Below are 461,373 nucleotides of genomic sequence, written 5' to 3' on the forward strand. Positions count from 1 at the left end.
AGGATTGGCTGCCGCTGCGCCCCGATGATTTTTATCAGCAGGCCGACATCGATCTGCGGCTGGGCACGACCGTTACCGCCATCGATCCGGCAGCGCGCCAGCTTTCGATCGACGGCGACGTCATTAGTTACGATCGGCTGTTGCTGGCAACCGGCGCCGAGCCGGTCAGGCTACCGATTGCGGGGGCAAACCTGCCGCACGTCCATACGTTGCGGTCACTCAAAGATTGCCGTGCCATCATCGATGCGGCGAAATCGGCGAGCCGGGTAGTTGTCATTGGGGCGAGTTTCATCGGTCTTGAGGTAGCGGCCTCGTTGCGTGCCCGCGGAATCGAGGTTCATGTCGTCGCGCCTGAATCGCGTCCGATGGAGCGCATTCTCGGTGCGGAGATGGGCGATTTCGTCCGTTCGCTGCATGAAGAACACGGCGTCATCTTCCATCTGGAGAATACGGTCACCGCGATCGGCGAGGAGAAAGTGACGCTTAGGAGTGGTGACGCACTGGAGGCCGATTTCGTGATCTTCGGTGTTGGCGTGAAGCCGCGCCTGGAGCTTGCGGAGAAGGCGGGACTGAAGATCGACCGCGGCGTGCTCGTCAACGAGTTCCTGGAAACGAGCGCGCCCGGCATCTACGCAGCCGGCGACATCGCGCGCTGGCCTGATCAGCGTTTCGGAGAGAACATTCGCGTCGAGCACTGGGTAGTGGCACAGCGTCAGGGCCAGGTTGCCGCGCGCAACATGCTGGGACACAACGAAAAGTATGACGTTGTGCCGTTTTTCTGGAGCCAGCATTATGATGTGCCAATCAATTATCTCGGACATGCGTTAACGTGGGATCAGATCGAGGTCGACGGAAACGTCGCCGATCGGGATTGCCTGCTGCGCTACAAGCATCAGGGGCGCGTGCTGGCGGCATCCTCGATCTATCGGGACATTGAGCACCTCAAGGAGGAAGTGGCGATGGAGCGCGCCGTCGTCTCCTGAAGCTCGGCTGGCACTATGGGAGCTAATCATCATTCGCGAGTTTTTGTGCGTAATCCCTTAACTCACGAATACGCCAGTTTGCGACGGAACATTCCGTGAGTGAACAGCTAAATGATCGTAAATTCGCGCTGTTCGATACCGCGATTGGAGTTTGCGGTATCGTTTGGACGGTGCGTGGTGTCGAAGCGGTGCAACTGCCGCTGCCGGATAAGGACAAAACCCGCATGCGCATTCTCCAGCGCTTCGGGAGCGTTGCAGAGGCAGTTCCGCCGGACGCTGTACAGGCTGCGATTGATGGCATGTATGCGTTGCTTGAAGGTAAGCCGACCGATTTATCCAATGTGGTGCTCGATCTCGACGGCGTAGGCGAATTTGATCGCCGCGTTTATGACATCGCACGCACCATTCCTCCGGGCAGGACGATGACGTATGGCGACATCGCCAAACGTCTCGGCGGCGTTGAACTGTCGCGCGACGTCGGTCAGGCGCTCGGCCGTAATCCGTGTCCGATCGTGGTGCCGTGCCATCGTGTACTTGCAGCCGGCGACAAGCCGGGAGGCTTCTCGGCGAACGGCGGCGTTGCGACCAAGCTGAAAATGCTTGCCATCGAGGGCGCGATCATCAATCACACGCCAAGCTTGTTCGATTGACCTGTATCCCGCAACTGCCGCTCCTGAGCGTTTTGTTGCGGAAGGCCTGGACCGGTCCGGCCTGACTGGACCGACCGGCGTATCACGCCGTCAGGCTGGGTCCGAGCGGTTAAGTCGTTTCCGATGCCTCATTGCCGCCGCCGTGGTAAGGTGCTGTTTATCTCGTTTCGAGTGGCGATGCGCGGGTTTGACCCGGATCAGGCGCCGCGCCGTCTGAAGAAACACAGATTAAAATCATCACGCTTCTCATTCTGTCAGAAGCGGAAAGGCTCCAAGGCCGGAATGGCTCCAGTAGCCCGGAGACACAGTTGAGCGGTGTTCCCTTCGATCCATCCAGTCAGGACGGCGACCAGCGTGAGTTGGCGGGACTTGAACTGACGCGAGCTCTGCAGCGCGCAAGGTGGGTGATCGCATGGGAGAGGGCATGGCCGCATCTTGCGCGGCTGCTTTGCGTCGGCGGGCTTTTTCTGGCGGTTTCCTGGGCTGGCGTTTGGCTTGTTCTACCAGTGATGGGACGCGCCGTTGCCCTTGCTGCATTTGTTCTGCTCGCCATTGCGGCGATGGCGCCTGCCATCAGGTTCCGCTGGCCCAGCCGCGAGGAAGGATTGGGTCGGCTCGACCGCAGTGCTGGTCTTCGCCATCGTCCCGTCACCGCGCTCGCCGACACGCTGGCGACCCGGGATCCGGTCGCGCATGCTTTGTGGCAGGCACAGCGCGCGCGCACGTTGACGGCGATCAAGCGTCTTCGCGCCGGGTTGCCGTCGCCGAGGCTACCGCTGCACGACCGCTGGGCGCTGCGATCGCTGGTGATGGTGCTGATGGTCGCGACCTATATCGCGGCGGACGGCGAACGGACCGAGCGCGTGGCTGCTGCGTTCGACTGGAATGGAATGCTGACATCGACCAATGTCAGGGTCGATGCGTGGGTGGCTCCGCCGCCTTATACCGGCAAGCCCCCGATCATCCTGTCCAAGACCAACGCGGATCCAGCGTCCTTCGATGGCGGGCCGCTTCCGGTGCCTGCGGGCAGCACGTTGACCGTGCGTTCGAGCGGAGGCAGCTTCGACGTGGCGCTCGGCGGCGGCGTGACTGAGAAGGCTCCTGCCGACAAGCCCCCGGAAGGTACGAACGAGCGGCATTTCACCATTGCCGCGGATGGTAGGGCTCGTGTGCGCGCGCCGGCGGGGCTACCGCAATGGACATTTAGCGCAATTGCCGATCGTGTCCCGGCCATATCGCTGGCCAAGCGGCCGGAGCGCCAGGCGCGCGGATCGTTGCTGATGTCCTATCGCCTGGAGGACGATTACGGCGTGACCGAAGCCCATGCGGAATTTTCGACCCGGCCTGGACCCGCTGCAAAGGACGGGGCGGTCGCGCGCCCATTGTTCGATCCGCCGCAATTCGCGCTGGTATTGCCGAATGCCAGACCCCGCAGCGGAATCGGGCAGACGGTCAAGGATCTGAGCGAAAGTCCTTACGCCGGCGCCGAATTGACCTTGACGCTGACCGCGCGCGACGATGCCGGAAACGAGGGGCGCAGCGAACCGCTCGACCTGCGCTTGCCGGAACGCGTGTTCACTAAACCGCTTGCGCGCGCGCTGATCGAGCAGCGTCGCATCCTGGCGCTGGACGCTAATCAGAACAGTCAGGTCCATACAGCACTCGATGCTCTCCTGATTGCGCCCGAGGTGTTCACTCCCAAGGTGGGGGAGTATCTCGGTCTTTACAACGTAACGAAACAGCTCGAGGAAGCGCGCATCGATGCCCAGTTACGTGAGGTCGTCGCCAGCCTCTGGGGGCTCGCCGTAAGCATCGAGGACGGCAATATCACAGACGTCGAGAAAGCGCTGCGTGCCGCGCAGGATGCACTGAAGGAAGCATTGGAGCGCGGCGCGAGCGATGAGGAGATCAAGAAGCTCACCGAGAATCTGCGCGCGGCGCTGGATAATTACCTGCGCCAGTTGGCCGAACAGATGCGCGACAATCCGGAGCAACTGGCGCGTCCGCTCGATCCCAACAGCAAGGTCATGCGCCCACAGGACCTCGACAACATGATCGAGCGCATGGAGCGTCTGTCCCGCTCGGGTGACAAGGACGCCGCCAGGCAATTGCTCGATCAGTTGCAGCAGATGCTCGAGAATCTGCAAATGGCGCAGCCGGGCCAGGGTGAGGGAGGAGATCTGCAACAGTCGCTGAATGAACTCGGTGACATGATCCGAAAGCAGCAGCAGTTGCGCGACAAGACCTACAGGCAGGGTTTGGATTCGCGTCGCGATCACAGCCAAGAGCCCAACGACCAGAATGCCATGAGTGGCCTGCAGCGGGATCAGCAGGCCCTGCGTGACAGGCTTCAGACATTGCAGCAGGAACTTGCCAAACGCGGAATGGGGCCGAGCCAGCGCGGCATGCAAGGGCAGCCGACCGGGCCAGGTGACGATCTCGGCCAGGCCGATTCCGCAATGGGCCAGGCCGACGGCCGGCTTGGCGAAGGTCATGCCGATGGCGCCGTCGACGCACAAGGCCGGGCCCTCGATGCGCTGCGCAAGGGCGCTCGGAGCCTTGCTGAAGCCTTGCAGCAGGGTGAAGATGGGCCGGATAGTCGAGTGGGCCGGCAGAATGGCGGTCAGACTGACCCGTTGGGGCGCCCGCTGCATGGCCGCGAATTTGGCAACGATACGACAGTCAAAATTCCTGGCGAAATCGACGTGCAGCGAGTGCGCCGCATTCTTGAAGAGTTGCGCCGCCGCATCGCCGATCCGTCACGGCCGAAAATCGAACTCGATTACATCGAACGATTGCTCAAGGATTACTGACCGTTCCGTCAATCCGTGTCCTCAACGCGCCGTCGACGGCAGAGCGGATATCGGCCACCGAGAACGGCTTCGTAACGACGTCGTGCACAATAGCGTTGAGACCCGAGGCGCGCTCGCGCTGATCGGCGAAACCTGTCATCAGCAGGATGGTCAGGTCAGGGAAATCGCGTGCGACGGCAAGGGCCAGCGCGATGCCGTCCATGATCGGCATCTTGATGTCAGTGAGCAGAAGGTCGAAAGCGCGCGCGTCATCTGTGAGAATATCCAGCGCTTCGGCGCCGTCGGCCGCGGTCACTGTCTCGTGGCCGTCCATGGCGATGGCGCGGGCGACCAGATACCGCATCGAGTCCTCGTCGTCAGCGATTAGAACCCGCGCCATGACTCAGGCTCCGTTTCCGGCTGCAAGGTCCTGCCGGTTGAAGAAACGAACACCGATCCTGCGGCCTTCAGGTGGCGGGGCCGCCAGCCGTGTCCGGAACCAGACGTTTTCGCCGGGCTTGAGCGCTGCCTGCTCGAGCACTGCGTTCCACGCGTAGATCTCGGTTTCATGCGCGTCACGGACACTGAAGCGCAGGCGCGGCAATTCGACCGACTTGCGGCTTTGCGCGACGATCATGCCTTCGATCACCAGCACCGGTTTGCCGTCGACGGTTTCGGTCGACGTCTTGACGTCCTTGAAGGCCAACCCGCGCAGATTTATCTCCAGTCCGGCCAGCCGATAGAACGTTGCGGTTTGCGGCAGCAAGCGCACGATCTCGACGCGCCAGATGACAAGAGCCAGCACCATCGCCGCCATCGCGACGCAGAAGGTGTTCAGAGTGATCGCTGGTGGGCGAAGCGCCAACAAGGGCTTGAGCCGGCCGCGGAACCGTGAAGCAATGGAGAGCGGACGCTTGTCATCACGCGCCGTATTGTCGTGGGGTGTATTGTCCTGTCGGGCCGGCGAAGTCCAGACACCGGCGAGATCCTGTGGCGGTCCCCCGAGTTCGGGGGATTTCGGCAAATCGCTGGCGATCGACGGACTGTCGACGGACGGCATGTCGCCGGTCTTCGGAGGATCGGTCCATCCCGCCATCTCGTCCGCTCCCGCCATCGTGGGGATGCGAACGTTGGCGATATTGTCAGGCGCCGCCCGCCATGTTTTCTTGCAGCGCGAACAGCGGACGGTGCGGCCCGTTCCGCCGAAACTTGCGAGATCGACCGCATAGGATGTCGTGCAGTGTGGGCATACGATGTGCATGGACGAATCGCCAGAAGTGACTGCTGGAAGTCTACGCGCTGACCGTTAACGAATCGGAAACCATAACCGACGCACAAGGGGACGAGGGTGAGCTTTGTGCCAGAGGTCACAGATGTGGTTGGGGCCGCGCCGGCGTCAGCCTCCCTCGGCCTAACGTTCGTGTGGTGATGATCCATTTTCTTCATTCAGCGAGGTGATCAAGGGACCTTTCGGTCCAACCACACCAGGATCATTGGGTTGTTGCATGGAGGGCGAACTTCGGAAACCGGCACATTAGTGTCCTTTCGAATCCCAGGTTCGCGAAAGGAAACGCTGGAATATTGCGAACTTGGAAATCGGGACACAAGGCTTGATCCGGTTCGAAAATGTCGGCTTGCGTTACGGGCTCGGCCCGGAGATTTTGCGCGACCTCAGCTTTAATCTTCCCGCCCGTTCCTTTCAGTTCCTCACCGGCCCGTCGGGCGCGGGTAAATCCTCCCTGCTGCGGCTGCTTTTTCTGTCGCTGCGGCCGACGAGGGGTCTTGTCAACCTGTTCGGTCAGGACGTCTCGCTGCTGAGCAAGGATGCGATCGCCGACTTGCGCAAGCGTATCGGGATCGTGTGGCAGGACTTTCGCCTGCTCGACCACATGACAACTTACGAAAACGTCGCATTGCCATTCCGGGTTATGGGCCGCGATGAGTCGACCTACCGCCGCGAAGTCATCGATCTTCTGAAGTGGGTAGGTCTTGGCGAACGCATGGATGCGCTGCCGCCGGTCCTGTCCGGAGGGGAGAAGCAGCGCGCGGCGATCGCTCGCGCGGTGATAGCGCGACCGCAGCTTCTGCTGGCGGACGAGCCGACCGGCAACGTCGATCCGACACTTGGGCAACGTTTGCTGCGGCTGTTCATCGAGTTGAACAAGTCCGGCACGGCGGTCATCATTGCCACCCACGATATCGCTCTGATGGATCAGTACGACGCGCGGCGGCTGGTGCTGCATCAGGGACGGCTGCACATCTATGAGTAAGGCAGGGGACGGACACGATGTGCTGATGGATCTCGGGCGCGAACGCCCGCAGGTGCCAGTCCGCGCACGCAATATGTCGCCGATCGTACCGCGTGCATCGATCGCAGGCCGTGCTCTAGTGGCCGTTGTTGCCATCATGACGTTTCTGGCGTCGATCACGACCGGGGCGGTGCTGCTGATCAACGCTTCGGCTGCGGAATGGCAGTCGGAGGTCGCGAGCGAAATCACCATCCAGGTGCGTCCCGTCGCGGGCCGCGACCTCGAGCGCGATGTAACCGCGGTCGCCGCCGCGGCTCGGGAGCATCCGGGAATCCTCGATGTCCGGCCGTACACCAAGGAGGAGTCGGGCAAGCTGCTGGAGCCTTGGCTCGGCAGCGGTCTGTCGCTCGACGATCTGCCGATACCGCGCATGATTGTGGCGCGCGCCGCGCCGGGGACCAGGCTCGATCTGGAAGGGCTTCGTAGCCGCGTGACGCAACTGGCGCCATCGACCAGCGTGGACGACCATCGCGCCTGGATCGACCGGATGCGATCGATGACCAACGCGACCGTGTTCGCCGGAATCGGTGTTCTCGCGCTGGTCATTATTGCGACCATTATCTCGGTATCGTTCGCGACCCGGGGGGCCATGGCGGCCAATCGTCCGATCGTCGAGGTGCTGCATTTCGTCGGGGCCAGCGACCGTTACATCGCCAATCACTTTCTGCGTCATTTCCTGCGGCTCGGGCTGAGGGGCGGCGTGATCGGTTGTGTCGCCGCGATGCTGATGTTCGGGTTCTCCGAATCGATCGCCAATTGGTTTTCCGGAACGCCGGTGGGAGATCAGTTTGCGGCGCTGCTGGGCACGTTCTCGCTGCGCCCGTCCGGCTATCTCGTGCTGGCTGGTCAGACGGTCCTGATTGCGGCGGTCACCGCCTGGGCTTCCCGCCGCACGTTGTTCGCGACGCTTGATGAGATCGATTGAGCAGTCGCTCAGGGCCAGCGCGACATTCCGGCGCGGCCGAATTCCACTTCGCCCCAAAACGCACTAAAGTCGAGGGGACCAGGACATCGAACGGATGAGTGAACAAACCCGCCATGACAAACCGGAAGCCTCGGGTCGGGTGCCGGCGCGGCGGCGTCGCACGTTGCTCGCGGCCGCGGTTGCCGCCGTTGGGATTGCCTTTGTCGGGGCAGGGGTGGGCTTCGTCGGATTTCTGTCGCAACTGCGAGGGGTGGAGACAAAGCCCGCCGGTAACGCGGACGGCATTGTCGTGCTCACCGGCGGCTCGTCGCGGATTTCCGATGCCGTCGAGTTGCTGGCCGGCGGCTACGGCAAGCGGCTGCTGATTTCGGGTGTTCATCCGACCAACGGGGTCAGCGATATTTCGCGCTCGTTGCCGGACAACCAGCGACTGCTGACATGCTGCGTCGATCTCGATCGCTCCGCGGTTAACACCCGGAGCAACGCAAGCGAGACGCGGCGCTGGGTCGACGAGCAGGGCTTCCGTTCGCTAATTGTGGTGACGTCGAATTATCATATGCCTCGCGCCATCGTCGAATTGTCGCATGCGATGCCGAACGTCACCTTGATTCCGTTCGCGGTCATCGGCGACAAGTGGCGCGAAGAGCCATGGTGGACCAGCGCCGCTACCCTGCGGCTCTTGTTATCGGAGTATGTCAAATACATCGCTGCGGAGGCGCGGGTTCGTCTGGCCCATCTTGGCCTCGAACTTCCCCCCGAAAACGGCGATTAGCCGACCGGGGCGTTCGACCACGCCGTCCGGCTTCGGGCTTTTGCAATTAGACTACGCGCCAATTAACACCACGGAATTGGATGCTTGATGATTTCGATCTTTCTGCGCTCGCTGGTCTTTAACGTTCTGTTCTATTTGACGATGGCAGTCTGGATCATTGCCGCGCTGCCGACATTCGTGATGCCGCGCGCGGTGTTGGTCAGGATGGCGAAGGCTTGGGGACGCTGGAATATCTGGCTGATGCGCGTCATCTGCGGCACGCGCGTCAAAATCCTCGGTACCGGGAGGATTCCAAAGGGCCCCCTGATCTTCGCCTCGAAACATCAGTCGATGTGGGAGACCTTCGCCCTCTTTAGTCTCATCGATCAGCCTGTCGTCATTCTCAAGCGCGAGCTGACATGGATTCCGTTCTTTGGCTGGTATCTGATGAAGACGGGCATGATCGGCATCGACCGCAAAGCCGGCATACGCTCGCTCAAGATGTTGATCCGGACGACGCGGGAGGAGATGCGTCTCGGGCGTCAGCTCGTTATTTTCCCGGAAGGCACGCGACGTTCGATCGGAGCCCCGCCCGCTTACAAGAGCGGCGTCGCCATGATCTATGCCGAAGGGGATGTGCCGTGTGTTCCGGTGGCTCTCAACTCCGGTCTGTGCTGGCCCCGCCGGACGTTCCTGCGTTATCCGGGAACGATTACGGTTGAATTCCTCGAACCGCTGCCACCGGGACTGCGGCGCGATGAATTCATGTCGCGGTTGATGGCGTCGATCGAAGGGTCGACCGCTTCCCTGGTCGAGTTGGGACTGCGTGAGCAGGGGCGGTTGTTGGGTCGGGCAGCGGAGGATTAGAGCATGATCTCGACACGCCAAAGAGACAAACCGCAGATCTCATGCAAAACTGTTTGAATCGCAGCTACCTTGGCAACGGCGCGTCATTGTGCAGCAGTTCTGCCAGCTGATGAAGTTTAGGGTCGCGAAAGCCCTGTGACTCGATCGACTTCACGGTCGACAATACATAGTCCCGATTGTGTCCGGATCGGCCATGCCCCTGGCGGACATAATGGACCTGTTCCGCCAGCGTCAGCCGTCCAGCATACTGGACATGTCCGCGATCGACCACGTAAGCGAGCGCGCTGACCCGCCGGCGCGCGTCGTCCTCGAGCCAGACGGAGCGCGTCACCTCGCGGTAGACGTGGGTGGTCTGCTCGCGCTCCCGCAAATACGCAATTGTGGTCTCGCGCCGGTTGGCTGCAACGCGGAATGCGATGCCCCGGCAAGCTCCCCCCCGGTCGAGCCCGAGAACCAGCCCCGGTCTCTCCGGCGTCCCGCGATGGTCGAACGAATAGACGCAGAGCGCCCGGTGCTCGCCGATCAGCCGCGCCGGAATCTGCTCGGCAAAATCGAATCCCGGTCGCCACATCAGCGAACCATAGGCAAATACCCAGAGATCGCTGTCGGACCTACCAATAGCCGGGTCAACTAGTTCCTGCACACTCATCCACGCTCCAGCCAGAGCGTATCCAGCAAAGTGGATACCGAATACGCACAAGCTATTATAATTGAGAGCATTTTCTTAGGGCTAGCCGGGATTTACCTAGCCGACAGATGCTTTAACAGAGCGGCACCACCAGGCGAAGCGGAACGAAAGGGGCTGGTTTTGCCGAAGTTGCGCGACTATGGTCGGAGACCCCCGCCACCTGACAAATTCACGAGCCAGCCTCCCGCATGAACGCTGCCAACGCCTCTCGCAAGCACCGTCTTTGGCCCGTCTTCGTCATGCCCGTGCTGGTGGTCATCGCCGCCGCGGCTTGGAGCGCGTTCTGGTTTTATGCCGCCTCCCAGGTCGATCAGACGGTCGATGCCTGGCGCGCGCGCGAGGCCGCGTCCGGGCGCAACTATGATTGCGCCAAGCGAACTGTCGCCGGATTCCCCTTCCGTCTTGAGGTTCACTGCAAGGATGCGACCGTCGAGCTAAAGTCGCAGACGGCCGATCAGGCGGCGATAGCGCCACTGACCGCGCGCCTCGGGGATATCCTGGTGGTCGCGCAGATCTATACTCCGAAACTGCTGATCGCAGAGTTCAAGGCCCCGGCAACGCTATCCCAACATGGACAGCCGGTGATGGTCGTCAACTGGAGCATCGCGCGCAGCAGCATTGTCGGATTGCCAGGTACTCCGCAGAGCGCGGATATCGTTTTCCAAGATCCAGTGATCGACCGTGTCGCAGCCTCGGTGCAGACCCCGGTTGCGCGCGCCAAGCAAGTTGAGCTTCACGGCCGCATCGCGGAGAACTCCAGACCAGATCATCCGGCGATCGAGACCGTCCTTGAATTGACCGGGGCGACCATTCAGGACGCTCATCCGGTGCTGACTGCGCCATTCGATGCTGATATCCGGGCGGTCGTACATGGGCTGAAGGATTTCACGCCGAAACCCTGGCCGGTGCGGTTTCGCGAATTGCAGGCGGCGGACGGCCGTATCGAGATCAAGCAGTCGCGTATCCAGCAGGGCGATCTGATCGCGATAGCCGCGGGTTCGCTAGGGCTTACCGCCGACGGACACCTCGACGGCGAGTTGCACATGACAGCAACCGGTTTCGAGAAGGTGATTCCGGCGCTCGGAATCGAGAAAATGCTGGAGCAGGGCGTGCCGCAGGATACTCTCGATAAGGTCGCGCCTGGCGTGAAGACAAAGGATATCGACAATCTATTCGGTGCGCTGGACCGGGCGATTCCGGGGTTGGGTAAGGCCGTGCGCGAGAACGCCAATGTTGGTGTTGTGGCGGGCCTCGCCGCGATCGGTCAGGAGGCAACGCTGGAAGGAAAAAAGGCGCGCTCTTTCCCGTTGCGGTTCGTTAACGGCGCAGTCTTCATCGGGCAGTTGAAGGTCGCTCAGACGCCGCCGCTGTTCTGAATGCGCCGCTCAGGACAGCTTACTCAGGTTTTTTCTGTGCGCCGGTTTGCAGCCGCCCGAAATCGGGAGCCGCGGAATCCTGGCCGATCTCGACGATGCCGCGGCGGATCGCGCGGGTGCGGGTGAAGTGCTCAAAAAGCGCTTCGCCATCGCCGCGGCGCATGGCGCGCGTCAGCTTGGAGAGATCTTCGTTGAAGGTGCCTAGCATTTCCAGCACCGCATCCTTGTTGGCCAGAAATACGTCGCGCCACATCGTGGGATCGGAGGCGGCGATGCGTGTGAAGTCGCGAAAGCCGCCGGCGGAAAATTTCATCACTTCGGAGGATGTGACCTCGCCGAGTTCGTCCGCGGTGCCAACAATGGTGTAAGCGATCAGGTGCGGCAGATGGCTGGTGATCGCCAGCACCAAATCATGATGTTGAGGGGTCATGATCTCGACTCTGGCGCCGATCGCGGTCCAGAACGCGCGCAACTTGTCGACGGCGGCGATATCCGTTTTGTCCGGCGGCGTCAGTATGCACCAGCGATTGATAAACAGTTCGGCGAAGCCGGAATCCGGACCCGAGTGCTCAGTGCCGGCCACCGGATGTGCTGGCACGAAATGCACGCTGGTGGGCAGATATGGGGCCATCTCGCGGACGACGGCGCCTTTCACCGATCCCACGTCGGAGACAATGGCGTCCGGCCGGAGGTGAGATGCGATCTCTTGCGCCACCGCACCGCACGCCCCGACTGGAATACAGAGGATCACGAGGTCGGCGTCGCTTGCGGCCTCGGCGTTGGTGTCCACCACGCGATCGACGATGCCGAGCTCCGTTACCCGCGCACGGGTCTTCGCGGAGCGTGCGGTGACGACGATTTCGCCAGCGAGGCCTTGCGCGCGCGCGGCGCGCGCGATCGAACCGCCAATCAGGCCGAATCCGATCAGCGCGATCCGCCGGAATAAGGGCGGTGCGGTCATGCCTGCGCCATGAAGTCGCGCAAGCCATCCGCCACCAGCCGGTTGGCTTCCTCGGTGCCGATGGTCATGCGCAAGGCATTCGGCAGGCCGTAATTGTCGAGCGCACGAAGCACGAGGCCGCGTTTGGTCAGAAACGCGTCGGCCTCAGACGCCGTCTTGCCCTTGGTGTCCGGGAAGTGGATCAGGATGAAGTTCGTCACGCTGGGCGTGACCTTGAGGCCGAGCTTTGTCACTTCGTCCGTTAGCCAGTTGCGCCACTCTTCCGTGTGAACCTTCGACATCTGAACGTGCGCGGTGTCCTCGATCGCGGCTACGGCCGCAAGCATTGCCGGCGTCGAGACGTTGAAGGGGCCGCGGATCCGGTTCACGGCATCGACGATATGCGCCGGGCCGAACATCCAGCCGATCCGCAGCGAGGCCAAGCCGTGGATCTTGGAGAAGGTATGGGTTAGCACGGTATTTTCCGTCGTCGCCACCAGTTCGATGCCGAATTCGTAGTCGTTGCGCGACACATAATCCGAATAGGCGCCGTCGAGCACCAGCAATACGTGGGATGGCAAGCCCGCGCGCAACCGCCTGATCTCGTCGAACGGCAGGTAGGTGCCGGTCGGATTGTTTGGATTAGCGAGCCAGACCATCTTGGTCTTCGGCGTGACCCGCTTGAGGATCGCGTCGATGTCTGCGGTGTAGTCGGTCTCCGGTGCGACGACGTTTGTCGCGCCGTTTGCTAAGGTCGCAATCGGGTACACCAGAAAGCCGTGCGTGGTCGAAATCGCTTCGTCGCCGTGGCCGAGAAAGGTATGCGCCAGCAGGTTGAGGATCTCGTCGGATCCCGCGCCGCAGATAATGCGGTCCGGGTCGAGCCCGTAGGCGCGCCCGATGGCTGCGCGCAACACGCGCGAGGTGCCTTCCGGATAGCCTTCGAGGTGAGCCACGGCATCGCGATAAGCGTCCATCGCCTTCGGCGAAGGGCCGAACGGCGTTTCATTGGCCGACAGCTTGAACACTTTGCGGCCCGCCTCCGGTACCGGACTCTTGCCGGGCGTGTAGGGCGCAATATCGAGAATGCCGGGATTCGGCACCGGTCGAGACATCATTTGCTCCGGACTAGAGCCTTTCGCTTCTGATGGAATCAGAAGCGGGGCTCTAAGATTTTGATTTGACGCGTTTTCTTCACGCGAAGCGGTATCCACTTCGCTCGAAAACGCTGTAGCGGGACGTTACGGACGAGCCGCCCTGCTGGAAGGCATCGTATAGCGCGTTGCGTGACTGCCGACGAGGGCCATTGAACGGACCGACGCGCCGGCTTCGATTAGCGCCGATTTGATGGTGTCGAGGCTGGTGCCGCCCGTGATGGACACCAGCAGCGCGGCGCCGTCGAAGGCGCCGTCGGGCACTGCAACGATCTCGGCGAGCGGCGACAGTGTGCGGGCGGTATTGGCATTCCAGCCGGAGACGCGCACGCTCCAGGTCTCTACCTCCGTGACTCGCGCATCGTCGGCGACTCGTGAGATCACGAACACCGGCAGTGCGGCCGGATGATCGGCGCGCTCGATGAAGGGCAGGCGTGCGATGATCCTCGGCGCGCCGTCGGCTTCCAGTGCAAGCCACCATGGCGCGCGGCTCGATGTCGCCGAGACGAGCGCGAGGTCGCCTTTCGCATTCGCCACGGCTTCCACAGCGGCTTGCGCATTGAAGTGCGGCATGAAGGGTATGGTGAATCCGAAATGGAAGCGCGCGGAATCCCGCATCGCGGATTCGCCGAGCGACAGATCGGCGTGCAGCGAGAAGGGCGCCTGAACGTAGGTGAAGGTTGCGATGATGACGCGCCAGATGCTTTCGACGGTGTCGAGCGGCAGGATGCCGCGATGGCGCTGCGCCAGACGCCGCATCATGTCAGCCTCGCGCGCCGGCCGGAATGCCGAGCCGACCTCCTGGGTCTGCTTCACCGATATCAGGCGGTCAATGATGTCGCCGCGCTGCATCAGCAGGTTGTGAACCTGCTCGTCGATGGCGTCGATCTCTTTGCGCAATTCTTGCAGAGATGGAGGCGCGGGGGAGATTTTCGTCATGGATGCAACCTGTCGGCCGCAGGAAGGAGCGTCGGCCGCGGTCCGCTTCTAACATTCGCATCCCGTTTCAGCGAGCCTTCTTGCGAATGTTGGAAGCGACCATAGAGCCACGTTTCTTATAGAGACAGAAGCTTGGCTTCATGGGTTGGATATGACGCGTTTTCTTCACGTGAACCGGTATCCACTTCGCTCTCGAAAACGCTCTGGCCTCGGTCGTGATCGTCGGTTGGTAGCAGCCGGTCTGCTTGTCTTGACGAAAAGCATGCAGCGGACTATTTTTCGTCCGTTCCGTGGTCATTTGAGCCGGCCGGCTTGCAGCCACGTTAAACAACTCGCTAAACAGGCCGGGGACAGCGAAATCCTGATCCCGGCCGAACCCAAGTTCGGGCCGGGTTTTTTATGGCCTGCGGTCCGGTGGTTTCCCGAAGCCCCGGCGGGGGCAGTGCAGGATGGTAAACGTGCAATCGATACCGGGTCCGGCTCAAGCCGAGTATCGAGCCCAGGAAGCAGATCGTCCCACGTCGCAGGTCGCGATCTTCGGAAGCGATCAACCGCTTCCGCTCGATTGCGGCATCGATCTCGCGCCGTTCCAGATTGCCTATCAGACCTATGGTGAACTCAATACTGCAAAATCCAATGCCATCCTGATTTGCCATGCCCTCACCGGGGACCAGCATGTGGCTAACCTTCATCCGCTCACCGGAAAACCAGGCTGGTGGGTGACCCTGGTGGGACCCGGCAAACCGCTCGACACCGAGAAGTATTTCATTATCTGCTCCAACGTGATCGGGGGCTGTATGGGCTCGACGGGTCCCGCCTCGATCAATCCCGCGACCGGCAAGGTGTGGGGCCTGGACTTCCCGGTCATCACCATCCCTGACATGGTGCGCGCGCAGGCCATGCTGATCGACCGCCTCGAAATCGACACGCTGTTTTCGGTGGTCGGTGGCTCCATGGGCGGCATGCAGGTGCTGCAGTGGTGTGCGGCCTATCCGAAGCGCGTGTTCTCAGCGCTGCCCATCGCCTGCAGCACGCGCCACTCCGCGCAGAATATCGCGTTTCACGAACTGGGACGGCAAGCGGTAATGGCCGATCCCGACTGGCGCGATGGCCGCTATGTCGAGCAGGGCACCCATCCCCACCGGGGCCTGGGCGTAGCGCGGATGGCCGCACACATTACTTATCTGTCGGACGCGGCGCTGCATCGCAAGTTCGGACGGCGGATGCAAGATCGCGAGCTGCCGACATTTTCGTTCGACGCGGATTTCCAGGTCGAAAGTTATTTGCGCCACCAGGGATCGTCATTCGTCGAGCGCTTTGATGCCAACAGCTATCTCTATCTCACGCGAGCGATGGACTATTTCGATGTGGCGGCCGATCATGACGGCGTGTTGGCCGCCGCGTTTCGCGATACCCACACCCGGTTCTGCGTGATCTCGTTCACCAGCGACTGGTTGTTTCCGACCTCCGAATCGCGGGCGACCGTGCATGCCCTCAATGCCGGCGGTGCGCGGGTCTCGTTCGCAGAGATCGAGACCGATCGCGGCCATGATGCCTTCCTGCTCGACGTTCCCGAGTTCTTCGATATCGCGCGTGCGTTCCTGGAATCTGCGGGAAAGACCCGCGGCGTGGCCGATGCAGGGCAATGAGATGAGTGTGGAGCAGCCAGCCCTGCCGTTGGATGAGGTCGCTCCGCGGGCGGACGACCGTTATCGCAGCGATCATCTCCTGTTGGCGGAGATGATCAAGCGAGGTTCAAAGGTTCTGGACGTCGGTTGTGGCGACGGCGATCTTTTGCAACTGCTCGAGACGCGGGGCATCGATGGCCGCGGCATTGAGCTGTCGCGGGAGGGCGTCAATCGTTGCGTGGCGAAGGGGCTCGCGGTGGTGCAGGGCGACGCCGATACCGACCTTATCGACTATCCCGACGATGCCTTCGACTACGTCATCCTGTCGCAGACCTTGCAGGCCACACGGCAACCGAAAACAGTGCTGGAAAATCTGCTACGGATCGGCCGGCATGCCGTCGTTTCGTTTCCGAATTTCGGCTACTGGAAGATGCGTGTTCAGCTTCTGATCGGCGGCCACATGCCGCGCACGGACAACCTGCCGGCGACATGGTACGACACCCCGAATATCCATTTCTGTACCATCAAGGATTTCGTCCAGCTCTGCGACGAGATCAACGTCAAGATCGAGCGTGCGGTCGCGCTCAATCTTTACGGCCGGCCGCTGCGGTTCAACGCGCCTTGGTGGTTTTGGAATATGTTCGGGGAGCAGGGAGTGTTTCTGCTTAGCCGGGCGGAGAAGATCGCTCAGGCTTCGACAAAGGACGAGTAGACAAAGGACAAGTAAAGGTACTTTTCGTCCACTCGCGTTCATGATTATGGATTGATCGCGCGAACGATTTCCATCCTGATTTAGCTCCTGAAAAGATCGAGTTCCACGCGCTCCAGGGCTCGAGGAACCGGTTTGCGGCGCAACGTGACCAGTACTCCGGCGTCTTATAAATGGGCTTGGTAACTTACGCCTTATCTCAAAATACCTTTTTAAATCATCAATTTGGAAAAACACGGCGCTCTATCAAAAGGCGTATTGCATCGCAGATATGCGCTACGCGCAGTGCAGGTATGACTTCAAAAAGCCTGCCCCCCGTGATTTTAAGGCCCGCGTTTTCTCGGCACGACATAAGAGCGGAGTTCACCGTGACGCGTGTGGGGAAGTGGGAGGTGTCACAGGGGAGCAAGTATGTTCCAGTTAGTTGCGTTGCGCTGGTTGCCGCGTATTTTGGCACTGGCGGTGTGTTTCTTGGCCGTGGTCGCTTTTGCGATACCGGCCTCGGCTAGATCTTATCATCGTGCGGGACACTACGCGCACGTTCATCACCATCATCACGTTCACCGGCAGTATCGTCATCACAGATACCGCTACACGCGGCGATCTCACGTGCGTGAGAGGAGGGACGCCAACGCGGCCCTCACTCCGGGGGCGGGATTTTCAGGCGGAGGCCTGGTCTCGAATGTTGTTGCGGAAGCCCGGCGCTACATCGGAGGTAACCCCACCGGTCGTAGCCGGCTCTGGTGCGCGCGGTTCATGAACATGGTTCTGAAGCGCGCTGGACACCAGGGAACGGGCTCCGACATGGCGCGTTCATTCGCGCATTACGGGCAGCGCGTGTCCGGTCCGCGGGTTGGCGCCATTGCCGTCATGACTCGACGCGGCGGCGGCGGTCACGTCGGTGTCGTCACCGGTGTTGACCGGCGCGGCAACCCCATTGTCGTATCGGGCAATCACGGCCGTCGTGTTGCGGAGTCGGTCTATCCGCGCAGCCGCGTCTACGCCTATGTGGTGCCGACAAACTAAGACGACGATGCCGGTTGCCGTTCCTTACAAAGGAGACGAGAGCCGGTAAGTGGACGGGCGGGTTAATTCGATGAGCTCCCGCTCCTGCGGCACGGACGATGTCCGTGCCGCCTTCCTTTGCGATCCAGACGGGAGACGAACCGCAGCCCGGCTTTACCGAAGCTGGAGCTATTTCCGTTCCGATACGGAACGAGGATTCAGATTCTTGTTTTGACGCGTTTTCTTGATGCGCCAGGTATCGCCCGAAAACGCTCTATTCCGGAAGCGTTTCGACTTTATCGTCGATCCTGATCGTGCCGCCGGTGACGACTTCCGCATAAACCCCACAATCGCAATGCCCCAACGTTCGCATCAGCGTGCGCGGAATGTCGAGATCGCGTGCCGCAGTCTCTGGGTCGACGTCGGTGGCGGTGCATCGGACGATGCGCTTGACCACCTTGAGCTGGATGTCGCCGATCGCGAGTGTGCGCTCCAGCAAGTCGAGTTCGCTCCAGGCCGGCCAGCCTCGGACGTACAGGTTGGCGCGGAAGCGTAGCGGGTGAACCGGCTGCTCCACCATTTTTTCGATCGCGGCGACACTCTCGAGATTGATGATCGAAACCACTTTCCTTGCGACGTCCGAAAAGCTGTGTCCGTTGCCGACGAGAACCTGGGGCGGTCCCCTCAGTTCCTGCGAGAAGTTGGCGGCGAAGAACCGTTCAACCGCGGCGCGGCCCTCGGCTGTTCCGAGATCGGCGCGTACTGCCTCCTCGCCGTCAGTCCGGATTGTCAAAACTCGGCTGGTGTCGTCATAACGGCTGTGGAGCGTAGCGAGCCGCTCGTCGCGCATCAGCATCAGAAACCTGGATTTTGGGAAATATCGAGGCACGGCAGGGTCGAATCCGGTCGGACCGTTCTCGATCGCATAGCTGCGGTCGCCAGAAACGGTCTCGCCGGGGGTAAGCATCGCGTGTTGCAAAGGTTCGGCGGACAAACCTTTGACGGGATAGCGGTAAAGGGCGGTAACGGCTGCATTGGAAATTTCAGACATGGTGTTCTTTAAGAGATTCCTGCGAGCCTTGCCATCGGCTTCGAATCTCCGAACCATGCCCCTTCATTTCCTGGGAGCGTATTCCTACATTTGTCACCGCCGGAACGATCCGGCGTCGACCGCTGCCGATTGAGGAACGTCAATGCGGCGGCGGAACCCCAATGAGGATGCTGCTTTCGTGCCTTCGGGGCGAAGGCGGCAGGCCGAGGGAGATTTCCATGAACGTTGAAAAATATACCGAGCGGGTGCGCGGGTTCATTCAGTCGGCGCAGTCGTTGGCGATGCGCGAAGGCCACCAGCAGTTTACGCCGCTGCACCTTTTGAAGGTGCTGCTCGACGACAGCGAAGGCTTGGCGGGAAGCCTGATCGATCGCGCCGGCGGAAATTCGCGCGCGATCCTGAAAGCCACCGAAGCCGAGCTCAACAGAATGCCGAAGGTGTCGGGCGCCGGAGCGGGCCAGATCTATCTGGCGCCGGCCACGGCGCGCGCGCTCGATGCCGCGGAACAGGCGGCCGAAAAGGCCGGCGATAGCTTTGTCACGGTGGAACGGCTGTTGCAGGCGCTGTCGCTCGACAAGGACAGCGACGCGTTCAAATTGCTGAAGGACGGCGGCGTCACGCCGCAGAACCTTAACGCAGTGATCAATGCGCTGCGCAAGGGGCGGACTGCGGATAGCGCCACGGCGGAAAACGCCTATGACGCGCTGAAGAAATACGCCCGCGACCTGACCCAGGCGGCGCGTGATGGCAAGCTCGATCCAGTGATCGGCCGTGACGAGGAAATCCGCCGCACCATCCAGGTGTTGTCACGCCGCACCAAGAACAATCCGGTGCTGATCGGCGAGCCGGGCGTCGGCAAGACCGCGATTGCGGAAGGTCTGGCGCTGCGTATCGTCAACGGCGACGTGCCGGAAAGCCTCAAGGACAAGAAGCTGCTCGCGCTCGACCTCGGATCGCTGATCGCGGGCGCGAAATACCGCGGCGAGTTCGAGGAACGGCTCAAGGCGGTGTTGCAGGAAGTCACGTCGGCGGACGGCGGTATCGTTTTGTTCATCGACGAAATGCACACGCTGATCGGCGCCGGCAAGGCCGATGGCGCCATGGATGCGTCGAACCTGTTGAAACCCGCGCTGGCGCGCGGCGAATTGCATTGCGTCGGCGCGACCACGCTGGACGAGTACCGCAAGCATGTTGAAAAGGATGCGGCGCTGGCGCGGCGTTTTCAGCCGATCTTCGTGTCCGAGCCGACGGTCGAGGACACCGTCTCGATTCTGCGCGGACTCAAGGACAAGTATGAGCAGCATCACGGCGTCCGTATCGCCGACAGCGCGCTCGTTGCTGCCGCCACGCTGTCCAACCGCTATATCACCGACCGCTTCCTCCCCGACAAGGCGATCGACCTCGTCGACGAAGCGGCAGCGCGGCTGAAGATGCAGGTCGACTCGAAGCCGGAAGAACTCGATTCGCTCGACCGCGAGATCGTGCGGCGGAAAATCGAGCAGGAAGCGTTGAAGAAGGAGAACGATCTCGGCTCCAGGACGCGCCTCGCGAATCTCGAGAAAGAGCTGGTTGGTCTGGAAAAGCAATCGGTGGATCTGACTTCGCGTTGGAACACCGAGAAGAACAAGCTGTCTGACGCCGCGAAGCTCAAGAGCGAACTCGATCAGGCGCGAATTGAACTTGCCAACGCGCAACGACGCGGCGAATACCAGAAAGCCGGCGAACTGGCCTATGGGCGGATTCCGGAGCTCGAAAAACGTCTCACGACCATCGAGGCGGGCGAAGACAGTACGATGATGAACGAGACGGTGACGCCGGACAGTATCGCTCAGGTGGTGTCGCGCTGGACCGGCGTTCCCGTCGACAAGATGCTCGAGGGCGAGAAGGAAAAGCTGCTGCGCATGGAAGAAAGTCTTGCGGCCCGGGTCGTCGGGCAGTCCGAGGCCGTGCGCGCGGTCGCAACTGCGGTTCGTCGTGCTCGCGCGGGCCTGCAGGATCCCCACCGGCCGATGGGCTCGTTCATGTTCTTGGGGCCCACCGGCGTCGGCAAGACCGAACTGACCAAGGCGCTTGCCGCCTACCTGTTCGACAACGAGACCGCGATGGTTCGCATCGACATGTCCGAATACATGGAGAAGCACTCGGTGGCGCGGTTGATCGGTGCGCCTCCCGGCTATGTGGGTTATGACGAGGGCGGCGCGCTCACTGAAGCGGTGCGGCGGCGTCCATATCAGGTCGTGCTGTTCGACGAAATCGAGAAGGCGCACCCGGATGTATTCAACGTGCTGCTGCAGGTGCTCGACGACGGTCGCCTGACCGACGGACAGGGCCGCACGGTGGATTTCCGCAACACGCTGATCATCATGACATCGAACCTCGGCTCGGAATTCCTGGTCAATCAGCCGGATGGCGAAGATACCGGTGCGGTGCGCGAGCAGGTGATGGAGATGGTGCGCGCGCATTTCCGTCCTGAATTCCTCAATCGCGTCGACGAGATCATTCTGTTCCATCGATTGCAGAAGAGCGAGATGGGCCGGATCGTCGAAATTCAGTTCTCAAGGCTGCAAAAGCTGCTGGAAGATCGCAAGATCGTGCTCGATCTCGACGCCGCGGCACGCGACCGACTGGCCGAGAAAGGCTGGGATCCTGCCTACGGCGCGCGGCCGCTCAAGCGCGTGATCCAGCGCAGCGTGCAAGATCCGCTGGCTGAAATGATCCTGGCGGGTACCATACACGACGGTGACCATGTCGCGATTTCGGTCAAAGACGGCGTACTTACCTTCAATGGCGAGGCGCCGCTGGCCGCCAATATCGAGCAGTTCGCGCGTCCGATGCCCAGGCGCAAGCTGCACTGAGATACGTGTCAATCCTTCCTGCATCGCAGGGAGGGTTGGACATCGCCGTAGGCCGGTTACGCGACCATCGTTCCCGTATGTTTGTTGGTCGATGATGCTAACGCGAGCGGGATCGACCCGGTCCTGCATCGGTTTTCATTCCGGCGAAGATCGCTCACGCTGACGCTAGTAGCGCACGCTTCCGGAGTACTCGCCCGAGTTATCGCCCGAAACGCCTTGCATGTGTAGGACCGGCTAGGACCGGTGTGATCCATATGATGTCGGTGCGAATCCCATAAATGCTCCCCATGCAATGCTAAAAAAGGCGGAGGGGATGAAATAATCGTTTCGCTGCTGCCGCTCACAGAAGGGTATTATTCTTTTTTTCAATAACGCATTGTTTTCTCTGTCAAACTAACCCTATTCAAGGGTCCGAATTGTCGAAACTGACGCGAAAATGTATCCGTTTCGCGCAGCGTCTCGATCCGACCTGTGAAGCCTCAATTGTGGCGGCCGGCAGTTCGCTCCCGAGGTTTGCTTGCGATGACAAAATTGGAATTTCCAGGTTCAGCACTCACGACGGATCAGTGGATGCAGGTCAGCCAGCTCGCGACGTCTCTCAGTCATGAGCAGGCGATCTGGATCAGCGGCTATTTTGCAGGCCTCAGCCATCGGGCGCGAACTGGCGATGCGGCAGCGGAAGTCGCGGAGCTTGCACCTCCTTCGCAGAGCGGCCCCACCGCCACCTTCGCGACGCGGCTCCTGACGGTCCTGTTCGCAAGCGAGACTGGAAACTGCAAGGCGCTCGCCAAAGCGCTCGTCGACAAGGCCACGGCCAAAGGAATCCAGGCGCGTCTCGCCGATATGGCGGATTACAAGACGCGCGGTCTCAAGGACGAACAGGATCTGCTCGTCATCACCAGTACTCACGGCGAGGGCGATGCGCCGCAGACCGCCGTCGGTTTCTTCGAATTTCTGGAAAGCCGCAAGGCGCCGAAGTTGCCGCAGCTGCGCTATGCGGTGCTGGCGCTGGGCGATTCGACCTACGAAAAATACTGCGAGGCAGGCAAACGGGTCGACCGGCGGCTCGAGGAGCTGGGTGCGCAGCGCCTGGCCGATCGCGTCGACTGCGATGTCGATTACGAGGACGCTGCAGACGCCTGGATTGCATCGGCCGTCGCCAATCTCGCACCGGCAGCGCAAGCGCCTGTCTCTGCGTCGGCGGCTACGACGTGGAGCGATGCGCCGTCGTCCGCGGCATTCGACAAGAAGCATCCGTTTCAGGCCGCCGTTATCGACAACATCGTGCTGACCGGGCGCGGATCGTCCAAGGAGACCCGCCATATCGAATTGTCGCTTGCGGACTCCGGTTTGACCTATCAGCCGGGCGATGCGCTGGGTGTCGTGCCGCGTAACGATCCGGCGCTCGTAGAGGCCACACTTGAGAAATTATCGCTGTCTGCCGATGCCCCTGTCACGGTGAAGCAAGAAACGATAAGCCTCGGCGAGGCGCTGAGCGGAACGTTCGAGATCACGGCGCTCACGCCGCGCTTTCTCGATCATTGGGCCGACATCACGGGCTCCGATGAACTGCAGGCATTGCGCGCGCCCGATCAAAAGGAGGCGCGCGCCGCCTTCCAGCACAACCATCACATTTTCGATGTCGTTAACCGGTTTCCGGCGCCTGGCATCGATGCCGCACAATTTATCGCAGGCCTTCGGCCGTTGCAGCCGCGCCTCTACTCGATCGCCTCGAGCCTTGCCGCCGCCCCGGACGAGGCGCATCTTACCGTCAGCGCGGTGCGATACATGCTGCACGACGTTCCGCGCACTGGCGTTGCATCCGGCTATCTCGCCGCGCGCACCGAGGCGGATGCCACGGTGCCAGTCTATATTCAGTCCAACGATCACTTCCATCTGCCGGACGACGATGTGCCGATCCTGATGATCGGTGCCGGCACCGGCGTCGCGCCGTACCGAGCCTTCATGCAGGAGCGTGAAGCCCGCGGCGCGTCCGGACGCTCTTGGCTGTTTTTTGGCGAGCGCAATTTCCGCAGCGACTTCCTCTATCAGGTCGAGTGGCAGGACTTAATCAAGAATGGCGTGCTAAGTCGTCTCGATCTGGCGTTCTCGCGGGACGCCGCGCCAAAAACCTATGTGCAGGATCGTCTGCGCCGCCAGGGCCGTGATGTTTACGCGTGGCTCGAGGAAGGCGCATACCTCTACGTCTGCGGCGATAGCGCCCACATGGCGCCTGATGTCCACGCGGCGTTGACCGATATCGTTGCCGAACATGGCGGCCTCGATCGCGACGAGGCGGGCGCTTATCTCTCGGCACTGCAACGTGATCGCCGTTATCGGCTCGACGTTTATTGAGGCCAGTTTGGTGGACGCAAAGACACAACCCGATCGCAGCCGCGATGTCTCGCAGCCGCTTGATAAGCTTGGGCCTGACGAGACGCTGAAAGCCAACAGCGACTATCTGCGGGGCACGATCAAGCAGAGTCTCGCCGATGAGATCACCTCGGCGGTGACTGCGAACGATGCCAAGCTGATGAAGTTCTTCGGCATCTATCAGCAGGATGACCGCGACATTCGTGACGAGCGCCGGCGTCAGAAATTGGAGGCGGCGTTCTCGTTCATGGCGCGCGTACGCCTGCCGGGCGGGGTCTGCACGCCCGGCCAATGGCTGAAGCTCGACGATCTTGCGCGCAACTACGCCGGCAACACGCTACGGCTGACCACGCGCCAGACGTTCCAGTTTCATCGCGTGATGAAACACGATCTGCGCACCCTTATGCAGGGACTACGCGACGTCCTTCTCGACACCAAGGCGGCCTGCGGAGACGATACCCGCGGCGTCATGAGCACGGTCAATCCTGATCTGTCGAAACTGCACGCCGAGGTTTATGCGCTGGCCAAGCAGGCCAGCGACCATGCGGTTCACAGGACGGGCGCCTACAAGGAAATCTGGTACGGTGCCGAGCGCGAGGAAACGGACGCTCCCGAGGAACCGTTCTACGGGCGCACCTACATGCCCCGGAAGTTCAAGATCGGATTTGCGATCCCGCCCAGCAACGATATCGACGTCTACGGCCAGGACCTCGGCTTCATCGCCATCGCGCACCGCGGCAAGCTGAAGGGCTTCAACGTCGCCATCGGAGGTGGCCTTGGTCGGACCGATCAATCGCCAAAGACCTATCCGCGCCTTGCCAGCGTGATCGGCTATATCGACGCGGACAAGCTGTTTCCCACGATCGATGCGGTGATGTCGGTCCAGCGCGATTACGGCGACCGTCTCGACCGCTTGCATGCTCGTTTCAAATACACCATCGACGAAAAGGGCCTCGACTGGATCAAGGCGGAAGCCGAGCGTCGTCTCGGCTTCGCCTTCAAGCCTGAGCAGCCCTACACCTTCACCTCGAACGGTGATCCGCTCGGTTGGGTCAAAGGCGAGGACGGTCGCGAGCATTGCGTCCTCTACATCCAGAACGGCCGCGTCATCAACACACCGAGCTATCCGATGATGGATGGCTTGCGCGCTATTGCGCAGGTCCACAAGGGTATGTTCCGCGTCACGCCGAACCAGAATCTCATCATTGCCGATATCGCTCCTGAGGATCGGCCCGAGATCGAAGCGCTGATGAAGGAATATGGTCTCGATCAGTTCGAGACCCGTAGCGGCTTGCGCCTCAACTCGATGGCCTGCGTTGCGCTGCCGACATGCGGTCTGGCGATGGCCGAAAGCGAGCGTTACCTGCCGGATCTCGTGACCAAGATCGAGGCTATCCTTGGCACTTATGGGCTCAAGGACGATCCGATCACCATCCGGATGACCGGGTGCCCGAATGGCTGCGCACGCCCCTATATCGCCGAGATCGGCCTCACCGGACGCGCGCCAGGCAAGTACAATCTCTATCTCGGCGGCGGCTTCCATGGCGAGCGGCTCAACAAGATGTATCTGGAGAATGTCGGCGAGCCCGCGATCCTCGAAGCGCTCGACAAGACGCTCGGTCACTATTCCCGCGACCGCAAACCCGGCGAACACTTCGGCGACTTCGTCATTCGCGCCGGCTATGTCGTAGAGGTGAAGGAAGGGCGTTTTTTCAACGATTAGGCCGATTGCGCCTGAGTTTTTGTTCAAAGCGAGAACAGAACGCGTCGCGTTCCATGCGGCGCAAGCTCCTTGTGACCGCGCAACGCGAATTGGGTTGGCTTCCCAGGATCGTTGTGTTTCGGACGAAGTCCCTTAAATTTGCAAACGGCTGACCGGCGCGATATCCCGGACGGGATCGTGCCGGCCCTCGAATTTTTATTGAAAGTTCACGAACGTCATGTCCGAATCTATGAATCCGAGAACGGTCGCGGCTGCAAACGGCATCGCGGCGGAAGATACTTTCGGAGCGGTGACGCCGCCGATCTGTCTGTCGAGCACTTTCACTTGGCCCGGATTTGGGCGCAAAGGTACGCACGATTACACCCGTACCAGTAACCCCACCCGGACGCTGCTGGCCGACACTCTTGCCAAACTCGAGGGCGGCGCGGGAGCGGTGGTGGTGTCGTCGGGCATGGCCGCGATCGATCTGGTGCTGTCGCAACTCTCACGCGACGACATTGTGGTTGTGCCGCATGATTGTTACGGCGGCACTCATCGCCTGCTTCTGAACCGCCGCGACCGTGGTCACTTCAAGGTGGTCTTTGTTGATCAGAACGACCAGGTGGCGCTGACGTCTGCTTTGAAGGACAAACCCAAGCTCATCTTGATCGAGACCCCGAGCAACCCCTTGATGCGCATCGTCGACATCCGGGCGATCGTCGCGCAGGCAAGGACGGTCGGTGCCAAGGTGGCTGTTGACAATACCTTCCTGTCGCCGGCGCTGCAGCGACCGATCGCGCTGGGCGCCGATTTCGCCGTTCACTCGACGACGAAATATCTCAATGGCCACTCGGACATGGTCGGTGGCGCAGTGATCGCAGCCGATCCCGGCGATGCCGAAGCCTTGACGACCTGGGCCAATATCGTTGGCACGACGGGGGCGCCGTTTGATTCTTATCTGGCGCTTCGCGGGGTCCGTACGCTGTTTCCGCGCGTGGAGTGTCAGCAACGTAACGCGCAAGCGGTTGCTGAGTTTCTTGTCTCACACCCCCTTGTCGCGGCATGCCACTATCCGGGATTACCCTCGCATCCGGGTCATGCTGTTGCTAAAGCGCAGCAATCCGGCTTTGGCGCGATGCTTAGCTTCGAGTTGAAAGGAGGCGAGGTGGAGGTTGGCCGCTTCGTCGAGGCCGTACGGCTCTTCAGCTTCGCGGAGTCGCTCGGTGGCACCGAGAGCCTGGTGGCTCATCCCGCCACGATGACCCATGCCGGAATGTCGGAGGAAGCGCGCGAGGCTGCCGGCATTACCAGCGGTCTCATACGGCTTTCGATCGGCCTGGAGGATGCCGCCGACTTGATCGCCGATCTGGACCGGGCTCTTGCTGCGACCGATCGACCGGCTCGATCGAGTGCGAACGTCTGAACCACGACGTCAGAGTTATCCGCACGGCAAAACGCGGAGCCAACTGGCTCCGCGGCAAATGGTCCGATGTAGGCGGTGATATAGTGTTCTTGAGCGAAGCACGTCCTCGGGTTTGACCCGAGGATGGAATACCGGGCGCGTGAAGAAAACGCGTCAGATCAAAACTATGAAGCCCCGCTTCTGATTTCGTCAGAAGCGGAAAGGCTCGAGAGCCTGATTCAACGGCGTTGAATCAGACTCTGCTTTTTTTCGACTGAGCATGATCTTGTCCGAAAGCCGGTTCCCACTTTTCGGGATCATGCTCTCACCGCGCCGATCGAATTCCGGTTACGGACAGGGATGACGGTATCCATCGGTGCCAAGATAGGTTCCGGATGCCGGATCGTAGGAACGGAAGCGCTGCGCGCAATAAGCCACGTTCTGTTGCGCAGCCGCGGCCGCATTGGCCTGACCGGCAGCAATCGCGCCGCCGACAATGGCGCCAGCCGCCAGGCCGCCGATCAACGCTGCTCCATTGCCGTAGCCGTAGCCGTAGCCAGGGCCATAATATCCGCGACGATAATAATACTGAACGGTCTCGATTGAGGACGGGGCAACCTTGCTCATGTTGGACTGAGCCATGAGCGGTGCTGAGGTCGCCGGAACGGAAAATGTGAGTGCAACGGAACCAGCAAACAGCGCCGTCAACAGGATTTTCGATCGCATCATTTAAGCTCCTCAACGGGTGGGAATATTGGCCAAAGACATTTGTTCTATTTATTTCAAAGTGTCAGATATTTAAGGCGTCACAAAATCAGCGCGGCGTCAGATTGCCGCGAGCGGCCGTAATTCATGTGACGATCATCGTACGGTTAGTGCTCGATGGCCGCTTCATGGTTCATTTTTTTAGTTCGATGCGATATAATCGCAAGCTGGCCTGTTTGAGTGGATTTGCTCATATCAAGGTAAATGTCATTGGTGATGCTTCGCGGTGAAGCTGTCCTGCTTCGTGTCCCGGATTAATCATTACACCACGACGCTCAGTCGCTTTGCAGCGCGGGTGATGCCCGTGTAGAGCCATCGTGCGCGGCTGTCCTGAAATGCGAAGCTTTCGTCAAACAGGACCACGTCGTCCCACTGCGACCCCTGCGACTTATGCACCGTCAGGACATAGCCATAGTCGAACTCGTCGTAAGGTTTACGCTGTTCCCACGGAATATCCTCGACGCCTCCGGCGAAACAGTCCTGTCGCACGGAGACTTTTGTCACCTTGTGTGCAAATTCCTCGTCGGGCGACAGACGCATCGTGATGATCTTTGACTTTGAGGTGGCGCGCGATTTCACACGCCACAGTCCTCCGTTAAAGAGCGCCTTCTTGCGGTTGTTGCGCAGGCAGACCAGCTTGTCGCCCGCCACCGGCAGCGGATCCTCGATGTTCTGCCGTTGCCGAAATCGCATGTTGTAGGAACGGCGGGTGTTGTTGCGCCCGACCAGCACCTGGCCGGCATCCATCACGCGTGCCGGATCGAGATCGCCGCGCGACACCACCTCGCTTTCGCCGTAGCGGCCGATGTCGAGTTCGCGACCCTCGCGCACGTCCATCGACATCCGCACGATCGGGTCGTCCTGCGCCTGACGATGAACCTCGGTCAGCATCGCATCCGGCTTGGCATTGGTGAAGAAGCCGGCGCCTTGAATCGGCGGCAGTTGTGCGGGATCGCCCAGCACCAGCAGCGGGCAGTCGAACGACATCAGATCGCGGCCGAGTTCCGCGTCGACCATGGAGCATTCATCGATCACGATGAGCTTGGCCTTGGAGGCGGGCGCATCGTCCCATAGCTCGAAGCTCGGCTGCTCCTCGCCGGATTCGCGGGCGCGGTAGATCAGCGAATGAATCGTCGATGCGCCGTCGCAGCCCTTGTTGCGCATCACCAGCGCAGCCTTGCCGGTGAAGGCCGCGAACTTGACCTCTCCATCGACGCTGTCAGCGATGTGACGCGCCAGCGTGGTCTTGCCGGTTCCAGCAAAGCCGAACAGGCGAAATACCGGAGGCGTTCCGTTCTTGCCGGGTTTGGCTTTGAGCCAATCGGCGACGGCTTTCAGCGCTGTATCCTGATGCGGTGTGAAGGAGGCCATGATTTCGAAGACTAAGGAAGCCGGCGAACGACGCCGCGATTTGATCTTCGAAAGCTAACCATTCGCGGAGCGAGCGCAAGACGCATTGCCCTCGCGGTGGATCGGGTTGTCAGGCCGTTGCGACGAATGCGCGATGATCGCCGTTTCCGGGGGGCGTGATTGCGACGCCATCGTCGGCGTATTCATTCAGCTTGTTGCGCAGGGTGCGGATTGAGATGCCAAGGATGTTGGAGGCATGGGTCCGGTTGCCGAGGCAGTGCTTCAGCGTTTCAAGGATCAGGTCGCGCTCGACGTTGGCGACGGTACGACCGACCAGCGCGCGTGTCACCTGCTCGGCGGCGAGCGTGGCATGGGCCACGGCCGGCGCCGTCTTGGCGAGATCAAGACGGTCGCCTTCCGGCGTCAGGATCGCGTCGGCGCCGATTTCGTCGCCACTGGCCATCAGCACCGCGCGGTGGATGGTGTTTTCCAGCTCGCGGACATTACCCTGCCAACGGTTGGCGGTCAGCACGCGCTGCGCGTCCGCCGAAATCGGACGTACCGGCACGCCGTTGGCAGCAGCATATTTTTTGGCGAAATGCTGCGCCAGTTCGAGAATGTCCGCGGGGCGCTCGCGCAGGGACGGAATCTTCAAATTTACGACATTGAGGCGGAACAGCAGATCCTCGCGGAAGGTGCCTTGCCGCACCGAGTCCGCAAGGTTGCGGTTGGAGGTGGCGATGATGCGGATATCCACCGGCAAGGGCCGAGTGCCGCCGACCCGGTCAATCACGCGTTCCTGGATGGCGCGCAGCAGCTTGGACTGCAGCCGAACGTCCATTTCGGATATTTCGTCGAGCAACAGCGTGCCGCCGCTGGCCTCCTCAAATTTGCCGATCCGGCGCGCGATAGCCCCGGTGAACGCGCCTTTCTCATGGCCGAACAGTTCGGATTCCAGAAGATGCTCCGGAATCGCTGCGCAGTTGATCGAGATGAATGGCCGTTTGGCTCGGTTCGAGCGCGCGTGCACATAACGCGCCAATACCTCTTTGCCGGTCCCGGACTCGCCGGTGATCATGACCGAGGCGTCGGAGCCTGCGATCTGCTGCGCCAGCTTGATGATCCTGGCCATCGCCTCGTCGCGGTAGACGAGATCGCGGGAATCGTTTGCCACCGCGGCGATTACCGCCGCGATTAGTTCCGGGTCCGGCGGCAGCGGGATGTATTCCTTGGCCCCGGCGTGGATCGCCGCGACCGCCGCGCGAGCATCGCTGATGATGCCGCAGGCCACGATCGGGACGTGAATGTGTTCCGCCTCGAGTCGAATCACGAGGTCGCGGATATCGAGACCGACATCCATCAGCAGGAGATCGGCGCCCTTGCCGCCGCGAAGCACGGCCATTGCCTGTTCGTTGCCGGCCGCGTGGGTGACGGAGGCGCCATTATCCATGGCGATCTTGGTGGCGGTTGTGAGCTGGCCCTTCAATGTGCCAACAATGAGAAGCCGCATGGATCTGCTCCTGTTATGTCTCCAACGCTCGCAGCGCTGGCGGTCAGGTTTTCTCGGCCTTGATGATTTCGGTCATGGTCACGCCGAGCTTGTCCTCCACGAGAACCACCTCGCCCCGCGCCACGAGCCGGTTATTGACGTAGATATCGATGGCCTCACCGACACGACGATCAAGTTCCAGAACGCTGCCAGGCCCGAGCTTGAGCAGCGCACCGACGTCCATCTTGGAGCGGCCAAGCACGGCGGACACCTGCACCGGAACGTCGAACACGGCCTCGAGGTCGGAGGCGACCCGCGAGACCTGCTCGTCCTCGCTGTATCCCACGTCGTCGATTGTCGGCGCATCGGCGGCGTTGAGGTCGGGAAGCGGAACCTGGGTGTCGTTATCGCTCATTGTTCGCTACCATCTCAGGGAGTGCCGTTCGATTTGCGTGTCGTCATGTAGCCGCGCACCAGTTCGTCGATCTTGGCGTCGATGGCCGCTCGTTCCAGCACGATCCCTCCGTCGGCCCATTCGATCTTGCAGTCGCCGGTCGCGACATCGGGCTCGGCGAGAATGACGAGCTGTCCGGCGAACCCGCTCTGTTTTGCCATACACTCGATCTGACTGCGCACTGCGTCGTAGAGCTGATCGTTGATCCGGACCACGAGATGCGGCGTGGCCACCAGATGCCGGAAACAGTCACGGACTAGCGCGATGATTTCCGCCGATCGCTCGGCCGCGATCAATTCGCTGCACAGTTTACGCGCGACCGCGATGGCGACTTCGACCGCCTCGGTCTCCATTCGCATTTCGACGCCCGCGAAACGTTGGGCGATTTCCTTGATACCCGCGGCGCTGCCCTCGATCGCCAGCGCCACGCGGTGATCGCACTGCACCTTGGCTTCACGCTGCGCGGCCTCGAAGCCCTTTTTATAGGCCGTGGCTTCCGCGGTCGCGATCTGCTGCGCGATTTCCAAAGCCGTAGGCGCTCGCTCCCTGGATTTATGCGGAGCCGAGAAGTCCGTATCGAACAGGAATTTTGCCGGACCGTTCATCAGTACACCAGCTCGTCGTCGGCGCGGTTTTTCGACAGCATGATTTCGCCCTTGGCTGCGAGGTCCTTGGCGAGATTGACCAGCAGCGCCTGCGCTTCGTCGACGTCGCGCAGCCGGACCGGCCCAAGCGCCGCCATGTCGTCCATCAGCATCTTCGCGGCACGGGATGACATGTTGCCCATGAAGAAGGCGCGAACCTCTTCGTTGGCGCTCTTCAGCGCAATACCGAGCTTGTCCTTGTCGACGTGGCGCATCAGGGTCTGTGCCGAACCCGCATCGAGCTTCACGAGATCGTCGAACGTGAACATCAGCGCCTTGATGCGTTCGGCGGACTCGCGGTTCTCCTCTTCCAGCGAGGTGATAAAGCGGGTCTCTGTCTGACGGTCGAAATTGTTGAAGATTTCCGCCATCACCTCGTGGGCGTCGCGGCGGTGGGTCTGCGACAGGTTGGACATGAATTCGCTGCGGAGCGTTTGCTCGACGCGCTCGATCACTTCCTTCTGCACCGCTTCCATCTTGAGCATGCGGCCGACCACATCGAACGCCATGTCCTCGGGGAGGATGGCCAGCACCCGCGCGGCATGTTCGGGCTTCAGCTTCGACAGCACCACTGCGATGGTTTGCGGATATTCGTTCTTGAGATAGTTCGCGAGAACTTCCTCCTGAACGTTTGACAGTTTTTCCCACATGTTGCGACCGGCAGGGCCCCGGATTTCATCCATGATTCCGGTCACTCGTTCGGCGGGGAGATATTGAGTCAGAAGCCGCTCGGTTGCATCGAAATTGCCCATCAGCGCGCCGGACGCCGACATCCGCGAGACGAATTCGAGTAGCAGATCTTCAACCACATCGGCCTCGACCGTGCCAAGGGTCGACATTGCCAGCGACAGATCACGCACCTCGTCATCGTCCAGCATGGCCCAGACCTTGCCGCCGTACTGTTCGCCCAGCGCCAACATCATCACCGCCGCCCGTTTTGGCCCACTCATCGGCTTGGACTTGGGACGGGCGCTTTGCCGGCTCGCAAGCGTGGCGACGACGCTGTTGATGTCGTTGGCGTTTGGGTTGGTGGTGGTTTGCGGTACGGACATGTCAGATTATGCTGGTTCGGTAAGCCATTGACGGATGATGGATGCAGTCTCGGCCGGGTTGCGCTCGGCCAGTTCGCCGACCCGGTGCACCGACTGGGCGTGGACTTGTCCCTGCACCTGGGCCACGTCGATCAATTGCGCGGTGGCGTTGCTGCCGGGAATGAGATTCTGTCCTGGTTCTGCTGGGTGAGCGCTGGCGTCGGCCGGGACCGGGAGCGCGGCCGGTTGCGCGCTGGCCGGGGCCGGCTCCGAGGCCAGGATTCGCTTGACCAGCGGGCGGATCACCATGAACACCACCACGAGGCCAAGCAGCGCCATGACGGCAAGTTCGACGACGTACATCACGTCGTCCTTCGTCAATGCGATCATTCCCAGCAATCCTGCCGGCTCACTGAGCGGCACGACAGCGGGCGGCTCGGCGAATTTGAGGTTGACGACCTCGACCTGATCGCCGCGCTTCTGGTCGAAACCGATAGCCGAGCGCACCAACGTGGCGATGCGGTCGAGCTGCTCCTTGCTGCGCTCCGCGTAGACCGTCTGACCCTGCTCATTCTTGGCATAGGTGCCGTCGACGAGAACGGCGACCGAAATGCGGTTAACGCGGCCCACCTCGGTCACCTCGGTCTTGGTGGTGCGGGAAATCTCGTAATTGTTGGTTTCTTCGCTCTTCTTGCTCTGGTCGCGCGCCGGGTTCGGATTGTCCGACGGCTGATTGCCGGGCAGTTCGTTGTTGACCGTGACCTGGCCGTTGTTTTCCGCGGTGGTGGAGGACTCCTCGCGGGTCTGGCTGGATCGCAGCACCCGGCCTTCCGGGTCGAACTTGTCCGAGGTCTGGGTGATCTTGTTGAAATCGAAGTCGGCGGAGAGCTCGACGCGGGCACGGCCACTTCCAACCACTGACGATACGATTGCCTCGACCTGATGACGCATCCGGTTTTCGAACGTGTTGCGTCGCTCGTCTCCGGTCACGCCGTCGGCATCGGTCGCCGACCCGTCGGCAAGTAACTGGCCGGATTCGTCCACGATGGAGACCCGCTGCGGCTTCAGTCCGTTGACGGCCGAAGCGACAAGATGACGGATAGCGCGTATCTGTTGCGGTTCGAGGCCGCCGCGGACACGCACCACGATCGAAGCCGAGGGCTGAGGCGCCTCGCGCGTAAAGAGCGGCCGCTCGGGCAGCACCAGATGGACGCGGGCGTCCTGAATGCGGTCGATGGCGCGGATGGTGCGTGCGAGTTCGCCTTCCAGCGCGCGCAGACGATTGATGTTCTGGACAAAGCTGGTCGTCCCGAGCGCATCCGATTTGTCGAAAATCTCATAGCCGACGCCGCCACCCTTGGGCAGCCCCGCCTCGGCGAGCTTCATCCGCAGCCGCGTGACCTTGTCCTTCGGCACCATGATCACGGCGCCGTCGTTACGAAGCTCGTAGGGAATTGCCTGACGCTCGAGATCCTTGATGATGCCGGAGGAGTCCTCAACGCTGAGATCGGTGAAGAGGGTCGTCATCTGCGGCGTCGTGACGCGTACGATGACGAACCCGAAGAAACCGATCAGCACGGCGGTGACCGCGACCATCGCCATCAGCCGGGATGCGCCCAGGCCTTTCAGAAATGCCAGCAGACCTTGCAACGAACCAGCCCCTCAGACTCGGCCTGGAAGGCCGACTCGGCAAATATTGCCTATGGTATGGTTTCGATATGGTTAATGGTGGTTAAGACCCGTGACGAAATTGCAAACAGCAAAAAAACCGGCATCCGCATGAATGCCGGTTTGGGTTCGAACTATCCTGAAAGAAGCTCTTTTATTGGCGATATTGTTGAATACGAGTGGTGCGCAACCCGGCCAAGCCGTGCTGGTCGATCGAAAACTGCCACGACAGGAATTCATCGACAGTCAGCGTGTAGCGGCTGCAAGCTTCCTCAAGCGAGAGAAGTCCGCCACGTACCGCGGCGACGACTTCGGCCTTTCGGCGAATGACCCAGCGCTTGGTTCCTGGTGCCGGCAAATCCGCAATCGTTAGTGGACTGCCGTCGGGCCCTATGACGTATTTCACCCTCGGGCGGTGCGGTTCTGTCATGGCGTACTCACAAACTCTGAACCATTGAACTCACCGACAAACCTACGCCCTGCGGCTTAAAATTTGCCTAAGCTCTAGGCTTCAATATGATTCTCCTTTGAAATGGCGTTCCGGATAGGGCTTGGCCGAGCGTTGGGTCGCCTGGTGTGGCGGAAGAATTCCTGCTACCGGCCAACCGCCGTCAGTTCAGGATGCGCTTGATCTGGCTGATGGTGTAGGTCTGGCCGCCGATCGATAGCAAAGGGGGTGACTGGGTCAGATCGACAGAATTGACCTGCCCCTGAATCTGCGTCGAGACTGCGACCGGATTCCCGGATGCATCGGCAGCCGTCGCGGTCAGCGTATATTTGCCGTCTGGCCATTGAGTGCCGTCATTACCGAGGCCGTTCCAGGAGAAGACCTGATTGTCGCCGCCATTGACGCCGTAAGAGCCGGAGAAGACATTCTGGCCAGTGCTGTTTGCGATGTTGACGGTGAGGGTGGAGGCCGTCGGAATACCGAGCTGCCACGTCGCCGCATTGTTGGTCATGGTGGCGGTGCTGCCGTCAACCACGGCGTTCTTGCCGACGAAGTCCAGAGCCTGCGTTGCCTGCGTGGTCTGCTGCATGGAGACGAGGTTCGAAAGCTGGTCGTTGGTTCTCAATTGCTGCTCGACGCCCGCGAACTGGACGAGCTGTTGGGTGAACTGGTTGGTATCCAGCGGATCGAGCGGATTCTGGTTCTGCAATTGCGTCGTCAGCAGCGTGAGAAAGGTCTGGAAGTTGCCGGCCAGCGTAGCGTTGTTGGATGTTGCTTGCGAACCCGGAGAGGAGGCAGGCAGCGCCGTCGTGCCCGATACCACCTGCTGAACCGCAGAACCCACTGACGTCGTCATTTTCGTCTCCTTCAAACCCTGATGTCGAGACCGCGATTCGATTCGAAAACCCGGCTATAATTTCGTCCGGCCGCTGCCACCGGAAGATCCTCCTCCGTCACGATCAGACGCTGGTTGTGACGGCCGCCGGTGCCATCGCGCGCGTTCTGTTCCTGGGAGGATTGATCCCGCAGGCTGAATTGGAGACCGCCATCGCCGGTCTTCAGGCCGGCATCTTGTAGCGCGCGCTGGAGCTGCGGCGCATCTTGCCGCAGCATTGCAAGCGTTTCCGGCTTCTCGACCGTCAGATGCGACGTAACCCGGCCTTGGTGATCGACGTCGAGGCGGACATCAATGCGGCCAAGATCGGCGGGGTCGAGCCGGATTTCGAAGCGACTCTTGCCGCTAAGCGCTGTGACTGCGATCTGGACCGCAAGCCCGTTCAGTGGCACGGCCGCGCCGGTAACCACCGCGACATTGTACTGTGGCGTCGCCGGGGTTGCAGTGTTGGATTGGATTTGCGGCTGCGCAATAGCGTTATTGATGCTCTGACCTTCGATTTGGCCGGCTTGCGGCTGCGGAGCGACGGCGGCGTCGGCCGTTTGGGCAGGATGCTGCGGCATTGCCGCTCCCGGTTGCGTTTCGGGCGTTCCGGTATCGGATGCGGCGGTCTTCGCACCGGCGGTGGCAGCGGCATCATGCCCGTGATCGGGGAGCTTGGCCTCGGGCGACGAGGGATTGCCGCTTGCTGCCGACGGCGTTGTTAAGTCCGACGCTTCCGGTTCTGGCTGGATCCCTGTGGGGGCCGATGCTGCTGTTCTGCCCGACGGCGCATTGTCGAGGGTCTTTACGGTCGCCTTCGTGGCGTCAGGTGTTGTTTTGGCCACTGCCGCCGCTAAGGCACCGCCGGTCTGCATCGCGGCTGCCTGCGCGGCCAGATCAGTGTTCGGTGTCTCTTGAAGGATTGGCTCTCGAAGGATGGGAGCTGCGACCGCCGCTGTATCGGTTGCGAGGGCCGGATTGAAACCTGCGTTCGCAGGCGATGTCGTCATCGCGCCGGTTTGCTGCGCCGGCGGTGGTTCCGGGGTGTTGCGAACCGGATGGGTTGTTAATTCAGCGGGGGCTCCCGCGAGAGGCACCGTAACCGGGATGGCTGCGGCAGGCGGCGTTGCGACCGGATCCGGTGAGGCACCGGGGACTGTCGTGTCCGAAAATGCCTGCATGTTGTCAGAAGCGTTTTCCGTCGACGCGACTTCGGAATCATCGTGTTGGGTCTCGTGGCGGTGCGCGACGCTCGATCCCTTTGCGCCAGGGACGGATTGCCACATATTCCTATCGGCCTCCCCCGAATCGGCCTGCGGTCGCCGGACGGACGTTGCCCGAGAGTCGCCCGATTCCGGCTTAACACGGTCCGGATGAGGAATATTGGGACGTATTTTGGCCGGATCGCGCGAATTCGACGACTGCGCGACCGCGGCATGCGCGCCTTGCGCGCTGGCATCGACCAGAGTTCCGAAAGCATCTTCGGACGACCGGTCGGCGCGCTGAGAACTCGGCTGCGCGCTTTGGAAAGACACATTGGCGGCGGCTTCCGTCGTTACGCTAAGCACAGGCAACCTCTTGCGGATAGAGACGTTGAGGCAAGCAGCAAAGACCGGGCCATCGTCCGGGTGAGAAAATGATGATGATAGCCAATGAGTTATAGAACGGGTTGGCGGCTGAACCCGCCGATTCGGGTCGCTCTTTTCTGCCCGGCGGCAAGATTTGCCGTCTGCTGTCGTCGTCCGGCCGTGATTGCCTCGCAGGAATACGGACTATATTAAAGGCTGGTCTTTTGGTTTGCTTCAACGGGCGGAATTCCGCCCGTGAACACCGAGAAAGTTTCCGATTCGCAAGGCGGATGTGATCTTGAACGGTCTCATGAATTGACGGGATCAATGCTCAACAGTCTGGATTTGGAAGGTCGTCCTCAGGACACCCGGGTCGTGGTCGCCATGTCGGGTGGCGTCGACTCGTCGGTGACGGCCGCGCTGTTGAAGTCCGAGGGATACGATGTCGTCGGAATAACCCTGCAGCTTTACGATCATGGCGCTGCGACCCATCGCAAGGGTGCCTGCTGCGCCGGTCAGGACATTCATGACGCGCGAAACGTTGCGGAGCGGCTCGGCGTTCCGCATTACGTGCTGGACTATGAGAGCCGCTTCCGCGAAACCGTGATCGAGAATTTTGCTGACAGCTATGCGTCGGGCGAGACGCCGGTGCCTTGCATCGAGTGCAACCGCTTAGTCAAATTCCGTGATCTGTTGGCGACTGCGCGCGAGCTTGGCGCTGCGGCGCTGGCGACAGGCCATTACGTCGCCTCGCGCCGTTTGCCCGGTGGATCGCGCGCGCTGCTCTGCGCGGCGGACGCGGACCGCGACCAAAGCTATTTCCTGTTCGCCACCACGAGGGAGCAGCTCGATTTTCTACGTTTTCCGCTGGGTGATATGACAAAGTCGCAGACCCGCGAATTGGCGCGGCGTTTTGGTCTATCGGTTGCCGACAAGCATGACAGCCAGGATATCTGTTTCGTGCCGACCGGTCGCTACACCGATATCATCAGTCGGTTGAAACCGAACGCGATGGAGCCCGGCGATATCGTCGATCTCGGCGGGCACGTCATCGGTCACCATGAGGGTATCGTGCATTTCACGGTGGGACAGCGCCGCGGTCTTGGCATCGCCTCCGGCGCGCCGCTTTACGTTCTGAGTCTTGATGCAGCGAACCGGCGCGTGGTGGTGGGACCGCGCGAAGCGCTGAAAATGCATCGCATCGTGCTGCGCGATGTCAACTGGATCGGCGATGGCGCGCTCGACCGCGCCATCGGTGGTGGACTTGAACTCTTCGTGCGGGTGCGCTCGACTCGTAAACCTCAGCCGGCGTGGCTGCGCGTTGTCGACGGCTGCTATGAGGTCGAACTCGTGGCCGGCGAGGAGGGCGTGTCGCCTGGTCAGGCCTGTGTGTTCTACGACGGGCCGGAAGGGCAGGCGCGTGTGCTCGGCGGGGGATTCATCGCACGGGCCATGGCGCAGCGTGCAAACGAAGCCGCCGCGCAGAACAGTGCGCCAGCACAACCCTTTGCCGCCGAATTGCGCGGGTAGAGTCCGGGACGCGCGGGAAGCATGGGCAACGACATCGACCGCGCGGGCGTTGCCAGGGCCTATGGTCTCTGGGCACCGGTTTATGATCTGGTGTTCGGCAAGGTGTTCGATCCCGGCCGTCAATCCACGATCGAAATTGCCAACGCAATCGGTGGACGTATTCTTGATGTCGGCGTCGGCACCGGACTGTCGCTGTCGGATTATGCATCCACGACGAAACTGTATGGCGTGGACCTTTCTGAACCGATGCTGCGCAAGGCGCAGCAGCGGGTGCGGTCTCTTAACCTCACCAATGTCGAAACGCTGGCGGTGATGGACGCTAAGAACCTCGCTTTTTCCGATTCGTTTTTTGACGCGGTGGTGGCGCAGTTTGTCATCACGGCGGTGCCGGACCCCGAAGCGACGCTCGATGATTTTGTCCGGGTCCTGAAGCCAGGCGGCGAACTGATTCTGGTCAACCATATTGGCGCGGAGAGCGGGCCGCGCCGCTTGTTCGAACTGGGCTTTTCGCCCTTGGCCCGGCGGCTCGGCTGGCGCCCCGAGTTCCCGTGGGCGCGCCTCGTTAACTGGGCCGCCAAGCATGGCGGCGTGACGCTTTTCGAGCGTCGCCCGATGCGGCCGATGGGACATTTTTCGCTGATCCGCTATCGAAAATCCTGATCGTGCCGCGGAACATCCGCTGCGGCCATTCGTTGCCGTTTCATGCGAATGAAGATCGCCTCCCTGTTGATTGCCCTGTTTGCGTTCGCCGATATTGCCGTTGCGCAGGCGCCACCGACGGCATCCTCCCCGCCTGCTCCGACGGCAACGCCGCCCTCGTCTCCCAATTCCCCCACTTGCTCCCCTCACGATATATCCGCGCAGAACGGAACGGCGGCGGGCGAGCAAAAGCAGCCACTGGGCGAGAAGCTTGCGAAATCCGATGGCGTGCTATGTCCGCCTGCGGGAGTCGATCCGGAAATCCGTGCGCCGACCCCGGAAGGCGGCAATACGCCGGTGATTCCCCCGCCCGGCAGCCCTGGCGGCGATCCGACCTTGCGGCCCAAATAAGCACCATTCATCGATAAGTCGGGGCGCTTGTTGCGGCTTTGCTTGACAGGCCCTCGAGCGGCTTTTTATATGCCGCGCGTTCACGGTATCGTTGATGGACACTGCGGCGAGGTAGCTCAGCTGGTTAGAGCACGGGAATCATAATCCTGGGGTCGGGGGTTCGAGTCCCTCCCTCGCTACCACTCTCTTTCACATACATCCCGGATCAAGCGATCAAGCGTTCCCCGTTGTAAAACGAAAAGCTGATCTGATGCCGAGTTGCGAGCGGGCAAGCGGATGTCGGCAAAGTCTCCCCCGGATTGCGCGAGGGGCGAGCGCGCCTTGGGCATCGACGAAGTCGGCGGCAACTGCGCACCTTGCTTGAGCGTTTGAAATACATGACCGGCTGAGGGGAATGCACGAACTTATTGGCGACATCACGCTTTGCATCCTGTTTGCCTGGGGTCTTGGGTTGGCCGCTCATTTTTCCCGGCAACCGTTGATTCTGGCTTATCTGCTGGCCGGATTCTTCATTGGTCCATTCGGGATGGAATGGGTCAAATCGCAGGAGTCGATCCGGACCATTTCCGAACTTGGCCTGATCTTCATGCTTTTCATGATCGGCCTGGAAATCGATCTGAAGAAGATCATGCGCGCCGGGCCGGTGATCCTGATCGCCGGCGGCGGACAGCTCCTTGGCGGCTGTATTCTGGGCGTATTGTTTTACATGGCAATCGGTCTGCCCATCAATGTCGGTGGGTTCGATGCGCTTTATCTCTGTGTCGCATGCGCGCTCTCGAGTACAGTCATCATCGTCAAAGTGCTCTATGAAAAACACGAGCTCGACACACTGCCGGGCCGTATCACGCTTGGTGTGCTGGTGCTTCAGGACGTCTTCGCGATCCTGTTCCTGGCGGTCCAGCCTAGTCTCGACGATCTTCACATTACCATCGTGCTGCTGTCGATCGCGCGGGCCGGCACGTTGGTCGCGACTGCGCTGATCCTCAGCCGCTACGTACTGCCTTACCTGTTTCATCAGATCGCGCGCCGCCCCGAGCTGGTGCTGCTCGGCGCGCTCGCGTGGTGCTTTCTGATCGGCGAAATCGCTGAACAATTGCATCTGTCGCGCGAGATGGGCTCGCTGGTGGCCGGAGTCTCGCTCTCAACTTTTCCCTACGCGCTCGACGTCACCGCAAAGGTGACGACGTTGCGCGATTTCTTCATCACGCTGTTTTTCGTCGCGCTGGGCATGACTATTCCGATTCCGAACGGATCCGTGATTGGGCTCGCGCTGGTGATCGCGGCCTTCACCGTCGTAAGCCGTCTCAGCACGACTTTCGTGCCGCTATATCTGATGAAGCAGGGATTGCGAGCCAGCCTTCTGCCGGCCATCAATCTGGCGCAGATCAGCGAGTTCTCGCTCGTTGTAATTCAAACCGGGCTGATTGCGGGACATATCCAAAGTGAGACCGCGAGCGCCGCGTCGTTCGCGTTCGTGGTGCTGGCGGTGCTGAGTACGTTCGCTATCGGTCGAAGCGACCAGCTCTCTCGGCACGGCATCATGTTCCTGAAACGGATCGGCCTTCGCGATCTCGACCGCCTCCAGGCGGGGGAGGGTGGGCATGGCGCAGGACACGGTGAGCCGCGACGCATTGTCATTCTCGGATTCTTCCGTGCCGCCAGCGCGCTGCTGAGCGAGATCGAATGCCGGGACGAGTCGATGCTGGACCAGATCGGAGTGGTCGACTTTAATCCGGTGGTGTTCAGTACCCTCTCGGCTCGCGGCCTGCATGTCACTTATGGTGACATCAGCAACTTGGATACGCTCGTCCATGCCGGGGTCGGTAGTGCCGAGATCATCATTCTGAGCGTACCGGATTCGCTGCTCAAGGGTGCCAATAATGAAAAGCTTGTCCGCCACGTTCGTTCGCTGAACCCGACCGCAAAGATCATCTCGACGGCGGACCGGCTGTCGGACGTCGAGGATCAATATGCCGCCGGCGCGGATTACGTGACGGTGACTCGTCTGACCGACGCGCAAGAGTTGTTTGCGGCGATTGAAGCTGCCGAAAACGGGTTGCTGGCCGACAAGCGCGCCGAGACCGACGCGATTCTGGAAGGGCGCCGGGAGGTGCTGCCGTAGTTGATCCGGTACTGAACTCACCATGCCGGATCATATATGATGGCATGATCGTGTGATCGCTTTTCCGGACGCCGTCGGTTGCACCGCCGCCCGCTCTGCGTCATACGAGCTTCCGTCAAACGGGAACGCGCAGACCATGCCCCATCGGATACCGGAAGTCCTCCAGGCTTTTGCCAATGGTGAAATCGTCGTCGTCACTGACGATGAGGACCGTGAGGGGGAGGGCGATCTGATCGTCGCAGCCTCGCTCTGCACTGCGGAGAAAATGGCGTTTGTCATACGGCACACGTCCGGCATCGTTTGCGCGCCGATCACCACGGAGGATGCGCAACGGCTGCGGCTCGATCCGATGGTCGCGCATAACGAGTCCAATCATACAACGGCGTTTACCGTCTCGATTGATTACAAGCCGGACGGCGGCACCGGCATTTCGGCCGAGGCGCGTGCCTCCTGTTGCCGGGCGCTTGCCAATCCGAACGCCGGCGCCAGCGACTTTGCCCGGCCCGGCCACGTCTTCCCTCTGATCGCACGCAATGGCGGCGTCCTGCTGCGCGCCGGCCATACCGAGGCGGCGGTCGATCTTTGCAAGTTGGCGGGCCTGCCCCCAGTCGGGGTCATCAGCGAACTGATGAACGACGACGGCACGGTGATGAAAGGCGAGCAGGTGGCGCGGTTTGCTGCTGCGAACGGGCTCAGGCATGTGACCATCGCCGATATCATCGCGTATCGTCAGGCGCGAGAGAAACTGATTGAGCGGGTCTCGGAATTTGCGATCGACAGCCCGATCGGGCTGCTGCAAGGCTACGCTTACCGCTCGCCGTTCGATACGATAGCCCATGTCGCGTTTGTCTATAACGGCGTCGGCGACGGCCAGAACGTCCTGACCCGTTTCCACAAATCCAATATTGTACGCGACATTTTCGCCGGGCCGAAACGCATGGAGGCGGTGCTCGAACACTTCAGGAAGGCCGGCCGCGGCGTGCTGGTCTATCTGCGAGACGGCGCCGCGGGGGTGCCGGTGGCGCCGCTCCCTGAAGACAGGTCAGCGGAAGCTGATCGCAACAGACAGTGGCGAGAGGTCGGCGTTGGCGCACAGATTCTGCGCGATCTCGGCGTGACGTCGATCCGGCATCTGACCTCGTCGGCCTATGACTATAAGGGGCTCTCCGGTTTCGGCATCGAGATCGTTTCGAACGAGCATCTGGAAAGCTGACTGTGGTTGCAGCGTCGAATTAGGATATACTCATGATCGCGGCTTTGCCGGCAGCGGTATCCGGAACGACGTGAAAGGATTGTCATGAGTGTTCGTCCGCAAGGCAAGGACAAACCCGTGCCGGTCAGTTTCCAGTGGGACGATCCGTTCAGGCTGGACGATCAGCTGACTGAAGACGAACGCATGATCCGCGACACCGCGCGCGCCTATGCGCAGGACAAGCTGCAGCCGCGTATCGTTAAGGCCTATCAGGAGGAGAAGACCGACCGCGAAATCTTCAATGAGATGGGCGAGCTTGGCCTGAACGGTATCACACTTCCGCAAGAGTATGGTTGTGCCAATGCCAGCTACGTCGCCTATGGCCTCGTCGCGCGGGAGATCGAGCGCGTGGACTCGGGTTACCGCTCGATGAACTCGGTGCAGTCATCATTGGTGATGTATCCGATCTACGCTTATGGCGACGAGAATCAGCGCAAAAAATATTTGCCGAAGCTTGCGACCGGCGAATGGGTCGGTTGTTTCGGCCTGACCGAACCGGATGCCGGTTCCGATCCCGGCGGCATGAAAACCCGCGCCGAGAAAGTGTCAGACGGCTATCGGCTGACCGGTTCGAAGACGTGGATTTCCAACGCACCGATCGCGGATTTGTTCGTTGTTTGGGCTAAGTCGTCGGCGCATGACAACCAGGTCCGCGGTTTCGTGCTCGAAAAGGGCGCGAAGGGCCTATCCGCCCCGAAGATCGACGGCAAGCTCAGTTTGCGGGCGTCGGCTACCGGCGAGATCGTGATGGATGGCGTGGTCGTGCCGGAAGAAAACCTGTTGCCGAACGTGTCCGGACTGAAAGGTCCGTTCGGCTGCCTGAGCCGCGCGCGCTACGGCATATCATGGGGCGTTATGGGCGCGGCGGAAGACTGTATGGATCGCGCGCGAAAATACGTGCTCGAGCGAAAGCAGTTCGGCCGTCCGCTGGCGGCTGCGCAATTGGTGCAGAAGAAGCTCGCGGATATGCAGACCGACATCGCGCTCGGGCTTCAGGGCAGCCTGCGCGTCGGCCGTTTGATGGACGAGGGCAAGATGGCGCCGGAGATGATCTCTATCGTCAAACGCAACAATTGCGGCAAGGCGCTCGATATCGCGCGGATGGCGCGCGATATGCACGGCGCCAACGGAGTTCAGATCGAATATCACGTGATGCGCCACGCCGCCAACCTTGAAACCGTCAATACGTATGAAGGCACCCACGACGTCCATGCGCTGGTCCTTGGCCGCGCCATCACCGGAATCCCGGCGTTTTCTTAAGGGCCGTATCGTCGCGCAACTCCGAATCCCTCATGCCCGGGCAAAAGCGCGAAGCGCGTCTCCGCGCAGGTGGCCCGGGTATCCATCTTTGAAGAAGGTTGGATTGCCGGATTCATAGCGTTTTCGGAGCGGAGTGGGCATCGGTTCGCGTGAAGAAACAAAACAACAATCTAGAGCTTCGCTTCTGATGCCATCAGGGGAAAGGCTCTAATCCGGCAATGACGGCTTGGGTTAGTTCATGTCCGACACTGAAGACATTCCCTTCAACCGTGACTTTCCGCTGAAGCCGGGCGTCGCCGAGGAAGTCGTGCCCGGGGTCCGTCGCTTGCTGTGCAATAATCCGAGTCCTTTCACCTTCACAGGAACGGTGAGCTACATCGTCGGCCGCGGCAAGGTTGCGATCATCGATCCCGGACCAGATAGCGAGGCTCATGCGAAAGCGTTGCTCGACGCGGTGAGAGGCGAGACTGTGACGCACATCTTCGTCACCCACACCCACAAGGATCATTCATCGAATGCCGCGCGCGTCAGGGCGGCTACCGGCGCGGCAGTTTATGCGGAGGGACCGCATCGTGCTTCGCGGCCACGGTTTGAAAACGAAAAACACAATCCGGAGTTCGGCGCCGATCGCGACTTTAGTCCCGACGTTAGGCTTCGTGATGGCGACGCCGCGGCCAGCGACGAATGGGCGCTGGAAGCGGTGAGCGCGCCAGGACACACCGCGAACCATATGGCATTTGCGTGGAAGGAACGCGGAATCCTTTTCGTTGGTGACCATGTCATGGGCTGGTCCACCTCGATCGTCGCGCCGCCGGACGGGTCGATGATCGACTATATGGCCTCGCTCGAGAAACTCTCGCAGCGCGACGAGCAACTGTATTTCTCCGGTCATGGTCCCGAGATTCGGGATGGGCCGCGTTTCGTGCGGTATCTGGCGCGGCATCGCAGGGCGCGCGAGGCTTCTATCCTGCATCGGCTGGCGAAAGGCGAGGCCGATATTCCGACCCTGGTCCGAGCCATCTATATCGGCCTTGATTCCAGACTGTCCGGCGCCGCCGGCTATTCGGTGCTGGCGCATCTGGAAGATCTGGTGGCGCGGGGCCTTGTGCTCACGGATGGTGATCCCGTTATCGGTGGACGCTACCGGCTGGCGTGAGCCTTATCGCTTGACCGCGCCCTTTGTGGGAGGCTTGACCGGCACGGGCGGCTCCTTCACCGACTTCTCGACAATGTTTTCGGCAGCGGTGTTGATGTCGTCGATCAGACTGCTGACACGCGCGGCGTTGCTGCCGAGATCGTGCTCGAAATAACGCGACGAGGATCGGATATCGACGCGCGACCCGTCCTCGGTCGGCATGATGCGGATCACCACGTCTTCGCGGAACCCCATGACTGGCGTTTTCGCCACGGCCTCGATATGGCCGGGCTGCCGCGGCAGCTGCGGCGGGCGTTCATCGATCACCAGCCACTTGCGCCGCGCGATGAGCCGCCGGACGATGTCGAAGGCATGCTGGGCCGTCAGATCCAGCTCCACCGGCTCGATCGCGGGATAGGCCACGCGCTGCTGTTCGGCAGAATAAAGACCGGTGTAGACTGCGGAGTTGGCGCCGTCAGTACCGCGCAGCCGCGCCAGCGCGTCGAAGTGAGGCGGGTTGATCGGATCGGTGGTGATATCGTGGATCGGCGGCAGGTTGCGGTATTTCACAGCGAGGTATGCCGGATAGGCAAGAATGAGCACGTTCAGTAGCAGCGCTGTCAGGATACGGCCTATGCCGCGTGAGCCGTCCCGCCACAGCGCCACAAGGCCTGCGAACGCCACCAGGATCGACAGCCCGGCGCAGGCCAGAGCACCCAACAAGGTCGCGAGCGCGGGCTTGCTCTCGAGGATACCGAACCTCACGGTCACAATGGACACCAGCGTCGCGACCGCTGAGAATACCGCAAGTCGCCGCGCCCAGGTAGCCAGCGCGGAGAACGGTTCGGATTGATAGCGTGCGGAAAACCTGCGGGCCATCGGAGCGTCCGGTTTCGGCGGGGGACGGGTTGCGTGGATGACCTACCTTATTTGCTTCCTTGAAGAAACGCTGCTGTTCGCTTCCGTCAAAGCGGCGAACTCTGCGGCCAGAAAGTCCAGCAGCGCTCGTACCGAGGGCAATAATCCGCGTCGTGACGAGAACACCGCATGGATGATGCCGGCGCGCGGACGCCATTGCGGCAGCACGTCGACCAGCGTGCCATTGTCGAGGTCGGCTTCCACTACCATGGCCGGAAATTGTCCGACGCCGATGCCGCGCAGGGCCGCGAAACGCAGTGCCACCATGTCCTCGGTGATGAGGCGTGGTGTGTAGGGGATCAGCGCAGTGGCTTCGTCAGGGCCGTCGAGGCACCATTCATGATGCTGGTGAGGCGGTCCCCAGCCGATGCTTGGCAGCTTGGGAAGATCGGCGGGAACAAGCGGGTGGCTCAGTCCCTTTAACAGTATCGGCGCCCCCACCAGCCGCTGCGTGCTCTCGGCCAATACCCGCATCACCAGATCGTTGTTTTCGAGTGGCGGAAAACGCACGCGCAGCGCGATGTCGATACCGTCGGCGATCACGTCGACCCGGCGCGGCGTGCTTTCGAGATGCACCGCAACGTCCGGACACTCGGCCATGAAGCGGGCGATCATCTCGCCGACCTGAAAATACAGAAGCGGCGGCGGACAACTCACGCGAACGATACCTTGCGGTTTGCTGCGCGAGCGCTCGATCAGTTCCTGCGCCGCATCGGCTTCCACCAGCATAGCGACGCAATGCCGATAGTAGTCCTGTCCGATCTCGGTGACGCTGAAGCGCCGGGTCGAACGCTGGATCAACCGCACCCCGAGCCTGTCCTCCAGCATTGCGATGCGGCGGCTCAACCGCGAACGCGGCATCCCCAGCGCGCGGGCGGCGGCGGCAAAACCGCCATGATCGACCACCTGAACGAAGAAATACAGATCGTTGAGATCCTGCATCATCGTCTCATTAATAGGACAGTGATGGGCGATATTGCCAGCTACCGGGGTATTTGTCCCACCTATATCCTTCGTTGCAACAGCGGTCGAAGTAGGCCGCGTCACGGAGGTTCATCATGCGAAAGGTACTTGGTGTCTTTAGCGGTCCCCGGCAGCATTGGGTGGGCGACGGTTTTCCGGTTCGCTCGCTATTCTCGCACGCCAGCCACGGCGACCATGTCAGCCCGTTTTTGCTGCTCGACTATGCCGGGCCGGCCGACTTTACTCCGGTGGAGCAGCCGCGCGGTGTGGGCGTGCATCCGCATCGCGGCTTCGAGACCGTCACCATTGTCTATCAGGGTGAGGTCGAGCACCGCGATTCCACCGGCAACGGCGGCTTGATCGGGCCGGGCGACGTGCAGTGGATGACGGCAGCCTCAGGCATCCTGCATGAGGAGTTCCACTCCCGCGCCTTCACCAAGAAGGGTGGCACGCTGGAGATGGTGCAGCTCTGGGTCAACCTGCCGGCCAAGGCGAAGAACGCCGATCCCGGATACCAGACCTTGCTCGACGCCGACATTCCGGCGGTGGATTTACCGGACGGCGCCGGCAAGTTGCGGGTGATCGCCGGTGGGTTCGACGGCCGAAAAGGGCCGGCGAAGACCTTTACGCCGATCGACATCTACGACGTGAAGCTCAACCGCAACGGCGTTGCCACGTTCAAGCCGGCGGAAGGGCACACCGTCGCGGTGGTGGTGCTAAAGGGCACGGTGCTTGTCAACGGTAGCGAGATCGCCCGCGAGGCGCAGTTCGCATTGCTCGACCGCAACGGTGGAGAGATGACTATCGAGGCAAATGGTGAGGCTTCAGTACTGATCCTTTCCGGCGAGCCGATCGACGAGCCGGTGGTGATGCATGGCCCGTTCGTCATGAACACGGAAGGCGAAATCCGCCAGGCCATGATTGATTTCCAGAGCGGCCGCTTCGGCACTCTGGAGCCGGTCGCGGCCAGCGGCTGACGACGGTTGAGAGGGACGCGATTCGGCTAGCCGGATCGCGTCTCATCCTTCAACATTCAGCGGCGGTGCGCTCGTCCCCGCCGTCGGTGCACCCGCGTAAATGTCAGCGAGTCCTTCAATGAAAGGAAATGACCCGTGGTCAGCGAAGCAATCCGTGATCCGGCAAAGGATGATCTTCTGACGCCGCAAAATTCCACGTTCATCATCATCGACTATCAACCGGTGCAGGTGAACTCCATTGCATCGATGGATCGGCAGATCCTTGTCAACAACATTACTGGTGCAGCGAAAGCGGCGGTCGTCTACGGACTGCCGATTATCCATTCGACCGTGAACGTGAAGACCGGACTCAATAAGCCGCCAATCCCCACGATCCGCAAGGCGCTCGACAAATATCCGACCTACGATCGCACCACGATCAATTCGTGGGAAGACGTCGAATTCCGCAAGGCGGTCGAGGCCACCGGCCGCAAGAAGCTCATCATGACGGCGCTGTGGACCGAGGCCTGCCTGACCTTTCCGGCGCTTGATGCGCTTAAGGAGGGTTACGAGGTGTATGTGCTCGTCGATGCCGTCGGCGGGACGTCGGTCGCGGCTCATGAGGCGGCCCTGCGCCGCATCGAACAGGCCGGCGCAAAGCTCAGCAGTGTGCCGCAGCTCTTCTGCGAACTGCAACGCGACTGGAAGCGTGCTGAGACCATTCCGGCCTTCATTAATTTGTTTATCGAGACGGGTGGAACGGCCGGTATTCAGTTCTCTTACGACAAACAGGGTTGAACCATCGCGATGCCTCACTTCGTTGCATGAAAATGCTTGGCCTCGCCCAGGCATTTCGTTGGTTCAGCGCCGAGATGTCACGCCGTGGCGTTAGGAAAGCTGTATCCCCTGAACTGTTCGCGCAGCGCCGTTTTCAGAATCTTTCCGGTGGCGGTGTGGGGAATGCTGTCGACGAATGCGACGTCGTCGGGCATCCACCATTTGACTATCTTGCCATCCATGAAACCGAGAATCTCGTCGCGCGTCGCGCTCTCGCCTTTCCTGAGCTGGACGATCAGGAGCGGACGTTCGCCCCATTTTGGATGGTGCATCCCGATTACGGCGGCTTCCGCTACCTTGGGATGTTCAACGGCGAGATTCTCCAGATCGATCGACGAGATCCATTCGCCCCCCGATTTGAGCACGTCCTTTGATCGGTCCGTGATCCGGACGTAGCCGTACTCGTCGATGGTGGCAACGTCGCCGGTATCGAAGAAGCCCTCCCCGTCGAGGATATTGTCATTGACGCGGTAGTAGGCGCCGGAGATCGCGGGGCCTCGCACCTTGAGCCGGCCGGGGGTCGTGCCATCCCACGGCAGTTCGTTGCCGGCGTCGTCGGTGATCTTCATCTCGACCATGAATGGCGCGTATCCCTGCATCTGCAGCCGATCGAGCTTGGCGTCTCCCTTGAGGTGGCTGAACCTGCCTTGCAATGCACCGGCAGTGCCGCGTGACGACATCTCCGTCATGCCCCAGGAGTGGCGAACCTCGATATCCATGTCGTCGAAAGCCTTGATCACCGAGCGCGGCGCCGCCGAGCCGCCGCAGATTACCACCTTGAGGTCCGGCAGCCTGAGGTTGTTTGTTTCCATATGCTGCAGCAGCATCAGCCACACGGTAGGGACGCCCGCTGTGAAGGTGACTTTCTCGCTCGACAGCAGTTCGTAAACCGATGCGCCGTCGAGTTTGGCGCCGGGCATCACCAGCTTTGTGCCCATGGATGGCGCAGAGAACGCTATTCCCCAACTATTGGCATGGAACAGCGGGACCATCGGCAGCATTGTATCCTTCGATGCCGCACCCAGCGCGTCAGCGCTGTTGACAATCATCGAATGCAACACATTGGAACGATGCGAGTACACCACGCCTTTCGGATTGCCCGTGGTTCCCGACGTGTAGCACATCGCGGCTGCGGTGTTCTCGTCAAAAGTTTGCCAGGTAAAGTCGCCGTCGGCTTCTGCGATCCAGTCTTCGTATGGGACCGCATTTTTCAGCGCGGTCTGCGGCATATGCACCTTATCGGTGAGGATGATGTAGCGTTCCACGCTTGGCAGCCTGTCGGCGATCTTCTCCAGAATCGGGATGAAGGTGATATCGGTCATCACGATGCGATCTTTCGCATGGTTGATGATCCAGGCGATCTGATCCGGAAACAGGCGAGGGTTTACGGTATGGCAGACCGCGCCGATGCCCATGATGCCATACCAGGCCTCGAGATGACGCCAGGTGTTCCAGGCAATGGTAGCGACGCGGTCTCCCAGCTTGATGCCTTGGCGATCGAGCCGCTGCGCCAGTTTCAGCGCGCGGCCGCGAATTTCGGCGTAGTTGGTCCGATGAATCGGACCTTCGACCGATCGCGTGACCACCTCGCGCCCGCTATGAATCTTTGCCGCATGATCGATGATCCGATGACACAGCAGAGGCCAGTCTTGCATCAAGCCGAGCATTCGAACCTTCCTGTTGATCCTCGCTCTCTTTATCGTTCTCCTGGCGGGGATTTGCCATGAAGAAGTCTGGCGCGGGGATTTCAGGCGGCCAACTGCTGTGCCGTGCTTTAGCCCGCGACCCATGGGCCATGGTAGCGCTCGCAGTCCTTTTAATGCCGGCAACGGCATTGGCTGGAAGCAGGACGCCGTTGCCACAACCTCGTCCGGCCGCCGCGCCGGCGTCCGATGGCAAGGGTAGCACACAGATGGGGAAGGATCGCCCCGCGACGCCCGAGATTGCGCCGGAGCCTTCTCCCTGCCGCCTGGCGTTGACCGATTCGGTCGCCATCGCCCCGAGCATTCCTGCGATCGCGGGGCCTGGCGAGTGCGGCGGTGACGATCTGGTCCGGCTTGAAGCCGTGGTGCTGCCCAACGGTGGCCGGGCCGCGGTCAAGCCTGCCGCCACCCTCCGCTGCAAAATGGCGTCCGCGATTGCGGACTGGATTCGAAGCGACATGGCGCCGCTGGCTGAGGGGCTCGGCAGCCGGGTCAGCGAACTCGACAATCTCGACTCGTTTGAATGCCGAGGGCGCAACCGGGTCGCCGGATCAAAGCTGTCCGAACACGGGCGCGCCAATGCGCTCGACGTGGGTGCCCTCAAGCTCGCAAACGGACGGACAATCGATTTGACGGATCGGGCGGTGGCGCGGGATTTGCGGGAAAAGGTGCTGGGCTCGGTTTGCGCGCGCTTCACCACGGTGCTGGGGCCTGGATCGGATGGCTATCACGAGAACCATATTCACCTCGACCTGATTCAGCGCCGCAACGGCTACCGGATCTGTCACTGGGAAATCTACGACCCTGTGCCGGCGGTCGCGCCGTTGCTGCCCACCGAACGCCCGGCGGAAGCGCCGCAGCGCGAAATGGCGGACGAAAAAGGCAAGGCGTCTGAAACGGTGCCGGAGCGCCGCGTGGTATCTCGCGCTGCCCCGCACGCTGGATCTGCAGCGGCTATCTCGGCGGAAGTGGTGCCCGTGCCCCGGAAGCGGCCTACGACCGCCGACGCTGCGGGTAAGGTTGCAAAGTGGCCGACGCCGTCGGCTTCAAAACCGCCAACGCGGCGCTCAGCCGCTAATTCTGTGAAACGCAAAGGGAGGCTCCACAGCAATCTCCCGCCATTCCTCCGACCGCTATTCGACTGATTGATGGCTATAGGCGACGCATATTCGCGACTTTGCCCCGAGATGCGCACCAGTTCGCATGAAGAAGTACCCCGAAACAAAGCTGGAAATCGGTTTTGATTCCATTAATGCTGGTATGGCCTGACACGCCGGGGGAAACAGACGGCAATAAAAAAAAGCGCCGGAAAACCGGCGCTTTGCAGATTGAGAAATCGTTCGATCAGTTAAAGTTGCCGCCGCCGTTCCACGAGGCCATCTTCGCGCCGTGTTTGGGCTCAAGCACAACCACCACCGTTCCCACCTTGACGCGATCATAAAGATCGATGGCGTCCTCGTTGGTCATGCGAATGCAGCCCGAGGAAATCGAGGCACCGATATATTCCGGCTGGTTGGTTCCGTGGATCCGGAACAACGTATCCTTATTGCCCTGATAAAGATACAGAGCTCGCGCGCCGAGGGGGTTATCCGGTCCGCCCGCCACGCGCGACGGCAGTCCCTCGATGCGTTTGTGAATGTCGGCTGTCGGAATCCAGTCCGGCCACTCGCGCATGTTGCCGACCCTCGCCACGCCGGAGAACGCCAGCGCTTCCTCACCGACGGTGACGCCATAGCGGATCGCCTTGCCGTTATCGAGCACGTAATAGAGGTAGTGGTTGTCGGAATCGACCATAATCGAGCCCGGCGCTTCCTTACGGTGATAATCGACGATCGCGCGGCGGAACGGCGCAGCCACCGGCGTTCTCGTGTAGGAGACCTTGGACAGCAACTCTTTGTCGCGCGGCTTGAAGTTGTTGGCGTTGGTGGCTTCGTAATGCGTGGCCTGCATGCAGCCCGACAACATCAGGCCCGCGGCCAGAATCCCAAGTTTAATCCGAAGAGACGACATCGTTGTTTTCCAAATGCCCACTGAAATCCTGGCGACTTGCACCCCAGAAGCCAAGAATCTTCTAAACTCATTATTGTCGGAATTCCCTCGAATTCCAGCACTTAGAAGCCTGTGCCGCTACGCAAACTCGCGCCTGTGGTATTTTTGCCGCAAATGCCGATCCGCAATCAGCGGCGCAGTATCTCAAGATGGTAACAAGAAGAGTGTAATTGCTGGTTCCCCGCGCATCGGAATGAATAACTGCATCCGCTGCAGCGGCGGCGCTTTGCCTGCTTTTCAATGCTGCGATTGGTTCCGATTCCAATATTTGCATTCCGTTGCGGGGGAAGCCCTTGCAAAGGCCGGGATCAATCGGCCACTAGACGTTCTACTAGACTTTCAAGTTCGTTTGCCGGTTCGCAACAAAGTAGCTGGCGAATGCCAAATTCAATTCACCAGCGTCACTTCAGATTGTTCGTGTCCACACCTTGAGTCGGTGCCGTTATCTTCGGAGGGGCCATGCTTTCGATCTTCGCGCCGGATGGCATGGCGCTACGAAAGACAGATTCGGTCGATCCCGCCGCGCTGCCCGACAGCGCCGTGTGGATCGATCTCGAGAATCCGACGCCGAGCGAGGACCGCGCCGTGGAGGGGCTCGCGGGAGTCGCGGTGCCGACCCGGGAGGACATGCAGGAGATCGAGATTTCCAGCCGCCTTTATGTCGAGAACGGTGCGCGCTACATGACTGCCAGTCTGATGTGCGGCAGCGAAACCGACCGCCCCCGCATCACCCCTGTCACGTTCATCCTGTCCGGCCATCGTCTCGTCACCGTGCGCTACGATGCGCTAAAGCCGTTTGCGCTGGTAGAGAACAAGCTTGCGCGCGCGGCTGCACAGGGTTTGACCGGCGAGGGGGTGTTGCTCGAATTGCTCGACGCCGTGATCGATCGCTGCGCCGACATTCTGGAGCGCGCCGGCGCCGACGTCGATCAAGTCAGCCACGATATTTTCGAGCCGAACGAGTCCGCGCGCGCCGGCCGCGCCAAACGCTATTCCGAAATCCTCATCGTCATCGGCCGCAAGGGCGATCTCACCTCGAAAGTTCGCGAGAGCCTGGTCTCGATAGGTCGTCTCGTCACCTTCGTCGCGACCGAATCCAACAGCACCAAATGGTCTAAGGACATGCGTGCTCAGCTCAAGACGATGCAGCGTGACGTCGCCTCGCTCTCCGATCACGCTTCTTATTTGTCGAACAAGATCACCTTCGTGCTCGATGCAATGCTTGGAGTTGTTAATCTCGAGCAGAACAACATCATTAAACTGTTTTCGGTCATGGCTGTGGTGCTGATGCCGCCGACGCTGATCGCCTCGATCTACGGCATGAATTTCAAGATGATGCCAGAGCTGGACTGGTCGCTCGGCTATCCATTCGCGCTCACCATGATGGTGATTGCGGCGGTGCTGCCCTACATGATCTTTAAATGGAAGAAGTGGTTGTAGGACCAACTCTCGAGCACCGGCCTTGCGACAGGGCTTGCCACAATTTTCCCCGTAAAATTTGAATGTTCGCCTGAACGCTTTCCAAGAAAAATTGCTGCCATAACCCGTGCATGACATCGCGGGAGTTACAATGGTTGAGAAAGTCGTAACAAGGGATCGCAACGTCCTCGATTTTCGTAGCTATCAACGGTTGCGCAGATTCAGTGCGGACAATGCTGCGGTCGCTCCCATACGCATATGCCGGCATTGCGGTGCAGCGTTGCTCGACGGCGAGAACGACGACGATTGTTCCAGCGCGGGTCTCGCTGCGCCGATATTGCGCGCGCCGTCACGAAGGTCTTGCGCGGATTGAATTTAGCGTCCTCATCCCGGATACGCGATTTCACGTGAGCTCGGATTTCCATGGCGGGAGCTATGGAGTCCGACGGCGACTGCGGTTCCGGAAATGATATGTGCCAATGGTGCTTGTCCGCGCCTGGTCTATACGTGTTGGCCGCCGTTGATGTGGATCTCCGCGCCGTTGACATATGAACTTGTCTCCGTGCAGAGCACGTAGACGATTTTTGAGACTTCGTCGGGGGTGCCGAGGCGACGCAGCGGGATCTGGCGCTGGACGATCTTCTCGGTTCCAGGCGACAGGATCGAAGTGTCGATCTCGCCCGGCGCGATTGCATTCACGCGTACGCCGAGGCGGCCGAAGTCCGCCGCCATCTCGCGGGTCAGTGAGGCCAGCGCCGCTTTTGAAGTTGAATAGGCCGCGCCCGCGAACGGATGCACGCGCGAGCCGGCGATCGATGTGACGTTCACAACAGAGCCTTTCGCAGCCTTCAGTTCGCCGATCAGTCCGCGCGCCAGCATGATCGGCGCCATGAAGTTGACGCGGAATACCTTCTCCCAGGTCTCCATGTCGGTGTTCAGTGAGCCAAGCCGCGCGCCGCCCTCGCCCTTCGGCGAGATCGCGGCATTGTTGACCAGCGCGTGCAGCTTACCGCCTTCGAGCCGCGATCGGATCTCCTGGATGGCCAGCATTGTGTTTTCGGGGTCGGACAGGTCGACCTGAATGTGGTCTTCGGGGCCGGCATCCCAGGGGCACTGTTCCGGAAACGGATGCCGCGAGCAGGTGATGACCCGCCATCCCGCGCTGGAAAACCGGATTACGGTCGCGTGGCCGATGCCGCGGCTCGCGCCGGTCAGCAGCAATGTGCGGCGCGGCGCGTTGGGGTCGACCGCCGTTGCCATCTCGGTTCGAGGATTTGCCTTGTCGGGGGTCATGGGTACAGCCTTGTCTTGGTCCACGGCGCATCAGGCGCCGTGCGGCGGAATTCGATGCGGTCGTGCAGCCGGAATGGGCGGTCGTGCCAGAATTCGAATTGCGTCGGTGCGATCCGCCAGCCGCTCCAGCCCGGCGGTCGCGGCACACCGCCGATGATGTATTTTGCGGCTTCCTTCGCGATCGCCTGCTCGAACGCGAAACGGCTTTCCAGCGGCTGCGACTGCTTGCTGACCCAGGCGCCGATCTGCGCCTGCTTCGGACGCGTGGCGAAATAGGCATCGGCCTCCGCATCGGTGACGGGCGTCACGGGCCCACGCACACGGACCTGCCGGCGTAGCGACTTCCAGTGAAACAACAATGCCGCTTTGGGATTTGCGGCGAGTTCGCGGCCCTTGGCGCTGGCGATGTGGCTGTAGAACACGAAGCCCCCGGCATCGAAGCCCTTCATCAGCACCATGCGCACATCAGGCAGGCCATCGGCGTCTGTGGTAGCGAGCGCCATGGCATCGGGGTCGTTTGGTTCTGACACGACGGCTTCCGCGAGCCACGCCGCGAAGAGGGCAAAAGGATCCTGGGCTTCCGTGAAATCACCGGACGTTAACTGGCTTGTGTTCTTGATGTCCGTGGTGTCGTTCATACGGGGTCCACAGGTTGCGCCGGTCTATCGTCGAAAGTCCGTTGCGGTCCTTATACAGGGCAAACCTGTATAGGGCACGTCTGCGCGTTGGCCTATCCGCGATCGGACCCTTCGCCGCCATCGTGGCGGCGATCATGATCGGGGCGACGACCGGAGGCTGCAGTATGGCACGGAATCAAGCGGCGTTCGCGCAGATGGGGGACAACGAGGCTACCGGATCGATCGCAGCGCTGAACCATGCACGTCCGACGGATACCGATCTTGCTTTCGCGCGCACAGCCGCCTCCGACGTGCTGACTAAAGGGAATAAGGATGCGAGCCAGCCATGGGAAAACCCCTCGACCGGCGCGCGGGGCTCGGTGACGCCGCTGGCACAGGCCTATAGCGCCGAGGGGCGCACTTGCCGTGATTTTTTGGCGAGTTACGTTAACGGAAAGTTCGAAAGTTGGTTGCAGGGGGCGGCGTGCAGAGCCCGCGGCGGTCAGTGGGAAATCCAATCCCTCAAACCCTGGCGAAGCTGATGCAGAACGGCAGCTGCGAATAGCTGAACCACCTCGTTGCAAAAATGCCACGGATACCCCAAATGATAGGCACGGTGGGTCCGGGGGCTCATTGTCCAGATTCCTGAAGGAGACGGTACGGATGCGCGACCCCTATGAGGTCTTGGGGGTGCAGCGGGGCGCCAGCGCCGCGGCGATTAAAAGTGCTTTTCGCAAGCTCGCGAAGAAGCACCACCCCGACGCCAACACGAACGATCCCAAGGCCGCCGAACGGTTCGCGGAGGTGAATTCCGCCAACGAGATCCTAGGCGACGAGGTCAGGCGCAAGCAGTTTGACCGGGGCGAGATCGACGCAGACGGCAAGCCGCGCTTTCAGGGTTTCCCGGGCGGTGGAGGTCGCGCTGGCGCGCGGCCGGGCGGCGGTTTCGAGCAGTACGGCTTCCGCGGTGGCGGTGGCCCCGGGGGTGATGGTGGCGGGTTTGAGGACATTATCAACAGCATGTTCGGCGGCGCGCGGGGTGGACGCCGGCCGGGCGCGCAGGCATTTGATTTTGAGTCCAGCACGTTCGGTTCGCCTGATCTCGATCTCAATATCGCCATGACAGTAACGCTCGAGGAGTCGGTCAAAGGTGGCGAGAAACGCATCCGCCTGCCCAGCGGCAAGGAACTCAATGTCAGAATTCCGGCCGCCGTAACGTCGGGCCAGCAGATTCGGTTGAGAGGGCAGGGCGAAACCGTGCCCGGACATCGCCCCGGTGATCTCCTGATCACGGTGACGGTCGCTCCGCATCCGTTCTTCAAGATCGACGGGGGCGATTTGCGCGCCGAGCTGCCTATCACGCTCTATGAGGCGGTGCTGGGCAGCAAGGTGCGGGTGCCGACGCTCGGCGGCGCAGTTGAACTGTCGATCCCGAAGAACACTTCGGGCGGCCGCACCTTCCGGCTCAAGGGCAAGGGCATCCCGAAGGGGGGGGCCTCCGGCGATCTGTTCGTTACGATGCGAATCGTTCTGCCCGACGGCAATGACTCCGAGCTAGAGGCGCTCATGGAGAAATGGCGCGACGCGCGCTCCTACAGCCCCCGTCGCGATCTCGGTTAGCCCGTATGCGGCGGCGAACCTAATCACGCGATGTGTTGGCCGGGATTTCCATCCGGCGGTCGCTCTACCGTGCCCGAGGATGCTCAGTCCATTTAAGTCTTTCCTCAACTGGCCACGCTGCTCACTCCGGTGGAGGGCGTGTTTTTGCGGCGGATAGCCGCAAATCCCAACATCCTTTTACTGTCGGTTTTATTGCAGTTGTCGACGAGCCCCCGTTCGCCTTTCTGAACGCTTAATCTCGTTTGAACCGATCGCGGCCTGCATCTCCTCATAGAGTTCAAGTTTCGCCATTTCCAGGAGGAGTTTCACCAAGCCGAGATCGAGTTGGCAGGACATTTCCCAAGCGTCATCGATCAACTGCTCAACCGCTGCATATCTTTCGAGACGAACTAACATTGTCGTGCCGCTCCAACGGGTATGGCCATGAAAAGATTGCTGGTGATCGAATCCGCCGAAACGGGCTTGAGCTTTTTGGCTAAGCACGAAGCCGCTGATCCGCCTCAGGTTGGGCAACAATGGCTTGGGCGACATTGCCCCGCATTTCCTGAAGTTTCTGCAGCGTGCGTCGATCGAACGCCGCGGTAACGGCGATAATTGAATCTTTCCCGATCTGCTGCGGCAATCCGAGGGGGGTCACGCGAAAGTTCAATTGCACCAAGCGAAGAAGCCACAACGGATTCATCTCGATGATGATCTTTCCGACGCCGCTCGCTAGGCCCCATTCGACGATAGACGACAAAAGCAGGTTTCCGGCGGGGCTCAAAATGCGTCCGCGGTCGCGATGTTCTCGCGTCACGCAATAGCGCGTCCATTCCCAAATATGTGGTCCTACAGGGAAATCGCCTTCGCACAAGTGCGGAAGCACCTCCGTGAGGAGGTGTGGGCGCATCGATGGCAACATCCTTTGATATCCAAGGACGCGACCGTCTTCGATGTAGAGCATGTGGAGTGCGCGGCCGTCGTCGAACTGGTCGATCTCTCGGCCGTCAGGCTTGCGCAGATCTTCCCACCCCATTTCGTCGACAAAGACATTGTGACGCAACCGATAGGCCTGTTCCATCTCGCACTGATAGGCCCCGATATTCTCAGCCGTTACGATGTGAATCATTGAAGTTCTCCGCCCATGTCTACGCCGAGTTAGGGCGAAGGAAGGGCGGCGAACAAGTACGGGAATCCGTACCTTGACCTATCGGATAAGGTTATGTCTGAGCGCGGTCGCGACGGTCTGGGTGCGGTTCGTGGCGTTCAGTTTGGCGCGAAGCTGACGTGCGATCTTGTCGACGAGGTGTTCTGAGACCTTCAGAATAACACCGATCTCCCAATCACTTTTTCCTTCCGCCATCCACTGCAGGATATCCATTTCTCGCGGAGTCAGATTCACTGGGGCTGAGTTATATTTTTGCGCGAGGGCTCGCGCGAAAGCGTGCATGGCGATGAGTTGTAGCTGTCGCCGCACCTTGGGGGGGACTTCAGCACGCTCACTTGCCAGGGAGAAACCGGCCGTTTGACCATCGAGGGTGATCATCGGAACAGTGAATCCGCACCCGAGATTAAACTCGCGCGCTTCCCCCATGATGCGCGTCGGCGCCGGTGTGTTCCGATACGTTGGTTCAAGCTCGGACCATAGAAATGGTTCCGTGGAGGTGTTGACCCTATGGATGGTGGGATCGTCAAAAAGATAACCTTGCGTGAAATAGCGCTCGCTCCACGCTTTCGGCCATTGATGCAAAACGACATTTGAGATTTGCTGCTCTGCAGTCATCCCTGGAACGGGAATGATGCCTGCGAGCACATGCGAAAAGCCGAACGGGCGCGCGACGTCAATAACGACATCGGCTATCTGTGCCAGGGTCGAAGCCTTATCAAGTCTCGTAATACAAGTTAGGGTATCGTCCAGCGTCTGTCGCGACATTGCGGCCCCCGAACTGCCTATATAGGCGGCTGAGTACACTATCGAGCGACATTTGGATAAATTGCAACTGTTGTATAATGCGGCGTGTCGCTACGGCCGCTACAGTTTGGGCTTGGCTGCCCGGGCAACTTGGCGATTTCCTCATTCCCTCGATCCATCAGCTTCGGACCCGTTTGCCTTGATCGTTGTGCAAATCTGACGGTTTCTGATTCGCAACGCGGGTAAAATTGCTCAACCGTATCGTCCGCCTATCGTAGGATTTGGGAAGCAATGTTTGAGCCAGTCGACGATGATTTGCAGTTCCGCGATTCGGTCGGGACAATATTGGAGCATTTTTCGAAACTCACGGCATTTTATTTAGTTCCGGCAGTTGCGAATGGGTAGTGATATTGCGGCGGGCCGATGACCTGAAAACGCGCCCTGCGGTCCGGGATGCGATATTGGCAGTCGAGCGGTTCATAGCCTCTGTATTTCCGCTGATCCAAATAGTGTGTATATGTCGGCCCATCAACCGTCACCGCCCCTGTCCGACCTCGGGTCGAGGCGTCCCACGGCCTTACGGCCTTGCAAGGCGAAAACTTGGAATGGCTTCGTTGGTTCTAATTGGTCGTCAGTCCAGCCGCCTTTGATATGCCCACCATCTATTACATCCGTCACGGCAAGACCGAATGGAACGCCCTCGGCCGTTTCCAGGGTCTCCAGGACATTCCGCTCAATGATCTCGGCCGCGCCGAGGCGACAAAGGCGGGGGACATTCTGCGCAAGCTGCTTGCGCGTGAGGATCGCGATCCCGTCGGATTGGGTTTCGTCACCAGCCCGCTTGTCCGCGCGCGCGCTACCATGGAACTGACGCGCGGCGTCCTGAACCTGCCGCTTCATGACTATTCCGTCGACGACCGGTTGCGCGAGGTCGGTTACGGGCATTGGGAAGGTCTGACCCTGGCGGAGATGAGGGTCGCCAATCCCGATGTCTATGCCGCTCGTGAGGCTGATAAATGGAGCGTGGCGCCGCCGGGCGGCGAAAGCTACGCCTCAGCCACCTCGCGGTTGCGCGACTGGTATCATTCGCTAAGGTCCGCCACCGTCGCGGTCGCGCATAGCGGCACGGCGCGGGCGCTGATGGTCGTGATGGGGCTTCAGACTGCGAAAACAGCCGCCAGTCTGCGCATCGAGCAGGGTGCGGTGTACGTGCTCGGCGAGGATGGGCTGGCCAAGCATAGTTAAGCAAGAAACCGCCTCCCCCGGCGCTTTCTGAGGTGACAGGGCGGCCGAACCGCAAGCCGGAAAGTTGCGATTTGCGCAACATGCCGCTACGAGAAGTAGCGGTTTCGCGCTTTGGATTATCGATGTCTCACAATACCTTCGGTCACCTGTTCCGGGTCACGACCTTTGGCGAGAGCCACGGGGTAGCAATTGGCTGCGTGGTCGACGGTTGCCCGCCGCAGCTCGCCCTAACGGTCGAGGAGATCCAGCGCGATCTCGACCGCCGCCGTCCCGGCCAGTCGCGTTTTACGACGCAGCGGCAGGAGCCGGATGCGGTGAAGATTCTGTCGGGTGTTATGGCGGATCCCGAAACCGGCCAGCAGGTAACGACGGGTACGCCGATCGGACTTTTGATCGAGAACGCCGACCAGCGCTCGAAAGATTATTCTGACATCAAGGACAAGTTTCGCCCCGGCCATGCCGACTTCACCTATGAGGCAAAGTACGGTCTGCGCGACTATCGGGGGGGCGGGCGTTCCTCGGCGCGCGAGACCGCGATGCGGGTCGCGGCCGGTGCTATCGCGCGCAAGATCGTCCCCAATATGACCGTGCGCGGCGCGCTGGTACAGATGGGTCCGCACAAGATCGATCGTGAGAAATGGGATTGGGACGAGATCGCGCGGAATCCGTTCTTCTGTCCCGATAAGGACAAGGCCGCGTTCTTCGAGAGCTATCTCGATGGCATCCGCAAGAGTGGTTCATCTATCGGCGCCGTGGTTGAGGTGGTGGCCGAAGGGGTGCCGGCAGGACTCGGCGCGCCGATCTATGCCAAGCTCGACGGCGACCTTGCCGCGGCGCTGATGAGCATCAACGCGGTCAAGGGCGTCGAGATCGGTGCTGGCTTTGGTGCGGCCGCGCTGACCGGTGAAGAGAATGCCGACGAGATGCGCAGTTCTTCGTCCAATGTGGGCAACCACGGTCCGGTGTTCACCTCGAACCATGCCGGCGGCATTCTCGGCGGCATATCCACCGGCCAACCCGTTGTGGCGCGGTTCGCGGTGAAGCCGACCTCGTCCATCCTGTCGCCGCGTAAAACCATCGATCGCAACGGCACCGATACCGATATCCTCACCAAGGGCCGCCATGATCCTTGCGTCGGCATCCGCGCCGTACCGGTGGGAGAGGCCATGGTGGCCTGCGTCCTGGCGGATCATTTCCTGCGACACCGAGGGCAGGTCGGCGCGCGCTAGAGCCTTTCCGCTTCTGATTGAATCGGAAGCGAACCTCCAGATTGTTGTTCTGACGCGTTTTCTTTACGCGAACCGGTATCCACTTCGCTCAGAATCGCTACAGGACATGGCCCGCAGGACGAGAGCCGATCTATCGGCTCAGACTCGCGCCTCCAGCACCAGGTTAAACGGTGTTTCCGCCGCGCGGCGTAACTGAGAGAAACCGGCAGCCTTGGCGACCTCGCGGAGCCTGGCCTCGCCGGCTTGTGCGCCAAGCGCGAGGCCGACCTCTTGGGCCATCGACGCTGGCGTGCAGACCATGGTGGACGCCGCATAGAACAGCCGGCCAACCGGATTGAGGTTGTCTTCCAGTTTGTCCTGGGCGAACGGCTCGACCAGCATGCAGGTGCCATTCTTCGCCAGCGTCTCCCTGACGTGGCTGAGTGCGCCGACAGGGTCGCCCATGTCGTGCAGGCAATCGAAGAAGCATACCAGATCGTAGTCGTTGGCCGGATACGTCTTGGCGGCGGCGACTGCGAAGGTGACGCGCTGGTTCAAGCCCTCGCTGGTTGCGGCGGCTTGCGCGGCGGCGATCGAGCCCGGATGGGCATCGAAGCCGAAGAAATGCGAATTTGGATAGGCTTTGGCCATCAGCAGCGTCGAGATGCCGTGGCCGCAGCCGATATCGGCCATTTTGGCGCCACGTTCGAGTTTGGCCACGACGCCGTCGAGCGCGGGCAACCATTCTTGCACCAGATGGTGCTTATAGGTCGTACGGAAGAAGCGCGCGGTGCCGCAGAACAGGCATTCGGCGCGGTCGTTCCAGCCGACTCCTTTGCCGCTCTTGAAGGCTTCCGAGACCTTCGGCTCATCGAGCATGATCGCGGCCATCATGTCGCCGATCGCGCCCATGAACACCGGGCTGTCGTCGTCGGCGAACACCATCGCCTGTTCCGGTAGCATCGAGAACGTCTTCGTCGTTGCGTCATACTCGACGTAACCCGATGCAGCCTGCGCCGATAGCCATTCGCGCACGTAACGCTCAGTAGTACCGGTGGCTTGCGCCAGTTCGGCGGGCGTCATCGGGCCTTTACTTGCCAGCGCCTTGTAGAGCCCGAGGCGGTCGCCGGTGCGGATCAGGGCTGCATTGGCGGCCGCGCCGATATCGGTGACCATCTTGCCCATGAATTGATTCAGACGATCCATATTCACGTCCATGGAAGCCTCTTGTGAAGGGTCATCCCGGGTCCGATCGACCTGCCTTGATACGCGAGCCATGGCGTTGGAGGAAGCGATACCTCCGGATGACAAACGGAGCCCCTCGGTCGTGGGTCATTGTACGCCGCGAACGGTTCACCGCTGGCGTGAAAATTTCGCGACCAGTTCGATGTGCGGCGAATGCCGGAATTGATCGACAGGCGTTACAGTCTCCAGGTTGTAGCCCCCATCGATGAGGATGCGCGCGTCACGCGCAAATGTCGCCGTGTTGCACGACACTGCGACAACGACGGGAATCCTGCTGGCTGCGAGTTGTTTGCTTTGCGCCTCTGCTCCCTTCCGGGGCGGATCGAAGACCGCCGCATCGAGGTCACGCAGTTCCTGGGCCATCAACGGGCGGCGGAATAGATCGCGAATCTCGGCCTTGATCGGTTTCAGCCCGGGGACTGCTGTCGCCTTCTGTAACGCCGCCACTGCGGCTGCGTCGCTGTCGAAGGCCGCGATCCGCGCTCGGGCCGCGAGCCGCAGCGCGAATGGGCCGACGCCGCAGAACAGATCGGCGATATGCTTGGCCTTGCCGCAATGCGCGGCGACCCGGGCCGCCAGCGTTTCTTCGCCGGCGACCGTCGCCTGTAGGAATGAGCCCGGCGGAAGGACAAGCCGGGACGCGCCGATCTCGATCACAGGCGGCGCGCGCATCAGTACCAGTTCGCCGTGACGAGTCAGCCGCGCCAGCCGGTGCGCCTCTGCGATACGCGATAGTGTTGCGACCAACGCGGCGGGCAGTTGTCCGGAGCCGCGGACGTCGACATCGAGACCATTGCAGGTCGCGGTCACCTGGATATCGAGCGGCTTGTTCGCAGGCTTCAGCGCTTCGGCTAGCTCACGCGCTGCATCAATCGCACTGTGGAGGGCAGGGTCGAGCACCGGGCAGGCATCGATCGGCACGATGGCATGGCTGTTCGGTGCGGAGAAGCCGACGCGCAGCTTGCCGCCGTCGCTCCGGGCATGGAGGGTAATCCGCCGGCGGCCGGCGCCATGCGCGTCGATGAGTTCGCCCACAGCACAGTCGATGCGGGCCTGTGCCAGCGTGTCGATCACGATCTGCCGCTTCCAGGCGCGGTAGGCCTCCGGCCGCCAGTGCTGGATCGCACAGCCCCCGCATGCGCCAAAGTGAGTACAGAACGGGACGATCCGGTCCGGGCTCGCTGTTGCGATTCGGAGGAGGCGCGCGCGGTCGGCACGGCCGGTGAGCGGTTCGATCTCGACGGCTTCTCCGCCCAGTGTGTAAGGGACATAGACGTTGCCGCCATCGGTCTGGGCGACGCCGTCGCCGCGATGACCGACGTGATCGATGGTCAGGTGCGTGTTGTCGATTTGAGATTCCTGCTTAACCACGGCGGGCACCCAGGAAGAATTCGATGTTGCCGTCGCCGCCTGGGATCGGGGACGGGAAAATTTCTATATCGCTGCATCCCAGCGTTGCCGCGAAGGTAGCGATATCGTTGCACACCGCCCGATGCACCGCTGCGTCGCGGACGATGCCTTTTTTGATCGCGACACGCGGCGCCTCGAACTGTGGCTTGATCAACGCGAGCAGATGCATCGGAGCTGCCGCCAGCGACAATGCGACCGGAAGGATGGCTTTCAACGAAATAAAGCTCGCATCCATCACCACCACGTCCGGCCGTTGCGGCAGCCGCGTGCCCTCCAGCGAGCGGATGTCAGTGGACTCCATCGACACCACCCGGGGATGACCGCGCAGGCTCGGATGCAGTTGATCGCGGCCGACATCGACGGCGAACACCAGCGACGCACCCTCGCTCAGCAGCACTTCGGTGAAGCCGCCGGTCGAGGCGCCGACATCAAGACAGATATGGTTCTCGATTTCGATCGGATACGTCGCGAGCGCGCCGGCAAGCTTCACGCCGCCGCGCGATACGTAAGGGTGCGCGGGACGCGCCTCGATCGCGGCATTGACGTCAATCGTCTCGGAAACTTTTGTTACCGCCTTTCCGTCGGCGGTAACGAACCCGGCCTCGATCGCGGCTTGAGCCCGCGCCCGGCTTTCGAACAGGCCGCGCTCGACCAGCAGAACGTCGGCTCGCTTGCGAGCGTGGGGTCCGGTATTGTCGCGCTTCGCCATGGTGAGCTCAAAGCCTTGAGGCCGGCTGGAAACCGATCCGATGCGCGCGGGCGATTTATATCGTCTTCATTGCGAAGAGCACTTGCGACGAAGCAATCGGGTCTTCGCGTGCAACGCTGGATTGCTTGGCCCAGCGCAAAATTGGCAAGGGCCAATTTTGTCGCGTGCGCGCAATAACGGCGCGCGCATCATGTGATGCTCAGGCCAGCTTGACGGTCTCGGCGCTGACGTTCTTGCCGAGTGCCTCGAATACCTTGGCGACGATACCTTTGGCGTCAAGCCCGGCGTTAGCGTACATCGCGGTTGGGGTATCGTGGTCAAGAAACTCGTCCGGCAGGATGATCGAGCGTACCCGCACCAGGCCGTTGTCCAACGCGCCGTTATCCGTCAGCGTCTGCAACACGTGGGAGCCGAAGCCTCCAACTGAGCCTTCCTCGATCGTGACAAGCACATCGTGGTCCCGCGCGAGTTTCAGCACTAGGTCAACGTCGAGCGGTTTCATAAAACGGGCGTCGGCGATGGTGGTGGACAGGCCATGCGCTGCAAGTTCGTCGGCCGCCTTTTCGCATTCGGCAAGACGGGTGCCGAAAGACAATAGCGCGACCTTGCTGCCGTAGCGGACGATGCGGCCCTTGCCGATCGGAAGCGGAACGCCGACCTCCGGCATTTCGACGCCGCGGCCTTCGCCGCGCGGATAGCGTACCGCGCTGGGGCGGTCGTTGATCGCGACCTGCGTCGCCACCATATGCACCAGCTCGGCTTCATCGGACGCCGCCATGATGACCATGTTCGGCAGGCAGCCGAGAAAAGCGTTGTCGAACGAGCCGGCGTGTGTCGCGCCGTCGGCGCCGACGAGGCCGGCGCGGTCGATGGCGAAGCGCACCGGGAGCGACTGGATCGCCACGTCGTGCACCACCTGATCGTACCCACGTTGCAGGAATGTCGAATAGATAGCACAGAACGGCTTGAAACCCTCGGTAGCGAGACCGGCGGCGAACGTCACAGCATGCTGTTCGGCAATGCCGACATCGAAGGTCCGATTCGGAAAAGCCTTGTTGAAGATGTCGACGCCGGTGCCGGACGGCATCGCCGCGGTGATGGCGACGATCTTGTCGTCCTTCTCGGCTTCCTTGACGAGACTCTGGCCGAACACGTTCTGATAGGCGGGTGCGTTCGGTTTCGATTTGGACTGCGCGCCGGTGGAGATGTCGAACTTGACCACGGCGTGATACTTGTCGGCGGCGGCCTCCGCTGGCGGATAGCCCTTGCCCTTCTGGGTCACGACGTGAACCAGGATCGGCCCGTTCTCCATGTCGCGGACGTTCTTCAGCACCGGCAACAGGTGATCGAGGTTGTGACCGTCGATCGGGCCAACATAGTAGAAGCCGAGTTCCTCGAACAGTGTGCCACTGTTGGTCATGAAGCCGCGCGAATATTCCTCGACGCGCTCGGCACGGTCGGCGATCATTTTAGGCAGGTGCTTGCCGAGCTGCTTGGCCGCCTCGCGCAGCGAGCGATAGGTCTTGCCGGAGTATAGCCGTGACAGATAAGCGGACATTGCGCCAACCGGCGGCGCGATCGACATGTCGTTGTCGTTGAGAATGACAATGAGCCGCGAGTTCATCGCGCCGGCATTGTTCATCGCCTCATACGCCATGCCTGCGGACATTGCGCCGTCGCCGATCACGGCGATGACGTTGTTCTTGCCGCCCGAGAGGTCGCGCGCCACCGCCATGCCGAGGCTGGCCGAGATTGAGGTCGAGGAATGCGCGGCGCCGAACGGGTCGTAGTCGCTTTCGGTGCGCTTGGTGAATCCGGATAGGCCGCCGCCGGTGCGTAGCGTGCGAATGCGGTCGCGACGGCCGGTCAGGATCTTGTGCGGATAGGCCTGATGGCCGACATCCCAGATGAGTCGGTCGCGCGGGGTATCGAAGACGTAGTGGATGGCCGTGGTGAGCTCGACCACGCCGAGACCGGCACCGAAATGCCCCCCCGTCACAGAAACCGCGTCGATCGTCTCCAGACGCAACTCGTCCGCAATCTGCCGGACCTGCTCCACCTTGAGCTTGCGCAGGTCGGCGGGGGTGCGGATGGTGTCGAGAAGCGGGGTCTTATTGAAAGCGGTCACTGCGACATTTCCAATCTTGCATGTCCGGGAGCGGCAAACGGACGCTGGCGTGGTCACGCAAAAAGCGTCCAAGAGCCACGAAACCTCCCGCGCTGAGAAACGTGAGTCCGAAGTTTACCTGATGCTCCGGCCGGGAATTATGATAGGCGTCACTATGTGTCGGATCGCGTAGTCCAATCATTTTTGCAAGCTGCTTGAAGCACTTACTCCACTTGAGCGCCAGCGGCGGAGCCGGTTCGCATCGTTCCAGAAGCATTTACACCAAACCCGCCGCTAAAGCCAACGGGGCCCCCTTTCACTCGAGTAGAGGTGACTCTGCCGCAGGTTCAAGAGTTCCTGAACCGGGCTACTGAAATGTTAACGTGGTCGAGGAGCGTAGGTTGCAGCCTTGGAAGCCCTCGCGGGACCACAATAAAATGACAATTCATTCAAGGGTTTTTAATACCTCTTAATAACGCTGACCTTTTGACCGACCATATGAAGAGCATGCCATAGCGATCCGCCCCCTTCCCGCGACGTGCGGTGCTTCACTGTACGTCGAGCGGCTCGGTGCCTGTGACCTGGCCGGAAGCATCCGTGGTAATTTTCTCTACCCTTGCTTCTGCCCGTCTCAACAACTCCTCGCAGCGCCGTTTCAGCGCTTCTCCGCGCTCATAGATCGCAACCGATTCCTCAAGCGCGACCTTGCCGTCCTCCAAGCGCTTGACGATCGATTCGAGTTCCTCGATGGCATGCTCGAAGGAAAGCGTCTTCACGTCAGCAGGGGCATTTTCGGCCATCTGGGTTTTTCCGACTCGATTGTTTGGGCGGATTATGACGTTTTTCGGGAATATCGCGGCACATTGTCACGCACCCATGAGTGCGGCGACATGCGCGGCCACCGAATCCTGCAATCCTTTTAGATCATAGCCGCCCTCGAGCACCGAAACAATTCGGCCGCCTGCTGTCGCGTCAGCGATATCCATCAATTTGCGGGTCACCCATCCGAAATCGCTCGCGGACAGATTGAGATTAGCCAATGGATCGCGACTGTGCGCGTCAAAGCCCGCGGAGATGACCAAGAGTTCCGGCGCGAATTTCTCGAGCCGAGGAAGGATCAGGTTGTCGAACGCGGAACGAAATTTGGCTCCACCGTCGCCGGACGCCAACGGCGCATTGACGATGGTGTCGTGATCGCCGCGTTCGCTGATGGCGCCGCTGCCCGGGAACAGCGGCATCTGGTGCGTCGAGCAGTACATGACCGATCGGTCGGCCCAGAAAATGTCCTGCGTGCCGTTACCGTGATGCACGTCGAAGTCGACCACCGCCACGCGGTCGATCCCGTGCTTGCGCTGGGCATGTCTCGCCGCGATGGCTGCCTGGTCGAATAAGCAGAAGCCCATCGCTCTACCGGGCTCGGCATGATGTCCGGGAGGACGCGTGGCGACGAACGCGTTGCTCGCATCGCCGGCGATGACGGCTTCTGTCGCCGCGATCGCGCCGCCGACGCCGCGCATCGCCGCCTCCCATGTCCCCGGCGACATTGAGGTGTCGCTGTCGAGATAAACCAGACCATCTGTCGGCGAGAGATGCCGGAGCTCTCCGATATAATGCTCGTTGTGGCAGAGAGCGACTGAATCCAGCGATCCTTCGGGGGCCTCGCCGCGCGTCAGATTCCTGAAGCGATCTCCGGTCAGCACCTCCTCGATGGCACGAATCCGATCCGGCCGCTCCGGGTGACCGGGCGGCGTCAGATGACCGAAACTGGCAGCATGCGTGAGAACCAGCGTTGTCATGCAGTATCCTGGCCGCCACGTCGGCATCGCGGGGCAGCGAAAGTCAATGGTATCGGGTTGGGCGTGGTTCCGAAAGTGCGCGTTGGCGCCTCATGGTACCATGGCTGGCGCGGCAAGAGCGAGGGCGAACCGCGGCTTGCGCTTTCGTCCTCCATACAGGCGGGAGCCTCGTGGATCTCGCTATCGCTCGTCATCGCTTCTTGCGGGCGAAGAACGCCTGGAATGCAGCGATCGCTTCCTCCGAGCGCAACCGCTCCCCAAACAGACGGCTTTCCAGGTCGATCCGGCGCGTCAGCTCCTCCGGCGGCGGTTTCAGAAGCTTGCGCGAAAGCGCGACGGCTTCCGCCGGCAGTGTGCAGATTTCGCGGGCGATCTTTTCGGCCTCGGCCGCGGCTTCGCCCGGCGCGACCACGGTATTGACGAATCCCGCCTCGCGGGCCTCATTCGCGTTGAGTGTGCGCCCCATCACCAGCATGGCGAAGGCGCGCTGATAACCGATCGACTGTGGCGCGAGCAGGCTGGATGCGCCTTCCGGAACCAGACCGAGATGGATGAAAGGAGTCGAGAACGTCGCCGAGCTTCCGGCGAGAACGTAATCGCAATGGAACAGCATGGTGGTGCCGATGCCGACGGCGATACCGTCCACCGCTGCGATCAGCGGCTTGGTATTCTGCACCAACGAGTAGAGGAATTTCACCGCATCGGAAGCGCGTTCATCGCCGCCGCCAGAAGTGCCGTCTTTTAGGAAATCGTCGAGGTCGTTGCCTGCCGTGAACACGCCGGAGTTGCCGGTGATGACGATACAGCGGATCACCGGATCGTTCTGCGCGCTGTCGATGGCGCCGCTCATCGCGCGATACATGTCCCGGGTGATCGCGTTCTTCTTCTCGGGGCGTTGCAGAGTGATGACGCGGATGGCGTCATTGTCGCTGACCAGGAGATGTCCCATGGGTTCGAGCCTGTCGGTGTCGCAGGAATTCAGTCCAGCAAGACTGCCTCGGCGCTGTTGATGGCTTCCGCGCCGTCGATCACCGTGCGCTCCAGCGCTGGAGCCTGCACAGCGACATTCTCAGCGAAGAAGCGCGCCAGCGTAACGTAACGCAAAGGGTCGCCGAACCCCTCGCTGGAATCGCGCGCTGCGAGAGCTTCTTCCGCGAGTTTGCATCCGCCGAGCGTCGACCCGAACAGCCGCAGATACGGCGTCGCGCCGGCCAGCGCATCGTTTGGCGAGGAGGTCAGCCGCTCCAGAATCCAATTGCTCGCGCGTTCGAGCGACCCAAGCGCATCGCGCAGTCTCGTACCGGTCGTGCCGAACGCGGGATCGTTCGAGGTTTCGACGCGCGCGACGATCTTGGACAGTTCGTCGAGAAGAGCGCGCACCGCAGCGCCGCCGTCCGCCCCCAGCTTGCGTGTCACCAGATCGATCGCCTGGATGCCGTTGGTGCCTTCGTAAATCGAGGTGATGCGCGCGTCGCGATAATGCTGCGCTGCGCCGGTCTCCTCAATGAACCCCATGCCGCCGTGAACTTGAATGCCGAACGAGGCGACCTCGTTGCCGATGTCCGTCGAAAAGGCCTTTGCGATCGGCGTCAAAAGTGCACCGCGGGTGGCGGCGGCCGCGTGCACCTCGGGATCGGTCGCGCGCGCCGCGACATCCAGTGCGACGGCGGTGGCGTAGCAGATGGAGCGGGCGGCGGCGGTGAGGGCGCGCATCTGCATCAGCATACGCCTGACGTCGGGATGTACGATAATGGCGTCCATGCCGTCGCCGGATGCGCCAACGGCGCGTCCCTGTCTGCGCTCCCGCGCATAAGCTAGCGCCTGCTGGTAAGCACGTTCCGCAATGCCGACGCCCTCGAGTCCGACGGCGAGCCGGGCCTGATTCATCATCGTGAACATGCACCGCATGCCGCGATTTTCCTCGCCAATCAGATAGCCGACGGCGCCGCCGTCATCGCCCATGGTCATGGTGCAGGTCGGTGAGGCGTGGATACCGAGCTTGTGCTCGAGGCCGCTAACGTGGATGTCGTTTCGCGCGCCGAGCGAGCCGTCGGCGCTGACGAGGAATTTCGGAATCAGGAACAGCGAGATTCCCTTGGTGCCGGCGGGCGCATCGGGCAGTCGCGCAAGCACGAAATGCACGATGTTCTCGGTCATGTCGTGGTCGCCATATGTGATGAAGATCTTGGTGCCGAAGATGCGGTAGCTACCGTCGGGGACGCGTTCGGCCCGGCTGCGCAGGGCGCCGACATCCGAGCCCGCCTGCGGCTCGGTCAGTTGCATCGTGCCGGTCCAGTCGCCGGACACTAGTTTTTCGAGATAGATCGTCTTCAGCGCGTCGCTGCCATGGGTGTGGAGCGCTTCGATCGCGCTGAGTGTCAGCAGGGGACACAGGCCGAAGGCGATATTCGCCGCGCTCCAAATTTCGGTACAGGCGGCGTTGATGGCAAGCGGTAGCCCCTGTCCGCCGAAATCCTCCGGCCCCGAGACGGCGTTCCAGCCCGCCGCCGTCCAGCGCCGGTAGGCGTCGGCCCAGCCGGGCGCGGTTGTCACGTGCCCATCGTCCAGCCTCGCGCCATGCTGGTCTCCGGCGCGGTTGAGCGGCGCCAAAACCTCGCTCGCGAACCGGCCCGCCTCCTCCAGTATCGCGGCTGTGATCTCAATATCGAAGTTTCCGTAATGGCCGGCCTCGACCGCGTCCTTCAGCCCGGCGCCGTGGTTGAGGGCAAGGAGCATGTCGCTGATCGGAGCGCGATAGGTCATAACGGTGCCTCGGGAGCAGGGCCTGACAGGGGACGGCCTCCTGTCATATTATGAGTCGCGAGCAGTCTTTCCACCAAAACGCGCGGCTCTCAACCTTTCCAGGAAGGCGGGATGCGGCCCGCCTTCAAGGGCGAGCCCCAGCCTGGCTGGACATTTCCCGCGTTGACGGGAAGGCGGGTTTGAAATGGGGTCCAACCTTTTCAGGCGTCGCCGGCCGGTTGAAAAGACAGGGCACTGTCTGTAGACCGGCGGGGCTCGAGAAAGTCTGCGAGACTATGTTCCGTGCATTTTCGGGCCGTTGGGGCGTAGCCAAGCGGTAAGGCAGGGGATTTTGATTCCCCCATTCGGAGGTTCGATCCCTCCCGCCCCAGCCATGCAGTCCGATGTTTTCGAAAAACTCGGGAGGGTTAGCGAAAAGGCCCGATATTAGCGCGCTTTTGGCGTGGAGCTGTGTGCTTCCAACGTCAACCTAGGCTCTTTTCTAGGCAATTTTTGCTGAAAGTCTCCAGCTTCCGCTGAAAATATTCCCGTTTTGACGAGATCCAGGTTGGAGAACAGTTCGGTCGCGACCGGTTGGGTTGGGACGCAGTGGAGCCTAGAAAGATTGCTCTGCCACGTGTCAACGGCGCATAAGAGAATGGTACGGAATTAACAAAAGCTAGTCAGTGCAGCCGTGGGCAAAGTTGGTCCCCTATAAGTTGGTCCCCTAATCGGGGCAAAGTAGGTCCCTAGTTCGACGCTGCGGCGCTGAGTGAAAAACAGGAGATATTTGGGGGCGAGCTTCTGCTCGCCCCCAAATGGCGCAACGAACGAACCATGAATCAACCCTGACACACATGACGGTGCTCGTGGCTGCAATCTCTCGAACGTATGAGGTACCAAGCGCAGCACTCTGCAACCAGTGCCTCCGCAAACAGCGAGATCACCAATGTGGCCCGACAACGAAACCGAACGCGACTTCCTGAACTTTTCTGGCGTCGCTGACACCGTCGCGGAAATCATCGTCCAGGCGCGGAGCCGCCCGATCTCCATCGGAGTTTCGGGAGCGTGGGGCATCGGAAAGTCCTCGATGATCAAGCTCACGCGATCCGCCGTCGCGGCGCGCGAAAAGAAGGACGGAGCCAACAAGTACGTTTTTGTGGAGTTCAATGCGTGGCTCTACCAAGGTTACGACGACGCCCGCGCCGCGCTCATGGACGTGATCGCGGCCAAGCTCGAAGAGGAAGCCGAAACCCGCGAAACGGCGATCGACAAAGTCAAGTCGCTCGCAAAGCGGATCAAATGGCTACGCGCCGCAAAACTTGCAGCGACATCAACGGTCTCAATGTATTTCGGCGTCCCGCCCGCCGGCGCGATTGGCGAACTGGTCGGCGTCGGAAAACAGATCTGGAACGAAGGGCTCGGCAAGGAAATCATCGATCCTGCAAAACAAGCGGCGTCGGATGCGGCGAAGGAAGGCAGCGGTCTCCTAAATCCGAAAGAGGAAACGTCGCCGCCGAAGGAAATCCAGGTGTTGCGCGACACCTTCGAGCAGACGCTCGAAGAGCTCGGGATCACGCTTGTCGTGCTGATCGACGATCTCGACCGATGCCTGCCCGAGACCACAATCTCGACGCTGGAAGCGATCCGCCTGTTCCTCTTCCTGAAGAACACCGCCTTCGTCATCGCCGCAGACAATGACATGATTAAGCACGCCGTGCGGAAGCACTTCGTCGGCGTCAGCGACGACTTGCTCGTCACCAACTATTTCGACAAGCTTATCCAGGTTCCGATCCGGGTGCCACAGCTCGGCACCCAGGAGGTCCGTGCGTACATGATGCTGTTGTTCGTGGACAACAGCGAACTCTCCGAAGGCGACAAGGAAAAGATCCGCTCAGCCATGATCGCCCAACTCAGGCAGACTTGGCAGGGAAAGAAGGTCGATCGTGCCTTTGTCCAGTCTCTGGGCGTGAAGCTGCCCGGGCCCCTGGTGGGCCAGTTCGACACGGCCGAACGGCTCGCCTCGCTCATGACCACCGCCTCCGGCATCCTTGGCAATCCACGCCTGATCAAGCGCTTCCTGAATGCGCTTTCTATCCGCATGACGATCTCGAAGGCGCAGGGCGTCAGCGTGGACGAGGCCGTGCTCGCCAAGCTCCTGCTGTTCGAGCGCATTGGCGACACTGCCGCCTACGCCGACCTGGTCAAGCACGTCAGTGCCGACACCGAGGGAAAGCCAGCATTCCTTAAGGAGTGGGAAGAAGACGCAACGGCCGGGCGTGAACTGGAGATGAAGGCGCCGTGGACGGGCGACTTCGTGAAGGAGTGGCTGGCACTCTCGCCACCCCTGTACGACACCGACCTTCGCGGCGCGCTCTACGTCAGCCGCGAGCATGCCCCGCTCATCACTCCCGAAGATCGGCTGTCATCCGACGCTGCCGAATTGCTTTCCGCGCTCCTCGACCATCCGGAGGTAGCGAATAGCCTGAAGGACAGGCTCACCCGTGTCGCTCGCATCGAAACCACGGTGATGATGGATCGGCTGTTGGAGCGCGCCAGGAAGGAACAGGAATGGGGCGCTCCACCGATACTCAACGCTTGCATCGCACTTGCGGATGCGGATCCGGTTCAAGGTCCCCGTGTCGCCGCCTTCCTGGCGGATCGGCCCTCGCAGCAAATTCAACCGAGCATCGTTCCGAAGATCCGTGACCGCACCTGGTCAGGGACAGTTCTAGATACGTGGATTTCCGCGGTAGGAATATCGAAACCGGTCAAGAACGCGATCAAGCAAGCGAGGGAAAATGGGCACGTCGCAGTCTAGCGATGGACCGGGCTCCGGCGTACCCATGGTGCCCCCATGGACGCCGGCTGCGCCTCAGGATCCCGTGCCGCCGGCCGAAGAACCCGATGCCACACCGGAGGATACCCCCTCCGAGGGGGACGTGGCCCCTCCCGGTCTTCAGGCTCCGCCGATCGCGCCCGAGGGAAGATTCGGCGGTGTTCGCACTAGCTTGGGAAATTTCGCGAGATCAGGCGATAGCGGCGATCTGAGACGCAGCCTCGGACACTACGTCCGGAGTGGCTACGGCGGATCTAACACCGCAACCCAGCGGTTCGGCGGCACCGCCGAAACCGCCGGTTCGTTCGGCCACGCGTTCTACTCAACTGCAAGCGGTGCGGCGGATGCACCGGTCGATGTGGCGGCGCTCGCAGGGCGATCGACCGAGGAAATCGCGAATGCGATCATCGAAGCGGTAAGGCCCGTCGATGGCACGCAGGACTCTGAAGCGGAACGCGCCGCGATGCACGACGCGATGTCAAAACTGTTAACCCAATATCCGGATGCCGACCTGCTTAACCTGTCCGACGCGGAGCGAGAGTTTGTCATCGAAAAGTTCACCGCAATCGACGTGGCGAGACGGTTCGAGCTCGACGTCGGAAAGCATCTGCTTGAGAAGGCTCCGACCGCGACCGTTGCGTTGGCTCGCTTGAAACAGATGCGCTCATATATAGCCGAAACGGTCGCTGCATCCTTCCGCAAGTTGAGGGACCAGGGCAGGACCTTGACGGCCGGCCGCATCGCTCGTGTCGTGCAAGCTGCCCTACGCGAGACCTTCGAAGTCTTCGAAGGATACGAAGAATGAGGCTGCTGTGCGCACCACCAGCGGTCGGCCGCTTGAACGAGGCTGGCGCGATAAGGATCATGCTATACGGCCAGGCCGGAGCGGACGAACGCGGAAGCGCTGGCGCCGCCGTGCGCAACGTGATCCGCAAAGAACGGCTGGCGCCAGCGCTAAGAGCCTGGGATCTCCTGTCGATCGCGATGTCGGTCATGGCTGCCGACGCGGCAGGCCAACGAAAAGAAAGTCCCGACGGCTGGACTCGCGAGTTCGAGATGGAGATCGCAGTTTCCGATCCGGTGTTCTGGAACGCGGCAGCCGGCATGCTCACGGGGATGTTGGGATTCCTCACGACGGACAGATGGGTATTCCGTTTCATCGCCGGCGGCGCGGCACCTCAACCCCCTGCACAAGTATTCGTACCGCCCGAAAACAGCGTCGTGCTTCTGTCGGGAGGACTGGACAGCCTTAGCGGCGCCATCGACCTCGCCGCGCAGGGAAGCCGCCCCGTCGCGATCAGCAAGACCGTTCGGGGCGACGGGGCAAAGCAGGTCAATTTCGCAGCGTCGATCGGCGGTGGATTAAGGCACTTTCAATTCAACGATAATGCCAAGGTCCCCGTAACGGACGACACCACCCAGCGGGCACGCTCCATCATCTTCCTTTCCTTCGGCGTTCTCGTCGCCTCGGCGCTTGCTTCCTACCACGCCGGCGCAATGGTCCCCCTCTACGTCTGCGAAAACGGCTTCATAGCCATCAATCCGCCGCTGACGGGAAGCCGCCTCGGTAGCCTGAGCACGCGTACCGCGCATCCGTACTTCCTGGCGCAATTCCAAGACGTCCTTGAAGCCGCCGGTCTTCGCGTCGAGATACGTACTCCCTACGCCACCAAGACGAAGGGTGAGATGCTCAAGAAATGCGCCGATCAGCCACTGCTGCAAGCGTTCGCGGCGGGCTCTACGAGTTGCGGCCGCTTCCAACGATATAACTATCGGCATTGCGGACGCTGCGTTCCCTGCCAGGTGAGAAGGGCAGCGTTCCTGGCTTGGGGAGTGCAGGACACCACCGAATACGTTTTCGAGGCGCTCGGTCGCGACGACTCCGATCATGCCGGCTTTGACGACGTGCGATCGGTCGGCATGGCGCTGGCCGCCGCGAAGGGTGACGGCTTCGACGAATGGCTCGGCAGCGCGCTTTGCTGGCCGCAAATCCAGGAGCGCGCCGCACTCAATGAGATGCTGCGCCGCGGACTCGGCGAGCTCGGCGCGTTGCACGTTAAGTACGGTGTCAAGTGATCGACCTTCACGTCCATATCGACCTCTACCCCGATCCGATCGCGATGACGAAGGAATGCGTCGAGCGCAACCTTTTCGTCCTATCCGTGACGACCACGCCTTCCGCCTGGTCGGGTACCGCCGCGCTCGCTAAAGACGCCGCGCGCATCCGGACCGCATTAGGCTTGCATCCACAGATCGCACACGAGCGCCAGAGCGAGCTACCGCTCTTCGAGGAATTGCTTCCGTGCACAAAATACGTGGGAGAGATCGGTCTGGATGGCGGTCCCGAACTGAAGGGGACATGGGACGTGCAGCGGCGGGTGTTCGACGAGATCCTGCGAATGTGCAGCACCGCCGGCGGCCGGGTCATGTCGATCCACAGTCGACGTGCTGCAACGCCGGTCCTCGATAGCCTGGCCGCAAGAAGCGAAGCGGGCGCGGCCATCCTGCACTGGTTCTCTGGAACACGGCGAGAGCTCCAGCGAGCCATTGATCAAGGATGCTGGTTCAGCGTGGGGCCGGCGATGCTCGCTGGCGAAAAGGGTCGAGCAATGACCGCTATCATGCCACCCGATCGGATACTCACGGAATCGGACGGCCCCTTCGCCCGGATCGACGGACGTCCACTTTTTCCTTGGGACGTAGAGGCGGCAGAGAAAGCGCTCGCGAAACTCTGGAGTGTCTCCGACGAAGAAGCTCGACATCGTCTGCTGGAAAATCTCAGACGGTTGACCACCCATGTCGCGCCGGAAAAATCCGACGCTTTCTCGCATGACCGAAGTGCTGACAACCGGGAGCGGATATGAGCAAGAACATCGTGGTGTTCTCGGACGGCACCGGTCAGGACGGCGGCGCGCGTCCGGAACAGCGGATCAGCAACATCTACAAGATGTATCGCATTTCGCGCGACCACGCCGACACTGGCATCGATCCGTCGCAACAGGTCGTATTCTACGACGCCGGCCTCGGCACCGACGTCGGCGTCACTGCCTTCACGGCTCCGGTCCGTTTCGTCCAGAAGTTGCTTGGGTCAGTTACCGGCGACGGAATCAAGCGCAACATCGCCGACTGCTACGAATTCGTCGTCAACCACTACGAAGAAGGCGACCGCATCTTTCTGTTCGGTTTCAGCCGCGGTGCCTACACCGTTCGCAGCCTAGCGAACCTGCTGATGCTCTGCGGAATACCGACGAAAACTCCGGGCGGCCCGCTGATGCGGTATCGCAAGGCAGTCAAGGACATCGCATGGGAAGCTGTCGACACCGTGCTCGAACACGGCGCTGGTCATCCGCGGGAGGAATTTGAGGCCGAACGGCTGGAATTAGCCAGGCGATTCCAGATCAAGTACGGATCTGGCGATGGTTTCGATGCAAACGCCGCTGCATACTTCATCGGCGTGTTCGACACTGTGGCTGCACTGGGCGCCAGCGGCACTAGGCGCCTCGCTATCCAGGCGGGACTGACGGCTGGCGTAGCCGCTGCAGCCTTCGTTGCTGCTCTGGTCCCAGCTGCTGTCGTCGGTGTGATCACGTCCATCGTCTCTGATGCCGGGCTGCTGTGGGGGTTCATCGTGCCGGCATGGGCAGTGACACATATAGCGATGCTGGCCGCAGTAATGTGGTTTCTAAAGAAACAGCGGACCGTCAACCGCAAGACCATCTACGACTTTCCAAACAAGGGGGACCCGCCGCGCTCGCACGACGCTGAATGGACGGGAAAATACTTCGATAGGCTTCTCAGCAAGCACGTTCGGTTCGCGCGATCCGCTAATGCTATCGACGAAACCCGAAAGGATTTTGATCGCGTAGGCTGGGGCGGTACGGAACCGCCAGTCCATGCGCCGACGCCGGGCGTTCCCCGCCTCATCCAACTCTGGTTCGCCGGCAACCATTCGGACATCGGCGGATCCTATCCAGAGCCTGAGTCGCGGCTCTCGGACGTCTCCCTGCATTGGATGTGCGAACAGGCGATCTTCGTGCCCGACGGACTCAAGACGGGCCCGATATTCGTCAACGGCGCGAAAATTCCGCTTACGGGCGAAGCCGGTCCTGCACTCAACATCTTCCCTGCGGCGGACGGCGTGCAGCACTGCGAGGTCGCCGGCATGCGTGATACGCTAGATGCCCTCGCAGCGAAACTACCGAAGTGGGGCTGGCTGCAGCGCTACATCGCCGGCAAGAACTGGGAGACGAAGGTACGAGAAATGACGCACGACGCGCCGGTCGATCCGACCGTGAAGACCCGCGCCAACCTGCCTAAGGTGACCCAATGCGCTAACGTAGGACCATACCGGCCGGAAGCCTTACGCAACCACGATGACTTCAAGGAGTATTATTCACCAGCTGAAGGAACATCGAGTCATTCGGGGCCTTCATCTAAGGACCTGACGTCAAATCGCATCTTCAATCAGCAAGTGCGCTAGTGATGAAGATTATTTACCAGTGAATCGTGCCCGGATCGATCCGATCGATAAGATCGACTATGTCACCCCCGGTTATCACTTACCCTTGGAGGTGTGGAAGGATGCCGGTTTCAAGATCCAGAAGGTGGGTCAACCGATTTTCTATTATTGCTGAAGCGACGGAGGCGAGCTCAACGGCAGCTTGCTGCCGACGTCGACTGTAAGCGGACGGTCGGGTTACGGCCCCAAACTCGCCATTGCGCGATCTGGCGGCAAGATCGCTTTGGCCTCGAAGCCGACATCCAGGCCAGTGGTCACAGCTTATTCTCCTATCGCTTTCTGTTGCTCCGCCCATGAAATTGGCAGCATTTTCAGAATTGACCGTAGAGTCAACGCTCCTCCAGCTTTCTCCGCGAGTACCGCTTCCGTGATTGCCGGCGCCAGGAACGCGAGCCGAATTTGCTGGCGAATAATTTTGGGATGGAGTTTGACGTCTTCGGCGAGTGCCTCGATCGAATCGTATCGTCCTGAGGTGAGATGGTGGAGCCAGGCATGGGAGCGGACAATCGCCTGGAGAAGCTTGGGATCGGATTTGATCTGATCCGTGGTATCGATGACTGTGACGGCATTGGCTTTCACTGCTTTCCAGGGAATCTCGATCGGCCGTGCGGTGTATGCCGGCTTCATCATGACCCGGATGTGTTTGGCGTTGATGACGGCGCGGTCGATGCTGTCGAAAATGTCGGATGGAGCGGCATGGGCGAGGTTGAGCTGCTTCCGAATAGCCTGCTCGATCAGTTGCTCGATCTCGGTTGCCGGCACTCTTTTGACTGATCCGGCGAGATGCTTCCGGCCACGTAAGGCCGTGCTGACGTAGAAGCGGTATCGGACGCCGTTTTTCCGGGTGAAGCTCGGGCCCATCCGGTTGCCGCGGTCGTCGAACAGTTTGCCGGTCAGAGGCGCGTCGTTCGCCGACTGGCCTTTCGGTCGATCGATGGTGTTCGATTTGAGCTGGTCATGGACGCGGTTGAAAGTGGTGCGGTCCAGGATCGGCGGATGCTCGCCCTTGAACCATTTGCCGCCGTGATGGATTTCGCCGAGATAGATGCGGTTGTTCAGGAGATAGGCGAGGGGGCCATAGGTGAAGGGGATGCCGCCCTGGTATTTCTTGACCTTGGTGTTGCGCCGCTTGGTGACGATCTTTCGCTTGTCGAGTTCGGGGATCAATTTGTTGAGTGACCCTGTCTGCAGATAAAGCTTGAAGATAGTCCGGACGGTTTGTGCCTCGGTCTTGTTAATGGCGAGCTTCCTGTCCTTGAGCTCATAACCAAGCGGCACCGTGCCGCCGGTCCATTTGCCCTTCTTGCGGGAGGCGGCGATCTTGTCCTTGACTCGTTCGGATGCGAGCTCCCGTTCGAATTGGGCAAAAGACAACAGCACATTCAGGGTCAGGCGGCCCATCGAGGTCGTGGTATTGAATTGCTGGGTGACCGCGACAAACGAGATCGAACGGGCGTCAAAAGTTTCGACCAGCTTGGCAAAATCAGCCAGCGACCGGGTCAGGCGGTCGATCTTGTAGACCACGATCACGTCGACCTTGCCGGCCTCTATATCGGCAAGGAGGCGTTTCAGGGCAGGACGATCAAGATTGCCACCGGAATAGGCAGGATCATCATAGCGGGCGGGAAGGGCACGCCAGCCCTGCGAGGCCTGACTCTTTATATAAGCCTCGCAGGCTTCTCGCTGGGCGTCGAGCGAGTTGAACTCCTGATCAAGCCCATGCTCGGTGGATTTGCGGGTGTAGATGGCGCAGCGCAGGACGCCTCGGCGTTCACTCGGCACTCGGCTCATCCTCCGAATCCGATGGCGCCTTCGACGTCCGCAATCCAAAAAACCGCGGCCCATTCCATCTGGTGCCCGCAATCTTCGTGGCGATCTCCGACAGGCTGGCGTAGGTCTGTCCTTCAAAAGAAAAACCATCCGCGGTGACTTTCACCCGGTAGGTCGTGCCCTGCCAGGTTCGCACCAGCTCCGAGCCGGCCTTGATCCTGCGGGGCAGTTCCAGCTTGCCGTTCGGTTTGTTCCTCGCCGCCTTGATCATCTGCCTCAACAACCGGCTGCTGTCCTTGGACAGACCGCCATAAGCGCGCTCCTGAATCCGCTGCGCGATTGAGCGGCGGAGCAGGTCCGGACCGAAGGCTTTTGGCGGATCGGACCGAAACAGCTCGCGATACCGCATTCTCAAGTTTGCAATCGGCATCACTGGGAGTTTAGCCAGTTCGGCTTCGACAATCCGATCGCTACCGACAGGGCGTACCGGTCGGATCATGATGAGGTCCGTCCCTTGATGCGATAGGTCCGATCACGGCCGTCCTTCCGCGACTCGACCTTAAGTTTGAGCTTCTTCTTGACGACGCCGGACAGAAAGCCGCGGACTGAGTGCGGCTGCCAACCGGTCGCCTCGGTGATCTCTGGGAGAGTCGCGCCTTTGGGACGCTGGAGCAGGACAAGTATCGCGTCCTGCTTTGATGGGGTGGAGCGGTTTCGGCTGGCGGCCACAGACGCTTTCACCGATTTGGACTTCGAGCTCGCTTTGCGTTTTCGCGGATTGGCGCGGCTCGAACGAGCCTTGGGCGCGTTCCTCGCTTTCGGATTGCGCTGACTGGAAGACATATTGATCTCCTCTGTGTCATCGGCACTATTAGGCGATGCCACTGACCCAAGCCCCGCAATGTGCGAGGCCCAGAGGAAACCTTGCGGAGCCGAACTAGCATTGCTCTCGGCTCAGGCGGTTCAGAAGTGATGCAGCATCCTGCAAGCGCCCGGCTTCATAAATGAGCTGCTCGATATCCATTGAGACCTCAACACCCTCACCAATTGCGCCGTTCTGGACACAGGCCTCGGCGGCCTTGGCAATGCGTGTCGCTTCGCTCAGGCGGATATGAATCTCGGCAATGATGAGTTTGATCGCTGGTTCGATACTGGCGCGCTCCATCGGGCCCTCCGTCAAAGTTCGATCCACTACCGCTCTGCCGCCACGCAAAGTCGAGCGGATACCGGATAATCTTGTGGCGAAGATCGGGGACGCTGGATCACGATGTGATCGAGGATTCCGAGGACCCAACGGCTGTTGCGCTGAGGTGTCCCAACGAATGGCGGGCGAAGGGAACCGCGGGATCAGGATCTGATCCTGTGGTCCGCGACGCGCCGATCGGCAACATTACGGATGGGTTTATTATCCCACCCAGGAAAGCGTCTCATCATATCCATAGTCGTCGAACGCGAGCGCCTGCGTCAAGCTGTCGACCTGATCATCGTGCTTTCCTTGCGGAAACGTCAGCAACTCTGTCTCGAGGTCAGCCAGGAAGGGTGCGTGCTTGGGGAAGTAAACGCGGCCGGCTTCAAACTTGGCCGCCTGGACGTACAGGCGCGTGACCTTGTCGCGATCGACCGGAATGGATCGGACACGGAAGCGGCCCGCCTGTCGAAGCTCCTGAGCGAGCGCGATGCCAGCAGACGCATCCTCGATCAGAACCACCGTCGGATTATATCTTTCGGCTAACGCAAACGCCGTCTGGCGCAGCTTCGGATAATCGAAACGACCTCGCACCACATCCAACAGATAGTAATTGCCATGATCATGGAGCAACGTTTCGCAAACCGACCAGCTGTTCTGCGCGCCTTCCTTGCTCGCGCAATCCCAACTCTGGATAATCCGTGCGCTGCTCGAACGTTCGGGAGGAATGTCGTGATAACGAAGCCATCGCCGCTGGATCATCGCCCCGCCTGGCGGGACAGGGGCTTGTTGCTCCTGCGCACTGAACGCTTCCGTCCCCATCTCGAGCCGTAGCTTCTCCAAAGTGGCCAACGATTCATAACCCTCGTGCAGCGCTTCACCCGCGCGGCGGTCGTGGAATTTCGAGTCCCCGATTTGAATGCGTTCGTCGACTTCAGCGATGGCCGGGAGACTGAGAACAGTCCATCGATCGGATGTCTCGGTGAGATATCCGGTCAGGTCGCCTAGATGGACACGCTGCATCACAACAATGATGGCGCTCTTCTCCTTATTATCCAGGCGAGATATCAGCGTATTGGAGAACCACTGGTTCATTTGATCTCGTAAAGGCTGAGATTGGGCATCCACAGGCTTCTGAGGGTCATCAATAATAAACAGGTCGCCTCCTAAGCCGGTGAGGGCGCCTCCGACCGAGCTGGTTTTACGAAAGCCATGTTTGGAGGTGTAGATGTGGGAGTCAGCCGTTCGCGACACGATCATTTGCGGGAACGCTCTGCGAAACCAGTCCGACATTATGATGGCCCGACAGTCGGCCGCATGCTTTGCGGCCAATTCCGCACCATAACTTAAACAAATGATCCGCCGTCTTGGATCTTGGCCCAGAAGAAAAGCGGGAAAAGCCACAGACGTAATGACCGATTTGAGATAGCGAGGCGGCAGATTGATGATGAGCCGATTGATCTCGCCGCGTCGGATCCGCTCAAGCTGATAAGCTATCGCGTTGATGTGGTAGTTCGGAACAAAGGTCGATCCCGGGTTTAATGTTCGAAACGAACGATGCACGAAGCTGACCAAGTCGCTCCGTAGGATTGCGTTGAAGATTTCAATATCATTCACCGCTTTGCCCTCCGTTTGTATTCTTCCCTCCGTTTGTTGCGAGGAAGTCCGTCAGGAAATCATCCATGACGGCCTTGTCGTCCGCGCTGAGTTCTGGCGCATCTTGGCCGATGGCAGTTGCCGCTGCATAGCGACCCAATAAGAATGCAGCGCTCTTCGTGTTGCCTTTGAGAGAGTCCTCAGCGAAGCGGTGCAGGATTGCCTCTAGAACGTCTTGCGCCTACCCTGTGCCTCCCTTATCGCAACCTTGCGTTGGAGGACTTCATCGAGCATCTTCGCTTCGCTTTTTCGTCCTTTCGGTCGGCCTTTTGGGTTGCCACTTTGACCTGGCTTGAACTGGTGCTCAGGCGGCGGGCGGCCGTAACCGACCTCAGGATTTTTGGGCTTGCGTAGGATGCGCTCGCGTACCACTGACCGACGATTTTTGGTCGGAGACCCCGGCCGTTTAGAACTGTCGTCGCCGCGCTTACTCATATGCCACCTCCATCGGTGGATCGTTCAGCCCCCATCTCGTGAAATGTTAAGCCGCTGGTTTCGAGGATTGCGTCTCGCCCGGTAAATTGCTGCCATCGACGGATTGCGACGTCGACATAGAGCGGATCGATCTCAATGCCGAACGCGCGTCGGCCAACCCGTTCGGCAGCAAGAATTGTCGTTCCTGACCCCATGAAGGGATCGAGGACAATGTCGCCGCGACGCGAACAATCCTTGATCGCATCCACCACCATTGCGATCGGCTTGACGGTTGGATGGACCGATAAATCGTCCATTCGTCCGGCACGGAAGGTGTTGACCCCGGCATAGGTCCAGACATTTGAACGATTGCGGCCGTGGCGACCCAATTCGACATTGTTCCGGTGCGGAGCATCACCGCTCTTGAAAACAAGAATGAGCTCATGCTGTGAGCGATAGAAGCTGCCTTGTCCGGCATTGGTTTTGCTCCAGACGACGACATTCTTGAGTTCGCTATAGACAGCGTGACCCGCCGTTAGGGCCTCCGTAAGATGGCGCCAGTCGATGAAGACGAAATGAATTGAGCCAGGCTTGGAAAACTCAGAGCACAGCTCCATCCATTTTCGTTGGAAGCTCACAAATTGCTCGGGCGAGAGCTCGCCAGAAGCGTGGACAAATTCCCGGTGCTTCGTCTTCCCTCGGCCGACAATCTTGGCTATCGAATCGTTGTAGGGTTGATCGGGTATCGCCACGGAAGCCAAACTACCCTTCATGAGCGCTCGGTATGCCTTGCGACTACAGGCATCCGCGCAGATGAGGCGGTGGTCGCCGAGTAGCCAAATGTCGCCTTTGCGCGCGACGGCTTCTTTAGCTAAAGGCGGAGCGTCATCGGCTGGGTCGCATTCACCGTCGATTAGATCAACGAGCAACGGTTCGATCTCGGCCGCTGAAAACCCTGTTATTTCGATATCCAGATTGATCTCGGGAAGAAGACTAGAAAGCTCCCCAAGCTCCTTGGCGAGGATTTTGCGATCCCAGCCTGCATTGGCGGCGATCTTGTTGTCCGCCAACATCAAGGCGCGCTTTTCGGTATCGCTCAAGTGCAGGAGCGTAATGACTGGCGCCTTCTTGAGCCCCATCTTTTGCGCGGCCAGCCAACGGCCGGCGCCGCAAAGGATATTGCCGTGCTCGTCTACAAGAATCGGATAGGTCCATCCGAAACGGCGGATAGCGGCCGCGATCTGCTCGACTTGCTTGTTTGAGTGCACGCGCGCATTGCGGCGGCTGGGATGAAGCTTAGCGAGATCTACTTCAAGAATTTGATGCAAAGACATTTGAGCTCCACTCGGTTCGAATGAAGCTCTCTATATTCATCATCTTCGAGACGATTGCATCAAGTGTGATTCAAGTGCAATTGTGACGAAAACTCGTTTAATCCCCAGTCACGGTCCCGTACCTATCGCCCGCAGTCTGAAAAAGCAGTCAGACATGGTAACAGTTGCCGTCGATCAGTAGGAGGCTACGATGTCCAGCATACACATTATTCCCGAACCTGCTGTTGGAAGACCCCGGACTATTGCGCACGCGCTTGATCTGCTCAGAGCATATGTGGTCGCAGAATGCGATACCGTCATTTCTGTCGGTCCGCCCCTACCAATAGCTAAGCGGGCTCAGTCATTCTGTCTGAATTTGAAGGTTGAGGAACACGACATTACTCACGCCGTGTTGCTGCCCGCCTGCAGTAGAGTGCAGGCCATCCCCGAAGGAAGTTCAACGGTTGGGACTTTCCAGGTTGAGGATTTTGATGGAGCACTCGTCAATTCAAACGGAGTGGCCGTTCTCAAGAATGGCATGAGACTTCGTGGAATAGAGCCTGTACCCACCCCCTTTCCGAAAAAATTCAGCAGAACGGATCAGCAGACATTTATTGCGCTTATCGAATTGACTAAAGGAGAACGCAAAGTTTACAGGCCTTTGCGCAAAGGCATTCCTAAGTTGGTTCGGAAAGGCGTTCCAAAATTGCACTTCGTCGATTTCACCGCTCTTTCTAAGCGCTTGGCTCGTCCATCGATTGGAATCCCTTCTCTGAAAGAGATCCAAACCGCTTATTCAATCAAGTATGAGAATGAGCGAGCGCCAACGCTTTCCAAAATTTCTGAGACTCTCAAAAATTTAGGAATACGCACAACCGGTAAAAGAAGTCCGAAATCGTATAGCCTCTGCAAGGCGGCAACGGTTTCGTAGGGGAATAGTATCCTTCCACTCCGAAGATATGCCGGGATCAAACGTCACATCTTGCCGAGCCGAGGAACGTGAGGCTTGCCATCAAGCGAGGATCGAAACACTCCAGCGCTCAAGTCGGACACCGGACCGACGCGCACTGGTTGGAAATTCGCTGAGAACCCGCGGCTTAATGAATTCTTGTCACCGCGCTCAGCCTCTTGCCATCCGACCCGGCCATATTGAGACATCAAACGTATCAGCCCACGCTCATCGCAACCAAGCCTCCAAGTTCTGAGAAGAATTGGAGACTGAATCCGAACTCTGCCGGTAACACCTTAAATAAATAGCGCACAAATTGATTCGCTAGATAGCCGTTATGGAATGCGGCCGAGCAGCGACGTGGCGAAGAGGCCGAGCTTATTGCGCGGTTCGACAAAATACTTGGCCGTTGCCAACGCCGTGGGGCGCCCGGTCGAGGTCCAGGCTTATGCCGACCGCATCGTGATCCGTCAGGATGGACGGATCGTCGCCGAACATCTGAGATCCTTCGGACGCGGCGTGATCCAGCGCTTCATTTGAAATCGACGCGCGTCAGGACGCCGTCTGAAGCTCGCGCTGGTCGTCCTTCGTGGCCGCGAGAGTGGCGTGTAGCGCTGCGACGACCTGTGCGCCTTCGCCAACGGCAGCGGCGACTCGTTTTACCGAGCCCGATCGAACATCACCGATCGCATAGACGCCGCGGCGATTGGTTTCGAGGGCGTGTCGGTTGGTACCGTCCGCTGCGCCAGTCAGCACGAAGCCCTTTGCATCCAGCGCAATTCCGGTGCCGGCGAGCCAACCCGTATTCGGATCGGCGCCGATGAACAGGAATATGTGCTGGAGCGGCTGCCGCGTTTCGTTCTCCGCTCCCCGTCGACGCCAGCGGACCGCTTCCAAAACGCCGTCGTGTCCTTCGAGACCTGTTACATTGGTGCGCGCAAGCACTTCGATATTCGGCAGACCGGTGATCCGATCTACGAGGTAGCGTGACATGCTGTCGGCGAGATTCGCGCCGCGCACGAGCATCCAGACCTTTCTGACGCTGCTTGCCAGATAGACTGCGGCTTGGCCCGCGGAATTGCCCGCACCGACCAGCGCGACTTCCTCGCCCGTGCACAGCTTAGCCTCAAGCGGCGAGGCCCAATAGTGTACGCTTGTACCTTCGAAGGACTCGAGGTCTTCCACCGCGAGCCGCCGATAGCGGGCGCCGGTCGCCAGCACGATCGACCGGGTCCTGGCGTATTCGTTGTTGGCCAGTTTGAGCGTCAGCGGCCCGTGGCCGGAATCGCATCCGTCCAAGCGGACGGCCTCGTCCGGAATCGCCATCTCGACGCCGAACTTCTGCGCCTGGTTGTAGGCCCGGGCCATCAGCGCCATGCCGCTGATGCCGGTCGGAAAGCCGAGATAATTTTCGATCCGGGCCGAAGCGCCGGCTTGTCCACCAAAGGCCCGGCAGTCGATCACCAGCGTCGAAAGACCTTCCGAGCCGGCATAGACCGCCGCCGCGAGACCGGCCGGTCCGGCGCCTACGATGACGACATCGTAGAGCCGGTCGGGGTCGATCGGGTTCAGCAGGCCGATGCAGCGGGCAAGCTCCGCCTCGGTCGGATTATGCAGCATCTGTCCGCCCGGACACAGCACAATCGGCAGTTGGCTGGCGTCCACCTGAAAGCGATCGATCAGCGCCTTGGCGCACGGATCGCTCTCGGGATCGAGCTGCTGTTGCGGATGGCCGTTGCGCCGGAGAAACCCCTGAAGCCGGAGTACGTCGCCATTCCCGGCACGCCCGATGATGATCGGTCCACCGGCCCCCGTTTCCAGCAGGCCGACACGACGCAGGATGAGCGCGCGCATGATACGCTCGCCCAGTTCCGCCTCGGCGATCAGCAAGGCGCGAAGCTGGTCGGGTGGGATGATCAGCGCCTCGACTGCGTCCTCTGCGCGAGCATCGACGAGAGACGGGCGGCCGGTAAGCTGCGCTAGTTCGCCCATGAACGAGCCGGGCTCGTGGGTCACAATCGGTCGGCCATGCTCCGATTGGTCGTGCTGGGTGACATTCACCTGGCCGGTCAGGATGATGGTGAAGCCCGGAGCGACCTTGCCGACGTCCAGCAGGGCTTCGCCCGCCCGATAATGGCGTATTTTGCCAAAGCGGCGCATCCGCTCGATCTCTGCCGGCTCCAAAACCGGAAACATCTGGTGTCGGCGCGTTTCGATGACTGATTGCGGTGCTGGGGGCATGGCAAACAATCATAGCACATTCGGCCAGACCCTGCATGCGGCAACCGGGCTGCGCTTTCACGACAGGCGCGGGTTGAATGGGCCTCATTCTTTACTAAACTTTACTTTTCGTGCTCCGGTCGCGTAATGCGTTGGCAGGTAGCAGCACACTAATGCGGAAGCCGCGACTACTGCATTCGTCATCGAGATTCAGGAACATGCGTGACTGCGACATCGCCTGCTCAGAACAGGGTGCTCGTGCTACAACTTTCGATGCGGACGAGATGTTCGGCGACAATTACTACCTCGTGCAGGGTTGCAATCCAGCCGGCGAATGGACGATTGCAGGCAGGATCGGTGAGGTCGGTTTCGCGACCATCGCTGTCACGCCATCTCTCGATGGCAGCGTGTTTGGCATCTGGCATGGCGTCATCACGAATGGTGAGATCGGATAGTCCCCTCCGCGACCGCAGCGGTGCCGATCGTCATGGTCGGCTGCGGCCCATCCGGCCCGACCGGAGCCAACATGGCGGGCGCGGTGCGCGATGGCTCTCAAGCGATGCAGACGGCTGCAGGAAATCCACGTGGCGCTGGAAGTCGGCGATATCGAGGAGGCGCTGGCATTCTAGACCGCATCTTCGTTTTTCAACTGCGCGACAAGAGCAAGACGATGGCCTTCATCGATTTTTTGGGGCAATTCATCGGGTTGCAGGCGGGACGAAAACGGCCCGCCGATGACAAGATGGGCTGTGCGAGCGTATTGCCGTTATCGGAAGCTGGCCTTTACAATATTCCTATACAATCCGTTTCCGGAATACATTGCGATACGCTGCAATCGTGCAGCGCGCGGCTTGCGCGGACAATGTCCAGAAGCTGATCGTACGTCACCCGCTGCTTCAGCGCGACTCAGCCATGATGATTGCCCTGTGAAATTGAAACACGTCTTGGCGATATCGATACCGAGCGTCTCGACGGTCATTGCGGCTCTCCTTCCTGTTGCTGGCTCTCAGCCTGAATGGTGGAGGGGGAGCCGTCCATCCCATTAGACGGCTTGGTTTTCCCGCCGGGACGAATCAACATAGCGGCGCTCGCCGCTGCTACCGAACAGATGACCGCGCCAATCGCTGCAGCGATACCAAAAGCTGAAAGCAAAGCAGGTCCGGATGACGCTATCACAGGCCCTACAAGAGCTGTAGCAACCAATCCGCCAGTACGAGCCACTGCGCTGTTCAGCCCGGATGCTGCACCCGTGTGGCTGCTGTCAACGGACATTAGAACTGCAGTTGTGAGCGGCGCGACCGCACAAGCCATTCCCAGGGCAATCACGGCCATCGCGGGAAACATCCCAAGCCAATAGCTTGTGGCCGACCCGATCCGGAGCATCAGGAGAAGGCCGGACGCCACGATGACCGGTCCTGTGGTCAGCAGCCATCGTGGACCTACCTTGGCCGCCAGCGCACCGGCGGCAGGCGATGCCACGGCGATAATCAGCGGCAGGGGCAGGAGCGCCGCGCCAGCCTGCGTCGCGGTGTACCCGCCCGCTTGAATCAACACATAGGGTACCAGCACAAACAACCCGCCGAGAGCGCCGTACAGCAGGAGTGTCAAAAGCGTGAGGCCGACGAAACTCCTGGACCCGAACAATGCGAGCGGCATCATGGCCCTGTCGCCAAGCCGTCGCTCCGCAGACAGGAAGAGCAGCGAGAAGATCAAACCCGCTCCTAGGACGACGAAGGCAGAAGGCGACCAGGCCCGCCCGGATCCAACGGTCAATGCCCAGGTCGCAAGGCCCAAGCCAGCTGTAGCCAGCACTCCGCCTGACCAGTCGAGACTGTCGGCTGTGTCGTCGACGTCCCTGTCAACGTAGCGGGACGCTAGCAAGATCGCGGCTATAGACAACGGAACGTTGATCAGAAAGACAAGGCGCCAACTGCCGGCATCGATGAGCCACCCGCCAAGGATAGGTCCGATCGCGCCCGCGACAGCTCCGGCCGCCGCCCATATGCCGATCGCACGGCCTTTCGCCTCTCCAGAGAAACTCTGGCCCAGGATCGCAAGGCTGTTCGGCATCAGTATTGCGGCGCTCGCACCCTGCACGAAGCGAGCAAGCAGCAACAAGACAAGGGTCGGCGCCGCCGCGCAAGCCAGAGAGGCGATACCAAACAGCAGAACGCCTACGATCAAGAGCCGACGGCGCCCGAACCGGTCTCCCGCTGCTCCTCCCAGCAAAAGTAGTGCGCTCAAGGGAAGCAAATAGGCATTGACGACCCACTGCAGGCCGATAGCGTCTGCATCAAAACTCCGACCGATCGCTGGGAGTCCAACGTTCACGACCGAACCATCGATGAACGCCAAGCTCGATGCTAGGATCGTCGTCGCGACAACGAGGCGAGGGTAAACGGGCGAACACGTCCTTCGGGCTGCTCGCGCGGTCGCGGCGTCGAAGGGAACGTGAAGGGCGTTGCTCATTTGCAGTCAATGTAGGGGGCGCACGCTAGGAGAACCAGCGGGAGCCGGCGGAGCCGCCTTGGAATCAACGGTTGGATGTATGGCAGTCCGATCCTATCGACCGGCGTTCACGCAGAACCTAGGAAATAGCGTGCAGGTGACCGCTTTTGGCGCAAGGCGGCGCTCGTCACCTACAGAAGATTTGTCCGGAAGCCTGCGGATCTCAGATCAAAATGCATACGTTTTCACGTTGTGGAGATGTCAATTTCGTTGCGCGGCCCAGTAGCCCGAGCATCGCTCATTCCCCGCGTGGCCGTTCCATGTCCCGCGGCCAGAAACACTGGAGAGTCGGCCGGAGCCGGAGGCGTATTTATCCTGAACGGTCACCGAAGCGCGAACCGCGCCAGATTTCGTGACGTATCCTCTGAACCTTACGAGATTAGGATGCGTCACAACTCCGTTAGAAATATTGACGGTGAAATTGTACGTAGGATCGCACGCGCCTCGTTGCGTCACGAAGACGAGGTCCCAAGAGCCATCGTAAGCCGATCGCGCGTTTGCGGTATGCGCTTGGACAACAAAACAGATTATTGCCATCGCGCAAAGGGAAAGCCTCTTCATAATAATCTCTCCCAAGCTTGCTTCTTTTCTTTAACGAAACGAATGGATTAAATGGGGCTGTCCTGAACCATTTCAAAGGGCCTTAACGGCGATGCCATCGCGAGAAGTTTAGAGCAGGGCTACTCGTCTAATCGCTTTAGTCGGGGAGGTCGTCAAAGAAGAGATAGACGGCGGCGATCTTGCCATCCCGGACGATAGCGAAATCAGTCCCGGCGTAAGCTGGCGGCTTTCCGGAGCTACCTGACACCCATCGGACCCGGCCACCATCGCCCATTTCCTCGGGTGGGGAGATCGGTTGATATTGGAAGTCGGGATGGGTCGCCTTGATCGCGCCGGCGATACGGTCGATCTCGTCATGGCCACGGAAGACACCACCCTTGGGATCGTAGAACACGGCGTCTTCATGAAAAATCTCGTCGATCACATGGCGTCGGCGCACCGGATCGATCTCGCCAAACACATCGTGGAGGTTACGAAGCAACAAGGTCGATACGGTGTTGGACATGGTTTTCTCCATTTGGCATCGAATGCGGCTTGAGGTGCACCGACCCGCGATTGTTCTGTTGCAGGAAGATCAGGGAGCGAGCGCCGCGACGACGTCCTCAATGTGATGTCTATGATCGGACTTGGTTCGTCACGGTCGAAACCGCGAGTGAGAACGTCGTGGCGGATGGTCAGGCGGTCGCTGCGAGGCTTGAACCTATGCCACCGGTCTTGCGCTGGTTGTCGATGCTGAATGCGCCGGCGCCAAATGCCACGATCTGCAGAAGCCCGCCCGCCATCATCACGTTCTTGAGGAAATGGATCATCTGGTTCTGGTCGGCGAAGTTGCTGTGGAACGACAGTGCCGCTGCGATCGAGAACAGGGCAAGGGCGGCGGCGACGGTGCGGGCGTGATACCCGGCAATGAGAAGTAGGCCGCCACCAAGCTCGACGGCCACGGTCACCGCATAGGCAAGCGGCGGAATTGGCAAGCCAACCGCGCTGATCATCGCGGTGGTGGCGCTATAGGCACTGAGCTTGCTCAAGCCGCTCATTGCAAAGGGAAGACCGATCATCAGCCGACCGGCGAAGGGAAGATAGCGGATAATGCTCATGGCAATGGCTCCTGGAACGTTCTATTGAGTTGGGGCCTGGCGGTCCTGAACTGCGCGTGCTGCGCAGCTCGATCTGTGACGGACAACGTCGCGCTGCTCAGGCGGCGGCGACCTCAAGCGCGGGATAATCGGTGTAGCCTTGTGAGGTGCCGCCAAAGAAGGTGGTGTGGTCGGCCTGATTCATCGGCGCATCGCTCTTAAGCCGCGCGACGAAATCTGGGTTGGCAAGCACCATCTGGCCGTAAGCCTCAAGGTCGGCCAGTCCCGAAGCCACATCAGCGCCGATTTGCTCGCGCGGGCGTCCGGGTCTGTTCAGGATCAGCGCCTGCTTCCATCGCGCGCGCAGGTCGGCCATCAGCCTATCGTCGCCGTTGTGCATGACGTGGATGTAGGCAAGGCCGAGCTTGTCGAGTTGGGCGACGAGATGGCGATAGAGATCGGGGCCGTTCGCTCCCTCGTCGAGTCCGCCGAGGGGTGATCCGGGAGACAGACGGATCGCCGTCCGGTCTGCGCCGATTTCCTCTGCGATTGCCTTGGCGACTTCGATCGCGAAGCGGGTGCGGTTCTCGATCGAGCCGCCATATTGGTCGGTGCGCGTGTTGGCGTTCGGGGCGAAGAACTGCTGAACGAGGTAGCCGTTGGCCCCGTGGATCTCGACGCCGTCGGCGCCAGCCTCAATGGCCGCACGCGCCGCGTGACGGAAGTCGGCAACGGTCTGGTGGATGTCTTCGGTCGACAATGCGCGCGGCGCCGGAATCTCCTGCATCCCTGTCGCGGTGAACATCTGCGATGCGGGTGCGATTGCGGATGGCGCAACAGCTTGGCGATGGTGCGGCGTGTTGTCGGGATGCGACATCCGCCCGGCATGCATGAGCTGGATGAAGATTCGACCGCCTTTGTTATGCACGGCCGTTGTCACCTTCTTCCATCCCGCGACATGCGCCGCTGTGTAGATGCCCGGCGTCGTCAGGTAGCCTTGACCGTCGTCCGAAGGCTGCGTGCCTTCCGCGACGATCAGGCCGACGCCGGCGCGCTGCGCATAATACTCGGCCGCGAGGTCTCCCGGCGTGCCGTCGCGCTTGGCGCGGCTGCGGGTCATCGGGGACATGACCAGACGGTTTTGCAGGACGTAGCGTCCGAGACGGACTGGCGTGAATGTGTGGATGCGAAGTGTCATCGTGTGCTCCTTCGGCTGCTTGGGCAGCGGCGTTGCCTTCACGCGCAATATGAGGGGTGGCTTATATCGGGTGTAGCCAGTATATTTTGATATTATCCATCGGCTGTACCGATGGAGTGATCGATGCTTGAAAGCGTGTCGTTCGACCAGTTGCGGATGTTCGTGGCCTCTGCCGATGAAGGCAGCTTTTCGGCCGCAGCGCGCCGCGTGCGAAGAACCCAATCAGCGGTGAGCGAAGCAATTCTGAGTTTGGAGGCTCAGCTTGGCGTCGTGCTGTTCGATCGTGCGGGGCGTTATCCCAGGCTGACGAAGGAAGGTGTTGTCCTGCTGGCGGATGCGCGTGCGGTGATTACCGGCGTCGACGCCATGAAAGCGCGGGCAAAGGGGATTGCTGGCGGACTCGAGGCCGAGTTGACGGCTGTCCTCGACGTGTTTCTGCCGATAGAGGTGATCGCCGAGGCTGCGCGAGAATTTCGTATCCAGTTTCCGGCGACGCCGTTGCGTCTCTATGTCGAGGCGCTCGGTGGCGCGGTGCAGCCGGCTTTGGATGGGCGGGCGAGTTTTGGTGTTGTGGGTTCTCTGCCGACGCTTCCACCCGGTTTGATCAAGGAGCGCCTGTTCGATGTCAAACTGATGATGGTGGCTGCAGCGAGCCATCCTCTTGCATCTTACCGTGGCACCATCCCGAAAGAGGAATTGGCGCGGCATGTGCAGCTCGTCCTGACGGATCGATCCACGCTCACGGAAGGCCGCAACATCGGCGTGATGTCGCCGTCTACCTGGCGCCTCGCGGACCTCTTTGCGAAACATGCCTTCCTTGTCAGTGGCCTGGGATTTGGGGGCATGCCCCTGCACACCGTGGCAAGGGATATTGCCGAAGGGCGGCTCGCCGAGCTTTCGATCGAAGAGGCGCCGCCTGGAGGGCTGCCTCTTCCCATGTTCGCTGTTTATCGGGAAGGCGAACCTCCAGGACCGGCCGGACGATGGATCATCGAGCGCTTAAAGAAATGCTCTGAAGGCGTTGCGGCGAAGGAGGAGCCGCGAGCATGCTAAACGGAGCGCGCCGTTAGGGTTGCAGGATTCTAAATACGAGCTGCTGCCGGCTTGTTGGACGGCTGACTGAAATGCATGTTGTTGTTCTAAGGCAGTATCCTATGTGCGCCGGGCGCATCTGGCTGCGAGGATCGCTTCTGGCCTGCCCCTATGAGGTGGTCCGGTTTCAGTCTTAATGCATGATGGGCTGGAGCTGCCCCGTTTTGTGGTCCAGATGTCAGGCAATTTCTCGAGCTGTTTGAGTTTGTCGTGCGAACTCGTTCGGCGTCAAGTTGCCGAGCGAGGTGTGGGGCCGATCATTGTTGTAGTGGCACCTCCATTCCTCGATCCGTTCGATAGCGTCGGCCATCGACAGGAACCATGAGGCATTCAGGCACTCCGCCCGGACGCGACCGTTGAAGGCCTCGCAAAACGCATTGTCCGTTGGCTTTCCGGGTCTCGAGAAGTCGATCTCGACGCCATTGTGATAGGCCCACTGGTCGAGCATCTTGCCGGCGAACTCGGGGCCATTGTCGCAGCGAATGGTCTTTGGCTTGCCGCGCTCCCTTGCCAGCCGCTCAAGAACCTCGACGACCTGGAAGGCCCTGAAGTTCGTTCTCGGAACGATCGCAAGTGATTCTCGGGTGTGGCAATCGACAACGGTCAAAAGTCGGAACGGGCGACCGTTGAACAACGCATCCGACATGAAGTCCATCGCCCAGCAGTGGTTCACGGCGGCGATCTTCGGCCGATCGGAACGATAGCGCCAGGCCCGTTTGCGCTTCGGCGTTTTTGTCCTGATCGACAGGCCTTCTTCGCGATACAGCCGGTAAGTGCGTTTGTGGTTCAAGCTGTCCGGGATCAGCGCCTATGGCACAGAATTGAAGGTATGATTTAAGGAGAGTTCGGTTCTCGTCGATGACGAAGGAACGAACATGACTACGAAGTCTCGCAGCAGGAAAAGTTCTGCCGAACGGGTTGTCAAAGACATTCGCCGCGCCACCCGGCGCCATTTCTCGGCGGAAGATAAAATCCGGATTGTGCTTGATGGCTTGCGCGGTGAAGACAGCATCGCTGAACTGTGCCGCAAGGAAGGGATCGCTCAGAGCCTTTACTACGTCTGGTCGAAGGAGTTCATGGAGGCAGGCAAGCGGCGGCTGGCCGGTGATACGGCGCGAGCTGCGACAAGTGGTGAAGTGCAAGACCTTCGCCGTGAGGCGCATGCCCTGAAGGAGGTGGTTGCCGATCTGACGCTGGAGAACCGTCTGCTCAAAAAAAGCATGATCGCGGATGGGGGCGAAGGCGAATGAGATATCCCGCATCCGAAAAGCTTGAGATCATCAGGCTCGTCGAGCAATCGCATCTGCCGGCGAAGAAGACACTCGACAAACTGGGCATTGCACGTCGAAGCTTCTATCGCTGGTATGACCGTTACCTTGAGGGCGGGCCGGAAGCGTTGGAAGATCGTCCTTCCCGGCCAGGTCGCGTGTGGAACCGCATCGATGCCGATATCCAGGGTCAGATCATCGAGATGGCGCTGGAGCAATCCGAACTTTCATCGCGCGAACTGGCAGTGCGCTTTACCGATGAGAAGCGCTACTTCGTCTCCGAAGCCAGTGTCTATCGCCTGCTCAAGGCCCACGATCTCATCACCAGCCCAGCCTTCATTGTGGTCAAGGCGGCTGATGAGTTCAAAGACAAGACGACAGCACCCAACCAGATGTGGCAGACCGACTTCACCTACTTCAAGATCATCGGCTGGGGGTGGGTGTATCTGTCCACCGTACTCGATGACTTCTCTCGATATGTCATTGCCTGGAAGCTGTGCTCGACCATGCGCGCCGAGGACGTCACCGATACGCTCGAACTGGCCCTTGCAGCTTCAGGCTGCGACAACACCAAGGTGTTGCACAAGCCCAGACTGCTCAGCGACAATGGTCCCAGTTACATCGCCGCCGAGCTTGCCGAATGGATCGATGCCAACGGCATGAGCCATATCCGCGGCGCACCGCTGCATCCGCAAACCCAAGGCAAGATCGAGCGATGGCATCAAACCCTCAAGAACCGCATCCTGCTCGAGAACTACTTCCTGCCCGGCGATCTCGAGTGTCAGATCGAGGCATTCATCGAGCATTACAATCATCGCCGTTATCACGAGGGCATCGGCAACGTCACACCCGCCGACGTCTACTTCGGACGTGCACAATCCATCATCAAACAGCGTGAAAGGATCAAACGACAGACAATCAAATATCGGCGCTTGCTCCACCGCAAAATCGCCGCTTAACATCAACCAACAAATGAGGCCCGCTCTCCGCTAAATCTCGCCGCTCTTTGCGCCAAATGTTTTGATGACGGACAGCCGATCCGAAGACGGCCGAGGTTGTGACCCGCGAGGCATTGGCTCGATTCGGTCGCGTCGACACGCTGGTCAACAATGCCGGTATCTTCATCGCCAAGCCTTTCACCGACTACACCGCCGAGGATTTTGCGGCCATGATCGCCACCAATCTTGCCGGATTCTTCCATATTACCCAACAGGTCGTGGCCGCAATGGTGAAGCAGGGCTCGGGCCACATCGTCAGCATCACCACCAGCCTCACTGACCATGCAGTCAGCAGCGTGCCTACCGTTCTCGCCAACCTGACCAAAGGCGGCATCAACTCGGCGACAAAGGCACTGGCCATCGAATATGCCACCAAGGGCATCCGTGTGAACGCGGTCTCGCCGGGCATCATCAAGACGCCTTTGCATGCACCGCAGACTCATGAGTTCCTGGCTGACCTGCATCCGGTAAAGAGCATGGGTGAGATTCACGACATCGTCGAAGCCGTACTGTTCCTCGAGAGTGCAGGTTTCGTCACTGGCGAGATCCTGCATGTCGATGGCGGACAGAGTGCAGGTCACTGATCGAAGCTGAACAGAGGAGGCGTGTCATGCCGTTCGTTACCGTTCAAACGACTCGCGAGGGGACCGAACCAGGGATCGATCATGTCACCGCCGAACAGAAGGCCGCAATCTACAAGGGTATCAGCCAGGTTCTGTTCGACGTGCTTGGAAAACCACCGGAGTGGACTTGGGTCGTGGTCCAGGAAGTGGAGATGGAGGATTGGGGTTGGGGAGGGTTGCCCGTTGCCGAGTATCGGAAGCGATTGGCTGCCAAACCAGCGTGAGACTTCAAGACTCCAGAGCAGACGGGCGATGATGCTGTCTGAAATGATCTTTTCGGTTGGTCCTTTGCCACCACAGAGCCGGTTGTCGCGGGACGTGTTGTCGATCGAATTTGGCTTGGCTCCGCGCTTCGGCTGGCCTTCATGCTCGAAATCGTTGCGGTTGGTATTCCTGCTTTCAGTCTCGGGCACACATGGCTGATTGCGTCGAGTCTTGTGGTCGGTGCGTTCGTCACAGGCACTGTTTCTCGTTGGTGCTTGCGCGCATCGGCGAGCTCTTGCCGCTTTATCCGGCTAAGCAGAAGGTTTCCTAGAGTGTAGCGACCGTCTTCTTCGCTTTGTTTCAAGTCGCGTCCGCTATGCGCTATCCTTTGTCTTTTTCTCAGAGCGGTGAAGATTACCGGATCCTGTTCCTGATTGGTACGACGACCGTGGTCGTGGCGCTAGTCATTGGTTTCGCCGCAGCCGCCACGGATCACGCGTCGGCTGGTATTCGCAGTAGGCACGAAACGTCGCCGAGGCGCGGCCCATGGGAGCGATGATCGATGGACGCAAAACGGAGTGCAGATGGTCAGAACAGTGGCTTTGCTGCTGGTCGATCTCGTGATCGAGGAGGGGAGACCGGCAGAGCCTATGTCTTCTGCTATCGTCCTTCAGGTGGCGATGCATGAGCGAAGACGACTTCGACTGTCTGAATGCACCTTTATCATTCATACCACAAGGTAGAAGACCAACATGTCGCAGACTGAACTCCCCAAGCCCCTTTTCCTGGACGAACTCAGTGTCGGCCAGAAATTCACCAGTGCGAGTTATGATGTTCCCGAAGCGGAAATCAAGGAGTTCGCCTCTCGATTCGATCCGCAACCCTTCCATCTTGATGACGAGGCCGCCAAGTCGACTCTGTTCAGAGGAATCGCTGCGAGCGGCTGGCACACGGCTGCGATTACCATGCGGCTTCTCGTTCAGGGCGGCGCACCGCTCGCTGGCGGCATCGTTGGCGCGGGCAGCGAAATCGAATGGCCGTACCCCACGCGACCAGGGGATGTTCTTCACGTTGAGAGTGAGGTGATAGAGATCATCCCGTCCCGTTCGAAGCCCAATCAGGGAATTGTCCGGATGCGCAGCGAGACGAAGAATCAAAACGGAAAAGTCGTTCAGGTGTTGACTGCTAAACTTATCGTCCCTCGCCGGTCGTAGGCACGATAGTTGATATATCATCTGAACCGAAGATCGGGAGGATGGCGATGGTCCGACTCTTCCGATCACAAATCGGTCGCGGCTTGGATTCTCAGCTACGAAGGCCAGCAGATCCGGGTTGACGGTATCGGCGTTGACGGTCGGCATACCGCGCGAAAGGCAGGGGTAGGCCTTGAGGGTGCCATTCCTAAGTAACTTGATCGAAATTCGGGCACTGTTGTCGATCGGACGATTTGATCATCTCGCCGTGCAGTACCAGTGTCGGGATAGTGATCGCCTTCAGATCATCGGTCTGATCGGTCTCGGAGAAAGCCTCGATGCCGTCGTAGTGCGCCTTGGCGCCGCCCATCATGCGCTGGCGCCACCAACCCCAGACACACTTGATGAATCTTCCCTGACTGAAGCCGTAGAAGGGGCCTGATGGCAGATTGAGGAAGAACTGCGCACGGTTATCGGCCAGAGCCTGCCGTAGTCCATTAAAGACATCGATCGGCAGACCGCCGGGTTCGTCCTCTTAACCATCAACGACGGAACGGTGCTGACGAGCACGGCCTTAGCAACGCGGCCTTGCGGTTCTCCGAACCTGGCGATATAGCGCGCGACCTCGCAGCCGCGCCTCCTCGCGCAGGTGCTCGACCTTTCGGATGAAGCCGATTGCTGTAGCCATTGAAAGAGCTGTCGCGGCTTTCAATCAGGGAGACACCGCCCTTGGGATCGTAGAATACGGCGTCTTCATGAAAAATCTCGTCGATCGCCGTGCGTCGACACGGGCGTGCTGCTGCCAACGATAGCCGGCTGCGTCCCGCATTCACCGAAATATATCGGGTCCTGAAATCGGACTCATATTGTCTCACCTTCAATGCCTCCCTTCGGGGAGGCATATTTTGTTGCCCCGACCCATCGTCACTCCACCCGCACAAGTTGCACACGATCGTGAGAATCGGAAATAGTCACCGCATTTATTGAGGAGTTGGCTGAGGACTAAACGATGGCGTGGAGACGAATCGTATTGATCGCGATCGGTATTGCCTGGGCGACAGCAGCGGTTTCTCAGGCGCCGTCGGATCCCGCAACTACCCCGCCCCCTTCCTCAGCGTCGGCCACGCCTTCCTTAAGCAATTTGGAGCGACGCGCGAAAGTCTACAGTACCCAAAGAAACTGCGTTGATCCCGGCGAAGAACGCACTGAGCTGATTTCCGGCATTCGTCCGGTTGGTGATACCATCGTCCTCAACTCATTGTTCCTGCCGACCGGCGGGCGCACGGATGTTGGCGTAAAGGCGGCCTACGTTGACAAGACGCGATACTTCGCACTCATCAAAAGCGATAGCGGAAAATTCTCGCTTCTGAAACGCCAGGATGTATCAACGCGCGGCGCGCGTGAAACCGATGAGCTTGTCAAAAACGGACTTCTCAGCGCCGATGAAACGGTAGTAACGCTCAACCTTGATGATTCCGTCGCTAGCCTCTGGCGAGGTGCGGACCTTTATCTTTACACTTGTGCGACTACGGGGTCTCCGGCACGCGTCTCGCGCATCCATGTGCATGTCAGCTCGTACAAAGCGAGCCTGTGGATCACGCTCGCCATATTGCTCGCGCTCTACGTTTTTGTTGCCTACCTCGTCCGCCGCACTGATCATACGCTCCTGTCATTTGTCCGTTCTCTGGATCCTGTTCGCCTGACCGTAGGACCGGACGGGCGCGCGAGCCTCTCCAAGCTGCAGGTCATTTTCTTCACCTTGATTGTATTCGGCTTGATTTTGCTTTTGGCGCTGCAGACCGGGAATCTCACAGACATCTCCGGGACGGTCGTCACGTTGCTGGGCATCAATGGCCTCGGCGCGACCATCGCCAAAGGCGCTGACGCAAAACGCCTTACAATCTCGCCAGAAAATAGAGCCTGGCTCCTGCGTAAAGGCTGGATGTCCTCTTCGACCCCTGACATTGATTTTACGAAAGCCCGATGGGCGGATCTGTTTACGACAGGACGTGAGTTCGATGTCTATCGATTTCAAAGCTTTGTATTCGCGATTGTTGTCGGATTGACGATGATTGCTGGCGGCTTCACGCAACTTTCCGCCTTCACGATTCCTGACACGATCCTCGGCATCGTTGGCCTAAGCCAGGCGGTCTATATCGGTGGCAAGTTGGTTGTCCCCACCGAAACCGCGGACCTGAATGCCGCACTCGATAATTTGCGCAACGAGGAAAAGAGATTCCGCGACGCTGCCGTAGCCGCAAAGAAAGCGCCTCTCGCTAGTTTGCAAGAGGCGATCACGCTTTCGAGCGCGGGCACCTATAGCGCCTACATGGACCGCGCTCGTGGCGTTAGTGCGCTGTTCGAATCGCAAACCGGCGTAACCGTGCCTTCAACGGCACTTGAACCATCCTTCACATAACGGATCATGAGGGTTAGCCGATGGCGAAGAGCATTCTTATCTTTGCGGACGGGACTGGCAACGAAGGCGGCTTGCTCCCTGACGAAAGCAGAACCAATGTCTACAAACTCTACTGCGCGACACGGACCGGGCCCGACAGCATCATCGACCCGAACAAGCAGTTGGCCTTTTACGTCCCTGGGATCGGGACGCCCACACCGCGCCATGACTCATGGTGGGCCCGGACTAAAGAATATGTCCAGCAGGCGTTTGGGTTTGGCATCACCAAGAAGGTCATCGATTGCTATGTCGCCATCCTCGGCTCATGGGAGCCGGGTGATCGAATCTACCTGTTCGGCTTCAGTCGAGGGGCCTATACCGCCCGATGCGTAGCGCATGTCCTTGAAGTCTGCGGCGTTTCGACCCAACAGCCTGATGGGTCCGCTCTCAACCTCGATCCCAAGTCGCTGCGCGCCATCGCCAAGGAGGCGGCGTCCTGCCTCTATGTCGGTGGCATGCCGCGAAACATCAACAGCGCTAACAGCCACATTGATGAGTTCCGGTCGAAATACGCGCCCGCGCTCGGCCTCGCGAACGGCGCCTCCGCCTACCTGATCGGCATTTGGGACACCGTTGCTGCCATAGGCTGGCAGCGAGTGTTTCCCGATTGGACCTATGACCGGCATTTTTGCCGCGATATACAATATGCGCGGCATCTTCAGTCGATCGACGAATGCCGCAAAGACTTCAAACGGGTCGCCTGGGGCGGAAGTGGCACGGTCACTTGGCCCGACCGCAAGGATGAACCCGAACAATTCGATCAGATTTGGTTTGCTGGAAACCATGCCGACATTGGCGGCAGCTACCCCGAGAATGAGTCTCGCCTGTCGGACATTACGCTCGCTTGGATGGTGAAGTTCATCAGCGAGGACATCCGGGAGGATGGCCGCGTTCTGGTGGATCGATCACAGCTGAACTTGTATCCCGCCTGCGATGGCATGATGCATGACGAGTGCATGGTCGGCATCGGCGGCACCCGCCTTCACTGGGATAAGGCACCTCGGGTGGTCCCGGATACGGCGACGCTGCACCAATCCGTATACGACCGTCTGGCGTTGCCTCGGGTTCGAAACTTCACAAGCTTCGGACCATACCGTCCGATTGCGCTCCAAAATCACAAGGATGCCAAGGCATTTTTCGAGGAGCGGGTCATTGAAAAATTTGGTGAGCTTGCTCCGAGTGTGGCCTCTCCAAACAGTTGAGAGAAACCTAGACGGTGCTATCTGACGATCGGCACAGTCAGCCGTTCCTCCCTATAGAGCCGATAGTGCTTCTTGTGATTGATCCGAACTCCTGGTCGGGCCAGAAGCAGCCCAGGACGCCGGTAACCAAACCGACGCCGGTGCAGGTCAACTCTTTCAGCCGGGTCCGCAACGCACCATCGTCCGGTGTTCGTGGGTCCGATCGGTTCAAAGGCAACAATAGATCACGATCTTCATTTCAGTCTGGAGTTGCTTCAGGCTTGTTCTTCTCGACGACAAACCGTTTCAGCGTTGAAACTTTTGCATCGGGATCGCGCCTGTCCGAGATCGTCTGAAATCGCATCTCCGCACGCTCTGGCGTTATATCAGCCGAAACATATCCACGAGGACGGCTGTCGAAGAAATGAACATGTGGATTTTCCGGCAACATCTCGGCGAAACGCTGATAGGGCGGTCCGTCGGAAGTGATTGAGGTGCAAACGAACTCTGTCGCAACGGTCTGCGACGATGGATTGTTGAAATTTGCCTTCAGGTCTGTGGCCCAGAACGAATGAATGTCGCCACCGATAAAGACAGGATTTGACACCCTCATGTCACTTATCGCTTCGAGAACACGCTGCCGCGATGCCGGATAACCGTCCCAACCTTCGGTCCAATGACCGATGGCGCCGGCCGCATCGCGCTGGCGAAACTGCGCAACGAGCTGGCTTTGCGCTAGCACGTTCCAGGTCGTGTCGCAGTTCTTGAAACCATCAAACAGCCATTGCTCCTGCGCATGGCCGAGAAGAGAGCGGGTTGGGTTGAGCCGCTCTGTGCAGCTATCGGACGCGACGTGGCCGCGTCGTGACGGCGGCACCTCACAAGGCTGCTTGCTGCGATATTGCCGGGTGTCCAGCACGGTGAAGGTCGCGAGCCGACCGATGCGAACCTGCTGATAGAGCTGAAGCGAGCTCCCGCGCGGCATCGCGCGGGCTCGCAGCGGCATGTGCTCGTAATAGGCTCTATAGGCGGCCGTTCGTTGCCTCAGAAACTCTTCCGGGCTCGTATCCATGTGCATTGACCATTGGTCGGCGTAGTCGTTTGCGACCTCGTGATCATCCCAGGTCACAAGACATGGCGCGGAGGCATGCAATGCTTGGAGATCGGGATCGGTACGATAGAGTGCGTAGCGATTGCGATAGTCCGCAAGGCTCACTGCGGTCGGTGCCCCATGCCTGCGCACGATAAGGCCGGCGTGCTCGTCCGGCGCCGTGAGCTCATAGATGTAGTCGCCGAGAAATAGCACCAAATCAGGATTCTCTGCTGCCATGTGCCGGTAAGCGCTGAAGTATCCGAACTCCCAATGCGAACAAGAGGCAAAGGCGAAATGCAGGTGCGCCGTCGGATCGTCTGACAGGGGTAGGGTGCGAGATCGACCGATCGGGCTCTGTTCGCCGAGGGCCGTGAATCGATACCAATACGGGCGGTTTGGTGCGAGGCCACCAACCTCGATATGCACGGCGTGGACGAAACAGCGATTAGCTTCGACCGTTCCACTCTGGACGATGCGCCGCATTGTATCGTCGGCAGCGATTTCCCAATGGACTTGGACGGGATCCGAGAGTCCACCGGAGCCATCGGGCGCGCGCGGATCCGGTGCAAGTCGCGTCCATACGACGAAGCCGTCTGGGGAGGGGTCACCGGAAGCGACGCCGAGTGTAAACGGCGTGCCATGCGAAGGCGACCGCGCGCGCCCGTAGTTCCCGATCAGAAGCCCCCCGCCGGCTGCCCCTGCTCCCACCAGAAAGTGTCGACGAGACGTTGCGAAGGCCGCCATACTAGTCTGATCCGCAGGAGAACGTAATTTCGCGCGAGACTAGAACCACTTTGTTACAGTTCCTTGAGAAGAGACCAAGGTTGGGGGGATTTGTTGGTCTTGAAGACCAAGGCGCACCATTCAACCGCGGGAGCAAGCACGTCGGACCGCGAGGGCTAACGCACTGGCCGCCTGCCGCGCATATGACCGTAGTCGAATCCTGGCGCGATTGCCGGGCGGCGCTGCGGGGTGCGGCTTGAGCTTCCAGCAATGAAGCTCAAACCGAGTGTAGTTGGCTTGAACCTTCGTTGGGTCTGGGCGACTCATTATCGATCGCTAGGGATTTCAGTAAAGGCAGCACCGACGGCGGAACATACTCCGCCGCGCGGCGTTGTGCGTTAGTGGGCTGGAAAACACTCACCGTGAGCAGCCAAAACATGCCGACCCAGAGCTTCGTCTGCGGCGAGGATGGGACGACGGGGGGGTGCGGATTTGTCCAGGCTGGTTGACCCGTGGGGGGCCCGTTAGAGGTTTATCTGGCCCTGACCCCTGCAGAGCTCGAACGCAAGCCGCGACAAGGGTGATAAATTCCGCGTGGAGCGCTACTCCCTCACGGACGAACTTATCTGGCCGCGTCGATACCAGCGCGAGGAACAAGCGTGTCTTACGGATACTTTGCCAGGAAATACTAGCATGGCCAAAAAGTGCTGAACAACGGGTTCGCCCGGACCGATGTGGAAACCGGCGGCTTTTTTTGCAAGTCGGCGTCCGCCTTCGAGATATGCTTATACTGACGAAGATGTTCAGCCTATGACCCGACCATGAACCAATCCACGATCCGCTCCGGATCGGTCACATCCTCCGTCACGCCCCACCCATAAGCTCCTTGAAGCTGTAAACACCGTTAGCAAGTGGCGTCGCCGATTCTTGAAGGATCGCTGTGAATGAACGCAGAGAGATTCGCAAACGCTCCGGAAAGGCGGGTGACAGCGAGATCAGCTCAGTGCGTCCGGCTCCCCCTTTAATGCCAGCTTCCGCAAGATTTTCTGCCCCGCAATGCGCCCGGATTCCCAAGCCCCGGTCATTTGACTGGGGCACTTCTTCAGGCTTTGCACGAACGCTTCGCCTGCGAACACCAAATTACCGACGACCAGCGGGTTACGGCGTTTGAAGCCGGGCAACATGGCCGAATAGGCGCCGAGGAAATTCGGATTGGTTGTCCAGTCGGTGATATGGATGCGGCCTTCCAGATTGTCGCGCGCACCGCTCAGATCCGGTTCGCCGACGCGATCGAGCAAATCGAGCATCTGGCTTTCCATGCCGGCATAGCGCGCCCCTTCCACCAGGTCCGACATCGCGCCCGAGGCAAAAATCGTGACAATCGGTTTGCCATCCGTGTGCAGATGCAAGAGCCAGGCATGGAGCTGATCGTAGATCGTGACGAATGTGTCCCGTGCGATCTTGCGCTCGGCAAAGAACTCAGGCCGTAGCGGCACAAAGATCTTGGTCAATCTGGCCGCCGTCATGCCCGCAAGAACCGGATCCAGCTGCGAGTGCACGTTCTTGTCGAATCGCACGGTGTTCGATTTCAGCACTCCAACAGAAAGTGTACTGAGGATGTAGTCAGCCTCTATCGCTTCCTGCTCGGTCACGATTTCAAAGTGCTTTCGAGTTTTCTTGACAGCTTGCACAACACGGCGCCGCCTTATGTCGGCCTTATAGAACTTAGCTTCGTGGGTCATGGCGGCGATGAGCTTTTCAATGCCATCCTGCAACTGCATGCCACCGGAGCCCGCATCATCGCCCCAAAATTCATCGCTCGAAACCTTCGCGGCGCTGTCGACCGCCATCCAGTTGTTGGCGCGTTCCTCGGCCACGGCGACGATCACGCGTGACCTAGACATTTCGGCCAATCGCCGTAGAGAAATATCTTCATCAGGATGCTGCGCCTTCCAGATCACGTACGTCTCATAGAGCCGGTCCATCGCCCATTCGCGCTGCTCCGGTGCCATCCCACCATCGACAGAAGCACTGAAGCGGCGCGTAGCCGTATCGATGCTGATCGGCCCCAGATCGTAGTGCCGATCGCACGCCCACTTGTAGAGTGGGTTCCTGGCACCGCCATGAAACCAGTGCGGACCGGCATCGACCGCCACGCCTGAGGACAATACATCAGTACGCGCCCGCCCGCCGATCCAGTCCGTGGCTTCAAGAATGGTCATCCGAGGCCGTGCGATTTTCTTGCCGGCCGCAATGAGTTTGTCGACACCTTCACCGATGGTGATCGCGGCGGTGAGGCCGGAAATGCCGGCGCCGATGATAACGACATGTGTACGCATGGCCGAGAAGCTTGGAGTAAAGGAAGCTTTTCCTCAAGCCCCACCGCGTGGAACTGGCTTGCGGGAATTGGATTGTGAGTGCGGGCGTCCAGGGTGCGGCGCGTGTGATCGTCACAAGACAGTGCGGTTATGGCTATCGCCGGATCACATCTCTGCTGGTCGACGCAGGCTGGCAGGTGGGATGTGATCGGTCCAGCGGCGTCGTGAGGGGCTGAAGGTACCCAGGAAGCAGCGGCCGCGTGGCCGGCTCTGGCTGAACGACGGATCGTGCATCCGGTTGCGACCGCAGCATCGCAACCATGTCTGGAGCTACGATTTTGTGGAATCACAGACCCACGATGGGCGCAAACTCCGGCTGATGACTTTAATCGACGAGTTCACGCGGGAATGTCTGGCCATCCGCGTGGCTCGTCGTATCAACAGTTTTGGCGTTATCGAGACGATGACCGACGTGATGCTCACCAGAGGGGTTCCGGAGCACATTCGATCCGACAACGGTGCGGAGATCAAGATCGTACGCGGTTGGTTCGCAAAACTCGGAGCAAAGACGCTCTACATTGCGCCCGGCAGCCCATGGGAAAACGGCTACTGCGAATCCTTTCAACGGCAAGCTGCGCGACGAGTGCCTGAACGGCGAAATCTTTTACAGCCTAAAGGAGGCCACCGTCGTCATCGAGCAATGGCGCAAGCACTTCAACACGATCCGACCGCATTCATCTCTGAGCTATAGGCCGCCGGCACCGCAAACATCGGCACCTACACCGCTGCGTCTGGATCGGAGCGCGGCGATGCAGTAGTCTCTATCCCGCTGGTCCAAAATATCCGTCAGGTCAGGGCCTCGCGGCGGGTTCAATCGTCGCTTCATTAAACCCCGGTTGGATTGCTGTCTCTTCGCCGATGCGGCTTACGACCGGCTAAAGTTGATGGACAAAGCCGCCTATCTACGGTTCGTGATCGAAATCATCCGTCGCCGCGACGGGCAGAAGGGCTTCGAAGTCCTGCCGCGTCGCTGGGTCGTCGAACGAACGTTCGGCCGGATGATCCGCTGGCGCAGGCTCGTTCGCGATTACGAGCGTCGCATCGACGTCTCAACCGCCATGATCCACGTCGCCATGGGCAGCGTCCTCATCCGCAGAAACGCTCATTCCTGATTTTCCAAACGGGCTCTTAGAGTGTTTGCGTCAGCGCGCTTGAGTTCAGATTGAAGGGAAGATTCGGGTTCATCGTAGCCGCAAGCAGCTAAGATGATGCAGAAATCCGGGCCGGACAAAGCGCCGGCAGACCAAGTTTGAAGGACATCCGCCGACAGCTACTTGGACATTACTCAACCGAAGAAAAGATCCGCAAAGGCCAAAGGGAAGACAAAAGGCAGCCCCGGTGCACGTATTCTCCGGGCAGCTGCACGGCAAGTTTTGAAAACCTGCGGGTGTTGATCTCTGCCCACTGGTCAATGGACGGCGAGTTTAAGCCGCAACGTCGGTTCGATCTTCCACGATCGCGCAACCCTCATCGATCGCGAGTATAAAAATGTTTTTCAAGCCAGCGTCACGCATTATCTCGGCGGCGGCGTTGAACGAGGACACCGTTTTCCACTCCAGGTTTTCGCCCGGTGGCGGCAATTTCTCCGGTCCGAAGGCATATGCGGCGCGTTTCGACTTTTCGCCGGTCACACTCTGCTCAATAAACTTTTGTAGCCGGCTCATTTCGTGACCCTAGATATGCGTGAAGCCCCCGCTGGACTTCAATGGGTGCGGCATTGGCGAGCGCCTCGCGGCATTTGTTGCTAGCCGAAAGGTCGTTTACCTATGATTTGTGACGGGCATAAAACGAGAGGAACCGCGATGAGACAGACCGATGTCTCTTGCACTAAATGCGGAACCGGATTCGAGCGACTAGAGCTGGTGTCGTTACCAAGGCGGCGAATTCCGCTGCCCGATCTGTGGTGAGGTCTTAGAAGTTTTCAATGGTGACGAAGGGTTCGTCACCTATCGTCTCACGGTCCCGCACCGAAAGAAAAGGCCCGGCGCGATTACAGCGCCGGGCAAGTAGGAGCGGCTGGCGCAAAGGGGTTGGAGGACCTAGCGCCAAGCGATGATCTATTGATGATTCGTGACGGTCAGATTTCACGCAGGGGTTGTTGCCTTACAACTGTCTTTCCGGCCCGACCGGGACGGGGCCCCAACCGTTCTCCCGCGCCGAAGCCGCCAATGGCCTTGTGCCGGCGGCTTCGCAGTTTCAGACTTCGTTGTCCGGAAAGCCCTCACCCGCTCGGGGGCGGGATCGCGCAGGAATGATCGGGCAGCTTTTCTAAGAGTCAGTAATTCCACTGGACCTGGAATCTAAGCACATCAGCCCTAAACCGTTCGTAAGGGGCATTCAGCGCGACACGCTCATCGACATATGCCGACGGCTGATCGGATCGATCCGCAGGGAATGCGTTGATCATATCGTGGTATTCGGCGAACGCCATCTGCGCCACGTGCTGCGCTCGTATATGAGCTACTACAACAGCACGCGCACTCACTTATCATTGAAAAAGGACGCGCCGATGTCACGTGCCGCCGAGACAGCCGGGCGCATTCTCTGTCGACCGATTCTGGGCGGACTGCACCATCAATATGCTCGGATTTGATTTGCGGTAGATCCGGCTGCGAAACTGATTGTGATGGCGATTCGAAGGATGGCCTTATTTAACTGCACGCGTTCGGCACAATCGCCGCTCCGCCATAGCTTACGCGCCATTGTAACAATGCTGTTGCATAGCAACACTAAACGGGAGCAATGGCCAAAGACCGAACTGCTGCTGAGGTGCGCCGCACCGTGTTACTGTCCGCAAGCCTGATCACACTGTCCGTTGGCGCTGCGTCAGCACCAAACGCCACATCCCGCAACCTGATCCTGTTCATCCCGGACGGCCTGCGAGGGCGTATCGTGACGCCGCAGACCGCGCCTGCGATGGCAGAGCTGCGCGAGAAAGGCGTCAACTTCAAGAATTCGCATTCGCTGTTCCCTACCTTGACTATGGCCAACGGCTCGGCGATGGCAAGCGGGCATTATCTCGGCGATACCGGCACGTTCAGTAACACCATCTACACCGGCTATTCGTCGGTGCCGGCGGGCGACACCGTCGTCCCCTTCATCGAAAACGATGCCGTGCTCGGCGATATCGATGAGCACTTCAACGGCGACTATCTGAACGAAGACACCATTCTGAGAATGGCGCGGGCACAGGGCTTCAGCACCGCGGCGATCGGCAAGCTCGGCCCGACCTTGCTGTTCGACCATACCGATCGTGGCAAGAACACGATCGTGATCGACGATTCCACAGGTGGCAAGAACGGCGTTGCATTGTCCGACGAAATGAACGACGCGCTGACCAAGGCCAATCTGCCGCTGGCCACGCCTTCACGCGGGGACAATGGCAAGGCCGGTGACGCCAAGACGCCGGGCACGACTGCGGCAAATATCGCGCAGCAGGCTTACATGGCCGATGTTGCCAGCAAGGTCGTACTGCCGATGTTCAAGGCCCGCAACAAGCCGTTCGTGCTGGTGTTCTGGTCGCGCGATCCCGATGGCAGCCAACACAACACCGGCGACAGTCTCAACACTGTCACGCCCGGCATCAACGGTCCGACCTCGATGGCCGGCATCAAGAACGCCGACAACAATCTGGCGCAGCTACGCAAGGCGCTGGACGACCTCGGCCTTGCCGCGAGCACCAACATCATCGTCTCTTCCGATCATGGCTTCTCGACGATTTCAAAGGAGAGCAAGACCAGCCCTTCGGCGAAGATTTCCTACGAGGACACACCGAAGGATTTCCTGCCCCCGGGCTTCCTTGCGATCGATCTGGCAAAGGCGCTGGACTTGCCGCTGTTCGATCCCAACAACAAAAATGCACAGGTCGGCGACAATACGCACCCCAAGAGGGGCAACGGCGTGCTTGGGCAGGATGCCTCAAAGCCCGATGTCGTGATTGCAACAAATGGTGGATCGGACTTGATCTACATTCCCGACAAAGATCGGAAGCTTGTGGATCGCACAATTCAGGCGCTCCTGGAACAGGACTATATCAGCGGCATCTTTGTGGCTGACGAACTCGGACGTTTCCCGGGAACGCTGCCGATGTCGGAGCTCGGCCTCGAAGGCAAGGCGATGACGCCACATCCGTCCATCGTGGTCAATTTTCGCTCGTGGTCGTCCGGATGCAAGGAGCCGACCAACTGCTCAGTCCAGATCGCTGATAGCGTGCTGCGGCAGGGCCAGGGCATCCACGGCAGCTTCAGCCGGGGTGATACGTTAAACTTCACTGCAGCGATCGGGCCGGACTTCAAATCTGGCTATGTCGATGCCCTGCCCGTCAGCAGCGCCGATGTCGGCACTACCGCTGTAAAGATCATGGGGCTGACGCAAAAGCCCCAGGGGAAATTGATCGGTCGTGTGATGACCGAAGCGATGCCTAATGGCGCAACTCCGCAGGCCTATTCTGGCGTTGTAAAGTCGAGGACGTCGGCCAACGGCTTGCGCACTGTGCTGAACTTCCAGCGCGTCGGCACGCAACGCTATTTCGATGTCGCGGGCTTCCCCGGCCGTACGCTAGGGTTGGATGACGAGGGCGGCGAACAGAAAACGGCGGGGAAATAACCCGCCGTCGCTAGCATCAGTGTTGGATAAGGCTTAAGGGCCGAATCGGAAAGAAGTCGAGTAGGCTGAATCAGTTGTGGTTCCATGTAAGGCGCGTGATTCGTGATGGAGCTGACCAAAGTTCAATTTTTCGCGCTCGCGAGAAATGGCGGGCACTACGTGCGGCCGAACTGGCTCCGGCGAGGCTCGCAGAGCTCGCCAAAAACTACAGCGACCACGACTGAGGCACGCGACCTCGCCAAGCAGGCGGCGATGTAGCGTCGAATTAAACCAAATTTTAACCAAGGGCGAGCACGCTTAGGCAGAAGACGTCTACTTCGAAGATGCGGCCGCATCGGGTCGGTGCGATCAAAGAACCAGGGCTGCCAGGTTCGCTTTTCAAACCGGAGTGGAGACGTTTGATGGGAAAAAAACAGTTCGCCGCTTTGCCGTTTCAACTGGATAATTCCGAACTCCGGGTGATGCTGATCACCACAAGACGCAAGCGAAGGTGGAGTGTCCCGAAAGGATCACCGATGCGCAAGAAGAAGCCGCATTGTACGGCGGCGGCGGAGGCTTATGAGGAGGCAGGCCTAGTCGGCATCATAGAAAAGCGCCCGGTTGGCAACTTCAAGCATCGTAAAGGAAAGGGTGAGCGCAAGCGGACCATAAGTGTTGACGTCTTCCCCATGAAGGTAAATGGGCAGGAGCGCTGGTGGCCAGAAAAGGGTGAGCGGGAAGCGATCTGGGTCTCGGCGAAAACGGCAGCGCGTCTGGTGAGCAAGGCGCAGCTCCGACGTCTGATCACCCGCTTCGCGGCCACGAGGGGAAATGCGTCCTCTGCCGTTGGTGAGGGAAGCCGGTCCTAAGAACCCCCAGTCCAGCACCCCGGCGGATTGCGTCGCCCGCGTTCGCTTCGCAACCAGCTTCGCTCGCCGCGCGATTAGACCGCTCGGATTAGTTCTCGACCTTAGGACGGCGCAGCCTTTGGAGATCGCTGTCCTGAAGACGTCTTCCCGCATTGCCTCTTCGGCCGCGTTGAATGAGGGCACCGCTCTCCACTCCAGATTTTCGCCATTGTCCCTACCGCAAACTATATCCGGCTGGTAGTTGATTGAGAATCGGGTGATGCTGTTGCGTGATGTTGGACCTGTGTAGACTGATCTGGCGGATGTTCACGGATCTTTTCCGGTCGCGCGCTACGCTTGAGACCGAGATTTTAGTATTGAGGCAACAAATCAATGTGCTTCGGCGAGGGGCGCCTCGCAAGCTTGCTTTCAACCTAATTGACCGACTGATTTTCATTGGTCTTTACCGGTTGTTCCCTCAGACCTGTCGTGCGCTTGCGATCGTTAAGCCGGACACTGTTATAAGATGGTACCGTGCGGGCTTCCGATTGTATTGGCGCTGGAAATCGAGGCATCGCTGCGGTCGACCTGCTGTGCCGTTGGAAATTCGCCGGCTGATCCGCAAGATGAGCATTGCCAATCCTCTGTGAGGAGCGCCGCGGATCCATGGCGAGTTGCTCAAGCTGGGCATCGAGATCGGCCAGACCAGTGTGGTCAAGTATATGGCGCGGAGGAGGGCCCCTCCGTTGCAGGGCTGGAAGACGTTCCTTCGGAACCATGCTGACGGGATCGCCGCGATGGACCTTTTCGTGGTGCCGACAATCGCCTTTCGTCCACACTACGGCCTGCTGATCTTGGGCCATGGCCGGTGGCAGATCCTGTGGTTTGGGGTGACCGCGCATCCGACGGCCGAATGGATCGCCAACCAACTGACGGAGGCGTGTGGCTGGAGCAGGCCCCTCGTTACCTGATCCGGGACCGCGATGGCGCCTACGGCGAGATATTCATGCGTCGGGTTCGATTCATCGGTATTCGCGACCGCCCGACGTCTCCTCGCTCACCCTAACAGAACGCATATGCCGAACGGCTGATCGGATCGATCCGCAGGCAATGCCTTGATCATGTCGTGGTAGTCGGCGAACGCCATCTGCGTCACGTGCTGCTCTCGTACATGAGCGACTACAACGGCACGCGCACCCATTTGTCATTGAACAAGGACGCGCTGATGTCACGTGCCGCCGAGACAGCTGGACGTATTCTCTGTCGACCGATTCTGGGCGGACTGCACCATCAACATGTTCGGATTTAATTTGCGACAGGCACAGGTGCCACAGCGGCGGAGAGCGGGTGTTCCGCCACCGGCGCCGTGCTGATCGGCCCGGGCAACTTCCAGAACGGTTTGGCGCTCTCGAAGCGAGAATACGCCTTGCGCGCGCGATCGAGCGCATTGCTGAGCTGCGCTTGTTGATCGCCAATGATAAGTCCCGCAGCAAATGCGCAGTGGCGGCTTTTCTCCTCCGTCAAACCTCTTGTCCGGCCGGCGATGATATCTTCGAAAAGCGCCTTGTGCGTGACAATGTCATTAGCCTTGCCCAGGCAATTCTGCAATTGCGTCAACGAAGCCCTGATTTTCTTGTGTTGCTTCGCGGATTTCTTGCGATGGTACAGGTCGGCAAAGAACTCGATCGCATATCGGACTTTCTTGACCTGAATCCGCAGCCTGTGCAATTGCTCCGCATTGAGCCCGTCGATTCTTGCGCCTCGTCGCTTGATCCTTTTGCAACGGCGCGAAAGTTGTTCGGCGGCATAAAGCTCGATTGGCATGTCGCGCCGCGTGCGCATCGCCGCGTCTTCCGAAGTGCTCCATAAACCAGCCTCCACCCACTCCACGGTATTGAGAACGAGTGTACGGAATCGAGCGGACCGGACCGCCTCGTGCGCCTGCCGATAGCTCTTCAGGCGCTTGCGCGCGAACATCTTGCCGATGTTGGCAAGGCCGGGCTCATTGGCATGGCGCTTCCGTAGCGGCTTAATGACTTCGAAGAGAAGCGTATCCAACTCGCGTGCGGGGCCTAGTTCCTGTGCCAGCCATCTTAATTCAGTCCTTATCGCGCCGTTGCGGTCGTCGCCCACCACCACGGAAAACAGCGAAATGGCGGCGCGCAGCCGGCGCAGTGCGACGCGCATCTGATGCAGCGCAGTCATGTCTCGGCCCAGCATGGCGGGTACATTCGCGACCAAATGGCGCAAGCAGGCCCGTCCAATCAGGGTGAATGCGCGGCCCGTACTCGTTCCCGCGCTTAACTCTGGACTGCTTGCCGTCTCGGCCGCCACCGCCATCTTCTCGACGAGTTCATAGCCGCGGTCGGGTTTGCTCTTAAATTCGAGATGGGCTGGTACAATATCGACGATGTCACGCGCGACCTTGAAAAGGTCCGCAGCTTTGCCGTGCTTGAGCTCTAGTTCAATCTCTGAAACCGGGCGCGAGGAGCCGGTTGCGAGAATCTGGCCCTCGTCGATCGCCATGACGATATCGGCCCCATTTCCGTTCAGATGATAGGTCGTGCGCTCAACCCGGGTCTCAAAGATCGGTTTCAAGGGTTTGCGCGCTTCATCGATGAGAATTCGGCCAAGAGCCGTGTCCTGCACTCGGGAGAGGTCTGGTTGATCACCCTCGATCGTCTGTTCCCACTCGGATCGCTCGAAAAGGCCAGCGCCGCGATCGGTTGACTTTATGGTCTGGAGGTACTTGTCGCCGACATGGCGCACCCGCAAGATCAATCCATGATCACGCAGAAACAGATCGTCGGAATCAAAATAGGTCGAATCCAGCATTTCATGGGTCGGACTATCAAGAGAACCTATAAAATGAGGGTGATTGCGAAGCGCGATGATATCTTCGGGTGTGACCCAAAGCTTTAGTTCGACTTCGGTTGGATTGCCGGCCATGATCAATTGCTGATCGAGAGAGGGATACGTGCCGTCAACGAATCTGACGACGGTCATAAAACTATCACATGACAGCCGGCTGCGGCATGTGATTTTGCTGTCACATTCAAATTCTGTTCGCGGGTTTGACTTGGCGGCGGAACTTGGGGCGACTGTTTCGCACCTTGGAGGTGGGTAAATTATATTATCGCTCGCGATTCCATCGAGCGAGCATCTTCGCTGCGATCTAAGCTTTGTGGGCATCGCGGTGCGCTGGTATGGCGTTTGACCTTCTGGCCATAGGTTTGATTGAAATTTTGCAGTGCATGTCCACAATGCAACCGACTGGGCGTGCACTCTTCGGTCGCGATCGGGGTAAACCGAGATGTTGCGGACAGCTCAATTCGCCAGAGAATGACCCCAACTCGACCTATCAGCCGTTCGAGAAACAGCTACCGTCCGTGTGGAGTGTCATAAAGTTCATAAGAACGGCGCTTAAATCATTGGGGCTTTTCGCCGGCCTGTTCCGGGCATTGTGACAATTTCCACCTAGAAACGTTGCGGCTGGAATGTTGTAGATTGTCCATGAAAATATCAGGTCTCACCTGCTCATCGTGCGCATCGGCTTACGAAGTCGCGGAACTAAGCTTGCTGGTTGGACGGCCGGGTAGGCTGGTTATGCGCTCTGCGGCCAACTTCTCGAGTCCTGGCAGGATGGCAAGCTGCGAGCCTATCGACTAGTTTGTTGCTAGAACACAAGTAACGATCCATTACTCCGCCGCCATTTCCGCACAACGACCGCTTGACCTGACGACCGTCAGCGCAACGCGCTGTGTTATCGGCTGCAAGTACGGCGGACGGCATTATTCGATACGCCAACAGCTTGTCCGACACGCCTCCGGGGGCACCGATGGATTATTTCCGCCGCTTCACCTTCCTGTTCGCTGCTCCCGTCTTCGATACCGACGATCTCGAGGGTCTCCGTTTCAACCAAATCGTCGCGGAGATCGAGCGCTCCGGCTTCGAGGTCGTAAGGGCACGAAAGCTTGAGGATGCGGAGATCGCTGTGCAGACCGATGCGGCGATCGGCTGCATGGTAGTCGACTGGGGCAAGAAGGGGCTGGAGGGCAAGACCGCTGCGCTGATCAATCTGATGCGGCGGCGGGGCCTCGACTTTCCGATCATCCTTCTGATCCGCCGCAAGCGGTTCGAGGATTTGCCGGTCGAGGTGCTCGACTTCATCGATGGCTACGTGTTCCTGTCGGAGGAGACGCCGCCGTTCATTGCAAAGAACCTGATCAGCCGCCTTAAGCAACATGCCGAGACGCTGAAGACGCCGTTCTTCGGCGCACTTGTCGACTATGCCGAGGAGGGCAACCAATTGTGGACCTGCCCGGGCCATAATGGCGGGGTGTTCTACAGCCGCAGCCCGATCGGGCGGGTGTTTGTGGAACATCTGGGCGAAGCGGTGTTCCGCGACGACCTCGACAATTCCGTGCTCGACCTTGGCGACCTCCTGACCCATGAAGGCCCGGCGCTCAAGGCGCAGAAAGAAGCGGCGCAGATCTTTGGCGCCGAAAAGACCTATTTCGTACTCAACGGCACCTCGACGTCCAACAAGGTGGCGCTCGGCGCGCTCGTCACCGACGGCGACCTCGTGCTGTTCGACCGCAACAACCACAAGGCCGCCCATCACGGCGCGCTGATGATCGCCGGCGGCATTCCGGTCTATATCCCGACGGTGCGCAACGCCTGGGGATTGATCGGCCCGATGCGCTGGGACGCGCTCGACGAGACCGCGTTGCGCGAGCGCATCCGCAGCCATCCACTGGTCAAGGACGCGGATGCCTGGCGCAAGCCGCGCCCGTTCCGCGTCGCCATGGTCGAAGCGTGCACCTATGACGGAATCATTCACAGCGCCGAGATGATCCTCGAGCGGATCGGCCATCTCTGCGACTACATCCTGTTCGACGAGGCCTGGGCCGGCTTCATGAAATTCCACCCGCTTTATGCCGGCCGCTTCGCCATGGGCCTTTCGGGCCTCGATGGCGAGGCGCCGGGCATCATTGCGACCCAATCGACCCACAAACAGCTCGCGAGTTTTTCGCAGGCCTCTCAGATCCACTTCAAGGACCGACACATCAAGGGGCAGAAGCGGCGGATCGAGCACCGCCGCTTCAACGAAAGCTTTATGCAGCACGCCTCAACGTCGCCATTCTATCCACTGTTTGCATCGCTCGACGTGGGCGCGCAGATGATGAAGGGCCGTTCCGGTGAGGTGCTGTGGGACGACACCATCCGGCTCGGAATTGAACTGCGCAAGAAGATGCGTGCGGTACGGCGCGAATTCGAAGAGAAGGAGCTGCGTCCGGAACGGCGCTGGTTCTTCGAGCCGTTCGTGCCGGACCGCGTGGCGATCCCCGATGTCTCTCGCGAGGGCGCGGTGCATAACGTCGCATGGGAGACCATCAGCACCGACCTGCTCGCCACCAACCCGTCCTATTGGCAGCTGCGGCCAGGCGCTGCCTGGCACGGATTCCCGGAGCTGGCGCCGGGCTTTGCGATGACCGATCCCAACAAGCTCACGATCCTGACCCCGGGCTTCGACCACGCGACCGGGGACTACACCGACCATGGCATCCCCGCTCCGATCGTCGCGCAATATCTTCGCGAGAACCGCATCGTGGCGGAAAAGAACGATCTCAACTCGCTACTGTTTCTGCTCTCGCCCGGCGTCGAGGCCAGTAAGGCCGGCACCTTGATCAGCGGCCTCGTCGCGTTCAAGAAACTGCATGACGACAACGCGTTGCTGGAAGAGGTGATTCCCGAGTTCCATCGGCGCCGATCGGCTCGCTATGCCGGCGTGCGCCTGCGCGATCTCTGCCTCGAGATGCACGGATTCTTCCGTGGCGCCAATGTCAGCGCGCTTCAGGGGAAACAATTCCTGTCCGAGCATCTGCCCGAGATCGCGATGTCGCCACGTGATGCGGCGCGCTATCTCGTTCGCAATGATGTCGAATATTTACCGATCGATGCCATCGGTGGCCGCATCGCCACCACCCCGTTTGTGGTCTATCCGCCGGGTATCGCCACCATCGTGCCGGGCGAACGGCTCACTGAACGGGCGCAACCGATGATCGACTATCTCAAGATGTTCGAGACCTGCTTCAATATGTTTCCGGGCTTCGAGGTCGAGATTCAAGGCGTCTACAAGGAAGTCGATGCATCCGGTCGCACCCGGTTGCATACTTACGTGGTCTCGGAATGAATCGGCCGATGCAAACCAGGAACCCGGGCATGACAAACGAACTGCCGGTACTGGTCCGCCCTTCGCGCGACGGCGATGTCGAGGCGATGCTTTCGATCTACCGCCGCCATATCCGCCGCGGGATCGAGGACAGTATTGACGACAGCGCGCCGGAGCCGGAGGATTTGCACGACCGGCGCAAAAACCTGCGCAATCACCGCCTGCCGAGTCTGGTCGCGATCTCAGGCAGTGAAGTCGTGGGTTACGCCTATGCGGTACTGTTCCGCAAGCGGCCGGCGTACCGCTTCACCGTCAAGCATTCGATTTACGTCCGTCACGAGCATCAGGGTCGCGGTGTCGGGCGGCTGTTGCTACAGCAACTGATCGACACCTGCGCGGCCTCTGGTTTTCGGCAGATGATTGGCTATATCGACGCCGACAATACGGCGTCGCTCGCCCTTCACGTGAAGTTCGGCTTTCGTGAGGCTGGCCTGCTGCCTGGCGTCGCCTATCGCTACGGCCGCTGGGCCGACACCATCATGGTGCAGCGGTCGCTGGGGGCCGGTGTAACCGAGCCGCCACTCCTTTCCAACTTCGGTCGCTGAATTTCTGCTGGTGACGCTGGTTATGTCGCGCGCCACCCTGGTCTAGAAATACGTTGCATATCCAGAAATTGCAGGATGCATTTACTATATAATACGTGTCCCAAGCCTCCCTGCGGGTAGTCGAGCGCTCGTAATACCAAGGCTCGCTAGTCAAAACCGGTGCGCCCAATCACGCATTCCGACGAACATAATGCGCCAAGGTTGATCGATTAGCCTGTTCCAAGCGTAGCAGCAGTGGTTGACGATATCTTCGTAGGACTTGAACACGCGGTTCGACAGCCTGTTGCCGCGCATGAACTGCCAGACGTTTTTCTGCGGATTGAGTTCCTGGCACTTCGCTGGCAGCGTAAGGATCGTGATGTTGGGTGGAACCATCACGAGGGCGGCGCCCTTGCCGTCCTTCGGGCAGATCGCACCAAAGATGTAAGTGTAGGCGGTTCGCTGGTCGCGCGAGGGGCGGCATGGCGAACCTCCCTCGTTCGCCATGTGGAATCAGCCCGCCGCTGATTTGAAAAGCCCCACAGAGTCACGCTCTCCGAGATTTAGTATAAGTCCGATCTCGAGTGGGCGCGAGCCAGGCTTGAGATCGCCACGGCCGACGTAGAGCGGGGGACGCCGCTGATCAGCCCCCATAGCCGGGCGTATTTCCGATCGGCGCCTCGACGCCGGAAATCTGATCACGGGTGGCCAGAACGGGGCGACCTTGCTGACCGTGATTGTTTCCCTCGATCCCATTCACTTCATATTCGATGGTAATGAGTCTGCACTACCTGTGTCTCGCCGCAACGAGCGTGCCCCAGTGCTCCAGCTTCATCGGTCGCAGCGGAAGTTTTGCGGAGGTCGGGCGCAGGATCGATCGCGCGCGTTTAGATGCAGCAAGCGAATACGTTGTCGATGACGCTTCGCGAATAAAGGCATTGCCGCGAGTGCTGGCAATCAAACTTGGACGCTGACTGAAAGAGCCACCATGGAAATGGGCGCGCTCAAGCACAGGCTGCGCCTTAGTGTCGTTCATTGCACGTCGGGAGCCCTGTCCTCTTCCTTTATGGCAACCCGACAACGCAGACGAATGGCAACTGGTCATGGCAGGGCTCGCTGAGCGGCACCGGTGCATTGCGCCGGCTTCTGCACGAGAAATGATCTCGAGGTTAGGTGGATGCCCGATTCGTCTGCATATCCGATCGGCAAGGAGGCTGCCGCAGCAATTACATTTGGCTGGTCGAGTGGGACGGGGCCAAAACGAACGCCACAATGCCTACAGCGCCTTGGTCCGCCGGAGCAGCCACCAAGTTAGTGCTCCCGCGGCGATCACCAGCAGCAGCGCGTACCAAGTGCCCCCGTCGCCGGTCTGGAACGGCATGTCCTTGGTGTTCATGCCGAAGAAACCGGTGACTAGCGTCGAGGGCAGCATGCAGGCGGTCAGGACCGACAGCGTGAACAGGCGCCGGTTGGTGATCTCCGTCATGCGGCCGGCGATTTCGTCCTGCAGCAGCCGCGCGCGCTCGTAGACCGCGCTCAACTCGTAGTCAAGCGCGTCGAACTTCTGCGCAAGCTTGCGCATCGCCGACAGCAGGACTTAGGATTCGACGTCGTCGCGGGTCTCCATGCGATGAAACAGCGCGCGGACCTGCGAAAGCTGCCGTCGCGTGCGGATCGCCTGCAGGCGCACGCGGCCGAGCCGCAATCGCTCATCGTCGATCTCGTCGTGCAGCACGTGATTCTCTGCGACATCGAGTTCGTCACCTAGGCTCGCCGAATAGCGTCCGATCACGTCGGCGAACTGGTCGACGATCGCATCGAACAGTGACACTGGAGTGGGAAACTTGCGGCCGCCGTCGATCGCACGCCGCGTCAGCTCGATCGCGCGCAGCGGTTTGCGCCGGGCGGTTATTATCAGTTTCGACGAGATCGCAAAGTGCACCCGTAGGAGCTCGTCGCCCTCCCGCAAGAACTCCTGATGCAGGTCAGGCAAGACGCCAGCGATCTCCTCGTCGAAGATATCAAGGCGGATATGCTCGTCGGTATCGAGCAGGGTTTCGCGTGCAACATCGGACAGCTGCGCGCTCCTGGCGAACCAGTCGTAGCAGCGACGGTTGGACAGATTGAAATGCAGCCACAGCCAGCCGTGCGGATCGGCGAGTTCCGCATCGAGGTTGGCGATGTCGAGCTTCGTCGCGGAGCCGTCTCGCGCGAAGCGATAGGCCGAGATGATGCCGATTTCGGCGAGGGCCTGGTCCATCCGCCAACCCGTTGCTTGTGCGAGGCAGGCAATACGTCAATGCAGTGACGGTTAATGACAACTATCTAAACCCCATCGAGCGTCTTTGCCAACTTAAACGCTTATAGCCACCTGTCCCTACCGCAAACCAAGAGCCCCTCCATCGCAGGGGTGGAAGACGTTCCTTCGTAACCACGCTGACGGGATCGCGGCGATGGACCTTTTCGTGGTGCCGACAATCTCGTTCCGACTGCTCTATGGGTTGCTGATCATGGGCCACGGTCGGCGGCAGATCCTGTAGTTCGGGGTGACCGCGCATCCAACGGCCGAATGGATCGCCAATCAACTGACGGAGGCGTGTGGCTGGGAGCAAATCCCAAGTTACCTGATCCGGGATAGCGATGGCGCATATGCGAAATATTCATGCGTCGGGTTCGGTCCATCGGTATTCGAGACCGCCCGACGTCTTCTCGCTCACGGTGGCAAAATGCATACGCCGAACGGCTGATCGGATCGATCCGCAGGGAATGCGTTGATCATATCGTGGTATTCGGCGAACGCCATCTGCGCCACGTGCTGCGCTCGTACATGAGCTACTACAACGGCACGCGCACTCACTTATATCATTGAAAAAGGACGCGCCGATGTCACGTGCCGCCGAGACAGCCGGACGCATTCTCTGTCGACCGATTCTGGGCGGACTGCACCATCAATATGTCCGGATTTAAATCGCGATAAGCCAGGTAGGAGCGTGTCAGCGATGCGTATTGCAAGAGCGAGGCTCGTTTAGATGTTGGTCTGCTCGGGCGGCACGCCTTTGGGGAGCTGCGCGGCTCCGTTTGCTTCTTCGCACGCTACCTCCTTCATGCCCACGCCGTAACAGGTCATCGACAACGATCCCATGGCATACCCGCGGAGCAGAGCCTGGGCATCCCTGTCCGCCGCGGCCAATCCCGCTGTATAGAGAAGAGGGATAAAATGGTCAGGTGTGGGGACAGCCATGTGAAAGTCGGGATGCTCGACCGTTGTCAGAATATCGGCAGGGGCTTCGGTCATTTGGCGGGCCACCATGTCATCGAAGCGGTGCGCCCAGTCGAAGCCGATGTCGGGGCGGCTCCGCTCAATGAGGCGAAGATTATGCACGACGTTGCCGCTGGAGATGATCATCACGTTTTGCTTGCGCAAAGCACTCAGCTTGACGGCGAGGTCAAGGTGATAGTCCAGCGGCTTTAGAGCGTTGATCGATAACTGGACGACAGGGACATCGGCTTTCGGAAAGAGATGGGCGAGCACGCTCCAGGTGCCATGATCGAGGCCCCATTGATCGCGATCGGCACCAACCCAGTGCGGCTTGACAACCTCCGCCACCTCGCCAGCTAATTCCGGCAGGCCCGGTGCGGGATAATCGAAAGCAAACAGTTCATCGGGGAAGCCGTAGAAGTCGTGAATGGTGCGCGGGTGGGACATGGCGGTCACCGCGGTCGCCCCGATGAACCAATGCGCCGACACGACCAGCACTGCGCGCGGTCGTGGCAGCGTTTGTCCGAGCTTCCGCCACGCCTGTGTGTAGCCGTTATCCTCCAGGGTGTTCATCGGGCTACCGTGGCCGATGAAGAGGGCGGGCATGATGGCCACTTCAAAACTCCCGTTCAAATACTCTACAGGTTCAAAAGCGCCCGCGATGCCAGCATCGCCGTTCTAATTCAGGCGTCCCGGGGAAGGACCGACAGCACGCGCGCAATGAAGGCCGCGTACTCTTCCATGAAGCTACGCAGGAAGCCGTCGGCTCAGACTATATTTGTGATCTCCATGCACCGGCAATGACATGCCGCTATAATCCATGGTGGGGATAAGATTCTCAACCAATTCGCTCTCGCATATTCAGAAGCGAAACTAATCGGCGTCATCTGCCATGCCGGAAGAGCTGAAAGAACTCGATCGACAGAAACGTCAGGGGTCTTGTTGGTCGCAATGCATGCACCGATCCTCTAGCTGCAGGCTTCTCCTCCCTCACGCCACCAAGGCCACCCGTCAAAGTTGATCTCACCGAAAGGCGCTGTGATAAATTGCAGGGCGCATACCATTGTGCGTAGTTTGTCCGGGTAGCGAGTAGAATTTAGTGAGCCGCGTCGGTCAATTCGGACGGGGAGCAAGTTCCTATCTCGACAACCAAGGCATCGATCAGCATGCGGACCTTGGCAGGTACATAGGCGCCTGGCGGGCGAAGCGCATAGATGCCGTATTCGGGCTGCTCGAAATCGGGCAGTACCTCCTCTAGCAGGCCTGCCGCCAAAGCCTCCTCCGCAAGGAAGTTTGGCACATTGCCGATGCCCAGTCCCATGGCGGCCCAGTGCAGGATGGCTTTGCCGCTGTCTGTGCGCAGTCGTCCGGAGGGATGCACAGCAACCCAGCGGCGCCCCTGCCGGAACCGCCAATCGCCGCCGCCCGAATAGACAAGACACTCGTGGTTGCCCAGGTCCGCGAGGGTTGCAGGTCGGCCGTTGAGATCGAGATAAGCCGGCGACGCCACGAGCATCGCCCGGACGGGTGCTATCTTGCGCGCGATAAGGCTTGCCTCGCGCGGCTCGCCGATGCGGACGGCCAAGTCGAAGCCCTCGCCCACCATGTCTACGACCCGGTCGCTGAATGCCACGTCTATTTGCAGGTGGGGATATTCGCGCGCCAGGTGGGCTAGCAAGGGTACGACATATCGTTCACCTAGCGCCTGCGGCGCGGCCACCCGCAACCGTCCGCTAAAGTCGCTGCCCTTGCCGGAAACCACCTCTCGTGCCTCCGCCACCTCGGCCAGGATGCGGTCGCAACGACGGCGGAATTCAAGGCCGGCCTCGGTCGGCACGATGCCACGGGTGGTGCGGGTAAGAAGTTGCACGCCCAGATCTTCTTCGATCGCCGCGATGCGGCGGCTGACGATGGATTTCGACAGGCCAAGCCGCAATGCCGCGCGATTCAACCCACCCGTATCGATGACTTCAACAAGGCAGCGCATGTCGTCCAATCCGGTCGCCAAGTGTTCCTCCAGGTGCAACACTGTATTCGGTTTCCGCAATCTAGTGATGCAAATTACGAAACGATAGGTAGAGAGGGCAAAATAACCCTGCCTCCAAGGAGTTGCTTCAATGACAACAGTTCTCGTGATCCGCAGCAGCATATTGGGTGAGGCTTCGGCCTCGAACCAACTCGTCTACAGCGCCCTGTCGAACTTGCAGGTGGCCAATCCCGCGATCCGTATCGTCGAACGCGATCTCGGCACGGACCCTGTCCCTCATCTCGATGCCGACGCAGCTATCGCCCTGAAGTCTGACCCCATCAATTCGGTGCAGGAAAAAGCGCGTGCACTGTCAGATCGGCTGATTGACGAGGTCAAAAATGCCGACATCCTTCTGCTCGGGGCACCGATGTACAATTTCGGCATCCCGTCGGGGCTGAAGAGCTGGTTCGACTACATCCTGCGCGCCGGCATTACGTTTCGCTACAGTGAGGCCGGTCCCGAAGGGCTGCTTTCCGGCAAACGCGCGATCGTCGTCCTGACGCGTGGCGGGTTCTACAGCGAAGGTCCGGCCAGCGTCATGGATGCGCAGGAGCCGCATCTTCGCGCGCTTCTGAATTTCATCGGCATCTCCGACGTGACGTTTGTGCGCGCCGAGAAACTGGCCTTCGGCCCCGAGCACCGTGAAGCCGCAATGGCAAAGGCGCTGGCCGAGATCGTCGCGGAACTCCCTCCCGCATTGGCTACGGCTGCCTGACCCCACTCCAAACGCGATCAACATGACAAGAGATCAATACCGTTGAGCCGCCCGCGCCAAGACCGGAGAGCGGTACGAGGCCTTCGTTACGGCCCTTGTCCGCCGCTTGGTCAGGGGACCGAAACTTCGACAGGAAATTTCCGAGGACGTAAACGGCAACGACGATTAGCGCGCAGCAGTTAGCCGACGCTGCCTTGCACCAGCGCCACGGCATCAGGACCGGCGGGAAAGCGAAGCTGCCCGGAAGCGTCGTTGGCTGCTCGCCAGACGGTCTCGGCGACATCCGCCTCAGTCGTCACCATCGCCGGCTTTGCAAACGCCGCGAATATCGGCGCTGCGAATTCAGCATAGGCTTCGGGGATCAGATCCTTGACGCGCACTTCAGTGTTGGCCGCGAACCGCGTGGTCGGCGCGTAGCCCGGCTCCACCAGCTTGGCGCGTACGTTGAAGGCGCCCAGCTCATGCGCCAGCGAGCCAGTGAAACCTTCGATCGCCATCTTGCTGGCGGTATAGGCCGCCGCGAGCGGCATCGGCGCGAGCGTCACGCTGGACGTGACATTGACGATGACGCCCGATCCGCGGGCGCGAAATTGCGGGATGACAGCCTGAGTCATAGCCATCACGCCGAATGTGTTGGTCTCGAACACCTTGCGGACATGCGACATCGGCGTTGCCTCGAACGCGCCGACCACGCCGATTCCTGCATTGTTGATCAGGGCGTCGATCGGGCCGGCCGCCTCAAGGCAGGCGGCGATGCTGTCGGGCCGGGTGACGTCGAGCGCCAGAACGTGCAGGCGGTCGGACTTCGGCAGAATGTCCTCGCGCGGAGTCCGCATGGTGGCGATGACGGTCCAGCCCTCGTCATAAAAATGCCGGGCGGTCTCCAGGCCATAACCTGACGAGCTGCCGGTAATGAGCACGGTGGTCATTGGGAGTATTCCTCTTTCGTGTTGACGAAGGAGAGATAGCGGGCAATATCGAGACTATCATCAATCAATGATCCATATTTTATTTGCGATAGTCCGAATGTCCGATCCGCTCACTCAGGTCATTGAACTGATGCGTCCGCGGGCGATCTTCTCAAAAAGTATCACCGGTGCAGGCCCATGGGCCGTGCGCTACTCCGCCTTCGGCCAGCCCGGCTTTTGCGCGGTCCTGGAGGGACGGTGCCGTCTGATGGTCGATGGCGAGGAGCCGGCCACGCTAGAACAGGGTGATTTCGTGCTGCTGCCAGCGACGCCCGCCTTCACCATGTCGGGGTTTGAGCCGGTGATCCCGACGCAACTCGATCCGAGGAGTGCTTCATCGACGGCGGGAGAAGTCCGGCATGGCCGTGCCAATGGTCCCGCCGAGGTTAGATTGCTTGGGGGCTACTTCGCATTCGACACCCCGGACGCGGCTCTGCTGGTGTCTCTGCTTCCGAGCATGATCCATATCCGCGGCGTCGAACGGCTGACGACGCTGGTGCGGCTGGTCGCCGAGGAAGCGCAGGCGGAGAATGTCGGCCGGGAACTCGTGCTGACGCGTCTGGCGGAGATCCTGCTGATCGAGGCGCTGCGAATGTCAGGGAGCAAAGACACGCCACCTGGCCTGTTGCATGGCCTTTCGGACGTGCGTGTAGCGAAGGCCTTGCGCGACATGCACGGAGATCCCCAACGCACATGGACCGTGATCGAACTCGCGGATGTTGCCGGTATGTCCCGCTCAGCATTCTTCGACCGCTTTACCCGCGCGGTTGGCCTGCGTCCGATGGAATATCTGATGGCCTGGCGGATGGCCGTAGCCAAGGACATGCTCCGGCACGACGATTTGCCTCTTGACGAGGTCGCAAGGCGCGTCGGCTACGGTTCGGCAAGCACGTTCAGCACGGCCTTCAGCCGCCATGTCGGACAGCCGCCAGGCCGCTACGCGAGAACGCAGCCCAGCTGACGATCCATGAGCGTACGAAGTTGCCGTGCTCCGGTGTGCGGTGCTGCGCACCAGCAGGCCGGGCTGACCTCACAGCGTCCCCATGCCGCCATCGATCATGATCTCGCTGCCGACAGTATAGGCTGCCTCGTCGGAGGCCAGGAAAACCACGGCCTTAGCGATCTCGGACGGCTCGCCGAAACAACCGGCAGGGACTTGGCCTTTGATGCTCTCGGCAACGCTTTTCAGATCGGTCTCGCTGAAACCCAGCTTGCTGTAGAGCGGCGTTGCAATAGGCCCAGGGCTGACCGCATTGAGGCGGATGCCGCGGCCGATCAGTTCGCCCGACAACGTGCGGATGAACGACTGCAAAGCAGCCTTTGAGGCAGCGTAGACGCTCGAGTTCGGCATTCCGATATGGGCGTTGACCGAAGTGTTCAGCACGATCGCAGCCGGATTGGCCAGGATCGGCAATAGCGCCTGCAATAGGAAGTATGGGCCTTTGACGTTGATATCGAAGACACGGTTGAAGGCGGTCTCATCCCATTGTTCGATGGGTTTGAGCAGGGCAACGCCCGCATTGACGAAGATGATATCGAGGCCGCCGAAAGCTTGCTTGATGGCGTCCGCCAACGCCTTCTGGCCGGCGACGTCCGCTGCGTCGGCCTTGATGACCAGAACCTCCGGGCCGAGCGCCTTGCGCGCTGTTTCCAGCGTCTCGGGATTGGTGCCGGTCACCGCGACGCGGGCGCCTTCGCCAATGAATTGACGCGCCGTCTCCAGCCCGATGCCGCTGGTTCCGCCGGTGATGAGCGCACGTTTGCCTGTCAGCCGGTCCATGATCTCGGTTCCTTTTCATCGATGTTGGTCGTCGGTGACCATCATTCCACCGGCCGCGCGTCGAATTAGTATATGTGTCCAATCATGCCATCCGGCGGAAGCCATTCCGGCCACGGGGCAGGAGCGATGGATGCAAAATAAATCGCGCGATGAACCGGATCGCCGAGTCGGTCCGCCCTAGCTGGCCATTGATCGCTCACCGCAATCCAATCGAATTCTAACTCCGCCGTTCTCCTGTATTTACACGCTACACGACAACGCCCACGAATTCTTGTTGAACCAGCCCAAAATCGGACCCTTTATAATCATCCTCGTCCGGTGGACGTCTGTCGCGACCCCGATGGAATCGGGGCTGTATGGCGGCGTCTCACCAAAATTCAGAAGGCTTTGCGTGTGGCGCGCGGATGCTGCGCACCGAGTTTGGATCACCATCTGATGATGACGGCGTCCACTATCGCTATCAGCGTGGCGATGGCGCCCGCCGCCCACGCTTCCGGTTCATCGATGCCGCAGGAAAACGGCCACTCCAGAAGATCCTCCAGTCGACCGAAGAGCAGGTCGCGAAGATCATCGCGGTAAACATCATCGTCACTAGCCTGACGCTGGCCTTCGGCGACACCTCGGGCGACTTCCGGATAGCGCGATCGTGTCCGATCAGGCGAGCAAGATCGTATTCGCGGTCGCTGAAGACGGCACGGTTGGCGTCAAGAAAACAGAACTGGGCCCGATCGTTGATGGACTGCGCGTCGTTCGCTCGGGCCTTGCGCCAAATGACCGTATCGTGATCGAAGGTTTAGCCCGCGCGCGGCCCGGACAAGAGATCGAGGCCGAGGACGGAACGATCAAAGCCGCCGCGAAATAAGCGTCGCTCGGCGCGGGGTGGTGAGGTTCGAATGCGCTTTTCTCATTTCTTCATCGACAGACCAATCTCCGTACGCTGCGTCAGCGATTTTAGGTCTTTGAGGTGCTTGCTGTATCTCTCGTAAGCAATCTTGATCAGTCGCTTGTAGAGCTTGGTTTGGTTATCGTTTTCCTTGTCCTCGCTACTCGAGCACAATGGCGAGCTGCCGAGGATCGAAGACGAAAGCAAAGCGCCAAACATCGAGCCTGTTCAATGCCAAGACGACGACCGCGTTGCAAACACGATCACCCTGTAGTGATCGTCCAGATGTGCTTGGGTACAAAGGCGGCTTTGCCCCCGTCAGCTTCTGTTCCAGGACACTCGCCGGGTGGAATTTACTTGATCTTGTAGGGCCATACTCCTCGGCTCAGTTACAGAACAGACAAACATGAGTTACCAAATGACGTATTAGATCGACTCTCCAGCGAAGGCGGCCCTCGCCTCTGGTCCGACGGTAGACCAGTTGCTTTTTTATCCACAAGAGCCCGCGCCTGGGAGGCACGGATCCGTTCCTCGACAAATGTGAATATCGCGTGTTCGCGCGATGTGTTATGGTTCTACTCATTAGGCAGTCCGCGAACGAGAGGAGAGGGGGCATGCTGATTCACTGCGCGAAATGATAATCGGGTGCGGTGGAGCATGGCGGTGTTTCCAATATTCCGCGTGCGGCGCACTGAACAAACCACGACGATCGTTGCACCACTTGCAAAACCGATTGTAGGGGTATCGCGAAGGCTGAGGACGATCGGTAATACCGGAGGAGCCTCATGAGTCAGCTTGAGCCTGCCACACAAGCCTTCATCGACGGCCTTTCCGGTGCAGTACCCATCTACACGCTCTCGCCTGGGGTAGCTCGCGACGTGCTCGCCGGTGTCCAGAAGTCGGCGTCGGTCAAGCTTGCGCCCGCGCGCAGCGAGGACCGTATCCTCAATGTCGGCCCCAAGGGTCGCACCGACATCCGGATCTATCGGCCAGAGAGCGCCAAAGGTCCGCTGCCGGTGGTGATCTACACCCACGGCGGCGGCTGGGTGCTGGGCGACCGCGAGACGCATGATCGGCTGATCCGCGAACTGACCATTGGAGCGAACGCCGTTGTGGTGTTCGTCGACTATGATCGCTCGCCCGAGAGTCGCTATCCCGTCGCGGTCGAAGAAAGTTATGCTGTGCTCAAGTATGTGGCCGAGCATCCCGACGAGTTCGGCGCGGATGCCAGTCGTATTGGGATCGCAGGCGATAGTGTTGGCGGTAACATGACGACCGTGGTCGCGCTGCTCGCCAAAGAGCGTAAGGGTCCTGACGTCAAAACACAGGTTCTTTTCTATCCGGTCACCGACGCCTCGATGTCAACCGACTCCTACAAAGAATTTGCCGAGGGTCCGTGGCTGACACAAAAAGGAATGGAGTGGTTCTGGGATCAATATCTGCCCGATCACTCGAAGCGCGCCGACATTCATGTCTCGCCGATCAACGCCAGTTCGGAGCAGCTCAAGGGCTTGCCGCAAACGCTTCTCTTGGTCGACGAGAATGATGTGCTGCGGGACGAGGGTGAGGCCTATGGCCGCAAGCTCGCGGCAGCAGGCGTTCCGGTCAGGTCGGTCCGCTACAATGGCACGATCCACGACTTCATGCTGCTCAATCCGATTGCGAACACGCCCGCGGTGCGCGGTGCCGTCGATCAGGCGTCGGAATATCTGCGTGAGGTCTTCGCGGACTGATGACCGCGAGGCCCTAACCAGCCGCGCCGCATGCTCCTGGGCGGTTGGCACTTTCAGAGGAGACAATTCCATGGACCTACAGTCGTCGACAAGGGAGGGGAAACCATGAAGATCGTCGTCATCGGTGGCACCGGCTTGATCGGCTCGAAGACCGTTGCCATTCTGCGCCAGGGCGGCCACGATGTCCTCGCCGCCTCACCCAACAGCGGCGTCAACACCGTCACCGGCGACGGACTCAAGGAGGCCCTGGCCGGCGCGCAGGTGGTGATCGACCTCGCCAATTCGCCGTCATTCGAAGACAAGGCAGCGCTGGAATTTTTCGAGACCTCTGGCCGCAACCTTCTCGCGGCGGAGGCCGCAGAGAACGTCCGACACCATGTTGCACTATCAATCGTGGCAATCGACCGGACAGACAACGGCTATTTCCGCGCCAAGGTCGCCCAAGAGAAACTGATCACGACTTCCGGCATCCCGTACACCATCGTCCGCTCGACCCAGTTCCTGGAATTTCTCCGCGGCATCGCCGATTCAAGCGCGGATGGAAATATAGTCAGGCTCCCGCCCGTCTTGTTTCAGCCCATCGCGGCAGATGACGTCGCTGCCAACGTTGCCGATGTGGCGCTCGCGCCTCCACGCAATGGCATCGTCGAGATCGCCGGCCCGGAACGAGCACCGTTCAACGAAATCGTCGCGCGCTATTTGAAGGCAGTCGGCGGCCCGCGTGAGGTCGTGAGCGATCCCGAGGCCCGGTACTACGGCGGCCGGGTCGAGGAGTACTCGCTCGTGCCGTTGGGCGAGGCGCGCCTCGGCCGCATCGGTTTCGACGAATGGCTCCGCCGCTCACAGGCAGCAGCCTGATCCCGCATCGGAGGTACGCCCAGTTTATCACGAGCGAGTCCTGGGTAGCGAACGAAAGGGGCGACTATGACGATCAAACTCGTTGCGTTAGTTCCCATGCTGTGCCTCATGATCGGCACGGCGGCGGCTCAGGAGCCTAAGGTCACGTCACTCATGTCTAAGGATCTTCCAGAGAATCCCGACAGGGAAGCTCTGATGATCACAGTCGAGCACGCGCCGGGCGGGTCGAGCACTATCCACCGACACAATGCACATTCGTTTGTTTACGTGCTGGAGGGGTCCGTCGTGATGCAGCTGAAGGGTGGACAACAGGTGACACTGACACCAGGACAGACCTTCTATGAAGGCCCTGATGATGTTCACGTCGTCGACCGGAACGCAAGCGCCACCCAGCCGGCGAAATTCCTGGTGCTCTTGATAAAGGATAAGGGTGCCCCGGCGCTCGTGCCCGCACAGTGACTGTTACGCAATCCAAGTAGAAAAGGAACGATCAGCAGGAGACAGACATGAGCTTGGACAACACCTCACACCCGGAGGAGGCGGCTCCGCGTCCGGGTCCGTCTCTTGCGGGAGCTGGCGGCGAACCGCGGGTCGCTGGTGGCCTCACCTGTCGTTTCCGTCCGTGTGCGATGTGGCGGTCGCCGGCGACGTCTTTCGTTGGGTACCGGGTCCCTGGGAGTACTGACCGCTTTTTCGATTAGGGCCAAACAGACGACCTCATGCGTTTGAACAACTGATCAACAACGGGGGACCTTCCATGATCCTAGGGATGTCGGCGGACGTCTTCACAATCTTGCACGTCATTATCACCCTTGTCGCAATCGGAAGTGGGCTGATCGTTGTAGGCGGGATGTTTGCCTCGAACACATTGCCGGTCACAACTGCACTTTTTCTCTTCACGACGGCACTCACCAGCTTGACTGGATTTCTTTTTCCCATCAACGGCTTCACGCCGGCTTTGGGTGTCGGAATTGTGGCTTGTGTGATCCTAGCCGTCGCGCTGTTTGCTTTGTACAAAGAGCACTTGGTAGGCGCATGGCGCTGGATCTATGCAATCACCGCTGTTGTATCGCTTTATCTTAACGTCTTCGTTTTGGTCGTGCAGAGCTTCGTGAAGGTTTCGGCTCTCAATGCGTTGGCTCCGATGCAGACCGAACCACCTTTCGCGGTCACGCAAGCCGTTGTGCTGGCCATCTTCATTCTGATTGCTGTGATCGCCGTCATTAAATTCCGTCCCCCTCTTCAAGCGCAGATGTAGCAGTTTGCGATATCCGTTGTTTTGCGGATATTGTTGATTTAGTCTTGTCACTTCGCGGGGTCTCTATTTTCCGACCCGAAGTTTCGGAGCTGCCCTGCGCCGCGCAATACCGCCGTTGATTCAAGTCGCTGATTCCACGCCTCATAGTGCGCTCGCCAGAATGCCTCGTGCTGACGCGCCCACGATTGCTTCTCCTCCGCTATCTCGTTCTCCCAATTTGCAATCGAGAACGAGAACAGATCGCTTCCGTCAGACGAATAACAAGCGTGCAAGAAATGGACGCTTGCGTCGAAGCACGCTTACGCGCTCAACGGTAAGCGTCTATTCCTGACACGTCATCTTAGTTGAGGATAGTTGCCGGGCGCCAGTTCCATGGCAAGAGCTGATCGAGCCGGCTCATGGGATGACCGGCCGACATTCGTTCAAGGATGTCCTTGAGATAGGTGAAGGGCTCGACGTCATTTAGCTTTGCCGTGGTGATGAGGGAGCAGACTGTGGCCCAGCGCTGAGCCCCGCCATCTGATCCGGCGAACAGGTGGTTCTTTCGTCCGAGCGTGATGGGGCGAATGGCGCGTTCGACGGTGTTGGTGTCGAGCTCGATGCGGCCGTCATTGAGGAAGCAGCAAAGAGCATCCCAGCGGCTCAGGGCATAGCGAGTGGCATCGGCGAGCCCGCTGCGCGGCGGGATTTGGGCGAGTTGCATTTCAAGCCATGCTTTCATCGCCGTGACCAGAGGCAACGACTTTGATCGACGCATGCTTTGCCGTGCTTCCGCGGTCTGGCCGCGGATGGCGGCCTCGATCACGTAAAGCTCGGCGATGCGTCGCAGCGCTTCGGTCGCGACAGGCGAGGCGGTCGCCTGCTGCACCTCGTAGAACTTCCGCCTGGCGTGAGCCCAACAAGCTGCGAGCTGGATGGTGCCGCCGTCGCGAAGCCGATCGAACCCGGGATAACCGTCGACCTGAACGATGCCGCTGAAGTTGGCCAGATGAGCAGCGGGACGCTCAAACACTTGGATCGCATTCGCCGCTGATGCGCGCACTTCATCATCCAGCGTTCGCAACATTTGCTGAATGCGCTGGTTGGGGACCGCAGGCTGGCGGCCTTCGCGGAAAGCATGAAGAGATTCAATCACGAGACTGAAAACAAGCCGACGGCGCGTTTCCCGGCCCAGTCTGCGATCATTGGCGCGTTCGGCCATCGCCGGGCCGATGATTTCCAAGACTCTGTTGAAGTGCGTGCGCCTTTGCCGCGGCCTCACCGTAGCCGCCGCCACGGTCGCGCGATACGACCCTGATCTCCGGATGGTCGGAAAGCCAAGCCCGCACCGTTGCAATCTCGCGATCTGGAAGCAGGGTTACGATCCGCCGTCTCTCCAGATCGCACACGATTGTTCCGTAGCGATGGTTCTTGCGAAAAGCCCAGTCGTCAATGCCGGCGACGATCAGAGGCTCCATTCGCGGGCGCGTTCGTCGCCTAACAACCCGCAGCAGAGTATCGTTGCTCACCGGCAGCATCAGTCGCTTGGCAAAGCTCGCTGCCGGCCTGCCGCCGAGTGCCAGCCCCAGATGGTGGACGATGCATTCCAGCCGTGCCGTCCGGCGCGACCGGGTCGGGAGAACGTCGTCCCCGAACCGTTCAGCGAAAATCCGCCGCCGACAACGAGGTAGTTCGCAAACAACCGTCGCGTGATCACGCGGAGGCGTATTTGCTTGCCTGCACATGGCAAATCCGCGACCTGTCTGTCGTATCGGCTATGGATTCGGCGCGATCTCGCCCCGCATAATGGACACTCGGCCACGTCGCTTTCGGATCGGACGGCTAAAATAATCGAGTCAGATGAATCGCTTACGCTCTCGATAACCAACCCGCTCGGGACAAGCGACGAAATTCGAATACCGGCTCGCATGGCGCTGTTCCCCCCGTTGAAGAACCGCAAGCTCGGCAGAAAAATCATCAGATGTGAGTCAGAGCCCTTATTCCACGCCGAAACACAGATGCCACGGCGATAATCAGCGGCAGGGGCATGCCGAGCGATAGACCTGCACTTGGCATCAGTATGAACGCGGTGAGTGTCTTCCGATTTTGAAAGACGCTGGGCCTATGCCGCCAAGCCTTCAACGCCTCATGGCCGAAGGAGCTGGAAGGGTTGTCACTCCGACCTGTGACGATGTGCGGGTTGTAGTGGCGTGGATCGGAGAGGCGAAGGCCGAGGAGATGGCTCGGGAAGCTGGGGCTTCTAACTCTCAAATCGAGAAGGCGCGGCGGTGCTTGAAGTGAGGTTGCTTGCTGGCCGGGCTTGATACCGGCTGACTGACGCAAAGCTATCCGCGCGGACTCATTTGCATCTGGTGCTTCCCTCGCACGAGGGTGGCCCTACCTATTGTCACTTTCCCAACGGCCTAGCTAGCGCCATGGGCGCGTGTCCTTCCACGCCGCAGCAAGCAAATCACCCTATCACATCTCGCGCCGGATCGGAATCCCTATGAGAGCTTTTGCGCTTATTGCCCTGTTTCTGCTGACCGGCTGCGGTCCATCCGGACCAACCGAGGCTGACATGGCCGGATGCGCGGTGCGCAGCGACGGACCTCCGATATCAACCCTCGAGGTCGCCGCCGACTGTGCCGTCGGTCGGGCTGAGATCAAGCGTCGGCGGGGAGACGTGAAACGACGTCCCCGTGACCATCACTTCGGCGGTTGAAGCTCCGGCGAGCTGATCCAGTTGTAAAGTTCTGTCGCTTGGTCGGCTTGCATGATTTTCTTGAGAAGCGCGTCTTGCTCAGGTCCTGGCGCCATCGTCGCTGCCTGCTCCCGAACCTCATCGGCCCAGGCGGTAAGGCGATCCACGAAGGTAAGTTGCTTAGACATGGAGCTACGTCTCACGCGACCACAAATAGGCGGCTGCCATCCGCTCGATGGTGGAGCTCATCCCTGTAGATCACAAGACCAGAATTTGAGCGTCGTTGAACAATATCAAAGCAGAGACTCCGGCGTAGTCTCCACAACGGGACAATATCCCTTCAAGGGGCTGAAATAAGAGGATTTGCGACTGCGCAAAGAAGCGATTTGTTCCGGCGAAAATCAAAAATAAACGACTCGCTCCTCCCAATTTTCAGGGTCATAATTTTATCGTCACCATCGAACTTCGACAGCGGATACGCTCCCGCCTTTCCTCCTACTGGAAACTGCGTATCTGAAGCAGCGACAAGACAGCACGAGATGGAACGCTATGACATTTCAGGAACGAGTTAGCGCGGCCGAGATGAGGGGCACGTCCAAGCCCCCGATTATTCTACATGCTGCTGATGCGCTTCGCCGGGCGCGCAAGCTTCCCGTCGGCGCAGCGAGAAATGACCTTCGCCAATTGGCGAGAGAATTGCGAGAGCTTCACCGAACCGGCGCCTATGCCGGCCTGCAAAACGTCGAAAGCCCTCCAACCGTCTCCGAAATGCGGTGACCCGATGGGCGCCCTGGACAAGCCCATATGGATGTCCGAGCCGAACGTCGAACGATACCGCGCGACGGCAGACGAGTGCCAGACTCGCGCCCGGAAGGCGAGGCTCGCGATCGACAAAGAGGCATGGCTGAAGCTCGCCTCCGACTGGAACACGCTCGCCGAGCACGCACTACGGAGGCGTCCCGATGGGTAAGCCTCATGGAGAGCTGCTTAAGCGGAATTGGCCCGCTTCATCGCGAGCTATTCGCGGGGACCGTGCCCGACCACGGCCCCGACACCCTCGACCTCAAGGCCTACCGCGGGGACGCGCGTTGGCGCCAGCGAGCCAACGCAAGAGCAGATCGAGCGCCGCGCCTACGAGCTATGGCAGCAAGCGGGCTTTCCCTCAGGAAAGGACGAGGAGTTGGCGCATCAGGCCGAGCGGGAATTGCGCGGCGGAGAGATGCCTGATCCGTCCCAGATGCCTGAGCGTTAGGCAGCGGTCCTGAACCATTCAAATCACGTTCAACCTAAGACTCCTATTGCTGGCGCGAGAACGCCGTGCCTCGGACTGCAAGAGACTTGACTGATCGGATGGCGGCCCGATGCGGATCGGCAAGGGCCGTGTTTGCGCTGGAAGTCTTCGCTCAACCGCGAGAGGAAGCCGCCGGACAGCTAGAGCATTCCTCTATCGATCGCCGCCTGCGGGCGTACGTGTTGGGTTGAATCCCGGCGCGAGTCGCCCAGCGTTGAGATCGAATTCAAAGCGGCTGCTTAGCACGGATTAGCAACAAAAAGGTCCGCTGGAGTTACAGTTCATCGCAAACAGGTCTGTCCCAGTTTGTGTTAAGCGGACAACCGGACGCTCGTCAATGACCTCGCCGGCGGCGGCTTCATCGCCCAGCAACACAACGCCGTCCTGGTCGGCGGTATCGGCACCGGAAAGACCCATCTGGCCATCGCAATCGCCAGAAGCTGCATCCGCTCCGGCGCCCGCGGTCGCTTCTACAACGTGGTCGACCTCGTCAATCGCCTCGAGATCGAGACCCGCAACGGGCGACAAGGTCGTATCGCCGAGCATTTGACCAGGATGGACTTCATCGTCCTCGACGAACTCGGCTACCTGCCGTTCGCTCAATCCGGCGGCCAGCTCCTGTTCCACCTCGTCAGCAGGCTCTACGAGCGCACGTCCATCGTCGTCACCACCAATCTCGCCTTCGGCGAATGGCCAAACGTGTTCGGCGACGCCAAGATGACAACCGCGCTGCTCGACCGCCTGACCCATCACTGTGACATCGTCGAGACCGGCAACGACAGCTGGAGATTCAAAAGCCGCGACGACGATCACACAGCCCGCGCTCGCCACGTCTCCGCAAGCTCCGACCAGGCGAGCGCTTCCGTCAAAACACGCCGATCAAAGGGGTCAAAAATTTGGAAGCCGATTGACAAACAAGCCAAAGAAGCTGAACTAAACAAAGAAAGGACCCCGCTCCGGCGGGGTTTTCTATTTATGGGGTGGTATTAGACCATCTAGCCAGTCTTCCTCCTCGGCAAGTGCGAGCCAGGCTTCCTGCATTCGCTCGTATTGGATCTTTGAAGGCAAATCCTTCGCTTCAGCGGCAAGTTTACCGCAGTTGCGGGCGTTCTCTCTGAACTCTTCTGACCTGCTCAACATGCGTTGCTTCGGCGGGGTTTTCTATTCCGGAAGCTACAGCTCTTTCGACCTTGCTCATCGATCGGTATCGGCCGTCTCGTCGGCTTGGCTTGGGCGCCTACGACCGACGTCACCTATTGACGTTTACGATCGCGCCGGTGCGCGCATCCACATCGACTTCCATATAGCTTCCGGCGACGTCATAGCCCTCGACCTGCCACTCGTTGCCCCATTTGTTCGTGTTTGACACGGAAACCAGCCCGATTCCGTTGGCGATATCGACTGCCGCCTGAAGCGGCAGCGGTCCAGCCTGGGTGTGGATCTCGGCCACCGGTTCCTGAACGTAGCCGATGTCGGCTGCCGACGCGGGAACAGTGAATCCGATCATGGCCAAAGCGGCGGCGGGAATCAGATTATTTTGCATGATCGTTCTCCAAAGCGCGTTCAGACATTGTTGACACACCTTAGGAAAACGCAGGTGGCCGAAGACCGTTCCGCATTCATCGCTGAATCCGCTTAGCTCGCCTTACGCTTCTTCGCTCGGTTCGCAATCTTCCGCAGGTCATCGTCGATCTGAGACTGCCAGCCAGGTCCCTTCGCCTTATAGTGCTCGATGACATCCGGGCTTAGCCGTAGCGACACCGGCTGCTTTGTCGGAGTTTTCTGCGGCCCTCGCCGGCGGATCGTCTTGGCGAGATCGGGGAACGTCCCGCTGAACGTCTTCGCCTTGGCAAAGTCCTCCTTGGTCCATTCCGGATTGTCGGAGACCGCAGCCAGATCAGCCTTCGTAAAGCCGGGCTTCGTGCGCTTATTTTTTGCTGATTTCATTGTACAGTATCCTTTCTTCCTTTGAGGCTGGGCGCATCGAGATCACCGAAATACCTTCCCGGCCGAGCGTCGCAAACACCACGCAGATCACACCGTTCCGGTCCTTGCCAATGGCGCGGTAGCGCCCAGCCTTTCCGGAAAGGACCATCGCGTCAGCGAAGACAGGCTCGCGAAGTCCAAGCCGTGCTTGGAAATGTTGGCGAGGCGTTTGGGAGGATTTGCATATGTATTTTGTATATACGATTTGATCCGACGTCAAGATGGGGCTAGGCGAACCAGCCGCAGAATTTGACCGGCCGTAATCCCGGCTCGTCTTCCCAGAGAAAAATTTCTGTGCATCTCGCGCAAAATATTTTCAGAGCGCGGGTGATGGATGGTGCGGCTATCAATGCCGATAGAGGGGCAAGCTGGAAATGCCGCCACAACGCAAGTTGGAAAAACACGTCACAACGCGTCACGCGTCACACCTCCGCACTTCGTGGCCTGAGATTGACTGTCTGACAGACCTCTGATAGCGGTGTGCTTGCGTAATAATTGCGTCCGCCGCTCCGGAGAAATCCGCGGGCGGTTTTTTGATGCAATAAAGGTCCAGGCCGTATCAAGCTGGCGCCTGACTCTGCGTAGAGATCACGGGTTACTTCTTGCGTGACTTTGCCGCTTCGGTTTGAACAAGGCCCTTCATGCTTGGGGCCGCCGTGATCACTTTCGGTTTTTCTTTCTTCGGTTTCTTAGCTTCGCGATTTCCGCGCTGTTCACGTTTGGCCATGGTTCTGTCCTCCGGACAGGATGGAGAGGCAATACTAGCACGAAAGGTAGAACTGCGGCCCATCTGAGCACTACGATCTGAGGCTGGGTTTCTTGCGTGAGGCGGTATGAACGGGTCGTCGCTCCGATCAGGCCAGACAGTACCGTCACCCTTACAAGTCGTGTCTGCCGATCTTTCGTCAAGCTTTGGCGGAATAGAGTATTTATTCCGTTCAAAGGGTGGCCGATGTCAAAGCGCGTAACCAAGACCAAACCTTGCAAGGATCGAGAAAAGCTCGGAATCTTACGGGTCAAGGATCATCGGAAAATCGAGGAACGCATCCTCAGATTGCTTGATCGATATGAGTCCTCGCCAGAGACGGATAAGCGTTGGCTGGATATTGGACGATCCTGCATTGAACAGGGGTTCATGGCGATCAACCGAGCTGTTTTCGAGCAAAAGCGAGCTGAGTTGCCGGAGGATTGATTGATGATCCAAGTCTCACTTAGCCAGATCGGTTCGGCCGAGAACTTTGTTCAGGCGGTCGAAGCCTTTCGCCAAGCGAAACTCGCGCATCGCTTCACGGTCGATGTTCCGGCGCCAACGGCCGATCCGTTTGTGGAGTCCGTGGTTCGCCGCGTTCAAGGCGTGCCGGGCAAGCCGGACGATTTTGTCGTGCTGCCGTTCGAGGTCATCGATGACACTCCGAGGACACCGGAGCAGCAGCAAGCGATTGACGTGCTGCGAGAGACGATCAAGGCGTAGTGATGTCTGAAGGCGGCCGTCCGAGTACCTACAACCAGAGCATGGGGCGAGAAGTCATCAACCTGATGGCGGAAGGTCTCTCCCTGACCGCGGCTATGGCCGAACTCGGGTATCGGCCAGAGTCTGCCGTAGTCCATTAAAGACATCAATCAGCAGACCGCCCGGATTATTCGTCCTCTTGACCATCAAAGACGGAACGGTGCTGACGAACACGGCCTTACACCTGACGCTGGAGAAGCTGATTCTGAAAGAGGCTGCCTCGGGAAACTTCTTCTCTATTCGGGGCGTATGATGCAAGCTCCTTTTGACACGCCCACGATGTCAGAGATCATCCTGCGAGGCTCTTGCTTCTCTCCGAGGTCAGCATTTTGCAGCCTCATGATGGGATCAGAGGGAAAGGGCGGAGCCATCTAAGCCGCGCGGTCGTAAGCGCGCCGCACGAGTTTCCTCGGTCTCACCCAATCCCGTCGTCCTCGCGGGACGCCTCCTCCAGCATGGAGGAAGTTGAATCGGTTGTCGTTTTCCTCTGTGATTAGGTTGTAGCTGCACACCAGCGGAAGTCGGTATCATCCCTCCACATCCGGTGAAGTATGACTGCGAGCTTGCGTGCAACTGGACCATCGCCTTTTGCATCCCGCGCCGGCGCGCCACTGGCGGCCAGACCGCCCTCGGGATCTCCCAGTTTCTAAGGGTCAACGATAACGTGGTTGTCTCAGGAGGCGTCGCGCTTCAAGAAAGGTAGATCGGAGGCCGGGCCGGCGTGATGATGGCTTGGTGAAAAGTAGCGGCATGTTTGAATTGCATGGGCCCGTTGATAATCAGTCGTCGTGCTTCAATTTGTTATGGGCAACTGACCATCTAACCAGTCTTGCTCTTCTGCAAGCGCCAGCCATGCATCCTGCATGCGTCTGTAGCGGTTCTTCGAAGGCAAGTCCTTTGCCTCGGCCGCAAGCTCCCCGCAATTGCGAGCGTTCTCTCTGTACGCTTCCGATTTACTCAACATCATCACTCACTCCAGCGACGGTCATGACCGTTCCTTAGGCGGCCGCACCATTTCTACAATCGTTAGGATCATCTCCAGGTCACGCCGCACTGCGTTCAGGTCGTCGCTGCACAACGTGACGCGGACCAACATTTGGATATCCGCCAAGGCTTCTCTGGGATCCAATGGATGTTCGGTACCGCCCATTCAAAACCTTCGCTCTGCTTAGAGTTTGTCGGACATCAGCTAGGCCGACTCGTTGGCCGCTGGCTGAGAGCGGCATTTAGACGCTCTTCAAAGTCTTGTCGTTGTTCGTCCAGCGGACGCTCAAACGTGTTGCTTCTTGAAGCAATGCCACGCGCTTCGTCGGCTTCGATGCCGTCTACGTTGCAGTCCTGGAACGTGCAGTTTGTGAAGGCGATCTGCTCTGTATCGGGATCTATCAGAAGTGTGCACTTGACGAAGGTACACTCGTCGAACCGACAGAAATTCAGCCGGCCGCGAAAATCAAAGGTCTTAGCGGTAAAGACCGTGTTCCAAACCACGCGCTCTTCGTTGATTTGAGCCATCTGAGAACCGGTCTTCATACTGGGCAACGCCCAGCTTTAAGACTCATTCTACTAATTCAACCTTGGGTAGGCTGTAGCGCTCACGCCACACTCAGGGAAAGCGTGATGATTGGGCCCATGGCGAAGGGCAATTGCCGCGCGGGCGGCGATCTTGGCAATCCTCTGACAAGGCTCGCTGCTGTGGAAGACCCGATCGATTTTCTGATCGAATAGCCCGATGCGGCGGTCCAGATCGCGCATAAGATCATAGAGTTCGGCAATCGCTTCGCGCGCCATTGGCGTCAGGTCATTCTTCAAGTCGGACAGAAACTCTGGAATCAACCGCCTGGCACGCGTAATTGACTTTGCCATGGCAAGTCCGCGGTCGAGCAGAAGACCGCGGATCTGGCTGACCACGGTAGTGCGATGATTGACCATGCGCTGGCGAGCGCGATGCAGAGCCTGGATATCCTGCTGCTCGACCCTCTTCGGGACGAGCGGGATGTGCGGTTGGCGTGCGGAGTGCAGATCGCCTCATCGCCCGCAAGCAGGTCATCGACGCGCTTCGGAAACAGGGCGAGGACGTGTCGCACTGGGGCGAGCGGCTCTATGTCAACGTCGACTGCTACGACAAGCAGAGCGCCGAGAGCATCCTGTTCGACGTGGTGACCGAGCTCCAGACCAACGAGCTGCTAATCGCCGACTTCGGGCAGCTCTACAACCAGGCGCGAACAAAGGACGAGGCCACGCTCAAGCGGGTGTCGAACTTCGTAACGAACAACCGCATCCGCGTTGAGGCCCATACGGCCATGACGCCGATGCGCGGGCGCCTCTACCAGCAGCATCGCCCTGACTTTATCCTGAGGGACGACCTTGAAAACGCCGTCACGGCGGACAGTCCAGCTATTACCGAGAAGATCATCAGGCTTCTCGACGAGGCAAAAGGCGGCATGGCCGGGCACGGCGTGTCGCTTACTCTCGGAAATTTCATACTCGAAGCGGGAGTCATGGGCTACGTGCGCAAAGCCGTAGACGGATCGGGAGGACGGGCGCGCTTCATCCCAATCGTCAACCGCCAGGGAGAGCCGGCCTGGCCCGACAAATACGTCAAAACCGATGCTGACGCTGCAGTTTTCAATAACGATATCGCGGACCCGGGCAAACGCAAGATATCGCTTGAAAGCAAGCGGCGCGAGCTGAACGCCGGAGGCCGGCGCGTCTACGAGGTGGAAATGCTCTTCGATCCAGTCGCGGCCGGTTCCCCGTTCTTCGATCGCGCGACGATTGAGCGCCTTATCGCGCAGTGCAAGGAGGCGGCGGGCGAGAAAGCGGGCCTTCTCCTTTGGCAGGAATACAACCCCGCGCATCGCTACGCGGTCGGGGCTGATACAGGCAAAGGCAACGGCAACGACCATAGCGCGTCGGTCCTCATAGACTTCTCGATGCTGCCCGCGCGGCAGGTCGGGTCCTACGCGAACAACCTCATTCCGGCGGACCAGTTCGCCTACGAGCTCAAACGGCAGGCCGACTTGTTCGGTTCCTGCCTCATCGCTCCCGAGAAGAACAGCGGGAGCGGCGGCTCGTGCCTCACGACGCTGAAGATGATATATGACGCGAACCTCATATACCGCCAGGTGCCGCTCGACCGGCTCAGCGACCAGCCTTTGGGAAGCGGCGAGCTCGGCTGGGAGACAAACGGCGCGACGAAATACTCCATCCTCAACGACCTGCGCACGGCGGTGGAAGACGGTCACCTGCTCATCCAGGACGAGCGCATCCTGCTTGAGATGAAGAGCTTCACCTTCACGGACGCCGACGATTTGGGCCGCTCGCGCGTCGGCCACTTCACCAACCATTTCGATCTGCTCATGGCGACGGCTAGGGTCGGACCCATAAAATGATTTCGGCGCTGAGTCGCGATTGCTTTTGGCTAACGAAGGATCAGTTCGCTTTGCTCAAGCCGCTTCTGCCCAACGGTACGCGCGGCAAGCCACGGGTCGATGATCGGCGGGTCATCAACGGCATCATCCAGGTGCTGAAGCTGGAAGAATTGTTTCTCGCCCGTCCTCTATCAAAGCCGTAACGCCATCGAGCGCATGTTCTGTCGCCTGAAGGACTTCCGTCGCATCACCACGATATGATCGTCTCGCAACCAATTTTCCTGCAGCCGTCGTCTGCATCGCCGCGTAAACGAACTGTGACGAAGGAACCACTGTTCCGTCGGAACGTGCTCCAAGCGCGCTGGTTGTCGTAACCCCTCCCAGCGAAATGGAGATGAACATGAGTGATAGCCCCAACATGAGTGATAGCCACACCGAGTTCCCCCCTGCGGGAGAACCGAAGGACGACCCAATGAAGACGCTCGGCAAGACTATGCAAGAGCTGACCGACGAGGCGGAAAGAGAGCTTGAGGAGAAGATAAGGAAGGGTGGTGGATCCATCAGGTATGCCTAACTGGAGCGAATGACATTAGTTGGTGACGTGTGAGATTGCGCTGTTTCGTCCCAGATCAGGACCATAAAAGCGTTGGCGTGATCGGTGTGTTGTGATTCACGTCCTCCGAAGGGATCGGGATAAATCGCGGTCAGTTCTGGGGTGCTGAAGGACATGCAGTTTGAACTCCACCTGCCGACCGCCGTCAAGCAAGTGCGGAAGTCGCGGCCGCTGGGTCGATGCATCCGTCCAACCACGGGTCGAGGAATACACTCTGTAATCAATCAAAGGGTGTATGGACCAACGTTTTCCACGCGCTGACCGACGCTCATGTCGCCCGCTCGCCTTTATGCTCACTGGCGGAAAGGCGCAGATTGCTCCGCGGGCGCAGTACTGCTCGAAAGTCTTCTGATTCTTCTGGATTGCAACCCGATCCACCACACCGACTGCGACCGCTGGCGTCGTTCGCAGTGCTTGGTGAACGCGGCACCAAAAGCGGCACGATAACGGCTCCGACGATTTTTCGGAGATTCCCGACCGCCGTTGAGTAATACCCGGCACACGAGGTGTCCGGGTGAATTGCTATTTTGTCCGAATTATTGGCAGCCGAGACGTCGTCGGCATTTTCTTTGCCTGGGATATTGTCGAACTTGTCATGCTGATCGACGAATGTCTGGACCCTTCGATCTGTGAGTTCACGGAAGTGCCACCGGGCTCGCTGTATTGGTCCGAACCCTCAGTCGTCGTTCCGATCAGACGGAGAAGCTTTGAGCGAACTAGCCGATGAGTGGCACCCGAGGGCGCGACAGCCACGCCTGCAGGGTTACAGGCCGGCGCAGGACGAAATGGTAAGCGGCGACGCTGGCGTCAGGAACATGGATATCACGCCGTTCGTGATGCGATAGGAGAGCCTGCTGACCACTGGGCTGGATCTCTCGGGAAACTTCACTAACCCCCGCGCATCATCAATCATCAACAACGAAAGGAGGTGGTTCGTGTCTGATTCAAAGCGCTGTCACCTCGCTGAGGGCGCCCGCTAAGCTTGCGAGCTTCGGATTAGGGCGGTCGTCCGCCTGCCTTCAGCGAGTTTTGGGGGAGGGCGTCGATGAGCAAGCGCCACTTTGCGCGAGTAGATCAAATTCGATAGAGATTTTTGATTCAAGTTTAACGTGTGGCATCGATAGATGTTGCCCATGGCACCGATTCTAACACCGCATAGTGAGGTAAGGGAGCGCCGCGCCAAGCAGCGGACCGTTATCAACCATGGGGCAGTAGTATATTTTGAGCGAAATGCTGCTGCTTACTCCTGCTGTGTCTGCAATGTCACGAATGACGGTGCGAGCATTCAGCTGGGCGGACTCGATTTCGTGCCGCCGGTCTTCGAACTTTCCTTTGATAAATTTCGTACATCGCGCCGATGCCGACTAATTTGGCGCGACGGAGATCTCGTTGGCGTTGCCTTCGAAAGCTGACGACCATCCTGGCGCTTCCTCGCCCATTTACGAGTCCACCCAGTCGGGGGGCTCCCGGTTGCGCTTTACCGCGGTAACGTGGCCTTTTTCCTTCGCCTTAACCGCCCCTTAACCATGCCCGTCGCACTTAGATGCTACCTACCGTGTGGCAGCGATATGTGGCAACTCAGGGCGTTTAAGGCGCTTCTATTGGTCAGCCTGCTTCTGGCCGCGCCAACAGCGCATGCACAGCTTGCCTGCATTCTGCCGCCGCTTTTGGGTGGGATCACCAACTCCATCGCTTGCGGACCTAATGCCCAATACAGCGGCGAGAACAGCGCGGCGTTTGGCGGCTCGAGCAGTTCCAAGGCCAACGCGCTGGCAGTTGGCGCGAATAGCGTTGCGGATGTCAACGCTGTGGCGGTGGGCTATATGGCCCATGCCTCAGCGAGCGGATCGGTTGCGATCGGCAACGGCGCAGTCGCCACTGTCGCCAATACCGTATCGTTCGGCAGCGCAGGGAACGAACGAAAGCTCGTGAATATCTCGGCTGGGACTGTCTCTTCAACCAGCACCGACGCCATCAATGGCGCTCAGCTCTTTTCGACAAACAGTTCGATTACTAATGTAGCAGGTTCTATCACTACGCTGGATAACAACGCGCTCGCCTTAAACCAGCGGCTTGCCGCGATCTTCGGCGGGGGCTCCAGCCTCGACGCAAACAACCTAGTAACACTGCCGACCTATTCCATCCAGGGTGCTCCATATACTAGCGTAGGCGGCGCATTTGGTGCCGTCGATGCTAAACTTACGAACACCGACGTCGCCATTACAAACTTATCGACGCAGATCAATTCCGGCGGCATCGGCCTGGTCACTCAGGATCTTGCCACCCGGCAGATCGCCGTTGGCAAACTGACCGACGGCACTCTTGTCGATATCACCGGAACTGCCGGAACCCGAAAGCTGACGGGATTGACCGATGGCGCCGTCGCTTCGCTCAGTACCGACGCCGTGACGGGTAACCAGCTGTTTGCGACCAACAACGCCGTTGCGGCCAACACGTCGACAATCGGAAACCACACCCTTGCGATCGACTTCCTAAATGTGAACTCGACGACGCTCAATCAGCGTTTAGCCGCGGTGTTTGGTGGTGGAGCCTCAATCGATGCCAACGGCGTTTTCACCGCTCCTTCATTCATGGTCCTCGGAAGCAGCTACAACAATGTGGATGGCGCGCTCAACGCTCTCAGCAATCGGGTTCAGGCCAACAGCAACAATATCAGCGCTCTCCAAGCTTCCGGCGGAGGCGGTGGAGGGGCCTCCCTGGTGACCCAGGATCCATCAACCCGCGTCATCCATGTCGGCACATCGACCGACGGCACCACAGTCAACCTCAGGGGCATGATTGGCGACCGCCAACTGACCGGCGTCGCAAATGGATCGGTCTCTGCAACCAGCAGTGATGCGGTCAACGGAAGCCAGCTTCACGCAACGAACTCTGCCGTTGCCGCAGCCGCGAGCTATGCGACGAATGCTGCAACGGGATTAGCAAATGCTGTTGGCGGTGGCGCAAGCGTCGATGCCGCTGGTAATGTCACGAATCCCCAACTGACGGTCCAAGGCCAGACCTATTCAACGGTTGCCAACGCCGTCGGCGCGATCGACACCGAATTGACCTCCCACGCCACGACAATCAACAACGTGATCAACAACCTGTCTCAGGCTCAGCGCTATGTTCGCGTCAACGGCACAGGCAACGCTGCGAGTGCGTCGGGCCAAAATGCCATAGCCATCGGAGCCAATACCACTTCTTCCGGAATTGACGCGATTGCCATGGGCACCAATTCGACTGCCAGTCAGGACGGTGCCATTGCGATCGGAGCGACGTCACAGGCCACGGGCCGAAATGCCATCGCAATTGGTTCGAATGCCGTTGCCACCGGCTCGGTGGCGGTGGGCGTCAATGCGAGAGCGTCGAACGGCGGGGCGGCATTCGGTGACAACGCAGTCGCGACCGGCGAAAACAGTTCGGCGCTTGGTCCCGGGGCAACTGCGACGGCGCCAAATTCCGTCGCAATCGGATCAGGTTCTGTGAACACAGCGGCCAACACAGTATCCGTTGGGTCTGGCGGAAATGAGCGCCGGATCACGAATGTCGAGGCCGGCATCAGCCCAACCGATGCCGTCAACGTCGGTCAGCTCAACGGCATGGCAACCGGTATCAGTTCCCAGATCACGCGGCTTGATCAGCGCATCGATAATACCGCCGGAGGGGTGGCGATGGCGATGGCGCTCACAGGAAGCAGTCTGCCGTCAGACAAGAAGTTAGCGGTCGCCTTGAATGTGGGCGCTTTTGGCGGCCAAACCGCCCTCGGGATCTCCCAGTTTCTAAGGGTCAACGATAACGTGGTTGTCTCAGGAGGCGTCGCGCTTCAAGAAAGGTAGATCGGAGGCCGGGCCGGCGTGATGATGGCTTGGTGAAAAGTAGCGGCATGTTTGAATTGCATGGGCCCGTTGATAATCAGTCGTCGTGCTTCAATTTGTTATGGGCAACTGACCATCTAACCAGTCTTGCTCTTCTGCAAGCGCCAGCCATGCATCCTGCATGCGTCTGTAGCGGTTCTTCGAAGGCAAGTCCTTTGCCTCGGCCGCAAGCTCCCCGCAATTGCGAGCGTTCTCTCTGTACGCTTCCGATTTACTCAACATCATCACTCACTCCAGCGACGGTCATGACCGTTCCTTAGGCGGCCGCACCATTTCTACAATCGTTAGGATCATCTCCAGGTCACGCCGCACTGCGTTCAGGTCGTCGCTGCACAACGTGACGCGGACCAACGTTTGAATATCCGCCAAGGCTTCTCTGGGATCCAATGGATGTTCGGTACCGCCCATTCAAAACCTTCGCTCTGCTCGGAGTTGTCGGACATCAGCTAGGCCGACTCGTTGGCCGCTGGCTGAGAGCGGCACTTAGACGCTCTTCAAAGTCTTGTCGTTGTTCGTCCAGCGGACGCTCAAACGTGTTGTCTTTGGAAGCGATGCCACGCGCCTCGTCGGCTTCGATGCCGTCAATGTTGCAGTCCTGAAAAGTGCAGTTTGTGAAGGCAAGCTGCTCTGTATCGGCATCCATCAAAAGAGTGCACTTGACGAAGGTACACTCGTCGAACCGACTGAAATTCAGCCGGCCGCGAAAATCAAAGGTCTCAGCGGTAAAGACCGTGTTCCAAACCACGCGCTCTTCGACGACTTGATACATCTGAGAACCGGTCTTCATACTAGGCAACGCCCAGCTTTGAGACTCGTTCTACTAATTCAACCCTGGATAGGCTGTAGCGCGCGCGCCACACTCTGGGAAAGCATGATGATTGGGCCCATGGCGAAGGGGCAGCTGCTTTAATCCCGGTGCAAAAAGCCCGCTGCCGGATTCTGTGTTTCGGCGTGGAATAAGGGCTCTGACGCAACTTCGATGACGGCTTACCGCAACTAGGTCGCGCCTATCAGCCGAGCTTGCAGGAGGTCGATTTTCGCCCGCCCATACATCTGGCGTTTTACGAGCTTTAGTTTCGTGATCTGCCCTTCTGTCTGGCCATTGGACCAAGGCTCGGAGATGGCAGCACGGACGGCGGCCTTGTCCCTGATGATGCCACTCGCAAAAGAGCCGATCAGGCTCAAGCTGGCGGTGGCGATCCATGGATCGAGATCAGCGACGAGCTTCTTGCGCACCATGGTCTGGAAGCTTTCGACGAGCATGCGGGCTTCGACGAGTGTGGGAACGCGCGCCTCGATAGCAGCGATGGTGAGCGCTCGATCGGGCACGCCTTCATGTTCCTGCTCGGGCTCGCCGCTGCGCTCGCGCTTCCGACTCTGGCCTGGGTCCTGATGGCCGGCCCGCGGCTGAAGGAATTCCTGACCGATTTCCGGGATATGAACTCAGGTCTATTGCTGTTGTTCTGGGTATTGGTGGGGACGTTGCATTTCCCGCGATAACGGCCGTCGCCGTCGGGACCGACATGCCGTCGTTGTGGGCGCTGCAGGGGTTGTTTCTGGTGGCGGTCCTGATCGTTTGTGGCGCCAGCTTCGAACTTGAGCGACTACACACGATAAATCTGACGGCAGCTGTGCTCGGCTTTGCAGTCATTGCCGTGATCGTGGCCGCGCCGGCGCACGCTCTCTACCACAACACGCATCCCTTCAAGGAAGGTCGTAACTTCTATCGGCCGGCTGCGCACGAACTAATGCAGCGTTGGCATGCACTATCGGATGTACCGCTTCCTCGCATCAGCGGCGAGGACGCTTTGGCTTTCGCCACGGCTTTTTATGAGAGCGATCATCCATTTTACAGCCGTCCCTTCGCCAAACAGTATGATTGGCCAATCCCGTCTCCCCGGCCGTTACAGCACGGTTGGGCTGCGATGTGCTTCACCGAGAACGCCACCTGCATCACATGGGCCAGAAGCATTGCGGCATCCAATACGGATTCAGTCAACTTTGAGTTTATAGTTCAGGCAAGGCTTTTGGGACGGCCTGGTGCTACGTCGAAAATTTTCGCCACCATGATCCCGCCGCGCGAAAAAGTGCGTCTACCATTCCAGAACCTCGCCACGCTGACGATTTCAGCGTCCGGAAGCGAAAGACAACCGATTTCTGAACACTTGTCCGACAACACGATGTCGTGGCAACCGGCGAGCGGGAAGACGGCGAATACATTGCGCCGGCTTTGTCACGTTAGCGGATGATAGGTGCGACAAATCCAGCATTCAATCGCGATCACGCCGCAGCAGTCACCTCTCGCCACGTCTGCATGGCCGAGGCTCGGAATGCCCGGTGCGTCTTCGCTGAGATGAGGTGACGCTGGACGTTGAAGGTGTTGTAGGTGGCGGCGTGGACGGACAGAAATCGTTGGGCTGATCCCGCACTCTTGAACCCCTGCATCTTGCGCTCCCGTCGTCGGGTCGGTTGATGCGAGTTCTCCGCTCGGTTATTGCGCCATCGCCCGCGCTCATGGCGACGAGACAGCCCAAGCTCACGGGCGGCCGCGCCGTAGGATCGAAGATCGTCGGTCACAAGCTTGTCCGGAACAAAGGCCGTTTTCCTGAGCAGTTTCCGCAGCAATTTCAGTGCCGCCCGTTTGTCCCGCTTGCTCTGGACAACAACGTCGAGGACTTCGCCTTCGACATCGACGGCGCGCCATAGATAGACCAACCGGCCATCGATCCTGATAAACACCTCATCGAGATGCCAAGTCGAATGAGGCTTGGGCCGGCGGCGTCGAAGGTCAGCTGCGATCGTCGGTCCGAAGTATCTCACCCAGCGGCGTACCGTCTCATAGGACACCATGATTCCGCGCTCCGCCAACAGGTCTTCGACATCCCGGAAGCTGAGGGTAAACCGGGCATAGAGCCAGACGGCCCGCTGAATAATCACGGGTGGGAAGCGATATCCGGCGTAGCTGAGTTTGCTCATGATCGACACTTATGGCCGCAGATCAGCGCCGGCAAGCTCAACAACGTGACAATGCCGTTTAGCGGTTGGAATCGTCTCGGCCATTCGGGCTTCCATCGCCACCACCGTTTCCGTATCCGTTGTTTCCACGTCCACCCGAACTAGCAATGGCTGTGGAATTCAGCGACGTAGACAAAAGCATTGTGATGGCCGGTGGCGTCACAACCGCAAACTTGCCGCAACTTGCTAGAAATTTGCGACGATCGTTGTCAGTCGTGGTTCCGGTACCAACGGCCGGGTCGTTCTCCTGAAGAGGCATTTTTCTTGCTCCTCGGAACTATTTAATCCCTGCGACTTAATTAATTGTTATTTAATTTTATTGTGATTGCAAGTTTATTCGATCACGATGGGAGCTGTTCAATGTAACTTGTTGGGTTCCATTGATACGCTTTTGCCACTCTCTGAATGGAATAGCGGGTATGACGCGCAGGCGCCTCCAGGAAATCCCCCCGCAGGAGCATTCTCATATTTTACGTCCGGTCGCTGGGGCATTATTCTCCCTACTCGACGACCGGCCAATCCTGTTCAGCGAGTCCACTCAGAAGATTTATGAGCTTAACCACCTGGCCGCCTATATCTGGTGCTGCCTGTTGGACCACAAGTCAACCGAGACGATCTGCGAAGACCTAACCAAATTCGAGATGGACCGCGTTGCGGCACGAAATCATGTGCAGCTGGCGCTACGAAACTGGCTCAAGCTGGGGTTGCTTGAGGTCGATTGGGAACCGAACGAAACCCACTCCCTTGCCGTGAGCGTCGGAAAGCTCGCGGTCCGCATTCAGACTTCGAGCGAACGGCTGACACAACTTCTTATCCCGCTGTTTGGGGAAACCGGCGGCGTCATCGACAAGATCGGAGATACATTCGAGGTCGTTGAAATCGATCACCAGATCCACATTCATCACAACAAAACTTGGGTCGCGCGATGCGCTGTCAATGAGTTGGCTCCTACCCTCAAAGCTCTGATCACCGAGCAAGTCATGCTCAAGAGTTTGCCCGATATCGCGTTCCATGCAGCTTGCCTGCTGTCCGGTGGGAAAGGCTTGCTCGTAAGTGGCCAACCCGGTGCGGGCAAGACCACGCTTGCGGTCCATTTGATGGAAGCGGGATTTGAATATGCCGCAGACGATATCGTCCTGATCGCGCCCGATGGACGCGCGACGGGCGTTCGGTTTGCGGCAACGATTAAATCAGGCGCATGGGCGATGATCGAAAAGTTCCGTCCTGATCTCGGCAAATCCGCCGTGCACAGCAGGCCGGATGGCAAACGCGTGCGATATCTGGACGTCCCGCGTACCACACGCAAGGGCGGCGTGCCGGTAGACTGGATTGTCTTCATCAAACGAGCATCGAATGTCGCGGCGAAACTTTCGCCGCTTGGGCAATTCGAAACAATGAGCAGACTAATAAATGGCTCATATTCGCCGGACGGAAAACTGACCCATCAGGGGTTCTGCGCAATCAAGCGGACCCTGGCCGACGCCCAATCATTCGAACTACAATATTCGGATGCGGCTCAAGCCCGGGATGCGATTGTTGATCTTTGCGATGGCTGAGAACAGCCGCTCCTTCACCCAACTGTGTGCGTGTTTTCGGGGCTGCGTTCCGAAACGCGCGGACTGGATGTCCTTGCTTGGTCTGGCTAACGAGACCCTGACAACTCCCGCTCTGATGGAATTTGCCACTCGCTTCGAAGACCAGATTGGCGAGGATGTTTACCTCTACATTCGGGAGATATTTGAGCGCAATGTCGCGAGGAACGACCGCTTTGCCGCCCAGCTGACCGAATTGGTGGCGGCAATGAACGATCGAGGCGTGACGCCTGTATTACTGAAGGGCGCCACAATGTTTGCAACGACCGCCCGCATGCGCTGGGGATCGAGAATAATGTCGGATCTCGACGTCATGGTGTTGCCCGATCAGATCGATGCGACTTTGGATGCTCTGTTCGCGTTGGGTTATGTCGAGCACTTTCTAACTCCGCCGACGGCCAAAAAATGGTACATTGAGCTGAAAAGGCCGAGCGACGTCGGAATGGTCGACCTGCATCGGGAGCTTCCCGGCCCTGCATTTTTTTATCGCTCGTCGGGTGACACGAAGCCGCATTTCAAAATGATGCCTATCGGGAGAGGAAGGGCCTATGTCCCGTCCGCGACTTACCAAGCTCTCATCCTGATCATTCACGATCAGTTCCAAGATTCGGATTATTGGATCGGCAATATCGATGTACGCCATCTGATCGAGTTGCGAGACTTGGTTATCTCACCGGAAGGAATCGACTGGGACGCGTTAGCTGCTCTTACCCCAAGTAAACTCGCGCGAAACGCCCTCGAGACCCAACTGGTTGCATTGTTTCGTCTGCTCGGAGTTGATGTTCCCGCCCGCATGCGCAGCCGATTTGTCCCTCGCCTGCAGCATCGGCGACGCTTGGCGCAAGCACGCTTCTCGCTGTTGCGTCAAGTTCTGTTGCCGATGGTCATATTGGATTACCGAAACTACCGCACTGAATTGGGCAAATCATTCAGTGGAGCAGAAATCGGCGGGAAATGGCGTCTTCCGAAAATCGATACGTTACGTTTCCTGCTGGCATTTTCGCGAGAACAGCGCGCAGGCAAGGTTTAGGTGGCAGCCCGCAGAAAGTCATGCTTGTCATGATCTCCATCGGAGTCATTGTTCTGATCGGATTCTAGCCGGTGATCCCCTCGCCGGCGGAACACTACATTAGGAGTTTGAAAGTGAACATGATTACATGATCCAGTAGGAATGCGTGCAGGCAAATTTGCCAACGCCGACTTGTTCTTGTCGATCGCGTCTTTCGCTTGGGCCAGGATTGTCCGTCGTCAGATAATTTGAGACTGATCAGGCTTTTTGCGAAGGGAGGCTCTGGCTTATCAGTTGTCCCTACCGCAAACCAGAGCAGGGCGTTTTCTTCGCCTTCCAATCCTGGGCGGCCTGTATCACCAATATGCTCGGATTTAATTTGCGATAAGGACAGGCCGCATAATCATCCTCGCATCCGCCAACTCGGGACGACGCGTTCAGTTCGCTCAACGGGTGTGGCTTGAACGCTACAGCCTATCTAAGGTTGTGAGATTATAATGGTTTCCAACTCACCTGCTCAGTACAAAGACCAGTTCCCGACGAGTGCACCTTCGTCAAGTGCACGCTGCTAATGGATGCTGACACCGAGCAGATCGCTTTCAAATGCACGTTTAAGGACTGCAACATCGACGGCATCGAAGCCGACGAAATACGTGGCATCGCCTCCAAAGACAATACGTTGGAACGTCCGCTAGACGAGCAGCGACAAGGCTTTGAAGAACGCCTAAAGCTGCTGGCGCCGTCCAGCGATGATCTGGCCTTGCTCGATCAGCTCCGGTTGATCAAGACGGAAAACGGCCGGCCGGTGCTGACGGAAGCAGCTAATTCGGCAATTGGCAGCCTCGCCTAGAAAACCCCGCCGGAGCGGGGGTGGGACCCAAGCGACGGCCTCGGTAGCCTGCACGTGTCGAGACCGCTACCGGATGCCAGCATCCACCAGGTGAACACTCCTATGGCTAACGCTCCCCGCCAGTATTAGATCGCACATAGAAAACCCCGCCGAAGCAACGCATGTTGAGCAGGTCAGAAGAGTTCAGAGAGAACGCTCGCAACTGCGGTAAACTTGCCGCTGAAGCGAAGGATTTGCCTTCAAAGATCCAGTACGAGCGAATGCAGGAAGCCTGGCTCGCACTTGCCGAGGAGGAAGACTGGCTAGATGGTCTAATACCACCCCATAAATAGAAAAACCCCGCCGGAGCATAAAGGGATCAAATTGACCAACACAGCCTTTGCTTTAAATCGGCTTCATCGCCTGGACGTTGGCGCTCTTGGTGCTCATGGAGACGACCCGGACCTACTTGGTCGTCGCAGGACAAAGATACCAGCAAACGGATTCACCCCGGACAACAAAACAATCTTTCGGCTTTTATGCAGGGTCTAGCTCGCGCGCACACCAACTGCATCGAAGGCCTGCCAGTCTTCGGAGGCCTGCTTGTCTAGCAATCATACTAAGAAAGACGGAGGTGACCGACGGGTTGGCGCCGTGGTTCGTGACTGCGCGCGTTGCGCAATCGATCATTCATCTGATTTCGACCAGCGTCGTAGCAGTGAGCGCTCGTTTCGCCGCCTTCGCCCCGCAGATGGTGATCGGCGTCTATTGAGTTATTGCGCTGATAGCTCCCCTGTCTTGCCCCTGATCTTCGCTCGGCCCGCTGTTTAACCGTCCAGCGGGCCTTTTCTTCGTGGAACCATCTCGCGGTCCCGACGCCGCAGGGTCACTCCATCACCAACCCCTGTGTGTACCGAAAACTTAAACACGGGCGTAGCGATGATGAAGTCCGCCCAGGATGGCGCGTGAACGAATGACACCGGTGTGCTGCACCGAGCGAGAGACCGGTGCATCCTTGTTGAAAGACCGATGCGTTCTGAAACGGTTGTAATAGTCAGCGTAAGGTTTCAGGACCCGACGCAAATGTGCCTCGCCACAGATGATCGCGTGATTGAGACACTCGCGACGGATCGATCCAATCAGCCGTTCGGCAAAGCCATTCTGCCAGGGTGAGGCCGGTGCAATAGGCTTGTCCCGGATGCCCATGGCACGCAGTCGGCGTGTGACGACCGCACCGTAAATGCGATCACGGTCCCGGATCATGTAACCCGGAGCACCGTCCCAAGGGAAAGCCTCGGTGATCTGCCGAGCGATCCACTCCGCCGTCGGGTTGGCTGTGACGTTGATCCAGACGAGATCTCTGCGATCAATCCGTACAATCACGAAGCCGTACAGCAGTTTGAAGCCAATGGTCGGGACCACGAACAAATCCATGGCGGCAATATCCGGAGCGTGGTTTCGCAAGAAGGTCTTCCACCCCTGACTGGGCGGTCCACGTCGTTTCACCATGTACCTGGCGACGGTTGATTGGGCGACGCTAAATCCAAGCTTGAGTAGTTCGCCGTGGATGCGCGGCGCACCCCAAAGCAAATTCTCCATGCTCATCTGCCGGATCAGCGCGCGCAGGTCCGCTTCGATTTGCGGGCGACCACCCCGCCGCCGCGATTTCCACCGCCAGTAGCAGCGAAAGCCCGCCCGATGCCAACGCACGAGGGTCTCAGGTTGAACAATCGTGATAACCGTCAGGATTGATGGAAACCGGCGATACAGCTGGACGAAGAACCAACGATCCTGGTTAGTGAGCCGGACGCGGCCACGCAGCTTCCGCCGCAATACAATCACCTGATGTCGGAGCGCGGCATTCTCTGCCTCAAGCCGCAACTTCGACTTGAATGGCGAGGCCAGGACGGCCAGAACGAAACAGAGCAGCGCGATCATGCCACCAGATTCGGCGATTCCGTCACATCATCAACTCGGATGAGGTTTTCGGCACACACAGCATCGGCCTGGATGCGGTGGGCAAGGATGCCGAACAGCAGATGTTTGGGCAGGTGCTCCGGGGCTGGCCGCCCCATCACACTCTGCCAGCGACACTGTAGGCCAATCAGGTCGAGACTGCGCAGATGCGCAATCTCCTCTTGCATTGACAACTTTGTAAGCCGTCGACTGACGGGCTTTCGTGATCCTGCGCTTCGCGTCATGGCATCAGGCCGCAGCCTTAGCCTGCTTCGAAGCGGTCGATGGGACGTTGCCCACTATTTTGTAAATCCGGCCGGCTTCAGCGGCTTCAGACGTCAATATCAGCTTGAGCTTCTTTCGGATGATACCAGCGAAGAATCCGCGCACCGAATGTTGCTGCCAGTTCGTGGCCGTCATGATGTCGTCGATCGTTGTACCCTCGGGCTTCATCAGCATCTATGACTCGGGCTTGCTTGCTGCCGGCGCGATGCCGTACCGGCCGATCCAACGATCGGGCTGGTGCCGAGCTGATTTTCATGACGGCTGCAACCTTGGCGGTCTCGGTCGACGCGCGGCGCGCTACGCATTTTGCCACGGTGAGCGAGGAGACGTCGGGCGGTCTCGGATGCCGATCGACCGAACTCGGCGGATAAATATCACCATAGGCTCGATCGCGACCCCTGATCAGGTAACGCGTCCTTGTTCAATGACAAATGGGTGCGCGTGCCGTTGTAATAGCTTATGTACGACAGCAGCACGTGGCGCAGATGAGGGATTTGCTCCCAGCCACACGCCTCCGTCAGTTGGTTGGCGCCATTCACCGCCGATGTCACGGCGCCGCCGAGATAGCCGGACGCATTCTCTGTCGTCCGATTCTGAGCGGACTGCAGCATCAATATCCTGGGATTTGATAGCGGTAGGCACAGGCGCTCACACGCTAAGGGGGTGAGCCCTTATGGTGGCGATGAGGTCTGACCTCGATATCCTTGGATCGAGCCGCCGTTGCGAATCAATGCAACGAATAATTTGAAGTGGCTTGGCGCTGTTGACCAGCTAGCGATAATGACAGGAGGCTCGGCGCGCCGGGAGCAGGGCGCGACAGCGCCAATTTTGCGAGCACCGAGCTGGAAGCCCAGATACTGATCCTTCTTCGAGAACACCGAATGGTCCCAGGCTGGATCGTCGACGCCGATGCCCACGAACCAGCGGAACAGAAGGGTCGTATTCCAGCCGCTCCATAAGCAACCGCTCCGAGCGGATCGAGTAGAACGCGTGCAAGAGCATCGCCCTGAGCAATTTCTTGATTTACGTGAGTATTAGACAAAGGTTGTCATATAGAATAAAGGGGTGGCGGGTCAATTTATTTGGAGATTGAAAAGGAATACCTTGAATTTTATTGCTTATTCCCTAGCCCGCATAGGGGCGAACCGTAAGCAACTAATAGCTCCATCTGACGAAAGGTAAAAATTGCGCAGCATTTCCAGTTAGTTAATTTGAACGAATTGTCTTGGCGGAAATTGTCGCAGAACTCCGGCTTAAAAACGGAGGCGTCCAGATTTGATGCGGCCTGGGAACGCATTGAAAGGAACCTATTTGTCACCTACATTTTATTGAGAATCAATCTAGGCGCAGGGATGATGAAGAAAACCGATCTGGAAACAATGTCGATTGATGACCTTTGGATGCTTCATGCAAGGGTCAACAAGATTCTATCGATACGAATAGCGTCGGAAAAGCGCGAACTTGAAAAGCGTCTGGCCTACCTCAACGGCGGCTCGGCCGCGATCGCCCGAGAGACTGAACTGGCAACGCGAGGCGTCGTCGAGGGCAAACCCCGGCGTAGATATCCACCGGTTCTGCCGAAATATCGCAATCCGTCGAGCCCTTTAGAGACATGGTCCGGAAGGGGAAAGCAGCCGCGATGGCTTGTTGCCGCCATCAAGTCCGGTCGCAAGATCAACGATTTCAAGATTGACGCTACCGGAAGCTCCAAGGCGCACTAAGAGCGTGTGTGCAGTCATTTTATTTCGATAGCGCGTCTGAAACTTTCATCGGGTCCGTCGGACGATCCAGTGAGTGCTTGTCTCGCAGGCTTACTTTGCTCAGGGCCCCCTGCCACCTGAGGCTGCAATTGCATCGGACTTCATCCAGGTTAGCCAAGATCGCGTGGGCAAAAAGAGTGCCCCGTTTGTCGATCGCTCGGCACTCGCCAGTCGTCGGTGACTCGATCCGGGTTCACCAGCATGCCGCCAACGGCCAAAAAAACGAACGCGGTCCCGTTGCATGGGTCGCTCGCGCCGCGGGCTGACGACCAAGATCCACGCGCTGGTGGATACCTGAGGCCTGCTCGTCCTCAAGATCACCGAAGGCCAGGCGCGCATGACGGGCGCAGCACCGACGATATGCTCGACACGGTTGGGCGCGGCCACGTGCTGCTGGCCGACCGGGCCTATGACTCCAACGCCCTACACCAGACGCTGGCCGCCCGCGGAGCCCGCGCCCACGTCACGCCGACGACAAACCGCGTCATCGCTCTGCGTTTCAGCAAACGGCTCTATCGCAAGCGCAACCAGGTCGAACGCTTCAATAAAATCAAACACTATCGTGCGGTCGCCACCTAGCGGGGCAAGCAGCCTTGCGAGGGTGTGGCCACCTTCACGGTTCGGTTATCTCAGTATGCGTTCCGGCAGCTCATGACTTCAATGGTGGTTTGAAGAAGGATCGCGAGGTCTAGTCCGAAGCTCCAATTGTCGATGTACCACAGATCATACTCGACACGCCGCTCGATATCCCTCGCAGTCGGCGTTGGGCCTCGACAGCCCTTCACCTGAGCCCAGCCTGTCAGACCTGGCCTGACGCGGTGTCGAAACGCATAATTTCGAACAAGCTTCTCAAATTGCGTGTCGTGCGCCAGCGCGTGGGGGCGCGGGCCAACAAGCGACATGCTGCCTTCCAGTACGTTGAGCAACTGAGGTAGTTCATCAATGCTAGTGCGGCGCAGCCATTTCCCCAAAGGCGTAACTCTGCTGTCGGAGCATTGAGCCTGCGCAATCGTTGGACCATCCTCAAGTACAGACATTGTTCGGAACTTGAAGATCTGAAAGCATCCTCCGTTAAATCCGCGTCGTCGTTGCCGGAAAAGAACGGGGCCTGGTGAGTGCAGTTTGATCGTGACCGCGACGACCGCAAGCAATGGTGATAGCGCCAACAGGCCGGCGCCGGCGACTACGATATCAATGCATCGCTTCGCCGCGTACTCCATTGGAGTCAGCGGCCCGCGCTGGACCTCAACACAGACGGAATTTCCAAGCTCATGGTAGGGTTGGTTGAAAATCTCCGAGGTGGGGCCTACAGGGATTACGTTGACCGGGAACGGCAGTATCCGAAGCTTCGCGATTAGGCCGCGCAGTTCCTTCCAGTGCCTCAGGTCGGCGCCCACAATGATTTCTTCCACTTCGGACCCGCGAACACATTCGATCGCGGTTGTAATGATGTCTTCGCGATGACGGCCGCCTCGCTCCGGGGGCGGTAGGGTGAAATGCCGTTCAAGCTTAAAGCCGAGGCTCTCCAACGTTTGCGCAAGGTTGGTTTCCGCGCGCTGGCCGTAATCGGTGATCAGTACGATCCTGCGGCCGGAAAAACGCCTGTTCGTTATACCTTTAGTGAGGAGGCTTCGCCAAAAAATTCGGTGGACGGTCAGAGCGGTCAGGCCGAGCGCGGCAAAGAGCAAGCTCGCGCCTCGCGAAATCTCGGTGCTCACCTTCAGAGCAAAAGCCGTTCCAGCGAGCAGAAAGAACACGGCTGCCCAAACCAGAAAAATGGTGCGGAGTTGGCTGCGGAGCGCCAGCAATGCTGCTGGCTTGTACATCCGACGGCTAATCATCAGCGAAAGGAAGAGGGCGGAGACGAGGGCGGCTGAACCGAAATACTGGACGATATCGCCCGGTGTGCCGTAGGCCTGAATATGATAGGCCACTCCAGCGAGCGTGCTTGCCGAAAAAATGATAGCAACATCAGCTGTAGCGGAAATGAATTCGATAGAATCGTAACTGATTGGCCATTTGTGTGCCGCACCTGACTGTCCCGTTAGTGCTCTAACAACAACGCTATCCGTTACGTCTATATCACGCTTTACAAAATTCATGCGCTGAGCCCTCGGACCGGCCGTATTTAAATAAAATTAAATATGCCATCGATATTTAATTTGGCAAGATATTATTTAAATACCGACTGTCGTTGGATTAAATCCCTATTAACCTGGGCCGCTTAGGCTGTCCTTATCGCAGTTCGATCTAGGTTAAGCGCATTGTCCGTTCTAATCGTCATACATTTTCTGGCCGGGTTTTTGACGGGATCCCTCTTCCGAATCAGAACGTTGTTGGGCTTGGCGATCATTGTCTTGATCGAGTGTGCTGCCACGGCGGCCGTGTCCGGCATTCAGGCTGGGGTGTGGTCATTGACGAGTTTGGTGGCCGTTCAGATGGGATATCTGGGCGGGGTCTTTGCTCGCAGCGTTCTTGAGAAGGTTGGCCTTCTCTCCGAATCGGAACCAGAGAGCCACGCTAGGCAGACTCAGTAGTCACAACGACGTCGGCCTGCTGGTTGGTACGGTAGTTATGGGAACATCAGGCGCCCCTTGAGGGCGGCACAGTTTTGCAAGTCGGCGCGTATTACCACGGAATAGACCGGGTCGATCTCCGAAATCGTGTGGTCACAAGGGTTACCTTGCCTTCGACGGAGCTCGATCTGTAGGCGGTCGCAAGAGCAGGCTTGAGCGCGGGCAATTTTGGTGACGACCACGCGTATGTCGCGTCTGATCATGTCTTGAATGTCAGGTCTTGTATTGCATTCGCGCGAAGCGACACCTTGATCCGGAGCGGAAACAGAGAGAGGTCACTCGGCGCCGTAAAGTATGACATTTTGAGCAAGGAGCTCGGTCGGTAATCCCGCCAGCTGTACCGGTCAGCCATCGCGGCGGCGAGCATCAGCCAGACGTCTCCGCGATGTGGCGCATATCGCAGGGCATCTTCGATATCCATTTGGGCTTCTTTGCGGACGCTCTCGTTGGCCGCGGATACAGTCGCCGGCTCCGTCCAAACATATCCGAATGGGTGAATGCGCTTTCTTTCCACAAATCCCGTCGGAACATTGCGAGCGCCCCTGCTTGGCTTGCATTTCATGCTCTTGGCTGGCGAAGTGACTCGCCTCCGGGTCGGTCAGGAGGTGAATGCGGTGCCGCTGCCAAAATGGAGGCGAAGGCAAGCAATTCCATACAAATTCCTCTATCCGTTGAGCTTCCTGCATGTCCGAAGGGATTCTGACGCCCGAGGTTGTTTGATCCGGACTGCTCCAGCTCTTGTTTTGCGCAAGGGCCAAACCGCAAACCACAGCGATGAAAAGCGGTGCGACCAGACCCAACGGCCTGCGTTTGCGAACGAGGTAATGAGAATGGCTACGATGCAGCGGGCACCGGCACCAGCACCTACGGGGATGGTCGCCATTTGCGCGCGCTCGGGAATGAGGTCGAAACCATGATGCGGAAGTAGCTTAAGCCGACCAAACGTTCGGCTATCAATGCCGCGGCCGCAGCCAGCAAAAATAGAATGACTTCTGTGCGTTGCCGATCGAGCGCTGGGCTATTGTCACCACTACAATGGCCAGCATCAGAGAGTACGGTGCCACGCTGCGCAAAGCGGGGTAGCGCCGATGTCTAGGCTGACGGTGCCGAGAAGCGGCTTTCCCAAACCTGCCGATGCACTCATCTAGACAGGGTGAACCAGCCAGGGGCTTGCAACCGGAATGACCTGAAGCAACATCCAAAGGTAGGAACCAATAAGACGGGGCTATCGGCTTCAAGAGCGTCGTGAGCTCGTGGGCATCACCGTTGTGTAGGTCCAAGGCCAGCAGTGCGATTGCCGTGGCGGCGATCGCCAGAACAAATCCCTCCAGAAAGAGGCAGCTAACGATCGCGAGCAGCGGGGCGACCACGATTAGCGAGATCAGTATTCTGAAGACAGTTATCACCAGCGGTACCGCTATTATTAGCGGAATACCAGCATGCCGATAATCGAGGTCTCACAAGTCGTAGTCGGGAGCGACTTTCAAGGCTTTGAAATGGGCAAGCCGTCAGCTTGTCAGGAAATCAAATCGCCAAACATGAGACGACGTGAGATGTATAGCCACCAAGGCGGGCGGGTAGCGCATCCGAAGTGCTTAGCGTGGGATGACGATTGAGGGCGGGGGATTGACGATCGTTGTTGGAGCAGCCCCGTTGATTGCCGCTTTCAACGCGTAGGCATTCGTTGCGTAGATGATCGGGTCGTTAGCTGTAGCCATGACGGTTCTCAGGAAAAACAGGAACTTCGTCGTTTCCACCAAAGGAGAGTTAGACGTGTAGACCACGTCCTTGTTCCGAATGTCGAATGCCTGAGCCAGAAAGTATCCGGAAGGATCCCGCAAGTTCAGGTTGTAAATGATCGGAATAATTGGTCCCTGAAATTTTGAGCAATCGACCCCAAGTCGCTCGGCGACCTCCCGGGTTTCGCCGCGATAAAGAAATACGGACCTCGGATCGGCAAGCGAATCGCTGAGGCCACCATGTTTTCCGACGGCTTCTGCGAGTGAAATCCGCCATGCATCGAACTTGTATTGTCCCTGCGTCCCGGCGGCGCCGAACGCGACGAAGGTCTGCGGCTGGCTGTAAAGATAGATCGTATCGTTCGGAAGAACATAGATATTGTTCGACGGCTCATAGACTAGCGCGCCGAATGGGACGCTCGCGCGGTGTCCTGCGCGTTCAAGTGTTACCCATGTGTCGTAACCTTGCATGCTGGGGCCGCCTGCCCGCGTGATGACATCCAGAACGCGTTCGCCGGAGGCGCTTGCAGGGAAGCGCCCGGCGGAATGAACGGCGCCCAGCACGCTGATCAGCGACGTTCGCTGATCAACAAGCGACACCACCGCCTGAGGCTCGATGGCGCGGTTACTAAGGGCTGAGACGATCGCCTGTTGAACCTCGACGGGTGTCTTGCCTTTCGCGCGAATGGCCCCAGCGTAAGGCACTGAAATATTGCCGTTGTTATCGACCGCCTGGTTAGGAATTGTAATAAAATTGCCCGGGCGCACACCCGCTTCGACGGGGATGAACAGGCCGCCCGCGGCGGCCTCAAAAATCGTCACACTGAGGGTATCGCCGATCCCGAAGCGGAATGCCTTGGGAGGGGCTCGGTTTGCGAATGCGTTGGACAACTTGGGCGTAAATTGAGCCAGAACCTGAACAATCTCCGGGGTCAGCTTCACGAGGGCATAGGGAAGGCTTTCCGCTTCTTGGCCTGCCTGGGACATGCGGATGTCTGTGCTCTGCGGGCCGGTGGCGGGCACAATTGTGCAACCGCCGCAAGAAAGTGCGGCGAGAGCCAAGCTGATGTTTCTGGCTTTAGCCCACCGAGGCTTCGTGCCGGACAGAGTCAAGTCCCCTACGTTAGCAGTACCGGCAACAACTTGGCATTCCAGACTGATTCAGGCCAGAGCTTCATGGCCGTCGCGGAGCGAGAACCAAAGCTTGTTGCCTGTTTGCTACACCAAGCTTGTACTAAATTAATTAATTCCGGAAATTGGGGCGCTGGCCCCCGATTTAATGAGGCCAATAACATGGGTTACGCTGTGTAGCCGTACCGGGCAAAGTGCTTATTGCAATAATAATCGTTGTGATAACTGTCGTAGCGCCTGATGGCCTGCATGTCCGTCTTGTTGAGCACGACGCCGATGAGGGCGGTATTCAGACTTGGGGCGGTACGGAGAGCGTGCTGCACGACGTCTGTCTTGGTGCGCCCCCATTCAATCGCCAAAACGAGGCAGTCTATCAGCTGAGCAGTCGCTCGCGTATCAACAATCGGGGCCAGCGGCGGAAGATCGACCACGACATAATCGTAAGTCGCCCGCAGTTGATCGAACAACTGTTTGGTGGTTGTGGCCGAAAGCATCTCGCAGGTGTGGAACAGCGGCTGTTTCTCGACCGTCGGCAGGAAGGCGAGGTTCGTATTGGGATCCTTGCAGATTGCCTCATCCAGGGGGCATCTGCCGGAAATCACCTCGACAAGGCCGACGCTTGCGTGAGGGGCCAGATTACGTGACAGCGAGGGGTTTCTGAGATCGCAGTCGACGACGATAACGCGCGCGCCCGCATGAGCCATGAGTTGGGCCAATGCGGCGGTGATCGTCGATTTGCCCTCATTCGGAAGCGAGGACGTGATGCCGACGACCTTGTTGGATGAATTTGTCACATTCAGATCGACGGCCAGCTTGATCGAGCGAATCGACTCGGCAAAGCGCGATAACGGCATTTCGGACGCAGCCCAATAAACTCCGGAGCGACGCACGATCATTCCCTGGTTCGATGGATTGTCGGCGTGTTCATGCAACTGCTTAGGTTCAACATCTTTCAAGAGTGGCACCAGGCAAATGCAAGGCATATGCAGCATCGCCTCAACCTGTGCGCTGGTGCGGAAAACCCGATCCAGGATGTCTCGAAGGAGCGCCAGTCCTGTTCCCAGAGCCAAGCCACCAAGAAGGCCTAGTATCAAGACGAGAGCCGACTTGGGCTTGCTTTTGTTCTGGGGTGGCGATGCGGGCGAAATCACCCGCGCCTCGGTGAGGGGGTATGACTCTTGCTGAACTGCCCCCATGTAGCGCTGCAGGAAGCTCTCATAGAGGCTGCGATAGCTTTTGGCGCTGGTCTCAAGCTCGCGCATGGTCGCTTCAGCGGAATTTGTCGTCCGGGACTGCGATACTGCTTGCGTAAGCTGCTTCTCAATTTCCTCTTGCCGTTGTTTGGCGACCTCATAATCGCTCTTGGCGGTTTCAGAAAGCCGGCGAACTTCATCCAGAATCGACGTGCGAAGATCGCGCATTCTGGTGTGCAGATTCAGGACCGCCAAGTGGTTCCGGCCGAAGCGGGCCGACCAATCTCTCTCGCGCCTTGAAAGTTCCAGATACTGTTGTCGCAGATTATTGATGATGGGACTGCTCAACGCATCCGAAACTGAGGCGTCGAGGCTGGCATTCGCTGTACTCGCTTCGTTCTGGCGAAGAATAGTCTTAAATCTGTCCACACGCGCCAGTGCATCAGATGTCTGCGCCCGTGCGGCGACCAAACGACCATTCAGATCAGTCACCTGCTGTTCGTCCATCAGCCGTCCGCCGACAGCTACGATGTTGTTCTGGACTTTGAAGGCATTGACGGCGCGTTCAGCCGTCAGCGCCTGTTGTCCCAATTCGCGTAGTCTATCATGGAGCCACGATTTGGCCGTGCGATTAGCCTCAAACTTGGCGTTAAGTTGGTCGGCAATATAGGTATCTGCAATTGCGTTGATGACCTGCGCCGCCCGCTCAGGATTTCTAGAGCTGTAACTAATCTCGATCACGTTGCTCATGCCGATCCGGGAGGCCTGCAATTTGCCCTGAAATGCGGCGATGAGGCCGTCCCTTGCTTCGGCGCTGGTCTTGTCGTCGCGCTTGGCTGGTTCAGAGCCGGACGAGCCGCTGAAGATGCCGAGCAGCTTCTGCAGCCGTTGAGCCGATGCATTGAAGTCGGGATCATTCGCAAGATTGATTTTGTCGATCACAGAAGCCGCAATGGCCTTCGACTTTATGATCTCGATCTGGCTCTCCAATTGAGCAACGTCGAGCGGAGATTCCGCCAGTATGGACTGTTGTTGAACGAACTGAGCCTTCACACTCCCCAATAAAACCTTGACCTGCGCTGTGTAGGTTGGAGGCGTCACACGCAGATAAATCAGACTGGTCATGACCGCGAGAGCGGTAACAAACAGTATGAGCGCGTATTGCCTACGCAAAAAACCCAGCGTGAAATTTATCAGATCGCCGAAACCACCACCTTGATCGCTCCGGTCGCCCACCAATTCATTCGCTAATGCGGAGCGCGATCTTTCGCTTTGAAGCATCTGAAGCATTTAGGATGGTCCATTACCGCTGGGATTTCGAGGTTTGCGTGGCGACTTTGGCATCATGCTGCGGTCAGTGCGGCCTATCCGGGCAACTTTTTGCTCAATTGCATCGACTACAAAAAACTATTGCATTTAATTCTATTATATTCAATCATATAAATTATAGTGATTAAATTTTAATGGAATTACGGCGGACTTTGGGTCGGCGAATCACGAGGCGGCCTTGCCGCCAGCAGTTTGTGCGGTGGTTCAAGAGTCTTGACATGCAATTAAATGTTCGCCTGCTGCCGATCGCCGACGTGAAGCTGATAACGACTTCGCGAATGGTGGATGTCCGTGGTTATTTCTGGGAGACTTATGTACGATCGGACTTTGCCGCGCATGGTCTGGATCACGACTTCATGCAAGACAATGAATCGAGTTCCGATCACGCCGGAACCGTGCGAGGTCTTCATTTTCAGAAGCAACCGTTTGCTCAAGCCAAGCTCGTTCGCGTGCTTCGCGGAAAAATCATTGATGTCGTTGTCGACATTCGGCGTTCATCACCGAGCTTTGGAAAGCATCTGGCGGTTGAGTTGAGCGAAATCGGTGGCGAACAGCTTTTTGTCCCGCCTGGTTTCGCGCACGGCTTCTGCACCTTAGAGCCGAATACGGCGGTGCTCTACAAAGTCGACGCGGCTTATTCGCCGGCGCACGACCACGGAATATATTGGGCGGATCCGGAGCTGGCTATCAAATGGCCGGTTGCACCTGGACATGCGATCCTTTCGGACAAGGATCGGAACCTGCCGATGCTTCGCGATCTCTCGCCTGTCTTCGACTAATCCGACGGAGTATCCCGAATGCGCGTTATGGTAACTGGCGGATCAGGGTTCATAGGGTCGGCGGTCTGCCGCTTGCTCTGTGTCGATGGCATGGCCGTCGTCAATGTCGATAAGTTGACATATGCGGCTAACCCCCGTTCGCTCGATACCATCTCCAACGATCCGAACTATGCATTCGAACGAGCAGACGTTTGTGAGCGAGGCGCCATCGATGCAATATTCTCCAAATACAGTCCGACCGCAGTAGTGCATCTTGCAGCTGAAAGCCACGTCGATCGATCGATCACCGGCGCGGCAGCTTTCATCAACACGAACGTCATTGGATCCTTTCAACTGCTCGAGGCCGCGCGCTACTACTACAGCCGACTAACGCCTGATCGTCGCGCTCAGTTCCGATTTGTGCACGTTTCCACCGATGAAGTTTATGGTTCGCTGGGAGAGAAGGGACGATTTTTCGAAGACACACCCTACCAGCCGAGTTCCCCTTATTCGGCTAGCAAGGCCGCTTCGGATCACCTCGCGCATGCGTGGTTCAGGACCTACGGTCTTCCGGTGATTGTCTCGAATTGCTCCAATAATTACGGGCCTTATCAATTCCCGGAAAAGCTGATCCCGCTGATCATTCTCAATGCGATCGAAGGCAAGCAGTTGCCGGTTTACGGTCAGGGCTCGAATATTCGCGACTGGCTCTATGTCGACGATCATGCCGAGGGGCTCATCGCGCTTTTGCGTCGGGGGCGGCCCGGAGAAAAGTATAATTTCGGCGGCGATTGCGAACGAACCAATCTCGCTGTCGTCGAACTGATCTGCGATATTCTGGACCGTACCGTCCCCGGGCCACACCTAAGACGATCATTGATCAGGTTTGTGACGGATCGGCCGGGACACGATCAGCGCTATGCGATCGATGCCTCCAAAGCGCACCGCGAACTGGGGTGGACGCCGCGAAATACCTTTGAAGATGGTATCGAACGAACGATCGACTGGTATCTTGAAAACCGTGCGTGGTGGGAGCCTTCGCGCGCGAAGGTATACAAAGGAGAACGCCTTGGCCTCGCCGAAGCGTAGCGCTGCTTCACTGGGAGGCAGGCCTATCCTTGTCGCAGGGAAAAGCGGGCAATTGGCTTGCTGCCTGCATGATGTGGCCTCCCAGCGAAACGCTTCACTGGTGAGCGTCGGCCGTCCTGATCTTGACCTCGAAAACGGCGCGAGCATCGATGATGTGGTTGCCGCAATTGGGCCGTCGGCCATTATCAATGCCGCCGCTTACACGGCGGTCGACCGAGCAGAGAAAGAGCCCGAATGCGCCTACATGATCAACCGTGACGGCGCAGCTCGGCTTGCTGCGGCTGCTAAACGAAGGGGAATCCCGTTCATTCACATTTCTACTGACTACGTATTCGATGGCCACAAGCCATCGCCTTACGACGAAGGAGACACAGCCGCGCCGCTGAACGTTTATGGCCGATCAAAGCTTGAGGGTGAAGTTGCGGTGCTGGATGCTTATCCAGGCGCGTTGGTGATGCGGACCTCGTGGCTCTACAGCCCGTACGGACACAATTTCCTGCGGACCATGCTCCGATTGTCCGTCGCGCCGAAAGTCGTTCGGGTTGTCAACGATCAGCGGGGCACGCCAACATCAGCCTTGGATCTGGCCGGTGGCATTCTTGAGATTGCGCGACAGCTCGCTGATCATAGCGTCGATGGGTCCGGCATCTCTCATTTGGCGGGTCAAGGCGAGGCGACTTGGTTCGGCTTTGCGGAGAGCATCTTCACGAGCCTGGGCCGCCGCGGGCAGCCTGTGCCCGGACTGCAGGAAATCACAACCGAAGAATATCCGACTCCGGCCTGTCGGCCGAAGAATTCCTGCCTCGATTCCTCAAGGACCGAACGTATTTTTCGAGTCCGCTTGGCGCCATGGCAAGCCTCGCTTGAAAGGTGCCTCGATCGGCTCGCCATACAAATGGAATTTCCGGCATGCTGAGAGGAATGGTTCTCGCGGGAGGCAGTGGATCGCGACTTTACCCAATCACGCGGAGTGTAAGTAAGCAGTTGCTGCCGGTCTACGACAAGCCAATGATTTACTACCCGCTGTCGACCCTTATGCTTTCCGGCATTCGTGAGATACTCATCATCACCACACCGGAAGATCGCCACCAGTTCGAGCGGCTGCTCGGCGACGGAAGTCAGTGGGGTCTTCGCCTTTGTTACGCCGAGCAATCTCGGCCGGCCGGACTTGCGGAGGCATTCATTATCGGAGCCGGCTTCATTGGACGCGATCGTGTTGCGATGGTGCTTGGGGACAATATTTTCTTTGGCAGCGGCCTTGCCAAGATGCTGACCACAGCCGCCAAGAGGCAATCAGGTGCTACGGTGTTCGCTTATCACGTGCGCGAGCCTGGGCGTTACGGCGTTGTGAACTTTGATGAAAATGGCAAGCCGGTCGACATTGAGGAGAAGCCTGCGAATCCCCGTTCGAATTGGGCTGTAACCGGTCTGTATTTTTTTGACAACGAAGTTGTGCGCTATGCGTCCGAGGTCAGACCGTCGGGGCGAGGCGAACTAGAGATCACGGATGTGCAATCTCGTTATCTGGAAACTGGGACGCTGCGGGTCGAACGCATGGGACGCGGGTTCGCATGGCTCGACACCGGGACTTTCGAATCCCTCATTGATGCGGCCAGTTTCGTGCAAACGCTTGAGGCGAGACAAGGCGTGAAGGTCGCATGCCTTGAGGAGATCGCTTTTCGACAAAGGTTCATCGATCGCGACCAACTGCTGGGTTTGGCAAAGCCGCTGGAGAAAAGCGGCTACGGCGCCTATCTGATGGATATCGTCAACTCTGCGTGAAGGAGACTGCGGTCCCGACGGGCCTTCCGCTGTTCGGGGAGTCGAGTATGCGGCTAAGCATCGACGTTGCGATTCCAGATGACCGCTTTGCTTTTCCGCATCAGGCTGAGCATCTTGCGTGCGCGATGCGCGCGAATTGCGACAAGGATCAGTATGGCCTTAAAGCGCGCTCCGGCACCGTGAATCCGTTCGCTGCTTAAAACCTTCGCGAAGTCAATGGCTGGTGATCCTAGGACCGCCAGCGCGCGGACGACCCACCGAATCCGCCATCGCGGCTGATCCCGTGCGGTATTGATGGCGTGTTGAATCTGACGATCCCACTTCATGTAGAGTTCGTGCAGCGTTCGGCGTGCGGGATGAAAAACGATCATCTCGGGAACGTAGCGGAAACGGAAGCCGGCGCGGCAAGCCCGTCGCCCCCAGTCCATGTCTTCCGCGAAATTGATGCCCGCAAATGGCCCGATCTTCTCGAAGGATGAGCGGCGCACCACCAGATTTCCAGTTCCGGAAAAGCCGTGTTGCTCGATATAGAGTTTGAAGCGGTACGCGAAAACACTCTCATAGGCTTCTATCGCCCTGAACGCCTTCGGGTCGTCGCGCCAAATCCGGATGTCGCCTCCGAGAATTGTTTCCTCCTGCGATGACTCCAGAGCGTGCATGGCGTTTCGAAGCCAATCCGGATCCGCGCGGCAATCAGCATCTATGAGCGCCAGAACCTTGCCGGATGAATGCTGAATTCCGGTGTTGCGTGCAGGGCCGGGGCCGGGCTGCTTCTCATGGAGTAATTGAGTGCCGGGGCGCCTACCGACCACCGCGTATGGTGGTAATGACGAGCCATTGTCGACCACTATCACTTCAAAGCGAGTTCGCTCCAAGCGCTGCGCAGCGAGGCTGGCAAGACAATGATCCAGTTCCTCGGCTTGATTGAGATGAGGGATAACGACGGAAATCAGCGGCGCATTCAATTTCATTGTCATCCCGCCTTCGTCGCGACCATGGCACTAGCACACAGATCAATTGCGGATCGCTCGCGCCCAAACCAAATTGGGGTCATTTTAAATCAGAAAATTAAATGTTGGTTTCTTGTAATATATTAAATCTAGTATATTATGTAAATATAAATTAATGACGGCTGGTCGCGTTCAGGCTTGTGGCGCTTCCAGTAGGCGAATGCGATATTTAATCGGGCTGTAATTTAGGGCGAAAAGATGCGGCAGGTTCTGCTGGATTGCCCCGTTGACGTCTTGACCATGGCGGAGACAGTCGATCTCGCTCGAAGGGCTATGCAATGTCGTAACCGACTGCAGCACGTCGCGCTGAATGTCGCCAAGTTGGTTAATGCGCGAAGAGACCCGATCCTCTCGGCCGATGTCGCAAGCAGTGATCTTGTTGGCATCGATGGGATGGGAATTGTTTGGGCCGCCCGGCTTCTTGGTTTGCATGTTCAGGAACGAGTCTCCGGAATCGATCTGCTGACCGAACTTCTTGCGGTGTGTTCGCAGGATGGATTTAGGCCGTACTTTCTTGGCGCCACATCTCAGGTCGTCGAACTTTGCGAACGTCAGGTGCTGGAGAAGTATCCCACAATCCGCTTCGCTGGGTTGAGGGATGGTTACTTCGCGCCAGACCGCGAGCATGAGGTCGTCGCCGATATTCGGGACAGCGGAGCGGATTGCCTGTTCATCGGCATGCCGTCGCCTCGCAAGGAGCGTTTTCTTGCCGCGCATCGTGACGATTTGAACGTCCCGTTTATCATGGGCGTAGGTGGCTCCTTTGATGTCCTCGCCGGCCAGATCTCTCGCGCTTCAGTTCGCATGCAGGCGCTAGGGCTGGAATGGCTGTATCGCGTCTATCAGGAGCCAGGGCGGATGTGGTGGCGGTATGCACGAACAAACACGCTGTTCGCAGCGATACTGTTGCGCGCGCTCGTTCGGCAACAGGTTCAGGCCATGCTCGGGCAGCGTAGAGCGCACCCGAACTCTACCCGATTGCGGGGGTAGGGATGAAGAGACACTTTTTCGTTGTGTTGGGAACGCGCCCGGAAGCGATCAAGCTCTTCCCGGTCATCAATCGCCTGAAGGCCGAAGAGGGTGCGATCGTAACCGTGTGCGCGACGGCGCAGCACAGACATATGCTCGATCAGGTTCTCAAATTGACGCATATCGTGCCCGACGTTGATCTTGACGTCATGACGGTCAATCAATCGCTGGATCGGCTTACGGCACGGTTGCTGGAAGGAATTGGTGACGTTCTGGACAAGATGCGCCCGAACCGGGTCATTGTTCAGGGCGACACAACGACCGCGATGGCGGGAGCGCTTGCCTGTTATTATCGCCGGATTCGAGTATCGCATATTGAAGCAGGATTAAGGAGCGGCGATATCTATGCGCCTTGGCCGGAGGAAGTGAATCGCAAGATCGTCGCGACGATTGCCGATCAGCACTTCGCGCCCACTGAACGTGCTGCCCAAGCGCTCCGACGTGAAAATGTGCCGAAGGAGCGCATTCATGTCACCGGGAACACCGTCGTTGATGCGCTGTTGGCCGCCAAATCCATTGTCGATTCCGATTCGCATCTGGCATCGCGCTGGAATAGCATTAGGTTAAAGCATGGAAATCGGCGCATCATTCTGATGACATGCCATCGCCGCGAAAATTTCGGCTCGGGGTTGCTCAATATTGTTGACGCGATACTGGAAATTATCCGTCGGGAGGACGTCGCAGTTGTTCTTCCCATTCATCCCAATCCGAATGTCCATGATGTGCTTTCGGCTCGCCTTTCCGATCACCCCCGCGTTGAACTGATATCCCCCCAGGAATACACAGATTTCGTCAGCCTGCTATCGCTTTCCTATCTTGTTCTGACGGACTCTGGCGGAGTTCAGGAGGAGGCGCCGACGCTTGGTAAGCCCGTTCTTGTGATGCGCGACACGACGGAACGGCCTGAAGGCATTGAAGCAGGCACTGCCCGCCTTGTCGGGGCGAACACCGGTAGAATCATTGATGAGACTAACCGGTTGCTCGACGATGACGACCACTATCTGGCGATGTCCCATGCCCACAACCCTTTCGGAGACGGTCATGCGAGCGAACGTATCGTGAGGGCAGTCCTCAATGCCTGAGTTTCAAAAGGTGGCGGTCGTCGGGTTGGGATACATTGGCCTGCCTACAGCGGCGCTTATTGCCAGCCGCGGCATGCAGGTTGTGGGGGTCGATACAAACTCGGATATCGTCAAGACGGTAGCGTCAGGCGCCATCCATATTGCCGAGCCGGATCTCGATGGCTTGGTGCAGAAAGTGGTGTCAAACGGTTCGCTGATCGCCACGATGGAGCCTGAGAAGGCGGACGTGTTCATGATCGCTGTGCCGACACCGATCGATGCCGCTAACCGGCCAGATTTGAGCTGCGTGATGGCTGCGGTCGAGCGCATCGCCAATCTTATTGTTCCCGGAAATCTGGTTATTCTCGAGTCCACCTCGCCGGTTGGCACAACGGAAAGAATAGCTAAGAAGATCATGGAGCGGCGTCCGGATCTAAGCGTTGGGCCACCCAACGGCAGTGGTTCGATATCGGTCGCCTATTGTCCGGAGCGAGTATTGCCAGGACGCATTCTCACCGAGTTGGTCAACAATGACCGCTGCATCGGTGGAATCACCACGATGTGCGCCAGACGCGCCCAGCGCTTCTACAAAATGTTTGTCCGGGGTGCATGCGTGGCGACGACAGCTCGAGCCGCCGAGTTGGTGAAGCTGACGGAAAATGCGTATCGCGACACCAACATCGCGTTCGCGAATGAGCTTTCTATCATTTGCGATCGCTATGAAATCAACGTGTGGGAAGTCATCGATCTCGCCAACCGTCATCCGCGCGTAAACGTGTTACGACCAGGGCCTGGAGTTGGCGGCCATTGCATCGCGGTTGACCCGTGGTTCATAATCGATGCTGTGCCGGATCTCGCAAGAGTTATGAAAACCAGCCGCGAGGTGAACAATCATAAGACCGCGTTGATCGTCGAGCGTGCTGTCGCAATGATTGATGATCATCCCTATGCGAACGTCGCCTGTTGCGGGCTTGCTTTTAAGGCGAACGTCGATGACCTGCGAGAAAGTCCTGCGCTTGAGATAGCACTGCACCTCGCAGAGAAGTATGGATCGCGGATCAAGATTGTCGAGCCGAATTTGCGTGAGCTGCCGTCCGAGTTGGCCAAGCATGGCGCGGAAATGATGGGGATTGATCAGGCCCTTCATGCCTGTGAAATCGCCATCCTTCTTGTTGACCATGACGAGTTCAAAATGATCCCGCTGGCTGAGCGCCGTCATCTCGATGTGATCGATACGCGGGGCATCTGGCAGGACATGCCGGTCCGAACATAATCGAGACGCGAGCTTATCATCAGTTTCTGCTTGACGGGTCAATGAGGGAAAGCCTCGATCGGCTGCGTGGCGGTCTCAAATATTCGATGACCCGTCAACTCCGGAAAATCTGTGCGACGGCCAAACGACCAGAGAATCCAGCCAAGCTCGTAGCTCCGGCATTCAAGGCGAAGGGTGACGTCGGCAGGTTTAACCAGTGGCGAACTGCGGCCCAGTGCCATATTTGTCACGGCGCGAATCGCTCTCTTCTTGTTGACGCGCAATTCGTGCGTTCGAACCTGTGATCGAATGGTCAAATGAAGGTCTGGCAACAGCATGGGGCGACCTAATTGATTGTCACCGAGAACCCATCGGAAGCCTTTGATGAGAGATTCGCGAGCCTCGGCCACGCCGTGTTGTTCCGCGCACTCAAGGAAGGCGGGGGCCATTCCATACTGATGGACGGAATAAACTTCGTAGAAGTCAACGACTCGGCCGTTGGGCGTATCAAAGAACCAAGGCCATTCGCCGCTCGGGCCCTGCAGCGAAATCAGTTTGCGCGCGCATGTATTTGCAACGTCAATGAATCGGGGATCGTTGGCAAAATGCCCATAGTGGTAGCAGGCCAGCGTCAGATAGGTATTGGTTGCAAACGAAGAAAACCTGCGCCGGATGCCACCTGCGCTGTCAAAGAAAAGACCGGAGCGGCAATGATAGCGGGCAAGCAGAAACGTTGAAAGCTCCGCCGCCAATGCGGACCAGCGAGCGGGATCTCGCTTTGCTTGAGCGACGACGCCGCTCACAATCATGCCGATATCCTGGGCACGGAACGTTAGCCAGTTGTCCTTTTCCGAGAGAATTTCATGGACCGCATCCAGGACGTCACCGCGAAGTTCGACCCCCAATTCGCCGGAAGTCCAGAGCGTCATGCCAAAGGCATATTTGGCCACCGGCAGGCGCGTGAGGAGGGAGGCATTGTGTTCGAATACAGCGCGCAAATCGAGATTGGAAGGAACGCATGATACTCTCGACAGGCCAAGGAGAACATTAAGCGTGTAGAAAACATCACTTCGGGGAAGAGACTCGTTCGGCTCGGCGCGGCCGTCCAGATGATAGATGTGCGACCACCGTCCGTGGCGGGGAAGCCAGCACTTCTCGAGTCCTTTGACTGCATAATCGATGAGAGGAGTATTCCCGGGCAACGAACTGGCATTTGTTTTCATCGCTTCCCTCGAAAGGATGGCATCGTCTTGAATGGTTGGCCCTCAAGCATGAATTTACCAAAGCCGGCGGGTTTTCGTACCAGATTTTGCACTGTTAATCGGCGCAGTTTCGATCTAGTATTTAATTAAAATATTATGTGACGATAGTCATCAGTAAATATTTCGCGTTATGGTGGTTTAATTTAATGACGCGGCCGTCGTTAAACGGTTGAATGCTGCTGTTGGCAGTCAGCCGGTCTGTTCGGTGCGCGTGCGAGAGTGATTTGGGATCTGCTTATTCGGGACAGGCTTGGAGAGAACTATGCGCGTTCTTGTGACTGGTCACCTCGGTTATATCGGAACTATCTTGACGCCGATGTTGGTTCGAGCGGGTCATACAGTGACCGGGCTCGACAGCGATCTATATTCCCGCTGCACATATTCCGCGGGCGGCGAGATCTGTGAGGTGGCCACGATCCTTAAGGATGTTCGTGATGTGGAGGCGGGCGACCTCGCCGGGTTCGATGCCGTTCTGCACCTAGCGGCGCTGTCCAATGATCCACTCGGTGATCTTGCACCGGGTCTCACCGACAAGATTAACCACGGGGCGAGTGTGCGGATAGCCGAACTCGCTAAGCGCGCGGGTGTTCGTCGGTTTGTGCTGGCATCATCCTGCAGCAACTATGGGCAGGCGGGCGAGGAGATGATTGACGAAACCGCTGCGCTCAATCCTGTAACGGCTTACGGCGTGTCGAAAGTAATGTCTGAGCGAGACATTTCGCGCCTGGCAGGCGATGGATTTTGTCCAGTCTATCTGCGGCCGGCAACCGCCTATGGTCTGTCGCCGAGGCTACGTTTCGACATCGTTTTGAATAATCTTGTGGCCTGGGCAGTCACGACCGGCAAGATTCATCTAAAGTCGGACGGCACGCCATGGCGGCCGATCGTACATATCGAGGATATCTCCCGCGCTTTCATTGCAGCGCTCGAGGCCCCGGCCGGCCAGGTCTTCAATGAAGCCTTCAACGTCGGTCAGACGGCTCACAACTATCGCATTCGTGATCTTGCCGAGATCGTGGCCGGCGTGGTCCCAAACTGCAGTGTCGGGTTTGCCGACGATGCGGGCCCGGATAAACGGTCGTATCGCGTGAGCTTCGAGAAGATTCGCCGCAAGCTGCCTGCATTCAAGCCGCGGTGGGATGCTCGCATGGGCGCGGAACAGCTTTACGATGCCTATCGCTCGTCGGGCCTGACGCTGGAAGAGTTTGAGGGGCCGCGCTATCAGCGGATCGGCCACATCAAGAAGCTGTTGGCAGAAGGACTCCTGGATCCTAAATTGCGGGAGTCGCAGCCTCAACTCCGAGCGATCTCGTGAACGCTGAGGGGTATTTTCGCGAAAAAATCGTCAAGGAGGATATCGGCGAGGAAATCCTCTCTTTTGCCGCCGAGATATACCCGATCTGCCGCAGCATCACCGGCAACGGCGTACGCGAAACGTTGCGTGCGATTGGTGCGCACGTCCCGCTGGAAATTCATGAGGTGCCAACGGGGACAGCGGTCTTCGACTGGGTCATTCCGCAAGAGTGGAACATTCGCGGAGCCTATATCAAGAACGAGCGGGGCGAAAAGATCGTTGATTTTTCCCGATCGAACCTACACGTCATGAGCTTTAGCGTGCCGGTGCGACAGCATATGTCGCTGACCGAACTCAAACAGCACGTCTACACGCTGCCCGACCAGCCGGACCTGATCCCTTATCGAACGTCCTATTACGCCGAGAACTGGGCGTTCTGCATGCCCCATCGCCTGCTCGAAAGCCTCCGCGATGAAACCTATGAGGTGGTCATCGACTCGCATCTCCAAGACGGACACCTGACATATGGCGAGTATCTGCACCGAGGCAGAACCGAGGAAGAGTTTTTGCTCTCGGCCCATGTCTGCCACCCATCGCTTGCCAACGACAACTGTTCGGGCGTGGCTTTGCTGACGCAGCTTGCGAAGCATATGGAGGGAATGCAAACGCGATACAGTTATCGCTTCTTATTTGCGCCGGGAACGATTGGTGCGATCACGTGGCTCGCTCGCAATGAGCAGCGCAGCCAACGCATCAAGCACGGTCTTGTCGTTTCCATGGTCGGAGACGGGGGCGGTCCGACCTATAAAAAGAGCCGCCGCGGCGATGCCAGGATCGATCGCGCGATGGCCCAAACCCTTCGTCATTCCGGGCTAGCCCCGTCGATCCTCGATTTTTCTCCATACGGTTACGACGAGCGCCAGTATTGTTCGCCGGGCTTCAACTTACCGGTTGGGTTGTTCCAGCGCAGCAGGTTCGGTACAATTCCTCACTATCACACGTCGGCCGACAATCTTGATTTCATCGCTCCCCCTCATCTGGCGGTGTCCTATCGCCTGATTGCAGAAGCGATCGAGATCATTGAAAATGATGCGATATATCGCAATACGATGCCCAAGTGCGAACCGCAGCTTGGACGGCGAGGCCTTTACGGAATGATCGGCGGAGACAAGGACGCAGCCGCCGCCAATATGGCCATGCTCTGGATCCTAAATCTTTCGGATGGAATGCATTCGCTCCTCGATATTGCTGAGCGCGCCAACTTGCCGTTTGCTGTGATTCAAAGGACAGCGCAGATCCTGCTACACAAGGGGCTTCTGGTCACCAGCGAGATCGCCGTTGATGAACCGGGTGTGTCTGGTGACATGAGACCCTGAACTTTCTCCAAATTGGGTCGTGTCCGTCGATCACGGAGACGGACGATGCGAGCCTCGCGGTTCACTGAGCAACAGATCATCGGGATGCTGAAGGAGCAGGAAGCCGGTTCGCAGACGGCTGATGTCTGCCGCAAGCATGGCATCTCGGCTGCGGCCTTCTCCAAGTTCAAGGCGAGTTCGGCGGCATGGATGTGTCCCACGCCCGTCGCCTGAAGGCGCTGGAGGACGAAAACGCCCGGCTGAAGAAGCTCTTGGCCGAGCAGACGCTCGACAATGCGATCCTGAAGGATGTCACCTCAAAATAACGGTGACGCCGATGCGAAGCGGAAGGCGGTGGCTCGTGCCTGCGAGGTGCAGGGGTGAGCCAGCGTCGGGCGTGCCGGTCTTTAAGCATTGACCGTTCAACGGTGCGCTACACCAGCATCCGTTTGGACGACGGTCCGTTGCGCGACGCGATTAAGGCCGTGGCGGCGCGGAGCGCCGGCGGTTCGGCTGCCGCAGGATCCACGTCATGCTGGACCGGCAGGGTATCGTGATGAACCAGAAGAAGCTGCAGGTCGTCGACGCGAAAGCGGGCCTTGGGCATACGCAGGCCGATGCTCATGCCGATCATGCTCCGCAGGGTTATTGAGGACCGACAGCCGGCGCCGACATTTATGGCTAGGGGGCCTCGATCAGAACTTCGTTGCAAGCCTTGGCAATATCAATGGCTACCAACATCGCATCGGCGGGTATAGTATTTGGGCTGGTCATGGTCGGTCTCTCCCGAATGGGTTGTGAACATTCGCATTCTAGAGAAACCTTGATCGGCCATGGCCACCTCAGCCGGTGCGCGCTTGCAGCGAAAGGCTGCGCGCACCGCTGCTCAGTGACCTCTCCTCATTCCTTCCGTAGGTGCTACGGCACCTGATCTGCGACCTTCAAATCGGACCGTTTTTGGTTAGAGTTTTTCCGCTGGATTTCCTCGGACTGGGAGGAGCGGAGAGCGATGAAAGCCTCGAAGTTTTCAGACGCGCAGAAGGCATTTATTCTGAAGCAGGGTTCCGATGGGGTGCCGGTGGCTGATATTTGCCGTAAGGCCGGGATCAGCCAGGCGACCTATTTCAACTGGAGAAGGAAGTACGACGGCTTGCTGCCGACCGAGATGCGGCGGCTGAAGCAGCTTGAGGATGAGAATGGCAAGCTGAAAAAACTGGTCGCTGATCTCAGCCTGGATCGCGAGATGTTGCAGGACGTCATCCGCCGAAAAATCTGAGGCCTGTTCGTCAGCGCAAGCTCGTCGACGCGGTCCGCGGTGAATGGGATGTCTCGATCCGGCGGGTGTGCCAGATACTCGAGGTCGACAGATCAACCTATCACTACAAGTCGCGCCGGCCCGGACAGGCCAGCCTCGAAAGCAAGATCAAGGAGATCTGCCAGACGCGGGTTCGCTACGGCTACCGCCGCGTGCATGTGCTGCTGCGCCGCGAAGGCTGGCTAATCAACCAGAAGAAGACGCGACGGATCTATCGCGAGTTAGGCCTGCAATTGCGCAACAAAACGCCGAAGCGACGGGTCAGGGCGAAGCTGCGCGACGATCGCAGAGATGCCACGCATCCCAACGAGACCTGGGCGATGGACTTTGTGCACGATCAGCTCGCCACGGGAAACAAGATTCGTGTGCTCACCGTTGTCGACTTATTCTCACGGTACTCGCCGGTGCTTGATCCGCGCTTCAGCTACCGCGCCGAGAATGTCGTTCAAACGCTGGAGCACACCTGCGCGGCAGTTGGTTATCCGAAGACCATCCGCGTCGATCAAGGCTCCGAGTTCATCTCGCGCGATCTGGATCTGTGGGCCTATTCCAATGGTGTCACGCTCGACTTCAGTCGGCCTGGCAAACCGACTGACAATGCGTTCATCGAAGCCTTCAATGGACGCTTCCGCGCTGAGTGTCTGAACACTCATTGGTTCCTGACCCTTGACGACGCACGATCAAAATTGGAGGATTGGCGCAGATACTACAACGAAGAACGCCCGCATGGGGCGATCGGGAATAGACCCCCGATTACGTTGCATAATCGTGACAGCGATCCCAGCTCGCCGTCATGACAAAGCCGGAAACTCTAGCCTCCGGCGGTCCAAAGAATGGTCGCAGATCAACGAAATCCAGGACTCTCCTTCAAGCTGGAGGAGACTAGGGTATCAGGTCACTGGGACAATGCAATGACTGCTCTGGCGGTGTCGTTGCCTCGAGAATAAGCAGCGACCCAGTCGCCGTCGCCTTCGCTGTTATCACCCGGAGGGTGAAATCGCCTGCCGTCCACGTTTACGGGCGAGCCACCGGCGGTGACGTAACTGCCGTTCGTCGGATCACACCACGGGCCGTTGCGGCACCTGAAAGCTTTGACGTGTCGATCCTGATGGGTCGGATGGTCGGCATACAAGCCATCGCTATTTAAGGAAGTCGGGCCAAAACAGATCCTGCTCGGAAATCTCCGTTACGGATAAGGGCCAACTAATTTCAAATGACGGAGCGTCGTAACGAATACCGCAAGCCGATTCTGGCCGGTATGGCTCGGAAATCAGGTAGCTCACCTCTGAGTCGTCACTGAGGGTCTGGAAGCCATGGGCGAATCCCTTTGGAATGTAGAGCTGGCGGCCGTTGATCGGAGAAAGCTCAAATGCCTGCCATCGGCGAAAAGTCGGCGAATCCGCTCTGATATCGATGATGACATCGAGAATGGAGCCTCTGGTGCAGCGTACCAACTTTACTTCGCCGTGAGGATCGCGCTGATAGTGCATGCCTCGCAGCGTTCCCCTGCGGGGGGAACCCGAAATGCTGTGTTGTGGGTAATTCGTTTCCAGCCCGTGAGCGGCAAACTCCTCCACGCAGAAGCTGCGAGCGAAGAAGCCGCGTTTGTCGCGTGCCGGATCCAGCTCAATAAGAACGGCGTCGCGGAGGCTTGTCGGGTGAAATTGCAAGGTAATGGCTCTTTTCAGTCACATCGAAACTGTTTGGCGCAACCAAATATCGTGCTCTATGTCCGATCCGTTCGATTTAATCCGCCGGGTAATTAAATAATTATATATTGCGATTAATGGAGCTTCAACTATCATAATGACTATTGAAATGCCCTTGGCCATGGTCCGGAAATACTGCAGGTCGTTAACCTTCCTGCAATTTGTCGGAGCGAGGTCTGCAGGGAGCGGTTCTCAAATGCAAAACAATCAGACTCCCGGCAAACCGCCTTCGATGACCATTGTCGTCTGTATCGAGTCGGGGATCCTCGAACCCCTGACAATCCGGATGGTCGACAGCCTTCGTCGCTTCGGGGGACGCTTTGCGAATCTGGACGTCATCGCAGTGACGCCTCGGATGACGCCTCCACTATCGAACCAGACGCAGCGCCGGATGGTAGAACTGGGGGTCAGGCATCTTCAGGTGTCCCCGGACAATCCCTATGCCTGGCACCATTACATGAACAAGGCGGAGGCGATTGTAGCAGTGGAAGAGCGGGTCACGACGGAGGCGATCGCGTGGGTGGACAGCGACATCCTCTTCCTGCGTGAGCCTAATGGTCTTGAGCTCCTGCCCGGAGTGGACTTTTTCGCGAGCGCTCCCGATGCCGGGGTTATCGGCTCCAAGGGGAACACCGACCCGAACGATCCATTCTGGCAGCGCTCTGCTGCGGTCATCGGGCAAGATGCCGACGAACTGCCATGGCTGGATACTGGCGATGGGCACCGCATTCGGTTCTATTGGAATGCAGGTCTTTACGTGTACCGGCGCGCTGCGCGGTTCGGCAGAGAGTTTCTCAGCGACTTCAAAATATTCCTTGATCGGCAAGTGGCTCGAACCCATTCCCAGGTGCATTTCATGGACCAGGTCGTATTGGGATTGACTGTAATCCGGCTCGGGCTGGCCTGGAGGGCATTGCCGTGTTCGAGCAATTTCCCCGTGTGCAGTTATCTGCCCGGAAACTACGACGCCGCTAAAGTCGCAGGCGTCAGCGTCCTCCACTTTCACGATTCGATGAATCCGGAGCTTTGGAACAAGCTTCTCGACACCCTTGTGCCCGCACATTCGCAAGTGCGTGAGTGGCTTGAACCGCAAGGCCCCATCGTTCTTTCTCCTTCGGTGCTGTCGTCGCTCGCGCGTGAAAGTCTTCGGATTACTCGCGGTCTGCAGAGAAGGCTATACTACGCGCGGTCCGGTTTCACGAAGGCGCAGAGTCCGGTTGCAAGGTAATCGTAGCGCAATCTCACTGCGGCAGAGTCTGCACTGCGGCCAAAGATCTACAGGAGTAAGTTGTGGGCATCGATCTGACAGGTCTCCGGGCTCTGAGCATCGCAAGCCGTATCTACAAATTCAGTTTCCGGAATACGGTCACGCTGGGGAGGCACGAAATCCATTTTTGGAAACAGGAGTTTGATCTGGTGCAGCGGAATCTCGGTATAGTGTACGACGAGTCAATCACTGTGGGTGCTTACTGCGAGCCGTTGCTTCGCAAGCTTGGCGCCGAAAGCATCACCTCTATTGATGCGTCGGCATTCGAAGGCGCATCGCTTATTCATGATTTCAATCTTCCGATTCCCGAAAATTTGCGTGAGCAATTCGATACGTTTCTCGACTTCGGTTCGATTGAGCACATCTTCGACGTTGCCCAGGTCGTCGACAACATTGTTAATCTGGTCAAGCCGGGTGGCCAAATTCTGGTCGGGACGAATGCAAATGGCTTTCCTTCGCACGGTCTTTATCAATTCTCGCCGGAATTTTTTTACAGCCTTTTTAGCAAGCGAAACGGCTTCGAGGACACGAGCGTCTTTCTGGTGAATCTGTCACGCCCGAAGATGTGGAACCTGATCAAACGCCCGGTAGAGCTCAAGCGTCGGAACGAGGTTCCGTTTGAAGACCAGATGATGATGCTCATTTTCTCGAGAAAGGTCGGCAATGCGGCGCCACTAACAGTGGTGCAGTCGGACTACGATGACACGTGGACGAGATTCGAGACCGGCAACTGGTCTAGCTGGAATAGAGACGGCATATCGAACTGGAAGAAGGTGCTTCACGGGCTCGTCAGCCCGTACGTCTACCGAATCATCGGCTATCGTTTCCATTCATTGCAAGCCCGCCGCAAATACCGGAACGACCGCATCTTGATCAATCCGGATACACTTGATCCGAAGGATTTTGGAAGGATGATTTCTGATCGGGCAGCGGGGGATACTGTGCAGGACCGGAAATGGAGTGGATCGGGCGAGCCGGTACCGCGGCATCATACGTGATTCTTGCTGCAGATTCTTGCAGTGCTGCTCAGGCCGTCTCGTGTTGTGCATCGTCACGTGCCTTAGCAAACCCGAGTTCCTTGGCCTTCATTTCAGGAAATTCCAGCATTGGATGCAGCGTGGATGCGCGAAAGATGGCCTTATATCGCAGCCGGATGCGGCGAAGCAGCAATGGTATGGGGTTGTCCGTCAATTGGCCGATCACCGTTGGCCACGGAAGCAGCGCCTTCCATTTACGGACCATAAATCGATATGCTGCGACATACGTGTGATCGAGGCGGACGTTCGCCTTGCTATTATGGATGACAGGCAGGTCGAGTACGTAGGATTTCATGCCGGCTTTTTGTGCTTCGAGCACAATATCCGTTCCGTACAGGTGGAACGATGGAAGTTCGGGGTCGAACGAGACGCCTGAAGCCCGGCGTACGATCAAAACGACCTCATCAAGACTTGCCACGATGCGGGGCCAATCAAATGGGGCACCGCAGATGGCGCCGAGGCCGGAGTCCCATAAATGTCCGACGAATTCTGCCTCCCGCGTCATGCCGCAGAGTCCAGCAACTGCCCATGACGGATCGATCGCGTCCAGGCTTCGACAGGCGGCATCGAGGCACGCAAACCAGCCTTTGGGAAAATAGACATCCTGATGTGCGAATACGAGGATGTCCGCTTTGATGCGGCCACTTGCGTCGTGATACGCGGTTGATGCCGCTGGTGCGTTCCAGATGATCGAAGCCTGGATTCGGCCACTGTCAATGTCTGGAGATCGCTGCAGGTCGCGTGCAAGCGATCCCTCATGGTTGGCGACGCAACACACATGTATCGAGTTTGTCATTGCTTTAATTTAATTCACGGCGAGATCACAAGGATCTGAATTAACCATTTGGCGCGGTAATATATACGAAAGCGAGGATTTTTCGGTGTCATTTTTATATGTTTTATTTCGATATTAAATAAATATAATCTGCCACTCTAGCGAGTTGTCTGTCCGGGAAAGCGAGATGTCAATTGGCAACCCAAGTAGGGGTGGGGTAGCGCAGCGATTGCCGGCCAACCGGCTGTGCCCGCCTGATACTGCCAAGAGGCCCGTGACTGCGGCAAACGGTTTCGTCGCATGGATGCTCCTGATCGGGATCGCGACACCCGCGGCCATGACAATCTACATCGGCGGCGCAAAATTCACCCTTGGGCGGATCGTGATATGTTTGCTGCTCCTTCCCGCGTTGTTTGAGCTGTCCCGAAAAGGACGGCATCTGGTTGCTTCCGATCTATTCGCTTGCCTCGCATCAGCTTGGATCGTGGCAGCGACGTTCGACACGGATCCCGGTTCCTGGTCGTCCGGATTTGCCGTGGTGATTGAATTTCTGGGCGGCTACATTGTGGCGCGCGCATTCTTCTTCGGGCGTCCGGCTCTACAGGCGTTTGTCGGAGCACTTAAGTTCGTCGCGGTTATCGTCATTGCGCTCGCGACCGTCGAACATCTCACTCAGCATATCGTCACTTACAATGTTGTTGCCGCGCTGTGGGGGTTGCCGAGCTTCACTCCCGAATACAGGTACGGACTACTCAGGGCATTTTCGACATTTCCGCACCCGATATTGTACGGCACATTTTGCGTCGTCGCCGGCGCTATCTTCCTCTATTCGGAACGCAGCGTCCTAGGGCGGGTTCTGTATACGGGAGGCTGTTTCTTTGGATGCGTGCTAGCAATGTCATCCGCGCCGCTGATATCGTTCATGATCGTGGTGTCGGTCTATTCTTACGATCGCATCATGCACCGATACTCGTGGCGGTGGCACGTTCTGGTCATAAGCTTGGGTACTTTGCTGGCGGCGGTTTTCGTCCTCGCGAATAAGCCGATTTCATGGTTAGTTTCACATCTGACACTCGATCCTTCCACGGGATATTTCCGTGTGGCCACGTGGGATAGCGCCTTTTACTATATCGGTCTGTCTCCCTACGTTGGATTTGGCTTCGAGGCCTACGGGATCATTGGCGATTTCTTCGGCAATGCCTCGGTGGACACCGTTTGGCTCGCTCTCGCGCTCCGCTTTGGTGTCCCAACGATCGTCTTTCTGTTCTTCGCCAATGTTGCGACATTCTATCGATCGGGTTCGACCGCGGGCAGTCGCCAGGCTGATCCTTACATGAGCAAGATGCGAACGGCCTTCACGTTGGTGATCGTCGTATTCATGTTCATCGGATTGACCGTTCATTACTGGAACAACATCTGGATTTTCTGGGGAATATGCGTTGGAATTCGCGGCTCCCTGCAAGAGGAGTATCTTGGAACGGCCAAAAGCCGGGCTTCCGAAAATCGGAGGTCGGGCTGGTCGGCTCGCGCCCGCCATCTAACCATGGGGAACCCTCAGGCAACCGGACATCCCATGCAAGGTTTCGACAGGTACCTGCGATGACCGCCGGTCAGGTAGTCCTGGGCGCGCTTCTGATTTTAGCGGCTTTTTCTGAGTATGCACAGGGCGAGCCGTTGGTGACTGCCGGTTCGGCAAGTACAGGCGTCGATGATGGCTCTTCCAGTGCGCCGGATTGTACAGTTCAACATCCGGCTCTTCTGAAGAAATACAAGATCCGTCCCGCTTGGCACGTCGCCGGTGTTGATTATTGTATTGGCTATTCAGCTAGCACTGTTCTCAAGAACCCGGCGACGATCTCGATGGCGGGAGTTTCCGTCAACACGACCACCAAGATTATCACCGTGACGGGCAATAACGTCACGCTCGATGGCTATGACTTCTCGCTCAACGGCGGTTGGCAGGTATCGGTTCAGGCCGCGAACACGACGATCACGAATTCCAACTTCCTGATTGGTTCCAATAATCTCGCGCCGATCATCTCGACTGCGGCGGCATCCAATATGACCGTCTCGTATTGCACCATCGACGGTGCCGGGAAGGATCCGGGCTGGGGTGGCCTGATTTCGTATCGCGGCAACGGCTTTACTGTTGAGCAGTCCTGGCTCAAGAATGCCGGCGGCGACATGATCCAGCAGATCGATGGCGGCGCCAATTCGACCGTCGTCATTCAACAGAATCTCATCGAGAATGGTGGATTGGCGTCCGGCGCGCACGGTGATTACACGCAGCTGGCGGGCGGTCCATTCAATGTCGCCATCAACTACAATACGACGATGCAGAATGGCGGCACCACGCAAGGCCTGATGACGGAGTACGTTGCCGGCGGCGAAATCGGCCACAATACGATGGTCGGCAGCCCCAGTTACTTCGTGTCAGTCGACAACAGTTCGATCAAGACCAGCGTAACGGTGCATGACAACTATTACGATCCGCAGGGATACGGCTTCGTCTATCCCAACTCGGGCCCCGACGACGGCAATTCCAAGTCGATCTACGTCCACAACGTTAATATGAAAATCGGCGGCGTCCTGCAGGATGCCAATGCGCCCACGACCAAGGCGTCCCGTCCCGGCCGGTGATTTCGAATGAATGCCAGTCCACGAAGAATTCGAAGGTAACAATCTCACTGGATTGCGGTGATCGGCGGCACGTGCCTGTAGACCGCCGCCTCGATGGGGGCGTCGATCCGGTCGAGAAAGTTAGAACTGTCGAGCAAGTGAGCGAAGATCGGGTGACTATAGACCATGTAGATTTCTCGGTCGTTCCCGGCCAGCGACGTTTCTAAATTTACAAGCATGCGCCGCAGTACGTCTTCACCGAACGGGTTGTACAGAAAGAACATTGTGTTCTCGGCTGGGAACTCCCAGTTCGCAGCATCCGCGCGAACCGATGAGACATCGTCACACTTGCGCTTCGAGCCTCGATATTTGCGAATATTGTCGGCGGCGACTGCGTTCAGTTCGGGAGAGAATTCGACGCCGATGACGCGCCGGAACGGATACTCGGACGCCACCAGCAAGGTCCGGCCTTTGCCCGATCCGATGTCGACATACACGAACTCTTCGGGCTGGATCGGCAGAGTCTCGATCGCAGCCCGAATGAAGTCAGGATTTGACGCCTGATAGCGAACGCCTTGCTCCCGATAAGGACTTTCGATCTGCAATTTCCAGAGCGGCACGATACCGTCGGTGTCCGTGTTGAACTCCTGGTCGAAGGCACTTCGGGTTTGACCGCAAGCGCGCCATGCGCGCAACTTTTCAGTTCCATGCCTTAGGGAACTGCGCATGCCGTCCCGTCGGAGCTTGTGCCAAACGACAAGTATCAGCGCTTTAGTCTGGCTACCGCATCTGCTGACGCCCTCCAGCACCACTATCTCCGGTCATCGTTGTTACGGACAAAGCATCTCTGCTGTCTTAGGTTCGTGCTGTGGCAGATCCCTCCATTTGCAGAGCTCCTTCATTCACGTCTTAATCATCGGCCTTATATGGATGTCGGTAACTTCAGCGGTGCGTGGCATGCTGAGGGCGTTCATGATTACGTATGCGACGTCGGCAGGCTGCAAAAGGAGTTCTGGCCGATAAGGCTTGTTCTCTATTTTGTGGATCCGCTCCTGCATCTCGGTTGCCGTTCGTCCGAGATAAACGCTCAGCACGCGGATGCCGTCTGCGTTGACCTCGCCGCGCAGCGCATCGGCGATAGCCTTGAGAGCATGTTTCGTAGCGTCGTATTGTGCCGTTAATGGTTTGGCGAGCAGGGCGCTGCTTGAGTTGATAAACACGACCTGCCCCTGTCGGGCTTTCAACATCGGAAGGAGAGCCTGGGTCAGGGCGTAGGGTGCCCGGACATTGGTGACGAATAGCGCATCCAACTCATCAAGTTTTGCTTGCGCAAGCGCGCTTGCGAAATGGATTCCCGCGTTCTGTATAAGAATGTCAACGCTGGAAAGTACTTGCGCGAGCCGCTGCGTTAACTCCAGTTGTCCGCAACTCGTCGAAAGATCGGCAGGATGACTTGTCGCTTGGACGCCCATGGTGCGCGCTCTCGCACCGATTGCATCCAACATGTTCACTCTGCGGCCGATGAGGTGGAGATTGGCTCCTGCCGAGGCGAGGGCAAGAGCTACGGCTGCGCCCACTCCAGTTCCCCCTCCCGTGACGACGGCCGTCGAGCCCTCGAATGCGCGCGCTTGCGGGCTCATTCAATTAAACCCTTAAGGATGAGGCTGCCTGGGGAGGTGTGGCTATGCTCCAGTTCTGCCATGTTCGTCATATTTCCGTATATTGGGTTATTGCTCTTGATAATATATATTGAATGAAATAAACTGCACCAATTAAATAAAGTATTTAATGTATGTATCAGCCGGCCGCGGGTCGGGTTGACTACTAAGACGTAGCGGGAGCGTGTTGCGATGTTCACCGCCAATCAGACGAGATCAGTACAGAAGCCGATTCAGGAAAGCCCTGTCGTAAGCCGCATAGGGCTTCGACATGGATATTGCCGGCTATGTCATGCCCCGCTTTCGATGACATTCATCGACCTTGGCATGTCTCCGCTCTGCGAAAGTTTCCTGCCTGCCGACCAGATCGATCAAATGGAGCCTTACTTCCCGCTGCACGCGCTGGTCTGTGGGGGATGCTTCCTGGTGCAACTAAAGGAGTATGTTAAGCCGGAGCACATCTTCACGGAGTACGCATATTTTTCGTCGTACTCGACGTCGTGGGTTGAGCACGCGCATCGATATTGTCAGATGATCTCGTCGCGGTTTGGCCTGGGTCCAAAGAGCCAGGTGTTCGAGATCGCGAGCAATGACGGATATCTGCTTCAGCATTTCCAGCAATTCGGCGTTCCCGTACTTGGCATTGAGCCTGCCGCCAATGTGGCCGAAGCCGCGCGCAGCAAGAATGTCCCGACACTGGTTGAGTTCTTCGGATTAAACCTCGCCCGGCGTCTGGTGTTGGAGGGACGGCGCGCCGATCTCGTCATCGGCAACAACGTGCTGGCGCAGGTCCCGGATATCAATGACTTCACCGCCGGTATGGCGCACCTCCTGGCAGCGCAGGGGGTGATTACACTCGAATTCCCTCATCTCGAGCGGTTGATCAGCGAAAATCAGTTCGACACCATTTATCATGAACACTTCTCATACTTCTCGCTCGTCGCGGTTGACCGCCTCGCGCGCAAGCACGATCTTCGATTATTCGACGTCGAACAACTCCCCACCCATGGTGGGTCGCTTCGCGTCTACCTTTGCCATGCCGATAGCAGGCACATGACATCGCCGAGCGTCAACGCGCTGCTGGCGCACGAGCGCGCGATTGGTTTTGAGAATATCGACAGTTACGCGCGCTTCGCCGCAGGGGTTCATCGCACAAAGCGTCAGCTGCTGTCGTTCCTCATTGAGTGCAAGGAAAAGGGTGGGAAGATATGCGGATATGGCGCTCCCGGCAAAGGAAACACGTTGCTCAATTATTGCGGCATCGGATCCGATTTTCTTGACTTCACCGTTGATCGCAATCCGTATAAACACGGGCGCTATACACCCGGAATGCACATTCCGATCCATCCAGTATCTGCCATCGATGAAGTCCGGCCGGAATACCTGCTCATTCTGCCGTGGAACTTGAAGAAAGAAATTGTTGAGCAGATGCGCCATGTCGGAGCGTGGGGCTGCAAGCTGGTTGTTCCTATCCCCAGTGTGGAGGTGATAGACCCGGGGGGCCCCGCGTCATGAAGGTCGTCCTGTTCTGCGGGGGACTTGGCACCCGCATTCGCGAATACTCAGAAAGCATTCCAAAGCCGATGGTGCCGATCGGCCACCAGCCGATTCTTTGGCATGTCATGCAATATTATAGCCAGTATGGGCATCAGGATTTCATTCTTTGCCTCGGGCACAAGGCAAACGTCGTCAAGGACTATTTCCTTAACTACAAGCGGGCGTCCAACAGCGACTGTGTCATTTCGAATTTTGGAAAGAAGATCGAGATTCTGGGCGAGCAGCCGCCAGATTGGCGGGTCTCCCTCGTGGATACCGGAATTTGGCGCAATATCGGAGAGCGGCTGGTTGCGGTGCGTCAACTCGTCGAGGATGAGGAGATTTTCCTCGCCAACTATAGCGACGGTCTGACCGATGCGTTCTTGCCGGAGATGATCGAACGCTTCAGGAAGAGTAACAAGATTGCTTGCTTTATCGCGATCCATCCGCCGATCAGTTTCCATCTTGCTGAATTCGACGAACAGGGCGTCGTGCAACGGCTGCGTGCGAGTCAGGAGTCGGAGATATGGATCAATGGTGGATACTTTATCTTTCGGAACAAGATTTTTGACTACATCCGGGCCGGCGAGGAATTGGTGCTCGAGCCGTTCAACCGCCTGATCAAGGGTGGGCACCTCATGGTTTACAAATATGAGGGCTTCTGGCGCGCAATGGATACGCTGCGCGACCGGCAGGTTCTCGAGGAGATGATCGAACGTGGCGATATGCCTTGGCGGCTGACGGCTGATATTCGCGCCGCGGTGGCGCCATGAAGGCAATGCATTTGGCTGGACCCGGCGATCGCTTGTCAGTGCTCTGTCTGGGCGCGCATTCGGACGACATTGAGATCGGTGCGGGAGCGACGCTCTTGAGCCTGCTGCACCGGGGCATCCGGCTCGATGTTCACTGGTGTGTCCTTAGCGGAGGCGGCGAGAGGGAACGCGAAGCGAGGGCGTCGGCGGCTGATTTTCTGTCGGATGCGGCGAGCGCCAAAGTCGAGGTCATGCCGTTTCGCGACGGCTTCTTTCCGGAACAAGGTGAGCAGATCAAGTCCTGGTTCGAGCTTTTGAAGGCGCGCGTTGACCCGGATGTCATCCTTACCCATCGGCGCGACGACGCGCACCAAGATCATCGTGAGGTCTGCCGTTTGGCATGGAACACATTTCGAGACCATAGTATTCTCGAATACGAAATCCCGAAGTGGGATGGCGATATCGGGCGGCCAAATCTTTACGTGCCCGTTTCAGCTGCGGCGTTGCAACGCAAAATTGACCTGCTGATTTCGCACTTCGGGAGCCAGCGTTCCAAGCAATGGTTCGATGCGGAGACCTTTCTCGGATTGGCACGGTTGAGGGGTATGGAATGCCGCGCGCCGGAACGCTATGCAGAGGCATTCGTTTCGCGCAAACTCACACTGGTATGACCAAGGGCATAAACGCCGAGGCTCCAACAGACATACCGCTGATCCAAGAACTGACCTGAGGTCGAGGATGTCTGGGAATGTCCTTTTCTTGAGTCACGAGGCCTCACGAACCGGGGCGCCGATACTGCTGCTCAATTTCCTGCGATGGTTGCACCGCAACCGGAACATCAACATGCGAGTGTTGGCCGGCAAATCTGGCGATCTCACTGCGGAATTCGCGGCTATCGGTCCGGTGGACTCATTCGAGCCGAGCGATGCCTTATGGTACAAGGCGATGCGTCGACTGCAACTGCAGCATCGGTATGATTCCAACCATCTTATGGGTCTTCGCAGAACGTTTCTTAGCAACAACATCGATTTGATCTACGTTAACTCGGTCGCAAGCGCGAGAATGCTTGACTTCTTATCGTTCGTGAAATGCCCAGTCATTTGCCACGTTCACGAACTGGATGATGCCATTCATACCATGGGCATCGAGCATCTCGCGCTGCTCGAAAAGCGGAGGCCAGCGTATATTGCCGTCTCGAAAGCCGTACAGAAGAACCTCGTGGAGAAATATGGAATTTCACCGGACAGGATTGAAGTCATCCGAGGTTGCGTGCCCGGCGCGAAAGAACGTGCAATCGAGCCTGAGCAAGCTCGCAAGGTCATTTATGAAAGGATAGGCATTTGCGAACAGGCTAAGTTGGTGTGTGCTTGCGGATCGATCGAATTTCGTAAGGGGACAGATCTGTTTCTGAAAGTGGCAAGTCAGGTGATGCAGAAGTCTCACGATATGCCAGTTCATTTCGTATGGGTTGGCGGTACGCGGGACAAGGTCGCGGCGATGCAAAGCCAAGTGGCGAACTCGTCACTGAGGGACGTGGTGCATTTTGTCGGCCCGACCTCCAATACAGGAATCTACTTCGGGGCGGCCGATGTTTTTGTCTTAACCTCCAGAGAGGATCCGTTTCCGTTGGTGGTGATGGAAGCAGCCAGTCATGGCAAGCCGACTGTCTGTTTTGAACAAGCGGGCGGGGCGCCTGAATTCGTGGAGGCGGATGCTGGTTTCGTCGTGCCTGATCTCGATGTCGCCGCGATGGCTGACAGGATCGTTGAACTGCTCTTATCGAGAGACCTTTGCAGCCGAATGGGGGCCGCAGCCCACCAAAAGGTAATCAGCCATTATGATTTTGATGTGGGCGCTGCCAAGCTCGCTGCTATTATAGAAGGCAAGACGCAGGGTTGCGGCGATGAGATGAGGCGGGTGATATTGCCCCGATGACAGCCGCAGCTTCCCTCGTATCGGACAACCTTCGCGACCCGTTGGTCACAATTGCGATTCCGACTTTCAACAGAGCTGCGTTGCTGCAAGACTGTCTCGCCGCAGCCCTCGGCCAGACCTACGGGAATTTTGAAGTTCTTGTGTCGGATAACGCATCGACTGATGAGACTGCTGAGATATTGAAGAGCCTTTCTGATCGGCGGCTGCACTTTGTGAGGCAGGAGGCCAACATCGGCTTGCTACGGAATTTGAATGCATTGCTGGAGAATGTGAGGGGCGAGTTTGTTGTGTTCGTGCCAGATGACGACAGGATCGCTCCCGTTATGCTGGAGCGCTGCATTGCGCTGACAAAATGCGAACAGAACATTCCCGCTATTGTCGCATTGTGTGATGTCTGGTTCGTAGCGCGGGGTCAGGATTGGCGCGCACCTGCCAATCAAAGACTCGGAACGGGCATTTGGGACGGCGCCGAAATTCTTTACGAGTTTCTGAAGGACAGAATGTCCGTTGCAATGTGCAGCGTTATGTACCGAACTGAGAGGCTACGCGCCGGCGGTGGATTTCCGCTGGATTTCCCGTACGCTGCGGATATCGCCACTTGGGCGCCGTTGTTGTTGGAGGGGCGGGCGGGCCTAGTTAATGAGGCTTGCGCCACAATAGCGTTGCACGACGCCAGCCAGACATCTGACCTCACTATCGATGTTCGTGTCAGCGACGGTCGCAAGGTCGTCAACCTTATTGCTGGCGCCGCTGACAGGCACCTTGCCGATCCACGAGAGCGTCGAAAGATCAAGATCGAGGCGGAGCGCCATTTCGCCCGTCGCGCTGTTAAGATGATTGCGTTGTACCGCAGGCAGGGAGCTGCCTTTCTGGATGTGGTCTCTTTGATGTGGCGGCTTCGTCATGTCGTTATGAAGATCAAAGACATCGGCCAACTGGCGAAGTTATGTATCGTTCTCTTTCTTCCTGCTCCGATCGTCCGATGGGTCCGTTACGCAGTGAAATTGCTGCACAATGTGAAGCTCGCGGAATGATTCATTAGCGGTATTGTTTGAAGAAATCTTCTCGCAAATCCCCTCCGGAATTTGAGTTTCGATACTTCTTTCACCTGGCAGGGTCGTCACGACGACCTGTTCGGAAACTCTTTCCAGCCAGATTTCTCGCCACCACGAGTAGATGCTTCTTGGGCAGAACATGCGGCAATTGCTGTACCGCGACTGGCACCATACCCCCTCAAGAATGACTGCAGGGGTCTTCATCGTTGCCATCGTCCCATTTTTTTCATTGATGAATTTTGTTATCCGGGCCTGCACGCGATAGACACCGCCGCAGAAGGGGACAAGTTCTGCATCGAAAAACATGCCTCGGTTTCTTACCCCGTCCAGCGTGGCAAGGATTTCCGGATAGGATTTTACTCGAACCAGTTCGCCGGGTTGAAGGTCAAGCGTGGCAATTGGGGTGGGTTGACCAGGAGGACTGGTGCCGGTTCTTCGCGGGTAGGGCACACCGCCCCTGAGCTTTTGAAACTGGTCATAAAGCCAGCGCGCGGGACGTCCTAGCCTGTTTCTTTTCGCCAAAGCGAGGTGGTAATAGCTGAGATAGGCGAAGCCAGCGAGTATGACGCCTAGCGACACATTTCCTGAAGCAAAGTCTTCGACATATTGCCTGACATCCCACCATGAGAGCTGGGTGGTGAAATTGGGTAATTGGGTTGCTTGGCAAAAATATCTCGTAACCCCACCTCGTTGCCTATCCTGGGTACATGTCGCTTGCCGCACGTCGTCCTCTGAGCAGCCGCCGTTAGCCGTCGATATCTCAGACTCGGGAGTACTGGCGCCACGTGGAGGCGCGATCAAGGAATCCGTCGCTTCAACCGGTTTGAGCCACGCTTCCTTCCAGAAGAGCAAGCACGCTGCCTGGCAGCCGCCATAGGCCTGGCCGTCGCAGCGCAGGTTCAGATGCACCGCATCGGCGATCCGACGCCCTGCGACCGGATTGACGGTGTCGCAGGTTTTATGAGCGCGCTTGAAGACTTTGAAGCGCTTGCCGCAATACTGAAACATCTGCGGCATGAAGGGGAGTTCCTGCAGCCGTCCGTTCTTGTCGAGCGTTCCCAGAATTTCGTCCTTGCTCCGAACCTCGATCCAGTCGCCAGCCCGTAGTGTCATGCTCTCACCATCACTCGTTATGAACGCGGTGACAATTCCGGTCGCTGACGGTTGGTCGGCAGCCGGCACCCATTAAACGGATCTCCCTTCGGCGTCGGTCACTTCGAGGCGCGAAGAGCTCCTGATTCCGTTCAGGATGTCCAAATAGAGGGCGTTCTGTCCCATGACAAACAGCAGCATCAGAATATATGTGATGCCCATGGTGACGGCGGCGAGCAGAAGCCTCGGCAGCGGAGACAGCGACTCGCCGATGTAGCGCTGAATAAGAAATGCGAAGGCCGCGGCAACGAGAGCGGACACGAGCGGCTTGCTGAGTGTCCATAGCAGATCCCGCGGGAAAATGACCGTTCGGTATGTGCACCACAAAATATGCGGAACGAGCCAGAGGACCAAGGCGCTCGAATAGGCCAGCGCGACGCCGGTCGGGCCATAGGGCAATCCGATCAGATAGGCCGTGATGACAAGAGGAGCGATCACCAGCGCGATTTGGAAGCTTCGCCCGTAGAGCCCGAGGGCCAGAAGCAGCCAGCCCAGCGGATTGATGATGCCGAAGACCATCACCGTCGGCGCGAGAAGACGGAAGATCGGGACTGCCTCCATCCACTTTGGGCCGAGACACACCGAGATAACGAGGTCGCCGAACAGGGTGCTGAACAGCGTGATCGGAAGGGTCAGCGAGTTGACCAGGGCGTAAGCCTTGAGAAAATAGCTCTTAAAGCGGGCGGGGTCGTTCTGGAGTCGCGAGAGCGCAGAGAAGGTCACGCCGCCGACCGCCGAATTGAGATTGTCGGTCGGAACATTGATGAGCTGATAAGCTCGCCCATAGATGCCGAGAACATTCGCCCCCCAGAAGCGTCCGAGCAACACCTTTTCCAGATTGTATGCGATGTAGACGACGACGCTGTTCAACGTCAGCGTGCCGCCGAAGCGAAGCATGGCGCCGATCCTGACGTTTCGGCGCGGCAGGTCCGGAGTCCATTGCGTGACAGTCCATAGGCAGATGATGAAGCAAGCCGGAGTGGCGATCGCAGAGCCGACCAGTGTCCAGTATCCGAAGCCCTTGAGGGCCATGACGGTGCCGACGGTGAAGCTGACAAGCTGCGAGAGCGTTTCGATGACGGCGAGGGTGACATAGCGCAGCTGGCGTTGCAGAAGCGCGGAATGCTGAACTGTTGCGGCGTTGATGATGAAGCCGATGGCGACCGCCACGGTCACCCAGAACAAGCGCGGCTCGTGATAAAATCTGACGATCAGCGGCGCCGTCAGCACGCATAAAAACGCAAGCACGGTTCCGACGGCGATATTGATCCAGAACAGGGTGGAAAGCTGCTCGTTGCTGACAGTCGGCGCCTGGATCGTGGCCGCCGAGAGGCCGGCGGACGTGAACAGCCCGTAAAATCCCGTGACGGCGGTTACCATCGCGATCAAGCCGAAGTCCTTTGGCTCCAGAAGGCGCGCCATGATGACCAGCGAGGCGATGCGGAGCACGAAATCCGCCGTCTGGCTGCAAAGTTTGGCCAGGCCGCTTCGGATAGTCCTCTGCTTGAGATCCTTCATTTTGATTTGATCTCCCAAGCGCCATTCAACTCCAGCCTCGCCGGTTCGGAACGAAAAGGGGTTCCCTAGGCTCGGGTCGCAACATCGTTACGGACGACTTCACGGTGACCTCATCAAGAAATTGAATATTTAATGCCAACTGAAACCGTTTTGCGGCTGGATTTTACGTATATAATAAAATAAATTAAATCATATAATATTATTAAATTCCACCGGTGCATACCAGAATGCTGACTTTGGGGTTAATCGGGGCCGACCGCTGAATCTGTTCGCTGGGAAGCGGAATGGACTATGGAAAGTTCGGCTACGAGGACATTTGCCGCGATCGAGGGCCTTCGAAGTGGGCTGGCGTGGGCGGTCGTCTTTTCCCATCTGGCCTATTTTTCGAATTTGAGCGGGGGGATCGCACCAACTCTCAAGGCGACCGGACTTCCCGCAGTCCTTGTTTTTCTGACTATCGGTGGATTTGTTATCACTCACCCGGTGATCGAGCGACCCGAGCCCTATGGCGTTTATTTGTTGCGTCGCTTTATGCGGATATTTCCACTGTTCGCGGTGACCTGCGCGACCGGCTTTCCGTTGGGTAGAGCGTCCGCGGATAGAGCTCGAATCGCGATGGGCACGCGGAAGCATGCAAGCTGTCGCGAACTTTTGATGGGAAAGAGCTTTGAAGCCCTCACCGTACAGGTCAAAATGCTCGTCAGCTCGAGGACATGAATGAGGTGACTGCCCCCTATCGCATCGAAATTCTGAGGACCCATCTGGAAGTCGAAGCACTTCGGGAATTTTGGAATGCTTGCAATCCTCGCCGGGACGCCGATCTCGATTTCTTTCTGTTCATCGTGGATATTTATGGGGAGGCCGAGCGTCCCCATGTCGTTGTGCTTTACGAGAGGGATGTTCCCAGAGCTCTGCTCGCAGCCCGACTGGAGGTGGGCTACGTATCCGTCAAGCTGGGTTACTTCGCGCTTCCTGTCCCGAAGCTGCGGATTCTGCAGATAGTGCATGGCGGATGGCTGGGAGACATAACCGAAGTCAATTCCAAGCTGCTCATCGGCAGCATTCTCAATTCGCTTGCCACTGGCGAGGCAGACGCGGCTTCGCTGCACAGTCCGGATCTTGATTCCCCCATCGTGCGGTCGGCTCGAATGCTTCGATACTGGTGGTGCGCGGACCACTGCGTCGCTTCGCAAGCACGCCGAGTGCGCGATCTTTCGGGGCCTCCCGGTTCGTTCATGTCGAGTCTCTCGCAGAACGAACGGTATCAGCAGCGAAAACGGGCGCGAAATCTGGCTCAGGCGTTTCGTAACTGCAGGATCGAATGTTTTAGATCCTCTGCCGAAATCGACCGCCTCGTGCGTGATGCAGAGGTCATCGCGGCGAAATCCTATCAGCGAGGCCTGAATGTAGGCTTTTCGGAAACACCCGAAATTCGGTCTCGTCTCGAGTTCGAGGCACGTAAGGGCTGGTTGCGGGGATATATCCTTTATCTCGATGAGCAACCGAGCGCCTTCTGGATCGGATCGCTTCGCAACCAGGTTTTTCTCAGCGAGTACCTTTCCTTTGATCCGGCCTATGCGAAATATACGCCGGGCATGTACCTGATGATGAAAGTTATTGAGAACTTGAACGACGACGAGAGGTTGGACGATCCGGTGCGGTTGATTGATTTCGGCATCGGCGACACCTCGTACAAGGAAAGACTGGCTAACCGCCATTGGCAGGAGTCGGCCGTCTATATATTCGCTCCGCGCATTAAGGCAGTGTGGACAAATGCGTTACGCTCTTCCGTCGGCTTGATGAATCGTTCAGCAAAACACATGCTACGATTAACGCCTTGGTTGGCAAGCATTAAGCGGACGTGGCGGGCGCGAGTGGCTCAGAACGAACGATGATCCCGATCTTGTTGGCGACGAAGGATGCGTCAGGCGATGGTTTGGTGGGGCCGGCACATCTAACGTTGATTGTCGACGAACCTGGATGAGGATCAGGCTGCGAATGGGGATCTCGATTAGTGTGTTAATGCCATTACCGCTCAATGGAAAGGGCGTCGGGTATACATGCGGCTCTCTCGCTCGCGGCATGGCTGATCGGGATTTCAATGTGGCCATCATTACTCCCCGGAGCCACTGGTTATTGCCATCGGTGGAGGTCATCGAGGTTCTGCCGGGGTGGGCTCGATATATGCCGTATCGGTGGGTCCAGAGTCATGCGAAACGCGGAATAGAGCAAGCGTTTCTTGCGTGTATCGATCGGTCTCAGTCGCCGCGATCTGCCGCCGCCTACCTTTGGCCTGATGCAAGCGTCGAGACGCTTCGGGAATTGAAGCGGCGCGACATTTCAGTTTTTCGCGAACAGTTCAATTGTCATACCGGCACTGCCAAAAGGATTCTCGATCACGCCTACCAGCGGCTCGGAGTTCCTCCTGCGCACGGGATAACCGACGAGACGGTCGATCGTGAGACGCAAATTTCGGAAGCGGTCGACCGCATCTTTTGCCCCAGCCCGTTGGTAGAGGCATCGCTGCTTGAGAATGGCGTGCCTTCCCACAAGATGCTCGAAACAACCTATGGCTGGGATCCGGCCCGTCTTTCCGGATGCCGCAAGCGAATTCCCTCGGGCGAGGGCATCACTGCGATTTTCGTCGGTGCCATTTGCGTCCGGAAGGGAGCCCACCTGCTTCTTGATTACTGGGCACGGAGCGGAGTGAAGGGACGGCTCGTCCTTGCCGGCGAGATGGAGCCGATCATCAAGGAGAAATGCGCCGACCTGCTCAGCAGGAGTGACGTGATTGTGCTCGACTATGTTCAGGACGTTGGATCACTTTATCGGTCGGCGGATATTTTCGTCTTTCCGTCGCTGGAGGAGGGAAGTCCGCTGGTGATGTATGAAGCCTGCGGTTCTGGTCTTGCGATCGTGACGACGGGTATGGGCGCGGGCCGAATCGTACGTCATGGCTGCGAAGGCTTTGTGCTCGATCCATACGATGCCCCTGGCTGGATTGCGGCACTTCGCCTGTTGGCTGAGGATGTTGGATGCCGGCGGACTATGTCGAGCGCGGCAGTCGAGCGGTCGCAGCAGTTTATATGGAATGCAGTCGCGCACCGCCGCCGGCAGCAGGTGATGGATTGCCTGGGTTATGACGGTTGATCGCGCAAAACTGGCCGTGCTCATTGTTGCATACCGCAATCCCGGCGATGTTGACCGCTGCTTGAAGTCTCTGGCGCAATCCAGCTGGAAAGATTTCGAGGTCTTCGTTTGCGAGAATGGAGGCCGCGAAGTCTTTGAACGGCTGCAAACTGTGGTTGCCGGTTCTGGCGGGGCGCTGCATCAGATCGCCGACAATGCGGATGCGCTGGACAAACCGGCAGGTCGGCTGGTCGAAGTCGTCAAATGCCGGTTTCGCGGTCTGGGAAATGTGGTTCGTCTGGGGCTCGCAGCAGACAATCTGGGTTACGGCGGTGGCGTCAATGCGTGGCTCGAGCGACTGCTTGGCGGCCCCGGGTGGGACGCGGTTCTGGTCCTGAACCCCGATACGGAAGTAGACGGCGATTGCCTGTCCGAACTAATGGCGAAGGCCGCCGAAGGGTTTGGCATGATTGGCGGGACACTGGTTTTCGACGACGCGCCCGACAAGGTGATCAATTACGGACTTCATTGGTCGCGTTTAACGGGTCGCGTGGTGGCCGTGGGGCGAAACTCTCCGGCGGGCAGCGCGCCGTCAGTTGAACTTCTAGCCAACATTGATGCAGTGAGCGGCGCTTGCGTTCTTGTCACGCGCGCTTTCGTCGAAGAGGTCGGCCTCATGGCCGAAGACTACTTTCTTTATATCGAGGATCTGGACTGGGGACGTCGTCGTGGGAAACACCGGATCGGCTTCGCGGCTAAAGCCGTCATTCGTCACATCGGTGGCACAGCCATCGGATCCGCAGTCGACCCCGGAAAACGCTCGCACTTGTCGGTCTATCTTTCCGCCCGAAACGGTATTCTTTATGCCCGTCGCTTTGCGGGATGGCGCTGGGTCTGCCATTTTGCGGTCGGCCTGCTGTTTGCTGCGCGATATCTGCTCAATGGATCTCCGCGCGCTGCGAAAGTTGCCCTTGCGGGATTGCTGGATGGCGTCAAGGGAAAAACCGGACCGCCGGACGTGGCGCTCGGGTTGCAGGATCACGGCTCATAGATTTCTATCCATTCCGATATGAAATATGCGGGGAACTGAGCGTGCGCCGGATGTCGGCAACAAGCGCCGACGCGACATACCGCCGATCGTCGTTGATGTGATTAAAATCGAAACTGAGCAACGAAGCTGCAGAGAACCAGTGATCCGGAGAATAAGACTCTCGCCCGGAAGACTGGGTAATTTGCTGGCATTCTGGCGTGGCGGCGAACAGCGACTCCAGAAAATGCGATTGCAATACTGGCGCCTACAACCAAGGGATTTTGCATTTTTCTCCCAGGTGCGGCGTGACGACACACTTTGTGAATGCGTGAGCTAATTAAAGGGATTACGCCGCACACGGTCTTTATCCCGGTGAGTTTTGGTGAGGACGTTTAAAATCGCCGCCAAGTGGTCTTAAAAATGCCTCTACCAGTCGACCATTACGTCCCTCTCATGCTGCACGCTCGTGTCGCATTTTGGGTATGCCACTCGAAAATCCACTGAAATTGAGTGCGTGCCTTGGGGAAGCTTGGTTGAAATTATGCTGGAGAGACTAGATGGCAGTTAATGATGGTTCCGCAAATGCATCAGCTGGTTCACCGCAGCATTCAGATTTGCTCAATAGTTATGGCGCGAACCGGCCTGCATGGAACGTCGCAGGTGTAGACTATCACGTAGGAGTGCCGCAGGGGCTGGCTCTCAAGAATCCGGCAACGATCTCGATGGCGGGAGTTTCCGTCAACACAACCACCAAGATTGTCACCGTGACGGGCAATAACGTCACGCTTGATGGCTATGACTTCTCGCTCAACGGTGGTTGGCAGGTGTCGGTTCAGGCCGCGAACACGACGATCACGAATTCCAACTTCCTGATTGGTTCCAACAATCTCGCGCCGATCATCTCGACTGCGGCGGCGTCTAATATGACCGTCTCGTATTGCACCATTGACGGTGCCGGGAAGGATCCGGGCTGGGGTGGCCTGATTTCGTATCGCGGCAATGGTTTCACTGTTGAGCAGTCCTGGCTCAAGAATGCCGGCGGCGACATGATCCAGCAGATCGATGGCGGTGCCAATTCGACCGTCGTCATTCAGCACAATCTTATCGAGAACGGTGGATTGGCGTCCGGCGCGCATGGTGATTACACGCAGCTCGCGGGCGGTCCATTCAATGTCGCCATCAATTACAACACGACGATGCAGAATGGCGGCACCACACAAGGCCTGATGACGGAGTACGTTGCCAGCGGCGAAATCGGCCACAATACGATGGTCGGCAATCCAAGTTACTTCGTGTCGGTCGACAACAGTTCGATCGAGACCAGCGTAACGGTGCATGACAACTATTACGATCCGCAGGGATACGGCTTCGTTTATCCCAACTCGGGCCCCGACGATGGCAGTTCCAAGTCGATCTACGTCCACAACGTTAATATGAAAACCGGCGGCGTCCTGCAGGATGCCAATGCGCCCACGACCCCTACGACCCCCACTGCTCCAGCAGCGCCGCCGAACGCACCGGTTATTTCGTCGTTCTCGAACGACAGTGGGGTTGCTGGCGACAAGATCACAAGCGACAACACGCTGACTCTTACCGGCACCGCGACGTCGAACGCCACAGTGAAGGTGTTCGACGGCGCCACTCAGATCGGAACTGCGACCGCCAACAGCAGCGGGGCGTGGAACTATACGACGGCTGCCTTGGCCGATGGGAATCACAACCTAGCGGCGAAGGTCACCGACGCATCCGGTAACACCAGCGCTGCTTCCGCAGCTCTTTCAATCAAGGTCGATACCACGGCGCCGGCTGTGCCCGTCGCGCTGGGCGATTCGATCGTTAATAGCAATCAGGTGCTGTTGAACGGCACGGCGGAAGCCAACAGCACAGTGAAAGTTTACGACGGTCTCGCCTTGGTGGGAACGACGACTGCGAAAGCGGACGGCACCTGGAGCGTAACGACGTCGCCGTTATCAACCGGAGCCCACGATCTGACCGCGACCGCGACAGATGTGGCTGGCAACACGAGTCCGATGTCGTTACCGCTTGATCCGGTCATCGGCGGACCTGCGCCAAGCGCGCCGATTCCGGCACCGACACCGAGCACGCCGGGTGCGCCCAAGATCATATCGTTCTCGAACGATAGTGGTGTTGCGGGTGACGGCATCACCAATGACAATACCCTGAACCTCACGGGTACCGCGGGTACCAACAGCACGGTGAAAGTGTTCGACGGCGCAACCCAAATCGGGACTGCGACCGCGAACAGCAGCGGAGCGTGGACGTATACCACTCCGGCGCTGGCCAATGGTGGCCACAATCTCACGGCGAAAGCCACCGACGCGGCGGGGCACACCAGCGCAGCGTCGGCTGTCCTGGCCGTGACGATCGATACCACTGCGCCAGTTGTGCCGAAGATCGCTTCGAACAATACCATCACCGATGGTGATCATGTGACCTTGGCCGGTACTGCCGAGGCGCATAGCACGGTGAAGGTGTTCGACGGGACGACGCAAATCGGCACCGCCACGGCGAACGACAAGGGAGCTTGGACCTATGCCACCGATGCGCTCAAGGATGGCAGCCACAGCTTCACGGCCAAGGCGATGGACGTAGCGGGTAACACCAGCGGTTCCTCGTCGGCGTTCAATGTAAAAATCGATACGCACGCGCCAACGCCGTCCGCTGATTTTACCAAGGTCTTCCAGAACTGGAATGATACGGTGACATTCAAGGGGACTGCCGATCCTTACAGCCAGATCAATATCTACGATAACGGCAATACCAAGGCTCTTGGCAGCGTCAACGTCGGAAGCGACGGCACCTGGAGTTATAAGACGCCATCCGCGGTTTCGGATGTGGCTCACAACTTCACGGTAACGGTGACGGACAAGGCCGGCAATACAAGCAAAGTGCCGGGAAGTGCCGTGTTGGGGACAAATGGCGATGATGTGCTGACAGCCACGTCGGGCAATGACCTGTTCAAGGGTAACGGCGGCCACGACACCTTCGTGTTCAAGTCGAACTTTGGCGCTGACGTTATCAGCAACTTCACCGCGGCGGGGCGTGGCCACGATGTAGTGCAGTTCAGCAAAAGCGTGTTCGACAACTTTGCGGACGTCTTGTCCCACGCGGCGCAGAGCGGAAACGATGTCACCATCGACGCTGGCGGAGGCAATACGCTGACGCTGAAGGATACGAAGCTGGCGGCGCTGGACAAGACCGACTTCCATTTTGCGTAGTCGCGTCGAAGCTCGTTCAGCGTAACGAGTCCATAGCGAGAGCGATCCCCGGGAGCCGTCAAGCGGCTCTTGGGTGTAGCTAAATCTTAGGATCGCGGGGCAAATACGATGGCAGAATTTGGCCGGCGGGCTTCAGTTCCGCTACCCAATAGGGATCAGCCTGCTCGGATGATCGCACCGGCCGGCATGCAGAGGCTATTTCAGGCAGCTTCATCAGCGGCCGGGCCACGACGAAATTTCCGATCGACTGAATTCGGGGCCAAGTTACGCGCGCTGTTTGATGCGGTTGCGGGCGGTGGTACCTTTTATCGTTTTCACGACAGTGTGGGGAAGGCGATTGAACGGATCAGACCGCTGGTTTTTTCATCTCGGCAGCGAGGAACTCTTGCGGCGTATGCGGGACAGAGGTCCGAGATCGGCGATTTTCTGGCTTCTTGCCGTCATGCATTTTGGGGGCTGGCGGTCTTCAGCGGCTTGAGCAACATCCTGATGTTGACCGGCTCAATCTTCATGCTGCAGGTCTATGACCGCGTCTTGCCAAGCCGCAGTGTGTCGACGCTGATCGCACTGCTTCTGTTGGCGACCATTCTGTACGCTTTCCAAGGTGCGCTCGATCTGGTTCGCGCTCGTATCAGCGGCCGCACCGGGCGGCATCTTGAGGAGGCCTTAGGTTTCAGGGTCTATGATGCCATTGTCCGCCTGCCGCTAAAAGCCCGTGGCGACGGTGATGGATTGCAGCCGCTCCGCGATATCGATCAGGTCCGCAATTTTCTTTCCAGCGGCGGCCCAACTGCGCTTTTCGATATTCCATGGATGCCGCTTTATCTCGGTATCTGCTTCTATTTCCATTTCTGGATCGGTGTGGTGGCGCTGATTGGCGCTTGCGTGCTCGTCGTATTCACTGTGCTGGCCGAGATGCGGACTAAGGGAGCTACAAAGGCATCTGCGGGGTTTGCGACGTCACGAAACGCGCTGGCCTCCGAAGGGCGACGCAACGCAGAAGTTTTGCGAGCCATGGGAATGAGGCATCGTGCTGCTGAGCGCTGGCATCAAGTTAATATGAGCTATATGGCTGCTAACGAAGCAGCTAGCGATGCGGCGAGCGCCCTCGGCGGAATGTCGAAGGTCTTCCGCATGATCCTGCAATCAGGCGTCCTTGCTGTCGGCGCCTATCTGGTTATCCATCAGGAAGCCACGGCGGGTATCATTATCGCCAGTTCAATCTTGACCGCGCGCGCCCTTGCGCCTGTGGAGATGGCCATCGCGAACTGGAAGGGCTTTACGAGCGCGCGGCAAGCAGGGCGGCGCCTTGATCAGCTTTTGACACTCCTACCCAAGGAGCAGGAGCCTATGGAGCTTCCGGCGCCAGAGCGATCATTGAGCGTCGACCACATCCACGTCGTACCGCCCGGCGCCGAGAGGCCGGTCCTGTATGATGTCTCGTTCGCACTCTCGAGCGGTCAAGGATTGGGAATTATCGGGCCGAGCGGGTCTGGCAAATCGTCTCTGGCGCGCGCCCTTGTGGGTGTTTGGCCCCAGTTGCACGGCAAGATCAGGATCGACAGCGCCGCGCTTGATCAATGGTCGTCTGAGGCCCTCGGCCGGTACCTCGGGTATCTTCCGCAGGGCGTCGAGTTGTTCGACGGCAGTATTGCCGCCAATATCGCGCGCTTCGATCCGAAGGCGACTGCCACCGCCGTGTTGGGTGCCGCGCGCGCGGCCGGTGTTCACGAACTCATTCTTTCCTTCCCTGATGGATACGGAACCCGGATCGGTGAGGGCGGCGCGGCTCTTTCAGCGGGACAGCGCCAGCGAATTGCGCTTGCGCGCGCATTTTACGGCGATCCGTTTCTCGTGGTGCTTGATGAGCCGAGTTCAAATCTTGATTCTGAGGGCGAAGCGGCTCTGACGGAGGCAATTTTGAATGTGCGTCGCCGCGGCGGGATCGTCATCGTCGTGACGCATCGGCTAAAGTCACTTGATGGTGTCGATCATGTGCTAGTGATAGCCGATGGCACGGCCAAGGCTTTCGGTGAAAGGGATGAAGTCCTCAACAAAGTCCTGCGCAATTCGGCCCCGGTACCGCTGAGAATGGCTGCCGAAGGCGGAGGGGAGTGATGAGCAACGATCGGGATTCGGCCCAGCATTCGATTCAGCGCTACCTGCTGGCAGGAACGATTCTCGTCTTTCTGGTGACGTTGGGAATTGGCGGTTGGGCCGCAACCACCGAGCTCTCAAGCGCTGTGGTCGCGTCGGGCGTTCTCGTTGTCGATTCCAGTGTCAAGAAGGTCCAGCACCCGACGGGGGGTGTCATCGGCGAACTGCGCGTGCGCGATGGCGACCATGTGCGTGCGGGTAACATTCTGGTTCGTCTAGACGAAACGCAAACCCGGGCAGCCGCGACAATTATCACAAAAAGCGTCGATGAGCTTCTGGCGCGTCAGGCGCGCCTCGAAACCGAACGCGACAATATTCCGGAACTGGTTTTCCCAGCCGCTCTCCTGGATCGCGCACGCGATCCGACCTCAGACGCCGCTCGCGCTATCTCCGCGGAGAGCAGTCTTTTTGACCTGCGCCGTCAGGCGCGCGAAGGACAAAAGTCGCAGCTCAAGGAGCGTTCCGCGCAGCTGCAGGATGAAATCAACGGCTACCAGGCACAAATCGAGGCGAAAAGGAAAGAAGTCGACTTCATCCGACAGGAACTCGAAGGCGTACAAACTCTTTGGCAGAAGAAGCTCGTGCCGATCAGTCGTTTGACGGCACTGGAGCGCGATTCGGCTCGTATCGAAGGCGAACGAAGTCAATTGTCCGGTATGATTGCTCAGGCCAAGGGCAAGAAGGCCGAGATCCAGCTTCAGATTATCCAGGTCGACCAGGATCTACGCAGCGAGGTCGGTAAAGATCTCATCGAGGCGCGCTCAAAGATTGCCGAAATGTCTGAACGCAGGATCGCCGCGGTTGACCAATTGCAGCGCATTGACATTCGCGCGCCGCAGAGTGGCGTTGTCTATCAGCTCTCGGCGCATACCGTCGGTGGCGTGATCGGGCCCGGCGAGCAAATCATGCTGATCGTACCCGATGCCGATACCCTGGCGGTTGAAGTCAAGATCGCGCCTCAGGATATTGATCATATCCATGTCGGGCAGCCGACCATCCTGCGGCTTTCGGCATTCAACCAGCACACCACGCCCGAAATAACGGGCGCGGTCAGTATGATCTCTCCGGATCTTACACAGGATCAGCGTACGGGCACGAGCTTCTACACAACGCGTATCGTGTTGAAGCCGGAGGAGCTTGAACGTCTGGGCTCGGTAAAGCTGATTCCCGGCATGCCTGTGGATGCCTTTATTCAAATGGGAGAACGCACAGCGCTATCTTATTTGATGAAGCCTCTGCGCGATCAGGCCGCAAGGGCATTCAAAGAGAAATAGTCGGAGCGCCGGCGCGTTGCAGTCGCATCCTGGCATCGTCGCCGTGCTTTGCATCGGCGGCGCAAGGCGAAGATTCATCGCCGGGGATGACTGAACGCATTCGTGGATCGCCGTGGGTCGAGCCGCAAGCGTGTGGGCGCGTCATAGGCATTCACGTCTTCCTTAAGTCTTTTCGCGTGGATCGCGGCAGCGGAATCCGACCTTCGCGCCGGATATCCGGCGACGGCATTGCTTCCCCCAGCGTGTCTGACGGTATCGCTGGAGCTGACTGGCTCCTCTAATCCAATCGTGTCGCCCTGGGATGTTTCGACATCCGGCAATTTGTCGAGCCAGTCACGTACGTCGATGAGGGGCATGATCTCGGCGGCCTCGATCGTCATGCAGGTCAAACGTCCTGTTGCAAAGGCACCGGTATCGATATTGATCCGGTTGAATCGGACGTCCGGTTCAAGCACGGGCGTGTGGCCGTGGACAACGATCTTCTCGAACGCCTTGTCCCAAAGCAGAAAATCGTCGCGAATCCAGAGGAGGTCGTCTTCCGTCTGCTGTTGAATGGGAATGAGCGGACGCAAGCCCGCATGCACGAAAAGAAAATCTCCACAGACGAACGAAAGCTTGAGAGCCTCAAAGAACTTGCGGTGAGATTCGGGCGTTGCGCTGGCGAGGTCGCGCGCGAGTCTGGCTCGATCATTAAAGGACGGACTTATCGGCGGTTTCAGTCCGTACGAGACGAGGGTCTCAAGACCACCATATTGCCGCCAATTATCCAGGAGCGCGGGGGTCTTCAGGAAATTGAGCATGAATGTTTCATGGTTTCCCTTGAGGAAAACCATTTCTGGCGTACGGCCTGGCGTGATCAGAAGTTCAAGGACCTCCTTCGAGTCCGGGCCGCGATCGATGTAGTCACCAAGGAAAACAGCGATCGGCCGGGATACTGGATGGAGCGCGATATCCACCTCGATCTGAAGAAGTAATGATGCCAAAAGATCAGCTCGGCCGTGTACGTCGCCGATTGCGTAGATGCGAACTCCCGCCGGAACATGCGGAGGCTTTCTTTCATTTCGTCGAGGAGGCAGCTTCCACACGATATCCAACTCACCCCGATTCTGACAAGAATAAACAGCGACGGATTTGGCCTAAGGTACTGCCTTTCCAAGAGCGTCGGCAGCATTAAATGCCACCATAGATCCTATCGCTATTGAGAATGTGTACGAGCCAACCGTTTAGTTTGCCGAAATGAAAGCGATCGCTCAATATGCTCAATATTAAGGCTTGCGTTGTATGATGGGCGCTACCTAGATTTAAGGAAGATTGAGGTTTATTATTCATACTTAATACGCCAGCGGCGCAGCCATGTAACATAAGCTTGTCGCGACAGCCGCTTGGCTAAGCTTGGCATCATCGTTTTCGTAAGTTACCGCCGATTGACCTGCGGCCTCATGCTGTCGGCGTGGGCCTGGACCGTTTCGCTGCGTTTGCAGTGACGGGCTCGCTGTTGGGGCTGGCGTATCCGTGTCGGCCGGGTGTCGCTGCGGCGCTCGTTCTCTGTGGCGCCTGCATTCTCGAGATAACTCGGTTGATACGCCCGATCGACATGGCCGGCTTCCTGACCTGTTTATTCAGATGGCCGGCGGCGCGACGGGCATTTTGATCGCCCAGTTCTGGAATCGCCTGACGGAATGAACCCAAGTTGGCTTCAACTCTCATCAGAGGGCTAATCGCATGATTAAAGTCCGTATGCTTAAGGGCTATCCGGGAGCCAGAATGAATGTAACACTGCTGCTATTCAGATCAGCGTCGTTAGGGTAATATCAAGTTTGCAATATATATCTTGAGAAAATTGAATTGAATAGTTAAATCAGTGTCTATCAGTATGAGGTCCCAGAAATGACTGACCGGGGCGCGATATTGGTGACAGGCGGTGCTGGCTATATTGGCTCGCACTGCTGCAAGGCGTTGGCCGAAGCCGGATACCGTCCGGTCTGTTTCGACAATTTTTCGACAGGTCATCGGCGTTTCGTGAGGTGGGGTCCCATGGTCACCGGAGATGTCCGGGACCGGAGGCAACTTCAGGCGGCTTTTCAGTCATATGATTTTTCTGCGGTCATGCATTTTGCAGCCTCCAGCTTGGTGGGGGAGTCGGTCACTGATCCGCAAAAGTACTACGCAAACAATGTCGGCGGCACGATGGCGCTGCTGAGCGTGATGCGCGGGGCAGGCTGCGGGCGGCTGGTCTTCTCCAGCACGGGCGCGGTCTACGGAAATGCAGGATCGGATCCCATTCCGGAAAGTGCGCCCCGGTTTCCGGTCAATCCCTATGGCAAGTCGAAGTTGATGATTGAGGAAATCCTGTCCGACTATCGGCAGGCCTATGACCTCAATTCAATTTGCTTCAGGTACTTCAATGCGAGTGGCGCCGATGCGTCTGGAACGATTGGCGAATACCGCGATCCGGAAACCCATTTGATTCCGCGGGCGATGATGTCCCTGCAAGGAGAGGTTCCTAACTTCGGAATTTTTGGGGACGACTACGATACGCCTGATGGTACCGCAGTCCGCGACTACATTCATGTCACTGACCTTGCCAGTGCGCACGTGCAGGCGGTGAACATGCTGCTGGGGGATCACGCGGGCGGTGCCTACAACCTGGGCACCGGCGTCGGATATTCCGTGAGCGAGATTTTATCTGCAATCTTCGCGGAGGCAGGATGCAAGATGCCGCTGGTTTATCATCCGAGGCGCCCGGGCGATCCATCCGTTTTGATCGCGGATTCTTCCGTCGCTCGAATGCATCTCGGATTCAATCCTATCCATTCCAACCTCGGGACGATCATACGCACGGCATGGAACTGGCACACCAAAGGTGCATTTGAGCAGTTGCGGGGAGGCCGGTGATCCAGGTTTCGGCCGGACAATAGCGATCTCGCATCAACGCGCGGGATTGCCGAACCATGATTTCGAATTAATTGGCGGAGGATCATTTCGAGGTCGTCTGGAATAGATCAATGCGTTACGAAATTGCATGAAGGTGAAATGAGATATCCGTGCCCACGGCGGGGATTTGCCGGGAGTAACCTGACGTTAGTGGTGCAAAGCTATTTCCCAAATGACGAGGTTAGCGCATGTTCCAGTTCTTTCTTCGAGCGAGGGACTATCGGATTTTCAAGGCGCGATCGGCGGGGCGGGATGCCGAAAACGATCGTTCGCGCGTGGCATCAATTGCGCAATTGATCGAGCAATCACTGACTGCTGCTGAGGCGGAGAGGACAGGTCTTGTACGCAGATTGGATGATGTATTGGCGCGTGCGGCAGTGCCGTTAGGCAATGATACCGACGAATATCTCACGCGGGAGGCGCATGACAGCCAACTGCTTCATCAGCTTGAAGCCGAAATCTCGAAGGCGCAACGCCGGATCGAAGAACTCACTAGTAATATCGCTCACTTCCAGTTTCTCATGGCGGCCCTTTTAGCCAGGTTTCCCGATTTCAAGCCATGACGGGTCGGGCGTGAGCTAATACGAGCCTCGCTCGTTCGCTGTATTCCGAGCGACCGTAGAAATCGCAAAAAATTACACGATCGCTGACTAATTTTAATCCAACCAAGTCAGCAAGCTGGACGCATATGTTGCGTGCAGACAGCACCGATAGCAACTTCGCAGCCGTGATCCCTCTGGCTGCGGCCGTGGATAAGTCACGATGGATCCCAACAAACCCAAGACGAGTCGCGATAAATGCGAGGAAAAAAATTATCCTCTATAGGCGATTCATTGCGGTCGCAATTGGCTGTGTGCTCGTTTAATAGCTTCGGCTTCGGCCTTCCAGACGATCTCCCGCAGGTGGCATAGCTTTGCGTACTGAGTGGCAAGGTTTTGGCTTGAATCCTTGCTCCCCACCGCAGCGATATTATTTTGGATGAGTATCCGCCGATCTGATGCCCGGATCGCCATTTGAAACTCCCTCAATTATCTACCAAGCCGCTGGTTCTCAGTGTTCACGAGGCTGCTTTGGTTGAGTCACCTCTGTCACCGGCGCGAAGAAAAGGCCGTTGGCGAAGGCCTGCATGGCTTACGTCCCGGAACGCCGCTTGTGGCAATGCTGACGTGCCGGGTCCACCGATTATAGCTCCTCGTTGGGTAGCTACGAGTCAGCTTTTAGAGGTACGCAGCCGCATTGAGTTGGGGGGACGATGCAATTTGGGCAGAGGAAGAAGCTTTATAGTCGCTTTGTTCCGTGGGCGGAAAAGGGCGAGTGGAGAGACACTTTACCTGCGCTCGCGCAGCTTTCGGCTTGATAGGCGCGAAGGCAATTTTACGCTGGAGATTTCGATCGACTGTCAGGCTGTCAATTACCACTGAATCGGGACCCCATATTTTCGCGCAAAAGTGACCCTTGCTTGGGTTTCTGAAAGGTGCGCGGCTTTGGCTTTTCGGCTTTAGTTTTAAGAGCGACTCTTGAAGCGCCGGGATTCGTTTCCGGTTTCGACGATCTCGCAGTGATGCGTAAGGCGATCGAGCAGCGCGGTTATCATCTTGGCGCCGCCGAAGACGGTCGGCCATTCGCCGAAGGCGAGATGGTGGTGATGATTATCGAGGTGCGCTCGTAGAGCTTCGAGATCAGGTGGAATAGCAAATTGTCCGCCCGCTTGGGCGAACGGCAGATAGCTGAGTTCGTCCAGCACCATGAAGTCGAGGCGGTAAGATGATCGGCAATGCGGCCCTGCTTGTCGGCGCGAGCCTCAGCTTGCCGGTAACCGTCGTTTCCCCTCGTCTTTGACGCTCCGCATTTTCAAGCGAGCGACCACGCTCACTCATCCCTCATCGATTGGCCAGAACCGTTCGGTCTCATGATCATCGAGACCGGGGCCTACGGCAGGTCCGTCATTGCCTTCAAGTCGGGCTCAATCCCGGAGGTCGCGACGGTGCCACTCGCTTGTAGTATCGGAGGAATCAGAAGCCGTACAGACCATTCGAAGGTTGCAGAGCTCGACAGACAATCAGGGTGCGCAGGCATTTCGATAAGAGATTCACCACAGACGAGTGGCGCAGGAGTATCTGCGCCACTTATGACAGCGGCATACCTGCCGGATGCGCGCGGACGTATCTTGGTCGCAGGTCAAGCGCCATGGTCCGGTGCAGGTAGGGAGTTGCTCGCTTAGGGTCAGGAACTAAGCCGACATTGATTGATGAAAATCGCACGTCTGGTTGCCTGTCAAAAGACATATTATACAAGGAGAGAACAGCGTGGCTACATGCTGGGAAGCGATGCATATGAATTTTGTGTTTTTCTGGCGTTTTATAAACAGGTTAGATTGCGATACGAAACAATTGCTGGTTGGGTTTGTTGCGGAGATTTTGTTTGGTATCATTGTAATTACTTCGCCAAGTTTCGACGATTTTGTAGATCACTATATGTTTTCGTATCTAACTGAAGGGATCAAGCTTTTGACGAAGCTGATCCCTCATCAATGAAGTGATCCTGCGTAAGCTGTTGGTCTAGACGGTCCTTCGGGAACTTGGCTTAATTCTATCAGTTAATTTGAGCCTGCTTTTAGCGGGTGTTTTGGCCCATTTTGCTTTTGAGGCGTTGATGAAGAAGCTCGATGTCTGAACCGGGGATCGGCTCGCTTATCATAAGCCTAAGGCCGCGGTGCATCGGGTCGAGGTCATCACGGCGACAGGTCGCTCTCGGCATTTCTCGGCTGACGACAAGGCTAGGTTCGTCGAACGTCGGCGAGAGCGCTCGGGTGTCGGAGATGACTACGGCACCGCTTTCTTGCCGCACAGGTGTTCACGTGGCGGTGCCTGGTGCGCTGCGAGGCTGCGTCTCCTGGGTCGCCGATGTTTGGTCCCGCCGTAGCCACTCCCTCGTCGGGCTTTACGGGCGACTCCATCCTTGTTGTCCTAGGTGTTTAGTCCCAGCATGTCATGGCTTGGCTGACGGGTGAACAACTGTGGTTTTTCGGCGCTGATTTGTTTTGATAGCTTGGAGTGGGGTTTTGAAGCGGAGGGCCTTGAGCCGCTTGGCGTAGTTGTAGGCCAGCAACCAGTCCCGGACGTGGCGCCGCAGGCCGTCGATCGAGGCGTAGTGGAAGGCGCGAACGGCTGCGTCTTTGATGGTTCGGACCATTCGTTCAGCCTGGCCGTTGGTCCACGGATGATAGGGCTTGGTGAGCCTGTGCTCGATACTGTTCTCGGCGCAGGCCCTTCCGAAGACGTGAGCGGCGAAGCCACCCCCGGCTCTCTTGTCGTGCTGGACGAACTGAACGCCGTTATCCGTCAGCACCGTGTGGACCTTGTAGGGAATAGCTCTCACCAGCGCCTTGAGGAAACCCGCCGCCACGAGCTTCGTCGCCTTCCGATAGATTCTGGCGAAGACCAGCTTGGAGGTCCGGTCCACGGCCACGAACAGATAAGCCTTGCCGCCTTCATAGCGCAGCTCGGCGATGTCGATGTGGAAATAGTCGTTCTCGTAAGTCTTGACCCTGGCATGTACAGAAGCTTCTTGAACGGGAACCGGGAGATCCCGCGTCTGACCGACACGGTCGTCCCATGTCGGTCCGCATCGGAAAGGTGAGGAGCCGTAGCTGATGATGTACGGATGCGGGAAGTCAGACCCCGCCATAGTAGCTGTGAAGCCGCCGAACAAAGTCGGGCAACCGGCCGCGGAGGCGGTGGAGCGAAGGGCGGGGACCAAGGGGAATGCGGCACAGCAAAGCACGCGCCGGGCACAGAATCGGGGAAGCGTGTCCCTTGCGCTGGACCGCATACGGCAAGTAGCAAGGCAGAGGAAGAAGGAGAAGTTCACTTCACTCTTTCATCATATCAGCATCGACCACCTCGCAGACGCGTTCGCCGAACTGAAGGAGAACGCGGCCCCGGGCGTGGATGGGCTGACATGGCGAGCCTACGAGGCAGACCTCGATCACAAGATAGTGGACCTGTATTCGCGGCTCCATAAGGGAGTGTATCGGGCACAACCATCTCGACGGGTCTACATACCGAAGCCGGATGGCCAGCAGCGCCCGCTCGCGGTTGCCGCTCTTGAGGACAAAATCGTCCAACGGGCGGCCATCGCGGTGCTGAATGCGATCTACGAGGAAGACTTCCTCGGGTTTTCGTATGGATTCCGACCGAAGCGCAGCCAGCATGATGCGCTGGACGCACTTATAGTCGGGATCACCAGCAAAAAGGTGAACTATATCCTCGATGCGGATATCCGGTCCTATTTCGATTCGGTCAGCCAGGATTGGCTGATCCGATTCCTGAAGCACCGGATCAACGATCCGCGCATGATCCGCCTGATCCAGAAATGGCTGAAGGCAGGAATCCTCGAAGATGGGATCATAACCGTTAGTGAAACCGGGACTGGACAGGGATCGGTAGCATCACCGCTGCTCTCCAACGTCTACCTGCACTACGTCTTCGATCTATGGGCCGAACGCTGGCGACGGCGACAGGCCACGGGCGATATGATTATCGTGCGCTACGCTGATGATATCATCATCGGCTTCCAGCACGAGAGCGACGCCCGGCGTTTTTGGGATGCCATGCGCGAGCGTTTGCGGGAGTTCTCGCTGTTGCTTCATCCGGACAAAACCCGCCTGATCAGGTTTGGTCGCTTCGCGGCGACCCAGCGTGCTGAGCGCGGACTCGGAAAACCGGAAACCTTCACGTTTCTAGGGTTCACACTGCGGGAAAACACGTCAAGGGCGCTTCGCACTCCAGCGAAAGTCTCGTGGCGACCGCATGCGGGCTAAACTTAAGGAAATCAAGAAGGAGCTGCGACGGCGGATGCATCACCCAATCCCTCAACAAGGGAACTGGCTGAAGCAAGTCGTGACAGGCTACTTCGCGTATCATGCCGTGCCGACAAACAGTCGCGCACTGCATGCGTTCCGGTACCACGTTACGGACTTATGGCGACGCTCGCTCAAACGACGTAGCCAGGAGGAGCGGACAAGGTGGGACCGCATCACGAAGCTGGCGAACGACTACCTTCCCCATCCCCGCATTCTTCATCCTTGGCCTAACGCACGCTTCGCCGTCAAACACCCAAGGTGGGAGCCGAGTGCCTGAATTGGGCTCGCTCGGATCTGTGCGGGGGGCGCTCAGCAATGAGCGTCCCTACCGCGATCCCTAAGGCGTAAGCGTCTATTCCTGACACGTCATCTTAGTTGAGGATAGTTGCCGGGCGCCAGTTCCATGGCAAGAGCTGATCGAGCCGGCTCATGGGATGACCGGCCGACATTCGTTCAAGGATGTCCTTGAGATAGGTGAAGGGCTCGACGTCATTTAGCTTTGCCGTGGTGATGAGGGAGCAGACTGTGGCCCAGCGCTGAGCCCCGCCATCTGATCCGGCGAACAGGTGGTTCTTTCGTCCGAGCGTGATGGGGCGAATGGCGCGTTCGACGGTGTTGGTGTCGAGCTCGATGCGGCCGTCATTGAGGAAGCAGCAAAGAGCATCCCAGCGGCTCAGGGCATAGCGAGTGGCATCGGCGAGCCCGCCGCGCGGCGGGATTTGGGCGAGTTACATTTCAAGCCATGCTTTCATCGCCGTGACCAGAGGCAACGACTTTGATCGACGCATGCTTTGCCGTGCTTCCGCGGTCTGGCCGCGGATGGCGGCCTCGATCACGTAAAGCTCGGCGAACCGTCGCCGATGCCCTTCACGTGGTCTTGGAACAATGGGCTCCGCTGCCGCCGAGGAGGGATAAGATCCCGGACTTACGAGGGGACTTAACGGCGGACTAAGGGGAGGACTTAAGGAGCGTCGTCGATACAACAGCTTCCGCTTGGGCGGCTGTGGCTCCACTTTAAACAACGATCGCCAGTTGCCAAACGCCTTGAGCGGAATGCCTTGCGCTTCACAATATTGACGTTGATTCAAGTCGCTACGCGTCCATGCCTCGTGATGCGCCCGCCAAAAATCCTCGCCTTGACGCCTGCACCCTCGATGTTCGCTCGTCATGCTGTTCTCTCCATCTTCAAATTGAAGACAGGAACAGATCGGGGTCGCTAACGATCGAACAAGGGTGCGAGAAATGGACGCTTACCTCAATGCATACGCAATTCCCAGCTTTCAGCCGTCGTTTCCCTGTTTTTCAAATTGTTTTCCCTGATAGGTTTTGTAGGGAATTGTTCAAGAAATGCCTGCAATAAGGGCGCTTCTCGTATCAGAGTTAGTCTTTCACAGGAAAAATAGGCAAAATTCCCTGTAAAATTCCCTGTTACCAGCGAATTTCGATGGAGATTTGGTTGTGCACCACTGCATCGCCAGCCATCCAGTGCGATATTTTCTGGAATCTCCGAAGAATTAGCGAAAAGCCCGCTAATTGCGGGCTTTTGCGCATTGGCTTTCGTCTCCGCCCACCATTTTCACGGTCATAGGCAACTGAAATGCCAAAATCTCCGGCTGACGCTCCGAATATTCCCGTTTATGGGAAACCGAGACGGGAGACATAGTTCGATCCGGACTGTCGCCGGACGGTGGCAGTCCATTCCTGTAGTGATACCGACGTCGATCTGGTGGGGACATGGATCTCATCCATTCATAGCCATAGCCGGGGGGCGCAAACTGGACGAATGTGCGCCGCACTTGTCGTGACGTCGGTGCCCGACGGCGTTGCTTGAGTTGGGCTAAAGAACCACTCGATCGGTGCGGGCGCTGTAAAGAAAAGAGCTGAAAGGATATCGGATCGCTGCGATTGCAGTTTTGCGGGGTTTAATCCGGAGAGGTCACTCTCGAGTGTCGCCGCGTCGATGAAAAGCGGGCTAAGTAATTTGCTGGAAGCAAACGTTAGTTAAAGCGGCCGGTGCACCGACCTCTTGCGAGGTTGTCAAATCGATCTGCTTCTACGCGGCTCTCGTCTAGGGTCAGGGCCCGTGGCCCCGCCGAGATACTTGGACATGCCGCTCACGCGCGTCTAGAGTCCAATGGCCCGCAACCCTCGCCCTCATAGGTTGCGGGAATTATCCTTTCGTGTCTGTCCGCCGATGTCGGCTGAAGAGCACAACCAATCCCTTCCGGTTCAGGCGCCGCGCAGGAATGATCGGACAGCTTTTCTATGAGTCAGTAATTCCACTGGACCTGGAATCTCACGGCATCAGCCCTGAATCGTTCGTAAGGGGCATTCAGCACATCGGTACGATTCATCATGTGATAAACTGCTGTGAGTTCAATCGCTTTGGTGACTTGCCATTCGACGCCAAGCTCCCAGTCATTGACGAGGTTTTTCGGGGCGTTGCGCTCGAATTTCTGACCGCCCTCGTAGTATTGCCATTTAACGAACGGGAACAGGATTCCCCAAGGTCCACTATCGTATTTGTATGTGGCCTGGACATATCCACCGGTGAGCGGGGATTCAGTAATCAACCTCTGAACGCCGTTTAACTGAGGTCCCCGTCCCCAATTCCATTCTGCCTGTAACCCGAAAGGCTGCGGATAAAGCACAGCATGCACCGCGACCCGCTCATCGACAAATCCTTTGGCGGGCGCGACCATGACCGGGGTAATTCCGTTCACAGGACCGTTCGATGTCACGAAGCGCCCGTGTAAAGCCTCGACGCCTGCTTCAAAGATTTGACCGTTGCTGAATTGATACGGGTAGGTGACGCGGGCCACCATATGCATGTCGTTATTTAATTCGACGCGGTTGGCGCCCTGTCCATTGTAGACGCCGAAGGCGAACACGCCGTAATCGCCCGATCCTTTCAGATTGTTCGCCACCAGCTCTCTGAACCGCTCGCGTATTTCTGCTGGAACCCAGTAGAAGAATGCGCCGATGTCACGCTCATCCCGACAGCACGTGTTGATTCCGTCAGCACGGTCAAGTGCAAGACGGTTTTGGCTGGATTGCATGTTTTCAAAACTGAACGGGATTTTTGATTGTCCGAGCCTGACACGGAATTCTTTCTTGTCGTCGAAGGAGATATCGGCGTAGGCATCTCTTAACTGCCCGAAATTGCCTGTGGTGGAGCCGGACGGCGTACTGGCGAAATCAGGCTGGAAATACAGATAGAGATTATCGGTGATATCACCGTACAAAATCAGACGTGCCCGCCTAATCAAGAATGAGGTATCTTCGCCGACCGATCTATCAGGCCAATAAACAACCGCATCCTTGTCGCCACTCACAGTGGTACTATTGCGAAATTGCGTATACCCGCGAATGTGCATTCTGTCGTACCAGTGTTCTTCCTTGGGTCTTTCAGGTAGGGGCTCGTGTACGAAGGCTGGCCCCGGTTCGTTCTGTGCCTGCTGACTTGAATCTTTCCGTGCCTGCTGAACCGAATCTTTTTGTGCCGGCTGATCTGTTTTTTTCTGTGCCTGGCGATCTGAGCTTTTCTTGTCCTGCCGATTGGCACCTTTTTGTACCTGCTGAAAGGTACCCATTTTCACCCGGTTTTTACCGGGCTCCGTATAAACCTGCTTGGTAACCGTATCGACGTACAGGTCTATTTCCTGCGCGCCGGCCGGGGAAAAAAGGGAAGTACCGAGAATTAATCCCACACTGGATATTGCTGCGCTTAATCTCTTTTTCATTATTGCTTTGCTCGTTTTAAGAGATCTTTTGACGCGAACCCGTGGAAATCGGAGGCTTTATTTCAATGTCTTATGACGCTTTTATTACAGGCAAAAACCGATTGGGCCGGATCAGAATGGAATCCTTCTTCCCCCTCTGTCGGTGAACAACCTGTCCGCGGGTTTTCAGCTATTTCTTGCCTCGGTTGCGATGACCTCATCTTGATCCCGCCTTAAAGAAGCTACAGAGCGACCTCGGCAATCTCAACGATATGCGTGTGCATCTGGAGCAGGCACGTGACTTCGCGCGGGCCAGCACAGCAGGGCAAAGGCGTTTGCGGTCGGCTGTCTGATCGGCTGCGAGGAGAGTTCCGTAACCGACATATTCGCCGAGGCGATTGCGGCGGGAAAGCGCTTGCGGAAGGCTGCCTAACTTCCTCTCTGCACGGACTGACTGCTTTCTTGATCCGGAAACCTTCGAGTAGGTGCATCATACATCCGTCAGTGGTTGGTTGTAAAAATGACCTGTCCGCGCACTCACCTTCTCGCTCAGGCGACGGTCAGTGCGTTGCTGCTCATGCGTGATTGACCTACCCTCCTTAGCTACCGCTGCCTCATGGTTGGGAGCGTTAAGCAGGACCGGTCGATCCAAAAGTCAGATCGCGCGCTTGCAAGACAGGACCGTTATCGTCACGAACCTCAACCGCTGGGAAGCCGCTCTGGCCGTCAATGCGACGGCTACGGATGGCGTGGTCGTTAGTGCAGAATGAACAAACTGAAAATGGACTCGCTTTCACTACAATATTTCGAAACACTCTCTGGGACTGACGCGTGTTGGAGGCGGCTCTGATGGTACGAGCTCCATTTTTTATAATTGCCTTGTTGCTGGCCGGCTTGCTTTCCGGTTGTGACACCAAACCGGCGGCGAGCACCAATCCTCCTTCGCTGCCATCCGTCACCGTTTCGAAACCAATTCAGAAGTCGATTACCGAATGGGATGAATACACTGGTCGGTTCGAGGCGATGAAGACAGTCGTTGTTCGTGCACGCGTCTCCGGTTTCATAGACTCCATTCATTTTAAGGACGGTCAGATTGTCAAAGAAGGTGATCTCCTGTTCGTGATCGACCAGCGGCCCTATAAACTCGCGGTCGATCAGGCCAAGTCCGATCTCGAACGTGCGCGAGCCAAGCTTGATATCGCCACGGCCGACGTGGAGCGGGGGGCGCCGCTAATCAGCCATCAGACCTTAACCGCGCGTGAGTTCGACACGCGAAGGTCCACGCAGCGCGAGGCCGCAGGCGGAGTTGGCGCGGCAGAAGCTGCGCTCAAACAAGCCGAGCTCAACCTCGAATGGAGCGAGGTCCGCGCCCCCATAGCCGGGCGTATTTCCGATCGGCGCGTCGATGCCGGAAATTTAATCACGGGTGGGCAGAGCGGGGCGACGTTGCTGACCGTAATTGTTTCGCTTGATCCCATTCACTTCATATTCGATGGCAGCGAATCTGATCTTCTGCACTACCTGCGTCTCGCCGCATCCGGAGGGCGACAATCGTCGCGCGACGTGGAGAACCCGGTTTCCGTTCGTCTCGCCGACGAGACTGATTTCAAGCACACGGGCCGAATGGATTTCGTCGATAACGCCATTAACCCGAAGACAGGTACGATTCGCGGTCGTGCCATCTTCGATAACAAGGATGGATTGCTGACGCCTGGCTTTTTTGGACGGCTGCGGCTGTACGGCGGCAACAGCGAAGCATTCCTGATTCCGGATAGCGCGATCGTGTCCGATCAGGCGAGCAAGATCGTATTCGTGGTCGCTGAAGACGGCACGGTTGGCGTCAAGAAAATAGAACTGGGGCCGATCGTCGATGGACTGCGCGTCGTTCGCTCGGGCCTTGCGCCAAATGACCGTATCGTGATCGAAGGTTTAGCCCGCGCGCGGCCCGGACAAAAGGTCGAGGCCGAGGACGGAACGATCAAGGCCGCCGCGAACTAAGCGTCGCTCGGCGCGGGGTGGTGAGGTTTGAATGCGCTTTTCTCATTTCTTCATCGACAGACCAATCTTCGCTAGCGTGCTTTCAATTATCCTGACGCTTGTCGGCGCGATCGCTCTTCGCGCGCTTCCGATTACCGAATATCCTGAAATCGCTCCGCCCACTATCCAGGTGACGGCGACGTATGCTGGCGCCGCGGCGGATATCGCGGCGGATACGGTGGCTTCGCCAATAGAGCAGGAGATCAACGGCGTCGACAACATGATCTATATGGTGTCGCAATCGACGGGCGACGGCACGACACAGATTAACGTAGTCTTCAAACCCGGTACAAATATCGACGACGCGCAGGTCTTGGTGCAGAATCGAGTCTCGATCGCGTTGCCGCGTTTGCCGGAAGAGGTGCAGCGTATCGGCGTAACCGTCAAAAAGAAGTCACCTGACCTGATGATGGTGATTCATTTGATTTCGCCCGATGACACGCTCGACCAAGCGTATATCTCGAACTACGCTACTATCAATATTAAAGACGTGCTAACCCGGGTCGACGGGGTTGGTGATACGATCGTGTTCGGCGCGCGTGACTATTCCATGCGCATTTGGCTTGATCCGGCCAAAGTGCAATCGCGCGGTTTGACCGCGAGCGATGTGATCACGGCGTTACGTGGCGCTAATATTCAGGTTGCCGCTGGCGCCATCAATCAGCCGCCCGCGAAGTCGCCGGTTGGATTCGAGCTAGCGGTGCAGACATTGGGCCGGCTCTCCAGTCCGGAGCAGTTTAGCGACGTCATTGTCGCGACGGACCAGGACGGCCGGGTGACGCGCGTGCGGGATATCGCCCGTGTGGAACTGGGCGCTTATACTTACACCACGAACGCTTATCTTGACGGCAAGGTCGCAACCGGAGTCGGCATTTACCAGCGTCCCGGTTCAAATGCGCTCAAGACCGCAGCCGCTGTAATCGCGACGATGGACGACCTTGCGAAGAATTTTCCCCCCGGTCTTAGCTACCGCATCGCATACAACACCACCCAATTTATCGAGCAATCAGTTCACGAGGTGATCAAGACCTTGTTCGAAGCACTGGTTCTTGTCGTACTCGTCATCATTCTTTTCTTGCAGACCTGGCGCGCCGCGATCATTCCTGTGGTCGCTATTCCGGTGTCGCTGATCGGTACATTCTTCGTGTTGGCCACCTTTGGTTTCTCGCTGAATAACCTGACTCTCTTTGGACTTGTCTTGGCTATTGGCATCGTAGTGGACGATGCTATCGTCGTGGTGGAGAACGTCGAACGTTATCTTCGCCAGGGCCTGAGCCCGCGTGACGCCGCACACAAAACCATGGATGAGGTGGGTGGTGCACTGGTTGCAATTGCTCTGGTTCTTTGCGCTGTATTCATTCCCACCGCATTCATCACTGGCATTTCCGGCGCGTTCTATCGACAGTTCGCTATCACCATTGCGTCTTCCACGATCATCTCGGCCATCGTGTCATTGACGCTATCGCCAGCGCTAGCTGCGCTGTTTCTGCGGCCGCATGATCATGAGGAAAAGCCTGGCTTTTGGATGACCTTCGGCCGACCGTTCAATGCCTTCTTTACCGTATTCAACAATGGGTTTGAAAAGCTTTCGAACGGTTACGCGGGATTGACACGACGGATCGTGCGAGTCGTGGCGTTGATGCTCCTAATCTATGTCGGTCTGATTGGCCTGACTTACTTCCAAATGTCCCGCACGCCGTCTGGGTTTATCCCACCGCTGGACCGTGGCTATTTCATCACGGCCATCACTTTGCCGCCGGGATCTAGTCTCGAACGCACCGACGCCGTTATGCGCAAGGCGTCGGACCGTCTCTTATCACGGCCAGGGGTCGCCCACACCGTGACTTTCGCCGGGTTCGACGGCGCGACTTTCACTAACGCTCCCAATTCCGGCGTCATCTTCGTCACTCTCAAGCCTTTTGAAGAACGGGAAAAAGATAAGCTTAAGACTGAAAAGATCCTTGATGATCTGCGCGCGCAGATGCAAGCGTTGCGCGAGGCTTTCGTTCTAGTCATTCCACCACCTTCGGTCCCCGGCATCGGCACGGGCGGCGGCTTTAAACTGTATGTCCAAGATCGCGGCGGTCGCGGCCCCCGTGCGCTTGAGCGAGTCGTCAACGCGATAACTGGCTTGGCCAATAAGACTCCTGGGCTCGTTCAGGTCTTTACGTTATTCAACGCCTCGACGCCGCAGGTTTTTGCCGACATCGACCGCACGAAGGCCGAAATGCTCGGTGTGCCGATATCGCGTTTCTTCGACACGCTGTCGACCTATATGGGGTCGACCTATGTCAATGATTTTAACATCCTGGGGCGCACTTATCGGGTGACAGCGCAGGCCGACAACCCATTCCGGCTTTCGACGCGAGATGTGGAAGCCTTACGGACCCGCTCGAACGCGGCGGAAATGGTGCCGCTTGGTGCGGTTGCGACTTTCCGCGACATTACCGGGCCGTACCGCGTCCCGCGCTACAATCTCTTTCCCGCCGCAGAGGTGCAAGGTACCACGATCCCAGGGTTTTCGACCGGCCAGGCGATCGGTACTATGGAAGATATTCTCGCCAAGAACTTGCCGTCCGGCTTTGGCTTCGAATGGACCGAGATCGCCTTGCAGGAGAAAGTTGCTGGAAATACCGCCGTTGTCGCATTCGGCTTTGCGGTGGTGTTCGTGTTTCTATTGTTGGCCGCACAATACGAAAGTGTATTGCTGCCACTTGCAGTAATCTTGATTGTGCCGATGTGCCTGCTTGCTGCAGTGACAGGCGTGCTGTTGCGCGGCATGGATAACAACATCCTCACTCAAATCGGCTTTGTGGTGCTCATCGGCCTCTCCTCAAAGAATGCCATTCTCATCGTCGAATTTGCCCGGCAAGCGGAGAATGACGGCGCCAGTCGCTGGGATGCAGCAGTACAGGCGGCGCGTACCCGGCTTCGCCCGATCCTGATGACCTCGATCGCGTTCATCCTTGGCGTCGTACCATTAGTGATCGCCACCGGCGCAGGTGCCGAACTTCGACAGGCTCTCGGGACCGCCGTCTTCTTTGGAATGCTTGGCGTTACGCTGTTCGGCCTCGTGTTCACGCCTTTATTCTATGTTTTGGTGCGCTGGATTGCGTCAACTTTCTCCCGCCGCGGTACGGCCGACACGACGCAACATCCTTCATAACCGCGTCGTCGTCATGGCACGTTTACATCGAAACGCCTCGCCGAAGACGTCGAGCGGTTCGGAATTCCAGCGCTTCCTCTATATCACCGACTTCTAGCGCCACGTGGTTGAAACCGATGGCGCGCGGCTTTGTGGAACTAACCATTTAGTCCTCCTCTTAGTCGGTCTGCTGCTCCTTGACTGGCCAGGCGAGGTTCGCAGCCGAGCCATAAGCACTGTCGGCGGCAAAATGCCGGGGCTTGAAGATATCAATTTCGTTGCGCGGTCCAGTAGCCCGAGCATCGCGCATTCCCCGCGTGGCCGCTCCATGTCCCGCGGCCAGAAACACTGGAGAGTCGGCCGGAGCCGGAGGCGTAGTTATCCTGAACGGTCACCGAAGCGCGAACCGCGCCAGATTTCGCGACGTATCCTCTGAACCTTACGAGATTAGGATGCGTCACAACTCCGTTAGAAATATTGACGGTGAAGTTGTAGGTAGGATCGCACGCGCCTCGTTGCGTCACGAAGACGAGGTCCCAAGAACCATCATAAGCCGATCGCGCGTTTGCGGTATGCGATAGGACAACAAAACAGATTATTGCCATCGCGCAGAGCGAAAGCATCTTCATAATGATTTCTCCCAACGTTAGCGTACTTCTTTAAGGAAACTAAGTTCCTTGAACGATTTTCAAAAGGCCTGAATGGCGATGCAGCCGCGGGAAGTTAGAGCAAAGTTATTCGTCGAAATTGCTTTGATTGCCCGGCTGAACCGTCCCGAGGCGACAACGTAGGTCATGTTTGCCATGCTGTTCGCTGCGCCGCTGATAGCCATGTCGTCATGCGAGTGCCCGACCAAGACGACAGGTGTGGTGATGGTGGCGAGAAGGTCCCGCACGAGCATGCTAAACGGAGCGCGCCGTTAGGGTTGCAGGATTCTAGATACGAGCTGCTGCCGGCTTGTTGGACGGCTGACTGAAATGGATGTTGTTGTTTTAAGGCAGTATCCTATGTGCGCCGGGCGCATCTGGCAGCGAGGATCGCTTCCATCTGCTCGACCAGTTCCGACGCGGGCCCTGCGCGTTCCCAGGCGTAGATGGAGACGGCCATCGCAGGCTCCGTGCCGAAAGGCGCATATGCCGAACGTGATATCCGACTGTCGCGTTCCTCGGGAGAAGGGACAGGCCGAGCCCGACCTCCACCGCGACCAGCACATTGTGAAGGCGGCTGCCGGAAAAGGCGATGTACCAGCCAAGCTGCTCGCGCTCGATGCGCTCGAACATTGCCTCTCGGTAAAAGGCCGCCCGGAGGAAAAGCGACCAGCGGGATCGGATTGGGCCACGCATCAGGTGCGTCAGTGCGTTCAAACCATGCCATGATTTCGGGGAACGTCGCGCGGCAATCGGGTTCCGCCTTGGCCTCCTTGACGATCGCGATGTCGAACTCGCCGGCGCGATAGCGTCTGGTCAGATCGCGGCTCAAGCCGGCGGTCACGTCCAGTTGGATTTCACGGTGGCGCCCCGCGAAGTCGCCGAACACTTTTGCTATCGCGGCGCTGACGATATCCTCGGGAACGCCGATACGGACATCATGGTCCGCAACTTCGGCGATCGCGCGGGTCAGGCAACCTGACTCCGTCATCACAGGAAACAGACGATGCTTCGCCGTTCCGTCCTTGTAGGTGTCGCTTCCCTGTTGTTGACGGCTGCCCCTCTCGTTGCGGCAGGAGAGACCATGCGTAGAACCTCATTGTTTTTGGCGGCGGGCAAGAATGATGTCGCCGCCATTAAAATACTTCTCGCGGACGGCGTGCAGATCGATGCGCGCGACGACAGCGGGGCGACCGCGCTGCTGGTTGCAACCCACGTCAACGGAATCGAGGCGGCCAGGGTGTTGATCGAGGCTGGCGCCGACGTCAACGCCAAGGACAAAATCGAGGACAGCCCGTATCTCTATGCCGGAGCGCGCGGCCATCTCGATATCCTGAAGATGACTTTGGCGCACGGTGCCGACCTGAAAAGCGTCAATCGCTACGGCGGCACAGCGCTCATACCGGCTTCGGAGCGCGGTCATGTCGAGACGGTGCGCACGCTGATTGAAGCGGGAGTCGATGTTGATCACGTCAACAGGCTCGGTTGGACCGCGCTACTGGAGGCGATCATCCTCGGCGATGGCGGCGAGCGGCACCAGAAGATCGTCGATCTGCTCGTCAAGGCCGGAGCCGATGTCAATCTGGCCGACGGCAAGGGCGTGACACCGCTCCAGCACGCCCGCGCGTACGGCCACGATGCGATCGAGCGGATTCTCGCCGTCGCCGGAGCACACTGACAAAGGAAGGCGCCATGAATGACACGATGAGCGATGCGGCGAGCGATGCAGTGAGATTCTTAAGCGAAGCCGTTGAACTGGCCCGCGCCAATATCGGCACGGGCGGCCGCCCGTTCGGCGCAGTGGTGGTCAGGGACGGCTTGTCCATCGCTACCGGGGTGAACGAGATCCACACGACCAACGACCCGACCGCGCATGCCGAGATGACAGCGATCCGTGCTGCCAGTGGCCAGCTCGGGTCGCCCGACCTTGGCGGCTGCACCGTCTACGCCAGCGGCCACCCTTGCCCGATGTGCATGGCAGCGATGCGGCTGTCCGGCGTCGACAAGGTATTCTACGCCTATTCCAATGAAGATGGCGCACCGTTCGGGCTTTCTAGCGCGGCGATTTACGAAGACCTTGCCAAACCCTTCACTGAGCAATCCATGGCGATCCGCTATGTGCCAGTGCGGCCGGAGGAGCAGATGGATCTCTATGAACAATGGGCGCAAGCGTCGGGGCGCTGTCGGCGCTGATGCAGGGCGGCGGCTTCCTGATCACGGCGCTGCCGCCATGGATCGTCGCGATGTTGCACGATCTCACCGGCGGCTTCATGGCCGGCTGGCTGCTGCACCTCGCTTCAGTCGCCGTTGTTGTCGTTCTGTACTGGCGCATGAATCCGGGAAGCTATGCCGCGGCGATGAGCCTGCCCGCGGTTTCGATAACACTTTTGAACGGTTCGTCGGCGGACAAACTGATAAATAAAAAGACAGCGCGTGCTTAAGTGCGGAATTCCCCGATTGCGGGCACCTTCACCCGCTGACCCTGTGTCGTTCGTTTAAGGAAGCCCAAAGTCATGTGTCGAAAATCATCGTGACTTAACTCGAATAAATTCGACACTTTCGATTCCGTCCTTAGGAAACCGTCTGTAGCTAAGGTCTGGCCAATCAGCGCATCGAAAGTAGGCGAATCCAATGGGCCTGAGCCAGATTACCCTGACGAACTACGACACGGTGGTTGCGGTCACCCAGGATACGATCAACGAGATGCTGGCCGTCTTCTTGAGCACGCTCCAGAAGCAGGTGGCTCTCTACTATACGGTCGACAACAACGGCAACTACGTGCCGACGACGCCCGAAAACGCTGTGTATATCTTCACCGGAACGCTCGACTACACGCTCGACGCCAATGGCAACCCGGTGAACATGGTGGTCCTGAACTCGCAGATCGGACCGCAGACGGTGATCTACAACATCACCTTCAGCAATGCCGAGTTCAAGTCGACGGTGGCAACGGGCTGTATATCGGATTCCTGATCGGCCAGCTTAATCCGATCCTGAAGTTGGTTTCGCCAGTGGCCTATGTGAAGGCTGACGCCAGCAAGTCTGTGAATGACCAGACCATGCAGCTCAATCCCGGAGCCGATCACACGTTCGGTCCGTTGAACCCGCCCCAGAACGGCGTGGTTGCGAATTTCTCCTATTCCTCGCCGCAGGCTTACGACACGACAAGCTTCTTCGGGGGAACGGCCTCGGTCACCCTGAACTACAGTTCGACTTGTTCGGTGAGCCTGAGCGGCCCGCTCGTTACGATCGCCGGCTCGTCGGTGATCTCGGCGGAGACCGACTCTTCGATTATGGGCAGCACGCTCGACGAGGTGATGCCGCCGACCACCTATGCCTGGAGCGTCGATCTGCTGCTCGAAATGGACCCGTCGAACAACGGTCAGCTGAACTACGCGATCCAGAATGCGAATTTCAGCAGCCCTCCCACCGTCGCGCCGGAACATCAGAGTGCGTGGGACAAGTTCTTTAGCAGTGTCGGCGGCGCGTTCCAGCAATTCGTCGATGATCCCGGCGACATTCGCGGGACCGTGCAATCGCAGGTGATGAACAGTATCCAGCCGGCGCTGGTGGCAGCGATCCAGGGCGCGAACAATTTTGTGTTTCCTGGCGGAGGAACGTTCCTGTTCAAGGATACAACGTTCACCGCCACCGACGATCTGGCGGCTGACATTACCTACCAGACCCCCGCAACGGCCGAGCCCGCCTCGGTCTAGGGTCTATTCATTTACAGGCTCTGAGGGCCTGCAAACGGCGTTTTTCGTTTCCGATGTTTACGTACCTCTATGTGTACTCGCTTCGGTTCTCGAAAAACTCTTCGGCTCCTCAAGCCTGAATCTCGACAGACCCCTGGCCGCTTTGCGCCGCACCGAGCCCAGGTCGCCAAGACCGCGAACGCTTCAGGAGAGAACCGCCATGTTCACACTGAGCTCGTCCACCGAATTGATGAAGTCGCACAACGGCCCAAGTGTTGTCCGACCAATCCGCGTTCGATGTGCTGCAAAGCTCGGGCGGATTGTCGCTGTTTTTCGGCATCGGCGATACAAGCATCCTGTACTTGAACGCGGAGCAGACCGCGGTCGCCACGGGCTGGACCCCCATCGATCTCACGACGGAGCTGGGGGCGAATTTCCCCGGGCAGACGGTCTCGGCGAAGTCGTTCGCCGTAGCGCAGGACCCAACGACAGCCAACATCACCATCGCGCAGATCGTGCACGTGGCCGAGACCAACAGTGATGCGCTATTCGTGATGAGCGGGCTGTCGAATGCTGCCAATGCGCCCTGGATGCAGTCATCGGCCAATCGGACCTGGGTCGCGCGCGCCTATGACGACAGCACAAATCCCCCTGTCCGGGATCAGCGCCTATGGCACAGAATTGAAGGTATGATTTAAGGAGAGTTCGGTTCTCGTCGATGACGAAGGAACGAACATGACTACGAAGTCTCGCAGCAGGAAAAGTTCTGCCGAACGGGTTGTCAAAGACATTCGCCGCGCCACCCGGCGCCATTTCTCGGCGGAAGATAAAATCCGGATTGTGCTTGATGGCTTGCGCGGTGAAGACAGCATCGCTGAACTGTGCCGCAAGGAAGGGATCGCTCAGAGCCTTTACTACGTCTGGTCGAAGGAGTTCATGGAGGCAGGCAAGCGGCGGCTGGCCGGTGATACGGCGCGAGCTGCGACAAGTGGTGAAGTGCAAGACCTTCGCCGTGAGGCGCATGCCCTGAAGGAGGTGGTTGCCGATCTGACGCTGGAGAACCGTCTGCTCAAAAAAAGCATGATCGCGGATGGGGGCGAAGGCGAATGAGATATCCCGCATCCGAAAAGCTTGAGATCATCAGGCTCGTCGAGCAATCGCATCTGCCGGCGAAGAAGACACTCGACAAACTGGGCATTGCACGTCGAAGCTTCTATCGCTGGTATGACCGTTACCTTGAGGGCGGGCCGGAAGCGTTGGAAGATCGTCCTTCCCGGCCAGGTCGCGTGTGGAACCGCATCGATGCCGATATCCAGGGTCAGATCATCGAGATGGCGCTGGAGCAATCCGAACTTTCATCGCGCGAACTGGCAGTGCGCTTTACCGATGAGAAGCGCTACTTCGTCTCCGAAGCCAGTGTCTATCGCCTGCTCAAGGCCCACGATCTCATCACCAGCCCAGCCTTCATTGTGGTCAAGGCGGCTGATGAGTTCAAAGACAAGACGACAGCACCCAACCAGATGTGGCAGACCGACTTCACCTACTTCAAGATCATCGGCTGGGGGTGGGTGTATCTGTCCACCGTACTCGATGACTTCTCTCGATATGTCATTGCCTGGAAGCTGTGCTCGACCATGCGCGCCGAGGACGTCACCGATACGCTCGAACTGGCCCTTGCAGCTTCAGGCTGCGACAACACCAAGGTGTTGCACAAGCCCAGACTGCTCAGCGACAATGGTCCCAGTTACATCGCCGCCGAGCTTGCCGAATGGATCGATGCCAACGGCATGAGCCATATCCGCGGCGCACCGCTGCATCCGCAAACCCAAGGCAAGATCGAGCGATGGCATCAAACCCTCAAGAACCGCATCCTGCTCGAGAACTACTTCCTGCCCGGCGATCTCGAGTGTCAGATCGAGGCATTCATCGAGCATTACAATCATCGCCGTTATCACGAGGGCATCGGCAACGTCACACCCGCCGACGTCTACTTCGGACGTGCACAATCCATCATCAAACAGCGTGAAAGGATCAAACGACAGACAATCAAATATCGGCGCTTGCTCCACCGCAAAATCGCCGCTTAACATCAACCAACAAATGAGGCCCGCTCTCCGCTAAATCTCGCCGCTCTTTGCGCCAAATGTTTTGATGACGGACACCCCAGACGTTACTCAACCTCGCCTATGTGACAATTCCTGATGGACCGGATCCTGCGGAGGCGGGCTATGTACTCGCCGGTGTAGTGAGCGCGAGCACCGGCTTCATCCAGAACTACATCGTTAACCTGACGGCGACCTCGAATGTCTGGACCGTATTCCCGAATCCGGAAAACTTCGACACGCTGAACGATATGGCGACGGGGGCTCCGGCCGGAGCCCAGTATGGCGGTTTGTACCAGCTCTACTCGCTGAGCGGTGGCGTATCGCTGACGTTCACGCCGTGGCGCGGCATTTTCCCGGGACCGCCACCGGCTACCAAGTTGACGGTTCCAGCAGGCGCTTCGGCGCTGTCGACCACGCCGACCGGCGCCGGTGGCAGCACGGATCTCTATGTCGCTGCGACGGGCGGCATTTACCTGTTCCCGGCGGCTGGTCAGGCGAGCGGCGCCTCGGGCATCCAGATCATTGCCGATGACTCGCTGGTCGACGTCGCATCGCTGGCGGCGAACGTCGCCGGCAATCAACTGAGTATCTGGGGACGCACGGACGCGGGCGTGGTGTTCTATTCGCGCTGCGCGCTGGGATCACAATCGGACCCCACCGCGTGGTCGGCACCCATTCCCCTGCTGACCGGCGTCGATCAGTTGGCCACGATGCTCGATCTGAGCACCGGCGCCAGCGTGCTCTCTTCGCACACCAGCGGCCAGCAAGTGGTGAAGCTGCAACAGGATCCGGTTACCACGCAATGGCGGCAGTCGTCGATCCTGCTGCCGACCCTGTCGATCGACGACGTCTGCGAATTCTACACGACGCGCGTCGCGGTGGTGGACAAGAATCAGCTCCCTCTCGTCGGCCAGCAGTTTACGATCACCTCGACCAGCCCCTGCGGCGTCTACATCGAAGATGTGTACATGCAGCTTTCGCCGACAATAGCGTTGCCCGCCGGAGAACTCGGCGGCATAGGCGGCGCGATCGAAGCCTTTGCGGGCGACATCTTCAAGTGGCTGGAACACGCGATCGACAAGGTGAAGCAGTTCTTCGTGCAGGCCATCGGCGACGTGACGCACTTCTTCATCCAGATCGGCGAGAAGCTGTATCACTTCGTCATGGAGGTCATCGACGACGTCGCGCATGGCATCCAGTTCATCCTGCACGCGATCAAAGTGGCCTGGGACAAGATCGTCCAATGGGTCGGCTTCATCTTCTCGTGGAACGACATTGTGCGCACCCACAAGGTGCTGAAGAGCATCTTCAAATGCTACATCGCCGAGGCGATCGCCAGCATCGCGACGGTCAAGGCGGATATCCAGGCCGGCTTCACCGAGGTTCAGAACGTGGTCGACACCTGGGCCGGATTGGTGCCGGACAACAACGTCAGCGCGGCCAGCCTGTCGAAGAACAACGCGGCGCCGCAAGGAAGTTCGACCCCGCAGGCGAACTACGGCGCCCAACACGTCAAGTCCAGTGGAAGCAGCGCCGCGACCCCGTACTCGCCGGCAGCGCCGGGCAGCAGCGTCGCGGACCAGTTGATGGCGGCGCTGACCGAGGCGTTCCAATCCGAGGAGCACAACTTCAAGTCCGCCTACGAGGCGATCAAGACCCAGGTCATCGACGAGATCCACACGATGACGCCGCTGGAAGCGGTGAAGAAGGTCGTGGCTATTCTGTTCGACCTGCTGCTTGAGACGGTCGAGACGCTGACGGTGGCGATCATCGACATCCTGGCCGCCCTGGCGGAAGGCGTGGCGGATTTCCTCGACGCACCGCTCGACATTCCGGTTCTGTCCTGGCTGTACTCGAAGATCAGCGGCGGCGACCAGCTCAGCCTGCTCGATCTCGCTTGCCTGATCGCGGCGATCCCGGTGACGATCGTGGTCAAGATCGTTTCCCAGGAAACGCCCTTCCCCGACAACAGCTTCACGACCTCGCTGATCGATGCGCAGAGCTTCTCCGATATCCAGGCGCTGTATCAGAATCAGCAGACGCCGACGCTTGCCGCGCGCGCCGAGGGATTGGGCGCGCAAGCGGCCCCGCCGCAGGCCGTGTCCAACCGGTTGGCCGCTATCCTGGATCTCACCGGCGGGCTGGCGGCGACGATCGGCTCCATCGGAGTCGTGGTTTTCGGCGCGCTGAAAGCTGAAACACAGGATTCGGTCGTGTTCGCGGCGCTCTACGCGGTGTCCTACCTGCCCTATGTGGCCCCGGACATCACCGGGCAGATCGTCGGTGGCACGAAGGCGACATGGGACGTGAAAATGAACACGGCGGTCATGGCGGTGGGCACGATCAAGACCTTCGTCGATGTGGGGCTGTGCAAATACCAGGAAGGCGTCACAAAAGGCTTCCTGCAAGGCTGGAAGAAATTCTCACCCTGGGGCGAGATGATCATCAACATCGTCTGGGAGGCGCCGGTGATCGGCAGTCTCGTGCAGAACCACGACGAGGACCAGGACTGGGCGGGCTTCGTCGGCAACACCGGCTTCAACGCCGGAGGCTGGATCACGCCCGGCACGGTCTATGGACCGGAGCCGAGCAAGGCCGGGTTCACGGCGGCGGTCGTCGGGCTGACGGGCCTCTACGGCATATTGATGCCCCTACAGGGCGGCATGCTCTACGCATCGCTGATCAAAGAAGCCGGAGGAACTGCATCGAGTGCTGATCCAGAGTAACTCGATTCAGCTCTTCTGAATGACGGGCGCCACCAAGTACCATCCAGTACCGATGGAGGGTTCTCCTTCGGCCAATACAGACGGAACATCGGGATGAACGCGCCGTCAGGAGCCAGTTCGATTCCTTGGCTCGATGCGGATGGTGTAGCCCTCGAACGTGCGCTCACGCTGTCATTGCTGTCGCTCAGCGCCACGCTGATCGGCATCGTCGTGCTCGGGCAGATGCCGGAGTCGGTTGATGTCCTCCGTATTGCGCTGGTGGTCGCAAACGTCGGATATGACCAAACCCAAATCCATCAAACTCTAGAACTTTACGCCCAATCGCAGTGCAAAGTTGTGGATCTGGGTCGTTCCTTGAAAGCCGAGCGCGGTGGTGTAGTCGAAGCCGAGCGTGGCACCGTTGCCGACCGGGGCGTCGAAGCCGAGGCCGACCGCGACGTAGTCTCTGGTGAAGACATTAATGCCGAGCGTATAAGGCAGGCCGTTCTTGAGATCGGCATAGCCCATGCTCGCCAAGCTCGAGCCGGTAAAGTCGTGCGTGTATTCCAGCCGGCCGCGTGCTTTCAGAATGCCCCAGTCCCGAAGGAAGGCATATTCGGCACGCACGCCCACGACGCCTGCCAACATGCTTAGGGTTTGTTTGCCGAAGGTGAGATCGTAGGAAGCAGCGCCGGTTTCAGTGAAGGCGTTGAGCTGTGTCCACGCGGCTTCCATGCGGCCGTAGGACGACACAAGGAGACGGTTGTTCTTGTATTCGTAACCGCTGATGATCGAGCCGAACACTTGGTTGCCGGACCGATCGCCGGTCGCCATGCCGCTGGTCGACGTCACGAACCGCCCGCTGCCGAAATCCAGCGCGCTATAGCCGAGCAGGCCGTCGATGAACGCGTTGTTTCGCGGGTGGTAGCTGCCGTAGATGGCGGTGCTGAACGCCTGGCCGTTACTCCGCGTAGCGTTGGTGCCGACATCGACCGAGTCGCGTCCGTAGCCAAGACCGATGCCCGCGGTGAATCCGGGCGAGAACCGGTAGTCCGCCCCGCCGCTGACGCCGATCAGCGTGTGGCCAAGGCCGATATTGTATCTGTTCGTCGTGCCGAAGTTAACGAACCCACCGGTCCACAGGGCGAGGTCGCTCGGCGATCCGCTCTTGGGCGGAGGGGTCTTGCTTGCCGGCCTTGAATTGCCGGTATCGTTTGGCGCGTAGGCGAATGCATTACGAGTCGGATCATAGGGACTGGTTTCCCGGGCATAACCCAAAGCGTTCGGATCGGCCGGGTCTTGAGGGGCGCCGAGCCGCACATTCATCGATGTCGCTTCACGGCTCGAATCGTCGTGAAGCTGTTCGAGCCTGTCGCGGAAGTTGGTGATCTGCGATCGCGCAAAACGGTTGGCGCTTTGCGCCTGGGCGTTAAGCAAACCGATGACCTCGCGGTCTCGCGAGGGGTCCGGGCGCGCGACGACCGTGAACGTCACCGTGCCGGGTGCCGACGTTCCCGATGCATTTGAGAGCGTATAGCGAACAATGACGGTCGAGGCGGCGCTTACTGCAGAGGCATAGACGAGCTGCCACTGGGCGCCGTTCTGCACGATGCTCGTGGTGCCATCCGAAGCCGGCGGTGATGTCACGATTGCGGCCGCGGTGAAGGGACCTCCCGTCGCTCCCTGCGTCAAATTCACCGTTCCCGATGCGCCAGCGGCGAGTTGAAACGTATGGCTTGTTACCGTCGGTACCGGAGCCGAATAGGTGAAACCGTTCGGAAGGGAAGCGGTACCGCCGGGGGCGGTCACCGCGACCGCGACTGCGCCCGCCGCGTGCGCTGGCGTGGTCGCCGTGATCGTGTTGTCGCCGTTGACGGTGAAGCTCGTTGCCGTTGTTCCGCCGAACGTCACCGCCGTTGCACCCGTAAAGCCGCTGCCGGTGATGGTCACCGAAGTGCCGCCGGCCGTCGGACCACTGTTCGGCGCGACCGAGGCCATTGTCGGCACGGGCGCGGAATAGGTAAAGCCGTTCGGTAGGTTGGCGCTGCCTCCTGGCGTGGTCACCGCGACCGCGACTGCGCCTGCCGCGTGCGCCGGGGTCGTCGCGGTGATCGTGGTGTCATTGACCACAGTGACGCCGGTCGCTGCCGTTCCGCCAAATGTCACCGCCGTTGCACCCGTGAAGCCGGTGCCGGTGATCGTGACCGAGGTGCCGCCGGCCGCTGGACCGCTGTTCGGCACGACCGAGGTAATCGTCGGCGCGGGAGCCGAATAGGTGAAACCGTTCGGAAGGGAAGCGGTACCGCCGGGGGCGGTTACATCGACCGCAACGGGGCCGGCTGCGTGCGCCGGCGTTGTTGCTGTGATGGTGGTGTCGTTGACGACGGTGACGCCCGTCGCGGTTGCGCCGCCGAAAGTTACGGTTGTTGCGCCTGTGAAGTTCGTGCCGGTGATGGTCACTGACGTTCCGCCGGTGGCCGGGCCGGTGTTCGGCGCGACAGAGGTGACCGACGGGGCCAAAGCCGAATAGGTGAAACCATTCGGAAGGGAGCCGGTGCCGCCAGGCGCGGTTATCGCAACCGCGACTGCGCCCGCCGCGTGCGCCGGCGTCGACGCAGTGATCGTCGTGTCATTGACCACGGTGATGCCCGTCGCCGCCGTTCCGCCGAATGTCACCGCCGTTGCGCCCGTGAAGCCGGTGCCGGTGATCGTGACCGAGGTGCCGCCGACCGTCGAGCCGCTGTTCGGTGCGACCGAGCTGACCGTCGGCGCGCCGGCATGGATAATGACCGTCACATTGGCGGGGGTCGATGAGAACGGACCCGTTCCTGTCGAACTGTCCGTTGCTCTGACCGTGAAGTTGAAAGTCCCGGCAGCGGTCGGCGTACCGCTTAGCGTACCGTTGCTTTGCAACGTGGTGCCTGCCGGAAAGGCGCCGGAGGCCAGCGCGTAGGTATAGGGTGCGGCGCCGCCGCTCGCGCCCGCGATGGACTGGCTGTAGGCCACGCCCACGGTGCCGGCGGGCGGGTTGGCCGGCGTGTAGACAATGCTGGGCGGCGACACCGTGATCGTCGCCGTGGCCGGCGCGGACGTTCCGGCCCCGTTGGTGGCGGTGTAGGTGAAGCTGTCCGGACCGGCATATCCGGCAGTCGGCGTATAAGTGATCGACGTGCCGCCGGCGGTCGCCGTGCCGTGGGTGGCCTGCGTACCGACGGCCACCGACGTCGGCGTACCGCCCGTGATGTTGAGCGTAACCGGGTTGTTGGTGCTGCCGTAGTTCACCGTCGCGCTGACCGGGTTCGCGACCGGCGGCACGTTCTGCACCGTGATGGAGGTGGGGACGACCCGAAAGTAAGGCCCCGGTGAAGCCCCGCCCAGGTTGGGGCTGCTGTCGGTGACGACAAGGTCGACATTGTAGGTGCCGACGCTGGTGGGCGTACCGCTGATGACGCCGCCGGCCAGCGAGAGGCCCGGCGGCAACGCGCCACTCTGGATCGAAAAGGTATAAGGCGCCAGCGCGCCCGATGCAGATAGGCTGTGGTTGTAGGGTGCGTTCAGGTTGGCGGTAGGCGGTGCCCCGACCGTGATCCCGGACGACGGGTTGGGCACGGTCACCGTGTAGGACTTTGTGGTTGTCAGGCTGGCGTTGTCGGTGACGGTGAACGTGGCCGAATAGGAGCCGGCCTGGTTGGGCGTGCCCGAGACGGTGTTGCCGGCAAAGCTCAGGCCTGGCGGCAGAGAGCCGCTGGTCAGGACGAAGCCGTATGGCGCCGTGCCGCCGCTCGCGCTCAGCGGCTGACTATATGGGACGCCAACGTTCGGTGTTGGCAGCGAGGAGGGTGAGACAGTGATCGGGCTCGTGGGAGCGGCGACCGCGACGTTGATGGTGAACGGGTTGTCGCTTGCATCGGTCAGGACGAAACTGTCGCTGGTCGCACCGTCGCCGTTATTGGTGTAGGTAACGATGCCCGCGCCAGCCTGGACGCTCACCGTGCCATGAGACGGAGGCGACGAGAACGGAGCGACGACAGTATCCGGATAAGGGTTCAGCCCAAAGGGATCACAGAGCGTACCGAGCGTGATGGTGATCGAGCCGCCGGACGCCATCGGCGAGATCGCGGGCGAGGTGTTCGCGTCGGGCACATTGAGTGTGCCGCACGCGGCGTTGGCCGCACTCGGCATCGCTAGGATCAAGGCAGATAGCGCGAGCCAGAGGTACGGCATGTGAATGAGCCGTGACCGCGCCAGGGCAGACAGCAGGCGACCGAAAGTTTTCCCCGAGGTCCACAACAAGCGCAGGCGTCTAGATCGGTCGTCCACCATTGCCCCGCCCTTCCTGCATCGCAGGTGTCGCACTGAGGAAGGCTCGGCAAACGTCCGCTGCAATAATCTTCGAACGATGATGAAGCTCAATCCGACCGGGACCCGCTAACATTGCGGTCTATCGACGTTGGTCTCCGTGCAACAAGTGGAAGTTGTACACGAGCCAGAGATCAGTTCAAAAGAGAAAATATCGCGTGTTTATAGAAAAATAAGTGAACAAACGTTATGCTTGCAAGGTTCCCGCATTTGCGCAAAACTGCTGGAGTGCGCTGGCATATGCGACATCGCCAATGCTCGGGGGCAGCATGTCAGAAGTATTTATGGGCCAGGTGATGCCGGTCGCATTTCCGTTTGCGCCGAAGGGCCTTGCTCAGTGCGACGGTCAGCTTTTGCCGATCGCGCAGAACCAAGCGTTATTCAGCCTGTTGGGCACGGTCTATGGCGGCAACGGAACAACCACGTTCGCTCTCCCGGACCTGCGCGGGCGAGTGCCGGTGGGCTTCGGTCCATCGCTCGACCCGAACTGGCAGGCCTCCCCCTACGCGCTCGGAGAAAAAGGCGGCACGGAAAACCTCACGCTGACCACCGCGCAATTGCCGTTGCACGTCCATCAATGCGCAGGCACGAACACTCAGAGCGGTCAACGCAGTCCGGCGAATGCGCTCTATGCGACGAACAGCGCGCCGATCTATGGCCCCGCCGGAACCGCCGAGGTCACCCTGGCTACAGCGAGCATTGCGCCGGTTGGCGGCAATCAGGCGCACCCTAATATGCAGCCTTACGCCGCGATCAATTTCTGTATCGCGCTGACGGGGATATTCCCTTCCCGAACCTGATACGCACGTTTAACTGATTTGAGAGCGGACAATGAGTGATCCTTATGTTGGAGAAATCCGGCTGCTCGGCTTCTCCCGCGTTCCGAATGGCTGGCTTCCCTGCAACGGCTCGCTCCAACCGATCTCTCAGTACGACGTGCTTTTCACTCTGATCGGGACAACCTATGGCGGCGATGGCGTGACCACCTTCGCGCTGCCAAACCTCAGCAGTCGAGTTCCGATTCACTACGGCTCCGGTCCAGGACTATCGCCGCACATTCTAGGCGAGGTCGGTGGAAGCGAGTTGGTCACCCTGCTATCGACGCAAATACCGCAACACGATCATCCGATGGTCGCGACAACCGAAGCGGCCAATTTCGACCAGATCACGCAGAAGGTCGAGTTCGGAGCGGTCTCGGGCGACACCATGTATACCAACGATGTGACTGGTGCCGCCGCCGCCACGACTGCTCCAACATCGACCTCCGTCGCCGGCGGCAATGTTGGACATGATAATCTGATGCCGACGCTGACGGTACAGTTCTGCATCGCCTATAACGGAATCTTCCCGAGCCAGGGCTAAGTTCGTCCGCCCTATCCAAACTTTCGAAGGTGCAGCCGCCATGGAACCATTCATCGGTCAGATCCAGATATTCGGCTTCAACTATGCACCCCGTAACTGGGCTTTGTGCAACGGAGCAACTTTGGCCATTCGGCAGAATACGGCGCTCTTTTCCCTCCTCGGTACGGCGTATGGCGGGGACGGCACGACTACCTTCATGCTGCCGAACTTCGCCGGCCGCACCGGCTGCAATCAAGGCCAGGGCGCGGGTCTGACGCCGCGTAGTATCGGTGAAGCCTTCGGTGAAAACAGCGTGACATTAACGGCGGACCAGATGCCGTCGCATTCTCATCCATTCACGGTCTATAACCAGACCGACACGAGCAAGCGCACGGGCGCGCCGGCCAACGGTTCATCGCTCGTCGTTCCGCAAAACAGCACGCCTTTCAGTTCGAGCGGCACAGCGAATACGCAGTTCTCACCCAGCATGGGTGGCGTGGCGGGCGGAAACCAGCCGCACGAAAACCGTCAGCCTTACCTCGCCATGAATTTCTGCATCGCACTGTCTGGCGTCTTTCCATCGTTTGGTGACGCCGTTGCCTGATATGCCGGCCCTGCCGGATTTTCCGGCGCGCGACGGCGATATTCCTGTCTGCGCCAAGCCAGTCACGTTTCAGCGCGCCACGCGCGATAACCTGACTTTTCTGCGCGAACTGTATCGCTCGTTCCGCATCGACGAGTTCGCGTCGCTCGGCTGGTCTGCCGAACAGGTGCGCGCGCTTCTGGACCAGCAGTTCGATCTCCAGCATCGTTCCTATGTGGCGACTTTTCCGCAGGCGGATTTCCTGCTGATCCTGTGGGAAGGGACACCGGCCGGCCGGCTCTATCTCGACGCTAGCCATAACCATTGGCGTATCGTCGATATCGGTCTTGCATCGGAGCGGCGCAATGCCGGTCTTGGATCCACGGTCATACGAGCCCTTAAGCGACACGCGCAAGCCTCGGCTGCCGCGAGCATCGTGCTTCACGTTGCCTGTGAAAATCAGGGGGCGCAGCGGTTCTATCGCAGGCTAGGCTTTCGCGAGGTTGCGCGCGAAGAACCGGTTTGCGCGCGGATGGTATGGTCTCCAGAGCCGCGACAGGTTGATTTGCCTGTCGTCAATTGAAAATCGCCTGGTAGACGATCCCTTGCCGATCGCGCGCCACCGGCACGATGAATATCTCGATCGGCCCGACGGTCGCGTTCGTCATGCGGTAGATCTTCTGCGGGAGGACAACAGGCGATTCGCTGCGAAACAGTAGAGAGAAAGGCTGCCGCATCGTGGCCGCGAAGCCGTGTTGCGACAAGGGGCGCGCTTCCGACAACGTCAAGGCAACCGATGTCGTTCCAAAATCGACGTCGAACCCTTGCCCCAGGCAACCGGCGAAGCGCTCCAGTGTCATCAAATGCATGCGATGAGTCCCCCTCTGCCTGCCCGGTTCATCGACATAAACTGCTTAAGAACCATGCCTTCGAGCATCGGAGCATAATCCTGCTGAATTGCAGCCGCACTCGAAAATTCGGACCCAAGCGAAATCGTAGGCGGCAATCTCGAAGCGAATGCCGCAAACTCATTGGCATCGAGTGTCATGCTCTGCCACTCGTCGCTGCACTATCGATCACCCCTCCGCAAACCTCATCGCCGAAAGCGCCGTATCTGGATCGGAGCAAAGCTATGCAGCAGCCTCTAGTCCCGCTGGTCCAGATAATCCGTTAGATCATCTGACGACGGACAATTCTGGCGCGGCAACTTAACCCGAAACAAGCCGAAGCGTTGATATGACCTCAAAGCGCTGGCAGACGGGATCGGTTCTAAGCACTCCTAGGCGCAACTATTTGAAGCGCATGATCGCTATATCTCGACCTGCGCAACAGCTGGAGCAGCACGTAACGCAAGCGTTCCATCGTGCAGGCTTTGGAAAAATACCAACCCTGAAGGCCGTCGGCACCGAGTTGCTGAAGAAGCGCCGCCTGCTCTTCAGTCTCGATTCCCTCAGCCGTCACGGATTTGCCGAGAGCATGGGCGATATCAATAATACCTTTGACAAGGACCAAGTCTTCTCCACTCGCTGGTAGGCTGGAAATGAACCCTCGGTCTATTTTGACACGGTCGATCGGTATGCGCCGGAGATGGGTAAGGGACGCAAAGCCTGTTCCGAAGTCATCGAGCGCGAGTTCGACGCCGGCATCGTGCAGACGTAATAGGCGGTCTTGAAAGCTCTGGAAATTGGTCCCCAGAAATACCTGTTCAACGACCTCGACGCAAAACCGGTCGGGTGAGATGCCGGTCTGGGCCGAAAGTTCGAAAAATCGATCTACAAACCGATCGGATCGAAAATCCGCATTGGCCACGTTAATGGCAAGGCGGTCCACAGGAAGGCTCTCCTCCAGTATGCGTGCCATGTCTTTGAATGCTCGTTCGACAACAAACATTCCGATTTCCGACTCCAGCCCAGGATCATTGATCTCCGGTAGAAATGCACCGGGCGTGAGGAGACCGCGCTCGGGATGCTGCCATCGCAGCAGGCCTTCCAGCGAGATCGACTTGCCGGGAACGGTTGGTACAACAGCTTGATAGTGGAGACTGAACTGGTTTCGATCGAGACCCGCCTCAACAGCCTGCAGCAACGCGCTTTTGTATTCGACTGCTAATTGGAGGCGCGGTGCGAAACATTGGCGTTGATCTCGTCCTGAAGCTTTTGAGTGATAAAGCGCCATATCGGCGGCCTTGAAAAGCCCATCAGGTGTCTTGGCATCCATAGGAAAGGCGGCCACGCCAATACTAGCCGTATATCGGTGTTTAATATCACCCAGCCAAACAGGCTGTTTGATACTGTCCAGCACCTCGTCCAAAAGAGCTGGAACATCTGCACACGCCTTGTCAGATATCACGATTCCAAATTCGTCGCCGCCAAGCCTGGCAATGAAAATATTCTCTGCCTCAAAAGCGCGAAGCCGCTCTGCAAAATTTTTGAGGAGATTATCGCCAGCAACATGGCCGAACGTATCGTTGATTTCTTTGAAGGCATCGATATCGATCAGGGCCAGGTAAACCGAAGTATGAATGGAATTGCTCAGTTCGAGCGTGGCCGTCAGATACTCCTGAAACCGTCTTCGATTGGCAGTGCCGGTTAAGGCGTCTGTACTGACGGCATGGCGCAAGTCCTCCTCGATCTGATGGCGCCTCGTAACGTCAAAGCGAATAGATGTGTAACTATCCGGATTGCCGGCGGCATTCAGATGGGGAACGATAGTCGTATCGACCCAGTAGGTTGTCCCATCCTTCCGACGATTGCAGATTTCGCCGCGCCATACCTGCCCTCGGGCGATCTGTCGGTACATTTCGCGAAAGAACGTCTTGTCATGAGCATCCGAGCGCAGGAGTCGGTGATTTTGCCCGATAAGTTCGTGCTGCGAATAGCCCGAAATTTCACAGAATTTATTGTTGACGTGTGTGATTGTGCCCTGAACATTGGTAATGGCCACGATGGCCGTGGCATCGAGCGCGTAGTGAATGAATCCCGTTTCGGATTTGACTACCTCTACCTCACCGAGATCATTCGGCCCGTGAGAGTGTTGAGCCACAATCATCCTCCCATCGCTTCTTCCTCCAGATTACGGCGAAACGTTTAACAATAATCTGGCGGAGTTCCGATTGATCGGACGCGGACGTGTTGCATTAAGCACCAGCGGCCTTGGCTCTGAACGAGGTAATGTCTGTCAATTAGCTATAACTTTTTCCTTTTTTTCGAATTCTATTCCGCGTCGGGCTGACGGCCTGGTTCAGCCATGGCAAATGCCTTGAGACCCGAGGCTGTAGCGTCGATCTCAAGGATTCGTTTATACGGCGAAAGATCAACACCGAAACGTCGCGCATTGAACACCTGCGGAACAATGCAAATATCGGCTACCGTCGGCCGTTCGCCGAGCGCAAAGGGTCCCGGCAGGTGCGCAAGACGGGCTTCGATTGCTTCGAATCCGACTTTGATCCAGTGCTGCGACCATGTTGTGCGGGCGGCCTCATCGACCCCCATTTCGGCCAGCCGATTCAAGACACGAAGGTTTCCGATGGGATGAATGTCGCTTGTCACCACCAGCGCGATTTCGCGCGCGATAGCGCGTGTTTTCGGGCTGGATGGCAGCAGAGGGGGACTGGGGTGCGTTTCATCGAGATATTCGATGATCGCGAGTGATTGAGCGAGGCGAAAGTCGCCCTCGATCCAATAGGGCACCAGTCCAGCCGGGTTGATGTCGCGATAGGCCTGCTGGGCTTGTTCGCCTTTGCGCAAATGTACGAATTTGGTCTCCGCGCTCAATCCCTTGAGTCCGAGCGCTATGCGGACGCGGTAGGCTGCGGTTGACCGGAAGTATCCGTATAGCAAAGCGTCGCTGTTGTTCATCTCGCAGTTTCACCTTACGGCTTGGTCGGATCGAAACGGCGCTCAAGCCCTTGCCAACAATCCGCGTAGTCGTCTTGCAGCGCGTCGGATGTTGCGGCATATTCGGTCACGCGCTGTGGGAAGCGTGTTTCGAACATGAAGGCCATCGTGTCGGTTAGCTTGACGGGCTTGAGTTCGGTATTGCTGGCATGGTCGAACGCCTCGCGGTCGGGCCCGTGAGGAAGCATGCAATTATGCAGGCTAATGCCGCCAGGTAGGAAGCCCTGCGGCTTGGCGTCGTAAACGCCGTAGATCAAGCCCATAAACTCGGACATGATGTTCATATGATACCAGGGTGGGCGGAATGTGTTTTCCGCGACCGCCCAGCGCTCCGGGAAAATCACGAAATCGATATTCGCTGTGCCGGCGATTTCCGAAGGCGATGTCAGCACGGTGAAGATCGATGGATCGGGGTGATCGAAGCCGATTGCACCGATTGGCGAGAACCTCCTTAGATCATACTTGTAGGGTGCATAGTTGCCGTGCCATGCCACGACATCGATCGGGGAGTGAGGCAGAGCCGTGGACCATAACGCTCCACCCCATTTTACGAACAATTCGGTTGGCTTGTCGTCATCCTCGTAAGCGGCGACCGGAGTGAGAAAGTCGCGTGAATTGGCAAGACAGTTTGCGCCGATGGGCCCCCGTTCAGGTAGCGTGAACGCGCCGCCGTAGTTCTCGCACAGATAGCCGCGCGCAGGGCCGGATGGAATTTCGACGCGAAACTTGACGCCGCGCGGAATGACGGCAATTTCGCCCGGCTCGGCGTCGATCACGCCGAATTCGGTGACGAAGCGAAGGCTACCCTCCTGCGGTACGAACAGCATCTCGCCATCGGCATTGTAAAAATGCTGATCGACCATGGATTTCGTAATGAGATAGATATGCGCGGCCATGCCGACCTGAGTGTGAGCGTCGCCCGCGGTGGTCATCGTTCGCACGCTCTGCACGAAAGTCAGCTCGTCCTCTGGGATGGGTGTAGGACCCCAGCGCAGTTGCGCGATCGGCATGTCGTGCTCGAGGCACGGCGCACTGCGCCAGAGTCTTGCATCGACCTTAACGAAACGCCCCGAATGACGAACCGAGGGGCGGATACGATAAAGCCACGAACGTTCGTTGGCGCCGCGTGGTGCGGTGAACGGCGAGCCGGACAGTTGTTCGGCGTACAATCCGTAGGCGCAGCGTTGAGGTGAATTGCGACCGATCGGCAATGCGCCCGGTCGTGCTTCGGTCTCGAAGCTATTACCAAAGCCTGACATATAGCCGGGCGTCACGTTGGCACTGCTGCGATTGACGGCGACCGGATCGAAGTTGGTGTTCATCGCCTTATCCTCCCTGAAGGGCCGCCCACATCTCGCGGTCACGGTCCGCGGTCCAGATCACCGGATTGTCGATGCCCGATGCCTCATCGAAAGCCCGGGAGACGTTGAACGGCAGGCAGTGTTCATAAATGGCGAAGGTCGAGAATTTCGGGTCCATGATTTCGCGTGTCGCGGCGACCGTCTCCTTCAGGCTGTGCCCTTTGGCGACGGACAATTCTGCCGAGCCGTACAATGCGGTGACGAAATCACGTGTCATCGCAATTGCCTCCCGTGTGATGGACCGACCATTGAGGGCGTCACCGCGGCCGGGAGCGACCGCCTTGGGATTGAATTTAAGAACTTCATTCAATGTCGTCGGCCATTCACGCAAATAAGCATCTCCGCAATAGCAAGCGGAATGGTATTCGATCAGATCGCCTGAGCACATCACTTGCGCATCGGGGACCCATGCCACGATATCTCCGGATGTGTGGCCGGCACCCAGATGCATCAACCTCACTGCGCGCTTGCCGAGATAGATTGTCATCTCAGTCTCGAACGTAAGTGTCGGCCAAGTCAGACCCGGGATGCTTGCGGCATCACGGAATAGCCGTGGAAACCGGCCGAATTCGGATTCCCAATCCTGTTGTCCACGCTCTTCGATCAGCCTGTGCGTTTCTTTCGAGGCGACGATTCCCTGTGCGTGATATGCAGAAGCGCCGAGCACGCGCACTGCATGGTAGTGCGATAGAACAACATACTTGATGGGTTTGTCGGTTACGGTCCTGACGCGTTCGACGACGCTGGTCGCCATCGCGGGCGTCGCCTGCGCGTCAAACACAATGCAGCCGTCGTCGCCGACAATGACCGCCGTATTTGGATCGCCCTCGGCGGTGAACGCATAGATGTCGGGGCCGATTTCGGAGAATGTGATTTTCTTCTCCGCTATATCAGTCGTGGAAGCGAAACCCTTGGCGCTCATTTGTTTTCTTTCGTCTTCGAACTCCACTCACCCGCACTGATCATTCCCAAGGCGTCGCTTTGCTAGCAAAACCGCCTCGCGAAGGACCTCTACATCCCCGATATGATTGGCAAGAATCAAAACGAGGGCGGTATCGAGCGACGCGCTCTGCTCATCGCTCAGGCCACGATGCGCCTCGACCACCAGGCGATAAGCGGCGTCCGGGTCAGGAAAGTTGGACTGCGTCGAAAGCGTCATGGCATGCCCTCGATTAGCGCACTCGCCCGCGCGATTGCGGCTTGCACTACGGGTAACGTGGGATGTCTGAACCGCGCCGCAACGTATCCATCCGGTCGAAGCAAATAGGCGGACCCATCGGACGCATCATAGCGCTTCGCGAATAGTCCGGATGTGTCGCGGAGTGGTGCATTGGGTCCGATGCTGATGCAGTGACAATCAAGCGGATCGAGAGCCGATCCGTTTCCGGATTCCAGCAGAACAAAATTGTCGCAGGCTGCTTTGAAAGCTTCAGTAAGATAAACACGGTCGCCGTTCGTAGCCGTCAAAGGCGCGTCCACGATCGGCGCGCCCGGAGGTGGGCCGGCACGCCATGTGTCGACGTCGCTCGTAGACAATGGCGTATTGTAAGTTGACGGTGTTGCTAGCCGTCCGCCGTTCACCATGCGCCTGGCGAAATCGACCTCCTTGGCAAGTCGAAGCACGGCATAGCGCATCCGCCGTTCGTGGTTTGAATGGGGGGCAATGAAATCTGTCGAGCGAGTCGACGCACGAATATTCTCATCCGCCGCTGCGCTGCGCTCGCTCTCATAACTATCGAGCAGGGAAACCGCAGCCTTGCCCCGCAAGACGAGGGCGATCTTCCAGGCTAGGTTTTCGGCATCCTCGAGCCCGGAATTCGCACCCCGTGCCCCAAACGGGGAGACTTGGTGAGCGGAATCACCTGTGAAGATAACCCGTCCATGAATAAACCGCTGCATGCGTCGACATTGAAACTTATAGATCGATATCCATTCGAATTCGAATTCCCTGTGTCCCAGCATGCGTTCGATCCGCGGCCGCACATTCTCCGGTAACCGTTCGACGGCGGGGTCCGCGTCTGGGCCAAGTTGCAGATCGATGCGCCATACGTCGTCGGGCTGGCGGTGAAGCAGCGCGGACTGCCCGGAATGGAATGGCGGGTCGAACCAGAACCAGCGTTCGGTTGGAAACGCGGCCGCCATCTTTACGTCTGCGATCAAAAATTGATCGTTGAAGGATTCGCCGGAAAATTCCGCACCCACGAAACCCCGCAAAGCCGATCGCGCGCCATCGCAGGCGATCACGAAATCAGATTTCAATTTGTAACGTCCATCCGGAGTCTCGATCTCAACAACGGCGTGGTCGTTGTGCTGCTCCAGGCCAACGACCTTGTTTCGCCAGCGCAGATCAATCAGCGGCAATTCCTGAACGCGGTCGACCAGATAAGCTTCGGCATAATACTGCTGAAGATTGATGAAAGCCGGCATCTTGTGCCCTTCTTCGGGCAACAGATCGAACCGGTAGACCATCTCATCCTTGAGGAATATCTTGCCGACTTTCCAGGCAATTCCCTTTTCGACCATCCGTTCGCCGACACCGAGGCGATCCCACAATTCCAGCGATCGCTTGGAAAAACAGATCGCCCGCGACCCGTCACCGATCCTGTCTGTATCATCAAGCAGCACGACGGCTTGTCCGCGCTGTGCCAAATCGATCGCGAGTGAGAGGCCAATCGGCCCGGCACCGACGATGATGACCGGATGGTGCGCAGCTTTACCTTCAGTGCGCTCCTGATCGGGGTGCGGGCGATAAGCAAATTGCCTGACAGACCGCTGGGTCATGGTCGCTCCGGATCAAGCTCCGTCGCAATTGAAAATCTGGCAAAGAGGCTAGACCATCGCTAAAATGGTCGCAACTGCAACTATGAAAGTGCCGCTGAATCTTGCCGCCGACACGGCATCCGTTGCGAAGCTCGACCTGTTCAAATTCGTGCCATTTCGGCTGAACCGGCTGGCTGCCGAGGTCAGCGCTGATCCTGAACTGGCGCAGTCGATTGCGATCATTAAATATCTCGACGAGACTTTCCGAAGCCGCTGCTGAACTGGGCCGGGAGCGCCGCGCAGAATAGTAAGCAAGAGCAATCCGGATGAAAAAATGCACCCGAACGATCCCAAGCTTCGCACCTTCGTTGACGTCGATGTGGTATCCGACTTTTCGATCCAGAACCTGCCTTACGGGGTGTTCTTCACGCCGGAGCAGCCGGAGTTGCGCGTCGGCGTGGCGATCGGCAATCAGATTCTCGATCTCGCCGTGCTGGAAGTCGCCGGTGTGATCCGTTGCGACGAGGTTAGAGGAGTTTTTGCAAAGCCTTCGTTGAATGCCTTCATGGCGCTCGGACCGAAGGTGTGGTCGCAGACGCGCGGACGGATCAGCAAATTGCTGCGTCATGATAATCCGGAACTGCGAGACAACGCGGACTTGCGCATGCGTGCGCTTGTACCTCAGAGTCGCGCGCAAATGCATATGCCGATCCGCGTCGCAGGCTTCACTGATTTCTATTCCTCGAAAGAACACGCCACCAATGTCGGCACCATGTTCCGCGATAAGGCCAATCCATTGCTGCCGAACTGGCTGCATATTCCTATCGGCTACAATGGCCGGGCATCGACCGTCGTAGTCAGCGGCACGCCGATCCGCCGTCCACGCGGGCAGTTGAAGCCACTAACGGCGGAGCTTCCGAACTTCGGCCCGTGCCAGCGGCTCGATTTCGAACTGGAAATGGGTGTCGTGATCGGGCAGGGCTCCGCGATGGGCGAGATGTTGACCGAACGACAAGCGGAAGAGATGATCTTTGGCTTCACGCTGCTGAATGATTGGAGCGCGCGCGACATCCAGCATTGGGAATACGTGCCGCTGGGGCCGTTTCAGGCGAAGGCGTTCGGCACCTCGATCAGCCCGTGGGTGGTGACGCGCGAGGCATTGGAGCCGTTTCGGGTTTATGGTCCGGCGCAGGATCCGAAGCCGTTGCCTTATCTGCACCAGACACAACCGAACAATTACGACATACGGCTCGAGGTGGACCTGCGAACGGAGAAGATGGCAAAGTCGGCCAGAATCTGCCGGACGAATTTCAAATACATGTATTGGTCGTCAGTGCAGCAGCTCGTGCATCATGCCTCTTCAGGTTGCGCAATGAATGTCGGCGATCTTTTGGGGTCAGGCACCATCAGCGGCCCCGAAAAGGCCGAGCGCGGCAGCATGTTGGAGCTGAGCTGGAACGGGACCAGGCCGCTTGAGATTGATGGTGGCGAGCGCCGTTCGTTCCTCGAAGACGGCGATTCGCTCCGCATTCGCGGCTGGTGTCAGGGAGACGGCTATCGCGTCGGCTTCGGCGAGGTCGAGGGCTCGATTGTAGCCGTCGAATAGTTGCTGAGGTGTGACCTGACGGATGTGGCGTTTTCGCTGATAATGTTTGCGAGCACGGAGACCGATATTACAGCGATACGCGCGGTCGTTGGAATGCCCCAACTGCTACGTCGAAGCCACGTTCGCTCCCTGCTTTGAATTTTCCGTTTCCTGCTCTTCGAACTATTTTCCCTGATAAGCTTTGCAGGGAATTGCTCAGGGAATGTCTGCAATGCGGGCGCTTTCGTATCTAATCCAAGTCTCTCAAGCGCGGAATTTGCGAAATTCCCTGTGAACGTGTCCTTGAATGTCTATTTATGTTCGTTCTTCGACAGCGGCGCATATACGCTTCGTCATACGCGCGCTGATGTGTTCAATGCGCAGCTGAAAGTGGAGCGCTGCTGGCTAACTGACAAAGCTCAACTCGATTTCGCCCTTTCCGCTTCGCATCGTAGAGTTGTTTATCGGCGAGCTTGTATAGTTCCGAGAACGATGCTCTTTGGACAAAGGTCGCTCCGCCGATGCTGATCGAGAGATCGCAGGAAACCCCTTCGAAACAAAATTCCGCAGCCTTAACAGTTTCCCGGATTCGCTCGGCGACCACGACGACCCGGTCCGAAGCAATGCCTGGAAGGAACACGCTAAATTCCTCGCCGCCCATGCGACCGACAAGGTCTACTTCGCGCAGCGTCGATCTGATGCTTTGAGCGATCAGTTTGAGAGCCTCGTCGCCTGCATCGTGACCGAAATTGTCATTGACGTTTTTGAAGTGATCGACATCCATGACTAGCAGCGCGCCATCGCAGCGCCTTTCCTGTTGGTTCACCCGTTCAAGATAGGCGTCTACCAGGGTCGTGAATGCAGCGCGATTGAAACAGGATGTCAAGCCGTCGGTTGAGGCTATGACTGTCAGTTGCTGATGTGCGATTGCCAACTGGCGCAATTTGCTGAGAAGGTAGAAAAAGAACGGCGGCGCGATGAGCAGAGGAATGATCACATCATTCTCGGGGCTGGTCCCTAATCTCCATACGCCTTCCTTGAAGGAGTAGCTGTCGATCGTAAAGGCCAAGACGACGCAGCAGAGCGTCCCGGCGATCGTCAGCAGGATCACTCGGGCCCAGCTTTGAACCGAGGGTTCGGCGGCTTTCGATGTGAACCAGCCATTCATACGTTAGGCGCTAAGGGACGAACATTAATAAACTATTCGGATTGGTATCAGCATTTAGCGCTTCACCCGAATATCAAGCCGACAATCTAGATGACTGTGTCCAAGGTTCTCCAGCGCACTCGGCGTAAGGGCATATGACGCCAGACGGAGGGCCAAGTCTGAGGCAGGATTGAAATTGTCAGTAAGAGTCGGCTATCGCATCAAGTTTGCGTACGGGCACACTCTTCAAGACACGGGCCGCGACGCGAAAGGCAGAAAGCAGTATCGCTACGAGGAGGCGGCGGTTCTAGCTATGCTACGGGGTCGGTTAGCCCGAGAACTCTCAGGCAATGGGCGAGCAAATAATCGCATGAGCGTGAACTCTGCCTAGCGATATTTTGCATTCCCCCGCTGAGGAGATCGACATTCTCCTCCTGACCGTTGCGCCGGATCGCATGGGGCAGCGTCGACTTGTCGTCGAAGGTAATCGAAGCATCGTCGAAGAGCAGTCCGAGAAGCGGCGAGAGCTCTGTCATGACAGGCTTGAGATAACGAGAAGCGCCAGCCGTACGTCTTGTGGCTTACTGACTTTCCAACGCAGAACATCGCGCTTTACTTCGCGGATGTCGTAAACCGAGCTCCTCGCCTCGTTTCGTGTCCGATCGCAGCCTTGACGGCTCGCGCGGGACTCGTGAACAGCTGGCCTTCCAGAACGTCGAACTCCTTTTTAGCTGAGAAGAACATGAAACCGCGACCGCTGCGAACGACTAGGCCCGCCGCGCCTTGAGACGTTTCAATGATGTAGTTGTCGGCCATGGACGTGTTATCCGTTTCAACGACTGTGCCAAGTACTCCTGCAATCGAGCCACGCGTTCGAATGGTGGTCAAGCTACCTGGAAAAATAAGAATAACTTTGTCGCAGAAAGCTATAACCGGCGAATGACCGCGATTTGATCGTTGAAACGTTTGGTATTTGTTTTTTCAACATCCGCCTCGCGAGTATCCTGCGAAGAGCATGTAGATGCGCGTCCATTTGCAAATTGCGAGTATCCGATCGATCACCCCGCAAATCGACCGGTTGAATTGCGAGATACTAATGCAGGATCGTCGATGGTGTCCGTTACGTTTGAAACGCCTCCTGTTTCTCAGGACCGAGTCCGAAGAAGCATTGGCTTCCGTAACGCCGGTCGCCATTCGAAGCGCTCGAATCTGATTGGCGTCACGACCGATCTCAAAAGAAGATTATGTATGAACGCCGAATAGTCAGACGGACAAGATCACTTAACAACAAGCAAAATACGTAAAATAAATCTGCGGTCTGTTTGCTATAAAACGTGCGCGCACAAAAGCAGCGTGCGATGAGTCCGAGTGGTGGAGCGTGAAGTTTTGACCCCGAATTGTTTTTCACGGTGGCGCTCAACGGTCTTACCGTCTCCGCTCTCTACTTCATTGTCGCGATCGGATTTTCGTTGATCTTTGGCCTGATGCGCTCCGTGAACATGGCGCACGGAACGCTGCTTCTTGTCGGCGCCTACGCCAGCGTCGCTGTTTTATCCGCTTTACGATGACGGAAATGCATATACCTGGATCGTAGCTCTGGTCGTGGGCATGGCCGCATCGGCGATTCTTAGCATCGTGCTGCAGGTTGTCTTTCTTGGTTGGATGCAAGGTCAGGAGCTGCGTCAGGCGCTGGTGACGATCGGCATCTCCATCATCGTTGCGGACCAGCTTCTGGCGATTTTTGGCGGACTGAGTCAGCAACTCTACGCGCCCGACATTTTGTTTGGGTCGGTGCCGGTCCCGTTCGTGCAAGGCGGTCCGCCTGCACCAGGAAGCTATGAGTTGTACGTACAAACACGTCTTGATGGCCACGTAAAACAATCCCGTTGCTTTCCCGTTCGCGTTTCTCTTATGGATACATCCGTCCTCAATCTCCAATGATTGAGGCGCACAGCGAAAATACTTACGACTTGATTTAATCGCTCGGATTTTACTGACGAAATGGTCAGGGAAGGGGGATGCGTGATGCATATCGACCGTAAAGGAAATCGGACGGGCCTACGCAAATGCCTCCCTTGCAGCGCCTTCCTGTTGCTCGGACTTTCAATCTCGCCGGCTTTGTCGGCTGAAACTGGAAGCCGTGCGCAACAGGGCAACCCGGTCACATGCTCGAGCGGATTTCTGCCGGCTGCGGAATCCGCGAATAGTCCGCCCGACCTTCTGGTCAACGGCGAGTGCCACGTTAAGCCCGACCAGACCTACTACTTCGAGAACGTCAACGTTCTCGACAAAGGTCGACTCGTATTTGACGAGCTTGGCCGAACGATCAACCCTACTGTCACTCACTTTTGGGCTCAATCGATTGTCGTGGAGAACGGCGGGACAATCGCCGCCGGCACGGAGAGGCAACCGTATGGAAATTACGGCAGTGTCCTGACAATCCATCTCTACGGCGCGGACCGCAACGCGAGTGGTCCCGCGCTCGGCGCCCTTTGCCGGACCGCGCAAAATGCCGATACAGGCCCTTGCGGTATCCCAACGTCTGCCTGGCGTGACAACGGCAAGACAAAGCTTGCTCTGCCCGGCGGCGTCTCGGACTTCTTCTACCGCTATGGCCCGCTACACGGCGACGGCAAATGCTCCGACGGCTCGGTCTGGTCGAGCACATCGCCTTGCGATGACAGTCCGGGCAAGCAGGTTGGGTATTTCGGCTACAAGGTTCTCGCCGTTTCCTATGGCGGGAGCCTCGAGCTCTGGGGCACGAAAGGTTCCTGCAACTCGATGGGCTGCTCCAATCCGCAGCTCCACCCGAGTTGGACCCGGCTGGAAGGCTCGGTCGCGGCTGGAGGCGGCACTGGAGCCAATGATTCCCTCGTTGTCGCTGGCCCGAGCAATTTCAATCCTGAAAATCTTAATGTCACAGCCGGCGATCAGATTGTCGTCACGACGACAGACTATCTGCCCGGTCATTCCGAAACCTTCGTTGTCAAGGACGCCAGCACGGGCGTTGGCCCGGCGGGTCGGTGGCTCGAGAAGATCCGGGTCGATCACGGCGCGGCGTGGCACCATAATGGCGAACGCTACGCGCTCGCCGACAAGCTGGCGCCATCGCAAGGGCGACTCGACCTCGATCCCGATCTAGTCAAGAACGGCGTCGAAACCCGCGCCGCTGTCGCCATCCTGAATCGTAGTATTCGGATCGTGTCCGGAGGCGACCAGCCGGGCGAGGAGTTTCCAGCCTCGACACCGGAGAACCCCTGTGTCGCCCAGGACGGCAAAGGGCCGTGCTATTCGCTCGGCGGCCATGTCGTATTCCGGCAAGGGTTCAAGGCGGTGCACGTCAAGGGAGTCGAATTCAAGGAGCTCGGGCAGGGCGGGCGGATGGCGCACTATCCGGTGCATTTCCATATGGCTCGCCAGACACCTGCAGGAACATACGTGCAGGATTCGTCGGTCAACGAATCGATGACCCGCTGGATCGTCCTTCACTCGACGCAAGGCGTCCTGCTTGCCGGCAACGTCGGCTACAAGTCCATCGGCCACGGCTTTTATCTTGAGGACGGCACCGAGACCGACAACAAGCTCTACGGCAATCTCGGGATCCTCGCGCGCGCCGCGGTCGCCAATGAACAAAATCCGCGACGGATTCCGGGAATCCTCGCGGCTAATGAAGACCACAAGCCCGTGCCGAAATTTCCGTTCCTGACCGACTCGGCCTATCCGTCGGTATTCTGGATCACGAACGGCTGGAACGAGCTCATCGGCAATATGGCGGCCGGCGCCACGGCCTGCGGATCGGCCTACTGGTTCGTCCCGCTCTGGAATAGCGACATGCCGGATGTGATGACCCCGAATAACAGCCCCGATCAGCGGCATATGAAGTGGTCCGGTTATGCCGGACTGCAAAAGGACGGTGCTTATCGAGGCTCGACGCCGCTCAAGGCATTCGTCGGAAATTTTGCCACATCGACGATGATGTCGTTTCAGACGACCGGCGACGCACCGGAGTGTTCGGGCGTCGTCAAACCTGACACAGCAAAGGTGAGCGCGCCCGCCAAGAACGTTCTTACGGCAGTTCGCAGCCTTGCGCCGGATCCGAACGACAATGAGGCCAACGATCATTACTATCCGCATGCGGTCGGTGGAAACCGGCACGCGACGGCCTGCAACAGGAAGGATGACGGCACCTACGATTGTGAGGGGCGCAAGTTCTGCGATCCGGGTCACGCTGAAAATTGCGCGGTGACCGTCATCGACAAGTTCACGTCGATGTTCCATTGGGCCCAGCATAATGTCGCGGCGATCTGGCTGCGCAATCAGTGGTATCTCGTCGCCAACAGCGTGCTGTCAGATGTTCAAAACGGCGGCCTGACCTTCATCACCGGCGGCGATTATACCCATGCGTCCGTGATCCGGGGCTATTGGGCGCTCGCGCGCAAGGGTGTTTTCATCGGCCATTCTCAGCCGCAGGACGACATCCATGCCTATGCGCTGGACGCGGGTCCCTTCAACGCGCGCTCGAAGTTGCGTTGCGACTGGCAGGTGGCGGGCCTTGCGCCGAGCAACTATTGCCTCAGCGCGAAAGAGGGCGTCTCCATTCCGCTGGTCAATTTCGACTCGGGACAGCGTCTCTTCAATATCTACGACGGTCCCGCCTATCAGGACTCCAACGCCTACCTCGATATCACCAAATCAAGTTGTCCCGTTACCGGGCCGAGTACCGATCCGGGTTGCATGTACGGGTCTGGCGTGGTCACGGGCGTAACCAAGGATCCGTTGAACCAGCAATGTTATTTGCCGAATGCGGCCATCGGCTGGAAGCAGAACAACGGATTCTTCTATCCGCCGGCCTTTCATTCGGCGAATCTCTATTTCAGCAACGTCGACATCCGTCATTTCGTATTCGACCCGTTGTTTCAGGCGCCCGATGGCGTGACGGGGGAAAAGGACTTTGGTCAGGGCGGCACCTATATCACGGCGACCTCAGGCCCCAACGCAGTGAAGAATTTCTACTGCACCTCGACGGACAACATGTTCGACGGCTGGAGCGGGATCGACCGGCAGACCGAACTCACCGATGACGACGGTTCGTTGACGGGACTCGTAAGCTCGAAGCCCGGTGGCGAGACGGTATCGATCAACGAGGATAATTTCTTTGGCGCCAAACTTGAAACCTCGGAATGCAAATCGAACCTGAGGGTCGGCCCATCGCTGGTGTGTCCGCAGAAGCCACTGCCGCCCGTTCCCGCGCCCTCGACCGCCAAGACGAGTCCTTATGATTACGTCGCCACGGCGATCGCACCGGGATGCTCGCAGAATTCGCCGCCCAATCCTCATCAGCCGTATGGCCGCTGCGGAGACTCGCAGGACCTGGGCCAAGGCGGTGAGTGGTCAAGTGAGTGCTCAAACGGCGCATGCTACGGAGTGCCGCTTTTCCGACAGTATCTGACGACAACCGAACTGGGTCATTGGCAAACCAACGGCTGCGCCGGAAACGCCAATACGCCTGCGTGCCGCTGGCCTTTCATGCGCATGGGCGGCCAGAACATGTACCAGCGAGAGACGCTGACCGTGAATAGCGGCGTCTACTATGTTGACACGTCCATTTCTAAGAACACGCAGAATACGGAGAAGTATACGAAGATGCTGCAGACGCGGGACGTGAATGTCTTCGCTCCCGGTCAGACCTATTACATGTTCTTCCTCTATGCGAAGCCGACCACGGCCCAGACTTATCAGATCTATGTCGGCGAGGGCTTTGATATTGGAACGGTGAAGCCCGTGCGCGGAAGCCTCGCGACCGCGCCGATCAAGTTCAGCCCGGACGCCTCACCCAATGCGGGGAAGTGGTTCACCGTGAAGGGCGTCTCCAACGGCATTCTGACCATCGAGACCAATTTCGTCGGCCAGTCCGAACTCGATCCAAAGCAGCAGAAGAACGGGCTTTGCGGTCCAGCGACTTTCTGCGGTTGGAAGGCGGACGGGAGTTGCGGTTCAAAGCTCGCGTCCGCAGATCCGGGCAAGGAGCCGTTGCTCGTCGCCGATCCAGCGCTAGCCAAGGAATCGGACGCTGTTTGCCGGACTTGGGCTGCCAAGGATCTCGACTGTCCGTCGGCTGGATGTTTCGGCTTTTCGTTCACGCTTCCAGCTGGTTTCAAGGCGGAGGACCAGGGACAGGCGGCGCGTCCGACGCCGGTTGCGTTTCCCGCGACGGGCGACTTCGCAACGCGCTTCCTCAACACCAAAACCGTCCCCGACAACGCCAGCCATGCCAAAGACGGGGTCGAGACGGAATGCTTCTATCCAAGACTACCCGGCAGTTGCCAGGCGCAATAGCCGGACCCGTTTCCCGTTCCGGAGCGGCGTCAATGTCACGATGGCTTTGGCGCTGCCGATTCTGAAACGGATTATAAGTGTAAGCGGGTTGGAGAGTGGCCTATCCGGACCGATGTGAGGTGTCCACTGCCGGGATCGTTTTTACTCAACGCCGACACGCGCAGGTAAACAATATTCAATGTGCGCGGTTGGATAAGGATCCTCCCGAGATCAGTTCGAGGTCAACGAAACATGCAAGACATGCGGTCAAACTTCTACGGTTATTCCGCTGCCCTTGTGGTCCTCATTTCATGTGCGGCAAATGGCGCGATGGCGCAGTCTCTAACGCCGTTCCGGTATGAATCCCAAGCGCAACGCAATTGTCCCGGTGATACGATCGTCTGGCTCGATTTCAGAAAAGAACGCTATTACCTAAAAGGCCAACGACGCTATGCGTTGGGAAATACCGGTAGCTTCGTGTGCAGGAATGAGGCCCGCGATAGTGGCTACCGGCGCTCGCCCTTGGGATTGAGATAAACCCGCTCGCTACCCCATACGCAACGCGCAGCAGGTGGGCATCGCGTCTGCCAGAGGTTCGTCTCTGAAAGGATATGAAAGCCTTCGCGTTTGTGATTGCAGTGGACCGATGGTCATCGCAAACGTCATCATGCATCAAAGTGACGGTACAAACATCTGAAGGTCGCATATGTTCTTGCAGAAATCTGTTGTCGCATTTCGCCTGAGAGCAATCCTCGTCAAGCTGGTAGCTTCGTGTCTTGTCTGGGCGTGCGCGACAACATCGAGTTTTGCGGAGACGTCACCGCCTCAGACCTCCGGCGTACCCATTACCCATGGTCAGATCGAGAAGGCGATCACGAGCCTCGACGCGATCGTCGGTGACGTCATGAAGAAGAGCGGCATTCCGGGCATGGCGATCGCGGTGGTCCATGATGGCAAGGTCGCCTACGCGAAGGGCTTTGGCCTCCGGAAAGTCGGCGAGAACCAGCCGATTGACGCGAATACCGTTTTTCAGATCGCATCGCTTTCGAAATCCCTTGCGGCTAGCGTCGTGGCTCGCCAGGTCGGTGCGGGCGTTGTGAAGTGGAATACGCCTGTCCAAGCGCACTTGCCCTGGTTCAAGTTGATGGACCCGTGGGTGACACAGCATGTCACCATTGCGGATATGTTCAGCCATCGTTCGGGTTTGCCGCAGCATGCCGGCGATGATCTCGAGGATCTCGGCTATGATCGTCGAACGGTGCTGGAGCGCCTTCGTCTGCTACCGCTTCGCGGCTTCCGGGACGTCTATGCCTACACAAACTTCGGGTTGATGGCGGCGGCGGAATCCGTTGCTGCCGCATCGGGCAAGGACTGGGAAAGCCTGTCTGAAGAGGTTCTTTACAAGCCGCTCGGCATGAGCGCGACCAGCTCGCGCTTTGCTGATTTCGAAAAGCAGACCAATCACGCCATTGGACACGTAAAGGCCGGCAACGGCTTCCAGCCCAAATATCAACGCCGGCCCGATGCGCAGTCAGCCGCAGGCGGCGTCAGCTCGTCGGCAAACGATCTTGCGCGATGGTTAGCGTTGGTGCTGCAGAATGGCGAATTCGAAGGCCGGCAGATCATCTCGGCGGATGCGCTGCTTCCAGCCATGACGGCCGAAGTCGTTTCGATTCATTCCCCTTCAGCCGATGCAAGGCCCAGCCTGTACGGATATGGATTCGGTGTCGGAATCACGCCGGCGGGCCGGACAACGATCAGTCATTCCGGAGCCTTCGCGTTGGGTGCCGGGACTTACTACGCGATCATCCCCTCGGCCGGGATTGGAATTGTCGTGCTGACCAATGCAGAGCCAGGGGGCGCAGCGGAGGCGGTCGGCACCTCTTTTATGGATATTGTCCAGTTCGGGATGGTGACGCGGGATTGGTTTGCTGCTTATGGCGCGGCTATGACGCAGCTCACGGCGCCGGCGGGCGATCTCGTCGGCAAGTCGCGGCTCACCGCGCCAGCGCCGGCTGCGCGTTCTTCATCCTATGTTGGTCGCTACGGCAATCCTTACTTCGGAGACGCCGAGATCGTCGATGCAAATGATCATCTAGAATTAAAGATCGGCCATTTGAGCCAACCCTATGTGCTGACGCACTGGGATGGTGATGTGTTTTCGGTCTGCCCGTCCAGCGAGAATCAAACCGACGGTTCGTTGTCGTCGGTTACGTTCAAACGGGCAGGTGACGAGCCAGCCCGCGAACTGACGATCGAATATCTCAACGGCAACGGGTTCGGCCAGTTTATGAGGCGCTAAAAACATTGTGCGGGTGAGCTTCTGATCCGCATCCTCATGCGAGTTGCGCCAGAGTTACGGAGAGCTACCGCGAAAGATTGCCTGACCTTTATTAGTTAGAGCGCCTTCAATCAGAAATTTGTCTCGGTGGGCCAAGAATTGACCCAGCCGCGACAGAATAAGATTGCACCGTTGTGCTTGCGCGGTCGCTTTTCTTTCTTTGACGTTTGTGAGGATAAACTTCCAACACGAAGTTTCATCGGAACGAATCCGGAGGGGAACCCATTATCCTTTGCAAACGAAGGAGCTCTCCAATGACCAACCCGAATCAGAAATATCCGGACCAGAAGCGCGATCAAGGCCAAAAGTCAGGTCAGCAAACGGAAACCAAGCAGAAGGCCGAAATCCGGAAAGGCGTCCAGGAAGATATGCCTGACAACAAGCCTCAGGGCCAAGAGAAAACCGGATACAGTGGCGGCACCTGATAGGCTGCTTTAGCCATGGTAAGGCCGCCCCAGCGGGCGGCCTTTTTCTTATATGCGTTCATGTCGCTTGAGATGAGAAGATTTTATCAAAGTCGGAAAAAGGAACCTGCCTGCGAGCAAAGTTCGGTCTCGCTGCTTGCAGCGTATGAGATCAAGAAGTTGTCGGCTTTCGCTCGCCAGCTACCAAGATGAAATGCGCCTAGGCGTCGCGTATTAACTTGTCGAGAGTGATCGGAAGATCTCTCACGCGTTTGCCTGTGGCATGATAGACCGCATTGGCAATCGCCGCAGGAACGCCGACGATGCCGATCTCGCCCAACCCTTTGATGCCCATCGGGTTGACGATGTCGTCCTGCTCATCGACGAAGATCACCTCGACGTTGTGGACGTCGGCATTCACCGGCACATGATACTCGGCGATATTGGCATTCATGATCCGGCCGAAGCGGTGGTCGATAAGTGTTTCCTCGTGCAACGCCATTCCCATGCCCCAGATCATACCGCCCATCACCTGACTGTGTGCGGTCTTAGGGTTGAGGATACGTCCCGCAGCGACCGCGCTGACGAGCCGAGTGACGCGTATGACCCCCAACTGATCGTCCACTTTTACTTCGGCAAAGATTGCTGAATGGGTGTTGTGGGCGTGCTTGCCTCCCTTCTTGAACTTTGTGGCCTTTTCCTGAGTGACGCGTTCGATGCCGGCGTGACGCATGGCGTCCGCGACCGTGACCGTACTGCGCGGATTCTTCTTGGACACGATCGAACTGTTGGTCAGCACCACGTCGTCGGCCAGCGCGCCTTTCAGCGCCGAGTTCGGCATGGCCTGCGCCATCTTCAGGAGTTCGTCGCGGATGGCGTTGCTGGTGGTGACGATGCCGTTCGAAACCGACGCGGCGATCCATGACCCTCCTTCGACAGGAGACGGTGGCAACGTCGAGTCACCGAGCTTGACAGTGATGTTATCGATCAGAAGGCCGAGCATATCGGCGGCGACCTGTGCCATGATCGTATAGGTTCCGGTCCCGATGTCCGACGTCGCGCACGCCACTTCGGCGTGGCCGTTTCCAGTCAGTGTGATCCGCACCGTGATAGGTATCTGCAGCGCTTCCCAGATGCCCGTGGCCATGCCCCAGCCGATCAGATCGTTGCCATCACGCATCGATCGGGGCTCGAAACTGCGTTTGTTCCAGCCGAATGCGTCCGCACCTTGGCTGTAACATTCGCGCAGGTTCTTGCTGCTGAAGGGCAGGCCGGTAGACTGGTCGCTGTCCGAATAACACTTCAGCCGCAGTTCGAGCGGATCCATCTTCAGCGCAACCGCAAGTTCGTCCATCGCCGCTTCGAGCGCGTAAACGCCGGTTGCCGCGCTCGGCGCGCGCATGTCGCACGCTGTCGGAAGATCGAGGCGGACTAGGCTGTGCGCGTAACTGGCGGCTTCGCTCTTGTAGAGCAGACCGGACCATGTCGTCTCATTACGATGAAAGTCCTCGTATTGCGACGTCATCGTGGTGGCGTCGTGTGTGATCGCATTCAGCGTGCCGTCCGGTTTTGCGCCGAGCTGGATGCGCTGAACCATCGCCGGGCGATAGCCGATCATGTACATTTGCTGCCGCGTCAGGACGAGGCGGACCGAGCGCTTGAGCGCGCGGGCGCCGAGCACCGCGAGCACCACCTGATACTGCGGCCGCAGGCCGGAGCCGAAGCCGCCACCCATATAGGGCGACATCACCCGGATTTCGTCGGGCCTGGTCTCGAACACCCCGCATAGATAGCGCTGAACGTTCTGTACCCCTTGCGTCTTGTCGTAAACCGTGAGCCTGCCGTCGTGCCACACGGCGGTCGATGCGAACAGCTCCATCGGGTTATGATGCTCGATGGGCACGGAATAGTCGGCCTGATGCTTGATATCCGAAGTCGCGAACGCCTCGGCCGCGTCGCCACGCGGTTTGGCCGGCGGATCGAGCGTGATGGCGTTGCCGAGCTGGCGCTCCAGATCGGTGGCATGCGGTTGCTCGTCGTAGGCGACCTTCACGAGAGACGCCGCATAAGTCGCGGTCTCGAAATCCTCTGCCAGCACCAGCGCGACCGGCTGGCCGTTGAATTTGATTTCGCCGTCATAAAGCGGGCGATAGGACGAGCCTTCGGGCGCGACCTCATCCTCGTAAGCCTTGTCGTTATCGGCCATCGGCGGCCGATTTTCATGGGTGAGGACGATGAGGACGCCATCCACCTTCATGGCTTCGCTGGTGTCGATCCGCCTGATACGGCCTTTGGCGATGGTCGAAGCGACCACGCTGCCATGTGCAAGATCGGGTGCGCCGTACTCGCCGGCGTAACGAGCGGCGCCCGTGACTTTGTCGCGCCCATCGACGCGCGATGTCGCTGTACCGATATAGGTCGTCATGGGCGTGCTCGGTTGATGAGGGTGAAGCACCGGCTCATGCGATTTTCTTGTCCGATTGAGATTGCGGTGTGCCGTTCGCGGCTTGTGTCAGCGCCCGGATGATGACGCGCCGGGCGAGGCCGATCTTGAAGGTGTTGTGGCCGAAACCCTTGGCCTCGTGCAAAACGACGTCGGCCGCGCGAGCGAAAGTGTTGTGAGTAGCAGGCTGTCCGTTCAAGGCTGCTTCGGCTTTTGGATTCCGCCACGGTTTATGGGCAACGCCGCCGAGCGCCAGTCGCGCGTCACGAATCGTTCCGTTATCTATCTTGAGCGCCGCCGCCACAGAGACCAGCGCGAAGGCGTAGGACAAACGATCCCGGATCTTGAGATAGGTATAGTGCGTGTTGAAGCCCTGCGCCGGCAGTTCGATGGCCGTGATGATTTCTTTCGGATCGAGATTGGTGTCACGCTGCGGCGTATCGCCGGGCAGGCGATGGAAATCCGCCATTGCAATGGCGCGCTCACCGTTGGGGCCGGCGACATGCACCTTGGCATCAAGTGCCGCCAGCGCGACGCACATGTCGGAGGGATGGGTGGCGATGCAGGCATCGCTGGTGCCGAGGATCGCGTTGATCCGGTTGATGCCGTCTTTCGCCGAACAGCCGGAACCGGGCTCGCGCTTGTTGCACGGTGTCACGACATCATAGAAATAAAAGCATCGGGTCCGCTGCAATAGGTTGCCGCCAGTGGACGCCATGTTGCGCAGTTGAGCCGAGGCGCCGGCGAGGATAGCGCTTGAGAGCAGCGGATAACGTTCCACCACCAGTGGGTGCCAGGCGAGGTCAGAATTCGGCACCAGCGCACCGATGCGCAGGCCGCCGTCGGTCGTCTCCTCGACTTTGGCGAGAGGAAGGTGCGAAATGTCGATCAGCCGGCTGGGTTGTTCGACGTCGTATTTCATCAGGTCGATGAGATTGGTGCCACCGGCAATAAACTTTGCCGAGGTATCAGCCGCAATCTGGCTCAGTGCGTCAGCAACATCCGTTGCCCGCGAGTACTGGAAATTGTTCATGACGCATCCATGGCCTGCTGAATCGCAGCGACGATGTTCGGATAGGCTGCGCAGCGGCAAATGTTTCCGCTCATCAACTCGCGAATGTCATCGGGCGTTTTCGCCGTGCCTTCGGCGATCAGGCCGACCGCCGAGCAAATCTGTCCCGGTGTGCAGTAACCACACTGGAACGCGTCATGGTCGATGAACGCCTGCTGCACGGGATGGAGGACACCATCGGTCGCAAGACCTTCGATGGTGGTTACCTCGGCACCGTCCTTCATCACCGCAAGCGTCAGGCAGGAATTGATCCGTCGGCCGTCAACCAGCACTGTACAGGCACCGCATTGACCGTGATCGCAGCCTTTCTTGGTACCCATGAGGCCAAGGCGATCTCGCAATGCATCGAGCAACGTTGTCCAAGGAGCAATATCGAGCTTTTCCTTGGTGCCGTTGACGGTCAGTTCAATGGTGATCAAGCCGGGAAATAAAGCGGTTGCCGGAGCACTGTTTGACCGAGCCATCCGATACCCCCGCCAGTAAAGAAGGACGGGCTATAACGCGATCCTGGCGCACATGTTCCACAGGGGATGATCCCTTGCGTGCCCGGACCGGCTACTCCGGCTTGTCGCGATGCCGGCCAGTCGCTCACGCGGATATTAAACGATTTTGAATGCCGCACGTCGCGTTCAGGCTTGCGTCATTTACCGCACCGGCATCGGCGGCCGGGGAGCGCTGTCGTCACCAGGCTGTGCCGGAAGTCTGGCGGGTACCGGCGCTTGGGACGGAATGTAGGCGTCGCGTTGCGCGGGGATCCGGCTTTCGGTCGCCGGTGGCGGCGAAGGGGACGGAAGAGGAGGATTGTATGTTGCCGCTTGAGGTGAGGGGCGTTGTGGCCGTGGCGGAACAGACTTAGCCCGGTGCTGCACGGGGGGCTTGGGGTGAGCCTCGCGCTCTGCGGCCGTTGCGATCTCTCGGCGCAGTTGCTGTTGGCTGGCTTTCAAATCCTCGACCGCGCTTTTCAGCGCAGCAATCTCGCTTGCGTTTGCCTCAAGCGACTGTGCAATTTCGGCCGGAAGCGCAGCTTGAGTTGGTGCAGCTTGCGTCGGGGGCGTGACGGGATCCGTCGACGGTGTTGGTGTTGATGGCTGGGCTGCGGTCGCAGTCTCTTGCGCAGGTTCCACTTCGGCATTTGGTTGAGGCGCGGCGGCTTGGGTCGCCGTGTCCTGCGCTTCAACTGCATTTACGGCCTGCGCAGGGGCAGGAGCCTCCATTGAAAGGTGCGGTATAAGACTCGAAAGCCTCTGTTTGGCCTCTTCACCATAGGAATGCCAGGCCACGCTTGCGGCAACGCCGATACAGATGGCCGACAGCACGGTTAAGACACCGCGATAAGACCGCGCGCGGGGGATATCTTTCAAGAGTGCGTCAACGTTGTCGTTCGACGGCGCAGGGTGGAACGACAGTTCGCTTGCCGGCAGGGATGGTGCCGTCGATAGCGACGTCTCTTCAACCTGTGACGGCTCGCGATTGGCTTCAATTTGAGGATCACGCGTGATTCGCGGCGCCAAGTCGCGAAGTTGCGCGGCTATCGCGTCGTGCGGATCGGCTTGAGGACCAGCAGGTTGTGATCTGAATAGCATTTGAGTTCCAGGTTACATGTTGCGCGGCCGGGTTCCGGCTGGTCTATATGTCGAGATGAAGGCTTTGGGTTTGACCTCAGCAAGGCGGCAAGATGAAAAGTGTAAGGCAGGCAAGCCAAAGGTGACTGTCTCCAGCGCTTCCCATACTTGCCTAAGAGTTAACGGCGGTGGCGGACGTCCCTGATAGCTGATGTTGCGTTGCACAATTTTTCAGCACCACCTGCTCCCGTAGCGGGCGGTCCTGTGCTCGGTCGTTTCTGGGAGCGGTCGATCTCGGCAATGTTCTGAGGGCAGCGAAGTGCATTTTTAGGATTGGCACGAGTCTTGCGTTATGATCCGCGACAGCTCTCGCTATCTAAGGACGACGGAGCAAAATCAAGATGAACAAAAAAGAGAAGCTCGTCATCGTCGGCGCAGGTATGGCCTCCGGACGGATGCTCGAGCATTTATTCGAAGCTGACCCGGAACGTTTCGACATTACCCTTTTTGGAGCGGAGCCGCGCGGAAATTACAACCGCATCATGTTGTCGCCCGTGCTGGCAGGCGAGAAGTCGTTCGATCAGATCGTCACGCATGATGCGGCTTGGTATGACGCCCACCAGATCAAATGCCGCTTCGACGAGACGATTACGCGCATCGATCGTGCGGCGAAGACGGTGCACTCGGCGAGCAGCGAAACTCCTTACGACAGGCTAGTGATTGCGACCGGATCCGCTCCCTTTATGATTCCCGTTGCCGGGCGGGACTTGCCGGGCGTCATGGCATTTCGCGACTATGACGATGTCCAGGCGATGGTGGCCGCAGCCAAGAAAAAGGACGCCAAGGCTGTCGTCATCGGTGGCGGTCTGCTCGGACTGGAGGCCGCGGCGGCGCTCAGGCTCCATGGTATGGAGGTGGTGGTCCTGCATCTGATGGGCCACCTGATGGAGCGCCAGCTGGACGCGGCGGCGGGCTATCTCTTGCAGAAGGAACTGGAGAGCCGCGGCATCAAAATTCACTGCAAGGCACAGACAAACGCGATCCTCGGCCACGGGCGCACCGAAGCGGTGCTGCTCGATGACGGCACCCTTTATCCGGCGGATATCGTGGTGATGGCGGTCGGCATCCGTCCGGAGGCGCGGATCGCAACCGATGCGGGCCTCCATGTTGAGCGCGGCATCGTCGTGGACGACCAGATGCTGACCTCTGATAGGAATGTCCTCGCCCTCGGCGAATGCTGCGAGCACAACAACATTTGCTATGGCCTCGTCGCGCCGCTCTATGACATGGCCAAGGTCGCGGCGAAGACTTTGACAGGAGTCGAAGCGACGTTCCGCAGCGTCGAAACGGCGACCCAGTTGAAGGTGACCGGGGTGAGCCTTTACTCGGCGGGCGACTTCACCGACGCGCCTGATCGGGAAGATATCGTGCTGCGGAATTCGGGCGCGGGAGTCTATAAGCGGCTCGTGCTGAAGGACAACCGCATTGTCGGCGTGGTCCTTTACGGCGAGACCGCGGACGGCGCCTGGTACTTCGATATGCTGCGCAAGGGGACAGATGTCTCGGAGATGCGCGAGACGCTGATTTTCGGTCAATCCCGTCAGGGGAGCACGTCCCTCGATCCTATGGCGGCGGTCGCAGCCTTGCCGGATGATGCCGAAATCTGCGGCTGTAACGGCGTCTGCAAGGGCAAGATCGTCTCGGCCATTACAGCCAAAGGTCTGACGTCGCTCGACGACGTGCGCGCCCACACAAAAGCATCCGCATCCTGCGGCTCCTGCACGGGTCTCGTCGAACAACTCATGATGCTGACGCTCGGCGACGGCTACAATCCCGGCGCCGTACAGCCGATGTGTGGTTGCACCACGCTCGGACATGGCGATGTCCGCCGGCTCATCAAGGCGAAGAGTTTGAAGACCATTCCTGCCGTCATGCAGGAACTGGAATGGAAGACTTCATGCGGCTGCGCAAAGTGCCGACCGGCGCTCAACTACTATCTCGTATGCGACTGGCCGGACGAATACGCCGATGACTATCAGTCGCGTTTCGTCAACGAGCGCGTCCATGCCAACATTCAGAAGGATGGTACCTATTCGGTTGTGCCGCGCATGTGGGGCGGCGTCACTAGCGCGAAGGAATTGCGCGCCATCGCCGACGTGGTCGATAAATTCCACATTCCCACCGTGAAGGTCACGGGCGGCCAGCGTGTCGACATGTTGGGCGTCAGGAAGGAAGACCTGCCTGCGGTGTGGGCTGATCTCGGCAAAGCCGGCTTTGTCTCGGGTCATGCCTATGCCAAGGGCTTGCGCACAGTAAAAACCTGCGTTGGCACCGACTGGTGTCGCTTCGGCACGCAGGACTCGACCGGGCTCGGCATCCGCATCGAGAAATTCATGTGGGGCTCGTGGACTCCAGCCAAGGTCAAGATGGCGGTCTCGGGTTGTCCGCGCAACTGCGCCGAGGCGACTTGCAAGGATGTCGGCGTGATCTGCGTGGACTCCGGCTATGAGATCCATTTCGCCGGCGCGGCGGGCCTCGACATCAAGGGCACGGAGGTTCTGGGTGTCGTAAAGACCGAGGATGAAGCGCTGGAGCATATCGTGGCGCTCGTCCAGATGTACCGCGAGCAGGGCCACTATCTCGAGCGCATCTACAAATGGGCGAAGCGCGTCGGCCTCGACGAGATCCGCCGCCAGATTCTGGAGGACCCCCAGAAGCGCAAAGACTATTTCGATCGCTTCGACTTCAGTCGGAAATTCGCCCAGGTCGATCCGTGGTCTGAACGCGTGTCTGGCAAGGACAAGCACGAATTCCGGCCGATGGCGACTATCGGTTTTCCGGTTGCGGCGGGGGGAGCACGATGAGCTGGATTGCTATTGGCCAAACGGCAGATATCCCTCTTCGCGGCGCGCGCTGTGTGGCGACGCCGCAGGGGCGGATTGCGGTGTTCCGCACTATCGAAAATCGCTTCTTCGCTATCGAGGACCGCTGTCCACACAAGGGAGGCCCGCTTAGCCAGGGGATCGTGCACGGCGCTCAGGTCACCTGTCCGCTGCATAACTGGGTCATCTCGCTCGAGACAGGCATGGCTGTTGGGGCCGACGAGGGTTCTGTACGCACCTTTGCGCTGAAGGTGGAGGGCGGAAAGCTCCTGATCTCCTCAGAAGCACTCGTCAGCATGACCGCATGACGCGAAGAGGTTTTGCCGAACAGCGTCAGATACTCCGTTCGACTGGGAGAGCGTGAACTCGATTCCTCGCGCTCCAGCCAACCCGTCGGCTATTTCTTGAAGCTCTGAAGACGCGAAAAGGCCACCATACGGGGCTTTTATGTCTTCGGCGTTCCTCTTGACGAAATTCAGGTCGAGATTATTCACCGCGACTGGGTGCACCCTGGTTGTAGATCGCGTGTTGCTGGAGGAATGTCATATGCCATTCTACGTTCGCGTATCTCGCTAAGGCGGCTGTGAACCGACCACAATTGCATGGGAACCGGGGGTGAATTGGTTTCAAAAGCAAAGGACGAGCAATGACCGTCGCCAAGAACACGATCTGTCTATGGTACGACAAGGACGCCGAGACTGCAGCCCGGTTTTACGCCGAGACTTTTCCTGACAGCTCGGTGAGTGCCATCCACCGTGCTCCCAGCGATTACCCATCCGGTAAGGCTGGCGACGTGCTGACAGTCGAATTCACAGTGGCCAGTATCCCCTGTCTGGGGCTCAATGGCGGACCTGCGTTCAAACATAACGAAGCCTTCTCATTCCAGATCGCCACGGACGATCAGCAAGAAACCGACCGCTACTGGAACGCCATCGTCGGCAATGGTGGTCAGGAAAGTGCTTGCGGTTGGTGCAAGGACAAATGGGGCATTTCCTGGCAAATCACGCCCCGCGTACTGACCGAGGCGCTGGCTGTCGGCGGCGCTGAAGCAAAACGCGCGTTTGAAGCGATGATGAATATGAAGAAAATCGATGTTGCCGCGATCAAGGCGGCTAGAGGCGGTTGATGGGTCCTACGGAGACCTTGCATCACCGGTTTTGATCGCAAGGGACCAGCTCTCATTCCAGCCACCACTCATTCGACGTGCCCATGTCCTCAATGAGATGCCAGCGTCTGATCCGCTCAGGCGTCAGGGACGCATAGAACCGCGCCCACGCGGCTCTGAACTCCTCCTTCGCGGCCTCAAGGCTAGCAGCCGTGCCGTTGCACCACGGCGGGACTGGAAGAGGTGGGTTGATGCGCCACTCCCACCCGGCAACACCCTGCCGTGACCTTTTTCTGGCGAGCCTGATCCGGCCGACCGGTCGGCCGTCGTGGAGTACGCAATAGTCGTCTGTCAACTTGTCGCCGGCGTTGAGAGTAGGGCGGAGAGAAAGGTCCATGGCCCGAATCTAGGGCGAACGTCCCGGAATCATAGGGCTGGAACCGCCATCACGAAGCTGGTTGAGTCATTTATCCCGCTCAAATCCCACGACAGCGTCCAGGTTCTCTGGAGCCAGCTTTTCTTCTGCAACCCAACCGTCCCCTTCGCGCTTAAAATCACCGGGGTGGACATTCTTGGCGTTGAGAGGTTCAAAGTCTGCCGGGAGCGTCCCGACACGGCGACCTTGGTGCATGATCGGGACACGTTCGATACCCAGCCATTGAATGAGATTATCCGCTCCAAATTGCGCCACAGCGTTTTCATCGAGCGTCACGTAACGACCGTCGTCTAATTGATAGGTGACGGTCCCGCGTCTTTGGTCTTCTTTTTCGATCCTTTTCATCTCTCCATCCTGCCTGGAGTGCATCAGGACCAATCCGCAATGAGAGTGGAAAGTTCTCGAATTTATCGGCTTTTTAGATACGGCTTCATTTCCTCTCGGCAGTCGTGTCTTGGCGTCAAGGCGGGGGATACATCAGGAATAAAAAGGCCTGGACTGTCCCACCTTTTCGACCTCTTCGTCGACAACTTTTTTAAGCAGGTAAAGCGCGGTTTCCTCGTACGATAAATCCGGCAATTTCTTGATCGCCGGCACCGCAGCCGTGAAGTTCTCAGGAAACAGTCGGACCAAATCGTCACTTTTGTCCGCTTCATAGTCTGCCGAGTAAATCCGTCTTTTTCCCCGGTATTTGATGAAGCCGGTGATCTGATCTTCGTTGGTCATGGTCGTACCTTCCGTTCGGCTTGTCCCGGATCAATAATAGCCTCCCTCTCTTGGTGATCTCAATGGCGTTTGCTTGGTTGGCGATCGTTGATCGTGGGATGCCGACGCTTGCACTGCAGCTAACTACGGCTCTATCAAAGCGGCCGCCGGCGTTTCGTGCAGATGGCGGCAGGCACCTCAAGCCGGCACTCACCTCGAACGGGATCCCGCGGGGAAGTTCGGGAGTTTCCATTCGAAGCAAGGGTCTTAAGGGGTCAAGCAAGCGCGAGCGAGCACGCCCGGCAGCCCGCCGGATCGATCACCTAGTCAATGATCTCGACCACGCTATGCGTCCGCGGATCGACCAGCACGGTTTGGTCGTTCACAACGGTGTATCGATAGTGCGGCGCACCATATTCGGCAGGCACCTCGTAGTAGGTTAGGCCGCTATCCGGCAGGACGACGCCAACATGCACCGGTTCACGATAATGAAATGAAGGATGGTGCTGCCCGACCACGTATTGCCGGAAGCGCGGACGTTGATCGATGCCGAGCACGCCGACTACACCGCCAGTAACGGCCCCGACGGCCCCACCGACCACGGCTCCGACCGGACCCGCTGCTCGATCACCTTCGCGCGCGCCGTGTTCCATACCTCCAACTACACCCTGGGCCATGACCGATGCGGGCAATATCAACGCAACTGAAATCGCTGCAGCTCTGATCAACGAACGGGCCATAAATTTTCCTCCGACCTTTAAACACGGGGAGCAAAGTCGGAGATCGTCGTTTTCGTTCCACCGGTCCGAGCTCAAAAAAGGCTCGAAAAAAGGGTTTCTTTGGAACGAAACCGGGGGGCTTCTGCGAGTTGATGGGGAAGGTCATCACTCGTAGACAGGCCATGAGTGGCATGTTGAACTCATTCCAATCCTAGGATTCGCAGACGGCCCGCGTGCCTTGGTTGGCTCACACTCCGCTTCGGCATCAGCCGACTAACGGAATGGGTGACGTGAACTGGCCGCGCTACAATTCGCGCGACCAGTAGGTCAACGTCGATGAGTCTGCCCGCCTACCTCTTGTTTTTCTTCTTCTTATGTTTCGTCGTATGATTCTGCTTCATATGATAGCCGTCTGTGTCGGACACATGCGGTGTTTGGGACCTGCTTACTCCCCTGGCGGTGCTGGCTCCGTGCTCCGCGACGGTGGGCACTCCGCTCCGCGGATGAGCACCACCGTCGACATTGTCGGCGAACGAAGCGGAAGCCGAACCAAAAGCCAGCCCGATGCCCAGGGCAGCTACTGCAATTACGTTTTTCATTATTCACTCCAATGTTGGTATCGCAGGAAATATATAGCTCGGACCGCGGCGTTCCAGATAGGGTGCATATTTAGGCTGTCGTTGAACATCAACGGCCCAGTCGCGTGGACCTGTCTGGGTATCTGCTGCGGCTGTGAAATGGCAAACCAACAGCTCCTGAGCGAACGGTAGCGGAGAAGCTTCTGTTGCTCTGGCCGGAAACGAATTATAGGATAACTATCTGATTACATTTGATTATTATTTATAATAACCTTTCCGTCGGGCCAGCGACGACAATGCAAATTTCCTTATCCGGGCCTTGGGGCTCAAGCTCGACACCGCGTCAGGTCCGAAGAGGGCCGATTGTGTTGAAGAAGTCGCCTTTCGGTCTGGAGTGATCTTACGTCGAGGCAAGCCGTGGCGTTTGAAGGCGGTCGTAACCGATCAAGCGGCCAAGATCGGTGCGGTGGCGGGGATCAGCTTGGCCAGTTTTCTCAAGTTCTGAGCGGTGGCGGCGAGCAGGAACTCGTCATGTGCGCCACATGGGCCGCGCAGTCGCAGTCGGTCGAGCTTGAGGATGCGTTTGAGGTGGGCGAAGCACATCTCAACCTTCTTGCGCTGTCGCCGCGAGGTTAGATAAGCGGCGGTCTTGGCGATGTGGCGGGCGAAGTCTCTTGCGCCCTCATGGATACTGCGAGGCACTCGCCGCATCGGGGTGTTAGGGCTGCAACGAGATTTAAGAGTACAGGCGGAGCAGTCAGCCTTGCTGGCGCGGTAGAACAAGGTGGCGCCGTCGTTCACCAGCGTTCCCTTCGTCGTTAGGTTCTTGCCGCCGGGACAGACATAGATGTCGCGCTCATGGTCGTAAATAAATTCGTCTCGTGAGAAGGTCCCGTCGGTGCGTTGGGATTTGTCGAACACCGGCACGTGCGGCTCGATACCTTCTTCGTTGACCAGCCAATCGAGCATCTCGGCTGAGCCATAACCCGTATCGGCGGCGAGACGCGCCGGCTGAAGATCGAAGCGATCGTGGGCTCGCGTGATCATGGTCTTGGCGGCTGTAACCTCGGCCTGGCGTACGGCGCTGGATGCCTCCACCTCAACGATGACGGCATGATCAAGGTCGATCAGGTAGTTCGTCGCGTAGGCGAAGAACGCGAGGCCGCCGTTTGCCGCGGTCCACCGCGCGGCCGGATCGACGGGCGCGAGATATTTCGGCGCGACGGACGTCGCCGCACCGAAGGCTGCGTCATCTAGCACCGCCAGATACTCACGAACTGCGCGACGAGATCGAACTGGATCTAGCTCCTCGGCGCCCTGCACCCCGCTTTGGCGGTTGGCGTCGGCCTTGATCAGACTGGCATCGACAGCGAAGCTCTCACCGCCAACCAACCCCTCGGTCATGCAGCGACGCACCACGGTCTCGAACACATGTCGCAGCACATCGCTGTCACGGAAGCGGCCGTGCCTGTTCTTGGAGAAGGTTGAGTGGTCTGGCACGTCGCCATCGAGGCCTAATCGGCAGAACCAACGATAGGCGAGGTTCAGGTGGACTTCCTCGCACAAACGCCGCTCCGATCTGATGCCGAAGCAGTAGCCGACAATCAGCATCCGGATTAGCAGCTCCGGATCAATCGAGGGGCGACCCGTCGAACTGTAGAACGCTGCCAAGTGCGCCCGCACACCCTGCAGATCGACGAACCGGTCGATCGCCCGCAGCATGTGGTCCGCCGGCACGTGCCGCTCCAGCGAGAATAGATAGAAAAGCGCCGCTTGATCGATTCGCCGTTCACCCATCATGGCTTCGCCCCAGGCTTGGATGCCTGAGTGAATCAGCGCTTCTGACCGTTCACAACCCGGAGTTTTTCAACACAATCGGCCAGCAACGGACGCTACGAATTCCCAGATTTCATTTGGAGCCTGATATCGGCCAAGCCACTCAGCTCGCTTTCGGCTTTGAGGCGGCTGCAGTTCTTGGGCGCTTGGCGCGGCGTGAGTGATCGCGTGTGGCCACGCCCTTCGCCTTCTTCTTCAGGCCGGTCTCCTTGGCGTTCGATGCCGCTTGTTTTGTACCGCCGCTATGCTTCGCATATTCCTGGCCGTCGACCGGTGCGACATGCGGTGGGTCCCTGCCGAGATATGGGCGCCCGATTCCGAACTCCTTCCCGTGCGCATCAACCCACTTCCAGAATTTTTCCGAGGAAGCAAATCGCTGGTTGCGCGTTCCGCCTTCGACGCTCACGACATCGGCCGCGAGCCCATGCCCGTAACCACCGCGCAAGCTGCCGCCATGATACGACCTGTTGCTCGCTGCCTTGAGGCCGCTTGCGATCGATTGGCGGTAGTCGTCACGGAATGCGCTGGTTATGCCGGGCGAAAGCCCCGCTGCCTCCGCCGCATGAAACATACGAAACAATTTTAGTTTGAAGCTCCGGTCCATGCCGCCGATCACATAGTCCATCATGGACATGCCGACGCGTTCCGCCGCCTTGGGATCCTTCCACCCGAAATTTTGATCAACAAGCTTGGTGAAGGCTCTGGAAACACTCACCCTCTTGCCTTTCCTTTTGATCGTGACGCTCTTCCATTCACGTATCCTGATAGTATCTTCCTTGGGCGTGCGCTGATAAAGCGCCCACAGATAGCGATCGACGCAGATGTCCACGACCTGGCACTCGTCGACCATCTCGATGGACTTCGTGGCTTTGTTGATATCGGCAGGTTCGATATCTGATGGATTCGCGCTTGCGATTTGCACGGACGCTGGTTCGGCAGGCGCGATTTCGACAGGTGCCATCGGCTCGTGGGCGATATCTCCGGCAAGCGAGAGTTCGGTCACCGCCACATGAGATTTCGAAGGGGGTTGCAGATCGGTTTGATTCAGATCGTGACGAGGCATTGAACTCGGCTGCAACGCCGTGGTGAGTTCCTGTGCAGCGGAGGAAGAAGGCACGCTGATATGGGTGGGTGTCGCCCCGCCCGTGGTCTGGCGTGCCTCTGATCCCATCACAAGCAGAGCGTAAATGCCTGCCGCGAAAACGACCCATAGCAAGGCGGGCGTCAGCGCTGAAAGTTGCCGCGGGTTCATCATGCCAGCCTCATCGGAACCGGATTACATAGCCGAGGATGTGGACGCGATGATTGTTTCGGGAAGGAAATAGCCGCGCAATGGCGTAACCGGGCAGATCGTGTCCTTTTCCCCGAAGTGTTGCCTGTGTGCAACGGAAGGCTTGCGAACGCTCTCTGTCCGTTTTGTGCCAATTTCAGCTGCGAGCATGCTTGTTTTTCACGAGTCGGCTATCTGTGAGGTCGGTCACGGCAGCGGACATGCGTTGCGACGGGGAATGGAATGGTGAATCGATTGACGTTGGTGCGATCTACAGTGGCGATGCACCATTGGGGACGTTCGGCCGTCGTGATGTTCGCGGCGATGGCCGCGCTGATCGCACCGATTGCTGAAGCCACGGCGAAACAGACGCGCCGCGCGCAACCCGCCGAGACCGCGGCGCCGCGCGAGGCCGGCGAGCCGATCATGGCAATCGTGTCCATCAAGAGCCAGCAGGTCACGTTCTATGACACCGAGGGCTGGATCCTGCGCGCCCCAGTATCGACCGGCATCAAGGAACGCGAGACGCCGGCCGGCGTCTTCGCCATCGTAGAGAAGGACAAGGACCACCACTCGAGCATGTATGACGATGCCTGGATGCCGAACATGCAGCGCATCACCTGGAACGGCCTTGCATTGCATGGCGGGCCATTGCCTGGTCATGCGGCCTCACATGGCTGCGTGCGAATGCCCTATGGCTTTGCGGAGAAGCTGTTCGACAAGACGCGGATCGGGATGCGCGTGATCATCTCGCCGGACGATGCAGCCCCGGTCAATTTTTCTCACCCGACGCTATCGCTCTTCATGCCGAAGGCGGAAATCATCGCAGATGCTCCGGCGACTGCCGAGAGACTCGCCCGCGAAGCCGCCGAGGCTGCCAAGGCGGCCGATGAGGCCAAAAAGACTGCGGCCACAGCGGCCCGCGAGTTGGCACCGCTCGCAGCGTCTCTGCGCAAGCTGGAGCGATTCAAGGTCCGGGCCGACGCCGCAGCTGTATCCGCCGACAAGGCGCTGGCCGCGGCCAAGACCGATCAAGCCAGGACGAAGGCTGAAGACCGCAAGCAAAAGGCGGTTGCCAAAGCGGCGGAGCTCGCGACCCAGTTAGACACCGCCAAGGCAGACGCGAAATCAAAGCTCGACGCAGCCAACACCGCAAAGGAAGCGGCCAAGGCGGCTCAGACAAAAAAGGGCGGCATCGCCAAGGCGGCGCTCGACGCGAAGCTCGCGCTAGAGCCGGTCTCGATCTACATCAGCCGAGCGACGCAAACGCTTTACGTTCGGCGCAACACGCATGAACCGGCGCCGGACGGAGGCGGTGAGGTATTCGATGCAACCATCGAAGTCCCGGTCACGATCCGCGATCCCGGCACACCACTGGGCACGCATGTGTTCACGGCGGTGGCGCGCAACGATGCGGGCCTGCGCTGGACCGCCGTCACGATCGAGACTGGGGATGACGCCAAAAACGCGCTCGACCGCATCACCATCCCGAAGGAAGTCCTCGATCGCATCGCGCCGGCCGCGTTGCCGCGATCCTCAATCGTCGTCTCCGACGAGCCGCTGAGCAAAGAGACGAACTATCGCACCGAGTTTGTTGCGGTGCTGAGCGACCAGCCACAGGGCGGCTTCATCACGCGCAAGCCGAGCGAGGTCCTCGTGGCGGACGACAGCGGCTGGAACAACGGTAGCCCGCAGGGAGACGACGGCTTCGGCTTCTTTTTCCAGCGCAGTCCGAATCCCCACCCGAGCAATACGCGCAGGGGCGGCGGTCAGTTCTTCCCTCCGATGCAAGGAGGCTGGTGGTAAGACGCGGCACGCTGCGTGTTGGCCCGTTGTCCGCTTCGGGCCATTCGAATTGGGCATCTCCGCAGCATGTTCGGTTGGGCAACCGCAAACAACGCGCGGTAGAAGTCCTTGGGTGTATTGGACGCAGGAAAAGAAGCCGGTTCGGTTACGCAAAGCGCCCGGGACTGCCCTTGATATTCGCCAAAATACTGACGGTTCGTATGACCGCGTGGAGCAAGTGACGGCCCATTAAATGCGCCGCGCTTTGGCAAATGCGACTTCGCTACTGGCGGCCAAGACCGCAGACCGATAACGCAGAAAGCCCTCGAATTCTGCGAGTGCCTTCTGCTATGGGCAATCGATGTGTGAAGGCGCGCCGTTTCAACGGAGGACTAGCCTCGTAGCGGGTACCCCCTATCTAAGAAAACAGGCTATCAGGAGCATGAAGATGAGCGACGATCACGAGCGGCAGATTCAGGAGATACTGGCACGGTTCAGCGACGGCCCCGAAAGCACGGACGCGAAAGTGCAGCAGGTCAAGGACACGCTAGAGGCGTTCCTCGAGAGCGGACCCGGCACGCGGGAGGAGCGGCAGCTGATCGTGCTCGACAAGCTCCTTCTGATCGATGCTTCGTTCAATGACTTCCGGAGCAAGCGGAACTAGCCGCACAGGCGCGCGGTTATGGACGGAAGCATTGGGAGGACCGTGGCGATGAATGACATAGAAGAGCGCGTGCAGGACGTCATGGCGGAGTACGGCGACCTGGTCACGGGAGAGGAGCCGCAGGTGGAGGAGTTCAAGAGGGCAATTCAGGACTTCCTCGAGCACGGCCCCGGCATGCCCGACCAGCGGCGCCAGGCCTTGCTCAAGCATATGAAAGGTTGGGACCCCGATTACATAGCCTACCTGACGAGGCGGGGCTGAGCCGGAGGGTCGAAGCTAGACGGTTGCCCGCGACGTTTCCAAGCCTCTAAGAAGCAAACCCCAACGCCATTTCTCCGGCCAATTCGTTTATCTGGTCTACGCGAACGACCTTAAAATACACGTGTTTAAGCTAAATCGATAAGCGCTACGAGGGTCAGCTTGAAAGCCGGAAGTAGTTTCGGAGAGAACCAAACAATTGGTTCTGATCTCTTTTATTTCCGATCCACCGTAAAAACTGAGCCCTGCGTATCAAAGCGTATCTCTCGTTTCAGTCAGGGATTGAAATGTACTTCGCGGGGGATAGTTCCTTTCCGCTTGGCGCCTGCTGCTTGGAGAACGAGCCTAGGCCGAGCAGCAGCGCGATCAGCGCCGCCAAGCCTCCTGCCATAGCGATAAGGAAATAGCGCGACATACGTTGCCAACGCCGGCGCAAAGCGATTGTTTCGCGCGCCACAGCTTATCGTGCTGCAAGAAAAACCCGCCGGGCTCGAGGGCCGCGGCGGGCAAGTCTGTCAAACTTCATCGCGGGCAGACAACGTCGAGGGCCCGTCTCCGTTCCCATTACTTCGGCGGTTGCAGTTCGGGCGAGGCCGCCCATCTTTCGATGTTCGCGGCGGCCTCGGCCTGCCGGATTTTCTTCAGCATCTCGTATTGATCCGCACCGCCCGGCCCACCGTCCGCCTCAGATCGTGCGCCCGCGATAAAGTCCGAAAGACGGTCCTGAAGCGATGTGGTCTGCTTGAAACGACGCCTCATCTGCATGGCGCGCTCTTTCCGTAAGAGGAAGGCGGGAGCGCAATCGGGCGTTCTCATCACCGATATAAGCCGCGATCCGTGCGGTGATGAGTCATCATCGCGTATTTGAAAGCGGAGTTCTGCACACTAGTGGACACAGCTAGGTTCACAACCGCTTGAAGGCTAGGGCAGCCTTTCCTTTTCGGTTTATCCTTGGTCTTCTTCCACTGCGACCAGCGCCCGCCCTTGGTCCCTCTCCGCGAATCCCACGCATGAACGTTTCGCGGTATGCGTGCGGTCCCGGATCAGCTAATGAAGCATTGTTGCTAGCCGCAGGATTCGTGGGCTGATTGACGATCCATTCCGTGTCTTTCAGCGGGAAACTCGCATTCAGCTTCGGATATCGGTCCTATCTGACGTGGGAGCAGAAACTGAAAGAGAAAAAGGATATCGTCGAAAATTGGCTGCCGCGCTACACGGGCACGCCGCTTGGCGAATTTGGACAATATGTTCTCTTGACGAATTTCGGCGGCTACGTCGCGTGGTTCGCCGCTCAGTACGAGGTATCGATCAAGGGGACGGATCGACCGATGCCCAACGCGACTGCCGATGGCATTACCTTGATCAATTTCGGCATGGGAAGCCCGAATGCCGCGACCGTCATAGACCTCCTGAGCGCCATTTCCCCGAAGGCTGTTCTATTTCTCGGAAAGTGCGGCGGCTTGAAACGCAAGAATCAGACTGGCGATTTCATTCTGCCCATTGCGGCCATTCGCGGCGAAGGCACTTCGAACGATTACCTGCCGCCGGAGGTTCCTGCGCTGCCCGCATTCCAACTGCAACGCGCAGTGTCAACCATGATCCGCGACCTGGGTCATGATTATTGGACAGGCACCGTGTACACAACGAACCGTCGTGTCTGGGAGCATGATGATGCTTTCAAGGAGAAGTTGCGTCGCACACGGAGCATGGCGATCGACATGGAGACTGCAACAATCTTTGCCGCCGGATTCGCCAACCACATCCCGACCGGTGCGCTGCTTCTCGTTTCCGACCAGCCTATGATCCCCGAGGGTGTGAAAACCGAAGCGTTGGATTTGGTTGTGACCGCAAACTATGTTGAAACGCACATCAAGGTTGGGATAGAGGCCCTCAAACTGGTGCGGCGTCATGGCCGAAGCGTGAAGCATCTGCGCTTCGAAAACGAATTCGAAGGACCACGTGAGCCATAAGGCGTTCCGGCTCGGGATCGCTTGGCCACCATCGTTCTAGGCGCCGACATCTCACACAGCCGCGCGCTGTGGCCTCATCTCGTGAGATATAGTAGCTGCGGCAGCGGTCATCTGGATCTGTGTGGACGCCGTGCGATGGCCGGCGTCGTCAAAAATCAGGCCCGTCAGCAGATGGACGAAGGGTAGTCGGTTTGATGGCTCCGCTGCTCCGAGAGGGCGCAACGCCAGGACAGTCCAAAGATTAAGCTCGGCGCTTTTTTGGCAACACTTATGAATGAAACCAGAAATCTGGAATAAATCTAGAAGCTCGTCAGCTGTGCAATCTACGTGGCTGCGATATAGCAGAAATAGGTCTGCGCGATTTGACGCGACTTGAGAACAGGGGCGCTCGTGAGCGTATTTTCTAGGCAATTGAGCCGCGCAAGTCGTTTAGCGAGCGGATCGCGGCCCCTCATCCAGACGGCGATCGAGCTCGGAAAGCAAGCTGAGATGCCTTCATGAAAACAATCGCCGAGATTTGGCGCGAGCTTCGTCCCGGCCGACGAATAAACGGCATCGAGCGGTTCCAATGATGTGGGACCTACAAATCCTTTTCCATCGACATGCGCGGGAGATCGAGCGCTTCCTGCGCCGGCGCGGCCACAATTCGGAGGCTGCCGCCGACCTGACCCAGGATACCTTTGCTCGCGTGCTGACGGCGACGCCGAGTGGCGAAGCTGACAATCCGAAGGCATATCTGCATCGGGTGGCGGCTAACCTCTCCGTCGATTTCAAGCGTCGCGAACGCCTTTTTCAACGGGCTGATCTTACCGACGACGAATTCGCGCAGATCGCGGACAACTCGCCATCCCCAGAGACTGTTGTCTATGATCGCCAACGGTTGACGATCATCGAAAAAGCGATGCTGGAGCTGCCGGAGAAGACTCGCATCGCTTTTGAAATGCACCGGATGGGCGAAAAGACGATGAGCCAAGTCGCGGCCGAGCTTGGCCTTTCAACGCCGAGGACTTGGACTCTGATCCGCCGCGCCTATCGTCACCTCCGCGAGCGTCTCATCGCCGCCGCAACTTAGACCACCCTGCGGAGAGAAAAATTCTGCCTTCCATTCGTTCTATTTAATATAGGCAGGGATGTGCTTGCGTCGAGCGGGGGCACCGGCGAGGTTTACGATGGAATGATGGAAGAGATTTCCAAAGACGAGAAGCTGTTCGAAGAGGCTCTCGACCTCATCATCCGGTTGCAGAGCGACCCGACGAACTCGATTGCGCGCGAGCTTGTCCACCGCTGGCGGGCACGAGGACCTGACCACGAGGCGGCTTGGGCGGAAGTCGTCGAGATCCACGGCATGTCGGGCAAAGTGCTCGATGACCGGCGCAAGGCAGAGCGGCCTAAGGGCGCCCCGTCGCGGCGAGCCATAGTCGCAGGTGGTCTAGCAGGCGTTGCGGTGCTCGGTGCCGGTGCTCTTTACGGGCCAAATATGCTTCTTCGCTTGCGGGCCGACCATATGACTTCGACAGCCGAAGTGCGCCGCATCACGCTTCCGGACGGAACGGTCGTCACACTTGGACCCGACACCGCAATCCGAGCGGAGTTCATGCCATCGTTACGGCGAATCGAGCTGCTCGCCGGTATGGCGTTTGTCGAGGTCGCCAGCGATGCAACACGACCTTTCCACGCCGCCGTGGACAACCTGACCTCGATGGCGCTCGCCGCAACATTCGATGTCAGCAAGGACGCTGGATTCGTAACGGTTTCGGTCCAGGCCGGCGTGGTCGAGGTTGCGGCGCCGGAATCGCCGTTGGTACACGGCGATAGATTAGCCGATGGCGAGTGGTTGACCTTCGACGAGCGAACGCGCTCATCGGAACGTGGCAAGCGCGAAACAAACCAAATTGCGGCGTGGCGTGACGGGATGATCGTCGCTGAACGTGACACCATCTCTTCCGTGGTCGCCAAAGTCGCGCGCTGGCAGCCCGGCCGCGTGGTGATTGCCGATCCGAGCTTCGGCGCGCGTCGGATAAGCGGTGTCTTCGATCTCCATGATCCGACTGCCGCGCTCGAAGCCGTTATCCATCCCTATGGCGGCAAGGTTCGCCAGCTCTCCTCCTGGCTAACCATCATCTCTCCGATCTAAAAAAAGCGAGGTAGGGGATAAAATCTGAAAGCTCCGCTCGTTTCATCTAGTAGGGCCGGGTTCGTAACTGCAAACGAACGCCCCTAGACATGATGACAACAGAGCGGTGATGCGATGGGACTTCGGGGGGGCTGCGGTAACACCGCGCGACGGTGGGGGATGCGGTTTGTAACAGCGGCGCTCATGGGCTCGAGTTGCATGGGTATCGCGATGCAGGACGATGCAAGCGCACAGACTGCTCAACAATCCTCGTTCAACATTCCGCCAGGTCCGCTATCCAACGCGCTCGCGGCGTTCGGGCGTCAGGCCGGCGTGCAAGTTACCTACTTGCCGGAGATTGCTTCGGGCAAGCGGTCGATCGGCCTGTCGGGCGGCTTCGCGCCGAAGGACGCGCTAGGTCGTATCCTGCACGGTTCGGGTCTGACCTATCACTTCACAAATCCAAACACCGTCGCCATCGAGCGTATCGGCACGCCCGCTGCTGGTGCGGTGCCAGCCGGCGCGATCGCGCTCGACACCATCGACGTGCAGGGTGCCGCCAATTCCAACTCCACGATGTCGCTGCCTCCGGTCTACGCCGGAGGCCAGGTCGCAAGTGGGGGGCGGCTTGGGCTTCTTGGGAATCGCAGCATATTTGATATCCCATTCTCGCAAACGAATTACACCGAACAGTTGATGCGCGATCAGCAGGTGCGGAGCATCTATGATGTCTTTGAAAACAATCCTGCCGTGCGGGCAGAGGCGTCGCCTTACAGTATTCAGCAGTCCTCAGTGGTGCGCGGCTTCACCTTAAACTCAAGAGACTATGCATTTGACGGACTCTATGGCTTAGTCAACTATCGCCGTCCTCAGCTTGAGGGTGTCGCGCGCGTGGAGGTCCTAAGCGGACCGGCTACTTTCCTCTACGGCTTTCCGCCGAGTGGTACGACTGCGGGTCTCGTCAATCTTATCCCGAAGCGAGCGACAGACGACCCAATAGCGCGTCTCACCGCGAATTATCTTTCACGAGGGAACGGCGGGCTCGCTTTCGACGTCGGCCAACGGTATGGAGATCAAAAGGAGTTTGGTGTTCGCATCAACGGGACGGGCAGCGCGGGTCAAACACCCATCGATAAGAATGAACTCGGGATCGGTTCGCTCACGGCAGGTTTGGACTACAGAGGCCAGGATTTTCGAGCGAGCCTGGATGCAGGCATTAACCATCAGGCCTATAAAGCGGCTGTGAGCAGCCTGCTTCTAGGGGCCAACGACTTTCCGATCGGTCCCGCGCCAAGGCTTACAAGCAACTTTCAGCAGCCTTGGGAGGATTCAAAATACGATCAACGTTTCGCTGTTGGCCGAGTAGAATACGATATTTCAAACGACTGGACTCTGTTCGGAGCTTATGGTGCGGCTCATCAGGACGAGAGGTATGTTGCGACCTTCAGCTTCTTGAATAATACGGCAGGTGACATAACCCAGAACACTTATGCATATCGGGAAAGCGAACTGTCCCAGTCCGGTGAGGTCGGGGTTCGCGGTAAGGTCTGGACCGGCCCTGTCAAACATAGCATTTCGCTTGTCTACACCGGCTATCACGCCGCCAGCCAGTACGGGAGTACAGCCGCTGACGTTTTTGCCAACAACATTTACGCACCGGTGAACTTCCCGTCCCCGGACCGAGCAGCGCAACTGGCGACGGTGCAGCAATCGAAATATAATGCGTTGCTCACGGGCTTCGCGTTGATTGATACTATGTCTGTCGCCGACGATCGCGTGCAGTTTTCGATCGGCGGCCGCCGACAGCATCTGGAAAGCAATAACTATGACGTCAACGGACTGTTGACGTCCGGCGATAACCAAGATGCGAACACGCCCATGCTGGCATTGTTGTTCAAGCCTTGGCAGCCTCTCACGCTTTACATGAGTTATGCCGAAGGATTTGGATTTGGCCCACAGGCTCCGCAGGGAGCCGCAAACAGCATGATTTTTCTAGCACCTCAGCGAACGAAGCAGATTGAGACGGGAGCCAAGGTAGACTTCGGACGTTTCGGCGCAACGCTGGCGTTTTACCGGATTTCCCAACCCTCGGCATTCTTAAATCCTGCGACCAACATCTTTGGGTATAACGGCGAGCAGATGAATCAGGGCATCGACTTCACGATGTTCGGTTCGCCGATCGAGAATGTGCGCTTGCTAGGTGGCGTGACATTCCTTGATGGGCGGCTGACAAAGACAGAAGACGGCTTGAACGACGGAAAGAAAGCACCCGGCGTTTCAAATGTTCAACTTAGCGTCGGCGCTGAATACGATGTGCCATGGGTCCCAAATTTCACTGTAACGGGCCAGCGTGGTTCACGTGTCAGACAACTACCTAGATCCCGCCAACTTTCAACGAGTGGGCGGTTGGGAGCGGCTGGATTTGGGCGCGCGTTATAAATTCCGTGCGTGGGATCGTGACATGGTCGCTCGGCTCAATGTTGATAATGCCACCGGCAGGAACTACTGGTACGCTAACCCGTTTGGTCAGCTGACTCTCGGTGTTCCTCAAACCTTCCGTCTATCTTTGAGCGCAGACCTGCTGCCGTCGCCGACCACGCCAGTAGCGCCGATGTATCGAAAATAGTTGAATAGGTGCGTATGCGAGCCCTCTTTACCTCTTTGCATCGATGGGCAGGTCTGATCACGGCGGCGTTTCTGTTCATGGCCGGCTTAACCGGTGCTGTCATTTCGTGGGATCATGAGCTCGACGATTTGCTGATCAGACGATTCATAGAGGTGAACAGCCCTGGTCCGGCCCGGCCTTCGGCGGAATTAGCTAAGCTGATCGAGCAACGCGATCAGCGGGCGCGCGTTACGTATTTATTCACCACACCGGAGGCTGGCGAGTCTCTTTGGTTTTTTGTTGAACCGCGAATAGATCCGGCGACGGGCAAGCGCCACGTGCTCGACTATAACCAGGTCTATCTTGATCCGAACACGGGTGAAGAACTTGGGCGTCGCTATTGGGGTTCAGTGTGGCCGATAACCCGAGAGAACGTTGTTTCGTTTCTGTACCGGCTCCACTACTCCCTGCATATCCCGGAGTTCTGGGGAAGTGACAGGTGGGGTATTCGCCTGCTCGGCATAATCGCTGTTATCTGGACAATCGATTGCTTCGTCAGCTTCTACCTGACACTTCCAGCGCGGCGGAAAAGCAACGCCTTACGGCCCGCTGTTGTTAGTCGTGAGCTGAGCAAGGGATTCTGGGCGCGGTGGAAACCAGCTTGGATGATCAAGACATCCGGGAGCGCTTATCGAATTAATTTCGATATCCATAGGGCATTTGGTCTCTGGACCTGGTTGCTTCTGTTTGTGATCGCCTTCACTGCATTCTCGCTGAATTTGTTCAGCGAGGTTTTCTCGCCGGTAATGAAGACGGTTTCAAATTATACGCCATCGCCCTACGAAACTCGGTCGCCCACGGCTCCCGATCGTCCAATCGAGCCCAAGATTACGTTTGCCGAAATTATTGCGAAGGCAGAGGCTGATGGCCGCTCCAGAGGATGGAGCACACCAGTCGGGTCGGCCTCGTATGCTCTTCAGTACGGTATTTATGAAGTACAGTATTTCAAACCGGGTGACGATCATGGTGCTGGTGGTGTCGGCCCGGCGCGGCTCTATTACGATGGGTTGGACGGCCGGCCCCTGGGAGCACACTTGCCGTGGGAGGGAACGGCCGCGGATATTTTTGTCCAGGCGCAGTTTCCGGTTCACAGTGGACGTATTTTAGGTTTGCTCGGACGGATTATAATTTCCGCGATGGGTCTGGTTGTCGCTGCACTTTCTGTAACCGGCGTCGTGATCTGGTACCGAAAGCGACGTGCTAGGTTATCCCTGAAAGCAAAGGATCGTAGCGGTGTCTCGGATGGGGGATCGCTTGCACCCGCTGAATGACGATCGGGCAGGCGGATCGCAACCCTTGGCGTAGCAACGGTCCTCGCAACGTCCGCGTTAAATCGGCCTTACCCGCACCGTCTGGATGGCGTGCCGAAAATACCGCGCCGATGGTGTTCCGGACGGGGCTGCCGTCTCCAATTTCCCGGCTGCCTCGACCGACTCAAGGACCGCCAGAATCTCAATGGGCTCGATTTTGCAGCCTTTTGGCAACCACGAACGGTGATGGGAAAACTGCTTTGTGGTGCCCCTGGCCGGAATCGAACCAGCACTCCTTGCGGAACTCGATTTTGAGTCGAGCGCGTCTACCAGTTCCGCCACAGGGGCATTCGCGAGTCATACGCCGAGTGAGGCGATGGTCTTGCGAAGCGGGGCGGACTATAGCGGCCGATCCCTGCCGGTCAACCCGGTGCGCCAAGCGTCCTCCGTCAACAGGATCATTTGGTCTCGAAACACTGCAGTGTGATGGCTGCCGGCTCGACAGCGGCAAGGCTCGCAAGCTAGGACGCATGGTGCAATCCAAGCACTTCGCCGGAGGAAGCCGTGACCCTCGATGCTGTCGTGAAATCCGCCTCCGGAGTCGGTAGAAAAACCGCCTTCGCGGCCACGCTGGCCGTGGCCTTCATCGCCGCGGCGACAATCGCAGGCGCGTGGTTCTTTCAGATCGTGCTGGAGATCCTGCCGTGCCCGCTCTGTCTAGAGCAGCGCTATGCCTACTATTTTGCGTTCCCCTTCGGCCTGCTCGTGGCATTTGCCCTCGCGAAGGGCGCACCACGTTGCCTTATTATACCGCCTCTCGCCGTTCTTACGCTGGTTGTGCTGGTCAACGCCGGGCTCGGCGCCTATCACGCCGGGGTGGAATGGGGCTTCTGGCCGGGGCCAACCGAGTGCAGCGGAACGGTGCTCGATCTGGGCAAGGGAAGTCTGCTTGAGAATCTCGATAGAGTGAAGGTGGTGCGTTGCGACCAGGTGCAGTGGCGCTTCCTCGGCCTGTCGCTGGCTGGCTACAATGCGCTGATCTCGCTACTGATGGCGGCAATCTCGGGGTGGGGCATCGCAGCTTTGGCAGGCAAGGTCAGGTAAACTCTGCGCAGATGGCATTGGCTACGGGATGAAAAAAGTGTGTCGCGGCTTTCCGCTCGCATCCCGCTCATCGCGATCCAGCGACATCCAAGCTTGATGGCATCAAGGTAGGGCTCCAACAGCTTGTTTTGAGCCGCATTCTTTACGCGAACCGACTCCGGGCTCGCTGCGGTCGAACATTTTGATCAGGCTGGCGGATGGCAAGCCCGATAGTGTCGCAGGTTGGTAGACTGGCGACACTATCGGGCGAGCAGATCAGTTCGGGTTGGCCGCTTTGGCCTTGCACCCGGAGAGGAATTTCTTGCGTTCCTTGCCGTGCAGGCCTTTGGCGGTGGCCTCTTTCGAGCATTCGAGCGAAGCTGCGGTGCGCGGCTTTTGGACCTTCTTGGTGGCGGGCGCCATCTTTGAAGTCGGTGCGGGCGTTGCGGGTGCGGTAGGCGCGGCAGTCTGGGCGAATGCCGTGCCGCCGAGCAGCAGAGACCCAGCGAGGATCGCGATGAAGCGGGAAGACGTGGTCATGAAAAATTCCTCAGGTTGATAACAGCTTCAACGTCACGGAGCCGGCCTGAACGGTGGCTGAACGGCCTTGAGCCGATCCCCACATGATTTTTTTGGAGCCGGTCCGGGCGCGGCGTTGAAACGGCCGTCGGCGACGCTAGGATGTCGGCCCATCCTCGATGTCCGGGAAGGACAAACACATGACAGGTTATTTGAAACTGCTGGGCGCCGCGACGGTGTCCGGTTTGCTTGGACTTTCGGTACTGCCCGCCAAAGCACTGACCGCGCAGGAGTGCAGCGCAAAGTATCAGGCCGCGAAATCAGCGGGCACGCTCAACGGTCAGAAGTGGAACGACTTCCGCAAGGCTCAGTGCGGAGCGGCGGCAACTGCCCCGGAGGCAGCCGAGACGCCGGCGCCCAAGACCGCAGCTCCTTCGGCCACGTCAGCCGGCAACGCGGTTTTCCCATCGGCGGTGTCGCCGAAATATGCCAGCGAATCAGCTGGCAAGGGGCGCAGGCACACTTGCCTTGATCAATACAAGGCCAACAAGACCACCAACTCCAATGGCGGGTTGAAATGGATCATGAAGGGCGGCGGCTACTACAGCGAATGTAGCAAGCGGCTCAAGGGCGTCTGATCGATCATGCCAAAATCGCAGGACACGTCTGGCAACCCGACAAGACGCGGGCTGCTGCGGGCCTTCGGCCTGGGAGTGGTCACGGCAGGTCTGACGCGCACGCCGACGCTTGCCGAGACATCTGACGAAGTTCTGACCGAAGCACAAGTGTTGCGCGATCAGGAGATTCCGGCGGCGGGCAACGTGCACGGCGATATCACGATCGTCGAGTATTTCGATTACAACTGCTCCTATTGCCGCAAGCTTGCGCCGGAGCTCGCTCAGGTGGTGCATGACGACGGCAAGGTTCGGCTGATTCTCAAGGATTGGCCGATCCTTGGCCCCGGTTCGGTCTATGCATCGCGTCTGGCTCTGGCGTCCAAGTATCAGGATAAATTTGTTGTCGCGCACCAAGCTCTGATCAGTACCAGTTCACGTTTGACCGAGCCGCACGTTCGCGAACTGCTGGCGGATGCGAAGATCGATGTCGATCGCGCGGCCAAGGACATGGTCGCCAACGCCGGCGCGATCGACTCCATTCTGAAGCGCAACAGTGATCAGGCGATCGCCTTCGGATTCAACGGAACGCCTGCGTTTATTATCGGGAAATTCCGTGTGCCTGGCGTATTAACCACGACGCAATTCGGTCAAGCCATCGCGGATGCGCGCAAAGCGGCGGCCACGAAGACAAAATGAAAGCCACGATTAGAGCATGATCCCGACCCGAAGCGCCGCGCCAGGGCAAAATGAGAACCTGTTTTCGGATAAGATCATGCTTAATCGAAAGAATGAAACAGAGTTTGATTCAACGCAGTTGAACGGGACTCGAGCGTAGCATCAGCTCGTCGGATCACGTCGCATTCGTGGAAGCCTGCGGCGGCCACGGCCGGTCAGGCCGGTAGAACACTGCAATTTTCAGGCTTTCAGCGATGCGTTCGGCCTTTTCTTTGAAAGCTGCGCGGATCGGCTCGTCGCACAGTTCGCAGCAGGTCTCGTCGAACAGTGCGAGCCATTGGGTGAACAGCTCCGGTTTCATGCCCGGTATCACCACGTGCTTCATCATGGGGTTGCCCTTGTAGCGGCCGGTGGTCAGCATGACCGACGACCAGAACGCGTACATCTTCTCAAGATGGTGGGGCCAGTTATCCTTGATCTTGTTCTCGAAAACCGGTCCTAACTCGGAATCGACGCGCACCTTCGTATAAAAAGCGTCGACGAGCTGGCGAATGCCGTCCTCGGTCACGTGATCCATTTTGTCGGACACGAGTGTCATGCGAGAAAAGCCATGACGATGACTCCGGCCACTGTCCAAATCAGTGAATTTACCAACATGCGGACCAGGTGGGAATAATCCCCGGAGTTATTGAGGATTCCGAGAGCGTTGCAGACGACCGTCCCCGGCAGCAGGAAAGGCTTTGCGACGGTGTCACTGATCGTGGCGTTCTCACGCATGAAACGCTCCTTTATAAAAGTCAGCATGTCCATACATGTGCAGTTGCGCAAAAGCAATATCTAAAATATAGCTTTTGCGTGACCGTCGTCACGGGAAAATCTGCATGCGCCTCACCACCTATTCGGACTACGCATTGCGGGTACTGATGTATCTCGCGCTCAGGTCCGATGGGCTTTCGACAATCGCAGAGATTGCTGGGAGCTATAAGATTTCCGAGGCTCACCTGATGAAGGTGGTTCATCAATTGGGGGTAGCGGGATATATCGAAACCGTGCGCGGCCGCGGCGGCGGACTGCGCCTCGCCAAGCCCGCCGAGACGATTGGGCTGGCAGAGGTCATTCGTACGACTGAGCCGGATATGGCGATCGTGTCGTGCTTGAAGCCGCTTAACGCGCCCTGCATGATCAATCCCAGCTGCGTGCTCAAGCGCGCCTTGGAGCGGGCGCAACGGGCTTTCATGGAGGTTCTGGAAGGATATACGCTGGCCGATCTCGCGGCTCCCCGCGCGCGCCTTTCAGGTCTGCTTGGCATCTCTCCAAACGCATCAACGCAATAAAAGTCAGATGGCGGACTGGCGCGGCTTCCGGCAAGACAGCGTCATGAGGCGCACGCCGCCGTGAGTGGAGAAGCCTTGCTTAGTGAAGTCTTGGCCTCTTCAGCATCCGGGCACGGTCGGTGGATTTTATCACCACGTCGAAGGTGTCTCCCTCGCGATGGAGCGTCAGCGGCACATCGACGCCCGCGGGACCCAGCGCCCACAATTTGCGATAGAGCTGGGCCGCGTCCGACACCTTTTCTCCCTTCACCGCAAGGATCGCGTCGCCAGCGCGCAGTTCGGCGCGGTCTGCCGGTCCTTTTGGCACGATGCCGACGGCGACCACCCTGTCTTCGATCTCGGCGGTGAATATGCCGAGCCAGGGTCGGGCCGGCTTGTTGACCTGCCCAAACTTCCGCAGGTCGTCGAGAACGGGCTTCAGCAGATCTATCGGCACGTTCATATTGAGATGCTCGTTCCGGCGAGCGTCCTCCCGCTCGAGCTGCAACGAGCCGATCCCGATCAATTCGCCAGCTGCCGAGATCAGGCCGGTGCCGCCCCAATTGGGATGCGCCGGGCGAGTGAAGATGGCTTCGTCGATAAGGTATTCCCAGTAGCCGGCGAATTCCTCCTTTGAGATGACCTGGCCCGCGAGCGAACGGGACCGTCCGCCGACTCCGGCGACCACGACCGGGTCATTGACTTTGGCGGCGGCCGACGAGCCTAGCGGCAGCGGTTCAAGATCGAGATCACCGAGGGCTTGTACCAGGCCGAAGCCGCTTTCCCGATCGACACCAACCGTGTCCGCCTGCACCACGCGGCCGTCCGCAAGATGCAGCCATACAGATTCCGCCTCGGTGACGACATAGCCAATCGTCAGAACGAGGCCATCGGCGATCACGACGCCATTCCCGGCGCGCTCGGTGCCGAGGGTGTCCGCGGTGAGGGCATCGGGCGGAACAATAGAATGCAGTCCGACGACGGTGGACAGCGCGCGGTCCAGATCGAAGCGGTAGTCCTCCGGACGCGGCTGGGCGGAGCTTGGCACCTTCCATTCGGTCAATGAAGCCATGCGGATTCTCCGTGCGGTGCATATGCGGACAGCCGTTCGTAGGCATCAGAAGATGTAGCAATGCCGTATGCGAGCAATCAGCTTGTGGGCCAGGCGTTCTCCGTGAAAGCGGCATGGCGACGTTGCGGCTAAGGATCGAGCTCGGTGTCCCAATAGAGATAGTCTAACCAGCTGTCGTGCAGATAGTTCGGTGGAAACAACCTGCCGTTTCGGTGCAACTGATGCACGGTCGGCGCGAACGGTGCCTGACGCGGGAACATCCCGGCCTGTTGTGGCGTCAGGTTGCCCTTCCGCAGATTGCACGGTGAGCAGGCAGCGACAACGTTGTCCCAGGTGGTTTGACCGCCCTTGCTGCGCGGAATGATGTGGTCGAAGGTGAGATCCTCGACAGCTGTGCAATACTGACACATGAACCTGTCGCGCAGGAATACATTAAAGCGGGTGAAGGCGGGGTGGGTCGACGGCTTCACGAAAGACTTCAGCGACACCACGCTCGGAAGCTGCATTTCGAACGAGGGGCTGCGCACCGCGCGGTCGTAGTGTTCAACAATGTTGACGCGATCGAGGAACACCGCCTTGATCGCATCCTGCCACGACCAAAGAGACAGCGGATAGTAACTCAGCGGCCGGAAGTCTGCGTTCAGGACCAGCACCGGCCAGCCGCCCTGCGAGACATGCGCGTTCAATTAGCGCCTCCAGAGCACTTTTCCCGACAAAGTGAAGCGCCGGTTTGCCGCGGAAAATGCATCCAATATCTATGACTGAGCGCACTCTGATCGCAAACCGGCACTTTTGCGGAGCACGCTCCAGTTCCATGTTCGGCCGCATCGGCTTTGAGGCGGCTTACAATGGCATAGTACAGTCAGCGTGACGGGATTGTGAAGAGCGTAAGCCCGGCTTTTCTGCTGGGCCAGCTCGTCAGCTGGTCTGGACCTCCTCCACCCCCGGCGCGGCAAGAAGCAAAAACCGCCAGCCTTGTTGCGGAATCGCTAGGAGGACAGCTTGGCGAGAGCCTGGCTCAGCTCATGAATTTCGTAGGGTTTTCGAAGAACGTGAAAGTCCAGCTTGCGTCCAGCAAGAGCTTCGCTGTAGCCGGTGGCCAGCAACACCGGCAAGTGTGGATACGTCGCGCGGAGCATCTCCGCCAGACCGAGACCATCTATTTTTCCCGGCATCACGATATCGGTAAAGACCAAATCGATACCATCACGCTCGATCTCCAACAACGCAGCGTCTGCATTGTTGGAGATTCGCACGCGATAGCCAAGCTGTTCAAGCAGTCCCGCGCTCGCCTCCGCGACATCCGGATTGTCTTCGACGAGCAGGACGGTACCGCCTCTCGCTCTCGTGCCGCGACGGCTCGACCCGCTTTCCTCTGCGCAAAGCGTTTCGGTGGGCGGAAGATAAAGCGTAACTGTGGTACCATAACCGAGTTCGCTCTCGATGCCGACATGCCCTCCGGCTTGATGAGCGAAACCATGTACCTGTGATAATCCGAGACCCGTTCCTTTTCCGGCGGGTTTCGTCGTAAAGAACGGGTCGAACACCTTTGCAAGGATATCTGTCGGAATACCGTCTCCGGTATCCTCAACTGAAATGGCGACATAGCGTCCTTCGGGCTCGTCCGTTTTGGTTATGTTTCGCGCCTTCACGATGACCTGCCCACCATCGGTCATAGCGTCGCGCGCGTTGATGACCAGGTTGAGCAGCGCCGTCTCGAATTCGGTTGCATCGATCGTGACCGGCCACGCGTCGTCGAGCGTGTCGATATGCAGGGTGATCGCCTTACCAAGGCCGCTCCGGAGAACGTCGGCGATCGATTGAATGCGTTCAGAGACATCGGTCGGCAAGGGGTTGACGCTTTGTCGCCGGGAGAACGTCAGGAGTTGCCTGGTGAGCGTGGCCCCGCGTTTGGTTGCTGTCTCGATGGCGTGAACCGCCCGCAGCGCTTTCGGTTCGCTCTCGACAATTTTTTTCAATGTTTGGATGTTGCCGCTGACGATCATCAGCAGATTGTTGAAGTCGTGAGCGACTCCGCCCGTGAGCTGGCCAAGCGCATCCATCTTCTGCGATTCCGCGAGTTGCCGCTGCACGCGCTCGAGCTTTTGCTGGGCCTCACGGCGTTCCGTGATATCCCGCGTGACCTTTGCAAAACCGATGAGATTTCCGAAGTCGTCGCGAATGGCGTCAATAACGACGCTGGCCCAGAAAAAGGAACCGTCCTTACGGACCCGCCAACCTTCTTCGTCGTATCGCCCCGTGGAACTGGCAATGTTTAAAGCCCGGGCGGGTCGTCCGGCGGCGCGGTCTGAGTCCGTATAAAAACGCGCGAAGTTCTGGCCGATGATTTCGTCGGGATGATATCCCTTGATACGTTCCGCACCCGCGTTCCAGTTGATGATGGTCCCCGTAGGATCCAGCATGAAGATCGCGTAATCGATCACCCCTTGAACAAGAATCCGATGCTCGCTGTCGAACAGGCCTTTGTTATTATTATGATTATGGTTTTTTGGCATTTCCGACGCTTAACTCCAGCCCCGTCGGTATAATCTGCGTTCGGTCGATAAGTTCCCATCTTGCGCACGAGCGCAGGTCGCCCGCGCTGCCGAAGCCAAACCTCGTCTACTTCGGTTCGGGAACGATACCTTCTCTACGCTTGATAACCTTATAGTATGCCCACCACAAATGCGCTGCAGCGCCGCGCAAGGGTCGCCATGGCTCCGCGAGCGAAGCCATCTGTTTCGGCGTCGGCCGGTTCGTCAGCCCGAGGCCGACCTTGACCGCCTCCTGGAGCGCGACGTCGCCGGCGGGCCAGGCATCGCCATGGCCAAGGCAGAACAGCAGATAAACGTCAGCAGTCCACGGTCCGATGCCGCGGTGCCGGACCAGCGTCGCATGCGCGGCGTCGGCGTCCTCTTCGGCGAGCACGTCCAGGTTGAGCCGGCTCGCCGAGATCTCGCGCGCGAGCAGCTTCAGCGTGGCGATCTTTGCCGCCGACAATCCCAGCCGGCCGAGTCGGTCGGCGCGTGCCGTGCGAATCGCGTCGTGATGGAACGGCTCGAAGGCGGCTCTGAGTCGTCCCCAGATCGCGCCGGCGCTTGCGGTGGACAATTGCTGGCCGCAGACAATTGCGGCGAGGCCTTCGAAACCAGGCTCGCGCCGGCGCAGGGCAGGAAGGCCGGTGCGCGCGAGGATCGGTTTCAGCCGCGAATCCTGCTTCGCCAACGCGCTGACCGCGTCGTCAAGATCGGATTGGGTTTCCAGGCGAACCGTCATTCGTTAGTACTTCAGCGTCACGGTCGGTTATGCAAGCAAAGATCAATGCCGCCACCCGTTCTCCGTTTTGCACCGTCGTCGAATGGTTTTCTGCATCTCGGACACGCCTTTTCGGCGCTCTTGAATTTTGAATCCGCCCGGCGGAGGAAAGGCCGATTTCTGCTGCGGATAGAGGACATTGATGCAGCCCGGTGCCGTCCCGAGTTTGAAACGGCGATCTACCAAGACCTCGCCTGGCTTGGCGTTTCATGGGAGATTCCGGTGCGGCGGCAGTCAGAGCACCTTGCCGATTATCGCGCAGCACTCGACCGCCTCGCTATGCTTGGAGTGCTTTACCCGAGTTTCGAGAGCCGCGCCGAGATTGCGGCGCTCGTCAAAGCTCGCGAAGTAGATGGCGCCTGGCCGCGCGATCCCGATGGCGTACCACTTTATCCGGGTATAGCGAAATCGCTCGCGGCCACTGAGCGCGAACGGCGGCTGCGGTCCGGCGCGCCCTTCGCGTTGCGTCTGGATATGGAGGCGGCGTGCCGGCTCGCAGGCCGTCTCACGTGGATCGAGCGGGGCTCCGGCCCGGACGGGGAGACCGGCGAGGTTCTCGCGCGGCCAGAAGTCTGGGGTGATGTCATTCTCGCCCGCAAAGACATTCCGACCAGCTATCATTTGTCGGTTGTGATCGACGATGCGCTCCAGGGGATTACCGACGTGATGCGCGGGCAGGACCTGTTCGGGTCGACCGCCGTGCACCGGCTGCTGCAAAAAGTCCTGGACTTGCCGCAGCCGGTTTACAACCACCACGATCTAATCCGCGATAGCGACGGGAAGAAGTTGTCCAAGTCGTCAGAGGCGATCGGGTTGGGGGAGCTACGCACCCGTGGAATGACGCCCGGGAAGGTCCGTAGCTTTGTCGGCCTGCCTTGAAACTGCCGCAACGCGGCTGCGTTGGTTGGCCGTAAAGCATCTTTGCACGACAAACCATCCCCGACGTGACTCGCGCGTTCGAGCCGTGGCATGCTGGCGCGGGGTGGGGAAAGCAAAATCATGGCGCCGACATCGCGCGGGTTGCGCAGGTCGCCGAAGCCTAAAAGGCGACCGGCGAGAAAGCGGGCTCTGAAGAAGTCCTCGAAGCTTGCAAAGACCAGGCGGCCGTCTTCTCAATCAACGTCTGGCGTCGTCGAGGATGCGCTCGCCGCGTTTGCGCATGAGGTGCGTACACCGCTCACCGGGATTCTCGCCATCAGTGATCTGCTCGCCACCTCCGATCTCGGCGAGCGCGAGCGGCGCTGGGTTGAGACCATTAAGGCCGGCGCTGACCATCTCGCCAGTCTGGCGACGTTGTTCGTCGATGCGGCGCGAAGCCGCCGTTCGGCGCCGGGCGGACGGCAGGATTTCTTCGATCTGCGCGCGTTGGCGCGCAACGCTGGCGATTCGCTGGCCGGCCGCGCAACGGCCAAGGGTTTGCGCTCTGCTGTCGAAATTTCGGACAGATTGCCGGTGTTCGTGACCGGCGATGCCGTTCGCCTGCGCGCGGCGCTGGAGAATCTCATCGACAATGCGGTCAAGTTTACCGAGCAGGGTGACGTCGTCCTCAAGGTTATGGCGCCGCGGCGGTCAGGAGAACAAATCGGCGTGACCTTCGCGGTATCCGATAGCGGGATTGGCTTGTCTCTCGCCGAAATCCGGCGGCTGTTCCGGCCGTACTCGCAGGCCAATGTCTCTATCGCATCGCGCTTCGGAGGCGCCGGCCTCGGGCTTTCCTCGGTGAAGCAACTGGCGCGCGCGATGGGCGGAGATGTCACGGCGACGCAGCGGCGCGGCGGCGGCACCACGTTCACCTTCACCGTTCTGCTGACGCCAGCAAAGGGACCGGTAGCGATCAAGTCTGGCGACGACCTCGATAGGTCTTCGGATGTTTCGAGCGGACTCCGCGTTCTCAGCGTTGAGGATAATCCGTTCGGGCGCGTCGTGCTCAACACAATTCTCACCGAGCTTGGCCATCAAGCCGAGTTCGTTGGACGAGGCGAGGATGCCGTTCAGCGCATCGCGCAAGGAGGATTCGATGCAGTGCTGATGGATATGGTGCTGCCTGGGATCACTGGGATTGAGGCGATCGGACGTATCCGGGCGCTTGAAGCGCCCGTGGGGCGCGTTGCCATCATCGGCGTGTCCGGCAGGAGTGACGATGAGGCGGCATCGCGCGCAGCCGGCGGCGACGCGTTTCTGGTCAAGCCTGTTTCTCCTCGGGCTTTAGCGACTGCGCTGCTTGAAGCGAAACGCCGCGCGGCAACCTCGACTTGATGATCGCCGCGTTCAGTTCGCCGCCGAAAACGAAGATCGCGGCGATGAAATAGAGAAACACCAGCGCGATGACGACCGATGCGAGGCCCGCATACATTGTGACGTAATTGTTGGCGAAGCGTGCAAGATAGAGGCCGAAGCCGACGCCCGACATCAGTGAGGCCAGCATGGTGAAGATGATGCCGGGGATGATCTGCAGAAAGGATCGCCGACCCGCCGGCAGCCACGCGTGCAGGATCAGCAGCGCGGCAAACATCGCAAGGATGGTAATGCCATAGCGGGCGAGATTGAGCAGACTCTCATTCGATTCGACGATCAGCGGGATATGGCGTTTCGCGGCGGCGATGATCAACGGACCGAGCACGATCAGGAACGCCATCGCCAACGTTGTCACCGCGGCCACCAGCGTATATCCGATCGATTCCAGTCGTAGCCAGTACCAGCGGCGCATCTCGATCACCGCATAGGCGCGGTTTAAGGCGACCCGCAGGCTTTCGACGCCGTTCGACGCGAAGTAGACCGCGAGCACGAGACCGACTGTCAGCGCATCGCCGCGCGTTGTCGTCAGCACGTCATGGATTTCGCGCGACAACGTATTGGCGACCTGATCCGGCCAAATCTGTAGCATCAGGTCTGCCGCCTGGTCGGCGAGCTCCTTGGATCCGAAGAAGCCCGCCAGGGACGTCAGGACAATCAGAAACGGGAATAGCGCCATCAGCGCCGATAGCGCGATATGGCTTGCGATTGCCCAGCCGTCGTCGGCAAGAAACGTGTAGAAGGCGTCCATTCCGACCAGACAGAGGTATCGGATTTGTCTCACGTTTCACCCTGACAACGTCGAGGGGCGCCGCCTCGGCGCCGTTTACTATCTGATATCAATACATAAAAGACCAGATTGTTGCGCGGAACTGAATCTCGTTGCCAACAATGGCGCAGCCGCGGTTGCGATGATATGTATGAACCATGACAGTGTTTTTCAGCATGGTATTGGTTCCCTTCGCGGTGGCCTCGGTCGCTACCGTATTGGTGATGGGTCTGGTCAACATGATGCGCGGGGGCAATCCCAACCTCTCGCAGAAGCTTATGCGAATGCGGGTTGTCCTGCAGTTCGTTGCGATCATCATCACCATGGTGACGATCTGGATGCTTGGGCAGTGACGGATTGATAGCCTGGCACCGGAGCACCGATGGTCGTTCTCAACCGAATCTACACACGCACAGGTGACGACGGCACGACCGCGCTCGGCACCGGTGAGCGACGCCCGAAATACGATCTCCGTGTCGGCGCCTACGGGACTGTTGACGAGACCAACGCCGCGATCGGCGTGGTCCGGCTGCATCTTTCCGGCGCGCCCGATCTTGATGGGATGTTGGGCCGCATTCAGAACGATCTGTTCGATCTCGGCGCTGACCTTGCGGTGCCTCAACGCGAGGGCAAAGCCGAGCGGCTTCGCGTGGTGTCCAGCCAGGTCGTGCGTCTGGAGAACGATATCGACAGCCTCAATGCAGGGCTGCCCGATCTGACATCGTTCGTGCTGCCAGGGGGAACGCCCGCCGCGGCGTATCTCCATTCGGCGCGAACCGTTTGTCGCCGCGCGGAACGCATGATGGTGGAACTCGCTGCGCAGCCCGGTGAACCGGTCAGCGATGCCGCCGTAAGATACATGAACCGTTTGTCGGATTTTCTATTTGTGGCCAGCCGTTTTATGAACGCCAAGGGCGCGGGCGACGTGCTCTGGGTGCCCGGTCAAAATAGATGATTGCGGCCCGATAGCCTGCCTGCGCCGGGATCATCGAGGACGCGTTTTTTGGTCTTCCCGCGTTGACCACTGGAAACCGGACCTTTAGGTTCCGCGCCGAAGCTCACACTCGCGGTTGATCCAACCAACGCTCGGTTCGAGAGAGGTCGATGAAGATTCTGGTGCCGGTCAAGCGGGTCGTCGATTTCAATGTGAAGATCCGCCTCAAGGGCGACGGATCTGGCGTCGAGCTTGCTAACGTCAAGATGTCGATAAATCCGTTCGACGAAATAGCGGTCGAGGAAGCCTTGCGCCTTCAGGAAGCCGGCAAGGCCGCCGAAGTCGTATTGGTGTCGATTGGCCCGTCTCAGGCCGCGGACACGATCCGCACCGGCCTCGCCATGGGTGCCGACCGAGGCATCCTTGTCACGTCCGATGAACCTGTCGAACCGCTGGCGGTTGCCAAGATTCTCAGGGCAGTTGTCGAAGAGGAAGGCCCCGGGCTGATCATTCTTGGCAAGCAGGCCATTGACGACGATTCAAATCAGACCGGTCAGATGCTGGCGGGGCTACTTGGATGGGCGCAGGCAACCTTTGCGTCAAAGCTCGAGGTCGATGGGACCTATTTCAATGTGACACGCGAAGTGGATGGCGGGCTGCAGACGGTCAGGCTGAAAAGGCCTGCGATCGTGACGACGGATCTGCGGCTCAACGAGCCACGCTATGCCAGTCTTCCGAACATTATGAAGGCGAAAAAGAAGCCGATCGTCGTGAGGGCTGCCAACCAATACGGCGTTGATCTCGCGCCGCGCCTTGAAATCCTCAAGACCACCGAACCTCCGGGCCGCAAGGCGGGCGTCAAGGTCAAGGATGTCGCCGAGCTGGTGTCCAAGCTCAGGAACGAAGCCGGGGTAATCTGATGACCACGTTGCTGATCGCCGAACATGACCACGCGTCGTTGAAGGATGTCACGAGCAAGGCACTGACCGCTGCCATTCAGCTCGGCTCGCCGGTCGAGGTGCTTGTCGCGGGTGAGAACGCCAAGGGCGCCGCCGAGAGCGCGGCGAGACTGAAGGGCGTCGCGAAAGTGCTGCTTGCGGATAACCCGGCCTATGGCCACGATCTCGCCGAGCCGCTCGCCGCGCTGATCCGCTCCTTGGCGTCTGGTTATGATGCATTGATTGCGCCGGCAACCTCTCGTTTCAAGAATGTGATGCCGCGCGTTGCGGCGTTGCTCGACGTGATGCAGATCTCGGAAATCATCAAGGTGGTCGCGCCCGATACCTTTGAACGGCCGATCTACGCGGGCAATGCGATTCAGACGGTCAAGTCCAGGGATGCCAAGAAGGTCATCACGGTGCGGACCTCGACCTTTGCCGCGGCCGGTGAGGGCGGTAGCGCCCCAGTGGAGACCATCGCCGCGGTGGCTGATCCGGTGTTATCGAGTTTCGTCAGCGAGCGGGTTGCCAGGAATAACCGCCCGGAATTGGCCTCGGCGAGGATCATTGTCTCCGGAGGCCGCGGCATGCGCAGCAGCGCGAACTTCACCAAGTATATTGAGCCGCTGGCGGACAAGCTCGGCGCCGGCGTTGGTGCGTCGCGAGCCGCCGTGGACGCGGGGTTCGCGCCAAATGACTGGCAGGTCGGGCAGACGGGCAAGGTAGTGGCGCCGGACCTTTATATCGCCGTCGGCATTTCCGGTGCGATCCAGCATCTCGCCGGTATGAAGGACTCCAAGGTCATCGTGGCGATCAACCAGGACGCGGATGCGCCTATTTTCCAGGTTGCGGATTACGGCCTGGTGGCTGACTTGTATCAGGCGGTTCCTGAACTTACGGAAGAACTGGGAAAGCTAGACCGCTAACGATGATCCGAGGAGTGCTCCCGGAGCAACGGACTTCAGCCGGGGTTTGTGCAAGAATGGAGTGCGCCGCGGTCTGCGCGGTTCAGGACCGGTGAGATGACGAGATGCGGCAATGATTAGAAAAGTCGGCGTGATCGGTTCGGGCCAGATGGGCAACGGCATTGCGCATGTGACCGCTCTTTCGGGGTTCGACGTCGTGCTCAACGATGTTTCCGCCGATCAGCTCAACTCGGCCATGGCGACGATCAACGCGAACCTGTCCCGCCAGGTCTTGAAGAAGATCATTACCGACGACGATCGCGAAAAAGCGCTTTCGCGGATTTCGCAAACCCAAACTTTCGACGGGTTGGCGGATTGCGATCTGGTGATCGAAACCGCCGTCGAGAAGGAGGAAGTGAAGCGGAAGATTTTTCTTAATCTGTGCACGGTGCTCAAGCCCGAGGCCATCGTCGCTTCCAACACGTCATCGATCTCGATTACGCGGCTGGCCGCATCGACAGATCGGCCGGAAAAGTTCATCGGCATTCATTTCATGAATCCGGTGCCGCTGATGGAGTTGGTCGAACTCATCCGGGGCATCGCGACCGGCGATGCGACATTCGATACGGCCAAGGAATTCGTCATTAAGCTCGGCAAGCAGATTGCCGTGTCGGAGGACTTTCCGGCTTTCATTGTCAACCGCATTCTGCTGCCGATGATCAACGAGGCTATCTACACCTTGTATGAAGGCGTGGGTAACGTCGAGGCGATCGATGCCGCCATGCGGCTCGGCGCGCATCACCCGATGGGTCCACTTGAACTCGCCGACTTCATTGGGCTCGACACCTGCCTGTCTATCATGCAGGTGCTGCACGAAGGACTCGCCGACTCCAAGTATCGGCCCTGTCCGTTGCTGGTGAAGTACGTTGAGGCTGGATGGCTCGGGCGCAAGAGCCAGCGCGGCTTCTACGACTATCGCGGTGAAAAGCCGGTTCCCACGCGCTAATCGTTCCGCTAGGACTTGTTAACCACAGTTCGCTAGAGTCTTTCACCCTTTCACGGAAACGGTGAAAGACTCTATGTTTTGATTTGATGCGTTTTCTTCACGCGAACCGGTATCCACTTCGTTCGAAAACGCGTCTAGAACGGGCCGTGGAGCTGTCCACATGTATGTAGGTTTAGTTGCAGCAGCGGCCGGCATGATGGCGGCCAATACGCAATCGCAGATTGCGACCCGGGTCATGAAGATGAGCCTCGACGCCCAGGCGCAGGTGCTTCAGTTGCTCGTCCCATCGCAAACCAACCCGGCAAAGAACAACGCGCCGGGCATCGGCGGTCATCTTGACGTTTCAGTTTAGGTCGATTTCGGGCTTTGGTTCTGTGTCGGTGTGATCCAGCCGACACCGACGCCGCCTGGCTGCATCAGGATGGCCATGCGGCCAACGTTTGGAACTTCGAAAATCGGTTTCATCAATTGCGCGCCGGCGGCCACCGCCTTCGCGACCCGCGCATCGATGTCATCGACGGCGAGATACGGCATCCAGCCATCGGGAACGCCCTCCAGGCCGGGACGGTTGGTAGGGAAGATGCCGCCGACCGGCTCGCCATTCGCTAGCGCCACCCAGTAGCATTCGCCATCCGGTTGAGTCTGTGCCTCATAGGTCCATCCGACCGTTCGGGCGTAGAATGTCTTGAATCTTTCCGGGTCGCGGGTGACGAATTCAGTCCAGTGAAAGTGACCATGTCCTGTCATTGGATTCTTCCTTTGCATCTGCGTCGATCACGCGCTGACGAACACCTCGAAGCCGCCATAGATCATACGCTTGGCATCGAACGGCATCGCCTTCGGATCCATCATGTCAGCGAGGCGCGGGTCCTTCATTACCTTGGTGTTGACCCTGTCGCGATGCTTGCGCGACTTGTAGGTAATCCAGGCAAACACCACCGTTTCGCCCGGCTTCAGCTTCACGCTGCGCGGAAACGACGTCCACTTGCCGACCTTGACATCCTCCGCCACGCATTCGCGATAATCCAGCGCGCCGTGCTCGCGCCAGACCTTGGCGGCCTTTCGTGCCATCGTGCGGTAGGCATTGAGACGCTTCTTCGGCACCGGAACGATGAATCCGTCAACATACTGCATGGGAATTCCTTTCCGTTGCGCTCAGGGGAGCCGCAGGTGCGGGTATCCGGACCCGTCCGTTCGTTGTTGTGCTTGCCGGTCAGTGGTGAGCTGGGCTTATGGCGCCAACGATGCCTCAATCAGTTTGATCGCGTCGGGGCTGTCCCATTCAGCCGGTCCGGCCATGTTGCCGATTTCGCAACCGTGGCCGTCGATTAGCACCGAGGTAGGCATTCCGACCGCCATGCCAACGCTCTTGAGCGCCTGAAAAACGGACGCTTTGTCGTCGTGAAAATTGCCCAGATGAGTTAGGTTGGCGTCTTTCAAAAAAGCCTTTGGTTTGTCGGAGTCGCGGGTGTCGATATTGATCGCGACCACGGCGAATTTATCGCTGCCAAGCTTGCCCTGAAGTCGGTCCAGAGCTGGCATTTCCGTTCTGCAAGGCACACACCAAGTTGCCCAGAGGTTCAGGAGAACGATCTTCCCTTGCCAGTCCGAAAGCTTCCTGGGTTGGCCGTCGCCATCCGTAAAGGCCAGGTCCGGCATCTGACGCGGTTTCGATGCCATGGTCAGGGAAGCCACTTCGCCTGTGGCCTGCGGGGCGAGCCTTTTGGACAGTTCCACCGCCGTACCGCAGGGTACGAAGGCGTGAGCGGCGGACTTCGCGTTCCTGAGGTGACCGATACCTAAAAGCGTGGCCGTAACCCCTACGACGATAGCGACTGCGACCAACGGGCCTATGGGAAGCCTGCTTTCGGCGCGATGAGGCGGCGTGGGGGTATCGGTCATATCGTTTGTCATCCTGTATAAGATACGGGTATGCAGGCGTCGGCTTCAGACGACTACACCAACCGGACGGGATCGATCGTCCGGCAAGCATGATGAAAATGAGCGCGCGGCATGAGCAACAAGATGTGGGGCGGCCGGTTCGGCGAAGGACCCGATGCGATCATGGAGGAGATCAATGTCTCAATCGACGTGGATCGCCACCTCTACGCCCAGGATATCGCCGCGTCAAAGGTCCATGCTGAGATGCTTGCCGCTCAAGGCATCATCGCGGCGGATGATGCGAAAAAAATAGGCAAGGGTCTAGACACGATTTTGTCAGAGATCCGCAACGAATCCTTCGACTTCAAGCGAGCGCTCGAAGACATTCACATGAATGTGGAGAGCAGACTCGGGGAACTGATCGGTGCCGCGGCGGGACGATTGCATACCGCGCGCTCTCGTAACGATCAGGTCGCGACCGATTTCCGCCTCTATGTCCGCGACGTCATCGACGAGACCGACGCTGCGCTCGATGCCTTTCAGCAGGTTCTGGCGACGCGCGCGCTGGAGTTTGCAGGGACGGTGATGCCTGGTTTTACGCATTTGCAAACCGCCCAGCCGGTGACCTTCGGTCACCATCTGTTGGCCTATGTCGAAATGGCAGCCCGTGATCGCGGGCGCTTCGCCGATGCGCGCAAGCGTTTGAACGAGAGCCCGCTTGGAGCGGCCGCGCTGGCAGGTACATCCTTTCCGATCGATCGCCATGCCACCGCGAAGGGACTCGGGTTCGATCGCCCGATGGCGAATTCGCTCGACGCGGTTTCCGACCGCGATTTCGTTCTGGAGACACTATCGGCCGCGGCGATCGCATCGACGCACTTGTCGCGTTTTGCGGAGGAGATGGTGATCTGGACCTCGCCGCTGGTGGGCCTTGTGCGACTTTCCGACAAGTTCACCACGGGTTCGTCGATCATGCCGCAGAAGCGCAATCCGGACGCTGCCGAATTGGTGCGCGCCAAAACCGGTCGCGTCGTCGGAGCGCTCACGGGACTGCTGGTCGTGATGAAGGGATTGCCGCTGGCCTATCAAAAGGACATGCAGGAAGACAAGCAGGGTGCGATGGAGGCGTTCAGCGCGCTCTCGCTGGCGATCCGCGCCATGACCGGCATGGTCGCCGACCTCGTGCCTGACGAGACGCGGATGAAGGCTGCGGCCGGCGACGGCTATGCGACCGCGACTGATCTCGCAGACTGGCTGGTCCGGACGCTGAAGATGCCGTTCCGTGATGCGCATCACGTCACCGGGCGAATCGTCGCCGCCGCATCGGAGCAAGGCGTCGCCCTGCATGAGCTGCCGCTGTCTGTGATGCAGGAGGTGGAGCCGCGCATCACCCGCGACGTGCTTGACGTGCTATCGGTGGAGGCGTCGGTGAAAAGCCGGACAAGTTATGGCGGGACCGCGCCGGAAAATGTCCAAACGCAAGCCGAGGCTTGGCTCAAGCGGCTGAAAGAGCGAAAATAGAATCCGTCCTTTTTTCGCTTGAATTTCCCTGTCTTCCGGTCTCGCCAGAACAGGGCATTCTTTGTATGGTGCCCCCGATTGGGGAAATCGCCGTGAACAGCACTTCGAGATCCGTCTCAGCGAGATGGGCACTATTTTTTCTGACAGCCGCCGCGCTGGCGCTCGTCGGTTGCGGGCGAAAGGGCAACCTCGATCCTCCCTCGACCGCGTCGGAGCAGCCGCCAGCCGCTGCCCCGGAGGCGGATCATGAGCGCGCTAATACAACCAATGGCAACTTGTTCGATCCGTCTTACGGGATGAACAGTGATCCGGCGGCGTCCAAGGGCACCAAGAAATCCTTCATTCTCGACCCGCTGCTCGACAGACGTTGAGATGCGGCCGTGGCGGTTCAGACGTTTGCTTCATGGTCTCTGCACTCCTATGAGCCGAGATCACAACGGAAGCGCAACCGGTGTCCTTCGGAATCCGAAGATCCCTAGGGAAGGTGCGACATTGGTGAAGCGAACGTCGGACTCGGGAAACTAGTTTTATGCACCACTTCGATTATCGCGACGGCGTGCTCCACGCCGAGGGCGTCGATCTTTCAACGCTCGCCGAGGTCGTCGGCACGCCGTTCTATTGTTATTCGACGGCTACGCTGGAACGGCACTACCGCGTATTTGCCGAGGCTTTCGCAGGGACCGACCATCTGGTCTGCTACGCCGTGAAGGCGAATTCCAATCAGTCGGTGCTGCGAACCATGGCAAAGCTCGGAGCGGGAGCCGACGTCGTCTCCGGCGGCGAACTTAAGCGCGCGCTCGCTGCGGACATTCCGGCGAGCAAGATTCTCTTCTCGGGTGTCGGCAAGACCGAATCCGAACTACGCGCGGCGTTGGCTGCGGACGTTCTTTGCATCAATGTTGAATCGGAACCAGAACTCGACCTGCTGTCCCGGCTTGCGATTGAAACGGGCCGCACCGCGCGCGTCTCAGTCCGTGTCAATCCTGACGTTGATTCCGGCACTCATGCCAAGATTTCAACGGGCAGACTGGAGAACAAATTCGGTATTCCGATCACCCAGGCGCGTGCAGTCTATGCCAGAGCGGCGAAGCTGCCCGGTATAAAGGTCACCGGCGTCGACATGCATATCGGCAGCCAGATTACCGATCTCGGTCCGATGGAAACAGCCTTCCGTTTGCTGGCGGATTTTGTCTCCACGCTGCGCGCCGATGGTCACGTCATCTCGCATGTCGATTTTGGCGGCGGCCTTGGCATTCCCTATTACGAGGACCGATCGGCGCCGCCAGAACCGCTTGCCTATGCCGACATGGTCAAGCGCGTGACCCATAATTTTGACTGCACGCTGATGTTCGAGCCGGGCCGCATGATTGTCGGCAATGCCGGCATACTGGTGACGCGCGTAATCTACGTGAAGCATGGCAATGCCCGGAATTTCGTTATCATCGATGCGGCCATGAACGACCTCATTCGCCCCACGCTATACGAGGCCTATCATCAGATCATGCCGGTGCGCGCAGCATCCAAGGATGCCACGGTGATGATTGCTGATGTGGTTGGGCCGGTTTGCGAGACAGGAGATTATCTGGCGATCGAGCGCAATCTGCCGGAGCCGCAAGCCGGCGACCTTCTCGCGATCATGACCGCTGGTGCTTACGGAGCAGTGCAGTCAGGAACCTATAACACCCGCGCGCTGATCCCCGAGGTGTTGGTCAAAGAAGACCAGTATGCGGTGGTCCGCCCGCGCATCGAAGTCGAGCAACTCATTGCAATGGACAAACTTGCACCCTGGCTGTGATCGCCGCCGCCTCGCTCAATTCCAATGGTGTCACTATCGATCGTGCAGGTGCGCTGCAACATGAAGGCGCTTCTCGACTGCATACAAATGTAGGCAAGCTGAGGATAATGCAAGAGTAAAGGCCCAAGAGCGCGAGTCAAAAGCGGCATTCGCAGGGCAAGATCCGGCGGCCTTCAACGCCGGGCCGAATCCGTTGCACGATATACATCTATTTGGTATGGGTGTGCCCGCCGCTCCCTTTAGGCACGCGAAACGGGCTAGAGTGGGGCTGTTCGAGATCGATGAGCCGGGGGTGCCGCAGCCATCGGTCTTTTCAGTTCGTCCGGGACCTCCCGGGTTTCTTTGGCTCCTTCATACCGCTGGGAGTATTTTAGTAATGAGCTCTGGTAGTGATACAGTGCATTCGAACCGGTCCAACGCGATTCTCGGCGCGCTGCTGGGAACATTGTTGTTTGTGCAAACGGTACGCATCCTCGACGAATCGTTCAGCGCGCCAGAGTCGTCGCACGCTGAAGCCAGCCATAAGGCCGAGGCCAAGGAATCTGCAGCCGCGCCGAGCGCCGGTGATGCGGAGTCGTTCAACAAGGCGCTAGCCAGTGCCTCTGCCGAGCGCGGTGCCGGGCTCGTCAAGCAGTGCCAGAGTTGCCACACCGTCGAGGAAGGCCAAGGCAAGAAGGTTGGGCCGGGCCTTTACGGCGTTGTCAATCGGCCGATCGCTTCGGAGGAAGGCTTCAACTACTCAGCTGCCTTGAAGGGCAAGGCTGGCGGCAAGTGGACCTTTGCCGAACTCAACAAGTGGTTGGATGACCCGAAGGCCTACGCCAAGGGCACGTCCATGGGCTTCCCTGGGTTGAAGAGTGAGACCAAGCGCGCTGACTTGGTTGCCTATCTCAATACCCTTTCCAAGAGTCCGGCGCCGCTACCGAAGTAGGCCGTCTTGCATGCAAGCCTTGGGACTTAAAAGGCTTGCATGATCCGAACTCGATGGCGCTCGCGAGCATTCCGCTCGCGGTTGCCGCCAGAGTGAGTCAAACGCAACGCCCGCCGGCTGCTGCTGGCGGGCGTTGGGCTTTGCCAAAGAGAAAAGTTGGGGCAGATCATTGCCGCAGCTTTGATTTCCTCGAGAACCTCTCGCAGCGAGGGTAGGCGGCTAGCGGAAGCGGATACGCCGTTACGAATTGACGCTAACGGCTGCCACTCGCTCTCTATCGCCATGGTCTAATCCGTAAATCACTGACGACCAAGCGATGGGCCACTAGCTGCGATTGCGGGGGGTTGGCTGCGATGCAAGCTTCCCTTTTCGGTCTTAAAGATCCGATTTTTTGCGTCGATCCGGCCGCTGCCGGGCAGCTGATAAGCTCCCGTTTCTAAAGGTTCCGGGCTGCTCTGCAGGTTAGCGAGGCCGAGCCATCACACTGCATGCTGAGGGAGCAACGAACCCCTGGCGAACATCGATCGCCGGATCGTTGCCGGCGGTGTGTTCACGAATCAATCCCGAGCCAGCGCGGGCCATCACCACATGTTGAGGACGGTGCGCGCCTCGTCTGACATGCGGCTAGCATCCCACGTCGGTTCCCAGACGATGTTGACCATGGCATCGTGCACGCCCGGAACCCCTTTCACCGCGTTCTTTATCTGGCCAGGTATTTCCGCCGCGGACGGACAATTTGGGGAGGTCAGTGTCATCTCGATACTGACCACGCGATCGTCGTCTATTGCGATTTTATAGATTAGACCAAGCTCGTAGAGATCAGCCGGAATTTCCGGATCGTAGACCGTCTTGAGCGCGGCGATGATTTCTTCGCCCATCCGTGCCATTTCGTCAGGCGGAGTGTTTGAGGAGTGATCCGTCGCGTCACCCGCGCGAGCCTCGACCAGGCAGGCGCTTTCGGTTCCAGCCACATTCGCCTCGTCCATCATGTCGAAAACTCCTGCGCTGTGGCGAAAAGCTCGCGCCAAGCTTTGACCCAAGTCTACCCAGTTCGGCTCGCTAGGTTCGAATTGGGAGAATATGTCTTCCGCCGCACGTCTCTTGAAGCGGCTCGCCGACTGGGAGTCCCTAGGCCAGCGTATTTAACCTACATAGCGCAGTTGCTCGCTTTATCCAAGCAGCAAGCAACGTTGGCCTTGCGGCATCTCGACATTGTGTCGCCAAGCCGCGACCAGCCTTTAAGACGAGATTGCACGGGGGCGTGAGTGATCGCAAGAATGTGTTCGGCCACGGAACACCCCGCATCTCGACTCAAAGAGATGGAGTTCCCCCGGCGCGATCGCCGAGAAGAATTTAGTGGAACGAAATTCTGGAGCAATTCTAGCCATGTCCCGGCTTTTGCCTGTGGGCTATAGTAGGGATTTGGTCGAGCGCGTGGGCCGCACCCGCTGATTTTAAAGCAGAATTGTGCTTCGGATGGACGAAGTGGGCTGGGGAAATTGAGTTGACGCGAACGTTGCTACCATGGTAAGTTTTGGACTGTACCAATTTAGCATGGTTGGATTAGCTGGACTTAATGCGCAGCTGTCAAGGTAGGAAGCTTGGCGGAACGAGTTCACATCGTTGGTATTGTATTGATGTGCGGTAATGCGTAGTCCCAACCAGAGGAGCCCTTCATGTGCGACTACAGTCTGCATCACGTCTCTTCGCGGCCTGCCAAGGTCGCCGATAAGCTGGTCACTATGGAGCTCGCAAAATCGAACGTGCGCGGCTTTGCCGCCGTGGGCGAGCTCGGTCCCAAGCTTGTAATTCATGACAGCCCGCCTGAGCTGGCGGTCTGCTTGCTACCTGGAACGGAACTCGCATTTGATGAGAATGTTCAGTATGAGCAACCCCGGAGCTTCCTTGGGATAAAGTTTTCGGGCAAAGCTCGTGTTGATCACAAGGTCGCGAGCTTCCGTAAAGTCGATACGGATAATCCGTACGTCCAGCACGACGCACTGGAATTTCCGAATGGACAGGTTTTGAAGGTTGCTCAGCTGGTGGCGGGGCAAACCGCTACGGTATTGCAGCTGCCGGTCAATGCGCAGGACGAACACGAACACGATCACGAGCATACCGTACGTCGGCGTGCGCGCGATGCGCGTCTGGCCTTGAACCGCTCTGCCAGGCAAGGAATGTTCGTGCCTAACCAGGGCATGGTAATGTTGTGGGATTCGGTCCGTGGCAGGGCCATTGACCTTTCGAGCGCTTTGACAGAGTCGTTCCAGCGTCTCACCGCGCCGAAGCAGCCTTCGATTCTTGAAGGTGAAATGGCGGCAGGTATGGGTGCTGAGGTAAGCTTCGAGAACGGCGTGCCCACAGTGACATCGACGGCTGCTTCTCCGGAGAAGAAGATCAGGGCTGGTTCGTCTGTCTAGTTGCCCTCGACTGCTGTTTAGTTGATAGGGCTGAACGCTTTAGTGAAATCAATTAGCGCCCGCGGAGAAGCGGGCGCTAATTTTTTTGGTGAAAGCGTGGCGCCAGATGGTTGCGCATGCGACCGAACGAGTAAAAATAGAAGATAGGTGATGGGCCCCCGTCGATAGGGCGATGCGTATCACGCTCTGCCCTCGTGGTTGATGGTGACTGCAAGTCTTCGCTGACCGAACTCGTCATCAAGACGGTCAGACTTATGAATGGGGCGGTGCCAACCACGCGGCGATGGGTACGCGAAAGCCGAACACACGATGCAACGCTTAGCGGCGCGAGTTCATCCCGACCGATAAGTTCATGCGAGCGCAACGTAGGAAACGTCGGCTCAAAATCTCTCGGATATGAACGCGGGAGTCGAGCGGCTTTGATCGCGTTCTAGTTCTCTTCCCAATCGCACACGGTTCTGACCTTTGCCAGGCAGCAACCAGAACAACATGCTCGCACCGATATCTGTTGCGATAACGCATCGGGTCAAAAGCGCGAAGCGACAACACCACCAGTCAGAAGCCCGAGGTGCGATGATTGGGGCGCGATGATGCAGTTTTGACGAAAGCGGGCCATGGCACAGCGCCTAGCACAGGCAATATGGTGCTCGCTAAGCTCCTTCAATGGCAAGTTCACGATCCTCGCGCCGCGCCTTTGGTGACATCGTCCTGACGACGCAATTGAGCGTTATCAGTCACGAAGAGCCCTATGGGACGGGCCTTGCTGCACGTCGCCAACAATCAGCTCCGCCTGCGCCGGGATAAGCGGGCGGCTTTGTCGCAAACATGGACTCGAGCAACAATAAGTACGCGACAGAACCAGGTGCTTCATCCAGGCCGCTCTCAGGGAATGGGCCTACGCTCGGCATACCAACCTCGGATCGTCGACCTCAGAATCTGCCAATGTGGACACATATCTACAACTGGCACCGACCCCACAGTACTCAAAGCAACCCATCAGTGGTCTCGCTCAAACCGAGACAACCTCTTCAGGCTCCGCATCCAGAGCGGACATGAACGCCAATTTTTCTCGCTGATTGAATAGCTCACCAAGATGACCTCTCCTCAATGCGGACTTACCGTGTTGGGGAGGAAGAAATCCTGATCGTAAATGGAGTTGAAGCGAAGGCCGAGCCCGCATAGTATGGCATACTCGCTTTTGGTCTCATTCAATAATCCGGGATAACGCCTTAGAATGCACGCTCTATTCAGAATCGTCGGAGTTATCACCTTGATCGCCGGACTAGGCTTTATGGGGCAGGGCTTCCGCTTTTACGGCTATCCTGCCGATGGCATCATAGTCAGGCATACCGAATGGGTCTATTACGGCGCGGCGATGGCTGTGGTCGGATTTTTGCTTATCATTTTTTCCAGACCCTCCGAGGAACCATAAGCGCCATAGCTGGTGGGCTGCAACCGCCCTCGTTCTCTGGCGCTGCTCTAATCGCAAGCTCTCAGAAGATTGTTTATTCGCCCGGTCATCGGCGCTGAAGCTCGGCTTCAGTGTTTCCGAAGGGCGAATAGACATCAGTAGGGTTCGCGTAGTTCAGCGCTCTGATTGAGCCTCGACGCTTGCGCTGCATGGTGCGCGTGGCTGCATCGCGTGCAATCGTACGCAACCCGCGACGACTCCGTAACAAGCGCAGCCTTGCGGATACTTGGCTCATTGTCTGTTTCGGCTTTTGCGATCTGCTGAAGCCAGCGCTGCCCTCGCCCGGGACCAACATCCTCACAAGCCCTGTCGACCGTTGTCGCGATCTGCAACGCACGCAGGAGAGCCTGATTCAACAGCGTTGAATCCTCTACTTGAGCATCGTCCTACAAGCCCGTTTCACTGGCGCTCGGGCCGCCTTTCGCGCAGAGCACCTTTACCAGCGGACGAAAAACAAGTGAGGATTCGCAGTGATTGGCTCCTCGGGATTTTCAATCCTTGCCGGCGCCATCAAACTTGTTCGCGAGGTGCCAGGTTCTCGGCTTGGAAGGACTTCGCTCGATGTCAATTGCGGCCGCTCTTCCCGGTATCGATCCACTGCGTCCGGTGCGTATTCCGACTCCGGCCGCTTGCGGCATCCGCGGTGAGAAAACGGCAAGTCGTCTAAGCGCCAGGCATCGTCGGCACGGCTAAGACAGGACGTCAACAATCGTACGCCCGCAACTGGGCCGGGATGAGGGACGTGTTTTACTGTTTAACCGTCCGCATCCCGGTCTAGAGTAATGGGATCGATCGCGTTTCTTGGGGCGATCGATCCAGAATCATCGCAACGTGCGGCCCGGGGCGCGCACCTCTCATCGTGACAGTACGCGGCCGGGTCTCGCTTAAGCGACGCAGCTCTCGAACCCTTCGGTGATCATCTGTTCGGGCAAGTTGCGGCCGATGAAAACGATCCGGCTTTGACGCTTTTCGTCCTCCTTCCAGGGCCGTTGATGGTCGCCGTCGAGAATCATATGCACGCCCTGGAATACGAAGCGTCGATCCTCATCCTTGAAGGAAAGAATGCCTTTGCTGCGCAAGATGTTCGGGCCCTCCTTCTGCACCAGATCCTCGACCCACGGAAAAAACTTGTCTGCGTCGAGCGGCTTGTCGGTTTTGAGCGAAATCGATTGCATTTCCTCGTCGTGGTAGTGCTTGAGCCCGCCATGATGGTCGTGGCCATGGTCATGATGATGGTCGTGATCATGGTCATGATGATGATGGTCATGATCGTGATCATGATCATGGTCCTTGCCTTCGAGGAAGGTCGGTTCGATATCAAGAATGCGGTCGAGATCGAAGGCGTTGCGTTCTAGAATCTCGTTGAGCGGGATCTGCGCTCGCTGTGTCCTGTGCAACTTCGCGTAAGGATTGATGCCGCGGATGCGCGCTTCGATTTCGCTGAGTTCGTCGGGCGAAACGAGATCTGTCTTGTTAATCAGGATCACGTCGGCGAAGGCAATCTGGTTCTTGGCTTCCGGAGCGTCCTTGAGCCGGTCATTGAGCCACTTTGCATCGGTGACGGTCACGACCGCGTCGAGCTTGGTCTTCTTCCCGACATTCTCATCGACGAAAAAGGTTTGTGCCACCGGCGCCGGATCGGCGAGGCCCGTGGTCTCGACGATGATGGCGTCGAATTTGCCATTCCGCTTCATCAGGTCGGCCAGGATGCGCATGAGATCTCCGCGCACGGTGCAGCAGATGCAACCGTTGTTCATCTCAAACACTTCCTCGTCTGCGCCGACGACGAGGTCGTTATCGATGCCGATTTCCCCGAATTCGTTGACGATAACGGCGTATTTTCTTCCGTGCTCTTCCGAAAGAATACGGTTGAGCAGTGTGGTTTTACCGGCGCCGAGATAGCCGGTCAGCACGGTGACCGGGATTTTGTCAGTCATTTTGTTCCTCCGCTGGTTGGCCTATATAGGCACCCAGCCTCTTTGCATCAATCATCACGAGGGATTGTTCCCTCGCGTTGGTTTGGCGGCCTTCGCTTGCGTTGAGCGCCGACGTTGATTTTGCGCGGGCTGCCGGATCTCGCGCTCCGCTGAAGTTAGGCTTGGTGCTGCGCTTGAGTTGGGTCTGCGCAATAGCAAGCAGAAGAGGCTCCACGGATATCCGTCAGGGCGTAGCAGTTTTCCTGGCGAGCCAGCCGATTCTGCTCCTACTTGCGATCGCCCTCCTGCTTCGCCGCATCCGGCTGCGTATCATCAGGTTCGCGCGTGAGTAGTCCGCCGCTCAACAACCCGGCAATGAACATGTCCGGGCTGAGCGTTGAAACGTGGATACCCTCCTGGAACATGCGATCCGCAACCGCTTCCATGTACGCCGCATCGCTGAGGTTCTGTTCGTTCCAGCTCGACTCGCGCAGGCGGCGGATTGCACCGGCCGACGTTTCGGCCTCGATCAGCAGTCCCTGGTTGGTGCGGTATCGCATCGGCTATTTTCTCCCTAAGACAGGTGTTTCTGCGGCTCCGACATCAGCCTTAATCACAGGCGAGTACGGCTTGTCCATGAGGACGATCGACACCTCGGTGCGGACGTAGCTTGAAATAGCGCCGGCTCTGGCCGGGCGCATTGCTCCCGCGCGCGCCGTCGATCGACGTGGGAAACTATTTTTCTCAGCTGCCGTGAAGAATTTTGGAGATCCCGGCACCTTACGGAACCTCATTTGGACCCGTCTCGCAACCAAAACGACAAGTATCGTAAACGCCGAACATAAACCTCGGTTCGCTTATGGCTGATCCATCCAAAAGCGCCAAATCGGCTGTCAGCTACAACATTATGATCGCGGAACTATCCTCGCGTCGCATTCTCAGGCTTCTGCAATTCGCTGCTTACAAGAGGGGATGCGAGCGTGCCCTTCGCGGATCAACTCAGTCGGCGAGCACAACCATTTCGCCGTCGATGACCTGATATTCGGCAAGAAGCTCTGGAGTGGCTTCTGAATCGACCTTGATTTCCGCGTCAGGGAGGGTCTCCTTGACCGCGCGGACAGCCGCGTCCTGGTCGGCGATGGCGACAAGGATGAATTCCCGGCGTAACGCCCCGCTGGCACCTCTGCCCGGCCTCACGGTGCTAATCTTCCAACCTTTAAGCATGGCCTAGTATGACATGAATTCGCGCCCGCGTACAATCCCGTCGGGTTCGTTTTACGCTGTTTTGCTCGTTCCCGTGTTTTACCCATTACCGTTACTGTAAATCACTCCGGAATGAGGCAGCGACGGACATACAACGCATATTGCGGAGCAACAACGGGCGCTTGGCCGCCTCATTCGCTACGAGTGATCGTTTTGGTGTGATGCCTCAGCGAATTGCATCCGTTTATTTCGTCAAGCCCTCGACTTAGGAGGAGGCGCATTCCACGGCCGGGTCGAGCGTGTTGCGCAGGGTTAGCCTTCGGCAGCGGATTATTCATTGAACCCGAAGGTTTGCAATTGTAAACGTGCCATCCTCATCCCAAGAGGTCATCTGATGCCGGATACCGCGCTGAGCGTACTCGTTGATGCATTGAACCGGCCCGTCCATTTTCCGAAGCTTGACCAGACCGGATCTCTCTTCATCGCGGAGCCGCCGACCCCGTTCGTGCCACCGAGATTCGAAACGGAGGAGGGCGATCGAGCGGTTCTGGAGAAGGAGATCATTTTGATCGAGGCGTCTGCAGCGACCGGCAAGAGTACCCTGGCAAGACAATTGTCAGCGCAGCTCGAGATCCCGATCCTCGATCTGGCAAAGGTGCCCGTTTCCGCCGGATCGCTCCATGCCCTGTTGGCCGATCTGGAGGCCGCTGATAAGAGCGAACCGATAGCGGCGTTTCACGAGGGGCGGATTCCCGTCATTGTCGACGCTCTTGACGAAGGGAGATTGCTGTCGAACGAGACCGGGATCGAGCAGTTTCTCGGATCAAGTGTCGAATTATTGCAGAGGGACCGACGTGTTACATCGAGGCCCAAACTGGTCCTGTTGGGAAGGTTCGAGTCGATCGAGCTGGCGCGACAGCAATTTGAACGTACCGCGCCTGGAGTTAAGCACGTCACGGCGAACGTCGAGTTCTACGACAAAGAGGGTGCCCGGCAACTTATCCACGCTTATGCCAAGGCGGCCGCCAGGCCAGGCTCACACTATCTGGAGCACCCGGGCCTCGCCGAGGATTTCATAACGACTTTCTTTGATGCGATCGAAGCTGCGCTTGGCTTGTCGGCAGGCGAACTGTGGCACGACGGAAGAGGAAAGGTATTCGCGGGCTACGCGCCATTGCTTGCGGCGGTAGGGTCGATCCTAGCTGTGATCGACGATTTCACAACCGTCGCCAGAAACCTTAAAGCAAACCGTGGCCGCGAGGCATGGGGAGTAGTCGAGGCGGTTCTGTACGAGATACTGTGCCGCGAACAGGACAAGTTGCGGGATCGGATGAGAGATCAATGCGAGTCCTCGTTGCCGAACGCGGTTTATGATGTAGAGGAGCAACTGGCGCTCCTTGCACAACATATCGAGTCGAAGCCGCTCGAGGGCGCCGGCCGTGTCAGGCTCTCGGCGTCCGACATGAGAAAATACAGAGCAATGGTGCAAATCTATCTGCCTCATCATCCCTTCTTGCGAAGGCACGAATTTGGTGATGCCGTGCTCGGCGCGAACGCCGTGTCGCGTGCGGTCTATCACGGCGGGACGATTTCCCGGGAGCGACTCATTAGCTTGTCGCGACAATGGCGCCAGTCGGCTCCGACGGGCCCGCGGTCGCGCTGATCGCCCATGCCATAGAGCCATAGAGTACATTCGCCGGGCGGGTGCCGAGCGATGTTCTCATGAAAAGTAGGTGTCGCTCACGGCGTTAATCGGCCCGTCGCAGTCATCCACCATTGCGGCGCCCGAAGTTTGGTGATGGCATCAAATGCATCATAGGGTTTGATATCGAGCACGGGAGTGCCGTCGTAGGCGTCCAGAGCCTTGACGGTCAGAATGTTTTCGTCGCGCTTCAGCAATTCGACAACGGCCAGTCCAATCGGATTGGGTCGTTCCGGGCCGCGGGCGCAGAATACACCCACTTCCGGCAGGTCGGTGCGATACCGAGGGTGCGTAGTTAGTGGGACAGACTTGCCGACGAGCTGATCCATCCAAAACAGGATGATCAGATGCGACCATTCCTCAATGCCGGTCAGCGCCTCCGCAAGATCCTCACGCACGATGATTTCAGCGACGATGTCGCGGCGAGATATTCGCACCTCGTTTGTGAACCGGCTGCGGACGGTCGCTATGGCTTGCATACAAATCGTCATCTTACATTGCTCCAAGATCGAGCGTCGCGACAAGAGACACGAGAGAAATCAGGACGAAAGCTTGCGAACGAGACATGAAGGTCTGATCAAGTTCAAGTTGTGATCAAGTTCCAAGGGGACGAGGCGCCGCGTTTGCGCTTCAGTAAATGTTTCAGCAACGCCGCCGCTTGCACCGTCGATGATTAGAATTCAGCACATGGTCAAGAAAGAGTAAGAAGATTTGCGGTCGCTGATCGTACGATCGAGATGACGTATCGACGTAAAAACCTCGGCGAGACGTTTGATACTGCGCAAAGATGCAATCAGTTCTCGCGATTGGAACGTTTTCGTTGTTGCCGCACAGCAGCATGAACGGCGCTTGCATCTTAAAATATACTCCTTTAAGAAAACGGCCGGTACGTAACGCGCTTGTTAGGCCCGTATCAAAGGCCGTCAGGTGCTTGTGCGGGTTTATGACAAGGAGCGCGAGCGGCATGAAGATGTCGATGGGCCAGTCTGGCCGCCGGTTTGGCCGCCGGTTTCTGGGATTAGCGTTTGGCGGAGCGGCGCTTGCCGCGAGTGGTGCGGTATCGGCGGAGGAGCTGGGTGTGCCGCATCCGTGGGCGTATGGACTTCAGACGGGTGTGACGCCTGTCATGGAGAGCATCGCGAGCATGCATAGCGGGCTTCTGATTGTTATCACGCTGATCACGCTGTTTGTGACGGGTCTGCTGGTTGTGGCGATGTTGCGTTTCAACGCACGGGCCAATCCGGTTCCGTCGAAGACGACCCACAACACGATGATCGAGGTTGCGTGGACGATCATTCCGGTTTTGATCCTGGTTGGCATTGCGGTTCCGTCGTTCCGGCTTTTGTTTCAGCAGCTTGACCTTCCGAAGGCCGATCTGACGGTGAAGGCGGTCGGCAAGCAGTGGTACTGGAGCTACGCGTATCCGGACAACGGCAAGTTCGAGTTTGACTCGCTGATGGCGCATGAGAAGCAGCCGCGGATGCTTGCGGTGGACAACGAGCTGGTTGTTCCCGTGAACAAGGTCGTCCGGGTTCAGGTGACCGGGGCCGATGTCATTCATTCGTTTGGCGTTCCGGCGTTCGGCATCAAGGTGGACGCGATCCCGGGCCGTCTCAACGAGACCTGGTTCAAGGCCACCAAGACGGGCGTGTTCTACGGCCAGTGCTCGGAACTGTGCGGGCGGGATCACGCCTTCATGCCGATTGCGGTTCGTGTGGTGAGCGAGCAGGATTTTGCGGCCTGGATTGAAACCGCGAAGAAGAAGTTTGCCTCGAACCCGGCGAACGCGGTGGCGTCAGCTGCCGACGTGATGCGCTAGGCGTCGCGTTGGGCGATTTCGACGGGGCGACAACCGCTAAAGGGACGTCGCCCCAAGGGACATCGCCAAGGTTCGTTCGAAGGACTTCAAGGGACGAAAGACAGGATTAGACAATGGCAACAACCGCAGCACATGCTCACGACCACGGCCATGACGATCATGGCGACCATGCGCACCACCCGACAGGGTGGCGGCGCTTTGCGTATTCGACCAATCACAAGGACATCGGGACTATGTACCTGGTGTTCGCCATCGTCGCGGGGATCATCGGCGGCCTGATGTCGATGGGCATCCGGGCGGAACTGATGTATCCCGGCGTGCAGGTTTTTGATCCTGCGCATACCTACAACGTCTTTGTGACCTCGCACGGCCTGATCATGATCTTCTTCATGGTGATGCCTGCGATGATCGGCGGCTTCGGCAACTGGTTCGTGCCGTTGATGATCGGGGCGCCCGACATGGCGTTTCCGCGCATGAACAACATCTCGTTCTGGCTGCTGCCAGCGGCGTTTGCGCTGTTGCTGACCTCCACGTTCGTGGAAGGTGAGCCGGGCGCGGCGGGCGCGGGCACGGGCTGGACGCTGTATGCGCCGCTGTCGACGAGCGGTCATCCCGGACCGTCGGTGGATTTCGTGATCCTCGCGGTGCATCTGGCCGGCGCCTCCTCGATTTTGGGCGCGATCAACTTCATCACCACGATCTTCAACATGCGCGCACCTGGCATGACCTTGCACAAGATGCCGCTGTTCGTCTGGTCGATCCTGGTGACGGTGTGGCTGCTCTTGCTGTCGCTGCCGGTTCTGGCGGGCGCGATCACCATGCTTTTGACCGACCGTAACTTCGGCACCACGTTCTTCGCTGCCGACGGCGGCGGTGATCCGGTGCTGTTCCAGCATCTGTTCTGGTTCTTCGGTCATCCCGAGGTGTACATCCTGATTCTGCCGGGCTTCGGCATGATCAGCCATGTGATCTCGACGTTCTCGAAGAAGCCGATCTTCGGCTATCTCGGCATGGCCTATGCGATGGTCGCGATCGGCGGCATCGGCTTCGTCGTGTGGGCGCACCACATGTACACGGTCGGCATGGTGTCGACGGCGCAGGCTTACTTCGTCGCCGCCACGATGGTGATCGCGGTGCCGACCGGCGTGAAGGTGTTCTCGTGGATCGCCACCATGTGGGGCGGCTCGATCGAGTTCAAGGCGCCGATGCTGTTTGCGATCGGCTTCATCTTCCTGTTCACGGTTGGCGGCGTGACCGGCGTGGTGCTGGCCAATGCGGGCGTCGACCGGGTGATGCAGGAGACCTACTACGTCATCGCGCACTTCCACTACGTGATGGGCATTGCCGCGGTGTTCTCGATCTTCGCGGGCTGGTACTACTGGTTCCCGAAGATCTCCGGCTACATGTACAACGAGACCATCGCCAAGCTGCACTTCTGGCTGATGTTCATCGGTGCCAACGTCCTGTTCTTCCCGCAGCACTTCCTCGGGCTGCAGGGCATGATGCGGCGCTCGGTCGACTATCCGGATGCGTTCGCGGGCTGGAACGAGATCTCGTCCTACGGTGCCTTTATCGCTGGGTTTGGCGCTGTGGTCTTCCTTTACGGCTTGGTCGACGCCTTCGCTCGCAAGGAGCAGGCGGCGGACAATCCGTGGGGCGAGGGTGCAACCACGCTGGAATGGACGCTGTCGTCACCGCCGCCGTTCCACCAGTTCTCCACCCTGCCGAAGGTGCAGTAATGTGATTGTGCGCGGCGCGCTCGACGCGCCGCGCACCCAACAAGCGGGTGTATCGTGTCGGTTGTTGATCAAAAAGCTGTTGAACTGCCGCCCCGGATCTCGGAGGCGAGTGTCGCCGATTACTTCGCGCTGCTGAAGCCACGGGTGATGTCGCTCGTGATCTTCACCGCGCTGGTCGGACTGATGATCGCGCCGGGCCATGTTCACCCGATCCTGGGCTTCATCTCGATCCTTTGCATCGCGGTCGGAGCCGGCGCCTCTGGCGCGCTGAACATGGCGCTGGAAGGTGATATCGACGTGCTGATGTCGCGCACGGCCAACCGGCCGATCCCGCGCGGCCGCATCACTCGCGGCGAGGCGATGGGGTTCGGCCTCACGCTGTCGTTCTTCTCGGTGATGACGCTCGGCGCTCTGGTCAACTGGTATGCCGGGGGCCTGCTCGCCTTCACGATCTTCTTTTATGTTGTGATCTACACGATGGGGCTGAAGCGGCGGACCGCGCAGAACATCGTGATTGGCGGCGCCGCCGGTGCGCTGCCGCCGGTGGTGGCGTGGGCGGCTGCGACGGGGTCGCTGTCGGTGGAGCCGCTGCTTCTGTTCCTGATCATCTTCTTCTGGACGCCGCCGCATTTTTGGGCGCTGGCGCTGTTCCGCAACGACGACTACACCCGCGCCGGCGTGCCGATGTTGCCGGTGGTTGCCGGTCCGGATGCGACCCGGCTGCAGATCCTGCTCTATACCATCGTGCTGGTGGCGGTCGCCGCCGCGCCCTGGCCGCTCGGCTACTTCGATTGGATTTATGGCGTCACTTCGCTGATCCTCGGCGCCGGCATGCTGGTGTTCGCGATCAATGTCTATCGCCATCGCACCGGCAGCACGGCGCTACGCGCCACACGGCGGTTGTTCGCCTTTTCGATCCTCTATCTGTTCGCGCTGTTTGCCGTTCTGCTGCTCGATGTGGTTGCGAAGGCCGTCGCGCCGTTGATCTGGTAGAGGGCGCATGGACCGATGGACAACGAAAACAAGCCGGACGGAGACGGGATCGTTCTCACCGAGGCCCAGAAGAAGCGCCGGCGCGAGCGGTCGATCGCGATCGCCTGGGCGCTTGGGCTCATGGTCCTGCTGTTTTTCGCGGTCACCTTCATCAAGGGGCCGGGCGTTCTCGTCCGTCCGATGTGATTTGAGATGACGGACGCGCCGCAGCACTCGCAGCAACCCGCTACCGCAGCCTCGGTCCGGCCGAAGGCGACGCCGCGCGTTGGCCACGACGTGAAGGTTGGCGCCGCCTGCGGCCTGGTGGTCGCCCTGATGGTCGGCGCCGCCTATGCGTCGGTGCCGTTCTACGACTGGTTCTGCCGCGTCACCGGCTTCAACGGAACGACGCAGGTGGCGGGGGAGGCCCCCCAGTCCAAGCCACTGGCGCGCACGGTGGCCGTACGCTTCGACTCCAACGTCTCCGGCGGGCTGCCCTGGAAGTTCGAGCCGGAACAGACCGAGATAAAGGTCCGGGTCGGCGAGGTCACCACCGTCCATTACACCATCACCAACGAGGTGGCGGCGACCACCATGGGGCAGGCGGCCTATAACGTCACGCCGCTGACAGTCGGATCCTATTTCACCAAGATCAACTGCTTCTGTTTCACCGAGCAAACCCTGGCGCCCGGTGAGAAGCGGGAGATGGCCGTTGTCTTCTATGTCGATCAGGCCTTCGCCGCCGACAGCGAGAACGACGGCGTCAATACCATCACCCTGTCCTATACCTTCTTTCCGGTGAAGAAGGCCGCGCCCAAGCCGGTGGCGGCCAACGAGCCGGACAGGCCAGGGGGAAGCATCTGAGCTTTGAGGGCCGACGCGTTTTGTTACCGACGCGTTTTGTTTTGAGATCAATAGGTGCCCAATACCGCCGGCACCGCTAACGGAGAGAGACCGCAATGGCTACGGCGCAAGTCAAGCACGATTACCACCTGGTCGACCCGAGTCCGTGGCCGATCGTAGGCGCGACCGCGGCTTTCATCATGGCCGTCGGCGCGATCCTGTGGATGCATCATCTGACCGCGGCCGCGCCGATCATTTTCGGCATCGGCCTGATCGGCGTGCTCTACACCATGGCGAGCTGGTGGGCGGATGTGATCCGCGAAGCCGAGCACAAGGGCGATCACACCCGCGTGGTGCAGATCAGCCATCGCTACGGCATGATCCTGTTCATCTGCTCCGAGGTGATGTTCTTCGTCGCCTGGTTCTGGGCCTTCTTCAACTCCGCGCTGTTCCCGGGCGATCCCGTGCATATGACGCGCGACGCGCTGTTCGGCGGTGTCTGGCCGCCCAAGGGCATCCAGACCTTCGATCCCTGGCACCTGCCGTTGCTCAACACCCTGATCCTTCTGACCTCGGGCACCACCGTGACCTGGGCGCACCATGCCCTGCTCAATGGCGACCGCAAGGGGTTGAAGTGGGGGTTGATCCTGACCATCGCGCTCGGCGCCGTCTTCACTTGCGTGCAGGCCTATGAGTATCATCACGCCGCCTTCAGCTTCGCCGGCAACGTCTACGGCGCCACCTTCTTCATGGCGACCGGCTTCCACGGCTTCCATGTGCTGGTCGGCACCATCTTCCTGATCGTCTGCCTGTTCCGCGCCAATGCGGGACACTTCACGCCCTCCCAGCACCTCGGCTTCGAATTCGCCGCCTGGTACTGGCATTTCGTCGACGTGGTGTGGCTGTTCCTGTTCGTCTGCATCTATGTCTGGGGCAACGGCGCCGCGGCCATGGCGCACGCCGCGCACTGACCGGGACCAGCCCGCTCAACACCATCAAGACAAGGGCGGCCGCCGGGCCGCCCTTTTCTCTTTCGGAAGAAACGCTGATGTCCAATCTCGCTCGACCGACATTGTCCCAGACCATCCTGCGCGGGCTCGCCTGCAAATGCCCGCGCTGCGGCAAGGGAAAACTCTTCTCCGGATTCCTGACCCTGCGGCCCTCCTGCGAGGCTTGCGAGCAGGATTATTCCTTCATCGACGCCGGCGACGGACCCGCCGTGTTCATCATCCTCATCGCGGGATTCATCGTCGTCGCCGCCGCACTCGTCGTCGAAGTCAAGTATCAGCCATCCCTCTGGATCCATGCAGCTCTCTGGATCCCGCTCGTCCTCGCTGTGACCCTGTGGCCCTTGCGCGCAATGAAATCGCTCCTGATCAGCCTCCAGTTCCATCACAAGGCTGCTGAGGGACGCGTAGTCCCTCGTAATCGTCCATGAAACCCTCCCGCCGTCGCGGTAGCAGCGCCGGTCTCGGCCTCGGCCTCGTTGCGCTGGTCATGGTCGTCGTGCTCGTCGGTCTTGGCGTCTGGCAGTTGCGGCGCGGGGCCGAAAAGCACACGCTGATAGCAGCGCTCACTGAGCGATTGACCACCGCGCCCATCGCTTTGTACCCGCCGGCAGACTGGGCGACATTATCGTCGGCCAGGGATGAATTTCGCCGGGTGAGTTTTTCGGCGACCTACGAAGCGCGACCCGACGCAATGGTTTACAGCTCCGGCTCGGCTGTGCGCCCGGATGTTGGGCTTGGCACGTGGGCATTTCTGCCCGCGCGACTGGCTGACGGGAGCGTAGTCGTTGTTAATACGGGCTTCGTGCAGAACACCACGCAGGATCGCAACCAGCAGGATCGTGCCGTGAAATCGTTGGTGACGGGACAGCCCGTGGTGATGACGGGTTATCTCCGCTTTCCGGAAGAAGCTGGCGCCCTGACTGCGTCTGCCAGTCGCGACAAGCGGCTGTGGTTCTCGCGCGACATAGGCGCGATGGCACAGGCTCTCGGTTGGGGAAACGTCGCGCCGTTTTACATCGACCTTGAGACGCCGGCGCCTGCGAGCGGCGTTCCGAAGCCTGGCCCGCTCGATGTGCATTTGAAAGATGATCACCTTCAATACGCCATCACCTGGTTCGGTCTCGCGGCAGCTGTGTTTTTCACTTTCGGCTTTTGGTGGCGCAGCCAGCACCGCTCGACTTAGCTCGCAATTTCTCCCCGAATCGCCACGGATGCCTTACCGTTCATGTGTCGTCGGCGTGATGATCTCTGCAAACATCTCGGTGATGTGCTGGACCGATTCGGATCGCTTCGGCGGCTTTTGACCGACGCAACTGATTGTTTTGGTAGGAGAGTTGCGAGTTCTTGTGGAATTTGTTGAGCGATGTCGGCTCGCCCAAACCGCAAGCGCGGTCGATAAAGCGTCTCGGGCTCCAACAGTAAGCGTTTCAATGCGTATCGACCAATGCGTATCGACCTCGGGTGTCTCCCCATTAGCAGACACGATGTCGCTTCGTTCCGTCGCCGGCTCTGCGTTTCAAAACGTGCTGCCCGCATGCCCTTCCAAGTGGGGCTACCCGGAAGGGCTTGTTCAACCATGTCGGAGCTACAGGTCAGCAAGAGGAGCGGCTGTGATCCGAATGTTGTCCTAACTGACCGACACTCGACAACACCGAGGGCCAGGGTTCGAGCGCTGGCAAGCTGGCCAATACCCTTCGATTCTTGACCCTGTCTGTGTATCGCTGGTGATCGCGGATGCAATCAGGGTGGCCGCGCTCCGATCGCCGTCAGTTTTGCGGGTCTTTAAGATATCGCGGTGGCACCACCGACTACGCAGTGCGGGAACCGATCAACATGATCCAAATCGTACCGCCGACTAGGACAAAGAGCACGATAGCGGCGAAGCAGAGCGCGATCAGTTTGTCTTGCGACGATGATTTCAAGTCGAGATGCAGGAAGTACCGCAAGTGGACAACGACCTGCGCAACCGCAGCGATGGCGATGACGACCAAAGTTTGTGTCGGAGGCAACGTGCGGGTGGCGACGAAGCCGAATGGAATCGCGGTCAGCATCGACGCTAGAACGACGCCGACGAGGTACGATCTCATCGAGACACCCCCCGCGACGTAAACGCTTGACCTTTCGGACGATTGCGGCGCTGCTGCCATGCTAGAGAAGCCTGGGCAGGTAAATGAATGAGAAGATGTTGATCCAGACGATAACGAGGAAATGCCAGAACAGGCCCAGGCGGTAGAGGCGCGAGGCGGCGATGGGGGTGAGTCCGCGCAATGCGATTTCGCATCCCAGCAAGACAATCCAAACCAGGCCGAAGCTGACGTGGGCTCCGTGGGTGCCGATCAAGGCGAAAAAACCAGAAAGAAAGCCACTTTGCCACGGGCCGGCATTGGCGATGGCCATGCCATAAAGCTCCGAGATCTCCATGACGACGAAGCTGAGCCCGAAAATAAAGGTCATCCCCAGCCAGACGATCGCGCGCCTGCGTTGCCCGGCTGATATCGCAACGCTGGCGAAGCCGAAGGTCGCACTGCTCGCCAGCAGGAGCATGGTTTCCGCGAAGATGCGGGGAAGCAGGAATAACGTGTGGGTCGATCCGTCTGCGGTATTTCGCGCCATCGCAACAAAGATCGCGAACAGCAGCGCGAAGATAATCGCATCACTCATTAGCCAGAGCCAGAAGCCGTAGGTCTTCTCCGCGATAGCGCGTTGGGCTGATTCGGCATTGGTTTCATCGCCATGATCGGCGGTGATGACGGCATCTGTCACGTCCGCGCCTCACGTCCGAGTGCAGGCGAGACGCCGCGCCGGCTTTCGATCGCCTCGACTTCGCTCGCGGGGATACGTTGGCCGGCATGATCATGGAACGTCTGCGAGAGTACCACGGCAAAAATGCCTAGCCCGCCAGCGGCGGCCAGCCACCAGATTTGCCAGATCATTGCAAAGGCGAACACGAACGACATCGCGCCAAGCATGATTCCCGCGGTGCTCTTGCCGGGCATGATGATGTCATGAAAGCGCGCGGACCTGTGGTCCAAAGTTCCCGCCTGCTTCAGAGTCCACCACGGATCGATGCCCTCCACGTGCGGCACAGCGGCGAAGTTGTAGGTCGCTGGCGGGGAGGCGGTCGCCCATTCGAGTGTCCGGCCGTTCCATGGATCGTCGCTTGAGGCAGCAAGCGCTTTGCGGTCACGAATGCTGACGCCGATCTGGATGGCCAGGAAGGCGACGCCGCATACGATGAAGATGACGCCGGCCTGGGCGACGATAAGATATGGCTGCCAATCGGCGACGTCGCTGCGATTGAGGCGCTGCGGCATTCCCATAAAGCCGAGAATGTACAGCGGCATGAAGGCCAGACAGAAGCCGACGATCCAGCACCAGAAGGCCCGTCTGCCCCACTTTTCCTCGAGACGAAAGCCGAACGCCTTTGGGAACCAGTATTGATAGCCAGCGAAATAGCCGAACAACGCGCCGGGGATCAGCAGGTTGTGGAAATGCGCCACTCGGAACGTGGTGTCGTGGATGCTAGGCGGTATCACCGCGAACAAAAAGCCCGTGATACCGCCTACGAGGAACGTGACGATAAACCCGAGCGTAAAAAGCATCGGCACCGAGAATTTTACCTGGCCGCGATAGATCGTGAGCGACCAGCAGACGATTGTCGTGATAGTGGGCACGGCAATGAGCGGAGCCGCGCGGCCAAAGAAGGCGTTCACGTCGGCGCCAGAGCCGATTGTATAGAAATGGTGCAGCCAGACGACTAACGACAGTCCGGTGATGGCGATGATGGAATAGACAAGCGGCGCATAGCCGAACAATCGCCTTCCCGAGAATGTTGCCACCACTTCCGAATAGATGCCGCAAGCCGGCAAAATCAGGATGTAGACGTGTGGATGTCCCCAGATCCAGAACAGGCTGACATAGTTCGCGACGCCGTCGCTGCCAGCGAAAAATTGCGTGCCGAGATGACGATCGAGACCAAGCAGCGCAGCGGCAACAATCAGGGATGGATAGGCAAAGATGATCAGTATGCTGGTGCATAGCGCCGTCCAGGTGAACAGCGGCATCATCATCAATCGCATCCCTGGCGCGCGCCGTTTGACGATCGTGACGAGAAAACTGATTCCCGCCAGTATTGAGCCGACGCTGCTGAGCAAGACTGCCCAGATCCAGTAATCGACGCCGACGTCCGGACTGAACTGCATTCCCGATTGGGGCGGGTACGCGGTCCAATAGGCGGTGGAGAACCTGCCGACGACGAGCGAGATCATCACCAATGTCGCGCCGGATACTGTCAGCCACAGGCCCGCCGAATTCATGAACGGAAACGCCACCCGGCGCGCACCGATTTGTTGCGGAATAACAATGCTGAACAGACCAAGCACAAACGGCATCGCCACGAAGAACATCATGATGGTGGCATGGGACGTGAAGATCTGATTGAAATGGTCCGGCGGCAGATAGCCGTGCGGTTCGAATGCAAATGCTTGCTGGGTGCGTATCATCAGTGCGTCAACGACGCCGCGCACCAACATGATCAGCGCCAGAATCACGTACATGATGCCGATCTTCTTGTGATCGAGGCTCGTCAGCCATTCAGACCACAGAAAGCGCCATCGACCGAGCCGCGTGATGATTGCGATCACGCCCAGTGCGCCGCACACGACGGTCAGCGCTCCTGCCATGGCGACGCCGCTATAAAACGGCAGGGCGTCAATCGTCAGCTTACCGAGCATATCAATTGGTCTTCGGACAGGGAGAGGCTGCCGCGGTCCGTGACAAAATCAGACGGTGCATACTCAAGTCTTTCGAGAGTACTGAGTAGGGCCACGAGGTCAATTGAAATCGCAGGGGGGGATCGCTGGGTTGACCGCAGTAGCTATACAAGGCTTTGAAAATACTGATGAATTATCATCATGTCGTTGTTTGTCTGCGCTGGAGGTCGAAAGCAGGTTGCGCCTACGCCCCGCCGTCCGTCTGACAACGGATGGTAGCCGACGAAGGTCCGAATTTGGGCAGACGTGACTGCCGCCGCGGACAGTGTGTCGGACCAGAGACTGACATGATCGCAACCGCTCGTGAAATCTGCATGGTTCATCCTGGAGGGATGATCTCGACGATGTTGTAGCGAGTTTTACCGGAGACGACATTACCCTTTTCGACAAACTGCAACTCAGGCCTCATCTGAAGCACGGCGCGCTGATGCTCGGGACGTAAAACTGCGATGGCCGAGGTGGTCAGTTTAGCCAGATCGTCTAACGCGACTGCGCTTATTGGTTCTCTCACGTAAACCAGCATGTTGTGATCAGTCGAATCTCCGCTTGCTATGTAGAGAGGTCGCTCCTGAAGGGCGGCAGCGATCGCCTGGCCCGCCAGACGGCTCTCCTGAAAGAGGTGCGGAGCGATGGGCATCACCATCCAGCCTCTAACCAGCAGCCCGCCAAAAATCATACAGGTCACGACCAGTGCAGACACGATGACCCTGGGATGGCTGTGGCGCCAGTTCTCAAACATCAGCCCACAAATCACTGCTAACGTCATGGTTCCTGGCATCGCATAGCGTGCAGCCACTTTGCCCGGCCAGACCAGGAGAACGAGGGTGCAAGCGACAGAGTAAAGGACCGCGGCAAGCAGCAGGTCATGCTGAGTATTATCTCGCCATCTGCGGACGGCGATCATGATTGCAGGGCCTATCAGGATGGAGCCCGGCAGGAACTCAACAGCCAGGCTCTTGGCAAAATCCACATGTCCGAGAATCGTCGTCAGGCCGGTAGTCGTCTGCGTCAGACGCGAATGGGCTTCCCAGGTACCGACATCACCTGGCTTATAAACGAGGCCATACCAGGCCCCAATGACTAATCCGGCACCGATGTTCGCCGCGACAAATGCTGGAATCTGATCGCGCTGCTTCAAAACGATGTAAGCGCCAACGCCAAGAGTGAAATAAGCAACTTCCTGCGGCCCCTTCGTCAGGCCGGCAAGTGCGATCAACATACTGATACAGAGCCATCGTCCGGTGGTTAGTCCCTCATCACGAGTTCCCTGCCACCACACGTAAAACGCGCCGAACAGCAAGACCGAGAGAACGATGTCAGGTTCGGCATTGATGAATTTTGGCGCGACAACGGGCATGCTGATCCAGCAAAGTGCGCCGAAAATCGCGGCACTCTTGCCAGCAACAGATCTGAGCAAACTGTAGATCAGCAACGCCCCGGCGAGGAAGAAGCAAAGGTGGGGGATGCGCAGCGACCATAGCGTGACGCCGTCAGTTGTTTCGCCAAAGAGTGCAGCTATCCAGGATAATAAAACCGGTCGCTCCGCGAACCGTTCGCCGTAGACGAAGGGGGTCAGCCCATGACCTGCTTCCAAGGCCCCGCGTGCGATGGCGATAATGCGTCCTTCCTCAAGGTTGGCAGCGCGGATAACCGTGGCAGGCACAGCCTGGACCAGGAAGAAGCAGACAATCCACAGGATCGGCCATCGCGACCTGTCCAAACCCGAGAAACCGGAGAGCATCCGTTCTCCAGGTGCAAAAGCGATGTCCCGTAACCGCCCGAAGGCTGAGCGCCGGCTTGCCTGATCCACGTGCACTTGTGTTTCTATGGAACCCACGTTTGCGCCAAATCATACGCGCGATCGGCGCATTCATGCCTGTCGGAAGACACCGGTAAAGCGGGCTCGATCTGGAACGATCCCTTCACGAGCGCATCAAAGTTGGTACGATCTCGTCAAGCTAGTCATCTTGCGCGCCCTCCAGGTCTTTCACCTTGAGTCCGTGCTCGATGAAAAAACGGTATTGCCTGGAGTTTTCCTCGTAGAACGGTTTGTCTTCCACCGGCCCATAAAGCTCGAACGCGTAGTTATAGAACTCTCCGGATGGAGACTCTTCTTTAACGGAGGCCATCTCCAAAATGACTCCAAAAGACGGCGCTCGAAGGACTTTCAATTGATCGATCAGCTTGGTCGCCGCCTTCTCGGACGTTCGCTGCAAATTCACCACCGCGGGCGGCCAATTTTGGTGATCCGGAAACGAACATACGACCGAATACAAGCGCGTGGCTGCAGGCGGTGAATTGGGATCGTTCGGATTATAGCTGCCCCGTTTATTCAGACCCGATGCCGTCACCGTGCGGCCAGTTCTCCACGTGACTTCATCGCCACTTTTGAGCTTGACCGTAAATTCAGCATCGGCGGGAGTCCAATGTTTGCTATCGTCCGCACGCGCAAGAATTCCGCCGCCGGCTTCCCGCGGACGCCATAAAATGAAGCACCAGTTGATAAAAACCGGGCAGATGCGAATGGACGATCCGATGCTGCGGCCCAGCAGGCTGTGCCAGAACTCGCCTTCTTTTGCGTTCTCGGCTTGGGCAAGTTCGGGCGATGAAGCCTGAAGCAGCTTCAGTCGCGGCACTTCCACGTTGCCAAGACTGCCAAGACCCGGATGGTCCTGCAGGAACGCGGGCAAGCGCGACTTAGCCATGATAATCTCCTAGGTCGTGGGGAGGGACATTCCGACGCATGATCGAGGATTCCGTGCCGGGCTTCAATGTAATTCAGACTGAATACGGATTGCTGGACAGTCGTCGCAGTGAGGTCGGACTTGGGTGACCTTGGTGCTTGGGCTGCCTTTAACGAACGGTCTTCGTCTCGTCACGACAATCAGGTACCGGGAAGCTGGTTCATGCTTCGGCCACCGTCCCCACGGGCCGCGACAAAATGAACCTGTGTGCAAGCGGTTGAGCGCTGGAGCAAACAGCTTCTTACGAGATCGCTGACAACCGCCAGCCTGCTTGCCGAATATTGAGTCTGGCGCCTCTCCTCGTAGGAGGTTTGTTCATTATATCTGTTCATTGTAGATGGGCTTGCTAGCTGAAGAGGAAGCGTAATCTGAGGGTGCACTGCGTCATTGAATCGGAAAAAAGATAGTTGGTCGCGTTCTCCAACACTGCTTCCGTAGGACGAAAAAAATGCTCATTTTGAGGATCAACGCCCTTGCGCTTTCTAACGATTCTAGTCTAGCATAAACCTACCGTCGCCGATCATGTGGGTCTGAGAACGACGGGTCACGAGCGGGAAACGTCTGTTATCTAACAAAACTTAATGCCCGCCCGATCATATGGATCTGAGGACGAGGGATCATGAGCAAAAAGCCCCTAGCGTCGTGGCGATTTATGCCCGTTGTTGCGCTAGCTACGACAGCCATATGGGCAGCGTTGCCGACAGTGGCTAACGCAGCCGATGCAGCGGCCGGTAAGAAATTATTCGACGATAAGACATGCAGTGCATGTCACAGCATAGGCGGGGGGGATCTTGTCGGTCCCGACCTGAAAGACGTTACGAAAAAGCGTCCTGCCGAATGGCTGCATGAGTGGATCTCTAAGCCGGACGCGATGATCGCTAAGAAAGATCCGGTCGCGGTCGAGCTGCTCGCTAAATATAACGGCATGGAGATGCCCAATCTGGGGTTGTCAACTGCTGAGGTCGACAACATCATTGCTTTCCTGGAGACGGGTGGAGGTGGAGGATCCTCAGCTGCTGCGGCACCGGCCCTCAAGGGTGATGCCGAAAAGGGCAAGGATCTGTTCACCGGTAATGATCGCTTCGCTAATGGCGGTCCCCCTTGTATGGCGTGTCACAGCACCGGCGGCCTTGGAGCTTTCGGCGGTGGAGCGCTTGCTCCTGATTTGACCACTGTGGCAAAGCGACTTGGTGGAGCTAGCGGACTGTCGTCCTGGCTGGCTGGTCTGCCTACACCTACCATGAAAGCAGTTTGGACGAAGCAACCGCCGACTCCGCAGGAGCGGGCAGACGTTGCTGCCTTCCTTGCTCAGGAAGGGTTGGCCGTACGTACGGCTTCGGCAATCTGGCAGCTGGCGGGGTTGACTGGCTTGGGTGCTGTGATTCTGTTGTTGATTGCTGGTTTCAGATGGCGGAATCGCCTGAAGTTTGGTGTACGGCGGCCGATGATGGCTACGCCTACGACCGGACGAAGCACGGGTCCCTACCACGGCGGTTGGTTTACGGGTATGTACTCCGACGGTTGGATCGGAAGGTTTAAGGGAACTGACGGTAATAGTAATAGGCCTCGCGGCCGGACGAACGCACCGAGGAGACACTGATGAGCTGGATACTTGACCTCGTTAATCCCCGGGAGCGCAAGTGGGAAGAGTTTTACCGCAACCGTTGGTCTCATGATAACGTCTTCCGCAGTACGCATGGCGTTAACTGTACCGGTGGCTGCTCTTGGGCGATCTACGTCAAAGACGGAATCATCACCTGGGAAATGCAGCAGACTGACTATCCGCTTCTAGAGCGCAGTCTGCCGCCCTACGAGCCGCGTGGATGCCAGCGTGGTATCTCTGCGTCCTGGTATGTCTACAGCCCGATCCGGGTGAAGTACCCATATATCCGCGGTCCGCTTTACGACCTTTGGAAAGAAGCCAAGGCGTCGCATCCTGATCCGGTGCAGGCTTGGGCCTCCCTGGTTGGAGACGAACAAAAGCGGCTTCGCATTCAGAAGGCGCGCGGCAAGGGTGGCTTCCGCCGTGCCAAGTGGGTGGAGCTGGTCGAGCTGATTGCTGCGGCTGCCCTATATACGGCCCGTAAGTGGGGTCCGGATAGGGTGATGGGTTTCTCGCCCATTCCGGCCATGTCGATGTTGTCGTATGCTGCGGGATCGCGCTTCCTTCAGCTTTTCGGCGGCGTAAACATGAGCTTTTACGACTGGTATGCCGACTTGCCGACGTCGTTCCCGGAGATTTGGGGCGATCAGACCGACGTGTGCGAAAGCGCAGACTGGTACAACAGTAAGTTCATTGTTTCGATGGCTGCGAACATGAACATGACGCGTACCCCTGACGTGCACTTCATTGCAGAGGCGCGGACCGAGGGTACCAAATTTGTGGTTCTCTCGCCGGACTTCAGTCAGATCGCTAAGTATTGCGACGAGTGGATTCCGCTTCAGGCGGGTCAGGATACTGCTCTTTGGATGGCTGCTAATCACGTTATCCTCAAGGAGTACTATATCGACCGTCAGGTTCCGTACTTCATCGATTATGTGAAGCGCTACACTGACCTTCCGTTCCTTGTCGAACTGGAGCCCAATGGGAACACGTACAAGACGGGCCGGTTGTTGCGCGCTAAGCGTGTTGCGCGCTATCAGGACGTCGAGAACGGCGACTGGAAGATGCTGGTGCTTGATGCCGGCACCGGTGAGCCTCGTGCGTTCAAGGGTCAGGTCGGTGACCGTTGGGGTTCTACGCATGGTAAGTGGAATCTGTCTGCTGAAGACACGTTGGATAACAGTCCGATCGATCCGATTTTGAGCTTTATCGATCAATCCGATGGTGTGGTGCAGGTTGGGTTTGACGATTTCGTGAACGGTAGCGTTGTTTCGCGCGGCGTTCCGGTTAAGCGCATCGCTACGGACAAGGGCGAAGTACTCGTTGCGACCGGCTTTGACATCATGATGTCTCAGTTCGGCCATAGCCGTGGTCTGGAAGGCTCGTTTGCAACCAGCTACGACGATGAGGATGCGCCTTATACGCCAGCTTGGCAGGAGCGTCACACCGGCATCGGCCGTGAGACGGCGATAAGGTTTGCGCGGGAGTTTGCGACTAACGCAGAGCTCACGAACGGCAAGTCCATGGTTATCGTGGGTGCCAGCGCCAATCACTGGTACTACAATAACCTCTGTTACCGATCTGCGACAGTCGCCTTGATCCTGTGTGGTTGCTGCGGTGTCAACGGTGGCGGTATCAACCACTACGTTGGTCAAGAAAAACTTGCTCCCGTTGCGCCCTGGAATACGATTGCGATGGCGCTCGACTGGACCAAGCCGCCGCGGGTCGTGCAGTCGTCGACTTGGCACTATGCTCATAGCTGTCAGTGGCGTTACGAGCAGGAGTTTACGGAGTACGGCTTGACTGCGCCGAATCCGCGATGGGCTAAGGGTCATGCGATAGACCTGGAGGCGAAGTCGGTACGTTCTGGCTGGATGCCATTCACGCCGCACTTCAACCGTAACCCAATCGAATTGGCAGCTGAAGCCGAGCGTGCGGGTGCGAAGAGCACGGAGGATATCGTCACACACGTCGTCGATCAGGTCGCCAGTAAGAAGGTGAACTTCGCGATCGATGATCCGGATGCTGACGAGAGTTGGCCTCGGATGTGGTTCATCTGGCGCGGTAACGCGATCCAGTCGAGCGCTAAAGGTCACGAGTTCTTCTTGCGGCATTATCTCGGAGCTCACGATAACTCGATTGCCGAGGACCGTGCTAAGGGCAAAACGCATACGGTGAAGTACCGTGACGTGGCGCCACGCGGAAAGTACGATTTGGTTGTCGATCTTAACTTCCGTATGAACACGACGTCACTTTATTCTGACATCGTGCTTCCGACTGCCTTCTGGTATGAGAAGAACGACCTTAATACGACGGACTTGCACTCGTTCTTGCACGTACTCGGGCAAGCGGTTCCGCCGGTGTGGGAGTCGAAGACGGACTGGGAGATCTTCAAGCTGATCTCTAAAAAGGTCAGTGAATTGGCTCCGCTGGCGTTCTCGAAGCCGGTTAAGGACGTGGTTGTTCAGCCGCTCATGCACGATACGCCTGATGAGCTGGCTCAGCCGGAGATTCTCGACTGGGCTGAAGGTGAGTGCAAGCCGGTGCCCGGCAAGTCATTCCCGCACGTACGAGTGGTCGAGCGAGATTACGCGAACTTGTATAACAAGTTCATTTCGTTTGGTCCGAAGGCTCGCGAGGATGGTGTGTCTGCGGTCGGTGTGAACATTCCGATCAAGAAGCAGTACGACCAGATGCTTGATAATCCTGTCATGCCGATGCCGGATGCGAGGCATATGCGGTGTGTGGAATGGGGTGGCAAGCGGTATCCAAGTCTGGAAGATGTGCTTGACGCATGCAACACCTTGTTGATGTGTGCGCCAGAAGCAAACGGCGAGGTATGCTATCAGGGCTTCCATAACGAGGAGCATCATGTTGGCCTACCGCTTGTCGATATTGCGGAGCCCACTAGGGGCGTCTCGTCGACCTTCTACGATCTGACGCGTCAGCCGAGACGAATTCTTACGAGCCCCTGCTGGACGGGTATGACGAACGATGGTCGTGCGTATTCCGCCTGGTGTATGAACGTCGAGCGTTTGGTGCCTTGGCGTACGCTGACTGGTCGGCAGTCGTTGTACCTCGACCACCAGTGGTACCTTGACTTCGGTGAGCATATTCCGACGTACAAGCCGCGGCTTAATCCGCGCAAGACCGGTGATATTGTTAAGAGTCGGGTTGATGATCGTTCATTGGTTCTGAACTACATCACACCGCATGGTAAGTGGAATATTCACTCTACTTACAAAGACAATCATCGCATGCTGATGCTATCTCGTGGCATGGATCCGGTGTGGATCAATGATAGAGATGCAGAGAAGGTCGGTATTGAGGATAACGACTGGGTCGAGGTCTACAACGACAACGGTGTGGTCGTAACGCGCGCCAACGTGAGTCGCCGAATTCAACCGGGTACTTGCATGTACTACCACGCAGTCGAGCGTACGGTGTACATTCCTAAGTCGCAGGAACGCAAGTGGCGGGGCGGTGGACACAACAGTCTGACGCGTACTCGTATCAACCCATTGTTCTTGGCCGGTGGATATGCTCAGTTTACATACGGCTTTAACTACTGGGGACCGACTGGTATCTTCACACGCGACACCCATGTCGTCGTGCGTAAGATGGAGAAGTTGGAATGGTAGGCGATATCGCGACGCATGATCACGATCATGAATCGGCTCCGGCGCATTTCGGTGCGCCTGAGCGGGTTAGCGTCGGGAAATACGTGACCATTAACTACACTCTGCGGACTAACGGTCAGATTCGTCACATTCGGTCAGCTGTGTGGGGCGATGAGCCGTTGGAATATCAGCACGGGAGTGGACGTCTGCTGCCTGCCCTTGAGCGTGCGCTCGAGGGTAAGGCTGCGGGCGAACGGTTTGAAGTGACGTTGCCGCCTGAAGAGGCTTATGGAGAACGCGACAAGGCGTTGCAGCAACGAGTGCCGGCTGAAACGTTTGGCGGTGTAGATCAAATTGAGCCGGGAATGTGTTTTCTTGCGCACAGCGACGACGAGCGTCGAGTTGAAAATGTGATCGTTACCGAGGTCGATGAGGATAACGGGTATGTAGTAGTTGATACGAATCACCCGCTTGCCGGTATGACGCTCGAGTTTGAGGGTAGCATCGTGACAGTACGCGACACTCCAACTCCAGCAGGACACCAGCATATCGATCCGACAATAGCGAGCATGGGTGATGGACTTGCGTTGGCTGCTGCGCAAGCGACGGTGGATTCACGTCGCAAGCGAGGCGATCAATCGTCAAAACCACCTGCGCCCGACACTGTCGATGAGAACGGCAACAGATAAGTGCGCAACGACAATCGAAAAATGAAGTCATAAGAACGAGCCATAGGAACGAAGGAGTATACACATGGACATCCGAGCTCAAGTTTCGATGGTCTTTCACTTGGACAAGTGCATCGGTTGCCACACCTGCAGCATCGCGTGCAAGAACATTTGGACCGATCGCAAGGGCACCGAGTACATGTACTGGAACAACGTGGAGACCAAGCCGGGTACGGGTTACCCGACACGTTGGGAAGACCAGACCAAGTATCGCGGCGGTTGGGTGGTTGACGGTCAGAGGCAGAAGAGCCTGCGGCTGCGGCTGCAGGGCAAGTGGGGCACGCTGAGCAACATCTTCTACAACCCCTATCTGCCGACGCTCGACGATTACTACGAACCCTGGACCTACGATTACCAGAACCTGATCAGCGCACCTTTGGCTGACGAGCAGCCGACTGCGCGGGCGATTTCGATGGTGACCGGCAAGTACATGGACACGATCGAGGCGGGACCGAACTGGGACGATGACCTCGGCGGTTCGCAGGTCTACGCGAACAACGATCCGAACTTCGACGGCGCCTCCGATGAGGAGATGCGTCAGATCAACGAGATCAACAGCACGGTCTTTTTCTATCTGCCGCGCATCTGCAATCACTGCCTCAATCCGGGCTGCGTTGCGGCATGTCCGCAAGGCGCGCTCTACAAGCGCGGTGAGGACGGCGTTGTGCTGGTCAGCCAGGAGCGCTGCCGAGCTTGGCGTATGTGCGTGTCCGGCTGCCCCTACAAGAAGACCTATTTCAACTGGTCGACGGGTAAGGCCGAGAAGTGCATCCTGTGCTATCCGCGTCTGGAGAGCGGCCAGCCGCCGGCATGCTTCCACTCCTGCGTGGGACGCATCCGGTATATCGGCCTCGTGCTTTACGATGCGGACGCGATCGAAGAGACGGCTAAGTCGCCGCAGGATCAGCTGGTGATGGCGCAACGCAACATCATCAAGGATCCGTTCGATCCGGAGATCATCGCCGCTGCAAGGGCCAACGGGATTCCGGATTCGAAGATCGAGGCTGCGCAGAAGTCTCCGGTCTTCCAGTTCGTCAAGAAGTGGGGCATCGCGCTGCCGCTGCATCCGGAGTTCCGCACGTTGCCGATGCTGTTCTACGTGCCGCCGCTGGGGCCGGTTCTGGCCAAGGTGGAGAACGGCGTGTACGACAACATTGCTAGTGAATCACGGTTGGGACCGTTGATGAGCTCGCTGGAACGCTCGCGTATTCCGCTTCGCTATATGGCGAGCTTGCTGGCGGGCGGTAATGAGGACATCATCCGCGGCGTCTACAAGAAGCTGGTGGCGGTGCGCGTCTACATGCGTTCGAGGAAGGTCAAGGACATTCCGGACGAGGAGGTACAGCGGGCGCTGGCCGAAGGCAAGACCACCGCGGCGGAGGTCGAGGCGATCTGGCGGCTCACCTCGATGCCGACCTTCGAGGAACGCTTTGTGGTTCCGCCGATGGAGCGTGAGACGGCGGTTGATGCTCTGTTCCCGCAGCTCGACCCGGTCTCTCACAACTATCCGATCCGCAAGGGTGCGGTCGGCGTCGGCTTCCACACCGATCCGGCAAGAGGACCATAGACCCTCTTCCCGCACGGCAAGGCGCGAGACGGTTCCGGGTTATGCATTCGGACCCGTCTCGCGTGGTTCTAAGATGGTCTGAAATAGGAAGACTGTCTTATATAATGTGTTTAGTATCCTAGGCTCGACATAGAAATCATGAGTCGTTTTTCGCATCGTGCAGAGGTTTTGTATTCGAACCGCGCTAAGGTTTTGAGGTTGTTTGCTGACATCCTCGATTACCCTGTTGCAGGTTTAGAGCATAAGGCTGCCGAATGCGTGGCACTGGTGAAATCTGTGCAGCCGCAGGCCGCGGCTTTGTTGGTAGGCTTCCGAGATTTTGCCGAGCAGACGCCGGAGGGAAAGCTGCAGGAGGTTTATAGCGGCTTTTTTGATCTGAATTCGATATGTCATCCCTATGTTGGCTATCAGCTTTTCGGTGAAAACTACAAGCGCAGTGTGTTTTTGGTCGAACTTAAGAAAAGTTATCGTGCAAGCGGGTTTGAGCCCGATGCTTCGGAAATGCCGGATCGCTTGTCGATCGTATTACGCTTCGCTGCGCAGAACGAGGGCGAAGACATCGATGCTCTGTTGAACAAAGGGTTGTTGCCGGCGCTTGAGCGTATGACAACGAAGCCGGAAACGGAAAGTCATCAACACGGACCAGCTGATATTGATGGCGACACCGGAATTGAGCGTGCGAAGCTCGACGATCGTGATTTGCGAAAGCAGTTAAAGGCGCAGCAGCGCGAAGCGCGGAAGTTGATTGAAGGACAGAGTCAGGAAGACGATCGTAAACAACTCAAGGGCCAAGGCCAGGGTGATGTACTGGAGGGCGGCTTTTTGCTGGCCATGAGCGAAGATTATGATGTGGAAGAGGCGGAGAAGCGCGCGCACCCATATCATCAAGTGCTCGACTCATTACGGCTTTTACTAAGCGAGGGTATGACGAAGAAGGGCGCTGACCGCTCAGTCGAGCAGGAGCGTGTCCTTAGCTGGACCCGAGAGCGATTCAATCTTGACGAGGACGAGACGATCATGGTGTCGGAGCTTCCTTGTTCCGATCCCGGCTGTCCTCCAGTAGAAACGCATGTCGTATTCTGGACCCAAGCCGGCCGGCAGCATTTCAAGGTGTATAAGCCACTTGCGGAGGTCGCAGCAGACGACCTGCTGGATTGGCGAGCGTGAGAGGAATATCCCATGTGTGACGGAGGCAAATTCTATGTATGACGTATTCCTGTTCGCGGTTCTGCCATACTTGGCGATCGTGGTGGCGGTTATCGGTGGTGTTCATCGCTACCGTACAAATCGGTTTTCCTATTCAACGTTGTCGTCCCAACTTCTGGAGAACCGCCGTTTGTTTTGGGGCTCCGTACCCTGGCATTACGGTATTGTAGTTGTTTTGCTAGCTCATATGATCGGGTTTCTTGTTCCTGGTATGTGGTCAAGCCTGACATCTACGCCGACAGCGCTATACACTGTCGAGCTGATTGGCTTTGCATTCGGTTTCGCCGCGCTGATAGGCCTATGCGTTTTGATTGTGCGCCGATTCACAACGGAGCGGATTCTTGCCGTGACCAGCCCGATGGACGGCATATTGCTGGTCGCGCTCCTCGTACAGGTCGCACTTGGTTTCTGGGTTTCTCTGGCTTACCGCTGGGGGGCTGACTGGTACATCGATACTGCGGTGCCGTGGTTGATTTCGCTGGTATCTCTGAATCCGCAAACTCACTATGTGTCGGCTTTGCCGCTTCCTGTTAAAGCGCACATGCTTACCGGGTTCTTGGTGATCTCTCTGTTTCCGTTCTCCCGGCTTGTGCATTTGATCATGTTCCCCTTCTGGTACTTGTGGCGGCCGTACCAGATTCAGATCAGAAACACTGTGAGATCTGCTCACTAGTCGCTTGGCGTAATAGTTACGTTCTGGTAAAAGAGACAAAGATATTCTCGCCGGCGAGTTTCGCTCGCCGGCGAGAATTATGAGTTGACGTGTCAGTTGAGAAGATCGTGCGGAGCGGATCCCGTTGGCTTAGCAGCGCGGCGAGCCGGTAGCCTAAGGTCAGGATCCGGGTACTAACCTGATTTTTGAGAAGCAACGCAATCAGCTAGATAGATTATTTCTTAGGTAGGAGCTACCGGTGGAACATTCAGTTGGCAAAGTAGATACGCCAAGCGAGCCGCAAGGCAACGCGAAGGTGTTGTGGATCTCAACCTTAGCGTTTTCGCTTGGGTTCGCTATTTGGGGGATGTTTTCTGCGCTCGCCCCATTTTTGATTGAGTGGTACCATTTCACAAGCACGCAAGTGCTTGTTTTGGCTGCGATGGAACCGCTCTTCGCCGCTGCTGTCAGTATTCCGCTAGGTATTTGGACTGACAAGTTCGGTGGCCGAACTGTGTTTACGATTTTGCTGGTTTGCCTTTCAGTGGTTCTGATTTTCGGAACCTTTGCGGAGGGCTATTATTCCTTCCTATTCCTTGGGTCGATGCTTGGACTTGGTGGTGCGACCTTCGTGGTAGGTAACGCTCACGTGTCGTCGTGGTATCCCAAGTCCAGACAGGGTATGGCCTTGGGCCTTTTTGCCTTGGGAAATATCGGGATTACCTTTGGTATGATGGCTGTTACGTTCGTCATAACGAGCGTTGCAGATGCGAACGATCCTGAGGGCTGGCGTATCATATTCCCGATCTTCGCCATTCCGACGTTGTTAATGGCGGCGGTTTACATGTTTTTCACGTCTGATGCGCCGAACAGGAAGCTTAAGAATACGTCGACGCGGGAGATTTTGGCTGTCTACCGCTCGGGCGTCGTTGTTTGGCTGGTGCCTGGCCTTTATTGGGTGGCGTTCGGCACCTTGGTGTTTTTCGCGTCGACGATGCCGACCTATCTCGTCGATCATTGGCACGTGGAAGCGACCTCGGCAGTGGCATTTTACACGCCGCTGCTGGTGGTTTGCGTGGCAGCTACCCGACCGCTCGGGGGCTGGCTGGCTGACCGTTATGAGGTTTTTTCCCTTTTGACTTGGATGTTCGGTGCCATGTCTGTTCTCGCCGTGCTGATGGCTTTGCAGATGTCACTGAGTTTAGAGTTGGTCGCCATTTACGGGTTGGCGTTGCTGTCGGGCGCGTCAGCGGCAGTGGTCATCAAGCTAATCCCGATGTACTTTGAACAAGTTGGCGCAGTCAGTGGATTGGCCAAAGCTGCCGGCGCGGCTTGCGGTTTCACGATGACCGCTGTTCTGGCAGCCAGCAACTTCCTGTTAGGGGGGTACACGCTCGGCTTTGTTGTCTGGGCACTAATGAATATGGCGGCTTTTTATGTTTCGTTCTCGCGAGTTGGCTTCAGGAATGTGAAGCCGATCAGTGCTGCGATCGCCGAAGCCGTTCCTGCCCATTGAATCCTTTATCTAGGCGATCCTGAGAGGTTTGCCTGTCAACCATTCACACCGCTCCGGGAGGGGCGGTGTGACGTCACAACGGTGTCTAAGCCCAAGGTTAGTGAAGTCTAGTGCAGCCGTTCGACTCACCTAAACGTCGCTTTCGGCTTCGCATGCGCGGCGCCCGCCGCCTTTCACCAGCCTATTTTGCGTTGGTGATGGCTACTGGGATCGTCTCCATTGCTTCGGAGCGGGCCGGATTTCATCCGATCGCCGTCGCTCTTCTTTGGCTGAATACAACACAATTTGTAGCGCTCTGGATTCTCACGTCGTGGCGACTCATACGCTACCGTCGAGCACTGATTGTCGATCTCACCGACCATCGTTCTGCGCCTGGATTCCTTTCCGCAGTGGCTGCCACGGGCGTGATGGCGAACCAATTCATACTCGCTGGCGCATTAGACGTTGCCATGGGACTTTGGATTTTTGGTATTCTCCTCTGGATTATCCTGACCTACACAATTTTTGCAAACCTGACGATCATGGAAGCCAAGCCGACCATTGATCAGGGAATTACCGGGGCTTGGTTGCTTGCGGTCGTTTCGACCCAGGCGATCGCTCTCCTGAGCGCGCTACTCGCACGACATATTCATCAGCCCCTCCGGCTCGACGTCAATTTTCTGGCGCTTTCGATGTTGCTGTGGGGCGGCATGATGTACATCTCGATCATCTCGCTTATTTTCTATCGCTATATGTTTTTTAAGTTCTCGCCTGCCGATTTCGTGCCCTCGTACTGGATCAACATGGGAGCGATGGCTATCTCAACGCTTGCTGGTTCGGTGCTGATTGAGAATGCGGCGGATGCGTGGTTCCTTGAGGAGTTACTTCCCTTTCTCAAAGGTTTCACCATCTTCTTCTGGGCTGCCGGAACGTGGTGGATACCGCTTCTCATCGTCCTGTTTGTCTGGCGGCATGTTTATCGGCGTTTCCCTCTCAGGTACGACCCGGCGTATTGGAGTGCGGTCTTTCCGTTGGGGATGTACACGGTCTGCACTTACGAGATGTCCAGTGCCATGCGGCTGGAGTTCTTACGGCCTATCGCGGATGTATGCGTCTATGTGGCTTTGCTGGCTTGGACGGCAGCGTTTATCGGTCTCGTCAGGAAACTCGCCAGCGATCTGATTCCAGCGCTCAACTCTCGCTGAGATGGATTGGCCGCGCGGCTTGCATTCGCCGATGTTGATTTCGGATTCGGACACCAGTAGTGCTTCGATTTGAAATTTACGGATCGGTCGGCGCATGGCGTAACATGGCGCGCCGAGGGGTATAGGCGAGAGGGTATGATCTTGTTTTTCAAAAGAGGCTTTGCTGCGCGTGAACAGAGTTGATTCATATCATCGAGGAAGCCAATCGAATTTGGAATGAATTATCGTCCGGACCTATAAAAGTCAGGAAATGTGAGGCGCGGCCCTTTCCAAAGCGAGTGTGCATTGGTACACGTGGTTTCGCACTAGGGCGTTCGCCCGAGTTGCCTTCTCAGTCATCTACCGGACGAGAATTGATCGGCGCCTAGGTGTCGACGGATTGCTGCCCGGCATGATTTCGAAGGCTCGCAAAAGTTTAACGCGGGGTGGAGCAGCCCGGTAGCTCGTCAGGCTCATAACCTGAAGGTCATAGGTTCAAATCCTATCCCCGCAACCATCTCAACTTGCGATCGGCCCGCCCCTCCGGCGGGCCTTTTGCTTTTCAGCGAAATCGCAAGAATTCCAGCCAGATCGCCGCGCACGTCGATCTTCAGCTCGTTGTCCTCCGGCGTCAGGATGATTTCCCTCACCAGCGATCGGATGAGGTCGGCCGCGACCATCCGTTTGGCCTCAGAATCCTCTTGAAGCGCTGCATAAAGCTCGTCCACCTGGACGTGGTAGTGGTGCGCCATGTTCGGGTGGAGCAGTGGCGGCGGCTCCTCCGCCTCTTGCAAGAACGCTTTCAGTTCCTTCTGGCGAACCTCCAGCTCCTTCATCTGCTTCATCATGCGGGTAGGCGCGTCCTCGTCACCGGAAGCCATGATGAGCTTCATCAACTTGTCCAGTTCGCGCTCGATCCGCTTCACTTCGGCCTCGGCCGCATCGATCGACGCCCGGCCTTCCATGCGAAGCCGGTTCATCTCGCGCGTGAATTCCTCGCAGAACTCCTTGAAGAGTTCCGGGTCCATCAGGTGATGGCGGAGCACATTCAGGACGCGGGCCTCGAGCTGATCGCGCCGGATATTCTTGCGGTTGTCGCAGGTGCCTTTGTTGCGCGCCGTCGAGCAGCCGACCAGATCAGCCGAAATCATCGAATAGCCACCGTTGCAGCAATTGCACTTGGTCAGGCCCGAAAACAGGTATTTGGGCCGTCGGCGTTCACGGAAATGGTTCTCGCTCTCGCCGTCGTCGGTCCGGTTCTGCTTGACGGCCCTTTGCCGCTCCTTGACCGTTTGCCACAGATCATCATCAAGGATGCGCAGCTCCGGCACGTCCTGGGTAATCCACTCCGATTCCGGATTCATGCGCGCCTGACGCTTGCCAGTGTCCGGGTCTTTGATGAAACGCTGGCGGTTCCAGATCAGCTTGCCGACATACATCTCGTTGTTGAGGATGCCGTTGCCGCGCTTCGGATTGCCGTTGATGGTGCTGAATCCCCAATCGCCGCCACCCGGAGCGGCAATGCTTTCCTTATTCAATTCGAAGGCGATCCGTTTGGCCGATTTGCCGGCGGCATAGTCGCGAAAGATGCGGCGGATGACCTCCGCCTGAAACTCGTTGACGGTTCGGTCGCCGCGCACCGGCTCGCCGTTGCCATCGAACTTCTTGACCACGTCGTAGCCATAGGCGTTGCCGCCACCCGATTTGCCGAGCTCGACCCGCCCGCGTTGACCTCGGCGCGTCTTGTCTGCGAGATCCTTGAGGAACAGGGCATTCATGGTGCCCTTGAGGCCGACATGCAGATGCGTGACCTCGCCCTCAGACAGGGTGACGATCTTCACGTCCGAATAGGCCATGCGCTTATAGAGGCCGGCAATGTCTTCCTGATCGCGCGACAGGCGATCCATGGCCTCCGCGAGCACATAGCCGAAACGACCGCGCGTGGCGTCCGAGATCAGGGCCTGGATACCCGGACGGAGGAGGGAGGCGCCGGAGATCGCGTGGTCGGTATATTCTTCGACCACCTGCCAGCCCTGCTTCTCGGCGTGAAGGCGGCAAATACGAAGTTGGTCGGCGATCGAGGCATCGCGCTGATTGTCCGATGAATAGCGGGCGTAGATCGCGACCTTCACAGCGCACTCTCCTCCAATGTCAGGAGCGCGTCGTGCGGCGTTCCTCTGTCTGCTTCTCGAACTCCTCGCGTGCGGCTCGGCGGGCAAGCAACCGTACCAGCTCTATCAGGCGCGGGTCGGAACCTTCGCCGCGCCGCACGAGCGTCAATTCCGGCTCTACGAGCCGGAGCGCGCTTCTCTGCTTTGGGCGGTTGCCATGGTCCATCGTTGCGTCGTTTGAAGGCGATTGCAAGGTGATCGGCTTCACGATTGCTGCAAGGTGAATTATAAGCAATTGAAATCAAAGGAGAATAGTCGGCGGCGCTCGGAGCGTTTTCGGCGACGATAGAGACGCCCTGCGTAGCGCGGCGCGCCACAGCAGATGGAAAATACTGGCGCTGTTCCGGGCTTTTGCGCGTGCCGCCAAAATTGTCAGGGGCGCTCGTATTCATCTCGTCATCTCTTGCCGGCCGCCCAAGCATGGATTATATATCCAGATATAACAGGAGAGACAGCGATGGGCAATGCCGCACAGAAGAGGGCGCTTCAGAATTACCGCGCACGCCTGACGCAGCGCGGCTTTACGCGCTTTGAGGTGATGGCGCTTGATGCCGACCGTGAACTGATCCGAACCCTTGCGCGCCGTCTGGCAGAAGAGGGGCCGGAAGCAGAGCAGGTTCGCGCCGCTGTGAAGACAGCCGTAGCCGGCGAACCGCCGAAGCCAGGCAATATTCTGACTGCTTTGCGGCGTTCGCCCTTGGTCGGCGCCGAACTTGACCTTTCTCGACCGCGTGAAGAGGGGCGGAAGATCGACCTGTGACGCGCTATCTGCTCGACACCAACATAATCAGCAACATCGTCAAGCCGCGGCCCTCAGAGTCATTACTTGCCTGGATAGGGAGCCAGCGCGACGAGGATCTGTTCATCGCATCGCTGACAGTCGCCGAGATTCGGCGCGGCATTCTGGAGAAGCCGCGCGGCAAGAAGCGTGATGCCCTCGACGCATGGTTCGCCGGGCCGGAGGGGCCGCAAGCCCTATTCGCAGGGCGTATCCTGTCCTTCGACGACAGGGCCGGCTTGGTTTGGGCACGGCTTATGGCGGAAGGTAAGGCGGCTGGTCGTCCCCGCAGCGGGCTCGACATGATCGTAGCCGCGATTGCTGGCACGAATGATTGTGTGGTCGTCACCGACAACGAGCGTGACTTCGCCGGCATGGAGTTCATCAATCCAATCCGCGGGGCGGGCTGATGCGAGCGAAGCCCTTCTCACGTCCCACGCTCATCGCCGCCGTCGAACTGCTCGAAGACCACAGTCAGGCACGCTTCAATCAGATGGTCCTTCGGCTCGGCCTTGAAGACGAGATCGGCTCCGGGACGGCAGTAAGCGTCGCCAAGAAGTGCGACATCCTCGGACGCATCATCGTGCAGCGGCCGGACCAGATGCTCGATACGCTCGACGCACCATGACGCTCGGCGAGGCTGTGGTCCGCGAAGCCGTCCAGCTCCTGCGCGCCGAGCTGAGCCTTCCGCGCGAGCTGGCGCTGGGGCGCGGCCTGGCGCGTGATGGCTACGTCGTGAGCTTCGGCGACTATGGACGCGATCCCACGCTGCGCGCGGCCTTACCCGACGAGGTCCAGCTTCCCGAGACCGACGACGAAGTTCACCAGCTTCTCAAGTCCTTTCAGTTCACGACGCCGCTCGGCCATCTGGATCAGGCGGTCGAGGCGCACACGCGCGGCGATTGGGCGGCCTGTAACAGCCAGCTCCGAACCTTTCTTGAAAGCCTGTTCGACGACATCGCCCGGAACGTTCGGCCGCAGGAAGCCGCGCAGCGGCCCAGTTCCTCGAACCGGCGCGCGCTCCTGGCCGATCCGAGTGTCGGCTTTCTTGCGGTCGACCGGAACGAATGGACGGCCGACGGCAAGAACTACGTCAACGGCCTCTTCAAGATGCTGCACACCGAGGGCTCGCACCCTGGGCTCTCGGACGAGGATCACAGCACCTTTCGCCTGCATGTCGTCCTCATCACGGCCAGGACCTTTTTGCGCCGTCTCCACTATGGCCGTTGATCATGATCGCGAGCGCCACCAGCACGAAATCCAAGGTAACCTTCCTGGAAACCGTCTATCCGCCGATTTCTAATCAGGAGGCCGTCTGGCTTCAGAATGACCCGGAGGTCGAGGCGCTGCTCAGGCAGAGCGACTTCTACATGATCGGCGGTCGCGCTGAGGCCAAATACCTGAACCTCGTCATCGACCCCGAGACCTACGTCATAACCTTCGATTTTGCGATCGGCGGCGATTTTCGCGACCCCGTCGAGATCCGAGTCCGCGACCTGCCGGCCGTCGAGAAATCGGAAGCCGAATCCTTTTGGATCGAGGTTGGCGACAAAAATATCCGGGTATGGGACGGGCCGATCGGCGAGCCCGGCTCGAACGTTCTGGAGTGGTTCACGACTGAGAAGCTGATCTGGGATCGGTCACGCGGCCGCGCCGGTATCGAGCGCTTCGATCGTTACCGCGAGGCCGCGACCTATGATCTCCTCTATGTCGGCATCGCCAAAGTCGGAGACAGCTTCGACCGCCTCATCAGCAATGGGCACAAGGCCCGCATGGAGATTCTTGGCAACGAACCCCAGCGTTATCCCGGAGCGCGGGTGACGGACGAAATCTATCTGTTCCTGTTCAACGTCCAACCGCTGATCGTGACGACCTTCGAGCCGGACCATGGCTTCGAGAACGAGGATTTCAGCGGTGCCTACGATCACAAGCGCATCGTCGCCGATGCCGAGAAGGCCTTCGTCAACCTCCTGAAGCCCGAATACAACGTGGTGAAGTTCGCGAGCTACCCGAAGGGCGCGGATGGCCTCTATGGCTCCGATTTCGTTCGCTACGGCTACACGATCTGCGAGGCAGTTTCCTTCAACACGCTGCATGGCCGGATCAGGGGAAGCCGGGACGCAGCTACCGGCTTCATCACCAACGATGCCGACAGCATCTTCGTGGAAGGAAGCACCGTGAAGCTGTTCGTCTCGGGTGTCGACTTCCCGGCCGAATCGCCGCTGGCCGCAGCGAACGCGGCTCGGCAAGACAACCAGAAGGAAGAAAATCAGGGGGGTGTATGATCAATCGCGGTTCCGAATGGCATCGATGGGAGCCGCATATCCATGCGCCTGGCACCCTGTTCAACAACCAATTCAAAGGCACCAACGCCTGGGGTGACTATTTCACCAGCCTCGAACAGGCGACGCCCGTTGTCCGCGCGATCGCGGTGACCGACTATTATTGCACCGATACCTATCAGCACGTTGTGCGCGAGATGAAGGAAAACGGCCGCCTGCCGCAGGTCGCGCTCGTCTTCCCCAATGTCGAGCTACGACTCGACGTGGCGACGGTGAAAGAACGCTGGACCAACATCCACCTTCTCGTCTGCCCCGACGACCCCAAGCATGTGGCGGAGGTGGAGCGCTTTCTCAGCCGGCTGAGATTTGAAGCCTTCGGCGACAACTTTGCCTGCACGCGAGAAGACCTCGCAAAGCTGGGGCGACAGTCCAAGCCGGAACTGAGTGATGAGCAGGTCGCTTTCCGGCATGGTGCCTCGCAGTTCAAGGTCAACTTCGGAAAATTGCGGGAGGAGTTCGGCAAGAGCGATTGGGCGAAAGAGAACATCCTGGTCGCGGTCGCTGGCGCCGAAACCGATGGTACGTCCGGTATCCGCGATGCCAATGACGCAACCTTGCGACGTCATTTTTGCCAGCAGCCCGGCGCAGCGCGATTTCTGGCTGGGCCGCAAAACCGGCGTGGGAGAGGACGTGCTTCGCGTGCGCTATGACGGCTGCAAGCCCTGCCTGCACGGCAGCGATGCCCATGAGCAAGCTACTGTCGCCAAACCCGATGGCAACCGCTATTCCTGGATCAAGGGCGCACTGGAATTCGATGCGCTGCGCCAGGCCCATATCGATCCCGCCGGTCGGGCCTATGTCGGCCCCCATCCCCCGTTTCGGGCCACGCCCGCGCGCGTCATCGCCGAGGTGGAATTGACGAGCGCGGACTGGGCGCAGACGCCGAAGCTCGTCCTTAATCCCGGTTTGGTCGCCATCATCGGCGCGCGAGGCTCCGGCAAGACCGCGCTTGCGGATGCGATCGCGGCGGGATGCGACGCGACGGATGATTTCGGCGAACTGCTGGAACTGCGGACGACTGTGTTGCGCGACAACCGCAGTCGTGACGAGGAGGCCATCGCGACCCTCTCCGATCAGGTCGGGCTCGAACGCGAGAAGCAAAGCCAGATCACCGGCCTCAAGTCGCAAATCACTCAGAAAGAAGCGCTGATCGCCGGCTACATTAAAAGCCGAGACACATTGGTGACCACGGGCAGCGCCGAGCGGATCGCGCGGCTGAATGCGCTGACCGACGCGGCCGATCACGCCCGGACCCAGATTCGGTTGTGGTCGCAGGAAACCCAAGCCCTGCGGTCCTTACAGAACGATGTGTCGGATTTCCGAACCAACCGCGCGCCGATGGCGCTGCGAATGACCAAGCAAAACTTTGTCGGCGCGCATCTGGATGACAATGCGTGGGAAGTATTCCGGCAGACCTACGCCGGCAATGTCGACGGGACATTGACCGAGCACCTTGCCAAGGCCGAGCAGGCGACGGCCGGGTGGCGGGGTAAGGAACTGCCTCGTAAGGCGAACGACCAAGAGCCCTATGTGGCCGAGGACGCCGACCTGAAGCGATTGTCGCTGGGCGAACTTGAGGCCGAGATCGGCCGCATTCAGCGCCTCATCAACATAGATACCGATACCGCCAATCGCCTGCGAGCGATGACCACCAAAGTCGGCGACGAGAACGCTGCGCTGAAGCGCCTGAAGGAAACGCTGGCGGATTGCGAAGGCGCCGCGGCGCGGACCACACAACTCCAAACAGATCGCGAGCAGGCTTATTTGCGGGTCTTCGAGTCCATCGTCGCGGAAGAGCAAGTGCTGCATGCGTTGTATCGCCCGCTCATGGATCGGCTCGCGCAGGCGTCCGGTACGCTGCGCAAATTGTCGTTCTCGGTGTCCCGTCATGCCGATGTGCATCGCTGGGCGACTGAGGGCGAAGGCTTGTTCGACAAACGGCGCACCGGCCCTTTCAAAGGCGTTGGCACGTTGGAGACTTGGGCGGACGCGCTGCTGAAGCCAGCGTGGGAGTCGGGCGATCCGAAAGCCGTCGCCGAAGCGATGGCGGGATTTCGCCAGGCCCACCAAGCCGAACTTCTCGATCTCTCCGAGGTGCCGCGATCACAGCAAGCGGATTATCGCTCCTGGTTGAAGCGTTTCGCCAAATGGCTCTATGGCACGAGCCATATCGAAATCAGCTACAGCATCGACTATGAAGCCGTTGATATCCGAAAGCTCTCTCCGGGTAGAGGGGCTGCGAACCGCTGGGCTCGATGTATCCGCCTCCGGGGGAATCCTCCAGGCATTTGGTTGGTGGCTATCTCCGCACGAGGCGCGGCCAGGAGGTCGGCCGGGCAATCGATTTCTGAGCTTGACCAACGTAGGGTCTCGGTCCGAAGACAGCAGTTTGGAACGGCTATTGCTACTACGCAGCACTGCGAAATAATCCGCTGCAAGACGCTGCGGCCATATCCGCCAGCAGAGAATAGTCCTTTGAGAAACAACGCAAGTTGAGATGGCTGCAGGTCCCCGCAACCAACTTTGTTTGCCCGACCCAAACATCAAACCTGCCTGGATTTTCGGAGGCGGGCTTTGCGTTTTTTACGAAGAAGGCGAGGATTCCGGCGATTTGTACCATCAAGTCAATGGACGGGCCTTGCTCCGTTCTTGCCGTTCTTTGTTGGGTTTAGGATGATCCGATCCACAAGCGTCCGGATCGGCGCGACAGCATCCGCGCGCCGGGATTGTCGGTCAATGCCTCCAGGAGCGCCGCAATCTGCTTTTGGCAAAAGCAACCCATAGCCGGGTGGATGACGACCAAATCGGCCTGTGTTCGTCGAGCTGCGCTTCCAGCCTAGGTCTAGCGCCTTTACAGTTAGCCGCTGGCTCCTTGATCTAGCCTTTCAGACGTCGTCAACAATCTCGTCGATCACCGTCAATCTCCGGTCGAATCTTGACCAGTTCGGTGCGAAAGTTTCAATCGAGGCGTTGCGTTCGACATACGGCCGCTTGATGTGGCGGGCCGGGTCCATCAGCTCATGCTAGAGCCCTTCAAGAACGGCTGCCTCCAGTTCATCCTGGCGGAGGGCGGAGAGGTTTGCACGAGTGCCCTCGCTTCGGCGGTCGCGTATCCGAAATGCTCCGCCGAGAAGTTTGACGAAGCTGGCTTCAGCTCCTCACAGCCGCTTAACTCCTTTGCCACTTCGCTGTCCCGCCCCATTGAAAATGGTGCCGTCCTGTCATGAGCGCTTCCGCGAAAGCGACGCGGTGGGAATTTCATCGAGGATGGGATTTCCGCATCGGTGTCCGTCCTGTCCCGGCCCGTGAAGGCGAAGCTGCAATATAGAACGTATTGGGTAGGGCGACTTCGAGAAGATTCAGATACCGCATCGATCTGATCTGGCGCATCCGATGTCGCGCACCGGGTGGACGCCGGCAGTATCTCTTCAACTATCGGTTCGTCCGCTCGATGACGGCCATCAACTCGGAGATCTTGCGCCGCTGATCGGCCTTGTTGCCGCTTGTGATCGCGTGCTCGACGCAATGCGCCACATGATCCTTCAGCACTTCCTCCTCGACGCGCCGGAGCGCGGCGCGCACGGCGGATATTTGCGTCACGATGTCGATACAATAGCGGTCTTCGTCCACCATTCGGGATAGGCCGCGTACCTGGCCCTCGATCCGGCTGAGGCGCTTTCGGCAGGATATCTTGATATTGTCGCGCATGGCGGATATATACCCCCATGGGGTATATACTGCAAGGGGCTGCGGAGATCCGGATGAACACAGCAGGGCAAGCAAAGTCCCAAAATGGAGATGGCTGCGGCTGCGGTGCAGAGAAGACTGCATCACCCCCCGTTGCATCGAGTGAGGCGAGTTGCTGCGGTGGGGAAGCTACGACGGCACATGCCCATGACGCGCACGCACATCATCACCATGGTCAGGCCGCCCATGCGGCCGACGTAAAAGTTCTCGATCCGGTCTGTGGTATGATGGTCGATCCGCAGACCAGCAAACATCGCTTCGACCATCATGGCTCGACCTATCATTTCTGCTCTGCCGGCTGCCGAACCAAGTTCGCCGCGGCGCCGCAGTCATATCTCGACAAGTCCAAGGCGCCGCCGGCGGATGTGCCGGAAGGCACCATCTACACCTGCCCGATGCACCCGGAAGTCCGCCAGGTTGGCCCCGGCGCCTGTCCGATCTGCGGCATGGCGCTGGAGCCTGAACTTGTGTCCCTGGACGACGCGCCTAATCCTGAACTCGCGGATATGCTGCGCCGGTTCTGGATCGGGTTGATCCTCGCGTTGCCTGTTATCGCGTTGGACATGGGTGCGCATATTGCCGGAGCGCATGGCTGGATCGGGCAAACATTATCGAACTGGATTCAGCTCGCGTTCGCGACGCCGGTGGTGGTCTGGGCCGGCTGGCCGTTCTTCTTGCGTGGCTGGCAATCGCTGACGACGCGCAATCTCAACATGTTCACGCTGATCGCGATGGGCACTGGCGTCGCCTATGTCTATAGCCTTGCCGCTACCTTCGCGCCCGCGATATTCCCGCCGGCCTTTCGCGGGCATGACGGCGCGGTCGCGGTCTATTTCGAGGCGGCGGCGGTTATCACTATCCTGGTGCTGCTCGGGCAGGTACTTGAATTGCGCGCTCGCGAGGCAACGTCGGGAGCCATCAAGGCACTGCTCGATCTTGCACCGAAGACCGCGCGTCGCATTGATGAGCTAGGCGCGGATCACGACGTGGCGCTTGACGACGTGGCCGTCGGCGACCGGCTCCGGGTTCGCCCCGGAGAAAAGGTGCCGGTGGACGGTGTTATCGTCGAGGGTCGCTCGTCGCTCGATGAATCTATGGTGACCGGTGAATCCATGCCGATTGCCAGGGAAGCGGGCGCACGGGTGATCGCTGGCACCATCAACCGGTCTGGCAGCTTCGTCATGCGGACCGAGAAGGTCGGGCGCGACACGCTGTTGTCGCGGATCGTACAGATGGTAGCGCAGGCGCAGCGGTCCCGCGCTCCGATCCAGCGTTTGGCCGATCGGGTGGCCGGCTGGTTCGTGCCCGCCGTCATCGCTGCGGCCGCGGTCGCGTTCGCGGTCTGGGCCTTCGTTGGCCCCGAGCCGCGTCTGGCGTTCGGTCTGGTTGCTGCGGTGAGCGTGCTGATCATCGCCTGTCCATGTGCACTCGGGCTTGCCACGCCAATGTCGATCATGGTGGGCGTGGGACGCGGCGCGCAGGCCGGCGTCCTGATCAAGAACGCCGAAGCGCTCGAGCGCATGGAGAAGGTCGACACGCTGGTGGTCGACAAGACCGGCACCTTAACCGAGGGCAAGCCCAAGGTCGTCGCCATCGAGGTAGCGGAAGGTGTCGAGAAAGACGACCTGCTGCGTCTTGCTGCAAGCGTCGAGCGATCCAGCGAGCATCCGCTGGCGGACGCCATCGTAGCTGCGGCGAAGCACCGCAATCTCGTGCTGAACGACGTGCAGGAGTTCGACGCGCCGGCCGGGAAGGGCGTGACTGGAAAGGTCGCGGGAAAAACTGTGCTGATCGGCTCAGCCGCGTTTCTCGAATCCCGGAATGTTGCCGTTCACGGCATGGCGGCATTGGCCGAAGATCTGCGCGCCGACGGTGCCACCGTCATCAATATCGCACGTGAGGGCAAGCTGGCGGGTCTGCTCGCGATTGCCGATCCCGTGAAAGCGTCAGCGCCCGCGGCTCTGAAAGCGCTGGCAGAAGACGGTATTAAGGTCATCATGCTGACCGGCGACAATCGCACCACCGCCAACGCGATCGCCAGGCAGCTTGGCATTGCCGATGTCGAGGCGGATGTTCTTCCCGAGCAGAAGAGCGCGGTCGTCGCAAGACTTCGGGATGAGGGGCGTGTCGTGGCGATGGCTGGAGACGGCATCAACGATGCGCCGGCGCTTGCCACCGCCGATGTCGGCATCGCCATGGGCACGGGGACGGACATTGCAATGGAGAGCGCCGGCGTGACGCTGCTCGGGGGCGACCTCATGGGTATCGCTCGAGCCCGCCGTCTCTCTGAGACGACAATGCGCAATATTCGGCAGAACCTGTTCTTCGCCTTCATCTACAATGCGGCAGGCATTCCGATCGCAGCCGGAGTTCTCTATCCGCTTTTTGGCCTGCTGTTGTCCCCGATCGTGGCCGCCGCTGCCATGGCGCTGTCGTCGGTGAGCGTCGTCGGCAACGCGCTGCGGCTGCGCGCTGCGAGGCTTTGAAGGCGAGGGTAGGTCGGTCGTTTGTTCTTCAGCGGTGAGAGCGCGTCCAGACCTCTCCGCTGCACAACGCGCCGACGCAGCCTTCCACGCGCAGCGCGCCGGGACTCGCGACAGAGACGTTGCTGGCATAGGAGTTGCCGTCATCGGCATTGTAGATCGTGCCGGACCATTTGTTAGAATCGGTTTGCGACATGCCATGGAACAGTGGCAGTCCGATCATCGGTCGCTTGGACAGCGCGGGGTTGCGATTTTTGTCGTCGACGGCAGGTCTGCCGGTTGCGGGATCGATCGGGTTGCGCAGCCAGACGACAACGCCGCAAATTCCGCCGCGGCATTTGCTGACACGAACCTTGGCATCACCCGCCTGTGTTAACCAGATGCCGGTGGGGTCGGTCGGTGTCTGTGCGCTGGCGACAGATAACATGGCGGCAAAAACTGCAATGACAAAGCCAGATCGCACGAGCATGACAACCTCCAGAGTTTCTTAGGTGGCATAACAAAAAAACCGAGTGATGCAACGTCATACGTGCGGCAAGGTCTTTGAACAGCAGGAGGTGGGTTAGCAGCGAGCTGCGCGTCTCGTGAATATGCGGCCTGCAAGACTGGCATAGCCAGCGTTGACCACTCTCAAGTTATGGTATGTAACGGCTATTGTAGTACTGGCGAAGGAAACTCCTGATCGGGGGTTTTCTCTGGTCTCATTTTCAATCTCCCACCAATTCGGACAAATAACCCATGACCTTTACGCTTCCGAACCTGCCGTATTCCCATGACGCGCTTGCGCCTCATATGTCCAAAGAAACCTTGGAATATCATCATGATAAGCACCATCAGGCGTATGTGACCAACGGAAATAACGCAATCAAGGGGACCGAATTCGAGGGCAAATCGCTCGAGGAGATCGTGAAAAGCTCATACGGCAAGAGCGCGGCCGTGGGCGTCTTCAACAACGCCGGTCAGCACTATAACCACCTGCATTTCTGGAACTGGATGAAGCCCAATGGCGGTGGCAACAAACTGCCCGGCCGTCTGGAGAAGAAAATCATCGAGGATTTTGGCAGTCTGGATAAATTCAAGGCTGACTTCGCCGCGGCTGGCGCCGGGCAGTTCGGTTCGGGATGGGCGTGGCTGCAAGTAAAGAATGGTAAGCTCGGAGTGTCCAAGACGCCGAACGCCGAGAATCCGCTGATTCACAACGCGACTCCCATTCTTGGCTGCGACGTTTGGGAGCACTCCTATTACATCGACTACCGCAATCGCCGTCCGGATTATCTCAAGGCGTTCCTCGACCATCTCGTGAATTGGGATTACGTCGACGAACTGTTCTCCAAGGCCGTCTGATCTATAGGCGGTAAATCTCATGAAAGGCGGCATGGCAGTGCCGCCTTTTTTGTTGGTATGCCCGTTCGTTATATTTCTCATCAATGTTTCAGATTGGACCGCAGCGAGGTCTGCTGCGTCACCTTCTCGCATCATCGCTCGAGACCGCTGTTGTACGAACACGGCGAGACCGGGGGGCGACGACTGCTGGACGCCCCGTTCGCGAAGCCGCTGGCTTGCCTGCTAGCCAACCGTGATGTTATAATATAACGGTCATGGACCTCTTGATTTTGGCTCCTGGTCGCGTCCGGGGCCGGAAAGCGTATCAGGTGCTTCCTCCTCACACTCACGTCCATGGTCAAGCTCACGAGCATGGACACCCAAAGGGGCACGCCCATGGACCATCCTCGCCGCATCCGGCCCAGGCAGTGCCGTGGTCGATCCTGCGGATGGCGCTGGTTGCTCGGCTGGGAACGGCGCTTGCGGTCAGCGTCGGACTTTGGGCGGCCGTACTGCTGACAACCGTGAGATGGTAGCGCAACTGCAATTTCGTGACGTTACGCTGGGCTATGAGCGGCACCCGGCCGTGCATCATCTGAGCGGTGAGATCGCGGCCGGCGCGCTGCTGGCGGTCGTCGGTCCAAACGGTGCGGGTAAATCCACGCTGTTTCGCGGCATCGTCGGCATCCTGAAGCCGCTGGCGGGATCGATCGCCTTCGGCGACCTCGACGTTCGCGACATTGCCTATTTGCCACAAAGCGCTGAGATCGATCGCAGCTTTCCGATTTCGGTGTTCGATTTCACCGGTTCTGGATTGTGGCGAACCACCGGCGCGTTCGGCGGACTCGGCAGGCGCGAACGTCGGCGGATCGTTGAAGCTCTTGCGGTTGTCGGCCTGAACGGATTTGAAAACCGCCCCATCGGAACGCTGTCGGGTGGGCAGATGCAGCGCATGCTGTTCGCTCGGGTGCTGTTGCAAGATGCCGGCGTGATCGTCCTGGACGAGCCCTTCAACGCCATTGACGCCAAGACTTCGGCCGATTTGCTCGCTCTGGTGCGGCGTTGGCATGAGGAGAAGCGCACGGTGGTCGCGGCGCTGCACGACATGGATCTGGTACGTACGAATTTTCCGGAGACCCTGCTGCTGGCGCGCGGCGCGGTGGCATGGGGACCAACGGCGCAGGCGTTGACGGCCGACAACCTGTCGCTGGCCCGGCAGATGTGTGAAGCTTTCGACGATGGCGCTGCTGCCTGCGCAGCGCACGTTCCGCCGCGCGCAGCTTGAGGCATCATGATCTACGACGTGCTGGTCGCTCCCTTCGCTGATTTCGAATTCATGCGCCGTGCGCTAGCGGCGGCGATCGCGCTTGCGCTAGGGGCGGCGCCAATCGGCGTGTTCCTGATGTTGAGGGGGATGAGTCTTGTCGGCGATGCGATGGCGCACGCGATCCTGCCGGGAGCGGCCGTCGGTTTCCTGCTGTCGGGCCTCAATTTGTTCGCGATGACCGTCGGCGGATTAATTGCTGGGTTCGCAGTGGCGATTCTGGCGGGGGTGGTATCGCGCGTCACCGAATTGAAAGAGGATTCTTCGCTGGCAACCTTCTATCTCGCGTCGCTGGCGTTGGGTGTCACCATCGTGTCGGTCAAAGGCACCAACATCGATCTGCTTCATGTGCTCTTCGGCAATATCCTTGCGATGGACAACCAGACGCTCATGGTGATCGCGGTTAATGCCACCGTGACACTTGTGGTGCTCGCGGTGATCTACCGCCCGCTGGTGATCGAATGCGTCGATCCTGTGTTTCTGCGTACGGTGAGCCGCGCCGGTGCGCCGGCGCACCTGGCGTTTCTCGGATTAGTCGTCGTTAACCTTGTCAACGGCTTCCATGCCATGGGCACCCTGCTGGCAGTCGGGCTGATGATCTTGCCGGCGGGTATCGCCCGGTTCTGGTCGCGCGATATTACCGGCATGATGATGATTGCTGTCGTTAGCGCATTGCTGTCCGGTTATGCCGGACTGGTGCTGTCGTTTCACAGCAAGGTGCCTTCGGGACCGGCAATCATCCTGGTGGCGTCGGCGTTTTATGTCGTGTCTGTGCTGTTTGGACGCGTCGGCGGGATTCTGCGACAGCTTTTTCCCGCGCCCCATCTCGAAGCGTGATGGTGGACGTCATGGCGCGGTCTCGTCTCGGAATATGGGTGATCGCGATCGTGTTGGCAGCGCTCGCGCCCGTCCGCGCCCAAGACCGCAGCGATGACCTCCACAGCGATGACCGGATTGCGGTGGTCGCGAGTTTTTCGATTCTCGGCGATTTCGCGCGGGCTGTTGGAGGCGCGCGGACCGGTGTCACAACGCTGGTCGGGACGAGCGGCGACGTGCATGTGTTTACCCCGACGCCGGCAGACGCCAAAAAGGTCGCGGCCGCGAGGCTGGTCATTGTCAACGGCCTCGGCCTCGAAGGCTGGCTGCCGCGGCTGGTGCAGGCCTCCGGCGGCAACGCGGCGATCGTATTCGCGACCACAGGTGTCCCATTGCGCGCGGCCGATGCCGGTCAAACGGTGCACGGTGAGGGTTCGGCAGATCCTCATGCATGGCAGTCCGTTGCCAATGCCAAAATATACGTCGTTAATATTCGAGATGCACTGATTGCGGCCGATCCCGCGGGCGAAGCGGTCTATCGGGACAACGCCGCCGACTATCTCGCGAAATTGGATGCGCTGGATCAGGAGGTTCGCGAGGCAGTGGCCCGGATTCCGCCAGAGCGTCGCAAAGTGATCTCGGCCCACAATGCCTTCACCTATTTCGAGGCGGCCTATGGCATCGCTTTCATCGCGCCGCAGGGTGTATCGACCGACAGTGAGGCGAGCGCGCGCGATATCGCCGCCACGGTCATGCAGATCAGGACCGCAAAAATCCCGGCCGTGTTTTTGGAAAATCTCAGCGATCCGCGGCTGATCAGCCAAATCGCCACTGAGGCCGGGGCACGGGTCGGGGGGACGCTCTATTCTGACAGTTTGAGCGATGAAAAGGGCGACGCCCCTACTTACATTGCCATGGTCCGGCATAATATAAAGGCGTTGATGAGCGCGCTGGCGGAATAGTCGCGGGCTTGCCTTCCCCAGGAAGGATCGCGAAGCGGCTCGTGTGGTCGCCGAGTGCTGCGCGTGCTATTGAACCCCACCTCCCTCCGCAAGGAGAGCGGAACAGCCCCGAGTTCATTGATGTCTGATATAAACGCCTCCGCCTCGACAAAAATTCCCGTAACCGTGCTGACAGGCTATCTCGGCGCCGGCAAAACCACGCTTTTGAACCGTATCCTGTCTGAAAATCACGGCAAGAAATACGCTGTGATCGTCAACGAATTCGGCGAAATCGGCATCGACAACGATCTGATCATCGGTGCCGACGAGGAAGTGTTCGAAATGAACAATGGCTGCGTCTGCTGCACGGTGCGCGGTGACCTGGTGCGTATTCTCGAAGGACTGATGAAACGCAAGGGCAAGTTTGACGCCATCATCGTCGAGACCACGGGTCTTGCCGACCCAGCGCCGGTAGCGCAGACTTTCTTCGTTGACGAGGACGTGCAGAACAATGCGCGCCTTGATGCCGTGGTGACCGTGGCCGACGCCAAGTGGCTGAGCGAGCGGCTGAGGGATGCGCCTGAGGCAAAAAACCAGATCGCCTTCGCCGACGTCATCGTTTTGAACAAGACCGATCTGGTGTCATCGCCGGAGCTGGCCGAGGTGGAAGCGCGGATTCGCGGCATCAATCCCTACGCCAAGCTGCATCGCACCGAACGTTGCCAGGTGGCGCTGTCGGATGTTCTGGAACGTGGCGCGTTCGATCTCGACCGGATCCTCGAGCTCGAGCCGGATTTCCTCGAGAATGACGGTCACGACCATCATCACCACCACGATCATGACCATCACGACCACGACCATCATGGTCACGATCATCATCACGATCATGGCCACGGTTCGAAGCATTATCACGACGAGGAGATGCAGTCGCTGTCGCTGCGTTCGGACAAGCCGCTCGAGCAGGAGAAGTTCATGCCTTGGCTGCAGGAGCTCCTGGCGGCGGAAGGACAAAAGATTCTGCGCTCGAAAGGTATTATGGCGTTTAACGGTGACGATGATCGCTACGTCTTCCAGGGCGTCCACATGATGCTGGAGGGCAGCCGCCAGCGTGCATGGAAGCCTGACGAGAAGCGGGAGAGTCGTCTCGTCTTCATTGGCCGCGAATTGCCGGAAGCCTTGATCCGTGAAGGCTTTCAGAACTGCATCGCAGCGTGATGAAAGACACCGCTCAACAGCAGCATGCGATGGCCTCAATTGGCGAGCGCGTGCGTCCCGTCACCATCGGCTCGCCGGTGGCAGCCCTTTACTTCATCGGTGATCGCGCCGCGTTCGTCGGCGACGAGGAAACAATCACGCTCGTCTCCGGCGACGGCGAGAAGGTCGCGGTGACCGTTCATGGCGGCGCGATCCTGTCGTCGGTTTCGGATGGTAAACGGATCGTCACGGGTGGCGACGACGGCAAGGTTGTCGCGCTCGACATGAATGGCGAGAGTTCGGTTCTCGTGACCGACGCAAAGCGCCGTTGGATCGACAACGTTGCGGTCCATCACGATGGCGCGCTTGCATGGTCCGCGGGCAAGACCGCTTTCTTGCGCGGCCTAAAGGGTGAGGAAAAGTCGATCGAAGCACCTTCGAGTGTTGGAGGACTTGCGTTCGCGCCGAAGGGCTTGCGACTCGCGCTTGCGCACTACAACGGCGTGTCACTGTGGTTTCCGAACATGACGGCTGCGCCAGAGCGGCTGGAATGGGCCGGCTCGCATCTCGGCGTCACCTTCAGTCCCGACGGCAGGTTTATCATCACCACCATGCACGAGCCGGCGCTGCATGGTTGGCGGGTGGTCGATGCGCAGCATATGCAAATGACCGGCTATCCCAGCCGCGTCAAATCCATGTCATGGGCCATGGCTGGAAAATTTCTGGCGACATCTGGCGCGGACCGGGTGGTGGTTTGGCCCTTTGCCAGCAAAGACGGCCCGATGGACAAGGAGCCGGTTATGCTGGCTCCGTTGCAGACCCGCGTCACTGCGGTCGCTTGCCATCCGACCCAAGACTTTCTCGCTGCCGGCTACGAGAACGGCATCATCTTGATGGTGCGGATCACAAACGGCGCCAAGGTTGTTGTCCGCCACGACGGTGATGCAGCTGTCACGGCGCTGGCATGGAATGCGAAGGGCTCGATGCTGGCCTTTGCCCTGCAGAACGGCGATGCGGGGCTGGTCGATCTCTAAGAACCTTTCCGCTTCTGGCAGAATCAGAAGCGTGGCTATTCTGATCTGACGCGTTTTCTTTCACGCGAACCGCTATCCATCCTCGGGCCAAGCCCGAGGACATGCTCGTTCGCAAACGCTTTACGCGAGAGACTTGTTGAAGGCGGCTCCCTCAGGCCTCGCGAGGGAACTTTGCGCGCGGCGAGTTGTTGGTCTTCTGAAAATAGCGGGTGGACCTATGGCGGTGAGCGGGCGCAACGGCGATACGAGAAGAGACAACGATGCGAAAGCCGGTCTGGCGACCGTGCTCTTCGCCGCTATCGGTTTGATGGTGCCCGGTATCTCCCTGTCGTTCGCGCAGGGAGAGATAGTGATCGCGCAGGCGTCGCCACCGCAAACCCAGCCTGTGCCTGCCGGTAAAGAGAACGGTCCAGCCGAATCAAAGCCGGGCGGTACGCGTCCGACGACGCCCGCGCCTGAACCTGCACGGCCCGATGTTGATGAGGCGGGGCACGCAAACCCTCAACCGGCGCTGCCTCCCGCGCCGGCAGAGAAGGTCGCTCCACCTATTAACGGACATTAAGAGCTGCAGGACGAAACCTCCTGCCTGCGTATCGGCTAGCTGTTCTCTCGTGTCTGGTATGGAATCACCGAACCAGAACGTTCCTGAACTGCCACGGATCCGCTGTATCGATGTCCTCCGGAAAGAGTCCGGGGCGATCGGTCAGCGGTGTCCAGTCGGTGTAATAGCCCTTTACAGGGCCGAGATAGGGACGCTGGATTTCGAGGCAGCGGCGAAAGTCCATCTCGTCAGCCTCGACGATGCCGGCTTCCGGATTTTCCAGCGCCCAAACCATGCCGGCCAGCACCGCAGACGAGACCTGCATGCCGGTGGCGTTCTGATAAGGCGCAACGCGGCGGGTTTCTTCGATCGAGAGTTGCGAGCCGAACCAATAGGCGTTCTTGCTGTGGCCGTACACCAGCACGCCAAGCTCGTCTATGCCGTCAACGATCTCGGTTTCATCGAGGATGTGCCACTTCGGCTGCATCTTGCCTTCCGCACCGAACATCTCGTGCAACGACAACACCGCGTCGTTCGCCGGGTGATAGGCGTAGTGGCAGGTCGGGCGATAGATCACCTTCTGGCCGTCGCGCACCGTGAAGTAGTCGGCGATCGAGATCGACTCGTTGTGCGTGACCAGAAAACCGTACTGTGCTCCCGGCGTCGGGCACCATGAGCGCACGCGGGTGTTGGCGCCGGGTTGCAGCAGATAGATCGCGGCCTGACATCCAGTATCGTGCTTGCGGCCGTTTTCGGGCATCCACTTTTCATGTGTGCCCCAGCCGAGTTCGGCGGGTTGCATCCCTTCGGAGACGAATCCCTCCACCGACCAGGTATTGATGAACACGTTCATCGGCCTCGGCGTCTTCGAGCGCTGGGTGTCGCGCTCGGCGATGTGAATGCCCTTGACACCGAGCTTGTGCGCGAGCTGGCCCCAGCCTTCGCGGCTCTTCGGTTCGTTGAACGCTGTGTTGGTATCGCGCGCGATGTCAAGCAGCGCCTGCTTGACGAACCACGACACCATGCCGGGGTTGGCGCCGCAGGTGGAAACCGCGGTGGTGCCGCCTTCGCTCTTGCGCTTGGCCGCGAGCAGCGTTTCGCGCAGCGCGTAGTTGGAGCGCTTTTCGGGGCCGGCGCTCTTATCGAAATAGAATCCGAGCCACGGCTCGACCACGGTGTCGATGTAAAGTGATCCGATCTCGCGGCACATGGTCATGAGGTCGACTGAGCCGGTATCGACCGACAGATTGACGCAGAAGCCCTGACCGCCGCCTTCTGTCAGCAGGGGAACCAGAACATCATGATAGTTGTCGCGGGTAATGGCCTGCCTGATGAATCTGACGCCGTGCTTTTTTGCCAGCGTGTCGTCCGCATGCGGATCGACGATGACGAATCGCGACTTGTCGAACTCGAAATGCTTCTCGATCAGCGGCAGAGTGCCTTTACCGATCGAACCGAATCCGATCATGACGATCGGCCCGGTGATGCGTGCATGCACGGACGAAGCATTGGACGACATCATGTATCTCCAGGTTGTCGGGAAATTGCGGGCCGGAAAAAGCGGCCGCTGAGTATCTCTGAAAACGATAAAACGCCGATGAAATCAAGGCCCAGCGCGGTTCCGCGATGTCATGCCGCGGTCATATGATCATAGATGTCATAGTCATACGACATGGTCGGGCGCGAGCGCGCATTCGACGTCGATGGATGTTTCGATTTGCAGCGTGGCATGGCCGATTCCAAATCGATGCTGCAACTCATGGCAAGTCTCGATCAAGAAGGCATCGCCTGGGTTTCCAGCCGGCATGACAAGGTGAGCGGTCAGCGCTGTCTCGGTGGTACTCATCGCCCAGATATGAAGGTCGTGAATCGAGGCAACGCCGGAATGTCCGGCGAGGAAGGTGCGCACCGCGGCCGGATCGATGCCCGAAGGTACGGCGGCCAGCGTCATCGCGGTGCTTTCGCGCAGAAGGCTCCATGTGCCCGCGACGATGACCGCAACGATGACGAGACTCATCGCCGGATCGAGCCAAAGCCATCCCGTCGCCATGATCGCGGTGGCAGCTAGAACCACGCCAAACGAGACGGCGGCATCCGCCATCATATGCAGATAGGCACCCCGAATATTGAGATCGGTGTTGCGGCCCGATGCGAACAGCCACGCGGTGATGCCGTTGATGATGATTCCGGTGGCGGCGACGACGATCACGGTCAGGCTCTCAATCGGCTCGGGATGGATCAGACGCTGGATCGCCTCGAGCAGGATCGCTCCGCATGCGATCAGCAGAAGGATCGCATTCGCGAGCGCCGCCAGGATCGATGTTTTGCGAAGGCCATAGGTCAGACGCGGCGTCGGCGGGCGTCGCGATAGCACGGCTGCGATCCACGCCACCAGCAATCCAAGCACGTCGGACAGATTGTGTCCCGCATCGGCGAGCAGCGCGGTGGAGTTTGCAACGAAGCCGTAGCCGGCCTCAATCAGGACGAAGGCCGCATTCAGACCGATTCCGATCGCGAAAGCGCGACCGAAATTCGCGATCTGACCATGATCACCATGAGTATGCCCGCCATGACCATGACAAGCACGATGGGAATGGTCATTATGGTGGCCGCCCGTCATGCGCCAAGTCTATAGCGTTTTGAAGCGAACTGGACAACGCGGCTCGCAATGCGCCTGTCCCTAATAGGGTGGAGACAGACGCATTACTGCTATTTGCAGTCCGGCATTGGCCAGTGCGACCAGACAGCGATCACGGTCAGCGAACGCCATCCGCCGGAGGGGGTTTGAAACTCGATGCTCTGTCCCGTAGACAGACCGATAAGGGCCGCGCCGACAGGTGTGAGAATCGAGATCTTGCCGGCATCGACGTCGGCGTCTTCCGGATAAACAAGAACGACTTTACGCTTTTCGCCGCTGATGTCGTCGACGAACGTTACTTCGGATTGCATCGTCACGAGATTGACCTTGCGCCTCAGGCCGCTGATGTCGTCGATGACGGAGCGATCGGCGGGAATGATTTCGGCGCGGTCGATTTCCCGGGCGAGAAATTCTGCCGTCGTGGGATGTTTCTCCATCGCAGCTTCGGCAAGGTGCCGCAAGCGATCGATATCGTGTGCGCTAATGGCGATGGCGGGGAGGCGTATCTGCAGATTGTCGAGCATGTCTTTTCACCGCGAGTTGGTCGTATCGAGTGATCGTCTGTTGATTAGACGATCACCGACGACGGCGGCACAACTTGCGATGCAAGGCATCGCTCGATGTGCCTAGGAAACAAATGGGTTAGGTGGGAATGCGGTCGAACTTGATAATCCCGGACGGCACACGTCCGCCCGGGTCACCTTCCTGCGTGAAGGTGACCAGCGCGCAGCAACAAACGATTATTGCAAACGTTCGACATGATCATGCCAACGTAGGGTGATCCGCGTGGAAGTCAATGCTCAGGTTGGACCAGGGCATTGTATCCCTCGGCGAGAGCACGGTGTTTGTCGAATTCCGTCCTCGGCGCGAGCGTTGCTTGCACGCGCCCGCTCTTGAAACGAGCATCGTCGGTCGTGATGCGTTCATGCCGCGCACGGCATCGGCCGCGCAATTTCCCGGGCGTGAGCTCGCCGCATTTTCGAAACCCGAGCGCCTGTCGGTACGATCAGGCCAGAAACGCCTTCAAGCGCAGCCTTGCGCAGTTCGACAGCGAGCAGCCGGTCGCGCTCGAACGGGCCGGGCAGGAGAAGGCTGCCAGTTTTGAACGCCGAGAAACCGAAGCGCGCGTAATACGGCGCATCGCCGAGCAGGATCACGGCGCCATGGCCGTGCGTTTGTGCAAGCTCGAGCGCGCGCTCCATCAATGCGGAGCCCACGCCAAGCTTGCGATGGGACGCAGCGACCGCGAGAGGACCGAGCGCCAGCGCGGCGACGCCCCCGGCGCTGACGTGCCACAGCCGCACGGTTCCAATCAGCTTGCCGTTGCTAACCGCCGCTAAAGCGAGGTCCTCGGCCGGTTTCCGTCCGTCACGCAGACGTTGGCAGGTCCGCGCATGGCGGCCGTCGCCGAAGCTTGCGTCGAGCAATGTTTCGCGCGCGGCGACGTCGGAAGGGCGCTCGGCGCGGATCGCGAAGGAAGAAATTTCGCAGTGGGCGGCGATTTTCTTGAGAACAGCATTCATGGCGCGTCATCCCCACTCTGGCGACTCGAATAGCCGCGCGGAGTTTGTCAGCAATCATTGTGATGGGGGGAAGCCGGTGGACCGGCTTCCGGTTTCTCTTTCAGCTCTCCGCGAACGGAGAGGAAGATCTTGCGCTCAGATGTGATAGGTCTTCAGCGGCGGAAAGCCGTTGAAGGCCACCGAAGAGTAGGTCGACGTATAAGCGCCGGTGCCTTCGATCAGCAGCTTGTCGCCGATCTCGAGCGTCACGGGCAATGGATACGGCTGCTTCTCGTAGAGCACGTCGGCGGAGTCGCAGGTCGGGCCTGCCAGCACGCACGGTGTCATCTCGGCACCATCATGCGGCGTTCTGATTGCGTAGCGGATCGATTCGTCCATGGTCTCCGCGAGGCCGCCGAACTTGCCGATGTCGAGATAGACCCAGCGGTTCTCGTCACCGACGCTCTTCTTCGAGATCAGAACAACCTCAGCCTCGATCACGCCGGCGTTGCCGACCATGCCGCGGCCCGGCTCGATGATGGTCTCAGGGATCTGATTGCCGAAGTGCTTGCGCAGTGCGCGGAAAATCGACCGGCCGTACTGCACGACCGGCGGAACTTCCTTCAGGTACCTCGTCGGGAAGCCCCCGCCCATGTTGACCATGGTCAGGTTGATGCCACGTTCGCCGCAGTCGCGGAACACTTGCGAGGCCATCGCCAGAGCACGATCCCAAGCTTTCACTTTGCGCTGCTGCGAACCGACATGGAACGAAATGCCGACCGGCTCAAGACTTAGACGTTTGGCGAGATCGAGCACCTCGACCGCCATCTCCGGATCGCAGCCGAACTTGCGCGACAGCGGCCACTCGGCACCCGCACAATCATAGAGGATGCGGCAGAACACCTTCGCTCCCGGAGCGGCGCGGGCGATCTTCTCGACCTCCGCATTGCAATCCACCGCGAACAAACGAATGCCGAGCGCATAGGCGCGCGCGATATCGCGCTCCTTCTTGATGGTGTTGCCGAAGGAGATGCGATCCGGTGTCGCGCCGGCAGCAAGCGCCATTTCGATTTCGGCGACGGTCGCGGTGTCGAAGCACGACCCGAGCGAGGCAAGCAGGCTCAACACCTCGGGTGCAGGGTTTGCCTTCACGGCGTAGAACACGCGCGAGTCCGGCAACGCCTTCGCGAAGGTCTGGTAGTTGTCGCGCACGATGTCGAGATCGACCACGAGGCAGGGCTCGGTATCGTCTCCTTTGCTGCGACGGTCGCGCAGGAATTCCCGAATGCGTTCGGTCATAGCACCCTCCAAACGGTCCAGCGACGGACTCGTTCAAAATGACGTCGGCCTGAACGTTCTGGCGTCGTCGCACGATGGAGACGCGACAACGCCTTGAGCTCAGATCAACTGTGCTGCCGTGGATTGGGTGGGATGATCCCGCCCGCACACCTGGCAATGAAGGACAAGCCTTTTCAGTAGCCCGCGCCGGCGGTGGAAAGCCGGTAGAGACCAAAAAAGCCCGATCCGTCGTTGCTTTAAGTCGCGTCCCCCGTTGAGAGCGGGGTGCACCGGTTCGCCTCCGGCTGCCAGTCACGGTTGCAAGGAATAAAGCGCCTTCAATGGCATCCCTGGAGAGAGATGCTGGCCTCTCAGTCTCGATCGACTGAGTGACCCTCGGCCACTTCACCCTTGGCGGCTGTCCGGCCTCTTGTCCGGATACCCACCGACTGACACACGACCACAGGCACGTGCGAAATTGGGCAGGAACAGAGATAAGTCTTTTGATCATGCTTCGCAACAATTTTCTTGGAGCGAAGCTGTTTCTGCACGCCGTCGTCGATAGACGCGTTCGTGTGCCGATGATGAAGAGTTTAAAGTTGTTTAATGAAACGCCGGATGATGCGTACGAAGGCTGCAGGTTGACCCTGTGCCGCAGCGGTTTGTCTCAGGCTCGCCGTACAAAGGGCTCGACGCGTTGGGCAGCGCGGATGAAATTGATCATGACGAACACGCCGATCACGAACAGAACCGCTTGCAGGATATGGCCCTCCGTCTCGCTCAGTCCGAACAGAATCGCGAGCGCCCAGCCGCCAGCGAACGCTGCACCGAACACTTCCGCGCCGATCAGTATCGCAGCCGAAATGACGGTGATGACGCTGGGCCAGATGATCTGGCGTGTGGCGGAAGGGGTTGGTTGTGAGCCCATGTCGGAGAATCCCGTTGCGACCGCAATGTCTCCGAAAATGCCTGCCGCGGCAAGCGCCAAAGGCCCCAAAGAGCCCCATCGCGTGTTATAGTTTTGGTGCCTTTGGATCGCGGCAAAAATGTGCAGCAACAGGCGAAAGCAGGACCGCCATGTCAGACACGCCTCAATCGTCGCCTATCGTTTCCGCCTCAGGCCCGGACAACCCGCTGCTGAAGGCGTGGCAGACGCCTTTCCAGACCGCGCCGTTCGGCGAGATCGGGCCTGAACACTTTTTGCCCGCCTTCGAACAGGCGTTCATCGACCATGCCGCCGAGGTCGCCGCTATCACCCACGATCCGTCGGCGCCGGACTTCGCCAACACCATCATCGCGCTGGAACGCTCCGGCAGGCTGCTCGCGAAGGTCTCGGCAATATTTTACAATCTGGTGTCGGCGCACTCCAATCCGGAGCTGCTCGAGATCGACAAGGATGTCTCCTCGCGTTTGGCGCGGCATTGGAATCCGATCATGATGAACGCGGTGCTGTTCGGCCGCATCGCGCAACTCCACGAGAATCGCACCGCGCTCGGACTGACGGCCGAACAGTTGCGACTGCTGGAACGCACCTACACGCGCTTCCACCGGGCTGGCGCCGGTCTCGACGAGGCCGCGAAGGCGCGGATGGCTGCGATCAACGAAAGGCAGGCTCATCTCGGCACCACCTTCAGCCACCATCTCCTCCGCGACGAACAGGAGTGGTTCCTCGAACTCGGCGAAGATGATCTAGACGGCCTGCCGGACAGCTTCATTGCAGCGGCGCGTTCCGCGGCGGAGGAACGCGTGCTGCCCGGCAAGGCCATCGTGACCACCTCGCGCTCCTCGGTGGAGACGTTTCTCAAGAGTTCGCGCCGCCGCGACCTGCGTGAGAAGGTCTACAAGGCATTCACCGCCCGGGGCGACAACGGCAACGCCAACGACAACAACGCAACCATTGTGGAGATCCTCGCGCTTCGCGAGGAAGCCGCGCAACTCCTGGGCTACCCCAGCTTTGCCGTCTATCGGCTTGAGGATTCGATGGCCAAGACGCCGGAAGCCGCCCGTGGTCTTCTTGAGCGGGTCTGGAAGCCGGCCCGCGCGAGGGCGCTTGCCGACCGCGATGCCTTGCAGGGCTTGATCGCGGAGGAGGGCGGCAACTTCACCCTCGCTCCTTGGGACTGGCGCTACTACGCTGAAAAGCTGCGCCAGATCCGCGCTGATTTCGACGATGCCGCGATCAAGCCCTATCTGGCACTGGAGGGCATGATCGCCGCGGCCTTCGATTGCGCGCATCGGCTGTTCGGGCTCTCTTTCTCGGAGCGCAAGGACATTCCGACCTGGCATCCGGACGTCCGGGTTTGGGAAGTGATGGACGCTGCCGGCAAGCATCAGGCGCTGTTCTACGGCGACTACTTCGCACGAGCCTCGAAGCGGTCCGGCGCCTGGATGACGACATTGCGCGACCAGCAGACGCTCGACGGCGACATCGCGCCGCTGGTGATCAACGTCTGCAATTTCGCCAAGGGTGCGGATGACCAGCCTGCGCTGCTGTCGCCGGACGATGCGCGCACGCTGTTCCATGAGTTTGGACACGGCCTGCACGGCATGCTTTCAAACGTCACCTATCCCTCGCTGTCGGGCACCAGCGTGTTTACCGATTTCGTAGAACTGCCCTCACAGCTCTACGAACACTGGCAGGAACAGCCGCAAGTGCTGCGACAGTTCGCAAAACACTACCAGACCGGAGAGCCGCTTCCGGACGATCTGCTTGAGCGCTTCCTTGCGGCGCGGCAGTTCAATCAGGGTTTTGCCACCATTGAATTCGTCGCCTCGGCGCTGATGGATCTGGAGTTTCACAGCCAGCCGGCCTCGACGATTTCCGATGTCGGAGCGTTCGAACGGGCCGGGCTGGAAAAGATCGGGATGCCGACGGAAATCGCGATGCGGCACCGGCCGACCCAGTTCGGCCATATCTTCTCCGGAGATCACTACGCGGCCGGCTATTACAGCTATATGTGGTCGGAGGTGATGGACGCCGATGCGTTCGGAGCCTTCGAGGAGACCGGCGACATCTTCGATCAGCAGACGGCTAAGCGGCTGCACGATGATATTTATTCGTCGGGCGGTTCCCGCGATCCGGCAGAAGCCTACATCGCCTTCCGCGGCCGCAAACCGGAGCCAGAGGCGCTGTTGCGGCGCCGTGGGTTGCTGGAAACGCCGCAGGCGGCGTAGAGAGGCTCGAGCATTTTTGCTTCTGATTGAATCAGAAGCGAAGCTCTAGGTGTTGAATCAGAAGCGAAGCTCTAGGTGTTGTTTCGACGCGTTTTCTTCACGCGAACCGGTATCCACTTCGCTCGAGAACGCTATAACTCGATCCGCCTAGCGCGCGTGTCATGAAGGCAGCCAGTGCCGGATCGCCGGCAGGAAGAAGATCGCGGTGTTGATGGCAAAGCCGATGCTCCAGAGGATCGACCGCAGCGTCGGGCGGTCGCCGATATAGGTCAAAACGTAAGCGGCGCGGACGATCAGGAACAGGACCGCAAGTTCATCGACCAGATGCTGAGGCGCGCCGCGAAACTCCGAAAGCAGCACGGCTACCGCGAAAAACGGAAAGGTTTCGATGCCGTTGAGGTGCGCCCCGAGCGCTCGGGTACGCAGCGGATCGTCGTAAAATCCCGGATCGCGCGGGCGGCCGTTGTCGAAACCGGGAGAGCCCAGCGCCTTGAACGGTACGATCGTCAGCAGGTACAGAATGACCGCACCGAAGATGCACCATTCGGCGATCGTCATGGCAATCCCCTTCGCGGTCAATTTCGCAACAGTATCGGCAGATGCGCGGGCTTGACAAGAACGGGCAGGCGCGCGAATCCAGACCGTATGACGGTCGTTATTCCTATTGGTAAAGGTCGGACCGCGGCGGGTGCGCCGCGCGAGCGCGTCGGCGTTTTGCTCGTCAATCTCGGCACACCCGACACCGCCGATGCGCGCGGCTTGCGGGTCTATCTGAAGGAATTCCTGTCCGATCCGCGCGTGATCGAGAAGCAAGGCCTGATCTGGAAGCTGGCGCTGAACGGCGTCATTCTGAATACCCGTCCACGCCGCAAGGCGCGCGACTACCTGAAGATCTGGAATACCGAGCGGAACGAGTCGCCGCTCAAGACCATCACGCGCGCGCAGTCCGACAAGCTCGCGGCTGCGATCACGGACCACGAGCACGTCGTCGTCGATTGGGCGATGCGTTATGGTAATCCGTCGATGCACTCGCGCATCGCAGCGCTGACGGCACAGGGCTGCGACAGGTTACTTGTAGTGCCGCTCTATCCGCAGTATTCGGCCACGACGACGGCCACCGTATGCGACGAGGCGTTTCGCGTGCTCGGCGAGATGCGCGCGCAGCCGACATTGCGGGTGACGCCACCCTATTACGACGACCCCGACTATGTCGACGCGCTGGCGGTTTCGATCGAGAGGCATCTCGCCTCGCTCTCGTTCACGCCCGAGATCATCATGGCATCATTCCACGGAATGCCGCAGGCGTATGTCGACAAGGGCGATCCTTATCAGGCGCAATGCGTGGCGACCACCGAGGCCCTGCGTAAACGCATGGGGCTTGATGCGAAAAAGTTGATGCTGACGTTCCAGTCGCGCTTCGGCTTCGATCAATGGCTGCAGCCCTACACCGACAAGACCGTCGAGAAACTGGCGAAGGACGGCGTTAAGCGTATCGCCATCGTCACGCCTGGCTTCTCCGCGGACTGTCTGGAAACGCTGGAGGAAATCGCGCAGGAGAATGCGGAAATCTTCCGCCACAATGGCGGCGAAGAGTTCAGTGCGATTCCCTGCCTGAACGACAGCGATCCAGGTATGGACGTTATCCGGAAGCTGGTGCTGCGCGAGCTTCAGGGCTGGATCTAGGCTGCATCCTGCATTCCGAAGGCACAGAGCGCTGATCCTGACCACCGGATTTACGGTTCTCCGCAGCCGGATTCGGGAACGACGGTGTTAAGTCTGTAGTCGGTTCTAAAGCGTACGTCTCCCTTTTTGCGCGCGAACCGAGAAACCATGATCGCCATGGTTTCTGTTGTCTCTCGATTTTGCTCAGTCGAACCTTACATCTATCGGTGGCGACTAACCGGGAGTTCACAGCTTTGCATTATGCGGGTGGCGCGGGCGCATTGCGTTCTTGAAGGACGGCGCCTCGCAGGGAGCATTTCATGACCGGGTTCGATATTTTTGCGATTGTTTTGGTGGCACTCGTGATCCTGACGCTGGTGGCCGGAGTCAAAACGGTGCCGCAAGGTCACGACTGGACCATCGAACGGTTCGGTAAGTATACACGAACGCTCGATCCCGGGCTCAATCTCATTGTTCCCTACATCGACCGCGTTGGGCGCAAGATCAACATGATGGAGCAGGTGATCGAAATTCCCAAGCAGGAGGTCATCACCAAGGACAATGCCACCGTCACCGTCGACGGCGTCACCTTCTACCAGGTGTTCGACGCCGCCAAGGCGAGCTACGAGGTTGCGAACCTCAATCAAGCCATCGTGACGCTGACAATGACCAATATCCGCTCGGTGATGGGTTCGATGGACCTCGACCAGGTGCTGTCGCATCGTGATGAGATCAACGAGCGGCTGCTTCGCGTTGTGGATGCCGCGGTATCTCCGTGGGGTCTGAAGGTCAATCGCATCGAGATCAAGGACATCGTGCCGCCTGCCGACCTTGTGCAGGCGATGGGCCGTCAGATGAAGGCCGAGCGGGAAAAACGCGCCGACATCCTTCAGGCTGAAGGCCAGCGCCAGTCGGCGATTCTCAAGGCCGAGGGGCAGAAGCAGTCGCAGATTCTCGAAGCTGAGGGCCGAAAGGAAGCCGCCTTCCGCGATGCCGAAGCGCGCGAGCGGTCGGCGGAAGCAGAGGCCAAGGCGACGCGCATGGTGAGCGAGGCAATCGCGAAGGGTGACGTAGCGTCACTCAACTACTTCATCGCTGACAAGTACATCAAGGCGTTCGGTCAGCTTGCAAACTCCCCGAACCAGAAAGTTGTGATGCTGCCGCTGGAAGCCACCAGCATGCTGGCGTCCTTGGCCGGCATCGGCGAGATCGCGAAAGCAACTTTCGGCGAGAGTGCGGCGTCGGCTACGGCGACTGCACGGAGGGGGGCAGTGCCCAATGCGGGTGCGTCGGCCTCGGTCCCTTCGCAGGGATAGGATAAACCGGGCGAAGGAGAGCGTTTATGGATGACATGTTCGCGTCGCTGGGAACCTGGAACTGGTTGATCTTTGGCGTCGTTTTGATGGGCCTCGAACTGTTGGCGCCGGGCGTGTTCCTATTCTGGCTGGGACTGGCTGCATTTCTGGTTGGTGTGCTGTCGTTCCTGATTGATCCGACGTGGCAAACGCAGCTCTTGATGTTTGCCGTGTTCGCAGTCGCCGCAGTGCCGCTATGGCGTCGGATGGCGCGCTCGAATTCGAGCGCCGGCGACAGTCCGTTCCTCAACAAGCGCGCTCATGCGCTGGTCGGGCGCGTGTTTACGCTGGAGAAGCCGATCGTTGATGGGACAGGCACGGTGCGGATCGACGATACGATCTGGCGGATCGAAGGACCGGATGCACCGGCCGGCAGCCGGGTGAAAATTGTGAAGGCGAACGGCGCGAACCTGACAGTGGCTGCGGCATCGTAACGCACATCGAACCCCGCAGAGTGCTCAGAAGGCCCCGCGAGGGGACCTTGGTTTGAACGATCAAGCCACGCCCGCGCGCAGTAGGTCGTGCAAATGCACGATGCCGACCGGCTTTTTCCCATCGGTTACGATCAGCGCTGTGATCTTCGACGAGTTGAGGATTTCGAGCGCCTCGCCCGCCAGGAGGTCGCGTCCGATCGTCTTCGGATGGGGCGTCATGACATCGTCGACGCGGGCAGTCATCAGGTCGGGTCCCATGTGACGGCGTAGGTCGCCGTCGGTGACAATCCCGACCAGGTGACTCTGGCCGTCAATGACGCCGACGCAGCCGAACCCCTTTGACGTCATCTCGACCAGAGCATCCGACATCTTTGTGCCGAGCGGCTTTAACGGCAGGGCGTCGCCACTGTGCATGAGGTCGCGGGTGTATTTCAAAAGTGCGCCGAGCTTGCCGCCGGGATGCAGAACGCTGAAGTCGACCGAGGTGAAGCCGCGGCCCTCCAGTAACGCGATGGCAAGTCCATCGCCGAGCGCGAGTTGCATCAGCGAGGACGTCGTCGGCGCGAGGTTATGCGGACAGGCTTCGCGCGCCTTGGGCTGCACCAGCGCGACATCTGCGGCTTTGCCCAGTGTGGAGTCGCGCTCGGCGGTCATGGCGATCAGGGGGATGCGAAAACGTTTGGCATAGGTGATGAGATTCTTCATCTCCGGCTGCTCGCCCGACCAGGACAGCGCCATGATGACATCATCGGGAGTGATCATGCCAAGATCGCCATGACTGGCTTCCGCCGCATGGACGAAGAAGGCAGGCGTCCCGGTCGAGGCAAAAGTCGCAGCGATCTTGCGGCCAATGTGGCCGGACTTGCCGAGACCGGTGACGATCAGTCGTCCTTTGGCGTTGCGGATCAGGTCCGCTGCAGCAGCGAATGCGGGACCGAGATCGGATCTGAGCGCTGCGGCAAGCGCCGACACGCCGCCAGCCTCCGCCTCGAAGGTCCGCAATGCGGACTCGATTGCGGCGTTCGCCCGATCGGTCATGGCGGGTGTCACTGTGCGTGATTCAAATGAGGTCATGCTGGTTCCACGCTGAGACACGGAAGCAATGTTTGGTCCGATCGTTGTGCTTTAGCACGCCTGCCTGTGCGATGCGATGCAGCTTCGCATTCTCAACGGCCCGTTAACCATAATTGTTTTAACTCCATTAACGATAGCGCGCCCGCTTTAGGCGAGCTTTTTAAGTTTATGTTTTGTTTGGAGTTTTCGGGATCGTGTCTACCGGTCCAGCGACGGGCTTTTGCCAGCGCGCGCCGACCTGGCGTGCGGTTTTGGTTTGCCTCGCGCTCATCGTTCCGGGGTACGCGACTGTTGAGGCCCAGACACTCACCGGCGATACCGTCACTCCGCTTCGGGGCGGGCTTTTTCAAACGCAGGAGTCTTCCTTGCGCCGGACCAGGGATGCCGACGGCGATGTGGCGTTGGCGCCGTCAACAATGGCTCCCTCCCGCATCGGCAGGATTCCCACCTACGACATCCCCGCCGCGGCGGGTGCGGACGACACGGGCTATGATTCGCTCAATCGCCGGCGAAAGAAGCTGAAACTTTATCCCGGCACGCCGAAACCGAAGCAACCGCCGGGGCCGGGCAACTTTGTTCCTGTTCCGCCGCCACCGCCGTTATCGATTCCGCCGTCATCGACCGCCAATACGACTCCGCTTGCCCCGGCGATGGCCGGGAAGGTCGAGGGGCAGCCCACGCGCCGCCGCCTGAAGCGCGATGACGATCCGTTCGGCGCCGTAGGCAATTACGTCGGCAGCTTTCTCGTGAAGTCGGCAGTCGAGCTTTGGGGTGGCTACAACACCAATCCCGGTCGCTTCAATAGGCCGGAGGGCTCGGCGTTCTATATGGTGTCGCCCGAATTCGTGGCCGCATCGAATTGGGCGCGACACTCTCTTCTTGTCGATTTTCGCGGATCGTTCACGGGGTTTGCCAGAACTTTTCCGCCGGGGGCCGATAATCCACAGTCGATCGTGTCGGTGCCAACGAATGTGGATCGGCCGGATTTCACCGGCAGGGTCGATGGACGTCTCGATGTCAGATACGATACCCGCATAAATTCGGAAGCGCGGTTGCGGGTTGGTACCGACAATCCCGGCAGTCCCAACGTCCAGGCCGGTCTGACAAGGTATCCGATCTTTACGACGACCGGGGGAACGGCCGGCATCGAACACGACTTCAACCGGCTGCAGGTTTTGCTGAATGGATTGGCAGACCGCACCGTGTATCAGAACTCGCAATTGACGGACGGCACATCGGCGTCCAACGATGACCGCAACTTCAACCAATACGGCGCCGTGGCGCGCGCGAGCTACGATCTTCTGCCCGGCTTCAAACCCTTCGGCGAGGTTGAGGCGGATACGCGTATCCGTGACAGGCAGTTTGATCGCAATGGCTTTCAGCGCGACTCCAACGGCGGCTACGCCAAGGTCGGCACTAGCTTTGAATTGACACGTTTGCTGATTGGCGAAGCTTCTGTCGGCTATACCGCCCGGAACTATGCGGACCCGAGTCTCAACCAGCTGACCGGCCTGCTCACCAGCGGGTCGCTGGTTTGGTTCGCGACGCCGCTGACCACGGCGCGGTTCACCACAGTGACCTTCGTCGATGAATCCTTGGTGGCGGGTGTCTCCGGTGTGCTGACACGCACCTACACTTTCGAGGTCAATCACGATTTCCGGCGCTGGTTGACCGCGGTCGGCAGGTTCACCTATGGGACGCAAGAGTATCAGGGGTCAACCCGTTCCGACCAGGTTTACTCGGTTTCCGGGGAGCTCGTTTACAGGCTGAGCCGCGAATTCCAGATCAAGGCCCAGGTGCGCCGCGACCTGCTGGATTCGAATATTGTCGGCGCAAGTTCGGTGGCGACTGTGGCGATGCTCGGCGTCAGGTTGCAGCGCTAGAGCCTTTCACCGCTTCAATGAAAAGCGGAAGGCTCCTGCATCTTGCTGCCCATCACACGAACTGCGACAATGCCCGACGATGCTCGTGCATCATTAAGAACGCACGGTAGCGCCGGTCGAAGAAATCGCGCGCCGCTGGGGCTGGCTGCACGGTTCGACCGATCCGGGTCATTGCCGCTGCGGCCGCCGTAACCGATGGATAAAGTCCACAGCCGGCTGCCGCGGCACATGCGGTTCCCAACAGCACGCCGTCTGGTTGTTCGGGCAGGGAAACCGCGACACCTGCGGCATCGGCGTAGAGCTGGACCAGCAGCGAGCTCGCAGCATGGCCTCCCGTCAGCCGGATATGGGCGATGTTATAGCCGGCGTCGTTCAGGGCATCGATGATGTGCCGTGTTCCCAGCGCGATGCCGACAGCGGTCGCGAAATAAAGCCGCGTTAGCGACGTGGGGGAGGCGTCAAGGCGCAGTCCGTGGATCACGCCGACTGACTCCGGGTCGGCGAGCGGCGAGCGGTTGCCATGAAAGTCCGGCAGCACATGCAGACCATCGACAAACGTGAATCCGCTTTCCGTCAGCGCTGCTTCGATTTGTGCTGCCATCACCGCATGCCGGTCCGCTCCAAGCGATCTGCCTTCGCCATGGAGGTCGAGAATGTGATCGAGCAGTGAACCGGTGGCGGATTGACCACCTTCGTTCAGCCAGTAGCCCGGCAGCATCGCATCGTAATACGGACCCCATACTCCGGGAACTTGCCTCGGGTCGGGCGAGGCCGCCATGTGGCATGAGGATGTGCCGGCGATCATGGCGAGAGTCTCGTTGAGGCCGGGTGCGTCGAGGTTGCCAAGCATGCCGATACCGCCGGCATGGGCATCGATTGCGCCGACGCCGACAACACAGCCGCGGGGCAGGCCAAGCTGGTCGGCGCTTTCGGCGGCCAGTGGACCGGCACTTGTTCCGATCGGCTGCGTCGAGGCGGGAAGCGACGCTCTATCCTGCAAGTCATCGAGCCCGACTTGCGACAGGAAATCGCTTTGCCAGCCATGCCGCTCGTGGGAAAGATAAGTCCATTTGCATGTTACGGTGCAGGTGGAGACAGCGACCCGGCCCGTCGCCTTCCAGGTCAGGTAGTCGGTGAGGTCAAGCACAAGCCCGTAACGGCGCCAGGCATTGGGACAATATCGTTTCAGCCAAAGAAGCTTCGGAATTTCCATTTCCGGCGACATCACATTGCCGACGTGGTCAAGCACGTGATGGCGAGTGGCGGTGATCTCGTCCGCTTCTGCCGTGGCCCGATGGTCGGCCCACATGATCACGTTCCAGCGATCATCGCCGGTGATGGAGGCCGTAACCGGCCGACCGCCACGGTCGAGGGTGACGAGCGAGCAGGTGGCGTCGAAGGCGATGCCTTTGACCTCTTCGACAGCGATGTGTCCGGCCGCAACGGCACCGCGTACCGCGTGGCAGACCGCTGCCCAGATCTCATCCGAACTATGCTCGGCATGATCGGTTTTGGGATGTGCGGTCGCAAACGGAGCTTCGGCGCGCGCCAGCAGGAGGCCGCTCGTGTCGAATACGCCTGCGCGCGCGCTGCTCGATCCGACATCCACCGCGATTACAAGGTCAGGCATGCGGCACCTACAAAGGAAACGCTGCCGTCGTGTCAAGGAGTTATCGCGTCAAGGAAGTTAAGCGGACAAGCCTCAATTCGACCTCGCAAGCACGCACGCGATCATGCTTGCGGCTTTCAGAGACGAGCAGCCTATTTGATAACTTCACAGACCGTCAAATGGTCCGGTGGACGCAGGCTGCCAGTAGGGGCCGACACGAGTCTCCACCACGCATCCAGCGATTTCCGGTCGCAACGCAGTTTGACGGTCATGCCGCCGGCAAATGTGATCCAGTCCGCAAAATAGTGGCTCGGCACCGCGATCACGACCGGAATGTCGGCGTCGAGCGCGCGCTCGATCAGATGGGCAAGGCCTCCGCCTTTGCGCTCCTGCCGGCCGAATCGGTTGACGATGAGGATATCCCCGCCTTCGTCGAGAGTCCGTGCAATCCGTTCGCCCGCGTTTGTCAACCGTTCGATGTCCAGCCGGCACCTCGCCGGGTCATGCGCAAGATTCTGATGGAGCCGAAGCTGCTCGCCGGTCGGGATCAGCGTTGCTGACAGGTCGGCATCAATGCGGTGGCGACCAAGCTGAACAATGCCCACCGCGAGGTGGCCGCTCTCGTTCAGATCGGAGGCAAATTCATGGAGGACATCATCGGGGTTCTCTCCCTCCGTATAGACCAGAGCGGCGAGGTCGCATTGGGCATCGAACATGATCCGTCCCTTTCTTACCTTACGTCGCAGCAGAGCTCGTCAACGATTACCCGGCGGGTCCGAGAGGCCTGCGATCACCTCTCGGGCCGCCTGCTCTTCGTCGTTGTATTTTTTCGTATATCACGTTAGGCGAAATCAGGCCAGAGCGCTGCGGCGGGGAAGCAGGGGAAATGAGCGCCGAATGCGGCCGGCCGGTGCGGTAAACGTGGGCCGCTCGCCGTTACGGCGTGGCCGGATCAACGAGCCTTGGCGTCCCTGTCTCGTTCCGTGCTTTTCTTCGGGTGCCGGATGTCGTTTCGCAGCGCCTCGAGTTCCTTGTGGACCGCGCTGGCGGCATCGCGTTCTATCTTGCGATAGCGAGCGACCAGGGCGACCCCGAAGGGGGTCAGGACCGCGCCGCCGCCGTTCTTGCCGCCGGTCTGCCGCGCGACCGCCGCCTGCCGGCAGATGCGATTTATTTCATCGACGAGATCCCAGGCGCGCTTGTAGGACATGTCCATGGCACGTCCGGCGGCTGAAATTGAGCCGCAAGTATGGATGCTTTCGAGCAGTTGAATCTTGCCTGGTCCGATGCGGCCCTTTGGATCCAGATCGATTCGCAAACTCAGTGAGGGTAGTGATCTGTTGGATAAAGCCTGCATTTCACGCTCGGTATTTCACGATCGAAGATACGGAAGCCGAACTATACATCATTCGATGGTGAACGTCAGCTTTCCAATAAACCTATCCGCCGTCCTGACGCCCGGAGCGTCCGCCGTCAGCCAGGTTGCGCACGAAAGCTTCGATGCGATCGAGGTCGCCAATATACAGGTCCCGTTGAGCGTTCGGAAGCGCGATTCCCTCCTTCCGGAAGCGCTTGAGAATCTCGAGTCTGACCTCGTTGGCGGCTCCTGCATCGATGCCTATGTGCGCGACGTGAAAAAAGACCGCAAACTCCAGCGCGTCGGGACCGAATTTGTTGAGAATTGCAAACGGTTCAGGCGACTTCAGGGCGCGCGGGTGGTGCGCGACGATGTCGAGCAGGATTTCGACGACCTTGTCCGGGTTCGCGTCACAGGAGGTGCTGACCGTTACGGACAGACGAGCCGAATAACTTCCATGCATCCAGTTGACGACCTGGCCGCTGATCAGTTCCGCGTTTGGCACAATCACCGAGACGTTATCATATGTGGCGATTTCCGTGGCACGCACGTTGATGCGTTTCACGACGCCCATGCGGGTACCAACTTCGATGCGATCTCCGACCTTGATCGGGCGCTCCACAAGCAAAATCAGGCCGGACACGAAGTTGTTGATGATGGATTGCAGTCCGAATCCGATACCGACCGATAGCGCGCCGGCGACGATAGCGACGTTCTGCAAGTTAAGTCCGACATACGACAGCGCGATCAGGGTCGCGAGAATGACCCCCGCATAGCCCGCGCCGGTGCCGATCGAACTGCGAACGCCGACATCGAGATTGGTTTCAGGCAGGAAACGCTCCTCCAGCCATCGCTTGAGCGCGCGTGTGGCTATGATACCGATGGTGAGCACCGCAAGCGCGCCGAGAATCTGAGACGGCGAAATGGTGATGTTGCCGATTTGAAAGCTGAAGAACGCCGACGACATCGACGTGACGACGTCGTCGGAACGAATTCCCCACGTCGTGAGGATGATGAAGGCTGTAAGTCCGATTAGGGACAGTTGGACGAGGCCACCGAGCACCGCGGCGATCTGGCGGACCGCGCCGCTCCCGAGGCCGGCAGTTTGCCGCAGAAAACGGCCGACCGCGCCGCTAAAAGCGAATGTCATATTGATAAGAACCGCCGAGAACCGGCTCAGGAGGATGAAACTCATGAGCGCGACGATCATCACGACCATTTCGATCGTGATGAACCGGCCTAATGCGACATATCCCGCGAGGGGCCCGATAATGGCGGCCATGGCCATCATCCAGCCGATCGGAATCAGCAGACGCCACGCGGATCTTTGGGCGGAGGAGGGTGCGGCGGATTCCTCCTCGGCTTCGGTGGCGGCCGCAACGCGCAGCGCGCCCATGAAGAGAAGCGCTTTCGTGATTGCAAGTATCGCCTGGCTTGCGATCGTAAGCTCGATTGGCGATGCGATTGCCAGACTGAGCGCATCGAGAACGATGCCGACCGCGGTGACCATGGCGAGCAGCACTGAGTAGGAAATCAGGCCGTCGGCCGCGGCATTGTCCAGTTCGATCAGGCGCCATGATGGGCGGCCAGGTGCGAGGACCGCGCTGGTCAGCCGGATAAAAAAGAACCCGAAGGTGATACCCAGAAACAGGGCCTGAACGATCGGCGTCACGTCGCCGGGGAGAACCTCGAGCGTCAGGAGCGCCTGGTACAGCACAAGCAGTGCGACGGCCGTAAGCGCCGTATCGGTGAACACGATCGCGGCCGCGGAACCCGTCTTCCGCAGCGCGCTGGGATTGGCGATCTCGGGATCGCGCGTCGTCCATCTTGACCACCAGTGCCTGCCCGGTGACAGGAAGAATCCGAGCACGACGATGGCGGCGATAACAAAGCCGGACGCGGCGCGAAGCGGCTGTGACGATAGCACGCGCCCCCACTTGGAGAGCAGATCGACCAGGCGGCCGGCGGCAATTGGAGCTGCGTTCGCGGCCGTGAGCCAGAACGTGGGATTGACGAGGCTGGCGGAGCGCTGCAGCACGGATTCGTTGAATACCGCGCGCCGCCGATCGGAGATCGCGTCGATCGTTTGCTGGGCGTGCACGTTGATGAGCTTGGCCTGTTGAATGACGCCTTGCCTTGCGGCGATCTCAGCCAACAGTTTGGCCCGTTCGAGCTTCACGTCGTCGGGCTGTGGAGCGGTGGCTTCAGGGTTTGGCGCGAGTTCGGCGGCGCGCGCGCTTGCCGCCTCGAGGCGAGGCGTAATTCTCGATATCAGCTCGCGTGCTTCGCGCTGCGCCGTCGCGGATCGATCCCGAAGATCGTTCAACACGGTGTCGTGAATGACTTTGGCGCGCAGCGTCGCCTCGACTTGATCGAGCGTCTGCTTCCACTCGTCGAGTTTCGATTGCGCTCGCGGAAACTCCGGCGCCGGGACGGACGGCAGATCCTCTGCGGGAGCGGGAGGTGCAGCAGCCGGGCTCGCCGGTTTGCCATTCCCCGGTGCCGGCGCCGGCGCGGGTGTCGCAGCATGCAGAGGCATCCAGGATAAAAAGATGATGAAGAAAATTGCCACGCGGATTGTCTTCATGCTCTTTACCTATCGAAACTGCAGAGGATTGACGATGCAGCATTCCAGAAAGGAATGGCGGAGCCGACCATAACGGTTTTCCGCTTTTGGTCCGGCCGTGCAGTGCGCGTAAAGGCGCGCAAGTTTGCTTAAGCTACAATAGGCGGAATTCCGCCTATTGTATGTAGGACGGTTCAGCCGCGTTTCGCTTGAAATGACTTGGCCTTTAGCACCTCGTATTGCTTGACGACGTTGTTCGATGAGAGGGCGTAAGGACAACTCTCGGGCCACAGGCCAATTTGTCGCAGTGCTTTGACGGCGGTCGCTGTCGGCGCGGGGCGTGTCATGTGTATTCCATTGATGTAACTTGCATATTTCTTGAGTGACTCACCTCACGGTCTGTCCAAAGTCCATGGTTCAGGGTACCGCCTCGACAACAGCCGCAGATTTAAGGGCCAGCTCAAAGGGCTTCCGATGACCGTCGTTCACATCGAAACCGTCTGTCAAATCGCCGCGATCCTAGCTGTCGCGACTTCCCTGACCGCGCTGGCGAGCCCGAGCTTTGCATTCACCGCTGAAACGACAGTCTACGGGCGATGCATTCCGCCTCTGCAGCTCCGAAATCCCGGACATCGGCCGGATTACCGCCGGCAAGCTCAAAAACCGCTCCAGCCTTAGCTCGGGCTGTCGCATCGAACTCGACAAAGGGCTCATTGCAAAATCTCACAGGGTTGCCGCGCTGTAACCGCCGGATTCGGCGGATGCCATCTGTTGTTGATCCTCCTCTTGCTCGCTTGTAGTTAGAAAGGAGTGGTCACGAAGCCTGCTGCATGGGTGACGTCGATCAGCCGAATTTCAGGGGATTGTCGAATGGCAGGTATCGATCCCGGCACGTTTGCAAATCCGGCAGGGTCTGATGCAGACAATCATGCCTATGCGGCTGTGATAGCGCGGGCGCGAGCACTCGTGCCGGATCTACGTGACCGGGCTGCCAGGACCGAGGAGTTGCGGCGCTTGCCGCCGGAGACGGAGGAGGAATTCCACGAGGCCGGATTGTTCAGAATCCTGCAGCCGAAGCGGGTCGGCGGCTCTGAATTCGACTATGTGGCGCTCGTCGACTGCGCCGAGGCGATTGCCATGGCTGACGCATCCGCGGCCTGGACGCTGGCCAACCTTGCGAGCCATCACTGGATGCTCGGCATGTTCGACAGTCGCGCGCAGGATGCCGTTTGGACCAAGGATGCGAACGCGTTGATCGCGTCGTCCTTCGTGTTTCCTTCCGGCCGTGCCAGGAAAGTCGAGGGCGGATATCGCCTGCAAGGCCACTGGCCGTTTTCGTCCGGAGTGGATTGCTGTGCATGGAACATGCTGGCGGGGATCGTTTTATCCGATGATGAAGCCGATGGCATTGAGTACAGGATTTTTCTGATTCCCCGCGAAGATTATCGGATCATCGACATGTGGAACGCCGCCGGCCTGAAAGGAACGGGCTCGAACGACGTTGCTGTCGACGATGTCTTCGTCGAAGGTTGGATGACGTTGTCGGTCGAGGACATCGCCGGTGGTCCGTCGCCCGGGAGTGCCGTCAATGCGAACCCGCTTTATGCCCTGCCGGTTTTCGCACTGTTTCCGTTCGTGCTGTCCGGGGTGGCGCTTGGTAACGCCCAGGGTTGCCTCGAAGACTACATCGAGGTCGCACGGCACCGTGCAACCACCTACAGTCGCGCCATGCTAGGCGATCTTCAGTCCACGCAGATCAAGATTGCCGAAGCATCCGCGAAGATCGACGCTGCACGTCTGCTCATGCGCTCGGTCTGCATCCGAGCGATGTCCGATGCGCGGCGCGGGCTTGTCCCCGACATGGTGGTAAAAACCGGATGGCGGCGCGATGGTGCTTATGCTGTGACTCTGTGCACCGAGGCGGTTTCGTTGCTGTTTGCGTCGAGCGGCGCGCGCGGGTTGTTCGCCGGCGCTCCGCTGCAGCGCCAGTTCCGCGATGCGAATGCGATCAATTCCCATATCGCATTCAACTTCGATGCTGCGGGCACGGATTACGGTCGGGTCGCTCTCGGGCTGCCGTCGCAGAATCTGACGTTGTGAGGCGTCTGATGACCGACGGTCCTGAACTTCCCGATACGCCGGACCCGGCCCGTGAGCTGGCGAGTGGAGAGTCAGCTCTCGATCCGCGCGACTTCCGCAACGCGCTCGGGACCTATGCAACGGGAGTCACCATCATCACGGCTGCCGACGAAGAAGGAAAACCGCACGGGTTGACGTGCAACTCGTTCGCGTCGGTCTCGCTGAATCCGCCGTTGGTGCTCTGGAGTCTGGTGATCTATTCACGGAACATGAGGGTATTCCAGAATGCGAGCCACTTCGCGGTCAATGTTCTCGGAACTTCCCAGTATGCGCTTGCGGACAAATTTGCGCAGCCGTCAAGCCGCAAGTTCGAGGGGGTCGATTGGAAGCCAGGTCTCGGCGGCGCTCCGCTTCTGGCGGGCAGCGTTGCGAACTTTGAATGCCGAACCGTCGATCGTTATTACGGCGGGGATCACGTCATCTTCCTCGGCGCTGTAGAATCCTATAGCTACAACCGGGATGAAGCGCTGTTGTTTTCTCGCGGAAAGTATGGCCGCTTCGTCGGCGGATGATGGTTTGATTTATCCATCGACGCCTCAAGCCAGCATGGGATCACAAGCCGCGAGGCCAGAGGCGAAGACGATCGTAATTCGTTGCGGCAGCGATCCGGTTTCACTTCCCCCGTCCCCCGCGTGAGTCCGCTGTGCGGATCTCACTTTGTCGACGCTGAAATATTTGAGAATGCGATGACCGATCCGATTCTGATCGTTGGAATACCCCTCGATTTCATTTTCTTCGCGTGGATGCTTCTCGGCATTGCGCTGTTTCACCGTCATACGCTTCTTATAGCTTTGATCGGTCTTGCAGTGATCGTCGGCTACAAGATCGGTTTTGCCGGATTCAAGTCTGGCACGGGAGTGGCGGGCCTTGGCAATCACATGACCCACGAGTGGGTCATGTTGGCCAACTTGTTCCTGCTGCTGATGGGATTTGCCATTCTGTCGCGGCATTTCGAGGAGAGCCGAATTCCCGATGAGATGCCAGCCGTGCTGCCCGATGACTGGAAAGGCGGCGTCGTCCTTCTCATCATAGTCTTCGTTCTGTCGGGCTTCCTCGACAACATCGCGGGAGCGCTGATCGGCGGCACGGTGGCGCGCCACGTCTTTCGGGAAAAGGTTCACATCAGCTATCTGGCCGCGATCGTCGCGGCCTCCAATGCCGGCGGCGCTGGAAGTGTGGTCGGCGACACGACAACGACGATGATGTGGATTGACGGCATCAGCCCGCTCAACGTGCTGGAGGCATATATCGGGTCCATCGTGGCGCTCGCGATCTTTGCGATTCCGGCCGCGATGCGGCAACATCGCTTTTCGCCGATCGTGAAAAATCCGCAGAGCGGCTTGCGCGTGGACGGCGCGAGAGTCGTCATCGTTGCAGTCATCCTCATCGCGGCGCTGGCGGCGAATGTGACCGCCAATCTCAAATTCCCGGCGTTGCTCGATACGGTTCCCGTGCTCGGCCTAGCTGTCTGGGCGGCGATTTTGCTGACGGCCTTCTTGCGCGCGCCGGATTGGAAGGTCATGCCCGAAACATTCAATGGCACGATCTTTCTTCTGGCGTTGGTGACCGCCGCCTCCATGATGCCGGTCGAGAAGCTGCCGGCGGCGTCGTGGCCCACGGCGCTCGGCCTCGGCTTTGTTTCGTCGGTGTTTGACAACATCCCGCTTACCGCGCTTGCGCTCAAGCAGGGCGGCTATGACTGGGGGTTTCTCGCCTACGCTGTCGGCTTCGGCGGCTCGATGATCTGGTTTGGCTCCTCCGCAGGCGTGGCTCTTTCGAACATGTATCCCGAGGCGAAATCGGTGGGATTGTGGGTCAGAAACGGATGGCCCATCGCGGTCGCCTACGTCGTCGGCTTTTTCGTGATGCTGGCCGTTCTTGGCTGGAAACCCGACGCGCCCCATTGAAGATGCATGGCTTACGTGGGGTAGGGGATTTGACAGGATTGGCCCGCTTAACATCTGCTATCTTCCGGCCTGTACGGCCGAGAGGCCGCGCGACGTTTCCCAATCTGATTGCCGGGCAGGAGACATATGATGCGAAAGCTTTTGACGGTGCTGGCGGCGCTCGCAATTCTGAGCCTGACCAATTGCGGCTACAATGCTATCCAGTCGCAGGACGAGCAGATCAAGTCCGATTGGTCTGAAGTGGTCAATCAATACCAGCGTCGTGCCGACCTGATTCCGAACCTCGTCAATTCCGTGAAGGGTTTTGCGCAACAGGAGAAAGATGTTCTGCTTGGCGTCACCAACGCGCGCGCCAAAGTGGGTAGCATCCAGGCGACGCCAGACGTGCTCAACGATCCGGCTGCGTTCCAGAAATTCCAGGCCGCCCAGGGCGAGCTTTCCAGCGCGTTGTCGCGCTTGCTGGTCGTTACCGAAAATTATCCGCAGCTCAAGTCGGATACCCTGTTCCGCGATCTGATGGGCCAGCTCGAGGGCACTGAGAACCGCATCACGGTGGCGCGCAATCGCTACATCAAGGCGGTTCAGGACTATAACGTGACCATTCGCTCGTTCCCCACCAACCTGACCGCCATGGCGTTAGGTTACAAAACGAAGCCGAATTTCACTGTCGATAACGAAAAGGACATTTCGACCGCGCCGAAGGTCGATTTCAATCCGGCGCCGGCCGCGCCGAAGTAGCCGGCGTAGCCGGTGGCGATGATGCGTACCCTGAAGGCAGCGCTGCTGACGCTGATGCTGTGTTGGGTCGGCGCAGCGTTCGCCGATGTGGCGGTGCCGCCTTTGACCGGCCGTGTGGTCGATCAGACCGCGACGCTGGGCAGCGATCAGAAGACGTCGCTCGAACAAGATCTGAAAGCGTTCGAGGACCGCAAAGGTAGTCAGGTCGCGGTGCTGATCGTACTGACGACCGAGCCGGAAACGATCGAGCAATATTCGATCCGCGTTGCCGAACAATGGAAGATTGGCCGCAAGAAGGTTGACGATGGCGCGATCCTCGTCGTCGCCAAGAACGACCGCAAGTTGAGGATCGAGGTGGGTTACGGCCTCGAGGGCGCGCTGACCGACCTTACCTCAAAGCGCATCATCGACGAAGAGATCGTGCCGAAGTTCCGGAACGGCGATTTTGCCGGCGGCATTTCGGCCGGCGTCGATCGCATGTTGCGCGTGATCGACGGCGAACCGCTGCCTGCGCCAAAGCCGCAGGGACAGTACGCGAACAATTTCAGCATCGAGGATATCTTCAATCCCTTTGTCATCGTTGGCGTTCTCGTCCTCGGTGGGATCTTCCGGAGTGTCTTCGGCCGGCTATTCGGTTCGGTGGCGGTCGGGGGAATCGTCGGTTTCCTGGCCTGGCTGTTCATCGGATCGCTCGTTGTCTCCGGCATTGCCGGTGGGCTTGCTTTCATCTTCACGCTGTTCGGCGATGCGATTGTTTCGAGCGCGGGCCGGGGCGGCGGCACCTGGGTCGGAGGCGGCAGGGGAGGCGGATCGTTCTCAGGCGGTGGCGGCTTTAGCGGCGGTGGCGGCGGCTTCGGCGGCGGCGGCGCATCGGGGAGCTGGTAGGCATGGGCATCGGACGCATCGGCAAGCATCTGCTCGGGAGTCGCTGGCGGGTGCGAAAGTACTTCCCGCCGGACGTGATGGCGGTCATCGAGCGGGCTATCCGCGTCGGAGAGGCAACCCATTCGGGTCAGGTGGTGTTCGCCGTTGAAGGCGCGCTCGATGGCATTCCTTTGTTTCGCGATCAGCCGGCGCCGGCGCGTGCGCTTGATGTGTTCGCGCATCTGCGGATCTGGGATACCGCGCACAACAACGGCATTCTGATCTATCTGCTGCTTGCCGACCGCGATGTCGAGATCGTTGCCGATCGCGGCATTCACGCCAGGGTCGGCGAAGTGGTGTGGAAGACCATCTGTGCCACGATGGAGGCTGAATTCAAGCAAGGTCGTTTCGAGGCGGGGGCTGTCACGGGCATCGAAGCCATCTCGCGACAACTTGCACACCATTTCCCAAAGCAGGGGACCGGCCCGAATGAGCTTCCTGACGCGCCGGTCGTGGTCTGATTTGGCGTCGCCATTGCTCTCGCACCGACGGCGGCCGGGACATTTGCGGACTCAGTTAAGCCGCCTTGTCGGTCGGAAAAAATCCTAAAATTTCCGCAATGGTGCCGAAGGTAACGATTCCGCAAGCAATGAAGTTACCAAATGGTCAACCAGTCATGGAGGTTTCTAACGTGAGCGACCATTCGTCTGAGCGGACCACCGGTGAGCACGGTAACGAATTCAGCGGGACAGGGGACGAGTCGTCGCGCGCCGAGCCTTCGAAGCTCGCGCCTGAGCAGGAATTGTCCGTGCCGCCGCCCGACGACACTAAGCCGATAGCAGCTCGGATCGAGCCCACGATTGAGACGGAAGCTCCGAGGACGGAAGTCTCTCGGGTCGAACCCGACGTTGAGATAGAAGCTCCGAAGGCCGACGCAATGCGAGAAACCGGCAAGACAATGATCGTCGCGCCGTTCCACCGCGAGGCATGGGACCGCGCGGGCCACGATCAGAATTCAACAGCAGCCGGCGGTGCGCAGACATCGAGCCGGTTCGGCAAACGGCGTTTCAACGCCATTGCAACGATAGCGGCATTGGCGGCGATTATTGGGGCGATCGGCGGTTCGCTCGCGACATCCGGCCTCGGCCACGGCACTGCGGATCAACAGTCGTCGGCGATCGCGGACCGTACACAGGCATTGGAAGGCACCATCGGGCGGCTCGAATCCGAAATCGCCACGTTAAAAACAGGCATCGATCGTTCGACCAAGGGCGATGTCGGCCAGTTCGCCAAGGTCAATGATCGTCTGGGCAAGATCGAGAAGGCGCATGCTGACTCGGCGGCCAGATTGACGAAACTCCAGGAGGCGTTGGACAAGCAGCATTCGGCCGCAGCGCCGGCAGCACCGGCTGCGCCTGCAACCACCGCCGCAGCGAACGTGACAGGCTCTATTCCGGCTGCCGAGCCGGTGCCGCTACCGGCGCCCAAGCCGAGCATCGCGCGTTTGCCCGCAGTCCAGGGCTGGGTCTTGCACGACGTCATGGATGGCAATGCTTTGATAGAAGGCCGGAGCGGCGTCTACGAGGTTCACACCGGCGATCCGGTGCCGGGGCTCGGCCGTGTCGATGCGATCCGCAAGCAGGACGGTCGCTGGGTCGTCGTAACCAGCAGAGGTTTGATCGTAGCGCGCTGACGCGGTCTCCACGCCTTTTGACGAGGCCGTGTCCTCGTAAAATCAGGAAGCTTGGTTGCGGCGCGTTTGATGTCCGTTTGTCCCCAACAACGGCACAAAAGCCGACATTGTGCGAGGTCCGAGAAGGGCCGATTGTGTTGAAAAACTCCGGGTTGTGAACGGTCAGAAGCGCTGATTCACTCAGGCATCCAAGCCTGGGGCGAAGCCATGATGGGTGAACGGCGAATCGATCAAGCGGCGCTTTTCTATCTATTCTCGCTGGAGCGGCACGTGCCGGCGGACCACATGCTGCGGGCGATCGACCGGTTCGTCGATCTGCAGGGTGTGCGGGCGCACTTGGCAGCGTTCTACAGTTCGACGGGTCGCCCCTCGATTGATCCGGAGCTGCTAATCCGGATGCTGATTGTCGGCTACTGCTTCGGCATCAGATCGGAGCGGCGTTTGTGCGAGGAAGTCCACCTGAACCTCGCCTATCGTTGGTTCTGCCGATTAGGCCTCGATGGCGACGTGCCAGACCACTCAACCTTCTCCAAGAACAGGCACGGCCGCTTCCGTGACAGCGATGTGCTGCGACATGTGTTCGAGACCGTGGTGCGTCGCTGCATGACCGAGGGGTTGGTTGGCGGTGAGAGCTTCGCTGTCGATGCCAGTCTGATCAAGGCCGACGCCAACCGCCAAAGCGGGGTGCAGGGCGCCGAGGAGCTAGATCCAGTTCGATCTCGTCGCGCAGTTCGTGAGTATCTGGCGGTGCTAGATGACGCAGCCTTCGGTGCGGCGACGTCCGTCGCGCCGAAATATCTCGCGCCCGTCGATCCGGCCGCGCGGTGGACCGCGGCAAACGGCGGCCTCGCGTTCTTCGCCTACGCGACGAACTACCTGATCGACCTTGATCATGCCGTCATCGTTGAGGTGGAGGCATCCAGCGCCGTACGCCAGGCCGAGGTTACAGCCGCCAAGACCATGATCACGCGAGCCCACGATCGCTTCGATCTTCAGCCGGCGCGTCTCGCCGCCGATACGGGTTATGGCTCAGCCGAGATGCTCGATTGGCTGGTCAACGAAGAAGGTATCGAGCCGCACGTGCCGGTGTTCGACAAATCCCAACGCACCGACGGGACCTTCTCACGAGACGAATTTATTTACGACCATGAGCGCGACATCTATGTCTGTCCCGGCGGCAAGAACCTAACGACGAAGGGAACGCTGGTGAACGACGGCGCCACCTTGTTCTACCGCGCCAGCAAGGCTGACTGCTCCGCCTGTACTCTTAAATCTCGTTGCAGCCCTAACACCCCGATGCGGCGAGTGCCTCGCAGTATCCATGAGGGCGCAAGAGACTTCGCCCGCCACATCGCCAAGACCGCCGCTTATCTAACCTCGCGGCGACAGCGCAAGAAGGTTGAGATGTGCTTCGCCCACCTCAAACGCATCCTCAAGCTCGACCGACTGCGACTGCGCGGCCCATGTGGCGCACATGACGAGTTCCTGCTCGCCGCCACCGCTCAGAACTTGAGAAAACTGGCCAAGCTGATCCCCGCCACCGCACCGATCTTGGCCGCTTGATCGGTTACGACCGCCTTCAAACGCCACGGCTTGCCTCGACGTAAGATCACTCCAGACCGAAAGGCGACTTCTTCAACACAATCGGCCATAAGCTGCTATTGAAGATGAAGGCACGATGATTTTACTCGATCCTGACCGGCTTTCTTCCCGTTGTCGCGGGCTCTGCCTTCACACCTGGGTCGTTGCGGCTTTCGCAATCATGATGGCCGCCGCTCCGCTACAGGCTTCAGCAGCACCAAAGGCGTCAGCGTGCGGATACCTCGCTGGTCTGATTGATAAGGCACCGCCGTCGGGGCCGTTGTTCCTGCCCAGCTATCCGACCGTCGAATCGGGGCCTCTGCATGGCGCTGCCTACCTCTATGATAATGCGGTAGCCGCCATCGCATTGGTCGGTTGCGGTGAGCAGGACAAAGCGTATCGGATTGGCTCGGCGGTTCTTTGGGCCATCGATAACGACCGCACCTGGCATGATGGACGGCTCAGGAACGCTTACGCCGCGGGTGTGGTGGCGAATGGTCCTGTCAAACTTCCAGGGTGGTGGGACGATACTCAAAACAAATGGTTAGAGGATCGATATCAGGTGGGCAGCGATGTTGGTAACATCGCATGGGCCATGTTGGCGTTGCTGTCGATTGATGATGCGAACACCGGCTCTCGGTTCCGCGATGGTACAGCACGGCTTGGCGCCTGGGTCACGCAATGGGCCGATGCGCGCGGTACTGGCGGTTTCACGGGCGGTACGTTTGGGCACGAACCGACGCCGGAAGTGCGGACGTGGAAATCGACCGAGCATAATACTGACCTCGCCGCTGCGTTTAACCTTCTTGCGATCCGTACAGGCGATTTACGCTGGCGCGATAAGGCAACGGTTGCTGAGTACTTCGTAAATACGATGTGGAATCCGGCATGCGCCTGTTTCGCCGCAGGGACAGCTGAAGACGGCGTCACGCACAATCCGATTTTGGCTCTGGATGCTCAGATCTGGCCTTTAACAGCGCTTCACGGAGCGGCCGGGAAATTTGCATCGGCAATGACGACCGCCGAACAGCGAATGAGTGTCGGCGGAGGCTTTTCTTACGGTGAAGATCGGGACGGTGTGTGGACCGAAGGGACGGGCCAAGTGGCTCTCTTGATGAAATTGCTCGGCAAGACTGAGAGGGCAGAGTCGTTGATCGCTGTCATCGAATCACAGAGGTCGCCTGATGGTGGGTTCTATGCCTCGACTGTCCGCGAGTTACCAACCGGGTTCGTGTTGGACACCGACCCGACCAAGCCGCGACTCTATTTCCGATTGTCACATCTTGGCGCAGCTTCGTGGGCTGCCCTCGCGGAACGTGGGTTCAATCCCTTTACGATGACAAAAGGACTTCCGTAGTCGAGCCGCGGCGCTTCTCGTCTGGGCCTTTTCGTCTTTTTTTGATTTCGATATGTCCACCGATATGAAATCGAGACAATGCTCGAGTCTAAGCGAACAGTGAGAACGTCGTGCTATCCGCTATCCAAAAGATGTGTGCGGTAATACCCGTGCCACTATAGTGAGGCGGCCGCTGCGCGTCGGATTGAAACATCCGGCGCAGGATTCGCTCGGCTCAGTCGTTATATATTTGTTAATATGTCGCTGAGATTTTTACCTCCATCCTCGGTATCGATATTTTTTACGAGCTTGGCTGGAAGGGTCAGATTTCATGAAAATATAGATCAGGTAGTGGTGACGAGAGGCAAACATGCGCAGAAAGATTTCATGGGGGCTGGCGCTAAGCGCGCTTGGCCTCGCCGCCGTTGCAGCCGGGCCGATCGAGGCACAGGAAGCTGCTACGCCGCCGGCTTGTGCTGCTCCGGTTGCGCCAACAGGTGAACTGGAGCCTTGGACTACGCCGTTCCAACTGAAAGCGGCGGATACCGAGACGACGACGTCACAATCGCGTCTGCCAGTCGGCCAGGCCGCGAGTCTTACTTTGCTGCGGACGCCAGATGTGCGTTACCCGCGGCGTCCAGAGAAGCCGGGTGGCTCGGTCAGCTATGGTGGTCTTGTGCTGATTTATGTGCATGAGGCCGGCACCTACCGGGTGGCGCTCGATTCGGTCGCCTGGATCGATCTCGTGCGGGACGAGCAGGCGGTGAAATCGACCGCGCATGGGCATGGGCCAAACTGCACCGGCATCCGCAAGATGGTGGATTATCCTCTCACCCCCGGCCCTTACGTCTTGCAAATATCGGCCAATGGCCGGCCTCAGATGACAATGCTGCTCGCGCGCTTGCCCTGATCCCGTGCAGACGCGGCGCTTCTTGTTCCTGTTGCTGTCAGCAGGATTTTTACCGCGAGAGACTTCAACATGGCGCTGGACGCTGCCTGCCGGCGTTTCGGCACCGCCGCTTCCAGCCGACAATCCCCTCACCACTGCCAAGGTTGAGCTTGGGCGGCGTCTATTCTACGATGCCGATCTCTCGGCTAACGGCACGATGTCCTGTGCCACTTGCCACGAGCAGAAGCACGCTTTCGCGGACGCTCGATGAGGCTGTCGCCAAGCACGGCCTGACGCACGACACGGCCGAGGTGAAGCAGTTGATCGCCTTCCTCACGGCTCTGTCCGACACCGAATTCACCCAGCGCCAGTCGCTTGCCATGCCAGAAGAGGCTTGCGGCAAGCGCCTCTAACGCACAGACCGTGCGAAACGCTCTTTGCCTCCACCGAGCAAGCAGTACAGTTAGCCGGTTCCTTACTGGACATAGTTATGAGCGAGCATTAGGCTTTGCGGCGAGGGGCGATCAGAGAACGAGACGAGTAGCATGGCTCCTCAGTTGCAGTATCAGGTCAGATTCGACGTAAACGATTCGGTCGTCGCGGAATCGATACGAAGAAACGTACAAGAACCGGCGCTAACGCGCCTCTTGGATATTCTCGCCAGACATCGCGCGGTGGCAAAATCCCAGTTCGATGCATTTTCCGAGTATGTCGCCGCAGCAGAAGAGCGCGGCATCGAAGGCTATCCGCTTTATGAATGGACCAAGGCAACGATTCAGAACCCGACAAAGAAGGAAAAATATCTGAAATCCTTCACGCTCTATGTGGAGGATCAAGAGGTTTATGCGAAGGAGATCGCTGATAGCTTGGAGTCAGATCTGCAACCGCTCGCTACGAGTGGGCTCATTACGCGAATATCCAAGTACGATACGAACCCCGAAAACAATCCTCAGCCACCGCAGCGTGGCACCGACCAAGGCTAACAAGGCTAATACGTCGGTGCGGATCACTGCCGGCGGCTAAAGCTTGGCGCGGCGCCCGGATCGTCCCAAAAGCTTTGCGGGACGACTGGCGAGCAGTTCGGCTAGCCGTTGATCATTGCCGTAGTCGAGTGGCCATTCCTGAACGCCGCCGAACTCATAAGCCACTGAGTCTGGCGCTGAGCTGATGTTCGTTAAGCGTTTTTGAGCCAGTCAATCATCGTCACTTGGCGCCTCCAAGATCGCGCTCTTCCAACTTTGCGGAGGAGAACATGCGTAGGCTTGAGTTTGTTCCCAAATTTTCGTTGCGAGAATAGGTTTGCAAGAGAAGGACTTTTAAGCCGATTCTTGTTTGGCGCCAATGCGCTGGGTTTGAGACGTCGGGGCCGGAACGGGTGAACCTTGCTTTTTTGGGACAGAGGAACGACTTTAGAATCATGAGATCGCTTGCAGAAAGTTCTACGTCCGCGGACGCGGCAGGGCCCATTCCGTTCGACAACAGCTATGCGCGGTTGCCGGAGGAGTTTTATCAACGCGTGAAACCGTTAGCGGTAGCAGCGCCGAGGCTCTTGCGCGTGAATGACGCGCTGGCTTGCCAACTGCGCATTGATCCAAAGTTTCTTGAGAGCCCGGAAGGTGTCGCTGTCCTCTCTGGCAATGAGATCGCGTCTGGATCCGAACCCATCGCGCAAGCCTACGCAGGGCACCAGTTCGGAGACTTCGTGCCTCAGCTCGGCGACGGGCGGGCCGTTCTGCTTGGCGAAGTCGTGGACGTCGCGGGCAAGCGATTCGACCTTCAGCTGAAGGGCTCTGGCCGAACCCGCTTCTCCCGGGGCGGTGATGGTCGCGCCGCGCTTGGTCCCGTCATCCGCGAATATATCGTCAGCGAGGCCATGGCCGCGCTTGGCATTCCTACAACACGCTCGCTCGCCGCGGTGTTGACAGGCGAAAACGTCATGCGCGAGCGAGCGCTGCCGGGCGGAATCCTGACCCGCGTTGCGTCGAGCCACCTGCGCGTCGGCACGTTTCAGTATTTTGCCGCGCGGGGGGACATCGAAAATCTTCGCGCTCTGGCCGACTATGCGATCGCCCGGCACTACCCGGAAGCGCGCTTGGCTGAGGACCCCTATCGGGCTTTCTACGACGCGGTCGTCGCAGCGTTGGCCCGGTTGTCGGCAAGATGGATGCTTGTTGGATTCATCCACGGTGTTCTGAACACTGACAACACCGCGATTGGAGGCGAGACCATTGACTACGGGCCGTGCGCTTTCATCGACGCCTACCGGCCTGACAAGGTTTTCAGTTACATCGACCAGTTCGGACGCTATGCGTTTGCAAATCAGCCCGCCGCCGTGGGATGGAATTTGGCCCGGTTTGGCGAGACATTGCTACCGCTCATAGCGGATGGCGGTGACAAGGCGATTGAAGCTGCAAATGCCTCGATCGCTGGCTTCGATGATCACTTCAATGCCGCGTACCTTGCAGGCATGCGTCAAAAGCTCGGCCTCGCGCGCGCGGTGGAAGGCGATCTCGAACTCGCGTCTGACCTCTTGGACCGGATGGCGGAGAATAATGCGGATTTCACGTTGACTTTCCGCGCCCTTTGCGAGGCAGCCGCTCATGCCAAAGGCGATGTGGACGTACGGGGGCTATTCACAGACCCATCCGCTTTCGACGAATGGGCTGGACGATGGCGGGAACGCCTGTCGCTTGAAGAACGGTCGGCCGAAGCGAGGCGCACCGAGATGCTTTCCGTCAATCCGATGTTCATCCCGCGCAATCACCGCATCGAAGCGGTCATTCGGGACGCTGAAGCGGGACGCTTCGAGAAGTTTCACGAACTCGTCGAGGTGCTGGCGCATCCCTTCGACGACCAGCCGAAGTTTGCTGACTATGCGAAGCCGCCCCAACCGGAGGAAGAAGTCCGGCAGACTTTCTGCGGGACATAACCGGTAGGATGTGCGCAGGGACTGCGCCTCCCGTTTCTTTCAGATGTGGGTAACCCTTGCCGGCGCAATTCGCCCAAGCACGATAGACGACTCGGGCTTTGCGTAGGGAACTCTTGCAACATCCAAAAGTTGAAAGAGGCTATCACCGACCGCATGGCAACCTTCGTCGATCAGGTCAACGTACCGGCCCTCTTTTGAGACCCCAATTGGCGGCGGATATACCGGATGACTCTTGATCGACAGGGCCAGCCTGACCGCAAGCCGATCCCACGCGCCACCTACCGGCTGCAGCTCAACAAGGATTTCGGCTTCGATCAGGCGGCGGCGCTCGCGCCTTATCTCGCCAGGTTGGGAATAAGCCATGTCTACTGCTCACCCTATCTGCGGGCTCGCCCCGGCAGCACGCATGGCTACGACATCGTCAGCCACACCGAACTGAACCCTGAGCTCGGCAGTACCGCAGCCTTTGATCGGATGGTTGCCGCGTTCCGGGAGAACGGTCTCGGCCAGATTCTTGATTTCGTCCCGAACCATATGGGGGTGGGCGGTGCGGACAATCCCTGGTGGCTGGACGTGCTTGAATGGGGTCCGGATTCGCAATTCGCAGGCTGGTTCGACATCGATTGGGAATCGGATCGCCGCTACCTGCAAGGCAAACTTCTGGTCCCATTCCTGGGCGAGCAGTACGGTGCTGAACTCCAGTCGGGTGCGCTCCGACTCAGGTTCGATGCGGAAGCCGGCTCGCTGGCCGTGTGGGCATACGACAACCACAAGCTTCCGATCAGCCCGCTTCACTACGAGCGCGTCCTCGGCGATAACCATCCGGACCTGGAGCGCTTCGGCGACGCGTTTGCGCACCTCTCGACATGGCGGCCGCATATCGTCCGCCGGGCTTCGGATCTCAAATTGGAGCTGGCCGAGTCAGTCAGAGAAAACCCCGATCTGGCGGTCGCGATCCAGGCCGCAGTGGACCGTTTCAACGGCGAGATTGGCGAACTGCAAAGCTGGTCGAAACTTGACGCGTTGATCCGCGACCAGCACTGGCGCGCAGCCCATTTCCGTGTCGCGGCCGACGACATCAACTACCGCCGCTTCTTCAACATTAATGACCTGGCTGGGATCCGGATGGAGCTCCCTCAGCTTTTCGACCATGCGCACTCGCTGGTGTTCCGCTTGCTCGAACAAGGCGTGCTCGACGGAATCCGGCTGGATCACGTCGATGGTCTTCTCGATCCGAAAGGGTATTGTTTACGCCTGCGGGAAAAGGCGCCATGTCCGTTCTATCTCGTTGTCGAGAAGATCCTCGCGCCGCATGAAAACCTGCGTGATGACTGGGATGTCGAAGGGACGACGGGCTACGAGTTCGCTAATCTCGTCACCGGTCTGCTGAATGATCCTGCGGGTCAGGAGGACCTCACGCGTTTTTATGCCGACTTCACCGGTGAACGGGCGTCGTTCAGCGCCATCGTCCGCGATTCGAAGATGCGGATCATGGAGAACGAGATGGCGAGCGAACTGAACGTGCTGGCCAGGGAGGCCGCGCGGGTGGCGCGCTCGAATCCGCGGACCGCCGACTTTACCAACAACGTCCTGCAACGGGCGTTAAGAGAAATTATTGCCGTCTTTCCCGTCTACCGCACATATGTTGACGGACGGAGCGTGCCCACCCAAGCAGACCGCCGCGATATCGATTGGGCCATGGCTCAGGCCCGCCGCAATGGTGCTGCCTTGGACCCCAGCGTTTTCGATTTCCTCCACCAACTCCTGACCTGCGACCTCGTTGCCGAGCCACGTAGCGGATTCAGCCGCGTGGAGGTCGTTCGCGTCGCAATGCGCGCACAGCAATATAGCGGCCCCGTGATGGCCAAGGGCCTCGAGGATACCGCCTTCTACCGCTACAACCGGATGCTGGCGCTGAATGAGGTCGGCGGCCATCCCGACCAGTTCAGCGTAAGCGTATCCGCCTTCCATTACGCTAATGTCCAGCGGGCGAAACGAACGCCGCATGCCATGCTGAGTACCGCCACGCACGACACCAAACGCGGCGAGGATACGCGGGCGCGGCTGGCGGTGCTATCGGAGATGCCGGACGAATGGGCCCAACACGTTGCACTTTGGAGCCGGATGCTCCGGGCCCGCAACGCAGGAAATCCGGACGTGGCGCCGCCAGATCGCAATGACGAGTATGCGTTCTATCAACTCTTGCTCGGGGCATGGCCGGCCCAGCTTTCAGCGGGCCAGCTCGATCCAGTGGAAGTGGATGCCTTTCGCCAGCGGATTGAAGGCGCCATAACGAAAGCCATGCGTGAAGCCAAGGTCCATACGACCTGGGCTGCGCCGAACGTCGCATACGAAGACGCCGTATTAGAGTTCATTCGCTACGCGCTGGACACGTCGCGAACCAATCCCTTTCTGGAATCTTTTTCCGCGTTTCAGCAGCGCGTGGCTACCTTTGGCGCTCTCAACAGCCTTATTCAGGTCGTGCTGAAATTCACGGCGCCCGGCGTGCCCGATCTCTATCAGGGCGCGGAACTCTGGGACTTCAGTATGGTCGATCCAGATAATCGTCGTCCCGTTGATTACGACATCCGGAAAGCATCACTGGCATCGGGCAGGGGTGATCTTCCAGAGCTTCTGGAAAACTGGCGTGACGGCCGTTTAAAGCTCCGCCTCATTGCCGAGACGTTGGCGTTGCGCCGTCGCGAACCGGAACTCTTCATGCACGGTTCGTACGAAGCGCTCCACGGCACAGGTCCGCAGGCAGATCGGCTCTGTGCCTTCATGCGCACCAGCGAAGATAGCGCGCTGGTGACCGCGGTGGCTTTGTACCCGTCCCGTGGGCATGGGGCAGATACATGGGGCGACTGCACACTGACTCTATCGTCTGAGGTCGTTCCGCAGCGATGGTCAGAGCTGTTCAGCGGACGTGAGTTCATACTGTCGCAAGGGTCGTTTCTAGCACGCGAGCTGTTCGCCAGCTTGCCGGTCGCGCTGCTCACGCCTTCTCAGCCGCCCGCCTGAGCCTGTGGGCGTTCGAATTTCGTGTACAGATTGACATGACCCATCGCCGCAAGCTGCCGCGTCGAGGAACTTTTTAATTGCACGCCATTGCATCAGCTGCCCGCCTGTTCCTATTTCCCGCAGGAACGGCCAATTCTGACCGACTCCCTTGAGAAGTTCCCATCAGGGTGCGTGGAGAGGGCGAAGACTCGGGGCAGTATCGCTGCCGCGGTTCGGGAGAGTACAAAAGTACTCGGCACAACGCGCAATTGATAAATCCCAATTGACACACTGTGCAATGTTAAGCTTGAGACTGGCGCAGGAAGCTGAGATACAAAGCCGTAACGATGATAAGCTGGTTCAAGACTGCGACCAATCCGCGCTGGGAATGGCTTTATTTTCTGATTTTTGCCGCAGCGTACTCCGTACTCTGCATTTTCGGCTTTCGCACAGCAAACGACAATGTCTTGTCGCTGATCTGGCCTGCCAACGCATTCATGCTTGGCATGCTCGTGCGTTTTCCTTTATTGGCGCATCCCCTGGGATGGGTCGCCTGTCTTGTCGGATTTGTTATTGCGGTTCCAGTTGTCGATTACGGCCCTATAACGAGTGCGGGGCTGGCTGCATACAATTTCGGTATCGTGGCGGTCGGCCATGTCGTGCTCTCCAGGGTTGATCCGGCTGACCAGCGTTTGAAGCGTCGGACCTCGGTTTTTTACCTTCTTTTTGCGGTGGGCGCCGCATCCATATTCGCTGGAATTGCTGGGTCGATCCTGGTCGGTCCTTTATTCTACGATCCGGCAGCAGTCAGTTCTTTTCGATATTGGTTTTCAGTTGAGCTTATAAACCAGCTCGCTTTTTTGCCGATGATCCTGTCCTACCCGGAAGGCCGCAAATGGGCGCGCCTTCAACTGCCGCATTCGACCTTTCACGATCAAGCGCCGATTATCGTGTTAGTCCTCTCGGCCGTTACGGGACTCTTTTTCGGAGGAATGGGGGCTCTCGCATTCCCTGTACCGGCCCTTCTCTGGTGCGCAATTTCCTATCGCGTGTTCCTGACGGCCTTGCTGACCTTTGTCTTTTGCATATGGGTGATCATAGCGACAACTCTGGGCTATATTGACGTTTCACATGTCGATCAATCGCTCGTGTTGTCGATCAGCATGGGGGCTGCACTTATTTCCCTGGCCCCTCTCGTCATCTCCACGACGACTGCGACACGAAATGAAATGCTGAACCAGCTTAGACACCTCGCGGCTGAACGTGAGATCGTGGCCAATGAGCTCGATCACCGGATCAAAAATCTGTTCACGCTGGTCAACGGGCTAATCAGCTTATCAGTTCGTGACAAACCCGAGATGAAACCGCTGGCAGACATACTAAGAAGCCGGCTCACGGCATTGCATCATGCGCATGGTCTCGTCCGCACCGCGCGCACAACGTCGGTTGCACGGGGAGGATCGGTTTCATTAAAGGAACTTATCGGCGCTCTGCTTCGGCCTTATGAGAGTGCGGGAGACAAACACTTCACGGTCGATGGTGATGATGCCCTCGTCAATGGTGGAACCGTTACACCGCTGGCTCTCGTTTTCCACGAACTGGCGACTAACTCCACCAAATATGGCGCGTTGAAGCATGCCGACGGCATTTTGGGAGTCCATGTCAGTCGCGATATCGACGGCCTGCGTATCAAGTGGACGGAAAAGGTTCCGGTGCAGACCGGCCATTCTGATGCGGCCGAAAGCGGCTTCGGATCGAAGCTTCTGGATCTAGCGATCAACCAACAATTGCATGGAAACTACGTCCGCGCTCGTACAGAAGGCGGTATGGATATCGAGATCATTCTGCCGAGCAAACTTTTCAGCGACGTTCCATCCAATCTCCCGGCCTTGTAGATCAATCTGAGTTTCCTTGCCTGCCTTTGCGCGAACGTGCTCTCGCCAGAACCGTTCCGCACAAAGCGGGGGCGTTTTCGTTTGTTCTCGCTCTTTGGCCTTGACTGATGTCAAAGGTCGAAGCTTATAAAATATGTCCATCCGCAGTGAGGAGGCCGATGCAATCCGGCTGGCGGTGGAGCCCGTGATGGTCTAAGAAACGATCAATAGCAAAAGCAACAGCCTGTCCCCACGAATGGACATCAACTCATCGGCCTTTAAGAAATCAAACGCCTCTAGCGGGCCTCCTTGCTTGTCCTTGTGAACTCATCGCTCCTTTAACAACAACGAACCTAGGCGGTATTCGCTCATCATGCCGATTTTCAGTTACATCATCACAGACCTAGCCGAGCGCAAATCGAAACCCATCAAGGTTCCCTTGCAGACCCATGAGGAGGCCGTTATGTACGGAACACTCTTGGCTCGAGAGATGCTGGGTGATACGCTCGACCTGACCGATAACGGGATGTGCATTACCATTCTGGACGATGTCGGTAAAACCGTCTCCATCCTGCCTTTTGGTTCTGTAAACTGACCAGAAAAGTGCTGAGATTGGTTTGACAAGTCGGGAGATTCTTTGTGTCGCTACAGGAATCTTTTTCTTGAGTTCCGATAAAGGAACCACCACGACATAGGCGGGGATCTGTCCCTCCTGATGTTCAGCATTCTTGCCACCAGCGTGGGGGGCGTGGGTGCTTTACGGCATTCTCAAGCACGACGTCGTTATCGTCATCGCGAACGCCGTGAGTTTCTGCTGCCTGTCCGGCATATTGTGGTTCAAGCTCAGAGAGAAGTTGGCTTCCGCTTGAACAGCGAGGTGCGGAAGGCTTCCCTTCTGGTTGCGGACAAAAACTGCCCGGCGTGTCGAAACTGCTGACGGTGGGGTGAAGCTCTCTTCGGCTGCATCCGTCATGTGCCTGGCCTTCGGTGATTGTAAGGACGGCGATCGGCAGCCCGCAGGCGTTCCACCATTGCATGGATTTGGTCGTCAGCCGCCGCGCGACCTACCAGTCCGAACAAATGCCGCAATCTCGTTTGGAGATGGCCGTAAGCCAAGTAGGCTCGCCAGCCCCACCATGTCTATGAGGCAAAAGGGCATTCCGGATTTCGTGCTGTTCCAACAGAGGGAACTTGAAGCCCCCCGTACTGTTCCTTAAGCAACGTTTGTGACTTTGTTCCTGACATGTGGAAGAAAAGGCTCATCAATGTGCAGGTGGATCGCTTATCGAGGAGAGACTCGGGCATTCGAACAATACGTCACAGAGCCCGTTCATTCTCTCATCGCTCAAAGTCTGCGCTCGCTTGAGGCCACCGCTCGAACGAACGGAGATGGATTCGGTCTCGGCTGGTACGGTATTCATCCGGAACCCGGTCTCTATCGGGAGACGCGGCCGGCGTGGTCGGACGAAAATCTGCGCTACCTCTGTCGCCATCTTCAGTCTCACATGTTCTTCGCTCATGTCAGGGCGGCGACCTGTACGGCGGTGACGCGGCAGAACTGCCACCCGTTCGTGTGTGGCCAATGGATGTTCATGCACAATGGCTTCATCGGTAGCTGGAACCGGCTCCGGCGGAGGGTAGAAAGTATGATTTCGGACGAGTTCTATCCTTCGCGGCTCGGTACGACCGACTCCGAGGCAGTATTCCTTGCCATGATGGGCGCGGGGCTTGTCGAAGATCCCGTGGGTGCAACGCGCCGGGTGATGTCCGAACTATGCAAGTTGGTGAACGAAGAGGATTACCGCGAGCCTGTGCGTTTTACATCGGCACTGACCAATGGCCATGACCTGTTCGCATTCAGGTTTGCAGAGAACGATAGTGCCAACTCGTTGTATTACCGGACCGCCGGCGATGGACTTGTTGTCGCTTCCGAGCCGCTCGATAGGGAATTCGGATGGGAGGAGGTTCCCACCAATCATGTGTTGATCGGAGCCGCGTCAGGCTCAATCGATATCGTTCCATTTCTCCCATCTGAACTAAGGCAGCTCGGGAAGGAACGCTGGTCGGCTCAAACAGTTGTCGCAGGCGCCGGTAAAGGTAAATAGGGCGCGAGGAGTTCCGACGACAACAAATGTGCGGCATCTGTGGTGAGGTAAGGAGTCAAGGCTTCGTTCCGGTCTCCGGCCTCTCGAGTATGAACGACTCGATGCGAGCAAGGGGTTCCGACGCCGAAGGGATCTTTGCGCAAGGCCGGATTGGGCTCGGTCATCGGCGGCTTAGCATTCTCGATCTCGCGCCAGCCTCTCAGCAGCCGCTCGCCGACGATCCCGTTAAGCGCGTCGATAACATGACCATGGCTTTTGGCCTCGAAGCGCGGGTTCCTTACCTCGACCATGAAGTGGTGGAGCTTGCGTCGCGCCTCCCTGCGGCACTGAAAGTCAGCGGTGGCGGCAAGCACATCCTCAAAAAGATGGCTCGGCGCTATGTGCCGAGCGAGGTCATCGACCGATCGAAGGGGTACTTTCCACTGCCTTCCCTGCGTTACCTGAACGGTCCGTTCCTCGACTTCGTCCGCGATACGGTGACATCCGCCAAAGCGAGGGAAAGAGGTTTGTATCGGTACGGCTTTATCGATCACATGTTGCAACACCCCGAATCTGAAATGAGCCCAAAGGGCCACTCGCGCTTATGGCAGGCCGCTGTTCTAGAAGCGTGGTTGCAGGCACATGCAGCTTGATCCGAAAATACTCAAAACGCTGCGTCTCAACCTCAGTCGCGACGGCGGCCACCTCATCATCCGATCGGCCGCTGGGCGTGAGGAAGTCAGCGAGTATTCGTTCGGTATCGAGGAGGAATACTTCCTGGCGGACAGAGAAACCTTCGAAGTCGCAATGCAGACGCCTAATGAGCTGTTCGTGGCTGCAAATTGGTCCACAGGCGGCCTAGCCACGCGGGAGATGTTGCAGGCTCAGCTCGAAGTCGCCACGAACATCCATGGTGATATCAATGACGCCCGCGAGGAATTGAAGTTTTTGCGTCGCGAGGTTGCGGCCGTTGCATCTCAATATGGGTTCGTCATCATGGCCTCGGCCACGCACCCGACAGCTTCCTGGCGGCTTTCGCAGCCCAGCCCGAAGGTGCGTTACGAAGAGATGATCGAAGATTTCAAAGCGGTTGGACATCGGAATATGCTATGCGGGATGCACGTCCACGTGCAATTGCCAGACGCGGACCGGCGGTTCGCGGTGATGCGCGCGATGATTCCCTACCTCCCGCTTTTCATTGCGCTCTCGACCTCTTCTCCCTTCTGGAACTCGAACGACACCGGCTTGAAAGGCTATCGTCTCGCAGCTTACGACGAGTTGCCGCGCAGCGGTCTTCCCGAACTGTTCGAGAATAAGCAGGGATTTGACGAATACGTTGCTGCTCTCGTCAAGTCGGGCGTTATGCCTGATGAAAGCCACGTTTGGTGGGCGCTGCGTCCATCTTCACGGCATCCGACGCTTGAACTGCGTGCTCCGGACGTATGTACTTACGTCGATGATGCCATGGCGATCGCGGCGCTATACCGTTCCCTTGTGCGCCACATATATGAGAGGCCGGAGCTGTCAAAGCGGGTGATAACTGTTGATCGTGCAATCGCGGTCGAAAACAAGTGGCGAGCCCAACGTTATGGAACAGGCTGCATATTCGCGAGTAGAGACGGTCCGGTGGAAATTCAGGACGTGCTATCGACGCTGATTGAGCAGATTTCTGAAGATGCGGCGAAGCTTAGGTGTCAACGGGAATTGGAGGATTGTAAGAGGATACTTGAGCGGGGCAGTTCCGCCGATGCCCAGCTACGGATATATCGAGACAGCCCACCCAATTTGACTGAGGTCAATCGCTGGATCGCTGAAACGACGACGGCCCTCCAGATGGGAGCGGCGTCCTCGGCGACCGAGAAAGCGGTTATTTAGGGCGCTCGGTATCAAGATGAGCAAACCGGCGATCAGCGAGCTATTCGACGAATCGTGGACGATAGCGCGTCAAGCGTCGAGAAAAAGCGTGCGGTGCGGATCACCTGCCATCTCTCCTCGTCAAAACGAGGGCTTTAAAATATTTAAGTGATTTAGATTGCTCTGCCTTCCCGAACGCCAAATTCCAGGTAGTGGCAACCCGCACCTATGTCACTCAAATGCGCCAGATCAGCATACTTCTTCTTGTAAGATTTTGCATCGAACCTGTCCGGTAACCCGCCAAGCGAATATGAACTGAAAAAATTGACTCCTGCATCCAGAAGTTCTTTCTCACGACACAGAGAGATGTCCTGGCCGTGGAAGTATACGTCGGCCAAATCTGCTAGGCGCGTCATTCCCTCACGGTGAAGATTTTCGACTTGCTTGCCAGGAATTTTCCACCTGACACTTACTCCGAGCGCATCCAACTCTGATGCGGCATAGCGAGCGAAGTCATAGGCCTCGTCTGAGTAGGGATCCGAGTCGTAGTGTTTCCACAAAGCGATCACGACCTTTCGGATTCCGAACGGGCGACAAAAATCAACCCATTCACGTCGATAGACCTGATAGTATAGCCGGTCTAGAAGAGATCCGTGGCGGCGTGTCAAAAATTGCAAAAAATCGGGAAACTGAAAATCCGGAAACTTCGCGTCGATGATTATCTTTGTGTCTGGTAGAATCTCCAACAATCGTTCGACCATATCGAACGTAACAGGGTTGAATCTTTCGAACACTCGCAGGCGCTGAAATTCATCCTGAGTTATTGACGCGAACTTCTTTTCAACCCCGTAGAATCTTCTTTCAGCTTCGTCGTGAGCCAATGCGAAGCCGTCAGCCAGCTTGACGCAATCGAGCTCGATCTGTCTCTCACCAGATGCGAGCGAAGCAAGGACTGCTTCGATCGAATTGGTTTGTATATATCCGTCTATCTGGCCTCCGCCGTGGATGATCGTCTTTCCTGCCATCGCCGACCGCCTTTGATTACGCCAACGTTTGATTGAGAATGCGCGCGCGAGAAGCCTTCATTTAGGGCCACGAAGCTGGCTGGCATAGTATAGAGCCAGACTCGTGAGGCTATCCGGATCCGTCTCCGGCAAAGCATGTGTTGGACGCGGGGCCCACGATTGAATGATCGCCTGTTGGGGACGAAGCTTATGGTCGTTCTCGAAAAACTTGATATGGCTCTTCGCGTTGTCGATCCACTCTCTGTTGGTACGGTCAGTCGGTAGTCCGTTATAAATTATGCCGACGGCTCCTACCAAGTTCTCTGCACGCAAGGCCTCGAGCTGATCATAAAAACGTAGCGCAGCGGCGACCTGTTGTGAGCCGGCGGAAAACGGTACGTCCAATTGCATGAACGAGATGCGTGATCCCAGACGTTCGCGAAGCCCGCGAAACCATCGTCGCGTATCACTTTCCCATTCCGGCTGATATGCGACGCCGCTCGGTTCGATGTCTCCGATCGTCACCGTCGGGAATTCGTTGCGATAGACTCGAAGCACGGGCATCACAAGATCGATGACCCCCTCTACCGAGAGCCGGCATCCGGGTTTCTTACCGGGAAGCCCTTTGTAATAGCGCCCGAACCAGAGTGGTTCGTCCATTGCGACATACGCGATCGAGCCTCCTGCCTTCTTGATTTTTTCCGAAATCAACTTCGCACGCGAGATCGTCGAGTAACCTTCTACCCCAGGTCCCCCACATGGCGGCTTCGCCACCGGGGTGTCCATCACTCCCGCTTCAACCGCGATCGAAATATGGCGACTATTGAGATTCTCCACGATCAGGTTGACTTGATCCTGAGGGGCATGTTCGAGATACGAGCCGTAGAGCTTGAAAACGCTTATGACCTGAGACGCCTTCCGCCAAGGCGCGTCAGATTTGAACATATCCAGAAAATCGACTGCGCGATTGAGGGGAGAGGGAGGGACGGAAGCTTGGGGTGCGATCCAGATCTCGGTTGCTGATAGGGTGCCAAAGGCTCCTGAGAACAGCAGTAAGAGAATTGAAACTGTTGAGCGAACGAAAAGTCGCTGCTTTCTCATTTCCGCATCCGACGATCGGGACGGTTTCAAGCACTCGGCCCTGGGTTTGAACGCTTAATACTTCTCCAGTTGCGCACGCAGATGATCGATCTTGTTCTTCATCGACGCGATCGTATCGCTATCAATCTTTCGCAGATAGCCTTTAATATCGGTCGTAGAAATATTCGATGTTCGACTCACATAGGTCACGATGCAGCCGGTTTCCGCAGACAGATGATCGAATTTTCCAACCCAATCGTCGCCCATAGCGAATATTCTGACGTCGTGCTTTTGGATATCGCTGCATTTTTGCTCCCATGTCGTTTCGGGTATCACCAGATCGACATACTTGCAGCTTGAAAGGATCTCGGCGCGTTCGTTGTAGCGGATTACAGATTTCTTCCCTTTGATATCGTTGAATTCGTCGGTGGAACATCCAACGATCAAGCGGTCTCCAAGGCTTCGTAGGCGCTGCAGCAGGCGAACGTGGCCCACGTGAAACAAATCAAAGGTTCCGTAGGTGATTACGTTGGTCATGTCGAATCACCCCTCTTGGAGTTGAAAGTGGCATCGGTGGCGAGCAGACAATCCTCGTAGATCTTACGAACTGCCGGATCGGACCATTTTACACTATCGATGAATCGCCGCAGGTGAACCGCCCGTTTCGCTTCCTTCTCAGTACTGATCAAAACATCCAATTTTACGCTTGGGAATAAACGTTTCAAATCCAAGACCCAGAAGCTTTGTTCAGCCCCGGTCAGGGTGACTTCGCTAAACCCACCTTCGCAGATCATCTTCGCAATGGTGTCAAAGTTTGCTTCAGCTGATGCTTCAATCCGCTGGCCCGCACCCGGTACAAATTCAGCAAGTCGCGTTCGGCTCAAACTCGGTGGTAGGCCTCTTACATTCGTGGACAGTAAAGCATCATAGTCAAATTCGAACTTTTCCCAGTCGGACCCCATCAACTTGAGCGCGACTTTATCGTGGGAGTGAACAACGATATTTTTGGCCACGTTCCCGTACTCGTGCCAAATGTCATCCTCGTAGTTGCTGAAGACGCGAGCGCGAAAGGAATCCAAGTGGACAAAGGTACCCGGCCTCACCCAAGCTTCGGGAACTTCCTTTGTATGGTACATGCCCCAGTTCGACAGGTTTCTTATAAAGCCCGCTTCATCAACGCTTGTGTAGAATACGTCTATCTGCGCCCATGGCACTACGACCTGTATACCGTCTGCGAGTTCGATGGAGGCATGACGGGAGTTTGCGTCCTGCTGTAATGCCAGGATGTGGTACCCTCCGCCGGCATAGGGCGCTGCCACTGGCCAGCAAGCGTAGCCGCATTCTCGCAGTAGCGGCAGGATCCTGTCTTCGAAAATCTTAATCTGATCTTCGAAAATGATAACATCCAGATCATCATTCCACGGGGGCATACGACCATTTCGGACGTATCCGACGATTGCGCCAGCGAACAAGAAGTATTCGAGCTTATGGCGTTCGAAGATGCGCAGGACCTGTTTGTAGATCTCCTTGGAACCGTCGGTCAGCTGTTCGTATTTCGCATTGGATATCCCAGCGATCGAAGTTCGGATTGCCGGAAGCGAACTATTGAATAGAGGTGCGGCTAGATTCACGTGTGAACTCGCTTACTCATACTCGCCAGGACGATCTTATACTTTAGGTGTTGCTGAGAGTCGCAAAGGCCGATGGCTGCGGACATAAACCGGATGCCTCGCTTTCGGTTTGAAACTTGCTCATGGAAAGAGATGATCCGTCCCTCCGTGCTTAGACCGCCACCGCCTGAGAGTGCCGGCGATCGTAAACAGTAGGTGAGAATTCCTTCCAAAGGCTCAGGTGAGCGTCCAGCATTTCGTCTTCGGTCCAGGGTTGTTCAATGGATCGGTTTGTTGCGATCCATTGCTGCTCGTTTCCGACCAGATTCGACATGAGACCCGCCAGCGACCGGCCGTCTCGTGGCAAGAAAGTAAACCCGTTCTTTTGTGGGATCACTCGTTCCTTCAGACCCGCGATTGCGGAAGCGATGACCGGCCGGCCGAACATCCACGCTTCAGAGACAACAAGACCAAAAATCTCCCACCACGTCGACGGAACGATCACCCAGTCAACCGATGCCATCCGTTCGGCCAACTGATCACGACCGTAGGCTCCATTTTCACGCACGGTGATCCTGCCGAATTGGGACTTGCGGAGTTCTTCGACCTGTTGATTGATCCGCTCCAGATAGGCACCGGATGCGTAGTGCTTGTTGCCACCATTTATTTCGACAACGATACCTTGTGCCGGAAGCCGCTGCTCTCTACCAAGCAACAGAAGGGCATCAAATATGACGTCTACGCCTTTGTTGTCGATGAATTGCCCGAAAAAGCCAAAGCGGTTGACCTGTCGCGAATGCTGACTGCGGTCGAATGTCGAGCCAAGGTTTGTCTGGCCATTCGGTATAACGACGCACTTCTCCTGAGGTAGCCCCCACTCAACGTATCGTTCGGCGATGAACTCGGATGGAAAAACAAAAACGTCACATTCCCCAAGAGCAGCCTTCAGACGAGCGGCTCGCAGCGTCACAAACTCGGGGCGGAGGTCCGGGAAACATTTGTTGCACGAAACAGGAGAGGCTGATCGACAGAGATCGCGCGAGCCTCTCTTCACCATCTGGCCATCCGCTATGCAGATCGCCATCATCTCATGGAACGTAAAACAGATGACTGCGTCAGGCGCCGCAATCCTGGCCGCACGAATCGATTCCACGCCGACGCGGTGGTAGTGATGGAAGTGGATGACGTCTGGTTTGATCCGCTCAATCAATTCACGAAAGAACTGGATCGAGCGCCAATCTCCAACTGAAAGGTGGAGGAAATCGTAATACTGCGGGAAATAAAAGTACTGCCGTTCTTCGCCCTGGACAGGGACGATAGGTGCGCCGGGTTTGCCGTAGATCTGATCGTGATTGGCTTCGAGCGCTGCGATAAAATAGGCATCGTGTCCTCGCTTCAGGCTAGCCTGAAACATTTCGTATGCCACCTGTTGAGCGCCACCCGGCGCTATTGAAGGATGAAGATAGCTAACGTAGACAATTTTCATGGCGTCCGCCTGCTTGTCTTGGCGAGGTGCTTGTCGAAGTAAGCGCCATGTTCGGCTGTGAAGAAGTAGCGGTTCGCCATGGAGGCGCCTCGATACTCTTCACCGCGAGCGCGCGAACCCTGTCCCTCCAGATGCACAAGGCGAATTTGCGGGTGTACGCAAACAGGCCCGTTCGATGCGTTCCAACGCAGTGAAAGGTCGGCGTCTTCGTAGTGGCCATAGATGTAGCGCGTAGAAAATCCTCCAAGCTTTTCAAACATTGGCTTTTCAAAGGCCATTACGGCGCCCGTTATCGCAGGCACAGCCCTGGGCTTCTGCCATTCTGGTTCAGAAAATGGCACGCCCTTATCAAAATGTTCGACTCGTAACAGGCGTCCGTATGGTGCCAGCACCGAGTCATCGGTGCGGTTCAGAGAATTGCGTCGGACGAACTCATCTTTATCGATGAACATGCCTGAATGCATGAGATTGTGATCATCATAGAACAACAATCCGCCCCAGAGCGTCTTTCCCAGCTTGGTGTCGGCCAGAACTTGCTTCATCTGTCGTGCATAAGCGGGGATTGCATATACATCGGGATTGATAATGAAGATGCGGCTGCTTGCGGCGTGATCGATGGCTGCATTGTTTGCAGCGCCAAAGCCTGCGTTATCTCCCAAAGCAATGACAGTGATCATCACGTCATAAAGGTCCGACATGAGGCGCGCGTACCGCAACACCTCGTCCGCGTCCTCGGGCGAGTTGCAGACGTAGATCCATTCGCCGAAATCGATCCCCGCTTCCCGGAATAACATCGGCTGAAGCTTAATCGGCTCGGTCGAGCCAAATAGCACCGTCACAAATGAGCTTGATACCTTGCGCGGCCTGAATCGCTCAACGTAAGAGTTAGACACGGCGGATGCGACATGAGAGCGAAACAGCTGAATAAGAGCTGTTCCCGAAGCTCCGCATAGAAAGCTATTCAGAGACGCTTGTTTGCCAGAATGCGATTCACAGGTGGCGATAATCTGCAACAACGTATTTAGAAGACGCTTGTCTGATACAATCTCCGGAGTAATTTTTGTCTGGAACGTCCCAGTCAGGGAGGCCACCTGAAACAGAAGTGGCTGCTTCAAAAGAGACTTCGAAGGAGACTGACCGAACCCAACAAACCCATAGTCGTAGGCGCCCTCGCGGATGTGTTGCTCGACGTCTTTCCGGGCCTGCCTAAAACATGCGGTTCGCGGTAGCTCGACAGTGAAATCGCCCCCGATCAGCTTCATTCGCGGAGTTTCACAGCCTTCATCCGCGAGCCAGCCGATGATTAGGCAGAACCCTGACTCCGAGACCAAGTATCGTTCGACCGAGCATGCCACAGCGCCCGGCTCGCGGCGGATAGTAGAGTGCTTGTTCTCGTCGATGCCGAATCGCAGATAGTGATCGAGCGCGCTGGCGGCTTCACCCGAAGTTAACGCGTGGCGCGCGTGCGGATTGGATTCCAGATATCGAGATTCGTCAAAATTGCGAAGAGCTACAGGAAGCAGCGGCGCTTCTAACATGTTTATCCCTCAAAAGCTTAGCGGGGCGGAGCGGGTAGCGCCAACCCGCGGTAGCCACGCGTGACGAAGTCGTCGTGCGCGTGTTTTTCCTCTTCATTTAGCTTGCGAACGTGCATGTAGCGGCGGGCGTACCACCGTGCGTCTACGCCAGGGTTGGACGGCAGCCGGCCTTCTGCGTATCCGAAGTTTTCGAAGTGCTCCGCAGCGCTGGCTATCTTGCCTTCAAGCATTGCTTGAGCAACGTCGGGATAGGTCTCAAGATACCATTCGCTGTCTACAATCGTCGGAGAGCCGAGACGCCCCTCAAGGTATCCTACCGACCTGAAGTGTGCCCACCCCGATGCAAACCGGGTGCTGCTGACAGCGGCCGCGATGTCAGGGTAAGTTGTGAGATACCAATCTTCGTCGAAATCCCAAGAAGAAATGTATAAATCAAGAAGACCGGCCAGCGTCTTCCGAGGGAGCCTAACCTCGTCTGCGTCGGTATTGAACTGATCAGGCAAATCACCAAAGGCGACCCGGGGATGCGGGATATTCACCATTCGAACCCGTCCTCATTGCAATTTCTCAACATGTGCGCCGCGGTGCCCGCGCAGATCACGAAAGCAAATCTCAAGGCACGACTCCTGATGCGTGTTCTCAATATTGGTGAATGATGAAATTCGGTGTGTTGTTAAGTTGCTGTCATCGATAGTTCACACAAGCTGCGTTTCCGTTCACAAAATAGAAGTGCTTTGATTCACAAAATGGAAGTGCTTTGATTACAATCCGAATCTCAATGAACCTCTCACTGCTACTCTTGATGCCCCGCCATCAAAGGTCTCAGGCCATTAGCCGCAGCAAAGGGAATAAGTTGGAGTGCGTGGATATAAAGACGCCATCCCTGTCGAGCGGCGCGGTCCTCGTTCATGTCATGCCGACGGCGAACGATCGAGCCGGTAAATTTGAAGCGCGAAGGCAAGGCCAGCGGGTGCACACCAGCTTGGAAACTTTCCGTGGCATGTGCGATCGTCAGATGTACTCAGCCTTGCGCTGTGCTGTCGCTGGAATCCAGCAGACGAAATTGACCTTCGCTGAAGCTTCCAAATGTGGCGATGACGATTGATCTGATCGAAGCCTCGGCCTTCAAGAGCATTTCCTCAAATTCTCCCTCGGGGGTGGATTCCGCAACTACTCCGCCTCCCGCACCGATAGAGAACCGTCCATCGGTCAGCACGATGGATCGGATCACAATACTCAGATCAGCAGCGCCATCATCACCCAGCCAGCCGAGTGAGCCAGAATAGATACCTCGGGCGCGCTGCTCCAACTGATCGATAAGCTCAAGAGTGCGGGATTTGGGCGCTCCGGTCATCGATCCGCCCGGAAATGCGCCGCTGCGCAGCACGTCAATGAGCGTATGCTCCGGTTTCAGAACGCCGCGTATCGTACTGACCAGCTGGTGGACGGTCTGATATGTTTCGACGTCAAACAAGCTTGGCACCGATACGGTTCCGGTCTCACAACAGCGGGACAGATCGTGACGCAAGAGATCGACGATCATTCCGTTCTCTGCCCGGTTTTTCCGATCGGTCCGCAGCATTTCGACCAGCTTCTGGTCTTCAAGCGGATCGGCGGCGCGCCGGATCGTTCCTTTGATCGGCTTTGCTTCGATGTTGCCGTCTGCATCGACGGCAAGAAATCGCTCAGGCGAGGCACTGAGGATTGCTCCGCCGGGCCATTTGAGAAACGCAGCAAACGGCGCGGGATTGACGCTTCGCATTGCGCGATAAACGCGCAGTGGCTCAACAGTGGCGGTGCAGGAAAGCTCGCTGGTCAAACAGACCTGATAAGTCTCTCCTTGCGCGATCAAATCGAGACAGCGGGCGACCTTGGAGAGATAGCTCGCTCTTCCATCCTTCATGGCGAACGCGAGTGGACTCCGGTCGATCACGTCAGGGAAATTCAGGGGCGGGCGGTTCGCCGATTCGATCCGCTTAAGTGCGGAACGAATCCAATGCTGCGCGCGGTCGGCTTCCTCGGGGTTATCGATTGCACATATATAGGTTTTTTCGTCGAGATGATTTACGGCGATGAACCTGTCGGAACGGATCCACAAGGCGTCGGGTGTTGCAGCCCGCCGCGTGGTCGGCGAGCCGCAATCATGTCGTAGCTCGTAGCCAAACCACCCGACATGACCGCCGACGAAAGGACATGGTGGCGGCGATTGCGGCCGGCTCGGATGCTCCCTTTGAAGATACTCGAATATATCGACGTTCTCGGTCCGGCGCCCGCGAGCATCGTCGATAAGGATCGTTCGGTCGACGCTGTTGTACTGCACCGTTTCCGCACGTGGCCCCGATGCATCTCCCATATAAGACCATTGTGACAGCGGAGACCCCGCAAGATTGCTGTCGAGCCAAAAGGCGAAGGGCTGATCGCCAAAGAGCGAACAGAACACCGCTTCGGTGTCAATCGCGCGCGGGATTTCGAGCCAGAATGCTTTGCGAGACGTGGCAGTAGGCACCGTCGTGCGCCGCTTGTCCGGCCTTGCGGGCGGTGGCGTTGAGGTTCTTCCCATGAAACGAAAGGAAAGGTCGCGAAAATTTCGTAGCAAGACCCGGCCGTCTTCTGTGAGAAACGATTCCGGATGAAACTGCACGCCCCATTGCGGCCGCCCGCGACGAGCGATGCTCATGACGAGGTCATCTTCGGTCCAAGCAATTTCCTCAAGAGTGGAGGGGAGAGGACGCTGGACCACAAAAGAATGATAGCGGGCCGCATTGAACAATGGTGGCATGTTCGCGAAGAGGCCGGACCCCCGGTGCACGATTCTGGATGTGCGTCCGTGGACGAGAGATGGAGTCCGCGCCAACGATGCGCCTGACGCGACGGCAATGCCCTGATGTCCCAAACATACGCCAAGTAAGGGAACGGCGGCTGCTTCGATCGCAGCCTTGGATAAGCCGAAATCCGCTGCCCGGTCGGGTCGCCCCGGGCCTGGCGAGATAATGATATTATCGAATCGTCTTTGGGAGAGTTCGTGCCATGTCACCGCATTGTTGCGGACGACCAGGGGCTCTTCCTGGTTTATCTCTGCGATCAAGTGCACCAGGTTGTAGGTAAACGAATCGTAGTTGTCGATTATCAGCGTCCTCACCACATGACCTCGGCATGCACTGGTTCCCGCACGGAGGGCCGGCGAGGATTGATCGATCCAAAATGATCGCAGGAAGGTTAGAAACGATACATTTATTTTCCGCGAAGTCTCGCCGCTACTGGCGGTGTGCCATACGAACCTCTTATATGCTTATTTTGCTTCCGTCGGGACGATGAACCATATTTCGTCTCGGGAAGATCGATCATGCTTTCGATAGGGCGCCAGGCATCGCGCAAAAACCTTCGAAGGTTTGAAGCTTTGACCTTGCTTTGATGCTCGATATCATAATTCTGCGGGGGATGGTTCAGATTGGAGAGCGAATCGCATGCCTAAAGACATTATTCTTCATCTGGAGCGCGACCCCTCGCGGGATATCGCCCGTGATTTTTCTGCTTCGATTGCCGAACTTTTCTCCGCCCATTTGACGGCCGTTATATCTAATTTCGAAGCGAACATTCCCGCGGATGCTCTTGGCGATCTATTTGCCGAGAGTGAAGCAGAGGCGCACGGTGCAATAGAGCGTTTTGAACTGGCTATGAAACGCGGCGAACTCTCAGCTGAATCACGTCTCGTTTTAGGAACACCTCAGACGTTTTCAGAAGTGGCGCGGTGTTTTGATTTAAGTATCGTCATGCAATCCGATGATCACAAGGGCATCAATAACAGCATTCTAATTGAAACGACGCTCTTTGATTCCGGTCGGCCGCTTATTATCATTCCCAGCAACCAGCGGGAAGTTCTGAAGCTTGAGAAGGTCGTGTGCTGCTGGGATGGAAGTCGCACCGCGGCGCGGGCCATCAATGATGCGTTGCCGTTTCTGAAAAAAGCCAACGTTGTTGAGCTGCTCATTGTTGAAGATGAAAAGACCGCGAATGAGCAGGTACTTCGAGGAACTGAAATCGGCCAGCATCTCGCTCGACACGATATCAAGGTCAACGTGAAAACGATACCGGCTGCCGATAGGGACGTCGCGAATGCCATTTTGTCGTATGTTGCTGGCGGTTCGACGAGCTTGCTCGTGATGGGCGGCTATGGACACTCTCGCCTGCGTGAATTTGTGTTCGGTGGCGTGACGCGCGGAATGCTTTCGGCGATGACCGTTCCTGTTTTCATGTCGCACTAAAGTGGGATCGGATAACTTGAGACTTGCGGTTGGCCTTTAATCACCAGTCCGCTGAACTGGCGTTAATCCTGCGGCGCGAAGGCTTGCCTGTAGGAGGTGATTGAGGACCTTCCGTTAACAAGCTCATGCACAAGAAGGGGCACCCCGCGGGGTGCCCCTTCTATTTTAGATGGTCCATTTGCGAATCGTCATTCAATCCGCCGAATTCTCGCCCTGCGCTCGTACGCCGAAGTGACTTCTCGTCTGCAGTCGCAATCTAAACTGCGTCAGTTGTATCGAGCAGCAGCAAACTCCGAACCGTGAGTTTTCACGCGCACCCAAGTGGTAAGAGTGTAACTCCTCACAACTTTAGATAGTTTCTAGTTCTCGATCCTGTTGTCAGAATCGCTTCTTATGTTACGAGCCCTTGGGGTTGGATTTGCTTAGGGAATTGGGGGACGGGGACAATGCGAGAACTCTCAGCCAAAACTATCATGAGCATAGCGTCGCTGGGAGCGGTGAGTTATTTCGTCGTCTCTGTGGATTCATCCGGCGTCATCCAAGCCGCGCGCGCGCAGCAACCCAGCTTGCCGCCTGTGACGATTGTCGCACCTAAGCCGAAATACGGCAGACGGCCAAGCGGTCACGAACCCGAACAGCCAGTCCCGTCCAGAGGCGGGTGGCCGCGCCGGCGCCGCGCCAGGCGGCGCCTGTCCCTTATGTGGTGCCTTCAACTGGTACGGTCGGCACCGTGCCGCCCGTCTATGCCGGTGGCCAGGTTGCGACTGGGGCAAGCCTCGGAATGCTCGGCAATCGCAGCGTGATGGATACGCCGTTCAATCAGACGAGCTATACTGCTGAACTCATGGAGAATCAGCAAGCGCGGACGATTCGCGATGTGCTGGCTAACGATCCTTCGGTTCGGGCTGTTCAACCGGCCGGTGGCGGTGCCGATGGTCTTTTTATCCGCGGCTTCTTCTATGACAGCGGCGATTACGGCCTGAACGGACTCTACGGAATCGCGCCGTACTACTCCACGAGGGCCAACTTCGTCGAGCGCGTCGAAGTCCTCAAAGGACCGAGCGCTCTGCTCAACGGTGCGATGACCGCCGGCGGCACCGGTGCCACCAGCGGCGGGGCGGTCGGCGGCACCGTCAATTTGATCAGCAAACATGCGACCGACCTCGACATTACGCGAATAACGGGGACTTATGTTTCCCAGTCGCAGTTCGGAGCAAATGTCGATCTGGGCCGGTGATACGGCGAACACAAGGAGTGGGGCGTCAGGCTGAACAGCACCTACTCGAACGGCAATACGCCGTGGAATCGGCAGACGGACGAGTTTGGAAACGTCGTCCTCGGGGTTGATTATCGGGGCGAAAGGGTGCGTGCGGCTTTCGATGTCGGCTATCAGGCGGATAATCTGAGGCCGCCTTTGCGATTCTTCGGAATTGGTCCGGGAGTGACGGCCATTCCTAAGCCGCCGACACCTGGCCTCAACTTCCAAGTCCCGTGGGCCTACTACGCGCCGACGGACTTCTTCACGACTGCACAGGGAGAGGTCGATCTAACCGACTGGATGACCGCCTATGCGGTGTTCGGTTATCACGACAGCAACATCAACTATCTCTATCCGTCGCCCACCATCCAAAATAATGCGGGGGGCCTCGCCGGGCAACCTGGTATTGCCAAGGAGACGTTCGAGACCTTCGCGGGCACGACGGGCATTCGGGCGAACGTCGATACCGGTTTCATCCATCATGCAATGAATATCAACTACTCGGTCAACGACCGGAGCTATAATCAGAACGTTCGGACGCAGACAAGCATTCCTGTAAACAATCTAATTTTCTGGAACCTCTACACCGAACCGACCAACTTAGCGCAGCCTAGCCTCAATACACTAGCTATCAACCAGAGAACCGGTGTGAGGATATCGAGCATCGGCCTATCCGATACCATGTCGATGCTGAACGATCGGGTGCAGTTCACGGTCGGTGCCCGTCACCAGACCGCCGGCACGGAGGTGATGGTTTTCACAGGGCCTCCAGCATTTACGAGTCGGCCGGAGCAAAGCACGTCAGTGTGGACCCCGGCCTATGCAATTGTTGTCAAGCCGGTGGAACACATCTCGCTCTATGCGAATTACATCGAAGGTCTGCAGACACCCGTTGTAGTGGCCGGAAATTTTCAGAATGCCGGGACCGTGTTCCCGCCAACACCAACCCAGCAAGCCGAGGGCGGCATAAAGTTTGACGCGGGCCGACTCACGGCAACATTGAGCTATTTCGATATCAGCCAGCGGAGTGTCATCACTCTCGGCGCAGTCGGAAATCAGACTCAGGAACTCAACGGCATGCAGCGTAACCGCGGCATGGAATTCAATGTATTCGGAGAGGTCACTCCCGCCATCCGCGTGCTCGGCGGCGCCGCGTTGATCGATGGGGTGCAGGAAAGAACCCAAGGCGGGATCAACGACGGCAAGAAAGCAGTCGGTGTTCCTGTCGTCACTGCGAATATCGGTGCGGAATGGGATACGCCCTTCGTGCGCGGTCTCACCATGATGGGCAGGGTCATCTATACGGGCACTCAATACGTAAACGTCACAAACACGCTGACCATACCCGACTGGACACGGGTCGATCTGGGAGCGCGATATACCTTTATCTCGCCCTGGAACGGAAAACCGATTGTTGTTCGGGCCATGGTCGAAAACGTCGCAAACCAGGCTTACTGGGCGTCGGCGTTTAGCGGGGTTATCACGCTTGCCGCTCCCCGGACCTACCTGGTGTCGACGACCTTCAATTTCTAGCATCTTTCAGCTCACCGCTTGGGATCTCTAGCGTTGATGCGCTGAGACGAAGGTCGAGCATGTGCGCGGCGTGGTAGCTACGTTGCCTCCACGATCCATTCAGTGCACGAACGGCCTCGGCCTTGCTGATCCCAGCTTGTTCTTTTTGGCGTTATCGGTCATCCGCCTAGATTGGACTTGATCTGCGACCATTCTTTGGACCGCCGGAGGCTAGAGTTTCCGGCTTTGTCATGACGGCGAGCTGGGATCGCTGTCACGATTATGCAACGTAATCGGGGGTCTATTCCCGATCGCCCCATGCGGGCGTTCTTCGTTGTAGTATCTGCGCCAATCCTCCAATTTTGATCGTGCGTCGTCAAGGGTCAGGAACCAATGAGTGTTCAGACACTCAGCGCGGAAGCGTCCATTGAAGGCTTCGATGAACGCATTGTCAGTCGGTTTGCCAGGCCGACTGAAGTCGAGCGTGACACCATTGGAATAGGCCCACAGATCCAGATCGCGCGAGATGAACTCGGAGCCTTGATCGACGCGGATGGTCTTCGGATAACCAACTGCCGCGCAGGTGTGCTCCAGCGTTTGAACGACATTCTCGGCGCGGTAGCTGAAGCGCGGATCAAGCACCGGCGAGTACCGTGAGAATAAGTCGACAACGGTGAGCACACGAATCTTGTTTCCCGTGGCGAGCTGATCGTGCACAAAGTCCATCGCCCAGGTCTCGTTGGGATGCGTGGCATCTCTGCGATCGTCGCGCAGCTTCGCCCTGACCCGTCGCTTCGGCGTTTTGTTGCGCAATTGCAGGCCTAACTCGCGATAGATCCGTCGCGTCTTCTTCTGGTTGATTAGCCAGCCTTCGCGGCGCAGCAGCACATGCACGCGGCGGTAGCCGTAGCGAACCCGCGTCTGGCAGATCTCCTTGATCTTGCTTTCGAGGCTGGCCTGTCCGGGCCGGCGCGACTTGTAGTGATAGGTTGATCTGTCGACCTCGAGTATCTGGCACACCCGCCGGATCGAGACATCCCATTCACCGCGGACCGCGTCGACGAGCTTGCGCTGACGAACAGGCCTCAGATTTTTCGGCGGATGACGTCCTGCAACATCTCGCGATCCAGGCTGAGATCAGCGACCAGTTTTTTCAGCTTGCCATTCTCATCCTCAAGCTGCTTCAGCCGCCGCATCTCGGTCGGCAGCAAGCCGTCGTACTTCCTTCTCCAGTTGAAATAGGTCGCCTGGCTGATCCCGGCCTTACGGCAAATATCAGCCACCGGCACCCCATCGGAACCCTGCTTCAGAATAAATGCCTTCTGCGCGTCTGAAAACTTCGAGGCTTTCATCGCTCTCCGCTCCTCCCAGTCCGAGGAAATCCAGCGGAAAAACTCTAACCAAAAACGGTCCGATTTGAAGGTCGCAGATCAGACTCGTCTTCGTGTACTGAAGACCTGATGGACTGAAGGCTTGGCGGTGAAGAATGGTCCGGCTGAATCAATTCGATTGCAGCGCGGTGATCCGTTTATCGTTGCGCGCCCTGTTCTGTCCAACGAACGACAGCCAGCTCGAGAAATCTGAACCGGACTCGGATGAAGAGGTGCCTGCGTTCGAGTCAGCACGCGTCAGAAAAAGAGAACGTTTCCGATAGCGCGCTTACGCGTCTCAAGCAGCTGAACATCGACGAGGTGCGCCGCGTGAGTGGGCCGCCGCTTAATGCCGCTCAGTGAACTTGAATGAAACACCGCTGCGCATCGAGCGTGACCGCTCGACGATCTTCGCGACTCTCGTTGCGAAGATCTGATTTAGACTCCGCTCTCTGCTTTGCCGTCTCAGTCTGCACGGTGATCATCCGTGACTCCATTTCTTAGTAGCTCTGCTCCTTGAATCCTTCGGCGCTCAAATCGAAGATGATCGCTTTTCAAACTCGATTTCGATCTCACGTTTGAAATCTCAGAACGGCTACGTGAATGTGTAGATGTGACGATGGTGTTATAGCAACCATTTGCGATGCGCGTAGTCACGATGCCGAAAAGTTGCTGCAGTTAGATTAAACTTCGCCTCATTGTTATCGCTTTCACCACGGTGTGATGGCGAAACCGAGTTCAGTGTGATGTTTCCTCATCAGTTTTGAGGCATTAAAAAATACTCTGGTCGATATTGCTTTGACCATCATCTGCTTCTGACTTAGTCAAACATTGTCGCTTTCGTTTATGGAGACCGAGACATGATGGTGTTTGATAGAGACGATGTGACATTTGCAGTGGTCATCAATGATGAAGAGCAATATTCGATCTGGCCGATGTTCAAGGACGTTCCCAACGGCTGGAAAGAGGTAGGCAAGACCGGCAGCAAGAAGGAATGCCTCGACTACATCGAAGAGGTGTGGACTGATATGCGCCCCTTGAGCTTGCGAAAATTCATGGACGAAGCACCGTCGCAATTGCGAAACGGTGCGCAGTTGTAACCGATCATAAGCGCCATGGCCGCGCAAGGATCGCGTCTTTGAGGTATTTATTACGCATAGAGCCAATGCCCGCGCAGCCAAAAGCGAAGCGCTTAGGTGCGCCTCGTGTCCATGGCTTCAATGAAGATCGGGGATTTTCCCTCTACCTTCGCGCTACGTTGCTACGAAAAGCGCGTCGTCAATTCACAACGGTTTTTTCGAAGATTGTGCGGCTTGCCACCTATCCAAAAACAAACAGCTTGCCGCGTTGCGGGACTCGAGGCTGTTCCGCGAATACCGCACGCCGGCAAACATAGATAGAGTTTTCAAGGTAATCTATCGGATCTCAAACCCAAGGGAGCTTGAATCATCCGATCAATCAGGTCGATCGTGTTCCAACTTGTCAAACAAGTTGCTCACCATCATCGCGACCTCTGTCCTGTTCCGAGCCTTTAGCTTGCGCATGATATGCCGGATATGGACCTTCACGGTGCTTTCGCACATGCCAAGCTCGTATGCGATCTGCTTGTTCGCCCTGCCACGGCGCAATGCCTCGATCACCATGATCTGGCGCGCGGTGAAAAGCTGGCTTTCATCCTGACCCTGAAAAGACGACATCGCGCTGATCGGCACGAATGTGCCGCCCGCTTCCACCAGTCGCACCGCTTCCACTGCGATACCGAGGGTCATGCTCGTTGGAATATAGCCGCGCGCGCCACTCTCGATCGCGCGCTTGATTCGTGAGCCGTCCTCGACATCCGACACGATGATCAATGGCGCGTCCATGGCGACGCGCGCGAGGCTTTCGACGTCGTCGGTATCATTTAACGATTTTTTTTGACTGCTTTGATTGCAGAGGAGGATGACAGAGGGGGCGGGAAGATCATCCTCTACCTTTATCCAGTCTGACAAAGTTGCGAATGAAAAAACCGCGTGACTGACAAATTTGTCTTGCAAACAATGCAACAAGCAATCGCGAACAAGTGCTCTATCATCAATAATAATAATTGCGTTCCGGGCACGCTTCGTCTTGGCGTCGAATGACTCTTTCGTTCCGTTGACGACTTGTGGGTTCTTGCTCTCGTGATCGCGGGCCGCAGCGTGCGCTGTAGGAATTGGGGAGGATCCGGCTGCGAGAGCTTTTGGACGAGCCTGCCAAGGCCGATCCATATTAACTGTAATCGCGTTTTGCAGGTGTACCTGCCTGTGCTGGCCCATTGGAGGCGAGGCCCCGCAAGAGGCGCTGCCGACATTCAACTGCGGTCGAAGATCGAAACGAGGACGTGGATAAGCTGTTCGGGCCGGGTCGGATATCGTGTGAACTATTTGGTCCTTCGGAGCGAAATGACTGGAAAAATAAATGCTTTCAAAACAACGACTTTCATTTGCGCTCATAGGTACTCCTACCAATCAGTCTTGAACGCTGTAACGGACAGGTCGGTCCACCCCAAACCCGTCGAAACCTTCCGCCTCCAGCCTCCTTTAATGCAATAATTTCAGGCCCTAATTCAGAGTGTCCCTATCTGAACCTAGCCAACTCTAATTCAATTTTATCGGTCGGACCATAGCATTCTCATTACGAGATCGTGACAAAGTCTGGTTCCCCACGACACTTTCAGGGTCATTTTGCCAGGGGAAGCCCGGCAATGTAGGCGTCGAAAGCGTCGGCCCAGTTGCCCGTGGCAGGACTCAATGACGTGCTGATGTTGCGGCCATCAGAAGCATCCGTCTCCAACGGAATGTCCGTAACCTGCCATGGTTCATAGCCGATCGAAGCAACGGCTGGGCCGCATAGACGTGTGGCCACCATCATCGCGCTGTAGCTTCCATGCTGGAATTCCCGTGGATGTGTATTGCTCAGCGTCAACGCGTCCTCTCCGATCATATCGGCGTCCATGCCCGTGATCGCTCCCCAGGCTTGCGATTGAACGAGGCTCAGGTCGTCGTCCTGCAAGTCACGACATCCGATTCGGGCGACGATGGTAATGAGCGTCAGCATGAATCCGACGAGATAAGGATCGCGCCACACGATATCGGGAATCCCGTTCAGAGCAGCGCGACTTCGTTCAACCAGCGGACCGATCGTCGTCACTGCTGCCCGACGTCCTCTCCTGACCGCCGCCATAGCAACCGCCCAGCGCAGCATTCTGGTCTCCCGATTCTCCCGACCCTTCCGAGCGGTGGAGGCTTGTCTTCCTTCCCATCCTACGAGACGATGGCTCCGCAGGACAGAGCGCTTATCGCTTTACCGCCGTCGTTGATTAACGTCCTCGGCGCCCTTTGACGTTGCGGGTGAAGAGCCTGCTTTAAGTGCGATGGCCGAAATGACCGCCGACCACCTTCCTCAGAAACCCGATTTCGCCGCGCTTGAGGCGGCAGCGCCGGAATCCGCGAATCGCCGGACCACCATCCTGTCTCTGATCGGAGGCCTGGTCTTCAACTGGTCCAACAACGAAAGCCTGTTTATCTATGTTCTCATGCTGCTTCTGAAGGCCGATCAGGCTACGGCTGCTATCGTGTTTGCGACACTGAATACCACTCGGGCAAGGCTCGATCTCATCCAGCGGCTGGCGCGAATCAGGATCAAGGACAAAGCGCTTAGCAAGGAACTCGATCGCCTGATCGACCGCTTCAACGACGGCACGCACATCCGTAACGAGCTCAATCACTGCATGTATACGGTAGACAATACCACCGGCGAGATATTGCATACGCAATCCATGCGCCTGGTCCAGACCAGCAGCGCGCTTCGTTTCGGTGAAATCAAGCCGATGGATGAGGCCCGCATTCGTGAGATGTCGGACGCGGTGCGGGAAATGGCACGAATAAACCGGGAAATCTGGGATTTCATGCCGCGGCTCGAAGCCCATTTGCGGAGCGGCGGCCGGTCTTAAGTCAATCACGGCGCCCACGATGATCTGAAAGCCGTAGGCAGCTACTCCTTTTGGCTTATCGCCCCCTCTCCTCAAGGCGATTGGAAATCTCCGTAAGGCTAACTAGCCGTTGGAAGGCCATTGAGCGAGCTTCGTCGTGCGAAATCGGCATCCGCGCTGATCTCGCCGCCGGCAGAACCGGCGTAACAACTGGCATCGCTTTTCGACAAGGCCGCTGACGTAGAAGATTGGCGCGCTTTAGTTGCGACGATGCTCCTCCAATAGGAGCTTAACATGGGTAAACATTGGAACGATCCCGACCAGGACCAGGACCAGAAGCAGGATCAAGATCAGGCGCAAGCCAATCTGCAGGGTCAGCTCCAGGGCCAGTTGCAGGGCCAGGCTAATCTTCAGGGTCAGGGTCAGGGTCAGGGTCAGGGTCAGGGTCAAGAGCAGGGTCAGTCCCAGCTCGCCAACCAGACCGCTGTTCAGGGGCTTTATTCCGAGAGCGGCAACCTGAACTGGAACGGTAACGCGAACGAGAGCGACAACAAGAACGATAACGACAACAAGAACGAAAACTCGAACGACAACAACGTCGACAACAAGCTCGACAACGACGTCGACAACAAGCTCGACAACAGCGTCGAGAACAAGCTCGACAACAAGATCGAGAACAACGTCGAGAACAACGTCGAGACCAAGGTTGACGTTGATGTCAAGATTGACCTGGACCTGGATGCCAGCAGCTTCTCCCACCCGGTCATCGACCTCAGCGGGATCCATGGCATCGAAGATTCTCTGATCATGCCCGATGTCGTCAACCAGACGTTGAACGGCGGCGGAAACATGTTCAACATCGACCAGGTCAACAACCTGGTGGATAACGATCACCTCAGCAATCCGCAGGTGAACTTCAACGGCGCCGACGGTGGCGGATATGACTGGTGTGATCCGACCGATGGTGCTGCGTTCAACATGGAAGCTCATGTCAACGGCGCTGTGGTAACCGCCAATGGTGCGATGGGTGGCCTCGATCACGGTTCCGTTGGTGTCAGCGCCGATACCATCGTGGATCAGTCGGCCTTCAACCAGACCATCACAATGGGTGCCAACATCCAGTTCAACAGCCAGACGATCACCGCTGGCCATGACTTCACGGATAGCCATGACGTCGGTTAATTAGCCTTTCGACCTGCGCGGCAATCGCCGCGCAGGTTTTTTTACCGGCTAATCAATACTGCTCCGAAATTCTGAGACTGCAATGGGCGCTCGCGGAATGGGGACGTTTTGCGTGCCTAAAAGCAGGAGGCTCCCATGGTGCCCGGCGGTATAACCGAGATCATCTGGCATTTCGCAGGCTATCTAAAAATTTTCGAAGACATCGCTCGCTTCCGCGAGCCGCCAGACGAGGGCGCGTATCGGCCCCATACCGAGGATTATACGACGCATCGGCCTCATTTTGAGTTCACGCCGATCGACGATGAGATGATTACCCGGCCTACGCCCATGCAGAGCCCCCTGGCACTCGGGGGTGGAGGGGGCTACGCGCCGCATTTGCCTACTCATCCCACGCCAGACATTGGTCCGGAGAAATTCGGTCCAATGCACTCGCCCAACTTTGTGCCGCCGATGAATGTGGGTGCAGGCGGTGCCGCTGGCGGCGGAGTCAATATCGTCAAGGTCGTTTATCAGGAGGATGGCGCACAGAGCCAAATCCAGACGCACCAGATCAACTATATGCATGACAACGATTCGTTGATCGGAACGCATGATGCGAACCTTCTATTCTCGTTGAGGGCAGCCGCCGACCATGCAATCTCCGACATGGCCGCCGGAGCAGATGCGGCTGTTCCGACCGAATGGCATGCTCCACAAAATACGGACGCCCTTCCGGCTTTCGTCGCGGCGCACGATCAGGCTTGGGCCGATCGCGGCGGCACGCCCGACGCACACTCAGTCCAGGCGGGCTATTATGTGAACGGCGAACTACAGGACAGGCCGCCGGAGGTTCCCGCTTCCGAGCCTGCTCCGGCGCCTGACCTCGGCAAGGGCTTGGGCCAGTGGGCGCTCGACGGTGGAAATGAGGCTACCAACGGCGCCTATATCGTCGATCTGACCGACTCGGCGCGAACCATGGTTGTGGCGGGCGACTACTTCAAGACCAACGCGATCATCCAGACCAATTCATACATGGACAACGACCATGTGATGGTCAGTGGTTCCGGAGCCAATGTCGCGACCGGCGGCAATCAGGCTACCAACATCGCCGACTTTATCGAGCATCCTGGCGTCTATGAATCCATGCCCAGCTACGCCAGTTCGAACTGGTCCGTCGATGTCGTGCAGGGCGATTACTATAACATTCGGGCGATGGTCCAGACCAATTATTTGTCTGACAACGACGTCACGATGCAGAACAGCTCAAGCACACATTATGAGGTTCATGCAGGCCAGAATGAGCTCGGCAACTTTGTGCTGATCAACGATGGGGACTTCCAATACGACTTGGTCATCGTCGGCGGCAGCTATCACGGCATGAACGTGATTTACCAGAACAACATTCTTTACAATAACGATACGGTCAAGATCACTGGCGACGGAGTCGATCCGAACCAGACGGTTTCTACGGGCGGGAATGAACTCACCAACAACGCAACGATCGAGAGCTACGGCGGCAGCAAAGCTCTCGCGTGGAATTCAGGTCTGGATGATCTCATCCACAATATCTCGGGTGGCGTGACCGAGCTCGACCCTTCGTTCGCACAATTGATCGCCGGCAACGGCGGCACGCTCAATATCCTTTACATTACAGGCGACTACTATGATGTGAACGCGATCTGGCAGACAAACATCGTCTCAGACGCGAACCTGGCGATTCAACTCCAGGGATCACCATCGCCCGTCACGGCCGGTTACTACGGCGACAGCATGGCCACCCAAAATGTTGCAACGGGCGGCAATGTGCTCAGTAACGACGCTGTGATTGTCGACGTTGGAAACACCAACATCCATGTCGGCGGACAAGTCTACGGCGATTCCATTTTGATCCAGGCGAATCTCGTGGCGGAAAATTCGGATCACGTAACTCAAACGGATCCTCAAGCCCTTGTTCCTGAGGTGATCGCCTTCATCGGGTCGGACGAAACGACAATTAACCCAGATCAACAACAACACGCACCTGCGCCGATTCCGCACGATGATCCTATGGCCAACGTCCTCCACTAATCGTAAACCAAGTATCGTAACTGTTGGTTGAGGAGAGCGGCAAATGAGTCTGGGTGACAACCGAGTCACGGCCAATCCGCCCGCCAGCTTAGACGAGCAAACCGAACCTGGGTTTCGGTCAGACCTCGAATCTCCCGTTAAGTCTCCAGAAGCGCTTGATGTACAAATGGAGACAGCGCCGACGTCTGTCGCGTCGGATCGCAAGGCAGCGGAGCCGCCTTTGGCGCCAGCGAGCGGCGGAGGGAATGATAACGGCAAGGGAATTGTCAACGGCGGTGGCGGTGGCGGCAATCCACAACTGCAAAAGCGCTCAGGAAGCAACGAATTCCGCGATGTTCTCGGTAAGGGGCTGGCCGCCGCACGACGCAACCTTATCACGGTGGGAATCTTCTCGCTTGTCGTGAACCTTCTTGTTCTTTCGATTCCCATTTATCTTTTCAATATGTCGGACCGCGTGCTGACCAGCCGAAGCGTCGACACGCTGATCATGCTGTCATCGATCGTTATTCTAGCGATCGGTGCTCATGTCGTGATGGATATGATTCGCCGTTTTATCCTGATGAGGATTGCCGTCGAAACCGAAGCGCGGTTGGGCGGCCCGGTCCTGAGCGCCGCGGCGAAGGCGGCACAAAGCGGCTCAAGCCGGGAATTTCAAACCCTCGCGGACTTGCAGCACTTACGCCATTTTATCACGGGCTCGGTTCTGCTGACGATCTTCGATGCGCCGGTGACGCCCGCTTACCTCGCCGTCGTCTTTCTGATTAGTCCGCAACTTGGGTTGATCGTGCTCGCCTCGAGCGCTGCGCTGGTTGGGGTCGCGCTCATCAACCAGCGTGTCACCGCGGTACCTTTTACGCGCGCAAATGCGTTTGGGACCCGTGCAAATCTGCAGGCCGAAGCGATGGCGCGCAACGCCCAGGTCATCAATGCAATGGGCATGATTCCGGAAGGTGTCGAGGTTTGGGGAAAGGAAACCGTTGAATCGCTCAAGGCGCAGGTTGCCGGCCATGATCTCAACATCATCATGACCGGCGCTTCAAAGTTCCTGCGTCTGGGCACTCAGATCGCCATACTTGGCTGGGGCGCCTATCTCGCGCTCGAAAGCGAACTGACCGGAGGAATGATTATCGCTGCATCGATCGTCGCCAGCCGTGCTCTGGCGCCATTGGAAGGTACGATCGAAGGATGGCGTCAATTTATACAAGCTCGCTCGGCCTACACTCGCATCAAGAGTTTGCTCCAGAGTTCACCACTCAACCTCGATCGCTTGCGGTTGCCGCGCCCGGAGGGCCGTCTCAGTGTCGAGCGCATCCTCTACGTTCCCCCGCCAAACAAGAAGGTCATTCTCAACGGCATCAGCTTTCAGCTCGAACCAGGCGAGTCTCTGGCGATCGTAGGGCCTTCCGGAACCGGAAAGACCATGCTGGCGCGAATGTTGGTCGGCTCGATTATTCCGACCGCCGGAAATGTCCGCCTCGATATGATGGACCTGCGCAATTGGGACCCGCGCCAGTTCGGCGAGAGCGTCGGTTATCTGCCGCAGGAGGTTCAACTGTTTCCGGCGTCGATCAAGGCGAATATCGCGCGAATGCGCTCCGACGCGGTCGATGAAGATATCTTCGATGCGGCTGAAACGGCGGACGTTCATGAAATGATTTCGGAGATGGCCCAAGGCTACGAAACTGTGATCGGCATGGATGGCAGTCCGTTGTCGGGCGGGCAGCGGCAGCGGATCGGCCTTGCGCGCGCCTTCTATGGCAATCCTCGGTTGATTGTACTGGACGAGCCAAACGCAAACCTGGATGCGAACGGCGAACGCGCGTTGGCAAAAGCGCTGTTGCGCGCCAAGGAGAAGCGGATGACGGTGGTTACCATCACGCAGCGGCCGGCACTGCTACAGAGCGTCGACAAAATCATGATTTTGGCGAACGGCTCCGTGCAGGCGTTCGGAGCGCGTGACGAGGTGATTCCGCTGGTAACGGGCCGCAAAAAGAGCGCTTCGGCCGCGCCAATGCTCGAGGCGTGATCATGGGACGCACAGAGATGGGCTTGGAGAAGCGGTCATGAGCATGACAACGGTAAGCGATCAACCGTGGCACATCGATCTACCGCGTTCGACACGTGGCCTCACCATAGCAGGAATGGCGGTCATGGCAGCGACGATCATGGGATTCGGTGTCTGGGGCAATACGGCGCCGATCGCGGGTGCTGTCGTGGCGTCTGGCGTGTTCGTGGCTACTGGCCAGAATAAGATCGTTCAGCATCTTGAAGGCGGCATGATCGACGAGATCAAGGTCCGCGAAGGTGATATCGTGGAACCCGGCCAGATCCTTGTTGAACTGGACCGGACCTCGGCAAAAGCCGAAATGCAACGACTTTTTCTTCGTAACGCGCGGCTCACGGCCGTTGATGCGCGCTTGCAGGCACAGGTCCGCGAGGAATCGGAAGTTCACTTTCCGCCTGAGTTGGCGGCCGATTCAACGGATCCGCAAATACGCAGCATCGTCAATTCCCAGATTCTCGCCTTCACTGCTCAGCGCAACAATACCAACAGCGACGTTGCCGGAATTGAGGACAGCATCAGGGCTCTGAATGAGCGTATCGCGGGATCCAAGGTTCAACTCGACGGCGTGCGGCGGCAGATCGCCCTCGTCGAAGAGGATATAAAGACCAAGGAACATCTCTTGGCGGCCGGGCTCGTGCGCAAGCCTGACGTCCTTCTTTTGCAACGCAATCAGGCCAATCTCGAAGGCGAGGTCGGCCGTATTATGGGTGAGATCGGAGACGCCAAGGAACGGATATCCCGCTCGGTGGAGCAAATCAACGGCGTAAGGAAGACTGTTATTAAGACTGCAGTCGAGCAGATGCACGAGGTGCGCGGTGAACTGGTCGACGTCCGCGAACGGATGCAGAGCGCAAAGGGCGTTTTAGATCGGACCACGATCCGTGCGCCGGTCAAGGGCGTCGTCGTCAAGTTGCGCTTTCATACGCGCGGCGGTGTGGTGGAGCCCGGCAAGCCCATTATGGAGCTGTTGCCGCTCAACGAGCCGTTGATCATCGAAGCCAGAGTGAGACCGCAGGATATCGACTCGGTCAAGCATGGTCAGGACGCGATGGTTCGACTGACAGCGCTCAGCCAGCGGGTCACGCCGATGGTTTCGGGACAGGTTATCTATCTCTCCGCCGATACCGTCGCTGATGAGAAAAAATCACTCCAGACCGGGCCGACCGATATCTATGTGATTCGGGTGCGGCTCAATATGGCCGAAGTCGCTGCGATTCGCGGTTTTCATCCGACGCCAGGCATGCCGGCGGAAGTTTTCGTCAAGACGACCGAACGAACATTCTTCCAGTACATCATGAAGCCGATCGATGACAGCATGTCACGGGCGTTTCGCGAGCGATAGGAGCATAGGAGGGGCGCAAAGTAGTGCTGGAAGAGGACGTAAAGAGGGTTGACATGTATATCGACGTCATTGAGGACATGGATGCTTTCAGCCAGTTGAGAGAAAACTGGGATGAGGTCTATGATGCCGATCCTCATGCGACCCTTTTCCTGTCCTGGAACTGGCTTTTTCCATGGCTGGAAAATCTCAGCACGCCATGGATTGTCCTTGCGGCCAAGGAATCCGGATCAGCCTCTCGCTATATAGCTTTTTTTCCGCTTCGGCTTGATACGAGAATCGACGGAACAGGGCGTCTGTTCAACGATCTTAGAATGGCTGGTAGCCACGCCGCAGACTACACGGGGCTTATTTCGATTCCCGAGTCCGAGGCCGATGCGATTGCTGCGTTTGCGCAGCAAATCAAGCGTATGAACTGGGCCGACCTTGTTCTCGATAATTTCTGCGGTTCGGATGTTCGGTTCAGCAAGCTCGTTTCCTTCTTCTCTCAATCAAAGTTCACAATCAGCCAGACGGACCGCGTCAACAAGACCGATCAGATCGACAACTCGGTTTGTCCATATGCGGACTTGCCGGAAGACTGGGACGCGTATCTTGAAACCATCAGCTCCAACACGCGGCAGAAGTTGCGCCGCTTGTTGCGTGCGGTCGATACCAATAGCGAATATCGCATTACTCACGCGACCAAGGAAACGGTGGCGGCCGACCTGAATACGCTTCTTCGTTTTTGGGAAAGCAAATGGCGACCCAGAAAAGGCAAGTTTACGGATAGTCTTGTCCGTGCGCATCGTGGCATGCTTTCGCGCTGCTTTGAACGCGGGCTACTCTTGCTGCCTACGCTTTGGCTTGGCGATCGTCCCCTTGCCGCTCTCGCGATCCTGATGGACGAGCAAAAAAAATCGCTTCTGTTTTACATAACGGGACGAGACGAAAGTTTTGCGGGTCCGCAGCCCGGGCTTATCCTGCACGGCCATAGCATTCGCCATGCCATTTCCCGTGGAATGAAGCGTTATGATTTTCTTCGTGGAAACGAACGCTACAAATACTCATTCGGCGTCAAGGAGCAACGGCTTCATTGCTACGTTGTCGCGACGCGAAGCGGCTCCAATCTGGGCGGGAGACTTGATGTGCGGACCCTCCCGGACGCATTGAAGAAAGCGACAAATCTTCATCAAGAAGGCAAGATCGATCAAGCGGCACGCGCATACCGTCAGATTCTGGAGACCGATCCGCGAAACGAAAACACGCTCCATCGTTACGGTCAGCTTCTTGCCGGCAAGAGCGATCACGTAGCGGCAAAACGTGTGTTCAAGCTTCTCACCAGGATGAGAACTGATACCTACAAGCCGTGGCTTTTGCTTGGGCAATCCTGCGAAGCCATGGGTCAATACCTCGATGCCGCCAATGCGTATCGTGAGGTGATTCGGCTACAACCGGGCGTGCCGGACATTTTCAGCAAGCTGGCGAACGTCTTGTTCAAGGCCGGACGTATTGAAGACGCACGCAAAGCGCTCATTACCAGTTACGGAGTCGGAGTTGCAGGCGGTGAGGGTGATGCGTCGTTCAGCGTTCACTGACTCTTGGTGAATGATATCCACCCGGGTGCTGATGGATGCTACTGCGTGGACCGACCATCACGTGCGTTCACACACGCTCAACAGAAATCATAAGCAAGATTATAACAGTGCACTTGCCGTGCCCAGGCAACTTCCGCGAGACGGGTCCGAATGCATAACCCGGAACCGTCTCGCGCCTTGCCGTGCGGGAAGAGGGTCTATGGTCCTCTTGCCGGATCGGTGTGGAAGCCGACGCCGACCGCACCCTTGCGGATCGGATAGTTGTGAGAGACCGGGTCGAGCTGCGGGAACAGAGCATCAACCGCCGTCTCACGCTCCATCGGCGGAACCACAAAGCGTTCCTCGAAGGTCGGCATCGAGGTGAGCCGCCAGATCGCCTCGACCTCCGCCGCGGTGGTCTTGCCTTCGGCCAGCGCCCGCTGTACCTCCTCGTCCGGAATGTCCTTGACCTTCCTCGAACGCATGTAGACGCGCACCGCCACCAGCTTCTTGTAGACGCCGCGGATGATGTCCTCATTACCGCCCGCCAGCAAGCTCGCCATATAGCGGAGCGATACGCGTGATCGTTCGAGCGAGCTCATCAACGGTCCCAGCCGCGCTTCGTGAGCAATGTTGTCGTACACGCCGTTCTCCACCTTGGCCAGAACCGGCCCCAGCGGCGGCACGTAGAACAGCATCGGCAACGTGCGGAACTCCGGATGCAGCGGCAGCGCGATGCCCCACTTCTTGACGAACTGGTAGACCGGCGACTGTTGTGCCGCAGTGATCTTCGCACTGGGAATCCCGTTGGCCCTTGCAGCCGCGATGATCTCCGGATCGAACGGATCCTTGATGATGTTGCGTTGCGCCATCACCAGCTGATCCTGCGGCGACTTAGCCGTCTCTTCGATCGCGTCCGCATCGTAAAGCACGAGGCCGATATACCGGATGCGTCCCACGCAGGAGTGGAAGCATGCCGGCGGCTGGCCGCTCTCCAGACGCGGATAGCACAGGATGCACTTCTCGGCCTTACCCGTCGACCAGTTGAAATAGGTCTTCTTGTAGGGGCAGCCGGACACGCACATACGCCAAGCTCGGCAGCGCTCCTGGCTGACCAGCACAACGCCGTCCTCACCGCGCTTGTAGAGCGCGCCTTGCGGACATGCCGCAACGCAGCCCGGATTGAGGCAGTGATTGCAGATGCGCGGCAGATAGAAAAAGACCGTGCTGTTGATCTCGTTGATCTGACGCATCTCCTCATCGGAAGCGCCGTCGAAGTTCGGATCGTTGTTCGCGTAGACCTGCGAACCGCCGAGGTCATCGTCCCAGTTCGGTCCCGCCTCGATCGTGTCCATGTACTTGCCGGTCACCATCGAAATCGCCCGCGCAGTCGGCTGCTCGTCAGCCAAAGGTGCGCTGATCAGGTTCTGGTAATCGTAGGTCCAGGGCTCGAAATAATCGTCGAGCGTCGGCAGATAGGGGTTGTAGAAGATGTTGGTCAGCGTGCCCCACTTGCCCTGCAGCCGCAGCCGCAGGCTCTTCTGCCTCTGACCGTCAACCACCCAGCCGCCGCGATACTTGGTCTGGTCTTCCCAACGTGTCGGGTAACCCGTACCCGGCTTGGTCTCCACGTTGTTCCAGTACATGTACTCGGTGCCCTTGCGATCGGTCCAAATGTTCTTGCACGCGATGCTGCAGGTATGGCAACCGATGCACTTGTCCAAGTGAAAGACCATCGAAACTTGAGCTCGGATGTCCATGTCTGTACTCCTTCGGTCCTATGGCTCGTTCTCGTTGTCCCCCAGCGTTATCGGTTTGTATCGGTTTGTCTTACTGGCGTTGGATCGTGCTTGTGGTTCTTATTCCGTGCTTGCGCGTTTCTCGTCTTCGCGACTGCTAATGCGAAACTCCTAGCGGGGCGAATCTCGCTGCGAGATGCGCCCCTATTCCCGGCCCCTATATTCCCGTATGGCCAGCAGGGCGACGGGCTTGCTCTTGCGTTGTTGTTGCCGCGCGAACGACGATTGCTTCGCTGCGGTCCCCTGCAATTCCTCGCTACATGAATATCTTCGGGTCGCAGGCTCACCACGAAGACTTCGTCCGCGCCTCAGTCGGCTACTTGACGTGGACAAAGCAGAAGACAGCTAAGCAGCAGACTTAACTTTGGTCTTCATGTCCCACATCGGATTTGCGAGTTTCTGCGGCGCCTCCACCACGGGCATGCTGTGGAAGCCTGCGTCGAGCAATTCCGCTTCAAGATCAGGCTTGCGAGCAGTCGCACGCCGGAAGGCATACGCCAGCCCGGCCTGGAGACTGATAGCCGTGCTTCGGAGAGCGTCCCACAATGTCGCTACGCCTTGGTTTGGCACCAGAATCGACGCCACTCCGGACCCCCTCGGCGCTCGGTTCAAAACGAGACGTGTCACACGCGAGGGGACAGCAGATCTGGCGTGAGCGTGCTCATGGTCGCTGTCGCTGCGCGGTGAGACGGCCGGCAGTTGCAGGACCGTTGCAGTTTGGCCGGCTATCAGGCGGTCGATCTTTACAATCTGCCCGTTGGGGAATTCCAGGGCGTCATGCTGAACGTACGGATCATCCAGGTCCACCTCGCGAAAGCTGGCGACCTGATATTTCACGCGGGCACTACCAAAAATTCTCACGCCCAAAACTTTAGGACTGAAAGCGCGATCATGTTCGACGGCAGCGTCAAAGGCGAGTTCCGTTCCCGGAAGTAAGCAGACCGCTACCTGAGGCGCGTCGTCGTGAACAACGAGCTTGGTTCCGAGTTCGCCAACGGCGGCAAAGCCACGCGCCTTTGATCGCGCAAGCTCCATTGTAACCAGTTTGTCAGCTACCTGGGCAGGCCGCGATGAGACGTGATGCAGGCTGTAATCGCACATGAAAGGCTCCTCAAATTCGCATCACACATTTGCGGCCTTAACATCAACGACACATTATAGTTCCCGGAGTTTCCCGCGCCGTCGCCATCAATGCCAATCAATTTTCCGGCATGGACCAAATCGATCCTAGGACGATGCGGATTGAAAACGGAACGGGATTCTGCGGTCGGATATGGACGAACACCATCACTGGCAGATGCTGGAACCGACCGCGGACCATGTTGCAGCGCGCTTGCAGCGAACCGTACAGATCGTCCGGACGCGTCTCGGCCACGCGCAAAGGAGGAAACGGAAAAAACGTTCCTCGAGACCTGCCCTTCTGTCACGAGACTCGGGTACGTGTGACATCGCCCAAACGCGGCAAGCATTGGGCGATGCACAAGCAAGGAACTCCGTCGAGGCCGATTGTGAAAGACCTCGCCCGGGTATACAGAACGAAACGCTGGCCCGGCGCGCTTGAAAGCGGAGATTATCCGTTCAACGGACGCTGGGGATTACAGTTGCTCTGCGACCTGATTGAGCAGCTTCTTGGCTTCTTGACGGGCGAGTTTTTCATACTGGAGAAAGTTGATTCTTTCGCCGTTCTCGAGAAGAACCTCGAGGTGCACGGTCTGTCTGATCTCGGTTTCGGTATCCACGACCTCGATTAACAGTCTGCCCCACAGCTTCCCCAAAGGGGCGTGATCGTCCAAGGCAAACTTCGTGTCGTCCAGCTTGATCGGCATCCCAGTCCTCATCTTGATTTGAAGGCTCAAATAATAGGTCTCGAGGACCCTCCGAATAGCTCGGTACTGTGCTGTGATGCAACTGGGGAATCCGGGTTGCGAGGATAGCCTGAATATGCGATGGGCAGGGTAGTCCGTCCGCCGCCGTTTTGTGGTGCGCCTTGCGGTGGCTTTAAGCCCTCCCGCCTTCCGTGTTGACTTGCAAGACCGGCTTGACCGTCGGCTGCCCCATATCCAGATCAGGTGTAACGGGGGTGGCGGTTGATGATACCAGCCAATGTCTCGAATCCGAAGTTTGCTACGGAAGGCTGCGCCGTGAGGCGAGTTTCGGATTTGAAAGGATGCGTACCCCGGATAGAGTTTCGGGACGATACCAGGAGCAGCAGGGAGAAGAACGGGTATGACGGTTTCCACGGAACGCGCGGTCCTTGCCGGCGGCTGCTTCTGGGGTATGCAGGCTTTGTTGCGCCGGTATCCCGGCGTGATTTCGACCCGGGTCGGCTACACTGGTGGCGACGTGCCGAATGCCACATATCGCAACCACGGCGATCATGCCGAGGCTATCGAAATAAACTTCGATCCCAAAGTGATCAGCTATCGACAGCTGCTGGAGTTCTTTTTCCAGATTCATGATCCCAGCACGGAGGATCGTCAGGGTTACGATCAGGGCGCGAGCTACCGTTCGGCCATCTTCTACACGAGCGACGAGCAGAAGCGGATCGCGGAAGAAACCATCGCCGATGTCGATGCGTCCGGCCTTTGGCCTGGCTATGTTGTCACCGAGGTTGAGCCGGCCGGACCGTTCTGGGAAGCCGAGGCCGAGCATCAGGATTATCTGGAGCGTTTTCCGAACGGCTACACCTGCCATTTCATCCGGCCGAACTGGAAGCTGCCGCGCAGGCAGGAGACCGGTCAGGCTATGGCTGGCGGAGACCGCCGAGGGTGAAAACGTCCGGTTTGCGGCGGTCTCATGCGGCGGTGGCGTCCAGCGCCACGAGCCGCTCGGCTTCGGCAAGATCGTCGGTGGTATTGATATTGAAGAACGGATCGAACGGCGCGGTCGGCCATGAAACGGCGGCAAGCCGGTAGCGCGCGGTCCAACGGTCGACCTTTCTGACGCCTTCGGATGTCAGCGCCTGACGCAGTTCGTCGCGCAGCCTCACATTCCACAGTCCGATCACCGGATGCGCCCGCTCGTCCGAAACGGCGACCGCAAGTTCGGCATCCTGTTCGCCCCGTGCGTCATGCAGCCGAGCCACCAGATCGCGTGGCAGGAATGGGCAATCACCCGGGGTGCTCACGATCCATTGGATGCCCGATCGCTGCTCCGCTGCCCAGTCGAGAGCGGCAAGGATTCCGGCGAGCGGCCCGGGAAAATCCGCCACGCTATCCGCGACCACTGGCAGGCCGAACGCCGCAAACCGAGCGGGATTGCCATTGGCGTTGAGGATGAGACCGCAGCATTGGGGTGCTAGTCGCGCGATGACGCGGTTCAGGATGGTCTGTCCGCCGATTTCGCGCATCGGCTTGTCGCCGCCCCCGATGCGCCGCGCAAGCCCGCCGGCGAGAATGACAGCGGGAGTCGGCGGAAAATCTAAGGGAGAGGCTGCGTCGGTACTGGTCATGGGACATCCGGTGCGCATGACAATAGGACGTGATTAGCCGGAACACATCCCCCGAGGCGGAACAGGATTGGAGCCAATGTAAGACGGACGTGCATTCCCCCGGTTGACGGTCGCATCGGGATTCGCCATGTTTGCCCCATGCTGATATCGAAACTTGATCTGACCGGGCTGAAGTGCCCGATGCCGGCGCTCAAGACCCGTAAGGCGTTGAAATCGTTGACACCTGGCGAACGGCTGGAGGTGCATTGCACCGACCCGCTGTCGGTGATCGATATTCCGAACCTGATCCGGGAGACCGGCGATTCCGTGGAAATCACCGAACGCGCGGAAAGACGGATCGTTTTCCTCATCAAAAAAGCGGGAGCGTCCTCGTCGCTGGAGGACCGCTTCGGATCGTTGTCGCTGCGGTCCTTGTGCCCCTATACTAAGTGACGGCCATTCGGCCGCCTAGCCCACAGCCGACGGGCCAGACGGTTCGGCCCGCGACGAACATTGGCAAAGATCTATTGGCGCCCGTCGCTCCCGCGCACCCGGCGGATCATCTGTTCGACGTGCGGGATCGGCGTTTCCGGTTGAATGCCGTGGCCGAGATTGAAGATCAGCCGACCTCCGGCAAAATTCGTCAGCACGTCATCGACCGCGCGATCGAGCGCCGCACCACCGGCGATCAGCGCCAATGGATCGAGATTGCCCTGAACGGCGACGCGGCTTTGGACCTTGTCCCGGATCAATGACGGCTCTGCGGCCCAGTCGATGCTGACAGCGTCGACGCCGGTCGTCTCGATATAGGATGGCAATAGGGCGCCGGCGCCGCGGGGAAAGCCGATAATCTTTGCGCCCGGAACTTGCTTGCGTACCCCTGCGACGATGCGTTTGGTGGGTTCGATCGACCAGCGCGCGAATTCGCGCGGCGGCAGCACCCCCGCCCAGGTGTCGAAAATTTGCAGCGCATCCGCGCCGGCCTTGAGTTGGCCGAGCAGATAGCGGATCGAGTTATCGACGATGGCGTCGATGATTTTTGCGAAGACGTCGGGGTGGCGATAGGCCATCATCCGCGCCGGCGCCTGATCGGACGTGCCCTGTCCGGCGACCATGTAGGTCGCGACCGTCCACGGTGCGCCACAGAAACCGATCAGCGCTGTTTTTGAATCGAGCTCGCGCTTGACGCGCCGCAGCGCCTCGAACACCGGCTCGAGCTTCGTCATGTCGGCTTCGCGCGAAAGCGTTGCGACCTTGTCCGGCGTATCCAGCGGATCGAGCCGTGGGCCTTCGCCCACCTCGAAGCGCACCGAGCGCCCGAGCGCGTAGGGAATGACGAGAATGTCGGAGAAGATAATCGCCGCGTCGAATGCGAAGCGGCGGATTGGCTGCAACGTCACTTCGGCAGCAAATTCCGGCGTGAAGCAGAGATCGAGAAAGCCGCCGGCTTTCGCGCGCAGCTCGCGATATTCTGGCAGGTAGCGGCCCGCCTGCCGCATCATCCAGATCGGCGGCACGGCCTGACGGCGGCCCGAAAGCACTTCGAGAAATGGCTTGATGGTCGAATTCTGGTCCAAGGCGTGTTCCGTGAGTGGGTTGTGTTTCCGGGGTCTGATACACGACCGGCAGGGTCTTGGCCACGGCAGCCGCAACCCTTCGGCTTGCGGCGATCTCAGCCATGCAGTTTCGTAGCCGTCTCGGCGATCATCCTGCCTTGATAGCGCGCGCCTGCGAGTTCGTTCGCGCTTGGCTGGCGGCTGCCATCGCCGTCGGCGATGGTGGTCGCGCCGTAGGGCGCGCCACCAGTAACCTCCTTGACGCCCATCTGGCCCGCGAAGCCGTAATTGAGACCCACGATCGTCATGCCGAAGTGCAGAAGATTGGTGATGATCGAGAATAGCGTGGTTTCCTGGCCGCCATGCTGGGTCGCGCTCGATGAGAATGCGCCGCCGACCTTGCCGTGCAACGCGCCCTTGGCCCACAGGCCGCCAGCCTGATCGAGAAAGCTTGCCATCTGCGATGACATCCGTCCAAACCGCGTGCCGGTGCCGACGACAATCGCGTCATAATTGATGAGGTCATCGATCCTCGCCAGCGGCGCGGTCTGATCGAGCTTGAAGTGTTTTGCCTTCGCAACGGCTTCGGGCACGAGTTCGGGCACTCGCTTGACATCGACGGTGGCTCCAGCCTCTCGGGCGCCGTCCGCGACGGCGTTTGCCATCGCCTCGATATGCCCATAGGCGGAATAGTAAAGAACGAGAACTTTTGCCATTTCGGGTCTCCGCGTTTGAGGGAAGATGCGCGGCGATCAAGCCGCGTATCCGCGTTCGCTGCGTTGGGTGGACGTGGACGGCTTCAAGCCGCGTCGACCAGCACCACCTCGGAATCCTCTAGCGCGGTGATGTTCACGGTCGCTTCGTCGCGAATGGCGGCGCCATCGCGGGCGTTGACGCGCACACCGTTGACGTCGACGGCGCCTACCGCGGGGACGAGATACAGATTGCGTGTTCTGTCCGCAGGATAGCTTGTGCTCTCACCGGCCTTCAGCGTGGTGGCGAGCACGCGCGCATCGGCGCGGATCGGCAGCGCGTCACTGTCGGCCTTAAATCCGCTAGCGAGCGTGACCAAGCTGCCTGAGCGATCGCCTTTCGGAAAAGGCTTTGCACCCCAGGCGGGCTCGCCGCCATCTTTCGTTGGCTCGATCCAGATCTGGAACAGTGTGGTTTTCACCGGCTCCAGATTGTATTCGGAGTGCCGCACGCCGGAGCCCGCGCTCATCACCTGCACGTCGCCCGCTTCGGTGCGGCCCCGGTTGCCCATGCTGTCCTGATGGGTGATCGCACCTTCACGAACGTAAGTGATGATCTCCATGTTGGCGTGGGGATGGGGCGGAAATCCGCTGTTCGGCTCGATCTCGTCGTCGTTCCATACGCGCAGGCTGCCGTGCCCCACGTTCTTGGGATCATAGTAGCTGGCGAACGAGAAGTGGTGCTTGGCCTTCAGCCAGCCGTGATCGGCGCCGCCGAGTTTGTTGAAGGGTCTGAGTTCGATCATGACCTGTCCTTTCCAATTATCCGTGTAACCATCGGGCCTTGCGGCTCCCATTGCCGCGCTGCCGACCGGCCTTGCTCGAGGATTGGAATATGCCTGCCGGATGAGTATATAAATAGAAACTACTGAAACTCATTGTTTCTAAAAATTTCCATGGTGGGCAGGGCGGTGTGATGGCGAGACTTCCGGATTTCGAGGCGCTGGCGATCTTCGCCAAGGTTGTCGAGCTACGGTCCTTCGCTGGTGCGGCGGCCGATCTGGGCCTGTCGAAAGCGACGGTTTCCAAGGCCGTCAGTCGGCTTGAAGAGCGGCTCGGCGCCCGCCTTTTCAACAGGACATCGCGCCGTCTGGCGCTGACGGATGCCGGCAAGAATCTGTCGGAACGCGCCGCGCGGCTGCTCGCAGATGGTGAAGCGGCTGAGAGCGAGGCGCTGGCACGATCAACAGTGCCGCGCGGTCTGGTGCGACTGGCGGTGCCCATGACGTTCGGCGTCAAAGTGATCGCACCGCTGCTGCCTGGCTTCCTTGAGATGTATCCCGAGGTTTCGGTGGATCTTCATTTCAGCGACGCGATGGTCGATCTGATCGGGGAGGGGTTCGATTTGGGCGTGCGGATTGCCAGCTTGCCCGATTCGTCACTGCTCGCGCGGCGGCTCTGTCCGATGCCGCGTCATACCGTTGCGTCGCTGGCCTATCTCAAGGCGCACGGCAGGCCGACGCATCCGATGCATCTCGCTCAGCATCGCTGCTTCGGCTACGCCTATCTGTCGACGCCCGGAATCTGGCGCTACGTCAATGCGCGCGGCGAAGAGGCAACCGTGCGGCCATCCGGTCAATTGCGCGTCAATAACGGCGAGGCGTTGCTGCCCGCAGTTATCGCCGGACTCGGAATCGCCGACCTGCCGGAATTCATCGTCGGCGATGCCATTGCCGCGAAGAAGGTCGAAGTCCTCCTGAAGGACTGGAAGCAGGTGGAGGGGGCGGTTCATCTGGTGATGCCGCCGGGCGGGCCGCGGCCGGCGCGCGTCGATGCGTTGATCGATTATCTTGCCGATCAACTCGCCCATCCAAAACGACGCAAGAGAAGTGCATCTCGTCGCGCGACATAGCGGAGAGTGCTGTGCAGCGACCGAGCGCAAGACGCGTTCGACAAAGTCACGCTACCCCCATTTTATTGCCTGAAACGAACCTTTCTGTCGCCTCAAAGGTTTGAGGAGGTGTCGGCGTGTGAAGCATTGGACGAGGTGACACATGCTCAGGCACGGAGTTGTCCTGTTTTCCGGAATTCTGGCGGGCTGCATCGCGGCCGCCGCGCACGCGGAAGAATATCGCGGCACGTTCGCCCAAAGGATGGCCTGCACGCCGGACGTCTTCAAGTTATGCGGCAGCGAGATTCCCGACGTTGGCCGTATTGTCGCCTGCCTGCGGCAGAATCAATCTCAGCTCGCTGGGCCGTGCCGCGCGGTGTTCGAGTCCAATGCCGAGGCGACCGGCGATGATATCGCGGCAAGAGCAACTGGAGGTGTGGTGAAGGCAGGCAGTCACCAATAGTCACTGGCCGTGCTGACAGACGCCGACCATACGCGCCACTTCAGGCCACAGGAACGAAGGCCGGACGTTGACGACTGTTGCGTGCGAATTTCCGGGTGGTCATCGGCTTGCCGAACAGAAAACCCTGGATGAAATCGACGCCGATGCCGTGCATCGCCAGGAAATCGTCGCGGGTCTCGACGCCCTCAGCCACCGTCTTGACGCCATGGCTCTTGGCCAGATCGACGATCTGGCGGCAGACAGAACGCTTGAGCCGCGCGGAAGAGCTGCCGTCCACGAATTTGCGATCGAGCTTGATCTCAGCGAATGGAAATTCGTTCAACGCGGCCAGTGCCGGCCATTCCGTGCCAACATCATCGATCGACAGGCCAATGTTGTGAAACCGCAGCCGATGCGCAGCCTCTACAGCTAGCGGTAAATTCTGCACGACTTCGCTGCCATCAACCTCCACGGTCAGGCCGTCGAAGGCCGGATGATTCGGGAACTGCATGCGCAGGACTTCGACGGCATTGGCGTCCGTGAAGAAGGCAAGGGGCAGGTTGATGGAGATATGGATGCTCCCCGACTTGGCGACGAGATAGCGCCAGTCCTGGAAAACCCGGCCAATGACGAAGTCGGACAGCGCGCGGAAGTGTGGATCATCCGCATCGGGAATGAAATGGCTTGGCGGCACGATCCCCCAGTTCGGGTGGCGCATCCGGATCAGTGCTTCAGCGCCGCCCAGCGAAAGGCTTCGCGCGTTGATCTTGGGTTGATACCAGAGTTCGAGCCAGCCGGCGCCGAGCGCCTCGGCCACATCGACCGGTGGCGATGGGGGGGCGGCCGGCACCAGGGCGGCGACCCGTGCGTGCAGGTCCCTGTCGCTGAAAGGCGTCGGCAGGACCGGCAGCAGGTCGAGCGCCAAATTTTTTCCGAGCTCGCAGGCTGCCTTGACGGCAGGCGCATCCGGCCGGCCGATCAGCAGCACACTTGCGGCGCAGGCACGCACCGCGAGCAGGTTCAAGATGTCCGAAACCGCCAGGCCGTTCATCGAGAAGCTGATGACAATGGCGTCGGGGAAATCGGAACGCAACGAAGTATCGAGGTCGTCCAGCGTTGCGCAGGCATGCGGAATGAAACCCTGTTCTTCGAGGGCTTCGCTGAGCAAGGATCGTACGTGATGCTTGCTTTCGACAATGCAGGCGCGGGGTTTCATCCTTCGCTTGCCGAAAGGCGTTTCCGCGATTTGGTTGTCCTGCTTGGCTGTGTCGGTCATATTTGAGCCCCCTCGCTGGCGGCCAAAGTGAGACTTTGTGTATGGCCGCACGAGGGATCGTTCCTGCTATGCACCGGAGAATGTCCGCGCATCGTTAACCTTGATAAAGCAATTCAAGATTGAATCGACGGGAACCCGCTCCATCCCGCATGTGGATCGAGGCACAGCAGGGATCGAAATGCTGGAAATTCAAGTGCCGCCGGGCCGTTTGGATTGACAGTCCCGGGCGCGATGGCCTAGAAACCGCGCATCCCGAAGGTTTTGTCCGGGAGCTTTGCTTTTTTCTGTTTTCGGCCTTCCGTAAACGGGCTTTGAAAGATCAGGAACGTTCCCCATGAAGGTCCGCAACTCATTGAAATCCCTGCGCTCGCGCCATCGCGACAACCGCCTGGTTCGTCGTAAGGGCAGGGTTTATGTGATCAACAAGACACAGCGCCGTTTCAAGGCTCGTCAGGGTTGATTCACGCGCATCCCATTACGGCACGTCGTCCGTAAATCGTTATCACAGCTCGTTGATGCCCCGGCTTTGCCGGGGTTTATTGTGTCTAAAGCGTGAGGACCTCGATTGTCCTCACGCCTGGCTTGATCGAGAAGAAGGTCGAGCACTTCAGCATGACGCTGAAGTGGGATCGATCCGTGGATCGGAGAACCGCTGTAGTGTAGGCTCGACAAGCTCGCGCGATTTCCGGAGCTTGTGAATGCAACAGAGAATCTCCGCGATCGGTTGTGTCCTAACGATGCTTGCCCTCGCTGGGGCTCTAGTGCCGGCCGTCGCGTCCGCTCAAGCCCCACCGCGCAGCTTTCCGCAGGCCACGCCGCCTGAGGCCACTCGGCCAAGCGATCTGCCGCGGCCGCCATCGAGGCTGCTGAAAAGCCCGAAAGAAACGGCTCGCGGACTCGATTTTCTGCTGGGAGCTCTCAAGGCCGCGCCGGACCAGGAGAGCGCCAGACATGTGGAAGCCCAAATCCTGGCGCTGTGGAGTCAGTCTTCAAGCGACACGACGTTGCTTTTGATGCAACGCGTGAAAACGGCGACGGACGCCAAACAACTCGACGTCGCGCTCAAGCTGCTCGACGCGGTTCTGAAGCTCCATCCCGAGTATATTGAGGGATGGAGCCGGCGTGCGACTCTGCACTACATGCGCAACGACTATCAGCGTGCGCTTGAGGATATCGAGCAGGTCCTGAGCCGCGAGCCGCGCCACTTCGGAGCGCTTGCAGGTCTCGGCGTGGTCATGCAAGAGCTCGGTGATGACAAGCGTGCGCTTGACGCCTTCCGCAAGGCGATCGCGATCAATCCCTATCTCGAGAGAGTGCAGGAACTGGTCAAGAGCCTGACTGAAAAGGTCGAAGGGCGCGATATCTGATCGCCGGGGCGGAAACCTAGGGCGTTTCGCTACGCTCCAGCGCTGGATTTAAACCAAGATCGTCATTGACGATCGCCCGATCGACGAACAGTGCACGTATGAAGGGCGACGGTGAGGAAGGCCACTAATGCAGCGTATTGCCTTCGCGGACTGCCGCATAAAGCCGTTGCAGTTCATCCTCAAGTTTCTCGTTAATCATCAGGAGCGCCATCAGCGCGCCGCGCATGTCGCCGTCGCATGACGCCACGATCTCATCTATAACGGCTTCGCCTGCCTCAAAACTCATCTGATTCCACTCCGGTTGAAGTCGCCCCACTTTCCACCAAGAACGTGAATAATTTCTGCAGGCCGATTCGCGTTCCTGTGGATTATGAGGATAAGGGACGAGGTCGAGGTAAGCCATTTCAATCCTGGCCGATCACGCCAGAATACATAATCCGGGCACGGGCCCTAAAATTGCAACCGTAGATACTCTGCGCGACACTCCTGCAAGTCCGGAGGTCGACCAAGTCCGGAGGTCGACAGCTTACCGCGCGCCCGCGCCTCACAGCATTCCAAGCGCGTGCATATAGGTTTCCAGGATCGTTTCCTGCTCCTGACGCTCGTTGGCGTCCTGCTTGCGCATTCTCACGATCGTTCGCAACGCCTTGACATCATATCCGTTGCCCTTGGCCTCGGCGTAGACGTCGCGAATGTCGTCGGAAATGGTCTTTTTTTCTTCCTCCAGTCGCTCGATGCGCTCGATGATGGCCCTGAGCTGGTCCTTCGCGAATCTGGTCGCGGGTTCTTCGGTGGCGGCGACAGCGATGGCCATCCTGTTACTCCTGATATGAACGATGACTGCTATGAAAGATGACAGTTGGGACTGTGAGCTCGGATACGCCGGCCGCCTGTCACATTTGAATGAAACTCGACACTCCCGAGCGGCGTGCTCGGCGTCAAGGCGACATCGCGCTCATCCACAGCGACCCACAGGCCGCTCGCCAGCGAATCAGTGACTGCCCGGGTTCTTCTTCATTGCTGCGAGTTGCTCTGGCGTTGCCTCGCCTTGATGTTTTGCCTTCCAGGTCTCGTAGGGCATGCCGTACACAGCCTCACGGCTTTCGTCCTTGGTCATGACAGCGCCATTTGCGTCGGCGGCGTCCTTGAGCCAGTTTGACAGGCAGTTACGGCAGAAACCGGCCAGATTCATCAATTCGATATTCTGAACGTCACTCCGGGACTGTAGATGCTCGACCAGCCGACGGAATACCGCAGCTTCCAGTTCGGTTCTCGTTCTGTCATCAATGGTCATGCACTGATCTCGCCATCGCCTGTCTGAGTTGAATTGGAGTGTGTCAGGGATTTTACCATATCGCGGGCGCAAATTGGAGTTCATAGGCTGGAAAATGAGCACCTTGACGTGAAAAGCCAGCTCAAACCGTTGACAGGCGCAGCAGGTCACGCGAAATCACGGCGAAACGATTTGCCCGGCTAATGACCACATCAGACCACCCCCTCTTTCCCACGTTCTCGCCGCGCGCGCGTATCGCGGGCTTCTTGCCTGCCCTCGGCATCCTCGTCGTCTGTCTGTGGTCGGCGCCCGCAGCTGCAGACTTTCGGCTCTGCAATAATACCTCCAGCCGCGTCGGCATCGCCCTTGGCTACAAGGACGCGGATGGCTGGACCACCGAGGGCTGGTGGAATGTTTCATCGCATGCTTGCGAGACGCTGCTGCGAGGCACGCTCATCGCACGTTATTATTATATTTATGCTCTAGATTACGACCACGGCGGCGAATGGTCGGGACAGGCTTTCATGTGCTCGCGCGATAAAGAATTCACAATCAAAGGCACCGACAATTGTCTCGCCAGAGGCTTCGACCGCACCGGCTTCTTCGAGATAGATACCGGAGACCAGCGCGCCTGGACCGTACAATTGACGGAGTCCGGCGAGCATGGGCCACAGCGCGTGCCTGGGTTGCCACAAGGTGAAATGCCGGGCGCGCCCGATTCCACGGGCGGAACGTCTCCGGGCGCGTCTGGACTGACGCCAGGCGCGTTGCCCGGACGCAAGCCATGAGACGCTTGCGCCGTATCAAGATACTCGCCACCCTTGGGCCTGCCTCATCCGAGAGCGCGATGGTGCGCCGCCTGTTCGAGGCTGGAGCGGACGTTTTCCGCATCAACATGAGCCACACCACGCATGACAAGATGCGCGAACTGGTGGCCACGATCCGCAACGTCGAAGGCAGCTACGGTCGTCCGATCGGTATTCTGGTCGATCTTCAGGGGCCCAAGCTCCGGCTCGGCTCATTCGCGGACGGCCCGATCCAGTTGAGCAACGGCGAAATCTTCGTTCTGGATTCCGACAACAGCCCCGGAGACAGAACCCGGGTTCACCTGCCGCATCCCGAAATCCTGGCGGCGCTGCGCCCCGGTCACACCCTGCTGCTCGACGACGGCAAGGTCCGTCTAATCGCCGAGGAAACTTCGCCCGAACGCGCAGTGACGCGCGTCGTCGTTGGCGGCAGGATGTCCGACCGAAAGGGAGTGAGCCTGCCCGATACCGATTTGCCGGTGTCGGCGATGACCCCCAAGGACCGCTCCGATCTCGATGCGGCGCTGGAAGCCGGCGTTGACTGGATTGCATTGTCTTTCGTGCAGCGAGCAGACGATGTTGCCGAAGCCAAGAAGGTGATCCGCGGCCGTGCGTCGGTGATGGCCAAGATCGAAAAACCGCAAGCGATTGACCGGCTGCCTGAAATCATCGAAATGGCCGATGCTCTGATGGTCGCGCGCGGTGACCTCGGCGTCGAATTGCCGCTCGAGCAGGTTCCCAGCCTGCAAAAGCAGATGACGCGGATGGCGCGCCGTGCCGGCAAGCCAGTGGTGATCGCGACGCAGATGCTGGAATCGATGATCCTGTCGCCGGTGCCCACCCGCGCCGAAGTCTCCGACGTCGCCACCGCGGTTTACGAAGGCGCAGATGCCATCATGCTTTCAGCCGAGTCCGCGGCCGGAAAATATCCCATCGAAGCCATCGCGACCATGAACCGGATCGGCGAAGAGGTGGAACGCGACCCGATCTATCGGGGTGTGCTCAACGCGCAGCGCGCCGAGCCGGAGCCTACCGTTGGCGATGCCATCGCCGACGCCGCCCGGCAGATCGCAGAGACGCTCGATCTCTCCGCGATCATATGCTGGACCAGTTCGGGCTCGACGGCGCTGCGTATGGCGCGCGAGCGCCCGAAGCCGCCGGTGGTCGCCATTACCCCGAACCTTGCGACGGGGCGTAAGCTCGCCGTGGCTTGGGGCGTACATTGCGTGGTGGCGGAAGACGCTCACGACCAAGACGACATGGTCGACCGGGCCGGCTCTATCGCTTTCCGCGACGGATTCGCCAAGGCAGGCCAGCGCATCATCATCGTGGCCGGCGTGCCGCTCGGCACGCCGGGCGCAACGAACATGGTCCGTATCGCCTTCGTCGGTCCGAACGGCGAAACGGGTGTTTAGAGCATGATTGCCTCACGTTGAAACGGAACCTGCGTTTGGCGAAGTAGTTGGCGCGGCGGTCAGCAAGGTGGCGACGCAGTTTGATCGGACGGGGAGCGGCCGTAGGTCGGCAGGACGAATAGCCTGGGGCCGGCCGCTCGGATCGCGCGGCCTTATGGCATTTCCCCTATGACTGCAGACGTTGACGACGATGCCGCCGGGCTTAAGCGGAGCCCAAAAAGAGATGCGCGAGGGATTCTAGGGCTGCGCGCTGTCGTTTCCGGAAAGTTTGAGCCGCGGCCTAGCGCTGCGAGGCCGATCGCACCACGAGCGCGGTCGTGGTCAACTTGGCAACGGCCGATCCAGTGAATCGATCGCAGACCAGACCCATCTGCGAATCGTCTGAGAAAGCCATTGTGATCATCCGATCCGGCTTATCAAAATAGACCTGCATCAACGTCATGTCCTGCTCGCCCATGACCGTCGCCAACATTGTGCGGCTCGCGCTCGGGGAAAGGATCATCGCACGCATCCAGGCGTCGCTGTCGCGTGCGGTCGCCCGTGCTAAACGACGGGATATCGATACGGTGGACTTTTGGCCTTGAGCGCTTTTGGCCACGACGGTCGTCACGCTGTCCACCGCCATCGGGTTACGTGAGGGGAGCGTCGCCGGCCGGATGGGCGGGATCGATGCGGTCGCCGCCACTATTCGCGCGCGGCGGACATCATTCTCTGACGCATAGGCCAGCGCTTGTAAGGCATCAGAGACATTGTCGGTCGGCTGCCGGTCGGCTGTGGAGACCGCCTGCCGCGCGCTGACGGCGGCCAAAACCTGCTTTGGCGTGACCTGCTTCGAGGCCGACGGGATTTCATCCCAGAACCCGCGGGAATTGATGATGTCGGCGGGGGTCTGAGGTTTGCCGTCCACCTCCTGTTTCGCGGGCGGCGGCGACGGAACTGCCTGTACGTCGGCGGAGGCTAATTTGAAGGCCCCGGGCTTCGGCCGCGGCACTGGGACCGATGAGGCCGCGGGTGCGACTGGCTGATCTGGCTCCGCCGAGGGGGTGCCGTCAGATTCGTCATCTTCGTCGGCCGACTTGCCGCGGAACAGCGCCATCAGGAAATTCGACGGCTTGCTGTTCGCAGTACCTTCGTCACCCGCGTGCCGGCGCTTTTCGATGTCAGCCATCGCCACCTGATAGCCCGGCAGCGGATTGCCGTCCGAGGGAATATGCACGGTGCGGCCGTTCGGGAAGACCCGCACCAGCTGATCGTGGGTCATGCGCGGCCAGTGTCGCACATGTCCAGTATCGAGATGAACGAACGGCGAACCCGATTTAGGATAGAAGCCGACACCGCCGCGCTGGAGGCGTAATCCGGCGAACCGGATTTTTTCGAGCGACACGCCGGGAACGAAGAAGTCCATCGCGTGCCCCAGCATGTGCTGACTGAATCGCGCGACGCCGCTGTCCTTGGAGCGGCGGCGAAGCATGGCGTTGGTGCCCGGAGAGCGGTAGGCCGAGACGATGTTGATCGGCTGCCTGGCGTCGACGTCCCTATAGACCTCCCAGAGGATATCGAAGAGATGGCGATCCATGGTGGTCTGTTCCTGGCTGCGCCAGTCGCGGAGAAAATGATTGAGCTGTTTCAGCGCACCTTCGTCATAGCGGCCGTCGCGCTTGAAGGTGACGGTCAGGTCTTCATTGGAATGGGTATGATGAAAGGACAGCGTGCGCGTTTCATTCAGCGCCGCGGCATCATGCACCGATCCAGCGCCCGCAAGTAAAAGAAGCGACGACAGGCCGATGCGGAAGCCCGTCCGTGAAATCGACAACGATTTCAAGCCGCGTGCAAGACCAGAAAGCACGTATGAGCCCACCCGGAAGACGATCAAGTCGGAAAGCCCTTCCACGAAAACCCCATGTGAAAGGACATAAGCCAAGTCGTAGGGCAGGACGGTTAACGCCGATTTACCTTACCTTCCTGCTCTAAAGATTAATTAGCTCGCTGACTGTGGCAAAAAAGAGCCATGTCATCGAGAAGGGGTGGACAGTGGTTAACGTTAAAAGGACGCCATCAGGTGATGACGCCCTTGTTTTAAATCAAGTAATCCGCTTTCGATGGCTCGTGAAAGGCGAGTTAGCGCCCGTATATCCGCCGGCGACGGTCGTCCATCTGCGGAGGCGGGGTCTGGACACCGAACAGCCGCTCGAAGAACGACGGGCCGCTGTTGTCGAAACCACCACCAAACCCGCGGGTTTCATTGAAGGCCACTCCTTGCTGCGGAATATTCCCCCTGGGACGGGAATAACTCGGCTGGGCATGAGCGATGACCGTTTCGAGATCGCGCCCATTGGAGTTTTGGAGCAGTGCCAGAATCTTGGCATCTCGGCCGTAGACATCTGCGCGAAGTTGCAGTTTGCCGGCATGGTCCACAAACGCGGTCTGATAGGTGATGTGCACCGGAATCGGAGTCGGGAACTTGATGTCAAACTCGTTCCGGCCATACATGCTCCGGACTTTTTCCGGCGTGTAATGCTCTTGCGGAAGGGCGATGTTGAGTAATGTAGCGGCGTATTGGTCGGGGTTCTGAACCCGCATGCAGCCGTGGCTGAAGGCGCGCGTCTCTTTTGCAAACAGGTGTTTGTCCGGCGTGTCGTGCTGGTATACCAGAAACTTGTTTGGAAAATTGAAGCGGATGCGGCCCAGCGCATTGCGTTCGCCTGGCGGCTGCGAAATGTGAATTCCGCCGCTGCGATCACGCTCCAGCTTGAGACCCATGCGCTCCAGCACGGTTGGATCCTGCTGCAAGGCGGGAAGGTATTCCTTGTAGATGATCGAAGGCGGCACGTTCCATGTCGGGTTGACGGTGATGTACTTCATCGTCTCCGTCAGAAGAGGCGTGGCATGGATTCCCGGCTTGCCCACGACGACGCGGGTGCTCCAGATCGGCGCACCATGCTGCATCACCATGAGCGAATAATCCGGGATATTCAGGATGGCATAGGCGTCGCCCAGTGATGGAGCTCCAAGCTCGCGCGGTAACCAGCGCCAGCGCTCCATGTTGACGATGATGTTGTCGATCTGGCGATCCCGTTTCGGGCTGTTGATCGCCTTGACCGTCCGCTCGTCAAGCACGCCAGTCGCCTTGAGATCAGCATTCGCCTGAAATTTTCGGACGGCGGCCGCAACCTTCGCGTCATAATGCGTGTCATTGGCGTTTTCGGTCACGCCGAGTTTCGTGCGCAGTATTGGCACGCGGGGATCTTCCATCACCACGGCGGGGTGCTTCTTGCCACGCTCCGGCGTGTATTTAAGTACAGGGCCGTCCGCGATCTGTGTGACAGGGCCATCGCTCACACCACGCAACTCGGCCAGTTTCTGCTTCAACTCCCGATAAAGCTTATGCTGTGGGTTGTAGCTGCCGAGCGCTGCGGAGGAATCCTTGGCGGTGGTGACGTTGGTCAAAACCTGCTCGGGATCGACGGGATGCTCGGGGTACTGGATATCGGCGCTGACCTGCGACCAGTGCATCCGGCCGCTCTGGGCCTGACGGGCGTAGTCCATCATGCTCGCGGTCAGTTTCAGGTCGGCTTCTGCCAGTTGGTCGGACGATGACGCTGCGGCAAAGTTGGGCACCGGATAGTCGGCGGGATTGAGGCCGTCGGCCGCAGCGTCCCTGAGACGCGCAATCACACCCTTAGCCTGCGCATTCAGTGTGCCGCCCTCGGTCCATAGTGGCGCATAGCTCCGCGCCGCGTAGAATTTCTCGATAGCTGCCCGCTCGGCCTTGCGGTCAAAGAATTTTGTCGCCTCGGTATCGAGCAATGCTCGAAGCTTTTCGGCCGCCGGCTGATCCGCAGGCGGGACATTGTTCGCGGCCTTCACTGGTTCGCTCGGCTGATCGGTGGCCGTCGCGGCGCCGGTCTCCGCGTGAGGTGGTGCGGCCGCGGGGGTGATTGTCGCGGTGGCGTCCTTCTTCGACTCATCCTTCGTCTTGATGCCGTCTGACGGAGCCGCGGTGACATCGTCCGGTTTGGCGGCAGTAGTCTTGGGCTCGTCAAGCTTCGTTTCGGTGGTCTCGGGGTTTGAGCTCGGCTGGCCGCTTGAGGGCTTCGCATCGGAAGATGCGGTTGCGTTCGCAGATGTGTCAGACTGCGAGGTGGCCGTGTCGGCTGCCGTTGAACCGGCAGGCTTCGGATCGGGTGCGCGCGTCTCGGTCTTTTGATCGCCCGACTTCGACTCGCGGACCGCCGGTGGTGCAGGCTGCACATCATCCGCCTTGAAATCGGCTACCGTAGGTGGCGGAACGTTGGCTGGCTCTGGCGTTGGAATCGCTGCGTCGATTGCGAGTTCGGAGGCGCTCTTTTTTGCGACATCCGCCTGGGCAAATGCGGCCGAGGTCGAAACTGCTAAAAAGGTGGCTGCAAGCACTGTCAGGATTCGATCGAATCCTGTCCGGTTAGTCGGGTAGTCTCGCATTCTCGCACCCTCGGGTGAAACTGTCCCCACGGAACAATCTGGTGAATTTTTGTCCTGTGTCCGTCGAGGCTTTGTTTTGGCCTTCACGACACCCGGATGCTGCTACTCGCACGCCTGATTCGGACGGCCAACGCCGCAAACCGCGATTCTCGACAAACTGACCTCAAAAGACATCGTTGGCAACGCGATGTGTTGTTTTGACGCGTATTTTCCGTTGGTCTGTCACTACGCCGCAACGGTTCAGTCGCCCGCGCGCACTCTCGCGTGATCAGGCTCGAATGCGCGCGCCGAACTTACCTAAAACGCACTTGAGCTCGTTACTGTTCCTCTTTGGCGACGATGCCATTTTTCGCGGCGATGTCATCGAGCTTGCGGTAAAGCGTGGATCGTCCGATTTTCAATCGGCGCGCCACTTCGGACATTTGTCCGCGGTAATGCGAGATTGCGAAGCGAATGATGTCGGCTTCCAACTCCTCGAGTGGGCGTACTTCGCCGTCTTGAGTGAACAATGGCAGGCTGCCGGGATCTGGCGTAGGCGCAAGAGGTATGTCGTTACCGTTTACGACGTTCGAGGCTGTTCGTGGCGGAACCGGCTCCATAATCAGCGGCTCGCCAGCTTCGGCGTGGGTATCCGGGTGAATGTCCGTAGCGGGCTGCAAACCGGTTGACGGAAAATCCGATAGACCAAGGTGCGTGCCATCGCTCATGACGACCGCGCGGTAAACAGCGTTTTCGAGTTGGCGGATGTTGCCGGGCCAGTTGAGCTGCGACAGCCCCGCCATCGCCTCGCCGCTGATGCCGTTGATCGTTCGGTGTTCCTCGGCGCAGAAGCGCGCCAGAAAGTGTCGCAGCAGGTTCGGGATATCGTCGCGCCGCATCCGAAGCGGAGGGATCGTCAGCGGCAGCACGTGCAGGCGATAGAACAGGTCTTCCCTGAACTGTCCGGCCTTGACGCGATCCAGCAGCCGCCGATTGGTGGCCGAAATAATGCGGACGTCGACCTTGACCGGCTTGCGGCCGCCGACCGCTTCGACCGCGCCTTCCTGCAGCGCGCGCAATAGTTTTACTTGCGCGGTTAACGGCAACTCGCTCACTTCATCGAGAAACAGCGTGCCGCCGGAAGCCTCGACGAACTTACCGGTGTGGCGCTCGGTCGCGCCGGTGAATGACCCCTTTTCGTGACCGAACAGGATCGATTCAACGAGGTTGTCTGGGATCGCGCCGCAGTTCACCGCGACAAACGGCTTGGCGCTGCGGTCACTGGTGCCGTGGATGGCGCGTGCGAATAGCTCCTTACCGACACCGGATTCGCCTTCGATCAACACCGGGATCGACGAACCTGCTGCCTTTTTCGCGACCTTCATCACGTCGGCCATGGTCTCGCTGCGGGTGATGATGTCGGCGAAGGTGAGGCGACCTTCACGGCTGTGACGGACGCGCTGCAATTCGTTCTTCAGTGCGCTGGCGTTGAGCGCATTGCGCAAGCTGACCTGAAGACGCTCGATGCCGACCGGCTTTACGACGAAGTCATGTGCGCCGGCACGCATGGCCGAAACCACATTGTCGATACCCCCATGTGCGGTCTGGACAATGACGGGGATGGCGAGGCCGGCCTCGCGGATTCCCGCGAGCACGCCCATGCCGTCGAGGCCGGGCATCACGAGGTCGAGGACAAGTGCGTCGATCACTGGGCCGTCGCTCGCCGTCATTACGGCGACGGCTGTGTCGCCGCTTTCGACCACCATCGCTTCATAGCCGCACCGCCGCACCATGTTCTCGACGAGACGACGCTGCACCGCGTCATCGTCGGCGATCAAAATCGTGGCAGTCATGGCATTCCCCGCGCACTACAACTATCTGTATCGAATCGAGGCACACTGGCGGACGGTGATTAATTCGCTCTTAAGGTTTGCCGTCGTGCCATCATGATGTCGTAACTGCTCTCCCGTTGATCGGTATTCATAGAGAAAGTCTGGATCGATAATGGCTGCGCGTACTTCCTCCGCCTCACGCAAATCCGCTACTGCTCGTAAACCCGCCTCCCACCGCAAGCCGGCCAAAAAAGCGGTTGCCGTGAAATCGGGAGGTCTGCCGGAGTGGAATCTCGCGGATCTCTATTTCGGGATTGATGCGCCCGAGGTCGCGCGCGATCTCGACAGGATCGATGCTGAATGCAAGGCTTTCGAGGCGGACTACAAGGGCAAGCTTGCGACGGAAACGTCGAGCCCTGAAGGCGGCGTATGGCTTGCAGGAGCCGTGCGACGCTATGAGGCGATCGACGATCTCGCGGGCCGGCTCGGTTCCTTTGCAGGCTTGATACACGCCGGCGACAGCATCGATCCCGCGATCTCGAAATTCTATGGCGACGTCTCGGAGCGTCTGACGGCTGCGTCGCTGCATCTGCTATTTTTCCCGCTGGAGCTCAACCGCATCGACGACGACGTGATCGAGCGCGCCATGCAGGCGCCGGAGCTCGGGCATTATCGCCCCTGGATCGAGGATAGTCGCAAAGACAAGCCGTACCAGCTTGAGGATCGGCTCGAGCAGCTCTTTCATGAGAAGTCGCAGACCGGCTACTCGGCATGGAACAGGTTATTCGACCAGACGATTGCAGGGTTACGATTCAGGGTCGGGAACAAGGAGTTCGCGATCGAACCAACGCTGAACCAGTTGCAGGATCGCTCGCCGGAGAAGCGGAAAGCGGCCGCTCAGGCGCTGGCGAAGACGTTCAAGGCCAACGAGCGAACCTTCGCGCTCATCACCAACACGCTCTCCAAGGATAAGGACATTTCCGACCGCTGGCGCGGCTTTCACGACGTCGCCGATTCGCGCCACCTGAACAACCGCGTCGAGCGCGAGGTGGTGGATGCGCTGGTGGCCTCGGTGCGCGCGGCCTATCCTCGGTTGTCGCATCGCTATTATGCGTTGAAGGCGCGCTGGTTCAAAAAGAAGAAGCTCGCCCATTGGGACCGCAACGCGCCGCTGCCGTTCGCCGCCACCGGCGTCATTCCCTGGACCGATGCGCGCAAGATGGTTTTGACCGCCTATGGCGAATTTTCGCCAGAGATGGCCGGCATTGCCGAGCGATTCTTTACCGACCGGTGGATCGACGCGCCTGTGCGTCCCGGCAAGGCGCCGGGAGCGTTTTCGCATCCGACCACGCCGTCGGCGCATCCCTACGTGCTGATGAACTACCAGGGCAAGCCGCGCGATGTGATGACGCTGGCGCATGAGTTGGGGCACGGCGTGCATCAGGTGCTGGCTGCGAAGAACGGCGCGCTGATGGCGCCGACGCCGCTGACGCTTGCGGAAACCGCGTCAGTCTTTGGCGAGATGCTGACCTTCAAGCGCCTGCTGTCGCAGACCAAGAACGCGAAGCAACGGCAGGCGCTGCTCGCCGGCAAGGTCGAGGACATGATCAACACCGTGGTGCGCCAGATCGCGTTCTACACCTTTGAGCGCGCGGTTCATACCGAGCGTAAGAGCGGCGAACTCACCGCGGAGCGCATCGGTCAACTCTGGCTTGGCGTACAGGGCGAGAGCCTCGGTCCCGCGATCGAGATCAAGCCGGGGTACGAGACCTTCTGGATGTACGTTCCTCACTTCATTCATTCGCCGTTCTATGTCTATGCCTACGCGTTCGGCGATTGCCTCGTGAACTCGCTCTATGCAGTGTATGAACACGCGTCCGATGGTTTCGCCGAGCGCTATCTGGCGATGCTCGCGGCCGGCGGCACCAAGCACTATTCCGAACTGCTGAGGCCGTTCGGGCTCGACGCCAGGGATCCACAATTTTGGGATGGCGGATTATCGGTGATAGCCGGCATGATCGATGAGCTTGAGAGGATGGGATAGGTTGGCTCGCCGGCCGCCGCGCTGCGCGGCAAAATGGCGCAGCCTTGTCTCAGAAGCCGGTACCGAGCTGAATTACAATCGTAGCGTGTATTTTCTGGCGGGAAGCGGATTCTTTAGGGCGCGAACGGCCCACCGCGACAGACGCGTAAGGCAACCGGAAGGGAGATCTGGTTCCGGACAGGCGGGGTGCTGCCCTTTTATCCGTTGAAATCACCAGGCGAAGGGCGGGCCGTAAGCCAGGAAAACTTGGCTTCCGGCGAGTTCGAGGGGCCGGATTTGTATATTTTTATACATAAAGGGGCGATGACTTCGCCAAGGTGACCGCCGCACCGTTGCTCTGTCCCTCTGATTGCGCTAATTCCTCCATCGCAAGATCAACCCTGGCTGGAGACTTGACGTGTCAGATCATAACGAAATCGTTTACTCGACGGCGGACGGCATGGATTACCCGGCGCACGAGGGAACATATAATGCTTTCATCAAGATTGGGACGATCGGCACCGCGGCCGTGATCACCATTGTCTCGTTGATGGCGATTTTCCTCACCTGATTGTCCGGTCGACCTTTCTGACCGTTCTGGATTTCCATTGCTAGCAACGTGGCTGGTGCTTTAGTCGTGCGTGGCCGTTGGCTGCGGGAGGCATCATGAAGATTGCGATTGCGAAGGAAATCGATGAGTCGGAGCCGCGGGTTGCCGCGTCACCCGATACAGTGAAGAAGTTCAAGGCGCTCGGCGCGGATGTCGCAATCGAGCCGGGCGCCGGAACTAAATCGGGTGTGCCGGATTCGGACTTCACCGCCGCCGGAGCGGTGGTAAGTACCGATGCCGTGAAAGACGCCGACCTTGTTATTAAGGTGAGGCGGCCCGAGGCATCCGAGCTGGCGCGCTACAAGCGTGGCGCTCTGGTGATCGCGATCATGGATCCCTACGGCAACGAGGCTGCACTAAAAAAGATCGCGGATGCTGGCGTGTCGGCTTTCGCAATGGAGCTGATGCCGCGTATCACGCGCGCCCAGGTGATGGATGTGCTGTCCAGCCAGGCAAATCTGGCCGGCTATCGGGCCGTCATCGAGGCCGCCGAGGCGTTCGGCCGCGCATTTCCAATGATGATGACGGCCGCCGGCACCGTGCCTGCTGCGAAGGTATTCGTTATGGGCGTCGGCGTTGCCGGCCTTCAGGCGATCGCCACCGCGCGCCGTCTCGGCGCCGTGGTCACCGCGACCGACGTGCGTCCCGCCACCAAGGAACAGGTGGAAAGCCTTGGCGCCAAATTTCTCGCCGTAGAGGACGAGGAGTTCAAGAACGCGCAGACCGCTGGCGGCTATGCCAAGGAAATGTCGAAAGAGTATCAGGCTAAGCAGGCGGCGCTAACCACTGAACATATCAAGAAGCAGGACATCATCATCACGACGGCGTTGATTCCCGGACGCCCGGCGCCGAGGCTCGTGACCGCGGAGATGGTGCGCTCGATGAAGCCCGGCTCGGTGCTGGTCGATCTCGCGGTCGAGCGCGGCGGTAACATTGAAGGCGTCCAGGCGGGTGAGGTCGTCGATCTCAATGGTGTAAGGATTATCGGCTTTACTAACGTCGCTGGCCGCGTCGCCGCCTCGGCGTCCAGCTTGTATGCCCGCAACCTGTTTTCATTCATTGAGACGCTGGTCGACAAGACGACCAAGGCGCTTGCGGTGAACTGGGACGACGAATTGGTCAAGGCCACCGCGCTGACCCGGAATGGCGCGATCATTCATCCGAACTTCCAGCCGAAAAGCGCATGATGATCATGAGCCCAGCCGGTCCGCGGATTGTTCCGGAGAACACGACGTGCGCGTTCATTTCCGGGGTTGCCATTCACGCCTCTCGCACGCTCGGAAACGACGAATAGGAATGCCTCCATGGAACATGTCGTGCAGGCCGTCGATCCCTTTGTTTTTCGGCTGTCGATTTTCGTTTTAGCCGTATTCGTCGGCTATTTCGTGGTGTGGTCGGTGACGCCGGCCCTGCATACTCCGCTGATGTCGGTCACCAATGCGATCTCGTCGGTGATCGTGGTCGGCGCGCTGCTCGCCGTCGGCGTCGGCATGATCTCAGAAGGCTCGGGCTGGGCGCGGGCTTTCGGCTTCGTCGCTCTGGTTTTTGCCTGCGTGAATATCTTCGGCGGCTTTCTCGTCACCCAGCGAATGCTGGCGATGTACAAGAAGAAGCAGAAGTAGGCCGATCCGCGATGGGACGATTGTCGGCAAGCGAAGTCGTGATGATCGGGCGTGCGCGTGAAGCGCGTCTTCGTGCGGATGACCAGAATGTCCGCGTTCTATTGATAAGAAAAAGCCGGGATGCTCGACGCAAGACGGGGCATGACGGAATGCCCGGGAGATAGCAGACGCCATGAACGCCAATCTCTCCGCGCTTCTTTATCTCGTCGCCGGCGTTTTGTTCATCCTGTCGCTGCGGGGGTTGTCCAGTCCGGCGTCCAGTCGGAAAGGCAATTTCCTCGGCATGACCGGCATGGCGATCGCGGTTGCGACCACGCTCGCTGCGCATCCGCCCGCCGACGCCGTGGCTTGGGTGCTGGTGATCCTCGGTGTTGCGATCGGCGGCAGCATCGGCGCGGTGATCGCGCGCCGGGTGCCGATGACGTCGATGCCGGAATTGGTCGCGGCATTCCACTCGCTGGTCGGCATGGCGGCGGTGCTGGTGGCCGCCGGCGCGTTCTATGCGCCCGAGGCTTTCGGAATCGGCACACCCGGCAACATCCATGCGCAGAGTCTGATCGAGATGTCGCTCGGCGTTGCCATCGGCGCATTGACATTCACCGGCTCGGTGATCGCGTTCTTGAAACTGTCGGGCCGCATGAGCGGCGCTCCGATTATCCTGCCGGCACGTCACATCATCAACATCGTGCTCGGACTCGCGCTGGCGTTCTTCATCGTCGGGCTGGTGATGTCCGGCAGCGCGCTCGATTTCTGGCTGATCGTGATTCTGGCGCTTCTGCTCGGCGCGCTCTTGATCATCCCAATCGGCGGCGCCGACATGCCGGTCGTGATTTCGATGCTGAACTCGTATTCCGGCTGGGCTGCGGCCGGCATCGGCTTCACGCTCGGCAACTCGGCGCTGATCATCACGGGCGCGCTGGTCGGCTCCTCTGGCGCGATCCTGTCCTACATCATGTGCCACGCCATGAACCGGTCGTTCATCTCGGTGATCCTGGGTGGCTTCGGCGGTGAGACGGCGGCGGCCGGTGGCGGCAGCGGTGAACAGAAGCCAGCCAAGCTCGGCTCGGCGGATGACGCCGCCTTCATCATGAAGAACGCACAGAAGGTCATCATCGTGCCCGGCTACGGCATGGCGGTGGCGCAGGCGCAGCACGCGCTGCGCGAGATGGGCGACAACCTCAAGAAGGAGGGTGTCGAGGTGAAGTACGCGATTCATCCGGTGGCCGGCCGGATGCCCGGCCACATGAACGTGCTGCTGGCCGAGGCCAACGTGCCTTACGACGAGGTGTTCGAGCTCGAGGACATCAATTCGGAATTCGCGCAGGCCGACGTGGCCTTCGTCATCGGTGCCAACGACGTGACCAACCCCGCGGCGGAGGAGGATAAGTCTTCGCCGATCTATGGCATGCCGGTGTTGCAGGTCTGGAAAGCTGGCACGGTGATGTTCATCAAGCGCTCGCTGGCATCGGGCTATGCCGGCATCGATAATCCACTGTTCTATCGGGACAACACCATGATGCTGCTTGGCGATGCCAAGAAGATGACGGAGAATATCGTCAAGGGAATGTAATTCGGCGCTATTCAACAGTGGAGGCCGGTATGGCGGATGACAAGGCGAAGCGCGGCGGAAGTGATGGTCGCTTGATCGCGTTGGGTGAGGCCTACGAGGTCCGTTACTGGTCCAGAAAATTCAAAGTCACGCCGTTAAAACTGAAGGCCGCCGTCAAGGCTGTCGGCCGCTCCGCCAAAACAGTCGAAGCCTACCTCAAGCTGCAAAAACGTTCGACGAACGACCGGGCACTGATTGCGCTGACCCAACCCTATGAAGTCAGCTACTGGTCGAAGAAGTTCAAGGTGACGCCAGCACGGCTTCGCGCCGCGGTTGGGGAGGTCGGACGCTCCGCGAAGAAAGTCGGTGCCTTTCTCGCTGCCAAGAAGACCGTCAGAAAGAAAACTGCCGGCAAAAAGAAGACAACGGCGAAGAAGGTAAGGGTGAAGAAGGCAAAGGCGAAGAAGGCAAAAAAGAGCGCCAGTAAGCGTGCCAGATAACTTTTCCAATGCCGATGCCGGCGTGGATTTTACCGCGCTGGCGGTTTCGCTTCCCTGCTTGGGTCGGTCGGGTTTCGACATCGCCATCGTTCCCGAATACCCCACTTCTCGCAATAGGTCGGCAAACCGCCGGATCAAGCAACACGAAATGGTGAAGGACCATCGTTTGCCTCCGATCCGTCGCGATTGATCCCTTAATCGGCCCAAAAACTCTCCCACAGACAGCGCGGGAGAAGCCGATCATGCTGAAATACTTTGTTGAAAAAATATTGCCTTCTATCATTGCGACGGTGACAGCCGCCTACATTGTGAACCATTACATCGCCGTTAAGCCGGATACGCCGCCGGCTGCTGCGGCGTCGGCCGCGATTTCCGACAAAGCGGGCGACACCGATTCCGAGGCCAAGGTCCGGGCGGGAGATATTTCCGGGAAAGAAAGCGCCACGGCGCCTGACGAGAAGGTCCAGCCCGAGAAGATTCCATCCGAGGCTGCCGCAGCGAAACCTGCCGAGAAGCGGGCGGCGAGTTTGCCGGCCGACACGAAAAAGCACCAAGCGCCGCAGCACGAGAAGGCTGCCAAGGTCAGGCCGATGCCGATCGCTCCGGCACAAGCGGCTTCGACCGCGGATGCCAACGATCTCGCGCGGGCCGCGATCGATCGGCTACACAACCCGACCGAGGCGTCCTTGGAGGTCGAGGCGGTGCGTCCTCGATCAGAGGGGCCTCCTCGAGCGCAGCAGGATGCCGATCGTCAGTCGGTCGCGCCTTCGCGACACCAAGAGGTCACGCATGCCGCACCTCAGGCAGCGGAGTCGCTTCCATCAGCGATCCAGGCGTCTACGCCCAAAGTGGAAACAAGCAGGTTTAATCCGGCCGGAGCTGGGGAGGGGACGCCTTTGGAGCAGGCCGACCGTGCGCGGCTGCCGGTTCCCCCTGAAAATATCCCGCAAGCATCTCGGCCGTTCGATCTTAAGGCCAACGAGCCAGCGCCGGCGACGCGGGCTCAGACTGTCGCCGACGATATGCTTTCGGCCGCGAAAGCGGTCGTCGAGACGGTGCTGCCGCGGTAGTCACAGAAATCAGCATGCAGCAATAACAACGCGGGCCTAAAGCCCGCGTTGAATTCAATATCGAACTTGCAGTAATTGTTCAGCGCGGTCCACGAGGGCCAGCGGCTGGACCGCCCCGGCCGACTCCGGGTCCGGCACCAAAAACCGGCTTCGGTTTCATGGGCAGTAGACCTTCGCGCTGCATCTTCTTGCGTGCAAGCTTGCGGGCGCGGCGCACGGCCTCGGCCTTTTCGCGAGCCTTCTTTTCCGAGGGTTTTTCGTAATGGCCGCGGAGCTTCATTTCGCGGAAAATTCCCTCACGCTGCATCTTTTTCTTCAGCGCCTTGAGAGCTTGATCGACATTGTTATCGCGAACGAGAACCTGCACGCGGCATCCTCTTTTCAACTACGGTGAGAATTTTTCAGACAGCGGAGGGCCGACAAAGGCCAAGCCCTCAGCGTCAAGGGCGCCGATGTATCAGATCAAGGCGCGGATGTCCACCATAGGCGATTGTTGGGTGCGGGAAAAAAGCCGAAAATTCAGGTGGAATTCCCCCAAAGAACGACCATTGGGGTTTTA

Annotated in this window: 406 protein-coding genes, 4 tRNA genes, 33 pseudogenes and 1 riboswitch (1 of these 444 cut by a window edge); of the genes and pseudogenes, 251 read left to right on the forward strand and 192 right to left on the reverse strand. The window is 58.6% G+C overall.

Annotated elements, in window-relative coordinates; translation table 11 throughout:
* From ACM561_RS03350 to ACM561_RS03360, 3 genes are all read left to right on the forward strand, one after another.
* A protein-coding gene (locus ACM561_RS03350) for an FAD-dependent oxidoreductase (protein ID WP_425908029.1) crosses the window boundary here: on the forward strand, positions 1-983 show its 3' portion. 538 nt of this gene lie to the left of the window's left edge; 983 of the gene's 1,521 nt are visible here — the last part of the coding sequence; its start codon lies off the left edge, out of view; it ends in the stop codon at positions 981-983.
* Positions 984-1,078: 95 nt separating this feature from the next.
* A complete protein-coding gene (locus ACM561_RS03355) occupies positions 1,079-1,633 on the forward strand; it encodes a methylated-DNA--[protein]-cysteine S-methyltransferase (protein ID WP_425908030.1) in 555 nt (184 codons plus the stop codon).
* Positions 1,634-1,941: 308 nt separating this feature from the next.
* Positions 1,942-4,446: a TIGR02302 family protein gene (locus tag ACM561_RS03360; RefSeq protein ID WP_425908031.1), complete on the forward strand. Its 2,505-nt coding sequence runs from the start codon at positions 1,942-1,944 to the stop codon at positions 4,444-4,446.
* On the opposite strand, the gene ACM561_RS03365 is transcribed toward ACM561_RS03360, so the two are convergent.
* Positions 4,433-4,825, reverse strand: a complete 393-nt coding sequence (locus tag ACM561_RS03365) for a response regulator (RefSeq protein ID WP_425908033.1) — start codon at positions 4,823-4,825, stop codon at positions 4,433-4,435. The two genes, ACM561_RS03360 and ACM561_RS03365, sit on opposite strands and share 14 nt — an antisense overlap.
* A 3-nt stretch (positions 4,826-4,828) precedes the next feature.
* The gene (locus ACM561_RS03370) at positions 4,829-5,686 is read right to left on the reverse strand and encodes an MJ0042-type zinc finger domain-containing protein (protein ID WP_425908034.1); all 858 of its coding nucleotides are present in this window, start codon (positions 5,684-5,686) and stop codon (positions 4,829-4,831) included.
* Positions 5,687-6,035: 349 nt separating this feature from the next.
* On the opposite strand from ACM561_RS03370, the gene ftsE reads away from it, so the two are divergent.
* The 4 genes from ftsE to ACM561_RS03390 all read left to right on the forward strand — a co-directional run bounded on the left by ftsE (position 6,036) and on the right by ACM561_RS03390 (position 9,277).
* Complete coding sequence (gene ftsE / locus ACM561_RS03375; RefSeq protein ID WP_079445725.1) at positions 6,036-6,695, forward strand: cell division ATP-binding protein FtsE; 660 nt, start codon at positions 6,036-6,038, stop codon at positions 6,693-6,695.
* Positions 6,688-7,659 (forward strand): cell division protein FtsX, encoded by a 972-nt coding sequence (locus tag ACM561_RS03380; RefSeq protein WP_079445726.1) that lies wholly within the window; start codon positions 6,688-6,690, stop codon positions 7,657-7,659. The genes ftsE and ACM561_RS03380 overlap by 8 nt, the downstream gene beginning before the upstream one ends.
* A gap of 94 nt (positions 7,660-7,753) precedes the next feature.
* Complete coding sequence (locus ACM561_RS03385; RefSeq protein WP_079445727.1) at positions 7,754-8,431, forward strand: YdcF family protein; 678 nt, start codon at positions 7,754-7,756, stop codon at positions 8,429-8,431.
* A gap of 87 nt (positions 8,432-8,518) precedes the next feature.
* Complete coding sequence (locus ACM561_RS03390; RefSeq protein WP_425908036.1) at positions 8,519-9,277, forward strand: lysophospholipid acyltransferase family protein; 759 nt, start codon at positions 8,519-8,521, stop codon at positions 9,275-9,277.
* A 64-nt stretch (positions 9,278-9,341) separates the two neighbouring features.
* On the opposite strand, the gene ACM561_RS03395 is transcribed toward ACM561_RS03390, so the two are convergent.
* A complete protein-coding gene (locus tag ACM561_RS03395; RefSeq protein WP_425908037.1) occupies positions 9,342-9,926 on the reverse strand; it encodes a gamma-glutamylcyclotransferase in 585 nt (194 codons plus the stop codon).
* A 227-nt stretch (positions 9,927-10,153) separates the two neighbouring features.
* Between ACM561_RS03395 and ACM561_RS03400 the strand changes: the two genes are divergently transcribed.
* A complete protein-coding gene (locus ACM561_RS03400) occupies positions 10,154-11,341 on the forward strand; it encodes a DUF2125 domain-containing protein (RefSeq protein WP_425908039.1) in 1,188 nt (395 codons plus the stop codon).
* 19 nt (positions 11,342-11,360) lie between these two features.
* Here ACM561_RS03400 and ACM561_RS03405 read toward each other — a convergent pair whose 3' ends face one another.
* From ACM561_RS03405 to ACM561_RS03415, 3 genes are all read right to left on the reverse strand, one after another.
* A complete protein-coding gene (locus ACM561_RS03405) occupies positions 11,361-12,302 on the reverse strand; it encodes a prephenate/arogenate dehydrogenase family protein (RefSeq protein WP_425908040.1) in 942 nt (313 codons plus the stop codon).
* Complete coding sequence (locus tag ACM561_RS03410; protein WP_425908042.1) at positions 12,299-13,396, reverse strand: pyridoxal phosphate-dependent aminotransferase; 1,098 nt, start codon at positions 13,394-13,396, stop codon at positions 12,299-12,301. Before ACM561_RS03410 ends, ACM561_RS03405 begins: the two co-directional genes overlap by 4 nt.
* Positions 13,397-13,522: 126 nt before the next feature.
* On the reverse strand, positions 13,523-14,374 hold the full coding sequence (locus ACM561_RS03415) for a chorismate mutase (protein WP_425908044.1): 852 nt from the start codon (positions 14,372-14,374) through the stop codon (positions 13,523-13,525).
* Positions 14,375-14,654: 280 nt separating this feature from the next.
* Positions 14,655-14,734: riboswitch (SAM riboswitch) on the forward strand.
* 89 nt (positions 14,735-14,823) lie between these two features.
* On the opposite strand from ACM561_RS03415, the gene metX reads away from it, so the two are divergent.
* From metX to ACM561_RS03430, 3 genes are all read left to right on the forward strand, one after another.
* Complete coding sequence (gene metX / locus ACM561_RS03420; RefSeq protein WP_425908046.1) at positions 14,824-16,023, forward strand: homoserine O-acetyltransferase MetX; 1,200 nt, start codon at positions 14,824-14,826, stop codon at positions 16,021-16,023.
* Between the two features lies 1 nt (position 16,024).
* Entirely contained in the window at positions 16,025-16,714 is a 690-nt protein-coding gene (gene metW / locus ACM561_RS03425) for a methionine biosynthesis protein MetW (RefSeq protein WP_425909627.1), read from the forward strand.
* 408 nt (positions 16,715-17,122) lie between these two features.
* The gene (locus ACM561_RS03430; RefSeq protein WP_425908047.1) at positions 17,123-17,737 is read left to right on the forward strand and encodes a TIGR02594 family protein; all 615 of its coding nucleotides are present in this window, start codon (positions 17,123-17,125) and stop codon (positions 17,735-17,737) included.
* A 253-nt stretch (positions 17,738-17,990) separates the two neighbouring features.
* On the opposite strand, the gene ACM561_RS03435 is transcribed toward ACM561_RS03430, so the two are convergent.
* Positions 17,991-18,767: an MOSC domain-containing protein gene (locus tag ACM561_RS03435; protein ID WP_425908049.1), complete on the reverse strand. Its 777-nt coding sequence runs from the start codon at positions 18,765-18,767 to the stop codon at positions 17,991-17,993.
* A 218-nt stretch (positions 18,768-18,985) separates the two neighbouring features.
* On the opposite strand from ACM561_RS03435, the gene clpB reads away from it, so the two are divergent.
* The 4 genes from clpB to metB all read left to right on the forward strand — a co-directional run bounded on the left by clpB (position 18,986) and on the right by metB (position 27,120).
* Positions 18,986-21,622: an ATP-dependent chaperone ClpB gene (gene clpB, locus ACM561_RS03440; RefSeq protein WP_425908050.1), complete on the forward strand. Its 2,637-nt coding sequence runs from the start codon at positions 18,986-18,988 to the stop codon at positions 21,620-21,622.
* Positions 21,623-22,144: 522 nt separating this feature from the next.
* Positions 22,145-23,977, forward strand: coding sequence for an assimilatory sulfite reductase (NADPH) flavoprotein subunit (locus tag ACM561_RS03445; RefSeq protein WP_425908052.1), 1,833 nt, complete (start codon positions 22,145-22,147; stop codon positions 23,975-23,977).
* A 10-nt stretch (positions 23,978-23,987) separates the two neighbouring features.
* Complete coding sequence (locus ACM561_RS03450) at positions 23,988-25,718, forward strand: NADPH-dependent assimilatory sulfite reductase hemoprotein subunit (RefSeq protein ID WP_425908054.1); 1,731 nt, start codon at positions 23,988-23,990, stop codon at positions 25,716-25,718.
* A gap of 217 nt (positions 25,719-25,935) precedes the next feature.
* Positions 25,936-27,120 carry a cystathionine gamma-synthase gene (gene metB, locus ACM561_RS03455; protein WP_425908056.1) on the forward strand — a complete coding sequence of 395 codons (1,185 nt, stop codon included), beginning with the start codon at positions 25,936-25,938 and terminating at the stop codon, positions 27,118-27,120.
* A gap of 327 nt (positions 27,121-27,447) precedes the next feature.
* Here the strand turns inward: metB and ACM561_RS03460 are convergent, their stop codons facing one another.
* The 10 genes from ACM561_RS03460 to ACM561_RS03505 form a co-directional block, all read right to left on the reverse strand.
* Positions 27,448-27,828, reverse strand: a complete 381-nt coding sequence (locus ACM561_RS03460; RefSeq protein ID WP_425908058.1) for a BA14K family protein — start codon at positions 27,826-27,828, stop codon at positions 27,448-27,450.
* A 297-nt stretch (positions 27,829-28,125) separates the two neighbouring features.
* Positions 28,126-29,235 (reverse strand): ATP-dependent DNA helicase, encoded by a 1,110-nt coding sequence (locus ACM561_RS03465; protein WP_425908059.1) that lies wholly within the window; start codon positions 29,233-29,235, stop codon positions 28,126-28,128.
* 109 nt (positions 29,236-29,344) lie between these two features.
* Positions 29,345-30,724: a sigma-54 interaction domain-containing protein gene (locus ACM561_RS03470; protein ID WP_425908061.1), complete on the reverse strand. Its 1,380-nt coding sequence runs from the start codon at positions 30,722-30,724 to the stop codon at positions 29,345-29,347.
* 43 nt (positions 30,725-30,767) lie between these two features.
* Positions 30,768-31,118, reverse strand: a complete 351-nt coding sequence (gene fliN / locus ACM561_RS03475) for a flagellar motor switch protein FliN (protein WP_425908063.1) — start codon at positions 31,116-31,118, stop codon at positions 30,768-30,770.
* Positions 31,119-31,132: 14 nt separating this feature from the next.
* The gene (locus ACM561_RS03480) at positions 31,133-31,762 is read right to left on the reverse strand and encodes a FliH/SctL family protein (RefSeq protein ID WP_425908065.1); all 630 of its coding nucleotides are present in this window, start codon (positions 31,760-31,762) and stop codon (positions 31,133-31,135) included.
* Positions 31,762-32,853 (reverse strand): flagellar motor switch protein FliG, encoded by a 1,092-nt coding sequence (fliG, locus tag ACM561_RS03485; protein WP_425908067.1) that lies wholly within the window; start codon positions 32,851-32,853, stop codon positions 31,762-31,764. The genes ACM561_RS03480 and fliG overlap by 1 nt, the downstream gene beginning before the upstream one ends.
* Positions 32,854-32,859: 6 nt before the next feature.
* A complete protein-coding gene (gene fliF, locus ACM561_RS03490) occupies positions 32,860-34,482 on the reverse strand; it encodes a flagellar basal-body MS-ring/collar protein FliF (RefSeq protein WP_425908068.1) in 1,623 nt (540 codons plus the stop codon).
* A 172-nt stretch (positions 34,483-34,654) separates the two neighbouring features.
* Complete coding sequence (locus tag ACM561_RS03495; protein ID WP_002714638.1) at positions 34,655-34,930, reverse strand: DUF1153 domain-containing protein; 276 nt, start codon at positions 34,928-34,930, stop codon at positions 34,655-34,657.
* Positions 34,931-35,111: 181 nt separating this feature from the next.
* Positions 35,112-35,804, reverse strand: coding sequence for a flagellar hook assembly protein FlgD (locus ACM561_RS03500; protein ID WP_425908072.1), 693 nt, complete (start codon positions 35,802-35,804; stop codon positions 35,112-35,114).
* An 11-nt stretch (positions 35,805-35,815) separates the two neighbouring features.
* Complete coding sequence (locus ACM561_RS03505) at positions 35,816-37,393, reverse strand: flagellar hook-length control protein FliK (RefSeq protein WP_425908074.1); 1,578 nt, start codon at positions 37,391-37,393, stop codon at positions 35,816-35,818.
* 327 nt (positions 37,394-37,720) lie between these two features.
* Here ACM561_RS03505 and mnmA point away from each other — a divergent pair, with 327 nt between their 5' ends.
* The 8 genes from mnmA (at position 37,721) to ACM561_RS03545 (ending at position 45,763) form a co-directional block, all read left to right on the forward strand.
* On the forward strand, positions 37,721-38,923 hold the full coding sequence (gene mnmA, locus ACM561_RS03510; RefSeq protein ID WP_425908076.1) for a tRNA 2-thiouridine(34) synthase MnmA: 1,203 nt from the start codon (positions 37,721-37,723) through the stop codon (positions 38,921-38,923).
* Positions 38,924-38,944: 21 nt separating this feature from the next.
* The gene (locus ACM561_RS03515; RefSeq protein ID WP_425908077.1) at positions 38,945-39,583 is read left to right on the forward strand and encodes a class I SAM-dependent methyltransferase; all 639 of its coding nucleotides are present in this window, start codon (positions 38,945-38,947) and stop codon (positions 39,581-39,583) included.
* A 48-nt stretch (positions 39,584-39,631) separates the two neighbouring features.
* On the forward strand, positions 39,632-39,973 hold the full coding sequence (locus ACM561_RS03520) for a hypothetical protein (RefSeq protein ID WP_425908079.1): 342 nt from the start codon (positions 39,632-39,634) through the stop codon (positions 39,971-39,973).
* Between the two features lie 105 nt (positions 39,974-40,078).
* Positions 40,079-40,155: transfer RNA gene (locus tag ACM561_RS03525), tRNA-Met, on the forward strand.
* Between the two features lie 212 nt (positions 40,156-40,367).
* Complete coding sequence (locus ACM561_RS03530; RefSeq protein ID WP_425908081.1) at positions 40,368-42,095, forward strand: cation:proton antiporter; 1,728 nt, start codon at positions 40,368-40,370, stop codon at positions 42,093-42,095.
* A gap of 136 nt (positions 42,096-42,231) precedes the next feature.
* Positions 42,232-43,308: a 3,4-dihydroxy-2-butanone-4-phosphate synthase gene (ribB, locus tag ACM561_RS03535; protein ID WP_425908082.1), complete on the forward strand. Its 1,077-nt coding sequence runs from the start codon at positions 42,232-42,234 to the stop codon at positions 43,306-43,308.
* 84 nt (positions 43,309-43,392) lie between these two features.
* Positions 43,393-44,607, forward strand: a complete 1,215-nt coding sequence (locus tag ACM561_RS03540; protein ID WP_425908084.1) for an acyl-CoA dehydrogenase — start codon at positions 43,393-43,395, stop codon at positions 44,605-44,607.
* A gap of 238 nt (positions 44,608-44,845) precedes the next feature.
* Complete coding sequence (locus tag ACM561_RS03545) at positions 44,846-45,763, forward strand: MBL fold metallo-hydrolase (protein WP_425908086.1); 918 nt, start codon at positions 44,846-44,848, stop codon at positions 45,761-45,763.
* A 3-nt stretch (positions 45,764-45,766) separates the two neighbouring features.
* On the opposite strand, the gene ACM561_RS03550 is transcribed toward ACM561_RS03545, so the two are convergent.
* Together ACM561_RS03550 and ACM561_RS03555 are read right to left on the reverse strand one after the other, a co-directional pair.
* Positions 45,767-46,621 carry a DUF1499 domain-containing protein gene (locus ACM561_RS03550; protein ID WP_425908087.1) on the reverse strand — a complete coding sequence of 285 codons (855 nt, stop codon included), beginning with the start codon at positions 46,619-46,621 and terminating at the stop codon, positions 45,767-45,769.
* 42 nt (positions 46,622-46,663) lie between these two features.
* Positions 46,664-47,602: a LysR family transcriptional regulator gene (locus ACM561_RS03555; protein ID WP_425908089.1), complete on the reverse strand. Its 939-nt coding sequence runs from the start codon at positions 47,600-47,602 to the stop codon at positions 46,664-46,666.
* Between the two features lie 116 nt (positions 47,603-47,718).
* On the opposite strand from ACM561_RS03555, the gene ACM561_RS03560 reads away from it, so the two are divergent.
* Both ACM561_RS03560 and ACM561_RS03565 read left to right on the forward strand, forming a co-directional pair.
* Positions 47,719-48,600, forward strand: a complete 882-nt coding sequence (locus ACM561_RS03560; protein ID WP_425908090.1) for a pirin family protein — start codon at positions 47,719-47,721, stop codon at positions 48,598-48,600.
* 135 nt (positions 48,601-48,735) lie between these two features.
* Positions 48,736-49,377, forward strand: a complete 642-nt coding sequence (locus tag ACM561_RS03565; protein WP_425908092.1) for a hydrolase — start codon at positions 48,736-48,738, stop codon at positions 49,375-49,377.
* Positions 49,378-49,454: 77 nt separating this feature from the next.
* Here ACM561_RS03565 and ACM561_RS03570 read toward each other — a convergent pair whose 3' ends face one another.
* Positions 49,455-51,083 carry a fatty-acid--CoA ligase gene (locus tag ACM561_RS03570; RefSeq protein ID WP_425908094.1) on the reverse strand — a complete coding sequence of 543 codons (1,629 nt, stop codon included), beginning with the start codon at positions 51,081-51,083 and terminating at the stop codon, positions 49,455-49,457.
* A gap of 56 nt (positions 51,084-51,139) precedes the next feature.
* On the opposite strand from ACM561_RS03570, the gene ACM561_RS03575 reads away from it, so the two are divergent.
* Entirely contained in the window at positions 51,140-52,264 is a 1,125-nt protein-coding gene (locus ACM561_RS03575; RefSeq protein ID WP_425908095.1) for an extensin family protein, read from the forward strand.
* Between the two features lie 199 nt (positions 52,265-52,463).
* On the opposite strand, the gene ACM561_RS03580 is transcribed toward ACM561_RS03575, so the two are convergent.
* Positions 52,464-53,129 carry a L,D-transpeptidase gene (locus tag ACM561_RS03580; RefSeq protein ID WP_079445758.1) on the reverse strand — a complete coding sequence of 222 codons (666 nt, stop codon included), beginning with the start codon at positions 53,127-53,129 and terminating at the stop codon, positions 52,464-52,466.
* Positions 53,130-53,627: 498 nt separating this feature from the next.
* On the opposite strand from ACM561_RS03580, the gene ACM561_RS03585 reads away from it, so the two are divergent.
* Complete coding sequence (locus ACM561_RS03585; protein WP_425908097.1) at positions 53,628-54,608, forward strand: magnesium transporter CorA family protein; 981 nt, start codon at positions 53,628-53,630, stop codon at positions 54,606-54,608.
* Positions 54,609-55,088: 480 nt separating this feature from the next.
* Here ACM561_RS03585 and ACM561_RS03590 read toward each other — a convergent pair whose 3' ends face one another.
* Both ACM561_RS03590 and pdxH read right to left on the reverse strand, forming a co-directional pair.
* Positions 55,089-55,880: an SDR family NAD(P)-dependent oxidoreductase gene (locus ACM561_RS03590; protein ID WP_309773550.1), complete on the reverse strand. Its 792-nt coding sequence runs from the start codon at positions 55,878-55,880 to the stop codon at positions 55,089-55,091.
* Positions 55,877-56,518, reverse strand: a complete 642-nt coding sequence (pdxH, locus tag ACM561_RS03595) for a pyridoxamine 5'-phosphate oxidase (RefSeq protein ID WP_425908100.1) — start codon at positions 56,516-56,518, stop codon at positions 55,877-55,879. Before pdxH ends, ACM561_RS03590 begins: the two co-directional genes overlap by 4 nt.
* A gap of 41 nt (positions 56,519-56,559) precedes the next feature.
* On the opposite strand from pdxH, the gene ACM561_RS03600 reads away from it, so the two are divergent.
* Positions 56,560-57,039, forward strand: coding sequence for an RT0821/Lpp0805 family surface protein (locus ACM561_RS03600; RefSeq protein ID WP_425908102.1), 480 nt, complete (start codon positions 56,560-56,562; stop codon positions 57,037-57,039).
* Positions 57,040-57,160: 121 nt separating this feature from the next.
* Positions 57,161-58,117 (forward strand): DnaJ C-terminal domain-containing protein, encoded by a 957-nt coding sequence (locus ACM561_RS03605; RefSeq protein WP_425908104.1) that lies wholly within the window; start codon positions 57,161-57,163, stop codon positions 58,115-58,117.
* Positions 58,118-58,306: 189 nt separating this feature from the next.
* Here the strand turns inward: ACM561_RS03605 and ACM561_RS03610 are convergent, their stop codons facing one another.
* From ACM561_RS03610 to ACM561_RS03620, 3 genes are all read right to left on the reverse strand, one after another.
* Complete coding sequence (locus ACM561_RS03610; protein WP_425908105.1) at positions 58,307-58,600, reverse strand: hypothetical protein; 294 nt, start codon at positions 58,598-58,600, stop codon at positions 58,307-58,309.
* The gene (locus ACM561_RS03615) at positions 58,593-59,225 is read right to left on the reverse strand and encodes an acyl-homoserine-lactone synthase (RefSeq protein WP_425908107.1); all 633 of its coding nucleotides are present in this window, start codon (positions 59,223-59,225) and stop codon (positions 58,593-58,595) included. Before ACM561_RS03615 ends, ACM561_RS03610 begins: the two co-directional genes overlap by 8 nt.
* Positions 59,226-59,303: 78 nt before the next feature.
* The gene (locus ACM561_RS03620) at positions 59,304-60,029 is read right to left on the reverse strand and encodes a helix-turn-helix transcriptional regulator (RefSeq protein ID WP_425908109.1); all 726 of its coding nucleotides are present in this window, start codon (positions 60,027-60,029) and stop codon (positions 59,304-59,306) included.
* 630 nt (positions 60,030-60,659) lie between these two features.
* Here ACM561_RS03620 and ACM561_RS03625 point away from each other — a divergent pair.
* Complete coding sequence (locus ACM561_RS03625) at positions 60,660-61,253, forward strand: histidine phosphatase family protein (RefSeq protein WP_425908110.1); 594 nt, start codon at positions 60,660-60,662, stop codon at positions 61,251-61,253.
* A gap of 122 nt (positions 61,254-61,375) precedes the next feature.
* Positions 61,376-62,482, forward strand: coding sequence for a chorismate synthase (gene aroC / locus ACM561_RS03630; protein ID WP_425908112.1), 1,107 nt, complete (start codon positions 61,376-61,378; stop codon positions 62,480-62,482).
* Positions 62,483-62,620: 138 nt separating this feature from the next.
* Here aroC and ACM561_RS03635 read toward each other — a convergent pair whose 3' ends face one another.
* From ACM561_RS03635 to ACM561_RS03670, 8 genes are all read right to left on the reverse strand, one after another.
* Positions 62,621-63,679, reverse strand: coding sequence for a class I SAM-dependent methyltransferase (locus ACM561_RS03635; RefSeq protein ID WP_425908114.1), 1,059 nt, complete (start codon positions 63,677-63,679; stop codon positions 62,621-62,623).
* Positions 63,680-63,814: 135 nt separating this feature from the next.
* Entirely contained in the window at positions 63,815-65,077 is a 1,263-nt protein-coding gene (locus tag ACM561_RS03640; protein ID WP_425908116.1) for a class I SAM-dependent RNA methyltransferase, read from the reverse strand.
* Positions 65,070-65,825, reverse strand: a complete 756-nt coding sequence (locus ACM561_RS03645) for a TlyA family RNA methyltransferase (protein WP_425908118.1) — start codon at positions 65,823-65,825, stop codon at positions 65,070-65,072. The genes ACM561_RS03640 and ACM561_RS03645 overlap by 8 nt, the downstream gene beginning before the upstream one ends.
* 199 nt (positions 65,826-66,024) lie before the next feature.
* Positions 66,025-67,953, reverse strand: coding sequence for a 1-deoxy-D-xylulose-5-phosphate synthase (dxs, locus tag ACM561_RS03650; RefSeq protein WP_425908120.1), 1,929 nt, complete (start codon positions 67,951-67,953; stop codon positions 66,025-66,027).
* A 527-nt stretch (positions 67,954-68,480) separates the two neighbouring features.
* Positions 68,481-68,732, reverse strand: a complete 252-nt coding sequence (locus ACM561_RS03655; RefSeq protein WP_425908121.1) for an exodeoxyribonuclease VII small subunit — start codon at positions 68,730-68,732, stop codon at positions 68,481-68,483.
* A 66-nt stretch (positions 68,733-68,798) separates the two neighbouring features.
* Complete coding sequence (locus ACM561_RS03660) at positions 68,799-69,728, reverse strand: histone deacetylase family protein (protein ID WP_425908122.1); 930 nt, start codon at positions 69,726-69,728, stop codon at positions 68,799-68,801.
* Positions 69,729-69,918: 190 nt separating this feature from the next.
* Positions 69,919-70,677: a crotonase/enoyl-CoA hydratase family protein gene (locus ACM561_RS03665; RefSeq protein ID WP_425908124.1), complete on the reverse strand. Its 759-nt coding sequence runs from the start codon at positions 70,675-70,677 to the stop codon at positions 69,919-69,921.
* 29 nt (positions 70,678-70,706) lie between these two features.
* Positions 70,707-72,491, reverse strand: coding sequence for an acyl-CoA dehydrogenase family protein (locus tag ACM561_RS03670; RefSeq protein ID WP_425908125.1), 1,785 nt, complete (start codon positions 72,489-72,491; stop codon positions 70,707-70,709).
* A gap of 299 nt (positions 72,492-72,790) precedes the next feature.
* Between ACM561_RS03670 and ACM561_RS03675 the strand changes: the two genes are divergently transcribed.
* From ACM561_RS03675 to ACM561_RS03700, 6 genes are all read left to right on the forward strand, one after another.
* Positions 72,791-72,865 (forward strand) — tRNA-Gln (locus ACM561_RS03675).
* Positions 72,866-73,419: 554 nt separating this feature from the next.
* Entirely contained in the window at positions 73,420-75,291 is a 1,872-nt protein-coding gene (locus ACM561_RS03680) for a KAP family P-loop NTPase fold protein (protein ID WP_425908127.1), read from the forward strand.
* 25 nt (positions 75,292-75,316) lie between these two features.
* Positions 75,317-76,114, forward strand: a complete 798-nt coding sequence (gene qatB, locus ACM561_RS03685; protein WP_425908129.1) for a Qat anti-phage system associated protein QatB — start codon at positions 75,317-75,319, stop codon at positions 76,112-76,114.
* On the forward strand, positions 76,111-77,385 hold the full coding sequence (gene qatC / locus ACM561_RS03690; protein WP_425908131.1) for a Qat anti-phage system QueC-like protein QatC: 1,275 nt from the start codon (positions 76,111-76,113) through the stop codon (positions 77,383-77,385). The genes qatB and qatC overlap by 4 nt, the downstream gene beginning before the upstream one ends.
* On the forward strand, positions 77,382-78,173 hold the full coding sequence (qatD, locus tag ACM561_RS03695) for a Qat anti-phage system TatD family nuclease QatD (RefSeq protein WP_425908132.1): 792 nt from the start codon (positions 77,382-77,384) through the stop codon (positions 78,171-78,173). The genes qatC and qatD overlap by 4 nt, the downstream gene beginning before the upstream one ends.
* Complete coding sequence (locus tag ACM561_RS03700; protein ID WP_425908134.1) at positions 78,170-79,789, forward strand: phospholipase effector Tle1 domain-containing protein; 1,620 nt, start codon at positions 78,170-78,172, stop codon at positions 79,787-79,789. The genes qatD and ACM561_RS03700 overlap by 4 nt, the downstream gene beginning before the upstream one ends.
* Before the next feature lie 300 nt (positions 79,790-80,089).
* On the opposite strand, the gene ACM561_RS03705 is transcribed toward ACM561_RS03700, so the two are convergent.
* The 7 genes and pseudogenes from ACM561_RS03705 to ACM561_RS03735 form a co-directional block, all read right to left on the reverse strand.
* Positions 80,090-81,610 (reverse strand): recombinase family protein, encoded by a 1,521-nt coding sequence (locus ACM561_RS03705; RefSeq protein WP_425908136.1) that lies wholly within the window; start codon positions 81,608-81,610, stop codon positions 80,090-80,092.
* The gene (locus tag ACM561_RS03710; protein ID WP_425908138.1) at positions 81,600-82,097 is read right to left on the reverse strand and encodes a DUF2924 domain-containing protein; all 498 of its coding nucleotides are present in this window, start codon (positions 82,095-82,097) and stop codon (positions 81,600-81,602) included. The genes ACM561_RS03705 and ACM561_RS03710 overlap by 11 nt, the downstream gene beginning before the upstream one ends.
* Complete coding sequence (locus ACM561_RS03715; RefSeq protein WP_425908139.1) at positions 82,094-82,441, reverse strand: DUF3489 domain-containing protein; 348 nt, start codon at positions 82,439-82,441, stop codon at positions 82,094-82,096. Before ACM561_RS03715 ends, ACM561_RS03710 begins: the two co-directional genes overlap by 4 nt.
* 94 nt (positions 82,442-82,535) lie before the next feature.
* Positions 82,536-82,763, reverse strand: a complete 228-nt coding sequence (locus ACM561_RS03720; protein ID WP_425908141.1) for a hypothetical protein — start codon at positions 82,761-82,763, stop codon at positions 82,536-82,538.
* Positions 82,764-83,003: 240 nt separating this feature from the next.
* A complete protein-coding gene (gene terL, locus ACM561_RS03725; protein WP_425908143.1) occupies positions 83,004-83,879 on the reverse strand; it encodes a phage terminase large subunit in 876 nt (291 codons plus the stop codon).
* 514 nt (positions 83,880-84,393) lie between these two features.
* Positions 84,394-84,875: pseudogene (locus tag ACM561_RS03730) on the reverse strand (DUF5681 domain-containing protein).
* On the reverse strand, positions 84,872-86,188 hold the full coding sequence (locus ACM561_RS03735) for a site-specific DNA-methyltransferase (protein ID WP_425908144.1): 1,317 nt from the start codon (positions 86,186-86,188) through the stop codon (positions 84,872-84,874). Before ACM561_RS03735 ends, ACM561_RS03730 begins: the two are co-directional and overlap by 4 nt.
* Before the next feature lie 190 nt (positions 86,189-86,378).
* On the opposite strand from ACM561_RS03735, the gene ACM561_RS03740 reads away from it, so the two are divergent.
* Positions 86,379-87,098, forward strand: coding sequence for a hypothetical protein (locus ACM561_RS03740; protein ID WP_425908146.1), 720 nt, complete (start codon positions 86,379-86,381; stop codon positions 87,096-87,098).
* 429 nt (positions 87,099-87,527) lie between these two features.
* Positions 87,528-87,635 (forward strand): annotated as a pseudogene (locus tag ACM561_RS03745) (Mu transposase domain-containing protein); the annotation flags it as partial.
* A 33-nt stretch (positions 87,636-87,668) separates the two neighbouring features.
* Here the strand turns inward: ACM561_RS03745 and ACM561_RS03750 are convergent.
* Entirely contained in the window at positions 87,669-89,357 is a 1,689-nt protein-coding gene (locus ACM561_RS03750) for an FAD-dependent oxidoreductase (protein ID WP_425908148.1), read from the reverse strand.
* A gap of 197 nt (positions 89,358-89,554) precedes the next feature.
* On the opposite strand from ACM561_RS03750, the gene ACM561_RS03755 reads away from it, so the two are divergent.
* Complete coding sequence (locus tag ACM561_RS03755; RefSeq protein ID WP_425908150.1) at positions 89,555-89,791, forward strand: hypothetical protein; 237 nt, start codon at positions 89,555-89,557, stop codon at positions 89,789-89,791.
* 520 nt (positions 89,792-90,311) lie between these two features.
* Here ACM561_RS03755 and ACM561_RS03760 read toward each other — a convergent pair.
* The 4 genes from ACM561_RS03760 to ACM561_RS03775 all read right to left on the reverse strand — a co-directional run bounded on the left by ACM561_RS03760 (position 90,312) and on the right by ACM561_RS03775 (position 94,679).
* Entirely contained in the window at positions 90,312-91,805 is a 1,494-nt protein-coding gene (locus ACM561_RS03760) for an MFS transporter (RefSeq protein ID WP_425908151.1), read from the reverse strand.
* Positions 91,806-92,541: 736 nt separating this feature from the next.
* Positions 92,542-92,910, reverse strand: a complete 369-nt coding sequence (locus ACM561_RS03765) for a nuclear transport factor 2 family protein (RefSeq protein ID WP_425908152.1) — start codon at positions 92,908-92,910, stop codon at positions 92,542-92,544.
* A gap of 169 nt (positions 92,911-93,079) precedes the next feature.
* A complete protein-coding gene (locus ACM561_RS03770) occupies positions 93,080-93,502 on the reverse strand; it encodes a DoxX family protein (RefSeq protein ID WP_425908154.1) in 423 nt (140 codons plus the stop codon).
* Positions 93,503-93,599: 97 nt separating this feature from the next.
* Entirely contained in the window at positions 93,600-94,679 is a 1,080-nt protein-coding gene (locus ACM561_RS03775) for an alkene reductase (protein WP_425908155.1), read from the reverse strand.
* A gap of 123 nt (positions 94,680-94,802) precedes the next feature.
* Here ACM561_RS03775 and ACM561_RS03780 point away from each other — a divergent pair, with 123 nt between their 5' ends.
* The gene (locus ACM561_RS03780) at positions 94,803-95,732 is read left to right on the forward strand and encodes a LysR family transcriptional regulator (RefSeq protein WP_425908156.1); all 930 of its coding nucleotides are present in this window, start codon (positions 94,803-94,805) and stop codon (positions 95,730-95,732) included.
* A 217-nt stretch (positions 95,733-95,949) separates the two neighbouring features.
* On the opposite strand, the pseudogene ACM561_RS03785 reads toward ACM561_RS03780, so the two are convergent.
* A pseudogene (locus ACM561_RS03785) lies at positions 95,950-96,561 on the reverse strand (IS3 family transposase); the annotation flags it as partial.
* An 85-nt stretch (positions 96,562-96,646) separates the two neighbouring features.
* Here ACM561_RS03785 and ACM561_RS03790 point away from each other — a divergent pair.
* The 4 genes and pseudogenes from ACM561_RS03790 (at position 96,647) to ACM561_RS03805 (ending at position 100,078) form a co-directional block, all read left to right on the forward strand.
* Positions 96,647-97,998 (forward strand): IS3 family transposase gene (locus ACM561_RS03790; protein WP_425905397.1). Its coding sequence is split into 2 segments (ribosomal slippage): positions 96,647-96,983 and positions 96,983-97,998, totalling 1,353 coding nucleotides; the frame shifts between segments, so codons are not numbered across the junction.
* 74 nt (positions 97,999-98,072) lie between these two features.
* Positions 98,073-98,621, forward strand: a pseudogene (locus ACM561_RS03795) (SDR family NAD(P)-dependent oxidoreductase); the annotation flags it as partial.
* 26 nt (positions 98,622-98,647) lie between these two features.
* On the forward strand, positions 98,648-98,884 hold the full coding sequence (locus ACM561_RS03800; RefSeq protein WP_425908158.1) for a tautomerase family protein: 237 nt from the start codon (positions 98,648-98,650) through the stop codon (positions 98,882-98,884).
* Between the two features lie 732 nt (positions 98,885-99,616).
* Positions 99,617-100,078, forward strand: coding sequence for a MaoC family dehydratase (locus tag ACM561_RS03805; protein WP_425908159.1), 462 nt, complete (start codon positions 99,617-99,619; stop codon positions 100,076-100,078).
* A 96-nt stretch (positions 100,079-100,174) separates the two neighbouring features.
* On the opposite strand, the pseudogene ACM561_RS03810 reads toward ACM561_RS03805, so the two are convergent.
* Positions 100,175-100,690 (reverse strand): annotated as a pseudogene (locus ACM561_RS03810) (alpha/beta fold hydrolase); the annotation flags it as partial.
* A 397-nt stretch (positions 100,691-101,087) separates the two neighbouring features.
* Here ACM561_RS03810 and ACM561_RS03815 point away from each other — a divergent pair.
* Both ACM561_RS03815 and ACM561_RS03820 read left to right on the forward strand, forming a co-directional pair.
* Positions 101,088-102,476, forward strand: coding sequence for a hypothetical protein (locus ACM561_RS03815; protein ID WP_425908161.1), 1,389 nt, complete (start codon positions 101,088-101,090; stop codon positions 102,474-102,476).
* A 20-nt stretch (positions 102,477-102,496) separates the two neighbouring features.
* Entirely contained in the window at positions 102,497-103,717 is a 1,221-nt protein-coding gene (locus ACM561_RS03820; RefSeq protein WP_425908162.1) for a phospholipase effector Tle1 domain-containing protein, read from the forward strand.
* A 32-nt stretch (positions 103,718-103,749) separates the two neighbouring features.
* Here the strand turns inward: ACM561_RS03820 and ACM561_RS03825 are convergent.
* The 4 genes and pseudogenes from ACM561_RS03825 to ACM561_RS03840 form a co-directional block, all read right to left on the reverse strand.
* Positions 103,750-103,910 (reverse strand): annotated as a pseudogene (locus ACM561_RS03825) (IS3 family transposase); the annotation flags it as partial.
* Positions 103,911-103,955: 45 nt separating this feature from the next.
* Complete coding sequence (locus ACM561_RS03830) at positions 103,956-105,533, reverse strand: alkaline phosphatase D family protein (RefSeq protein WP_425908164.1); 1,578 nt, start codon at positions 105,531-105,533, stop codon at positions 103,956-103,958.
* 671 nt (positions 105,534-106,204) lie between these two features.
* A pseudogene (locus tag ACM561_RS03835) lies at positions 106,205-106,398 on the reverse strand (MFS transporter); the annotation flags it as partial.
* Positions 106,399-106,507: 109 nt separating this feature from the next.
* The gene (locus ACM561_RS03840; RefSeq protein ID WP_425908165.1) at positions 106,508-107,851 is read right to left on the reverse strand and encodes a flavin monoamine oxidase family protein; all 1,344 of its coding nucleotides are present in this window, start codon (positions 107,849-107,851) and stop codon (positions 106,508-106,510) included.
* Positions 107,852-107,955: 104 nt separating this feature from the next.
* Here ACM561_RS03840 and ACM561_RS03845 point away from each other — a divergent pair.
* Both ACM561_RS03845 and ACM561_RS03850 read left to right on the forward strand, forming a co-directional pair.
* Positions 107,956-108,648: pseudogene (locus ACM561_RS03845) on the forward strand (IS3 family transposase); the annotation flags it as partial.
* Positions 108,649-108,738: 90 nt separating this feature from the next.
* Positions 108,739-109,002: pseudogene (locus ACM561_RS03850) on the forward strand (transposase); the annotation flags it as partial.
* A 312-nt stretch (positions 109,003-109,314) separates the two neighbouring features.
* Here the strand turns inward: ACM561_RS03850 and ACM561_RS03855 are convergent.
* Positions 109,315-109,554, reverse strand: coding sequence for a hypothetical protein (locus ACM561_RS03855; protein ID WP_425908167.1), 240 nt, complete (start codon positions 109,552-109,554; stop codon positions 109,315-109,317).
* A gap of 1,078 nt (positions 109,555-110,632) precedes the next feature.
* Here ACM561_RS03855 and ACM561_RS03860 point away from each other — a divergent pair.
* The 4 genes from ACM561_RS03860 (at position 110,633) to ACM561_RS03875 (ending at position 114,631) form a co-directional block, all read left to right on the forward strand.
* Positions 110,633-112,495 (forward strand): alkaline phosphatase family protein, encoded by a 1,863-nt coding sequence (locus tag ACM561_RS03860; protein WP_425908168.1) that lies wholly within the window; start codon positions 110,633-110,635, stop codon positions 112,493-112,495.
* A gap of 401 nt (positions 112,496-112,896) precedes the next feature.
* Complete coding sequence (locus ACM561_RS03865) at positions 112,897-113,343, forward strand: NUDIX hydrolase (RefSeq protein WP_425908170.1); 447 nt, start codon at positions 112,897-112,899, stop codon at positions 113,341-113,343.
* 653 nt (positions 113,344-113,996) lie between these two features.
* The gene (locus tag ACM561_RS03870; protein ID WP_425908172.1) at positions 113,997-114,293 is read left to right on the forward strand and encodes a hypothetical protein; all 297 of its coding nucleotides are present in this window, start codon (positions 113,997-113,999) and stop codon (positions 114,291-114,293) included.
* A 155-nt stretch (positions 114,294-114,448) separates the two neighbouring features.
* Entirely contained in the window at positions 114,449-114,631 is a 183-nt protein-coding gene (locus tag ACM561_RS03875) for a hypothetical protein (protein ID WP_425908174.1), read from the forward strand.
* Here the strand turns inward: ACM561_RS03875 and ACM561_RS03880 are convergent.
* Positions 114,628-116,328 (reverse strand): CHAD domain-containing protein, encoded by a 1,701-nt coding sequence (locus tag ACM561_RS03880; RefSeq protein WP_425908176.1) that lies wholly within the window; start codon positions 116,326-116,328, stop codon positions 114,628-114,630. The genes ACM561_RS03875 and ACM561_RS03880 overlap by 4 nt on opposite strands.
* Positions 116,329-117,160: 832 nt before the next feature.
* On the opposite strand from ACM561_RS03880, the gene ACM561_RS03885 reads away from it, so the two are divergent.
* Positions 117,161-119,518 (forward strand): Orn/Lys/Arg decarboxylase N-terminal domain-containing protein, encoded by a 2,358-nt coding sequence (locus ACM561_RS03885; protein ID WP_425908178.1) that lies wholly within the window; start codon positions 117,161-117,163, stop codon positions 119,516-119,518.
* 29 nt (positions 119,519-119,547) lie between these two features.
* On the forward strand, positions 119,548-120,102 hold the full coding sequence (locus ACM561_RS03890) for a GNAT family N-acetyltransferase (protein ID WP_425908180.1): 555 nt from the start codon (positions 119,548-119,550) through the stop codon (positions 120,100-120,102).
* A 150-nt stretch (positions 120,103-120,252) separates the two neighbouring features.
* Here ACM561_RS03890 and ACM561_RS03895 read toward each other — a convergent pair.
* Positions 120,253-120,585, reverse strand: a pseudogene (locus ACM561_RS03895) (IS630 family transposase); the annotation flags it as partial.
* A gap of 772 nt (positions 120,586-121,357) precedes the next feature.
* Positions 121,358-122,341, reverse strand: a pseudogene (locus ACM561_RS03900) (CorA family divalent cation transporter).
* A 402-nt stretch (positions 122,342-122,743) separates the two neighbouring features.
* On the opposite strand from ACM561_RS03900, the gene ACM561_RS03905 reads away from it, so the two are divergent.
* Positions 122,744-122,950 (forward strand): integrase core domain-containing protein, encoded by a 207-nt coding sequence (locus tag ACM561_RS03905; RefSeq protein ID WP_425908182.1) that lies wholly within the window; start codon positions 122,744-122,746, stop codon positions 122,948-122,950.
* A gap of 156 nt (positions 122,951-123,106) precedes the next feature.
* Here ACM561_RS03905 and ygiD read toward each other — a convergent pair whose 3' ends face one another.
* Together ygiD and ACM561_RS03915 are read right to left on the reverse strand one after the other, a co-directional pair.
* Positions 123,107-123,946, reverse strand: a complete 840-nt coding sequence (gene ygiD, locus ACM561_RS03910) for a 4,5-DOPA dioxygenase extradiol (RefSeq protein WP_425909629.1) — start codon at positions 123,944-123,946, stop codon at positions 123,107-123,109.
* 490 nt (positions 123,947-124,436) lie between these two features.
* The gene (locus tag ACM561_RS03915; protein WP_425909631.1) at positions 124,437-125,327 is read right to left on the reverse strand and encodes a LysR family transcriptional regulator; all 891 of its coding nucleotides are present in this window, start codon (positions 125,325-125,327) and stop codon (positions 124,437-124,439) included.
* 130 nt (positions 125,328-125,457) lie between these two features.
* Between ACM561_RS03915 and ACM561_RS03920 the strand changes: the two genes are divergently transcribed.
* Together ACM561_RS03920 and ACM561_RS03925 are read left to right on the forward strand one after the other, a co-directional pair.
* Positions 125,458-126,084, forward strand: a complete 627-nt coding sequence (locus ACM561_RS03920; RefSeq protein ID WP_425908184.1) for an FMN-dependent NADH-azoreductase — start codon at positions 125,458-125,460, stop codon at positions 126,082-126,084.
* Positions 126,085-126,130: 46 nt separating this feature from the next.
* Positions 126,131-126,253: pseudogene (locus tag ACM561_RS03925) on the forward strand (CopG family transcriptional regulator); the annotation flags it as partial.
* Positions 126,254-126,263: 10 nt separating this feature from the next.
* Here ACM561_RS03925 and ACM561_RS03930 read toward each other — a convergent pair.
* Positions 126,264-127,013 (reverse strand): SDR family oxidoreductase, encoded by a 750-nt coding sequence (locus tag ACM561_RS03930; RefSeq protein ID WP_425908186.1) that lies wholly within the window; start codon positions 127,011-127,013, stop codon positions 126,264-126,266.
* 97 nt (positions 127,014-127,110) lie between these two features.
* On the opposite strand from ACM561_RS03930, the gene ACM561_RS03935 reads away from it, so the two are divergent.
* Positions 127,111-128,013: a cupin domain-containing protein gene (locus ACM561_RS03935; protein ID WP_425908188.1), complete on the forward strand. Its 903-nt coding sequence runs from the start codon at positions 127,111-127,113 to the stop codon at positions 128,011-128,013.
* 69 nt (positions 128,014-128,082) lie between these two features.
* Here ACM561_RS03935 and ACM561_RS03940 read toward each other — a convergent pair whose 3' ends face one another.
* Positions 128,083-128,832 carry an SDR family oxidoreductase gene (locus tag ACM561_RS03940; RefSeq protein WP_425908190.1) on the reverse strand — a complete coding sequence of 250 codons (750 nt, stop codon included), beginning with the start codon at positions 128,830-128,832 and terminating at the stop codon, positions 128,083-128,085.
* Positions 128,833-129,267: 435 nt separating this feature from the next.
* On the opposite strand from ACM561_RS03940, the pseudogene ACM561_RS03945 reads away from it, so the two are divergent.
* Together ACM561_RS03945 and ACM561_RS03950 are read left to right on the forward strand one after the other, a co-directional pair.
* Positions 129,268-129,467 (forward strand): annotated as a pseudogene (locus ACM561_RS03945) (TrbC/VirB2 family protein); the annotation flags it as partial.
* Positions 129,468-129,478: 11 nt separating this feature from the next.
* Complete coding sequence (locus ACM561_RS03950) at positions 129,479-129,694, forward strand: hypothetical protein (protein WP_425909877.1); 216 nt, start codon at positions 129,479-129,481, stop codon at positions 129,692-129,694.
* A gap of 42 nt (positions 129,695-129,736) precedes the next feature.
* Here ACM561_RS03950 and ACM561_RS03955 read toward each other — a convergent pair whose 3' ends face one another.
* Positions 129,737-129,934 carry a hypothetical protein gene (locus ACM561_RS03955; protein ID WP_425908192.1) on the reverse strand — a complete coding sequence of 66 codons (198 nt, stop codon included), beginning with the start codon at positions 129,932-129,934 and terminating at the stop codon, positions 129,737-129,739.
* Positions 129,935-130,500: 566 nt separating this feature from the next.
* Between ACM561_RS03955 and ACM561_RS03960 the strand changes: the two genes are divergently transcribed.
* From ACM561_RS03960 to ACM561_RS03980, 5 genes and pseudogenes are all read left to right on the forward strand, one after another.
* Complete coding sequence (locus tag ACM561_RS03960) at positions 130,501-131,448, forward strand: alpha/beta hydrolase (protein WP_425908194.1); 948 nt, start codon at positions 130,501-130,503, stop codon at positions 131,446-131,448.
* A 105-nt stretch (positions 131,449-131,553) separates the two neighbouring features.
* Positions 131,554-132,306, forward strand: a complete 753-nt coding sequence (locus tag ACM561_RS03965) for an SDR family oxidoreductase (protein ID WP_425908196.1) — start codon at positions 131,554-131,556, stop codon at positions 132,304-132,306.
* A gap of 66 nt (positions 132,307-132,372) precedes the next feature.
* A complete protein-coding gene (locus tag ACM561_RS03970; protein ID WP_425908198.1) occupies positions 132,373-132,765 on the forward strand; it encodes a cupin domain-containing protein in 393 nt (130 codons plus the stop codon).
* A gap of 84 nt (positions 132,766-132,849) precedes the next feature.
* A pseudogene (locus ACM561_RS03975) lies at positions 132,850-132,991 on the forward strand (MBL fold metallo-hydrolase); the annotation flags it as partial.
* Between the two features lie 84 nt (positions 132,992-133,075).
* Positions 133,076-133,564 carry a hypothetical protein gene (locus tag ACM561_RS03980; RefSeq protein ID WP_425908200.1) on the forward strand — a complete coding sequence of 163 codons (489 nt, stop codon included), beginning with the start codon at positions 133,076-133,078 and terminating at the stop codon, positions 133,562-133,564.
* Positions 133,565-133,904: 340 nt separating this feature from the next.
* Here ACM561_RS03980 and tnpC read toward each other — a convergent pair.
* The 3 genes and pseudogenes from tnpC to ACM561_RS03995 all read right to left on the reverse strand — a co-directional run.
* Positions 133,905-134,570: pseudogene (tnpC, locus tag ACM561_RS03985) on the reverse strand (IS66 family transposase); the annotation flags it as partial.
* A 235-nt stretch (positions 134,571-134,805) separates the two neighbouring features.
* A pseudogene (locus tag ACM561_RS03990) lies at positions 134,806-135,473 on the reverse strand (ISL3 family transposase); the annotation flags it as partial.
* Between the two features lie 776 nt (positions 135,474-136,249).
* On the reverse strand, positions 136,250-136,432 hold the full coding sequence (locus ACM561_RS03995) for a hypothetical protein (RefSeq protein ID WP_425908202.1): 183 nt from the start codon (positions 136,430-136,432) through the stop codon (positions 136,250-136,252).
* 593 nt (positions 136,433-137,025) lie between these two features.
* Between ACM561_RS03995 and ACM561_RS04000 the strand changes: the two genes are divergently transcribed.
* From ACM561_RS04000 to istB, 3 genes and pseudogenes are all read left to right on the forward strand, one after another.
* A complete protein-coding gene (locus tag ACM561_RS04000; RefSeq protein WP_425908204.1) occupies positions 137,026-137,214 on the forward strand; it encodes a hypothetical protein in 189 nt (62 codons plus the stop codon).
* 27 nt (positions 137,215-137,241) lie between these two features.
* Positions 137,242-137,496, forward strand: coding sequence for a DUF2934 domain-containing protein (locus ACM561_RS04005; RefSeq protein WP_425908205.1), 255 nt, complete (start codon positions 137,242-137,244; stop codon positions 137,494-137,496).
* A gap of 360 nt (positions 137,497-137,856) precedes the next feature.
* Positions 137,857-138,336 (forward strand): annotated as a pseudogene (istB, locus tag ACM561_RS04010) (IS21-like element helper ATPase IstB); the annotation flags it as partial.
* 448 nt (positions 138,337-138,784) lie between these two features.
* Here istB and ACM561_RS04015 read toward each other — a convergent pair.
* From ACM561_RS04015 to ACM561_RS04030, 4 genes are all read right to left on the reverse strand, one after another.
* Positions 138,785-139,078 carry a hypothetical protein gene (locus ACM561_RS04015; protein WP_425908207.1) on the reverse strand — a complete coding sequence of 98 codons (294 nt, stop codon included), beginning with the start codon at positions 139,076-139,078 and terminating at the stop codon, positions 138,785-138,787.
* Between the two features lie 92 nt (positions 139,079-139,170).
* The gene (locus ACM561_RS04020) at positions 139,171-139,482 is read right to left on the reverse strand and encodes a BrnA antitoxin family protein (RefSeq protein ID WP_425908209.1); all 312 of its coding nucleotides are present in this window, start codon (positions 139,480-139,482) and stop codon (positions 139,171-139,173) included.
* Positions 139,463-139,741 (reverse strand): hypothetical protein, encoded by a 279-nt coding sequence (locus tag ACM561_RS04025; protein ID WP_425908210.1) that lies wholly within the window; start codon positions 139,739-139,741, stop codon positions 139,463-139,465. The genes ACM561_RS04020 and ACM561_RS04025 overlap by 20 nt, the downstream gene beginning before the upstream one ends.
* Before the next feature lie 375 nt (positions 139,742-140,116).
* On the reverse strand, positions 140,117-140,248 hold the full coding sequence (locus tag ACM561_RS04030; protein ID WP_425908212.1) for a hypothetical protein: 132 nt from the start codon (positions 140,246-140,248) through the stop codon (positions 140,117-140,119).
* Between the two features lie 225 nt (positions 140,249-140,473).
* Here ACM561_RS04030 and ACM561_RS04035 point away from each other — a divergent pair, with 225 nt between their 5' ends.
* From ACM561_RS04035 to ACM561_RS04045, 3 genes are read left to right on the forward strand one after another with little or no spacing between them, the layout of a single operon-like run.
* Positions 140,474-140,713: a DUF7681 family protein gene (locus tag ACM561_RS04035; protein WP_425908214.1), complete on the forward strand. Its 240-nt coding sequence runs from the start codon at positions 140,474-140,476 to the stop codon at positions 140,711-140,713.
* A 3-nt stretch (positions 140,714-140,716) separates the two neighbouring features.
* Complete coding sequence (locus ACM561_RS04040) at positions 140,717-140,992, forward strand: hypothetical protein (protein ID WP_425908216.1); 276 nt, start codon at positions 140,717-140,719, stop codon at positions 140,990-140,992.
* 2 nt (positions 140,993-140,994) lie between these two features.
* On the forward strand, positions 140,995-141,132 hold the full coding sequence (locus ACM561_RS04045; RefSeq protein WP_425908218.1) for a hypothetical protein: 138 nt from the start codon (positions 140,995-140,997) through the stop codon (positions 141,130-141,132).
* A gap of 392 nt (positions 141,133-141,524) precedes the next feature.
* On the opposite strand, the pseudogene ACM561_RS04050 reads toward ACM561_RS04045, so the two are convergent.
* From ACM561_RS04050 to ACM561_RS04065, 4 genes and pseudogenes are all read right to left on the reverse strand, one after another.
* Positions 141,525-141,643, reverse strand: a pseudogene (locus tag ACM561_RS04050) (IS110 family transposase); the annotation flags it as partial.
* Between the two features lie 181 nt (positions 141,644-141,824).
* Positions 141,825-141,998, reverse strand: a complete 174-nt coding sequence (locus ACM561_RS04055) for a hypothetical protein (protein WP_425908220.1) — start codon at positions 141,996-141,998, stop codon at positions 141,825-141,827.
* Positions 141,999-142,216: 218 nt separating this feature from the next.
* The gene (locus tag ACM561_RS04060; RefSeq protein ID WP_425908221.1) at positions 142,217-142,543 is read right to left on the reverse strand and encodes a hypothetical protein; all 327 of its coding nucleotides are present in this window, start codon (positions 142,541-142,543) and stop codon (positions 142,217-142,219) included.
* A gap of 147 nt (positions 142,544-142,690) precedes the next feature.
* Positions 142,691-143,035: pseudogene (locus tag ACM561_RS04065) on the reverse strand (IS110 family transposase); the annotation flags it as partial.
* A gap of 71 nt (positions 143,036-143,106) precedes the next feature.
* Here ACM561_RS04065 and ACM561_RS04070 point away from each other — a divergent pair.
* From ACM561_RS04070 to ACM561_RS04090, 5 genes and pseudogenes are all read left to right on the forward strand, one after another.
* Positions 143,107-144,423 (forward strand): hypothetical protein, encoded by a 1,317-nt coding sequence (locus tag ACM561_RS04070; protein WP_425908223.1) that lies wholly within the window; start codon positions 143,107-143,109, stop codon positions 144,421-144,423.
* Positions 144,420-144,605, forward strand: a complete 186-nt coding sequence (locus ACM561_RS04075) for a hypothetical protein (RefSeq protein WP_425909879.1) — start codon at positions 144,420-144,422, stop codon at positions 144,603-144,605. Before ACM561_RS04070 ends, ACM561_RS04075 begins: the two co-directional genes overlap by 4 nt.
* A pseudogene (locus ACM561_RS04080) lies at positions 144,565-144,712 on the forward strand (IS5/IS1182 family transposase); the annotation flags it as partial. The gene ACM561_RS04075 and the pseudogene ACM561_RS04080, both read left to right, overlap by 41 nt.
* A gap of 90 nt (positions 144,713-144,802) precedes the next feature.
* A complete protein-coding gene (locus ACM561_RS04085) occupies positions 144,803-144,976 on the forward strand; it encodes a hypothetical protein (protein WP_425908225.1) in 174 nt (57 codons plus the stop codon).
* 1,607 nt (positions 144,977-146,583) lie between these two features.
* Positions 146,584-148,854, forward strand: a complete 2,271-nt coding sequence (locus tag ACM561_RS04090; RefSeq protein ID WP_425908227.1) for a YadA family autotransporter adhesin — start codon at positions 146,584-146,586, stop codon at positions 148,852-148,854.
* Positions 148,855-148,944: 90 nt separating this feature from the next.
* Here ACM561_RS04090 and ACM561_RS04095 read toward each other — a convergent pair whose 3' ends face one another.
* The 3 genes and pseudogenes from ACM561_RS04095 to ACM561_RS04105 all read right to left on the reverse strand — a co-directional run.
* Positions 148,945-149,118: a hypothetical protein gene (locus ACM561_RS04095; RefSeq protein WP_425908220.1), complete on the reverse strand. Its 174-nt coding sequence runs from the start codon at positions 149,116-149,118 to the stop codon at positions 148,945-148,947.
* A 217-nt stretch (positions 149,119-149,335) separates the two neighbouring features.
* Positions 149,336-149,680 (reverse strand): hypothetical protein, encoded by a 345-nt coding sequence (locus tag ACM561_RS04100; protein WP_425908229.1) that lies wholly within the window; start codon positions 149,678-149,680, stop codon positions 149,336-149,338.
* A gap of 209 nt (positions 149,681-149,889) precedes the next feature.
* Positions 149,890-150,207: pseudogene (locus ACM561_RS04105) on the reverse strand (transposase); the annotation flags it as partial.
* A gap of 21 nt (positions 150,208-150,228) precedes the next feature.
* On the opposite strand from ACM561_RS04105, the gene ACM561_RS04110 reads away from it, so the two are divergent.
* Together ACM561_RS04110 and ACM561_RS04115 are read left to right on the forward strand one after the other, a co-directional pair.
* Positions 150,229-150,393: a hypothetical protein gene (locus ACM561_RS04110; RefSeq protein ID WP_425908231.1), complete on the forward strand. Its 165-nt coding sequence runs from the start codon at positions 150,229-150,231 to the stop codon at positions 150,391-150,393.
* Positions 150,394-150,416: 23 nt separating this feature from the next.
* Positions 150,417-151,142 carry a hypothetical protein gene (locus ACM561_RS04115; RefSeq protein ID WP_425908233.1) on the forward strand — a complete coding sequence of 242 codons (726 nt, stop codon included), beginning with the start codon at positions 150,417-150,419 and terminating at the stop codon, positions 151,140-151,142.
* A gap of 31 nt (positions 151,143-151,173) precedes the next feature.
* Here the strand turns inward: ACM561_RS04115 and ACM561_RS04120 are convergent, their stop codons facing one another.
* Both ACM561_RS04120 and ACM561_RS04125 read right to left on the reverse strand, forming a co-directional pair.
* Positions 151,174-151,869 carry an IS6 family transposase gene (locus ACM561_RS04120; protein WP_425908235.1) on the reverse strand — a complete coding sequence of 232 codons (696 nt, stop codon included), beginning with the start codon at positions 151,867-151,869 and terminating at the stop codon, positions 151,174-151,176.
* A gap of 58 nt (positions 151,870-151,927) precedes the next feature.
* On the reverse strand, positions 151,928-152,167 hold the full coding sequence (locus ACM561_RS04125; RefSeq protein WP_425908237.1) for a hypothetical protein: 240 nt from the start codon (positions 152,165-152,167) through the stop codon (positions 151,928-151,930).
* Between the two features lie 160 nt (positions 152,168-152,327).
* Between ACM561_RS04125 and ACM561_RS04130 the strand changes: the two genes are divergently transcribed.
* The 4 genes from ACM561_RS04130 to ACM561_RS04145 all read left to right on the forward strand — a co-directional run bounded on the left by ACM561_RS04130 (position 152,328) and on the right by ACM561_RS04145 (position 156,110).
* Positions 152,328-153,464: a PqqD family peptide modification chaperone gene (locus ACM561_RS04130; RefSeq protein WP_425908239.1), complete on the forward strand. Its 1,137-nt coding sequence runs from the start codon at positions 152,328-152,330 to the stop codon at positions 153,462-153,464.
* Positions 153,457-154,530: a nucleotidyltransferase family protein gene (locus ACM561_RS04135; RefSeq protein ID WP_425908241.1), complete on the forward strand. Its 1,074-nt coding sequence runs from the start codon at positions 153,457-153,459 to the stop codon at positions 154,528-154,530. The genes ACM561_RS04130 and ACM561_RS04135 overlap by 8 nt, the downstream gene beginning before the upstream one ends.
* Positions 154,531-155,080: 550 nt before the next feature.
* Positions 155,081-155,359 (forward strand): hypothetical protein, encoded by a 279-nt coding sequence (locus ACM561_RS04140; RefSeq protein WP_425908243.1) that lies wholly within the window; start codon positions 155,081-155,083, stop codon positions 155,357-155,359.
* A gap of 613 nt (positions 155,360-155,972) precedes the next feature.
* A complete protein-coding gene (locus ACM561_RS04145; protein WP_425908245.1) occupies positions 155,973-156,110 on the forward strand; it encodes a hypothetical protein in 138 nt (45 codons plus the stop codon).
* 149 nt (positions 156,111-156,259) lie between these two features.
* Here ACM561_RS04145 and ACM561_RS04150 read toward each other — a convergent pair whose 3' ends face one another.
* From ACM561_RS04150 to ACM561_RS04170, 5 genes and pseudogenes are all read right to left on the reverse strand, one after another.
* Entirely contained in the window at positions 156,260-157,276 is a 1,017-nt protein-coding gene (locus ACM561_RS04150) for an integrase core domain-containing protein (RefSeq protein ID WP_425908247.1), read from the reverse strand.
* Entirely contained in the window at positions 157,273-157,482 is a 210-nt protein-coding gene (locus tag ACM561_RS04155; RefSeq protein ID WP_425908249.1) for a hypothetical protein, read from the reverse strand. The genes ACM561_RS04150 and ACM561_RS04155 overlap by 4 nt, the downstream gene beginning before the upstream one ends.
* Positions 157,483-157,543: 61 nt before the next feature.
* Complete coding sequence (locus tag ACM561_RS04160) at positions 157,544-157,753, reverse strand: DUF3489 domain-containing protein (RefSeq protein WP_425908251.1); 210 nt, start codon at positions 157,751-157,753, stop codon at positions 157,544-157,546.
* 200 nt (positions 157,754-157,953) lie between these two features.
* Positions 157,954-158,190 carry a hypothetical protein gene (locus ACM561_RS04165; protein ID WP_425908253.1) on the reverse strand — a complete coding sequence of 79 codons (237 nt, stop codon included), beginning with the start codon at positions 158,188-158,190 and terminating at the stop codon, positions 157,954-157,956.
* A 248-nt stretch (positions 158,191-158,438) separates the two neighbouring features.
* Positions 158,439-158,599, reverse strand: a pseudogene (locus ACM561_RS04170) (transposase); the annotation flags it as partial.
* 332 nt (positions 158,600-158,931) lie between these two features.
* Here ACM561_RS04170 and ACM561_RS04175 point away from each other — a divergent pair.
* Positions 158,932-159,300 carry an H-NS family nucleoid-associated regulatory protein gene (locus tag ACM561_RS04175; RefSeq protein WP_425908255.1) on the forward strand — a complete coding sequence of 123 codons (369 nt, stop codon included), beginning with the start codon at positions 158,932-158,934 and terminating at the stop codon, positions 159,298-159,300.
* Positions 159,301-159,521: 221 nt separating this feature from the next.
* Positions 159,522-159,915: pseudogene (locus tag ACM561_RS04180) on the forward strand (transposase); the annotation flags it as partial.
* Between the two features lie 53 nt (positions 159,916-159,968).
* Here the strand turns inward: ACM561_RS04180 and ACM561_RS04185 are convergent.
* The 3 genes from ACM561_RS04185 to ACM561_RS04195 form a co-directional block, all read right to left on the reverse strand.
* Positions 159,969-161,441: an undecaprenyl-phosphate glucose phosphotransferase gene (locus tag ACM561_RS04185; protein ID WP_425908257.1), complete on the reverse strand. Its 1,473-nt coding sequence runs from the start codon at positions 161,439-161,441 to the stop codon at positions 159,969-159,971.
* A 2,069-nt stretch (positions 161,442-163,510) separates the two neighbouring features.
* The gene (locus tag ACM561_RS04190; protein WP_425908259.1) at positions 163,511-164,641 is read right to left on the reverse strand and encodes a polysaccharide biosynthesis/export family protein; all 1,131 of its coding nucleotides are present in this window, start codon (positions 164,639-164,641) and stop codon (positions 163,511-163,513) included.
* 311 nt (positions 164,642-164,952) lie between these two features.
* On the reverse strand, positions 164,953-167,268 hold the full coding sequence (locus ACM561_RS04195; protein WP_425908261.1) for a polysaccharide biosynthesis tyrosine autokinase: 2,316 nt from the start codon (positions 167,266-167,268) through the stop codon (positions 164,953-164,955).
* A 257-nt stretch (positions 167,269-167,525) separates the two neighbouring features.
* Between ACM561_RS04195 and rfbC (ACM561_RS04200) the strand changes: the two genes are divergently transcribed.
* Genes rfbC (ACM561_RS04200) through rfbA form a run of 4 tightly spaced genes read left to right on the forward strand, consistent with a single transcriptional unit; the run spans position 167,526 to position 170,936 of the window.
* Positions 167,526-168,086: a dTDP-4-dehydrorhamnose 3,5-epimerase gene (gene rfbC / locus ACM561_RS04200; RefSeq protein ID WP_425908263.1), complete on the forward strand. Its 561-nt coding sequence runs from the start codon at positions 167,526-167,528 to the stop codon at positions 168,084-168,086.
* 18 nt (positions 168,087-168,104) lie between these two features.
* On the forward strand, positions 168,105-169,154 hold the full coding sequence (gene rfbB, locus ACM561_RS04205; RefSeq protein ID WP_425908265.1) for a dTDP-glucose 4,6-dehydratase: 1,050 nt from the start codon (positions 168,105-168,107) through the stop codon (positions 169,152-169,154).
* Positions 169,087-170,070 (forward strand): dTDP-4-dehydrorhamnose reductase, encoded by a 984-nt coding sequence (gene rfbD / locus ACM561_RS04210; RefSeq protein ID WP_425909633.1) that lies wholly within the window; start codon positions 169,087-169,089, stop codon positions 170,068-170,070. The genes rfbB and rfbD overlap by 68 nt, the downstream gene beginning before the upstream one ends.
* Positions 170,064-170,936: a glucose-1-phosphate thymidylyltransferase RfbA gene (gene rfbA / locus ACM561_RS04215; RefSeq protein WP_425908267.1), complete on the forward strand. Its 873-nt coding sequence runs from the start codon at positions 170,064-170,066 to the stop codon at positions 170,934-170,936. Before rfbD ends, rfbA begins: the two co-directional genes overlap by 7 nt.
* Before the next feature lie 53 nt (positions 170,937-170,989).
* Here rfbA and ACM561_RS04220 read toward each other — a convergent pair whose 3' ends face one another.
* Positions 170,990-171,907: a glycosyltransferase gene (locus ACM561_RS04220; protein WP_425908269.1), complete on the reverse strand. Its 918-nt coding sequence runs from the start codon at positions 171,905-171,907 to the stop codon at positions 170,990-170,992.
* 237 nt (positions 171,908-172,144) lie between these two features.
* Between ACM561_RS04220 and ACM561_RS04225 the strand changes: the two genes are divergently transcribed.
* Genes ACM561_RS04225 through wecC form a run of 3 tightly spaced genes read left to right on the forward strand, consistent with a single transcriptional unit; the run spans position 172,145 to position 175,309 of the window.
* Positions 172,145-172,936 carry a WecB/TagA/CpsF family glycosyltransferase gene (locus ACM561_RS04225; RefSeq protein WP_425908271.1) on the forward strand — a complete coding sequence of 264 codons (792 nt, stop codon included), beginning with the start codon at positions 172,145-172,147 and terminating at the stop codon, positions 172,934-172,936.
* Between the two features lie 2 nt (positions 172,937-172,938).
* Positions 172,939-174,057 carry a non-hydrolyzing UDP-N-acetylglucosamine 2-epimerase gene (wecB, locus tag ACM561_RS04230; protein ID WP_425908273.1) on the forward strand — a complete coding sequence of 373 codons (1,119 nt, stop codon included), beginning with the start codon at positions 172,939-172,941 and terminating at the stop codon, positions 174,055-174,057.
* Positions 174,050-175,309: a UDP-N-acetyl-D-mannosamine dehydrogenase gene (gene wecC, locus ACM561_RS04235; RefSeq protein WP_425908275.1), complete on the forward strand. Its 1,260-nt coding sequence runs from the start codon at positions 174,050-174,052 to the stop codon at positions 175,307-175,309. Before wecB ends, wecC begins: the two co-directional genes overlap by 8 nt.
* A 38-nt stretch (positions 175,310-175,347) precedes the next feature.
* On the opposite strand, the gene ACM561_RS04240 is transcribed toward wecC, so the two are convergent.
* Positions 175,348-176,511, reverse strand: coding sequence for a hypothetical protein (locus tag ACM561_RS04240; protein ID WP_425908277.1), 1,164 nt, complete (start codon positions 176,509-176,511; stop codon positions 175,348-175,350).
* A gap of 301 nt (positions 176,512-176,812) precedes the next feature.
* Here ACM561_RS04240 and ACM561_RS04245 point away from each other — a divergent pair, with 301 nt between their 5' ends.
* The 4 genes and pseudogenes from ACM561_RS04245 (at position 176,813) to ACM561_RS04260 (ending at position 181,311) form a co-directional block, all read left to right on the forward strand.
* Positions 176,813-177,865 carry an NAD-dependent epimerase/dehydratase family protein gene (locus tag ACM561_RS04245; protein ID WP_425908278.1) on the forward strand — a complete coding sequence of 351 codons (1,053 nt, stop codon included), beginning with the start codon at positions 176,813-176,815 and terminating at the stop codon, positions 177,863-177,865.
* Positions 177,862-179,220 carry a DUF4910 domain-containing protein gene (locus tag ACM561_RS04250; RefSeq protein ID WP_425908280.1) on the forward strand — a complete coding sequence of 453 codons (1,359 nt, stop codon included), beginning with the start codon at positions 177,862-177,864 and terminating at the stop codon, positions 179,218-179,220. Before ACM561_RS04245 ends, ACM561_RS04250 begins: the two co-directional genes overlap by 4 nt.
* A gap of 45 nt (positions 179,221-179,265) precedes the next feature.
* Positions 179,266-179,828, forward strand: a pseudogene (locus ACM561_RS04255) (transposase); the annotation flags it as partial.
* 380 nt (positions 179,829-180,208) lie between these two features.
* A protein-coding gene (locus ACM561_RS04260) for an IS3-like element ISNisp3 family transposase (protein ID WP_425905558.1) occupies positions 180,209-181,311 on the forward strand; the annotation gives its coding sequence in 2 pieces (ribosomal slippage) (positions 180,209-180,464 and positions 180,464-181,311; 1,104 coding nt in all).
* A 342-nt stretch (positions 181,312-181,653) separates the two neighbouring features.
* On the opposite strand, the gene rfbC (ACM561_RS04265) is transcribed toward ACM561_RS04260, so the two are convergent.
* The gene (gene rfbC / locus ACM561_RS04265) at positions 181,654-182,184 is read right to left on the reverse strand and encodes a dTDP-4-dehydrorhamnose 3,5-epimerase (protein ID WP_425908282.1); all 531 of its coding nucleotides are present in this window, start codon (positions 182,182-182,184) and stop codon (positions 181,654-181,656) included.
* 235 nt (positions 182,185-182,419) lie between these two features.
* On the opposite strand from rfbC (ACM561_RS04265), the gene ACM561_RS04270 reads away from it, so the two are divergent.
* A complete protein-coding gene (locus tag ACM561_RS04270; RefSeq protein ID WP_425908284.1) occupies positions 182,420-183,451 on the forward strand; it encodes a hypothetical protein in 1,032 nt (343 codons plus the stop codon).
* Positions 183,452-183,513: 62 nt separating this feature from the next.
* Entirely contained in the window at positions 183,514-184,488 is a 975-nt protein-coding gene (locus ACM561_RS04275; protein ID WP_425908286.1) for a class I SAM-dependent methyltransferase, read from the forward strand.
* Positions 184,489-184,516: 28 nt separating this feature from the next.
* Here ACM561_RS04275 and ACM561_RS04280 read toward each other — a convergent pair whose 3' ends face one another.
* Entirely contained in the window at positions 184,517-185,323 is an 807-nt protein-coding gene (locus ACM561_RS04280; RefSeq protein WP_425908288.1) for a hypothetical protein, read from the reverse strand.
* A 253-nt stretch (positions 185,324-185,576) separates the two neighbouring features.
* On the opposite strand from ACM561_RS04280, the gene ACM561_RS04285 reads away from it, so the two are divergent.
* Both ACM561_RS04285 and ACM561_RS04290 read left to right on the forward strand, forming a co-directional pair.
* Positions 185,577-186,905, forward strand: coding sequence for an O-antigen ligase family protein (locus ACM561_RS04285; protein ID WP_425908290.1), 1,329 nt, complete (start codon positions 185,577-185,579; stop codon positions 186,903-186,905).
* Complete coding sequence (locus ACM561_RS04290; protein WP_425908292.1) at positions 186,902-187,942, forward strand: hypothetical protein; 1,041 nt, start codon at positions 186,902-186,904, stop codon at positions 187,940-187,942. Before ACM561_RS04285 ends, ACM561_RS04290 begins: the two co-directional genes overlap by 4 nt.
* 44 nt (positions 187,943-187,986) lie before the next feature.
* Here the strand turns inward: ACM561_RS04290 and ACM561_RS04295 are convergent, their stop codons facing one another.
* Together ACM561_RS04295 and ACM561_RS04300 are read right to left on the reverse strand one after the other, a co-directional pair.
* Positions 187,987-188,616 carry a class I SAM-dependent methyltransferase gene (locus ACM561_RS04295; protein WP_425908294.1) on the reverse strand — a complete coding sequence of 210 codons (630 nt, stop codon included), beginning with the start codon at positions 188,614-188,616 and terminating at the stop codon, positions 187,987-187,989.
* Between the two features lie 207 nt (positions 188,617-188,823).
* Positions 188,824-189,561: an SDR family NAD(P)-dependent oxidoreductase gene (locus tag ACM561_RS04300; RefSeq protein ID WP_425908296.1), complete on the reverse strand. Its 738-nt coding sequence runs from the start codon at positions 189,559-189,561 to the stop codon at positions 188,824-188,826.
* Between the two features lie 210 nt (positions 189,562-189,771).
* Here ACM561_RS04300 and ACM561_RS04305 point away from each other — a divergent pair, with 210 nt between their 5' ends.
* The 5 genes from ACM561_RS04305 (at position 189,772) to ACM561_RS04325 (ending at position 194,836) form a co-directional block, all read left to right on the forward strand.
* The gene (locus ACM561_RS04305) at positions 189,772-191,094 is read left to right on the forward strand and encodes a methyltransferase domain-containing protein (RefSeq protein ID WP_425908298.1); all 1,323 of its coding nucleotides are present in this window, start codon (positions 189,772-189,774) and stop codon (positions 191,092-191,094) included.
* Positions 191,091-191,888, forward strand: a complete 798-nt coding sequence (locus tag ACM561_RS04310; protein ID WP_425908300.1) for a sugar phosphate nucleotidyltransferase — start codon at positions 191,091-191,093, stop codon at positions 191,886-191,888. Before ACM561_RS04305 ends, ACM561_RS04310 begins: the two co-directional genes overlap by 4 nt.
* The gene (locus ACM561_RS04315) at positions 191,885-192,538 is read left to right on the forward strand and encodes a PIG-L deacetylase family protein (RefSeq protein ID WP_425908302.1); all 654 of its coding nucleotides are present in this window, start codon (positions 191,885-191,887) and stop codon (positions 192,536-192,538) included. The genes ACM561_RS04310 and ACM561_RS04315 overlap by 4 nt, the downstream gene beginning before the upstream one ends.
* Before the next feature lie 67 nt (positions 192,539-192,605).
* On the forward strand, positions 192,606-193,802 hold the full coding sequence (locus tag ACM561_RS04320; RefSeq protein WP_425908304.1) for a glycosyltransferase family 4 protein: 1,197 nt from the start codon (positions 192,606-192,608) through the stop codon (positions 193,800-193,802).
* On the forward strand, positions 193,799-194,836 hold the full coding sequence (locus ACM561_RS04325) for a glycosyltransferase family 2 protein (protein WP_425908306.1): 1,038 nt from the start codon (positions 193,799-193,801) through the stop codon (positions 194,834-194,836). Before ACM561_RS04320 ends, ACM561_RS04325 begins: the two co-directional genes overlap by 4 nt.
* Here the strand turns inward: ACM561_RS04325 and ACM561_RS04330 are convergent.
* Positions 194,747-195,970, reverse strand: coding sequence for a hypothetical protein (locus ACM561_RS04330; RefSeq protein WP_425908308.1), 1,224 nt, complete (start codon positions 195,968-195,970; stop codon positions 194,747-194,749). The genes ACM561_RS04325 and ACM561_RS04330 overlap by 90 nt on opposite strands.
* A gap of 72 nt (positions 195,971-196,042) precedes the next feature.
* Positions 196,043-197,527, reverse strand: coding sequence for a lipopolysaccharide biosynthesis protein (locus ACM561_RS04335; protein ID WP_425908310.1), 1,485 nt, complete (start codon positions 197,525-197,527; stop codon positions 196,043-196,045).
* 291 nt (positions 197,528-197,818) lie between these two features.
* On the opposite strand from ACM561_RS04335, the gene ACM561_RS04340 reads away from it, so the two are divergent.
* From ACM561_RS04340 to ACM561_RS04370, 7 genes are all read left to right on the forward strand, one after another.
* The gene (locus ACM561_RS04340; RefSeq protein ID WP_425908312.1) at positions 197,819-198,244 is read left to right on the forward strand and encodes an acyltransferase family protein; all 426 of its coding nucleotides are present in this window, start codon (positions 197,819-197,821) and stop codon (positions 198,242-198,244) included.
* Between the two features lie 5 nt (positions 198,245-198,249).
* Complete coding sequence (locus tag ACM561_RS04345; protein WP_425908314.1) at positions 198,250-199,422, forward strand: GNAT family N-acetyltransferase; 1,173 nt, start codon at positions 198,250-198,252, stop codon at positions 199,420-199,422.
* A 187-nt stretch (positions 199,423-199,609) separates the two neighbouring features.
* Entirely contained in the window at positions 199,610-200,677 is a 1,068-nt protein-coding gene (locus ACM561_RS04350) for a glycosyltransferase family 4 protein (RefSeq protein ID WP_425908316.1), read from the forward strand.
* A complete protein-coding gene (locus tag ACM561_RS04355) occupies positions 200,667-201,707 on the forward strand; it encodes a glycosyltransferase family 2 protein (RefSeq protein ID WP_425908318.1) in 1,041 nt (346 codons plus the stop codon). Before ACM561_RS04350 ends, ACM561_RS04355 begins: the two co-directional genes overlap by 11 nt.
* 536 nt (positions 201,708-202,243) lie before the next feature.
* A complete protein-coding gene (locus ACM561_RS04360) occupies positions 202,244-204,925 on the forward strand; it encodes an Ig-like domain-containing protein (RefSeq protein WP_425908320.1) in 2,682 nt (893 codons plus the stop codon).
* 108 nt (positions 204,926-205,033) lie between these two features.
* Complete coding sequence (locus ACM561_RS04365) at positions 205,034-207,043, forward strand: type I secretion system permease/ATPase (RefSeq protein WP_425908322.1); 2,010 nt, start codon at positions 205,034-205,036, stop codon at positions 207,041-207,043.
* Complete coding sequence (locus tag ACM561_RS04370) at positions 207,043-208,356, forward strand: HlyD family type I secretion periplasmic adaptor subunit (RefSeq protein ID WP_425908324.1); 1,314 nt, start codon at positions 207,043-207,045, stop codon at positions 208,354-208,356. The genes ACM561_RS04365 and ACM561_RS04370 overlap by 1 nt, the downstream gene beginning before the upstream one ends.
* A gap of 74 nt (positions 208,357-208,430) precedes the next feature.
* On the opposite strand, the gene ACM561_RS04375 is transcribed toward ACM561_RS04370, so the two are convergent.
* On the reverse strand, positions 208,431-209,441 hold the full coding sequence (locus tag ACM561_RS04375; protein ID WP_425908326.1) for a metallophosphoesterase family protein: 1,011 nt from the start codon (positions 209,439-209,441) through the stop codon (positions 208,431-208,433).
* Positions 209,442-210,243: 802 nt separating this feature from the next.
* Here ACM561_RS04375 and galE point away from each other — a divergent pair.
* Entirely contained in the window at positions 210,244-211,251 is a 1,008-nt protein-coding gene (gene galE / locus ACM561_RS04380; protein ID WP_425908328.1) for a UDP-glucose 4-epimerase GalE, read from the forward strand.
* Between the two features lie 227 nt (positions 211,252-211,478).
* Positions 211,479-211,853, forward strand: coding sequence for a hypothetical protein (locus ACM561_RS04385; protein WP_425908330.1), 375 nt, complete (start codon positions 211,479-211,481; stop codon positions 211,851-211,853).
* Positions 211,854-212,120: 267 nt separating this feature from the next.
* On the opposite strand, the gene ACM561_RS04390 is transcribed toward ACM561_RS04385, so the two are convergent.
* Positions 212,121-212,303: a hypothetical protein gene (locus ACM561_RS04390; RefSeq protein WP_425908332.1), complete on the reverse strand. Its 183-nt coding sequence runs from the start codon at positions 212,301-212,303 to the stop codon at positions 212,121-212,123.
* Between the two features lie 491 nt (positions 212,304-212,794).
* Positions 212,795-213,037 carry an ATP-binding protein gene (locus tag ACM561_RS04395; RefSeq protein ID WP_425908334.1) on the reverse strand — a complete coding sequence of 81 codons (243 nt, stop codon included), beginning with the start codon at positions 213,035-213,037 and terminating at the stop codon, positions 212,795-212,797.
* 559 nt (positions 213,038-213,596) lie between these two features.
* Here ACM561_RS04395 and ACM561_RS04400 point away from each other — a divergent pair.
* A complete protein-coding gene (locus tag ACM561_RS04400) occupies positions 213,597-213,824 on the forward strand; it encodes a hypothetical protein (protein ID WP_425908336.1) in 228 nt (75 codons plus the stop codon).
* Between the two features lie 432 nt (positions 213,825-214,256).
* Here the strand turns inward: ACM561_RS04400 and ACM561_RS04405 are convergent.
* Positions 214,257-214,886, reverse strand: a pseudogene (locus ACM561_RS04405) (DDE-type integrase/transposase/recombinase); the annotation flags it as partial.
* Between the two features lie 212 nt (positions 214,887-215,098).
* Here ACM561_RS04405 and ltrA point away from each other — a divergent pair.
* Positions 215,099-216,112 carry a group II intron reverse transcriptase/maturase gene (gene ltrA, locus ACM561_RS04410; protein WP_425908338.1) on the forward strand — a complete coding sequence of 338 codons (1,014 nt, stop codon included), beginning with the start codon at positions 215,099-215,101 and terminating at the stop codon, positions 216,110-216,112.
* A 413-nt stretch (positions 216,113-216,525) separates the two neighbouring features.
* Here the strand turns inward: ltrA and ACM561_RS04415 are convergent.
* From ACM561_RS04415 to ACM561_RS04425, 3 genes and pseudogenes are all read right to left on the reverse strand, one after another.
* Positions 216,526-217,011 (reverse strand): annotated as a pseudogene (locus ACM561_RS04415) (IS66 family transposase); the annotation flags it as partial.
* Between the two features lie 150 nt (positions 217,012-217,161).
* Positions 217,162-217,323, reverse strand: a pseudogene (gene tnpA / locus ACM561_RS04420) (IS66 family insertion sequence element accessory protein TnpA); the annotation flags it as partial.
* A 1,101-nt stretch (positions 217,324-218,424) separates the two neighbouring features.
* Positions 218,425-219,897, reverse strand: coding sequence for a porin (locus ACM561_RS04425; protein WP_425908340.1), 1,473 nt, complete (start codon positions 219,895-219,897; stop codon positions 218,425-218,427).
* A gap of 828 nt (positions 219,898-220,725) precedes the next feature.
* Here ACM561_RS04425 and ACM561_RS04430 point away from each other — a divergent pair.
* Together ACM561_RS04430 and ACM561_RS04435 are read left to right on the forward strand one after the other, a co-directional pair.
* Entirely contained in the window at positions 220,726-221,874 is a 1,149-nt protein-coding gene (locus tag ACM561_RS04430) for an efflux RND transporter periplasmic adaptor subunit (RefSeq protein ID WP_425908342.1), read from the forward strand.
* Between the two features lie 31 nt (positions 221,875-221,905).
* Positions 221,906-225,079, forward strand: coding sequence for an efflux RND transporter permease subunit (locus ACM561_RS04435; RefSeq protein ID WP_425908344.1), 3,174 nt, complete (start codon positions 221,906-221,908; stop codon positions 225,077-225,079).
* A gap of 667 nt (positions 225,080-225,746) precedes the next feature.
* On the opposite strand, the gene ACM561_RS04440 is transcribed toward ACM561_RS04435, so the two are convergent.
* The gene (locus tag ACM561_RS04440) at positions 225,747-225,959 is read right to left on the reverse strand and encodes a hypothetical protein (RefSeq protein WP_425908346.1); all 213 of its coding nucleotides are present in this window, start codon (positions 225,957-225,959) and stop codon (positions 225,747-225,749) included.
* A gap of 104 nt (positions 225,960-226,063) precedes the next feature.
* Complete coding sequence (locus tag ACM561_RS04445) at positions 226,064-226,696, reverse strand: LysR substrate-binding domain-containing protein (protein ID WP_425908348.1); 633 nt, start codon at positions 226,694-226,696, stop codon at positions 226,064-226,066.
* A 93-nt stretch (positions 226,697-226,789) separates the two neighbouring features.
* Between ACM561_RS04445 and ACM561_RS04450 the strand changes: the two genes are divergently transcribed.
* The 8 genes from ACM561_RS04450 (at position 226,790) to ACM561_RS04485 (ending at position 234,231) form a co-directional block, all read left to right on the forward strand.
* A complete protein-coding gene (locus tag ACM561_RS04450) occupies positions 226,790-227,383 on the forward strand; it encodes an ankyrin repeat domain-containing protein (protein WP_425908350.1) in 594 nt (197 codons plus the stop codon).
* A 14-nt stretch (positions 227,384-227,397) separates the two neighbouring features.
* Positions 227,398-227,898 carry a nucleoside deaminase gene (locus ACM561_RS04455; RefSeq protein ID WP_425908352.1) on the forward strand — a complete coding sequence of 167 codons (501 nt, stop codon included), beginning with the start codon at positions 227,398-227,400 and terminating at the stop codon, positions 227,896-227,898.
* On the forward strand, positions 227,865-228,146 hold the full coding sequence (locus ACM561_RS04460; RefSeq protein WP_425908354.1) for a hypothetical protein: 282 nt from the start codon (positions 227,865-227,867) through the stop codon (positions 228,144-228,146). The genes ACM561_RS04455 and ACM561_RS04460 overlap by 34 nt, the downstream gene beginning before the upstream one ends.
* Positions 228,147-228,336: 190 nt before the next feature.
* Positions 228,337-228,678: a hypothetical protein gene (locus ACM561_RS04465; protein WP_425908356.1), complete on the forward strand. Its 342-nt coding sequence runs from the start codon at positions 228,337-228,339 to the stop codon at positions 228,676-228,678.
* 26 nt (positions 228,679-228,704) lie between these two features.
* On the forward strand, positions 228,705-229,421 hold the full coding sequence (locus tag ACM561_RS04470; RefSeq protein WP_425908358.1) for a hypothetical protein: 717 nt from the start codon (positions 228,705-228,707) through the stop codon (positions 229,419-229,421).
* Positions 229,422-229,675: 254 nt separating this feature from the next.
* Positions 229,676-230,098, forward strand: a complete 423-nt coding sequence (locus tag ACM561_RS04475; protein WP_425908360.1) for a hypothetical protein — start codon at positions 229,676-229,678, stop codon at positions 230,096-230,098.
* Positions 230,099-230,135: 37 nt separating this feature from the next.
* A protein-coding gene (locus ACM561_RS04480) for an IS3 family transposase (protein ID WP_425905397.1) occupies positions 230,136-231,487 on the forward strand; the annotation gives its coding sequence in 2 pieces (ribosomal slippage) (positions 230,136-230,472 and positions 230,472-231,487; 1,353 coding nt in all).
* 158 nt (positions 231,488-231,645) lie between these two features.
* Positions 231,646-234,231 (forward strand): hypothetical protein, encoded by a 2,586-nt coding sequence (locus ACM561_RS04485; RefSeq protein WP_425908362.1) that lies wholly within the window; start codon positions 231,646-231,648, stop codon positions 234,229-234,231.
* A 303-nt stretch (positions 234,232-234,534) separates the two neighbouring features.
* Here ACM561_RS04485 and ACM561_RS04490 read toward each other — a convergent pair whose 3' ends face one another.
* Positions 234,535-238,434 carry an IPT/TIG domain-containing protein gene (locus tag ACM561_RS04490; protein ID WP_425908364.1) on the reverse strand — a complete coding sequence of 1,300 codons (3,900 nt, stop codon included), beginning with the start codon at positions 238,432-238,434 and terminating at the stop codon, positions 234,535-234,537.
* A 404-nt stretch (positions 238,435-238,838) separates the two neighbouring features.
* Between ACM561_RS04490 and ACM561_RS04495 the strand changes: the two genes are divergently transcribed.
* The 4 genes from ACM561_RS04495 to ACM561_RS04510 are packed head-to-tail and all read left to right on the forward strand — an operon-like array spanning position 238,839 to position 241,076.
* Complete coding sequence (locus ACM561_RS04495; RefSeq protein ID WP_425908366.1) at positions 238,839-239,369, forward strand: phage tail protein; 531 nt, start codon at positions 238,839-238,841, stop codon at positions 239,367-239,369.
* Positions 239,370-239,400: 31 nt separating this feature from the next.
* A complete protein-coding gene (locus ACM561_RS04500; protein ID WP_425908368.1) occupies positions 239,401-239,931 on the forward strand; it encodes a phage tail protein in 531 nt (176 codons plus the stop codon).
* Positions 239,932-239,971: 40 nt separating this feature from the next.
* Positions 239,972-240,514: a phage tail protein gene (locus tag ACM561_RS04505; protein WP_425908370.1), complete on the forward strand. Its 543-nt coding sequence runs from the start codon at positions 239,972-239,974 to the stop codon at positions 240,512-240,514.
* The gene (locus tag ACM561_RS04510) at positions 240,498-241,076 is read left to right on the forward strand and encodes a GNAT family N-acetyltransferase (protein ID WP_425908372.1); all 579 of its coding nucleotides are present in this window, start codon (positions 240,498-240,500) and stop codon (positions 241,074-241,076) included. Before ACM561_RS04505 ends, ACM561_RS04510 begins: the two co-directional genes overlap by 17 nt.
* Here ACM561_RS04510 and ACM561_RS04515 read toward each other — a convergent pair.
* The 8 genes from ACM561_RS04515 to ACM561_RS04550 all read right to left on the reverse strand — a co-directional run bounded on the left by ACM561_RS04515 (position 241,069) and on the right by ACM561_RS04550 (position 248,531).
* Complete coding sequence (locus ACM561_RS04515) at positions 241,069-241,362, reverse strand: DUF6916 family protein (RefSeq protein WP_425908374.1); 294 nt, start codon at positions 241,360-241,362, stop codon at positions 241,069-241,071. The genes ACM561_RS04510 and ACM561_RS04515 overlap by 8 nt on opposite strands.
* Positions 241,353-241,541, reverse strand: coding sequence for a hypothetical protein (locus tag ACM561_RS04520; protein ID WP_425908376.1), 189 nt, complete (start codon positions 241,539-241,541; stop codon positions 241,353-241,355). The genes ACM561_RS04515 and ACM561_RS04520 overlap by 10 nt, the downstream gene beginning before the upstream one ends.
* 221 nt (positions 241,542-241,762) lie before the next feature.
* Positions 241,763-243,535 (reverse strand): putative bifunctional diguanylate cyclase/phosphodiesterase, encoded by a 1,773-nt coding sequence (locus ACM561_RS04525; protein WP_425908378.1) that lies wholly within the window; start codon positions 243,533-243,535, stop codon positions 241,763-241,765.
* 170 nt (positions 243,536-243,705) lie between these two features.
* Positions 243,706-244,350, reverse strand: coding sequence for a maleylacetoacetate isomerase (maiA, locus tag ACM561_RS04530; RefSeq protein ID WP_425908380.1), 645 nt, complete (start codon positions 244,348-244,350; stop codon positions 243,706-243,708).
* 14 nt (positions 244,351-244,364) lie between these two features.
* A complete protein-coding gene (hmgA, locus tag ACM561_RS04535; protein WP_425908382.1) occupies positions 244,365-245,711 on the reverse strand; it encodes a homogentisate 1,2-dioxygenase in 1,347 nt (448 codons plus the stop codon).
* A gap of 4 nt (positions 245,712-245,715) precedes the next feature.
* The gene (locus ACM561_RS04540; RefSeq protein ID WP_425908384.1) at positions 245,716-246,672 is read right to left on the reverse strand and encodes an MBL fold metallo-hydrolase; all 957 of its coding nucleotides are present in this window, start codon (positions 246,670-246,672) and stop codon (positions 245,716-245,718) included.
* 27 nt (positions 246,673-246,699) lie between these two features.
* Positions 246,700-246,909, reverse strand: a complete 210-nt coding sequence (locus ACM561_RS04545; protein ID WP_079447923.1) for a DUF2783 domain-containing protein — start codon at positions 246,907-246,909, stop codon at positions 246,700-246,702.
* Positions 246,906-248,531 (reverse strand): FAD-dependent oxidoreductase, encoded by a 1,626-nt coding sequence (locus ACM561_RS04550; RefSeq protein WP_425908386.1) that lies wholly within the window; start codon positions 248,529-248,531, stop codon positions 246,906-246,908. The genes ACM561_RS04545 and ACM561_RS04550 overlap by 4 nt, the downstream gene beginning before the upstream one ends.
* A 64-nt stretch (positions 248,532-248,595) precedes the next feature.
* On the opposite strand from ACM561_RS04550, the pseudogene ACM561_RS04555 reads away from it, so the two are divergent.
* Together ACM561_RS04555 and fahA are read left to right on the forward strand one after the other, a co-directional pair.
* Positions 248,596-248,721: pseudogene (locus ACM561_RS04555) on the forward strand (MarR family winged helix-turn-helix transcriptional regulator); the annotation flags it as partial.
* A gap of 123 nt (positions 248,722-248,844) precedes the next feature.
* A complete protein-coding gene (gene fahA / locus ACM561_RS04560) occupies positions 248,845-250,116 on the forward strand; it encodes a fumarylacetoacetase (RefSeq protein ID WP_425908388.1) in 1,272 nt (423 codons plus the stop codon).
* 352 nt (positions 250,117-250,468) lie between these two features.
* Here the strand turns inward: fahA and ACM561_RS04565 are convergent, their stop codons facing one another.
* The 3 genes from ACM561_RS04565 to ACM561_RS04575 form a co-directional block, all read right to left on the reverse strand.
* Positions 250,469-251,263, reverse strand: coding sequence for a GGDEF domain-containing protein (locus ACM561_RS04565; RefSeq protein WP_425908390.1), 795 nt, complete (start codon positions 251,261-251,263; stop codon positions 250,469-250,471).
* 290 nt (positions 251,264-251,553) lie between these two features.
* A complete protein-coding gene (locus tag ACM561_RS04570) occupies positions 251,554-251,778 on the reverse strand; it encodes a hypothetical protein (protein WP_425908392.1) in 225 nt (74 codons plus the stop codon).
* 76 nt (positions 251,779-251,854) lie between these two features.
* Positions 251,855-252,058, reverse strand: a complete 204-nt coding sequence (locus tag ACM561_RS04575) for a hypothetical protein (RefSeq protein ID WP_425908394.1) — start codon at positions 252,056-252,058, stop codon at positions 251,855-251,857.
* A 593-nt stretch (positions 252,059-252,651) separates the two neighbouring features.
* Here ACM561_RS04575 and ACM561_RS04580 point away from each other — a divergent pair.
* The 6 genes from ACM561_RS04580 (at position 252,652) to ACM561_RS04605 (ending at position 260,323) form a co-directional block, all read left to right on the forward strand.
* Positions 252,652-252,810, forward strand: coding sequence for an ABC transporter permease subunit (locus tag ACM561_RS04580; RefSeq protein ID WP_425909635.1), 159 nt, complete (start codon positions 252,652-252,654; stop codon positions 252,808-252,810).
* The gene (locus ACM561_RS04585; protein ID WP_425909880.1) at positions 252,764-253,183 is read left to right on the forward strand and encodes a hypothetical protein; all 420 of its coding nucleotides are present in this window, start codon (positions 252,764-252,766) and stop codon (positions 253,181-253,183) included. The genes ACM561_RS04580 and ACM561_RS04585 overlap by 47 nt, the downstream gene beginning before the upstream one ends.
* Before the next feature lie 150 nt (positions 253,184-253,333).
* On the forward strand, positions 253,334-257,578 hold the full coding sequence (locus ACM561_RS04590; protein ID WP_425908396.1) for a hypothetical protein: 4,245 nt from the start codon (positions 253,334-253,336) through the stop codon (positions 257,576-257,578).
* Between the two features lie 240 nt (positions 257,579-257,818).
* On the forward strand, positions 257,819-258,094 hold the full coding sequence (locus tag ACM561_RS04595) for a hypothetical protein (protein ID WP_425909637.1): 276 nt from the start codon (positions 257,819-257,821) through the stop codon (positions 258,092-258,094).
* 169 nt (positions 258,095-258,263) lie between these two features.
* A complete protein-coding gene (locus ACM561_RS04600; protein WP_425908398.1) occupies positions 258,264-259,859 on the forward strand; it encodes a serine hydrolase in 1,596 nt (531 codons plus the stop codon).
* 293 nt (positions 259,860-260,152) lie between these two features.
* On the forward strand, positions 260,153-260,323 hold the full coding sequence (locus ACM561_RS04605) for a hypothetical protein (protein ID WP_425908400.1): 171 nt from the start codon (positions 260,153-260,155) through the stop codon (positions 260,321-260,323).
* A gap of 199 nt (positions 260,324-260,522) precedes the next feature.
* On the opposite strand, the gene ACM561_RS04610 is transcribed toward ACM561_RS04605, so the two are convergent.
* From ACM561_RS04610 to ACM561_RS04625, 4 genes are all read right to left on the reverse strand, one after another.
* Positions 260,523-262,727, reverse strand: coding sequence for a xanthine dehydrogenase family protein molybdopterin-binding subunit (locus ACM561_RS04610; RefSeq protein WP_425908402.1), 2,205 nt, complete (start codon positions 262,725-262,727; stop codon positions 260,523-260,525).
* Positions 262,728-262,761: 34 nt separating this feature from the next.
* The gene (locus ACM561_RS04615) at positions 262,762-263,778 is read right to left on the reverse strand and encodes an FAD binding domain-containing protein (protein WP_425908404.1); all 1,017 of its coding nucleotides are present in this window, start codon (positions 263,776-263,778) and stop codon (positions 262,762-262,764) included.
* Positions 263,775-264,281 (reverse strand): (2Fe-2S)-binding protein, encoded by a 507-nt coding sequence (locus ACM561_RS04620; protein WP_425908406.1) that lies wholly within the window; start codon positions 264,279-264,281, stop codon positions 263,775-263,777. Before ACM561_RS04620 ends, ACM561_RS04615 begins: the two co-directional genes overlap by 4 nt.
* 180 nt (positions 264,282-264,461) lie before the next feature.
* On the reverse strand, positions 264,462-265,328 hold the full coding sequence (locus ACM561_RS04625; RefSeq protein ID WP_425908408.1) for a hypothetical protein: 867 nt from the start codon (positions 265,326-265,328) through the stop codon (positions 264,462-264,464).
* Positions 265,329-265,780: 452 nt separating this feature from the next.
* On the opposite strand from ACM561_RS04625, the gene nirB reads away from it, so the two are divergent.
* From nirB to ACM561_RS04640, 3 genes are all read left to right on the forward strand, one after another.
* Positions 265,781-268,243 (forward strand): nitrite reductase large subunit NirB, encoded by a 2,463-nt coding sequence (nirB, locus tag ACM561_RS04630; RefSeq protein WP_425908410.1) that lies wholly within the window; start codon positions 265,781-265,783, stop codon positions 268,241-268,243.
* On the forward strand, positions 268,240-268,569 hold the full coding sequence (nirD, locus tag ACM561_RS04635) for a nitrite reductase small subunit NirD (protein ID WP_079447907.1): 330 nt from the start codon (positions 268,240-268,242) through the stop codon (positions 268,567-268,569). The genes nirB and nirD overlap by 4 nt, the downstream gene beginning before the upstream one ends.
* Before the next feature lie 338 nt (positions 268,570-268,907).
* Positions 268,908-269,387 (forward strand): VOC family protein, encoded by a 480-nt coding sequence (locus ACM561_RS04640; RefSeq protein ID WP_425908412.1) that lies wholly within the window; start codon positions 268,908-268,910, stop codon positions 269,385-269,387.
* A 52-nt stretch (positions 269,388-269,439) separates the two neighbouring features.
* Here the strand turns inward: ACM561_RS04640 and ACM561_RS04645 are convergent, their stop codons facing one another.
* The 7 genes from ACM561_RS04645 to ACM561_RS04675 form a co-directional block, all read right to left on the reverse strand.
* A complete protein-coding gene (locus ACM561_RS04645; protein WP_425908414.1) occupies positions 269,440-269,763 on the reverse strand; it encodes a hypothetical protein in 324 nt (107 codons plus the stop codon).
* A 66-nt stretch (positions 269,764-269,829) separates the two neighbouring features.
* Entirely contained in the window at positions 269,830-270,147 is a 318-nt protein-coding gene (locus ACM561_RS04650) for a hypothetical protein (protein WP_425908416.1), read from the reverse strand.
* A 132-nt stretch (positions 270,148-270,279) separates the two neighbouring features.
* Complete coding sequence (locus ACM561_RS04655; protein WP_425908417.1) at positions 270,280-270,528, reverse strand: hypothetical protein; 249 nt, start codon at positions 270,526-270,528, stop codon at positions 270,280-270,282.
* A gap of 302 nt (positions 270,529-270,830) precedes the next feature.
* Entirely contained in the window at positions 270,831-271,247 is a 417-nt protein-coding gene (locus tag ACM561_RS04660) for a DUF1236 domain-containing protein (protein WP_425908419.1), read from the reverse strand.
* 329 nt (positions 271,248-271,576) lie between these two features.
* A complete protein-coding gene (locus ACM561_RS04665; protein WP_425908421.1) occupies positions 271,577-271,825 on the reverse strand; it encodes a hypothetical protein in 249 nt (82 codons plus the stop codon).
* A 423-nt stretch (positions 271,826-272,248) separates the two neighbouring features.
* Positions 272,249-273,604, reverse strand: a complete 1,356-nt coding sequence (locus ACM561_RS04670) for a transposase (protein WP_425905026.1) — start codon at positions 273,602-273,604, stop codon at positions 272,249-272,251.
* A 139-nt stretch (positions 273,605-273,743) separates the two neighbouring features.
* On the reverse strand, positions 273,744-274,895 hold the full coding sequence (locus tag ACM561_RS04675; protein WP_425908423.1) for a peptidase M15: 1,152 nt from the start codon (positions 274,893-274,895) through the stop codon (positions 273,744-273,746).
* Positions 274,896-275,153: 258 nt separating this feature from the next.
* Between ACM561_RS04675 and ACM561_RS04680 the strand changes: the two genes are divergently transcribed.
* The 3 genes from ACM561_RS04680 to ACM561_RS04690 all read left to right on the forward strand — a co-directional run bounded on the left by ACM561_RS04680 (position 275,154) and on the right by ACM561_RS04690 (position 277,620).
* Positions 275,154-276,716 (forward strand): L,D-transpeptidase, encoded by a 1,563-nt coding sequence (locus ACM561_RS04680; RefSeq protein ID WP_425908425.1) that lies wholly within the window; start codon positions 275,154-275,156, stop codon positions 276,714-276,716.
* A gap of 427 nt (positions 276,717-277,143) precedes the next feature.
* Complete coding sequence (locus tag ACM561_RS04685; protein ID WP_139372926.1) at positions 277,144-277,359, forward strand: hypothetical protein; 216 nt, start codon at positions 277,144-277,146, stop codon at positions 277,357-277,359.
* Between the two features lie 48 nt (positions 277,360-277,407).
* Positions 277,408-277,620 (forward strand): hypothetical protein, encoded by a 213-nt coding sequence (locus ACM561_RS04690; RefSeq protein ID WP_425908427.1) that lies wholly within the window; start codon positions 277,408-277,410, stop codon positions 277,618-277,620.
* Positions 277,621-278,181: 561 nt separating this feature from the next.
* Here the strand turns inward: ACM561_RS04690 and ACM561_RS04695 are convergent.
* Positions 278,182-278,382: a hypothetical protein gene (locus ACM561_RS04695; protein WP_425908429.1), complete on the reverse strand. Its 201-nt coding sequence runs from the start codon at positions 278,380-278,382 to the stop codon at positions 278,182-278,184.
* Between the two features lie 338 nt (positions 278,383-278,720).
* Here ACM561_RS04695 and ACM561_RS04700 point away from each other — a divergent pair, with 338 nt between their 5' ends.
* The 6 genes and pseudogenes from ACM561_RS04700 (at position 278,721) to ACM561_RS04725 (ending at position 285,636) form a co-directional block, all read left to right on the forward strand.
* Positions 278,721-279,587, forward strand: a complete 867-nt coding sequence (locus ACM561_RS04700; RefSeq protein ID WP_425908431.1) for an AMP nucleosidase — start codon at positions 278,721-278,723, stop codon at positions 279,585-279,587.
* 568 nt (positions 279,588-280,155) lie between these two features.
* A complete protein-coding gene (locus ACM561_RS04705) occupies positions 280,156-280,659 on the forward strand; it encodes an RNA polymerase sigma factor (RefSeq protein WP_425908433.1) in 504 nt (167 codons plus the stop codon).
* 60 nt (positions 280,660-280,719) lie between these two features.
* Positions 280,720-281,721: a FecR family protein gene (locus ACM561_RS04710; protein WP_425908435.1), complete on the forward strand. Its 1,002-nt coding sequence runs from the start codon at positions 280,720-280,722 to the stop codon at positions 281,719-281,721.
* Positions 281,722-281,931: 210 nt separating this feature from the next.
* Positions 281,932-282,171 (forward strand): annotated as a pseudogene (locus ACM561_RS04715) (STN domain-containing protein); the annotation flags it as partial.
* 39 nt (positions 282,172-282,210) lie between these two features.
* The gene (locus ACM561_RS04720) at positions 282,211-284,139 is read left to right on the forward strand and encodes a TonB-dependent receptor (RefSeq protein WP_425909639.1); all 1,929 of its coding nucleotides are present in this window, start codon (positions 282,211-282,213) and stop codon (positions 284,137-284,139) included.
* Between the two features lie 201 nt (positions 284,140-284,340).
* Entirely contained in the window at positions 284,341-285,636 is a 1,296-nt protein-coding gene (locus ACM561_RS04725) for a PepSY-associated TM helix domain-containing protein (RefSeq protein WP_425908437.1), read from the forward strand.
* A gap of 242 nt (positions 285,637-285,878) precedes the next feature.
* Here the strand turns inward: ACM561_RS04725 and ACM561_RS04730 are convergent.
* Positions 285,879-285,963: transfer RNA gene (locus tag ACM561_RS04730), tRNA-Leu, on the reverse strand.
* Between the two features lie 216 nt (positions 285,964-286,179).
* Between ACM561_RS04730 and ACM561_RS04735 the strand changes: the two genes are divergently transcribed.
* A complete protein-coding gene (locus ACM561_RS04735) occupies positions 286,180-286,719 on the forward strand; it encodes a disulfide bond formation protein B (RefSeq protein ID WP_425908439.1) in 540 nt (179 codons plus the stop codon).
* Between the two features lie 255 nt (positions 286,720-286,974).
* On the opposite strand, the gene ACM561_RS04740 is transcribed toward ACM561_RS04735, so the two are convergent.
* The gene (locus tag ACM561_RS04740; RefSeq protein WP_425908441.1) at positions 286,975-287,238 is read right to left on the reverse strand and encodes a PsiF family protein; all 264 of its coding nucleotides are present in this window, start codon (positions 287,236-287,238) and stop codon (positions 286,975-286,977) included.
* Between the two features lie 179 nt (positions 287,239-287,417).
* Here ACM561_RS04740 and ACM561_RS04745 point away from each other — a divergent pair, with 179 nt between their 5' ends.
* Complete coding sequence (locus ACM561_RS04745; RefSeq protein WP_425908443.1) at positions 287,418-287,855, forward strand: hypothetical protein; 438 nt, start codon at positions 287,418-287,420, stop codon at positions 287,853-287,855.
* 6 nt (positions 287,856-287,861) lie between these two features.
* Positions 287,862-288,530 carry a DsbA family protein gene (locus ACM561_RS04750; RefSeq protein ID WP_425908445.1) on the forward strand — a complete coding sequence of 223 codons (669 nt, stop codon included), beginning with the start codon at positions 287,862-287,864 and terminating at the stop codon, positions 288,528-288,530.
* A gap of 154 nt (positions 288,531-288,684) precedes the next feature.
* Here ACM561_RS04750 and ACM561_RS04755 read toward each other — a convergent pair whose 3' ends face one another.
* Together ACM561_RS04755 and ACM561_RS04760 are read right to left on the reverse strand one after the other, a co-directional pair.
* Entirely contained in the window at positions 288,685-289,086 is a 402-nt protein-coding gene (locus ACM561_RS04755) for a group III truncated hemoglobin (protein WP_425909641.1), read from the reverse strand.
* Between the two features lie 17 nt (positions 289,087-289,103).
* Positions 289,104-289,286, reverse strand: coding sequence for a hypothetical protein (locus ACM561_RS04760; RefSeq protein WP_425908447.1), 183 nt, complete (start codon positions 289,284-289,286; stop codon positions 289,104-289,106).
* A 104-nt stretch (positions 289,287-289,390) separates the two neighbouring features.
* On the opposite strand from ACM561_RS04760, the gene ACM561_RS04765 reads away from it, so the two are divergent.
* Positions 289,391-289,843, forward strand: a complete 453-nt coding sequence (locus ACM561_RS04765; protein ID WP_079447882.1) for an RrF2 family transcriptional regulator — start codon at positions 289,391-289,393, stop codon at positions 289,841-289,843.
* A gap of 79 nt (positions 289,844-289,922) precedes the next feature.
* Here the strand turns inward: ACM561_RS04765 and ACM561_RS04770 are convergent, their stop codons facing one another.
* The 4 genes from ACM561_RS04770 to ACM561_RS04785 form a co-directional block, all read right to left on the reverse strand.
* On the reverse strand, positions 289,923-290,894 hold the full coding sequence (locus tag ACM561_RS04770) for a S1C family serine protease (RefSeq protein WP_425908449.1): 972 nt from the start codon (positions 290,892-290,894) through the stop codon (positions 289,923-289,925).
* Between the two features lie 128 nt (positions 290,895-291,022).
* Positions 291,023-291,580, reverse strand: a complete 558-nt coding sequence (locus ACM561_RS04775; RefSeq protein WP_079447880.1) for an HNH endonuclease — start codon at positions 291,578-291,580, stop codon at positions 291,023-291,025.
* A 303-nt stretch (positions 291,581-291,883) separates the two neighbouring features.
* Entirely contained in the window at positions 291,884-293,410 is a 1,527-nt protein-coding gene (locus ACM561_RS04780) for an ATP-binding protein (protein ID WP_425908452.1), read from the reverse strand.
* A 106-nt stretch (positions 293,411-293,516) separates the two neighbouring features.
* Positions 293,517-294,170, reverse strand: a complete 654-nt coding sequence (locus ACM561_RS04785) for a DNA-3-methyladenine glycosylase family protein (RefSeq protein WP_425908454.1) — start codon at positions 294,168-294,170, stop codon at positions 293,517-293,519.
* Positions 294,171-294,215: 45 nt separating this feature from the next.
* Between ACM561_RS04785 and gluQRS the strand changes: the two genes are divergently transcribed.
* Together gluQRS and ACM561_RS04795 are read left to right on the forward strand one after the other, a co-directional pair.
* The gene (gene gluQRS / locus ACM561_RS04790; RefSeq protein ID WP_425908456.1) at positions 294,216-295,088 is read left to right on the forward strand and encodes a tRNA glutamyl-Q(34) synthetase GluQRS; all 873 of its coding nucleotides are present in this window, start codon (positions 294,216-294,218) and stop codon (positions 295,086-295,088) included.
* A gap of 120 nt (positions 295,089-295,208) precedes the next feature.
* The gene (locus tag ACM561_RS04795) at positions 295,209-296,465 is read left to right on the forward strand and encodes an ATP-binding protein (protein WP_425908458.1); all 1,257 of its coding nucleotides are present in this window, start codon (positions 295,209-295,211) and stop codon (positions 296,463-296,465) included.
* On the opposite strand, the gene ACM561_RS04800 is transcribed toward ACM561_RS04795, so the two are convergent.
* On the reverse strand, positions 296,392-297,285 hold the full coding sequence (locus ACM561_RS04800) for a YihY/virulence factor BrkB family protein (RefSeq protein WP_425908460.1): 894 nt from the start codon (positions 297,283-297,285) through the stop codon (positions 296,392-296,394). The two genes, ACM561_RS04795 and ACM561_RS04800, sit on opposite strands and share 74 nt — an antisense overlap.
* 143 nt (positions 297,286-297,428) lie before the next feature.
* Between ACM561_RS04800 and ACM561_RS04805 the strand changes: the two genes are divergently transcribed.
* The 6 genes from ACM561_RS04805 (at position 297,429) to ACM561_RS04830 (ending at position 301,405) form a co-directional block, all read left to right on the forward strand.
* The gene (locus ACM561_RS04805; RefSeq protein WP_425908462.1) at positions 297,429-297,623 is read left to right on the forward strand and encodes a twin transmembrane helix small protein; all 195 of its coding nucleotides are present in this window, start codon (positions 297,429-297,431) and stop codon (positions 297,621-297,623) included.
* A gap of 29 nt (positions 297,624-297,652) precedes the next feature.
* Positions 297,653-298,225 (forward strand): cob(I)yrinic acid a,c-diamide adenosyltransferase, encoded by a 573-nt coding sequence (locus ACM561_RS04810; RefSeq protein WP_425908463.1) that lies wholly within the window; start codon positions 297,653-297,655, stop codon positions 298,223-298,225.
* A 149-nt stretch (positions 298,226-298,374) separates the two neighbouring features.
* Positions 298,375-299,124, forward strand: coding sequence for an electron transfer flavoprotein subunit beta/FixA family protein (locus ACM561_RS04815; RefSeq protein WP_425908465.1), 750 nt, complete (start codon positions 298,375-298,377; stop codon positions 299,122-299,124).
* Positions 299,124-300,068, forward strand: a complete 945-nt coding sequence (locus ACM561_RS04820; protein ID WP_425908467.1) for an electron transfer flavoprotein subunit alpha/FixB family protein — start codon at positions 299,124-299,126, stop codon at positions 300,066-300,068. Before ACM561_RS04815 ends, ACM561_RS04820 begins: the two co-directional genes overlap by 1 nt.
* Before the next feature lie 112 nt (positions 300,069-300,180).
* A complete protein-coding gene (locus ACM561_RS04825; RefSeq protein ID WP_309774847.1) occupies positions 300,181-301,053 on the forward strand; it encodes a 3-hydroxybutyryl-CoA dehydrogenase in 873 nt (290 codons plus the stop codon).
* 160 nt (positions 301,054-301,213) lie between these two features.
* The gene (locus tag ACM561_RS04830; RefSeq protein WP_425908469.1) at positions 301,214-301,405 is read left to right on the forward strand and encodes a YjfB family protein; all 192 of its coding nucleotides are present in this window, start codon (positions 301,214-301,216) and stop codon (positions 301,403-301,405) included.
* Here ACM561_RS04830 and ACM561_RS04835 read toward each other — a convergent pair.
* The 3 genes from ACM561_RS04835 to tlpA all read right to left on the reverse strand — a co-directional run bounded on the left by ACM561_RS04835 (position 301,402) and on the right by tlpA (position 302,967).
* Positions 301,402-301,800, reverse strand: coding sequence for a VOC family protein (locus ACM561_RS04835; protein ID WP_425908471.1), 399 nt, complete (start codon positions 301,798-301,800; stop codon positions 301,402-301,404). The two genes, ACM561_RS04830 and ACM561_RS04835, sit on opposite strands and share 4 nt — an antisense overlap.
* Before the next feature lie 27 nt (positions 301,801-301,827).
* Positions 301,828-302,187 (reverse strand): DUF1428 domain-containing protein, encoded by a 360-nt coding sequence (locus ACM561_RS04840; RefSeq protein ID WP_079447869.1) that lies wholly within the window; start codon positions 302,185-302,187, stop codon positions 301,828-301,830.
* Positions 302,188-302,283: 96 nt separating this feature from the next.
* Entirely contained in the window at positions 302,284-302,967 is a 684-nt protein-coding gene (tlpA, locus tag ACM561_RS04845; protein ID WP_425908473.1) for a thiol:disulfide interchange protein TlpA, read from the reverse strand.
* A 99-nt stretch (positions 302,968-303,066) separates the two neighbouring features.
* Here tlpA and argH point away from each other — a divergent pair, with 99 nt between their 5' ends.
* The 4 genes from argH (at position 303,067) to ACM561_RS04865 (ending at position 307,181) form a co-directional block, all read left to right on the forward strand.
* The gene (gene argH, locus ACM561_RS04850) at positions 303,067-304,455 is read left to right on the forward strand and encodes an argininosuccinate lyase (RefSeq protein ID WP_425908475.1); all 1,389 of its coding nucleotides are present in this window, start codon (positions 303,067-303,069) and stop codon (positions 304,453-304,455) included.
* Between the two features lie 92 nt (positions 304,456-304,547).
* Positions 304,548-304,826 (forward strand): LPS translocon maturation chaperone LptM, encoded by a 279-nt coding sequence (gene lptM / locus ACM561_RS04855; protein WP_425908477.1) that lies wholly within the window; start codon positions 304,548-304,550, stop codon positions 304,824-304,826.
* A 158-nt stretch (positions 304,827-304,984) separates the two neighbouring features.
* Entirely contained in the window at positions 304,985-306,250 is a 1,266-nt protein-coding gene (gene lysA / locus ACM561_RS04860) for a diaminopimelate decarboxylase (protein ID WP_425908479.1), read from the forward strand.
* A gap of 376 nt (positions 306,251-306,626) precedes the next feature.
* Positions 306,627-307,181, forward strand: coding sequence for a c-type cytochrome (locus ACM561_RS04865; RefSeq protein WP_425908481.1), 555 nt, complete (start codon positions 306,627-306,629; stop codon positions 307,179-307,181).
* 581 nt (positions 307,182-307,762) lie between these two features.
* On the opposite strand, the gene ACM561_RS04870 is transcribed toward ACM561_RS04865, so the two are convergent.
* Entirely contained in the window at positions 307,763-308,170 is a 408-nt protein-coding gene (locus tag ACM561_RS04870) for a DUF59 domain-containing protein (RefSeq protein WP_425908483.1), read from the reverse strand.
* Between the two features lie 687 nt (positions 308,171-308,857).
* Here ACM561_RS04870 and ACM561_RS04875 point away from each other — a divergent pair.
* The 3 genes and pseudogenes from ACM561_RS04875 to ACM561_RS04885 all read left to right on the forward strand — a co-directional run bounded on the left by ACM561_RS04875 (position 308,858) and on the right by ACM561_RS04885 (position 311,033).
* Positions 308,858-309,601 carry a hypothetical protein gene (locus ACM561_RS04875; protein ID WP_425908485.1) on the forward strand — a complete coding sequence of 248 codons (744 nt, stop codon included), beginning with the start codon at positions 308,858-308,860 and terminating at the stop codon, positions 309,599-309,601.
* An 866-nt stretch (positions 309,602-310,467) separates the two neighbouring features.
* Positions 310,468-310,685: pseudogene (locus ACM561_RS04880) on the forward strand (hypothetical protein); the annotation flags it as partial.
* 186 nt (positions 310,686-310,871) lie between these two features.
* Positions 310,872-311,033: a hypothetical protein gene (locus ACM561_RS04885; RefSeq protein WP_244553541.1), complete on the forward strand. Its 162-nt coding sequence runs from the start codon at positions 310,872-310,874 to the stop codon at positions 311,031-311,033.
* Between the two features lie 923 nt (positions 311,034-311,956).
* Here ACM561_RS04885 and ACM561_RS04890 read toward each other — a convergent pair.
* The 3 genes from ACM561_RS04890 to ACM561_RS04900 all read right to left on the reverse strand — a co-directional run bounded on the left by ACM561_RS04890 (position 311,957) and on the right by ACM561_RS04900 (position 314,185).
* Complete coding sequence (locus ACM561_RS04890) at positions 311,957-313,009, reverse strand: CobW family GTP-binding protein (protein ID WP_425908487.1); 1,053 nt, start codon at positions 313,007-313,009, stop codon at positions 311,957-311,959.
* A 266-nt stretch (positions 313,010-313,275) separates the two neighbouring features.
* The gene (locus tag ACM561_RS04895; RefSeq protein ID WP_425908488.1) at positions 313,276-313,548 is read right to left on the reverse strand and encodes a hypothetical protein; all 273 of its coding nucleotides are present in this window, start codon (positions 313,546-313,548) and stop codon (positions 313,276-313,278) included.
* Positions 313,549-313,987: 439 nt separating this feature from the next.
* Complete coding sequence (locus ACM561_RS04900; RefSeq protein WP_158081545.1) at positions 313,988-314,185, reverse strand: hypothetical protein; 198 nt, start codon at positions 314,183-314,185, stop codon at positions 313,988-313,990.
* Positions 314,186-314,585: 400 nt separating this feature from the next.
* Here ACM561_RS04900 and ACM561_RS04905 point away from each other — a divergent pair, with 400 nt between their 5' ends.
* Positions 314,586-315,854 carry a hypothetical protein gene (locus tag ACM561_RS04905; protein WP_425908489.1) on the forward strand — a complete coding sequence of 423 codons (1,269 nt, stop codon included), beginning with the start codon at positions 314,586-314,588 and terminating at the stop codon, positions 315,852-315,854.
* Positions 315,855-315,931: 77 nt separating this feature from the next.
* Here the strand turns inward: ACM561_RS04905 and tsaA are convergent, their stop codons facing one another.
* The gene (gene tsaA, locus ACM561_RS04910) at positions 315,932-316,384 is read right to left on the reverse strand and encodes a tRNA (N6-threonylcarbamoyladenosine(37)-N6)-methyltransferase TrmO (RefSeq protein WP_425908491.1); all 453 of its coding nucleotides are present in this window, start codon (positions 316,382-316,384) and stop codon (positions 315,932-315,934) included.
* A 473-nt stretch (positions 316,385-316,857) separates the two neighbouring features.
* Between tsaA and coxB the strand changes: the two genes are divergently transcribed.
* The 8 genes from coxB to ACM561_RS04950 all read left to right on the forward strand — a co-directional run bounded on the left by coxB (position 316,858) and on the right by ACM561_RS04950 (position 323,459).
* Complete coding sequence (gene coxB / locus ACM561_RS04915; RefSeq protein ID WP_425907440.1) at positions 316,858-317,712, forward strand: cytochrome c oxidase subunit II; 855 nt, start codon at positions 316,858-316,860, stop codon at positions 317,710-317,712.
* A gap of 113 nt (positions 317,713-317,825) precedes the next feature.
* Entirely contained in the window at positions 317,826-319,451 is a 1,626-nt protein-coding gene (ctaD, locus tag ACM561_RS04920) for a cytochrome c oxidase subunit I (protein ID WP_079448471.1), read from the forward strand.
* A 54-nt stretch (positions 319,452-319,505) separates the two neighbouring features.
* Positions 319,506-320,444 carry a heme o synthase gene (locus tag ACM561_RS04925; RefSeq protein ID WP_425907442.1) on the forward strand — a complete coding sequence of 313 codons (939 nt, stop codon included), beginning with the start codon at positions 319,506-319,508 and terminating at the stop codon, positions 320,442-320,444.
* Between the two features lie 15 nt (positions 320,445-320,459).
* Positions 320,460-320,630 (forward strand): CoxF protein, encoded by a 171-nt coding sequence (locus ACM561_RS04930; RefSeq protein ID WP_425907444.1) that lies wholly within the window; start codon positions 320,460-320,462, stop codon positions 320,628-320,630.
* A 6-nt stretch (positions 320,631-320,636) separates the two neighbouring features.
* Positions 320,637-321,287, forward strand: coding sequence for a cytochrome c oxidase assembly protein (locus ACM561_RS04935; RefSeq protein ID WP_425908492.1), 651 nt, complete (start codon positions 320,637-320,639; stop codon positions 321,285-321,287).
* 95 nt (positions 321,288-321,382) lie between these two features.
* Positions 321,383-322,237, forward strand: coding sequence for a cytochrome c oxidase subunit 3 (locus ACM561_RS04940; protein ID WP_079448467.1), 855 nt, complete (start codon positions 321,383-321,385; stop codon positions 322,235-322,237).
* Between the two features lie 77 nt (positions 322,238-322,314).
* Positions 322,315-322,704 carry a DUF983 domain-containing protein gene (locus ACM561_RS04945; protein ID WP_425908493.1) on the forward strand — a complete coding sequence of 130 codons (390 nt, stop codon included), beginning with the start codon at positions 322,315-322,317 and terminating at the stop codon, positions 322,702-322,704.
* Positions 322,701-323,459 carry an SURF1 family protein gene (locus tag ACM561_RS04950; RefSeq protein ID WP_425908495.1) on the forward strand — a complete coding sequence of 253 codons (759 nt, stop codon included), beginning with the start codon at positions 322,701-322,703 and terminating at the stop codon, positions 323,457-323,459. Before ACM561_RS04945 ends, ACM561_RS04950 begins: the two co-directional genes overlap by 4 nt.
* Before the next feature lie 625 nt (positions 323,460-324,084).
* On the opposite strand, the gene cyoD is transcribed toward ACM561_RS04950, so the two are convergent.
* From cyoD to ACM561_RS04975, 5 genes are all read right to left on the reverse strand, one after another.
* Positions 324,085-324,363 (reverse strand): cytochrome o ubiquinol oxidase subunit IV, encoded by a 279-nt coding sequence (cyoD, locus tag ACM561_RS04955; protein ID WP_425908497.1) that lies wholly within the window; start codon positions 324,361-324,363, stop codon positions 324,085-324,087.
* A gap of 61 nt (positions 324,364-324,424) precedes the next feature.
* Positions 324,425-325,039, reverse strand: a complete 615-nt coding sequence (locus tag ACM561_RS04960) for a cytochrome c oxidase subunit 3 (RefSeq protein ID WP_425908498.1) — start codon at positions 325,037-325,039, stop codon at positions 324,425-324,427.
* Positions 325,036-327,009, reverse strand: a complete 1,974-nt coding sequence (locus tag ACM561_RS04965; protein WP_425908500.1) for a cbb3-type cytochrome c oxidase subunit I — start codon at positions 327,007-327,009, stop codon at positions 325,036-325,038. Before ACM561_RS04965 ends, ACM561_RS04960 begins: the two co-directional genes overlap by 4 nt.
* A 358-nt stretch (positions 327,010-327,367) precedes the next feature.
* Positions 327,368-328,789, reverse strand: a complete 1,422-nt coding sequence (locus tag ACM561_RS04970; RefSeq protein WP_425908502.1) for an ArnT family glycosyltransferase — start codon at positions 328,787-328,789, stop codon at positions 327,368-327,370.
* A gap of 217 nt (positions 328,790-329,006) precedes the next feature.
* A complete protein-coding gene (locus ACM561_RS04975; RefSeq protein ID WP_425908504.1) occupies positions 329,007-329,753 on the reverse strand; it encodes a hypothetical protein in 747 nt (248 codons plus the stop codon).
* A gap of 658 nt (positions 329,754-330,411) precedes the next feature.
* Here ACM561_RS04975 and ACM561_RS04980 point away from each other — a divergent pair.
* The 9 genes from ACM561_RS04980 to ACM561_RS05020 all read left to right on the forward strand — a co-directional run bounded on the left by ACM561_RS04980 (position 330,412) and on the right by ACM561_RS05020 (position 342,364).
* Positions 330,412-331,392 (forward strand): c-type cytochrome, encoded by a 981-nt coding sequence (locus ACM561_RS04980; protein ID WP_425908506.1) that lies wholly within the window; start codon positions 330,412-330,414, stop codon positions 331,390-331,392.
* The gene (locus ACM561_RS04985) at positions 331,392-335,036 is read left to right on the forward strand and encodes a nitrate reductase subunit alpha (RefSeq protein WP_425908508.1); all 3,645 of its coding nucleotides are present in this window, start codon (positions 331,392-331,394) and stop codon (positions 335,034-335,036) included. Before ACM561_RS04980 ends, ACM561_RS04985 begins: the two co-directional genes overlap by 1 nt.
* Positions 335,030-335,704: an FKBP-type peptidyl-prolyl cis-trans isomerase gene (locus ACM561_RS04990; protein WP_425908509.1), complete on the forward strand. Its 675-nt coding sequence runs from the start codon at positions 335,030-335,032 to the stop codon at positions 335,702-335,704. The genes ACM561_RS04985 and ACM561_RS04990 overlap by 7 nt, the downstream gene beginning before the upstream one ends.
* Before the next feature lie 64 nt (positions 335,705-335,768).
* Positions 335,769-337,310: a nitrate reductase subunit beta gene (narH, locus tag ACM561_RS04995; protein WP_425908511.1), complete on the forward strand. Its 1,542-nt coding sequence runs from the start codon at positions 335,769-335,771 to the stop codon at positions 337,308-337,310.
* Between the two features lie 138 nt (positions 337,311-337,448).
* Positions 337,449-338,477: a nitrate reductase molybdenum cofactor assembly chaperone gene (narJ, locus tag ACM561_RS05000; RefSeq protein ID WP_425908512.1), complete on the forward strand. Its 1,029-nt coding sequence runs from the start codon at positions 337,449-337,451 to the stop codon at positions 338,475-338,477.
* A gap of 34 nt (positions 338,478-338,511) precedes the next feature.
* The gene (gene narI / locus ACM561_RS05005; RefSeq protein ID WP_079447822.1) at positions 338,512-339,189 is read left to right on the forward strand and encodes a respiratory nitrate reductase subunit gamma; all 678 of its coding nucleotides are present in this window, start codon (positions 338,512-338,514) and stop codon (positions 339,187-339,189) included.
* Between the two features lie 238 nt (positions 339,190-339,427).
* Complete coding sequence (locus tag ACM561_RS05010; RefSeq protein WP_425908514.1) at positions 339,428-340,684, forward strand: MFS transporter; 1,257 nt, start codon at positions 339,428-339,430, stop codon at positions 340,682-340,684.
* A 110-nt stretch (positions 340,685-340,794) separates the two neighbouring features.
* Positions 340,795-341,868, forward strand: coding sequence for a tellurite resistance/C4-dicarboxylate transporter family protein (locus tag ACM561_RS05015; protein WP_173816031.1), 1,074 nt, complete (start codon positions 340,795-340,797; stop codon positions 341,866-341,868).
* Positions 341,869-342,287: 419 nt separating this feature from the next.
* Positions 342,288-342,364 (forward strand) — tRNA-Met (locus tag ACM561_RS05020).
* On the opposite strand, the gene ACM561_RS05025 is transcribed toward ACM561_RS05020, so the two are convergent.
* The gene (locus ACM561_RS05025) at positions 342,321-343,979 is read right to left on the reverse strand and encodes a recombinase family protein (RefSeq protein WP_425909643.1); all 1,659 of its coding nucleotides are present in this window, start codon (positions 343,977-343,979) and stop codon (positions 342,321-342,323) included. The two genes, ACM561_RS05020 and ACM561_RS05025, sit on opposite strands and share 44 nt — an antisense overlap.
* A gap of 16 nt (positions 343,980-343,995) precedes the next feature.
* On the opposite strand from ACM561_RS05025, the gene ACM561_RS05030 reads away from it, so the two are divergent.
* From ACM561_RS05030 to ACM561_RS05060, 7 genes and pseudogenes are all read left to right on the forward strand, one after another.
* A complete protein-coding gene (locus ACM561_RS05030) occupies positions 343,996-344,199 on the forward strand; it encodes a hypothetical protein (RefSeq protein ID WP_425908516.1) in 204 nt (67 codons plus the stop codon).
* A 276-nt stretch (positions 344,200-344,475) separates the two neighbouring features.
* Positions 344,476-344,778: a hypothetical protein gene (locus ACM561_RS05035; protein ID WP_425908517.1), complete on the forward strand. Its 303-nt coding sequence runs from the start codon at positions 344,476-344,478 to the stop codon at positions 344,776-344,778.
* The gene (locus tag ACM561_RS05040) at positions 344,775-345,206 is read left to right on the forward strand and encodes a PIN domain-containing protein (protein ID WP_425908519.1); all 432 of its coding nucleotides are present in this window, start codon (positions 344,775-344,777) and stop codon (positions 345,204-345,206) included. Before ACM561_RS05035 ends, ACM561_RS05040 begins: the two co-directional genes overlap by 4 nt.
* Positions 345,206-345,424 carry a hypothetical protein gene (locus ACM561_RS05045; protein WP_425908520.1) on the forward strand — a complete coding sequence of 73 codons (219 nt, stop codon included), beginning with the start codon at positions 345,206-345,208 and terminating at the stop codon, positions 345,422-345,424. Before ACM561_RS05040 ends, ACM561_RS05045 begins: the two co-directional genes overlap by 1 nt.
* Positions 345,421-346,026, forward strand: coding sequence for a hypothetical protein (locus ACM561_RS05050; RefSeq protein WP_425908522.1), 606 nt, complete (start codon positions 345,421-345,423; stop codon positions 346,024-346,026). Before ACM561_RS05045 ends, ACM561_RS05050 begins: the two co-directional genes overlap by 4 nt.
* A gap of 2 nt (positions 346,027-346,028) precedes the next feature.
* Complete coding sequence (locus ACM561_RS05055) at positions 346,029-347,081, forward strand: hypothetical protein (RefSeq protein WP_425908523.1); 1,053 nt, start codon at positions 346,029-346,031, stop codon at positions 347,079-347,081.
* Positions 347,078-348,368: pseudogene (locus ACM561_RS05060) on the forward strand (ATP-binding protein); the annotation flags it as partial. The gene ACM561_RS05055 and the pseudogene ACM561_RS05060, both read left to right, overlap by 4 nt.
* A 1,655-nt stretch (positions 348,369-350,023) precedes the next feature.
* Here the strand turns inward: ACM561_RS05060 and ACM561_RS05065 are convergent.
* Together ACM561_RS05065 and ACM561_RS05070 are read right to left on the reverse strand one after the other, a co-directional pair.
* The gene (locus ACM561_RS05065) at positions 350,024-350,152 is read right to left on the reverse strand and encodes a hypothetical protein (RefSeq protein ID WP_425908524.1); all 129 of its coding nucleotides are present in this window, start codon (positions 350,150-350,152) and stop codon (positions 350,024-350,026) included.
* Between the two features lie 418 nt (positions 350,153-350,570).
* Entirely contained in the window at positions 350,571-350,846 is a 276-nt protein-coding gene (locus ACM561_RS05070) for a metal-sensitive transcriptional regulator (RefSeq protein WP_079447773.1), read from the reverse strand.
* Between the two features lie 53 nt (positions 350,847-350,899).
* On the opposite strand from ACM561_RS05070, the gene ACM561_RS05075 reads away from it, so the two are divergent.
* Positions 350,900-353,371 (forward strand): heavy metal translocating P-type ATPase, encoded by a 2,472-nt coding sequence (locus tag ACM561_RS05075; RefSeq protein ID WP_425908525.1) that lies wholly within the window; start codon positions 350,900-350,902, stop codon positions 353,369-353,371.
* A 28-nt stretch (positions 353,372-353,399) separates the two neighbouring features.
* On the opposite strand, the gene ACM561_RS05080 is transcribed toward ACM561_RS05075, so the two are convergent.
* A complete protein-coding gene (locus tag ACM561_RS05080) occupies positions 353,400-353,837 on the reverse strand; it encodes a DUF2147 domain-containing protein (protein WP_425908527.1) in 438 nt (145 codons plus the stop codon).
* A gap of 269 nt (positions 353,838-354,106) precedes the next feature.
* On the opposite strand from ACM561_RS05080, the gene ACM561_RS05085 reads away from it, so the two are divergent.
* The 7 genes from ACM561_RS05085 (at position 354,107) to ACM561_RS05115 (ending at position 360,562) form a co-directional block, all read left to right on the forward strand.
* The gene (locus tag ACM561_RS05085; protein ID WP_425908529.1) at positions 354,107-354,712 is read left to right on the forward strand and encodes a superoxide dismutase; all 606 of its coding nucleotides are present in this window, start codon (positions 354,107-354,109) and stop codon (positions 354,710-354,712) included.
* A 508-nt stretch (positions 354,713-355,220) separates the two neighbouring features.
* Positions 355,221-355,976 carry a metal ABC transporter ATP-binding protein gene (locus ACM561_RS05090; RefSeq protein ID WP_425908530.1) on the forward strand — a complete coding sequence of 252 codons (756 nt, stop codon included), beginning with the start codon at positions 355,221-355,223 and terminating at the stop codon, positions 355,974-355,976.
* Positions 355,977-355,982: 6 nt separating this feature from the next.
* On the forward strand, positions 355,983-356,852 hold the full coding sequence (locus ACM561_RS05095) for a metal ABC transporter permease (RefSeq protein ID WP_425908532.1): 870 nt from the start codon (positions 355,983-355,985) through the stop codon (positions 356,850-356,852).
* 11 nt (positions 356,853-356,863) lie between these two features.
* Entirely contained in the window at positions 356,864-357,793 is a 930-nt protein-coding gene (locus tag ACM561_RS05100; protein WP_425908534.1) for a metal ABC transporter solute-binding protein, Zn/Mn family, read from the forward strand.
* Positions 357,794-357,913: 120 nt separating this feature from the next.
* The gene (locus ACM561_RS05105) at positions 357,914-358,987 is read left to right on the forward strand and encodes a CobW family GTP-binding protein (RefSeq protein ID WP_425908535.1); all 1,074 of its coding nucleotides are present in this window, start codon (positions 357,914-357,916) and stop codon (positions 358,985-358,987) included.
* Entirely contained in the window at positions 358,987-360,000 is a 1,014-nt protein-coding gene (locus ACM561_RS05110; RefSeq protein ID WP_425908537.1) for a WD40 repeat domain-containing protein, read from the forward strand. Before ACM561_RS05105 ends, ACM561_RS05110 begins: the two co-directional genes overlap by 1 nt.
* A 217-nt stretch (positions 360,001-360,217) precedes the next feature.
* The gene (locus ACM561_RS05115; RefSeq protein WP_425908539.1) at positions 360,218-360,562 is read left to right on the forward strand and encodes a hypothetical protein; all 345 of its coding nucleotides are present in this window, start codon (positions 360,218-360,220) and stop codon (positions 360,560-360,562) included.
* Between the two features lie 64 nt (positions 360,563-360,626).
* Here the strand turns inward: ACM561_RS05115 and ACM561_RS05120 are convergent, their stop codons facing one another.
* From ACM561_RS05120 to ACM561_RS05145, 6 genes are all read right to left on the reverse strand, one after another.
* Positions 360,627-362,063 carry a homospermidine synthase gene (locus tag ACM561_RS05120; protein ID WP_425908540.1) on the reverse strand — a complete coding sequence of 479 codons (1,437 nt, stop codon included), beginning with the start codon at positions 362,061-362,063 and terminating at the stop codon, positions 360,627-360,629.
* A 141-nt stretch (positions 362,064-362,204) separates the two neighbouring features.
* The gene (locus ACM561_RS05125) at positions 362,205-363,161 is read right to left on the reverse strand and encodes a cation diffusion facilitator family transporter (RefSeq protein ID WP_425908541.1); all 957 of its coding nucleotides are present in this window, start codon (positions 363,159-363,161) and stop codon (positions 362,205-362,207) included.
* Between the two features lie 89 nt (positions 363,162-363,250).
* The gene (rnk, locus tag ACM561_RS05130; protein ID WP_425908543.1) at positions 363,251-363,703 is read right to left on the reverse strand and encodes a nucleoside diphosphate kinase regulator; all 453 of its coding nucleotides are present in this window, start codon (positions 363,701-363,703) and stop codon (positions 363,251-363,253) included.
* Between the two features lie 399 nt (positions 363,704-364,102).
* Positions 364,103-364,702 carry a GNAT family N-acetyltransferase gene (locus tag ACM561_RS05135; protein ID WP_425908545.1) on the reverse strand — a complete coding sequence of 200 codons (600 nt, stop codon included), beginning with the start codon at positions 364,700-364,702 and terminating at the stop codon, positions 364,103-364,105.
* Positions 364,703-364,837: 135 nt separating this feature from the next.
* The gene (locus tag ACM561_RS05140) at positions 364,838-365,980 is read right to left on the reverse strand and encodes a type III PLP-dependent enzyme (protein ID WP_425908547.1); all 1,143 of its coding nucleotides are present in this window, start codon (positions 365,978-365,980) and stop codon (positions 364,838-364,840) included.
* Between the two features lie 646 nt (positions 365,981-366,626).
* A complete protein-coding gene (locus ACM561_RS05145) occupies positions 366,627-366,887 on the reverse strand; it encodes a hypothetical protein (RefSeq protein ID WP_425908548.1) in 261 nt (86 codons plus the stop codon).
* Positions 366,888-367,036: 149 nt separating this feature from the next.
* Between ACM561_RS05145 and ACM561_RS05150 the strand changes: the two genes are divergently transcribed.
* Positions 367,037-369,133: a M3 family metallopeptidase gene (locus ACM561_RS05150; RefSeq protein ID WP_425908550.1), complete on the forward strand. Its 2,097-nt coding sequence runs from the start codon at positions 367,037-367,039 to the stop codon at positions 369,131-369,133.
* Between the two features lie 159 nt (positions 369,134-369,292).
* Here ACM561_RS05150 and ACM561_RS05155 read toward each other — a convergent pair whose 3' ends face one another.
* Complete coding sequence (locus tag ACM561_RS05155; RefSeq protein ID WP_425908551.1) at positions 369,293-369,691, reverse strand: MAPEG family protein; 399 nt, start codon at positions 369,689-369,691, stop codon at positions 369,293-369,295.
* Positions 369,692-369,778: 87 nt separating this feature from the next.
* Between ACM561_RS05155 and hemH the strand changes: the two genes are divergently transcribed.
* The 3 genes from hemH to ACM561_RS05170 all read left to right on the forward strand — a co-directional run bounded on the left by hemH (position 369,779) and on the right by ACM561_RS05170 (position 372,584).
* Positions 369,779-370,816, forward strand: coding sequence for a ferrochelatase (gene hemH / locus ACM561_RS05160; RefSeq protein WP_425908552.1), 1,038 nt, complete (start codon positions 369,779-369,781; stop codon positions 370,814-370,816).
* Positions 370,817-371,115: 299 nt separating this feature from the next.
* Entirely contained in the window at positions 371,116-372,111 is a 996-nt protein-coding gene (locus tag ACM561_RS05165) for an SPFH domain-containing protein (RefSeq protein ID WP_425908553.1), read from the forward strand.
* A gap of 26 nt (positions 372,112-372,137) precedes the next feature.
* Positions 372,138-372,584: an NfeD family protein gene (locus ACM561_RS05170; RefSeq protein ID WP_425908555.1), complete on the forward strand. Its 447-nt coding sequence runs from the start codon at positions 372,138-372,140 to the stop codon at positions 372,582-372,584.
* A gap of 60 nt (positions 372,585-372,644) precedes the next feature.
* Here the strand turns inward: ACM561_RS05170 and ACM561_RS05175 are convergent, their stop codons facing one another.
* The gene (locus tag ACM561_RS05175; protein ID WP_425908557.1) at positions 372,645-373,622 is read right to left on the reverse strand and encodes a KpsF/GutQ family sugar-phosphate isomerase; all 978 of its coding nucleotides are present in this window, start codon (positions 373,620-373,622) and stop codon (positions 372,645-372,647) included.
* Positions 373,623-373,852: 230 nt separating this feature from the next.
* Here ACM561_RS05175 and ACM561_RS05180 point away from each other — a divergent pair, with 230 nt between their 5' ends.
* Positions 373,853-375,541 (forward strand): outer membrane beta-barrel protein, encoded by a 1,689-nt coding sequence (locus ACM561_RS05180; protein WP_425908559.1) that lies wholly within the window; start codon positions 373,853-373,855, stop codon positions 375,539-375,541.
* Between the two features lie 52 nt (positions 375,542-375,593).
* Here ACM561_RS05180 and ACM561_RS05185 read toward each other — a convergent pair whose 3' ends face one another.
* From ACM561_RS05185 to ACM561_RS05205, 5 genes are all read right to left on the reverse strand, one after another.
* Positions 375,594-377,171 carry an FGGY-family carbohydrate kinase gene (locus tag ACM561_RS05185; RefSeq protein ID WP_425908561.1) on the reverse strand — a complete coding sequence of 526 codons (1,578 nt, stop codon included), beginning with the start codon at positions 377,169-377,171 and terminating at the stop codon, positions 375,594-375,596.
* 131 nt (positions 377,172-377,302) lie between these two features.
* A complete protein-coding gene (locus tag ACM561_RS05190; RefSeq protein WP_079447754.1) occupies positions 377,303-377,866 on the reverse strand; it encodes a DUF2478 domain-containing protein in 564 nt (187 codons plus the stop codon).
* Between the two features lie 236 nt (positions 377,867-378,102).
* The gene (locus ACM561_RS05195) at positions 378,103-378,507 is read right to left on the reverse strand and encodes a winged helix-turn-helix domain-containing protein (protein ID WP_079447753.1); all 405 of its coding nucleotides are present in this window, start codon (positions 378,505-378,507) and stop codon (positions 378,103-378,105) included.
* An 82-nt stretch (positions 378,508-378,589) separates the two neighbouring features.
* Complete coding sequence (locus tag ACM561_RS05200; protein WP_425908564.1) at positions 378,590-381,094, reverse strand: DUF3772 domain-containing protein; 2,505 nt, start codon at positions 381,092-381,094, stop codon at positions 378,590-378,592.
* A gap of 173 nt (positions 381,095-381,267) precedes the next feature.
* Complete coding sequence (locus ACM561_RS05205; protein ID WP_425908566.1) at positions 381,268-381,420, reverse strand: hypothetical protein; 153 nt, start codon at positions 381,418-381,420, stop codon at positions 381,268-381,270.
* Between the two features lie 523 nt (positions 381,421-381,943).
* On the opposite strand from ACM561_RS05205, the gene ACM561_RS05210 reads away from it, so the two are divergent.
* The 14 genes from ACM561_RS05210 (at position 381,944) to ACM561_RS05275 (ending at position 395,149) form a co-directional block, all read left to right on the forward strand.
* On the forward strand, positions 381,944-383,173 hold the full coding sequence (locus ACM561_RS05210; RefSeq protein ID WP_425908567.1) for an acyl-CoA dehydrogenase family protein: 1,230 nt from the start codon (positions 381,944-381,946) through the stop codon (positions 383,171-383,173).
* 8 nt (positions 383,174-383,181) lie between these two features.
* Positions 383,182-383,724 carry a flavin reductase family protein gene (locus ACM561_RS05215; protein WP_425908569.1) on the forward strand — a complete coding sequence of 181 codons (543 nt, stop codon included), beginning with the start codon at positions 383,182-383,184 and terminating at the stop codon, positions 383,722-383,724.
* Between the two features lie 174 nt (positions 383,725-383,898).
* A complete protein-coding gene (locus tag ACM561_RS05220; RefSeq protein WP_425908570.1) occupies positions 383,899-385,119 on the forward strand; it encodes a citrate transporter in 1,221 nt (406 codons plus the stop codon).
* A 129-nt stretch (positions 385,120-385,248) separates the two neighbouring features.
* Positions 385,249-385,857, forward strand: coding sequence for a LemA family protein (locus tag ACM561_RS05225; protein WP_425908572.1), 609 nt, complete (start codon positions 385,249-385,251; stop codon positions 385,855-385,857).
* Between the two features lie 21 nt (positions 385,858-385,878).
* Positions 385,879-386,742, forward strand: coding sequence for a TPM domain-containing protein (locus ACM561_RS05230; RefSeq protein WP_425908574.1), 864 nt, complete (start codon positions 385,879-385,881; stop codon positions 386,740-386,742).
* A 2-nt stretch (positions 386,743-386,744) separates the two neighbouring features.
* The gene (locus ACM561_RS05235) at positions 386,745-387,242 is read left to right on the forward strand and encodes a TPM domain-containing protein (protein WP_425908576.1); all 498 of its coding nucleotides are present in this window, start codon (positions 386,745-386,747) and stop codon (positions 387,240-387,242) included.
* Between the two features lie 170 nt (positions 387,243-387,412).
* Entirely contained in the window at positions 387,413-388,414 is a 1,002-nt protein-coding gene (locus ACM561_RS05240; protein WP_425908578.1) for a hypothetical protein, read from the forward strand.
* 207 nt (positions 388,415-388,621) lie between these two features.
* Positions 388,622-389,977 (forward strand): transposase, encoded by a 1,356-nt coding sequence (locus ACM561_RS05245; protein WP_425905026.1) that lies wholly within the window; start codon positions 388,622-388,624, stop codon positions 389,975-389,977.
* A gap of 199 nt (positions 389,978-390,176) precedes the next feature.
* A complete protein-coding gene (locus ACM561_RS05250) occupies positions 390,177-391,352 on the forward strand; it encodes a hypothetical protein (protein ID WP_425908580.1) in 1,176 nt (391 codons plus the stop codon).
* 349 nt (positions 391,353-391,701) lie between these two features.
* Positions 391,702-392,241 carry a hypothetical protein gene (locus ACM561_RS05255; protein ID WP_425908581.1) on the forward strand — a complete coding sequence of 180 codons (540 nt, stop codon included), beginning with the start codon at positions 391,702-391,704 and terminating at the stop codon, positions 392,239-392,241.
* 4 nt (positions 392,242-392,245) lie between these two features.
* Positions 392,246-392,491, forward strand: a complete 246-nt coding sequence (locus tag ACM561_RS05260; RefSeq protein WP_425908583.1) for a cytochrome c peroxidase — start codon at positions 392,246-392,248, stop codon at positions 392,489-392,491.
* On the forward strand, positions 392,445-392,633 hold the full coding sequence (locus tag ACM561_RS05265; protein WP_425909882.1) for a hypothetical protein: 189 nt from the start codon (positions 392,445-392,447) through the stop codon (positions 392,631-392,633). The genes ACM561_RS05260 and ACM561_RS05265 overlap by 47 nt, the downstream gene beginning before the upstream one ends.
* A gap of 132 nt (positions 392,634-392,765) precedes the next feature.
* Positions 392,766-393,203, forward strand: coding sequence for a hypothetical protein (locus ACM561_RS05270; protein WP_425908584.1), 438 nt, complete (start codon positions 392,766-392,768; stop codon positions 393,201-393,203).
* A 434-nt stretch (positions 393,204-393,637) separates the two neighbouring features.
* Positions 393,638-395,149 (forward strand): protein adenylyltransferase SelO, encoded by a 1,512-nt coding sequence (locus ACM561_RS05275; protein ID WP_425908586.1) that lies wholly within the window; start codon positions 393,638-393,640, stop codon positions 395,147-395,149.
* Positions 395,150-395,188: 39 nt separating this feature from the next.
* On the opposite strand, the gene ACM561_RS05280 is transcribed toward ACM561_RS05275, so the two are convergent.
* Entirely contained in the window at positions 395,189-395,512 is a 324-nt protein-coding gene (locus ACM561_RS05280; protein ID WP_425909883.1) for a hypothetical protein, read from the reverse strand.
* Here ACM561_RS05280 and treY point away from each other — a divergent pair.
* From treY to ACM561_RS05310, 6 genes and pseudogenes are all read left to right on the forward strand, one after another.
* Positions 395,435-398,170, forward strand: a complete 2,736-nt coding sequence (gene treY / locus ACM561_RS05285) for a malto-oligosyltrehalose synthase (protein ID WP_425909645.1) — start codon at positions 395,435-395,437, stop codon at positions 398,168-398,170. The two genes, ACM561_RS05280 and treY, sit on opposite strands and share 78 nt — an antisense overlap.
* Positions 398,171-398,496: 326 nt before the next feature.
* Positions 398,497-400,044, forward strand: a complete 1,548-nt coding sequence (locus tag ACM561_RS05290; RefSeq protein ID WP_425908588.1) for a sensor histidine kinase — start codon at positions 398,497-398,499, stop codon at positions 400,042-400,044.
* Positions 400,045-400,396: 352 nt separating this feature from the next.
* Positions 400,397-400,618, forward strand: coding sequence for a hypothetical protein (locus tag ACM561_RS05295; RefSeq protein WP_425908590.1), 222 nt, complete (start codon positions 400,397-400,399; stop codon positions 400,616-400,618).
* Between the two features lie 670 nt (positions 400,619-401,288).
* On the forward strand, positions 401,289-402,128 hold the full coding sequence (locus ACM561_RS05300; RefSeq protein ID WP_425908591.1) for a class II glutamine amidotransferase: 840 nt from the start codon (positions 401,289-401,291) through the stop codon (positions 402,126-402,128).
* A 209-nt stretch (positions 402,129-402,337) separates the two neighbouring features.
* Positions 402,338-402,760, forward strand: a pseudogene (locus ACM561_RS05305) (asparagine synthase-related protein); the annotation flags it as partial.
* A complete protein-coding gene (locus ACM561_RS05310) occupies positions 402,750-403,982 on the forward strand; it encodes a carboxylate-amine ligase (protein WP_425908593.1) in 1,233 nt (410 codons plus the stop codon). The pseudogene ACM561_RS05305 and the gene ACM561_RS05310, both read left to right, overlap by 11 nt.
* A 152-nt stretch (positions 403,983-404,134) precedes the next feature.
* Here ACM561_RS05310 and ACM561_RS05315 read toward each other — a convergent pair whose 3' ends face one another.
* From ACM561_RS05315 to pabB, 8 genes are all read right to left on the reverse strand, one after another.
* Positions 404,135-404,986 carry a hypothetical protein gene (locus ACM561_RS05315; protein WP_425908595.1) on the reverse strand — a complete coding sequence of 284 codons (852 nt, stop codon included), beginning with the start codon at positions 404,984-404,986 and terminating at the stop codon, positions 404,135-404,137.
* A 57-nt stretch (positions 404,987-405,043) separates the two neighbouring features.
* The gene (locus ACM561_RS05320; RefSeq protein WP_425908597.1) at positions 405,044-405,910 is read right to left on the reverse strand and encodes a hypothetical protein; all 867 of its coding nucleotides are present in this window, start codon (positions 405,908-405,910) and stop codon (positions 405,044-405,046) included.
* Positions 405,911-406,120: 210 nt separating this feature from the next.
* On the reverse strand, positions 406,121-406,582 hold the full coding sequence (locus ACM561_RS05325) for an adenylyltransferase/cytidyltransferase family protein (RefSeq protein ID WP_425908599.1): 462 nt from the start codon (positions 406,580-406,582) through the stop codon (positions 406,121-406,123).
* Positions 406,579-407,676 (reverse strand): LicD family protein, encoded by a 1,098-nt coding sequence (locus ACM561_RS05330; protein ID WP_425908600.1) that lies wholly within the window; start codon positions 407,674-407,676, stop codon positions 406,579-406,581. The genes ACM561_RS05325 and ACM561_RS05330 overlap by 4 nt, the downstream gene beginning before the upstream one ends.
* 151 nt (positions 407,677-407,827) lie before the next feature.
* Positions 407,828-409,141: a glycosyltransferase gene (locus tag ACM561_RS05335; protein ID WP_425908601.1), complete on the reverse strand. Its 1,314-nt coding sequence runs from the start codon at positions 409,139-409,141 to the stop codon at positions 407,828-407,830.
* Positions 409,138-410,679, reverse strand: a complete 1,542-nt coding sequence (locus ACM561_RS05340; RefSeq protein WP_425908602.1) for a glycosyltransferase family 2 protein — start codon at positions 410,677-410,679, stop codon at positions 409,138-409,140. The genes ACM561_RS05335 and ACM561_RS05340 overlap by 4 nt, the downstream gene beginning before the upstream one ends.
* A 17-nt stretch (positions 410,680-410,696) precedes the next feature.
* Complete coding sequence (locus tag ACM561_RS05345; RefSeq protein WP_425908603.1) at positions 410,697-411,221, reverse strand: hypothetical protein; 525 nt, start codon at positions 411,219-411,221, stop codon at positions 410,697-410,699.
* A 479-nt stretch (positions 411,222-411,700) separates the two neighbouring features.
* Positions 411,701-413,818 (reverse strand): aminodeoxychorismate synthase component I, encoded by a 2,118-nt coding sequence (gene pabB / locus ACM561_RS05350; protein ID WP_425908604.1) that lies wholly within the window; start codon positions 413,816-413,818, stop codon positions 411,701-411,703.
* Between the two features lie 325 nt (positions 413,819-414,143).
* On the opposite strand from pabB, the gene ACM561_RS05355 reads away from it, so the two are divergent.
* Both ACM561_RS05355 and ACM561_RS05360 read left to right on the forward strand, forming a co-directional pair.
* The gene (locus ACM561_RS05355; RefSeq protein ID WP_425908605.1) at positions 414,144-414,941 is read left to right on the forward strand and encodes a universal stress protein; all 798 of its coding nucleotides are present in this window, start codon (positions 414,144-414,146) and stop codon (positions 414,939-414,941) included.
* A 473-nt stretch (positions 414,942-415,414) separates the two neighbouring features.
* A pseudogene (locus ACM561_RS05360) lies at positions 415,415-417,732 on the forward strand (TonB-dependent receptor).
* 228 nt (positions 417,733-417,960) lie between these two features.
* On the opposite strand, the gene ACM561_RS05365 reads toward ACM561_RS05360, so the two are convergent.
* Positions 417,961-419,063, reverse strand: a protein-coding gene (locus ACM561_RS05365) for an IS3-like element ISNisp3 family transposase (protein ID WP_425905558.1) whose coding sequence is annotated in 2 segments (ribosomal slippage) — positions 417,961-418,808 and positions 418,808-419,063 — 1,104 coding nt in all. Because the reading frame shifts where the segments join, the coding sequence is not laid out codon by codon here.
* 878 nt (positions 419,064-419,941) lie between these two features.
* On the opposite strand from ACM561_RS05365, the gene ACM561_RS05370 reads away from it, so the two are divergent.
* On the forward strand, positions 419,942-420,181 hold the full coding sequence (locus ACM561_RS05370) for an MbtH family protein (protein WP_425908606.1): 240 nt from the start codon (positions 419,942-419,944) through the stop codon (positions 420,179-420,181).
* A gap of 354 nt (positions 420,182-420,535) precedes the next feature.
* Here the strand turns inward: ACM561_RS05370 and ACM561_RS05375 are convergent, their stop codons facing one another.
* Together ACM561_RS05375 and ACM561_RS05380 are read right to left on the reverse strand one after the other, a co-directional pair.
* Positions 420,536-421,555: a DNA-binding response regulator gene (locus tag ACM561_RS05375; RefSeq protein WP_425908608.1), complete on the reverse strand. Its 1,020-nt coding sequence runs from the start codon at positions 421,553-421,555 to the stop codon at positions 420,536-420,538.
* A 226-nt stretch (positions 421,556-421,781) separates the two neighbouring features.
* Positions 421,782-422,306, reverse strand: a complete 525-nt coding sequence (locus ACM561_RS05380; protein ID WP_425908609.1) for a hypothetical protein — start codon at positions 422,304-422,306, stop codon at positions 421,782-421,784.
* A gap of 178 nt (positions 422,307-422,484) precedes the next feature.
* Here ACM561_RS05380 and ACM561_RS05385 point away from each other — a divergent pair, with 178 nt between their 5' ends.
* The 6 genes from ACM561_RS05385 (at position 422,485) to ACM561_RS05410 (ending at position 431,242) form a co-directional block, all read left to right on the forward strand.
* Complete coding sequence (locus ACM561_RS05385) at positions 422,485-423,054, forward strand: hypothetical protein (protein ID WP_425908611.1); 570 nt, start codon at positions 422,485-422,487, stop codon at positions 423,052-423,054.
* A 273-nt stretch (positions 423,055-423,327) separates the two neighbouring features.
* On the forward strand, positions 423,328-424,215 hold the full coding sequence (locus tag ACM561_RS05390; RefSeq protein ID WP_425908612.1) for a hypothetical protein: 888 nt from the start codon (positions 423,328-423,330) through the stop codon (positions 424,213-424,215).
* A gap of 135 nt (positions 424,216-424,350) precedes the next feature.
* A complete protein-coding gene (locus ACM561_RS05395) occupies positions 424,351-426,261 on the forward strand; it encodes a hypothetical protein (protein WP_425908614.1) in 1,911 nt (636 codons plus the stop codon).
* 166 nt (positions 426,262-426,427) lie between these two features.
* The gene (locus ACM561_RS05400; protein WP_425908616.1) at positions 426,428-428,287 is read left to right on the forward strand and encodes a type I secretion system permease/ATPase; all 1,860 of its coding nucleotides are present in this window, start codon (positions 426,428-426,430) and stop codon (positions 428,285-428,287) included.
* A 37-nt stretch (positions 428,288-428,324) separates the two neighbouring features.
* The gene (locus ACM561_RS05405; RefSeq protein ID WP_425908618.1) at positions 428,325-429,668 is read left to right on the forward strand and encodes an HlyD family type I secretion periplasmic adaptor subunit; all 1,344 of its coding nucleotides are present in this window, start codon (positions 428,325-428,327) and stop codon (positions 429,666-429,668) included.
* A gap of 53 nt (positions 429,669-429,721) precedes the next feature.
* Positions 429,722-431,242 (forward strand): GNAT family N-acetyltransferase, encoded by a 1,521-nt coding sequence (locus ACM561_RS05410; protein WP_425908620.1) that lies wholly within the window; start codon positions 429,722-429,724, stop codon positions 431,240-431,242.
* A gap of 197 nt (positions 431,243-431,439) precedes the next feature.
* On the opposite strand, the gene narH (ACM561_RS05415) is transcribed toward ACM561_RS05410, so the two are convergent.
* From narH (ACM561_RS05415) to ACM561_RS05425, 3 genes are all read right to left on the reverse strand, one after another.
* On the reverse strand, positions 431,440-432,981 hold the full coding sequence (gene narH / locus ACM561_RS05415; protein ID WP_079447846.1) for a nitrate reductase subunit beta: 1,542 nt from the start codon (positions 432,979-432,981) through the stop codon (positions 431,440-431,442).
* 384 nt (positions 432,982-433,365) lie between these two features.
* Complete coding sequence (locus ACM561_RS05420; protein WP_425908621.1) at positions 433,366-434,121, reverse strand: hypothetical protein; 756 nt, start codon at positions 434,119-434,121, stop codon at positions 433,366-433,368.
* A 494-nt stretch (positions 434,122-434,615) separates the two neighbouring features.
* Positions 434,616-434,846, reverse strand: a complete 231-nt coding sequence (locus tag ACM561_RS05425) for a hypothetical protein (protein ID WP_425908623.1) — start codon at positions 434,844-434,846, stop codon at positions 434,616-434,618.
* 400 nt (positions 434,847-435,246) lie between these two features.
* Between ACM561_RS05425 and msrA the strand changes: the two genes are divergently transcribed.
* Positions 435,247-435,792: a peptide-methionine (S)-S-oxide reductase MsrA gene (msrA, locus tag ACM561_RS05430; RefSeq protein WP_425908625.1), complete on the forward strand. Its 546-nt coding sequence runs from the start codon at positions 435,247-435,249 to the stop codon at positions 435,790-435,792.
* A gap of 22 nt (positions 435,793-435,814) precedes the next feature.
* Here the strand turns inward: msrA and mobA are convergent, their stop codons facing one another.
* Positions 435,815-436,471, reverse strand: a complete 657-nt coding sequence (gene mobA, locus ACM561_RS05435; RefSeq protein ID WP_425908626.1) for a molybdenum cofactor guanylyltransferase MobA — start codon at positions 436,469-436,471, stop codon at positions 435,815-435,817.
* A 138-nt stretch (positions 436,472-436,609) separates the two neighbouring features.
* Here mobA and ACM561_RS05440 point away from each other — a divergent pair, with 138 nt between their 5' ends.
* The gene (locus tag ACM561_RS05440) at positions 436,610-436,903 is read left to right on the forward strand and encodes a sulfurtransferase TusA family protein (RefSeq protein ID WP_009799148.1); all 294 of its coding nucleotides are present in this window, start codon (positions 436,610-436,612) and stop codon (positions 436,901-436,903) included.
* Between the two features lie 71 nt (positions 436,904-436,974).
* On the opposite strand, the gene hemE is transcribed toward ACM561_RS05440, so the two are convergent.
* The 3 genes from hemE to ACM561_RS05455 form a co-directional block, all read right to left on the reverse strand.
* Positions 436,975-437,952, reverse strand: a complete 978-nt coding sequence (hemE, locus tag ACM561_RS05445; protein ID WP_425909646.1) for a uroporphyrinogen decarboxylase — start codon at positions 437,950-437,952, stop codon at positions 436,975-436,977.
* Positions 437,953-438,122: 170 nt separating this feature from the next.
* Positions 438,123-438,722 carry an NAD(P)H:quinone oxidoreductase gene (gene wrbA / locus ACM561_RS05450; protein WP_425908627.1) on the reverse strand — a complete coding sequence of 200 codons (600 nt, stop codon included), beginning with the start codon at positions 438,720-438,722 and terminating at the stop codon, positions 438,123-438,125.
* Positions 438,723-438,805: 83 nt separating this feature from the next.
* A complete protein-coding gene (locus ACM561_RS05455; RefSeq protein WP_425908629.1) occupies positions 438,806-439,504 on the reverse strand; it encodes a pirin family protein in 699 nt (232 codons plus the stop codon).
* A 170-nt stretch (positions 439,505-439,674) separates the two neighbouring features.
* Between ACM561_RS05455 and ACM561_RS05460 the strand changes: the two genes are divergently transcribed.
* Together ACM561_RS05460 and ACM561_RS05465 are read left to right on the forward strand one after the other, a co-directional pair.
* A complete protein-coding gene (locus ACM561_RS05460; RefSeq protein ID WP_425908631.1) occupies positions 439,675-440,610 on the forward strand; it encodes a LysR family transcriptional regulator in 936 nt (311 codons plus the stop codon).
* 142 nt (positions 440,611-440,752) lie between these two features.
* Positions 440,753-441,052 carry a hypothetical protein gene (locus ACM561_RS05465; protein WP_079446048.1) on the forward strand — a complete coding sequence of 100 codons (300 nt, stop codon included), beginning with the start codon at positions 440,753-440,755 and terminating at the stop codon, positions 441,050-441,052.
* Positions 441,053-441,092: 40 nt separating this feature from the next.
* Here ACM561_RS05465 and ACM561_RS05470 read toward each other — a convergent pair whose 3' ends face one another.
* Positions 441,093-442,307, reverse strand: coding sequence for an EAL domain-containing protein (locus ACM561_RS05470; protein WP_425908633.1), 1,215 nt, complete (start codon positions 442,305-442,307; stop codon positions 441,093-441,095).
* A 334-nt stretch (positions 442,308-442,641) separates the two neighbouring features.
* Between ACM561_RS05470 and ykgO the strand changes: the two genes are divergently transcribed.
* Both ykgO and ACM561_RS05480 read left to right on the forward strand, forming a co-directional pair.
* Positions 442,642-442,767 (forward strand): type B 50S ribosomal protein L36, encoded by a 126-nt coding sequence (ykgO, locus tag ACM561_RS05475; RefSeq protein WP_011314284.1) that lies wholly within the window; start codon positions 442,642-442,644, stop codon positions 442,765-442,767.
* 238 nt (positions 442,768-443,005) lie between these two features.
* Positions 443,006-443,674 (forward strand): tetratricopeptide repeat protein, encoded by a 669-nt coding sequence (locus ACM561_RS05480; RefSeq protein WP_425908634.1) that lies wholly within the window; start codon positions 443,006-443,008, stop codon positions 443,672-443,674.
* 124 nt (positions 443,675-443,798) lie between these two features.
* Here the strand turns inward: ACM561_RS05480 and ACM561_RS05485 are convergent, their stop codons facing one another.
* From ACM561_RS05485 to ACM561_RS05495, 3 genes are all read right to left on the reverse strand, one after another.
* Positions 443,799-444,077, reverse strand: a complete 279-nt coding sequence (locus ACM561_RS05485; RefSeq protein WP_425909884.1) for a hypothetical protein — start codon at positions 444,075-444,077, stop codon at positions 443,799-443,801.
* 141 nt (positions 444,078-444,218) lie between these two features.
* The gene (locus ACM561_RS05490; RefSeq protein ID WP_079446052.1) at positions 444,219-444,488 is read right to left on the reverse strand and encodes a DUF2312 domain-containing protein; all 270 of its coding nucleotides are present in this window, start codon (positions 444,486-444,488) and stop codon (positions 444,219-444,221) included.
* 177 nt (positions 444,489-444,665) lie between these two features.
* Entirely contained in the window at positions 444,666-444,968 is a 303-nt protein-coding gene (locus tag ACM561_RS05495) for a DUF1244 domain-containing protein (protein ID WP_425908635.1), read from the reverse strand.
* Between the two features lie 182 nt (positions 444,969-445,150).
* On the opposite strand from ACM561_RS05495, the gene ACM561_RS05500 reads away from it, so the two are divergent.
* Both ACM561_RS05500 and pyk read left to right on the forward strand, forming a co-directional pair.
* The gene (locus ACM561_RS05500; protein WP_425908636.1) at positions 445,151-445,735 is read left to right on the forward strand and encodes a DUF1036 domain-containing protein; all 585 of its coding nucleotides are present in this window, start codon (positions 445,151-445,153) and stop codon (positions 445,733-445,735) included.
* A complete protein-coding gene (pyk, locus tag ACM561_RS05505) occupies positions 445,732-447,168 on the forward strand; it encodes a pyruvate kinase (protein WP_425908637.1) in 1,437 nt (478 codons plus the stop codon). Before ACM561_RS05500 ends, pyk begins: the two co-directional genes overlap by 4 nt.
* Before the next feature lie 280 nt (positions 447,169-447,448).
* On the opposite strand, the gene ACM561_RS05510 is transcribed toward pyk, so the two are convergent.
* The 3 genes from ACM561_RS05510 to ACM561_RS05520 all read right to left on the reverse strand — a co-directional run bounded on the left by ACM561_RS05510 (position 447,449) and on the right by ACM561_RS05520 (position 453,461).
* Positions 447,449-449,014: a DUF882 domain-containing protein gene (locus ACM561_RS05510; protein WP_425909648.1), complete on the reverse strand. Its 1,566-nt coding sequence runs from the start codon at positions 449,012-449,014 to the stop codon at positions 447,449-447,451.
* 272 nt (positions 449,015-449,286) lie between these two features.
* Positions 449,287-451,629: a L,D-transpeptidase family protein gene (locus ACM561_RS05515; protein ID WP_425908638.1), complete on the reverse strand. Its 2,343-nt coding sequence runs from the start codon at positions 451,627-451,629 to the stop codon at positions 449,287-449,289.
* A gap of 317 nt (positions 451,630-451,946) precedes the next feature.
* A complete protein-coding gene (locus ACM561_RS05520; RefSeq protein WP_425908639.1) occupies positions 451,947-453,461 on the reverse strand; it encodes a sigma-54-dependent transcriptional regulator in 1,515 nt (504 codons plus the stop codon).
* A gap of 151 nt (positions 453,462-453,612) precedes the next feature.
* Here ACM561_RS05520 and ACM561_RS05525 point away from each other — a divergent pair, with 151 nt between their 5' ends.
* The 7 genes from ACM561_RS05525 to ACM561_RS05555 all read left to right on the forward strand — a co-directional run bounded on the left by ACM561_RS05525 (position 453,613) and on the right by ACM561_RS05555 (position 460,814).
* Positions 453,613-455,484 (forward strand): M3 family oligoendopeptidase, encoded by a 1,872-nt coding sequence (locus ACM561_RS05525; protein ID WP_425908640.1) that lies wholly within the window; start codon positions 453,613-453,615, stop codon positions 455,482-455,484.
* A 397-nt stretch (positions 455,485-455,881) separates the two neighbouring features.
* Positions 455,882-456,034, forward strand: a complete 153-nt coding sequence (locus tag ACM561_RS05530) for an aa3-type cytochrome c oxidase subunit IV (protein ID WP_425908641.1) — start codon at positions 455,882-455,884, stop codon at positions 456,032-456,034.
* Positions 456,035-456,129: 95 nt separating this feature from the next.
* Positions 456,130-457,260: a Re/Si-specific NAD(P)(+) transhydrogenase subunit alpha gene (locus tag ACM561_RS05535; RefSeq protein WP_425908643.1), complete on the forward strand. Its 1,131-nt coding sequence runs from the start codon at positions 456,130-456,132 to the stop codon at positions 457,258-457,260.
* A gap of 117 nt (positions 457,261-457,377) precedes the next feature.
* Positions 457,378-457,695, forward strand: coding sequence for a proton-translocating transhydrogenase family protein (locus ACM561_RS05540; protein WP_011314297.1), 318 nt, complete (start codon positions 457,378-457,380; stop codon positions 457,693-457,695).
* A gap of 172 nt (positions 457,696-457,867) precedes the next feature.
* A complete protein-coding gene (locus ACM561_RS05545; protein WP_425908645.1) occupies positions 457,868-459,265 on the forward strand; it encodes an NAD(P)(+) transhydrogenase (Re/Si-specific) subunit beta in 1,398 nt (465 codons plus the stop codon).
* A 29-nt stretch (positions 459,266-459,294) separates the two neighbouring features.
* Positions 459,295-459,744 (forward strand): DUF3606 domain-containing protein, encoded by a 450-nt coding sequence (locus ACM561_RS05550; RefSeq protein WP_425908647.1) that lies wholly within the window; start codon positions 459,295-459,297, stop codon positions 459,742-459,744.
* 242 nt (positions 459,745-459,986) lie between these two features.
* A complete protein-coding gene (locus ACM561_RS05555; RefSeq protein WP_425908649.1) occupies positions 459,987-460,814 on the forward strand; it encodes a hypothetical protein in 828 nt (275 codons plus the stop codon).
* 79 nt (positions 460,815-460,893) lie between these two features.
* Here ACM561_RS05555 and rpsU read toward each other — a convergent pair whose 3' ends face one another.
* Positions 460,894-461,181 carry a 30S ribosomal protein S21 gene (gene rpsU / locus ACM561_RS05560; protein ID WP_079446065.1) on the reverse strand — a complete coding sequence of 96 codons (288 nt, stop codon included), beginning with the start codon at positions 461,179-461,181 and terminating at the stop codon, positions 460,894-460,896.
* Between the last annotated feature and the right edge of the window lie 192 nt (positions 461,182-461,373).

Source organism: Nitrobacter sp. TKz-YC02, from assembly GCF_049852135.1.
Taxonomy (GTDB): Bacteria; Pseudomonadota; Alphaproteobacteria; order Rhizobiales; family Xanthobacteraceae; genus Nitrobacter; species Nitrobacter vulgaris.

Excerpts from the sequence above, each read along its gene's own strand:
- ACM561_RS03545 (WP_425908086.1), top strand. The coding sequence starts at position 44,846 with ATGTCCGACACTGAAGACATTCCCTTCAACCGTGACTTTCCGCTGAAG.
- ACM561_RS04975 (WP_425908504.1), bottom strand. The coding sequence starts at position 329,753 with ATGGCTAAGTCGCGCTTGCCCGCGTTCCTGCAGGACCATCCGGGTCTT.
- nirD (WP_079447907.1), top strand. The coding sequence starts at position 268,240 with ATGAGCTGGATTGCTATTGGCCAAACGGCAGATATCCCTCTTCGCGGC.
- ACM561_RS04725 (WP_425908437.1), top strand. The coding sequence starts at position 284,341 with ATGCGAGCCCTCTTTACCTCTTTGCATCGATGGGCAGGTCTGATCACG.
- ACM561_RS04575 (WP_425908394.1), bottom strand. The coding sequence starts at position 252,058 with ATGGCCGACAACTACATCATTGAAACGTCTCAAGGCGCGGCGGGCCTA.
- ACM561_RS04460 (WP_425908354.1), top strand. The coding sequence starts at position 227,865 with ATGGGCGCAAGCGTCGGGGCGCTGTCGGCGCTGATGCAGGGCGGCGGC.
- ACM561_RS05290 (WP_425908588.1), top strand. The coding sequence starts at position 398,497 with ATGATAAGCTGGTTCAAGACTGCGACCAATCCGCGCTGGGAATGGCTT.
- ACM561_RS04085 (WP_425908225.1), top strand. The coding sequence starts at position 144,803 with ATGAGTGATAGCCCCAACATGAGTGATAGCCACACCGAGTTCCCCCCT.
- maiA (WP_425908380.1), bottom strand. The coding sequence starts at position 244,350 with ATGAACAACAGCGACGCTTTGCTATACGGATACTTCCGGTCAACCGCA.
- ACM561_RS04875 (WP_425908485.1), top strand. The coding sequence starts at position 308,858 with ATGTGCGACTACAGTCTGCATCACGTCTCTTCGCGGCCTGCCAAGGTC.
- ACM561_RS04440 (WP_425908346.1), bottom strand. The coding sequence starts at position 225,959 with ATGCTCGTGCGGGACCTTCTCGCCACCATCACCACACCTGTCGTCTTG.
- ACM561_RS04615 (WP_425908404.1), bottom strand. The coding sequence starts at position 263,778 with ATGAACAATTTCCAGTACTCGCGGGCAACGGATGTTGCTGACGCACTG.
- ACM561_RS04220 (WP_425908269.1), bottom strand. The coding sequence starts at position 171,907 with ATGAAATTGAATGCGCCGCTGATTTCCGTCGTTATCCCTCATCTCAAT.
- ACM561_RS03930 (WP_425908186.1), bottom strand. The coding sequence starts at position 127,013 with ATGACCACCGTGCTCATTACCGGCAGCTCGTCAGGTTATGGCCTGGAG.
- ACM561_RS03830 (WP_425908164.1), bottom strand. The coding sequence starts at position 105,533 with ATGGCGGCCTTCGCAACGTCTCGTCGACACTTTCTGGTGGGAGCAGGG.
- ACM561_RS05235 (WP_425908576.1), top strand. The coding sequence starts at position 386,745 with ATGGGCATCGGACGCATCGGCAAGCATCTGCTCGGGAGTCGCTGGCGG.
- ACM561_RS04175 (WP_425908255.1), top strand. The coding sequence starts at position 158,932 with ATGATGAAGAAAACCGATCTGGAAACAATGTCGATTGATGACCTTTGG.
- ACM561_RS03410 (WP_425908042.1), bottom strand. The coding sequence starts at position 13,396 with ATGTCTCGACCGGTGCCGAATCCCGGCATTCTCGATATTGCGCCCTAC.
- ACM561_RS03365 (WP_425908033.1), bottom strand. The coding sequence starts at position 4,825 with ATGGCGCGGGTTCTAATCGCTGACGACGAGGACTCGATGCGGTATCTG.
- ACM561_RS05390 (WP_425908612.1), top strand. The coding sequence starts at position 423,328 with ATGGGTAAACATTGGAACGATCCCGACCAGGACCAGGACCAGAAGCAG.
- cyoD (WP_425908497.1), bottom strand. The coding sequence starts at position 324,363 with ATGAGATCGTACCTCGTCGGCGTCGTTCTAGCGTCGATGCTGACCGCG.
- ACM561_RS05310 (WP_425908593.1), top strand. The coding sequence starts at position 402,750 with ATGCAGCTTGATCCGAAAATACTCAAAACGCTGCGTCTCAACCTCAGT.
- ACM561_RS04340 (WP_425908312.1), top strand. The coding sequence starts at position 197,819 with ATGGAAAGTTCGGCTACGAGGACATTTGCCGCGATCGAGGGCCTTCGA.
- lysA (WP_425908479.1), top strand. The coding sequence starts at position 304,985 with ATGCACCACTTCGATTATCGCGACGGCGTGCTCCACGCCGAGGGCGTC.
- ACM561_RS05320 (WP_425908597.1), bottom strand. The coding sequence starts at position 405,910 with ATGTTCAAATCTGACGCGCCTTGGCGGAAGGCGTCTCAGGTCATAAGC.
- ACM561_RS04445 (WP_425908348.1), bottom strand. The coding sequence starts at position 226,696 with ATGACGGAGTCAGGTTGCCTGACCCGCGCGATCGCCGAAGTTGCGGAC.
- gluQRS (WP_425908456.1), top strand. The coding sequence starts at position 294,216 with ATGCCGCCACCCGTTCTCCGTTTTGCACCGTCGTCGAATGGTTTTCTG.
- ACM561_RS04155 (WP_425908249.1), bottom strand. The coding sequence starts at position 157,482 with ATGCAAGAGGAGATTGCGCATCTGCGCAGTCTCGACCTGATTGGCCTA.
- ACM561_RS04115 (WP_425908233.1), top strand. The coding sequence starts at position 150,417 with ATGCCGTCGTTGTGGGCGCTGCAGGGGTTGTTTCTGGTGGCGGTCCTG.
- ACM561_RS03935 (WP_425908188.1), top strand. The coding sequence starts at position 127,111 with ATGTCCGATCCGCTCACTCAGGTCATTGAACTGATGCGTCCGCGGGCG.
- ACM561_RS03585 (WP_425908097.1), top strand. The coding sequence starts at position 53,628 with ATGCTTTCGATCTTCGCGCCGGATGGCATGGCGCTACGAAAGACAGAT.
- ACM561_RS05520 (WP_425908639.1), bottom strand. The coding sequence starts at position 453,461 with ATGACTGCCACGATTTTGATCGCCGACGATGACGCGGTGCAGCGTCGT.
- tlpA (WP_425908473.1), bottom strand. The coding sequence starts at position 302,967 with ATGACAAACGATATGACCGATACCCCCACGCCGCCTCATCGCGCCGAA.
- ACM561_RS03620 (WP_425908109.1), bottom strand. The coding sequence starts at position 60,029 with ATGTCGCGACAGACGCTGGACGATACCCTAACTTGTATTACGAGACTT.
- ACM561_RS03405 (WP_425908040.1), bottom strand. The coding sequence starts at position 12,302 with ATGACCGCACCGCCCTTATTCCGGCGGATCGCGCTGATCGGATTCGGC.
- ACM561_RS04330 (WP_425908308.1), bottom strand. The coding sequence starts at position 195,970 with ATGACACTACGGGCTGGCGACTGGATCGAGGTTCGGAGCAAGGACGAA.
- ACM561_RS05395 (WP_425908614.1), top strand. The coding sequence starts at position 424,351 with ATGGTGCCCGGCGGTATAACCGAGATCATCTGGCATTTCGCAGGCTAT.
- ACM561_RS05215 (WP_425908569.1), top strand. The coding sequence starts at position 383,182 with ATGACCGACGGTCCTGAACTTCCCGATACGCCGGACCCGGCCCGTGAG.
- ACM561_RS05295 (WP_425908590.1), top strand. The coding sequence starts at position 400,397 with ATGCCGATTTTCAGTTACATCATCACAGACCTAGCCGAGCGCAAATCG.
- ACM561_RS03995 (WP_425908202.1), bottom strand. The coding sequence starts at position 136,432 with ATGTCTAAGCAACTTACCTTCGTGGATCGCCTTACCGCCTGGGCCGAT.
- ACM561_RS04450 (WP_425908350.1), top strand. The coding sequence starts at position 226,790 with ATGCGTAGAACCTCATTGTTTTTGGCGGCGGGCAAGAATGATGTCGCC.
- ACM561_RS03580 (WP_079445758.1), bottom strand. The coding sequence starts at position 53,129 with ATGTCGTCTCTTCGGATTAAACTTGGGATTCTGGCCGCGGGCCTGATG.
- clpB (WP_425908050.1), top strand. The coding sequence starts at position 18,986 with ATGAACGTTGAAAAATATACCGAGCGGGTGCGCGGGTTCATTCAGTCG.
- ACM561_RS04160 (WP_425908251.1), bottom strand. The coding sequence starts at position 157,753 with ATGCTGATGAAGCCCGAGGGTACAACGATCGACGACATCATGACGGCC.
- ACM561_RS03960 (WP_425908194.1), top strand. The coding sequence starts at position 130,501 with ATGAGTCAGCTTGAGCCTGCCACACAAGCCTTCATCGACGGCCTTTCC.
- ACM561_RS03380 (WP_079445726.1), top strand. The coding sequence starts at position 6,688 with ATGAGTAAGGCAGGGGACGGACACGATGTGCTGATGGATCTCGGGCGC.
- ACM561_RS05035 (WP_425908517.1), top strand. The coding sequence starts at position 344,476 with ATGGGCAATGCCGCACAGAAGAGGGCGCTTCAGAATTACCGCGCACGC.
- ACM561_RS04190 (WP_425908259.1), bottom strand. The coding sequence starts at position 164,641 with ATGTCCCAGGCAGGCCAAGAAGCGGAAAGCCTTCCCTATGCCCTCGTG.
- ACM561_RS04815 (WP_425908465.1), top strand. The coding sequence starts at position 298,375 with ATGAAGATTCTGGTGCCGGTCAAGCGGGTCGTCGATTTCAATGTGAAG.
- ACM561_RS04505 (WP_425908370.1), top strand. The coding sequence starts at position 239,972 with ATGGAACCATTCATCGGTCAGATCCAGATATTCGGCTTCAACTATGCA.
- ACM561_RS04965 (WP_425908500.1), bottom strand. The coding sequence starts at position 327,009 with ATGCTCGGTAAGCTGACGATTGACGCCCTGCCGTTTTATAGCGGCGTC.
- ACM561_RS05245 (WP_425905026.1), top strand. The coding sequence starts at position 388,622 with ATGATGGGTGAACGGCGAATCGATCAAGCGGCGCTTTTCTATCTATTC.
- ACM561_RS03905 (WP_425908182.1), top strand. The coding sequence starts at position 122,744 with ATGCGTCGGGTTCGGTCCATCGGTATTCGAGACCGCCCGACGTCTTCT.
- ACM561_RS05325 (WP_425908599.1), bottom strand. The coding sequence starts at position 406,582 with ATGACCAACGTAATCACCTACGGAACCTTTGATTTGTTTCACGTGGGC.
- ACM561_RS03555 (WP_425908089.1), bottom strand. The coding sequence starts at position 47,602 with ATGCAGGATCTCAACGATCTGTATTTCTTCGTTCAGGTGGTCGATCAT.
- ACM561_RS03435 (WP_425908049.1), bottom strand. The coding sequence starts at position 18,767 with ATGTCTGAAATTTCCAATGCAGCCGTTACCGCCCTTTACCGCTATCCC.
- ACM561_RS04370 (WP_425908324.1), top strand. The coding sequence starts at position 207,043 with ATGAGCAACGATCGGGATTCGGCCCAGCATTCGATTCAGCGCTACCTG.
- ACM561_RS04540 (WP_425908384.1), bottom strand. The coding sequence starts at position 246,672 with ATGAGCGCCAAGGGTTTCGCTTCCACGACTGATATAGCGGAGAAGAAA.
- ykgO (WP_011314284.1), top strand. The coding sequence starts at position 442,642 with ATGAAGGTCCGCAACTCATTGAAATCCCTGCGCTCGCGCCATCGCGAC.
- ACM561_RS05205 (WP_425908566.1), bottom strand. The coding sequence starts at position 381,420 with ATGACACGCCCCGCGCCGACAGCGACCGCCGTCAAAGCACTGCGACAA.
- ACM561_RS03700 (WP_425908134.1), top strand. The coding sequence starts at position 78,170 with ATGAGCAAGAACATCGTGGTGTTCTCGGACGGCACCGGTCAGGACGGC.
- ACM561_RS05080 (WP_425908527.1), bottom strand. The coding sequence starts at position 353,837 with ATGCTCGTGCGATCTGGCTTTGTCATTGCAGTTTTTGCCGCCATGTTA.
- ACM561_RS03590 (WP_309773550.1), bottom strand. The coding sequence starts at position 55,880 with ATGACCCCCGACAAGGCAAATCCTCGAACCGAGATGGCAACGGCGGTC.
- ACM561_RS05345 (WP_425908603.1), bottom strand. The coding sequence starts at position 411,221 with ATGGTGAATATCCCGCATCCCCGGGTCGCCTTTGGTGATTTGCCTGAT.
- aroC (WP_425908112.1), top strand. The coding sequence starts at position 61,376 with ATGTCTCACAATACCTTCGGTCACCTGTTCCGGGTCACGACCTTTGGC.
- ACM561_RS05380 (WP_425908609.1), bottom strand. The coding sequence starts at position 422,306 with ATGCTGCGCTGGGCGGTTGCTATGGCGGCGGTCAGGAGAGGACGTCGG.
- ACM561_RS04780 (WP_425908452.1), bottom strand. The coding sequence starts at position 293,410 with ATGCCAAAAAACCATAATCATAATAATAACAAAGGCCTGTTCGACAGC.
- ACM561_RS03720 (WP_425908141.1), bottom strand. The coding sequence starts at position 82,763 with ATGGAGCGCGCCAGTATCGAACCAGCGATCAAACTCATCATTGCCGAG.
- ACM561_RS04385 (WP_425908330.1), top strand. The coding sequence starts at position 211,479 with ATGTTCCAGTTCTTTCTTCGAGCGAGGGACTATCGGATTTTCAAGGCG.
- ACM561_RS03740 (WP_425908146.1), top strand. The coding sequence starts at position 86,379 with ATGTCCAGCATACACATTATTCCCGAACCTGCTGTTGGAAGACCCCGG.
- ACM561_RS04545 (WP_079447923.1), bottom strand. The coding sequence starts at position 246,909 with ATGACGCTTTCGACGCAGTCCAACTTTCCTGACCCGGACGCCGCTTAT.
- ACM561_RS03430 (WP_425908047.1), top strand. The coding sequence starts at position 17,123 with ATGTTCCAGTTAGTTGCGTTGCGCTGGTTGCCGCGTATTTTGGCACTG.
- ACM561_RS03750 (WP_425908148.1), bottom strand. The coding sequence starts at position 89,357 with ATGCCCCCAGCACCGCAATCAGTCATCGAAACGCGCCGACACCAGATG.
- ACM561_RS05225 (WP_425908572.1), top strand. The coding sequence starts at position 385,249 with ATGCGAAAGCTTTTGACGGTGCTGGCGGCGCTCGCAATTCTGAGCCTG.
- ACM561_RS03520 (WP_425908079.1), top strand. The coding sequence starts at position 39,632 with ATGAAGATCGCCTCCCTGTTGATTGCCCTGTTTGCGTTCGCCGATATT.
- ACM561_RS04495 (WP_425908366.1), top strand. The coding sequence starts at position 238,839 with ATGTCAGAAGTATTTATGGGCCAGGTGATGCCGGTCGCATTTCCGTTT.
- ACM561_RS03885 (WP_425908178.1), top strand. The coding sequence starts at position 117,161 with ATGGATTATTTCCGCCGCTTCACCTTCCTGTTCGCTGCTCCCGTCTTC.
- ACM561_RS03480 (WP_425908065.1), bottom strand. The coding sequence starts at position 31,762 with ATGAACGGTCCGGCAAAATTCCTGTTCGATACGGACTTCTCGGCTCCG.
- ACM561_RS05135 (WP_425908545.1), bottom strand. The coding sequence starts at position 364,702 with ATGAATGCTGTTCTCAAGAAAATCGCCGCCCACTGCGAAATTTCTTCC.
- ACM561_RS03390 (WP_425908036.1), top strand. The coding sequence starts at position 8,519 with ATGATTTCGATCTTTCTGCGCTCGCTGGTCTTTAACGTTCTGTTCTAT.
- narJ (WP_425908512.1), top strand. The coding sequence starts at position 337,449 with ATGAGTCGTTTTTCGCATCGTGCAGAGGTTTTGTATTCGAACCGCGCT.
- ACM561_RS04985 (WP_425908508.1), top strand. The coding sequence starts at position 331,392 with ATGAGCTGGATACTTGACCTCGTTAATCCCCGGGAGCGCAAGTGGGAA.
- wecC (WP_425908275.1), top strand. The coding sequence starts at position 174,050 with ATGCCTGAGTTTCAAAAGGTGGCGGTCGTCGGGTTGGGATACATTGGC.
- ACM561_RS04905 (WP_425908489.1), top strand. The coding sequence starts at position 314,586 with ATGCCGGATACCGCGCTGAGCGTACTCGTTGATGCATTGAACCGGCCC.
- ACM561_RS05065 (WP_425908524.1), bottom strand. The coding sequence starts at position 350,152 with ATGGACCCGGCCCGCCACATCAAGCGGCCGTATGTCGAACGCAACGCC.
- ACM561_RS04090 (WP_425908227.1), top strand. The coding sequence starts at position 146,584 with ATGTGGCAACTCAGGGCGTTTAAGGCGCTTCTATTGGTCAGCCTGCTT.
- ACM561_RS04515 (WP_425908374.1), bottom strand. The coding sequence starts at position 241,362 with ATGCATTTGATGACACTGGAGCGCTTCGCCGGTTGCCTGGGGCAAGGG.
- ACM561_RS03980 (WP_425908200.1), top strand. The coding sequence starts at position 133,076 with ATGTCGGCGGACGTCTTCACAATCTTGCACGTCATTATCACCCTTGTC.
- ACM561_RS05440 (WP_009799148.1), top strand. The coding sequence starts at position 436,610 with ATGCTGATATCGAAACTTGATCTGACCGGGCTGAAGTGCCCGATGCCG.
- ACM561_RS05485 (WP_425909884.1), bottom strand. The coding sequence starts at position 444,077 with ATGGCTTACCTCGACCTCGTCCCTTATCCTCATAATCCACAGGAACGC.
- ACM561_RS03460 (WP_425908058.1), bottom strand. The coding sequence starts at position 27,828 with ATGATGCGATCGAAAATCCTGTTGACGGCGCTGTTTGCTGGTTCCGTT.
- mobA (WP_425908626.1), bottom strand. The coding sequence starts at position 436,471 with ATGACCAGTACCGACGCAGCCTCTCCCTTAGATTTTCCGCCGACTCCC.
- ACM561_RS04570 (WP_425908392.1), bottom strand. The coding sequence starts at position 251,778 with ATGACAGAGCTCTCGCCGCTTCTCGGACTGCTCTTCGACGATGCTTCG.
- ACM561_RS04125 (WP_425908237.1), bottom strand. The coding sequence starts at position 152,167 with ATGCCTCTTCAGGAGAACGACCCGGCCGTTGGTACCGGAACCACGACT.
- ACM561_RS05045 (WP_425908520.1), top strand. The coding sequence starts at position 345,206 with ATGCGAGCGAAGCCCTTCTCACGTCCCACGCTCATCGCCGCCGTCGAA.
- ACM561_RS04395 (WP_425908334.1), bottom strand. The coding sequence starts at position 213,037 with ATGGTGCTGGACGAACTCAGCTATCTGCCGTTCGCCCAAGCGGGCGGA.
- ACM561_RS05300 (WP_425908591.1), top strand. The coding sequence starts at position 401,289 with ATGTGCAGGTGGATCGCTTATCGAGGAGAGACTCGGGCATTCGAACAA.
- ACM561_RS04620 (WP_425908406.1), bottom strand. The coding sequence starts at position 264,281 with ATGGCTCGGTCAAACAGTGCTCCGGCAACCGCTTTATTTCCCGGCTTG.
- ACM561_RS04110 (WP_425908231.1), top strand. The coding sequence starts at position 150,229 with ATGTTCCTGCTCGGGCTCGCCGCTGCGCTCGCGCTTCCGACTCTGGCC.
- ACM561_RS04240 (WP_425908277.1), bottom strand. The coding sequence starts at position 176,511 with ATGAAAACAAATGCCAGTTCGTTGCCCGGGAATACTCCTCTCATCGAT.
- narH (WP_079447846.1), bottom strand. The coding sequence starts at position 432,981 with ATGGACATCCGAGCTCAAGTTTCGATGGTCTTTCACTTGGACAAGTGC.
- ACM561_RS03820 (WP_425908162.1), top strand. The coding sequence starts at position 102,497 with ATGGCGAAGAGCATTCTTATCTTTGCGGACGGGACTGGCAACGAAGGC.
- ACM561_RS03915 (WP_425909631.1), bottom strand. The coding sequence starts at position 125,327 with ATGCGCTGCCTTGTTGAAGTCATCGATACGGGTGGGTTGAATCGCGCG.
- ACM561_RS04945 (WP_425908493.1), top strand. The coding sequence starts at position 322,315 with ATGTCCAATCTCGCTCGACCGACATTGTCCCAGACCATCCTGCGCGGG.
- ACM561_RS04350 (WP_425908316.1), top strand. The coding sequence starts at position 199,610 with ATGGCTGATCGGGATTTCAATGTGGCCATCATTACTCCCCGGAGCCAC.
- ACM561_RS04825 (WP_309774847.1), top strand. The coding sequence starts at position 300,181 with ATGATTAGAAAAGTCGGCGTGATCGGTTCGGGCCAGATGGGCAACGGC.
- ACM561_RS03615 (WP_425908107.1), bottom strand. The coding sequence starts at position 59,225 with ATGATTCACATCGTAACGGCTGAGAATATCGGGGCCTATCAGTGCGAG.
- ACM561_RS04425 (WP_425908340.1), bottom strand. The coding sequence starts at position 219,897 with ATGAAAAAGAGATTAAGCGCAGCAATATCCAGTGTGGGATTAATTCTC.
- ACM561_RS05210 (WP_425908567.1), top strand. The coding sequence starts at position 381,944 with ATGGCAGGTATCGATCCCGGCACGTTTGCAAATCCGGCAGGGTCTGAT.
- ACM561_RS05270 (WP_425908584.1), top strand. The coding sequence starts at position 392,766 with ATGGCTCCTCAGTTGCAGTATCAGGTCAGATTCGACGTAAACGATTCG.
- ACM561_RS03680 (WP_425908127.1), top strand. The coding sequence starts at position 73,420 with ATGTGGCCCGACAACGAAACCGAACGCGACTTCCTGAACTTTTCTGGC.
- ACM561_RS04935 (WP_425908492.1), top strand. The coding sequence starts at position 320,637 with ATGACGGACGCGCCGCAGCACTCGCAGCAACCCGCTACCGCAGCCTCG.
- ACM561_RS04060 (WP_425908221.1), bottom strand. The coding sequence starts at position 142,543 with ATGGCTCAAATCAACGAAGAGCGCGTGGTTTGGAACACGGTCTTTACC.
- ACM561_RS04325 (WP_425908306.1), top strand. The coding sequence starts at position 193,799 with ATGACAGCCGCAGCTTCCCTCGTATCGGACAACCTTCGCGACCCGTTG.
- ACM561_RS05145 (WP_425908548.1), bottom strand. The coding sequence starts at position 366,887 with ATGGGCTCACAACCAACCCCTTCCGCCACACGCCAGATCATCTGGCCC.
- ACM561_RS04840 (WP_079447869.1), bottom strand. The coding sequence starts at position 302,187 with ATGCAGTATGTTGACGGATTCATCGTTCCGGTGCCGAAGAAGCGTCTC.
- msrA (WP_425908625.1), top strand. The coding sequence starts at position 435,247 with ATGACGGTTTCCACGGAACGCGCGGTCCTTGCCGGCGGCTGCTTCTGG.
- ACM561_RS04305 (WP_425908298.1), top strand. The coding sequence starts at position 189,772 with ATGTTCACCGCCAATCAGACGAGATCAGTACAGAAGCCGATTCAGGAA.
- ACM561_RS05500 (WP_425908636.1), top strand. The coding sequence starts at position 445,151 with ATGACCACATCAGACCACCCCCTCTTTCCCACGTTCTCGCCGCGCGCG.
- ACM561_RS03445 (WP_425908052.1), top strand. The coding sequence starts at position 22,145 with ATGACAAAATTGGAATTTCCAGGTTCAGCACTCACGACGGATCAGTGG.
- ACM561_RS05105 (WP_425908535.1), top strand. The coding sequence starts at position 357,914 with ATGTCTGATATAAACGCCTCCGCCTCGACAAAAATTCCCGTAACCGTG.
- ACM561_RS05155 (WP_425908551.1), bottom strand. The coding sequence starts at position 369,691 with ATGACGATCGCCGAATGGTGCATCTTCGGTGCGGTCATTCTGTACCTG.
- ACM561_RS05190 (WP_079447754.1), bottom strand. The coding sequence starts at position 377,866 with ATGTTCGATGCCCAATGCGACCTCGCCGCTCTGGTCTATACGGAGGGA.
- ACM561_RS05455 (WP_425908629.1), bottom strand. The coding sequence starts at position 439,504 with ATGATCGAACTCAGACCCTTCAACAAACTCGGCGGCGCCGATCACGGC.
- ACM561_RS05375 (WP_425908608.1), bottom strand. The coding sequence starts at position 421,555 with ATGAGCGCAAATGAAAGTCGTTGTTTTGAAAGCATTTATTTTTCCAGT.
- ACM561_RS05165 (WP_425908553.1), top strand. The coding sequence starts at position 371,116 with ATGACCGGGTTCGATATTTTTGCGATTGTTTTGGTGGCACTCGTGATC.
- ACM561_RS04740 (WP_425908441.1), bottom strand. The coding sequence starts at position 287,238 with ATGACCACGTCTTCCCGCTTCATCGCGATCCTCGCTGGGTCTCTGCTG.
- ACM561_RS05090 (WP_425908530.1), top strand. The coding sequence starts at position 355,221 with ATGGTAGCGCAACTGCAATTTCGTGACGTTACGCTGGGCTATGAGCGG.
- ACM561_RS03770 (WP_425908154.1), bottom strand. The coding sequence starts at position 93,502 with ATGAGCATTATCCGCTATCTTCCCTTCGCCGGTCGGCTGATGATCGGT.
- ACM561_RS05385 (WP_425908611.1), top strand. The coding sequence starts at position 422,485 with ATGACCGCCGACCACCTTCCTCAGAAACCCGATTTCGCCGCGCTTGAG.
- ACM561_RS05255 (WP_425908581.1), top strand. The coding sequence starts at position 391,702 with ATGCGCAGAAAGATTTCATGGGGGCTGGCGCTAAGCGCGCTTGGCCTC.
- ACM561_RS03625 (WP_425908110.1), top strand. The coding sequence starts at position 60,660 with ATGCCCACCATCTATTACATCCGTCACGGCAAGACCGAATGGAACGCC.
- ACM561_RS03530 (WP_425908081.1), top strand. The coding sequence starts at position 40,368 with ATGCACGAACTTATTGGCGACATCACGCTTTGCATCCTGTTTGCCTGG.
- ACM561_RS04980 (WP_425908506.1), top strand. The coding sequence starts at position 330,412 with ATGAGCAAAAAGCCCCTAGCGTCGTGGCGATTTATGCCCGTTGTTGCG.
- ACM561_RS04785 (WP_425908454.1), bottom strand. The coding sequence starts at position 294,170 with ATGACGGTTCGCCTGGAAACCCAATCCGATCTTGACGACGCGGTCAGC.
- ACM561_RS04045 (WP_425908218.1), top strand. The coding sequence starts at position 140,995 with ATGTCTGAAGGCGGCCGTCCGAGTACCTACAACCAGAGCATGGGGCGA.
- ACM561_RS04000 (WP_425908204.1), top strand. The coding sequence starts at position 137,026 with ATGGGCGCCCTGGACAAGCCCATATGGATGTCCGAGCCGAACGTCGAA.
- metW (WP_425909627.1), top strand. The coding sequence starts at position 16,025 with ATGAGTGTGGAGCAGCCAGCCCTGCCGTTGGATGAGGTCGCTCCGCGG.
- ACM561_RS03765 (WP_425908152.1), bottom strand. The coding sequence starts at position 92,910 with ATGTCCAACACCGTATCGACCTTGTTGCTTCGTAACCTCCACGATGTG.
- ACM561_RS03385 (WP_079445727.1), top strand. The coding sequence starts at position 7,754 with ATGAGTGAACAAACCCGCCATGACAAACCGGAAGCCTCGGGTCGGGTG.
- ACM561_RS05220 (WP_425908570.1), top strand. The coding sequence starts at position 383,899 with ATGACCGATCCGATTCTGATCGTTGGAATACCCCTCGATTTCATTTTC.
- ACM561_RS04185 (WP_425908257.1), bottom strand. The coding sequence starts at position 161,441 with ATGAATTTTGTAAAGCGTGATATAGACGTAACGGATAGCGTTGTTGTT.
- ACM561_RS03465 (WP_425908059.1), bottom strand. The coding sequence starts at position 29,235 with ATGGCCTCCTTCACACCGCATCAGGATACAGCGCTGAAAGCCGTCGCC.
- ACM561_RS03550 (WP_425908087.1), bottom strand. The coding sequence starts at position 46,621 with ATGGCCCGCAGGTTTTCCGCACGCTATCAATCCGAACCGTTCTCCGCG.
- ACM561_RS05030 (WP_425908516.1), top strand. The coding sequence starts at position 343,996 with ATGTCAGGAGCGCGTCGTGCGGCGTTCCTCTGTCTGCTTCTCGAACTC.
- ACM561_RS04705 (WP_425908433.1), top strand. The coding sequence starts at position 280,156 with ATGATGTGGGACCTACAAATCCTTTTCCATCGACATGCGCGGGAGATC.
- ACM561_RS03395 (WP_425908037.1), bottom strand. The coding sequence starts at position 9,926 with ATGAGTGTGCAGGAACTAGTTGACCCGGCTATTGGTAGGTCCGACAGC.
- ACM561_RS04015 (WP_425908207.1), bottom strand. The coding sequence starts at position 139,078 with ATGCAAAATAATCTGATTCCCGCCGCCGCTTTGGCCATGATCGGATTC.
- ACM561_RS05095 (WP_425908532.1), top strand. The coding sequence starts at position 355,983 with ATGATCTACGACGTGCTGGTCGCTCCCTTCGCTGATTTCGAATTCATG.
- ACM561_RS04890 (WP_425908487.1), bottom strand. The coding sequence starts at position 313,009 with ATGACTGACAAAATCCCGGTCACCGTGCTGACCGGCTATCTCGGCGCC.
- ACM561_RS03635 (WP_425908114.1), bottom strand. The coding sequence starts at position 63,679 with ATGGACGTGAATATGGATCGTCTGAATCAATTCATGGGCAAGATGGTC.
- ACM561_RS05275 (WP_425908586.1), top strand. The coding sequence starts at position 393,638 with ATGAGATCGCTTGCAGAAAGTTCTACGTCCGCGGACGCGGCAGGGCCC.
- ACM561_RS04020 (WP_425908209.1), bottom strand. The coding sequence starts at position 139,482 with ATGAAATCAGCAAAAAATAAGCGCACGAAGCCCGGCTTTACGAAGGCT.
- ACM561_RS04140 (WP_425908243.1), top strand. The coding sequence starts at position 155,081 with ATGGATGCTGACACCGAGCAGATCGCTTTCAAATGCACGTTTAAGGAC.
- ACM561_RS03715 (WP_425908139.1), bottom strand. The coding sequence starts at position 82,441 with ATGTCTTCCAGTCAGCGCAATCCGAAAGCGAGGAACGCGCCCAAGGCT.
- ACM561_RS04040 (WP_425908216.1), top strand. The coding sequence starts at position 140,717 with ATGATCCAAGTCTCACTTAGCCAGATCGGTTCGGCCGAGAACTTTGTT.
- ACM561_RS04130 (WP_425908239.1), top strand. The coding sequence starts at position 152,328 with ATGACGCGCAGGCGCCTCCAGGAAATCCCCCCGCAGGAGCATTCTCAT.
- ACM561_RS04565 (WP_425908390.1), bottom strand. The coding sequence starts at position 251,263 with ATGAATGGCTGGTTCACATCGAAAGCCGCCGAACCCTCGGTTCAAAGC.
- ACM561_RS04500 (WP_425908368.1), top strand. The coding sequence starts at position 239,401 with ATGAGTGATCCTTATGTTGGAGAAATCCGGCTGCTCGGCTTCTCCCGC.
- ACM561_RS05075 (WP_425908525.1), top strand. The coding sequence starts at position 350,900 with ATGAACACAGCAGGGCAAGCAAAGTCCCAAAATGGAGATGGCTGCGGC.
- ACM561_RS04225 (WP_425908271.1), top strand. The coding sequence starts at position 172,145 with ATGCGGCAGGTTCTGCTGGATTGCCCCGTTGACGTCTTGACCATGGCG.
- ACM561_RS03655 (WP_425908121.1), bottom strand. The coding sequence starts at position 68,732 with ATGGCCGAAAATGCCCCTGCTGACGTGAAGACGCTTTCCTTCGAGCAT.
- ACM561_RS03965 (WP_425908196.1), top strand. The coding sequence starts at position 131,554 with ATGAAGATCGTCGTCATCGGTGGCACCGGCTTGATCGGCTCGAAGACC.
- ACM561_RS05515 (WP_425908638.1), bottom strand. The coding sequence starts at position 451,629 with ATGCGAGACTACCCGACTAACCGGACAGGATTCGATCGAATCCTGACA.
- narI (WP_079447822.1), top strand. The coding sequence starts at position 338,512 with ATGTATGACGTATTCCTGTTCGCGGTTCTGCCATACTTGGCGATCGTG.
- ACM561_RS03370 (WP_425908034.1), bottom strand. The coding sequence starts at position 5,686 with ATGCACATCGTATGCCCACACTGCACGACATCCTATGCGGTCGATCTC.
- ACM561_RS03800 (WP_425908158.1), top strand. The coding sequence starts at position 98,648 with ATGCCGTTCGTTACCGTTCAAACGACTCGCGAGGGGACCGAACCAGGG.
- ACM561_RS03660 (WP_425908122.1), bottom strand. The coding sequence starts at position 69,728 with ATGACAACGCTGGTTCTCACGCATGCTGCCAGTTTCGGTCATCTGACG.
- ACM561_RS04490 (WP_425908364.1), bottom strand. The coding sequence starts at position 238,434 with ATGCCGTACCTCTGGCTCGCGCTATCTGCCTTGATCCTAGCGATGCCG.
- ACM561_RS04550 (WP_425908386.1), bottom strand. The coding sequence starts at position 248,531 with ATGACCCAGCGGTCTGTCAGGCAATTTGCTTATCGCCCGCACCCCGAT.
- ACM561_RS04290 (WP_425908292.1), top strand. The coding sequence starts at position 186,902 with ATGACCGCCGGTCAGGTAGTCCTGGGCGCGCTTCTGATTTTAGCGGCT.
- ACM561_RS03860 (WP_425908168.1), top strand. The coding sequence starts at position 110,633 with ATGGCCAAAGACCGAACTGCTGCTGAGGTGCGCCGCACCGTGTTACTG.
- rfbA (WP_425908267.1), top strand. The coding sequence starts at position 170,064 with ATGCTGAGAGGAATGGTTCTCGCGGGAGGCAGTGGATCGCGACTTTAC.
- ACM561_RS04055 (WP_425908220.1), bottom strand. The coding sequence starts at position 141,998 with ATGATGTTGAGTAAATCGGAAGCGTACAGAGAGAACGCTCGCAATTGC.
- ACM561_RS03840 (WP_425908165.1), bottom strand. The coding sequence starts at position 107,851 with ATGCGTACACATGTCGTTATCATCGGCGCCGGCATTTCCGGCCTCACC.
- ACM561_RS03890 (WP_425908180.1), top strand. The coding sequence starts at position 119,548 with ATGACAAACGAACTGCCGGTACTGGTCCGCCCTTCGCGCGACGGCGAT.
- ACM561_RS04760 (WP_425908447.1), bottom strand. The coding sequence starts at position 289,286 with ATGCGTGAGAACGCCACGATCAGTGACACCGTCGCAAAGCCTTTCCTG.
- ACM561_RS05100 (WP_425908534.1), top strand. The coding sequence starts at position 356,864 with ATGGCGCGGTCTCGTCTCGGAATATGGGTGATCGCGATCGTGTTGGCA.
- ACM561_RS03880 (WP_425908176.1), bottom strand. The coding sequence starts at position 116,328 with ATGACCGTCGTCAGATTCGTTGACGGCACGTATCCCTCTCTCGATCAG.
- ACM561_RS04810 (WP_425908463.1), top strand. The coding sequence starts at position 297,653 with ATGGTCGTTCTCAACCGAATCTACACACGCACAGGTGACGACGGCACG.
- rfbC (WP_425908263.1), top strand. The coding sequence starts at position 167,526 with ATGCAATTAAATGTTCGCCTGCTGCCGATCGCCGACGTGAAGCTGATA.
- ACM561_RS05175 (WP_425908557.1), bottom strand. The coding sequence starts at position 373,622 with ATGACCGATCGGGCGAACGCCGCAATCGAGTCCGCATTGCGGACCTTC.
- ACM561_RS04670 (WP_425905026.1), bottom strand. The coding sequence starts at position 273,604 with ATGATGGGTGAACGGCGAATCGATCAAGCGGCGCTTTTCTATCTATTC.
- ACM561_RS03805 (WP_425908159.1), top strand. The coding sequence starts at position 99,617 with ATGTCGCAGACTGAACTCCCCAAGCCCCTTTTCCTGGACGAACTCAGT.
- ACM561_RS05550 (WP_425908647.1), top strand. The coding sequence starts at position 459,295 with ATGGCGGATGACAAGGCGAAGCGCGGCGGAAGTGATGGTCGCTTGATC.
- ACM561_RS04430 (WP_425908342.1), top strand. The coding sequence starts at position 220,726 with ATGGTACGAGCTCCATTTTTTATAATTGCCTTGTTGCTGGCCGGCTTG.
- ACM561_RS04835 (WP_425908471.1), bottom strand. The coding sequence starts at position 301,800 with ATGACAGGACATGGTCACTTTCACTGGACTGAATTCGTCACCCGCGAC.
- ACM561_RS04360 (WP_425908320.1), top strand. The coding sequence starts at position 202,244 with ATGGCAGTTAATGATGGTTCCGCAAATGCATCAGCTGGTTCACCGCAG.
- ACM561_RS03400 (WP_425908039.1), top strand. The coding sequence starts at position 10,154 with ATGAACGCTGCCAACGCCTCTCGCAAGCACCGTCTTTGGCCCGTCTTC.
- ACM561_RS05400 (WP_425908616.1), top strand. The coding sequence starts at position 426,428 with ATGGAGACAGCGCCGACGTCTGTCGCGTCGGATCGCAAGGCAGCGGAG.
- ACM561_RS04795 (WP_425908458.1), top strand. The coding sequence starts at position 295,209 with ATGGCGCCGACATCGCGCGGGTTGCGCAGGTCGCCGAAGCCTAAAAGG.
- nirB (WP_425908410.1), top strand. The coding sequence starts at position 265,781 with ATGAACAAAAAAGAGAAGCTCGTCATCGTCGGCGCAGGTATGGCCTCC.
- ACM561_RS05185 (WP_425908561.1), bottom strand. The coding sequence starts at position 377,171 with ATGCCTGACCTTGTAATCGCGGTGGATGTCGGATCGAGCAGCGCGCGC.
- ACM561_RS04895 (WP_425908488.1), bottom strand. The coding sequence starts at position 313,548 with ATGCGATACCGCACCAACCAGGGACTGCTGATCGAGGCCGAAACGTCG.
- ACM561_RS04465 (WP_425908356.1), top strand. The coding sequence starts at position 228,337 with ATGGGCCTGAGCCAGATTACCCTGACGAACTACGACACGGTGGTTGCG.
- ACM561_RS05465 (WP_079446048.1), top strand. The coding sequence starts at position 440,753 with ATGCTCAGGCACGGAGTTGTCCTGTTTTCCGGAATTCTGGCGGGCTGC.
- tsaA (WP_425908491.1), bottom strand. The coding sequence starts at position 316,384 with ATGACGATTTGTATGCAAGCCATAGCGACCGTCCGCAGCCGGTTCACA.
- ACM561_RS04100 (WP_425908229.1), bottom strand. The coding sequence starts at position 149,680 with ATGAAGACCGGTTCTCAGATGTATCAAGTCGTCGAAGAGCGCGTGGTT.
- ACM561_RS04455 (WP_425908352.1), top strand. The coding sequence starts at position 227,398 with ATGAATGACACGATGAGCGATGCGGCGAGCGATGCAGTGAGATTCTTA.
- ACM561_RS03710 (WP_425908138.1), bottom strand. The coding sequence starts at position 82,097 with ATGATCCGACCGGTACGCCCTGTCGGTAGCGATCGGATTGTCGAAGCC.
- ACM561_RS04940 (WP_079448467.1), top strand. The coding sequence starts at position 321,383 with ATGGCTACGGCGCAAGTCAAGCACGATTACCACCTGGTCGACCCGAGT.
- ACM561_RS05495 (WP_425908635.1), bottom strand. The coding sequence starts at position 444,968 with ATGACCATTGATGACAGAACGAGAACCGAACTGGAAGCTGCGGTATTC.
- ACM561_RS04830 (WP_425908469.1), top strand. The coding sequence starts at position 301,214 with ATGTATGTAGGTTTAGTTGCAGCAGCGGCCGGCATGATGGCGGCCAAT.
- ACM561_RS03665 (WP_425908124.1), bottom strand. The coding sequence starts at position 70,677 with ATGGGACATCTCCTGGTCAGCGACAATGACGCCATCCGCGTCATCACT.
- terL (WP_425908143.1), bottom strand. The coding sequence starts at position 83,879 with ATGAACCAGTGGTTCTCCAATACGCTGATATCTCGCCTGGATAATAAG.
- ACM561_RS05460 (WP_425908631.1), top strand. The coding sequence starts at position 439,675 with ATGGCGAGACTTCCGGATTTCGAGGCGCTGGCGATCTTCGCCAAGGTT.
- ACM561_RS04195 (WP_425908261.1), bottom strand. The coding sequence starts at position 167,268 with ATGCTTCAGATGCTTCAAAGCGAAAGATCGCGCTCCGCATTAGCGAAT.
- ACM561_RS04035 (WP_425908214.1), top strand. The coding sequence starts at position 140,474 with ATGTCAAAGCGCGTAACCAAGACCAAACCTTGCAAGGATCGAGAAAAG.
- ACM561_RS03570 (WP_425908094.1), bottom strand. The coding sequence starts at position 51,083 with ATGCTCGGCTTGATGCAAGACTGGCCTCTGCTGTGTCATCGGATCATC.
- ACM561_RS04120 (WP_425908235.1), bottom strand. The coding sequence starts at position 151,869 with ATGAGCAAACTCAGCTACGCCGGATATCGCTTCCCACCCGTGATTATT.
- ACM561_RS04680 (WP_425908425.1), top strand. The coding sequence starts at position 275,154 with ATGGTGAATCGATTGACGTTGGTGCGATCTACAGTGGCGATGCACCAT.
- ACM561_RS03780 (WP_425908156.1), top strand. The coding sequence starts at position 94,803 with ATGCTTGAAAGCGTGTCGTTCGACCAGTTGCGGATGTTCGTGGCCTCT.
- hmgA (WP_425908382.1), bottom strand. The coding sequence starts at position 245,711 with ATGAACACCAACTTCGATCCGGTCGCCGTCAATCGCAGCAGTGCCAAC.
- ACM561_RS04805 (WP_425908462.1), top strand. The coding sequence starts at position 297,429 with ATGACAGTGTTTTTCAGCATGGTATTGGTTCCCTTCGCGGTGGCCTCG.
- ACM561_RS05540 (WP_011314297.1), top strand. The coding sequence starts at position 457,378 with ATGGAACATGTCGTGCAGGCCGTCGATCCCTTTGTTTTTCGGCTGTCG.
- ACM561_RS04605 (WP_425908400.1), top strand. The coding sequence starts at position 260,153 with ATGACCAACCCGAATCAGAAATATCCGGACCAGAAGCGCGATCAAGGC.
- ACM561_RS05425 (WP_425908623.1), bottom strand. The coding sequence starts at position 434,846 with ATGCCGATCAAGCTGGACGACACGAAGTTTGCCTTGGACGATCACGCC.
- ACM561_RS04595 (WP_425909637.1), top strand. The coding sequence starts at position 257,819 with ATGCGGTCAAACTTCTACGGTTATTCCGCTGCCCTTGTGGTCCTCATT.
- ACM561_RS03470 (WP_425908061.1), bottom strand. The coding sequence starts at position 30,724 with ATGCGGCTTCTCATTGTTGGCACATTGAAGGGCCAGCTCACAACCGCC.
- ACM561_RS04770 (WP_425908449.1), bottom strand. The coding sequence starts at position 290,894 with ATGGCTTCATTGACCGAATGGAAGGTGCCAAGCTCCGCCCAGCCGCGT.
- argH (WP_425908475.1), top strand. The coding sequence starts at position 303,067 with ATGAGCAACAAGATGTGGGGCGGCCGGTTCGGCGAAGGACCCGATGCG.
- ACM561_RS04930 (WP_425907444.1), top strand. The coding sequence starts at position 320,460 with ATGGACAACGAAAACAAGCCGGACGGAGACGGGATCGTTCTCACCGAG.
- ACM561_RS04095 (WP_425908220.1), bottom strand. The coding sequence starts at position 149,118 with ATGATGTTGAGTAAATCGGAAGCGTACAGAGAGAACGCTCGCAATTGC.
- ACM561_RS05140 (WP_425908547.1), bottom strand. The coding sequence starts at position 365,980 with ATGACCGAACGCATTCGGGAATTCCTGCGCGACCGTCGCAGCAAAGGA.
- ACM561_RS05280 (WP_425909883.1), bottom strand. The coding sequence starts at position 395,512 with ATGGCTTATTCCCAACCTGGCGAGATAAGGCGCGAGCGCCGCCGCCTG.
- ACM561_RS04950 (WP_425908495.1), top strand. The coding sequence starts at position 322,701 with ATGAAACCCTCCCGCCGTCGCGGTAGCAGCGCCGGTCTCGGCCTCGGC.
- ACM561_RS05110 (WP_425908537.1), top strand. The coding sequence starts at position 358,987 with ATGAAAGACACCGCTCAACAGCAGCATGCGATGGCCTCAATTGGCGAG.
- ACM561_RS04390 (WP_425908332.1), bottom strand. The coding sequence starts at position 212,303 with ATGGCGATCCGGGCATCAGATCGGCGGATACTCATCCAAAATAATATC.
- qatB (WP_425908129.1), top strand. The coding sequence starts at position 75,317 with ATGGTGCCCCCATGGACGCCGGCTGCGCCTCAGGATCCCGTGCCGCCG.
- mnmA (WP_425908076.1), top strand. The coding sequence starts at position 37,721 with ATGCTCAACAGTCTGGATTTGGAAGGTCGTCCTCAGGACACCCGGGTC.
- ACM561_RS04320 (WP_425908304.1), top strand. The coding sequence starts at position 192,606 with ATGTCTGGGAATGTCCTTTTCTTGAGTCACGAGGCCTCACGAACCGGG.
- ACM561_RS03605 (WP_425908104.1), top strand. The coding sequence starts at position 57,161 with ATGCGCGACCCCTATGAGGTCTTGGGGGTGCAGCGGGGCGCCAGCGCC.
- wecB (WP_425908273.1), top strand. The coding sequence starts at position 172,939 with ATGAAGAGACACTTTTTCGTTGTGTTGGGAACGCGCCCGGAAGCGATC.
- ACM561_RS04165 (WP_425908253.1), bottom strand. The coding sequence starts at position 158,190 with ATGCTGCAGTCCGCTCAGAATCGGACGACAGAGAATGCGTCCGGCTAT.
- metX (WP_425908046.1), top strand. The coding sequence starts at position 14,824 with ATGGTAAACGTGCAATCGATACCGGGTCCGGCTCAAGCCGAGTATCGA.
- ACM561_RS05250 (WP_425908580.1), top strand. The coding sequence starts at position 390,177 with ATGATGGCCGCCGCTCCGCTACAGGCTTCAGCAGCACCAAAGGCGTCA.
- ACM561_RS04600 (WP_425908398.1), top strand. The coding sequence starts at position 258,264 with ATGTTCTTGCAGAAATCTGTTGTCGCATTTCGCCTGAGAGCAATCCTC.
- ACM561_RS04280 (WP_425908288.1), bottom strand. The coding sequence starts at position 185,323 with ATGACAAACTCGATACATGTGTGTTGCGTCGCCAACCATGAGGGATCG.
- ACM561_RS05200 (WP_425908564.1), bottom strand. The coding sequence starts at position 381,094 with ATGAAGACAATCCGCGTGGCAATTTTCTTCATCATCTTTTTATCCTGG.
- ACM561_RS05535 (WP_425908643.1), top strand. The coding sequence starts at position 456,130 with ATGAAGATTGCGATTGCGAAGGAAATCGATGAGTCGGAGCCGCGGGTT.
- rfbB (WP_425908265.1), top strand. The coding sequence starts at position 168,105 with ATGCGCGTTATGGTAACTGGCGGATCAGGGTTCATAGGGTCGGCGGTC.
- galE (WP_425908328.1), top strand. The coding sequence starts at position 210,244 with ATGACTGACCGGGGCGCGATATTGGTGACAGGCGGTGCTGGCTATATT.
- ACM561_RS04675 (WP_425908423.1), bottom strand. The coding sequence starts at position 274,895 with ATGATGAACCCGCGGCAACTTTCAGCGCTGACGCCCGCCTTGCTATGG.
- narH (WP_425908511.1), top strand. The coding sequence starts at position 335,769 with ATGGACATCCGAGCTCAAGTTTCGATGGTCTTTCACTTGGACAAGTGC.
- qatC (WP_425908131.1), top strand. The coding sequence starts at position 76,111 with ATGAGGCTGCTGTGCGCACCACCAGCGGTCGGCCGCTTGAACGAGGCT.
- ACM561_RS05420 (WP_425908621.1), bottom strand. The coding sequence starts at position 434,121 with ATGTGCGATTACAGCCTGCATCACGTCTCATCGCGGCCTGCCCAGGTA.
- ACM561_RS04310 (WP_425908300.1), top strand. The coding sequence starts at position 191,091 with ATGAAGGTCGTCCTGTTCTGCGGGGGACTTGGCACCCGCATTCGCGAA.
- ACM561_RS05120 (WP_425908540.1), bottom strand. The coding sequence starts at position 362,063 with ATGATGTCGTCCAATGCTTCGTCCGTGCATGCACGCATCACCGGGCCG.
- ACM561_RS03970 (WP_425908198.1), top strand. The coding sequence starts at position 132,373 with ATGACGATCAAACTCGTTGCGTTAGTTCCCATGCTGTGCCTCATGATC.
- ACM561_RS05470 (WP_425908633.1), bottom strand. The coding sequence starts at position 442,307 with ATGACCGACACAGCCAAGCAGGACAACCAAATCGCGGAAACGCCTTTC.
- ACM561_RS05115 (WP_425908539.1), top strand. The coding sequence starts at position 360,218 with ATGGCGGTGAGCGGGCGCAACGGCGATACGAGAAGAGACAACGATGCG.
- pdxH (WP_425908100.1), bottom strand. The coding sequence starts at position 56,518 with ATGAACGACACCACGGACATCAAGAACACAAGCCAGTTAACGTCCGGT.
- ACM561_RS05555 (WP_425908649.1), top strand. The coding sequence starts at position 459,987 with ATGCTGAAATACTTTGTTGAAAAAATATTGCCTTCTATCATTGCGACG.
- ACM561_RS04820 (WP_425908467.1), top strand. The coding sequence starts at position 299,124 with ATGACCACGTTGCTGATCGCCGAACATGACCACGCGTCGTTGAAGGAT.
- ACM561_RS04245 (WP_425908278.1), top strand. The coding sequence starts at position 176,813 with ATGCGCGTTCTTGTGACTGGTCACCTCGGTTATATCGGAACTATCTTG.
- ACM561_RS04520 (WP_425908376.1), bottom strand. The coding sequence starts at position 241,541 with ATGACACTCGATGCCAATGAGTTTGCGGCATTCGCTTCGAGATTGCCG.
- ACM561_RS04765 (WP_079447882.1), top strand. The coding sequence starts at position 289,391 with ATGCGCCTCACCACCTATTCGGACTACGCATTGCGGGTACTGATGTAT.
- ACM561_RS05150 (WP_425908550.1), top strand. The coding sequence starts at position 367,037 with ATGTCAGACACGCCTCAATCGTCGCCTATCGTTTCCGCCTCAGGCCCG.
- ACM561_RS04300 (WP_425908296.1), bottom strand. The coding sequence starts at position 189,561 with ATGAGCCCGCAAGCGCGCGCATTCGAGGGCTCGACGGCCGTCGTCACG.
- ACM561_RS04865 (WP_425908481.1), top strand. The coding sequence starts at position 306,627 with ATGAGCTCTGGTAGTGATACAGTGCATTCGAACCGGTCCAACGCGATT.
- ACM561_RS04650 (WP_425908416.1), bottom strand. The coding sequence starts at position 270,147 with ATGAAAAGGATCGAAAAAGAAGACCAAAGACGCGGGACCGTCACCTAT.
- coxB (WP_425907440.1), top strand. The coding sequence starts at position 316,858 with ATGAAGATGTCGATGGGCCAGTCTGGCCGCCGGTTTGGCCGCCGGTTT.
- ACM561_RS04870 (WP_425908483.1), bottom strand. The coding sequence starts at position 308,170 with ATGATGGACGAGGCGAATGTGGCTGGAACCGAAAGCGCCTGCCTGGTC.
- ACM561_RS05195 (WP_079447753.1), bottom strand. The coding sequence starts at position 378,507 with ATGCAGGCTTTATCCAACAGATCACTACCCTCACTGAGTTTGCGAATC.
- ACM561_RS05370 (WP_425908606.1), top strand. The coding sequence starts at position 419,942 with ATGATGGTGTTTGATAGAGACGATGTGACATTTGCAGTGGTCATCAAT.
- ACM561_RS03940 (WP_425908190.1), bottom strand. The coding sequence starts at position 128,832 with ATGGACCGGCTGACAGGCAAACGTGCGCTCATCACCGGCGGAACCAGC.
- ACM561_RS05525 (WP_425908640.1), top strand. The coding sequence starts at position 453,613 with ATGGCTGCGCGTACTTCCTCCGCCTCACGCAAATCCGCTACTGCTCGT.
- ACM561_RS04150 (WP_425908247.1), bottom strand. The coding sequence starts at position 157,276 with ATGATCGCGCTGCTCTGTTTCGTTCTGGCCGTCCTGGCCTCGCCATTC.
- ACM561_RS04355 (WP_425908318.1), top strand. The coding sequence starts at position 200,667 with ATGACGGTTGATCGCGCAAAACTGGCCGTGCTCATTGTTGCATACCGC.
- ribB (WP_425908082.1), top strand. The coding sequence starts at position 42,232 with ATGCCCCATCGGATACCGGAAGTCCTCCAGGCTTTTGCCAATGGTGAA.
- ACM561_RS03865 (WP_425908170.1), top strand. The coding sequence starts at position 112,897 with ATGGGAAAAAAACAGTTCGCCGCTTTGCCGTTTCAACTGGATAATTCC.
- ACM561_RS04660 (WP_425908419.1), bottom strand. The coding sequence starts at position 271,247 with ATGGCCCGTTCGTTGATCAGAGCTGCAGCGATTTCAGTTGCGTTGATA.
- ACM561_RS04365 (WP_425908322.1), top strand. The coding sequence starts at position 205,034 with ATGGCAGAATTTGGCCGGCGGGCTTCAGTTCCGCTACCCAATAGGGAT.
- ctaD (WP_079448471.1), top strand. The coding sequence starts at position 317,826 with ATGGCAACAACCGCAGCACATGCTCACGACCACGGCCATGACGATCAT.
- ACM561_RS04435 (WP_425908344.1), top strand. The coding sequence starts at position 221,906 with ATGCGCTTTTCTCATTTCTTCATCGACAGACCAATCTTCGCTAGCGTG.
- ACM561_RS05085 (WP_425908529.1), top strand. The coding sequence starts at position 354,107 with ATGACCTTTACGCTTCCGAACCTGCCGTATTCCCATGACGCGCTTGCG.
- ACM561_RS03855 (WP_425908167.1), bottom strand. The coding sequence starts at position 109,554 with ATGAGCCGGCTACAAAAGTTTATTGAGCAGAGTGTGACCGGCGAAAAG.
- fahA (WP_425908388.1), top strand. The coding sequence starts at position 248,845 with ATGCACCCGAACGATCCCAAGCTTCGCACCTTCGTTGACGTCGATGTG.
- ACM561_RS04315 (WP_425908302.1), top strand. The coding sequence starts at position 191,885 with ATGAAGGCAATGCATTTGGCTGGACCCGGCGATCGCTTGTCAGTGCTC.
- ACM561_RS04755 (WP_425909641.1), bottom strand. The coding sequence starts at position 289,086 with ATGGATCACGTGACCGAGGACGGCATTCGCCAGCTCGTCGACGCTTTT.
- ACM561_RS04270 (WP_425908284.1), top strand. The coding sequence starts at position 182,420 with ATGCAAAACAATCAGACTCCCGGCAAACCGCCTTCGATGACCATTGTC.
- ACM561_RS04075 (WP_425909879.1), top strand. The coding sequence starts at position 144,420 with ATGATTTCGGCGCTGAGTCGCGATTGCTTTTGGCTAACGAAGGATCAG.
- ACM561_RS03500 (WP_425908072.1), bottom strand. The coding sequence starts at position 35,804 with ATGACGACGTCAGTGGGTTCTGCGGTTCAGCAGGTGGTATCGGGCACG.
- ACM561_RS03540 (WP_425908084.1), top strand. The coding sequence starts at position 43,393 with ATGAGTGTTCGTCCGCAAGGCAAGGACAAACCCGTGCCGGTCAGTTTC.
- ACM561_RS03575 (WP_425908095.1), top strand. The coding sequence starts at position 51,140 with ATGAAGAAGTCTGGCGCGGGGATTTCAGGCGGCCAACTGCTGTGCCGT.
- hemH (WP_425908552.1), top strand. The coding sequence starts at position 369,779 with ATGACGGTCGTTATTCCTATTGGTAAAGGTCGGACCGCGGCGGGTGCG.
- ACM561_RS03760 (WP_425908151.1), bottom strand. The coding sequence starts at position 91,805 with ATGAGCAACGCCCTTCACGTTCCCTTCGACGCCGCGACCGCGCGAGCA.
- ACM561_RS03755 (WP_425908150.1), top strand. The coding sequence starts at position 89,555 with ATGCGTGACTGCGACATCGCCTGCTCAGAACAGGGTGCTCGTGCTACA.
- ACM561_RS05050 (WP_425908522.1), top strand. The coding sequence starts at position 345,421 with ATGACGCTCGGCGAGGCTGTGGTCCGCGAAGCCGTCCAGCTCCTGCGC.
- pyk (WP_425908637.1), top strand. The coding sequence starts at position 445,732 with ATGAGACGCTTGCGCCGTATCAAGATACTCGCCACCCTTGGGCCTGCC.
- ACM561_RS04690 (WP_425908427.1), top strand. The coding sequence starts at position 277,408 with ATGAATGACATAGAAGAGCGCGTGCAGGACGTCATGGCGGAGTACGGC.
- ACM561_RS05170 (WP_425908555.1), top strand. The coding sequence starts at position 372,138 with ATGGATGACATGTTCGCGTCGCTGGGAACCTGGAACTGGTTGATCTTT.
- ACM561_RS05490 (WP_079446052.1), bottom strand. The coding sequence starts at position 444,488 with ATGGCCATCGCTGTCGCCGCCACCGAAGAACCCGCGACCAGATTCGCG.
- ACM561_RS04335 (WP_425908310.1), bottom strand. The coding sequence starts at position 197,527 with ATGAAGGATCTCAAGCAGAGGACTATCCGAAGCGGCCTGGCCAAACTT.
- fliN (WP_425908063.1), bottom strand. The coding sequence starts at position 31,118 with ATGAGCGATAACGACACCCAGGTTCCGCTTCCCGACCTCAACGCCGCC.
- fliG (WP_425908067.1), bottom strand. The coding sequence starts at position 32,853 with ATGTCCGTACCGCAAACCACCACCAACCCAAACGCCAACGACATCAAC.
- ACM561_RS05230 (WP_425908574.1), top strand. The coding sequence starts at position 385,879 with ATGCGTACCCTGAAGGCAGCGCTGCTGACGCTGATGCTGTGTTGGGTC.
- ACM561_RS04750 (WP_425908445.1), top strand. The coding sequence starts at position 287,862 with ATGCCAAAATCGCAGGACACGTCTGGCAACCCGACAAGACGCGGGCTG.
- ACM561_RS05355 (WP_425908605.1), top strand. The coding sequence starts at position 414,144 with ATGCCTAAAGACATTATTCTTCATCTGGAGCGCGACCCCTCGCGGGAT.
- ACM561_RS05315 (WP_425908595.1), bottom strand. The coding sequence starts at position 404,986 with ATGGCAGGAAAGACGATCATCCACGGCGGAGGCCAGATAGACGGATAT.
- ACM561_RS04645 (WP_425908414.1), bottom strand. The coding sequence starts at position 269,763 with ATGGACCTTTCTCTCCGCCCTACTCTCAACGCCGGCGACAAGTTGACA.
- ACM561_RS05070 (WP_079447773.1), bottom strand. The coding sequence starts at position 350,846 with ATGCGCGACAATATCAAGATATCCTGCCGAAAGCGCCTCAGCCGGATC.
- wrbA (WP_425908627.1), bottom strand. The coding sequence starts at position 438,722 with ATGGCAAAAGTTCTCGTTCTTTACTATTCCGCCTATGGGCATATCGAG.
- ACM561_RS03955 (WP_425908192.1), bottom strand. The coding sequence starts at position 129,934 with ATGTTTGGCGCTTTGCTTTCGTCTTCGATCCTCGGCAGCTCGCCATTG.
- ACM561_RS04030 (WP_425908212.1), bottom strand. The coding sequence starts at position 140,248 with ATGGCCAAACGTGAACAGCGCGGAAATCGCGAAGCTAAGAAACCGAAG.
- ACM561_RS05055 (WP_425908523.1), top strand. The coding sequence starts at position 346,029 with ATGATCGCGAGCGCCACCAGCACGAAATCCAAGGTAACCTTCCTGGAA.
- ACM561_RS04655 (WP_425908417.1), bottom strand. The coding sequence starts at position 270,528 with ATGACCAACGAAGATCAGATCACCGGCTTCATCAAATACCGGGGAAAA.
- ACM561_RS03560 (WP_425908090.1), top strand. The coding sequence starts at position 47,719 with ATGCGAAAGGTACTTGGTGTCTTTAGCGGTCCCCGGCAGCATTGGGTG.
- ACM561_RS03775 (WP_425908155.1), bottom strand. The coding sequence starts at position 94,679 with ATGACACTTCGCATCCACACATTCACGCCAGTCCGTCTCGGACGCTAC.
- ACM561_RS03415 (WP_425908044.1), bottom strand. The coding sequence starts at position 14,374 with ATGACGAAAATCTCCCCCGCGCCTCCATCTCTGCAAGAATTGCGCAAA.
- ACM561_RS05335 (WP_425908601.1), bottom strand. The coding sequence starts at position 409,141 with ATGAAAATTGTCTACGTTAGCTATCTTCATCCTTCAATAGCGCCGGGT.
- hemE (WP_425909646.1), bottom strand. The coding sequence starts at position 437,952 with ATGATGCGGCAGGCGGGCCGCTACCTGCCAGAATATCGCGAGCTGCGC.
- ACM561_RS04990 (WP_425908509.1), top strand. The coding sequence starts at position 335,030 with ATGGTAGGCGATATCGCGACGCATGATCACGATCATGAATCGGCTCCG.
- ACM561_RS05405 (WP_425908618.1), top strand. The coding sequence starts at position 428,325 with ATGAGCATGACAACGGTAAGCGATCAACCGTGGCACATCGATCTACCG.
- ACM561_RS04970 (WP_425908502.1), bottom strand. The coding sequence starts at position 328,789 with ATGCTCTCCGGTTTCTCGGGTTTGGACAGGTCGCGATGGCCGATCCTG.
- ACM561_RS03735 (WP_425908144.1), bottom strand. The coding sequence starts at position 86,188 with ATGTCTTTGCATCAAATTCTTGAAGTAGATCTCGCTAAGCTTCATCCC.
- ACM561_RS03515 (WP_425908077.1), top strand. The coding sequence starts at position 38,945 with ATGGGCAACGACATCGACCGCGCGGGCGTTGCCAGGGCCTATGGTCTC.
- ACM561_RS04640 (WP_425908412.1), top strand. The coding sequence starts at position 268,908 with ATGACCGTCGCCAAGAACACGATCTGTCTATGGTACGACAAGGACGCC.
- ACM561_RS03670 (WP_425908125.1), bottom strand. The coding sequence starts at position 72,491 with ATGACCTATCGCGCTCCGATCAGCGACATGCTCCTTGCCCTCAACCAC.
- ACM561_RS04685 (WP_139372926.1), top strand. The coding sequence starts at position 277,144 with ATGAGCGACGATCACGAGCGGCAGATTCAGGAGATACTGGCACGGTTC.
- ygiD (WP_425909629.1), bottom strand. The coding sequence starts at position 123,946 with ATGCCCGCCCTCTTCATCGGCCACGGTAGCCCGATGAACACCCTGGAG.
- ACM561_RS03495 (WP_002714638.1), bottom strand. The coding sequence starts at position 34,930 with ATGACAGAACCGCACCGCCCGAGGGTGAAATACGTCATAGGGCCCGAC.
- ACM561_RS04745 (WP_425908443.1), top strand. The coding sequence starts at position 287,418 with ATGACAGGTTATTTGAAACTGCTGGGCGCCGCGACGGTGTCCGGTTTG.
- ACM561_RS04695 (WP_425908429.1), bottom strand. The coding sequence starts at position 278,382 with ATGCAGATGAGGCGTCGTTTCAAGCAGACCACATCGCTTCAGGACCGT.
- ACM561_RS04665 (WP_425908421.1), bottom strand. The coding sequence starts at position 271,825 with ATGAAAAACGTAATTGCAGTAGCTGCCCTGGGCATCGGGCTGGCTTTT.
- ACM561_RS03920 (WP_425908184.1), top strand. The coding sequence starts at position 125,458 with ATGACAACAGTTCTCGTGATCCGCAGCAGCATATTGGGTGAGGCTTCG.
- metB (WP_425908056.1), top strand. The coding sequence starts at position 25,936 with ATGTCCGAATCTATGAATCCGAGAACGGTCGCGGCTGCAAACGGCATC.
- ACM561_RS04610 (WP_425908402.1), bottom strand. The coding sequence starts at position 262,727 with ATGACGACCTATATCGGTACAGCGACATCGCGCGTCGATGGGCGCGAC.
- ACM561_RS05410 (WP_425908620.1), top strand. The coding sequence starts at position 429,722 with ATGTATATCGACGTCATTGAGGACATGGATGCTTTCAGCCAGTTGAGA.
- ACM561_RS05480 (WP_425908634.1), top strand. The coding sequence starts at position 443,006 with ATGCAACAGAGAATCTCCGCGATCGGTTGTGTCCTAACGATGCTTGCC.
- ACM561_RS03645 (WP_425908118.1), bottom strand. The coding sequence starts at position 65,825 with ATGGCGAAGCGCGACAATACCGGACCCCACGCTCGCAAGCGAGCCGAC.
- ACM561_RS04135 (WP_425908241.1), top strand. The coding sequence starts at position 153,457 with ATGGCTGAGAACAGCCGCTCCTTCACCCAACTGTGTGCGTGTTTTCGG.
- ACM561_RS05125 (WP_425908541.1), bottom strand. The coding sequence starts at position 363,161 with ATGACGGGCGGCCACCATAATGACCATTCCCATCGTGCTTGTCATGGT.
- rnk (WP_425908543.1), bottom strand. The coding sequence starts at position 363,703 with ATGCTCGACAATCTGCAGATACGCCTCCCCGCCATCGCCATTAGCGCA.
- ACM561_RS05340 (WP_425908602.1), bottom strand. The coding sequence starts at position 410,679 with ATGTTAGAAGCGCCGCTGCTTCCTGTAGCTCTTCGCAATTTTGACGAA.
- ACM561_RS05545 (WP_425908645.1), top strand. The coding sequence starts at position 457,868 with ATGAACGCCAATCTCTCCGCGCTTCTTTATCTCGTCGCCGGCGTTTTG.